We start from the raw sequence: 461,373 nt of genomic DNA on the forward strand, positions 1-461,373 counted from the left end.
AACGTCACATCGTATTCGAGTAAACAGCGTGGCCAGTGCATATGGTAAGAACGAGAAGGCGTTAACGCAGTGGATCAAGGATGGGTTGCTTGAGTATGTAAAAGAAAACAACCCTGAGTGGCTGCGTTTGCAAGGGCTCCAATTGCCCGAGGAGCGCACCTTCCATCAGGGTTATCTAGATAAGATAATGAGCCACCAAGATGTTGTCAATATGGGTGGCATCAAGTTCTCAAAGACTAGTTCCCCAACGATGGACGAGGTCATTCGTCAAATTGATAGTGAGCCAACTGCTCACGGTAGATTGAGAACCGCATTGAGCGCAGTAGCAACCGCAGTTAAAGGTGAGCTAGGTGGCAAGAAGGGACTGGGTGCTGTGACATTGCGGCAGTTAGCCGATCTTGCTAAAGACAAGTTGCCTCAAATAAAGGGCTACGTTGATACGGTGCATAGAATGATGGAGCGCCGGAATCAAATGGCATTTGAGTCAGCTGAAATTGCCCAGAGCATTCGTAAATGGGCAGCGAAAAACAAGCCTATGGCTGATGAAATGTTTGATATCGCGCATCAGGCCACAGTTGAAGGCGTCGATCCCGCTGAAAGCTTTGTCTCAGCCGCTGAAGCCATTCAAAACCGAATTAGACACATTGAAAACGTGGCTAAAGAAGATGCACTTACGAACGCTCAGGCCGACGAATTGAGACAATTGCGCAATGATTTGAATGATGAACCTCGCCGACTTCGCAAACATATCGCTCTTCGAAAGCGTTTCGACAAGCTGCCTGCGGAAGCCAAAACGCACTATCGTACGATGCGTGACAATTACAAAGCTCGGCATGATGACTATCGCAGACTCCTAGAACAGCAAATTCAGAATGCAGAGATCGATGGCCGAGTGAAGAAAAAACGTCTGGCGGAGCTGCGTTCACTATTCGACCTTCAGGAAGTGAATGCACCGTATTTTCCTCTCGCCCGATTTGGAGACTACTGGGTGCATGCCATTGATGAGAATGGAGAGAGTCGTTATCTCATGTTTGAGTCAGAGGCAGAACAACAACAAACAGTGAAAGGGCTACGAGAAAAAGGTTTTGAAGTGAGGTCTGGCTACAAGATGGAGGGTAACCCAGCCATCGATGGAGCTAGTCTTAGCTTTGTGACTGATCTGATGGGCCGTATTGATGAGACTTCCCTCAACGATAAGAAAAAAACAGAAATCAAAGACCAGATTTATCAAATGTACTTACAAGCTCTGCCATCTCGTTCGATGCGTAAGCAGTTCATCCACCGGAAAAAAACACAAGGCTGGTCCAATGATGCTCTGCGTGCGATGGCAGAAAACATGATGAAAGGCGCCTATCAGCTCTCACGAATGGAGTATGCCGAAGAGTTAACTAAACAGGTAAAAGAGACGGAGAAGGCTGCTAAGTCATCCAATGACAACCAGGCAGGCCGTTACGCTGAAGAGTTAATTAAGCGCCATCAGTGGGTAATGAATCCAACGCATTCAGTAGCAGCCCAGAAAATTACTTCACTGGGCTTTCTCTGGATGCTTGGCGTTTCTCCTGCTGCCGCGGCGGTAAACACCACGCAGAACTTTGTTGTTGCACTTCCGATCATGGCTAGCAAGTTTGGTAGTGCTGCGGCTACTAAAGCACTCAATGGAGCAATGAGGGAGTTCGTAACCTCACGAGGACAGATTAGTCGTAAATTCCGCAACCAGTCCGAGAAGGACGCATACAATGCTTGGCATGACATGGGTTTATTGGATTCGACAAACGCTCATGACCTGGCTGGCATGGCAGAAGCAGAAAACTGGAAGTACAACGAGGCCTATGAAAAAGCAATGGGCGTTGTCAGTTGGTTATTCCACAAAGCAGAGGTATTCAATCGAGAGACGACTGCCATCGCTGCATATCGTCTTGCTAGACAAAATGGGCACGAACACGACGTAGCGACTAAGATGGCAGCCGATATTACGTGGGACGCGCATTTTGATTACACCAATGCCAATCGTGCCCGCTACATGCAGGCTCCCAGTATGAAAGTCATCATGCAGTTCAAGCAATATAGCCAGAACATGACTTACTATTTATTGCGAAATCTTTATTTGAGCATGAAGGGAGCCAGCAATAGTGAAAGGGCAGAGGCCAGGAAGCAGTTGATTGGCACACTTGGTATTACTGCGTTACTCGGTGGTGCAACTGCATTGCCATTAGGCACTTTGTTTGCACTTGCTAATGGGCTGAACGCAGCATTTGGTGATGATGATAAGCCTTGGGATGCTGAGATCGAATTTAAAAACTACTTGGGTGAGCTGTTGGGTGAAGGACTGGCGGACAAGGTGATCTATGGAGCAGGTGGAGCGGGAGTATCTTCTCGGATATCACTTGATGGCCTTTGGATACGGGATCCAAGTCGTGACTTAGAAGGTGAGGACCTTTGGACTCACTATGCTAAGCAGGTTGCCGGCCCTGTATTGGGGGGTATTGTGGTGAGTGCAATCAGTGGGGGACACGATATCTCAGACGGCAATATCTACCGAGGGGTAGAGAAGATGATGCCTAAGTTTGCCCGTGACCCAATGAAGGCTTATCGCTACTGGAATGAAGGCGCGCTTAACTATCGTGGCAATGCATACAAAGAGGCTGATCAGTTCAGTGGCTTGCAGTTACTGCTCCAAGCCAACGGTCTCACTGACGGTGAGCTAATGAAGCAGTACGATGTTAACAATGCGATTAAAGGCTATGAGAAACATATCCTCGACCGACGTCGCGATTTGATGACGGCCTATTGGTTGGCCTATAAGCAGAATGATGAGCCGATGATGCTTGAAGCGAAAAGGAGTATTTACAAGTTTAATCAGGCGAACCCACGTATTGCAATAGACAATGGTGCTTTACGTCGTTCCATCAAAACCCGATATCGCCTCATCCAAGAAAGCCAAAACGGCGTCAATGTGAAGAAGGGTTTGCGCTATCTTAATAATCGAATGGTGTGGTAATGCATGCACTTATGTTTTTCCAATCATTTTTTGTTTTGATTCGGCTTCCTTGTGATACCTCATAGCCCACTTTATCGCCTGGAGCATACCTAGTGATATAAACAATAGCGAAAGTGGCTTGAAAGCTTCATGTGGAGCCCCTCCCAATAGGTATCCCAAAGTGTATATGGCTGTTATTGTTGAGATTAATCGGAATAGGACAAGACCGAAGGCGTTGAACTGCTTCTTAATGATCAGACTAGTAAGCACGAATAAGAGCGCCAGTGCTTGCAGGGAGTGCACCAGAAAAAATATGAGTAAGGATGGTGATTTGATTGGTAATTGTTGGAAAGACGCGACCGCAAGAGAAGGGGCGAAATTGATAATTTCCCAAATGCTCAAAATATCTCCTCAAATGAAATGCTTACTCTTATGTCGATAACACGCGTACCTCACTATCCAACGCTTGTCTTCAGGTATGGTTCCACAGTAGGTTAAAGTTCTCTACTTCGCAAAGCCATCGATGAGCCTCGCATATAAGCGAGGCTCCTTTAGAGAGCGATTAGTGTGTTAGCTCTTTGATTGTAGCGCCCGGCGCATTAGCTTTCACTGACTCGATACCCTTGTCTCGTGCTTGGGTGGATGAGTAGGTTTCACTTGTGCCAATAATCTCATGGTTTGCAGCTTTGAGATTAAACATTGGATTAGGCGTGTCTTTTCTCTCATAGCGGCTGTCTATCGGCGCGTTAGTCTTCACGGAGTCAATGCCATTCTCACAACCTTGCTTGCTAGAGTACCCCTCACTCTTCAAGATGATTTCTCCGTTTCCAGCCTTTAATCTGAAGCGATATTCGTTGGCTTTATCTTTGTAGATTTCAAAAACACCAGACATCTTTCTCTCCTTAACAATTGCAGTGATACAAGATGTATGGACGACTCACTCATACGGGCGTTAGGTTATCTAGCTAAGCTTGATGTGTAAGTGATGAGGGTCTTGAAAACTATACTTTGTGTATTATTTTTTTGTTAAAGGAGTGTGGAGGATTTAGGGCTTGAGTTGGTCTACAGTGATATGAAATCGAAAATTATACTCGGCTGCAAATCTGCCGAGGAGATTTTGGTGTTTTTGAAATGGTTGGAAAGAAATCTTTAATCAGATCGTAAAAGCAAAAAGGGGACTGTTGTTAGAGGCTGGATTTGGAGTTTTTCGAGGCTTCGATTGGCAGGAGAAAATGGGACAAAAATGGGACACTTTTTGGGAATGGGACACAATTTGGGGCATATTTGGGGGGTTTAATAGGACTAATAAGGATTTGCATTATAGTAATAAAGTGTTGAAAATAAACGAATTACCCTATTATTAACGATCTTAGCAATAGGGAGATATTTCGTTACATAAAATTACTTTCCGCTTCGTTCTCACCGCACAGGTTGTACTTTTCCAATTTTTGCTTTTAAAAACAAAAAATACTTTTATATCAGTTTCTTATGGGTATTTTTGTTGATTTTGTCAGCATGTTTAATTGTGATCTATATTTACTTTTTAATCAGTAAAATCATCGTACGTAGGCAGGGTGATGATTCGCACCTTATAGTTTGGGTGAGTTCAATAATCACAAATCGCAATGACTCTCAGGCGTCCGACGTTTTCGGGCCACCTGTAGCGGGGGAGCCGAATGGTTAGCCACGAGAGCATGCATTGTTAACTTCCTTGTCAGGAGCAAGACTATGTCAAAAAACCTCTTTGCTAACCTGCAAAAAGTCGGTAAGGCGCTGATGCTACCAGTATCCGTGCTACCGGTAGCAGGTATATTGCTGGGTGTTGGTGCGGCCAACTTTAGCTGGATGCCAGATATTGTTTCTCATCTGATGGAACAAGCTGGTGGGTCTGTGTTCGGCCAAATGGCACTGCTTTTCGCTGTGGGTGTCGCGCTAGGCTTTACGAATAATGACGGTGTTTCCGGTCTGTCTGCGATTGTCGGTTACGGCATCATGGTGGCAACACTTAACGTGATGGCTCCTGTGATGGGCGCCGAAGAAATCAAGACGGGTGTACTCGGCGGTATTCTTGCCGGTGCTGTGGCTGCGTGGACGTTTAATCGCTTCTACACTATTCAGCTGCCTGACTACCTTGGCTTCTTTGCGGGCAAACGTTCGGTGCCAATTATCACCGGTTTTCTCTCTATCGCACTGGGTGTCATTCTTTCTGTTATCTGGCCACCAATCGGTGGTGCGATCGCTACCTTCTCTCACTGGGCTGCTGAGCAAAACCCTGTTACCGCATTTGGTATCTACGGTATCGTCGAGCGTGCATTGATCCCATTCGGTCTGCATCACATCTGGAACGTACCTTTCTTCTACGAAGCAGGTAGCTGTGTGAACAATGCAGGCGAGCAAGTGAATGGCATCATGACTTGCTTCTTGACCGCTAACGACGTGACTCGTGAAGCAGGCAACGGCTTCGGTCAGTTAGCTGGTGGTTACTTGTTCAAAATGTTTGGTCTACCAGCCGCTGCATTTGCGATTGCACACTCTGCAAAACCAGAAAACCGTGCCAAAATCATGGGTATCATGGCGTCAGCAGCACTGACTTCATTCCTAACGGGTATTACTGAACCTATCGAATTCTCGTTCTTGTTCATCGCACCTGTACTGTACGGTATTCACGCGGTGATGGCGGGCTTGGCTTATGTGTTGACCAACGCACTGGGCGTGGTACACGGCCATACTTTCTCTAACGGTTTCATCGACTTTATCGTACAAATGCCACGTGCTGAGAACGTGACCACATTGGTACTGCTTGGCCTGGGTTATGGTGTTCTTTACTACATCGTATTCCGCGTGGTGATCCGTGCCCTTGACCTGAAAACGCCAGGTCGTGAAGACGAAACCACTGAGACCTCAACAGCGACTGGTTCTGAGCTAGCGGGTGACTTGGTTGCAGCCTTTGGTGGCAAAGACAACATCACAGGCCTGGACGCATGTATTACACGTCTACGTGTATCGGTGGCAGACACTGAAGTGGTTGACCAAGACAAGCTTAAGCAACTGGGTGCAGCGGGTGTTGTGGTTGTATCCGGTGGCGTACAAGCCATCTTCGGGACGAAATCAGACAACCTACGTACAGAAATGGATGATTGGATGCGTAGTCACTAACCAGTGACAACACCTTCCAAGAATATTAAGGAGAGCCGATGGCTCTCCTTTTTTTATGTGTATTTGCCCCGAGGAGAAAGATGAGGGGCGTTATGCGCCGAGGGAGAGAAAAAATAGCATTAGTACCGGAACCAACAGACTTAAAATAAAGCCGCTAACGATCGCAATCGGCACACAGCGAATCCCGCCAGTGCTTTGAATAATGGGCAAGGTAAAGTCCATCGCGGTTGCGCCACCATAGCCAATCGCCGTGAGTGGATAACGGCTAATAATCATAGGGATCAACATAATGGCTACCAGCTCGCGGGCAAGTTCGACAATAAATGAAGCGCCACCATAGACGGGACCGAGCCCATCCCCCATTAAGATCCCTGCCAATGAATACCAGCCGAACCCGGATGCCATCGCAAGGCCGTGATGATAAGGCAGGTCGAGTAACCATGCGGCTAATAAACCACCTGGCAGTGAGGTGATGACGATGAGCGCGGCGATCACCACGCCTTTTTTATTCAGCACAATTTGTTTAAGGGTCATGCCACTATTGCGTAATTGAATACCAATCAAAAACAGCAGAAGTAGCAGAATGATCTCGCTGGCGGTATCGACCCAAGATAAGTCCATTTCTACGATCAGGCCAACGGCGAGCCCCACGAAGACGGCGGCTATCAGTTTGCCAGATTCAGACATCATGGTACTTAGCTTTAGTTTGTGTTGATGGCCCTGCGTATCCGTCGGCCAGATTTTATCTAAAATCGGTAACGCGAGGAGGTTGGCTCCCCCAATACAGACAAAGAAGGTTGCCGCGTAGACACCAATAGTGGAAATGTTACTCTCTAGGTTGTCGAGAGCAGCTAAGCTCAGGCCCATCAGCAATAAAATCACGATCACCAGTCGGACGGTTAGCGTATTAACCCAATGAACATGCTGAGGCCGCTTAAGGGGTATGAGGTAGCCCACGATAAGGGGTAAAAAGATCAGTAACATCCCTGAGAACATCGATTTTGCTCACAATAAAGAAAGAGTCCATCGAGGTTATCAATCGGTTAATAGTCTGGTCAATAAAATCAGACAGCTGTGATATGGGATCACACCACAGCGTGATAGGTGCATTGATGCTAGATACTGCTCGCTTCGATGACAGCGTCAAGCTCACGGGTAAACTCCAACTCGTTCAAGTTAGACAGTTCATAAAGGGCTTCAGCCCCGGGCGCGGTGAGTTCAACGTCATGGTCGTCAATGGCATCATCATGGTTACGGAACATGAGCAAGTGATTTGCCATGCGTGCAATATCTAAATAGGTAATGTCTGGGCGAGCCTGTGTGTATAGCTTGGTATTAATTGCTACTTCAATGTAATCACGCTCAAAGTGCCAGTTTTGAAGGATGAGTCGACTGCAATCGCCCGATAAGTTGAAGAATACTTGTTCGGCGATATCAAACTTAAGGTAGTGGCCTTCATCGAGAAAACGTTGGAATTCGCCAATGATGCTGTACAAACCAATATCAGCGAGTAGGCCAATGATTAAGGCTTTTTCTGGCTCAACCGACAAGGGTTCATCACAATAGCTATGGATTTTCTGAGTCACCAACGCCATAGCAGCCGCAAACTCACGGGATTTTTGCGCGCTTCGCTTCAGAATGTGATTACACTGCGGACCAAATTTGGCTTGGCTTTTTAATTGATAAATGGCTGCGGCGGTCACGATCCCTAGCACACGGTCAACTCCTAATCGGGAAACCGCGGTTTGGATATCTTTGCATTTGCCGGTGGCCCGCGGTGCAAATAAAGCGGAGTTTGCCGCCTTGAGTACCGCACCGCAGAGGCTAGGATCATCGATCAATAAGTTGGCAATGTCGCGCATCGTGGTATGAGGCTGTTTGCTGGCGCGCTGGATTGACAGAACGACATCCGGTAAAGGAGGAAGGGCAAGGCGATTGACACGGATGGTTTCAACGGCGCGTTTGTAAAACTCAGTTTCTATGCCGCGTAAGTATTTATCGCGATCGGGGGAGACCCAAAAGAATGACAGATGGTCCATAAGTCCTGATTCTATTTTTTACCGTCTTGTATGGTAATGCGGACGCACAGGAAAGAGAACCGCGAACACGTGGATTACTCGTTTTTTCCGTTCCTTTGTTGATACTTTGAACAACTTGGAGTAGGTGCTAGCGTTACTCGTCGTTTTCGAGCGGGTAACGTAGCAATTTATCGATAAACTCCGCGACCTGATTTGGGCTAGGTTGTGACAGCAATAGCTGTTTTTGTTTGACTTCAATAGGCAGCAGCTCGAGCCAACGCAAACACACCCACCCAAGTTCGTCATATTGCGCGAGGTTAAAATGGTGATGTAACGCAGGGTTGGAACGATAGTATTGCGCAAGTTTGTTGCTTAAATATTCATATTCCTGTGGTGTATTTTGCTGTCGCCATTGGGGGAGTGGCGAATACGTGCCTAGCTTTACGTCATTGTCACCCAGTGTAATTGATTCGACTTTTACACATTCGATGCCTTGCAGTGTTAGCGCCATATGATGGGTATCGTGGCGATCAAAATCCGCGACGTGGCAGAGGGTCACGATGGGAGAAATCGCACTGGGTGTCTCGAGCTCGCACCCTTCTTCTTGCATCGCAATCAGAAGTTCAGGTGGGTTACCTGCTTGCGATAGCACACTTAGGTAAAAGGCTTCTGGCACAATATATGTGTGCAAGCCTCCGGGGAGTAAGTGACTGGTTTTAATTAAAACGGGCTTCGTTGACATCGTATCCTCGAGTAGAAAACATCCTTTCTTTAAATTTAGCGCACTTAGCTAACTTGGTTAAGTCTTCATCACTATTCCTGTCTGTTTAAAACGAAATACGAATGCTTGTTAAAATACCCTTGATAATCCCATGTCTTTTTAGGGGTCAAATTTCTGTACAGTGATCTAATGCATAGAATTTCATATTCACATCATGCACTATTTCGCGTGTCGAATTATTAGGCTTGGTGACCGCGTTTTTGGTCACCACTTTTTCGCTCAGGAGAGAAATAGGAGTTACCGATGAGTGTGGTATTTAAAGCCCATATTGTTAAGTACTTGAGCAACTTCGGTGCAATGGAACAACGCTCAATGTTTGGCGGAACAGGGTTTTTCTATGACGGCGCGATGTTTATGTTGCTGACAGATAAGCGACTGTATTTGCGAGGCGGTGGCGCGTTATCAGAAAGACTACTCGATAAAACCTGTCGTAAATTTGTTCATGTCAAAAAGAGTTCAACCGCGGTTGTTAATTATTACGAAATTACCAGCTTATACATCCAAGACGATCCCGAATTAGGTCAGCTTGTCAAAACATCGATTGATATTGCCGTGGCAGATAAAAAACGTAAAGAGAGCTTAGAGAGCCGACGACTTCGCGACCTGCCTAACCTGCGATTGACCATTGAGCGCATGTTGAAGAAATCGGGCGTTGAAGATGTGCGCACATTTAATCAGCTTACGCCCGAGGAGCTGTTTCGTCGTGTGCAGATGACTCATGGCAAAGATGTGGACGTCAGTCTGTTGTGGAAATTTGCCGGCGCGCAACAAGGTTGTCACTGGAAGCTGATTGAAAAAGAAGAGCGCGATCGTTTACTTGCCGCTGTTTAATACCCATTTTTCGCGTATACAGCCGACCGAATAGGTCGGCTTTTTTATGTTTAGGGTCTAGCAAAGTGAGGCGGGTGGCGCGAATATACTCAGATTGTGCGAAAAATGTGACGCTTGGATAAATAATCGACGGTTAAACCATAAAAGTGCAATTTATACGTGACAGGCGAAAAAACTTATGTAGAATTCAAACCACTTAGCCGAGAGGTGAAACGTAAAGGCGCGTTGGCAGAGTGGCTATGCAGCGGATTGCAAATCCGTGGACCTCGGTTCGACTCCGGGACGCGCCTCCATACACTTGGCTAAAACAATACGGACGCGGGATGGAGCAGTTTGGTAGCTCGTCGGGCTCATAACCCGAAGGTCGTCGGTTCAAATCCGGCTCCCGCAACCAATTTTAGGTTGTAGAAATAGTTTGTCCGGTTGAAGTTTATTCAACACGACCTACGGTCGTAGCAATTGCATTGCGCGAATTGCATTACGCGATAAATCCGGCTACCGCAACCAATGTTACAAAGCGTTATTAAACGCTTGTTAAAAAGCGACATTAGCTCAGCTGGTAGAGCGCAACCTTGCCAAGGTTGAGGTCACGAGTTCGAACCTCGTATGTCGCTCCAAATTACAACAGTGGCGTAAGCGGCTGAAAGAATTGTGTGCCCCGGTGGTGGAATTGGTAGACACAAGGGATTTAAAATCCCTCGGCGTTCGCGCTGTGCCGGTTCAAGTCCGGCCCGGGGCACCATTAAAAAAGAAAACGGCGACCAGATTGGTCGCCGTTTTTTCGTTTAACGGACGGCGAGTTTGCACGCTGTGTTAAAAGCCCTATCCCAGTCACAATATTGTCTAACTGATAAACATATCACCATTGAATTTAGATGCTTTTTTGCCTAAAATTTAACCATAACGAACGAGGGCAGTATGCACAGGCCAGTGATGCAAAAAAAAGCAAAACAAGTCACACAAAAAATGATTGATCGCGCGGTGGCAAGCTCGACGGCAATCGAAACGCAAGCAACCACGGAAGAAGTAGAAGCTAAATTAAAAGAAAACCGACAAAAGTACCAAGCGCTCGCATTGGCGGATTAGCCATTCACTGCAATAAGGATGGCGAGAAGCCAATGGTTATCGGCAATAGACGATGACCTTGTTAACCCTGTGGGGAGCTGGGTGGCAATACATCTTTTACCAAGCGTTCCATATGCTGGTAATCATGACCGACGCCTGCCTGAATAGCGGCAATATAAAAATCTTTGTTTTCCTCCCATAGCCGGTAATCTAGCAACCCTATCCCTGCCTTTTGACACATCACATCAATCAATAAGCGAGAAATGCGTCCATTTCCCTCTCTGAATGGATGGATAAGAATGAATTCAACATGGCTTTGCGCTAAAAATTGAATGAGCTCTGTGCGTGTCATCGTTGGTAAATTGGGATAATCCGTTAAGTAATCTCGTTCAAACTGAGTGAGACAAGGACCAATTTGTTTCGGTGAGGTGAAGCGAAATCCCGCCTTACTCAGTTCGACATTTCGTACCTGTCCGGCCCACAAATAGACGTTCCCGAGCCATTGCCGGTGCCAACTGGCCATAGTGTTAAAGCGCAGTGCGCGAGGAAAGTGTCCACCGGTAAAAACCCTTTCGTAGAGTTTAGACAAAAGCACTGCCTCAATATCTTCTATGTCGTGCAATTGCGTGATACCGAGTAAGTTACGCAAGACTTGCTCATTCGAGCCAGGTTGATATTGCGCCTCTGAGGCTTGCGTCTCATAACGTGTCATACCTGTCTTCCTTGCTTATCCACAACCATGAACGTTTGCCTTTATCCGCCCTGTTACGGTGGCACTGGCTGTTATGTCATAAGCTTTAAGTATAGTGGATAGACAATGGGCTTTACGCTGGATACAGGAGTAAAAAAAGCAGCGTCGAAACGCTGCTTGAAAAGGGAAGGGGTTAGACCATGCTGAGACAATGGATCTCATTGTGATGTGCCAAACGATAATGAATATCGGCCGGATCCTGACAGGGGCACTGACGAACGATGGTCCCCCGTTTTATCCACGTTTCCATCATGGCGTCCACGCCGTCTGGAGTCAGACCATACTCTTTGGCAAGCGCCTCGGCACTAATGACACCCGCCTGAGTGACACTGGCTTTGAGCTTTTGCAGGATCATAATAGGTCTCCTTAAACCAATGAGGATGCTTACCGATGTAGCGCATTGCGGCAACTACCGCGATGAGTAGCGCCGAAATACCGCCAATGTAGAGTGAAGCTGAAACCGGTGAAACACTGATCTGACTGAGTTGGAAACACAGGGTCGCACCGCTGACGGCCAGTAACATTGACCAACTGGCAATGAACATGGCGAAACGGCGACCAAACTCGCGAGTGTAAGCGCCCATCGCAGCCACACAGGGGGTATAGAGCAAAATAAACATCAAGTAGGCCAGCACGCTGGCGGTGGAGCTAAAGTGGTGATGCAGGTTATCGAATGTGGCGAGACTGACTTCTTGCTCTTCTGCTGCCAATTCGGGATTATCGATATCACCCACGCTCACTGCCAGTGGATCACTAAAATCAATATCAAACAAGTTGGCTGGAATGCTTTGTACCGCTTCTAGTAAGGCATCACCAATCGTGGTGGAGGCTTCCTCAACATCTGAGGGTGCGTAGAGGTTATTAAGCGTACCAACGACGGCTTCTTTGGCAAACAAACCGGTGACAAGGCCTACGGTTGCCGGCCAGTTATCTTCTTCAATACCAATTGGGGCGAGGGCAGGCGTCACGACTTGCGCGGCTTTAGACAGCACGGACGTATCGCTGTCTTCGTGTCCGAACGTGCCATCTGTGCCGAGCGAGTTGAAGAAGGTTAAAATGGTTACCACCAGTACAATGGTTTTACCGGCACCCAACACAAAACGGCGTAGCTTCTGCCAAGTATTGCTCATCACATGGCGTAATCGCGGCAATTCATAGTCTGGCAGCGTCATGAGCAAGCTTTCACTGTGGCCGGGGTAAAGCGTGTGACGCAAAATCAGGCCGGTGATGATCGCCACCACAATGCCCAGTAAATAAAGGCCAAAAACCAGGTTTTGCCCTTGTTGTGGGAAGAACGCGGCCGCAAATAAAGCGTACACCGGCAGCCGTGCACCACAGGACATAAAGGTAGCCATGGTAGCCGCGGTTTTGCGCTCATTGATTTGTTCTAAGGTACGGGTTGCCATCACTGCCGGCACCGTGCAGCCAAAGCCCAGAATTAAAGGGACGAAGGCCTTGCCCGGCAAGCCGATCTTTTGCATCAAACCATCGAGTAAGAATGCGGCGCGTGCCATATATCCCGTGCTTTCGAGAACAGTGAGGAACAGGTACAAACCCGCAATGACGGGAATAAAGGTCGCGACAGTTTGTATCCCGCCGCCGAGGCCATCTGCGATAATGGTGACGATGGCGGTCGGAAGTACCCCATCCAGTAGCTGGTGGGTGCCATCGACGAGAATTGCGCCAGCGGCAATATCAAAAAAGTCGATAAATGCGCCGCCGATATTAATCGCAAACACAAACATGGCGTATAGCACGGCAAGCAAAATAGGCAGTGATAAGAAGGGGTTAAGAATAACCTTATCAAGCTTTTCAGTATTATTGCGACTTAAGTGGCGATGCTCACGACGGGTGTCATGCACCAAATCGCGGATATAGCTGTAGCGTGCATCGGCAATCAGAATATCGGTATCATGCTCGGCAAGCGATTGGCAGGCTTGCGCAAAGATATGTTGCTGCGCCTCGTTACTGCCATCAGGTAGGCGACCACGTTCGAGACATTCCAATAGGTGCGCGCGTTGGTTCACTTGTGCGGTTGCGGTACGAATAAAGCTGGCGCCAAGATGGGCTTGTATCCAAGCTTCGATGTGCTCACCATAGTTCAGCCGCATGGCGTCGCACTGAGGGATATCGCTCACAATATGGGACAGTTGGTGGCGAAACGTCGCGACGCTGTCGGCTTGGCATGCGGTGACGGTAAGGACAGGACAGCCTAACCACTCTTGCAGTTTAGCGATATCCAGTTGTTGTCCGTTCCGATCGAGCAGATCCATTTTATTGATCAGCACCACCATAGGCACACCGCGCTCGCGCAACTGCAGCGTTAAGTACAGCCCGCGCTCTAGGCTGTTAGCATCCAGTACGTTGATGATGACGTCACTGTCACGGCTATCAATCGAAAAGGTAGCGATTTGCTCATCTAAACTCGCGTCAAAGCCAGCGTTTAGCGCGTATAGGCCGGGTAAGTCGGTGATTTCAGCTTCAGTATTATCGAGCGAGAGCTGGCCGACTTTTTTATCCACCGTCACGCCCGCCCAGTTGCCGACTTTTTGGCGAGAACCTGTCAATGCGTTAAACAAGGTGGTTTTACCACAGTTGGGATTACCGGCGAGAAGAATGCGTGTTTTACTCATGACATAGCCTCCACATCGATCAGCTTGGCGATTTCACGACGGACAATGAGTTGTTCGTTGTCGAGGCGTATTTGCAATGGGTCGCCCAAAGGTGCTCGCCGAACCAGCTCAACGGCGGTGCCCGGGATCAATCCCATGACGGCAAGGCGATGGCGGATAACAGCTGGCACATGATGGACACTGGTAATGCGTGCGGCTTGGCCGCGACCGAGAGTCGACAGTTTCATAGTGCGGGATCCAAATAAGAATGGTTTGCATTGGATATTACGCTTAAATTTCACGTGGTTTCTTGCTTAGGATCAAGCAATTTTTAGTGAGCATCTTGTCCTGAAAGTAAGACGATGAAAGAAATGGTGACAAAGAGGTAGGTATCTGAAGGGAAAAAGCAAAAATTATCCGCTAACTTTGTAAGAAAATATTTCACGCGCTGGCGGTCAAACGACTGCCAGCGAGTGATAGATTAGCGTGTGTGATGCGATGATGACTCTTTTTGTGCTCTACGCCGCTGATCATTTAAGTTGGCTTTGGCGGTTGCAAGGAGGTTGTCTGTGGTGATTGCATCTGGGCCAAACCCTGCGTTTTGTCCGGTAAGCAGCGAGAGTGCTTCAGCCACATGGGAGACCGCATAGATATGAAACTCGCCTTTCTCAACCGCATGGACCACATCCTTTCGCAGCATCAGGTTTTGGATATTAGCGGCGGGAATGATCACCCCTTGCTGCTCCGTGGGACCTTTAATGGTGCATACATCAAAGAAGCCCTCGATTTTTTCGTTCACGCCGCCAATCGGCTGCGCCTCGCCAAATTGGTTCATGGAGCCTGTAATCGCCAGATCTTGACGCAAGGGCACGCCCGTAATCGCCGAGAGAATCGCACAAAACTCCGCCATTGACGCACTGTCGCCATCGACGCCCCCGTAAGATTGCTCAAAAGTGATATGCGTTTTGAGTGGGATTTGCTCTGTTTTGCCGAGGAGGGTGGCGAGGTAGGCGGACAAGATCATCACCCCTTTAGAGTGGATTCGTCCACCGAGCTTAACGCTACGCTCAATATCAAGCACTTCGCCTTCACCATAAGCGGTCGTGGCCGTTATTCGGTTGGGGAGTCCGAAGCTAAAGTCGGATGTGCTCAACACCGATAGGCCATTGATTTGACCGAGCGCAGAGCCGGTGGTGTTGATTAAGGTGACGCCGTTTTCAAAGTTCTGCATCATGCTATCGCGCACGCGGCTTACCCGCATATTGCGGCTTGCCAAGGCTTTTTCAACATGCAGAGCACGAATACTATTGGCGTTGGCTTGCGTGGCCCAGTAGTTGGATTCGCGCAAAAGGTTAGCAATATCAGCGGAGTGCAGCGACAAGCGATTTTGATCTTCTGCCTGTCGGGCACTGTGCTCAATAATGCGCGCAATCGCACCGCGACTGCAGTGTAGCAAACCGCCATCGTGGATAATGCTGGAGATAAACTTCGCGTACTGTTGTTCTGTGCTGTCGTTACGTGGCATGTCGTCTTCGAAGTCCGCGGTCACCCGAAATAGCTCGCTGAACTCGGCATCATAGCGTTGTAGCAACTGATAGGTTTGGTAATCACCAAATAAGATGATTTTCACATCAAGTGGAATGGGGGCAGGGTCGAGCGACACAGTGCCACTGAGGGTGACTTCGCGTTCAAGGGCGCTCACGCTGAGCTGCCTTGCGCTTAGGGCGCGCTTGATGCCGTCCCAGACGTAAGGCTTTTCGAGTACCTTGATTGCATCCATCAAAAGCACGCCGCCATTGGCGCGGTGAAAACTGCCCGCACGGATCAGCGAAAAATCAGTAAACACCGTACCTTTAAAGGTGGCATTTTCAACATAACCAAATAGGTTGTGATAACTGGGGCTGTCTTCCACCACGACAGGTGCTTGATTGTCGTCTTGGCTCACCAACACATTAACTTGATAGCGGCGTGGCAGTTTTTTATCGAGCGCCGCGTAAGCAAGTGCCGCTTGATCCTCGCTGTCTTCGAGAAAGATATCCAGATGCTCTAGCATATCCGCTTGCATCGCCTCCAGAAATGCCAGCACGTCAGGAAGATCTGCAAACGCTTTGGTGACGGATTTCATCTGGGCGGCAATCACATCGCGCGCCACTTCTTCATCCAGCGCTTGCTGTTTTTCCGCATAGTCTTCTTCCCATTCGCCGAGTTGACGCACAATGCTGCGCAGTTCGGTTTCGAGTTTATCGATCACCTTGCCGAATGCCATTTGCTCTTCTTGAGAGAGCGCATCGAAGGTGTCTTCAGTGTGAGGCTCTTCGCCGTTCAGGGCAACAAACTGGTAATCGCCTTGCGGGGTGATCGTCAAACTAACATTGTTTTGTTCTGCACTATCGCTGAGTGCTTTTAACACGGTTTGTTGGCGCTCGGTGAGCTGGTTTTTGAGTGTTTCTGCACGCTGGTAATACATCTCGTTGTCGAACGCGAGCGGCAGCGCATTGGCGAGTTTCCCCATCAACTGCTCAACGTGCTTTTTGAGTTCATTTCCTCGCCCTGCAGGAAGCTTCAGGACTTCAGGCGCACGGGCTTCTTGGAAATTAGCGACGTAACACCAATCATGGATCGGTGTATCATTTTTCCAATGGTGGTTTAAATAGCGCATCACCATGGTGCGCTTGCCTAATCCGTTCTGACCAATGGCGTAAATGTTATAGCCCTTTTCCTTGATCGACATGGCAAACTCAACGGCATGTCGTGCTCGGTCTTGGCCAACAATCTCATCCAACGGCGCAAGATGCTTCGTTGAGGTGATATCACTGTGTTTAAAGCTAGATTCGCGATACAAACGTTCGCTGTTCACCACGGTAGTCGCCATAATCGATCCTATTTGACCTTTTATCGATTGATGCTTTCAGTGTAGCGAGTGTAAGTGACTGTTTTAGTGATGCTGGTGGAGAAAGTCGCGACAGGGTCACAGTTTAATACTGGGTGGTGAATAAATGAGCAGAAAAAAGGGCCATTGAAGGCCCTTTGAGTACGTTGTCAAAGTAGGACTGATTAGAGCGATTTTTTCATCGCGTTTATCAATGCGTCGATATCTTGGCGATTGACGTCTTTGTGGGTGACAAAGCGAGCCGGTGCGCCATTTAAACTCACTCGAAAGCCGTTATCCATCAGGCGCATATTGAGACGAACCCGATCGATGTTGTCGGCAATATCGACATACACAATGTTGGTTTGCACCTCATAATTGTGGGTAGAAAAGCCTTCAATCTCATTGATTTTATTGGCTAAGTAATGGGCATTAGCATGATCTTCAGCGAGACGTTCGACATTTTCTTCGAGTGCTTTTTGTCCGGCAACGGCGAGAATACCGGCTTGACGCATACCTCCGCCCAGCATTTTTCGTAGCCGTCTAGCTTTTTCAATGAAGGCTTTCGAGCCCAATAGCAAAGAGCCAACCGGTGCGCCTAATCCTTTTGACAAGCAAACAGTCATCGAATCGAAATGGCAGCTTATCGCGGTAATATCGACATCCAGTGCCACCGCCGCGTTGTAAACACGTGCGCCATCAAGGTGAAGGCTTAGCTGATGCTTGTTGCAAAACATGCGGGCTTCGGCCAAGTAGGAAAGGGGTAGAACACGGCCGCCGATGGTGTTTTCTAAACTGAGCAATTTGGTGCGTGCAAAATGAAAGTCATTAGGTTTAATGGCTGCGGCAAGCTTCTCAAATGGCAACGTACCGTCTGGGGCATTTTCAATGGGTTGAGGCTGAATAGAGCCTAATACGGCTGCACCACCGGCTTCATATTTGTAGTTATGCGCTTGCTGACCACACAGATATTCGTCACCGCGCTCACAGTGCGACATTAGCGCTAATAGGTTGGCTTGCGTTCCCGATGTGGTAAAGAGGGCGGCATCAAAGCCATGACGCTCTGCGGCCCAGCGCTCTAAGGCATTGACACTCGGGTCATCACCATAGACATCATCGCCGACGGGGGCATTGGCCATCGCGTCTCGCATGGCTTGGTCGGGTTTGGTGACGGTATCAGAGCGAAAATCAATCATGTATTACATCCTTGCTGAGTGAGGGTCGTCGAGCGTGTTGCCTAATAATACACACAACGCTTGTTGGTTGGCAGTCGAGACCGGCGATTATCTTTGAGGCCCAACGAAAAAGAATAGACAAATATACGCGCACGAAAAAGGCCATACCCGTGGGCATGGCCTGGTTAATTACTGGGGGAGCTTCCTAGACATTTGGTGAGAATACCAAAGAGGTGAGGCTCTCCGTCGATGATTAGCTTTTTAGCATCTGCCAGTATTTTTGGTAGATTTTCACCGCTTCACCTACATCGTCGGTGAATTCGCCACTGTTGACCGCATCATCAGTAGGGAAAATGGTGGTGTTTTCTTTCAGTTCGTCATCCAAGTACTCTGCCGCACGTGTATTCGGGGCCGGATAGCCAAACTCTTCGACCAGTTTGGCTTGATTTTCAGGACGATACATAAAGTCGATGAACTGATGAGCCAGCGTCTTGTTCTCCGCATTTTTAGGGATAATATAGTTATCCATCCAGAGAATCGCGCCTTCTTGCGGATAAACAAACTCGATGCCATCAATTTCTTGCTGTGCCATGTAGGCGTTGCCGTTCCATTGCTGACCAATAGTCACTTCACCGGTCACAAAAGGAACGTGAGGCGCATCTGAGTTATAGACCACAACGTTGTCACGCAATTGACGAAGATACTCGTACGCTTGCTTGATCTCGTCTTCGTCTTTGCTGTTAATACTGTGTCCTTGCGCTTTTAACGCCATGCCAAAGACATCACGCACATCGTTGAGAAGCATCACTTGTGCGTTGAAGTCATCACGCCATAGATCGGCCCACTTAGTGACTTTGTCCCCGTCGACATACTGATTGTTATAACTGATACCCGTCACACCGAATACATAGGGTAGGGAGTAGTCATTCGCTTTATCGAACGGCTGACCCAGTAGGCCGGGACGTAGCTCATCGAAGTGGCTGATCTTTGATTTATCAATTTTGGCCAGCATGTCTTCTTTAATCATGCGATCGATGAAATAGGTTGAAGCGAAAGCGAGGTCATAGCCTTTTCCATTCAGTAGCTTCAACTTGGCATACATGGCTTCATTACTCTCAAAGGTCGAGTAATTGACCGTCACCTTATATTCTTCTTCAAATGCATTGATCACATCCATGGGCATATACTCCGCCCAGTTGTAGATATTCAATACTTTATCGTCAGCGCTGACCCCAGTTGCAAATACAGCTGAAAGTGCGAGTGCGGTCGCGGTAATTCCGTGAGTGATTTTGTTCATTATCATGGTCCTTCAATGGCTTGCTGGCCGAGTACACGTCGGGGCGCATCATATTGCACCCAGCCCTTGTGTCAATGACTTTTTTTTAACCAAAGTACGTTTCGTGAAACGTTCCGCTAACGGTAGCATAACCCTTGCGTGACCCCCCAAATTATTGGGCAGTATCCGGTCATTTTTGGCTTGCGAGTCGCGCACGACAATGCGACTATCAGCGCGCTTTGTGTGCAAGCTTTACACTGACACCTTGAGCTTGTACCCCATTTATTGAATCACCTAAATGAGTAACCATTGAGAGCATGGTCAAAACGTACCGCCCTGACACCAATTACTATGTTGCGACGCAAAATCAGTCGTTATCTTTTCCGCCTTTAACCGGTAGTCACCAAGCCGATGTTTGTATCATTGGCGCCGGATTAACCGGATTAAACGCCGCGATTGAATTACGCCAACGCGGCTATCAAGTGATTGTATTGGATGCTAAGACGATTGCGTGGGGTGGTTCTGGGCGTAATGGCGGCCAATGCTTAGTGGGATATTGTCTCGGGCTCAGAGAGGTACATGAAACCTATGGCGTGCAGTGGGGTAAGCAACTTTGGGACCTGTCCGTTGAAGCGGTTGATATCGTTCGTGAAAGGATTCATGCCCATCAGATAGCCTGTGACTTCCAACCGGGATACATTGAGCTGGCGTTAAACAAAGCACAACAAGCCGAGTTACAAAGTTGGCACGCCTTAAAGCAAGGTGACTATCAGTATCCGATGGCGCAATGGTGGGATCAGGCTAAGGTGGCAGAAGTGGCGAATACGGAGCGCTATTTAGGGGGGTTATACGACCCGAATAGTGCGCATATTCACACCCTCAATTACACACTCGGGTTGGCGAAAGCTGCGCAGGATTTAGGGGTGCAAATCTTCGAGCACAGTCCGGCGCAGTCGATAAAGAAGGGGCCGACTCACTGCGTTCGTACGCCTCAAGGTGACGTGAATGCTCCCCGCATATTGCTGGCATGTAATGCTTATCTCGATGGCCTAGAACGCAAGGCGCAAGCGAAAGTCCTCCCTGTTGCTTCCTTTATTGCGGTGACCGAGCCATTAGGCGATCGCATGCCCATTACTAATCGCATGGCCATGTCTGATCTCAACAACTGTCTTGATTACTACCGTCCCACCGCAGACGGACGTCTCTTATTTGGTGGCGTGAACCACCCGTTTAATCGTGAGTATAAAGACTCCGCTCAACGTCTACACCAACGGATGACAAAGGTTTTTCCTCAATTAGGCGATGTGAAGATGGACTACCATTGGGGCGGGTTGTTTGCCGTGACGCGCAGTTACATGCCACACATTGATCACCTTGGCCAAGATATTTATACCGCACATGGATACACAGGTCATGGGGTGGGACTGACGAATATTGCAGGACGCGTGATAGCCGAAGCGATGGACGGACAAGCCAGTCGCTTTGATGTGTTTGCACGTTTGAAGCATGGTTGGATCCCGACCCCGAAAATGCTGCGTAGCCCTGCATTGGCTCTCGCGATTTGGAAAGCGAAGCTTGCCGATCTGCTCGGTGGGTAACCACGACGTACAAACCGTTAACGATTAAAAATACTTGTCGTCACGATAAAGTTCTCGTGTTGCTCCCCGCTAGGAAGACAGTAAGGTAGCCCTTCAAATAGCGGGGGGTAAGTGCTTGAACACTCTTAGCATCATTGATGATTTAGCGACACACGGACTAAGCGTGTGCGAACAATTCTTAACAGCACAAGAAGTGGCTGATTTACACGCATGTTTGCCAGAGCAGTGGACGCAAGCCAGTATTGGGCGCGAGCAGAAGCAACATACTAATACTCAAATCCGCACCGATAAGATCCATTGGTTAGAGCGCGGCCATGCCCCAGCCATTGATGCGTTACTCGATAAGATGTCTGAACTGCAGCTTGCGCTTAATCGTCACCTCTTTCTTGGTCTTTTTGAATATGAAGCGCATTTCGCCAAGTATAATCCCGGTGATTTTTATGCTAAACACGTGGACGCATTCAAAGGCCGCTCAAACCGAAAAGTCACTACAGTGCTCTATTTGAACCATGACTGGTGTGAAGAAGACGGGGGCGAAATCGTTATTTACCATGCTGATGGGAGCCACCTGAAAACATTATGGCCCCAGGCCGGTCGCCTTGTGACCTTCTTATCGGAAGAGTTTCCTCACGAGGTATTACCCGCGAAACGACAACGATTTAGCATTGCGGGCTGGTACCGTATTAACGGCATGAGTGGCCATCGGGTTGATCCAATTCGCTGACAAACTACATACTGACAGCTACGAGTGATAACCAGTAAGCGGTCAGTATGAGGGGTTCTCCGCAACAGCAAAGCTTTTTTAACCATGCCGAGTTCGACGCTCAGCAAGCCGTTGCTATGCCACAAGCGACTGTCCATTGGCAGCCAGATTGGTTGCCATTGGCCGATGCCGATAACCTAATGGCGGCATTGCATCAGCACACACCTTGGCAACAATTACCCATTTCGATGTTTGGTCGTACCGTGATGCAGCCGCGTTTATTAGCTTGGTACGGCGATCATGCATACACCTACAGTGGACTCACATTATCTCCCCGCTCTTGGACACCTGAGCTATTGGGTTTGAAAGCCCGTGTTGAAGCTGCCACGCATGCTCGTTTCAATACTGTATTACTCAATCTCTACCGAGATGGCAGTGATTACATGGGATGGCACAAGGATGATGAAGCCGAATTAGGGGAGCAGCCGACGATAGCATCGGTGAGTTTGGGCGCAAGTCGACGGTTTTTATTCCGTCATACCCAAAGTAAAGAAAAACGCGAGTTTTTGTTGAGTCATGGCGCGTTATTGGTCATGGCAGGGCAAACACAAACGTATTGGCAACATGCGCTACCCAAAACACAAAAAACCGTGGGCGCTCGGATTAATTTAACCTTCCGGTGGATAACGCCATCTTCAGCAAGAGAATAGAACCACTGCCGCTCAGCGGCAGTGGTTATGGGGCTACTCGACAATCAGACTGACGTTGTCATAGGTACGGTACCCTCGTAGCATGACCGCATAGTTACCGGGCGTTGCATTGTCGAATCGGCAAACCTCATCATTGCCGCTGCGATAAGGGCGGCAATCCCAGTTCCCGGTACTGACATCGCCATTGGCTTTGACATACAAGTCCACGTCACCTGAGCCGCCATAGGTTCGGATCACCAGCTCACCGGATTGATCTAACCGGTAGTTGAAGTACTTTTCATTCCCACGAGCGCCAGAGAGTCCGTTGATGGGCTCACCGAGTTTCAGCTCGTTACCCGGGTTGGGCGAGCTGTCGGCGTTCGCGAGCTCCACCGTATAGGCCAAACCGAGTTTAGTGAACTTCGCGGCGTGAGCTCCTTCGCTATCGCTGTTTGCCAAGGTGTCTTGCGGCGTATGAATGTTAGGGTTGTAGTCATTAAATTTGGCTTCAAACGGCATGGCAGCTGGATAGCCGACTTGGTGCCACGAAGCATGATCGGAACAGGCATAGCCACAAGTATCGAATCCGTAATTTAAGGTAGGCAAGTATTCGTCAAGCAACTGCGTGAGATACTGAGTGAGCTGATTGTCGGTATAGTCGGTGATAAAGACAATGTCTTCAGCAGACCCTTGATAGTTTGTCATGTCCAGTTGTAAGACACCGCGAACATCTTTACCCGCTTGCTTAAATTGGTTGGCAACGTCTTGCGAACCACGCAATCCAACTTCTTCTGCTGCGTAGGCAACAAATGCGATGCTCCGCTTGGGCTGGAAGTTGTTTTGAGCAAGTACGCGGATCACTTCTGTGACAGCAGCAATCCCCGAGGCATCATCATCGGCTCCAGGCGCAATACTTTGCTCATTGGTGCGTGAGCCAATCGTCGAGTCGAGATGCCCGCCGACGACGACCCATTCGTCGGGTGATTCTGAGCCCTCTATGGTTAACATCACCGACGCTTGATTATACCCACTGTGTGAAATTTGCGTGACGGACGCACCGGCTAACCCTGCACTGAGCGATTGCCAACGCTGTTTTATCCAATCGGAAGCCTGGGCCCCTGATGTTGTGGTGTAGAAACGGTTGGGGAAATCGGTAAGGCGATCAATGGTATTAACAATGAGTGCGCTATCAATTTGGCTAATCCAAGGAGTCACTAACGCTTGCTGGCTAATTGCTGGAGCGATAAAGCTTGCGCGCGAAAGTGGCATGTTACTCGCTGCCATCGCACTTTGGGCCGATGAATGCACGATATAACCACCGCAGCGGTGATGGTTTTCGTGCATTTCGTGGGAGAGGGCGGCTAACTCAGATTCACTGACTTCACCAATCCATGCTTGACCATTATGAGCAACTGACTGTGCTAATAAAGGCTGTGCCCCAGAAGACAAAGCAGTTTGTTGTGCATCTGCACCGATCGAGATCCAGACTTTTTTATCTTCAGCCTGCGCGAGGGTGCAGCTTGTTGCAAGGACAACGGCCAGAGCCGTGCGTTTATAATGCATAGTTCCTCCTTGAGTGAATAAGGGTCGCTAAACTCCATGCGACCTTTTGACTGTAGAGCAAAAACACAACTTGTTGATAAATTTATAAAACCATTAGTGGATGGTTTGGTTGTCACAAAATTGTTAATAGCGATAGTTTTGTTTTTAACAGAGGAGGAGATAGGAAGGTAAGTTTGTGCACGTAGACCTAATCATCCCCAGTGTGGCACAAAGGAAAACGCGGATTGGGTTGATAATAATAAAGATAAAATGCTGAAAACTGCATCAAATCGCGCGAAGTTTGGCTTTTTCGTTTACAAAGCAGGCAGTTGAAACTTTTATTAAATAATAAGTGTTGACTCGATCACGTTAATCCGTAGAATGCCTCCCCGTACCGCAGCGGCGGAAACAAAAAGAAAGGCGCGTTGGCAGAGTGGCTATGCAGCGGATTGCAAATCCGTGGACCTCGGTTCGACTCCGGGACGCGCCTCCATGTTTCCACTAGGCGGATTGAAAATCGGACGCGGGATGGAGCAGTTTGGTAGCTCGTCGGGCTCATAACCCGAAGGTCGTTGGTTCAAATCCAGCTCCCGCAACCAAATTTTACAAAGCGTTATAAAACGCTTGCGACAAAGCGACATTAGCTCAGCTGGTAGAGCGCAACCTTGCCAAGGTTGAGGTCACGAGTTCGAACCTCGTATGTCGCTCCAAGTTTTGCCCACATCAAGCAGTGATTGATGTTACGGACGCGGGATGGAGCAGTCTGGTAGCTCGTCGGGCTCATAACCCGAAGGTCGTCGGTTCAAATCCGGCTCCCGCAACCAAATTTTAGGTATGTGAAGTCATAAACGTAGGCAAGTTTATTAATAAGACCTACGGTCGTCGCAATTGCATTGCGCGAATTGCATTCCGCGATAAATCGGCTCCCGCAACCAAATTTTATAAAGCGTTATAAAACGCTTGCGACAAAGCGACATTAGCTCAGCTGGTAGAGCGCAACCTTGCCAAGGTTGAGGTCACGAGTTCGAACCTCGTATGTCGCTCCAAGTTTTGCCCACATCAAGCAATGATTGATGTTACGGACGCGGGATGGAGCAGTCTGGTAGCTCGTCGGGCTCATAACCCGAAGGTCGTCGGTTCAAATCCGGCTCCCGCAACCAAATTTTAGGTATGTGAAGCCATAAACGTAGGCAAGGTTATCGATAAGACCTGCGGTCGTCGCAATTGCATTGCGCGAATTGCATTACGCGATAAATCGGCTCCCGCAACCAAGTTTCTAGAGCGTTATAAACGCTTGTCACAAAGCGACATTAGCTCAGCTGGTAGAGCGCAACCTTGCCAAGGTTGAGGTCACGAGTTCGAACCTCGTATGTCGCTCCAATTTCCTTCCTTAGCACTTATCTTTCTCTTGGTAATGGGTAATGTCTTACTTCATTGCTAGCATCGAGCAACATAGTATCCAACGTGACCGTATGGTCAACGGCACTGAAGTGCGCAAGTCCCGCGGTATAACTAAATGGGTAGCGATACGAAGAAAGCTGTCGTGAGAGCCTGCTATATAGTTGTTCTAGCTGATTATCAACGGCATCTGCATCTTGTTGTATCAATAACGCAGCAAACTCACACCCCTCTATACGTCCTATCCAGCCCACATCATCAAACACATCATTCAAACAACGCGCAAAGGTTTTGAGAATCTGATCGCCGGCGAGCTTACCATAGTCATGATTAAGTTGGTGGAGTTGGCGAACGTCGAAGTGCAATAGGGTGTAGCGATCCTCGATCACCAAGTCGTCATTGAGGTATTCGCTAATTTCTCGCTTAAAACCGCGTCGGTTTAACAGGCCGGTTAGGGGGTCCAGTACATTCTGTTGGGTCATGGTCAACTCGTGCTCGACAATGTGCGCAAGATCTGCCAATGCGCGCTGACAGGAGCCATCGAGCTCACGAGGCTGTCTATCTATTACGCAAAGCGTACCGAGAATGTGCTCGTTATCCAGACTAAATGGGAAGCCGGCGTAAAAGCGAATAAAGGGAGGGCCTGTGACTAAGGGGTTGTCGGCAAAGCGCTCATCAAGATATGTGTCACTAACCACAAGCGGCTCTAGCTGGTGGATTGCGTGTCCACAAATGGACTCTGAACGTCCTGTCTGATTCACCGCCAGTCCACGCTTTGCTTTGAACCACTGACGATGCTCGTCTACTAAGCTGATTGCCACAATGGGGCACGCTGAGATATAGGCAGCAACGCGAACAATGCGCTCAAACCTGTCTTCACGACCGGTGTCTAAAATGCCTAAATCATGAAGTAAATGAAGCCGTTGCACTTCGTTGTTCGTTGGCTGCGCCGGTGTCATTTTATGCCCTCCATGCCTGTCTATTCAGTATAGACCCTCAGTTCAATGGCTATACAAAAAGCGCAATCGCTGTTTGTCGGATACCGACGGTCCACTTCATAGGTGACTGATAACTTAATTACACTCAATTACCGTCAGTTTTTTTAATGTCACCGAGAGGTGTCATCGTTATTTGGCTACATTGTTAATAAGATAGATAAGAGGCTATTTAATGAGAGCATTGATTTTAGGCATAATTTTCGCCTTTGGGATGCTGAGTCAAGCCGTCGCTCAGGATCACAAATTATTGATTATTGATAGCTATCACAAAACGTTCTCGTGGACCGAGAGTTATACCCTTGGCTTGAACAAGGTGCTCGATAAAAGTATCCATGTATCGCGTTTTGAAATGAACGCCAAAAAGCTACCTGTATCAGCGCATCAACGCAAAGCTGACGAAGCATTTGCCTTTTATAAAAAGGTAAAGCCTGATGTGGTGTTGCTTTGTGATGACATTGCACTGAATCACATGCTGCCCAGGCTACAGCATGAAAATATTGATGTTGTTTTTCTTGGCGTAAATGGCGATCCCCAGCCGTTGATTGAGAGACTAAATGGTCCTGTTCGTGTGACCGGGGTTCTAGAGCGGCCTCATTTTTATCGCTCACTGTCTGATGTGATTCAGCTTTATAACCAACCAATTAAAAACATTAAAATTCTCTTCGATGATGGCCCCACTGCAAAAATCAATACCGCTTATTTGCAAAGCCAGGCCAACCTTTTTTCCAAGTTAAATCAAACGATCACGAGAATTGAAAGGTTTACAACATTTCCTGATTGGAAGAAAGCGGTCCTGGAGGATGACTATGATGTGCTTTTTGTGGGCAGTTACCAAACATTACGCGATGGAATGGGAAAGAATATCGACGCAAACCAAGTGATTACTTGGACGAATCAAAACACGAAGCACCCTGTTTTTGCTTTTTGGAAAGTGGCGGTTGGTGAGGGTATGGCGGCTGGTGGATATGTGTTAGATGGCGAAAAGCATGGCATTCACGCTGCGGTCTACATCCATAAAGTGTTTGCTGGAATGCCTGCTGATCATATCCCTATCTCTGTCGGGCACCAAGGCACCGGCATATACAGCAAAGCGGAGTTTGCTCAGTTGGGGCTAACCCCTCCTCGAGAGTGGGTGCCGATTCGTTGACGCTACCTTATAGTTACTTTGACGGTGCACTAACGTTGGGAGAATACTGATTCAGTTCGGAAACCACACAATTACGTCCCTTTCGCTTGGCCTCGTAAAGTCTAAAATCAGCGATAGAGAGCATTTCGCTGCTTGTCGCGGGACTTTAGGTTTCGGGCGATCCGGCCGCATCAAAAAACTCCGTTTGTAAAAGAGTTGTTTCAATGATATTTTCCTGCGGTTATCAAATTTATCAAGCATTCTGGCCAGTGTGCACTGACAAGTGATCGTGTACGCGACAGGCCATCTATACTCTTTTAATCATGTTGTTTTGGAAGGTTTGCTTATGGCGTTTTTAGCGAGCTGTGATACCCAATATCCGCTTACACATCCACACGCAGCGTCTGCGGTGGTCATGGTGCCACCTGTGCACTTTAAATTTAATGCACAAACCAGTGAAGATAATGGTTTCCAGCATGCGCTGGCTTTGCCTGATGAGGAAGTGAAAACGCGCGCCATGGCAGAGTTTAATAATATGGTGATGACGCTACGTCGCCATGGTATTGATGTCGTGGTGATGGAGTATCCAGACTCCGACCCAGCCACGCCTGATGCCGTGTTTCCTAACAACTGGTTTAGTACATTGCCTAGCGGTGAGCTGTATCTGTATCCAATGGCATGTCCTAACCGCCAACTTGAGGTGAAGCCTGAGCGTTTGATGGCGGCCCTTGATAAAGCGGGTTACGCCGTTAACCATGTGCACAAAGTAAAGTGTCATGATAAAGACGAAGCGTTTCTAGAAAGCACGGGTGCGATGGTGATTGATCACCTAAACCAGCGTGTTTATGCCGCGCTTTCTCACCGCTGTGACAGCATTTTGTTGACCGAATGGGCTGCCAAAGTGGGAATGCGTCAAGTTGTCAGCTTTAACACGGAAATGAGCGATGGCAATCCGGTATATCACACCAATGTCATGATGGCGGTAGGTGAAGCGTTTGCTGTGGTGTGTGACGAGGTCATCGAGCCTGCTCAACGCGATCTCGTGTGTAATACGCTCTCCGAAGACAAAACCCTCGTTTCAATCAGCGAAGCACAGATGAATCGATTGTGTGGCAATATTTTGCAGCTACGTAACCGTCATGGTGAGTCGTTAATTGTGATGTCTCTGTCTGCGTATAGTGCGTTTACTGAAGATCAAAAGCGTACCTTACGTCAATTTGGCAAGTTGGTGCCGATTGATGTAAACACCATTGAAACCGTCGGCGGAGGGAGTGTGCGTTGTATGATGGGTGAAATCTTCCTGCCTCGACACCAAACTGTGTAGATTGTCGCGAAGCGTGTAAAAACGGCGATCACTTGATCGCCGTTTTTATGAGTTATGAATGCACACCTGCTTTCGCTTTAAGTGGCATCTTGTCGAAGTCGACACCTTTCCAACCGGTGACCATAAAATTACGGATGTTTTGGTGGTCGTTGCCTGATGGGTTGCTGAGTACATCTTCACGATAATACCCGCCAAAACACGCAAGGGTTTGCTCTTCGGTTAACTCGTGCAGTTGGCAAAATGCCAATACTTTACACGAACCGGTATTTTGGCCCGCTTTATTGGCGAGATTGCCATTAGTAAAGCGCGTCGGGGCGTAATCGTAATGTGTATCGATCACGGCCAAGGTCTCATCAAACGTCACCATCTCGGGTGTCTTTGTGATTTTGACGAGAAAACTATCTATGGTCATGTCTGTTCCTGAGTTATTAAAACGCGGCTGCTTCAAGAAGAATAGATACGTTGTACCAACTTGCTCCTCCGATGTGAAGTCACCGCGTGCGAATAATGGATAAATATCCATCACTTAAACAAAAAAGAGTGTTGCAGTACTTTACATTGCGTAAGGCCATCATTAGTATACAACTCTGTTCGGAGGGATGGCTGAGCGGTTGAAAGCACCGGTCTTGAAAACCGGCAAGGGTTAATAGCCCTTCCAGGGTTCGAATCCCTGTCCCTCCGCCACATATCGAAAAGCCGCTGAGTAATCAGCGGCTTTTTTGATCGCATAAAGACAGATCTCAGCAACATATTCCACACCATGTTCTGATCCTGCCGCTTCTGTTTGATATTGTAATCTGACTCTGGCGGCTCTTGACGTTGATCGCCTCCTAACGTTGCCCAATACTGGAGTGTGATAATGATCAATTACTTACCACTCGATGCCATCACACCAAACGACTTTATCCCCATACTCAATAAACCAAGCACTCGGCAGCATCTTATCGAACATGCCCCTTTTGATGCACAGAGCATCAAAGCATGGGTGAGAGAGAAGCGACATATTGATGCTCAAGACGGGTGTTTGGTTAGGGCGGTGAGTGTCAACAACTGTCTCGTAGGATGGTGTGGTATTCAGCGTGCGGAAATGGGGGTTGAATTGGCGATCGTGTTGGATGACACGCACTGGGGACTTGGGCGGCACGTGTTTAAGTTTCTACTCTTGCGCGCTGAACAGCTTGGTCATCAGGTTATTTATCTTCATTTACTGCACACTCGTCGGGATTCTAGGTTTTTAACGCAATGTGCTCGACGAGTATTTAAAACACACATGCTGGGTGAATGCTTTACCACTTACGAGATAAAAGTAGGGGACTAGCGGCGTGTGACGCGAGTGTATGGTTGACCCCTATATCAAAGAGTCAGTATTTCACTGGCAACGATTTCCCCCTTGTTCTTTACTTTGTTTTCTGCAGATTTCGAATACAAAGAGGAACGTCCATGAAAACATTACTCTGTCTTTTAGGTTTCTTCTTTAGCTTTGGTGTGTTGGCCGATGCGCAACCCAGCGTTGTAAACGGACAAGTAACGGACATCGCAGAAGACCACATGATGGTATCCACCAGTGATGGTCTTTATAAAGTTGTGGCTGACCCTGACATGCTTGATGAGCTTGAATCTGGCATGAACGTTGAGGTCACTGGTGAGCATCACATGCAGGCCAGTGAGGTGCGTATAGATCATAAAAACCGCAAAAACCCATTGGGGAAATAACCTTGCCTGAAAAGTTGGGCGATGGCGTGCTAGAATTCATCTTAATGCGCAAATATATGAATATTCGCGTTTTTGTTTGAGCATTATGAACACGGAACTGTCATGTCTGAATTTACACGTACGCCGTTGCCTTTGCCGCCTGACTTTGATCGCGACAACGACCAGTTACTGCTTCACTCTTGTTGTGCCCCTTGTTCGGGCGAGGTGATGGAAGCCATTGAAGCGAGTGGGATCCGTTACAGCATCTTTTTTTATAATCCCAACATACATCCTGCTAAAGAATACGAAATTCGCAAGCAGGAGAATATTCGCTTTGCAGAAGACCATGACGTGCCGTTTATCGATATGGATTACGACACCGATAACTGGTACGCCAGAGCAAAGGGGATGGAGTTTGAACCCGAGCGCGGAATACGATGTACCATGTGCTTTGATATGCGATTCGAGCGTACAGCGCTATATGCCGCCGAACATGGTTTCCGGTTTATCAGTAGTTCACTGGGTATCTCGCGCTGGAAGAACATGCAGCAAATTAATGATTGTGGCCATCGCGCAGCCGCTCCCTATCCAGATGTCCAATACTGGGATTACAACTGGCGCAAGCAAGGCGGTAGCCAGCGCATGATAGAAATCAGCAAGCGCGAGCGTTTTTACCAGCAGGAATACTGTGGGTGTATTTATTCGCTACGGGATACAAATAAACACCGCCTAGCGCAAGGACGGGAGCGAATTAAGCTCGGCGTGCAATACTACGGCGACGATTAAAATTAAACTGCTGACAATAGCGAAAGGTGCCGTTTGGGCGCTTTTCACCATTGATGAAGAACACCCACCGCATTGCAATGTGTGCGCAAACTAACAGCTTGGTGATGCTTTTCCTTACAGGTTGGGCAGAACCTCCTAATATGTTAATAATTTGTACCGTGCGATAAAGGCCCCGTGACCGAACTGATCTCCCACCCCGAATGGCTACTGCTTGTGCTGGCTCCCGTGTTCTTCTTATGCATGTTGGGAGAGTACTGGGTGGCGCTGCGCCACGGTAAGCTGGGTGACAATGCCCGTTATTACGTGCCAGAAGTGCTTTGTAATTTTACCTTAGCGGGGTTGCATCAAGCTGCAGATTTACTGACCGGATTGCTGATTGCCAAGGTGTATTTGTGGTGGTTTGGCTGGCGGCTGTTTGATATTGAGATGTCGGTAAGCCTGTTTTTGTTACTGATGATCGCGCAGGATTTTTGTTATTACTGGTTTCACCGTGCTAGCCATCGTGTGCGCTGGATGTGGGCGGCGCACGTGGTGCACCACAGCTCAGAGCGGATGAACTTTAGTACCGCGTTTCGCCAAAGCTTAATGTACCCGCTGGCAGGGATGTGGCTGTTTTGGCTGCCGCTGGTGGTGATCGGATTTCCGCCGCAATGGGTGGTGTTTGTTGTACTGCTGAATTTAGGGTTACAGTTTTTTGTTCACACTCAATGGATAAAGACACTGGGGCCTGTGGAGTGGATTTTTAATACCCCGTCTCATCATCGCGTTCATCATGGCGTAAATCCTCAGTACATCGACAAAAATTACGCGGGAATTTTAATCATTTGGGACAAGTTATTTGGCACCTTCGAGCCGGAATCTGAGCCGGTACGCTATGGGATCCCCAAGCCAGTGAACAGCTTTAACCCTCTGGTGGTGACCTTTGCAGAATGGAAACAAATGTGGCGAGACGCCACGCAGCCCGATCTGAGTTTCCGACAACGATGGCAGTGCTTGTTTGCACCACCAGAACAAACACAAGGTCACACGACAGACGTGGAAGCATCACGTGAGAGGTAGCGGTTTTCTATCGTGTGGGCAAGCTAACATATTCTAAGAAAATAACCCTTTATTCTCATGTGGTTATTCTTAGAACTCAGCTTGTCAGGAGCCCCGCATGACAGACGCTATGCATGCCATCGTTACCCATCCGCACTTAACCCCATCGCAGAAAACTTTAGCGCTCGCTGCGCAAGCCGATGCGGCTTTGCCCTACGTACCTTGCAGCCGAGCGCTCGTGGCTGCGATGGAGCAGGGTGTGATTGGCGATATGTTTGAGGGTCACGCTCCCTTTAAACCGCGTTATGTGTTGCCTGATTATGCCCGCTTTTTAAAACGCGGGTCGGAGTATTTGGCGTTAACGCCGGCAACCGATCTAGAGGATGCGCTGATGAAGCTCATGGTGCTTTACCATCATGTGCCTTCGGTGACCAATATCCCGGTGTTTTTGGGTTACCTCGATCAACTCTTGCTGCCATATTGCAAGGATGTGAGTGATGAACATTTGTATCAAGCGCTAAAGCGATTCTGGATCCAGCTCGATAGAACACTGCCAGACGCATTTATGCATGCCAATATTGGCCCAGATGATAATCGTGTTTGCCGCATGATTTTGCGCATCGACGCAGAACTGCAGCAAGTTGCCCCCAACCTGACCTTGATGGTGGATCCGTCTCGTACCCCGCGTACCCTAGTTCGTCAGGCGACAGATAACATCATTGCCTGTAGCAAGCCACATATTGCTAACTGGTCGGTACACCAAGCCACATTTGGTGATGCAGAGGCTCATTCGCCCAATATGGGGATTGTGAGCTGTTACAACGCGCTACCGATTGGAGGCGGTGCGAACACCTTGGTGCGCCTTAACTTAAAAAAAGTCGCAGAAGAAGCCAATGATCTCTCGACATTGCTCTCGCACACCTTGCCACATTACGGTGCATTGATGGTGGAGCTGATCGATGCACGCAGCCACTTTCTGCATCAAGAATCACACTTTTTTAATAGCTTTCTGGTGCAAGAAGGCTTAATTGATGAGAAAAAATTTGTACCCATGTTTGGCGTGTACGCGATGGCTGAAGCGGTCAATACCCTGATGGCACGCCAGGGCCTATGTGGTGAATATGGTCACGATGCAGTGGCGAATGAGATGGCACACGATATCACCAAAGCATTGAGTACGTTTGTAGCAGAGACTCCAGTGAAGTATGGCTGGCGTGGGCGAGCGTTGCTGCATGCGCAAGGTGGGTTATCCATTGACCAAGGGACCACTCCGGGGGTGCGGATTCGTTACGGTTATGAACCGGATCCTGTCACCCATTTACAGGCGCTTGCGCCATTACACCCTTACTTTGAAGCGGGTGTGAGCGAGATCCTGACATTGGATGACACCATTAAAGGTAATCCTGATGCATTAACCGATTTATGTTTAGGGGCGCTGCAATCCGGGCTGCGTGAATTCACTGCGAATACAGATGGGACTGATCTTGTGCGTATCACCGGCTATATGGTGAAAAAGTCCGAGATTGCCCAGTTTAAACAATCGGGCGCTCGCACCAATACCACGGTATTGGGCGCAGAAGCTTCTGAGATGACGACAGTGACAGCGCGGCAGCCGAGAGTCATGAGTGCAGAATTTCTCGCGGGCGCGCGTTGGATAGACACACATGAGCCATCCTAAGCAGGAGAAAATATTGGGGCCAGTGGTTCGGGTGGCGAGTGTGTTGCCCTATTCCTGTGTCGATGGTCCCGGTAATCGGATGGTGTTTTTTCTGCAAGGTTGCCAATTTCGTTGCCCAGGGTGCCACAACCCTGAAACCATTGAACGTGACAGTGCAAGCGCATTCGATATGTCTTTGGCCGAGGCGGTGACGGCGATTTATCAACAACGGCACTTTATTCGTGGAATTACCGTCAGTGGTGGTGAGGCCAGTCTGCAATGGCGCTTTGTCCGCGCGCTTTTTCACGCGGTCAAACAGCACCCTGAATTAGCCCACCTTACATGCTTAATCGACACTAATGGCGGTGTGTCATGTCAGCGTTGGCAGGCGTTGTCATCCTACATGGACGGTGCCATGGTGGATATGAAAGCATGGGGTGATGACACGCATCGGGCTATGACCGGACATTCGTCTCGCCGTGTGCGTGACAGCCTAAGTTGGCTGGCGAAGCAGGGAAAATTGCAGGAGGTGCGGCTGTTACTGATCCCCGGTTATACCGACTGGCAAGCTAATCTGTCGCCACTCTGTGCCTATTTATATGATTTGCAACAAATGCAGTTGGCGCAGGGAAATGTGTTTTCCGTGCGTTTAAATGGCTTTCACCGCGCAGGTGTGACGGGTGATGCCAGTAATTGGCCAGAGGCAACACACGCGCATCTCGATACCATAAAAACCGCCTTGCAAACGGCAGGACTGCAAACCGTGACCATGCCACCACCTGAGTTACTGCCTATCGAGCAAAGCTTGCTCTCGGTGTGAACGCCGATTCAGCACTGGCTGAGAAAAAGACAGACGGCGGGATACCCACGAGGTTAGTCACCATTGCGGTAAATGCACTTTGTGACCCATAACCTAGCTCTTGAGCAATGTAACCAAAGTCATAATCTTGTGCGAATAGGGCGGCCGCGAAAGTGAGCAATGCCTGATTTCGCCATTGGTTAAAGGTCATGGTCAATTCGCGCTTAAATAAGCGTGTCATGGTGCTCTCACTGGCACCAACCTGCCGACAAAGCGCGCAAAGGGTGAGCGATTGGTTAGGCTGGGCAATAAATAATTCGCACAAATGTTTAAGCCGCTTTTCCTTGGGCATTGGCAATCCTAATGGCAGGGGGGCGGCGCTTTTTACTTCGTCAATTAACAAAGACCATAATGCTTGTTCGCGCGGTGAGGGTTGTGGCCCTTTTGGTTCATGGATCAAGGTTTTCACGATGGCTTTGGCTAAGTCACTAACACGTAGGCAATGACAGTCACAATCCGCATGTTTGATTGAGTAGCTTGGATGCATTGCCACGTTATAAATCTGCGCGCCTTTAAGTAGGTAAGCTGCGTGTGGAGTGCCGGGAGCTATCCACACTGCATGTTGGGCGGGCACGACATAAGTGTGGTGAGTGGTTACGACTTTCACGATACCGCTATCTGTGAATGCTAGCTGGGCATAGGGGTGATGATGAAAAGGCGTATGGGTGCTATCTGTTGAGTGCTTAATCGCTACTGAAACAGGTCTGTCAGCTGAAGGGGCTACAAAGACCGGTTTTGACGGCTTCTCTATATAACGTGCCATATTGTCGATATTCCATCATACGGTAATGGCTTACAAATACGCCTTGTGGGGATCGAAGTAAAGAAGATCCCCTTAATGAGCAAGGAGTATGTGATGACAACAATCCAGCAACTGTTTCACTCCCACCAAAAGTGGGTAATAGCAACTGTAATATTTGGTGCATTGCTACCACTGATTGATACGACGGCGATTAATCTTGCTGTTCCCGCGATGCAACAAGGTCTTCATAGCGACGTCACCAGCATTAAATGGGTGATTATTGGCTATTCACTGTTTGCAGTGATGACGGTGGCGTTGTGCGCTTGGCTCACGCGTAAAGTTGGCGCCACTCAGCTTTGGCTCACGGGCCTTCTACTCTTTACGGTGAGTTCAGCGCTATGTGCAAACGCAGCCAGCCTAGACATCATATTGGTGGCTCGGGCGCTACAGGGAGTCGGTGCGGGTATTTTAATGGTGGGAATGCAAACACTATTGGTCAAGGCTGTAGGTCGAGAACAGCTAAAGCAAGCCATGGCCATTGTTGCCATGCCTGCTGTTATAGCCCCCATGTTGGGACCGGTACTTGCTGGTTACTTACTGAGCGTGGGTGATTGGTCTTGGTTATTTTGGATCAATGTACCGATAGGCGGCGTGGCGCTTGTTCTGTCGTTTTTTGTGCTGCCTCGTGAGCATGCTGACGATGAAACGCGTTTAGATGTGTTGGGCGTGCTATTGGTGAGTGTAGGGGTAGGCTCCATTCTTTATCTTGCGGTGTGTTTAGACGATGTTTCGTCAACAGGACACGCGCAGCAGTGGAGCATGCCTGTACTGACAACAATGTGCAGTTTCTTTGTGTGGGGATGGGTAAAACGTCATTTTGCCACTCTAGGCGACAACGCACTGATACGTTTAGCGCCGTTGAGTATTCCCTCATGTCGGGCAAGCCTAGTGTTACTCTTCCTCGCGAGTCTGGCCTTTTATGGTGGGCTGCTTGCTATTCCACTGGTATGTCATGAAAGCTGGCAACTCACAAGTATGCAAACTGGCCTCATGCTCGGTATGCATGGTGTAGGGACGCTAATGTCGCGCCGTTATTTAGCGAAGTGGTGCGTGCATTACCCGGTCAGTCGAATTGCCACAATCGCGCTTTTTATCGGGGTGACAGCGTCATTGGCGTTGGTTTTCGTTGGTAGTAGCCTTATCGCATTAGCGATGACAATGCTTATGCGAGGCGCAGGACTCGGTCTATTAACGTTGCTGGCTATGTCACACACATTTAACGACACGCCGCAATTTATGGCGCCCGATGCCAGTGTGCTATCGCGTCTGGGAACACTAGCGGGTGCGACCATAGGACCGATGATTATCATGGTGGTTTATCAATGGGCGCCAGATGACTATCAAGCCGCATGGACACTCTCTATGCTCGTCGTGATGCTACTTGGCGCGATAGGGCCAATTTTACAATTGGCCCAGACTGAAGACGCTACGTGTTGAGTGTCTTAGTCGGCAGCGTGAGTCTGCCGCCACCTTTTAGGGTTTTTGGGGTGGCAGGAATGAAAGGTCATCGGGCAAGATGGATTAGGCATCCGGGCACTTTGTCGCTACTGAGTGAGCGCTTTGGCGTAGAATCCCGATTTGAATAACGATAGCAACGGCCGCTACGGCGGCGGCAGCGTAGACAAGCTGAGTCACCGAAAGGCCTTGGCCGAGCCACAAACCACCTAATAGGGTACCCACCGCACCTCCTAAATAGTTTGACGAACTATTCAGTGCAACCACCGCGGCGCTGTGCTCCGGCTGGAGGCTAATCAGCGTGTGTTGCTGTGGCGCAAGCGACGACCAACCGGCGGCGCCCCACAAGAAGAAGGGTAAAAAGGCCATTATTGCAGTTAACGACAAACTGCTCGGAATACTCAAGCTATTAGGAATGCTAAAGATAGCCACACACATCAGCGTCAGTACGGCGAGCAGGATTGCCTTTGGATGTTTTACCCAGTCGATGATATGGCCGATGGTGAAGCTACCCACCATGCCGCCTAGCCCCCAAACCCATAAATAGGGTGTGAGGTTAGTGTGTTGTGTGATGCCCGTAATCACAGGTGCGAGGTAAGCGTAAAGCCCCAAGCTAGCGACAGCAGTCAGGAAGGTGACAGCAATGGTGGCAGACACCGAGCGATTGGCGAGCAATGCGACACGCGCTTTCAGCGATGGCGGTGGCGCGACACAGATATGGGGCACCCCAAGCAGCACCCCAATCAAGCCAATAAGCGCGATACCGACTACAACGGCGAAAACGCCTTGCCACCCCAGCCAAGTGGCGAGAGCAAGACCGGCAGGTACGCCGATGACAGTACCTGCGCTCATGCCACCCAGTAACAGTCCTAGTGCGCGACCTTTCTTTTTTGCAGGTACCAAAGAGGCGGCACTCGCCGCCGCTAAAGGTGAGAAAATACCGGCGCCGATACCGGCCAGCGCACGACTTGCTAGCAACATGCTTAAGTGCGTGCTGAATATCGTGACAAGGTTAGCGAAGATAAACACCAGCATCGATAGCACGAGCGCCTTTTTGGTTGGAAAGCCGGCTAATAATGTCGCGAGTACTGGTGCGGAAAGGGCGTAGCACAACGTAAAAGCCGTCACCATCTGTGCGGTTTGTGCTTCTGTGATCTGAAAACTGGTCGAAATGTCCGGAATAATTCCTGCCACGACATAGGCATCCATCCCGAACGCAAACATGGCAATGGGTAAAAATAAAATGTTTTTCATGGGCATCCTAGCGCGTGAGTCAGAGAAAAGTCGCGAATGTGTCGCCATTTGGCGTGCGATGGCGAGGGGATAAAAGCGAGTACCTGTGTTATGCGTTAGGAATGTAACAAAATGTGACTAGAAGCTTCAATCACAACCCATTGAAATAGATTATGATGGAGAGGTAACTATTTTTAACAATATAAACAAAGCTTTATGCGGCAGGGGAGCGGAGTCGACCACCAGATGGGCCGGTGGTCGACTTACTACTTAGAAGTGATAGCTAACCATCGCTTGGGCTGCCCATTGATTCGCGCTATCGACGATTGGCGAATCAGCAAGGTCGCTGCCTAAACGAGTGTATTGTGTGGTTTGGCTAATATCCCAGTTTTCACCCATTGGTACGACAAGTTTGTAGCCAACGTTGTAAGCAAAGCTGTCATCACCTTTATAGGCGGCGCGTTGTGCAGTGGCTTCGCTGTCTTTCACGCCAAAGTAGTGGTCAACATAGTCTTTGCTCAACCAATCAACACCTGCATAAGGTACAAAGTCAACATTGCCGAAATGGGTGAGGTGCATGTACTTCATGCCTGCATTTAAACCATTGTATTCACCAGTAATATCGTGGCCCACAAAGGTAGATAGCACGCCTCCATTGCCTGTGTTGATGTCCATATTGATGCCGCCATCAATGGCCTGATTACGATTTCTCATGCCTTTTAGGCTATCGGCATCTGTACTTTTGTAGCCAGGAGTTAAATGACCGATGTAAGCGTTTAAATTAAAAGTGTCATCATTTCTACCTAAAAAGCGATAATTGAGTCCATTGTTGAGGTCTGCGTTAAAATCGTCGCCATAATAGCCTAGATTAAGATTTAGGTAGGTATTATCGTCTTGACCTTTGTACAGGTCACTTTTGGTGCTGATGCCGACTTCAGCAACTGCTTGGCCCTCGTGTGAATAAATGTTGCCGTTACGAATATAGGTATCGCCAGCATATGCGGTACTAGAGGCGATTGCTGCGATAACAATTGCAAGTTTTTTCATGATTACTTCCTTTAATGATGTTTACCGCTGGGGTTGGCAGTAATGTATGCGCATCAGTGACCAGAAAGTATCCCCAGTTCGTCCAGACATTGTCTGGCCTCTGTCAGAGTAGGAATCAGTTGAATCAACTAGGCAATTGGTATACTTGTTACCTTTTAGTGATGATGTGACGAATCAAAATGGAAGAGAAACTGCACCTGTTTGTGGTCGAGGATGACCCTAAAATGCGCGCATTGTTAACGGAATACTTCGAAGCGCAAGATTATACCGTGACCGCATTGGCAGAAGGCACAGGCGCGGCAGAGCAAATATTGGCAGCACAGCCTGATCTGGTATTGCTGGATCTCATGCTGCCCGGCGACGATGGGCTGACAATTTGCCGACAGATCCGCAATGGTTATCGCGGTAGAATTTTGATGTTAACCGCCAGTGATGACGATTTTGATCATGTGGCAGCGTTGGAAATTGGGGCCGATGACTTTGTCAGTAAACCGATTAAACCCCGCGTGCTTATGGCGCGTGTGCGTATGCTGTTGCGTCGTCAATCAGAGGCAGCTATGCCGTCTACGCCGTCAGGGCTACTGCAATATGGTGGTCTTGTGCTTAATCAAGCGCGCCGGCAATGCCAACTGGATGAACAAAGTATCACGTTAACGGAAAGTGAATTTGATCTTCTCTGGCAATTGGCCTCGCACCCCGATGCCGTGCAGTCGCGAGATACGCTTACCCAAGCACTACGCGGGATTGAGTACGATGGCATCGACCGAACTGTGGACAACAAAATCGTCACGCTGCGCAAAAAACTGATGGATGATTCTGCCAGCCCCCGCCGAATTATTACGGTGCGGGGTAAAGGCTATTTATTTGTGCCCGACACCTGGTAATAACAACCAGGTGCGATTGGGGTTTGGATTGAGGTAGGGGCATGCGCCGCATTTATTTGGAGTTCTTCTTCAGCCTAATCATTGTTTTCGTTACGAGTATCGTGACGTATGTGGGGCTAGTATCTAAGGTAACCGATGATCATGATGCCATTTTTTTGGCACGCCAAGCTGACGGATTAGTGGATATACTCGATGTTATTGAAGCTACCTCAGGCACATCCATCGCGCTAGAAGCACTCGATAAATATATTGAAAAAGTCGAATTTGTACTAGAAACCTATCAAGCAGAGGCACTCCCCGATCAAGTCAGTGCTTATTTCAATCAAGTTAATCGCCCATTGGATGTGTTTTATGATCACGACGATAAACTTTGGTTCCATCTAGCTGACAAAGACACTTTTTATGCGATGCAAGAAAATACCGATTCACCACTACATATTGCAATTGCGTTTGAGGATAACTTACTGATTGCATTTTTGTGTGGGGGATTCGCTGTCTATAGCTTCTTTATGGTGTGGTTTTTAAGTCGGCGCGTTCGTGCATTGGAACGAACAACTTTACAGTTTGCTGGGGGAGACTTGAATGCCCGGGCATCAATACGTAGCCACCAACGTGTTGGATCGCTGAATCGCACTTTTAACCATATGGCCGATCGCATTGCTAATTTGGTCAGTAGCAGCAGAGCGTTGACCAATGCTGTTGCACATGAATTGCGAACTCCCGTGTTTCGTATCCAGTGGCAAGCAGAGCTGTTGAGTGAGAGCGCGCTGGACAATAAGCAGCAACAAAAAGTCGCCAGTATCATTGAGGATACCGATGAAATGGCATCATTGGTTGATGAGCTTCTGTATTTGGCCCGTGTCGATCATCCTAATACGCTCTTTACGCCGCAAACGCTGGAGGCGTCTGTGTGGATGAAGGAGCAATGGCCACGTTGGCAAACGCTGAGCACCAAGTCCATGAGCTTGGATGCACCGCAGGACTTGCCGCGTGTTGAGGCGGATCCGCACTTGTTAAAACGGGTGATCACCAACTTAATTGGTAATGCGGAGAAGTATGCGACCAGTCAAATAGCTGTTCGTGTGTATTGTGAGGACACACAGCTGGTGATTGCGGTCCACGATGATGGTGAGGGCGTGGAGTCATCACACTGGCCGTTTATCTTTGATGCCTTTTACAGTGCGGATCGTTCCCGCGATAAAAAGCGTTCCGGCTATGGCTTGGGGCTTGCGATCGTCAAGCAAATTGTCATTCGTCACGGCGGCCATGTTGAGATTGACCATAGTGATTTAGGCGGCGCATGTTTTCGGGTCATCCTACCCCTGCAAACATGATGTCATGCTGCCAGTGCTAAGTTGAGAGGGCAGTATTCGTCGCCAACGGGTATTTCGCGTATAATACCGCCCACATCGACAACATTAGGGGCACTATGAAACACCGTACCTTCGTCTTTATCGGCATGGCGATTCTTGCTGTGACCGTCACCATTTTGATCTCGTGTCAGCGCCCCCAAGCTCCCCTCGTTCCTGATTTCCAATCGTTTGCCGCGGGGGCAGAGCGTAAGCAGGCGTTTTTTGATTATTTCACCCCTGTGGTTAATGCCATCAATAGCCAAATACTGGCGGATCGCACCGCATTAATGGCATGGCATGCACGTAAGAGTGAGTTAAGTAGCCGAGAAATAAAACGCGTCCAAGCGCTTGCCGAACAGTATGAGCTGGCAGGCTTTGATGTCGGCCACGACGCAGATTGGATGGCATTGATCCAAAGGGTGGATATCATTCCGCCGTCGTTAGTGTTAGCGCAGGCAGCCAATGAGAGTGCGTGGGGCACGTCGCGGTTTGCACGGGAAGGGAATAACTACTTCGGCCAGTGGTGCTTCAGCAAGGGCTGTGGACTGGTGCCCCAGCAACGTGCGGAAGGTAAAGTGCACGAAGTCGCAGCCTTTGATAACCCGCAAGCCTCGGTACAAAGCTACGTCAACAACTTGAATACCCATGCCGCCTACCAAGGGCTACGCGAAATCCGCGCCAACCTGCGTGAGCAGAATAAACCTTTGTCAGGCGCAGCACTTGCCAATGGGTTGGTACGCTATTCAGAGCGAGGCCAAGCCTATGTGGACGAGTTACAAGCGATGATCCGCCACAACCAACTGGACATGCTCGACCAGCCATCCTCCTCATCCAATAACGACTAGGAAAGCCAATGATTACCCGTTTGCCTCGGTGGGTTGAAGCCGGGGCGTTTGTGTTAGCGCTGATCGCCGGTAACATCAATGCGATCGGTTTGTTGGGCTTTGAACATCAAGCCGTCTCCCACGTGTCTGGCACCGCGACGCAATTTGGCTCGGGGTTGTTTGCAGGCCAATGGACACAAGTTATCCAATTGGGTGGCTTATTGTTGGCTTTTTTCCTCGGTGCCGCGATTTCCGGATGCTTATTGCATGGCAGCACGCTTAAATTGGGCCGCCATTATGACTCGGCACTGTTTGTTGAAGCTGGGCTGATTATGGTGGCGTTTTATTTTCTGTCTCGCGGGTTTGCCATTGGTCAATTGGCAGCCTCGGCAGCATGCGGCTTGCAGAATGCGATGGCGACCACTTACAGCGGCGCGATTGTGCGCTCAACCCACTTAACTGGCATCTTTACCGATTTAGGATTGATGCTAGGGGGTAAGCTGCGCGGCAATCCAGTGGATAAGCGCAAACTGATGCTCTTTTTACTGATCGCGTCTGGCTTTATCGTCGGCGGGGTAGTGGGCGCAGCGCTCTTTGCGCACTTCCATTTTGCTGCCCTGCTGTTTCCCGCAGGGTTATGTTTTGTGGTGGCTCTGTGTTATCGCGGGTATATGACACGCCAGCGTTTAGTGACCCGCACCAGCAGCAAGTAATTATACAACCTATTAACAATGCGCGTTTTCGCGCATTTTTTAATGTATTTGTTGTGCATCGCATCGATTTTGATCATTTCACCCACTCTTCACGGTGATTGTCGAGCCAGCTTCTTGTGGCCGCGGTTTCCCGTGTCACCATTCGCGCGTCTTTTGGCGGCTAAAAGTTTGTCTTAAATCAAACAAGTGTGAGTTTGCGTTTCGAATTCGCGCATTATGTGATGATCTCGCCGTCTTTGTGACACGGAAAATGCCACACTCCCGTTACGATACAGTAACAAGGAGGCCCCATGCCAAATAGCCAGTATATTGAAACGGATGTGGTCATCATCGGTGGGGGTGCAACCGGCACCGGCATCATGCGAGATTGCGCACTGCGTGGCATCTCATGCATTTTGCTCGAACGTGACGATATCGCGGCTGGGACATCGGGGCGCAACCATGGCTTGCTGCATTCCGGGGCTCGTTACGCGGTCACAGATACCGAATCGGCCCGTGAATGCATTCAAGAAAACACCATCCTTAAATCCGTTGCTCGCCACTGTGTGGAAGATACCAGCGGACTTTTTATCACCTTGCCGGAAGATGATTTAGCGTACCAAGACACCTTTATTGCCAGTTGCGATAAAGCCGGTATTCCGACCCGAAAACTGACACCACGTGAAGCATTAGCGTTCGAACCCAACGCGAATCCAGCGATGATTGGCGCGGTACAGGTGCCAGATGGCATTATCGATCCGTTTCGCTTGTGTGCCGCGAATGTGTTGGACGGCAAAGAGCACGGCGCCAAGGTGTTTAACCATACCCGAGTGATGGGATTAATTCGTCAGGGGGCGACGGTGCAAGGCGTCCAGTGTTTGCATTCCCTCACCGGCGAGCGTTTTGCCATTATGGCCAAGCAAGTGATCAATGCCGCGGGAATTTGGGGGCAGACAATCTGCGAGTATGCCGATCTGAATATCAAAATGTTCCCCGCCAAGGGCTCTTTGCTGATCCTCGACTATCGGATTAACAACCGAGTGATCAACCGCTGTCGTAAGCCGGCAGACGCTGACATCTTGGTGCCTGGTGACACCATTTCCTTAATCGGCACCACCTCTGAGCACATCGAGTACGATCAGATTGATAAACTCGCGGTGACGCCACAAGAAGTGGATGTGCTGATGCGCGAGGGGGCTAAACTCGCCCCCATCATGGCCAATACGCGCGTGTTGCGCGCCTACGCGGGCGTGCGACCTTTGGTTTCGGTAGATGACGATGGGAGTGGCCGTAATATCAGTCGTGGCATTGTGTTGCTCGACCACCAAGCACGCGATGGGCTGGAAGGCTTGATCACTATCACTGGTGGTAAGCTCATGACCTACCGTTTGATGGCCGAGCAAGCCACAGACTTGGTGGCTGAAAAGCTGGGTAACCGCAACCGTTGCCAAACTGCGACCCGTCCGCTACCGGGCTCTGAGCCTTCTAAAGGGATCCGTAAAGCCAGCGCCAGCTTGGTGAAACCTGTCTATCAATCCGCCTATTACCGTCATGGTGAGCGCGTTAGCCATTTTTTAGATGAAAGTGACGATAGCCAAGCAGTGATTTGTGAATGCGAAATGGTGACCAAGGGCGAGGTGAACTATGCCATTCAATCGCTGGATGTGAAAAATCTCACCGATCTGCGTCGGCGCACCCGTCTGGGCATGGGGCCTTGTCAGGGCGAGCTGTGCAGCTATCGTGCCGCCAGCTTATTCAGTGAACTGGCTGGAATAGATGGCCAAGCCAGCGCAGGGCTGCTGGTGGACTTTCTCGAAGAGCGCTGGAAAGGCGTGAAACCCATTTTTTGGGGTGATGCGCTACGCGAAGCCGAATTTAGCTATTGGATTTATCAAGGATTATTTGGCGCCGGTGAGGTGCCAACGCCGCCGAAGACACCACACAGTAGCGCTGAGATAAAGCGTGCTACATCGACATCAGCGGCTGATCAGGAGGTATCACAATGATCCACTACGATATCGCAGTGATTGGTGGCGGCATTGCCGGGTTTACTGCTGCATTGCGGTCACTGGAAGCGGGCAAGAAAACCGTGATGATTAGCGCCGGACAAAGCGCGCTGCATTTTTCGTCAGGCTCGATTGATGTATTGGGCCATTTTCCCAATGGCGAGCCGGTCAGTCAGCCTTTTGAAGCGATTCCGAAACTGGTGCGCCAACATCCTGAGCATCCGTATGCCAAAGTCAGCCTAGATGAGATCACCCAGTCACTCGCTTGGTTCCAACATCAACTGAGTGCGCAAAAGGTGTGTCTGTATCATCAAGAAGATAATGCCAACCACGGCCGTATTACGCCATTGGGCACCGTGCGGCCGACGTGGCTGTCGCAAGGGCATGTGTATCAGCATCGCGGCCCGCGTCGTTTCTCGGGTTTGTGTTTTGTCGCCATTGAAGGCTATCGCGATGCACAGCCGACCTTAGCGAAAGATACCATTACCGCCCAGCGTGATTTTGCATCCTGCCTAAGTCGCACCATTACTTTGTCGATTCCGGGTGCTGAGCGATTACGCCGTAACCGCAACGAGCTACGCTCAGTGGATCTTTCCCGTTTATTGGCGGAACCTGAGGCCTTTGACAGCCTGTGCGAGCAGTTAATTGCGCAATCCGGCCCTGATGAGCTGGTGATTTTACCCGCCATCATTGCCGATGTGGCGGGTGAGCGAGGTATGGATGCGCTGAAACAGCGCACTGATCGCTGTTTTCACGAAGTGCCAACCATGCCGCCCTCGCTGCTGGGGATCCGTATTGAGCGTGCGTTACAGCGGGCCTTTGCTAGCGCGGGTGGAGTATTGCTGCGTGGCGATCAAGTGACCGGTGGCGAGTTTGACGACAACGGTCGCCTTACCGCCTTGCATACGCGTCAGCTCGAAGATATTCCCTTAACTGCAGAGGCGGTGATCTTGGCCACGGGTAGCTACTTTAGCCGCGGTCTCAATGCCGATCGCACTCAGGTGAGCGAACCGACGTTGGGGTTAGATATGGTGCAAAGCCCTGATCGGAGCGAGTGGCGCAACGACGACTTTTTCAGTCAGCAAAGCCACCCCTTTATGGCGTTTGGCATTAACACCGACAACCAACTGCGGCCCACCGCACGCGGCAAACGTTGCCAAAACCTGTTTGTGTGTGGCGCGGTACTCAGTGGTTACGATCCCGTCTATGAAGGCTGTGGCGGTGGCGTCGCGATTGCAACCGGCTACGCCGCCGCGCAACGTGCGCTTGCTGTGATGGCGAACGCTAAGGAGGCGTCCCATGCTAACTGAATGGCTGAAACAGCGTGACTATAGCGACCATGCGCCGCAACCCACCAGTTTTGACCAATGCATTAAATGCACGGTCTGTACTGTGTATTGTCCGGTATCAAAAGCGAATCCTGCGTATCCTGGTCCCAAAGAGTGCGGCCCAGATGGTGAGCGCCTGCGGATCAAAAACCCTGAGTATTACGATGATCTGCTCAAGCTATGCACCAACTGCAAACGCTGTGAAACCGCCTGTCCATCCGGGGTGAAAATTGGCGATATCATTGCGGTGGCGCGCGGCAAACACGGCAAGAAAAACATCAATCCTAAGCTGATGCGTGATTACGTGCTGAGTCATACCGACTTGTTTGGCACGCTTGCTAATCCAGTCGCGCCACTGGTCAACGTGATGACCGATCTGAAACCGGTGAAAGCGGTAATGCATGCCACGATTGGGGTGGATAAACATAAATCCTTACCTAAGTATTCATTTGGCACCTTTCGGCGCTGGATGAAAAGCCAAGCGGCGGCACAAGCAGATTATCCCAAACAAGTCAGTTACTTCCACGGCTGCTATGTGAATTTTAACAACCCGCAGCTTGGTAAAGACTTGGTGAAAGTGATGAATGCGATGGGGTATGGCGTGCAATTGCTCGAGAAACATAAGTGCTGTGGCGTGCCTTTAATTGCCAATGGCTTTTACGATAAAGCGCGCCGCAACGCGACCGCCAATACCGCGATGATTGCTGATGCAGTTTCCGAGCAACGCCCAGTGATCGCCACTTCATCATCGTGTGCGCTGACGTTAAAAGAAGAGTATCCCCATGTACTGGGAGTAGATAACGCTCATGTGGCAGGGCAAATCAGTTTTGTGACCCGCTTTTTACTCAAAGCGGCCATGAATGGCGAGATGCCCAAGCTCAACCCAATTAATAAGCGCGTGGTTTACCATACCCCTTGTCACTTGGAGCGCAGTGGTAATGCGATGTTTACCATTGAGCTATTGCGTATGATCCCAGGCTTAGAGGTGATTGTGCTCGATAGCGAGTGTTGTGGCTTGGCCGGCACCTATGGGTTTAAAACCGAGAACTATCAAACCTCGATTGCCATTGGTAGTGGCTTGTTTGCTCAGATTGAAGCCGCGCAGGCGGATTTTGCGGTCACTGACTGTGAAACCTGTAAATGGCAAATTGAAGAAAACACGTCGCTGGAAGCTTTGCATCCGGTAAGTGTGCTAGCGATGGCGGTTGGCGTACCCTCAGCGTCTTACAATTAGCTATAATTCGCTAGTGATTGACTCGTAATAAGTTGCCTCCAAATTCATTTGGCGGCAACTTCATCATACGGTATCGTGGTATGTGTTTTAATTTCCGGAATGTTATTCTTGTGATTATACTAAAGTGATTAATTAGTCCCAGAGGCACTCTACAGTAGAAATAGATGATGTGCTCTCTTCAAAGCAGACATATGCTTGCTTAGCTTGATTAGGCTTAAAAGTAATATATCCTGACTTTATGTCTTCTTCTCTAAATGTAATTTGAGATGCTTGGAGCCTTTTCCCATCAACTAGGATTGCTTCAAAATTATTGTATAACCACGACGAAACTTTTTTTTGTTTTTGAGATAGTGTAATCGTAACTTCAGCACAACGCATAGGTGGGTTTTCTAATATCACCTCTCCACCTTTTTTTTCAATAACTTGAAAGCCTCTGTTCACATCATGAGTGCGAGTTATATTTACATCACACATAGGCTTGCTAAAAACACTTGCCGATGAAAAAATCATTAAAGAAATAAAAAATCTTAACATAAAAAACACTCTTATATATATGTCTGGAAATAATTAAATTACATAAAATTCGATGGATTAGTTCCTATTCTATTTGTTCTTCTTACAGTGTACTAGTATATCTCCTGGCTGACAGTCTAAACTCTCACAGATTTTATCTAACGTACTAAATCTAATCGCCTTTGCCTTCCCGTTCTTTAGAATAGAAAGATTCTGTTCTGTTACTCCAACTAGTGTAGATAACTCCTTCAATCGCATCTTTCTTCTTGCTAACATAACGTCCAAGTTAATCCTGATAGACATAGTTCCTCTATATTATATATTTGCTTTCTTCCGAAATATACTGAGCTTCTCGCATAACCCAACCAATAGTAAGGATGATAAATCCACAAAGTATAGCCATTAAATTTATAGCCCCGAAAGAAAAAGATATTATTCGTTCACCTGCTGGATTATTAAAGCTAATAATAACGGAGATTAAACCGTCATAAACCAAATCAACTAATATCCATAACAGGAAACTACAACCAAGCTTGTGATATGCATTAGCGGTCTCTACTGAGAAAATAATACCTTTTTCATAGGAGCGAAATAACTTTACTAGGGTCTGGATACCATATAGCAGTACACTGAGTGGGATAATACTAGAAGCCATCGCTAAAATGCGTGTCTTAGTACTTAAATCTAAGTGAGTGTAGACACTAATTGTATTAGAAAACTGTGTTATCCCAATTTTAGTAATGAAGTCGAGGTCAGTTTTTACTGTCGCCCAGTAGTAAATAACCCCTATGGGTAAGAGAAAGGTCAACAGTTGAAGTGCTAACCGAATAGTATGACTATAACGTTTTATTTTTTGCATAGTTATTTCCTTTTGCCTTCTTTGTTGAAAAAATTATCAATATAATGATTGATAGTCAATCATTTTTTATCGTTTATCGTTATGTTTTGGGGGTGATGAGGCGTGATAAGAAACTAGTTTGGTACAGCAGGACCGTTGAGGGTGTTCATAGTTCTGTGTCACCCAACGTTTAAAGATCTACGTAGTTGTCGAGCCGTCCTTCGAAGTGGATGCTCAATTGGGACAATGTCAGGTTCCAATTCTGCACCGGATGCGTCCACTTCTCTGACGCCTTCAACATACCTGCATACAGCAACTTGAGCAACGCGTTCTCGTTGGCAAAGCCACCCTTGGTCTTCGTCAGTTTGCGGAATTGGCGATTAACAGCCTCAACGGCATTGGTCGTGTAAATCGCTTTGCGGACCTGCTCTGGGTACTTGAAGTACACCGATAGATTTTCCCATTTGCTGCGCCACGACTTTATGACCAGTGGATATTGAGCACCCCATTTGCTTTCCAGTTCATCTAACGCTTGCTCTGCAGCGTTTTGGGTCGTCGCGCGGTAAACGCACTTCAGATCGGACATAAAGGCTTTCTGATTCTTGCTGGCCACGTACTTCACGCTGTTGCGGATCTGATGGATGATGCAGAGCTGAACCTCCGTCTTGGGATAGACAGTTTCAATGGCTTCAGGGAAGCCCTTTAATCCATCGACCGAGGCAATAAGGATGTCTTTGACGCCACGGTTTTGTAGGTCTGTCAGTACATTTAACCAGTATCGGGCACCTTCACTTTCTGAGAGATAAAGGCCAAGTAGTTCCTTTTTGCCCTCGATATTCAGCCCTAAGATTGTGTATAGGGCTTTAGAGACGAAGCGGCCATTTTCTTTGATTTTGTAATGGCGTTTATCGTGCCATTGGACACCTCAGTCCCATACATCTCAAGAAGGTACTCACGAATGCTTTTGTAGCTATTCTCAAGTGCAAATAATGAGATAATATTACGCTCCATCTCATCGGTTAACCGAGTCTGATACTTCTTAACGGTCTGCGGCTCGAAAGAGCCGTTGCGATCACGGGGCGTGTCTAGTTCAAACGAGCCTGAAGCGGTTTTGATGGTTTTCTGAGAGACACCGTTTTTGCGGTTAGGCTGACCCTCTTTGGTCAGGTGCTCATCCATCTCAGCAGCCAAAGCAGCTTCGGTGATCTGTTTAATCAACGGCGTTAGCAGTCCATCTTTCCCGTTGAGGTCTTGTCCAGATTGCAGTGCCTTAGCAAAAGCTTGAATATCAATTTCGTATTTGTCGGACAGTGATTGCATTTTATCCCTTACGTTGACTCACAATAAAGTTCAACAAGCCTCGTTCAGTTCTACTGAACCAGTATTCAAAAACACTAGATATATCTTACTGAATGAATTAGATACATTATCTCCACCCAAGCTGGTCCAAAGATACTTTTAATATTCATTCAGTTTTTTATTTTTAATCACATAGATAAGTTAAGAATGCAGGTAGTCGGTATGAAACCACCTTTGAAATCGCTGGTTCTAGTTATGGGACTTTTCCTCGGAACCGCTAACAGTTACGCACTCTCTGTTGAACCCCTCGAAAAAGATTTTACTTTGCAGCTGCTCGGATCAGGCGGACCAATTTCTGATGACCTTCGTGCATCGTCCGGTGAACTAATTTGGTGGAAAGGAAAATCACGCGTGATGATCGATGCCGGTGGCGGTGTTTATCTACGTTTTGGCCAAGCAGGCGGCAAATTGGAAGATTTAGACTTCCTTGGTTTAAGCCACTTTCACACCGACCACGTCGCCGACGTTCCTGCCTTATTAAAAGGTGGCTACTTCTTTGACCGTCAAGATCCCCTCGATATTGTCGGTCCACAAGCGGGCTCTGCATTTCCTAGCTTAACCGGTTACATGAAAGCGCTTTTCGACGCTGATGAAGGCGCTTACGCATATCTGAACGGTTTGTTTGACGGCAGTGATGGCTTGTTCCCAGTCACCATTACTGATGTGCCATACAAAACTTCTAAAGGCACCAAGGTGTACGAGCAAGATGGGTTGACCATTTATGCACTGGGTATCCCACACGGCGACGTTCCGTGCCTTGCTTTCCGAATCGAAAGTGCCGAAGGTGTGATGGTGATTTCCGCGGACCAAAATGGCAGTAATCCTGACTTCATCGACTTCGCTAAAGGTGCGGATATTTTATTAATGCCATTGGCTATTAATGAAGAAGCCGACGAAGTTTCGTCATCTTTGCACGCTAAGCCATCGGTTATCGGGAAGATCGCCGCAGAAGTGAACCCAAAACTCTTGGTGCTTAACCACTGGATGGGCTTAGGTCTAAAGCTCAAACCCGCTTCCATCAAGGTCGTGAAAGAGTATTACCACGGTCAAGTTATCGCTGGGCGCGACTTATCTAGCTACCCAATGAGCGCAGCGAAGGAGATGTCTTATGAACAATAAACTCGTTCTATCTATCGTGATGACGTCTGTCATTACTTTGAACTCAGGCATGGCGCTTGCCGATGCACCAACCGAAGCTTCCGTAGAAGCTCAATCCAGCTCTCAACATGGAGGTAAGTGTGCAGCAGGTAAATGCGGTACAGAAAAACGCTTTGAGAAAAAAGAGCTAAAAAACGATCCACAAGATCGCTTAGTACGCGCTCGTGACGGCAAATGTGGTGTAACAGGAGAAGGTATTAACCCATCGGCTGAAACCATCAAACTCACCAAAAGCAAAATAACAGGTGGCGTATGCGGACAATAACCGATACATCAAAAGGGATTGGGCTGCGCAGCGAACACGTTGATTTGCTGTGTCAGTTGCCCGATCACCCAGATATAGATTTCCTCGAATTAGCACCGGAAAACTGGATGAATATTGGCGGTTTGAAACGTGAACAGCTGCAAGATATTGCTCAACATTATCCGCTTGTCGCTCATGGCTTGAGCTTATCGATTGGTGATTGCCAACCGTTAAACGAGTCCTTTGTACGAGACGTCGCACGCTTTCTCGATGAATTTAATATCGGCATTTATAGTGAACATCTGAGTTTCTCTAGAGACAACCAGGGCTATTTGTATGAACTACTTCCGATCCCTCGGCATAGAGAGAACATTCCATATTTGGTCGAACGCATTCAACGCGTGCAAGACATTATTCAGCGCCCATTAGCGTTAGAGAACATCTCTTACTACCACGATTACGGACATGAAATGCCAGAGGGTGAGTTTATCGCTGAAGTGAGTGGCCGAAGTGGATGTGAGCTGCTTATCGACATCAACAATGTGTTCGTCAATAGCCGAAATAATCATTTCTGTCCTTATGACATGCTGAGTGCTTTACCAAGCGATGCGATTCGTTATTTCCACATTGCGGGTCACTTGAAAGAGCGTGACGACTTCTTACTCGATACCCATGGTAAACCAGTACCTAATGAAGTGATTGATCTGGCTCGTTACGCCTACTCTGTGCATGGCAGCAAGCCTTTGCTTCTTGAGCGCGACCACAATGTGCCGTCCCTGCTTGTTCTGGCTGAAGAGCTTCGCAGCATTCATGGCGGGATCTTGGATTTCAGCCAAACACTCGAAGTTTTGTGTAAGGAGGTGCTCAATGCTTAATCCTCCGAGCAAAATGTGCGCGCAAACCGAGTCCCTAACTGCTCTGATTCGCACGCCTATGAATCAGCATGTGCTGTGTCGATATAGCGAATTTATCCGCGACAACATCTTAGGTATCGTTGCGAATACGTTCCCTCTATTTTCTTCGCAGTTCGCTGATGAACAGCTTGAACGCATGGTAGATGACTTTGTGATGATGCATGGTGCAACCGAGCCTGAGTTTCATCATATTGCCACCGAGTTTGTTCAGTTTTTGCAGCATGAAGCGCATCAAGACTCCAACTCTATCTCTGCCGATCAGATGGCGTTATTGGAATATGAATGGGTGGCGTTCAATGTTGAAATTGACACCTTAGTAGCAGCATTCACTTCTTCATCGAATCCGATATTAGAAGAGAATCAAGTGCTGCAACTCAATCCAACATTAAGGCTGCTCGAAGTGCCTTTCTTGCTGTATCAAGACTCCGTGACTTTCCTAACTGACAGGCGTCACCCTGTATTTTATGGCGTGTTTCGCAACTCACAGCATCATGTGATATCGCAAAAGCTCAGAGAAGTGGATGTCGCATTGATTCAGCTATTACAACAGCAACCAAACCTGACTCTGGCACAACTACAACAAATGATTGCTCAGCAACTTGCCAGATTCAGTTTCATGGGGTGGGCTCAACACTTCAGTGAGCTAGGACTTGTCAGCGTCCGCCCTTCAGGAGAAAAATTATGATTAAGTCAGCCCTCAATTGGTTCGACGGTTTCGTCGAGAAATGCAGAAGATACGATTTCTTAGCGTTGCTTGCGATTCGTCTCTACCTCATTCCGGTCATTTTTGTCGGCGCTCGCTCTAAGGTGTTGGGCTTCTCTGGTACCGTCGCGTGGTTTGGAGCCTCCACCGCAGACGGTGGTTTGAACTTACCATTTCCCGAATTGTTAGCGTTTCTTGCCGCAGGCACGGAAGTTCTTGGCTGTATTTGTATCGCTTTGGGGTTGTTTACCCGAGTGATGTCTATTCCGATGATTTTCTTGATGAGTGTTGCGAGCGCAATGGTGCACTGGAAACACGGTTGGGATGCCATCGCCACCAGCAGCATGGAAGCAACGGTACGTTTGAACGGCTTTATTGAATGGTTAGCAACCAATTTCCCAGGTCGATACAACTACATCACCGAATTGGGTGACCCAGTGATACTCAACAACGGTATGGAGTTCGCAGCCACCTACTTTGTGATGTTGCTGGTGCTGTTTTTCTACGGCGGTGGTCGCTACGTAAGCTTGGATTACTGGTTGAGAAAGCCATTAAAGGCGTAAGACAAGCGCACCCAAGCATTAATGCTTAACTAAACAGACTAATAATAACCTTATCTAACCCGCTACTCTGGTAGCGGGAAGGAGTCCTTATGTTTGCAGATGTCGTTGATCTGTCTCGGTTTCAGTTCGCTAGTACCGCACTCTATCACTTTATATTCGTCCCTCTGACCATAGGTTTGTCTTTCTTGCTAGCCGTTATGGAGTCTTTGTACGTCATGACGGGAAAAACCATCTACAAAGACATGACCAAATTCTGGGGTAAGTTATTCGGGATTAACTTCGCAGTAGGTGTCGCTACTGGTCTTACAATGGAGTTTCAATTTGGTACCAACTGGGCGTATTACGCTCACTATGTGGGCGATATTTTCGGGGCACCGCTCGCCATCGAAGCCTTGATTGCCTTCTTCCTCGAATCTACCCTAGTCGGCATGTTCTTCTTCGGTTGGGATCGATTATCAAAACGCCAACACTTGTCAGTCACTTGGCTTACAGCGCTAGGTTCGAACTTCTCTGGCTTATGGATTTTGATGGCGAACGGCTGGATGCAAAACCCTGTCGGCGCAGAATTCAATTACCAAACTATGCGAATGGAGATGATCAACTTTGCCGATGTGGTATTTAACCCTGTCACGCAAGTGAAGTTTGTTCATACCGTGGCTGCTGGTTACACCACAGGTGCTTTGTTTGTGATGGGCATCAGTGCTTACTACTTACTCAAAGGTCGAGATATCTCTTTCGCTCGCCGTTCGTTTGCGGTGGCGTCCGCATTTGGCATGGCTGCGATTGTGTCGACATTGATGCTGGGTGATGAATCGGGTTATAAGCTCGGTGATGTGCAACAGGTAAAACTCGCGGCAATTGAGTCCGAGTGGCACACCGAAGAAGCGCCCGCCTCGTTCACGTTATTTGGTTTACCAAACCAAGAAACTATGGAAACCGACTACGCCATTAAGATTCCATATCTAATGGGGATCATCGCGACTCGCTCACTGGATGAGCCAGTAATGGGCTTACGCGATCTAATGGCACAAAACGAAAATCGCATCCGTGATGGCATGCTGGCTTACGGCATGCTAGAGGAACTTCGTGCAGGTAACGACAGCCCAGAAAACATCGCTCAATTCGATGAGATGAAGAAAGACCTCGGTTACGGTCTGCTATTGAAGAAATACACTGAGAACGTCACCGATGCGACTGAAAGCCAAATCAAGCAAGCTGCGCAAGATACGATTCCTCAAGTGGCACCACTGTTCTGGAGCTTCCGAATCATGGTGGCTTGTGGGGTATTTATGTTCACGATTATCGGTTTGTCTTTCATCCAAGTCTGTCGCAGAAAATTAGGTTCGAGCCCTTGGTTATTGAGAGCAGCACTATGGGCGATCCCAGTGCCTTTCATAGCTTGTGAAGCGGGTTGGTTCGTTGCCGAATATGGACGTCAGCCATGGGCAATTGGTGAGGTACTTCCAGTCAATATGGCGGTATCTAATCTCGCACCAAGTGATATTTGGGTTTCGCTTGGCTTTGTTTATGTGTTCTACACGGCGTTCTTAATTGTAGAAATGTTCTTGATGGTGAAGTTTGCCAAACGTGGACCAAGCGTGCTCAAAACGGGTCGCTATCACCATGAAGAAAACAACGAAAAAGACAAACAATCCGACACATTCAAAGTGATTGATCAGCACTAAGGAGGCACTATGTTTGATTACGAAAACCTACGCCTATTTACTTGGGCGATCGTTGGTGTGCTGTTGATTGGTTTCACCATCACTGACGGATTTGATATGGGGGTAGCAGCGCTGCTCCCGGTTATGGGGAAAAAGAATCTAGAACGTCGCGTAATGCTTAACGCCATCGCGCCGCACTGGGATGGAAACCAAGTTTGGCTGATCACAGCTGGCGGTGCCATCTTCGCGATATGGCCCTTGATATACGCCGCAGCGTTTTCCGGCTTCTACATTGCCATGCTGTTGGTGCTCGCATCCCTTTGGTTGCGTCCTATCGGTATGGATTACCGAGCTAAAATCGATAATCCACAATGGCGCAATGTGTGTGATATCGCCTTGTTCATCAGCGGTGTTATTCCACCGATTATCTTTGGGGTTGGCTTCGGTAATTTGTTGGTTGGTGTACCGTTCGAGTTAAACAACTTGCTGATGTTGGATTATCAAGGTGGGTTCTTTGACTTGCTTACCCCATTCCCAATTCTTTGTGGCTTGGTGAGTTTGAGCATGGTGGTGACGCAAGGTGCTGCTTTCCTTCAAATGAAAACCAAGCATGAGCTACGTACTCGAGCACAAAACATCACGTTGTGGGGCGCGGGGGCAACCATGCTGCTGTTTATGTTCGGTGGTTTGTTTGCGACATCGCAATCAGGTTACATCATCATCGGCGCGATGCTCAAAGATGGCATTTCAAACCCACTCAACAAACAAGTGGTGAGCATCGCTGGTGACTTATTGCATAACTTCAGTGAAACGCGGCAACTTTTGCTGATTCCGTTCACTGCGATAATGAGCTTACTAGTGTGCTTTTGGGCAACGGTCTCCCGCCGTGCAGGGGTGGCGTTCACGATGTCGAGTATTGCGATCGCTTGCATAATTTTAACCGCGGGCGTCACCTTGTTCCCTATGATTATGCCATCAAGCATTAACCCATCGCACAGCTTAACGCTATGGGACGCAACATCGAGTGAGAAAACCCTCGGCATCATATCTATCGTCGCCATCATCGTTTTACCAATAATTCTGAGTTATACCGCATGGTGTTACTACAAAATGTTCGGACGTTTAGATAAAACCTATATCCGAATCAATAGCTCGTCGCTTTATTAAGGAGATAAGTATGTGGTATGTATGTTGGGTGCTTGGCGTATTTTTAGCTTGTACCTTTAGTATCATTATTGGCTTATGGACAGAGCGCTTTAGTTGTTTTGAATAGAGGTTGCTATTTCATAACAAGGTAAGCCTGAATTCAGATAATAAGTGCAACACTCATGGTTAAACTGGCGAGAGGAAGTTAACTGCTGATAGTGGTACGCTTCTCATCGCCAAAATCAAAACGTGATTACCATGAGTTACCAGCAGTTGACCGAAAGACAACGATACCGGATTTCTGCCCTTTTGGCCCGTGGCTGTTCACAAACAGTCATTGCCGAAACCCTCTGTAAGTCAAAATCAACAATATCGAGAGAGCTAAGTGGCGTTGTTGATCAAATCATTTATATAACATACTGATATAGATGGGGTTTCTCCCATCAATTAACTCGGTAACTAACAGGCATACCAAGTTTTATGACTTTGTTTATTGCTTTCACGTTGGCCAACTCTTCGCCAACTTGGGCATCACAGTTGAGTAGGATCAGCTTAGGGCTGATTAACGCTTTGTATCGGGATATGCCTGTTTCTGACAGAGAGCGTTGGTGATAACCTTCTTCTCGTTTCCAGTTTGCCAAGTTACCCGACTTTAAGGCGCTGACGGCTGCATTGCGAGGATGAGTATTCTCCCAATAACCCGCATTGCTGCGCGGTGGGATGGTCGGTTTGATGCCTTTTTTCTTGAGCATCTGATGAAAGTCTTTCGTATCGTACGCGCCGTCAGCACTGACTTGGGCAATTTTTAGGCGTAACGGGTTGAGCAGCGTCGGCAAGGCTTCATTGTCACCGACAGAGGCTAAGCTAACAACGGCAGAAATCACTTCATGTGTACTGCCATCAATCGCGAGATGAAGCTTGCGCCAAACACGGCGTTTTCCCTTGCCATGTTTGCGCATGTTCCATTCTCCCTCGCCAAACACTTTTAAACCGGTGGCATCAATGACGACGTGAGCAACGGGCCCACGACTGGGTAATCGGTAATTAACTTCAACCGTCTTCGCCCGTTTACTGATACAACTGTATTACGGCGATTTTAGCGGTACGTCCATCAAACCAAATATCGAGTCGAGAAAGCCTTGAAGGGCGCGAAGAGGGAGCTTGAAAATACCTTTAACCATCAGTGCTGTTTCAATGGCACCATCGGTAAACGTAAAGCCTCTGCCTCGTTTTCCATGATGCTCTTTGCAGTGCCAAGTCTGGATAGCGGTGTCATCAACCCAAAAGGTAATCGAACCACGATTAATCAGTGCTTGATTGTATTGCTTCCAATTGCTGATTTTGTACTTGGCTTTGCTCATCATCTGTGACCTGTTTGAGGCGTTGATGATCTGATCGCGGCTTGGATTATAAGTTCAATGATCTAGGAAACAACGCTGTTTGACTAAGGTGGATCAATTTTAAATCGACGTTAGTGGGTCAATTTTACATCGGCGATAACACTGTTGCCCGCTTGAATACTCGACCGAGAACATGTTTTGGCTTTAGGCAGCCTAGCGTTATCTTTAACAAGTTCTGCTAGGCTGCGGACGAGAGTGTTGCACTTCGCGGTTAATTATACTAATGGGGATAAGATATTATTTACTTTTCTTGTGCAAGTATTAATGATTTAAAATGTAACAAATAATGAAAAAAAACAAGTGATACAACCAGACTAGCAATAATTATTTCGACTAATGCTAGATACTCTATTTGATTAATAAATCTAAGGTCAATATTCATGGTGATCATCCACTTACTTAGTTTAAATAGTGCAGTGGCACCAATAACCATAGGGAATGTAAACGCTGCATACCCTGGGCAAAATGGGCGGCGTAGAAGCTTAAAGAATGCTACGTATATAATAAATGTCATTAATGTGGCAATACCAAATAATAATGCGACGATAATAGGGGATGGTGTGCTTATTATGTTTAAATAACCAGCTAGAGATAAGCTTGCTGGCGCTGCTAAAATAGCTATGGTTGGTTGAGCAGCATAAGGTATGTGTGGCTCGAAAATGATTCGGTAAATCATTATCGGTAACATCACGGCATATGCTGTAATTCCAAAGTACAATGCTAATTTTGCGAATATAATAAGTTCAGGATTTCCCGAGAATGAGACATCAGCAACGATTATACCAACGGGAGGGACAAACCAACTTGGAACCATATGCTGTATTTTAAATTTTTTGACACGATGATAAACAAAAATAGACAGAAAAACTAAATGTAATAAAAGTGCTAACATCCAGAGTAGGTCACCAGCGACAGGATAAAACTGCCCGAGAGAGTTAGAAATGATTAGTGTGCACATAGCAAATGTTGGTAGAACACTACCGACTACTGGATGAGATAAGTCTTCTTTTAATAGTTGAGGGTGTAAGAAAAACTTTAGTAGTAAAATCAACAAAAAAACACTAGCTATAGTGGCTCCTGAATACTGTGCTAAGCCGCTCAAATTGAATACGTTCTCCCATGCCCAACCAAGGCTAGCTATACCAAGAGCTAATCCAGCCACGGGTGAAGGTACACTTGGTAATTTAGTCTTTACATGCTTAAACATCGTGAATATAACCTTTTGTCTTATCTTGGAGATGATCTTATACTAGGTTCATGTTGATAAAAATATAATTATATTAAACCTCTGTTAAGGAAAACTAAACGATAATGAATATATCACTGAAACAGCTCAAAGTATTTGTCGCCATCACTCAGCACACTACGCTGACTGCCGCCTCTGAATCCCTTTTTTTGTCTAAGGCTGCCGTCAGCATGGCATTGAGTGAACTTGAAAAACAGCTAGGGCACCCATTATTTGATCGTATAAATAACCGGCTCATGCTAAACCAAGAAGGCCAGAAATTACTGCCACTTGCAGATGAATTGATAAGTAGAGTGAGCACAATCGATAGTCTTTTTCTAGATAACGCACCTGTCACAGGTACTCTAAGAATTGGAGCTAGTGACACTATAGGTAATCACTTACTACCTTGTCTATTAAGTGATTTTAGGAAAAAACAGGAGCATTTCTCACAGAAAATATTGATCTCAAATTCGGAATATATTCATAAAAAGCTTTTAGATTACGAACTGGATATAGCATTAGTTGAAGGGAAAGCATATGAAAACGATTTAGTATCTCGTGTCTTTAACCATGACTCTATGTGTATTATTTCTCCTAAAAATCATCACCTTATAAATAAATCAAAAGTTAATTTCGAAGATTTAAATAATAGCCACTGGGTTTTAAGAGAAGAAGGTTCAGGATCACGAACTTTCTTCTTAAATAAGATAGCGCCTAATATAGAACATTGGAAAAAAAGTGTAGAGTTGAACACGACTGAAGCATTGATAAATTGCGTGGCTAACGGTTTCGGGCTAGGTTGTCTATCGTCACTTTCTGCTCAATACGCGATTCGTGATGGCCGTATTAGTCGAATAGAATTAAATTACCCTATGCGTAGAGATTTTTGGATGGTAATGCATAAGGATAAATATAAGAATCCTTTATTGAAAAAATTTATAGAGTTTTGTGAACAGTATTAGGTATCTACGGTGATAGTAAATATAAATAAGCTCATAATTACTATGATTTTAATCTGATATTGATAATTTTTCTAGGAATCTATTTCTCGGTTTTAAAATGGTCAATGTTTGATTAGCAAAATTAATGATAGAAGGATGTCTAGACAAAAAATTAGATCCTAGTCGGAGTTGATTATTTTTATTAATCGTTCGATGATCGTGTACACTTCCGGTTATAATAATATTTATAATGGTAGACTGGAAGGTTACTTCGCCAATACTAAATCTTTGCAATTTCCAACGGTTGCCAGAATTTACTAGTATATTCTTATTAATCAGCATTTCACGTTCGTTGTCTGTGACGTACAAGGTGCCACTGTCACCAGTATCGAAATCGATCAGTATAGGGGAACCACCTAAAATGCCCTTAACTGTAGGTAGCGCGTCATTTTCAGTCGTGAAAGGAATCGAAATAGATATATCACTGTTTCTCGGAGAAGAGATCAGAATAGAACCGTCTCTTCCTGTTTTAAAAATTAATAGTTGATAGCGTTTGAAATCTAATATAAAAGCATTCTTGTCAATCAATTTTTTACCAATAAATCCCAGGAAGTCATTACCTAAGCTATTGGAAGTAAAGCCAAAATTTCCGCTGCGAATAGATTTGGTAACTGGAAGTTTCTGCCCACTGATTTTAATTAGAGGTGCAGGATGCTCCTTAACCTCAATAAATTGACCAGAAGCAGTAAACCCAGTACTAATCACTTTACTTTCGGGTAAAGAAAGAGCGTCACGATTTAAAAATACGGCATCTGGTGTACCATTATCAAACATGACTACTCCTTTTTTTTCACCAATAGTAACTGCAATCATAGGCTTGTCGCTATCTCGTAAAGAGAATGGGATCGACCGAAACAGCTGATTTTCTGATACTAATCTTGCATTCGCAGGCATAGAGATGATGAAAGTGAAAAAAATATTTATTAATGCTTTTTCGATAAGTGTCGGAAAATTTTTCATTGCAGGCATAATATGTTCCCTTTTCGCTGAAAATAAACTAGATCTATGGTTATAGGGTTTCCATTATATTGAAAAATCTAGGTGTCGTATTATCATAATTAATAAGGGATAAAATTTCTATTTCATATTTTATTTTCTTCTTTTGGTAGATATTTTTATAAATTCACTCATAGGACTCTGACCAGAGGTTTGAGGGATGGTTCAATATAATTTGAATGTAATCTCTAGATATAATGATTTATAAAGAAGGTTTAGACTTTACGGCTAGGCTCATATTACTGGACCTCCAGGGTGCTCAGTAAGTATACCCTCAAGAGTACTTACCTGCGTGAAATCACTGAAGAAGAGGTGATACAAGCTGTGGCCAGGTTGAATGCTCGACCAAGAAAATGTCTTGGTCTATGCAGCCTAGCGTTATCTTTAACAAGTTATGTCAGGCTGTAGACGAGAGTGTTGCTCTTCGCGGCTGAATCTGCGCATACGTCCTAGTCTGTCCTATGGGAAATATTTACCCGTGATATCACAGAGGTTAGTAAGAAAGATGGTCTTGAACTGCCGAATTAGTTCGATAAACGCTCAACCGTTACCTTGTCAGATAAATTAGTGGCGTCATTACAAATAAATGTGAGTCAGTGGTGAGAGTCTTATCAGTTGCTATGCGCCACCCAATGCGGTGGCGCTTTTGTTACGTGCCCACTCAGATTTACTGCTTAGCTTGCGATGTGTTCGATGCAGTCGATTTACCCATCGACTCTTCAAGCAAGGATTTCAGCACACTGATTGTCATGAGGATCAGAAGGATACTGATAGGCAATGCGGTGACCATATTGGCCGTTTGCAGTGCTTTCAAGCCGCCTGCGACCAACAGCACGGCGGCAACCGCCCCGATCATCGACCCCCAAAAAATACGGAAACGCTTCGGTGGATGCTCATTGCCCATTGAAAGGATCGTGGTAAGCACCAGCGTGCTAGAGTCCGACGAGGTGATAAACCAGCTAAATAGCAAGAAAATCATCATGGCATTGAGGATCCATCCCGTGATACCACCGCCAGTGATCCCATCGGCACTGGCAAAGAGTGCAGCGGGTAAGTCCCAGCTATTCACCAAATCAATGATCCCTGCGCTACCAATCCCAGTGTCAGCGACAAGCTCTTGATGTAGGGCATTACCACCAAAGATAGCGAGCCACGCAAAAATCATTAGTGTTGGCGCACACAGCACACCAAAGATAAATTCGCGTAAGGTGCGACCGCGTGAAATACGCGCAATAAACAGGCCAATAAAGGGCGCCCACGCAATCCACCATCCCCAGTAGAAAATGGTCCACGCATTTTGCCATGCCGAGGGTCCTTGCTCATCAGGGAACCACAGTCCCATTGGCATAAAGTTCACCAAGTAGTCACCCAGCGAGACGCCAAAAATCTGAATCAGCCAAGTTGTCGGGCCACCAAACAGGAAGTAGGCGATCACAAGGGCAGAAACAATAATGTTCCACTCAGAGATAATCCGAATCCCTTTACCCACGCCAGATAGCGCAGACATAATGGAAGCCACAGAGATCAGCGCAATGAGTATTACTTGAGTGACCACGCCGGGATCAATCCCAAATAAACGATCCAGCCCCACGGCAATTTGGCTGACGCCTAACCCCAGTGAGGTCGCAACCCCAAAGACACAACCCAGCACGCCAAGAATATCGATGGCATGCCCCATCGGGCCATAAATACGCTCACCAATGAGTGGATAGACGGTCGAACGTAGGGCCAGAGGCAGTTTCTTACGAAACGAAAAATAGGCCAACGCGAGCCCGACAATCACATACACCGCCCAGCCATGAAAGCCCCAATGGAAATAGGTGACTCGCAACGCATCGGCGGCACGGTCAAAGCCCATGGAGGTCGCCCCAGCCATATCGGCATACGGGTTGTTGGGGTAGCCGAACGCACCACTTGTATCAAAGTAGAACGTGGGTTCGGCTACCCCAAAAAACAGTACGCCAATCCCGACACCAGCCGAAAAAAGCATGGCTAACCAAGAAAACGTGCTGAACTCGGGGCGATCGTCATCATCTCCCAGACGGATGCTGCCTAAGCGCGTGACGGCAATGATCAAGCTGGTCGTGAGAAGCAACACTAGCACCATCATGTAGTACCAACCAAAGGTGGATTCGACCCAGCCTCGTGCAGTTGCAAAAATCGTGGCAGCAAGATCGGTGTTAAAGCCTGTAAACAGAACGAAGGCGAAAACCAGAAGGGTAGCGGCGATCATCATATTTTTGTGAACGCCTTTGAAAAGGCCGCTTTGGGTTACGCGGTTTTCAAATGGGTGGTAAGTCGGGCGCATTGATTCGGCGCCGGATGTACTTCGTGTACGTTGCGTTGACATGAATAACTCCTCTTTCAAACGCGAAAAATTAGGGTAGCGGTAAGCGCTAATGGTGCTCCTTAAACAAGCGGAAAAATTGACGAACTATCGGCTCGCCGCATGGCTGCTGTCGGCAAAAATTAGCAGCCTGTGAAAACGAATTCGGGCAGCAATGTACTCAATATTCGCTATATTTGCAAAAAACTGAGGGACAAATCACAGCTAAAAGTTGTAAAACGCCGAGAAAATCAGCAAAAAATGTCGATAAGACGACCAAGTCAGACTGGGCTTCGTATACTGAAAACAGACCTCAACGTGACCGTTTTTTTGATGGGAGTAGCTTCATGAAACCTCAACCTTCTGCGCGCGATACCATGCTGCAACTTGGCTATCTGGGTTTGGTTCCGTTTATTGGCGGGGTAATTATTACTTGGGCCGATTTAACCTTATTTGGACTCAGTGGTGAGCAGCTATTTTTAAGCTACAGTGCGGTGATTTTAAGTTTCTTATCTGGCGTGTTGTGGGGCAATGGTATCGACCATTTTTCCCATAAACTCAGTCGTAATGCCTTATTGCTGAGTAACTTATTCGCTCTACTGGCATGGGGTGCGCTCATTCAAGGGGCAACGCAATACGTGATCGCCACTGGCATTCTCACTGCGGGTTACTTGGCGGTATGGTTGGCTGAAAAATGGATCCGAAAGAGCGAACGTGAGGAGCAGCAGCCCGCTGCTTACCAAGTGATGCGTGGCCGATTGACTGCAGGTGTGGTGGGCTGTCATGGTTTACTGTTACTGGTGGCATAACGTCTGCTTCTGGCCTACAGTCGCGAGTTTTTGTGACAATGAAAAATGGACTTAGATTGAACCTATCACAGTGATTGGTCGTACCCGTTAGCTTACTGACAAAAGAATAATTATTCTTTTATCAATGCCAATAGGTGTAGCGGGGGCAAAATGACGATCATTCAATACCTACGAGTAATCTTTCTCACATTAGGCGTCGCTGTTGCGGTCAGTGGCGCTTATCTATTTAGCGAAATTAAAACGGTGAAAGTACAGTTTAACGACGTTGTTGAACGAAATGTTCGACTTCTTAGCACCGTCTCTGATCTTCGTTATTTCACCGTGACCTATCGTCGTTTTGCGCTTGATTATGGCCTGACAGATAGCCGCCAAGAACACCGAGATATTTTGGTGAAAATTGAACGTAATGACGAAGCAGTTAGCCAAGCCTTATCTGACATGGAAGCTTTGACGGTACGAGATGCCAATAGCCAAGCAGTGGCAGATATTGCCGACAGGCTGGATGCGTATCGCCAAATGCAGAACGACTATATCAGTTTGATTGATAACGGTCAGATGGAGGATGCGCGTCGTAAAATGCTTGGGCCGATGCTGGCACCTTTTGATCAAATTGTGGAGAACCTTGCCACCTTACAAGCATCGATAGAAGAACAAGCCAACGCGATTAAAACGCGCGAGGCGAACAAAATCGAACAGCTGGTTTATATTGGCATCGCGGTGATTATTGCATTGATCGCGTTAATGATTGGGGTAGCCCTGCTTCTTCAACAGCGTATTCGTGGTCCGCTTGCGCGCTTAGTCGCGCAGATGCAGCGAGTTGAGAGTGGCGACTTAACCCAACGTCTTAGTTTGGATGCGTTTAATCGTGATGAACTCGGGCAAGCAGCGCAGACATTTGACCAAATGCAAAGCAGTGTAACCGGACTGATTAGCGCTTTAGTTGCGGGAACTGAACGTTTGCAAGCGGTGAGTGATGAGCTATCCAACCAAGTGACCGACACCGTCAGGAGTGTTGAACAACAGCGTGGCGAGTTATCACAATTAGCGAGCGCGATGACGCAGATGGAATCGACCTTTGGGGAAGTTGCTACCAATACGGTCAATGCAGCGGAGCAAACGGATAAATCACGCGATTACGCTGAGCAAGGGCGAAAGACTTTTGAGCAGTCGTATCAGCAAAGTGTGGCGGCACAGGACCAAGTAAATAAGGCGTCGCAAGTTATTGAAGCTTTGAGCGCAGACAGTGAGAGTATCGGCAAAGTGTCTGAAGTGATCAGTACAATTGCAGAGCAAACCAACCTGTTGGCACTGAATGCTGCGATTGAAGCGGCGCGAGCGGGGGAGGCCGGCCGTGGCTTTGCGGTGGTCGCTGACGAGGTTCGTGGATTAGCCACTAAAACCCAGTCATCCACGGATGAGATCAATCAAATCATTGAAGGATTACAAACCAAAGCGCGTCAGGCCTATCAAGTGATGACGGAGAGTCAAACGCTTACCCAAAAAAGCTTGGATGACGCGAAACGCGCGGCAGAAGCAATTGAAACGATTAATGCAGCGACACAGCAAGTGTCCGAAATGACCGGAGCGATTGCGACCGCCACAGAGGAGCAAACCACGGCGGCGGGCGATCTGAACCAAAATGTGTCGGCGATTCACCGTGCCGCGGAGTCGCTCGCAGAGACTGCAGAGAAAACGCGGGACGCCTATGAGCGACTGGAGAAAGAAAACGCCAGCATTCGCGAGCAAGCCCAAGCGTTTCGACTCTAACATCTCACAGTAGCCATATATGCAAAATGCGCCTAACCGGCGCATTTTTTGTGGGATGAACTGAACTAGCGAAATAAATAGAGAGACAGAAAGTAATTCACGTTGTGATTGATGGTTCGCAGTACCGCGGTTGTGCTGGCGTTGGTCTGCTCGGAAACATCCCAGGGTACAAATTTGCCATAGCTGGGCAGTGCAAGGCCCGATTGCACTGCGGCGGGTGAAAGGGCGACTAAATAGTCAACATAGTTTAACGATAAGCTGGCCAAAGGCACCGGCACAATGTCCGCGGTTGAGATTTGAAATTGAATCAACGCCCGTGCGGCCGGCTCGGTTGCCATGTCAGGACTGGTGTGACAGCACACGATCTCAAAAAACGCTCCGGCTTTGTTCTGCATAATGGCGCTTGCCATTAACGAGGCGCCCTGAAGCCCATCACACAAAAACAGAACCGACGGTTTACTGGGTTGGGATTGGGTGTTTTTTATTCTCGCCCGATGCGACTTAATTGAGCGCGCGAGGCTATCGTTTGGCTCCGCCATGATGAATCCTTACGGCTATTCCCTGTTTTACGCTAGGATGCTGTGCAGCCCCATGCCACACGACTTAAATAGTGCTTATACCCGTTTCTAACCGGCGTTGCAGCACGAAAAAGCTTGGCTATATCCTAGCGATACCGCCGCGCAACGCGAGCGTGTGAGCGCCAATTTTTGCGTTGCTTACCAAAGGATCGGCCTGTCATTAAAGCTTCATCGTCTCATCAAGGAAGTGTCACGAACCCTGCTTAAGGTGTTTCACAGCTAACCGAGTTCTTCGTCATGTGCAGGTTGGACAATTTGCACAGCACTAACTTAAACAATCGACTTGGAGGTTGATGTGAAACTCAAAGCTCTCTTTGCTGCTACTACAGTATCAATGGCCGTATTGGCCGCGGGTAGCGCAACGGCCGCAAACCGTGACTACATTAGCATCGTTGGCTCTTCTACCGTTTACCCTTTTGCTACTGTGGTTGCTGAGCGCTTCGGTCGCACGTCGCAATACTCAGTACCCAAAATCGAATCAACTGGTTCAGGCGGTGGCTTGAAGCTGTTCTGTGCAGGTGTGGGTGAAAATACACCAGATATCACGAATGCATCACGCAAAATCAAAAGCTCTGAGATTGAGCGTTGTAAAGCCAATGGCGTAGACGACATCGTCGAAATCAAAATTGGTTATGACGGCATCGCCTTTGCGAACTCAAAAGCATCGCCACAATATGACGTATCACTGAAAGATCTTTACACCGCACTGGCTAAAACCGTGCCGGACGGCAAAGGCAACTTCATCGACAACCCACACAAAACGTGGAAAGACGTGAACCCATCGCTGCCGAAAACCAAGATCGAAGTGCTAGGTCCACCACCAACGTCAGGTACACGTGATGCGTTTGTTGAACTCGCTATGGAAGCAGGCTGTTCTCAATATCCTGAAATCGCCGCGCTAGAAGACAGTGATGAAGACAAATTCAAAGCCATTTGTCACGGTATGCGTGAAGATGGTGCCTTTATCGAAGCGGGCGAAAACGACAACTTGATCGTGCAAAAGCTTGAAGCAAATCCAGATGCGTTCGGTATCTTTGGGTACAGCTTCCTCGAGCAGAATGCCGATAAAGTTCAAGGCGCAAAAATTGCCGGTGTTGAGCCGACGTTTGATGCGATTGGTAGTGGCGAGTATCCCGTATCACGCTCACTCTACTTCTATGTGAAGAAAGCGCATGAAGATGTGATCCCAGGCTTGAAAGAGTATGTGAATGCCTTTACGGCAGAAGATGCTATCGGCGAAATGGGCTATTTGACCGACCGTGGTCTGATCCCATTGGCAAGCCAAGAATGGAACAACGTACGCACTGCAGCGGTGAACCTAAACCCGAATTTGTAATTGCAGTGTGAACGCGAAAAGGTGGCACACGCGCTGTGTCACCTTTATTCGTGTTCAGGAGGAACAATGACCACATCCATGTTGATGACCGTAATTGCGCTGATTGCAATTTCAGGCTTCTTTCTTGCTCGAACACGTTCAATCAAACTGGCCGATATGGCTGGTGGATTGAGCAAGCTTCACTCTCGCCCCAACTACTATGGCTCTTATGTTGCGATTCTCGCCGCCATTCCGGCGTTGATTCTACTGCTGCTATGGCAAGCCGTGGAGCCGAACTTGATCCACAGTTTGGTGATGGCACAGATCCCAGATAGCTACCTTGTGCGCATCAATAGCCATGATTTGGTCTACAGCCAAATCGGGAACATTGCCAGTGGCATCACCCAAACTGACGATGCTGTCTTGTTAGCAGCGGCTGAACACTATCAATCCCTCCATGCGTTAGGGAACACCTTGCGTTTTACCGTCATGACAACATTGGCGTTGGCCGGATTTGCCTTTGGATGGCGCTCGCTGCGGCCGCGGCTAAGGGCCCGCAACCGTGTCGAGAACGTGATGCAGGCGTTTTTGCTGCTTTGTTCGACGTTAGCCATTCTGACCACGCTAGGCATTGTGCTCTCAGTGCTGTTTGAAGCCCTTCGCTTTTTCCAGATGATCTCGATTACCGACTTTATCTTCGGGACGGAGTGGTCACCGCAAATTGCTTTGCGCGCAGATCAGCAAGGGGCAAGTGGCTCTTTTGGCGCGATTCCGCTGTTCACCGGCACCTTGATGATCTCGATTATCGCCATGTGTATTGCGGCGCCTGTAGGGCTGATGAGTGCCATCTATCTCGCTGAATACGCCTCACCGCGTGTACGCAGTATCGTGAAGCCGATTCTTGAAATTCTCGCTGGTATTCCGACCGTGGTGTATGGCTTTTTCGCTGCATTAGTCGCGGCACCGGTGATCCGTGACGTTGCGCAAGCGATCGGGTTTGAGAGTGCATCCTCGGAAAGCGCACTGGCGGCAGGGTTTGTCATGGGGGTGATGATCATCCCGTTTGTGTCTTCATTATCCGACGATGTGATCACCGCCGTGCCGCAGTCATTGCGCGATGGCTCGCTCGGGCTGGGGGCAACGCCATCTGAAACCATCCGCCAAGTGGTTATTCCAGCCGCGTTACCGGGCATTGTCGGGGGACTCTTGCTTGCCGTATCCCGTGCCATTGGCGAAACCATGATTGTAGTCATGGCCGCTGGCCTTTCGGCTAACCTCACCGCGAACCCACTTGATTCGGTCACCACGGTTACCGTGCAGATCGTAACCCTGCTGGTGGGCGACCAAGAGTTTGATAGCCCGAAAACCTTGGCCGCATTTGCACTGGGTTTGACGCTCTTTGTTGTGACGCTAGCGCTGAACTTTGTTGCGCTCCGTATTGTGAAGAAATATCGAGAACAATATGACTGATAAAATTGCACAGATCGCGCAAAACAAGCGCGCGCGAGTAAAAGCAGGCCTTGCCAAACGACGCGGACGCGAAGGACGCTTTCGTTGGTATGGCATTGGGTCGATTTTGTTGGCGTTTACGTTTTTGGTGGTATTGCTTGGGTCAATCATCTCGCAAGGCTATACCGCCTTCTACACCACAGAAATTCGCCTCACGGTCGATTTAAGCGCCGAAAAGCTTGGCATTGAGGGCAAACCGCTCAATGACGAAACATTGCAATACCTGAGCTATCGCTCGGTACTGGCCGATGCCATTTTTGCTACCTTGCCAGACGTGACGTCACGTACGGATAAGCGCGAGCTATTCCGCTTCCTTTCCACGGGGGCGGAGTACGATTTGCGCGACCGCGTAGCCGCAGATCCTAGCCTTGTTGGACAGCAAATCGATATTTGGGCGCTTGCTGGAGACAACGTCAACCAGTTCAACAAAGGCAATATCGACGGCAACTTACCGGAGTCTTATCGTCAGTTTAAAGACAAGCACATTGGTTGGTTTAACCAACTGCAAAGCGATGATCGGATCCGTACCGTGTTTAACACCCGCTTTTTCACCAATGGTGATAGCCGCGATGCCGAACTCGCTGGAATTTGGGGTGCGACGGTCGGATCCTTCTACACCTTACTGGTCACCCTAGTGCTGAGCTTTCCGATTGGGGTAGCCGCGGCGATTTACTTGGAAGAGTTTGCGCCACGCAACCGCATTACCGAGATCATTGAAATTAACATCAATAACCTCGCGGCCGTGCCTTCGATTGTGTTTGGTTTGCTGGGGCTGGCGGTATTCCTTAACTTTGCTGACTTACCGCGTTCTGCGCCGGTTGTGGGCGGCTTGGTGCTTACCCTTATGACGCTGCCAACCATCATTATCTCCAGCCGTGCCTCTATTAAAGCGGTACCACCTTCGGTACGTGACGCCGCGCTAGGGGTAGGGGCCTCCAAGATGCAAATGGTGATTCACCATGTGTTGCCATTAGCGATGCCAGGCATGCTCACCGGCACCATCATTGGGATGGCACAAGCGCTAGGTGAAACCGCACCGCTTCTTATGATCGGTATGGTGGCGTTTATTGTCGACATTCCATCTGGGCCACTCGATGCGGCGACCGCGCTACCTGTACAAATCTATTTATGGGCAGAGAATCCTGAAAAGGGCTTTGTCGAAAACACCTCTGGCGCAATTATGGTGCTGCTGGCATTCCTTGCTTTTATGAATGCCTGCGCCGTGATTATGCGTAAGCGTCTCGAGCGACGCTGGTAAGTCGGGAGAGAAAACCATGACGACAACAACCATGACTAACGGAACTCTTACAGAGCAAACAGTGAACACGACGCCCCAAAATACCGCAGCCCCCAAAGAAACCTGTGGTGTGCCCTTTGTTGATAATCCGCGAATGACGGCGCGCAATGTCTTTGTGAACTACGAGCATGGCGCAAAACCGGCGATCGCAGACGTGAGTCTTGATATTGGCGAGAAAGAAGTTCTCGCGATGATCGGTCCATCAGGCTGCGGCAAATCCACTTTTTTGCGCTGTTTAAATCGAATGAATGACACCATTCCCGGCTGTGTGGTGACCGGCGACATCATTCTCGACGGTGAAGATATTCACCACAAAGAGACAGAAATTGTGGAACTGCGCTCGCAAGTGGGCATGGTTTTCCAGCGTCCTAATCCGTTCCCTAAATCGGTGTATGACAACGTGGCCTATGGCCCGAGAATTCATGGACTGATCGACAGCAAAGCCGATCTCGATGAGTTAGTGGAGCAATCGCTGACTCGAGCCGGGCTATGGAACGAAGTGAAAGATCGCCTCGACCAGCCTGCCACAGGCTTATCTGGTGGTCAGCAGCAGCGGCTATGCATTGCTCGCACCATTGCTGTCGCGCCAGAAGTGATTTTGATGGATGAACCATGCTCAGCCCTTGACCCGATTGCCACCGGTATTATTGAAGAGCTGATTGCTGATCTGAAGAAAAACTTCAGCATAGTGATCGTCACGCACTCCATGCAACAAGCCTCGCGTGTGTCTGACCGCACGGCGTACTTCCACTTAGGGAGCTTGGTTGAGGTGAACAGTACCGAAAAAGTGTTCAACGACCCAGAACACAAGCTGACTCATGATTATATTAATGGCCGATTTGGCTAAATAAACGACGGGGCATAGGGTAGAAAAGCGCTGAAAATAGGCTTTTGCTGATAATTTCAGCACTTAAGTGCGAAAAAGTAAAAATAGACTTTACATCGTTCTGAGCAGCCTCTAGTATACGCCCCGTTCCGGAGAGATGGCTGAGTGGTTGAAAGCACCGGTCTTGAAAACCGGCAAGGGTTAATAGCCCTTCTAGGGTTCAAATCCCTATCTCTCCGCCACATACTGAAAAGCCGCTGATTTATCAGCGGCTTTTTTGCATCTATGCCTCCGCAAACATCCAAATCCTGACCTCACCAACATTTTAGGCGCTTGTGTCTAAACAGCTATTCTGCACTCTGGTACGCTAGTTCTTTATATTTCTGTCTCTTACATGGCCTTTTGGACGCCGCCAACCGAAGGGCGGTAGCGTGGAACGCAACAAAAGCGCCCACATGGATGCACGCTTTCTCATGACAGATTCACACTTTTCCTAGGCGAAAAAATAAAAACACGAATAATCAATCGGTTAAAAGTACAAGCGCGGGGATAATGTGAATACCTCAACCGAGATAGGCGGCATGCATACTATCACCGAAGAGAGCTTGATGAGGTAGATAAAAAATGTATTTGTATCAGTGGTTTATGGATAAAACAGGGCGTATAACGATTTTGACAAATCGAGCACGCGCACTATTACAATGTTAAAACGATTGGGGATCACATGAGTATCATAGAAAAAAACATGACTTCTTTAGATGAATTCTGGGAATATTTGTCTCCAATTGGACCGTTGTATAGTGAAATTAGAAGACCAATTTTCAGAGGACAGGCATGTGCAGATTGGCACTTAACGCCATCTGTTTTTAGAAATGATATCATCGAAAAATATGCGAGAGTAACTAGCGATTACAAAAGAACAGAGCATGTTATTTTATTGGAATTTATGTTTATTCATGAATTTCTTTGGGGGTGTGATGATCAAGGAATACAAATTCCATATGATCATTCTAAACTCAGAGAAAATATGAGTTTTAGTAAATTTATCGAGCGTTATTCTGATTATTTGCAAGGCTGGCCTTCTGAAGAATTTCATCCTATTTTGGCTATGGTTCAACATCATGGGATTCCGACAAGATTATTAGATTGGAGTAAAAACCCAATTGTTGGAATGTATTTTGCTGCTTCACAAGCGTTATCATTAAAAGACTCTGATGGTCAATTGGCTGTTTGGGTGATTGACAATGATGAAAATGAATTAAAAAAAGTTGGATTAGAAACTATATCTGTAGCTGGGAGTGTTAGTTGCAATTTGGCCGCACAAAAGGGGTTGTTTTTACTTCACAAAGAACCCCAACACAGTGGGCATCGTAGTTTATTCTCTCCCAATGATGAATTATCTAAAATTGATAATTTGCTTTTAGACAATGAGAAAATACGGGCATACAAGGTTACTTTACCTAAAAAATATTCAGGAGAGTTACTGTTTAGATGTCATAAATTTAATACTTCTGCTACAACACTGTTTCCTGGTTCTGATGGTGTAGCAAAAGGAGTCTTAGAATTTCAGTTAGCAAAACGACAATCTGGGAAGCTATAAATCGTTTTAACAAGGCGCTCAAGACGGACTAACAAACGTTTGGCATTTGGGGTTTTATTGAGTTAAGTGTTTATGGTGTTCAATTTGGGTTTATGCCAAGTTTGTTAGCCACTTAGCTTAGCGTTAGTATTTTAAGGAAGTGTATGATTCATCCTTATAAAAGTGAATATAAAGCACGCTGTTTTGAAATTTTTAATGAGCTTGATGGCTGGTTTGGTAGTGAAGAAATTAATTCCGACTATGCAAACCAACTAAGTGAAGATGGAGCGTTCGTCGCAATCGTAGATGGTCAAGTTGAAGGCGTTATTTCAATTGACTGGCACTTCGAGTCCACAGCAGAAATTTATTCAATGGCAATAAGCTTAAAGAATCATCGTAAAGGCTTAGGAAAGAAACTGATGCTCTCTGCTGAAAATCTTGCCAAAGAGAAAGGCTTTGACTTCCTTCATGTCAAAACATTGGGTGATCAAGTGCCGCACCCAGGATATAAGAAAACTAGAGCATTTTACGAAAATTATGGTTTTAAGAGATTGTTCCAGACTAAAGACCTTTGGGATGGATTGCCGACTATGCTTTACGTAAAATCAATAGAATACTAACAATAATAGGCGCGGCGACTCGTAAACTCGCGCGTGCTATAGGCGTTATAAGGCTTTCGAGATATGAGCGAAGAAGAGCAGTTCGTTGAATGTTGTACACACGGAAAACAACAAGCAACGTATGTATGCCAACATATTGTTCAAAGCCTGCGAGACGGAAAGCCTAGAGGATTTTGGTTGGCTGAGGCGGAACCAGGCGATGAGCGACCAGATTCGTGGTGTAATGCTTGCGAGGATAAAGTTAATAGCACTGGCGGAGAATGGAATGATGAATCCGAAGAGTTCGCTGGTGTAACTTTGTTGTGTGGTGCTTGCTATGATCGGGCAAAGGAAATGAACAGAGCAAATTAACTATGGTGCAAGTGCCTTATAACAAGCCGCTCAAATTCGTTCCGGCCACAAAAAGCGTGGCCTCCACCGGACTCGCTACCGCTCGCCGTTTAGCGGGGCGTTAGAGTGCCGAGTTCAACATAGGAGTATAGTTTATGGATAAACACATCGTTGTTTTAGGCGGTGGTGGTTGGATGATGGGAGAAAAACACAGCAAATTAGACCGTTATGCACTTGAACTTACGGGCAAGCGTGAACCAAAAGTTTGCTATCTTTCTACAGCAACTGGTGACGCAGAAGAAGCTATTCAACGTTTTTACGATTCAGGTCTTAGTTGTAATTTGACCCATTTTCCATTGTTCAAACCAGACTCCAATTGGCGCACAAAGCTGCAAGAGCAAGACGTTATATATGTTGGGGGCGGTAATACCCGTTCAATGTTAGCTATCTGGCGAGAGTGGGGCATAGATACAATACTCAAAGAATGCTACGAAAATGGTGTGGTATTGTGCGGTATGAGTGCAGGGGCTATATGTTGGTTTGACTTAGGCATCACCGACAGCAATCCCGAAGAATATACAATTATTGACGGCTTGGGTTTCGTGCGTGGTCTAGCCTCAGCTCATTTTAATGGCAGTGATGAAAAAGCTGACTTATTTTCTGATTTTTCTCAAAATAACAGTAGTGTACCGTGCTATGGTATTAGCGATTATGCCGCCCTGCACTTTGTTAATGGTCAATTATATCAGACGGTTACTAGTAAATTTGATGCAAAAGTAACGTTCGAAAATGCACTCTAACAAACGAGTATGTCGTCAATCCTAAAATTTAGCGAGATTTTTATCCCACATCACGCCGTCTCTGAGCATCGAATTTAAGATCACTACCATCTTACGCACACAGGCAATAATGGCGACTTTTTTTGGCTTTCCGGTGGCAACCAATCAGGATGCGCCGCTTTGAATGTTTAATAACTTAACGTGTGAAAGAGATGTATGGGAATGTCGTTTCCGTGTTCGCCCACCGCGTGTAGAGAAAAGTGGTGCTTGGCGAGATCAACGCCACAAAAGAATTGAGTAGACATGGTTACCTCCGGTATTAAAGGCCGCACCTCAGTGGGCAGATCTTCAAGAGGGGGAATCCATGTCATTCGTTATATGAATGAGGATATTTATGATCACAACACCGAATCTGATACTTTCCCCGGTCACTCACTGTGATTTGGACATATATTCCCAAATATTAGGTTCTGATGAACTGACAAAGTTTCTTCCTAAAGGGCGAGCGTATACAGATTCAGAAATTCAGTTACATGTAACAAACCGAGTTAAGCATTGGGAGCATGGATTTGGCTCTTATGTAATCACCCTTAAAAATGAACCTAAAACTAAAATAGGTTATGCCGGAGTTGAATTCTGTGAAAATTCAGAATTTAGTGATATTAGATACGCTATAGCTCCTAGTTATCAGGGCAAAGGGTATGTTTTTGAAGCTGCATATGCAGTTTTGGAACAAACTTTCCGCGTAGGTAAACATTCAAAAATTTATGGAGTAGCATTGAAAGATAATTTACCTTCTTTAGCAATAATCAAGAAGTTAGGTATGACTCTAGAACCAACAGTTAGCCTTTACGGTAACGTTGAGAATCTGGAAACGTATGCTTTAGATAAATTCACATAACACACATGAGCCCTTCTCTGTTCAATAGGCAATAGCATTTTTTTGGCTGCGCAGCAGCCAATGCTCTCGAACAACAAAGTCGTCTACTTCGTTCTGTCATTTCCGCCATTAAGTCATTGCTTACGGCAAACACATATAGAAGGTCTCTTACTGCGGTCTCACCGCTGCCTGCCAATCATGTAACAGGGCCATTAGACATTACTTCCCGTTCCCACGCAGGAGCGTGGGAACGAGTTAAGGATTTGCGTGCGTAATCAGATGCGCATGCCCGCGATAAATGAGATTTTTCTCTTGATACAAAAGTGTATTGTCTAACAGGCGGTCTATATGTTTAATCGCATGTTTAACTGAGGTTTGCGTCTTAAGCGCACGCCTAGGCTGGTTTGGGGTAAATCAGCACCGTCGAGTAAGGTTTTAGTGGCAAGAGTAAGAGAAATAAGCCGTTTTTTGTGAGTTTTGGGACACTGTTTTGACAGTGTTTGTAGTAGGGTTTGGTCATCATGCATCGTTAGCATCGCTATTGAATCTGTCTGTATCGAGTGTGTTTTTGGCGAAATTCATTCGTTCAGAGGGAGCGATGCGTGTCTGCTTCATTGTTTCAAAAGATATTTATGAGGGGACTCGCTAGATAGCGGCGTTATAACACCGGTTCATTTTTTATAGTTAGTGGGGTGTTCGTTGAAAGTAGGTATAGCCCAAATGCCTATGGATTGGACTGTTGAGGGGAACACAAAAACGATTTGTAATGTCGTTAACAAGAATCATGACTTGGATGTTCTTGTGTTTCCTGAACTGGCAATTACTGGTTTCCATCGAGATATTAAAAATCAGGCACAGAAAAATTTGATCGAAAATGCACTGAATGAAATTTCAATTCAATGCCAACTGTCAAATACATTGGTCTTCATCGGCTACCCATTAAATGAAAATAATAAGGTTTATAATGTGTATTCTGCTATTAATGAGATGGGAGCTTTAGAGATAGTTTGGCGAAAAGTAGGGCTAACTCCAAGTGAGTGTACATTTTTTGAATCTGGTGATAAGCGTAGTATTTTGGAACATCCACTTGGGACGTTCAGCTCTTATTTGTGTCGTGAGGCAAGCGACTTTAATTGGGTTGTTGAACAATTATCAGTTCAATCGCCGTCTTACATTCTATGGCCAAGCTATATTGGGCAATCTGAATTCTCCGTAAACACTGAAAATACAAATTATGAGGAGGGCTCAAAAAAGATAGCTCAATCACTCTCTGCTATGGTTATTCAATGTAATTGGCCTAATTCTTTGAATAACTCCAATGATAAAGGGTTAGGCGGTAGTAAGATAATCTCAAGTCATGGTGATATTATTGCTCAATTACCCTTCGATAAAAATTGTATTGGCGTATTCGATACAACCACTCACGAGTTAGTAATTCGATAAGTGGACGTAAGTGTTATAACAAATGCATCGACACGATTTGCTACAATCGGCATTGTCAGTTTGTCTTTATTTTCAGTGATTAAGGCGTTAAAACTCAGCTAAGCCTGCATAGTAGCAACGTATTATGCTGGAATTATAGCGCACGATCAAACTAACTAGGTACTCAAGATGAGCGATAGGGTAAAAGAAGCATTGATTTGGTTTAAGGAGATCTTGGAATCAGAGCGAATTGACTATCAAATTGTTGGTGGTTTGGCTGCAAAAATTTACGGTGGTACCCGAGAAGTTTCGGACATTGACTTGTTTATCCACAATGCCAATGCAGAAACACTCTTAGCAAAGGTTGGTTCATATGTCTCCAAACCTTTAACGCATTACGTGGAATACGGTTGGGATTTAGAGTATTTCCAATTAATCTACCATTCTCAAAAAATCGAAGTTGGTTTGTCTAAAGGAACTAGAATTAAATCGGCTCTTGATGGTTCATGGCACAGGTTAGAAATTGATTTTTCTAACTCGGTTTCAATGTGTTACCAAAATGTCGAAGTGCCAGTAATCCCTAAAGACGAGTTAATAAAGTACAAGTGCTTACTGAAAAGAGAAGTGGATTTAATCGACATACAGGAACTGACTGAAAATCGAGCGCCATAACAAAAGTGTATGTCATCAATTTTTATATTTCGGCGAGGTTCTTATTCAACACGTCGCTCTGCCGCACCTAAGTATGGTAGAGCATCAAGAGAGGGAATTATATCATTCGTTAGTTTGTTACAAAGAATCGAGAATTATTAAGGGATATATGGAAATAGAAATAAGACCAGCCAAGGAAGACGAACTGGAATCTCTCCATTCTTTGGTTATTTCAAATGATGAATGGACAAAGTTTAATGGCCCTTACTTTCCTTACACACATCCATCACTAGAACAATTTGAGAAATCTTCATTTCAAAGATTATTAAATGGTTCAGATTTACAGGTAATCACTGTGGATGATGTACCTGTTGGGACAGTAAATTTTTACTGGGAGTGTGAAGAAACTCGCTGGCTTGAAGCTGGTATTATTATTTATGATTCTGCATATTGGGGGAAAGGTATCGCAGCACGAGCCATTCCTCTCTGGGTTTCACACTTATTTAATACCAAAGAAATTGAGCGCGTTGGTATGACAACTTGGTCGGGTAATCCTCGCATGATGTCGCTAGCATTGAAATTAGGCTTCCAGCAAGAAGCTAGATTGCGGAAAGTTCGTTACTACGAGGGTAAGTACTACGATTCAGTTAAATATGGGATGCTGCGTTCGGAGTGGTTAGAACGCAACTGGCAAAGTTTTTAAGAGAAATCTTCAGCGTCTGGCATTTTCAGTTTTAATCAGCTTTGGTACTTACGTACAGTGGATTAGCTAAGGAATAAGCGTTGTTCACACCTTAATTTGGCTCACTTTATCGGAATATTGAACGTTATGGATGATACTTCAGCAACTTGGCGTCAGTACTACGAAAAATCATTGTTACGCCCCCACAATTCACGCACTGAACTCGCCATTGAGTTGGATCAGTCTGGACTGAAAACCGCTGTTGATTGCGGTTGTGGAACCGGAAGTGAGATAGCGTATCTAGAGCAGCAAGGCTATCGGGTGTATGGCTTTGATATTAATCCAGACTCTATTGCGATATGTTCAGAAAGGTTTAGTTCAAAGCCGCTGGTTAAACTTTCAGAGTGCTCCTTTGAGTCTTTCAATTATCCTTCTACTGGCATAGTGATAGCAAACTCAAGTTTGTTCTTTGCTGATCCGGTAGAGTTTAAAAATACATGGCGAAAACTTGCTTCTTCTATCGTGGTTGGTGGTGTTTTTGTAGGTGATTTTATGGGGCCTAGAGATACTTGGGCAACGAATTTTCGGTTACCGACGGCTCCGTTGAGTAAAGAACAAGTTGAGCCCTTATTTGAAGAGTTTGAAATAGTCAGTTTCAAAGAACGTGATGAGCCTGGCGCGACAATGGTTGGAGCCCCTAAGCATTGGCATATTTTTTCAGTGGTTGCTGTAAAACGTACATCATAATATGGTCATGTGATATAAAAAATTGGTAATGTAAGCTTTTTTATTAGATTGTAATGCTGGGCATTTTTCTTGTGCGTTGGCATTAGTGATAGATATAAAAAAGTATACGGTTTCTTTACTATTGCGTTTCTCCTTTTTCCACAGAGAAGAATGGTAACGAGCCCCACATTACTTTCAAGTACAAGGGAAAGAGCTTTTGAAGCAGAGTAGAAGTGAGTTTTGGTCAGGTGAGGAATACGATGCCCAGTATGGTAATTACTATTCGGATGAAATATCGTTCTTTCAGGATTTAATGCTTCATCGAAATGTCTTATCCCTACTAGATGTCTGCTGCGGGACTGGCCTAGTAACAATTACATTATCAAAGAAGTTATCTCATGCAGTAGGTATTGATTTTTCTCGTTCAATGGTTGATTTTGCGAAGTCTAAGTCATCAAATATTAGTAATGTTACGTTTTATGAAAAGGATGCCGTAAGTTTTGACTTAAAAAGCGTCTTTGATCTGATTATTATGACGGGAAATGCCTTTCAAGCATTTCTTTCAGATACAGACCTTTCATCCATGCTCGAAAATGTAAAAAAACACATGCACGGAAATAGTTTTTTTGTATTTGATTGTCGACTTCCATGTCCTAAGTACTTTGAAACAACACATAATTACGAATATTGGTCTTCCTACACGAGTTACAGCGGAGAAAACGTCGATGTATATGGTTTGGACAGCAGGCACCCAACGTTAAGTAATACGATGTTGCATCGTGTAAGAAGAGAATATGAAAATGGTATGCAATATCAAAGCTATATCGAGCTGAAATATCGTTCAATTGACGAGATAGGCGATCGCCTTGAGCAACACGGTCTGCAGTTAGTAGAACGTTACGCAGATTGGAAAAAGACGCCTTTGACTGAATCATCGACAAGCTTTGTGGGGGTTGTTAGGCCGCTATAACGAGATCATTGAAATCTCGCTGGACTTTTTCCTTTTCTTTAAAAGCTAGCTTTAGGCTGATTGAAGTTGATGGTTACGATGTCATCCACCACTTGAGCACAGACTGGCGTATAGCAAGTGCAAAGCCAAAAATAGTGATATGTCTCACCTTGAGATTCAAAGCCGCATCTTAATATGACAGCGTTGTAAGAGGGGGTTCATGTCATTTTTATGCAATAAGTTAAGGAAATCAAATAGATGCAATATCTAGAGGTAAATGCGAAGACAGCGATTATCGTTCACGGTTATGACGAGTCAATCGACAGCGTCCGTCAAAAACTGGAAAAAGTAGGTGTGCGCGTCGCATAACAAACATCAGGAGCTAGCACCGACTCTCGTGTGCTAGCATCTGTAGGTAGGTGGAGTCTAGCTTATGTCACTTTATGACAAACAGAAGTATGTAAAGAATCAGGAAGATACAATGTTAGTTGGTTCGGATTCTTGGTTGACAGTTAAATTTTCCCAAGAAGCAGCAAAGTCTTGGAAACGTATTCTCGTACTATTCGTTCTTGCAATTCTATGTTTGTTTGCACCAGCATTGGGTTTGATTATATCAACCATAAATGCATTCTTTTCGTAAGCAACTAGGGATTCGTGGGTTCAACTGCGAAATGCCCATAAAATACCCATAGTTTTTTGGTGGTTACAGTGGCTGCAAAAGCGATGGTATGAGAATTTTAGAAACACTTAGGGGTAATTAACGTAGAAGTTAAAACAGATAAGACAAGTATCCATATTGGTATGGATAAATCATTTATAAGAGACACAATGAACACAGTAAATATCCAGTATTATAAACATCCTTATGCCGAATTTATCCTTGGTTCTTATCAAGGTAAGCTTTGCTTGTGTGACTTCCGATATCGCAAGATGAGAAGTGCTGTTGATGAGCGCATTAAACGGATTCTTAACGCTGATTTTGTAGAAAAGAGCGATGATGTTTTAGCGGCTACTCAAGCTCAACTCGAGGAATATTTTTTGGGTGAGCGAAAAACTTTCGATTTGCCTTTACTCTTGGCGGGTACCGATTTCCAACGGTCGGTATGGAATGCATTAAGCAACATTCAATATGGTGACAGGGTGACGTATCAAGAGTTGGCAGTATCGATTGGTAATGAAGCCGCAGTACGTGCGGTTGGCAATGCTAACGGGGCAAATGCGTTGGCGATTATTATTCCTTGCCATAGGGTTATCGGCACCCAAGGGGAGCTTATTGGCTACGGTGGCGGTCTGTCACTGAAAAAGCGCCTTTTAGAATTAGAGCAGAATTTATTCATTTAAGGATAGAAGTGGGCGCGTATGAGAGCGGAGCTAAGAGCGAAAATCCTGGCGGTATGTGATCAAAAAATCAAAGCGAAAGGTGAGAATGTCGGTGTGTCATTTTACGCGTTCTTCAAAAACAAAAATGACGATCCAGAGCAGTTGATGGAAGCCGCAACCTGGTGGATACAGACCCATCAGTTAGATCATTTTGTTAAGGCAAGAACCATCAAAGAGATGGTGAAAAATAATTTATGACGACTGCAGAAATCATGGCCTATTTTGCCGACAAGGTGTAATTCAGGTTCACCAAGATGATAATGGATAGCGGGGCACGGGCTCAGATAGTCAGATTGGCTTGGGCACACGGATGTTAGAAATCCCGCCACGGTTGAGGTAGCATTGCCGACTTTTTCTGCGGTAAGAGGCATTTATGTATATCGGCTTTGACTATGGTACAGCAAATTGCTCGGTGGCGAAGATTGAAAACGGTCAGCCGACGCTGTTGCGTCTAGAAGGGGACAGCACGTTTATTCCTTCCTCCCTTGCCGCACCTACGCGCGAATCTGTGTCTGAGTATCTGTTTCGTCACCGTGGTATCAAGCCGCTAGATACGATTGGCGAGCAGATGTTGCGCCGCGCCATTCATGTAAACCAAGAGGAAAGCATTGAACTTGAGGCGGAGGACATGGCGTTTGGTCAAGCGGCGCTCGACCGCTATCTCGATGATCCGCGCGATATGTACTACGTGAAATCGCCTAAATCTTTCCTTGGCGCGTCAGGTTTACGTGATGCCCAGCTTCGGTTTTTTGAAGACCTCGTATGCGCAATGATGGATAACATCAAAACGCAAGCCGAACACCAAACCCAACAGAGTATTCATGATGCGGTGATCGGTCGGCCGATCAACTTTCAAGGCCGTGGAGGCGAGACGGCAAACCGCCAAGCCGAAGCTATTTTACTCAATGCGGCTAAGCGGGCGGGCTTTAAACAGATTGAATTTCAGTTTGAGCCGGTAGCGGCTGGCCTGGACTATGAAGCCACATTGAGCGAAGACAAAATTGTTCTGGTGGTCGATATCGGTGGGGGGACCACAGACTGTTCGTTGATTGAGATGGGGCCATCATGGCGCGGTAGTAGCGATCGTAGTGCAAGTTTATTAGCGCACAAAGGCCAGCGTATTGGCGGCAATGACTTAGATATTGCGTTGGCATTCAAACAAATGATGTTCCCGTTTGGGATGGGCAGCAAGATGGAATCTGGCATTGAAATGCCGATTACGCAGTTTTCCAACCCTATCGCGATTAACAACGTACAAGCGCAAAACGATTTCTATGCGTTTGAAAATTTGGCGGTGCTCAAAGGGCTGCACAAGCAAGCGCAAGAGCCACATAAACTGACCCGTTTGCTTGAGGTGTATCACGAGTCACTGGGTCACAACATTGTCCGTCGTGCGGAAGAAGCAAAGATTGCGTTGTCTGATCAAGCCGCATACCGAGCGGGTATTCAATTGTTCTCCGAGCGCGTGGACGTTGATATATCGCGCGATAACATGATTGATGCGATTGAAGCGCCCAAACGCAAGATGATCGCCTTAGTGCACGATGTGGTCGCTCAGGCCGGTGTAAAGCCTGACGTGATTTTTATGACAGGTGGCTCGGCACGCTCGCCTTTTTTACGTGAGGCTGTACAAGCAGAGCTGCCGAACATTCCTGTAGTGAGTGGTGACTACTTTGGCTCAGTCACCGCAGGTTTAGCGCGTTGGGCGGAAGTCTGCTTTAAGTAAGCCCAACAGCCGTTGCGGCTCGTTCAAAACAATAAGGAAATAACTATGATTCAGGATGACATAAATGGACAGCATTTACCTTTGCAGCAGGCATTGATTGAATCGGCCTGCGACGCATTTGCTTCAGAGCAGGATGTGATTGCGGCAGTATTGGTCGGCTCTCTCGCCGCAGGCAAAGGCGATCGCGTGTCCGATGCGGATATTGTCGTGTTTACACAGCACGGCTTTCATCGCTCGGCAGCGTCATGTTTTGCGCGCTTTGAGGCCGGGAAAGACATTTTTTATTGCTTGTCCGGTGATCACAATGAACAGGCGATGTTTAAAAAATATATTTTCACGGATCTAACCAGTGCCGAAATCCATTGTTTGGACGTGAGCGAACCATTTCAGCTCACGCAGCCCTTTATGGTTTTATTTGATAAAGCAGACATTGTCCCCGCGCGAGTGACGGATGAGCCAGCCCCTAAGCACGAGAACTTTCCTGTTTACACCAGCGGGGATGAAGGGCTGATTTGGGAGCTTTTTGATTGCATCAAATGGCTGAGCCGTGGCAATAACTCGTTGGCAAAAGGCTACCTTAAGAAGCTGTCAGCAGCATTTAAGTGATAGAGACAATACCGTTTTCTACCTTGTCATTGAGGCGTCGAAAGGAGAGCCACATGGACCATTCTACATTTAATCAGTATTGCAGCGCGTTTACGGCCGCGACACATGTGGTGCAGTGGGGCAACTCAGACGTCTGGAAAGTGGGAGGGAAAGTCTTCGCCATTGGCACCAGTAGTAAAAGCGGTCAACCGGCGTTTACCTTTAAAACCTCGCCAATGAATTATGCCTTTTTGTGCGATCTTGAGGGTTACGTACCGGCGCCGTATTTTGCTAACCGGGGTATGAAATGGATTCAACAAACCCATACCACTGGGGAGCTTGATGAAGACTTAAAGTACTATGTGGCGCAATCGTATCAGCTTGTTTGTCAGGGCTTGAGTAAAGTGAAACGAGCCGAGCTCGGCGTCGATGAGAGCAGTCTTTGATAGAGGCGCTGGACAAGCCATTCAGGGTTGGCAAACGCCGGCAATAATAGGAACCCACCTTAGCGAAAACTTCCGTATTTTGATTAGAAATCATGCACCAAGGTGGGTGTGTTGGCGCGAAATAGTTTTGTTAGGACAGACTTGTATCGCCAACCCAGAGCCAGTAGCCGTTTCGCTAAGCTTTGATTTTGAATGGTGGCAACTTCAATGCCGCGGTAGTGATGCGGATGTGCTTGAATATAATCGATAAACGCCGTCAGCACCCCTTGGCCGCGAACGTTGGGGGCAAATTGTAGCGAAACAATCGATAATCGCTGACTACCGATCGGGCAGTGAACCAGACAATAGCCGAGTGGGTGCTTGATCGCGGTAGAGAGCTCTGGAAAAGCGCGCGTTTGGTGACGTTGTGCTAATTGGTCATAGCCGTGGCATAGGTGATTAAGCAGTTGCCGAGCGTTATCATCCATCGAAGTGTCTCTGAAGAGGTCGAAACGTAGCCACCATATTAGGGATTTTGTTTTTTCGAAAAACAGAAAAGCGCAAGCCACGTATTTACCTCTTTTGGGCACAATAATCGCGCAAAAGCTGCGATTTCTACGCCAGATAACCAGCTAGTTTTTAAAACTGTGCGCGAGCTCATGCCGCACCATTGGTCGTTAGTGAATGACGATTTTTTATAAATTTATCAATCATGTAAAGGTCCTGACCAAAGAAGGCGTGTATCTTGCTAACAACTCACCGGCGAGTCATCGCGGTCGTATTCAAGGGGTATTGATCACGTTGCGTAGCTTATTGCTGATGCCAAGCTTTGTATTGATTGGCTATGTCATCGACACGTTCGGTTATTCGGTGACTTGGTCGCTTGTTATCGCTATGGCTATGTGTGCCAGCATCGGTATGTTTTTATTGTCGATGCGCAAGAAAACACGCCTCGCAGCGACGTCCTCATAAGATTGATGGCTTTGTGACCAAGGCGGAGTCATCATCTATGCGGTTAAGGTAGGTTAAAAGGTATACCATCAATACACCTGTGTGGAGGTGAATATGGCCTACTTAACCTTAACCCCAGCATCCTTGGATGATGCGCATATCTGCTGTGCGTTCTCGGATAAAAAGTGCCAAGCCAGCTATCAGGCGAAAAAGCAGTGGCTAAAGCAGGAGTATCAGCGCGGATACCGTTTTCGCCGTTTGGATGAACGCGCCAAAGTCTTTATCGAATATGGCCCAGCAGAGACCGCTTGGCAGCCCATACAAGCGGATGGTTATCTGGCATTGGGTTGCTTTTGGGTCTCTGGGAAATACAAAGGGCATGGACACGGCAAGCAACTGTTAACTGACGCCATTGAAGCGGCTAAACAGCAAAATAAGCAAGGCTTAGTCGCCGTGGTCGGTAAAAAGAAATACCACTTTATGAGCGATACAAAATGGTTAAAAGGCCAAGGCTTCAATGTGGCGGATGAGGCCCATAATGGCTTTGTGCTGTTGTATTATCCGCTGAATGATGCAGCTGAAATACCGCAATTTAGAGAATCCGTTCATACCGCCAATGTATCAACCGAAGGGTGTGTGGCGTATTACTCCCATCGTTGTCCTTATGCGGAATACCATGTGTTGAACTCGCTACAACAGAGCTGTGCGCAGCGTGGTATCCCGCTTGAAGTGCATCATTTAGAGACATTGAGCCAAGCACAAGCATGTCCTTCACCGGCCACCATTTTCAGTTTGTATTATCAGGGGGAGTTTATCACCACCGATATCAGTGCCTGTATGGAGAGCCGCTTTGATAAGTTTATTCCTCATCCTTAAACCAACACTTACATGGATGTAAGGACAAACGATGAATATTGGTATTTATGTGTATGAGCACGCAGAGGTGCTCGATTTTGCTGGCCCCTTTGAGGTATTTAGCATCGCAAAACGTTTGGGCGCGGACAGTTGGCAGGTTGGACTGATTGCTGAACAAGACTCACCTTTGCTCGCGCGCGGCGGTTTGCGTATCGTGCCGGATTATCATCTCGCCAATCATCCCACACTGGATGTGCTGCTGGTTGTCGGCGGCGTTCACCATGAGCAAGTCACTCACCCGTCGGTGATCGATTGGGTGAAGCAACAAGATGCGATCACTCAATGCACGGCTTCTGTCTGTACGGGGGCGTTCATACTGGCCGAGGCTGGATTAGTCGATGGTCGAAAGGTGATCACGCATTGGGAAGATATGGACGACCTCAACCGTGCTTATCCGCCATTAAGCGTGGTATCAGGTAAGCGCTGGGTGAGGGATGGAAAATATCTTACCTCCGCGGGCATATCTGCGGGTATTGATATGAGTTTGCAGCTGGTGGCTGATCTACACAGCGAGGATTTAGCCCAGCGCGTGGCCAAGCAAATGGATTACCACTGGCAGCGTTGAGTGCAAACCGACAGGTAAACCATTTGCGGCGCCATGTTAGTGATCTGACCGAGCCTCTGGCGCTGTCGAGATCCAATTCAGATGGACGTCTTGTTGCGGGAATGGAATCGAGATGCCTTCTTCATCAAAGCGCAATTTGACTGTTTTGGTGACATCCCAGTAGACGTCCCAATAATCATCGGTTTTCACCCATGGTCGGACAATAAAATCTACCGAGGAGGTATTCAGAATATGTACTTTGATCATGGGCTCCGGTGTACGAAGTACCGCAGGATGTGACTGGACAATCTCGGTGAGCACGGCTTCTGCTTTAAGAAGGTCATCTTTATAGCCAATACCAAACACCATATCCACTCGACGAATCCGCTCTCGAGTGACGTTTTTAATCACATCGCCCCAAATTTTGCTGTTCGGGACAATGATAATTTGATTATCAAACGTGCGAATCGTGGTATTCACCAAGCTCATATTGCCTACTTTGCCATCCACGCCACCGGCGTAGACAAAATCACCTACATCGAAAGGGCGGTAGATCAGTAGCATCATCCCCGCAGCAAAGTTTGATAGTGTATCTTGCAGCGCAAAGCCGATAATGACCCCAGCGATACCAAAACCAGTGAGTACCGGAGTAAGATTGACCCCAATCTGCGAGAGACCGACCAAGATCCCAATTACCCACACGGCTTTGCCGGACATCGAGACGAAAAAGTCTTGCATTAACTGAGAGAACTTAAAGTTTTTATTGGCGACCGCGGATTTCACAACGGAGCGGGTGAATCTCGCGAGCAGTTTTGCCACCAACAAAATCAGCACAAAAATGATGAGCTGGAAAACCAACTGTGGTGCATTGTCTTCTGCCCAGTTCAGGGCATTTGCGGACCAATGGGAGAGGATCGAATACGCGACATCCACATCCAGAATATCCTGGGTGATGTTGCCGGTAACGCCAAATAGCTGGCGTTTATATTCTGCGGTTTCGATCCCCAACTGATCGGCGAGCTGATAGGTGCGCTTTAAGCCATCAGTAGCGATAGTCAGTCGTTGTTGGGTGTTTAACTGCGTCAGCTGTAACGCGGGTTTTTCGGAATCAGGACTCGATTTGATTTGTTTTTCTTGCGCTGTGTATTGCTGACGTAGGTAGTCGATAGATGCCGAAAGGAGTCGTAAACGCTGGTTAAGACGTTGCTCTAAGGTGTTTCGCGTTTCCTGTGTCGGCTGATCGAGCTGCTCAAGCCAGCGTATGTTTTCCCAACTCGCCTCAAAGACAGTACTGAGGTATTGCTGTAGCTCCGCATACTCATTGATGAGTGGTAAGCGTTGCTCTTGGCTGGCTTGAGTGATTTGCTCATTGAGGGTATTGAGACGGACCGTGATGTATTGATACGCATCTTGCGTATACCGCCGTTGCGCCGTGACCAGTTGAACCAACTGCGGGTTATCCAAGCTTTGTTGCTTGATGGCGTCGGCGAGCAGCTCTCTTAGCTCCTCGTTTTTGTTAAACAGCTGCAATTGAATCGCATCTTTGTCATCGCCTTTTGCTTGTTCAAGGCTTTCTACAAGGGTCTGAATATATTGTTTGGTGCGCGCTATTTGATGCGCTAATGAGGAGGTATCGCTCGACGTGACACTTTGCTCAGTCGGCGCCGGCGCTTGGTCGGCATAGGCCGGCGGAAGAAAGAGAAGGGGAGTTACCAGTACTAGCATGATCGTATTCATGCGTTGACGGCGATGCGATAACGTTTTTATCCAATTCACGTTTCTTTCCTCTTGCCTGTTGGCGATTGTGATGGGCATCGATAGCGGCAATCCAATGCCCAACCGAGCCTTGCCCCTGCGCTTTAATAGCGTAGCGAGTTTAGCCTTAACTGCCTATACCGTCAGCCATTTTTGTGACGCACTGGTTTTTATAATGCGTTAGCGATTGCTTGTGGATCGCGTGTGTCGGTGTCTGCCAACGGGTAATGAGAAAGACGGTCTAGTGAACCACGTGATAACGCTGGCTTTGTCGCATCACAATGCTGGCAGCTAACAACGTCATTATTACCGCGATCGATAAGGTGTTAGCCGGGAAGAACTCTCGCCGTTGGCTAAGGCGCGGAAATGACATCGCTGCGGGCCATTTTGACGCGATTGCTTGAGTTGTTGCGGTTTCGGATACTGAAAAAGAATAGGCGGGTAAACCCATCATACTGCATGCCTCAATAATCCAGTAAGCGGGCCCTAACGAGCCCGCTGTCGTGTTTGTCGTTAATGATGTTCGCGTAAATTAGTCAGCGTGCTTGGTGTCGGTCACCATCGTTTCGGTGGTGAGCATGAGGCCGGCAACGGACGCTGCAAATTGGAGCGCCGAGCGCGTGACTTTCGCTGGGTCCAAAATGCCCATGTCAATCATATTGCCATATTCACCGGTTAAAGCGTTGTAGCCATACTGATCGCTGCCTGCTTTGACCGCGTTTGCAACCACTGACCCTTCGTGACCTGCGTTTATCGCAATTTGACGCAGAGGCTCTTCAAGGGCGCGTAAGGCAAGCCGGATCCCCACGTTTTGATCGTCGTTGTCACCTGTCAGATCACGCAGAGCATGCGCGATTTGAATCAATGCGACACCGCCGCCGGCCACGATCCCTTCTTCAACCGCAGCACGGGTAGCATGCAGAGCATCATCCACGCGATCCTTTTTCTCTTTCATTTCGATTTCGGTCGCGGCACCGATTTTAATCACTGCGACGCCCCCGGAGAGCTTGGCAATCCGTTGCTGAAGTTTCTCTTTGTCGTATTGCGAGCTGGTGCTCTCAAGCTGTCTTTCGAGAGTCGCAATGCGATCTTTGAGTGCACTTTCCTCTGCGGCACCGTCAATAATGGTGGTGGTGTCTTTGCTGATGGTGACTTTTTTCGCGCTGCCTAACTGCTCTAGCGTGACGTCTTCAAGCGCAATGCCCAGCTCCTCGGTGACAAGCGTACCTGCGGTTAATGCGGCAATATCATGCATCATGGCTTTGCGATTATCCCCAAATCCGGGCGCTTTGACGGCGGCGGTACGTACAATGCCGCGCATATTGTTGATCACCAAGGTCGCGAGGGCTTCACCATCGACATCTTCTGCGATAATCAGTAGCGAGCGTGATGATTTTGCTACCGCCTCGAGGATTGGCAGCAGTTCACGAATATTGCTAATTTTTTTGTCGACTAACAGGATGTAAGGATTGTCGAGCTCGACGGTGCCACTGTTTTGATGCGTAATAAAATAGGGTGACAAATAACCGCGGTCGAATTGCATCCCTTCAACGACCGATAATTCATTCGCGAGCCCTTGGCCCTCTTCAACGGTAATGACGCCATTACGTCCGACTTTGTCCATGGCTTGCGCAATGAGTTCGCCAATGTCGTTGTCGCTGTTGGCTGAAATGCTACCGACTTGTTGAATAGCGTGCTTTTCACTGCACGGTTTCGCCATTTCACGTAGCTTTGCGATGGCAGCCTCAGTGACCTTATCAATACCGCGTTTGAGATCCATGGGGTTCATTCCCGATGCGACCGCTTTCAAGCCTTCGTTGATAAACGCTTGAGCCAGTACGGTTGCGGTTGTGGTGCCGTCTCCGGCCTCATCGTTGGCTTTAGACGCGACCTGTTTGACCATTTGGGCGCCCATGTTTTCAAATTTGTCTTCTAAGGTGATCTCTTTGGCAACCGATACCCCATCTTTGGTGATGGTTGGCGCGCCATAAGACTTATCAAGCACAACGTGACGGCCTTTAGGCCCTAAGGTCACTTTTACTGCGTCGGCGAGGATATTGACACCGCGTAGCATTTTTTGACGAGCATCATCAGAATATAAAATCTCTTTTGCAGCCATGATATTCTCCTAAATACGCTGAAAATAATTACGCAACAACCGCTAACACGTCAGACTCAGACAGGATCAGATACTCGTTCCCATCAATTTTCTCTGTCTTAACGCCATAGCCATCGTTGAAGATGATGGTGTCACCTTCTTTTACTGCCATTGGGGCGCGTTCACCGTTGGCGAGGCGCTTCCCTTCGCCGACAGCGATCACACGACCACGGTTGGATTTTTCGGTCGCTTGAGAAGTCAGTAAAATTCCTCCTTCTGTCTTGTTATCAACCACTTGTCGTTCAACAAGGAGTTTGTCGTGCAAAGGACGAATTTTCATATCCGGTGTCTCCTACGTAAGCTATCAAACTAAAAGACAAGATGATGATGCCCAAGAGATCAGGGATGGGGCATCAAAGTCGTCTTCATGGCGACTTCAAGGTTATAGATTGGGCCTGCTGTATTAAGTTCAAGACGCTGTTTCATTGAATATTTTTATCGATATGAGAAATTTTTTTTGCCTATTACATGCTGAATCGCGAGGCGCAAAAACGCATCTCTTGGTGCGCGAAGCGCTTTGGTACGTGTATGATGAATCACGCTGATGTCAGTCATCGACGGGCGGCGGCTCATGATTAATGGCAGTCATAGGATTAAAAGGAATAGGAACATGTTTCCAGCAACATGGCGGTCTGAACGCCTGTGTTTTAGTGCGTTTGAGTACAGTGATGCAAAGCGCGTTAAAGCGCTGTTTGAGCAAAATCAGCATCTGCAATATCAAGATCCCACGTTTAAACCTTGGTCGTTGTCGACCTATCAAGCATTGATAGCGGATAGTGCGGAGAAAAAGGCGCCCGACGTCGAAGAGGCCTTTTACCTTCGTCGCATTCAGACCCATGACGGTAAAGATATTGGCTACTTACAAATCTCGCTCAATGCGCCGGATGCACAGAGTGTTTGGTTGCCCATGCTCACTATTTCTCCAAGATATCAAAAGCATGGCTATGGCAGCGAAGCGGTTGCGAGCGTGATTGAAACCGTGCAAGCTTATGGGGACTATCGACGCATGGGGGTGAATGTTTACGCCGAAAACATTCGCGCGTTTCGATTCTGGTATCAGCAAGGGTTCTGTCGTATTTCTCATTTTGAACCCGAGCAAGATGAAGGACGAGATTACCACTGTTTGGTGCTCTATCGCGATTTAGACGTGAGGACACCATCACGATAGTGAACAAGGAAAGTGACTGATTCATATAGGAAAGGAAAATGATAAAAACACCGAAAAAACGTCTGTTACTGACGCGTGTCGCACTGAGTGTTGTACTTGGCATGGGGCTTAGCGTTTCATCAACTGCGGTGCAGGCGGCTGACGCTGCACAAGTTCAGGAGCAGCGAGCGTCTGGGCTCCATCTGCAAGATTTTGATCGATCGGTTCGTCCACAAGATGACTTGTTCCGTCACGTGAACGGCACGTGGTATGACCAAACCCAAATTCCCAGTGATATGTCCAGCTATGGTGCGTTCCGTATCTTGGCAGAAGAGAATGAAAAGCGTCTGAAAGGCATCATTGATGAGCTGGTGGCGCGTGATGATCTCAAGCCAGGCTCCAACGAGCAAAAGCTGCGTGATTTTTATCTTAGCTATATGGACCAAGACAAAATTGATGCCTTGGGGGTCACGCCAATCAAACCTGAGCTTGATCGTATTGCGGCGATTTCCTCGAAGCCTGCGTTGATTTATGCGATGGCCGATTTGCGACAAATTGGTGTTGGGATGCCGTTTAGTTTTTATGCGTGGGCCGATGCGAAAAACCCTGACTATAACGCTCTGTATCTGAGCCAAAGCGGGTTGGGCTTGCCGGATAGAGACTATTATTTCCGAGACACCGAGGACGCTGAGCGTATCCGCACCGCTTACAAACGCTATCTCGAAGACATGCTGCGCTTAGCGGGCTACGATCAGGTCAAACAACGCGCGGATAGAATTTATCAGCTGGAAAAAACACTGGCAGAGCACCATTGGACACGCGCTAAACGCCGTGACGCGCAAGCCACCTACAACAAAATGCCCATTGAGGCGCTCAACCAGTTGATGGGTGAGTTTGATTATGCCCGCTTTGCCAAACGCGCGGGTATCGACAAAGCCGATGAGGTTGTGGTGCGCATGCCGTCTTATTTTGAGGCGCTAGGGCAGGTGTTTGAGCAAACCAGCCTGCAAGCGTGGCAAGATTATCTAACCATTCGTACGCTCAATGCGTTTGCGCCGCGCCTAAATCATGAGTTGGTTGAACGTCAATTTGCGTTCTATTCCAAAACCCTTAACGGTATTCCTGAGCAGCGTGACCGCTGGAAGCGCGGCGTGCAAGCCACCGAAGGGGTATTGGGTGAAGCGCTTGGCCAAGAATATGTCGCCCGCTACTTCCCACCGCAAGCCAAAGCACGTATGGAAACCATGATTGATAACCTGCGTGCCGCGTTTAAAGACTCGATTGAATCATTAGCGTGGATGAGCGATGAAACCAAAGCGAAAGCATTGGATAAGCTGAGTAAATTCACGCCTAAAATCGGCTACCCAGAGCAATGGGAAGACTACAGCGCGCTGACCATCAACGCCGATGACTTGATTGGCAACAGCAAACGTGCCGCACGCTGGGGCTATCAAGATATGTTGTCGCGGATTGGTGCGCCGGTTGATCGCAAAGAGTGGGGCATGACCCCGCAAACGGTCAACGCTTATTACAGCCCAACCGCCAATGAGATTGTGTTCCCCGCCGGGATCTTACAGCCACCGTTTTTTGATATGAATGCGGATGACGCCGTGAACTATGGCGGTATCGGCGCGGTGATTGGTCATGAAATGGGACACGGTTTTGATGATCAGGGTTCGCGTTATGATGGTGATGGCAACCTATCCAATTGGTGGACGGATGAGGACCGGGCGCGCTTTGATGCACGCACCCAAAAGCTGGCTGAGCAATTTAGCCAGTTTGAGCCATTGCCGGGCTTGTTCATTGACGGCAAAGTGTCTTTGGGTGAGAACATTGGTGATTTAGTCGGCTTGACCACCGCCTTCCGCGCCTATCAAAAATCGTTGCACGGAGAACCGTCTCCAGTGATGGATGGGTATACCGGCGAGCAGCGATTCTTCCTCAGCTGGGGGCAGATTTGGAAAATGAAGATGCGTGAAGATGCCCTGCGTGAGCGTGTGTCGCTGGGTCCACATGCACCACCGCAATATCGCGTGCTTGGTGCGCCGCGTAATGTCCCTGCATTCTATGAAGCCTTTGATATTAAAGAAGGTGATGGCATGTATTTACCCGAAGATCAGCGGGTGAATATCTGGTAATCTCGGATGCCGCCGCAAGGGCGGCATTTTTTGCGATAGATGTTGGTACTGTCTGTCGCGCGAATCGATGCAAGGAGGCTCTAAGTGCTAAGCACGCCAAGGACGAGACTGGTTTTACTTCCCCCAAAGAAAGCCGACATGATGGCGCAGTTTTATCAACGAAATCGTGCTCACCTTTCCCCATGGGAGCCCATACGTCCTGCCGCATTTTATCGCGAAGACTATTGGCATAGCGCGCTGCAAGAAGCGAAAGACTTGTTTCAACAGCAGCAAGCCTTCAAGTTTGTGATTTTGCATCATGAACGGGACGATGTGATAGGGGTGTGCAATTTTACTAATGTCATTCACGGCGCCTTTAAAGCGTGCATGTTAGGTTATGCCGCTGACAAGCATTATCAAGGGCAGGGCTACATGCACGAAGCCATCCAAGCAGGCATCCGTTTTGTATTTGAGCAGGTTGGGTTGCACCGTGTGATGGCCAACTATATTCCGGACAACACGCGCAGTGAGCGGCTACTTACCAAGCTGGGGTTTGAGCGCGAGGGCTATGCTCGCCGTTACCTCAAGATCAATGGCCGCTGGCAAGATCATGTCCTCACCGCCAAACTCAATCCAGCCATGGAAGAGTGAGTCGTGGAATCGCCAGTCGGACATTCCGTTTTATCCATTTAACTGTCAGGAGAAAAAATGAGTCAGTTTACCGAGTACAAAGTCGTTCATATTGTTGAAGGTGGTTGCGGCACCTTATTGCTGGGCTCAAGTGGCTTGCCGTTGCAACGCCTCGAAGCCGAACTCAATCAATACGCGCAAGATGGCTGGCAGGTTGTTTTTCAAGTCATTGAAAAGAAAAGATACATGCTGTTTTGGCAGCGTGAGGCAGTGATTGTCACCCTAGGTCGCTAATGCTCAAGTATTTGTCGCTTACGTTGATCCATCGTTACCAAGCTAAAGGTGGATCAAAGAAACTGTTCAATATTGAGTGTAATTTCGAGCCGAGCTGCTCGGAGTACACGCGCCAAGCGATCGAAAGATACGGTGCACTCCGAGGCTGGCAACTCGGATTGGCGCGCATTCGCCGCTGTAATAATCCCAATGCGATTGAAAAAATTCACGACGAGGTGCCTTAATGCGTTTTACCCAACCGATCGAAGCGCTAGAGACGCAAGAAGAAGCACTGAGAAAGCAGGTGAATGGCTTGACCCAAAGCCAGAAAAAACGCTATTTTGCCGAGCAAGCCAGACAGCTCAAAGATCCCGATACCTATGCGGCGCTGAATTGGGCATTCCTTGGTGGCTTTCATCATCTTTACTTGCGAAGGTATGGGTTGTTTGTCGTAGAATGTGCATTATTGGTGATCGCCGTTATCGGCTTAGTGATGAGTCAGCCTTATTTTGCGTTCATTTTGGTTGGCTTAGTGCTATTTGAGTTACCACAGCTGTTTTTTGCCCAGAAAATTGCCAGGCAGTATAACTATCATGTATCACGCGAAATATTCGAACACGTCCGTCGTGGTGACTAATTCATGAAACGTCGTCGGATCCGTAAACGTCACCAGCACCATTTCTTTTTATGCCAGAAGACATATCGTCGCGCCTTAATTGATTTGATTGAGGCAGATCCTGTGAGGATGCGTGCGTTACGATGTGTTCAGTCCCTCAATTTACCCCAGTGCTATATCGCCGCCGGGTTTGTTCGCAACTTGGTCTGGGATGCATGCCATAAGTACCCGCCGAGTGCGCTCAATGATATTGATGTGATCTACTTTGATCCCTCAGACACCAGCATTGAGCGCGAGCAATACCTTGAAGCCTTGTTGCAAAAAACCATGCCTGAGATGACTTGGCAGGTGCGTAACCAAGCAAGAATGCATGAAAAGCATCAAGATCGGCCGTATGCGAGCACACTGGATGCGATGCGTTTTTGGCCCGAAAAGGAAACGGCCATTGCGGTTCGCCTCGATATGAATCAGCGCTGTGAAGTGATTGCCGCATTCGGTGTACAGTCTTTGTTTGAACTGAAACTCAGCCACAATCCCGCTCGCCCTTGGTCGATATTCCAGCAGCGAATTGATCACAAGCAATGGCTAACCCATTGGCCAAAGCTAACGGTAACAACCCAATGTTCGGTGGCAGCTAAGCCAATCAATGCGGAGTAAGAACCGATAAAGTGCGCATGGACACAGATTGTCCATGCCACCCAAGGCATACTCGTTTCTGTGTTAATCAGTATGGATACGTAAACACATGAAATATCGTATGGATGCTAACCCGAGTGATGATGATATTACTGCCATTCGCCAAGGGTTAAAGCAAAGTAATCACCCGTTTCTTGCCGGGATCCCAGAAGGGTCGTTAGCTGGTTATGCCTTTAATGATCATGATGAGCGAGTGGGTGGAATTATAGCCAACACCTGGGGACAATGGCTGTTGATTAAATACCTTTGGGTGGATGACGCCTTTCGTCAACGCCATGTTGGTAGTCATCTATTGAGCAATTTGGAAGAGTACGGCAAAGAGGTAGGTTGTAAGATGGCCTTTGTCGATACCTTTAGTTTTCAAGCTAAACCTTTCTATGAAAAACATGGCTATCAATGTCAGATGACGTTAGATGATTATCCCCTCAACCATTCTCTGCACTTTATGACTAAAAAGCTTGCGGACTGAGTCGAACATTGAGCGGGTTAAATTCTCATTCCGACAAGCAACTGACTGATTTGTCGTGATAAAACAGTGATAAAGATTCCAAAAAACGGGTCGCGTTGTGTGGTTTATCAACGGGCTACGGCTGAGATCAATATACTTGCGAGTAACAGGACTAGACTCGCAAGTTTTTGACTCACAGATAGAAAGGAATCATGAAGACATCACGTTCATTTTTAGCGGCCTCCCTCAGCGTGCTGCTTTCCACTTCCGTTTTCGCGACCGTCAGTAATGATGAAACATTACTCGCTAACCAGCATCAATCCCTTACTGAAGCGACGTTAGGTAAGGGCTTTGGTCCTCAGTCACCCCGCGATATTGATCAACTCTCAGGCACTAACCCACAACGGTTTCAGTATGCACCTGCCGCACCGCAGATGAATTTGTGCAATATTCATTTTCATAAAAACGCAGAGCATAAAGGCGGCGAATTTACGCGATATGCTGGGTTCGGGGACGGGCAGGGTTACCAATCCGGTTACCTTTATACGGGACAATTAACCGACGCTGAGCGCACGGCATATCACCAGCCTGTGTGTGCCAGTGAGCATCAAAGTGTGCAGGTTGGCGACACTTTGGAACTTCACTATGTGTATAGCACGGCGTCCGTCGCGCCGGGTCCGACGCTGGGTGCGTGCTTAAGTGATGCGACGGTGAATCCACAGTTGCGGGTTGAGGCACAAGTGCTTGTGGCGGTGAATGATGACAGTGCCGCTGATTTCACGCGCCTAACGGCGGTTAGTCAGCGCAAAGGGCGCTATCAAGCGATTCACCTGCCCGAAGATAGTGGTCAGGCGGTAAGCTATCTAGGCTCAACGACCGGCCCGGCCTACAACGAGAAAGGATCGCCGTACCAAGTAACGTGGCGGGTCCGCCCGAAGGTCAAAAAGGTCAACATCGCAAGTATTCAGCGCTGGTGTCAGGCAAACGTATTTGAAGAGCATCATGCGCACGGTGTACGTAATTTGGTGGTTCAGCCTGCGTTACTCTCCGAGCAATAAAAAGGAAACAGTATGTCAACGACGGCGTCCAATCGATTAACCATTCGTCGTATGCGGCCGGACGATACGGAGCCGGTTCTAGATATCTGGTTAAATGCCTCACTGCAGGCGCATGATTTCATTGATGAGGCGTTCTGGCATCAGCAACGTGATGCCATGCGTGCCTCTTACTTACCGATGGCTGAGGTGTGGGTAGGAGCCCATCAAGAGGTTATCCTTGGCTTTTATGCATTGCATGGTAATACGCTGGCGGCGATTTTTGTCGATCCTGCCCATCAGGGCGCCAGTGTGGGTAGTCAATTGCTCGATCATGCCAAACTGCAAAAGCCCACTATCGACCTCACGGTTTATCAGAAAAATACCGCCAGTTACGCGTTTTATCTACGTCACGGTTTTGTGGTTGATAGAGAGCAAACGGATCCACACACCGGAGAGCGTGAGTGGCGAATGGTTTACCAAAGTTAGTTGTCGTCTGCAGACAGTGAAAAAATCCCGCTTCGTTAAAACCAAGCGGGATTTTTATTTTTATCATATTTATCAATATAATACGTTGATTTTCTATTATGGGTAATGGTCGTGCCAAAGCGAGGCTAGCGAGATGATATTTGACTTTAATGGCAAAGAATTGTTAGTTTGGTCCTACCAAAAGAGAGGGTGATGATGAACATAACCACACAAAGCCTTTTTCATCCGGTGCAAATGGGCCGGGCCAGTGAAGATGTGGCATTACAAATTGAGTCAGCGATTCTGTCCGAGGCGCTAAAGCCGGGTGACAAACTACCCAGTGAGCGTGAGCTTCAGCAACAGTTCGGAACAGGGCGTGGTGTGGTGCGTGAGGCGATTCAGGCACTCAAGCAAAAAGGCTTGATTGAAATCCGCAAGGGTCAGAAAGGCGGTGCTGTCGTACGCCAAGTGGATGTTCATCATATCAGTGAATCACTGGCGCTGTTTCTCAAGCAAAGCCATATCAATGCAGAGAAAGTAGCGGAGTTTCGTGAAACGGTCGACCAAAGCTTGGTATTGCTTGCGATGAGTCGTGCGAGTAAGACGCAGAAAGTCACACTGCAAGAAACCGTCGAAGCTTTAGCGGCTGAAGCGGCGAGTGTGAGCCCAGATCTTGATCGACTAGGGGAGCTAGATCGGGCGCTAAACCTGCTGATTGCTGAAATGTCAGGCAACCCAATTTTTGAGTGGGTGATGCATGCGCTGCAACAAGGCTTTAGCTCGCACGATTATGCCCTTTATCAGGCGGCGGAGTATCGTCGCCAAACGGTGGAAAACTGGCAGCAGACCGTCCACCACATTGTTGCCGCAGAGCCTTTTAAGGCGCAGGCAACGATCAGCCACCACTATCGGTTGCTACAACAATGCATTGATGCACAAGCATCGAGCAAATAATAAAAAACACTTCAAAAAGGAAACCTCTAATTACATTCACCCATAACCGCGCCACCAAGATGGCGAACATGTCACTGTGCGCGGGAAGGAAAACTGGAGGTTTTATGGGACTGCAACAAAACTACGATTACATCATTATTGGCGCGGGTTCAGCAGGCTGTGTGTTGGCGAACCGTTTGAGCGCCAATCCAGATAACAAGGTGCTACTTCTTGAGGCGGGTCGTCCTGATTATCGACTTGATTTTCGCATTCATATGCCCGCCGCACTGACATACTTGCTGACTGATGGCACCTATAACTGGTTATATGAATCCGAGCCCGAGCCGAACATGCATAATCGCCGTATCGCGCAGCCTCGTGGCAAAGTGCTTGGCGGTTGCAGCAGCATTAATGGCATGATTTACATCCGTGGTAACGCCATGGACTATGAGAAGTGGGCCAACGAGCACGGATTGAAAAAGTGGGATTATGCCCATTGCCTGCCGTATTTCCGCAAGTGTGAAACACGTTTGCAGGGCCAAGATGATTACCACGGTAATAATGGTCCACTGGCTATCAGTACAGCCGATTGCGACAACCCTCTGTTTAGTGCCTTCTTTAATGCTACCCAGCAAGCGGGCTATCCATTAACCGACGATGTGAACGGTTATCAGCAAGAAGGCTTTGGCATTTTCGACCAAAATATCTATCGCGGTCGTCGCCACAGCGCTGCGCGAGCGTATCTTCACCCAGTGATGAATCGTAAAAACCTTACTGTGATCACCGGTGCGACAACCGATAAAGTGCTGTTTGAAGACAAAACGGCTATCGGTGTGGAATACCGCAAGTGGGGACGGAAGAAAACCGCCTATGGTGCCGAGATCATCAGTTGTGGTGGTGCAATCAACTCACCGAAGCTGTTGCAGCTATCGGGTATTGGCGATGAGACCATGTTGAAAAACTTGGGTATTAAGCCTGTTCACCATTTGCCGGGGGTGGGTGAAAACTTGCAAGACCACCTTGAGCTTTACGTACAGTATGAATGTAAAGAGCCGGTCAGCATGTATCCCGCGCTTAAGTTTCACAATCAACCGAAAATCGGTTTTGATTGGCTGTTCCGTCGTAAAGGTGCTGCCGCGACCAACCACTTTGAAGCGGGTGGCTTTGTACGCGGTAATGATGAGGTGGCGTATCCGAACTTGCAGTTCCACTTTTTACCTCTGGCAATTCGCTATGATGGTTCGGCCCCCAACAAAGGACATGGTTTCCAGTTGCATGTGGGGCCAATGAATACCGATGTGCGCGGTTACGTTAAAATTCGCAGCACCAATCCAGATGAGAAGCCAGAGATCTTCTTTAACTATCTCTCTACGCCACAAGAGCGTAAAGAGTGGGTAGAAGCGATTCGCGTATCGCGAGATATCATTGCGCAACCTGCGTTTGACCACCTTCGCGGTAAAGAGTTATCACCGGGCAGCGATGCGCAAACCGATGAAGAGATCCTCGACTTTGTGGCACGCGAAGGGGAAAGTGCTTACCACCCCAGCTGTACCTGCAAAATGGGCTTGGCGAGCGATGAAATGGCAGTCGTGGATGAATCTTTAAATGTGCATGGGGTGAAAAATCTACGTGTCGTCGATGCGTCTGTTTTCCCAGCGATTACCAATGGTAACCTGTACGCGCCGACGATCATGGTGGCTGAAAAGGCGGCAGATATGATTATGGGGCATACGCTCGCACCCGCGAAAGACGCTGAGTATTACCGTTATGTGCCAGAAACTGGATCTCAGTCGGTAGAAAAAGCGACGGCTGACGTGGCGTAATCGGCCGCTATTTTCGGATGAAAGCCAGCAGAATGCTGGCTTTTTTATGGGGCGTTGTCCGTGTTATCTGAAGGGCTTGTTGACTGGTTGAGTTGGTACTTTGCCGCGCTATAGCTTGCCACGCTGTAGGGAACGAGATAGTTGAGTAGGGCATGGCCGATACTAAATGAGCCATCGGCCCACAGCGCATCGCCTTGATTGATAATGTTGAGTATTGTCCCCACCACTAAAGCTATTTTGATCGCGTTAATGACCAAGCTTCGCTCTACGAGTATGCGAATGAGCGGTCGCATCAGGTGTCCAGATCAAGATGACGTTCATTCGCCCGAGCAAGTAGCGCTTGGGTGGGGATTGTATCGATGGTTTCTTGGATCACCCGACGAATTAATGCCGTATCAGGCTTGCGACGCTGTTTAGCCGGTGAGAGTTGAACCCCGGTGGGTGCGAGGGTGTAAGTGCCCTCAGCCTTCACCAGCTTCGCTTGTTGCAAACAAACGGGGCAGTGGAGGAGGTGTCCTGATTTATCAGAGCGATACCGTGTAATGGTCGGGCCGCATGTGGGGCAATGATATAAGGGGATCCCTTCGTCGGTGTGCGCAATGATCGAATCCAGTTTACCGGCCTTGGCTAACGCGACGAAGCGCGCGCCCAGCTTTTCATCGAACTGCGTGCCGAGGTTCTCTTCAATAATGGCAATGGCTTTTTCTTTTGGCATGGCATTGCGGTAGGGGCGTTGACTGGTCATTGCATCAAACGCATCACAAATGGCAATCACCTTGGCATCCGCTGGGATAAGGTGGTCGTGAAGTTGATTGGGGTAACCTTTACCATCAATGCGCTCATGGTGAAGTCCAACGGCATTACTGACGATAGTAGCGAGTGGGTGGCCTTCAAGGATATACAAGCCTTCATTGGGATGGTTCTGGATCACAGCGAACTCGTCATCGGTGAGTTGAGCTGTCTTGCGCAAGATCTCATCGGGCACACTGACTTTACCTAAGTCGTGTAAAAAGCCTCCAAGTGCCACCGCAGCGCGATCTTCCTCTGACCAGCCTTCCTCCTCCGCCAGTGTGTAAGCAAAACGCGATACTCGCCAAAGGTGCCCACCGGTATACGGGTCTTTCGATTCCACGCTCCACGCCAAAGTGAGCAGACTTTGAAATAAGCGCTGTGCGTGCTTATCGCTCGGTGCGGCGGCCAGCCACTGACGTAACCATTTCATCACGCGTACCTTTATTAAGCAGATGTAGAGAATAAGACCAGGTTTATCGTGAAACGCTTTCACTTTCCGATGGGGCGGATACTTGTAAGAACTTCGGTAACGTGAGCACCACCATCACGCCTTGGTTGATATCTGAGTCAAAACTTAGTTTGCCTTGAAGCTTTTGTCTAACCAGATTAAACACTAAGTTGAGGCCAAGCCCCGAGCCTCCTTTGCCTCGCTTACTGGTGTAAAAAGGCTCAAAAATTCGCTGATGCAGTTCAGGTGGTACACCCACACCATTATCGGTGTATACGACTTGTACTTCATCGCCTAAATCACTGACTTTGATGTTTATTTCTGGATTTTCGATATTCTCAAATGCGTGCCGCACGCTGTTCATTACCAAGTTTGAGACGACTTGGGTCAGTACTCCGGGTAAGCTACTCATTTCTAGGTTGGCATCACCTTCAATCATGGGGACGACGGGCACTTTTTTGGTTTCAGGGCGTAAACTCCCCATAAGCGCGTCTAGCGCTTGCACGACGCGAAACTGACTGCGGCTTTCTGATACTTGATCGACGGCCGTTTGTTTGAAATCACGAATCAAGCGGGCGGCACGATTGAGGTTGTTTTCCAGCATGTTGGAGCCATCGACGATCTGCTTCATCACCGCTTCAAATTGTTGACTGGTGAGGGATTGGTCCGCGAAGGCATGATTGAGTGTGGCTACTGCTTCTTTGATCACCGAGTTAGCGGTGACTGCGATCCCCAGTGGCGTGTTTACTTCATGCGCAACACCGGCGACGAGACTTCCCAAAGCAGCCAGCTTTTCTGATTCTACTAACTGGTTCTGTGCCGCTTTTAGATTCTCCATACTTTGCTCCAAATCTTGAGTCCGTTCATTGACGGTTTTCTCCAAGTTCTGGTTCAGTAATTGCAACTCAAGCTGAGTTTGTTTTAGTTCGGTGATATCAATCGCCGTGCCGCGAAAGCCGACAAACCCTTCATCGCTGAAGTGAGCAATGCCCTGAAAAACAAAGTAATGAGGACGCTTGTTCAATAGTACTTGCTCTTCACACATGGTGAAGTTTTCGTAGTCTGCAAGATGATCAAGTAACGAGTGGCAGTTCGCGAGTAAAGGCAGATCGCGGATTTTGGGCGTATTGTGTATATCAATATCAAGCGCAGTCAGCATGGCATCTGAGCAAAACGTGAGACGCTGTGCGGCATCGGTTTCCCACAACCAATCTGATGACGCGCTGGTAAAGTCCGCAAGACGCTCCTGCTCCAAAATAATATTTTGGTATAGGTTAGCCATACGAAGGGTAATTTTGTTGGTCTCTTCGGCAAGCCAGTCAAGTTCGTCATCTTTTTCCATGATGAACTTGCGGTGCTTAAGTTCCAGCGGCTGATGAATGGGGGCTAACGGATCAAAATGGCGTAAGTGTTTGGCAATTGAAAAGACCCGCTGGCTGACACTTTGATGAAATACCCACAAAATTAAAGAACACACAATCAGCGTTTTTATGCCGTTGAGTAGTAGCGTGATCACGAACTGACGTAACAAAATATCGTAGATTTTTTGAGCGTCTGACTCGACAAATAGGGTTCCTAACTCAATGCGGCGCCCTGTATCTGGATGAAAGTAAATCAGTTCGGTGCTACTCATCACACTGTTCTGGCTAATAGGCTGACCCGCATCAAGGACGACACCATCGAACTCAATTGACAAATAGTCAATATAAGGCAAGTTCACGAGCCCATCGAGGCGATTCTGTGCACTCACCAAGTCAAAAACCCACAGGGAGGAGGCAATCAAATCGGCATGCACGTTTTCAATTTCGTAGTGGCGACGATCGACGTTATCGAACGCTTCTTCATAGTCCCATGAGAGCTGCAGAAGGGTCGTCATGATGGTAAAAAAGCTACTCAAAAACACCATCAATAAGATGATCCGCCGTCCGACAATGCTGAACAGCGGATGATTAATGCCTTCCTCAAACTTCTGCAGTTGACTCATTGCTTCCCTATCGTATGCTGATCATCTTCGCGTTGTTGTTGCGAAGTGATATTGGCGAGGTTCAACGGAATTAAAAACATAAACTTGGCGCCTTCGCCGGGCGTCGATTCAAACTGTAACTCGCCTTGTAGCTTTTGTTTGACCAAGTTAAAAACCAAATTGAGTCCGAGCCCTGAGCCTCCACGTCCGCGTTTGCTGGTATAAAAGGGCTCAAAAATACGTTGATGCAGCTCTTTGGGAACACCGCAGCCGTTATCTTGGTAGCACAGATAGAGATGCTCATCTTGGCGCTCAAACTCAATCAGAATTTGTGGCGTGTCGGTATCGTCGAAGGCATGATTGATGCTGTTCATCACCAAATTAGAAATGACCTGAGTGAGCACGCCGGGAAGGCTGTGCATGATAATTTTTTCCTCACCTTTCACTATTGGCTCGACAGGGATTTTACGCGTTTCAGGATGTAAGCTGGCAATGAGCGCATCGATGGTTCTTTTCACGTCAAATTCGGTATGTGCTTCTGAAACTTGGTCGACAGCGGTTTGCTTGAAGTCGCGAATTAAATGAGACGCGCGATTAAGGTTGTGTTCGAGCATGCTGATGCTGTCATCCACCTGCTTCATCAGTGAGGCAAACTGAGTGCTCGTCAGTGTCTGTTCCTTGAAGGCCTCGTTGAGCGTCGTGGTGATCTCTTTCACCACCGAGGAGGCGGTGACTGCAATGCCTAGCGGGGTATTCACTTCGTGCGCAACGCCAGCCACCAAGCTCCCTAGTGCGGCTAACTTCTCGGACTCCACCAATTGATCCTGCGCGGCCTTTAGTCGCTCCATGCTTTCTTGTAGCTCGCGGGTGCGTTCATCGACCGTGACTTCGAGGTTCTGGTTTAACGTTTCGAGCTCAAATTGGGTCTTTTTGAGCTCCGTAATATCGATACCAGTACCGCGGAACCCACGAAACCCATCAACACCATAGTGGGCGAGTGCCTGAAAGACGAAATAGCGGGTGTCTTCATCAATTTGGATGATTTCCTCACACATCGCAAAATCTTGCTGACGCTGCAAATTACCAATGAACTGGTTACAACCAATGGTGGTGAGCACGTCATGCAAATAGGGAAAGTGTTTAGCATCGATACCCAAAGCGTGACGCATCGGGTCAGAACAAAAAGTGAGTTTGAGGTCGGCATCGGTTTCCCACAACCAATCCGAGGACACATGGGTGAAATCAGAAAGGCGCTCTCGCTCTAGCATGATGTTGCGATACAGCGTTGACATGTTGTCGGTAATTTTATTGGTTTCCGCGGCAAGCCAGTCCAGCTCGTCTTCCTTTTCCATGATGTATTTCTTTCTCGGAAGCTCAAGTTTCTTCTGCCCGGGATCTAACGGGTTATAACCGCGCAAGAATTGCGCGACATGAAACACACGCTGACTCACGGTGTGGTGAAAGACCAGTAGAATCAGATAACACACCAGCAAGGTCTTAATCGCGTTGAGCAACAGCGTGAGGAAGAATTGCTGAATCAGGTGGGCATAAATCGTGTTTGTGTCGGATTCCACATAAATCGTCCCGATACGCTGCGTGCGTCCTGTATCTGGGTCGTCATATTCCAGCGGATATTCATTGACAAGTTTGCTCACTTCAACCGGTGAGCCCGCTTCGAATAAATAGTTCTCTGAGCGTACGGAAAGGTAGTTCACATGGGGTAAATTAACCAGCCCATCTAAACGCTCTTGCACACTACTCAGATCATAAATCCACAGTGAACTCGCCAATAAATCGGCATGAATATTTTCGATTTCGTAATGACGACTTTCGACATTATCGAATGCTTCGTCATAGTCCCAATAGGTTTGTAAAAGCGTGGTAAAAACAGTGAAAAAGCCGCTGAGCAAAATCATGATCAGCAAAATTCGACGGCCCACGAGGCTGAAGAAGGGATTGCGGATACTTTCATCGAATTTATGGCTTTTGCTCATACGTCTACGATCATCGATGGTGACAGAATCAAATTTAAGTGTAGATGAAAAAAACTGTTCGCAATGGTAAGGGGGTCAGTCTTGGCTCGCCTACACTAAAAAAGTCAGATTATTGAGGAGAGCATCATGCACTTGTTGATTAAAGCACTCACCAGCTTGTTGCTGTGCGCCACCGCTCCTGTATGGGCGTCTAACGTGATGCTGATTGAAAGCTATCACTACGGCTATGATTGGGATAAAAGCTATATCGCCGGTCTAGAAAGGACATTGGGCAGTGATTACACGCTATCGCGGTTTGAAATGGATACCAAGCGACTGCCGCCCAGTGAGTTTGAAAAGCAGGCGGATAAAGCCTTTGCTGCATACCAAGCAACTAAGCCTGAGATCGTGGTGCTTGGTGATGACAATGCGCTGAAATACATGTTGCCACGGCTCTATGACGAGCCTATCTCGATTGTATTTTTAGGGATTAACTCGAACCCTCGTCATTTGCTTGCCAAATATGAGGGGCAGGCAAAAGTCACGGGGGTGCTGGAGTTGCCGTTATTTGTGCGGAATATGCGCGAAATCAGCATGCTATTGGGAAAGAAAAACATCAAAGTAAAAGTGATGTTCGACTCGGGGGTGACGTCCGAAATTGCTGCCGAGTATATATTGCGTCAATACGAGCAAATTCGACGAAGCTTGGGTATTGAAATCAATATTGTTAATGCCGTGACCTTTCAAGGCTGGCAACGAGAAATCGCCGCCGCAAAACCCAGTGGCTTTGATGCGGTGATTGTCGGTTTATATCAAACCTTGGTGGACAGTGAAGGAAACAATGTTGATGCGAATCAGGTGCTCAGTTGGACCAATCAACATGTGGAGGTGCCGACCTTTGGCTTTTGGGACTTTTCCGTCGGTAAAGGGAAGACCGCTGGTGGCGTCGTGCTATTCGGTGAGTCACAAGGCCAACATGCCGCCGAGCTCGTCAAACAAATTAATGCTGGCGCTGATGCAAGCACGATACCGATTCAAATTGGTCGCCAAGGACGTGCGATCTATAGTGCCAGTGAAATGGAACGCTGGTCGTTGACGCCTTCTTCACGGTGGCAAAACATTGATTGATGGCGTGAGGATGAAAGCCTAAGTGCTGACGATGCCGTTCGTCAGCACATTTTGGGATAAGCAATCGCTTTGGATAACACGCACAAAAAACGCGCTCAAACGGCGCGTTTTGATTGTTGGGTAAAAGCACACGATTAGTCTGGGTGCGCTTCGCGGATTGCAATAAAGTCGTCCCAATTATCGATCAGCAAGTCGACCAGTTTGGGCTCAAAATGTTTGCCGCGCTGTGCGATAAGCTCTTTACGAATATCGTCATCAGTCCACGCATCTTTATAGGAGCGTTTTGACCCGAGTGCATCAAACACGTCGGCCAATGCAGAAATCCGTCCACTGACAGGGATGTTTTCCCCTGCCAATTTATTGGGATAACCACTGCCATCCCATTTTTCATGGTGAGTCGCGGCGATTTCTTTGGCAACCAAAATTAAACGGCGTTTGGAATGGCTTAGAATTTCAACACCATATTCCACGTGTTTTTGCATGATCTCCCACTCGTCAGCATCGAGCTTGCCCGGTTTGTGCAAAATGGCATCTGGGATAGCCACTTTGCCCACATCATGCAGAGGTGAGCCGTGTTTAATCATGGTGGCCTCTTGTTCACTTAGGCCGTACAGCTCAGCGAGACGTTCACAGAATAAAGACACCCGCTGAACATGCGCCCCCGTTTCTTTACTCCGCGCCTCCACCGCATTGGCAAGGTTGTAAACCAGTTCTTTGGAGGTTTCACGTAAATCCACCATCAAACTGAGGTTCTCGAACGTGAGCCCAATGTTTTGCATATATATTTTCAGCAAATGTTGGTCGAGCTCGGAGAGTGTTTTCGCGTGATTCACGTACAGGAGAAATTCAACATCCTCCTCGTCACGATGGAACAGCACAAACCCATCATCAAATTGGATGCTTTGTTGTTTGTTCAGGGCTTGTTGGCAACGCTCTGAAACTGTTTTAGGCAACTTCTCAAACGCACATTCACTGTAGCAATCGACGTATTCCCCTATCGCGGCGAGGGTCAGCGCGCGTGACTCTTCTGCGCCAGGGCGAGGTTGTACCACGCAGTAAAAGGCTGAGTCATGAATGTGTAGCAATGAGGTAAGTTGCTCCAACACCGCGGTCGCATAGTGTTGGAGGTTAGTAGTGTTTTGGACGTTGGCCGACGCCTCAATCACCCGCTTTAATCCTTGTTTTTGCTCCTCAATCATGCACAAATCGCGATAAGAGCGCAGCATAGAGTAGAGTAAGGTTTTTAGCTTTTGGGTGGTGAGTTCAGTTTTTTCTTTGTAATCGTCAATATCGTATTCGCGGATGACTCTGTCTTCGGGGGCTTGTCCCGCTTGGCCAGTCCGCAATACTAACCGGATCACGTGATCATTTTTCTCATCGCGGATATATCGCACCAGATCTAAACCAGCGTGCTCGGTTTCCATCACCACATCCACAAGTGCCAGGGCGATACCTTCCTCTTTTGCGAGAATGTCTTTTGCTTCTTGCCCTGATAATGCCGATAAAATCTCGAGCGGGCGATCTTGAAACGTAAACCCTGTTAACGCCAAGCGCGTCACCTCGTGCATCAAGTCATCATCATCCACCAACAGAATACGCCAAGGCTCGTGGGTGGAAGCCTGATTCGTTTCTGGTGGGGATGGAGATGCGTTGTCACGCTGATCCGCAAACAAGTCCATGATCTTCGCCTCTATTCGCGTACTTCTCAATTAACTAAAGCGTAGTTGAGCAAAATAAAAGTTGCGAGTTGGGATAACTCACTCAATGAGAATCATATTGCTGCATTAGTGCAGTTTGTTTCGATACCTCATTAGAGATCACTGATCTAGCACATAACAGCTCTGTTTGTCTTTGATAGTCTGGAAGACGCACCCGCTTATCGGATGTAGTCGATTGCACAAGTTTGGCGGTTTGGCGGACAAAACAGCGCCGTCATTCAACGTGTTGCGTAACGCATCAGTAAGATTGTTGTGATGCGTATACCATTTGACAATAAGCGGTTTTGCGGGTTTTTGTGATCACTGTTTTACTGACTAGACAACAATCACAATCAGACTTTGATAAACAAACAAGGCAGTTATGTTTAAAAAACTTTCATTAAAAAATAAGCTTGCGCTATCGGCGAGTGTCGCCATCATCATTGGTGGTTTATTAGTTGAGGCACTCTCATTTCGGGCGTCACTATCACGGCTTGATACCGAGGTATCGCAACGTCTCGAAAGCACGACGGCCTCATATAACCAGTATGTGGCTGATTGGATCGTGTCGAAAGAACGTGCGATGACGTCGCTAAGTAGTGAAGCCAACCTTAATAGCATTGTGACGCACTTAAAACAGGTTCGCGATTCGGGTGGGTTTGACAATGTGTTCCTTGCTTACCCCGATGGTAGCCAAGACAACGCGAACGGTGTGGTCCTCCCACCCGGTAATGATGATCCACGCAAATGGGGTTGGTACATCAATGCCAAAGCGGATCCGTCCAGTGTATTTATGGATAACCCTACGGTAGCCGCAGCGACGGGCGCCAATGTGGTCTCTTTAGGTAAAGCCTTGCAACTGGGTGGCGACATGGTGGTGCTGGGTGCTGACGTTGAAATTGGCGACATCATTGAGGGGCTTGAGAAGGTTATCCTACCTGGGCGCGGTTATATGTTTATTGCCAATGGCGATGGCAACATCTTTACCCATGCCAATACGGATCTTCTTAACCAACCCGTCAGCGATTTAGGCCTATCGTTAAGTACGGTAAAAAATGCCGCTAATTCGGGCCAAGATCTCATGGCAGAGGTGAACGGTGAGCAAAGTGTGGTGTATGCCAAACCGATTGCCGATACAGGGTTAATGACGGTCACAGTGATCAATTATGACTCGCTGGTAGCGCCTTTGTTCGATGCGGTGTGGGGACAAATTGCCGTGACCATCGGGGTGGTGATTGCGTGTACTTTGTTGTTTAACCTGTTGGTTAACGTCCTATTTAAACCGCTGACCAATGTGTCAAATGCACTTGAGCAAATTGCGCATGGTAGCGGTGATTTGACCCAGCGGATTGAAGTAGAGAGTGAAGATGAGGTCGGGCAGTTGGCGCACAATTTCAATACCTTCGTCGGAAGTATGCACCAACTCATCAGCCATATTCGAGAGCAGGCCGGTCAGCTGACATCGCAATCGAAAAGTAGTACCGATCGTGCACAACGCAATGTGGATGATATTAATCAGCAACAACAAGAAATTACCATGGTGGCGACGGCCGTGACAGAACTGGCCTCGGCGACGCAGGAAATTGCCTCGCATGCTGAGCACACCGCAAGCACAGCACAAGATTCAACCGCAAGCACCAATAATGGCCGGGCGGTGGTGGAGAACACCAAGACGTCAATTACGCGCTTGGCCGATGAGTTGAAGCAGGCCAGTACCATCGTGGCGGAGTTGGATAGTCACTCCCAAGAAATCTCGACCGTATTGTCGACCATTCAAGATATTGCTGAGCAAACCAATTTGTTGGCGCTGAATGCGGCGATTGAGGCGGCGCGTGCAGGCGAACAGGGCCGTGGTTTTGCGGTAGTTGCCGATGAAGTGCGCATCTTGTCTCAGCGCACCCATGCATCGACAGAAGAAATTAAGTCTACGATTGATACCTTGCAAACCACCACAGCCAATGCCGTTTCTATTATGGAAAGTAGTTCATCACTGGCGGGTGATTCAGTCGCGGACGCTGATAAAGCCACTGCGGCATTGAGTGAGATTGACGCGGCGGTTAACCAAATTAGCGATATGGCGACTCAAATTGCAACGGCTGCTGAAGAACAAACCCATGTGACTAGCGAGATCACGCAAAATATTACCTCAATTAAAGATGTGTCTGAGCACCTTGTTCATAGTGCGAACGATGCGTCTGAAGAGGCGGATGGGTTGCGTATTCAAGCGGCGAACCTTAGCGAAAAAGTGGCAACCTACAAACTTTAAACGCTCATCTGGCTACCCTGATGTTAAGGGTAGCCAGATTTTTTGAAAAAAATGAAGATAAAACTGAACTTTATTCAGTGAGCTTGGTCACACTAAGCACTGAAGCAACAACAAAAAGGTTTTATGCTAACCCTATTACGAAATTTTCGTACCTCATTTATCTTCTTTCTGCTTGGCATTGGATGCCTCTTAGCGTTCAATTTATCCACTCCGAACATTGCTGCCAACGGCACGCTGCAAGAACCCTTTGCGTTTATCCCTCTTGCATGGTTATTCCTCGCGGTGAGCGCGGTGATTTTTGCGTTTAAAATGGTACAAACGGTATTGATCGTTAAACGCCAACACCTTGATTGCTGATACCAAGGTCCAGAGGAGGCAACATGATTGAACGTCACGGCCGAGAACTGGATATTGATATCGGTAATAAACATTTGGTGATTCAACGTCGTTATGAGGCATGTGGGGCCTTTAACGACCTTCTAATCGCGATTTGGTTTTTGATTGGTAGTTTTTTCTTCCTAAACGATGCGTTGATAGAAAGCGGTACCTGGCTTTTCATTGTTGGGAGCGCACAGCTGCTGTTAAAACCGAGTATCAAGTTGATGAGTTTGGTCCATGTCTCGCGGGTTCAAAACCGAGCGCCTAGGACTTCATCGCCAGATCAAGAGTAGTCAGATTTAGCGGTATCATTGGGCTCACTCTCCCTCCTGTTGCAAACTGCAATACGCTACCCTGCGCCGTTCGTGGCAAGAGATACGTCTCTTACCACGAATTTTTATACTCGTACGCATAATGCAACGATTGTCTATAAATCTAGCGGAATGCTGTCACTGTGTTGCCGTCATTCCGCGTGATTTCTCGCTAAGTGATTGCTGGCGTTATAGTCGATGCATTGTCTTTATTTGTTGGCATTGTTCTTGATATCTCCACATCGCACCGAACACGTCGGTGTTTATTCAAAGGAGGAAGAAGTCTATGCCAAAGGTGTCAATTCGAGCCATATCCATTACAAGCTATGCGCTCATGGTGAGCTTAAATGCCGCGTTGATATTTCATATGGCTTGGCTAAACGAATATGTGGTGCTCGGATTAAGCTTGATGATTGCAGTAGCTGCGACCCTGTTTATTAATCAACGTTTTACAGCAGGCATTACACGCGTCAGTACCTTTGCCAAGGAGCTCGCTCAGGGCAATCTCGCCGCCCAATTGAGCACCAGTGATGGCGATGAGTTTACCGATGTCGCACGATCATTAAATCAAGCTGTTGAGCGGCTACGCCAAACGATTCGCAACGTAGAAAAGGCAGCCGACACCCTGGATAGCTTTACCGACAGCTCAGAAAAGCGCGCGGAAAAAGGCGCTATCCTGACCGAAGAGCAAAGCGAGAAGATCGACAGCATTGCGACAGCGATTGAAGAAATGACCAGTACGGTGGGCTCACTGTCAGAAGATGTACAAGCCATTTCATCTGAAGCTGAAAAAGTGGATGAAAGCTCACGTCAGTCGCAGCAAGAGCTCTCTGAGATGATGAGCGAACTGAACGAGCTTGTATCAGCAATCAACGTCTCTGCAGAAATGTTTGATAAAGTTGAGCACAGTGCGGGACAAATTGAGCACTTCTTGGAAGTTATCACTGATGTGGCTGAGCAAACTAATTTACTTGCTTTAAATGCCGCCATTGAAGCCGCCCGGGCAGGCGAACAAGGACGAGGGTTTGCCGTGGTTGCGGATGAAGTCCGAAAGTTGGCTAGCCGCACGCAATCATCGGCCAGTGAAATTAATAATATGACCAATGAATTATTCCGTAGCCTGAAGCAATCGTCAGAGCTCTCTGACCGGACCGAGTCGCTAGCCAACCGCGCATCGAAACAGGCGAGCGAGACATCGCGGTCGATTGACGGGGTGCTGGAGAACTTCTCTATCATTACAGACCGGATTAACTCACTGGCAAGCGCCATTGAGCAGCAACGTACTGTGTCATCGGATATTTCTGCCAATATCAATCGATTGACCGAATCGGGACAACAAGCTGCAGATATTGCGTTGGAAAACAAACAAGATATGGAGAAAATCAGCGAATTAGCCGAGTCACTCAATCAAGATTTGGATGAGCTGAACCTGAGAAAGGCGCGTGCGAGAGCTTAAGTCGTCACTCTCACGGTAAGTAGCTGGAAGAGAAAAACGGGCCAAGTAGGCCCGTTTTTGTCGCTGTGGTATCCCATCATCACGGAATGGCGTCAGTGTGGAAGTATCCACAGTTGCAGTGACACGAAGGCACCAATAGAAATCAGAACCACCATCAAGGTTGATAAACGTGTACACGCTAAACCGATCGCTAAAAGTGCACTTAATAAGTAAGGATTGGTTAAGGTGACAGAGAGGTGTCCTTCAGGGAAAAAGACAATCGGTACCCATAGCGCGGTCAGAACCGCCGGTGCAGAGTAGGTCAGGAGTCGTTGTAAGCGCGGACCTATGCGTACAGGGATACTCCGTGCAAGCAACAGATAACGTACCGAGAAGGTGATCAGCGCCATCGCGACAATGATAAACCAGTAACTCATGTTGACGCCCTCCGTGTCGGTAGAGACTCAGCCATTAGCCCCGCGACCATACCTACGCCGGTTGCAATGATTAACGCATTGGGGATGTGGTAATAGGTGAATAGCAGCATACTGATACCGCTAGCCAAGGCACAAAGTAGCACGGGGCGGGTTTTTATACTGGGCACGGTCAGTGCGATAAAGGTGGCCGCAATGGCAAAGTCGAGCCCGATGGATTCCAAGGCTTTCAGCTGAGAGCCAGCGAGAATCCCCGCCAAGGTGGCAAGGTTCCAACCGACATAAAACGCGGCGCCCGTATACAGGGCGTAGTGTTTAGAAAATCTACCGTGTTTGCTGGTGTGTGCGGTTGAAAGCGCATACATTTCATCAGTCAGTAAAAAACCGAGGCCGAGACGCCACTTAAGTGGCAAGGGAGTAATGTACTGACGAAAGTGGGCACCATAGAGAAGGTGCCGTGCGCTAATTACCAGTGTAGAACCGAGCACCGCCGGTAAGCCCGCCGCATTGCCCACCATCATGGTGCCCGACAATTGCACCGCTCCTGCAAAAACCAGTAATGACATGGCTTGTGTTTGTAGTGCACTGAATCCCATTTGCAGCCCTAGTGAGCCGCAGAGTACACCCCACGGTAGGACGGCGAGGCACAACGGACTAACATCGCCTAATGCGCGCCATACTGATGCCTCAGGCGTATGCACCTCTTGTGCAGCCTTATGCATAGATCACCTTTTTGTTGTATTTGCTTGGTTATAAATTGTTTTTATCGGTAAGGTGCTAAAAGGTCAGGTAACGTACTGATTAACAAACTTACTAGATGTTTGTACCACATCACCGCCATGCCGCAAAGAGATGGGGCTATCAATAGTTAGGGTGAGCGCACTCAGACACAGAAAGGAAACATGATGAAAGTACCACATCGCCTGAAGGGATCTACATCGCCAAGTGTGCATTTTCTCTATGTCTGGTTAGTGTCAACGGTAATAGCCAGTGCCGCTTTGGTTGGTGCGTGGCAGGCGGGGTGGATAACATTGACGACGTTTGGGGATGGTGCATTTTACGTTGGGGGGCTCGTTTGGTCGGCAGCGGGGCTTGTGACGTATAGTCGTTACAAAAGCCGCCATTGGTATCGTGATTCAGTAACACGGCGGGCGCTCACGGCTCAACAACACGCGATGGTGATCGATTCATCGTCACAGCCCGATGACAAGCTCGGACTGTGGCTGTTTTTAAGTGGGCTTCCCGCCATGATACTCAGCGGTATATTGATGCTGGTGGCTTAACCCACCCAGTGATAATGGTGGTTCGGCTTTTTGGCGACCAATCCCTGTTGTTGTAAGTGGGTAAATAGGGCATCGACAGCCTCTTGGCTGAGCGCATACTCCGCCATCACGGCTTTTTTGCTACAGCGTAACGTTTTGGCGGCTAACGCGGCTTTGATATCGGCATAAGGCGCATCCGTATCCTCCTGAGGAGACGCTGAGTCCGGCATGGTGGATTCAGCGTTTTTCTCATTGGCGCGAGGAGACTCCTTGGTGTTCACAGGCGTAGGGGGCGCGGCATGTGGATGACGATACCAATGGCGGAAACGCTGCTCTTCACCAATCACGCCGACAAAGAAAGCGGCGAACAAATCTAGCAACACAGAGAGAAAAATCACCAGCCAAGATTGGGCTTGATCGGCGCTGATGCCTAATGTGTTAGCAAGGTTGCTAATCAACCCCAAGATGGATCCCTGTGCCACTGCGGGCAAAATATCGCGCTCGAACGCGAGCTGCTGTTGCTCTTTACGTAATTGGTTGTTTTCTTTTTGTAATCGCGCCACACCAGTCGCAATTCTATCCAATTCGATATAACGCTCAGCGGCTTGATTATTCAATGTGATTTGTTGCTCGATAGCGTCGATTTGCCGATTATAAGCGTCAATCTGCGCTTGGGCTTGGCGCTGCTCACTTTGCGCAGCATTGGTGGCACTATTGATACCGCCAATACTGCCTCCGATCGAGATTAAGGCCAAAATGAGATAAAAAGCCAAGGCTGATAAGGCACCCACATAGTTGCCGTGCGCCCGACGCTCACCAAACTCGTACCATGCGTAAAACTTACCCGCTTCAAAAATCACTGCCAATGCCCCGAACAACCATTGCATTAGCGGGTTGTCGTCAAGGGATAAGAACAGCAGCAGGGAAAAAATGGTAGAAGCCACAATAGCGGCACCGGTAAAGCTGTACACACTCAACATGGCGAATCGCCCTTTTGGGAAGCGTAATGCCATCTTGGTTGGCGCTGACATGACTGGATTCATATTGTTGTTATTGTCTGTGATATTGAGAGGGCGCAAAGCCTAGCGCATCTCAGCCCGTTTGTGTGTCAGTAAGCGGTGAAAACATGAATAAGCGATTGATTCATCGCCAACATGGATTAAAAGGCATCACAAAACCAATGTAAGCAGGTCGGGTTTCATTTCTTCTTCCGTGCAGGCATGTCATAGTCAGCTTTCATCTCATGCATTAAGTAAACCCTTGAAGGCGTGTTGATATATGACGTTTCAAAATGGAATGACAGGGGACAACGGGGGCGTATGCTAGCGCGATCGTATGTGACATTAATTAAGCACCAATGGCCGTTAATTGCCTTTGGCTTTCTATCGATCTTTTTTGGCAACATTGGTCAATCGTTTTTCATCAGTTGGTATGGCAGCAGTATTAAAGATGCGCTGTTGTTGAGCGATGCAACCTACGGCGGGGTTTACGCTATTGCGACCATGACCAGCAGTGTGTTGGTGATTAGCTTTGGTGGTGTGGTCGATCGGGTGCGGGTCGACAAATTACTGATCTTTTTTGCCACGTTACTGATGGTCGCGTGTGTGTTGATGTACTCGGTTGATAGTGTGGTAGGGCTGCTGCTGGTTTTTTTCTTACTGCGGTTTTGTGGACAAGGTTTTTTACCTCACATTGCGCAAGCCACTGTGATTAAGCGTGCGCAGCAGGATAAAGGTAAAGCCATTAGCTTAGTCGGCAGTGGTGTCGCCATTGGCGAGGTGGTTTTACCCTCAATCGTCATTGGCTTAATCGCGTTTTTAGGCTGGCGTGAAAGCTGGTTGTTCATTGGCGCCACCCTGTTAGTGGTATTTTTACCATTAGTGCTATTGCTGATCCGAAAAGCAGACCTTAAACGGACGCGTATTGAGGCAGATAATCAAAACCACGCCAGTGATGCGAGTCGGCGTCAAGTTATTCGCGACTGGCGGTTTTGGATGATCATACCGATAGCCTTGGTGACGCCGTTTTTGGTCACCGGCGTATTTATCCAACAGGACTTTATCCTAGAAGCGAAACGGTGGACACCTAGCGTGTTAGCGGGCAGTTTCGTATTTTACGGGGCCGTGCATTGGCTAAGTTCAGTGATATCAGGCAGCTTGATTGATAAATACCGTTCGCGAAATGTACTTATCTTAATCCCCATTCCACTGTTGCTTGGGTTGATGGTGATTGCCAACGTCAATCACACCTTAGCGGCGCCGCTTTTTATGTGTCTTTTTGGTTTAGCGATTGGTGCAACCAATCCGGTGATTAATACCTTATGGGCGGAAATGTACGGAGTCTCGCATATTGGTGCCATTCGCTCTTTGGTCACGGGCATGATGATCCTTTCCACCGCATTAGCGCCTTGGGTATTTGGTATCGTTATTGACATTGGATGGACACTCAATCAACTGGTTTATGCGCTTGCTGGGCTGATTCTGGTTTTTACCGTTATGCTCGTGCCCGTCTATCCGCGTTTGTAAGTCTAATCATATGGTGATTGATGACCAATCACTGCCCCAGACAATACGGAAAAGCGCGTATCAAGAAAAGATGGCAATAAATCTACGCTAAAAATATCACATCAACCCAATAACGGTTTGATTTATCGGAATAACGTCTTTTATTGATAAAAATGTGACGGTTGACGCTTGGTTAATAACTGACTAGGATCACGCCTTTTGATTTTCTGGGTTGCAGCAGGCCCGAGATCAGAACGCGACATCACTTTTTAATCCCAATTTATAGAGACGTTCATGATAGATAGAATTCAGCGTGATTGGTTCTCCAATGTACGCGGCGATATCCTCGCGGGTATCGTAGTGGCATTGGCTTTGATTCCTGAAGCGATTGCCTTTTCGATTATTGCCGGCGTTGATCCCAAAGTCGGTCTGTATGCCTCGTTCAGTATCGCCGTGATCATTGCCTTTGTAGGCGGTCGTCCGGGGATGATCTCGGCAGCCACAGGTGCGATGGCATTGCTGATGGTAACCTTGGTGAAAGAGCATGGTTTGCAATACTTACTTGCCGCTACCGTGCTTACCGGTATTTTGCAGATCGGTGCGGGTTATCTAAAACTCGGCAACCTGATGCGTTTTGTCTCGCGCTCAGTGGTGACAGGGTTTGTGAACGCCTTGGCGATTTTGATTTTTATGGCGCAACTCCCTGAGCTGTTTGGCCCCGAGATCATGCGCGAGGGCGATATCCTCTGGCATGTCTACCCAATGACGTTAGCGGGCCTTGGTATTATCTATTTGTTCCCTTATATCCCGCGTATTGGTAAAGCCATTCCTTCTCCGTTGGTGTGTATTTTGGTCCTTACCGGTATCGCGATGACATACAACCTTGATTTACGTACTGTCGGAGATATGGGTGAGCTGCCGGATACCTTACCTGTATTCTTGTGGCCGGACGTGCCGCTAAACTGGGATACGCTGGCGATTATCTTCCCATACTCTGCGGGACTGGCGGTGGTTGGCTTGTTGGAATCGATGATGACCGCCACTATCGTGGACGATTTGACCGATACCAGCAGCGATAAAAACCGTGAATGTAAAGGCCAAGGTGTAGCTAACATTGCGACCGGTTTTCTTGGTGGTATGGCCGGTTGTGCGATGATTGGTCAGTCCGTTATCAACGTGAAATCGGGTGGCCGCGGACGTCTATCGACCTTTATCGCCGGTACTTTGCTGCTAATCATGGTGGTGTTCCTCAGCGATTGGATTAGCCAGATTCCGATGGCTGCGTTGGTCGCGGTCATGATTATGGTTTCGATCGGTACCTTCTCTTGGGAGTCCATCATTAATCTGAAGTCGCACCCACTGTCGACCAATATCGTTATGCTGACGACCGTTGCTGTGGTTGTATTCACCCATAACTTGGCGATTGGTGTGTTTGTGGGTGTGTTACTCGCGGCGCTATTTTTCGCCAACAAGATTGGTCGTTTTATGGTGGTCAAAAGCGACAATGCAGACAATGGCGACGAGCGCACGTATCGCGTTGTTGGCCAAGTCTTTTTTGCCTCGTCAGATCAATTTTTATCATCGTTTGACTTCAAAGAAGCGGTGGAGCGTGTCACCATCGATCTTTCTGCAGCGCACTTCTGGGATATTACGTCCGTGTCTGTACTCGACAAGGTGGTGATTAAATTCCGTCGTGAAGGCACTGAAGTTAACATCGTGGGTATGAATGATGCGACGGCGACCATCGTCGATAAGTTCGGCGTGCACGATAAGCCGGAAGAAGTAGAAAAAATGATGGGTGGCCACTAAGGAGACCGACCATGGAACAAATTACCGCGTGCGTAGATGGCCCGCATTATTCAAAGCAAGTCGCAGACTTGAGCATTTGGGCAGCCAAGCGCTTGTCTGTCCCTTTGACACTTTTGCATGTGCTGGATAAGTCCTCACACCCAGCGGAACCTGAGCTTTCAGGTAACCTAGGAGTCGGGAGCCGTGAACAACTGTTGCAAGAACTGGTGGAGCTGGATGAGCAGCGTGCCAAGCTAGCCATGAAACACGGCAAAGCGCTGCTGTCTGAGCTGGAAGACGACGCGAAAGCCAAAGGGCTGGACGATGTGCGTAAGCTGCAACGCCACGGCCATTTAGTAGAAACATTACTTGAGCTTGAGCCACAAACTCGTGTTTTGGTATTGGGTAAATCGGGTGAATTGCATCAAAACGATACCAAAGCGATTGGATCGCAGCTGGAAAGTGTGATCCGCTCCATCAAGGCGCATACCTTGGTCGCGAATGGTGAGTTCAGTGCGCCAGAGTCTTACTTATTGGCCTTTGATGGCAGCGACATCAGCGAAAAGTTGGTAGAAAAAGCCTTGAGCACGCCGCTGTTGGCAGGGATGACATGTCATTTGGTGATGGTAGAAGACTCACAAGAAAAGCTGGCAGCGTTTAAACGTGCGGCAGAGCGCTTGAAAACGGCGGGTGTCGATGTGGTTGAAGTGCAGTTAACCGGTGAGGTGCACCGCGCTATCCTAGACTATCAAGCGGCCAACCAAGTTGGACTGATTGTGATGGGGGCTTATGGTCACTCGAAACTGCGTCAGTTCTTTTTGGGCAGCAACACCACCAAGCTGCTGGTTGAATCAACGGTGCCTATGCTGTTGATCCGCTAACCGTGCCGGATAGCAAGCAAATAAAAACCCGCATGATGCGGGTTTTTTTGTATCTGTAGACCGTTTGTCTTTAGTACGTTTGGGGATCAGTACTTAAAGCGTGTGGTAAACATAAATTGGTCGCCATACCACTCGTTTACACGATACTCTGCACCCAAAGAAAAGAGTTCGGTGGCGTGGAAACGGCCGTATGCAGAGCCAAAGGTATCTTCTTCGTCATCAACGGTGAGCAAACCAATTTGGCCGCCAACTTCTACCTGTGGACCCAACCACTGACGGATACCTAGGTTCACTTCTAGGCCCACATCACTGTCGTAATCCTTTTTGTTCACGCCACGAGCAAGCAGCTCACCGGTCAGGTCTGCCCAGTTGTTAATCGGGGCATGAAAGCCAATCCCAGCTGATGTATCCCAGTCTGAATCAAACTCGGTGTCTGCCTCAACGCGAATGTGTGCATTAGGATGGATAGACATGCTAAATCCTGCACCATAGGTGAGTGGGCTGACACCAATGCGCCCTTCAACGTAATCGTAACTGAAGTTACTCATGGTGCTCAGGCTGGCGTCGTCTTCATTGGCCGCGGCGCTGAATGAGGCCAGAGCGACAATAGCGCCGGCTAATAGAGATTTACGCATTATCAATTCCACTTGTTATTGGTGTTGAAATCATTCTATAAGACGATTGAACGAATAAACAAGCACATCCGTGTTGCAGACGTGGCTTTTTTACCGATTTCTGACCCAATGGCGGGTATTCAGGCAAAAAGCGCTTATTCGCCGCCCACCTCGAATTTATGCTTGTTGATGGCGTCCACGAGTCTTGGCGTATCAAGTACACTGGTCCATGGCAACAGGTTTGGTTCGTGCTCAATCATAAAGCTGGTTAATTGATCAGTGACTACGCTGGTAAGCGTCGCTTTTTGCCATGGTTTAGCAATGTAGTAATGTAAACTGGCGTGGTTAATCGCCGATACTGTGTCTTCCAGTCCCGCTTGGCCGGTGAGAAGCAGTTTACGCGCCCCTGCGGTTTGCGGTTGTTTCGCCAGCTCAATCAAAAAATCGACGCCAAGTTCACCTGGCATAATGTGATCACACAGGATAAGTGCCAATTGCGTGCCTTGCGCCGCCATTTGCTCAATCACATCGCGTGCTTCTGCAACCGACTCTGCGGCTTCTAACTCAAAATGATCAGAAAAGCTTTGTAAGTCATCCATGACGCTATCAAGCACGTCACGTTCGTCATCCACGCATAAAATCATATACTGGCTCATAACTGGGGCTCCTTACGGGTAGCAGGGGAGAGCGAAACGGGCAGTGTCACTGTCATGGTGGTGCCTTGTTGCTGAACAGATGACACACGAATATCACCACCATGTTGCTGGATAATTTGTTGGCACACGGTCAGACCAATGCCCAAGCCAAAGTGGCCCTCGCGTTTGGTGGTGTAGTTTAAGGCAAAGATTTTTTCTTGTTGCTCTGGCGTCATGCCCACGCCGGTATCTGAAATCGCGACTTGGATGTAACTTTCTTCATCGTTATCGACAAGGTCGGTTTGTACCGTGAGTGTGCCGGGCTCTGGCATGGCGTCGAGCGCATTGGCGATTAAGTTGGTCCACACTTGCGCCAGCGCGTAGGGCTGGGCGACAATTTCCGGCAATGGGTGGTAGCGTTTATCCAATTGATGGGGTTTCAGTCGATGCTCAAATAAGGTCAGAGTGTCTTCAATGCCTTCCAGCAGCTGAGTGCGCTGACGCTGCTCAGTATCTTGGCGCGCATAGGTGCGTAAGCTTTTGACTAAATCGGCAATGCGTTGGGCACAGACATGGTTTGAACGCAGCAAGCGGCCGCAGCGGGCGTACTGTCGCCAGATTTCCACCGTGGGAGTAAAGGCATCGCCCAGTTGCTGTTGCCAGTGCGAGACCTCATCAGCTTGATACAGTCCCATTCCGACTAAATCACGGGAAAGATGACGATCGCCGACTTGGTCGGTTAAGTTTTGAGTGTAGGCGCGTGCTTGAGCCGTCGAGAGAGGCGTAGCTTCGCGGTTCGTCTGCAATAATGTGAGTGCTTGCTCAAGGCTATCAGGCGTTAATGGTGCTTGTGCGACCGCTTGTAATGCATCACCGAGGGCGTCGCTATTTCTCAGAATGGCCGACACGGGATTGTTTAGTTCATGGGCGACACCGGCCACGAGTTGCCCAAGCAACGCCATTTTTTCCTTCTCGACCAATTGCTGATTGGCGGCGTCCAATGAGGCGAGGGTTTGTTGCAATTGAATTTCGGTGCCAATACTGCGCTTTAAGCGCTGGTTAAAATGCAGTAGTAGGTGCTGGATAAACAGCGGCAATAGCTCCGAGCGGCTACGCATGATTTTGGCAAACAGTTCGTGGTCAATTTTGATCACCTGGGTGCGTGTCAGGGTGCGGGCCGTTGAGAAAGACACTTCGCCGGTGACAAATGACATGCTGCCGATCAAGCTGCCTGCTTTTAGAGTAGAAACATGATGCTCTTGGCCATCGTCATCGGTTTTGTACAACCCCACTTCGCCTTCGGCAATAAACCAGAGAAATGCATTGGGTTGATTTTCTTTGGTAAGAACATGGTGAGGGCTATAAGTGCGACACGCTTTGCTTTCATCATTCCCTTCGAAAAAAGCATAGAGACCTTGAATTACTTTGTCGGCAATGGCGCGGGTGTCACTACTTGAGGGGGAGAACAGCTGAGATTGGAACTGGTTAATTTCGCGTTCCACTTGTGCATCAAGCAAGGCGCGGTGATCGAGCGCTTCAGCATAGCGGAGTAAATCATGCTGGCAGTAGCGTAACACATAAGTGGTTAGCTCTTTTTCGGCCACGCGTTGTAGTTCATCCCGACGCCAAGGCTTATGCATGCAATAGTTTAACCGTCCCTCATTCACCGCCTGCAAAATGGCATCATACTGTGGCGCATCACTGAGCAATAGAGTGCGCGCACCGATGCTAGCTGGGTGATTATCGATGTTGACGAGCATATTGATGCCACTGTCATCACCGGGTTGATTATGACAAATCAACATTGCCACTTGTTGACCTTGATGCTGACATTCATCAAGAAGTGCGTTGGCGTCATCAGGGTTATCGGCACTACACAGGTCGAAAACATCCCGAAAAGGGGCTAAATCGTGAGTGAGCTTCTCGATAATGATGGGATCGTGGTCGACGCACAAAATCACGTAGGCATTCATAAGGAATCGCTGAATTTCTGCTCAATGCTTTGCATTGTAAGCGGATTTAGCCAGCGATGATGCGAATCGGTCGACAATAACGCACTTTGTCACATCCTTACACAAAATAGGCGCCAACCCATGATGTGCTGACGCCTTGTACTTAGCATTATTCGATCAAGGTTTCCTGTTCGGTGGTGAGTTGGCTGCGGCGTTTACGCGTACGGCGGTGGAACAACCATCCGACCAACAGACTGAGGCTGGCAATCACTAATGTCATCAGTGGCGCAATAATCAAAAGATGATTAACGATACCAGCCAGTTTGGGCGGCAGGTATGAAATGGCATAGCCTGATAAGACCAACAGACAGATCCAAAAAACCGCGTTGCAGAGCGAACTCATCAAGAAACGGGGCAGTGATAGCCCTTGCCTTAACCCTATCATCATCGGGAGTAGCGACCGTACCACGGGTAAAAAACGTGCGACAAACATGGCATGCAGACCATATCGGCCGATTAACGTGTCGGCTCGCTGCAAATGCTTGGCAGGCACTTTATTCAACCAATGAGATACCCACCGCCACTCTTTTAATCGTTGTCCTTGATAAAAGGCCATTGCGCTGCCTAACCAGCCAGCCATGATCAGAATTACTATGATCACGTAGAGGTGGAAGACGCCAAAAGCCGCCAAACTCCCACAAAGCACAATAACGCTGTCGCAGGGTAAGGGCGCGGCGGGTAAAAAGCCGCTTTCTGCGAATACTAACAAGCCGACACAAACATAAAGCAATGACAGATCCATGTGCTGCAGTGCAGCGAGATCATGATGCCATAATGCAGAAAATACAGATAAAGCGTCCAAGACTATTTCCTCATCAAACCTATTCACGTTTTTCAACAATTTATGGTGAAAAAGCTAGGCATGTGCATAGCGTGCGAATAGGTGAGGAAACTGCAGTAATCGAGGCACAACAACCGTTAATGTCTGTTGCTGTCTTTGACACGCCAATACTAGCATGAAGTGTGTCGCAAAGCGCAAAAACGCGCCACAGGTGTCCACAAGGTGGCTAGTCGGGTTATGTGGGTTTTTGTCATCGCCGGGACTGTCGCTGTCATTTGTTGCTCGTGACAGTCCAAGGCGACTTACCGAGCAAGCCATATCAGGGCGATGGTGGCTATGGGGTGCCACGGTCGAATCAGCAATGAGATGACCAAAGGGCGAGGTGACGTATGGCGCGGCATGCAAAGGAAGTGGCGACGCGGCGAGAACCAATAAGAAAACGGCCAACGCAGCCATGAAACACGAGAGGCCGACGCTGACGCCGCGCTGTCCGCTATTCCACGCATACCGAAAACGCGCGAATACATACATCGAAATGTGCCTCTGAGAATCAAACGTCGATCGCATTGAACACGCGATAGGCAAAGTGATGGCCGTATGAATAATTTGAGCCTTCATCTAAGCGGTGAGAGACGCGTCAATGGTAGTGTTTTCCTGCCTCATTATGCCGGGAGGGCTTGCAAGTAGGATGAATCATCATAGCGTGAGGTGGCTGGGAGATCTAATGCTATTTTATAAAATAATTACCGGTGCAGATTTGCTTTTTAACTGATAAAAATCAGTGAGATATATGATTTTTCATGTAAAAAGATTCGGAATGTTGTATCGGCAGTTGTTGCCCGTTACGCAGGATGCCATGTCAGTGTTATCGTCACCGTCTATTTTTGGTTACACTAGAGCTTTTCGAGTGCCTTGAGGGCAAAAGATATGTTTCTAGGAAAATACGGCGCCATGGCTGGCGCTGTTGCGGTGGCGGCATGTTGGCCGTTTGCCACCGGTCAAATCGCGCAATCTATGTATGAGCGCGAAGTGGCACAATTTAGCTCGCCAGACATTACGGTAGAACAACGGGAATACCATCGCGGTTACCTTGATTCTCGTGCTGTGACGCGTTTGCACTTTAAAGGTGACGTCAAGCTAGCCTTAGAAGAAGCGGGCCTGCCCAGTGAGTATGATCTTTCCTCAGAGATCACGCACGGTGTGCTCGGCGTATCATCGACGAATACCTTAGTGTTGACCCCCGAGCTACAAACACTCACCCAGCGCCTATGGCCGGGTAACCCGACTCCTATCCGATTGGACATGGAAACGCTTGTGACAGGAGCGTCGGATTATCAGTTGACCGTCGCGCCTTTCTCATTCACGAATGAGGGCAAGAATCTGACAGCCAGCGAGCTAACCTTGATGGGGAGCTTGGCACGCGATGGTGAAATTACCTTCGATTTTAACTGGCCAGCGGCGGCGCTGAATGCCGATAACGGCGAGCAGATAAAAATCGATACGGCTAAAGGTCAAGGACGGGGTTATTTGCAAGATGACCTTTGGATTGGTGAGCAGGCATTTTCGGTTGAAGGCATGCGTCTGGTTGATACCAGCAATCAAGCTTATCGAGTCGGAAAAAGTCAAATTCAGATCAGCAATCAAATGGTCAATGCAGATGAAAACACGCGTGCGCGCATTGATAATGCGAACCGCATTACCGTGTCTTCATTTACGTTGCCGGATAACAGTGAATGGCGCAACATCGCGTTGGTCTTTGATGCGAAAGGGCTAGACTATCAGGCGATGGCGACCATCGCCGGCCTCTCATCTGATCTTGAGAACCCAGAGCAAGTTGACGCACTGGATCAAGCGATGATGACGCTATTACAGCAAGGACTAGCGTTAGATATTGCACCGGCGAGCATCACCTTACCGGATGGCGATGTAAGCGCTAATGTTGCGCTGAACTTAGCCAAAGCGGACCCACAAGCCGCGGCGCAGTTAGACTTAAATGCCTTGGTCAGCCGTTTGTCAGGCAATATCGACATTACCGTGCCAGATGCATTGCTCAGCCAGCCGCAATGGCAGGCGAAAAAACAGCAGTTGATCAAAGCGGGATACGCTACGATGAATGAGGGACAGTTTGAGCTCACTGCCACTATTGAGGGTAATCAAATTGTGTCTAGCAATGGCGAGTCGATGCCGCTGATGCTATTTGCGATGTTAATGATCTAACACAATCAGTGATGGGGCACAGTCTTAGTGTGCTCCATTGTTGACCCCTTATTTCGCTAGCTGTATAAATAGTTGATAACTATAACGCTATAAGATAATTCATGACCCAAGCACTCCCCGATCTTAAAGCCAAAAAGTATAAAACAGTGCGTGAAGAAGCCGTGATTGGCTTACGTGCCGTTGGCTTTCTTAAACATGGCACCGCCACTCACGTACAAATTAAAACCCCGGTTGGGCAAATTTTTAGCTGCCAGAGTACCTTCATTGGCTTTGATGGCGAACAGCGACTGTTCTTTACCATTCCCACCCGCAACATTAAGCAGTTAAACCAGTTCTTTGTCGAAGGGTATCGCATTGCGGTTGATGGCGTATCGGATGAGGGGGAAGGCACCAAAATTCGTTTTGCCTCGCGGATCTCACACATCATGATGTCGCCAGCTGCGATTATGCTGGTGGAATTACCCCAGCAAGCCAAGTTGATTCAACAGCGGAAAGAAAGCCGTTATGAGCTCAACGTCAAAGGTGAAATCCCACTTGAGAAGCGACGTTTGTCGGTCAACCTAACCGATATCTCCGCCGGTGGTTGTGGATTTAGTTTTGATGCTATTGCTCCCGTGTTTGACATGAAGCACCAACTCGCGATTCAAGTCCGGCCTTCTCACGGGGATGACTGTTTTGTACTGAGTGGACAAGTAGAGAATCGTCAACAAAAGTGGGGCATGCAGCGCTACGGCTTGTCTTTTGATCAATCGGGACTTCAGCACTGTCGTGAATTGATTAAACGCTTAGTTTTTGACGGCTCACGCTACATTTTTAATCCCACCGTTGAAAGTGATGAGTGACAGTGTCACTTTAAGCTCCCTCCACTCTCTTTAGGCGAGGCCTTGCATCGCCATGCGCTGTCCACTAATCGCATCATTATCACTGCGGGCAGCGCTGCACATAGATGACTTTTGCATTGATGGCATGATGATTAAAAAAGTGCAGCCAGCGTTTTTGATGGTGCTGGAGCGTATCGCCGGGTCCTTTTACTTCGACCCACTGATAGTTATCGGCTCGGCACATAAAAAGGTCAGGCTGACCGCTGCGATTATGCCGTCGATCAAACAATATTCTTTCGAAACACGCTTTGAGTTGGTGGGTGGAGAGCGCGCGTAACGCTGCATCCAGTAACGGCCATTCGATAACTCCCCAGTGGACCCAATCATTGGTTATGCCGTGCTTTTCTGCATAATGCTGCTTTATCAGCGCACGCGCGTTGTCTATGTCACTGAGGCGATCGTCAATGGCAGGTTGGCGCGCAGTGCAAAACTCCTCGCTGTATAAATCACGTGGCCCGCGTTGAAATGGGTTAAGAAATGCTCCTTGGACGGGCATAAAAAGGATGTCCCAAAAAAATAATCCAAACAGTGCGTTCAATAAGCAATTTTCGCTGTACCAGACTGTCCAACCTTGAGCGCGATAATAATCGGCAACTTCCCACTCAACGCGATCGTGCAAGGGTAAAGCCAGGTGCTCTGTGTGTATTTCGCTGATCGGCGTCGCAGGCAATTCATGGAGCCCAATATGTTGTTGGATCTTTTTTTGTTTGGCGAGGCGACAGGCGATGTCACGTTCATCCTCATCATGAGGAGCGCGCAACATGGTGCCGATCAGTGTGGAGGCCAAGTCGATATCGTCTTGCTTGATGGCTATCCGCGCTTGTCGTTCACGGCTTGGAGGCTGTGTGGTGGTTTGATAGAGCATTTGTGCCGTATCAAGGTTTGCATGGCGTTCGTGTTCACGGGCAATGCGATTCACTAACCGTTGGCGTTTCCGCTCCAGTGGTGGCCATGCGTACCGCGCGGGAAGCTGGTCAGTTAGGGCGAGAATGATGTCGGGTTGCTTGGCTTTTTTCGCTTGCCAATAATGCTCATTCAATGCCGATAAGTGCAACCAATGGTCGATATGTTCACGGCATTGAAAGAGACGCTCTGATTGACGGAGCGCGTAAGATTCAAAGGTTTGAATACCCAGCTCGGCCACCACAAACTGACTCAAGTCTTGACGCGAGTTACCAAAGTAGAGCAGTAAAAATACGGATAACAACTCGGGTTGCAGACACTCAATGAGCATGGTTGGGGTGTTCAACGTGTCGCCATAAGTCGCTTGAATCGCGACTTGCCATTGCGCTTTACTGGCGCTTTTGGGCACGTCAGCCTGCGGATAAGCGTGAGCCATCTGGGGTTTGGTCAGGAGATTCAGCACCACCTCGGTGGCCGCCTGATGGGTGAGGCGAACATAGCCCTGCGTGGCTAATTCGTCGAGTAAAGGAGACAAGTCGCCGAGTTCGTGATACACCAATTTTTCGGCGACAAACCAATCATGACGACGCATCAATAATCGGATCAGCAAACATTGCGCCTTAAAGCTAAGCTGTTGAAAGGTGGTGATCCAATGACGCTCTGCGTGATTGAGCAGATCCCAATCACGTTCAGACACTAAATCCATCAAGCATAGGAAGTTATGATGATAATAATAGGGAGAAAGAGGGTCAGGCTGCGTCATCCTTTGTCCTTTTTTGTTTTGTTACGACACATGCATTCAGGAGCTGCCGCATGAAATGGAGTATCGCCTTACTATTGTCAGTTGTTAGCTGGTTGGTGTCGAGTTCTGTGTTAGCCGACGCAGAGAATACGTTTTCACCTGAGCAAGGGATCGCTGGCGTGGCTTGTATGGTGGTTGATCCTGCAGGGCGCTTGCTGCTCGTCAAAGACCGCGTCAGTGGCCGCTATGGATTACCGGGCGGCCGTGTAAGCCTTGCGGAATCCCCGCAAAAAGCATTAGCACGAGAAGTGTTTGAAGAGACCGCTATTCGCGTCGATGTTGGTAAGGTACGTTATCAGGATCATCGCGGCGTCTTGTTTGATTGTCGCAGCTTGGCCCCATTACCGGTTGTCTCCCAAGCGGATGGTACTGGCATTTTGCCTGCGTGGCTGGCGCCGAACTTTGCCTCTGAAATTGACGAAGCCCGACTCGTACCCAAAGCGCACGCTGAAGAGTACCAATATCGATTTAATGACAGGGGAGCGCTACTGTGGTCTTTAGTCGATAAAGTGCCAAGCAGCGATGTGACCGCGTTGGCAGACTTTAGCGCACTCGCCCCTGCCTTTTATGTAAGTCAGTACGGGTTAGTCTCGGGTGTCCAGCAAGCCGTTGCCGCAATGGGCGAGACCATGGCTTCGTTCACCACTCAGGTCTTTTGGCTGGTCAATATTTTAGGGGAAACGGCATTCTATCTTGCTTTTGTGCCGCTATTTCTGGTCTTCAGGGGCCATAAATCGGCCTTGTCTTTGTTGTTTTTGCTGATCAGTGCTGCCGCGGTATCAACCCTTCTAAAAAGCGGCTTTGCAATGCCTCGGCCTTTCTTTATTTGGCCCGAGTTAAAAATCGGTGATGCGAGAGGTTTTACAGTACCGAGCGGCCACACCTTACTGGCGGCAGCGGTAACAACGGCTTGGTATCTTAAGCGGCGCGCTGAGCATCCGCCCGCCTATGGAGCGTTGGCGCTGACAGTATTAGTGATTGTATTGATGGGCCTGAATCGGATGTACCTCGGTGTACACTTTGCCAGTGATGTCATCATTGGCGGCTTGATTGGTGCCGGCATTGCAAGTGTGACCGTCAAACTCGATGGTCTGACGGTAAAAAATGCGCGGCCACTGCTCAATACCGCACGGATATGGCTGTTGGTATGCATCATATTGGCGCTTGCAGCATTAGCGGTGAAGTTGCCAAATTTGCTGTATCTCGCTGCCCTCGCGGCCGGCGTTTATACCGGTCAAGTTTGGCATAAGCTGTTCCCAACCCGTAAACCCGCACAAACACAAGGCGGAAAAATACTCACTTTTGCGTGGATTATTCTCGGCGCGGGGATCATTCTCGGTATTGCTTATGGTGTCAGCCAGTTAACTGGGGTCAGTTGGGTGTTGCTAATCTTCACGTGCATGGCAATTTGGAGCATACCGCCTTGGGCATTGATCGCCAGCCCTGAGTTAGCACGTTGGTTAGCCCGAAAAATAGGCATGCAATCGTTATAGCTACGTTTGGCGAACGGTGCTTTGTGATGGGTTGATGGTGAATTATGGGTGATCGCTTTGGCTGCGCGTAGAGTTAAGGTAAAGTGACAGCACAACAAAAAGTCACACCAGGCATGGTGGATACTGCGCACAGGAACAGCAATGATACCGGCAATACACCCACAGGCGGGCTTGTCGTCCGCCGTCGTTGATTTTCTAACCGCTTTGCAGCAAGCAGGCTTTGAAGGCGATATTGAGTCAACTTACGCGAGCCGATTGGCGGTGGCGACCGATAACAGCGTCTATCAGGCACTGCCACAAGCAGTGCTTTTCCCCGCGAGTGTGGACGACCTCGCACTCATTGGGCACACCGTACAAGCGCCGCCTTTCAATGCGATTAAATTCTCTCCTCGCGGTGGCGGAACGGGCACTAACGGCCAATCACTGACGAAACATGTGGTGGTAGATGTTTCTCGCCACATGAATCAGGTCTTGGAGGTTAACCCAGAGCAAGGCTGGGTCAGGGTACAAGCTGGCGTGATTAAAGATCAGCTCAATGACATCCTGCGGCCTTACGGTTTTTTCTTCTCGCCCGACCTTTCGACCAGTAATCGCGCCACCATTGGCGGTATGATCAATACGGATGCATCGGGACAAGGCTCGCTTCGTTACGGGAAAACCTCTGACCATGTATTGGGGTTAAAGGCGGTACTCGTCGATGGCAGTGTGTTAGATACGCAACCTTTAGATAGTGACCAATTAAATCATGCGATGGAGCGAGACGATCTTGCCGGTCGTGCATTAGAGACTGTCTCGTCGGTGTGTCGAGAGCACCGAGATTTGATCACGCGTACCTTTCCGCCTTTAAACCGCTTTCTCACTGGTTACGATCTTAAGCATGTCTATGATGACGCATTGAGTCGGTTTGATATCGGCCGCGTCCTATGTGGCGCGGAAGGCTCGCTGGCCTTTATTGCCGAAGCGACCTTAAACATTACTCCGATCCCGACCGTGCGCACCTTGGTCAACATCAAGTACGACAGCTTTGACTCGGCCTTGCGCAATGCGCCCATGATGGTCGAGGCCAAGGCGTTATCGGTCGAAACTGTTGATGCCAAGGTGTTGGATTTGGCACGCAACGACATTGTTTGGCACACCGTGAGTGATTTGTTGCAAGATGTGCCGGGTAAAACCATGCATGGCATCAACATGGTGGAATTTGCAGGCAATGACGCTGACGATATTGACCAACAAATTACCGCTCTTTGTGACAAGCTGGATGCCTTGATTGAGCACGAGCAACAGGGTGTGATTGGCTATCAAATCTGTCGTGATCTCGCGTCGATCAACAAGATTTATGCGATGAGAAAAAAGGCGGTCGGCCTGCTCGGGGCGACTAAAGGGAAAGCGAAGCCGGTGCCTTTTGCCGAAGATACCTGTGTGCCACCTGAAAACCTAGCCGACTTTATTAGTGAGTTTCGTGCCTTATTAGACAGCCATGATCTGCATTACGGCATGTTTGGTCATGTCGATGCGGGTGTGCTCCACGTTCGCCCCGCACTGGACCTTTGCGATCCGGAACAAGAGCGAATCATGAAAACTCTGTCAGACCAAGTGGTTGCGCTGGTTGCGAAATACGGTGGCCTGATGTGGGGGGAGCATGGCAAAGGATATCGTTCAGAATACGGACCGGCGTTTTTTGGTGACACCTTGTTTACCCAATTACGGCGAGTTAAAGCGGCATTTGATCCGCAAAACCGCATGAATCCCGGCAAAATTTGTACGCCTATCAATAGCCAAGATGCGTTGGTTCGTGTTGATGACACCAAGCGTGGTTTTTACGATCGGCAAATCCCCGTTGAGGTTCGCGACAGCTTTAAAGGAGCGATGGAGTGTAACGGAAACGGGTTGTGCTTTAACTATGATACCGCATCACCGATGTGTCCGTCGATGAAAGTCAGCTACGACCGTCGCCATTCTCCCAAAGGACGCGCGGGGATCGTACGGGAATGGTTGCGTCTATTGGCCGAGCAGGGTGTCGATCCGCTCGATGTGGAACAGGCCTTAATGACGCAATCTCCCTCGGTGCGTGAGGTGATGAAAAAATTTGGCCGCTATTTTACGCGACGTAAGCAAGCGGACGATTTTAGCCACGAAGTGATGGAAGCGATGAATGGCTGTTTGGCGTGTAAAGCGTGTGCGAGCCAATGCCCGATTAAAGTCGACGTTCCCAGCTTTCGCTCTCGGTTTATGCAATTGTATTACAGCCGCTACCCGCGTCCGATCAAAGACCACCTCGTGGCGAACATTGAAACGTTATTGCCCCTGATGGCAAAAGCGCCCAAGTTGGTAAACGCCGTCACTCAACCTAGCTGGGCACAAGGGTTGACGGCAAGATTGGTGGGATATACTGATACGCCTGCGTTATCGGTGCCCACCTTATCAGCGTCTTTGGCTGGCGATCATGCGCTAAAATTTGATCTAACTTGGCTGCAAGCGCTGTCTGCACAAGAGCGTGAAAATTATGTGTTGATTGTCCAAGATCCGTTTACCAGCTTTTATGAAGCACCGCTTGTGCATGATCTTGTTCAGCTTGCGCGCCAACTAGGAAAAGTGCCAATGTTGGTTCCGTTTAAGCCCAACGGCAAGGCCCAGCATGTGAAAGGCTTTTTACGCCGGTTTGGGGCAACGGCACAGAATACCGCTGCGTTTCTTAATCAACTTGCTGCGCTGAATATTCCCTTGGTGGGCGTCGATCCGGCATTGGTGCTTTGCTATCGTGATGAATACTGCGAAGCGTTGGGCAAAAAACGAGGCGATTTTAACGTTCAACTCAGTCACGAGTGGTTGATGTCAGTGGTGCCAGCATTGCCGCCAGCGGACACTATAGATGCGGGAACCTGGTACTTGTTTGGCCACTGTACCGAAAAAACACAATTGCCACATGCAGAGCAGCAGTGGGCACAATTGTTCGCTCACTTTGGTGCCGAGCTAAAACCGGTATCGGTTGGATGCTGTGGTATGGCGGGTACCTATGGCCACGAAGCCGATAAGCGTGAGACCTCGCAAGCCATCTACGATTTAAGTTGGTCAGGCAAGTTGGCCGAATTGCCGGCAGAGCGGGTCCTCGCGACGGGCTATTCGTGTCGCAGTCAGGTCAAACGGTTTAGTGAGCAACAATTGCGGCATCCATTGCAGGTATTGCTGCGTTTAGCGTGCACTCGCAGTGATCGTGTCCATACTGAACACGTAAAGTAACATTGAGCTTGCACGTAAATGGGTTTCGCGTACAGTGAAATAATGGCTAAAAACGAAGGCAAAACAGATGCTTAAAACGATTGTTATCATCTTGCTGGTTTTGGTTGGTATCACCGCGGCACAGTACCTTGATGAGGCCACGCAAAAGAAAATCGCGTGGGTTGTCGGGGGTATTGCGGGCGTGCTTGCGCTGCTGGTTATTGGCGCTGAGCTATTTCGTTAATCACCCATTTGCTCGGCAAACGATTAAACGCCCCCATCGCGAGATGTTGGGGCGTTTTTTTTACCCTGTCGCTAAACGGTTATTTACGCTTGCGAGACGGCTTATTGGTAGTGGCCGACGCACGGTTTTTACCGCTGGGGCGACGAATATCGGGTTGATTTGGGTGCTTGGTCGCGAAGCGCTGGGTGCCATGACGTCCAGAGCGGCGCTGACGTCCCACTTTAGCAGGGGCGTCTTCTTTCGGAATCAAACATTTAGGGCCGTTACCGATAAGGTGACTTTTACCCATACGTACCAAAGCGTCACGGATTAGTGGCCAGTTAGCAGGGTCGTGGTAACGTAACAGTGCCTTGTGCAGTCTACGTTGACGCTCGCCTTTGGCGACGGTGAGATCTTCGCGTTTTTTATACTTCACTCGCTTAAGCGGGTTGGTCTCAGAGTGATACATCGCGGTGGCATTACACATCGGTGATGGGTAGAAGTTCTGCACCTGATCACACTCAAAGTCGTTTTCTTTCAGCCAGCATGCTAGATGCACCATATCCTCATCCGTACATCCGGGATGTGCGGCAATGAAGTAGGGGATAAGGTATTGTTTTTTTCCTGCTTCTTTGCTGTATTTTTCAAACAGGGCTTTAAAGCGCTCATAGGCGCCCATCCCCGGCTTCATCATTAGATCGAGGGTGTTTTTCTCGGTGTGTTCGGGGGCGATTTTGAGGTAACCCCCAACATGGTGGGTGACCAACTCTTTCACGTACTCGGGCGATTCAATCGCGAGATCGTACCGGACGCCTGACGCGATCAAGACTTTTTTAATCCCTTCGACTTGGCGAGCTTTACGATATAAATCAATCGTGTGACGATGATCCGTGTTCAACTTGTCGCAAATTTTAGGAAACACGCAAGACGGTCGCCGACAATTTCGCTCGGCTTTGGGGTCCGAACAGCCTAAACGGTACATGTTCGCGGTAGGCCCACCGAGATCAGAAATGGTGCCGGTAAAGCCGGGCACTTTATCACGAATATCGTTGAGCTCTTCAATGATCGAGGCTTGCGAACGGTTTTGAATGATCCGTCCCTCGTGCTCGGTAATTGAGCAAAATGAGCATCCGCCAAAACACCCACGCATAATGTTTACCGAGGTTTTGATCATGTCGTAGGCGGGAATTTTCGCCTTTCCATATTTAGGATGAGGAACACGTGCATAAGGAAGACCAAACACGTAATCCATTTCTTCGGTAGTCAGTGGCACGGGAGGTGGATTGATCCAAAGCAGCTGATCGCCGTGTTGTTGGGCCAGTGCCCGCGCTGAATAGGGGTTGGCTTCTAAGTGCATCACGCGACTGGCATGGGCGTATAAAATACGATCGTTTTTGAGCTTCTCAAATGATGGCAAACGCACATAGGTATTTTTCGCATCGTGGCGAGAAGGACGAATCGTGATCGGTTTTGCTGCGTCAGGTTTTGCTTTCTTATTGGTTTCACATTGCGTTTCGGTGGCATAAGGATTCGGCATCACCATGGCTTTACCCGGCTTATCGATGCGCGTTGAGTCAACTTCGGCCATGCCTTCTGGGGGATGCTTCATCATCACGGCTGTCCCCGCGATCCGTGTCATATCAGCCAGTGCTTCGCCCCGCGAAAGACGGTGAGCCACTTCAATCAAGGCACGTTCCGCATTGCCAAACAGCAGAATGTCGGCTTTCGCATCGCACAATACTGAGCGACGGACTTTATCGGACCAATAATCATAATGGGCAAGGCGACGCAGACTCGCTTCAATGCCACCCAGTACAATCGGTGTTTGCTTGTACGCTTCTCGACAACGCTGTGAGTATACGAGTACAGCGCGATCGGGGCGCTTTCCACCTTCATTGTTAGGCGTATAGGCATCATCATGACGCAGTTTTCTATCCGCGGTGTAGCGGTTGATCATGGAGTCCATGTTGCCCGCGGTAACACCAAAAAACAGATTTGGTTCCCCCAATGCCATAAAGTCATCTTTGCTGTGCCAATTAGGCTGCGCAATGATCCCGACTCGAAAGCCTTGTGCCTCAAGCGCGCGACCAATCACCGCCATACCAAAGCTGGGATGATCGACATAGGCATCACCGGTCACAATGATGATGTCACAGCTGTCCCAGCCGAGTATATCCATCTCTTCTCGGGTTGTAGGCAGGAAAGGCGCCGGTCCAAAGCAAGCAGCCCAGTAGGGGGTGTAATCGTAAATAGCAGTTGGTGTCACGTTATCGTCTCTTGGTCAGCCCAGAGGCCTTGAGGATGGGTGATACCCCAAGACGGGCGATAAATTAGCCGGCGATTTTAGCGGTATTCCTGCATGGAGTATAGGGGCAAATGATCCCAGCGGGTACTCTATTACGTGGAGGGGTTGTGGGTTTTTACATAATCAATAAAGGCACGATCAGCCAAAGACAGATAACCATCCTTACGCCATGCCATTGAGATGTCGAGGTTAATCGGCTGAGTGAATGGGATCCCCACAATGCCATGCTCGTGCTCGGTTACCATCTCAAGCAATGCGCTAATCGCAACGCCATGACGCACAATGTTTAAAATCATCGCCAGCAAATTCGTTTCCAAAGACAGCTTGGGGCGTATCGCGTATTGATGGCAAATATGATCCAAATAGTCACGATGGAAATAGCCGGGGCGAAACATGATCAGCTCATGATCGAAAAAGGTCTGATAGTCGAGGGTTTGGTACCCGGCAAGTGGGTGTTCCTCACTGACCACTGCAACCATTTGCGAGGAAATGAGGGGCATGGTTTCTAACGATGAGGGCACATCACTGGCGGTGATCACCGCCAGATCTAGGTCACTCTCCAGTAGCATCTTTCGCAACGAGTGGGTGCCAGCTTCGATAATGGTTAACTTTAAGTCAGGATAGCGTCGCCGAAACCCCATCAATAAGTCCGGAAAAAAGTAGGAACCTAGCATTCCGGGCACACCAATCCGAACCTCGCCTTTTTGCAACCCTTTCAGCTCATCCATTGCGGTGGACGTATCGCGCATCTGTTGCACCACACGATGCGCATGAGTGAGCAGCACTTGGCCTTCTTGCGTTAGCTGAATCCGCTTCTCGCTACGTACGAAAAGGGGCATAGAAAGATGGTGTTCAAGCTTTTTGATCGCGATACTCAACGCAGGTTGCGCAATGTGAAGCTGCTGTGCGGCGCGGGTAAAGCTCCCCGCCTCCGCGACAGCAATAAAGTAACGCAGCTGTTTAATGTCCATGTATAAATAATAGATATGGATAATATAAATTTAATATATTTTATTAATCACATTGCCGTTGCTAGCATGATCACAACTTAATGAGATGATGAGGTTGTCATGATTGAGCTTGGCTCATCGCGTTACCGATTAACGGCCTTTGCTCTGGCATTCGGCTCCTTCCTTATTTTTTGCAACTTATATCTCTTTCAGCCGATGTTGCCAGTATTTGCGAGCAACGATGGGATCAGTGAAACCCGTGCCAACTGGTTGCTGGCTGCCGCGACCTTAGGTCTTGCCTTCTCACTCGTCCCGTGGGCGGTATTGTCCGAACGACTCGGACGCCGTCCGATTATGCTAACCAGCCTCTGGATGCTCCCTGCGATCGGGCTTCTGATGGCATCAACGGATAGCTTTTGGTTAATTGTTGGGTTGCGGGCGTTGATGGGTGCAGCACTAGGTGGCTTTGCCGCGGTTGCGGTCGCGTATATGGCTGAAGAATTCTCTGCTAAAGCGTTTGCGATCGCGGTAGGTAGCTATATCAGTGCCAATTCTCTAGGCGGAATTTCCGGACGCGTTGCGGGGGGAATGATGACCGATTGGTGGGGCTGGCAAGGGGCGGTGCTAGGAATGGCCGTATTAAGTTTGTTGGGCGTCGCCTTGGTGACGAAATTATTGCCGCGCCAGCAATACTTTACCCAAGGGAATACCTCGTTATTGACTCACTCGCGAGGCGTGCTATCTCATCTTCGTACCCCAAGGTTGTGGCTAGCTATGTTAATTGGCGGTATCAACTTTGCGTTATTCGTCAATTTGTTTTCGGTAATGGCGTTCCGGCTGGTGGCGCCGCCTTATCAATTGCCGGTGAGTTTGGTTTCGTCGGTCTTTATCTGTTATCTCGCGGGCACCGTTACATCACGATTGAGTGGACGCTGGGTACTTAGGTTCGGTGCGATTCGTGGCATGGCATTTGGCACCATTGTTGCCATGTTGGGCGTATTAGTGACCTTACACCATGACATCACTTGGATGATTGTTGGATTACTGGTGGTTAGTGGCGGGGCATTTTTCACTCACTCTCTCGCTTATGGTTGGGTAAGCCGACAAGCCAATCAGGGTAAAGCGACGGCAACGGCTTTGTATCTGGTGCATTACTACACTGGTGGCAGCTTGGGGGGCTTTTACCTGATTGCCGCTTGGCAACACTATGCTTGGGAAGGTGTGGTGGTCGCTGCGTGCAGCTTGGGTTTTGCTGTGCTGGGACTTGTATTTGCGCTTTACAAGTCAACGGGAAAAAGCAAACCCGCCGCCTCTTCATCAGAAACGGCGTTGAGCCATTAATGGCACTAGCTGGTTTCTAAGGCGCTATTGATATAGCTTGCCGTTTCTCTGGCATCGTTGGGACAGTGCTGGCCGACTTGATATTGACGCGTACAGTTGCGACCTTCTGCTTTCGCTTGATAGAGTGCGCAATCCGCCCGCTCAATTAACGAAGATAGGGTATCGCCAGTTTGATAGCTGGAAATGCCAATTGATGCCGTTACTTTCAGAGGCGCGTCTCTTTCGTCAATAAACACATCCATCGCACGAATTTCATTCAGCAATCGGTCTGCGATCTGTTGTGCGCTGTCGACATTGCATTTGGGGAGAAAAACGATGAACTCTTCACCGCCAAAGCGACCAAAAATATCTGACTTGCGCAGTCGCTCTTGCACGGCACGTGTGAAAGATTGCAAAACCACATCGCCTGCGTAGTGCCCCCATTTATCGTTAATACGCTTAAATTTATCCAAATCCAGCAATAGGACCGAGAAAGGAGAGTGCCTGTCTTCACTGATCGCTAAGGCGCGCATCGCCAGTTGCAGAAGCATTCGGCGGTTATAAATACCGGTCAGCGGATCCAGCGTGGCTTGGCGATACAACCTGAGAATCATATGCAACTGTGAAAGCTGTGACCATAACACCATCATGGCAATCACTGTTTGTAGCCAGTAGGATGAAATATTATCCGGATTGAGCAATACACCGCTAAACGAGTCCACCCACAAATGACAGGCGAGGGTGACGCTCATCAGCGTTAAGCTCTCTTTCATGGTGAGCGGGAAAATCGTCAGCATGACTATTTGGATAATGGGCAATAGGGTGTAGCTGTATGAAAAGACACTGTTCTCAGAGGGAAATCCTAATGTATGACTGGCTGAGAAATAAAAAAGGTTGGTGACACAGACCATCGCCATCAAGCCCAGCTTGGCCGCTTTAAGGTTATTCACTTTATTGACTGAAAAGCCAATCGCAATCAGGAACGCGGCAAGAATCAAGCGCTGAACGGAAAGTTGCGCCGCGATCGTTTTGTCTCCGAGAAAAAGAAAGTCTGCTGGAGACCAAGCGATGGTAAGCGCCGCCCACACATAGCAAAGCACACACAAGCGACTACGCAAATAGGTACTGCGAGTATTGTTAAAGCTATTGGCATGCTTTTTTGCGCTCCAAAGCTCGAGAAAGGAGATTTGAAGCTTATAGACAACATGACTCATGTTTTCAGTCATTGCGCTCATGTCTGCTCCTGCGTGTACAAAGGTTCCGGTAGCGCGCCTATTTTTGTTATGATCGCGTTGTTGTTTTGATTCGTTTTCAATTGTCATAAGTGTGGTATTCGTGCGCAAACCTTCCAGTTTGTTGTACGTATTTACAGTATTTATTCAATCTAATGTGATCCCGCCAGTTGTTTACCGTAAGAAGTAGTCACAGTTGCGGGTTTTTTATTGATCGCCATAAGGTGTTGTTTCTATGTACGCGTATGTTGCTCCTTCCCTCGTTTCGGCTATTTTGGGTGCGCAACTGGTCTTGTCGTTGGCATTACTCAAAGGTGAAATCTGTCCGGGCCAGCGAGGCCGTTTCCACCGTGCATATTGGGTGCTGGTGTTCGCATGGGTGATATTGGTTCCATCTAGCTTTTTAGCCACTATACCCTTTCTGTTTTTAGGCTTATTTGCGTTTCGATCAAAAACGGGCAAAACGCGTCACTCCGGTCCCATTCCTTTGCTACATGTCGCAAACTTAACGGCATGTGTTGCATGGTTAATCATTACGGCGAGTCAGGGCTGGATGGTCGCTGTATTTGGCTTGCTGCAAGTAGTACTTCTGGGAGCCAGTGCCGGACACGGCCTTTTAGTTAGAGCCAAATCACGCTTACAAGCGTTTGATAACTTATTGCCTCTGGCGAGCGTACTGGCCTTGATGGCCACGGTATTACTGGTTGCTGTGGCAGCATCGCTCACAACATTCACCGCTGTGAATATCAATGCCTTATTTGCAGGGGTTGGATTAGGCTTGTTGGGTATTGCTGCATCCATTTGGCATTTGCTCAAACACACCAAACCTGCATGGTGGCGTTTAATGATTGGGTTTGGTTTTTTATTTGCTGCCAGTGTTAGCCTAAACACCATTGTGATGGGATGATTTGGCGAGTGGCCTCGAGTGTTTCTATACTTTAAACCGAGCTTTGTTGACCCAACGGGTTCAGCTGAGAAAAGGAGCGGCCACTATGGACATCAACAATATTCATCGTTTGGATGGGGCAATATTTTTCAGTATTGCTAATGAACGTTTGCGTTTAGAGTGCGATAGCCTTGAATCATTGATGGCCCATTTCGACCTAGACGATGAGCAAATCCGAGACAAATTTAACGACATTGGTTGTGAGTACGATCCGCTAACCAACCAATTGAAATTGAAATAACCGATTGTTTTAGTGACTTACCGTTTTAGCGAAGGCTCACTCAGACCTGGAGTGGGCCTTTTCTGTCTTCCTTGATTAGCATTCTGTTCAAAGTGCGCTGACCTTATTCGTGACAATTGTTTTGTTTTTGTTAAAAAATTGATCACCCGAGCTGTGAAGCACTACGCTTAATGTGGCGAAATTTTATATAAAAGCGGCCGAATTCTCGGCAACAGGATACAGACAGAAGGACGTTTGGAATGCCGCGACGCGCTTGGAGCATCATTGTGATAACAGTCCTCGTGGGGATAGGTTTCTCTGCGCTGACTGGCCATTTGCTGTTCCAGTCTGAGCAAAATGCGATTCGCAAAGAAGTCCAAAAAGATGTCAATAATGCTGCTATGGCACTGGGCAGGGAAGTCAACCTTGGTCTCGAGCTGCTGTACGCAGTGAAAAATCATTTTGATGCGGGCCATCGCCTCAGTGCACGCAACTTTCAACCGATGACATCAGGCGTATTGGAGCGTCACCTAAGTTTTAAGTCGATTGAGTGGGTGGATATAGTGATGCATCATCAACGACGGCACTATGTTCAAGATGCGATGCAAGAAGGCTCACAACAGAGAACGGATATTGTTGAGTTTGATGAGACAGGAGCATTGATCCCCGCTCAGCGAAGAGACATGTACTTTCCTATCCGTTTTACGTCGAGCGCGAGCAGTAATCAGTCGGTGATTGGATATGATATGGGATCGACTGCTGTGACTCGCCAAGCGCTTAAAACCAGTTTCAACACCGGAGTGCCTGTTGCAACGCCTGCGACGACGGTCAAAAGGGCGTATGGCAGCGTACAGGGCTTTTTGCTGATTATGCCGATTCTCCGTGACCCAGAACAGTTAAGTGGCGAAGAGACTAGTGACCTTCGCGGCTTTTTAGTCGCGGTCATTGATATTGGAGAGCTTGTTAATCTCGCGATTAATACGGTGATTAATGATGGGATTAATTTCTCGCTCAACGACATTACCAATGAGCGAAACCCCCAGCTTTTGCATAGCCAAATAGCCACTCTCAGTTCACCGGTGAACAAGACGTTAACCCAGCAATCACTCCCGGTATTTTTCGCAGGCAGAGAGTGGCAAGTGGAAGGATATCCAACCGCTGAGTATGTAGCAGCACGCCAGTCCTACATGCCCTATTGGGTGTTCGCGGCAGGCACCATCATTTTTATCATCATCAGTTATCTGCTCTATCGACTACAACTGAGAACCTTAACCGTACAGGCACAGGTTGATCAGAAAACCCGTGCATTACGAGACGCAAACACCAAGCTCGAGTCGATGACGAAGTGTGATGGTTTAACCGGACTGTACAATCGCAGCCATTTTGAAGCGGAGTTAGAGCGTGAAATTCAGCGAGCACTGCGAGAAGAAACTCCGCTGAGTTTGATGATTGTGGAAGTTGAGCGTTTATCGGATTACAACCTCAAGTATGGCCGTTTGTCCGGCGATCAAGTGCTTCGCCGCCTGTCAGAAGCGTTAGATAATATGCTGAAGCGCCCTGGTGATTTGTTATGCCGATACAGTGGCAGCCAATTTGTCGCGATATTACCGCGCACAGAAGGCGCCCAGCGACTGGCTGAAGAGTGCTTACTGACGGTAAAACGCTTACAGTTACCGTTTGAACGAGAAGAGGGGGCCATGTTAGTAGACGTTTATGTCGGTGGGGTAACGCTCAGCGATCACGAGCAAATGACGGTGGCGAGAATGTGCTCTTACGGGGAGATAGCCCTCGCTCGGGCAAGAGCGGATGAACCAGAACGCTGGCATTGGATGGAGATAGAATAAAACGGCACCCGAAGGGCGCCGTTTTCACGACATTAATCTTCTCGCCCTTTGGTGCGGTGTGGATCAAAAATCGTATAGTAAGGTTCGCCTGCATTCATGGAGTCTTTCTTCGCCATACTGTTTTTAAAGACCAGAGTATGCTGTTCGTTTGACAACGAGAGCATATCATTACTGATACTTACACTACTCCAATCACTTAGTACATTGCTTACTGTTTGCTCCATGTTCATTGCTTGAGAAGAACAAGCCATTTTTGTGCTAGCCATCCGGTCGATGCGAAAACGATTATCTTCGATCTGCGCGTTTCCAAAGTAACGGTTGCAGCCGGTGTAGCCACTGACGACCATGTCAGAGTTGACCGTTAAGGTCGGGGATCCATCCGCACTGATAGCTTGTTGATCGACCATAGCGAGTTGCCATTTTTGGGCAATATTATCTTTCGATATACCTTCATTAGCATACTCGCCAGAAGGGTTGTAGCTGCTACAAGCGGTTAAACCTGTAGCGACCATGACCGCCATCAACAAGTTTTTCTTCATAATGACTCCTTAGTCACTAACAGTGGATGTCAATTCAAGCTTAGCCAAAAGTTTGACAAGTATGCCAATAAATTAATCAACCAATGTCAACGGAGTGTTTATTTTTGTTCCGCGCAAAAAAAAGGCCCCGGTAGAGGGGCCAAGATATACCATCGCGTGAATTATTATCGTTATGTTTGGAGTTAGGAACCGATGCAAACAAGTGCCTAGTTAGTTAATCACAACTCTATGACACTTTGTTGGCAGCGACGTATTTAACCGAAATCACCGTTCACATAGCCTCGTGTTCGGTCATCTTGTGGCTGTGCAAAGAGCGTGGCAGTTTCATCATGCTCCACTAGCTCTCCCATCAAAAAGAAGGCAGTGCGGTCGGAAATACGACGGGCTTGCTGCATGGAGTGCGTCACAATGACAATGGTGTAGTCTTGTTTTAATGACTCCATTAAGTCTTCAATTTTTTTCGTCGCGATAGGATCGAGGGCAGAGGTGGGTTCATCCATCAAAATCACTTCTGGCTCCATCGCAATCGTGCGAGCAATACATAGGCGCTGTTGCTGACCGCCAGAAAGCCCAAAAGCATGGGCCTTGAGACGATCTTTCACTTCATCCCACAATGCTGCGCCACGCAGTGATTTTTCAACCACGGCATCTAGGTGCTTTTTATCTTTAATGCCTTGAGCACGTAAGCCATAAGCGACATTGTCGTAAATGCTCATCGGGAAGGGGTTAGGTTTTTGAAACACCATGCCCACTTTAATCCGAAGGCCAGCCACATCGATATTGCCATAGATGTCTTGATCATCCATGGTGAGTCGACCGTCAATTTGGACACCTTCAATTAAATCGTTCATGCGATTCAAGCAGCGCAAAAGTGTTGATTTCCCACAACCTGAAGGGCCAATTAGCGAAGTGACACGCTTAGCAGGAATGGGCAAGTTGATGCTTTTAAGCGCGTGGTTTTCACCGTTACCGTAATAAAGATTTAAATCATTGATTTCAAATTTGTTCATGTCGGGCCTCAGAATGCGTTAATAAGTCGCTTTATTGAATCGGCGTGCAATGAGTTTGGTTAGCATGTTGATAACCAGCACGACAACAATCAGTACGGTGGCAGTGGCGTAGGCTTGGTGCCACTCATGGACGGTGTAAAGCTCTTGCGTGAGCTTGTACAAATGCACCGTAAGCGTGCGTCCTGAATCAAGCAATGTATCAGGGATACGCGCCACCATACCGGCAGTGAGGAAAACAGGTGCAGACTCGCCAATCACGCGGCCCACACTCAGAATGATTGAGGTGATAATCCCTGGCATCGCGCTGGGCAGGATTAACTTCCAAATGGTGTAGATTTTGGACGCCCCGAGTCCGTATGACCCCTCGCGATAGGTTTGAGGAACAGCCATTAAAGCTTCCTCAGTGGTACGGATAATTACCGGAAGGATCAAAATACTGAGCGTCAAGGCACCGGAAAGAATCGAAAAGCCGAGCCCCAATACCGCCACAAAGAATGTGAGGCCAAACAGACCAAAGATAATCGAAGGAATGCCTGCCAGTGACTCGGTACAAAAGCGGATGACTTTGACTAGCTTACTGCCCACTTTCGCATATTCGGTGAGGTAAATGGCGGTCATGATCCCCAGTGGTGCCGCAATGGCAATCGAGGCCAGTACCATATAGATGGTGGAGACAATCATCGGCCAAATCCCGGATGACTCACCAATGCGCGTATAGTCGCTGGAAATGAATGACCAGTCCACATACTGCAGGCCGTTGCTCAGAATGTACCAGATTATCCAGAACAGAAAGCCGACGGTTAAACCTGCTGCTGTCCAAATAAACCCTAAAGCTAATTTATCTTGTAATTGACGTGACAACATAACTTATCTCGCTTTCTCGCGGTTCAGGTAAAGCAGCGCGCCGTTGAGTAACATAATGAAAATCAACAAGACGACACCGGTCGCGTATAGGGCACTGGCATGCACGCCCGTGGCATAAGACATTTCTAATGCGATATTGGCGGTAAGAGTACGCGCGGAATCGAGAATCCCTTCTGGCATCGCTGGGGCATTACCCATCACCATAATGATCGCCATGGTTTCGCCCAACGCACGTGCGATCCCTAAAATCACACCCGTCATGATCCCGGAGCGAGCAGCAGGCACAAGCAGCTTAAAAATCGTAAACATCGATGATGCGCCAAGTGCGAGAGAGCCTTCTTTATAGGCTCGAGGTACGGCGCGTAGCGAGGTTTCAGACACCGTAATAACCGTTGGTAGGATCATGACGGCCAACACGATGACCCCGGCAAGCAGGGTGTTGCCCGCTGGAACATTAAAGATGTCTTGGATCAACGGGACGATGATGACCAGACCAAAGAAGCCATAAACCACCGATGGAATGCCTGCGAGGAGCTCAACCGCCGGGCGGATGATATTGGCGAGCCATTTCGGTGCGACTTCCGCGATAAAGACAGCGGTGAGCACGGCGACAGGCACACCCAAAAGGACAGCCCCTGCGGTGGAGGCTAATGATGCCACAATCATGGGCGCAATGCCGTAGAGCGCGGGCGGAAGCCACTCGCTACCAAAGACGATATCGGTGAAGCCAGCGGCAGAGAGTGCAGGAATACTCTCGCGGAAAATGAAGTAGCCAATGGTGGCGAGTGATAACACGCCTACAATGGCACTGAATAAAAACAAGGCGTGAAAAATCTTTTCTCGCCAGTCAACTCGAGTGCGTTTAGTGAGACTCGAGTCCGAGACATTATTTACCTGTTCGGATGCGATGGTCATGATAACAACTCCATGCCAAAAATGGCTAAGGATGTAACAAAAGAAGGCCCAGCCATTTGCTGGGCCAAAAATCTATTTACTTAACAGCGATATAGCCTTGGTTTGCAACAATCTTCTGGCCATCAGCAGACAGTACCCAGTTGAGGAAGTCGTCTGCGGCTGCGGAGGTTGTGCCTTCTTTATGAAGAACCAAGAAAGGACGTGCGACCTTGTAGTCACCGGCTGCTACGGCTTCGGTGGTCGGTGCATGACCGTCTACACTCAGTGCTTTTAGGGAATCATCCACAGAGCCTAGCGAGATATAGCCAATCGCGAGTGGGTTGTTGGCGACAATGGTCTTCACGACGCCGTTACCGTTTGCGACTTGTGCTTTTTGTGAAATCGCTGACACTTTCATGCCGTTCACTTTGCGTTTCAGACCCATGATGCTTTCAAATGCACCACGCGTGCCTGAAGCTGTGTCACGTGTCACCAGAACGATAGGTTTGTTTTCGCCACCGACGTTTGACCAGTTGGTAATTTCGCCACGATAGATTTTAGCGATTTGGTCAGCAGTGAGGTTTTTGACGCCGTTGGCGTTATTGACAACAACCGCGATGCCGTCGCGAGCAATCACAGTTTCTTTAAGTGACGATTCTTTTTCAGAGGCTTTCAACTCGCGAGAAGCCATGCCGAAATAGCTGGTGCCGTTTTTAGCGGCTTTGATACCTGCTGACGAACCCGTGCCTTGTACTTCGATGTAGGTGTCTTGGTGTTGCTGATGATAGGTTTCAGCCAACACTTCCATGACTTCGGTTACTGACGTTGAGCCAGAGATTGAAACAGTTTCTTGTGCACTTGCTGAGGCAGAGAACATGGCACCTGCCATCACGATGGCGCCAAAGACCTTAGATTTCATATCGTATCCCTTATTTGCGATGAGTCGCGGTTTGTTGTTTCGAACGAGAGGCACTTTAGGAAAGAAACATGACAAATATGTTTCATTAACTTGAAGCCTTGATGACGGCCAACCGATTTGACGCCACATCGAAAAGAAAAAAACAGACCTTGTGGAATGAATCAGACATGCAAACCTCCCGTGTTCACTTGGCTTGACACTTAAGTGCGCATTTATGGGTCAAGTAGTAAAAGCCATAGTATTCACAAGGTGTATTTTTAAATGATTAACGTTATTCTTCTATTAAATGAAAGCACTGATCCGTTCGCGGGCAATGTGTGTACTGAAAAGAACAACTTAGGCCAGACCTAAAAGGAATCCATCATGGCATTGAGCGATGCTGCAAAAAAAGTTCAGGAAGCGCTGGTTGCTCGTGGTATTGAGACACCGATGACAGCAAAGTCAGCGTTGTCTGCGGCAGAACGAAAAGAAAAAATTGAATTTCACATGCGTGAAATCCTGCAATCTATTGATCTTGATTTGACTGACGACAGCTTGGCGGAGACACCAGCAAGAATCGCAAAGATGTATGTGGACGAGATCTTCTCGGGCTTGGATTACACGCAGTTCCCTAAAGTAACCATGATTGAAAACAAGATGGGTTGCGACGAGATGGTGCGTGTGAAGGATATTTCAGTCACCAGTACCTGCGAGCACCACTTGGTGACCATTGATGGGCGCGCAACGGTCGCCTATTTACCGGATAAGAAAGTGATTGGGCTATCCAAGATCAATCGCATTGTTCGCTTCTTCGCTCAACGTCCCCAAGTACAAGAGCGATTAACGCGTCAGGTGCTGGTGGCATTGCAAACCTTACTTGAAACCGACAATGTCGCCGTTCGTATCGAAGCAACACACTATTGTGTGAAATCGCGTGGGGTGATGGATGCGAACAGTGAAACAACTACCACAGCTTTAGGTGGTCAGTTTAAAAAGAATGCTGCGACGCGCGCTGAATTTTTGCACGGTATCAATTAGGAAGCGAGACGCTTAGTAAGCGAAACGATAAGAAAAACGCCCCCATCGCGAGATAGTGGGCGTTTTTTATCGCCTCAATGCTGAGCTTAATCGGTAAGCGACGACGAAACGGCTAAGGGATAACTATTCAAACTGCTTGGCAATATCGTGGAACTGGCGGACTTTGTCGCGCAGCTCTGCACTTGCTTGTGAGACATCATTCACTTCATTGAGGTTTTGCTGTGATACCGACTCAATGGCATGGATATCACGATTAATATCATTAAACGTCTGCAGTTGCGCTTGTGCTGAGTGATGAGTTTCACTGGTACGCGCCACCACATCATCAATCGCCGTCGTCACCGCGTTCAAGCTGACAATGCTATGTTCTGTGGTATCGACACATTGTTGGGTTTGCTCGTGACTGACATGGATCTGCGCTTGCCATTGTTGAATGGTTTCGTGCATCTCTTGGATGGATTGCTGAATTTGTTCCGTAGCGCCTTGCGTGCGGCTAGAGAGGGCGCGGACTTCTTCAGCGACAACTGCAAACCCGCGACCTTGTTCACCGGCACGCGCAGCCTCAATCGCGGCATTCAAGGCCAATAAATTGGTTTGCTCAGCAATACCACTGATTTCACTCATTGAATCGGTGACTCGCTCTGCGGTCACAGAAAGCTGCTGTGTCGCGGATAACGAGCTTTCAGACTGCTTGGCTAGGGCTTGAAGTTGCTCACCGGTTTGATGCAGCAGCGCTTGTGTCTCTTGGCTTTGTTGCTGTACTGATTGCAGTAGTTCAGCACTTTGCTGCGCGTTCTCTAACACTTTATTGGCCGAGTCTGAGGCATGGTCAATATTGCTGGCCACTGAGGTGATTTGATGGCTTTGGGTATTGATCGCCTGAGAAACACGCTGCGAAAGGGCGCTCAAATCATCAGAAAAACGATTGAGAGACAAGGAGGCATCCAACATACGGCCGAGGATGGTCCGAATCCGCGCTTGCAGCATCTTAATCTTGTAATCGGCGATTGAACTCAAGCCAGTTCCTGCATAAATATAGCGGCTAATACTGTCATAGTCGGCTTGATAACCACGAATCAAAGCGGGCAGAGTCAACAGCTCATCACGAAATAGAGTGCCCAATATGGCTGGCATAGCGACAGCGCTGGCGATATCCCACCCATTGATATTGGGATCAAAGGCGAGGGAGAGGGGCGCAACAGCGAGGCCGGCGACAAGTAGTGCCAGTTTAGCGGCGCCGGGAATGCTCTCAATGGAGAAACCACCCAGTGATTTGCCTCCTTTTTCGGCGGCACATAGCTTTTTGTAGATCTGGGCAGCACGGTGTTTCACCGCGGGATCTGGCTTGACCCGCACAGACTGATAGCCTGTTACCTGACCGCGTTCATAGATCGGGGTCACGTAAGCATCAACCCAGTAATAATCGCCGTTCTTACAGCGGTTTTTAACGATACCGCGCCAAGGTTGATTGGCTTTGAGGTTCCGCCACATGTCGGCAAAAGCGGCCTTGGGCATATCAGCATGGCGAATGATGTTGTGGGGTGCCCCCATCAATTCGTTGTCGTCAAAGCCAGCAATGCGAATAAATTCGGGATTACAGTAGGTGATAACGCCACGTTTATCGGTGGTCGAGACGAGGCGTTCATCGTCACCAAATACAACTTCATTACCACTCATAGTATTTATCTTTCTGGTCACAGTTCATAAGAGCCTTATTAGTTTTAGTCTAGCGGCTATGGGCTTTTTAATGATATTTTTGTTAATACAATGTTGCTTTAATGAGTGCATCGACAAAAAAAAGGGCCTGTCGGCCCTTTATGACATTTCGATGACAGTGGCGCTTAGTCTAAAACCTTTGCGATGGCAGTGCAAAGTGGCCCCATATTGGTGTGCGTCATACCCGCTACATTGAGGCGGCCTGAGCCGACGATATAAACACCGTGTTCGGCTTTTAGCGCGTTCACCTGATCTTTGGTCAAGCCAGAGAAAGAAAACATCCCATTTTGTTGCTCGATAAAGCTAAAGTCGCGATTCACGCCTTTTTCTTTTAGAGTTGCTACAAACTCGGTGCGCATGGTTTTAATACGATCGCGCATATCAGCAAGTTCTTGATGCCACTCTGCTTTTAGCGTGGGGTTATTGAGGATCTCTGTCACAATACCTGCACCGTGGGCTGGTGGGTTAGAGTAGATCACGCGCGCGATAGCTTTCACTTGGCTAAAGGCGGTTGTGGCTTGTTGCTGATCTTGTGCAACCAGAGTAAAGGCACCCACACGCTCGTTATACAAGCCAAAGTTTTTTGAGAAAGAGCTGGCGATCAACAGCTCTGGGCAGGTTTGCGTAAAGATACGTAGACCTGATGCGTCTTCTTCAACACCTTGCGCAAAGCCTTGATAGGCAAAGTCGAACATCGGCAGTAAGCCTTTGCGCTGACATAGCTCAGCCAAGACTTTCCATTCCGCATCGGTCGGATCAATACCGGTTGGGTTGTGACAACAGCCATGTAGCAAGACCACATCACCACTGTTTGCTTTTTCTAGATCCGCGACCATGCCGGCAAAATCTTTGTCATTCTTCGCGGCATCGTAGTAGGTGTACTCGGCCAGAGGTAGGCCTGCGGCAGTAAACACGCCCTTGTGGTTGGCCCACGTTGGGTTACTGATCCACACCGTGACATCACCGAGGTGGCGCTTAATGAACTCGCCAGCAAGGCGTAACGCCCCGGTACCACCCGGCGCATGTGCAGTTTGAGCGCGTTTATCTTTGATAACTGAAGCTTGCTCACCGAATAGAAGCTGCTGAACGGCTAGGCCGTACTCCGCGGTACCTGGGATGCTTAGATAGGATTTGGTGCTCTCTTTTTCGAGCAGCAATGCTTCGGCTTTTTTAACGGTTTTCAGCACAGGGGTTTCACCGTGCTCGTTTTTGTATACGCCGACCCCTAAGTTGATCTTCGTTTCACGAGGATCCGCTTTAAATTCTTCAGTCAGTCCTAAAATCGGATCGGCGGGAGCGGCAGAAATTTTCTCAAACATTGGTGTCGTCCATGGTTAATGATGAATGAAACTCAGGCTGGGATCGTTATACCACTTGTTTTCTTGGATAGAAACCACCAGCCATGCCCAGAGATACCAAGCGTACCAATAGGCAAGAAAAAGGCTGCGTACTCGCAGCCTTTGAATGGTCTTTTACTTAGAAGCTCGCGTTACGTGGCGAACGAGGGAATGGGATCACGTCGCGGATGTTGCTCATACCGGTAACGTAAGATACCAAACGCTCAAATCCGAGGCCGTAGCCGGAGTGAGGCACGGTGCCGTAACGGCGCAAGTCGCGATACCACCAGAAGTCTTCTTTCTCGAGACCCATTTCTTCAAGGCGCTGATCCAGGACGTCAAGACGCTCTTCACGCTGTGAACCACCGATAATCTCACCAATGCCAGGCGCTAATACGTCCATTGCAGCAACGGTTTTGCCATCATCGTTCATACGCATGTAGAAGGCTTTAATATCTTTTGGATAGTTCTTCACCACAACAGGTGCGTTGAAGTGTTCTTCTGCTAGATAGCGCTCATGTTCGGAGGCGAGATCAATACCCCATTCGACAGGGAACTCGAACGTCTTACCGCAGTTTTGCAAGATGGTGATCGCGTCGGTGTAGTCAACTTGGGCAAAATCAGCGTCAACAAAGTTTTCAAGACGCGTAATCACCTCTTTGTTGATGCGTTGCTCGAAGAACTGCATGTCGTCACGGCGCTCTTCCAACACGGCCTTGAAGACGTACTTCAACATGGCTTCAGCTAGCGCTGCTGCATCATCAAGATCAGCAAAAGCCACTTCAGGCTCGACCATCCAAAACTCGGCCAAGTGACGGCTGGTGTTAGAGTTTTCAGCGCGGAAGGTTGGGCCAAAGGTATAAACTTTACTCAGCGCACAAGCATAGGTTTCAGCGTTTAACTGACCGGATACGGTCAAGAAAGCCTCTTTGCCGAAAAAGTCTTGGTCGAAGTCGACATCGCCTTGCTCCGTTTTTGGCACATTGGCCATATCCAGTGTCGATACGCGGAACATTTCACCGGCGCCTTCACAGTCTGATGCAGTGATCAGCGGGGCAGACATCCAGTAGTAGCCTTGCTCGTGGAAGAAACGATGAATAGCTTGAGAAAGGGTATGACGTACACGAGCAACCGCACCAATCACGTTAGAGCGAGGGCGTAAATGAGCCACTTCGCGCAAGTACTCAATTGAGTGACGCGTCTTGGCCATCGGATAAGTGTCTGGATCGTCAACCCAACCGACTACCTTCACGGCAGTAGCTTGTAGCTCATACGCTTGACCTTTCCCTGGTGATTCCACCACATTACCGGTCACTTCAACAGAACAGCCTGCTGTTAAACGCAGAACGTCTTGCTGATAATTCTCCAGCTCATTGGGGACCACGGCCTGAATAGGGTCGAAACAAGAGCCATCATAAATGGCGAGGAAAGAAATACCGGCTTTGGAATCTCGGCGAGACCGAACCCAACCGCGAACAGTCACTTCAGTGTCGACTGCCGCCTTGCCGCGCAGGACGTCTACTACAGGCGCGTATGTCATAATTCGCTTCTATCTCCGTTTAGGGCAACTCGGTGGTCAATGCCACCGAGAAAGTGGATTTGCAAGTTAGACTAGCAAGTTTACCTGTATCTTGTGTAGCTTCAAGGCTTGAGGCGGTCTGAAAGTTGAAATTGTCCAATTAATCCTTCTAACTGTTCAACCAGTTGTTCGAGATTTGCACTGATTGCTTTCACTTCATTCGCATTATTGGCGGTATCGTTAGCGTGATTTTGAATCCGGCCAACTTGCTCGAGCAAGGCATCGGTCATTTGTGCTTGATGTTGGCTTTGTTGGCTAATGTCATCGGTATTATTGTTCACGGTGGTGACTTGCTCAGCAATATCGGCCAAAGCGTCAGAGAGCTGCATCACCGTCTCGGCACGTTGATTCGCGCTTTCTGTGGTGGCTTCGACTGCTTGAGCGGAGGCTTCACTGCCTGAGCACAAGTTTTCAATAATGGTTTGAATTTCCCCAGTTGCATCATGGCTACGGCTGGCCAAGTTACGTACTTCTTCAGCTACCACGGCGAAGCCGCGACCTTGTTCACCAGCGCGAGCGGCTTCTATCGCCGCATTCAGCGCGAGTAGGTTGGTCTGCTCAGCGATCTCGCGGATCACACCCAAAATAGTTGTCACTTGTTGGCTTTGTTGGTTCACATCCAAAATCTGGCTGCGTACTTGACCAATATCATCCATCAGTTTGCGGATATCATTGGCGGCGACGTTGGCCAGTTCACTGCCTTGATTGGCGCTAGTGGCGGCAGATTCGCTCAATTGTGCAGCCTCGCTCGTACGGCTTTGAATGTCATGTTGATGTTGCTGAACATCATTGATGGCCGTAGACATTTCATTGGTTTCATGACGTTGGCTATCGGCGAGTTGGTCGGTATGCCCAGAGACGCGAATGAGGTTTAACGCTTCAGACGACAGCGTCTCTGAGGTACGTTGCACCTGTTGTAAGCTCGCAGAGAAATTATCGAGTAATTGGTCACAGCTGTTACATAACTCGCCAATCTCGTCATTGCGTGTGTCATTCAAGCGCTCAGCCAAGTTTTTGTCGCGACTGGTTCGCTTCATAAAGGCCGATACGTGTTTGAGGGGGGATACCACCCAACGACGGATCACAGTCAGTGAGATAAGAAAACCCAATACGGCGATACTGCCCATGATGCCGGCAGTGATCAGCATTTCTTTATCAATGGTGCCATAGAGCGGCTGTAAGTCATATTCGAGTCGAATAACGCCCAGCACAGTTCCCTCTTCGGCAACATGGCATTGTAGGCAATTGGTCCCGCGATAATCACTGCTGGCTTTCATTGGCAGTGCCACAACCAACCCCTTGCCGGATTCAGAGTCAAAGGTTTCAACAATGGTCTCGCCATCAAGTGCACGTTGGTCAATATTATCTTTTGGGGCTTGTTCAGGGTTGCCTGGACCGAAAAAGCGGGTGATCGCTTCTGCCCGAATAACACGTGCCTCTTCAATACCTTTGTGTGAAAGCATTTTATCACGCAGTGTATTTCGTTGGCTGATTGTGCCGGTCAGCATCAACATATTCAGGCTATCGAAATAGTTGGATGCTTTATCGAGCGTTTGTTCACTGACTATCGAGGTCATCAGCGCTTTTTGCTGATGTGATTGATAGGCCAACGAGGTCACAAGCACCAGAGCGAAGACGAGAAAAAGCGAAAGGAGAAGTTTGCTCGCGAGAGTCATGCGCATGAGTCAACCGTTTGTTATTAAATTATATGTATGTCAATTGAATTCTGTCAGATCTATGTTAAACCGTGTCTCACCAGATGCCGCGATTCCCATATAAAATGTGTGATTTCATCGACGTAAATTGTCGCACCTTTGCGACGGGCAACGGTTTGCTTTGGCTATAATCGCGTTGATTTCAGGGATAGAGATTGTGTCGGTCAGGGAAGTTGAGTAGCATGCGCCATCTTGTTGTTGATGGGATTTGGCAGTATGACAACTGAACTGTTTAAAGAATTTACCTTTGAGGCCGCACACCACTTACCGAATGTGCCAGAAGGACATAAGTGTGGGCGTTTGCACGGTCACTCGTTTATGGTGCGTTTGTATGTAGAAGGGGATGTTGACCCACACACAGGCTGGGTAATCGACTTCGCTGACATTAAAGCCGCTTTCAAGCCTATCTATGATCGTCTTGACCACTACTATCTCAATGAGATTGAAGGGCTGGAAAACCCAACCAGCGAAGTGTTGGCGCGTTGGATATGGCAACAGGTCAAGCCAAACCTGCCTTTATTAAGCAAGGTAATGGTGAAGGAAACCTGTACCGCAGGCTGCACTTACCGCGGTGAATAAAACAGAGCCGAGTATCATCACTCGGCTCTCTTATCGATACACTTCATATCGGCTAATACGATGGCTCTATTGGCGCTAGGCAATGTTTAAATATTTATGCGTTTGTATCGACAAGCGCCAGCCGCGCGCAATACAGGTATCAATACAAAGTTTAGTGGCTCGCGGCTTTTGACTGACCGGTTGTAGCGCAATGGTTGCCTTTGGTGACGGTGGGCAGTGCTCAAGTAGGGTATCTAACTGTGCAATGTCTTTCTCGGTGCCCACAGGATGTTTGATTTCGTTCGCGCGCGCCATCGCACTGGCCAGTACCGGTAATTTGCCGCGCATATTGATTTTAGGTGATACCGTGACCCAAGTCTGCGGACTGGCTTTTACCTCGTACGTGCCACTGGTTTCAATTTGGCACTGACACCCAACCGCTTCTAGCGCCTCGGTTAAGGGCACCAAGTCGTATAGGCAAGGCTCCCCCCCAGTAATCACAATGTGTTTAGCCTGATAGCGTTGGGTGATTTCTGTCGCAATATCTTTCGCACTCAGCCAGCACCAAGTAGGTGAGTCTTCTGACTTATCGATAATAAATATCTTGTCTTGCTGATCGTTATCATCGGTTTCCCATGTTTGCTTGGTATCGCACCAAGCGCAGCCGACAGGGCAACCTTGCAAGCGGACAAAGACGGAGGGCACGCCAGTAAATGTGCCTTCTCCCTGAATAGTTTCAAAAATTTCGTTTACTCGGTACATCATGCTTTCTGGCGGTTCGATTCGACGGCGCATTATGCCAATTTATCCTCCGCAGATCTTGCTTTTTCACGATTGATTGGATTTTTACCATAGTTACTAAATCGTATGGTTTCGTGAGGCTAAACGCGATTTTCACACCTGAAAGTGATAGATATCACGCGGCGACCTCATTGTGCTTCACAATTAGTTCGCAAAGTAAAAAAATTCAATTATACGCATCATCATGAATAGGATCGCCAGATCCCAGCAGTAATAGGACAGGGCATGATTATTGGGCAGCCGGGGCATATTGATCATATCAAGCGCAAAAATGCCGGCACAGTGTACAACTTGATCGACCGCTTTGGGCCTATCTCGCGCATCGAGCTCTCCAAACGCAGCCAGCTGGCACCTGCCAGCATTACTAAAATTGTCCGTGAGCTAATGGACGCGCACCTTGTCAAAGAAACACAAATTCAAGAAACCAGTATGCGTGGTCGACCCGCCGTTGGGTTGATGTTGGACAATGACGGGTGGCAATTCTTATCGATGCGTTTAGGGCGCGGCTACCTCACGATGGCTTTGCACTCGTTAAGCAGTGACATTCTGGTACAAGAACGCCATGAGTTGGCGGTGATGCCTCAAGAGGCCTTGCTAGCGACCATTGTCGAGTACGTTAAAGCCTTCTTTTCGCGTCATCATGAAGTGGTGGACCGCGTGACAAGCATCGCGGTGTCTTTGCCAGGCTTAGTGAATAGTGCACAGGGAACGGTCATTCAAATGCCGCACTTTGAGGTTAGCCATATGCCATTGGGGCCCGTCCTGCATCGAGAAACAGGATTACCGGTTTTTGTGGGTAATGATACCCGCTCTTGGGCGCTGGCTGAAAAGTTATTTGGTAACGCAAAAGAATCAGATAGCGCGGTGCTGATTGCCGTTCACAATGGCGTTGGGGCTGGGATCATCCTAGAAGGGAAAGTGCTCCAAGGGCGCGTGGGGAATGTGGGTGAGCTGGGTCATATTCAAGTGAAGCCATTTGGTAAGCGATGCTTTTGTGGCAACTATGGCTGCTTGGAAACCGTAGCAAGTTTAGCCGCGGTCATTGAGCAAGTAGAAACCTTGCTCGCAGAGGGGCACCCTAGTCAATTGCGCGGTAAAACCCTCACTATCGACGCGATTTGTGATGCCGCCGTTGCCGGTGATGCGTTGGCGCAACGCGTGATTACAGAGCTTGGCCATCACCTAGGGACAGCGATCGCCATCGTGGTGAATTTATTTAATCCGGAAAAAATATTATTCGGCGGCGAGTTTAACCGGGCGAAATCTGTGCTCTATCCAGCAATCATGGAATGCTTAAAGACGCAAACCATCCCCTTATACAGCCAAAACTTACTGCTGGAAGAAAGTTATTTCTACACGCAAGCGACTATGCCGGGCGCTGCGATGGTGAAACAAGCCATGTACGACGGCAAACTACTCATGAAGGTACTGGAAGGTTAGGGCTAGTGACGAGAGCATAAACGAAAAAAAGCAGGTGCCAAGCACCTGCTTTTTGTATCAAGCCTGAATGGGAGCGCTATCCGCCTTGTGCCGATAAAACGCCCTTTATCGGCTTATCCGTTTTTACGCTCTTCACCCATACAGGCTGCGGCGGTAAAGACTACGTCTGTTGAGCTATTAAGCCCCGTTTCTGCCGAATCTTGCAACACACCAATGGTAAAGCCAACACCGACCACTTCCATAGCAATTTCGTGCGGGATACCAAACAAGTTACACGCCAGTGGGATCAGCAAGAGCGAGCCGCCTGCAACGCCTGAGGCACCGCACGCAGACACTGCGGCAACAATGCTAAGCAGAATTGCAGTGGCAATATCCACTTCAATTCCCAAGGTATGTACAGCGGCGAGTGTAAGAACTGTGATGGTGATTGCCGCGCCACCCATGTTGATCGTTGCCCCGAGTGGAATCGAGACAGAGTAAGTATCTTCATCAAGCTTGAGTTTACGGCACAGCTGCATATTCACAGGGATGTTCGCGGCTGAGCTACGGGTAAAGAAGGCGGTAAGGCCACTTTCACGCAGGCAGCGGAAAACCAGTGGATACGGATTTTGGCGCGTTTTATAAAACACGATCAGTGGGTTAATGATCAACGCGATTGTTGCCATACTGCCAAGGAGCACGCCAAGCAAATGAATGTAGCCAAGCAGCGCATCAAAACCACTTTGTGCCAAGGTGTTGGCGACAAGGCCAAAAATACCGATGGGCGCAAAACGGATCACGAAGCGCACAATCATAGACACGCCTTCAGACACGTCAGAGAAGACGCGTTTGGTCTCGCTTGATGCATGGTGTAAGGCAATGCCCAAACCAATCGCCCACGCGAGAATACCGATATAGTTACCGGACATCAGAGCGTTGACTGGGTTATCGACAATATTAAACAGCAAGGTGTTTAATACTTGGGTAATGCCTTCCGGTGGCGCGACAGCTGCATCGGTTGCGGCAAACTGTAAGGTCGTCGGAAACAAAAAGCTCATGGTAACCGCGGTCAAGGATGCCGCCAGCGTGCCGAGCAGGTAGAGGAAAATAATAGGGCGCATGTTGGCGCGCTGACCTTTCTTTTGGTTAGCAATAGAGGCAGCAACCAAAACGAAGACCAAAATGGGTGCAACTGCTTTCAGTGCGCTAACAAAAAGCTTACCAAGCAAACCTGCTGTGCTCGCCAACTCAGGCGACAGATAGGCGAGTACGCCCCCAGCAAGAATACCTATAACGATTTGAAGTACCAACGAGTGACCTCGGCTGATACTGGCGAGTTGTGTTTGACTCATGTGTGTCTCACTTCACTGTGTTTTTTATCAATGGCTGTTAATGAATCGTTAGAAGTGGGGAATTAAACCAGTTTGATTCACCCTATGTAAAGTGAAAATTGATAGTTTGCACTAGTTAGGTGGGATTCTGTCAGTCAGTTGGCATTAAATGAAAGTTTCTTTAGTGTAATTATTCTGTTATCACGGCGCTAGATGTGAGGAAATCGTTTTAATGCGCCGAGCATTTGTACGCATTTATTGTCTTGAACAGCATAAAAAAAGGCGGCTTTCGCCGCCAAAGATAGGATAACAACTAGCACAAGGATTTTTAGTAAATCGCATGACCCACGGTATTAAGTAGCTTACTTACGCCCTTGGTGAAGTGCAGTGGCGCATTCGCGACCGTGTAACACAGACACCCGTCTTTGGTGGAGGGGGTGTGATGATGTCGACTATCCAACAAAATAAAGTCACCCGGCGAGTATTGTCCGCTTTCATCTTCAAAGGTGCCATCGAGCAATAGCGTCAGCTCATAGCCTTTGTGTGTATGGGCTGGAACCGAGCCGCCTTCGTCGATATGTAAGAAACTCGCACGTGTGGCACCTTCTTCAAGGTTCAGCCTTGCGCGTTGCACCTTGCCGAATGATAACCAATTCGAATCACTAAAACGCTGCAGTGCGCGTGGTAGTGTGTAGGTTTTGTCTCCAACGCGAATCTCGTCTGACCGAGCGACTTGAATGCGTGATGCCTCGTCTTGTTCAGGGGCGTCGAAAATCGCACTCATCATGTCCGCTTCTAGATCATCGTCCCAAGGCAGAGTGCCTGCTGCGAACTCGTGCTCGGTCTCAGCCTCTTCAAACGCGGCTAATGCTAGCGCTTCTTCTTTCGCACTCACATGCTCACGGCATTGTTGACATAATTCAACGTGTGCAGAGAGAGCAATCGCCATGGATGTCGGTAATTGGCCGGCTGCAAAGGCATCCAGCAGTTCGGAAGAAGGATGATATTTAATCATTGTTGACCTCCAGATGATTGCGCAGCTTCTCGAGCCCGAGTCGCAAACGCGACTTCACGGTCCCTAATGGAACATTAAGTTGGTCCGATAGCTCTTGGTGAGTGAGTTGCTTTAAGTACACACCACGCACCACCTGTTGTTGTACCTCAGGTAATTCATCAATGAAGGATAATAATTCCTGATCCATCATGTGCTGAGCACCTGAGTCGGTTTCATTGTCTTGTTGACCGGATTCCAGTATCGGCCAAATCTCGTCGCTAAAATTATCTTCGCGGTTCGATTGCACCTTACGAAGCATATCGAAGCTGATGTTACGCATGATGGTAAACACCCAGGTCGTTGCCGCCCCCTTCTCCGCGTTGTAAAGATGGGCTTTTCGCCACACCACCAACATGGTCTCTTGGACCAGCTCCATCGCCTGTCCGTCCGCGCGCAGATGTTTGGTTCCATAAGATCGGATCTTCGGGCCAAAAAAGCGAAACAAACGCTCAAAGGCGACACGGTCTCGCTGTTCCGCAACGCGTAATAATAGCTCCGACAACTCTTCCTTCGTCACGTCAGTCATTGTGGTACGTGTATTCCGTCTCGAGGTTGAAGCTTCAGTATACATGGTTTGAGGCGCAGTCATAGTTGAGTCCTATCTGTCAGTGCCGTCCATCTGACACCCCAATACGCACCACAAATCATTTGGATCACTCGACGTGTTCTTCAAGCAGTTGGTGAATGAATTGCTTGGCCTCATCGGCAGAGTCTTGTGCGATAAACCATTGTTTTTGCGCACTCGTGAGGGGCAGAATCTCTAACCAACGCTGACACGCCCAGGTGACATCCTCGAAATGAGGCTGTTCATACTGCTCGGCGTGATCAGGATGGGCAGCAAATATGTGCTTGAGGCTGGTGGCAATGCGCGCTTGCACCTTATCGTCCGTATTATCGACATAATCATCGTGTGGCCAATCATGCAGGGTACGTATTTCACCCAACCACAATTTGTCGGGCGCTTGTTCGGTTGACATAATTTCCACCCGTTGTCGGCCCGCAATGGTTATGCCCAGCAATCCATCGGGAAGCGTCTCGAAATCAACGATATCGACCAAAGTACCGTATTTATAAAGCCGCTGACCTTGCATCATCGCAAGGACAAACCCTTCTCCGTTGGCGGTACATTCGCGTACCAACCGTAAATAGCGGGGTTCAAAAATACGTAGTTTTGCTCTGCCACCCGGTAACAAAAAGAGGGGCAAAGGAAACAGCTTGGTCATATCCGCGCCTCCTGATAATCGATTGAACATGCTGACTAATACGCGCCCTTAGCGACAAGCGATCAAGCGTCCAGAGAATCGCATAAACAATGATTGACATCTTTTTCTTATTTGGCAGTATAGACATCTAAATGGCTTTTCGGAAAGGATTACCGATTGATGAAATCTCTACGTGCTTCTTTTATTCTCATACTCGGACTCACGCTCACGCTGGTTGGCTGTTCAGAATCACAAGATAAGGTGATCAAAATTGGCGCTACAGTGGGGCCGCATGCACAAGTGGTTGAAGCGGTTGCCAAGCAAGCAAAAGCTGAGGGGATTGTGGTCGAGGTGGTCGAATTTTCCGACTATATTTCCCCCAATGCTGGCTTGGCGGATGGCAGCTTAGATCTAAACAGTTACCAACATCAGCCGTTTTTGGATAACTACAACCAAAACAACGGTAGCCAGTTGGTATCGATGGGACGTTCCATTTTGATGCGGATGGGGATCTACTCTGATCGCGTTGAGCATGTTGATGCGCTGCCGAATGGCGCACAAATTGCGATCCCCAACGATCCTACCAACGCGGGGCGCGCATTGTTATTGCTGCAAGAGGCGGGGTTAATTACCTTAGCCGACAGTGTCGGCTTTAAAGCTACTTTGCAAGATATCATCGCCAATCCTAAACAACTCGAATTTGTTGAGGTTGAGGCGGCACAACTGCCACGCAGCTTACAGGATGTCGATGCGGCGGCGATCACCATGAACTATGTGATGTCATCGGGATTAAGCCCGAGTGAGCAAGGTATTTTCTTGGAGTCGAAAGATGCTGCCTTGGCGGTGATGGTTGTGGCCGCCCGCGAAGAAGATAAAGACAACCCCGACCTACAACGTTTGGTGGCGCTGTTTCAGTCCCAACAAACCCGTGACTTTCTTGAAAAGACATTTAAAGGCACGATTGAACCCGCTTTTTAAATGCGCGTCGCGCTCAATAGTTAAGATGCCCGATTCGCGAAACCGTATCGGGCTTTTTGGATCCATCGCATGCCTTTTATTTGTGCCATGTTGCCAGTCTTGCTGACGTGCGATCTTCGTCGTTAGCCGCGCTTTCCTCCATCCAACCCAACGCGAGCGAATTTTAAATTTTTGTTACCACTCAGTTGCTTATTGCGTTACTATGCCAATCAAAGTGTGATTTATGCCGCGTACTGGCTTGACACTTGCCTTTCTTTTCTCGACGCAAATGCACAGGAAATTGGATGCAATCGGCTACTCGTCCATTTAATTGGTCGCCCGTATTGCTGGCATGCTTAACAGTCAGCATTGGGCAGTTCAGTATGGGATTGGTCTTCCCGTCTTTGCCGTGGATAGCCCGAGACTTTAGCCTCAGTATGGATGATGTCCAGCTGCTGATCTCTGCCTATCTACTCGGCTTTGGGCCATCACAGTTTATCTACGGGCCGATCTCGGATGCACTTGGCCGTCGCCGCGTGTTATTGGCTGGGGTATTGCTCTCCTTGATTGGTTTAACCGTGATGGTGAGCTTTAGCGCCAGTTTCACTGGCCTAGTCATTGGCCGTTGCATCCAAGGAATAGGCACCGGCTGTTGTGCCGTGCTCTCACGAGCCTTTACTCGTGACTCTTATTCGGGGGATCAGCTTCCGCAAGCCATGTCATACCTAATCATGGTCGCATCATTTACGCCTATTGTGGCTCCTGTGATTGGTGGCTTTGTTAACCATAACTTAGGCTGGCTGGCGATCTTTATTTTGCTAATGGTGTACACCAGCTTGGTGTGGTGCGTGCTGTTTTTCCTGTTCAAAGAAAGCATGCTCGCCCGTTCACCGTTGCCCAATGTGAAGGTGATCCTCGGCCGTTATGGCGCATTGCTAAAAACACCGTATTTTCTCTATTTCGCCAGTATTAGCTGGGTGAATTTTACCTTGGTGATTACCACGGTGTCGCTGATGCCATTTTTAATGCAAGAGCGCATCGGGATGACCTCGGATCAATATGCGTTGTGGGCGCTTATACCAACATGTGGCTTATTGCTGGGTAGTGCGCTGGTTTCGCGCATTAGGCCGCGTTTGGGTACCAAGCGTATGCTGTTGATGGCACCCGTGATGCAGCTCATCTCTGCGGTTTGGTTATGGCTGACTCCGATGGATCCTTTACTGCTGATGATAGGGCAGTTCTTTATGGTGTTTGGTAACGGGATTGCGCTGCCGTGCGCCCAGTCTCAGGTGATGCAACCTTACTCTAACCAAGCCGGCACCGTCGCTGCGCTCTCCGGTGGTGGACAGATGATTATTTCCGCGTTGATGAGTATGGCGTTATTGAGTTTGGGCGTTAGCGAAGCCTGGCACCTTGGTGTGGTGGTGGGCGTGTTTGCGCTGCTTTCTGTTCATAATATCTTTCGCGGGTTTGCGGCCCCGAAAGTTAACGTCGCCAGTACCCCGAGTGAGGCATCATGACAAAGTCACAATTCGAAAAGGGCATGTTTCCGCTGACAACACCACGCCTGAGCATGCGGCCAATGATCAAAGCGGACTGGCCGTTGTTCCACCGCCTACACACGGACAATGCCGTGATTGCGCAATGTTTTGATCCTATGCCACTGGGTGACATTGAAGCCCGATTTGAGCAACGGCTCACACCCTGGTCTCCTGACGCTAAGCACTGGCTGTGTTTGGTCATCGTAGAGACGGCGACACAAATGCCAATCGGCGTCACCGGCTTTTTGCTTGAGCAGGGTGTCGCGGAAGTCGGCTATTTACTGTTGCCGCCTTATCACGGGCGTGGTTATGGGACTGAGTCTTTGCAGGCTGTCACCGATTTTGCCATCCATCATGGTGGTGCGCGAATCATCAATGCGACAGTGACCGCGGGTAACCTTGCCTCTGCGCGTGTGCTAGAAAAGGTCGGGTTTCAACTCAGCCGTATTGACCCTGATGCTTTTGCTATTGGCGGTGTTTGTTACGACGACTGGATCTACACCTACACCGCAGTGTGATTTACGTGTTTCCCGCAGACCACTGATTTTGTTTTTGTTCGTTGACCTCAAGTTATCTTGAGGTTTTATCCTTACTCTCGATGTTTAGCTTTCCAAGCTCAGTTTTGATAGCACGGATAAAGGGAATGAATGATGACAACAATCGAACACGTAAATATGACTGTGGTAGACATGGATGCGGCGTTGGCGTTTTTGGCGGTGGCTGTCCCCGATTTTAAAATTCGCCAAGATGCCCAATCGCCAAAAGGATATCGTTGGGTGCATGTGGGCAATGAGCACTGCTACTTTGCACTGCAAGAGCCCAACCCAAGTTCAGAGCCCAGCATACAGCCACGTAGTACCTATAAATCTCAAGGCGTGAACCATATTGGCTTGATCATTGATGACATCGATACCATCCGCGAACGCTTGCTTGAAAAAGGGTATCAGCCCAATGGTTCTATGGCGCACGAAACCCACCGCAAGCGGATGTATTTCTATGACAAAGCCGGCTTTGAGTGGGAGTTGGTCGCTTACTCATCCGACAAAACCGAAGAAAGATATCTCTACGAGTAAGGCACAAAGCCGCACTGCTCGCTTTCCCAGATAGAAACACACCGCTCCATATACAACGGGGCGGTGTGTTTCTATCTGGGATAATCAAAGCGTCAACAGATAGACGGTTTTACTCAAACTATCAGGGGCTAAAGCTAAATCATAGCTAAGAGCGAATTTAACAGCATCACTAGCCCTATTGTATTATTTTTAACGAAACAGCATGCTTATCAATATTATTAATAGGCTTGCCAAGCAGATATCCATTAAACGTGTCTTTATCAAATAAAGAGGAAAATCTTTTCCCAATATAGACTGAATGCTTTTTCTCCAAAGATATATATCTGACTGAGAAATTTTCCAAGCATACCTTAGCATCACATATCCAAAGATTTCGAACGCAAAACAACTCGCAGCAAGCCAAGATAGATTACTTTCCATCATCATTTTCGAACGTTCACGGAATCGAGCCGGAGCGCTATCTGAAATGCTATGTATCAATGCATATTTATTCTTTCTAAACTTAATAGATAGGTATATTAGTAGCGTTATCCATGGAAAAAAAGTAAGCAAAAAAATATATAAACTTACTTCAGGTACTGTATCAATCAAAAATCACTTCCTCCGCGAACATGCCCACTTTATCAGATATTTCACCGCCATATAATCCCCAAAAGAGAGTTCCTCCTGCAACTAAAGCTATCGATAAGCCTCCTGTTACAGGAATGGCAGCTAAAGCTATACCTATCCTAATACCAGTACCAAGATTTACAGCACCGGAAACAACATTATTCACCAAGTTACGATTGCAAGTTTCATCAAATCAACCACGACTGTTAAATGTATTTACCACATCAGCAGCGTTTCCATATAGCCCAGATCCAATTACGAGACCGTTAGCGATACCTAATGAGCGGCTGAATGACATCGTCTGTTTATACAACGCGGTCATTTCAATACCGGAAATTGCTTTAGAAAAGTCTAGATTACATGGCTCTTTTTCTAATTAAACTAGGATTACAATAATTTCGCTATAATCGCTATACATAATATTAAAAAAAACAACCAAAACCCAATGCAATTCAACCACATAAATGCATTAAACTTCCAAGAGTGAACTTTCACTCTATAACGTATAAAAGGGTACTTTAAGCAATACACCATGAATCTTGTCAAGATATTATAAGACATCATATTCTGATAATCAGAGTGAAGTTTATCGACATCTTTTGCTAACTGTTTGTCAATAAAAACAATGCGTTGAGAATCTCCTAAGCTCAATACGGCTCCCGATATAGCACCTACTACACACCAAATGACAAAGTACCAAAATATGACTATTGACAATAAGGCTAAAACTAATTTAAGAGTAATCATCAAAAACTTTCCTGAGTGGCTTCGAGCTGCTCTTGTCCCCACTGATAAGCAATATAAATAACATCGCCGACATTCTTTCCTATAGTAGAACCAGCGATACCACCTACAGCACCACCTGCAACAAAAGCCCCTATTGAAGCAATCGCTAAGATCGGAGCAGAAGTTACACCAACAACCCCTAAAGCTAATAGTGTCGCACCGACTGCAGCATTACCCATGAAGCCTCCACCGTAAATTCCACCAACAAATCCGGCTACTTCACGAGTAGTGACTTTGCCACATTCCCCTGATCCATCGACGGAGCAGGCGTCATAAATATTCTTCACGCCACTTGCGCCGCCAAGCAACAGCCCCACATAGCCGACGCCACGGGAAGCTCTAATACCGATTGCGACATTTGCCATACGTTTACCTAAATTAGGTACGAAGCCTTTTGCGATAATTTCATCGGCATGATGAACGACAGAGCGCGTGGATAGTTTGAGATTGCGCTTAATTTGTGTATAGACAGGGATTTTAACGCTACGTCGAGATAATGCAGCAAAGCTTCCATCTAGCTTTTGAAATAGTGAGGCTCGCTCAGCGACAAAAGAACCATAGTTAATACCACCAACACGGCTCGCCATCGCCACCTGAGAGACGTAGAGGTGGTTAATTTCCAAAAGTATGTTATTGATATTTTTTAAGTGTTGCTCAATTCCTACAGCTACAGCACCAACTCCCATGGAAGCATAAGCATATAAATCACTTGGTAAGCCATCTTTGCCTACTTTTTTCATGGCTTCGTCAGCATAAAAATCTAGCAATTCAAAGTGACGATTAACGGTGGAAACTTGCTCTTCAGTTAATTTTGCTAGCTCTGTACTTGCTGCTGTTGCTTCTTCAATAAGAGTCGACAGCTTACTTCTCTGTGCTTCAGTGGATGGCTCTTTGGTTAGTACGACTACAATTTCCCCTTGACGGACAGGATTGTTCAAATGTGTATTGTATTTCGTCAAAAGCTTCTGGGTGTCGTCACTTGTGTCTGAGGAAAAAAGGTTTTGCCAATAGTCGTCGAGGGGCTGAGTTTTTTCTACTTGAGTGAAGCCAAGCTCAAATTCAGTTGCAACATCAGATACCTTTTTGATATTGACAACGGTCACCTCTTTTGGGACTAATCTTTTATGATTAATAGCGACTGTTGAAGTATCAACTAAACAGCGCTCTGTATAGTCATAGTAAGTGTTCAGAGGATGATTAAATGGCTTAGGGCTCTCAGGTGGTAGCTCATAAATAGATTTCTTTTCAATGTCTTGTGGTTGCGAACCCTTCACAGTTAGCAAATCACCTACCGCCAATGACATCGGTTCAGCGTGATACTGTGGATTTAATTCCAACAGCTGCTTGGCGGACAGGCCATATTGTTCGGCAATAGTAGGCCATGATTCACGTTGGTGGGTAGTCGGATCAAACTTAACGGTATGAGTTAATGGCTGCTCTGAGTCCCGAGGTTTATCGCTATCCGAATTTGCATGTGAGTCGTCTCGATTCGCAACGGCTTGCTTAGGAGCGGCGAGTAAATCGCTGATAGATAGCTTTACGCCGTTTTCTGCTAGCCATTCATCATCTAAATTATCGAGTTCTTCACGAGTAATTGCTTCTTTGAGATAGACGAGGTGTTGATCTTCGACGTTTTTACCACCTAACTTCCAGTAAACCAAAATAGCACTCTGGTGCTTGTTAAGGCCTTGGTCATGATTGAGTTTTTCATGGGTAGAACGCGTGGCATAAAACTGCCACTTGCCATTGCCTAACAGCTTATATTCTTGAACAAGGCGCTTTTGGTTGAAGTGGTAATAATATCCCTCGGTGGGTAAACCGAGTCGTTCACCTAACTGAATAGAGGGTGTCACCGGAATAAAGGCTTCTCGGACCACAGCGGAGCCTTCAGGCTTCATCACTACGTGGTCAGGAACACTCACACCCATGGTGTCGGCAGAGATTTTAGCCACTAGCTTTTTAGGCTCATCAAATGCGGCGTAAGCGGTGTACTTAGTACCGTGCTCAGTAGGCTTAGTTTGCCACTGGCCAATTGTGCCTTCTTGCTCTGTTTTCGCTAATTGGAAAGTACAGCCTACCGCCTTACGAAACGTGTCGTCAGAAGCTGCAATCTCAACGCAGTACTCATATTTCAAGGCTGGCGGCACGTCTGAACGGTCAGGCTTTACTGGCTCAGGGACATAGGTATCTTCGATATTTGTTGTCGCAGCTTGCGAGCTGTCATTCGCGCTACCCGAACCACTCGCTCCCGTTGCAACATTCCCAGATTGATTCGCTCTAGCAGAAAGAGCCGATTGGGCTTGTGGCGAAAGCGTTGTGTTAGTGCTCGGAGCAACGGACCATATCTTGTTAACGCTATCATGCACCATCGCTGATTGCTTCGGCGCATCGGTCAGTAATACATACTCACCGCTATCAAGCTTTTCCTTAAACTGAGAAAAGCTCACGCCGTCAGGGATGATACTGCTGACATCGCGTTCGCTCAGCGAGCTGATATCGCCCTCTACTTGACTAAACTCATACGCCATAAGTTCGGTCAATCGCACTAATTTGTAAGCCACCTTTCTGTCCGCCAGTCAATGATCATGACGCAGCATTCTACGCAACAGGCCAGAAATATGGATAGGGTTATTGTCATGGTTACGTTAGCTATGGCTAATTTGTGAAGTGTGTGCAAGAACTTTGGTTGACGTTTTCTTGAATCAAACGAAGATATTCGTGCCAGTATACATGGGATTAGATGCCGCCCCATATACAACGGGGCGGTGTTTGCGTCATGGACTCTCTACTCACCAAAAAACTGCTTAATTGCGGTGATCATCCCTTGGGTGAGTTGGTGGAGTTGGTCGTCGCGGATGCAATAGGGTGGCATCACATAAACCAGTTTTCCGAAGGGGCGAACCCAAATGCCTTGGGCGGTCATTAAAGGCTGAATATCGGCGAGATTCACCGGATCGGTCAGCTCTATCACGCCAATTGCGCCAAGCACACGCACGTCTGCCACACATTCCAATGCGCGAGCAGGCGCTAAGCCAGTTTTCAGCTGCCGCTCGATGTGCGCGACGGTCTGCGGCCAGTCACTTTCTAGCAAGGTATCAATACTGGCGCAGGCCACGGCACAGGCGAGAGGATTGCCCATAAAGGTCGGGCCGTGCATAAAACAGCCTGCATCACCGCTACAGACGGTATCGGCCACATGGCGGGTGGTGAGCGTGGCGGCCAAGGTCATGTAGCCGCCGGTCAATGCTTTACCGACGCAGAGTATATCTGGGCTGATCTCCGCGTGGTCACACGCAAATAGTTTACCGGTGCGGCCAAATCCGGTGGCAATTTCATCCACAATCAGCAGTACATCAAATTCATCGCACAAAGCGCGCACTTGACGCAGGTATTCGGGATGATAAAAGCGCATACCGCCTGCGCCTTGCACAATCGGTTCTAAGATCACCGCAGCAAGTTGGCCGTGATGCGCGGCGAGTGCGTCGCGCATGGGCTGTATGTCATTAGGGTTCCACTCACCGTCAAAGCGGCTTTGTGGCGACGGTACAAAATGATGCTGGGGCAGAAACCCTTTGTAGAGTTTATGCATCGAATTATCCGGATCCGTCACCGACATGGCGGCGAACGTGTCGCCATGATAGCCATGACGCAAGGTCAAAAATTGTGCGCGTGACTCGCCGCGTCCCTGCCAATATTGCATCGCCATTTTAAGCGCCACTTCTACTGACACAGAGCCTGAATCGGCCAAAAAGACTTGCGTGAGTGGCGCGGGTGAATGCGCGACCAAGCGCTCACAAAGCGAGACCGCGGGCTGGTGGGTGAGACCGCCAAACATCACATGCGACATTTTATCAATTTGCTGATGCGCCGCAGCGTTTAAAGCAGGGTGGTTATAGCCGTGAATGGCTGCCCACCATGACGACATGCCATCAATCAGAACAGTGCCATCTTCAAGGTATAGCTCGGCGCCGCTTGCGTGTGAGACAGGTAAGCAAGGCAAAGGGTCGAGCGTTGAGGTGTAGGGATGCCAGATATGTTCACGGTCAAAATGGGTGTTTATGCTCATAAATAAATCAGATGTAAACCAGTGTGATCTTGTTGTGTTGACAGGTTAACGTCTGTGGGTAGACTAGCCAAGCATTAAAACGACAACAACGGGGAAAACCGCGTGGAAATAAGACACAACTGGACCGCACAGGAAGTGCAAGCATTGTTCGATAAACCCTTTATGGATTTGCTGTTTGAAGCGCAGCAAGTGCATCGTGAATATCATCCTGCCAACCAAGTGCAAGTCAGCACGCTGTTATCGATCAAAACCGGCGCGTGTCCAGAAGATTGCAAATATTGCCCGCAAAGTGCGCGGTATCGCACCGATGTTGAGAAAGAGCGCTTAATGGAAGTGGAACGCGTGCTCGAAGCGGCAGAAAAAGCCAAAGCCTCAGGCGCGACGCGCTTTTGCATGGGGGCGGCGTGGAAAAACCCCAAGCAACGCGATATGCCATATTTGCTCGATATGATCCAAGGCGTCAAAGGATTAGGGTTGGAAACCTGCATGACATTGGGCATGTTGGATGCGGAGCAAGCCAAGACCTTGTCGGAGGCGGGTTTGGATTACTACAACCACAATCTCGATACCTCGCCCGAGTTTTACGGCAACATCATCACCACGCGGACGTATCAAGAACGCCTTGATACCTTATCTAACGTGCGAGACGCGGGAATGAAGGTGTGTTCCGGTGGCATTATTGGGTTGGGTGAAAGTGCCCGCGATCGCGCTGGTTTGCTGGTCGAGCTGGCCAATATGCCGGCTCATCCAGAAAGCGTGCCGATTAACATGCTGGTCAAAGTAAAAGGCACACCGCTTGAGAACGTCGATGACGTCGACCCGTTCGATTTTGTCCGCATTATCGCGGTGGCGCGGATCATGATGCCCAAATCGGCAGTGCGGTTGTCTGCCGGACGCGAAGACATGAACGAGCAAATGCAAACCTTGTGCTTTATGGCGGGCGCCAACTCGATCTTCTACGGCTGTAAGCTGTTGACCACACCAAACCCTGACGAAGACGCGGACATGCAGCTATTTAAAAAGCTGGGTATTAATCGCGAAGCGGTCAGCCAAAAGCCCGATCAAGTCACTGAGCACGACTTACTTGAGCAAGTGGCCGAGCGAGTGGCATCGCGCCCGCAAGAGGGCGATTTGTTCTACGACGCCAGTGTCTAAGCACCATGACTGACACAACATCAGCGCTGACCCGCCGTTATCAGGATGAGCTGGCCGCACGTCAGCAACAAGGCCTATGGCGGCAAAGTGGAGACAATGCCGTCGCCGAGTCATGGCGCAACTTTGCGGGTAATGATTATTTAGGCCTCGCGCAAGACCCGCGGCTGGTCAAAAAGGCGCAGCAGCACCTTGAACGCTGGGGCGTGGGTGCAACGGCGTCGCCGGTAGTATCTGGTTTTACCGCAGCGCATCAATCCCTTTGTGATCAGCTGTGTGACTGGCTGGGTTACCCGCAAGCGATACTGTTTAACAGTGGTTTTGCTGCCAATCAGGCGTTGTTGTTTACGCTGTTGGGTAAAGACGATGCCTTGTTTCAAGACAAACTCAACCACGCCTCCTTGATTGAGGCCGGCGTATTGAGCCCTGCCACACAGCGGCGTTTTCGTCATAACGACATGGCACACCTTCGCCAACTGCTCGCAAAGCAAACCCAGCCTTCCGCATCGCTGATTGTCTCAGAAGGGGTATTTAGCATGGATGGCGATGTATCGCCAACCGAAAGCCTTGCCGCGATTGCCAACCAATCGAGCGCGCTCTGGGCACTGGATGATGCGCATGGAATTGGCGTGTTAGGGCAAGAAGGCGAGGGCAGTATCAGTCGTGGCGCACGGCCGGATATTTTAATCGTGACGTTTGGAAAAGCCCTGGGCGTTGCTGGGGCGGCAGTGTTGGCTTCTCCCACCATCATTGACTATTTACGCCAGTTCGCTCGCCATTATGTGTACTCGACGGCCATGCCACCGGCGCAAGCGGCACTCATTGAGGATGCGATTAGGTTGGCACGAACAGAGCACTGGCGGCGGGAAACACTCAGCGCCCATGCTGAACAGCTAGCGCAAGGCCTCCATGACTGGTTAGAGACGACGTCTGCTTGCGAACCCCATGCTTTAAATACGCAGTCCTTCCCGCAATTGCTGGCGACGCCTAGCTCGATCAAACCGCTGATTATCGGCGATTTGGCCGCGTTACAGCAGGTGAATCACGCTTTGATGAAAGCCCATATACGAGTAGGAGCGATTCGGCCACCGACTGTGCCTGCCAACACCGCACGTCTGCGGATCAGCCTGTCCGCGCAGCATCAAAAAACAGATATCACCGCACTGATTGAGGCGCTGAAGCCGGTATTAGCGAGCGACAAAGCGTGTGGGGTGACAGCATGACCGTCGCCGATAAACAAGCGATTGCTCGAGCGTTTGGCCGAGCCGCGCCCCATTATGATGACAGTGCGACGCTGCAGCGCCGTGTCGGCCAGCGGTTAATGGCATTGGCTGAGTCAGAGCAAAAGGCTATCCATCTCAGTACCGTCTTAGATGTCGGCTGTGGCACCGGCTATTTCACCCAGCAGTGGATGACTCACGCTAAAACAGTGATTGGACTGGATCTCAGCGCTCCTATGCTTGCAACGGCAAAAGCGCGCTGCGGCGATGCCATGCTAGGCGTACAAGCAGATGCGGAGCATTTGCCGCTGGCTTATAACAGTGTCGATCTGGCATTTAGCTCGTTAGCGCTGCAATGGTGTGACGATTTGCACGTGCCGTTGGCGGAGCTGCGTCGGGTCGTCAAACCCGGTGGGCAAATTCTTGTTTCAACACTGCTCAACGGATCCTTGTGTGAACTCGACAGCGCATGGCAACAAGCATGCGGTACGTCACGAGTGAACCGCTTTATCTCCTTCTCAGAGTTACAACAGGCGACCCAACGCGCCGGGCTGATGAACGCGACCGTGTTGCAAGAAAGCGAACAGCTGACTTTTGCCAATGCCCATACGGTGATGAAAAGCTTAAAAGGCATTGGAGCCACCTATCGCCCGCAAGGGGCGGGGCAGCAAGGTCTGGCGACAAGAGCGCAGTTTAGCGCGGTAGAAAAGGCGTATCAGCGTTTTGCACTTGCCGCCGGCACCTTACCGGCGACCTATCAAATTGGCTACATAGTGATTCACCATCATGCATGACAGTTACTTTATTACCGGCACCGACACCGAAGTGGGGAAAACCTATACCACGGCGGCGCTGTTGCACGCCTTTATCGCAAAGGGCTATCAAGCGGTGGGCTACAAGCCTGTTGCCGCTGGTGCCGATTTAGCGCCTGACTACCAACTCAATAGTGACGCTGTCACTTTGCAGCGCGCCAGTGCGATTGCATTGCCGTATGCCGCAATCAACCCAGTGTTGTTAGAAACGCCGTGCTCGCCCCACTGGGCCGCCGTGTTAGCCAACACGCCCATCGATACCCAGGTGTTGAGCGATGGGCTCGCGCATTTAAAACAGCAGGCCAGCCCAGTATTGGTAGAAGGGGCTGGAGGCTGGCAAGTGCCACTGAGTGAGACTGAAACGCTTGCCGATTGGGTGGTTGCCCATCAACTGCCAGTGATCATGGTGGTGGGAATAAAGCTTGGCTGTTTAAACCATGCTTTACTCACCGCCGAGGCCATACGTGCACGCGGGCTTACGTTAGCTGGATGGGTGGCAAACGCCGTGGATCCTAAGGCGCAGTACAGTGACGAAATGGTGCGCTATCTTAACGCGCATTTAGATGCGCCTTGTCTGGGGCACTTGCCGTTTGCTGCCGATGCCTCGCCAGCACAACGGGCTTCAACGCTGGATATCCGTGCGCTTTTAGCGCCTTAAACGGTGGGCGCATTGAGTCATGCCGGACGCAAAAAAAGCCAGTGAAAACTGGCTTTTTGCTAATGTAGAATCGGACTTGTAACAGGAATGACTGACAACGACAGCTTACTTTTGATCGTCCAGTAATCCCATTAGACCTTGCTGGACTTCTGCAATTTGTCGCGCTGCACTGGCGTCATCCGATGCTAACCCAAGTTCTGAGCAGGCTTCGTCGAAGCTCATGCCGAGATGACAGCATAAGATGTCGATAGCGACACGGTAGTTTTCTTTTTCTGCCATGGTTTCACTCCATTGATAACGCGTTGTTTTAACGCGGCTCTTGATCAGGGCTTCACACTTTGTCTCATCTCATTGACGCTTCATCGCGATGTGAACAATGAGTGAGAAAATGTTATCTAGTTTTAAACAGCTGCAGCCAAATTAGCGCCCTCTTAACGCAATTACAACTCGACTAAAGTCTATAGTAGCTTGGATTTGTCTAAAATGCTGGCTCTATGTGTTAGGTTTTTTTTTAAATTAATGAATTGGTTGTGAAATTTTATCAATCGGCCTAGCTCACATTTTATCTATATCAGATGGGAATAACGTGCCACACTAACTGGTCAGCGGAGTGGTGCGGCTGTCTGTATCGATGGGCGGATTCAATCATTTTATTCGTAACAAATTGCATCAAAGGATTGTTTTTATCTTGAATGCCCATACTATTTTTACCATTACAACAAGTAAGCGCTAAACACTGGGTTTAAGCGACGGAGACACACGATGAAACGCATAGGATTATTTCTTGCTACCAACCTCGCGGTACTGATCGTATTCAGCATTGTGCTGAACATCATCTACGCGGTCACAGGCATGCAGCCGGGCAGCTTGTCTGGGTTGCTGGTACTGGCGGCTGTATTCGGTTTTGGCGGCTCAATTATCTCGTTGCTGATGTCAAAATCCATGGCACTTCGCTCTGTAGGGGCGCAAGTGATTGAGCATCCACGTAATGAAACCGAGCACTGGTTGATGAACACGGTCAGTCAACAGGCTCAGCGTGCTGGCATTGGCATGCCAACGGTGGCGATCTATAACTCGCCCGATATCAACGCGTTTGCCACCGGCGCAAAACGTGACGACTCCGTGGTCGCGGTATCAACGGGGTTACTACAAAACATGACCCGTGATGAAGCGGAAGCGGTACTGGCGCACGAAGTCAGCCACATTGCCAACGGCGACATGGTCACCATGACCTTGATGCAAGGGGTAGTGAACACCTTCGTGATCTTTATCTCTCGTGTCATTGCTGGCGCGGTCAGTGGTATGAACAACGACGAAGAAGGCGAAGGCGGCGGTAACTGGATGATGTACTTCCTGGTGTCGTCAGTGCTAGAAATCGTGTTTGGTATTCTGGCTAGCATTCTCACCATGTGGTTTAGCCGTCATCGCGAATTCCGCGCCGATGCAGGCTCAGCGCAGCTGGTGGGCAAACAGAAAATGATTGCAGCACTGGAGCGTTTAAAAGTCAGCCACGAGCCGAAACTGGAAGGTTCAATGATGGCATTTGGCATCAACGGTAAGAAAACGCTGAGTGAGTTGTTTATGACTCACCCACCGCTAGAAAAACGTATCGATGCCTTGCGTCGTGGCGACTATCTCTAACCGGATAGCGTTTACGTCGAGTCACAGATTAAGCGGCCTGCGGGCCGCTTTTTGTTTGTGTGCGTCGCCACTTTATCCCCTCACTGGCGAGCACCGCACCGAATACGATCAACGCCATCGCCACGACGGTGAGCAGACTGACGGTTTCTGAGAACGCAGGAATGGCGATTAGCGCAGCCACTACAGGCGTGAATGCACCTATTGCGGCACTCATTTCTGCCCCTAAGCGGCGAATCGCAAATGCATAGCTGTAATTGGCAATGATCCCCACGCCTAAACCTTGCGCCAGTACATGGTAGCCAAGCTCGCCAAGAGGGGCTTGGAGCAGGTTAAAGGAGACAAGTCCGCTCATCGCGCCCACCGGTAGCAACAAGACGGCCGAAATCGCTAATACCGCGCCGGCTTCTGCGGCATTCAATCCTGTCACACGTACGCCAATGGTAAACCACGCCCAGCTGATGCTGGCTGCAAGCAAAATCAAATGGCCTTGCGTGACGCTCCACGGTGAGAAGAACAGCGAATGCCATAAAAACGCACCTATGCCGATCACAATAAGCCCAATGCCTAATCGCCGTCCCACTGAGAGCGATTCGCCGTAAACGCCCCAAGCAATCGCAGAGACAAACAGCGGCAAGATCCCAGGAATTAACGAGGCGCCATCAGCGACAGGGGCAAACTGCATACCTGTGGCAGCGAGCAGATAAAACGGTAAGCCTGCGCCAAAGGCAATCGCAAACAGATAACGTTTGGGCACAGAGACAATATGACGGAGCCGATGACGGCTCAGCCAACCAAATAGGAGGGCGGCAGGCAAAAAGCGAAGCAGGGCAATATCGCCACTGGTTAACACCGATTGGCTGGCCTGACGCAATGAGATAAACAGGCTCGCCCAAATGGTCACGGTGACAAGCATGGCGGCAAGGCCTAATACACGTTGAGAGGTGGCAGGCATGGTGGATCACTTCCTTGTTCAACAATAGAGTTAGTGTGGCAGCGTCAAAGGAGGGATTGGTGGCAAATTAAAGGGTGATTTGCCACCATGTTAGCGTTTATCATCTTTAATTATATTTTTGTTGTTGAAAATCACCAAGGAAGCGATTTGGACAGTAAAGACAAAGCCATTTTGGCGCTGTTGCAAGACGATGCGCGGCGTACCACCGCGGAAATCGCTGATGCGGTTGGGCTGTCGTTTTCACCGTGTGCAAGACGAATCAAAAAGCTGGAAGCCGATGGAGTGATAGCGTCCTATCAGGTCACGTTAAATCGCCAGCGGATTGGACTAAACATGACCTTTTTCGTTAACGTGAGTTTGAGCAATCACCGAGAAGAGGCGATTGTCACCTTTGAAAACGCGCTGGTAGAAATGGATGAAGTGATCAACGGCCACGTCATTTCTGGCACTTATGATTATTTACTGGAAGTGGTGACACGCGATTTACCGCACTATGAAGCCTTTATGCGCCAGTTACAGACCTTGGCGATGGTCAAAGACATCAATACCAATGTGGCGATCCGCGCGGTCAAACAAGGCGCGGCGCTAAAAGTGTAGCGCCGCGAGATCATCATGAAAGGATGGTTAGCGATTAGCTAAGGTGCTGGCTTAGCCAGTCACTAAAGGCATTTTGAGGCAGGGCGCCGTTCATCATGTCAACGCGCTCGCCGTTTTTAAACACCATTAGCGTCGGAATGCTGCGAATGCGATATTGTGCTGCCAGCGCTTGCTGCGCTTCAGTGTCAATTTTCACAAACAGCGCACGCCCCTCTTCCTGCTCGGCGACGGCCTCAAAAGCAGGCGCAAAACTTTGGCATGGTCCACACCAAGGGGCCCAAAAATCTACCACCACGGGCTTGTCGCTGTTAAGTAAGGCAGCAAAGTTATCGCTCGTGCCTTCAATGGGCTTTCCTTCTAATAGCGCTGATTGACATTTGCCACACTTGGGCGCGTCGTTCACGCGTTCGCTCGGAATACGGTTCATTGCTTGGCAGTGAGGGCAACGTGAGGTTAGGGTTGTCATTATTGTTCCTCGTCGAATGATTTGTGGCTAGTTTACGAGCCTTTACCGACTAGCGAAAACAGAAATAATCTATGACAGACATAGAAAAAGCCGATGACGCGGCATCGGCTTTTGCGTCTCGCGCACATTGGGTGCGTTACAGTGTATCGACCACCGCGAGGATGGCACTGAGCATATCGCGACCAAAGGCTTGGCTGCGCGCCGGTGACCAGCCAAAATCTGGATCCGGTTGGTCGTTGTGATCTTTAAACGGCATTTCAACCGTGTACGACAAACACTTAAAGCGCTCGCCAATCCAGTTTGATCCCACGGTTAAATTGGCTTTACCGGGCGCATCTTTTTCATAGCCATGCTCGTCTTGAAACTCCGGCGTTACGGTAAGCAGCGCACGTTTGAAACGGTTTTCGAGGTCAGCCATACGTTCATCGTAAGATGGGATCCCCTCGCAACCGGCAACAAAGTTATACGGAATTGCCTCATCACCGTGAATATCGAGGCACATTTTCACCCCAGTTTGTTCCATACGGGCACGAACATGATACACCTCAGGGCTACGCTCAAGGCTTGGCGTTTCCCATTCGCGGTTTAAGTTGGCACCGACGGCATTGGTGCGCAAATGGCCGCGTACGCTGCCGTCGGGATTCATGTTGGGCACGATGTAAAAGTCCGCTTTTTCCAACAGTGCACGGGCGGTGGTGTCCGTGTCGTCAAGCAATCGGTCGAGTAAACCTTCCATAAACCATTCCGCCATGGTCTCGCCGGGGTGCTGGCGGGCAATCAGCCAAATGGGTGTTTTCGGTTGGGCGGATTCACCTAAATCAGCGCGAATTTTCAAGAGGCTAATATCGCGACCATCTAGGGTTTGGCCCAGCGTTTCTAATTGGCACTGTGGGTAGGTTTGCGCTTGATGAATCAAATCCAAGTGGCGTTCATAGCTATACGGTGCGAAATACGCAAAGTACATCGAGCCGTGTTGCGGCGTCACCTTAATGGTCAAAGTATCACCGTCGAATTCAGTAGGGACACGGAACCAGGTATCACGGTCGTATGAGGCAACCGCTTGGTAGTCTTTCCAGCCTTCAGGGTAGGCCGAGCCTGCAAGCTGCTGAATATGGAGCGTATGGGCCTGATTGACCTCAGCTTCAAGGCGAAAGTGGAACCACTGATAAAACTCAGATTGATTGTCTTGGTGAATGGCAAGCTGGATATTGTTGATGTCGTCGTCATTCAGAACGCGGATATTCCCGCTATCGAACTGGCTAAAAATACGCATAGAGCATCCTTTTTCTGTTGAAGGGCCAGCTGTGTTTGCGCCGGTATCTATAAGCCGTTGTGGTTATTTGCTGTCTACTTGGGCAGACATTGTGCATTTGCTGGCTTATAGTCGTTGATCTCAGCGAATATCTTGCCGTGCTATTCGTGAGCTGGCAAGGTGCCAGTATGATTTGGGTGAACGCGCGACGCCTTTGAACAAAAAAGGAGCCATTATGCAACTGCAGGACATGACGCTGCTTAAGACACAAGCACTGATTAACGGTCAATGGAAAGATGCCCACAACCAAAAAACACGCCCGGTGACCAATCCTGCCAATGGCGCGTGTTTGGCAAACATACCTAATATGGGCGCCGAGGAAACACGACAAGCGATTGATGCCGCCGATGCGGCCTTGCCCGAGTGGCGAGCGCTAACGGCCAAAGCCCGTGCCGATGTATTGTACCGCTGGTACGAGCTGATGCTTGAACACAAAGGCGACTTAGCGGCGATCATGACCGCCGAGCAAGGCAAGCCGCTGAAAGAAGCCGCGGGAGAGATCCAATACGCGGCGTCATTTTTACAGTGGTTTGCTGAAGAAGCGAAGCGGGTGTATGGCGCGACCATTCCTGCTGAGCAGGCCGACAAACGCATCTCTGTGATCAAGCAGCCGATTGGCGTAACGGCAGCGATTACACCTTGGAATTTTCCAGCCGCGATGATCACCCGCAAAGCCGCGGCAGCACTGGCGGCAGGTTGTACTATGGTGGTGAAGCCGGCCAGTGACACACCGTTGTCGGCGTTGGCGCTTGGAGAGCTGGCACTGCGCGCTGGTGTGCCTGCCGGGGTACTAAGCATCGTCACCGGCACAGCTGGGCCGATTGCCGATACGCTTTGCAGCGATGATCGGGTACGCAAGCTCTCATTCACTGGCTCGACGGAAATTGGCGCACAACTGATGGAAAAATGCGCGCCAAGCATTAAAAAGCTGTCGCTGGAGTTGGGGGGCAATGCGCCGTTTATTGTTTTTGATGATGCGGATATTGATGCAGCGGTTGAAGGTGCCATTGCGGCTAAATATCGCAATGCGGGACAAACGTGTGTTTGTGTGAACCGAATCTATGTGCAATCGAGTATCTATGACGCCTTCGCAGAAAAATTCACACAAGCGGTGAGTCAATTACGTGTCGGTCTTGGCACCGATGATAAGGTGGACATTGGCCCGCTGATTAATCGTGGTGCGATCGACAAAGTGAAAGCACATTTGGACGATGCCAAGCAACACGGCGGCGAGATCCTGCTTGGCGGCGATTGCCCAGAGTTAGGGGAAAACTTTACTCAGCCTGCGGTCATCAAACACGCGACACCGGCGATGCGGATTGCTAAAGAAGAAACCTTTGGTCCGGTTGCGCCCTTGTTTGCCTTTAATGATGAAGCTGAAGCTATCGCAATGGCGAACGATACCGAGTTTGGTCTGGCGTCGTACTTTTATGCGCGAGACATTAGCCGCGTGCATCGTGTCGCAGAAGCCTTAGAGTACGGCATGGTGGGGATTAACACTGGCCTTATTTCAACCGCGGTGGCGCCCTTTGGTGGGGTGAAACAATCAGGCTTAGGCCGAGAAGGGTCACAATGGGGCTTGGATGAATACCTCGAAATGAAGTATCTGTGTTTGGCGCTATAGCCTAAGGGGTTAAGCCTTCTCGCGATCACGGACAGGGGGGCGATGTGTTCAAAAATGCTGACATGTCAACATGACGTTACTCTGTTTATGGTCAGCAACTTGGTGCAAATATCACCGCGTTGGCCATAATTTAGACGGGTTGACTGTTTTTTGACAGCTTGGTGTATGAAAATTTGCGATTCGGCACATCGCCCCTGTTGTTGCCTTTTCATCCGTGGTAAAACTCAAGTAATATGCGTTAAGACACGTCCAACCGTTGCGGTGAAGCAACAAGTTGGCGAACCAAACCAAGTGGAGATACAAGATTGATCACTGTTTTCCTTGTAGATGATCACGAGCTGGTTCGCACAGGGATTCGACGTCTATTAGAAGACGTCCGTGGAATTAAAGTGGTAGGGGAAGCCGACAGCGGTGAAGCCGCACTCAAGTGGTGTCGGCAAAATCACGCCGATATTGTCCTGATGGACATGAACATGCCGGGCATCGGGGGTTTGGAAGCCACACGTAAGTTGCTTCGCTACTCGCCGGATGCCAAGATCATCGTACTCACGATTCACACTGAGAACCCATTCCCAACCAAGGTGATGCAAGCGGGTGCCGCGGGCTATCTCACCAAAGGGGCGGGCGCAGACGAAGTGGTGAATGCGATTCGCATGGTCAATAGTGGCCAACGGTACATTTCCCCGGATATTGCCCAGCAAATGGCGCTTAGTCAGTTCTCCGCTTCTTCTGACAACCCTTTCAAGGAGCTGTCTGAGCGTGAATTGCAGATCATGCTGATGATCACCAAAGGGCAAAAAGTCACGGACATTTCCGAGCAGCTCAGTTTAAGCCCCAAAACCGTTAATAGTTACCGCTATCGCTTGTTTAGCAAGCTGGGCATTAACGGGGATGTAGAGTTGACTCACCTCGCCATTCGTCACGGGATGTTAGATACCGAGACTCTGTAGTGCCAGACACATTCGATTCAAAAAGCTTTTTAAAAACGGTGCCTCACCAACCGGGCGTTTATCGCATGATGGACGCCTCGGGTGAGATCATTTATGTGGGTAAGGCGAAAGATCTGAGCAAGCGTCTTGCCAGCTACTTTCGTGTGCAAGTTTCCAGCGAAAAAACCAAAGCCTTGGTGCGCAACATCGCCAATGTGGAAGTCACCGTCACTCACACGGAAACGGAAGCGCTGATCCTTGAACACAACCTCATCAAGCAACACCTGCCTAAATACAATGTGTTGCTGCGCGATGATAAATCCTACCCCTACATTTATCTAAGCGGCCATACCCACCCTCGCTTGGCAGTTCATCGCGGTGCGAAAAAGAAAAAGGGCGAATACTTCGGCCCGTTTCCGGATGCGAGCGCAGTAAGACAAAGCCTGCACCTGCTGCAGAAAATTTTCCCCGTTCGCCAATGTGAAGACTCCGTTTACGCCAACCGCAGTCGTCCCTGTTTGATGTACCAAATTGGTCGGTGTGCGGGGCCTTGTGTGCCCGGATTGGTCAGTGATGAGGAGTACGCCGAGCAGGTGAATTTTGCTCGGTTATTCTTGCAGGGCAAAAACCGCCAAGTGATCGATTCGCTGGTGGAAAAAATGGAAACCGCCAGTCAGCAGCTTCAATTCGAAAAAGCCGCCGAATACCGCGATCAAATCCAAGCCTTGCGTCGCGTGCAAGAGCAGCAGTTTGTCTCTCAAGATAGCGACGAAGATCTGGATGTGATCGGGTTTGGACTTGAGAATGGTGTGGCCTGTATTCATGTGCTGTTTTTACGCCAAGGTAAGGTGTTAGGTAGCCGCAGCTACTTCCCCAAAATACCGGCGGAGACAGAACCTGCCGAGGTGGTGTCTAGCTTTGTCAGCCAGTTTTATTTGGCCCAAGCAGAAGGGCGCACCATTCCTAGCCACATTTTGATTTCTGATGACATCGGCGACGATCTTACCTGGTTGTCAGATACCTTGAGTGAAATCGCCGGGCGGCGAGTGCAACTGCAAAGCAAACCACGCGGCGCGCGGGCACGCTTCTTAAAGCTAGCTAACACCAATGCGCGTACGGCGTTAACCAGCAAGATAAACCATCGCATGACCATCCAGCACCGCTACAAGGTCCTGCAAGAAACGCTAGGGTTAAACCCCGTCAAGCGCATGGAATGTTTTGATATCAGCCACACCATGGGCGAAAAAACCGTGGCGTCGTGCGTGGTGTTTAACCAAGATGGCCCGCTAAAAAAAGAGTATCGCCGTTACAACATTGAAGGGATCACCGGCGGCGACGATTACGCCGCAATGGCCCAAGTGCTGACCCGTCGTTACAGCAAACAGCTCGAGCCAGAAAAAATCCCCGACATTATCGTGATTGATGGGGGTAAAGGGCAGCTCAATCGCGCGTGGGAGGTACTGAAACCCCTGATCGCCGATTGGCCCATTCATCCGCTTATTTTGGGTGTTGCCAAAGGGACCAGCCGTAAACCGGGCCTAGAGACACTGATCAAAGTCTCTGGCGAGCAATTTTCGTTGCCGGCCGACTCACCGGCGTTGCACCTTATTCAACACATCCGCGATGAAAGCCATGATCACGCTATTGCTGGACACCGTGCCGCACGTGGAAAAGCGCGCAAACAAAGTGTGCTGACTCAAATCGAAGGTATTGGCCCAAAACGTCGCCAAGCTTTGCTGAAATATCTTGGTGGGATCCAAGAGTTGCGCAACGCCAGTGTCGAAGAAATCGCCAAAGTCCCCGGGATCAGCCGAACACTGGCAGAGAAAATTCATTCCTCATTGCAAGGTTAGAGGCAATGGGGCAACATAACGTAGTCAATCCAACAATAAAAAGCTGAGCATGCGCCTTAATATACCCACCATTTTGACCTTTTTGCGCCTTGCGCTAATTCCGGTCTTTGTCATCGCCTATTATTTGCCCTACGAATGGGCTCCGTTTGCCGCGGCACTCGTTTTCGTGATTGCCGGTGTTACTGATTGGTTGGATGGGTATTTAGCTCGCCGTTTAAAACAATCGACCCGGTTTGGCGCCTTTCTCGATCCTGTTGCCGATAAAGTGATGGTGGCAATTGCCATGGTGCTGATTGTCGAGCATTACTACTCCATTTGGGTCACGATTCCCGCTGCGACCATGATTGCGCGAGAAGTGATTATTTCGGCCCTGCGCGAGTGGATGGCAGAAATTGGTAAACGCGCCAGCGTTGCTGTCTCTTGGGTGGGGAAATTTAAAACGGCTTCACAAATGTTTGCTCTGACGATGCTGCTTTGGCATGCCGCGCCTTGGATTGAATGGCTGGGTTATGTCGCGCTCTATGCCGCAACCGGCTTAACCTATTGGTCGATGTACCAATATATGATGGCTGCCAAGGACGATTTGTTAGCAGACCCAGACAGCGATTAGCCCGCGTTGGTGTCTCGGCCTTAGCGAGTGGGAGATGCGCAGCCTCGCCGAGTCCGACATACCCGCAGCCCAGTAAAAATGCAGCTTAATGAAAAACGCAGCCCAAACGGCTGCGTTTTTTGTTGGCATCAAAAACTGTGTTAGCTAGCGTTTAGGCAGGGTGAGAACAAACGCAGCGCCTTGTAATGAGGATTGGGCGACTTGAATGGTGCCATCATAGCTGGCAATAATTTCATCGCACACCGCCAAGCCAATCCCCGTGCCCGGATTTAGCTGATCGGCACGCACGCCGCGCTGAAAAATACTCTCGCGATAGCACTCCGGCACGCCGGGGCCGTCATCCTCGATAGAAAGCTGCCACGCATCGCCTTTATCTTCCAATCGGATCAGCACCTGCTCCAGACAAAAGCGGTACGCGTTCTCGAGTAAATTTCCCAGCAGTTCCATAAGATCGCTGCGATGAAGCGGGAGGGTGGCATCGTCAGCAAAGCCGCGGATCACCGTCACTGGTTTATCTCGATAGGCTTTATCTAACATGCCAGTCAGACTATCGACAGGAATGGTTAGCGAGCTGTCGTCACGCTTTAGGCCGCGTTGCCCCACCAAAGCCCGTTTAAGCTGGTACTGGACCATGTCATCCATTTGGCTGACTTGCTCCAAAATACGCTTGTTCAATTGCTCCCGATTCAAGCTGTTATCATCGAGTAGGGCGTTGGTGGCTGCTAAGCGTGTTTTAAGGCTATGTGCCAAGTCGTCCATAGCGTGACGATAACGCACTTTTTGCTTTTCCCGCTGCGTGATCATCTGGTTGAGTGCTTGGGTGAGATCTTGCAGCTCATCAGGGTAATCACTGTCCAAGGTTTGTTGGCGCGATTCGGTGATTGCAATCAGCTCTCTCGCCAAGCGGCGCAGTGGCGAAAAACTCCAATGGCAGGCCGCCACAACCAGCGCAGAAGCAGAAAAGAACAGCAAACTGATGTAAAACCATGTCTCTGTTTCCAAATTGGCGAGCTGTTGCTTTTCTTGCCCCACATTACGCAGCACATACAAATGATTAGGACTATCGCTTGGCTGCTTATCAGAAGATAACCGTTGGGCCACCACGTTAAACCCGGCAATCGAGAGATATTGTGGCGTGGTAGCTTGCGAAGGGAAGAGGGCACAAATGTCATCCACCTCAAAGGCTTTGACATCTCGCGATGTCCATAACGTGTGATTTTCTGGGGTGCAGAGTACCGACATATAATCCGAGCTCGATGGATCAAGCGATTGGATCCACGCGGTGAGCTGGTCGGCACGGATTAAGCCATCGCGGCTGAGCTGCGCCATCACCATCGGAATTTGCGACACCAAATCGCGCGAGTACGCCGCCATTGAATTTTGCTGGTACAGCTTATTAATCAACGCCGCAAGGGCAATCGAAAACAGTAAAATAATACCGATCGAGGTAGCAAGCACACGAGTTCGCAACCGCGTGCGGCAACGACACAAAGCGAATTGGCCTAATTTCATGAATTACTCAGCTTGAATTTCAAAAAGATACCCTTGACCACGCACGGTGGAAATCGGGTTTTCATGACCGCTTTGTACCAGTTTTTTACGTAAACGGCTAATCATCACCTCGATGGTATTCGGATCGCCGTCTTGGTCGTGATACAGCACATCGAGTAAACGCTGTTTGGAGATCACTTCGCGGCTGTGGCGAATCAAGTACTCAAACAGATCATACTCAAAGGCGGTCAGCTCTAAAGGCTGACCTTTTACCGAGACGGATTTGGCCAGCAAATCGAGCTCGATATCGCCTGCGGTAATGGTGGGCTTTACAAAACCGGCACTCCGTCGCACCAAGGCATTCAGCCGTGCCACCAATTCTGGCTTTTGAAACGGCTTCACCAAATAATCATCCGCGCCGGCATCCAGCCCGGTGACTTTATCCTGCCAATTCGCGCGGGCGGTTAACACCAAAATAGGCAAACGCAGCCCCTTGGCGCGAATGTCGCGAATCAAACTGATACCATCTTGATCGGGCAAGCCTAAGTCAATGATTGCGATGTCATTTGGAAATTGATCGGCGTAATACAGCCCTTCGCTGGCTGTGCTGGCACAGCGCACATGATGACCCAGCTCAGTCAGCTCCGTTTTCACGTGATGACTGAGAATCGAATCATCTTCGATAATAAGCACCTGCATGCGTAACCCCTTGTGAGCAAAAAAGCGCCCAAATTGGACGCTTTCATTATATGCATAGTCGCTGAATTATTGCTGACCGAATAGAAGGTTAGCCAATAAATTACACCAGAATGATCAACAGAGTACCGGCCAAGGTGAGGATCACGTTGGCAATCGCATAGGTGCCTGCATAACCCAGCGCCGGAATGGTGCTGCGGGCGTGCTCGTTAATCATATCCATCGCAGGCGCACAGGTACGCGCACCGACAATGGCACCAAACAACAACGCACGGTTCATTTTCAGCACATAGGCGCCAATCAAATAGGCGATAATCACTGGGATAACGCTGATAAAGATACTGGCAATGATCACTGAAAAGCCCATATCGGCGATGTATTCAAATAAACGGCCACCGGCACTTAATCCAATGCCAGCCATAAATGTCATCAACCCGAGCTCTTTGACCATATTCAGCGCCCCTTGCGGCACATAACCAAACGTGGGGTGATTGGCGCGCAAGTAGCCCAAGCTAATTCCCGCCAACAACAAACCAGCGGCATTACCCAAACCAAAGGTCACTTGGCCGAAGGTCATGGTGATCATCCCCAGCCCAAGGCCGAGAATAAAGAAACAGCAGAACGCGAGCAGATCGGCCATTTGGCTGTGAATCGAGATAAAACCAATGCGCTCAGCCAGACCTTTCACACGACTTTTCTCGCCGCTGATCTGCAGCACATCACCTTTATTTAGAATAATGCCTTGATCCATCGGCATTTCTACCTGTGCGCGCACCACACGGTTTAAGAAGCAGCCATATTCTGACAGATTCAGATCGGATAGCTTCTTCTGCGCGACGCTGTCGTTCTTTACCACGATTTCTTCTTCGACAATGCGCAAGTCGAGCAGATCGCGATCAAACACTTCTTTCCCGTTACGGAAACTGGGGTCGAGGCGGGCATGGCTATCGGGATAGCCCACCAGTGCAATCTCATCACCTTCTTGCAAAATCGCGTCACCATCTGGGTTCGCCAAAATGCCATTACGACGAATGCGCTCGATGTAACAGCCAGTTTGACGATAAATGCCCAGCTCGCGCAGATTACGGCCATCAATCCACTGAATGAGTTCAGGGCCGACCCGATAGGCGCGAATAATAGGTAAATAGACTTTACGCTGCGACTCACTCCCCAAGCCGCGTTCAATGGCGATTTGCTGTGCAGAGTGCTCTAAGTTGTGGCGCTGTAACTTCGGCATTAATTTCGCTAGCACAATCAAGCTCACCAAACCGGTTAAGTACGCCATGGCATAACCGACACTGAGGTTATCGATCATCATGCCCAGTTGCTCACCCTCAACGCCCGTGAGTCCGGAATTTAGGGCATCTTTCGCGCCCACCAGTACCGGCGTTGCAGTCAGTGCACCTGCCATCATGCCGGTGGCAATGCTGATATCCAGCCCCAATTGCTCTTGGAAAAACAAGGTTAAGCCAATGGCACTGAGCAGCACGGTGAGCGCCAGTAGCAAATACGACTTACCATCGCGGAAGAAAACGCCAAAAAAGTTCGGGCCTGCCTCAATACCTACACAGTAGATAAACAGCATAAAACCGATGCTGAGCGCATCTGGCGAGAAGGTGAACCCAGCGTTACCGAAAATGATTGCGGTAAACAGTACACCGATGGATCCACCCAATTGCACATTACCAATTTTGACCTTTCCAACCGCAAGGCCCATGGCAAGTACCACAAAAAGGAGCAAAATATCGTTTTGGAGCAGGAGGTTATTGACGTCTATATTCACAGCACAAATATCCAACAGCGTGCGGAGGAGGTTAAAGTGGTGAAAATTATACCAACCTAAATCACAATTTGTTGTACAAATTTAGTGAAATAATCATTAATTTTGCGTAAAAAAGGACCAATTGACCGCGTTTGGTCAAATTAAACCAAAGAATTCACCACCGCCGAGTTTCTAGACGCCAGCTGTCACCTCCGCTAGCACCCAGCTATTGCGGCTTTTGCCTCCCCCAAGCATCGCTAAGACGACACTTTTACGCCTGCTATTTTTCCCAGCCCACATCCGCCAAACGCGACTCGCGTAACCGGCCGCAAAGTAATTTTTTGGAGCAAATATCACAGAACAAGCGCTAGCTAACATTTTGGACACTAGCGCATGAAAAGGTATTTAGACATTTGGTAGGCTAAAAAGTAAACAAAGAGACAGATCGCTTACCGGATGCGGACAATCGATGGGCGGTAGCGTGGAGAACTGGTCTTGTCTTCAAAGGTAGGCTTTTTTGTCCAATTTCTCGAGAGTGAGACAATAGTAAAGAGCTGTAAGTATTTTAATAATCGTCAGTTAAGAAAGAAAAGGCGCGTGCAACGGTTTTGGGGAAGTGAGTGTGCGCGCTAATAAAATGTTATGTTTATATGGAGATAATGTGCATATATTTATTTTAGTTCTAATCGGGTTGGCAATTCCCATGTTGACTCCGTTGCTATTCAAGTTATTCATAGCGTATGTCCCTGGTTATATGGATGGAACAGAAGACGGCTGGTTGAGCTACCTTGGTGGTTATTCAGGTGGCTTTTTAGCTTTTATCTCCGCGTACATATTGTTTTATAAACAAAAGTCATTGTCTGACAGATGTTGGTTTACTTGGCATATTTCAGAAAACACAATTGATAAAGAAGTCGGTACGTTCTTATCAGTTTTGTTTAGTAATGAAAAACGTATCAAAAGTTTTGATTACAAAAACAGAATAGTATTAGACTGGGGAGAGTATGGAGTAGCGGTAATTCGTCTAAAGAATGTTAGCTCCAACTATGCGAAGTCAGTTGACATTAAGTTAGTTACAGGATGTTCAACGATCAAACCGTTTGCTCACAGACAAGAAAGCAACATAATTGCTAAGTGGTCACATTTAAGCGAACTGGAATCGAATGAAACATTTGAGTTCGTACTTCACATAAACCCTAAACTCATCGAAGAAAACAAGACTATAAAGTTTAAAATATCTAGTGAGAGTTTAACTGGTGTAAAAAGTACGCAGTACACAAAGCTGCTTTGCAAAAATAATTCATTTGAGTTGAGCAACTAAACATAACACATATGAGCCCTTCTCCGGTCAATAGGCAAAGGCATTTTTTTGGCTGCGCAGCAGCCAATGCTCTCGAACAACAAAGTCGTCTACTTCGTTCTGTCATTTCCGCCATTAAGTCATTGCTTACGGCAAACACATATAGAAGGTCTCTTACTGCGGTCTCACCGCTGCCTGCCAATCCTGTGACAGGGCCATAATTCGTTCCCACGCTCCTGCGTGGGAACGAATTATGGAGAATGACTTTTCCGTGGTCATCCACCGCGTGAAGAGAAAAGTGCTGCTTGGCGAGATCAACGTCACAAAAGAATTGAGTAGACATGGTTACCTTCGGTATTAAAGGCCGCACCTAAAGTGTGGCAGATCTTCAAGAGGGGGAATCCATGTCATTCGTTATGTTCGTGGTTGGCTGTTCGCATGATTTCCAGAGTTCGGTCGTTGTCCAACACGCAGAGGTGGAATGAAATTCAAGAGTAGAAATTTACGCGCGATCGCGGAACTGGTAGTAGGAGATAAAGAGTTTTTTCCCTACCGCTCGAGCAGCTTTATCACACAGTTTTTTGAGGAGTGTGACCTTGATTTCGTTCACGATGGATCAACGCGCCGGCACTGGACAGCAGACCGCTTAGAGGAGTTACTTCAGGAGCCACAACCGGCTGCTCATGCTCTTCCTGAACGTTTTGTTCATGTTCTTCGAGTTTTAATGCACAAATCAGATGCTGAACCAGGTGACTCTGATCGTTCAAAGGCTTTGGAAGAGTTGAACAAACCTTTGTCACGGGAAGGCTATGAGGCTTTCTATGGGGAGGATGAACTTCTTTATATTCGTCATATCGACACAAACAAAATATCACTCGCTGCAAACCCTCACAGGCCATTTACTCCTAAAGAAATTGAAAAACGTGACCAGCTTATTAGCTACTTGAGTAAATGCTCTGAAGACGAACTAATTGAAGATGTTCTTCTGCCACTATTCAGGCAGTTGGGTTACCACCGAATAACAGCAGCAGGACATAAAGATAAGGCTTTGGAGTATGGAAAGGACATTTGGATGCGGTTCATCCTTCCCACGCAGCATGTTCTTTACTTTGGCATACAGGTTAAAAAGGGAAAGCTTGATGCCTCGGGGGTAACTAAAGCTACAAACGCCAATGTCTCCGAAATCTATAATCAGGTATTGATGATGCTCGGCCATGAAATATTCGACCCTGAAACCAGTCGACGTGTCTTGGTTGATCATGCATTTATAGTTGCTGGAGGAGAAATTACCAAACAGGCGAGAAATTGGCTCGGAGGTAAATTGGACGCGTCTAAGCGAAGTCAGATACTCTTCATGGATCGAGAGGATATATTAAACCTTTACATAGCGAACGGCCTTCCATTGCCGCAAAAGGCTCTTCCCGCAGCAGAATCGGAGTTTGATGATGATATCCCATTCTGACTTGGCAATGAAACATAACCAATGACAGCAGGCGGAACGTTTTTCCGCTCCTGATTCGCTCCAAAACGTCCGCTGTGCCAAGCGTTAGCAGCCACGACTACGATTACTCCGCAGTAAGGAAGTATAGAAATTGAAAATAAAAAAAATTGATATAAGGAAATTTAGATCAATCGAACAATGCTCGATGTGTTTCAGCGATATTAATGCTGTAGTAGGGCAAAATAATAGCGGAAAATCCGCAGTAATACGTGCATTAAATACATTTTTTAACCCGGAGAATGAAGAGCATTCGTACATACAAGGGAAGCATGCGTATACCAGCAAGTCCATTCCCAAAATTACAGTAACATTTGGAAATCTCGGAGAAAATTTTCAACCATATAGAGATGGTGATGTTCTTGAAATCCAGCAAGCCTATTCTTCTTCCAACCGAAGAATATCTTACAAATATCGTAGCGAAGGGAAATTTATTTCTGCGCCTGACGATTTAATCCAGAATATAAAAGAAAATATAGCGTTTGTATATATCCCGCCAAATAGAAATCCTGATCAGCTTAAGTGGGAAGAAAACGCACTAATTAAAGATTTAGTTGAAGAATATCTTAAAGTCGAAACGCAAAAAAGAGACACGCTAACTCCAAAATTCAGAGCGGCAGCTGGCTATCTTGAAAATGGCGCTTTAAAGAGAATTGCCAAAGACGTTGAAGGTTACTATTCGCTTAGACATACATTTAAATTTTCTCTAAGTTTCAATCAGGATTCGAATTTCATGTCATTCTTAAATGGCATTGAAATGCATATTAATGAACTAGGTGTTGACCACTATTTAGACGATTGTGGTACGGGGTTGCAAAGTTTAACGATTATCGCCCTTCATAGAGTTTTAGCAAATCTTAGACACCAGAATATCATTCTTGGCTTAGAAGAACCTGAAACAAATTTACACCCTCAAGCTCAGCGTGAAATTATTAGCTCTATTACCCGATCATCACATGATGATGATGTGGCTCAGGTAATCCTCACTACACACTCTACAGTTCTAATTGATAATATTGACCACTTAAATATTGCATTAGTAAGAAAAGTGTCTGATTCCACTAGGGGGTTTAAATCAAAATTACTTAAATTACCTTCCACTTTCTTTGAGGACCATGATTTAGAAGAGTTCAAATACTATCAATTTCATTTGTATCGGAATAGTGATTTTTTCTACGCGAATCATGTGATTTTCGTGGAAAGTAAGAACGATGCCGAGGTTGTTAAGATTCTTGCTGAACGCGCAGGAATTGATTTAGACCTATATGGGATTAGCTTGATTAATATCGATGGAGTAAGAAACCTATCTTACCCTTTTCATATAGTGAAAAAACTAGAAATCCCGTACTTAGCAATTCTGGATAAAGACTATTTCATACCGTATCTAAATGACGAGCTTAAACTCAGTAGAGATGGGCAAGGTTTACCCAAGTATCGATACGAGTATAAATCAGGAATTATCCTAAATGAGTTAATACCAACTAAGTCTGATAGAGATGCAATTCTAAATCACATGAAGACAAATCATAGCAAAGCGCTGGACTTATTCGAAAAAAATAACATAGTTTGTATGAAATACAATCTAGAAATGGACTTACTGTGCTCGGATAAAGCTGTTGAGGAAATGTCTAAGCTTTTAGATTTAACAGAAGAGCAAAGTAATAGGAAATTTATCCTTGAAGAAAGGAATAAGGCTGCTAAAAAATTGGATAAAATGCTAGATACTCTTCGAGAGCTTAGTAATCAAAACTTACCAAACTCTTATAAACGAATTAAAAAGCTTGTCACTACGATTGCATCAAGCTGCTAACAATGCGCTGCTGTTGGACAAATTTTCCGCCGCGCTCGGAATTTTCCGCAGAGCGCGGCGTTAGATTAAAAGGTATAGAATGTTAACCGATAGAGTTGTAAATATATCATCAATGGCAATTGCCCTTGCTGCTGTCTGTGTTTCAATTTGGCAAGGTGTCGTGATGAGAGAACATAACAAATTGTCATTAAAACCATATATTACATCTGCACCTAGATTACCCGGTGTCGGAGGTGATAACGGAATATTTGTTGCAAATGATGGCCTTGGTCCAGCATTTATCAAAGATGCGAAGATTATTGCGAATGGAAAAGAATTTGATATGACAAAAAATAGTTGGCCAGAAATCTATGATCACCTTGGTGTGAAAGGATTATGCTATTCAGAAAGTTGGTTTAAAAAAGGTGCATCCTTGACTCCAGGAGAAGCTATTAAAATTCTGGCTCCAACGACAAATCCTGTAGCATATGGATGCAAAACTGAATTTGTAAAACTACTATCAGCTCTAGAGTTAGAGCTGTCACTTGTATATGAGTCGATTTATGAAGATGAATACAAATATATACAAAGAGTTGGCCTAGATAAGCAGGAAATAGAAATATATAAGCAGCAGCTAGAAATTTAACCTAACACATATGAGCCCTTCTCCGGTCAATAGGCAATAGCATATTTTTTTTTGGCTGCGCGAGCAGCCAATGTTCTCGAACAACAAAATGGTCTACTTCGTTCTGTCATTTCCGCCATTAAGTCATTGCTTACGACAAACACATATATAAGGTCTCTTACTGCGGTCTCACCGCTGCCTGCCAATCCTGTGACAGGGCCATTTCTCGTTCCCACGCTCCTGCGTGGGAATGCATATCTATCTCATGCTATTATTCAAACACAAAAAGCACCATAACCAGTGTTATATTATTCTTTCTAGGGCATTGAACTGGCTTGTTCGCTAAAGGTATTGACTCTGTCCGCTAGTATTAGAACAGAGCGCAAGTGTAGTTCGGTGATCTTGTGGCGAACCCTGACTATGATTCAAATGCATATACATTCCCATGCAGGAGCGTGGGAACGAGTTAAGAAGAATTTAACGAGATATGTGTTCGTTAAAAAAATAGAGCTTTATATACTTGCGTGATATTAATAATTCTTCCTATAAATAATTGCTTGGTGGGTGATGGTTTTAAAATGGTGCGTGGTTATTTATAGGGATATTTTTTTAATTTTCAGTACTGACAAGGATTAGTTATGTCGAAATTAGTTATAGAAACAAGTGATGATATTAAACAAGCCAAAGAACTGTTGGGAAAAAGCATCCCAATGTATCGAGAGGCATATAGTGATAGAACGGCTTGGTTAATGGCATGCTTTGCTGAACTTGCTTACTTTAAATTCAATCCGCCTGTTATTACAGAAGATGTCGGTAAAAGAATTGAGGGTATGCTTTTGGCGGGGAAAGAAAATAGCCATATGCTAAAAGCATCAATTCTATTAGCTGTACAGAAGTTTAGTTATGATTACGTAAAAGAAAAGCGGCTTCTTGAAAAGCAACTTCAGAAACTTGATGCTGAACTTGTCGCTACGTTCAATGAAAATGGCAGCCAAGCAATATTGATTAAAACTAATGATTTTATCGTCTTATCATTTCGTGGCACTGAGCCACTCGAGTTAAAAGATATAAAGTCAGACGCTCGTGCCACTCTAACTAAATGTGTGACTGAGGGGAGAGTTCACTCTGGATTTCATGATGCATTTAACTCAATCGAAGTAGAAGTCAATCAGGCACTCGAACAGTATAGAGAACTACCATTATTCATCACAGGGCACTCTCTTGGCGGAGCACTGGCAACAATAGCTGCGAAGAGGATAACTCATAGCGGCGGTAATGCAGCATGTTATACATTTGGCGCCCCCAGAGTGTCAGACGATCATTGGCTTATGACAATGAAAACACCAATTTACCGAGTAGTGAATGCGTCTGATGGCGTAACTATGGTACCACCACCCAATATGCTTATAGAGCCTCTTTCTTGGATTTTAAGTTTTACACCTGCAGTGGGGGATAAATTAAAATCTTTTCTTCGAGATAAGTTCGGAGGTTATATTCACGGTGGTGATATGCGTTTTCTCACAAATGTCAAAACTGGTGAATACGATAAGGCTAGGTTACTCACTTATGTTGATATTTGGTATCGGCTTAAAGGATGGATGAGGAAGCAGTTTACCTGGAAAAAGTTTGGAACAGACCATAGCATGTCAGTCTACCGTTCGAAGCTAGCATTTATAGCTTTGCGCAGGAATTGAAACAGTAACAGCGTGACACTTTCCCTAGGCATTCAAGTAAGGATCCGTTTTTATTACAGTGGCAGGGGTGCGGCGAAAAAGATGATCCAGTTTTTAGAGCACCTAGCGAAAGAGCAGGGCTTGCGATTGCTAACGCTCGAGTCCACGCTGAATGCAGCGCCTTTTTATCGCGCATGCGGCTTTGTGGGCGATGAGGTATCAACGTATCACTCCCCAAAAGGGATCCGTTTAGATTGCGTGCCGATGGAAAAACTACTCTAAACACAACATCGATAACAAGGAGCAAGGATGACTGACGTTTTATCACTCGTTTCAATTGGGTTCGCATTTTTTGTTGTCGCGGTCTCTCCGGGGCCGGCGAACATCTCCAATGCAACCGTCGCCATGAGTAAGGGGCGAAAAGTCAGCCTTGTTTACGGCGCAGGGTTGTCCATTGGGCTGCTGTTTTGGGGCATTGTCGCCGCCAGTGGCTTGGGTGTGGTGCTACAAGGGTCGGTATATTTACTCATGCTGCTAAAAATCGTGGGTGGCGTTTATCTTCTATGGCTGGCTTACCTTTCTTTTAAATCATCTTTTAACGCCGCCGCGACGGTCTCCACAAAAGACAATCATGAAGTGGGATACCGAAAGTGGTTTGTTCGTGGCGTGGTTTTAAATTCCTCTAATCCTAAAACCGTGGTGGCTTGGATGGCGGCTTTGTCGGTTGGGATGGGTTCAAGCAGCGATGGGCTATTTCTTGTCGCTGCGGTGCTGACTTGTATGCTGGTCGGCTTTTTGGTGAATGGGATGTACTCCCTGTTGTTTTCAATCAACGGCGTGATGAACGTCTACCAAAAAGTGGCGCATTGGGTTGAGCGAGTAGTGTCTGGGATCTTTGCGCTGGCAGGATTAGGATTGCTGCGCTCTGCTTTTAGTCGCAATCCTGCGTGAGTCGTGACACGCAAGGCTCTAGAGTAAGCGTGTTATTGCCTTGCGCGAGGGGCTAAACCCTTTGATAAAGAAAATTGTCGCACTGTTGCTGACGTAATCATGCATATTGGAGTTTCAATAAATGGCACTCAGAGCCTTCACCCAATCTGACTACGAGCGATTGATAAACTGGATCGAATCAGACGAATTAAACTACCAATGGGGCGGGCCAGCCTTCGATTTTCCGTTAAACGCGCATCAGATCAGCCAGCATTGTGCACAACCCGACGTGTGGCCTTTTATGTTTTCTGTCTCTAGGGAGAGCGCGGGATACGCAGAGCTGGTCAAAACCAGTGAGGCGCACTTTCGCATTTGTCGGGTTTTTATTGCTAAGCCGTTTCGCGGTAAAGGCATCGCCAATCAAATGCTCAGCCAACTTATCCAATTGGCCACGTCAGAATATCGTGCTTGGGTGCTATCGCTCGCAGTGTTTGAGCACAACACCGCGGCTAAACGGTGCTATGAGTCATTGGGGTTTGTGGTCACTTCTCGAGAAAGCGGTATGCGTTCATTTCGCGGTGAGTCATGGGTATTGCTACGTATGGAAAAGTCGCTCTTGTCATCCGATTAGCACTTTACCTCAACCCAACTTGAGGGATTAATCTGGTGCCATTCACATAAGGAGTCGACGATGACATCAGCACCCATGATTGAAGAGTATTTACATCGCCTCGCGTTGAGTGAGATGAAGGGCGTGGCACTGGTCACTGAGCTTATTGAAAAGCACTTGGCGCGGTATGCGTTTTCTAGCCTTAATGCCTTGGCGGGGCAGCCGCTTTCTTTACAGACGGATGCATTGTTTGAGCGGTTGGTGGTGAACCAACAAGGCGGCTATTGCTTTGAGCATAACAAGATTGCCTACCTTGCCCTGAAACATTTGGGGTTTGATGTGCGCAGTGTGCTGGCGCGAGTGATGCTCAATGGTAAACCCACCAATCCGCGCACTCACCGTATGAATGTGCTTGAGCTCGATGGCGAGACTTATCTAGTGGACGTTGGTTTTGGCAATAAAACCCCGCGCGGGTTACTCAATATCAACCAGCGCACCTGCACCATCGGGCACGATACCTATCAAATCACGCGCAATGGCGATGTGGTGACCGTGGTATTATACGAGCCCGGCCAACCACCATTAACGCTGTACGAGGTCGAGCTTTATGACGTAGTAGAAGCCGACTTTGAAGTGGCGCATTTCTATTCTCATCAACACCCCGAAGCCATTTTCGTCAATAACCTCGTGGTGTCGTTGATCACCGCGTCACACCGCTATTTGATTCGTAATCAGCAGTTTTTGGTCTGGGATACGGCGGGGCAGCTTATTACCGAGAAAAGCATCGATAGCATAGAGGCATTAACTCAGTTGGTTCATGAGGTGTTTTTATTGCAACCGCCCAAAGCGGTATTGGAAACTGCGTTTTCAAAGGTGATGGCCAACGCGGCGGTTTGAGTGAGCGGATATTAACGAGTACGTTCGTCTTGACGTACGTACTCGATGTCGTACAATTGTTTAAAAACCAATCACCGGAGAGGCGCTATGACGGGGATCACTGCCACTGAAGCGCGTAGCAAATTGTATCGGCTCATTGATGAAACCGCCGAATCGCATCAGCCCATTGTTATTGCGGGCAAACGTAACAAAGCAGTGCTGATTTCTGAAGAAGACTGGTCAGCCATTCAGGAAACACTCTATTTGCTTTCTGTACCAGGGATGCGTGAGTCAATTCGCGAAGGCATCGCCACGCCGACGGATGAATGCGATGAGGAGTTGGACTGGTGACATGGAAGTTGGTTTACACCAAACAAGCCGAGAAAGACGCAAAAAAGCTGGCTTCTAGTGGCCTCAAACCAAAAGCGCAAGAACTGTTAGCACTGATTGAAGACGACCCCTACCGTAAACCTCCTCCATTTGAAAAGCTTGTCGGCGATCTCACTGGTGCCTATTCACGCCGTATTAATATTCAACATCGCTTGGTCTATCAAGTCCTCGAGGATGAACAAGTGGTGAAAGTGCTCAGGCTCTGGAGCCATTATGAATAGTGGCTAATTCGAATACTCTTCTCTCATTTTTTTAAGGAACAAAGTGTGAAATCTATCTTCTTTTTTAATTCGATGTTGACGCCAAAACTGGTCACCGGACTGTATTGGCTGTTGTTACTGATTGCATTAGCTTCGGGGTTAGGCACCATGTTTGGAGGCTACGGTGGGGTGCGGCTGGAAAACATTGCCATTGGCCTATTTACCATTGTTGCCGGTGCAGTAGGAGCAAGAATTTGGTGTGAGTTGATGATTGTGATTTTTAAAATCAACGAAAATCTTCAAAGCCTCAAAGAGGTGAAAGAGCGTTCAGACGTGTAAATGCGTTGATAGCGTTGAGGATTAAAAAAGCCAGCGAGATGCTGGCTTTTTAGTAAGATTATCGGCGCCTTATTCTTGATACAGGCCGAGGTTTTCTTTGGCGTAGGCTTCAAATTCGGTAAAGCCGCCAACGTGCTCTTGGTCAACAAAGATTTGTGGCACGGTTTCAACCGGTTTACCGACGGTTTTTTCCAGATCGGCTTTGCTGATACCTTCTGCGTGGATATCCACATAGCGGTAGTTGAAATCTTCACGGCTTGTTTTCAATTCTTCAGCCAAATCTTTTGCGCGAACACAGAACGGGCAGCCAGGGCGGCCAAAAATTACGACGAACATAGTCATCTCCTTTAGCATCAATGAGTTTACTATGCCCGATCCCCGGGTAAGAAAAAAGACGAAATTACCTTTTGCATTGATAGAAAAAATCGATTGTTCTTTTTCACCGCACGTAAGGCCTTGTGTGACGCGGATGGCTAACAATATGGCGGAATAGTAGGTAGAGCAATGGTTTGCGACACCGTATAGAAAAGTGTATACCCGTATCACCTGATGTTATACCGATTGAAAGGACCCATCATGAATCCAACGATTGAGACACTGCTTTCTCACCGCTCTATTCGTAAATTTACTCAAGACGCGATTTCTTCCGAGCAATTGACCCAGATTATTGATGCGGCGCGCGCAGTATCCAGCTCAAGTTTCTTGCAGTGCACCAGCATTATCCGTGTGACGGACAAAGAAAAACGACGTTTATTGGCGGAATACGCGGGCAACCAAGCGTATGTGGCCGACTGTGCGGAATTTTTAGTGTGGTGTGCCGATTTCCATCGCCATGAGCAAATCAGTCCAAATGCCCAACTAGGTTTCACTGAGCAAACGCTTATCGGTGCCATTGATAGCGCGCTGATGGCGCAAAATGCCATGGTGGCGGCAGAGTCGATGGGCCTAGGCGGCGTATATATTGGTGGCCTACGTAACCAGCCGAGCAACGTAGCTGAGTTGTTGGCATTACCTAAACATGTGTTGCCTTTATTTGGAATGTGTTTAGGGGTGCCCGCTCAAGATCCGGAGCGCAAGCCTAAGTTGCCTGCATCTTTGTTAGTGCACGAGAACAGCTACCAAGCGATGGATGAAAAAGCGCTTGGTGAATACGACCAGCAAGTACGCGAGTATTATCAAACCCGCACGGGGGGCAACAAAGATATGTCGTGGAGCGAGCAGATCTCGGCAACATTGGAAAAAGAGTCGCGCCCATTTATGAAGGATTTCGTGAATAAGCAGGGTTTTAGCACCCGCTAAACGCATCAAGTTTCCCTTTCATATTCACCGTGTAAAAAAGCAGCATTACGCTGCTTTTTTTATGTTTTTGGGCGCAATGTGCCTAAGTTTTCTCACTGTTTTGTTGGCTTAAAGTTGGATTTTTCCTTAATGCGCCAAAACCTATTTACATCCTTGGTATAACCCGTAATATTGCCGCGTTTTTGTGCTGTACGATCATTTTTCCTTAGGGTTGTGAGCACAGTTTTTGACTTTTGAATCATATTTTTTCGAAGTAGGGTAACTATGGAAAACAAATTGGCTAATCCAGCGCCTTTGGGGTTGATGGGTTTCGGTATGACAACCGTGCTGTTAAACATTCATAATGCCGGGTTCTTTCCGATTGATAGCATGATTTTGGCGATGGGCCTGTTCTACGGAGGCCTAGCGCAAGTGATCGTGGGCATCATGGAATTTAAAAAGGGCAACACCTTTGGCACTACAGCGTTTACCTCATACGGCCTGTTTTGGTTGACGCTGGTTGGTTTGATTGTGATGCCAAAGCTTGGCATTGCTGAGGCCAGCCCAGCCGCATTTATGGGATGGTATTTGGTCATGTGGGGCTTGTTTACCGGCTTTATGTTTATCGGCTCACTGCGCTATTGCTTCGCCAAGCAGTTTGTTTTCGGTAGTTTGACGGTACTGTTCTTCCTACTTGCCGCACGTGATTTCACTGGCAGTGCCTTTATTGGCACCATTGCAGGCTTTGAGGGGATTGTGTGTGGTTTAAGCGCGATCTATTTCGCGATGGCGCAAGTGCTAAACGAAGAATATGGTCGCACTATTTTGCCAGTGGGCGACAAACAGCCACAGGCAGCTGTGGCGCAACACGCCGCTTAATCGCTATACCGCGTGGGCGTATAGGCTCACGCGGTTATCGTGGCTTCGCTGAGGCGTAATAGGTTAGCGCTAAGCCCAAATAAAAAGCCCGAGTTCATGACGAACTCGGGCTTTTTTATACCGTGTGAACGGTGCTTATCGCGTCAAAGACGGTTAGCACATCACCTTAACCGCAAGACCGCCTTGCGATGTTTCACGGTATTTTGCATTCATGTCTTTACCGGTCTCCATCATGGTTTCGATGACTTTATCCAAAGAAACACGTGGCTCGGAAGAGCGTTGAAGCGCCATACGAGAGGCGTTAATCGCTTTCACCGCGGCAATACCATTGCGCTCGATACAAGGCACTTGCACTTGGCCCGCAACTGGGTCACAGGTCAAACCGAGGTTGTGCTCCATAGCGATTTCTGCCGCCATGCACACTTGATGAGGGCTACCACCCATTAGCTCGGCCAAGCCTGCTGCGGCCATAGAGCAGGCAACGCCTACTTCGCCTTGGCAGCCGACTTCTGCACCAGAAATTGAGGCGTTTTGCTTATACAAGCCACCAATTGCACCGGATGCGGCGAAATAGCGCGTGTAGGTTTGCTTGTCGACGGTTTCGATAAATTTATCGTAATAGGCCAGTACGGCGGGGATAATGCCGCACGCGCCATTGGTTGGTGCGGTTACGACACGGCCACCGGCGGCGTTTTCTTCGTTGACGGCAAAGGCGAACATGTTCACCCAATCCACTACGGCCATCGGATCAATGTTGTATTTTTCGCTGGTTTTTAATTGGTTACGCAGCGCAGCGGCACGGCGTGGCACACGCAGAGGTCCCGGAAGTACCCCTTCGTTTTCCATGCCGCGGTTCATACACGCCTGCATGGTTTTCCAAATGTCAGCAAAGTAGGTATCGATTTCTTCTTGGCTGTGCATGGCACGCATGTTGGCCATGACCAAACCGCTGATGGAAAAACCGGTTTCTTGCGTGAGCGCCAACAAGCCGTCTGCGGTATTGAAGTCGTAAGGGACCTCCACCGTTTGCATGGCAGGCTGACCGAACTCGGCTTCTTCGACAATAAAACCGCCGCCGATCGAGTAGTAGGTTTTGCTCAGCACACACTCATCACCTTGCCACGCATGGATTTGCATGCCGTTTTCGTGCAAGGAGAGGTTGGAGGTATGGAAGTTCATTCCACCGTCACGCGGAAAAGCGACCACATGCTGCTGTTCGCCCAGCGGCAATTGCTCGGTGTCTTCGACGCGTTTGACGAAGCCAGGAATAGAGTCAATATCAACGGTTTCAGGGCTGTTGCCTGCAAGGCCCATGATGATAGCGATGTCGGTGTGGTGGCCTTTACCGGTGAGAGACAAAGAGCCGTAGACATCAACGCTAATCCGATCGACGTCGGTTAAACGTTGATTCGCGACGAGCTCATCAATAAAGCATTTACCGGCTTTCATTGGGCCAACGGTGTGAGAGCTGGAAGGACCTACACCAATCTTAAAAATGTCAAAAACACTGATCATGTGTCTTACCTCAGTCAATGCCCTAAGGGCAATGGATTTAGTGTTTACGCAATCCGTCCGTGGTATTGACTGTGATAACGAGCGATACCGCGCTCGTAATGAGAATCAGGAGCAGGGCAAGCCCCACTCCTGATTTTTTGGGAATCACCGCAAACATCGATGGATGCGGTTGACTGAGTCATCCCGATAGTCACCTCTATGACTATCACGCATTTTATTGCGATTTAGAAGAACAAACCGTAAAGAATGGCTGAGATTGCAATCAAACCCATGACCAATACAAAGGCGTTGCTAATTGTACCTGAATACTTCTTCATTGCTGGCACATTTTTCACGGCGTACATTGGCATAATGAATAGGATGGTGGCAATGATTGGGCCGCCAAGTGATTCAATCATACCCAGAATGCTTGGGTTTAGGGTCGCAACCAGCCAAATGGTCAGGATCATGAAGACCACAGTGAACACGTCGATTTTCTTGCGGTTAACTGGTTTGTTATCGGCGCCACGCATCACTTTGACGATCAAACCGTTCAGACCTTCACGAGCACCTAAGTAGTGACCGAAGAACGAAGAGACGATAGCCACGAACGCGACGATAGGACCTAGGTACGAAATGAATGGGCTTTCGTGCTTGTTAGCGAGGTAAGAAAGAATCGCGATGTTTTCTGATTTCGCCGCTGCCAGATCGGCAGGGGTCAGTGATAGTACGCAAGAGAACACGAACAGCATCACGAAGCCAAGTAGCATACCTGCCGCACGCAGCAAGATTTGCGCAGATTTCTGCTCGGCATCTTTACCGTGATCACGGCTTTGTGCCATTGAGAACGCTGAAATCGCTGGGCTGTGGTTAAACGCGAAGACCAACACTGGGATAGAAATCCAAAGAGTGATGGTAAAATCACCAACAGAAGGGACTTGTGATAGCGCCGCCGTGTTCCACTCAGGGATCAGGTATAGCGACATAAACAGCAAGATACCGACCAGAGGGTAAACCAAGAACTGGGTTACGCGTAGCATGATTTTCTCACCCAGCAGCATGATAGCCATCATACCGAGGATCAGAACCAGTGACAGGATCACGCGTGGCGGTGAGGCCATACCTAGCTGATTTACCAAGAAAGAATCAACGGTGTTGGTGATACCGACGCCGTAGATCAACACGATAGGGTAAATAGCAAAAAAGTAGAGCAGGGTGATGATCTTACCCGCGGTCGCGCCAAAGTGTTCTTCAACCACTTCGGTGATATCGCTGCCGGGCTTCTTTGAAGATAGAACAAAGCGAGATAGGCCACGGTGGGCAAAAAAGGTCATGGGGCCAACAAGCAGCGTCATCACTACGAGCGGCCAGAATCCGTGCATGCCGGCGTTAATCGGCAAGAACAGGATGCCAGCGCCTACCGCGGTGCCAAAAAGAGAGAGCGCCCAAGTTGTATCTTGTTTGGTCCAGCGCAGGCGCGATGTCGCACTGGTACCTGTGGTCGAGGTCGTTTGCATAACAATACTACTCACATTGTGTAGGGGAACAGAAATCAGGGATGGCGAATTCTGGCGATTTCCACGCAGAAAACCAAGAGCTGGATCGCTATATGAAAAAGAGAGACGAGACTATTGCACCAAAGTGTGACGATAATCACCTAACTTGTCAGTAATGGCCAACAATATCGGCAAAAGTGTCAAATTTTCTGTTGGATAAATAAGCACCAACATGCACTAAAAACAGTACTTATTGCATGGTTTTTGCGGTTATCTTGAGCAAGAGACATGTAATGATAATTGCGTGACCAGCGCACGTAAAAGTTGTGCCGTTGCGCCCCATATTAACCGGTTTTGATGATAAAACGCGGCAACTGGATGCCATTGTCCGTAGAGATAAAAGGATTGTTCGCGGATATGGCCGGGTTGGCACAGAGTATCAAGAGGCACTTCAAAACATTCGGCCACTTCGTTGTCATCCAGTATCGGTTGGTACTGGGGATCCACCCATGCCAGCACCGGATGAATGTAGTAACCGGTGACGGTGGGCAGAGGACAAAGCTCGCCAATGATGTGTTCGCGGCCAACCTGAATGCCGGTTTCTTCCCACATCTCGCGGGTTGCAGTCGCGATGTTGTCGCAATCGACCGTTTCGCGCTTACCGCCGGGAAAGCTCACTTGGCCTGGATGATGTTTTAAATGATCGGCGCGGCGGGTCAAAATCAACTGAATGCCGTTGGGGCGCGCCACTAAGCCGATCAGTACTGCTGCCGGTTGAAAGTCTAATCCGCGTAGAATGCGGGGGGCGAGTCGAACGCGGTTAAGAATACGATTGTCGTGACGTGCCAGTGGGCTGAGGCTAAAGCGTTGGAGAATGTCATTTGGTTGCAGTGGTGTACGCGTTTTTCTCTCTCCTCGCTCCCAGTGCGGGGGCACCGCCGGCGACAAGCTCTCTTGGCTGGCGGCAATGTGGCGACTGTTTATTGTATGATCGCTGAAATAAGCAGGGGTTGCAGCCACGTGCTGCAAAGGATGGTCGATAAACAGTGGGTTATGATCGAGCGCATATTGTGGCGCTGAGGCAGGTGCTCCCTCACCTTGGCTTGAGGCACGCATGGATGCCGCGAAGCGGTGTGATGTCCACATTCGTGGGGGAGCAATCTCTGTCATAACAACCTCTCTTTATTCCTGCCGCTTACCCATCGGACTGTGCTAGAACGGGTAGGATACGACTGACCTTATCGAGTGTTTCTTGGTATTCCGCGTCGGCTTCACTGTCGGCAACCAATCCACCGCCTGCCCAGACATGGAGCTGGCCTTGATGCCCCACCAAGGTGCGGATGGTGATGCTAGAGTCCATTCGGCCACAACGACTGAGGTAAGCGAAACTACCGCAATAGACATGACGTCGGTGCGGCTCAAGCTCTTCGATAATTTCCATGGCACGCACTTTGGGGGCGCCGGTTATCGATCCGCCCGGAAAGGCGGCGCGTAGCAGTTCAAGCGCAATTCTGTCCTCGGGCAGAGTGCCGGTGACCGTGCTGACTAAGTGGTGTACCGCAGGAAAACTCTCTATATCAAAGAGTTTAGGCACAGAAACGCTACCTGGCGAGGCGACACGACCGATATCGTTACGTAACAAGTCAACAATCATCAAGTTCTCCGCCCGATCTTTGCTGGCTGATTTCAACGCGTGAGCGCTGTCGGCATCTTGTTCGGGGTCGCTAAAGCGTGGTCGTGTGCCCTTAATGGGTTTGGTTTCGATGTGTTTGTCGTGCACGGATAAAAAGCGCTCCGGCGAGACCGAGAGCACAGCGCTGTCAGCTAAGCGGATAAATCCAGAAAACGGCGCGCCATTGCTGGTGGCGAGTTTGCGGTAGGCTTGCCACTCGTCGCCTTGATAGCGTGCGCTAAAGCGTTGGGCCAAGTTGATTTGATAGCAATCGCCGGCATGCAGGTAGTCTTTGACCTTGGCGAATTTGGCGGTGTAATCCGCTTCGCTCATGTTGGCTTGCCAGGTTTCGGTGAGCTCGAATGGTGTGGTTTGCGGCGCCTGCTGGCGGTTAAGCCATACCCAACGTGTGTCACTATCCGGTGCAATTACCACTGCCGTTTGCTGGTGGTGATCCACAATCAGCGCCCAATCATAAATCCCCACGGCCATGTCTGGCACATCGAGTTCATCACGGGCAATGACGGGCAAGGTTTCCACACATCGGCCCAAATCATAGCCGAAATAGCCCAGCGCCCCGCCAATAAAGGGCCAGGGCTCGATAGCGTCGATATCGGGGAGTAGCTGCGCTTGAAGCGAACTTACCCATGTAAATGGATCGTCGATGTGTGTTTGGGTGTCGCCACTGGCGGTGTAATGGGTGGTAACCTGACCGTTTCGCGCCGTCACGGTGGCAAGAGGATCGGCGACCACAATATCAAAACGACTGTCCGGATGGGTACGGGTTGCCGAGTGCAACAGCATGGCCCAAGGCTGGTGGGCAATGTTATTAAACAGGGTGAGGGCCAAGTCTGTTGCGTAAGGAATCGGTGTAGTGGTCAGCATAGTGGCGTTTTGTGGCTGCATTCTTCTTTTTTGTGATCACGATTGATGCGCTGTATGGCGCGAGAATAGCGCTAAGCGTATCATAGCAAGGCCTTTTCCGGCAGACGCACACTGAATAAACCCGCCGAGGTCATGTAAACCCGCGGCTTCTATAATCACAGGGTGTGCGTGCTCAACAGACGTAACGATAATAACGAGGGGAAGGCTCCCCCACACTGGATACCCGCTTTGGGTCCTGCAAATGACACCAGAGGCAATGATGACCACAATTAAACAGCAAGACGTGATCGAAAGTGTTGCAGATGCCCTGCAATATATCTCTTACTACCATCCCCTTGATTTTGTTCAAGCCCTAGAAAAAGCCTACCACAAGGAGCAAAGCCAAGCGGCGAAAGACGCCATTGCACAAATTTTGATTAACTCCCGCATGTCGGCAGAAGGGCAACGTCCGATTTGCCAAGATACCGGCATTGTGACCTGCTTTGTCAAAGTGGGTATGGCGGTACAGTGGGATCGCCATGATATGACCGTTCAGCAGATGGTCGATGAAGGCGTGCGACGCGCATACACCAACCCAGATAATCCACTGCGTGCCTCTGTGGTCGCCGATCCTGCGGGTAAGCGCCAAAACACCCGCGATAACAGCCCAGCGGTGGTTCACATTGATATGGTGCCGGGCAATACGGTCGATATTCAAATTGCTGCCAAAGGGGGCGGGTCAGAGAACAAAACCAAGATGGTGATGCTCAACCCGTCGGACGATGTGGCCGAGTGGGTGGAAAAAACGCTGCCTACAATGGGCGCGGGCTGGTGTCCTCCGGGGATGTTAGGCATTGGTATCGGCGGCACGGCGGAAAAAGCGGCGGTGTTGGCGAAAGAGTCGCTGATGGAGCACATTGATATTCAAGAGCTTATCGACCGTGGTCCAAGCAATGCCGAAGAAGCGCTACGTCTCGATATTTTCAATCGTGTGAACAAGCTAGGTATCGGTGCACAAGGGCTTGGCGGTTTAACGACTGTGGTTGACGTAAAAGTGAAAACGACTCCCACGCATGCTGCCTCAAAACCTGTGTGTTTGATCCCCAACTGCGCCGCGACTCGCCATGTGCACTTTACGCTTGATGGGACTGGGCCGGCGGACCTGACTCCACCGAAATTGGAAGAGTGGCCGCAAGTGACGTGGGAAGTGGGCGACAACGTCCGCCGCGTAAATCTTGATACGGTCACCAAAGAAGATGTACAGAGCTGGAAAACCGGTGAAACTGTCTTGCTCTCGGGCAAAATTCTGACCGGGCGTGATGCGGCGCATAAACGTATTCAAGAAATGCTACGCAATAGCGAAGGGTTGCCTGATGGAGTCGATTTTAACGGTCGCTTTATCTATTACGTCGGCCCTGTAGATGCGGTTCGTGATGAAGTTGTCGGTCCGGCTGGGCCAACCACCTCAACACGTATGGATAAATTTACCGATATGATGCTCGCCGAAACCGGCTTGATGGGCATGATTGGTAAAGCCGAGCGCGGTCCAGCGGCGGTAGAATCGATCAAAAACCACAAAGCCGTTTACTTAATGGCTGTTGGCGGTGCTGCCTATCTGGTATCGAAGGCGATTAAGAAAGCGCGCGTGGTGGCGTTTGAAGATCTGGGTATGGAAGCGATTTATGAGTTTGAAGTCGAAGACATGCCGGTGACCGTCGCGGTTGACTCGCAAGGGCAGAACGCGCACCAAATTGGTCCGGATACTTGGAAAGTGAAAATTGCGGAAATGGACAGCTAGTCTGTCATGAAAAGCAATAAAAAATGCGCCAATTTTGGCGCATTTTTTTTACCGTATCACCACGCGTCTGCGTTAGGCGACTTCCTCTTCGTCGAGATCGAATGAGGCAGCAATCAGGTTACGTGTGTATTCGTGTTGCGGGTTATGGAAGATTTCTTCTGGCGTACCTGCTTCCATCACTTTCCCTTTTTGCATCACCATCACGCGATCAGACAGAGCTCGAACCACACTCAAATCGTGGCTGATAAACAGGTAGCCAATGTTGTGGCGTTTCTGAATATCTTTCAGCAAGTCGATGACGGTCAATTGGACGGAGCGGTCCAGTGCAGACGTTGGTTCATCAAGCAGAATGAATGCTGGGTTGAGGATCAGGGCACGCGCAATCGCGATACGTTGACGCTGGCCGCCTGAAAACTCATGTGGATAACGGTTAATTGCAGAGCTATCAAGGCGTACTTCATAAAGCGCATCTTTAACGCGATCGAGGCGCTCTTTTTTACTCAGCTCAGGGAAGTGAGTACGAAGGCCTTCGGCGACAATCTCACCCACCGTCATGCGTGGCGACAGAGAGCCAAATGGGTCTTGGAACACCATCTGCATATCACGACACAGCGCTTTGTTTTCGCTGTTTTTAATGTCGTGAATGTCTTGGCCTTTAAAACGCACACTGCCTTCCGCGACGGGGAGCAGACGCATAATGGCACGCCCAAGCGTGGATTTACCGGAGCCAGATTCACCCACGATACCGAGGGTCTCACCGCGGCGTAGTGACAAACTGATGTTGCTCACCGCTTCAAAATAGCGCTTATTGCCGCCAAAGAAGTCAGCGCCCAAGAAATATTTGATGGTGACGTTATCCACCGACAAGAGATTTTCTGCGTCCTCTTGTGGGGCTTCTTTGCGCCCGCGAGGCACTGCATCAATCAGCATCTTGGTGTAGTCTTCTTGCGGATCGGCGAATAGTGCTTGGGTTTCGTTAGTCTCTACCACTTCACCTTTACACATCACCACAACACGGTCAGCCAAGTGTTTCACTACGCCTAAATCGTGTGAGATGAACATGATCGCCATGCCCATTTTCTTTTGCAGATCGCCGATCAGATTCAATACCTCGGCTTGTACGGTTACGTCCAATGCGGTGGTCGGTTCGTCGGCGATCAGCAAATCGGGCTCGTTGACCAGCGCCATTGCGATCATGATCCGCTGCAACTGGCCGCCTGAGAATTCGTGCGGATACTTTTCAAGTGCGCCAGTTGGGTTAGGCAGCTGCACTAATTTCAGCAACTCGATAATGCGCTCTTTGGCTTTCGCAGGTGTGGTGCGGTGGTGGCACTGAATCGCCTCGGTCAGCTGTTCACCGACACGCATGTAGGGGTTCAGTGAGGTCATCGGCTCTTGGAAAATCATGGCAACACGGTTGCCGCGCATCGCTTGCATCTGCTTGGTAGAAAGGCGCAACACATCGGTGTCGTTAAACGAGATTTGTGACTCTGGTTTGACGATGGCGTTGTTGGGGAGCAAGCCCATTACGGCACTGCTGGATACGGATTTCCCCGAGCCTGACTCACCCACAATGGCGAGTGTCTCGCCGGGCATGATGTCAAAGCTGACGTTTTTTACAGCATCAACGATGCCATCGTTCGTGGTAAATGACACGCTTAGATTATTGACACTAAGCAGTGGCTTAGAAGCAGATGAAGACATCATCACCTCACTGGTTGATTATTCGACGTCACTCGCCAGCCCAAGATTGTCGTACAAGGTATCAAGGCATTACACGTGCATGCTCGACACAGGGCTAGCGCTCGATTGTTAGAGATTAAGCGAGTGGGGATGCCACTTGCTCTGGTTCAATCATGTTGGGTTGATATTTGTGAGCCAAGCTCATCAACATATCCCCTAGATGCGGATATCAGCCAGCTGGAGCGACTCATTACCCATTTAGGGAGAATGAACAGCTTGCGCCAGTGGAAGAGGTAGGATACGAGTGCCGCGATAACCGAAATGCGCTTCAGGTTACCTCTCCTTGCGAACACGGCTTTTCAACATAATCAGATGTTGATACCAAGCAGCGTGAATATCCATATATCACCCACACAATATACGATTCGGATATAAAAGCAAACTGTTATTAACTGCAAGATTTGCCATGTCAGACTTTGACCTCGCAGACAAAATCACGGCTTTTAGCGTTCGCGATAGTCAATAATCAGGAGGATAAGCAAGGTTTGGGGTGTTTATTTTGCGGGCAACATTTGGCAGGGAGGCTCAGACATCGGGCGTATAAAAGGCGTGCGAATCGTGCAATTCGCACGCCCTGTTAGGTTAGCTGCGATCGAACTCTAAACGTGTCGCGTAGCGCTCGTCACTATGCTGGCCATGCTCGAATGCGACTTGACCGTTCACAATCGTCATATCGATGCTTGAGCCGAAGGTATGGCCTTCGAATGGTGACCACTGGCATTGGTAGAAGAGGTTGTCTTTATCGACCGTTTGCGTCTGGTTGAGATCAACGAGTACCAAGTCGGCCCAATATCCTTCACGGATAAAGCCACGCTCTTTCACCTGATAACGTACCGCTGGCGCGTGTGAGACTTTTTGCACCACCAGAGGCAAATCGAAAATACCACGATGATAAAACTCAAGCGCCACTTGAAGCGCGTGTTGGACAAGCGGTAAGCCTGCCGGCGCTTTAAAATAGCTGTTTTGTTTTTCTTCAAAGGTGTGAGGGGCGTGGTCGGTGGCAATCACGTCGATTACACCGTCTTTCACCGCTTTGATCAGCGCTTGTTGGTGGTGGGCTTCTTTGACGGCGGGGTTACATTTGATCAAGGTGCCCTTGGTCGCGTAGTCATCACGGTTAAAGAATAAGTGATGCACACAGGCTTCCGCGGTGATTTGTTTTTGCTGAAGCGCTTCGAGCGTTTTCGCGGGCTCAAACTGATACAGCTCATCTTCAGTGGTCAAGTGCAGCACATGCAGGCGTGTACCGTGCTTTTTAGCGAGGTTGACCGCCAGCTGGGATGACTTAAGACACGCTTCTTTCGAGCGAATGTGCGCGTGGGCATCAATTGGCACGTCCTCACCGTATTTCTCGCGATAAATGTTCTCGAGTTCGGTGATCATTGGAGTATCTTCGCAATGGGTTGCAATCAAGGTCGGGCAATCGGCGAAGATAGCGTCAAGGGTGTCCGGATCATTGACCAGCATATTGCCGGTGGAAGCCCCCATAAAGACTTTAACACCACAGGCACTGTTCGGATCGAGGCGACGAATTTCATCAATGTTGTCATTGGTCGCGCCCAAATAGAAGGCATAGTTAGCGTGGCTGGATTGAGACGCACGTTGATACTTTTCTTCTAAGGCGTCGAGTGTCGTGGTAGGGGGATTAACGTTGGGCATCTCCATGTACGTGGTGATACCGCCTGCGACGGCCGCTTTGGACTCGGTCGCGATGGTTCCCTTTTTGGGAAATCCCGGCTCACGGAAATGCACTTGATCGTCAATCATACCGGGCAACAAATGTTTGCCTGATGCATCAATCACACGGCAGTCCGCCGCGGCAGGGGCACTAATATCGCGGGCAATCTGAGAGATTCGGCCGTTTTCGACCAGCACATCGGTCTCAACAACTTGTCCTTCGTTGACGACAGAAGCGTTTTTAAATAGCAGGGTGGTCATGTTGTCATCCTTACATGTAAAGGCGTTGGCGCTATAGTAGCGCAAACGATTACCTGATTCAGCCCTTGATTTTACAAGGTGATATAAACATCAATTAACACAAGTTTGACCAAATTGTCGCATGCAACTGCGCTGTACATATTGCCCTTGGCAAAGGGGTACCGCATACTTGGCAGGGTTTATATTTATAAAAGGGAGCACACCATGGCGGAAGAAACCATCTTCAGCAAAATTATTCGCAAAGAAATCCCCGCAGATGTTTTGTATCAGGACGATTTAGTCACTGCTTTCCGTGATATTAACCCGCGTGCGCCTGTGCATATTTTGGTGGTACCAAACAAACTGATCCCCACCACCAATGATGTCAATATTGAAGACGAGTTAGCGTTAGGTCGTATGGTGACGGTGGCGAAAAAACTGGCGGCTGACGAAGGGATCGCTGAAGACGGCTATCGTTTGATCATGAATTGCAACCAACACGGTGGCCAAGAGGTGTACCATATTCACATGCACCTAGTAGGCGGACGCGCGCTGGGCCCCATGGTGGTGAGTTAACCACGGCAAAGCCGACGATGGTGTGAATGATGTGTAAAAATCAAATCCAAATTTTGATGATTGCACTTGCCTTGGTGTTGGCGGGCTGCGCAGGGAGTCAGTCGACTGACCTACGCATTGCGCCACACCAAACCGTGGTTTTTGCCGATCCAGAGCTGGCGACGTCGCTATGGGTTAAAGAGACGATGGTTCGTCGCACCCCAAACGGAAATCAAGCGTGTGTGTGGTTAGAAAATACGTCTAGTCACCCGCAAACCATGCAGTATCGCTTTAGTTGGTACGATAGCCAAGGGCTCCAATTATCGACCTCTGCGGCGTCTTGGCAATCTGTGACCATTCCTCCCCATACACAGCGCGATATTCATGCGCCGATACCTGATATCAAGGTTTCGCAGTTTCGTTTAGCCGTCATGCAACCAGAATAATCCCCTTGTTTGTTGGCACTTTTTCACGCTTTTCTGGTCTATTCATTTTTTATTTACGGAGTCATCTCTATGTCCGCATGCTGCGCATTGACGGCCGCTTTACGTAAGCCAAATACATTGGTAAAAGCATTATCGATGGTGCTATTTGTTGTCACAGTTGCAGGCTGTGCACCTCGCACGCAGCCGATTTATCAGCCGTCGGCGCCAAAAGAAACCACCGTGCAGCAAGGGGTGGTGCATGGCAGTTTTAATCAAGCCATGCGCGCCGCGGTGCAGTCCTTAATGGGCAGTGAAAGCCTGCAAGGCGCCCCTGTTACTTTGGTGCAGCCGCTACAAAATCTGACTGACGGTTATATTGACACTGTGGGTGTGTCAAAACAGCTAGAGCAAGGCCTTGCCGCACAAGGGCTGATAGGAACGGTCTCACAGGCGCAAGTCGATGTGGTCCGTCAGTCGCTAGGTTTGGGTGAGGGACAGGTTCTCATTGATCCGACCACGGTGATGCAATACGGACGCTTACTGGGGGCACAGTATCAGCTCGGTGGTAAGGTCACGGGGCAAGAAGAGAAAACCTTATCACTGCAGCTGATGGATTTGACCACAGGTGTGATTGAATGGCAGGACACTCAGCGTTTTGTCAGTCGTTAATCTTTCCCCCGCGTCAAAAAGCTTACTGGAAGCGGCGTTGTGTAAGCACTATTCAGCGACCGTTTCGATTCAGCGTGTTACCCCCCTCGAAGGGGGCCTGACCAACCGCTGTTTGCGGATTGATGACTCACAAGGGGGACGCTTTGTGTGGCGGCCCCAAAGCCAGGTGAGTGACGCTTTTGCGATTTCTCGGTCGCGCGAGGCGGCTGCGCAATCGCTGGCCGCTACCTATCAACTTGCCTCCGCACCTGTTTGTCAGTTGTCAGAAGGGCTTTTGGTCCCTTGGGTGGAAGGTGAATCCCTTGATCCGCACTCAGCCGAGAGCCAAGCGATCCTGATCGACCTGTTGGTACGTATTCATTCCATGGAAGGCCGTTTGGATGCGCAAGATGTTCGCACCCAATGCCAGCATTATGAGCAGCAGTTGACTTTGGCAAAGCAGCAAACACTCAAAAAGCTGCGTGACAGGCGGCAATGGCAATTACCCACGGATCCGCTCGCCCCTGTGGTGTGTCATATGGATTTGGGTAGTTATAACCTGGTTATTCAGCCAAATGGTGAGCCCTGTGTGCTTGATTGGGAATATGCGCGATTAGGCAGTGCGTGTTTGGACATTGCACTTTTTTGTCGGGCAAACGGCTATACACCAGCACAGGTCGTGTCCGATTATTGTGCGTTGCGATGCATCGAGGACTCGGCACCGGTTCGCCAAGCGGTAGAGGCATGGCTGCCCTTTGCCGACTATCTCGCGCTATGCTGGTATGAAGTGGGTGCAACGTTATATGGGCTCAGCACTTACCAAGAGCAAGCGCAGCGGTTATATCGCCAACTGGCGGGAATGGATGAATCATAAGGAGAGTTGCAATGGCTAGGTCGCGTTTTCGCTATGGCTTGATAGGGAGCTTATTACTGATCCTGACCGGATGCACCACCGAGCTTGCGTATAACACCTTGCCGTTTTGGATTCATTACTACATCGATGACATTGTTAACTTGCGCCCCGAGCAATCTCGGCAAGTGAAAGCCGACCTCGACAAGATTCAGCAATGGCATCGAACCCATGAGTTACCCGCGATAGCCGAACGTTTAGGGCTGATTGCCACCCACAGTACCGAGCGACATACCATGGCGCAATTACGTGACCATCAAGAGGCGGTAAAAGCGCGGATCCACGCGACGCTACAGGCGTTTGTGCCCGCGACGGCGCGTTTACTTGATAGCTTTGATGACCAGCAAGCGCAGGCGCTCACCCAGTGGATGGAAGACGAGATTCAAGAGGCAACCGAACGACGTGCAAAGCGTTCACAAGATGAGCAATTTGCCTATCAACGTGATGATCTCGAGGAAGATACGGAAGAGTGGATTGGCAGCGCTGCGCGTCATCAACAGCCATTGTTTGCCGAAATGGCAGAGTATCAGCAAGCGGCGATGCCAACGTTCCGTCAGGTACGAGAGCGCTTAGTCAGCCGCCTTTTTGCGATTATCAAAAATCGACAGTCGATCGACACTGAGGCCGCGTTGTCAGAGTGGGTGGACGATGTAGTGGCATGGCGAGCTGGACCGGAGACGGAAACCGAAATGGCCATCTACCGTTCACGCCGGTTAGATTGGTTGTTGCGCCTTGATCGTAGCCTTGATGAGGATCAGCGTTCTCAACTGGTCGATAACCTCATTGAGTGGCAAACGCGTCTGAACGAGATGAGCCGCTAGTCTTTTTAGTTTCCCCTCGGCCCGGTAGGGTTTGGGCGTTGCTGTATGCATCAAAGCACCTACCTCATGGTTACGCCAAATACCCTGATTATTTTTAGGGTGATCTTGCTCATTTTTCTGTCTGGGTGGCTATGCTATTGATAGGGGTCACAGCTTTGCGATAACCAAGGATGGCTTTCCATGATCTTATATCTCCACGGTTTTGATTCAACCAGTCCAGGCAACCATGAGAAAGTGTTGCAGCTCCAATTTGTCGATGATGACGTGCGTACCATCAATTACAGCACTATGCACCCCAAACACGATATGCAGCATTTGCTCAAACAAGTCCAGACGCAGCTAGACGCGAGTCAGGATCCCAATCCACTGATCTGCGGCGTTGGCTTAGGCGCATATTGGGCAGAACGGGTGGGTTTTTTGTGTGGGATCAAGCAGGTCCTGTTTAACCCGAACTTATATCCGCACGAGAATATGACTGGAAAAATTGATCGGCCGGAAGAGTATGAGGATATTGCCACCAAGTGTGTGACAGACTTTCGTCAACGCAATCAACAACGAGCATTGGTGGTGTTATCGCGAGAGGATGAAGTCCTCGACAGTCGCCGCAGTTATCAGGTGCTTTCACCTTTCTATCCTGTTCGTTGGGATGAAACGCAAACCCACAAGTTTAAAAACCTATCGGCACACCTCAACGCCATTGCGGATTTTAAAAAGCAGCCCGCCCTCCACACGTAATCGGTTTCCCAGTCGCAAAGTGGGTCTTTGCGCACTGGGGTGCGTCGAATTGACCGAATAAACATCAACAGCGCCTCAGAGCGATGTGAGATCAATAAAACAACAAATGAGATCGCGTATCACTTGTATTTATATTACAGAGCCGTTTTCGGCGTATAGATACTTGGAGCCGTTATGTTTGTTGATCTTACTCCGTTCGATGAGACGATTTTGGGCACGCATACCCCAGACCCATTGCGTTTTGCCTTTCCGCCGAAAAAACACGCCCACGCGGCGACCCATCAAATGCCTTTACCGCTCGAACAAGGCATCGCAGGCGTTACAACACAGCTTTTATCTCCGTCAGTGCAATCTGGGTCGCGGTGTTTATATATCCATGTGCCATTTTGTCGAGTGAGGTGTACTTACTGTCACTTTTTCCAACATGCGGCGAGCCGCACACTGATTGACAGCTACTTCGCGGCTTTGCTCAAAGAGCTTGGTATGAAAGCGGCAATGCCATGGACTCAAGCGCAGCCTTTTGAGGCGGTGTATGTCGGTGGGGGAACACCCACTGCGTTGTCGGCAGCGCAATTGCAGCAATTGGGTCAGGAAATTCGTCGCCAATTTTGGCTCACGCCCGACTGCGAAATCACCCTTGAGGGGCGAATCAATGGCTTTGATGATAATGCGTTCGAGCATGCGCTTGCTGGGGGATTTAACCGTTTCTCGTTTGGGGTACAGAGCTTTAATACCCAAGTCCGCCGCGCGGCAAAACGTTTAGATGATGGTGACACTGTGCGTGAGCGCATTCATGCACTGAGTGCCCGTCAGGAAGCGACGATTGTGGTGGATTTGTTGTATGGCTTGCCTTATCAAACGGCTGAGATTTTTGCACAAGATGTGGCTGACTATCTGCAAACCGGCGCCAATGGTATTGATCTCTACCAGTTGGTGGTGGCGCCAAATACGCCGATGCTGCGCATGGTAGAGCAAGGAAAAATGCCACCGCCGGCAACGACGGCAGAAAAAGCCAGCTTGTTTGCGCAGGGCGTTAGTTTGATGGACCAACACGATTGTCGACGACTCAGTGTCAATCACTGGGCACGTGATCAACGTGAGCAAAGTCGTTACAACCGGCTTGCCAAGCATGGTGCCGATATTTTACCGCTAGGGTGTGGTGCCGGTGGCAGTATTGACGGTGTCGGGATCATGCAACATCGCGACTTGGCAACCTATCTCGATGCAATGCAAACCAATACCATGCCGATTGCGCGCGTTGTAGCCGCTGTGGAGCATCGTCGAGTGTATGATGCTATCAAAGCGGGATTAGATACGGGTGTGCTTCACGCGGATACGTTACCGCCTTGGCAAGGGATGAGCGTGTTTCAGTATCTCTCGCCGCTATTCGCGGTCTGGCAGCAACATGGATTGGTAACATTATGTGAAAATAGATTACAGCTTACTCTTGCTGGTCAGTTTTGGTCCGTAACGCTTGCGCAAGCCTGCATTCATGTCTTGCAGTCACTCTAACCATCGGAATTTAAAATTCAATTGCTTATCGTCAGCTACCTTCATTTCGAAGAAAAGTGTAAGAAAAGGGCCAAATTTAACTTGTCTTAGCCACAGAATATGGTGTTTTATTTCATCATGCAAAAGGCGGCCGAATCCGAATCTATGCTCGAAGTAGGCGACGTTTTCCGGCAGAATACGCATAGCGCTCCGGCCATAAAGAACAATGAACAATACGTAGCGTGCGAGAAACAAACTGTAATTTGATTACTGGCCCAATCCCATTTTTGTCAGTGACTATATAAGTGGCTGATGTATAAGTTTTTAATTAGGTAAGGATGTAGAAGTGACCAAAATTATCGTTGTCGGTGGCGGTGCAGGCGGGCTAGAGCTTGCAACCAAACTGGGCCGAACGTTAGGCCGCAAGCGTCGTGCAGAAATCACCTTGGTAGATAAAAACAGTAGCCACCTATGGAAGCCGTTGCTTCATGAAGTGGCAACCGGCTCAATGGATGAGGGCGTTGATGCTTTGAGCTATCGTGCTCATGCCAAAAATCATGGGTTCGATTTCCAAATGGGGACCTTGTGGGACATTGATCGCGACCAGAAAGTGATCACCTTGGCGCCCATGTACGATGAAAATAACGAACTGCTGATGCCTGAGCGTGAGCTCGAGTACGACATCTTAGTGATGGCGATTGGCTCGACTTCTAATGATTTCAACACACCGGGCGTTCGTGACCATTGTATCTTCCTCGATAATCCTAAACAGGCTCACCGCTTCCGCGCGGAAATGAACAACGAATTCTTGCGTTTGCATGCTAAACACGGCCAAGGCAGCGTAGATATTGCGATTGTGGGCGCAGGAGCGACTGGTGTTGAGCTATCAGCAGAGCTGCACAATGCCATCAAAGAGCTGCGTAACTATGGTTTCCGTGATTTAGATAGCTCGAAACTGAACGTGACCTTGGTGGAAGCCGGTGAGCGCATTTTGCCAGCGCTGCCTACTCGTATCTCGAGTGCTGCGCACCAAGAGCTGTTGAAGCTGGGTGTCACGGTGAAAACCAATACCTTTGTCACCAAAGCGGACGACCAAGGCTTGGAAACCAAAGAGGGTGAGCGTATTCACGCCGATATTATGGTGTGGGCTGCTGGGATCAAGGCTCCGGACTTCTTGAAAGATATCGCTGGCTTGGAAACCAATCGCATTAATCAGTTGGTCGTGAAAAACACACTTCAGACGTCACGTGATGACGACATCTTTGTGATTGGTGACTGTGCAGCGTGTACGCAAGCCGATGGCAGTATGGTACCGCCACGTGCACAGTCGGCGCATCAGATGGCAAGCCGCTGCTTTAGCAACATTGTTGCTAAATTAAATGGTCGTGAGCTCAAGCCTTATGTGTTTAAAGATCATGGTTCACTGGTTTCGCTCAGCCGCTTCTCTACGGTAGGCAGCTTGATGGGTAATCTGACCAAAGGCTCGATGATGATCGAAGGGCGGATTGCTCGTGTGGTATACATCTCTTTGTATCGGATGCACCAAATTGCATTGCACGGTTACGTGAAAACTGGCCTGATGATGTTGGTAGGAAGGATCAACCGCGTTCTACGCCCAAGTTTGAAGCTGCACTAAACATGTGTGAAGCTGTGCTAAAACAGCATGTAACCCCAAAGACCGAGGCTTGCCTCGGTCTTTTTTATTGTTCGAATTGGCGCATTTCTAGTTGCCGCCTGACGTGAAAGTCGTCACAATAGCGCCGTAATCAAGATTATTGATATCACTTCTAGAGCAACCCTCCTGACGCCGAGTTTTTCTCATACCACGATATTGATATTCATGACCCTAAGTGATGGGCCATGCGGCCTGTGACGACATTTTTTATTTATTGAGATCAATTAATGAGTTTCTCCTCTTTAGGACTATCTGCACCCCTATTAAAAGCCGTGCAAGAGCAAGGCTATACCACACCTTCACCGATTCAGGAAAAAGCGATCCCTGCGGTGATTGAAGGACACGATGTCATGGCGGCGGCGCAAACCGGCACCGGTAAAACCGCGGGCTTTACCTTACCGATTTTGGAGCGTTTGCAGGCGGGTAAACGTGCTCGCCCTAACCATGTACGTACCTTGATCCTGACGCCAACGCGCGAGCTTGCTGCGCAAGTGCACAAAAACGTGGAGCAATACAGCCAATACACGTCGCTCAGCTCAACCGTGGTATTTGGTGGTGTGAAGATCAATCCGCAGATGATGAAACTTCGCAAAGGCGCTGATGTGCTGGTGGCCACTCCGGGACGCTTGCTGGATCTGTACCAGCAAAATGCCGTGCGCTTTTCTCAGCTTGAAGTGCTGGTCTTGGACGAAGCCGATCGTATGCTCGATATGGGCTTTATTCGTGACATTCGTAAGATCTTGGGCTTGCTGCCGGCTAAGCGCCAGAACTTGCTGTTCTCCGCCACATTCTCGGATGAAATTCGCCAACTGGCAAAAGAACTAGTCAACAATCCGGTTGAGATTTCAGTCAATCCTGCGAACCAAACCGCGACTGGGGTAGAGCAATGCATTTACCCCGCGGATAAGAAGAAAAAAGCGCCGATGCTGCTGTCACTGATTGCCGATAATAATTGGCAGCAGGTGTTAGTGTTTAGCAAAACCAAGCATGGCGCTAACCGTTTGTCGCGTTATCTCGAAGAGTACGGTGTCAGCGCGGCGGCAATTCATGGCAATAAGAGTCAAGGCGCGCGAACGAAAGCGTTAGAGAAGTTTAAAACCGGTGAAGTACGGGTATTGGTTGCCACTGATATTGCCGCACGAGGGATCGATATTGCCCATTTACCGCAAGTGGTAAATTTTGATTTACCCCATGTGGCAGAAGACTATGTTCACCGTATTGGTCGTACTGGTCGTGCAGGTGCCGTGGGCAATGCAGTGTCTTTGGTTTGTGCGGACGAAGCGAAAGATTTGTTCGCCATTGAACGCTTAATTAAACAGGTATTGCCGCGTCATACTCTGGCGGACTTTCCCGTCACGAATCCGTTGCCAGAGTCGAAATTGGATACGCGTCCACTAAAGCCAAAGAAACCGAAAAAGAATAAACCGCGTCAAGACGGACAGCGCTCTGGCGATAACGCGCGCGGGCACAAACCGGTAGGCAAAAATCGACGTCATACCGATAGCGCAGGCGACGGTAAGTCACGTGGTACCGGCAATCGCCCACCACGCACGCGCAGCGATAGCAACGGCGCGAATAAGCCACGCCGCGCGCGACCCGCTGCGGCAAAAAACAGCGCCTAACCTAGACGCTGTGTACGGAACAAGAATAAAAAACCGGCCACTCGCCGGTTTTTTTATTAGATGACCTTAGCTAGCTGTGCCAGTACCTTATCAATCGCGTCACCGATTTTAGCAACATGCTCAATCGTCTCTTCCGCTTCATCAATCACTGCTTGTGCTTGGCGGGCATGGGCGATGAGGCGATCAAACGCATCAGCGTCTTGTTCAAATTGCTCACTGTGCGTGGCTATCACGGTGGTGTGGTACAGGTAAAGTTTCTCGCCGAGTTGTTCTCTTTTCCGCTGTAAAGGCGCGAGTTTAGGGCCAATCAGGGTTTGGTTTAAAAAACGGTCGAGGCTGTCATAATTCGCCTTGAGCAGCTGGTAGCTGGCGTCTTTAGGGCTCATGGCTTATTCCTCCAACTGCTTCTGAAAATCCTTGAGTGCATCAAGATGCTGTTTAGTCGTGTCGATAGCGCGGCGCGCCCCTTGCAAAGAAGCGGTGTTATCGGTGGTGAGCGAGGCGATGATGGCATCGTGCATGATCAGATAGTCCGATAGCGTCAAGTCTAGCTGCGCAAACCGTGTGTCTAGGTTGAGCAGGGCCTGCTTGATACGGTAAGCCTGTCGGTATGCTTTAAGGCGATCATCATAAGATGTATGCAGTGTGATACAGCGCGTTTCCTTGCTTTGTTGGCAGCGATTGGGGTTATTTAAAAGCTGCAAGCGAATCGATAAGGCCTGATCGAAAGAGACGCGTGTGGCCATGTTCCAATTGGGTAAGTCTTGCCGTAAGCGCGTAATGGTTTGTTGCAAGACGGGTTGCCCTGCTTCCATCACGGCGCGTAACTGTTGATGACGAGAGGTCTCTGTCATCGCGCGGCCGAGTGCGTTGATAGCGGTCGACACCAGCGAAATATCGGACTCATTAATGGGTTGGCCGTCACGCAAAAAAGGGTTGTTGGCTAAGTCGTTCAGTGTGTCGTGCAATTTTGCCGAGGTATCATCAAGGCGTGCGTCGTGATCGTCAGACGCCAAGGCATAAAGAAGGTTGGCGTAGCGGATTAAATCGTCGAGGGCTTGTCGTTGCCCCGTGTGCGGGATGGGCGCGATATTCAGCTCGGACGCAGACACGCCATCGCGCACGGCACGCGAAAGAATAGCATCCACGCGTGCTTGTTCGGCGGTGACGTAGACAGCGTCAACCGCGTGATGAATCTTTACGGACTGTTCCGCATAGTCTTTTACCAGTTGTTTTGATGACTGGGACGTACAGCCTGCCAAGGCGATAATAGCCACCCAAAGCATGGCATGGCGACATTGTGTGTGGGAGAGCGAAAAGCGCATGGAATAATCACAGAGTTAGCAAGCCTAAATAACGAGTGTGGCTGTTACTCAGTGATTATAAATGTGTCAGTAGTCTTTTTATTGAATATGGTATCAATAACCACCCTAAATGAAATTGATAAATATATCTTTTACATTGTGTGGGCGCATAAAGAAGCCTTGCCATCCAATAGGAAGACAAGGCCATTTTGTTCAGTGCTGATAGGGGTCAGCCGTGACTTGACAGGGTTAGTTTGCCTTTCTTACTTGAATAATCATGCCCATCATCGGGTTATCCAAATAGTGGGTCTCGCCACTGCGCATCCGTCGTTTGTGGGTGAAGGCATAGGGCTGCAAGAAACGTTGGATGTGATACTGCTTTTTCACCTTTTCCAAGCCTGCAACTTGTACATTGTTGGTATTGGTTGCCGCACCTTGTTGTGCGTCTGAGGTTTGCAACGGCATATCGATAATGTCTTCAACCAGCGCTCGTCGCTCGCTGGGCTCGCGCAGCACCATATCGGCCTCGACAAACAAGTAATGTTGTACATAGACGCGTAGTGTCCCATCGAGTTCATAGAGCGGCTGGCGAGGGGGGAGAGTATCCAATGATTGCTCTTCCCACTGCGATTCGGTATGCGAAGCGGTTGCGTTTGTCGGTGCAGTAGGTTGGGCCGTGATCGGGGTGCCATCTGCGTTAAACCGGTCGCTATAATCTCGGCCCGCGCTAACCCGCAGTAGGGGAAGTGCTGCGCGCCCGCTATCATCTTGACGCCAAGCCACATGCACCATCGGGGTGAAGCCTGCATGGTTGGCCAGTTTGTTGTACGCGTCTGTTAATTGCCATTGGCTACGTGGTAGCGGGGTTAGGCCTGCGTTTTGTAATGCAGTTGTATTGGTGACTGGAACCGCTCGATTGACCGACTGGATATCGGTTTGGGTGGGCCAGCTTTCTTGGACACTCGCGGGATCTTGATTGCGTTTAAACACAATCAGCTCGACATCATATAGTCGTTTAGCCAAAGCCGGCTGACTGATGGCAATAAGCAGCAATGCCCAAATGCTCTGCTTGGCAATGCGTGTTAGCCAGCCTTGTGGTTGACGTTGATGGTTTTTCACAGGTTACTCCGTTCTCTCTGGCAAGCCAGTCTGATCGCCGATTAGGCGACCAGTTGGTGACTTGCAAATTGAGTCAACAGCTCATCAATAAAGTTCATCCGCTCACGTCGGTCAGTGAGGCTTTCGACAAACTTAATTTTGGTTGGCCCATCAAATTTATACTTGTCTGGACGCGATTGTAACAGTCCCACTAAGAATCCGGGATCAATTTGCGCATCCTCATGAAATTCAATCACTCCTCCGCGGTCACTGGCTTCGATTTTCTTCACTCCTAGGTGTGCCGCCCGTAACTTGATTTGTTGGACATGTAACAAGTTTTTGGTGGCATCAGGGAGCAGCCCAAAGCGATCAATTAACTCGACTTGAAGCTCTTGAATATCATCATTCGATTTCGCGCTGGCGATGCGTTTATACATCGACAAACGGGTGTTGATGTCAGGGATATAGTCATCCGGCAGCAGAGCGGGGAGGCGGAGCTCGACGTCGGTTTGCTCTTTTAACAGCGCATCCAAGCTCGGCTCTTTGCCTTCTTTTAGCGCCTCGACGGCTTGCTCAAGCATATCCATGTAGAGGGTAAAGCCAATCGATTGAATTTGGCCGCTTTGTTCATCGCCTAATAACTCTCCCGCCCCGCGGATTTCTAAATCATGGGTGGCAAGGGTAAAACCAGCGCCCAGATCTTCGAGTGAGGCAATGGCTTCTAAACGCTTGGCGGCATCCTTGGTCATCCGCTTAGGATGTGGGGTCAGTAGGTAGGCATAAGCCTGATGATGCGAGCGACCGACACGTCCGCGCAGTTGGTGAAGCTGGGCTAAACCAAAGTGGTCGGCACGGTCAATAATGATGGTGTTCGCAGACGGCACATCGATACCGGTCTCAATGATGGTGGTACACACCAAGACGTTATATTTTTGATGATAAAAATCGCTCATGATCCGCTCGAGTTCGCGCTCACGCATTTGACCATGGGCCACGGTTACGCGCGCTTCGGGGATCATTTCACTGATTTCATTCGCGGTTTTTTCAATCGTTTCGATGTCATTGTGCAAGAAATACACTTGGCCACCGCGCATAATTTCGCGCAACAACGCTTCTTTGACCAAGGTGTCTTCGCGCTCGCGGACAAAGGTTTTTACCGCCAAGCGGCGGGATGGGGGCGTGGCGATGATCGAGAGATCGCGCATGCCACTCATGGCCATGTTGAGCGTACGCGGGATCGGGGTTGCCGTGAGGGTGAGAATATCAATGTTAGCGCGCATGGCTTTAATTTTCTCTTTTTGGCGGACGCCAAAACGGTGTTCTTCATCCACGATAAGCAAGCCCAGATCACGCAGCTTCACATCCGATTGCAGCAGTTTATGGGTGCCGATCAAAATATCGACTTTTCCCTCGGCACAGTCGGCCAGAATGGCTTTTTGTTCTTTCGCTGATTTAAAGCGAGAAAGTACCTCGACGCGTACCGGTAAATTGGCAAAGCGGTCACGGAAATTTTCAAAATGTTGCTGGGCAAGCAAGGTGGTTGGCACCAGCACGGCGACTTGTTTGCTGTTGTTAACGGCAAGAAACGCAGCCCGCATGGCCACTTCGGTTTTACCAAAACCCACATCACCACACACTAAGCGATCCATAGCAATGGGGCGGCACATATCCGAGAGGACCGCGTTAATGGCTTGGGATTGATCCGGTGTTTCTTCGAACGGGAAGCTGGCTCGAAACGCTTGATAGGCTTCTTTATCGTGTTTGAAGGCAAAGCCAGGCTTGGTTTCACGCTTGGCATAAACATCCAATAGCTCTGCAGCGACATCGCGCACTTTTTCTGCCGCGCGGCGACGTGCTTTTTCCCACGCTTCGCCACCGAGCTTATGGATAGGCGCAGTGTCCTCCGCGCCACCGGAATAGCGACTGATCAAGTGTAACGCACCGACTGGCACATAAAGCTTGGCGCCCTGCTGGTACTCGAGGGTCATGTACTCGGTTTTGAGCCCACCGGCTTCAAGCGTCTGCAGCCCTTGGTAGCGACCGATGCCATGCTCAAGGTGAACCACAGGCTGTCCCGGTTTGAGCTCGGCTAAACTGCGTATCACGGCATCGTTGTTGACGCTTTGCTTGCGCTTATCACGACGACGTTGCTGTACAGCACGTTCGCCAAACATGTCGCTTTCACAAATCAGGGCAAATTGACGAGTGTTATCAATAAAGCCTTGGTCAACCGGCCCAATGATGAGGCTGAATCGGCCCGGTTGCGCCAGCGCGTCTGAGAGCGACGACGCGACCATGGGGCGGATTTTGGCTTGAGTCAGCAGATCAAGCAGTGCCTCGCGGCGACCTTCCGATTCGACCGAGAACACCAAGTGACCGCTAAATTGTTCACTGAATTGCCGCAGTGCGGCTAGCGGCTCTTTGGCTTGATGATTGACTGTTAACGTTGGCAGTGGAGAGATATCGACATTCTCACGGCCTGCTTTTTCTGTGACGTTGTCACTTGATAGGCGCAGTTGCGGATAATCCTTCAAGTGACTAAACAGCTGGTCTTTATTAAGCCAAATAGCGTGCGGCGGTAACAGCGGACGTAAGGGGTCTACTCGGCGCTGGTCGTAGCGGTGTGCCACGTCATCGAGGAAGTGAGTCATCGCCGCTTCGATATCACCCACGGTTAAAATCAGGGTGTTATCGGGCAAGTAGTCGAAAAGCGTTTCGGTTTGGTCGAAAAATAGCGGTAGCCAGTATTCAATCCCCGCCGGCCATGTTTTTTTGCTGACTTGTTGGTAGACAGATTCTGGTTCACGGCGGGCTTCAAAGTGCTCTCGGAAGCGGCCACGGAAAAACTCGACGGCGGCATCATCGGTGGGAAATTCGTGTGCAGGTAGCAGTTGAATTTGCGCTAACTCACCCGTCGAACGCTGATTTTCTGGATCGAATTGACGAATCGTGTCCACTTCATCATCGAAAAAGTCGATGCGATAAGGCTCATCACTGCCCATCGGAAATAAATCAAGGATCGAACCGCGGCTGGCAAATTCACCATGCTCCATGACTTGGTCAACATGGCGATAGCCGGCATCCGTTAGCTGGTCGCGCAGCTTCTCGAGCGACAGGACGTCCCCTTTTTTCACCATCAATGCATGCTGATGGAGAAATTGTTTCGGCGTCACACGTTGTAAGGCGGTACTCGCCGGTGCGATCAGTACGCCGTCACCTTGGGTTGGCAGTTGATACAGGCACGCCAGTCGTGCAGAGATAATATCTTGATGGGGCGAAAAGCTGTCATAAGGCAAGGTTTCCCAGTCGGGAAAAATATCGCACTGCCCCTCGGTAAATTGGCTGATAGCGGGCTGCAAACGAACCGCGGTTTGGTTATCGGGCACCAACAAAAAAATGGGTCCCTGATGTTGTTGGCGAATGTTGGCGACGGCAATCGGTAACGCCGCACCCGTTAAGTTGCCTAGGTGTTTGACGTCACCCGCACCACGGGGAAGGGTAAACGTGTAAAGCGGTTGTTGAGTCATGAATTTAACTGCTTGATTTCTTTCGGTTGAGTGCGCGCTTTCGCAAAAGCTTTTGCTGATGATGTAAGGCGGCGCGGATCAGAGTGTCTCGGTCGTCTTCCAATAAGCGTGTGTACTGGATTTGGATCAAATATTGGGGTGGATGGTCACCGTCAGGCGCTTTTTCTTCACAGTGGGTGACCACGCCATAGCAATAAATCGCTGTGGGTGGAAAATCAAGAAACAGCTTCACACGCGCATGATCGCCGTGCTTTAACGGCGCAGGGCTTAGATAGGCAAAGCTGCTTGCGCCGAATGTATGGGTGGTGAAGCGCTGCGTGGGATCGTCTTCCTGACTGAGCATATAGCCCATCATTAAAGTGATCTTTTCGTTTTGCGCTTGCAAGATACGGTACAGTGCTGAGGCATCGTCCGGCTCAAGAGATTGTAACTCTTTTTCAACCGCGTTATCGACTTGGCCACATTGGCTTGCAACCCGAAAGGGCGCGGGGATTTCCGCCATAAATGCATCCGCATCGGGTTGGGCTTGGCTATCTTGAAGCGGCTCAACATTAATGCGTATGGCGGCTCTTACAGAAAAATACTCGTCTTGGCTCATCACTGTGCCTTATCTTGCAGTCATTTCATGATTATCACGCACCCGTCGCGTTAGGTAAAGTTTCAAGACCGCCTTATCGGGCGTCAACGTGTGCTTCTGGGCAGTATTCGTCAATATTCAGTCAAATCCGTGTGTAAACTTGGCGACATTCGCTCAGGCAGGTATGCTTTGCAGCGAATCAAAACAATAAGCTAGGTGCACTATGTATCAACCCTTATCGGTGTTTATTGGCTTGCGGTATTTGCGCGGCCGATCGGCCGATCGTTTTGGGCGATTTGTGTCGTCTATGTCTACTGCAGGAATTGCCATTGGTGTGCTCGCTTTGATCACCGTGTCATCGGTGATGAATGGCTTTGAAGCCCAGTTAAAAGGCCGCATTTTAGGCGTACTACCGCATGCGGTCATCGCGGACGGACAAACGGCATCGGTAAAAAAACGCGTTGAACAATGGCCACATGTGGTGACGACGGCTCCCATTCAAACCACAGAGGCGGTGTTACAAAGCCGAACAGGGCTGAGTGCAGGGTTATTAGAAGGGGTTGACCCAACCGCTTATGAGCCGTTGGCAGACCATTTATTACAAGGGGACATTCAAGCGTTAGCCGAGAGCCGTTATCAAATCATCATTGGCCGCGCGATGGCGAGTAACTTACGTTTACGTGTTGGCGATCAGGTGCGAGTGATGGTCACCAGTGCGAGCCAATTTACCCCGATTGGGCGGATCCCTGCGCAGCGCTTATTCACCGTAGCGGGCATTTTTCACACCGGGACTGATGTCGATAATCAATTGATGCTGGCTAACATCCATGATGTCGCGCGTTTAATGCGTATTCCGCCGCAGCAAGCGCAAGACTTACGCCTTTTCCTTGACGATCCCTTTGCGATAACGGATCTCAAACCGATGGCAGAGAGTGCAGCGTGGCAGGATTGGCGCGTCTGGCGGGGCGAGCTTTTTCAAGCGGTGAAGATGGAAAAGAACATGATGAGCTTAATGCTCAGTCTGATCATTATTGTCGCTGCATTCAACATTATTGCTGCCTTGATCATGGTGGTGATGGAGAAGCAAGCCGAGGTTGCCATTTTGAAAACCTTAGGCATGCAAAATCGCGATATTGTTGCTGTCTTTATCGCTCAAGGCTCACTCAGTGGGTTATTGGGCGCATTGGTCGGGGGCGTATTGGGAGTACTTGCGTCTCTCTATATTAATGAAATCATGGCCCTGTTTGGGGTGAGTTTGCTGGGCAATGGCCTTGCGCTTCCCGTGGTCGTCAATCCAATTCACGTCGTTATGGTCATGGTGTTGGCTATTTTGCTGAGCACGTTAGCGACCCTTTTCCCTGCTTTTAAAGCGGCGTCTGTTCAACCTGCTGAGGCACTGCGTTATGAATGAGTCTTTGTTGTCCTGTCACCAAATCAGTAAAACCTATCAAGAGGGTGGTCAGGCGATTCATGTATTGAATCAGGTGTCTCTGACCATTGCATCGGGAGAGCTTGTGGCGATTGTCGGCTCGTCTGGCTCAGGCAAAAGTACCTTGCTACACACCTTGGGCACGCTTGATACACCGAGCGAGGGTGAGGTGTATTTTGAGGGCAAAGCGATTAGCCAAATGTCTGCGAACCAACAAGCGCAGCTAAGAAACCAAGCGCTTGGATTTGTTTATCAGTTTCATCACCTACTGGCTGACTTTACTGCGCTTGAAAATGTGATGATGCCACTGCTGATCAACAAAGTTGCACGCAAAACGGCTACAGCAAGAGCTACGGAAATGTTGAATGCGGTCGGCGTGGGCCATCGTTTATCCCACCGTCCCGCTGAGTTATCGGGGGGCGAGCGTCAGCGTGTTGCGATCGCGCGTGCGCTAGTCAACGATCCTAAGCTGGTTCTCGCAGACGAACCGACGGGGAATCTTGACCATGCGACAGCTTTGGAGATCTATGATTTGATGCGTTCGTTGAATGCACGACATGGGACGGCATTTCTCGTGGTGACGCATGACAGTGAGCTGGCAGCCAAACTTGACCGCCAAGTGCGAATGCAAGATGGCCAACTGCTTGCTGTGAGTGCCACCGAGGAGGGGCAATGAAACCACTGTCGTTAGCCATTGGACGCCGTTTTAGCCGTGCTCGCCAGCGTAATCGGTTGGTCTCATTTATCTCGTTGTCATCGGTGATTGGCATTGCCATCGGTGTGATGGTCATTATTGTTGGTCTATCGGCCATGAATGGCTTTGAGCGTGAGCTTAATCAGCGCGTGCTCTCTGTGGTGCCGCATGCGCAAGTGTTTGGCGTGAATGGTCCGCTTGACGATTGGCAGCAAGTAAAGCGCCAAGCCTTGCAGCATCCTCAAGTGGTGGCTGCCGCACCGTACGTTGAAATGACTGTGTTGATGGAACATGGCAGTGCACTTAAGCCAGCCCAGATCCGTGCCGTTTCACCGAGCGACGAATCGGCCGTGAGTCGCATTGGTGCGTTTATTGATGGCGGGTGGGACAGTTTGCCAGCGGGGCAATCAAATATCGTACTTGGGCAAGGTGTCGCCGATAGCTTAGGCGTGAAAGTAGGCGATTGGTTAACGGTGATGATCCCCGCGGCGGATGCGAGCTTAAAGTTGCGTTCACCTCAGCGAGTGAGAATGCAAGTGGGTGGATTGTTACGGCTGGGCGGACAAATTGATCATGCGTTAGCCTTGATGCGTCTATCTGATGCGCAGCAGTTGATGGCACTAGATGATGCGGTTACTGGGGTCTCACTCAAAGTCGAGCCGGTGTTGGAGGCGCGACGTATTGTCCGAGAGGTCGGTCAAACCCTTTCCGCCTATGTGTACATGAAAGACTGGACCAGTGAATTTGGCTATTTGTATCGCGATATCCATTTGGTGCGCTCGATTATGTATCTGGTCATGGTTTTGGTGATTGGTGTGGCCTGCTTTAACGTGGTATCAACGCTGATGATGTCTGTGAAAGACCGTGCGGCTGATATTGCGATTCTACGTACGATGGGAGCAGGCGATACCTTGATACGACGGATTTTTGTTTGGTATGGACTATTCGCCGGAGCGTTGGGGAGCTTGATTGGCAGTGTGTTGGGGGTATTGCTGGCAAGCAATTTAACCCACTTAATCCAATGGATAGAGCAGGTTGTGGGTCACCGTTTTCTCTCCGGTGATGTGTATTTTATTAACTTCCTACCCAGTGAGTTACGCGTGTCGGATGTGGTGGTGGTGAGTTTAACCGCGATGCTCCTCAGCTTATTGGCCGCTTGGTATCCAGCGCGTCGCGCGTGTCAGTTGCAGCCAGCAGCGGTATTGAGTGCAAAATAGTGGCTAGCTAGCGCGCCAGCTACTACAAGCAATTACCAAAAGGGCCAGTATGAGTACTGGCCCTTTTTCGATCTGTCTCGACAATTTTGGGATTGTTTTAAGTTTTGATAATGCTGGATGATGACTGTGTCGCAATGCGCTCTCAAGCGGCTTGTTTTCCTTTCCTACCGTTTTAGCGTTGCCTGATATCACCGTGAATCAAGAGGGTTTATTCGGCTTCGGCAGCACTTCTTTTAACTTGTTCGGAATACGAAGTTTACGTTTACGCCAGCTTCTTACCACGGAATAGCGCCAAATGCCTCTGACGGCAAAATAGCCAATCACGGCGAGCACCAAACCACTGGTCATACAGCCGAGAAAGAAAGGTGGTCCAATGTGGCCCATTTGTTCAACCAAATAGTGCCAAGAGAGCTCAAAATGGAAGGGATAGGGCGGTGTATTCATCATCCACGCGCCGAGTTTATAGGCGAGATAGAACAGCACAGGCATGGTAATAGGATTACTGATCCAAACCAACGCGACCGACAAAGGCAGATTGACACCAAACAAGATCGCCAGTCCCGCGGCCATGATCATCTGGCTGGGCAAGGGAACAAATGCCATGAACAAACCGACCGCAAACGCCCCCGATGCGGAGCGACGATTCAAGCACCACAGGTTTGGGTCGTGCAACAGGCTTCCAAACACGCGCAGTGCTTTGTTATCGCGCAATGCCTCGCGTTTTGGCATGTAGCGTTGAAAAAACTTCTTGGGCATACCTGCTTAATTTACCTGGATGTTACGCGATGAAGCTGACATTCACGCTCGGCTTGGCTGCGTCGATTTTATCGCTGCCATGGTGGCCCAGTTTGCCACCAGTTTGGACGTGTTTCATTGCGTGTATTGTGTTTCATTTTGGGTGGAAAAAGCGCCTTTGGTGGCTCGCGGGGAGCGCGTTAGGGCTCACTTGCGCTGTATTATCCGCAACCTTCTACCAAGCAGACGTGATCCACATCATTTCTAGCACAGAGGATACTACAATATCTGGCTCGGTGGGCAGCCTTTTTAGCCCCAAAGCCGGCCCACAATCGATTATTTTTGACGTTGATAAAATTAATGATAAACCACTGCCGTTTTTTCGTTCAGCTCGAGTGCGTCTTTATTGGCAATCGCCGCCGTTTCCCCAACAAGGTGAGCGTTGGAGGCTTACGGTCAGACTGAAGCCGCCGTATGGACGTTTAAACGAAGCGGGTTTTGATGCAGAGCGTTACTTTGTGGCGCGACGGATTCATGGCAAAGCCAGCCTCAAAAACGCCGAGCGGCTCACCCATACTCCATCATGGCGGCAATCAGTCTTAAATGCACTGTCCCCTGAGCTTGAGCCTTTGCGTTATGGCCGCTATTTACTGGCGCTAAGTTTGGGAGAGCGGCAATGGCTGACCCATGAAGATTGGCAGATCTTGACGCACAGTGGTCTTGCTCACCTGATGGCTATTTCTGGGCTTCATATTGGGCTGGCGTTTGCGTTGGGGTGGCAAGTAGGCTGGGGGATCCGCTTGCTGCTACCCGAATGGCGACTCACCCTTTGGTGGCCGCTCTATAGCGCTATGCTGGTTGCTTTAGGGTATGCCGCGTTGGCAGGGTTTGCGTTGCCCACCCAGCGCGCCTTGATTGCCCTATTTATCTATGCCAGTGCAAAGCGCATGGGGGCACAGGTGTCTCCCAGTACCTTGTTGCAAATCACTTTACTGGCTGTGTTATTGCGCGATCCTTTTGCTGGTTTTTCGTTGAGCTTTTGGCTGTCGTTTGCCGCAGTGTCAGCGCTGTGCCTCGCGCATTACTCGCTACCTCGTTGGCGAGAGTTTCCGGCCACAGCTTATGCCCGTATGATTTGGCGGGGCAAGCAACTGGTGTTTATTCAATTCATTCTCTTGATAGGCATGTTGCCTCTGCAATTGGGCTTTTTTTCTGGTATGAGCGCCGCCGCCACGCCGTTAAATCTCTTTGCCGTTCCTTGGGTGGGAATATTCACGGTGCCCTTGGTCTTTGTCGCCCTAGTTGCTCAGTTCATAGCGGGCAGTAACGTCGCGACATTTATTTGGCAAGCGGCCGATTGGAGCCTAGCGCCAGTGATATGGCTTGCCGACGTTGCCCGCCAAGCGTGGCTGCAGCCTCCACCGTTATCGTGGTTGTGGTCTTTGCTGGTGGCGGGGGGATGTTGGCTGATAATGAGTTGGCGTTGGCACCGCCAAACGTCGCTTTTATTGGTATTGGTGACGACTGGTTTTGCATGGCGTGCGCCACCATTGCCCGACTGGCAGGTGGATGTGCTCGATGTGGGGCATGGCTTAGCGGTATTAATCACTAAAAACGGCAGAGCGGTGCTTTATGATACCGGAAACCGATGGCAAGTAGGCGGGATCGCGCAAGCGGTGATTACGCCGATTCTTGAGCAACGAGGCATCGATCAACTCGATGGCCTACTCTTAAGCCATGGTGACAGTGACCATGATGGTGGAGCAGGGTATGTCACCGAACGCTTTCAACCGATTTGGCAGCGGGCCAGTGAAAAAAGGCGTGGTTATTTACCCTGTCGGAGAGGCGCCATGTGGGATTGGCAAGGGTTAAGGTTTCATGTGCTTTGGCCGCCGAGACAAGTGGATCGCGCGGGTAACAATGACTCTTGTGTCGTGCGGGTCAGTGATGGACGCACCAGTATATTGCTTACCGGCGATATTGAATCACAGGGGGAGATGGCATTGCTGGCGCGTTTAGAGCGTCGCAAAGCTTTGCAGAGCGACATTATGCTGGTGCCCCATCACGGAAGTGTATCGTCATCATCGCCGCCTTGGATAACCGCGGTATCACCGCATTGGGTGGTGGCGTCTACCGGGTTATTTAATCCGTGGGGATTGCCAGCGGCGGCTGTTCGCGAGCGTTATCAGCAAGCAGGGATCACGTGGTTAGATACCGCGAAAGATGGCCAATTGCGTTTTCAGCGCCGCCAGGGTCGATGGCAAATGACACGGTGGCGGCGTGACCATCAAGGGCAATGGTATCGGACGCTGTTTGAACGGCGACCGGTAAATTTGGACGACGGCGGGTAAAAGAGTAGAATGCCGGTCTGTTTTACACAGCTAAACGATTTTAATGAGCGAATATCAAGATAAAACGACCTGGCAGACGTTTAAGCAACTCTGGCCATACATCGCCAACTATAAGCTTGGCTTGATCGTTGCTATTGTCGCACTGGTTATCAATGCTGCCAGTGATACCCTCATGCTCTCCATGCTCAAGCCACTCCTCGATCAAGGTTTTACCTATGATGACGTGGCGGGGGATTTCCTCAAATGGATGCCCGTTTATCTCGTGGTATTGATGGTAGTTCGCGGGCTGTCTAGTTTTGTCTCCGCTTACTGCTTGTCATGGGTATCAGGGAATGTGGTGATGACCATGCGCCGACGCATGTTTAACCACTTTATGAAAATGCCCGTCAGTTTTTTCGATCAAGAATCCTCCGGCGCCTTGCTCTCTCGTATCACGTATGATTCCGAACAGGTTGCATCGGCGACAAGCAGTGCCTTAGTGAGCCTAGTTCGTGAGGGAGCGTCAATTCTCGGTTTGATGATACTGATGTTTTGGTCGAGCTGGCAGCTATCTGCGATTTTGTTGGTTATCGCGCCTGTGGTGGCGTTTTCGATTCGCGTGGTGTCGAAACGGTTCCGTCGTATCTCATCAAATATGCAAGATGCCATGGGGTCTGTCACTAGCTCGGCAGAACAAATGCTGAAAGGACATAAAGTTGTCCTGAGCTACGGTGGCCAAGACGTTGAAAAAGCGCGCTTTGATAAAGTCAGTAATCGCATGCGCCAACAAACGATGAAACTGGTCTCTGCTCAAGCCATTGCCAACCCAGTGATCCAGCTGATTGCCTCGATGGCGCTGGTCGTGGTCTTGGTACTGGCGAATACTGAAGCGATTCGCTCCGAGCTAACTGCCGGTACGTTTGCAGTGGTGTTCGGTGCGATGTTTGGTTTGATGCGTCCACTAAAATCCCTCACTAACGTCACGTCGCAGTTCCAACGAGGCATGGCAGCGTGTCACAGTCTGTTCAACTTGATGGAACTCGACACCGAAAAAGATACCGGTGAGCATGAAGCGGATCGCGTGAAGGGCGATATTCAGGTGGACAATGTCGTCTTTACGTATCCATCCAAAGAAGCGCCTGCGCTTCGCAATGTCAGCTTTGAATTACCTGCAGGGCAAACCTTGGCGCTGGTGGGACGTTCCGGCTCAGGCAAAAGTACCATTGCCAATCTGTTAACGCGTTTTTATGACATTGATAGTGGCACCATCACATTGGATGGCGTGCCCATTGATGAATATAAGCTCGCCAATCTGCGCCAACATGTGGCGGTGGTCTCGCAAAATGTCCATCTGTTTAACGACACAGTCGCCAACAACATCGCCTACGCAGCCGAGGATCAGTTCACCCGTGAGCAGATCATTGAGGCGGCAAAATTAGCGTATGCAGACGACTTCATTCGTGAATTGGATGAAGGGTATGACACCATTATTGGTGAGAATGGCGTCAGCTTATCAGGCGGTCAGCGTCAACGCATTGCCATTGCTCGTGCGCTGCTGCGCAACGCACCAGTACTGATTTTGGATGAAGCGACGTCGGCATTGGATACTGAATCTGAGCGTGCCATTCAAGCGGCATTGGACGAGTTGCAAAAAAACCGCACTGTGTTGGTGATTGCGCACCGTTTGTCCACGATTGAGGATGCGGATCAAATTCTCGTTGTGGATGAAGGTGAAATTGTTGAGCGTGGTAACCATCAGGCGCTGTTAGAGCAAGACGGTGCGTATGCCCAGTTGCACCGTATTCAATTTGGTGACTGACCATGGTTGAAAAACTTTGGTTTCGTGAAGATGTTCCGGTTTGGGCCGCCCCTTTGTGGCCCATCAGCAAGCTATTTGGCGCGGTGGCACGCTATCGTCGTCAGCGCTATCTGAGTGGTAAAGCCCCCAGTTATCGCGCGCCCGTGCCTGTGATTGTGGTGGGTAACATCATGATCGGCGGCAATGGCAAAACGCCGTTTGTGGTTTGGCTGGTGGAGCAACTGAAGGCCCAAGGCTACCGTCCCGGAGTGGTATCACGTGGCTATGGGGGGAAATCGGAACAGTATCCATTGTTGTTGTCACAAACAACCTCTCCTCGCGTGGCCGGTGATGAGCCGGTCTTGATTGCCCGCCGTACTCAAGTGCCTGTTTGTGTTGACCCGGATCGTAGCGCGGCAGTTAAACGACTCCTCGATGAGGGCGTCAATGTAGTGGTTACAGATGATGGTATGCAGCACTACCGGCTCGATCGCGACCTCGAAATTGTGATTGTGGATGGTCAGCGTCGATTCGGAAACGGGCACTATATTCCATTAGGACCATTGCGCGAGCAGACGTCACGTCTCGATACCGTGGATATGGTGGTCAACAATGGAGGTGAGCCGCACCAAGGGGAGTGGCCGATGACATTGGTACCGACCGAAGCGGTGAATTTACGTAGTGGCCAACGTTGTCAGGTGTCGATTCTCCCTGAGGTGGTCGCGATGGCGGGCATAGGTCATCCGCCACGCTTTTTTGCCACCTTACAAAAAATGGGTGTGACCCCGGTACACAGTGAAGCGGTGCAAGATCATCAATCATTGAGTGCCGAAGCGCTAGACAGTTTAGCCGCAAAGGGGCAACATCTATTGATGACCGAAAAAGATGCTGTGAAGTATCAAGGCATTGCTCAAGATAATTGGTGGTATTTGCCTGTGGCAGCGAAACTCCCTGACACAGCGGCAAACTATGTGCTAGAAAAGCTTCACCACCTGAAAAAGCATAAAAATTAAAGGAAACTTATGGATCACCGTCTGCTTGAAATTGTGGCTTGTCCTTCTTGTCAGGGTAAGCTCTACTTCAATAAAGAAAATAATGAACTCGTGTGTAAGTTCGACCGTGTTGCGTATCCGATTGAAGATGGGATCCCGGTGCTGCTCGAATCTGAAGCACGTGATATGTCATTGGAAGAGGTTCAGGGATGACAGACTTTTATGTGGTGATCCCCGCGCGTTATGGCTCAAGCCGATTACCGGGAAAACCACTCGCTGATATCGGCGGAAAGCCTATGATCCAACACGTTTACGAGCGCGCTCAAGCCGCTGGTGCCAAACAAGTCATCGTTGCGACGGATGATGCACGGATTGTTTCTGCCGTCGAGGCTTTCGGAGGTGAAGTCTGCTTGACCCGAGATGATCACCAATCTGGGACTGAACGATTGGCTGAAGTTGTGACAACCTATGGGTTTGCGGATGATGCCATTATCGTCAACGTCCAAGGTGATGAGCCTTTGATCCCATCGGCGGTGATCCGGCAAGTTGCGGATAACCTGAACACATACCAACAAGCGCCGATGGCGACTCTTGCGGTTGCGATTGACCAACCGGAGCAGGTCTTCAACCCTAATGTGGTCAAAGTTGTCACCGATCATCAAGGCTTTGCACTGTATTTTAGTCGCGCCACCATCCCTTGGGATCGGGAGCATTTTGGCGAGGACTCGCCGCAGGTCCCTGAGTCATTACTGCGCCATATTGGTATTTATGGTTATCGCGCCGGATTTATCAGCCAGTACATCCATTGGACACCGAGTCCTTTGGAAAAAATCGAGTCACTGGAGCAGTTACGCGTACTCTGGCATGGTGAGAAAATTCATGTTGATGTGGCCAGTGAAACACCGCCACACGGTGTGGATACCCAAGCGGATTTAGAGGCGGTACGCGCGCACTTGGCGTCGTAACCGTGTGCGTTTGAGCCCCAATAAAAAAGCCGCGATAGTTATCGCGGCTTTTTGTTACCTTTTATGCGCTCGGCTGGGCGATTAGATCGCGCAGCCTTTGCCATGCTTGGCCTAACCGTTCATGCCAATAACGCTCAAATTGTTCCAAGTATTGTGCGCGAGGACTGTACTTAATCCACGGCTGTTTGATTTCTTTTTGCGCCATAAAATTGGTTGGGGCAGGGATAGGGTCAAGCCCGGCGCTTCGAAATTCATATAAGGCACGATCCATGTGAGAGGCAGAGGTGACTAACACGAGGTTACTACTGCCTACGACAGATGCCGCTTGATAGGCTTCTTCCCATGTATCTTTGGCGGTTTCAAGTAACAGAATACTGTTCTTATTAACGCCCAGTGCCATGGCCACTCTCGCCAACATTCTGGCGTGGCTCACTTCATATCCGTGATCATAACCAGATAAAATCAGTTTGGAGGTTGGATACATCCGATGGATGCGTATACCTTCAGCCAAGCGCATCAGCGCGGTACGTGATAGCTCGGAGGTGGGTGGCAATGCGTCATCAACTACATGACTATTGCCTAACACCATGACGAAATCCACGGGTTTATCCGTGGGGAGAAAGGCGGGATATTGACGTTCCAGCGGCCGAAGCAGTCCAGAGGCGACGGGTTGGAAAGACGCGAGAAAGATACCTAAAAATGCCCCTAAGATAACAAATGATGCCAGCTTTTTACGCTGAGAGAACCAAAGCAGGCATAGCCCGAAAAGACCCAACAACAACAGCGCGGGCAAGGGCATTATCAAGGTTGAGATCAGTTTTTTTAATTCAAACATGCAATGTCGCCCGAAATATAGTCAAACGAGGCACAAATAGTGCCATAAACCTTTATTAACGTAAGGCTTGTGACAAAATATGCCCTTCTTACTATTCAATGATAACGAATGCCATTGTGACTGAGGACAGAAATTTCGACGACATTGCCCACAAATTTGTTAAAAACATTTATGGATCGGGCAAAGGCGAAATCCGCCAAGCAGTAGTTTGGCAAGACATTGAACAGATTTTGCGCCATTTTGACGATGATAGTCGTCCTCTGCATATTCTAGATGCAGGTGGCGGCGTTGGGCCATTATCGCAGCCATTGGCGGCGCTTGGTCACAGGGTCACTTTATGTGATCTCTCTTCGCAAATGCTCGACTTAGCGCGACAGGAGATTGAACAACAAGGCTTACTCTCGCAGTATCAGCTGGTTCACGCCCCCGTGCAAGCGATCGGCGAACATTTGACCACTGCGCCGGATGTGATTTTATTTCACGCGGTGATGGAGTGGCTAGAGCATCCAGAACAGGTGCTAAAGACGTTATTGACGTTGCTAAAGCCCGGCGGTTTCGCATCGGTGATGTTTTATAACCAGACCGGCTTACTCTTTAAGAATTTAGTGTGCGGCAATTTAAGCCATGTTCAGGCGGGGATGCCGCACCGAAAACGCTTCAAACTGCAGCCGACGAAAGGCTTAATGCCTAACGACGTGTATCAATGGATCACGCAAGCAGGATGCGAGATTAAGGGCAAAACTGGAGTGCGGACGTTTCATGATTACATGCGAGATACCCGCACCGGTGACTTTACCTTTGAACAAGTAGTGGCGCTAGAACAGCAGCTATGCCGCGAAGAACCCTTTGTGTCGCTAGGACGTTACATTCACGTCTGGGCACAGAAGGCAGAATAAGATGAGAAATGATGAAAACAACAAGGACAACGGATGAGTGATCAGGCCCAATCAACCCTGACGCGGGCAGACGACGCTCAGACAGTGCCCGAATTGGTCAACTGGGTGAAGCAAGGTGGCTTTTCACTTAACTTGCCGCCGGAGCGATTGGCGTTTTTATTGGCCATTACGGTAATGAGCCAAGAACGTTTCGAAGATGAACTAAGCGAAGGTGAATTGATTGATGCCTTCCGCATCGTGAGCGAACAGTTTGCCGCGTCGGGTGATAGCCCTGCGGGAAACCTTGCCTTTCGCGCCAACAACGCCATCAATGAAATGGTACAAGCCCGTTTGCTGAGCCGGTTTACGAGTGAAATGACCGAGGGCGATAGCATTTATCGCTTAACGCCGTTGGCGATGGGCATTGCAGATTATTATGCGCGTCACCGTGAGTATTCAGCGCTGAAGTTGTCAGTGCAACTATCGATGGTGGCGGATGAAATTGAAAAAGCCCGCAGTGCAGCGATGCAAGACGGCGATGCGAAGTTTTGGCGCCACAACGTGTATGGCGTGTTGAAATACTCGGTAGCCGAAATTTTTGATCGCATCGACCTCAATCAGCGCGTGATGGACGAGCAGCAACAGCAAGTGAAAGATGATATTGCTGCGCTGCTGACGCAAGATTGGCAGGCTGCGATCGCCAATTGTGAATACTTGCTCAATGAAACCTCGAGCACGCTGCGCGAGTTGCAAGACACCTTGCAAGCCGCGGGAGATAACTTACAAAGCCAATTGCTCGAGATTCAAGAAGTGGTGCGCTCGCGTGATGACCTCGATTTCGTGGATGCGATGGTTTACAGCCTGCAAATGAAACTCGACCGGATCATCAACTGGGGGCAGCAAGCAATTGACTTGTGGATTGGCTACGACCGTCATGTGCACAAGTTTATTCGTACCGCCATCGACATGGATAAAAACCGCGCATTCAGCCAGCGATTACGTCAATCGGTGAGCGACTTTTTCGATGCGCCTTGGTTTTTGACCTATGCCGATGCAGAGCGACTCCGCGACACCCGTGATGAAGCCTTAGTGCTACGTGACGATGAAGTAACTGGAGAAATGCCTGCAGAGGTTGAATTTGAAGAGCTGACGGTGGTGGATGATGCGCTATCACGTCAAGTCTCTGAGATGCTGCAGCGTCACCGTCAAACCGGCCAAGCCATCAACTTGGGCGACGTCCTGAAATCTTATCTGGCCGAGCACCCGCAAGCCCGCCACTTCGATCTCGCGCGTTTGGTGATTAACCAAGCGGTTCGGATGGGCTATTCCCAGTCCGACTTTAACGCGATCCAGCCTGACTGGCAGGCCATTAATGACTTTGGAGCCAAGGTACAAGCGAATGTCATCGATAAATACTGAAATGCCAATGCCTGAAGGGTTAGCAAAAGCGATCGCTAATCCACTGTTTCCGGCGTTGGATAGCGCTTTGCGTGCTGGCCGCCATATTGCCAGTGAAGATTTGGATAACCATGCGTTGTTGGTTGAGTTTGAGCAAGAACTGAATCTTTTTTACCAGCGGTACAACGCAGAATTAGTGCGTGCCCCAGAAGGGTTCTTTTACCTGCGCCCTCGCTCAACCAGCCTGATACGCCGCAGTGTTCTGTCTGAGCTAGATATGCTGGTGGGCAAAGTCTTGTGTTTTCTTTATCTCAGCCCAGAGCGACTGGCGCAAGAAGGGATTTTCACCACCCAAGAACTCTTTGACGAACTGATGGCGCTTGCCGATGAGAAAAAGCTGATGAAGCTGGTCACACATCGCGCCAGCGGCTCTGACTTAGATCGTGACAAACTGTTCGACAAAGTTAAAACCTCACTGCGCCGTCTACGCCGATTAGGCATGATCATTCCAATTGGTGAAGGGCACAAGTTCCGTGTCAGCGAAGCTACGTTCCGTTTTGGCGCCGATGTGCGCACTGGAGAAGACATGCAGGATGCACAATTGCGCCTGATCCGCGATGGTGAAGCGGTAGTGCATACCCAAGAGCATATCCAATCCAGCTTTTTGGACGACGATCTGCATGAAGAGGATTCGTCTACCCAATCCCAACCAACTGAGGAACAGACAGCATGAGCCAACGCGGTAAATATCAATCACTCACCATGGTGAACTGGAACGGCTTTTTTGCTCGAACCTTTGATATCGATACCTTGGTGACCACGCTTTCTGGTGGTAACGGTGCCGGTAAATCAACCACGATGGCGGCGTTTATCACGTCTTTGATCCCCGACCAAACCTTGCTTCACTTCCGAAATACCACGGAAGCGGGCAGCTCGAGTGCCTCGCGAGACAAAGGGCTGCACGGTAAATTGCAGCCGGGATCGTGTTATGCCGCGCTGGATGTGGTGAATTCCCGTCAGCAACGGGTGTTATTTGCGGTACGTCTGCAGCAAGTCGCAGGGCGAGACAAAAAAGTCGATATTAAACCCTTCGTCATTCAAGGGTTGCCCTCACACGTGACCCCGACTGAAGTATTGGTAGAAACACTGGCTAATGGGCAGGCTCGTGTTCGCCAATTAAATGAAGTGAAAGAGGCAGCAGGAGGCTATGAGACCGCGCATTTCAAGGCGTTTAACTCGGTCACCGACTATCACGCCCAGATGTTTGAGTTTGGCGTACTGCCGAAAAAGCTGCGCACTCAGCAAGATCGCGGCAAATACTATCGTTTGATTGAAGCATCCTTGTACGGCGGGATCTCAAGTGCCATCACCAAATCGTTACGCGATTATTTGTTGCCGCAAAACGGTGGCGTGAAAAAAGCGTTCCAAGATATGGAAGTCGCTTTAAAAGAGAACCGGATGACGCTGGAAGCGATTAAACTGACCCAGCGTGATCGGGATTTGTTCAAGCACTTGATCACCGAAGCAACGCACTATGTCGCCTCAGACTACATGCGCCATGCCAACGAACGACGCAGCAAATTAGAACAAGCCTTGTCGTTGCGTGCCGAGTTGAGCAGTGCACAAGCGGAATTGCAGCAAAAGCAAGCGCAAGCACACGCGATGCAAGAAGAGCTGGATGAGCTGGAAGCGGGGCAAGATCACTTAGAACAAGACCACCAAGCGGCATCCGATCATTTGCAGTTAGTGCAATCTGCGTTACGTCAGCAAGAAAAAATCCAACGCTACGAAGAAGACTTACTTGAATTGAGTGAGCGCCTTGAAGAACAAATCATGGTGGTGGAAGAAGCGGCTGAGCAATTAGCTGAGGCCGAACTGCGAGCGGCGCAAAGCGAAGAAGAAGTTGATAGCCTAAAAAGCCAATTGGCCGATTATCAACAGGCATTGAACACGCAACAGACGCGTTCTTTGCAATACCAGCAAGCGGTGAATGCGCTAGAAAAAGCCCGTGCGCTGACCGGTGATGAAGAGCTACTGGCTGATGATGCCAGTGCTCGGTTGCAGACACTTAAAGCCGAAGAAGCGCAGCAAACCGATACCGTGCTGTCCTTGAAGCACAAACGTGACCTTGCTTCTGCGACGGCGAGCCAATTTGATCATGCGTTTACGTTACTACGTCGCATTGAGCCGGATGCGCTGCGCGAGAAAGCCGGAACGCAAGCGAAATATTGGGTGGAACAAGGCCGCGAGCGTCGTTATTTAGCCGATAGCCTAAATCAACTACAGTATGAGCAGCGCGAGCTGTTGCAGCGTCAGCAGCACCGTGAGCAAGCACAATCACTGGTGAGTCAATATCAGGATGTAACCCACGAAACACTGACCAACGCGGATGCGGTGGAGCAGGCGGTAGCATTGCAGCAAGCGACGCGTGATGAGTTGCAGCTAGCCCGCGAGCAACAGGCCGAGCAGGTTCGCGAGCATCAACGCCAAGATGATGCACTGGCAAACGAAATTCGTGTGTTAGAGGGACAAGCACCTGCATGGATAGCCGCCAACGACGCACTGACCAAGCTCATTGAGCAGAGTGGTCAAGCATTGCACGATCGCCAAGCGGTGATGGCGGCGATGCATGAGACGCATGAGCAGGTGCGTGAACGTACCCAAGCGCGCGATCAATTAGCAGAGCAAAAAACCAAGGTCGAGCGAGCGATCGAGCAGCTTGCCCAGCCAGGTGGCAGTGATGATGCTCAGTTGCAAGCGCTGGCGGACACCTTAGGGGGGACTTTGCTCTCTGAGATTTATGACGACATCACCCTTGATGATGCGCCTTATTTCAGTGCGCTGTATGGTCCGGCTCGTCACGCGATAGTGGTCCCTGACTTAAAAGGCGTGAAAGCAAAACTGGCTGATTTAGAGGATTGCCCAGACGATCTGTATGTCATCGAAGGTGATGCTGACGCGTTTGACGACAGCGTGTTTGATGCCGAGGAACTCTCTGGCGCGGTGTGTGTGCACCTCAATGATCGTCAAATGCGTTATTCGCGCTTCCCTGAAACGCCTTTGTTTGGTCGCGCAGCGCGTGAGTACCGTCTCGAGGCGTTACGCGAGCAACGCGAATCCTTGGTCGAAGACTACGCCAAAGCATCTTTTGATGTGCAAAAACAACAGCGTTTGTCTCAGGCATTTAGCCACTTTATTGCCGAGCATTTAACGGTTGCTTTTGAGGCGGATCCTGAATTAGCCATCAAGCAGCGCCGTGATAAGCGCTCGGCTATTCAGCGTCAATTGGCAGACGCCAAAGCGCAACAGCAACAAACGGACGAGGCAATCAAACGGACTCAGCAGGCGCTGCAGATCCTCGACAAACTCCGTTATTGCGCTGGCGCGCTGGCTGAGAGCGATCTGGACAGTCAAATCGATGCGATTCAACAGCGGGTTGAAGCGGCAAAGCAGGCTAGTGCCTTTATCAAGCAGCACGGTGACACCCTCACCGAGTTGGAAGCGCGACTCTCGACGTTGGATGCTGATCCTGAGCAGTTTGATAAGCTTGAGCAGGCATACCAAGATGCAGACGCGCAGCTGCAACAGATTAAGCAGCAAGTGTTCGCGGTCGCCGATTTAGCCGAGCGTCGTCCGCACTTTGCCTATCAAGATGCGGCAGATATGCTCACGCAAAGCAGTGAGTTGAATGAGCAACTGAAAAGCAAGCTGAAAACCGCGGAGCAAGTGCGACAGCGTGAGCGCGAGGCACTAAAAAATATTCAGCAACAGACGAACCAATACCATCAGGTGTTGGCGTCACTGAAAAGCTCGCACCAAGCGAAACAAGAAACCGTCGCCGAATTTAAACGTGAGTTAGCCGAATTGGGCGTTCAGGCCGACGATGATGCAATGGAGCGTGCTCGCGTTCGCCGGGACACCTTACATGAACAGGTGCACCAAGCGCGTCAGCGCCACAGTCAGCTTTCACGCGGTATCACTTCGCTAGACATGGAAGTGAAATCGCTGACTAAAGGCCTGCGTAAATCATTGAAACAATACCAAGACTTGCGCACATTTGTGGTGAATGCTAAAGCAGGCTGGTGCACAGTGATGCGTATTGCGCGTGATAACGGCGTGGAAAAACAGCTGCATCGTCGCGAAATGGCCTATATGTCGGCTGATGAATTGCGTTCGTTGTCGGATAAATCACTGGGCGCGTTGCGTTTGGCAGTCGCCGACAATGAAACCTTACGTGACGCACTGCGTGCATCGGAAGACATTGGTCGTCCTGAACGCAAGGTACTCTTTTATGTCGCGGTTTATCAGCACTTACGCGAGCGTATTCGCCACGACATTATTCGCACCGATGATCCTGTCGAAGCAATTGAAGAGATGGAAGTTGAGCTCGCGCGCTTGACCGAAGAGCTGACGCAACGGGAAAAACGTTTGGCGATAAGCTCAGAGTCGGTGGCGAACATCATTCGTAAAACCATTCAGCGAGAGCAAAATCGTATCCGCATGCTTAACCAAGGCCTACAGAATATTGGCTTTGGTCAGGTAAAAGGGGTGCGTTTGAATGTGTCGATTCGCGAGACGCATGCACAACTTTTAGCGGGCTTGGCCGAGAATGCTGAGCAACATCAAGACTTGTTTGGCAATCACAACCTCACCTTCTCGGAAGCGATGGCGAAGCTGTTCCAGCGCCTCAACCCGCATATCGAGTTGGGCCAACGTTCGCCACAGGTGTTGGGAGAAGAGCTCCTTGATTATCGCAATTACCTAGAATTAGGCATTGAGGTTAACCGTGGCACGGATGGCTGGTTGCAGGCCGAGTCGGGCGCGTTATCGACCGGTGAAGCAATCGGTACGGGCCAAGCTATCTTGCTGATGGTGGTGCAAAGCTGGGAAGAAGAATCACGCCGTTTGCGCGGTAAAGATGTGATCCCATGTCGTCTGCTGTTCTTGGACGAGGCAGCGCGTCTAGATGCTAAATCCATTTCGACGTTGTTTGAGCTATGTCACCGCCTTGATATGCAGCTCTTGATTGCGGCACCGGAAAACATCAGTCCTGAGCAAGGCACGACGTACAAGCTAGTGCGTAAGATCTTCAACGATCGAGAACATGTGCATGTGGTTGGATTGCGCGGTTTCGGTGAAGAAAAGCGCCGAGAATTAGCGCAAGAACCCGTCCTCGGCTAGAGGCAAGACTGAAAAACAACAGGGCCAGCGGATGCTGGCCTTTTTTTGTGGTGTTAAGATTAGGTTTTAAAGTGACTGATGGTATTTTCCAAGGTGGTCGCCTGCTCACTTAACTGCGTCACTGTTTCCTCAGTACCGCGGGTGCGCTCTGAGACGCGATCGGCCGATTGCGCCATGGTATTAACGTTTTGACTGATTTCATCGGTCACTTGGGTCTGTTGATTAGCGGCGGTGGCGATCTGCATGTTCATCTCGTTGATACGTTCAATCATCTCAGTGATTTGACTGAGCTTATTATTGTTTTCTGTACAGTTCTCAACACTTTCAAGCACAGCACTGTTCGCCTGTTCGATGCCCGACGCCGCTTTGTGTGTTTCGAGTTGAAGCGCTTCGACTTTTTTACGGATTTCTTCCGTCGAGTCTTGCGTGCGTGTTGCCAGTGAGCGCACTTCATCCGCGACCACCGCAAATCCGCGTCCTTGCTCGCCGGCACGCGCGGCTTCAATCGCCGCATTGAGTGCCAGCAAGTTGGTTTGCTCCGCAATCTCTTGGATGACATCAAGCACCGAGCCAATGGACTCACTTTCTTGCGACAGCTGCTCCATAGACTGCGTGGCATTAGACATATCGTTTTGAAGTTGCTGCATCCTTGCGACGAGATTGTCTCCAATCTGGCTTCCTTCTTGCGCAGATAGGGTGATGTTATCTGAGGCTTCAGAGGCATTACTGGCATGTTCAGAGACTTCGCTAATCGAGGCCGCCATTTGTGTAGCAGCTGTCGCGACTTGGCTTGAGTTACGCGCCTGCTCATCAATTTGACCACGTATATCGACAATATCGGTGCTGATATCTTTTGAGGATTGCAGCAGTAATGAAGACGCATTATGGGTCTGCTGGATAACGTCTCTGAAGCTAGCAAACATACCATTGAGGCTATTGCTCAGCTGTGAAAGCTCGTTTTTACCTTTGAGATCAAGTTGAATGGTTAAATCCTTATTGGCTGCAATGTGTTGAATTTTATCAGCAAGGGCAAGAATGGGGGCGCCGATACTGCGGCCGAGGTAGAACGCGGCAATCGATGCAACCACAGCCAAGCCCAGTGCGGTTAGTAATGTCGAGTAGAGGATATCATCGCTAATCTGCGCGATAGCACTCAAGGCTTCGGACGTATCTTGCTGGCTCACGATGGCCCAAGTGATGCCATACACCTCTAGCGGTGAATAGATAGCGATAACCTCATTGCCGCGATAGCCCATCTGGGTCATGAGCCCTTGCTGACCCGTTAATGCTTTTGATGCGGCTTCACTGTCGATGGGTTGCTTACCAGCCGCACTATTCTGGTAGTCAATTTTGTGAATTGTTGCTTCATTTATGCCCATCGCTTGCAGCCGGCTAAGATAGGCGTCTTTGTCATCGGTTAGCAGACGTGGCTCAGAACGCAGACGCTTGTCAGGACCCACGAGAAATAGCTCGCCTGTTTTGCCCATGCCTGATTCAGCCCATTTATCATTGTTGCTAATAATTTGGCTGATACGCTCAATCGGCATCTGGAAAATTAAGGCACCGATTTGTTTATCATTTTTATACACAGGGCTGGCAATAAATGAGGCAGGGCTGTCGTAAGACGGGTAGTAGGCGGCAAAGTCGACAAATCCCAGCTCGCCTTTTGGCGCTTGGCGCACTTTTTTATACGCTTGTGCGATGCCACTCGATGCGTAGGGACCATTGAGTAAATTAGTGGCGTAATCAAGCTCTTTATACACGCTGTAAACAATATTGCCTTGATTATCAATCAGAAATATATCGTAATAACCAAAGGTTTTTAAATAGTGCTGAAAGTTAGGATGAAATACGGCATGAATTTCGCTGTAGACTGACCCATCATTTGCGTTTGCTAATGCATCTTTACTCCACAGTGGGTGCGTATTTTCACTAATATAACTTTGCTGAAGACGTTTTGCGGTTTCAGTTAATTGATTGTATTTATCTAATGCACTGGTTCTCTCATCATTAATGTTTTGATATTGATTAGAAAACTGTTCTGTATAATATCGCTTTAGTGCGGCTTCTTTTTGAGGCGATGTGGAGATTTCATCATTAATGCTTTGAAATGCATAAGAAAACTGTGCCAATGCATCTTCGGTCATCGTGGAATTAGCCAGAGTTTTTATTTGATTACCAATCAGTTGGAAATAGTTTCCTATCTCCGATTTTTTGGCTTCTTTGATCGCGGTGAGCTGGTCACTCACTTTTGCAGTGAGTGACTGAGAAGACAGTGAAATGGTTCTTGTCGCAAGAATGGCAGCAACAATAATGACACAACTTAATGAGGCAACCACAATGGCGAGGGTTATTTTTTTACTGACTTTCATTTTTGACACTCCACGTACTGCTTTAAGAAAAAGGTAGATACTAAAGTGTCAATGTGCACAGAAATAAATGCTTTGTTTGCGTGAATTTAATGATGTGTAGAGTTAAGGATACATATTCATGCGATGCGCAGACAAAAAGTGACATGCGCTGTCACTTTTTGTCCAAAGATTGTGATTAGTGGGCCGGTTCCGTCGTGAAGTGATCAATAGTGTTTGCTAAACGTTGAGCGCGTTACTCCTGAGACGTCGTTATCCCGGCGTAAAAAGACACCTTGCTGCGAGAAGGTGGGAGAGGCTTATTCGATGAAGAAAATCACTTAACGGGTGAGATCACATTCCAGCATGGCGACACTGTGCAGCTTTCCAAACTTTTCACCCACATCACTGAGCTGACCGACTTGTTGAAAGCCATAGCGGCGATGTAGCGCCAACGACGCAGGGTTAGGCAAAGTGATCAAAGAGTAGGCGCGGCGCAGGCCTTGTTGACGCATGCCATTGAGTAGCGTTTGCATCAGTTGAGAACCAATGCCTTGGCCACCTGCATCGTGAGCGACATAAATCGTGATTTCTGAGGAAATAAGATAGGCTTGTTTGGGATTAAAGGCGGTGTTGTATGCAAAACCGACAAGTTTGTTGTTTTGCTCCGCGACCCATGCCTGATAGCGAGATGACGCATCAAACTGAGCAAACCAACGTTCACGCTCGACCGTTTGCCAAGGCACCAGATCAAAGGTAATCGCGGTTTGCGAAATGTAATAGTTATAAATGGCGTTGATCGCATCACAATCACGCAACTCCATGCGTCGAATAAGCATTTTCGCTTCCTTTTTGCGTTTTTTGCGCGAAATAAGATACCGACCTTCTTTCCGTTTGCCAAGTGTTGATGATAATTTGCTCATCGTTTGGGGGAGGAGTGAACACAGCCAACCACCAAGGTGACTGGGTCGGGGAATAGACGAGAAAAGATTGTAGATTTATCTGGTTCGGATTAGCATGAAACTCTCACTCCTCGACATTAAGGACGTGTTTTGTCTGAGTTAACTGCAACTTCTATTTCGCCCGTCGGTCCGTATTTTTCGCCTTTGGTTCAGGGCTATTGGCGCCTTGATGACTGGCAAATGACGCCACAACAACGCCTTAGCTTTCTTAAAGCGCATATCGACCTTGGCATTACTACGGTGGATCACGCGGACATTTACGGTGATTATCGCTGTGAGTCCTTATTTGGTCAGGCTCTCAAGCTCGATCCGAGTGTCCGTCAGAAAATTCAAGTGGTCTCGAAGTGTGACATTAAATTGGTCAGTGAAGCGGCGCCAACCCGCAAAATTAACCACTATGACACCAGCTATCGTCATATTATTCAGTCTGTTGATAACTCATTGTCGCGTTTAGGCGTTGAGCGTCTAGATGTACTCTTGCTGCATCGTCCGGATGCGTTGATGGACGCAGATGAAGTGGCAGAAGCTTTCACCACACTGCGTCATCACGGCAAAGTGAAGCACTTAGGGGTGTCGAACTTTTCCCCATCGCAGTTTGACTTGCTGCAATCGCGACTCGATGAGTCGTTAGTGACCAACCAAGTCGAAATCAACCCACTGCGCTTTGATGTGATTCATGATGGTACGCTCGATCAGTTGCAACGTTTGCGGATTAAGCCGATGGCGTGGTCGTGCCTTGCCGGCGGTGAGCTATTTAACGCTGATAGTGCGCAGGCGACGCGGGTAAGAGAAACCTTACAAGTGATTGCGGATGAGTTGGGTGCAACCATCGACCAAGTGATTTACGCGTGGGTGATGCGTTTGCCGTCAGCACCGCTCCCCATTATTGGTTCAGGGAATATTGAACGCGTGAAATCAGCGATCAATGCGCGCTCATTAACCTTAAGTCGTGAACAATGGTACCGTATTTGGGTCGCCTCAAAAGGACATAATGTGCCTTAGGCGCAGCGGCGAATAGCCAAATAGAGTAGCAAAATAGGGCGGCCATGGTGCCGTCTTTTTTATCACCGTAATAGGTGAAATCAGCGATAGTGTGGGGAAGTATGAATGGCGACGAGAGCGATGATCCTTTGCTTTCGTGACGCCATAACTGGCAGGTTGCCCGGTGGAGACGTCCTGTTACCTGCCGGGTCGCGACTATTTTTTAGCTTGAAGTTGCGCGTTGTGTGATGTGAGCGCAGACACCTCAAGAAGTGGGGCGGCGTCAATATCGTCAGCATTCATCATCGATGACACACGCTGGACTGACGAGAGCAATAATGACTGTTCCCACTCTTCCAAGTTTTGGAAGCGAGAAATAAAGCTTTCTTGCAAAGGTTTCGGCGCTTGCTCGAGTGCCGCTTCACCTTGCTCGGTTAAATGCGCGTGGACTTTACGCTTATCCAGCTCACTGCGCACCCGCACAATCAATCCGCGCTTTTCTAAGCGATCAAGGATCGTGGTTGCAGTGGCTTGGCTCATGTTGGTGTGCGTGGACAGTTTTCGAATGGTCACTTGACCTAATTCTTTGATAGCACGCATTAAAACCAGCTGAGGACCCGTAATGCCAGAGACTTTGTTGAGTTTGCGTGAGTGCAGGTCAATCGCTCGGATGATTTGCCGCAGCGCGACCAGGACTTCTTCGTGTTTTTCCATTCATTAACCTCCACCAGTAAAACAGCGAGCGAAACTTACAATACAAGTAGATGTAGTGCAAAGATATTTAGAGAAAAAACGATGATTTACGGTTTTTTTCTCTGCGAAATAACTCGCCGTCTTTCAGTATATTATAATCGTTAGAGTTCAAATTAAATCTAATTTATTGTTATTTTTAGCTCTTTCAGTGACACAGTGCAAAAAGCACTACTTTGTCACAAACTTTCCTGCCAAACAGGTCCGATCAGCGTTGCAACCCGTTGTATTCAACACTAAGCATAATGGGTCGATCACATAAAGAGAAATAACGCAAATTGATTGTTGCATTCAGTTACACATTGCTTAAAATCGCTTGCCAATAAAAGAGAATGGTTCTCATAACCATTTGAATCTCACTAGCGAAGGATAAAGGTATTATGGAACTGACCCCTTTTAAGCGTAATCTTATCGCGCTTTCCCTTTTTGCGGCACCTTTAGGTGCACAGGCAGCGACTCAGCAGGATGTTGTTGAGCATTACGCTGACGTTGCTCATGCGGTATTTGCTGATTCACACACAACAGCTATCGCGTTAGAGCAGGCCATCGATGCGTTTGTTGCTAAACCTTCTGAACAAACTCTTCAAGCAGCAAAAAAAGCATGGCTCGATGCGCGTGTACCTTACCAACAATCGGAAGTTTTCCGTTTTGGTAACGCTATTGTCGACGATTGGGAAGGGCAACTCAATGCTTGGCCACTCGATGAAGGCCTGATTGATTATGTTGCTGATGGATATCAAGCGGAATTAGGTAATGCGGGCGCGACGGCCAATATTATTGCTAACCAGTCCATTCAAATTGGTGCCACTAAGCTCGACGTTGCTGAGATCACACCTGACTTGCTGGCAAGTTTGAATGAAGTGGGTGGGTCAGAAGCCAATGTGGCGTCTGGATATCACGCGATTGAGTTTTTGCTGTGGGGACAAGATTTACATGGCACCCAAGCAGGCGCCGGTGAGCGTCCTTACACCGACTTTGCTTATGGTGAAGCATGTACGCACGGAAACTGCGACCGTCGTCGTGACTATCTGAAAGCGGCAGCCGATCTGTTGGTCGATGATTTAGCGTGGATGCGCGACCAATGGGCGGAAGGAAATAAAGATAACTATCGAGCGACTTTGCTGGCGGACTCAAGCGAAAATGGCTTGCGTAAAATGCTGTTTGGTATGGGATCACTGTCTTTGGGTGAGCTTGCCGGTGAGCGTATGAAAGTGGCACTGGAAGCGAACTCAACTGAAGATGAGCATGATTGCTTCTCAGACAACACACACAACTCGCACTTTTACAACGAGCAAGGTATTTACAATGTTCTGACGGGCTCCTATCAGCGTGTGGATGGTAGTGAACTGACTGGCCCTTCGATTTTGGATCTGGTTGCGGAAAAAGACCCACAAGCGGCAAAAGAGATCAAAGCGAGCTTTGACAAAGCCCACCAACAAGTCAAAACCTTGGTTGTGTCGGCTGAGCAAAACAACGTGCATTTTGACCAGTTGATTGCCGCGGGCAACACCGAGGGTAATGCGTTGGTTAATCAATCAATTTTTGCGCTGGTTGATCAAACCAAGCATATTGAACGTGCCGCCAAACTGATTGGTATTGATAACCTCAACCCAGATACCGCGGATCACCAATTCTAATTTAGCCGCGAAAGACAAGCCCCGTTCAGCGGGGCTTTTTGCTTTGTCAGGATACACTATGAAGCCCTATGTCATTGCTTATCTCAGTGCAGCGTGTATAAGCGCGTTGTACCTTCCTTCCAGCCTTGCATTTGAACGCACCTCGGGTGGCAGTACCACTGTTATCAAAGAAGGGCAGAATGCCTTTTCACAGCCAGCCGCTAACTTACCGATGAGTGAGCGCATCGATTTTAGCGTCGGCAATAGTTTTTTTCGTAACCCTTGGGTAAGTTCGCCAGCATCTACGGATGCGCGAGATGGACTGGGACCTTTATTCAATACCAATGGTTGCCAAAACTGTCACATTAAAGATGGTCGTGGTCATCCGCCCCAAGCGGGGGATATTAACGCGGTTTCGATGTTAGTGCGGCTAAGCGTACCGGCGTTGAGTGACGCGGAAAAACAAAAGCTGATCCAGTACGGCAATATTCCCGAGCCAAATTACGGTGGCCAGTTACAAGACTTCGCGCTGCCGGGCGCCAAACCAGAAGGAAAAGTGACACTCTCCTACCAGCCAGTAACGGTCACATTCGAAGACGGAGAATCGGTGACACTGCGCAAGCCTAACATTGCGATCACCGATTTAAACTACGGGCCTATGGCTGAGAATGTGCAGATGTCTGCACGCATTGCGCCGCCCATGATTGGACTGGGACTGCTTGAGTCGATTGCCGCAGAGGATATCTACGCGCTGGCCGACCCCAGTGATGATAATGGCGATGGGGTTTCAGGACGGGCAAACCAAGTCTGGGACGTCGAACAAGGGCGTACCGCACTGGGTCGCTTTGGCTGGAAAGCCGGTTTGCCAACTGTTAAGCAACAAAATGCAGCGGCCTTTAACGGTGATGTCGGCCTCACGACCTCCATGTTCCCGCATCACAATTGCATGCCTTCACAATCCGTTTGTGAAGATATGCCAAATGGAGGAACGCCGGAGGTAAGTGACAATATTCTCTCGTTTGTTACCTTTTATGCCCGCCATCTTGCCGTGCCAGCGCGCCGTAATATGGAAGATCCTAGTGTAAAACAAGGACAGGCGCTGTTCGTTGAAGCGGGCTGCCATGCATGTCATGTCCCGACTTTTACCACCCAAAAGCGGCCTGACTTACCGGCATTGAGCGAGCAGACCATTCATCCGTATACGGATTTGCTGTTGCATGACATGGGAGAGGGGCTTGCCGATCACCGCGGCGAGTTTATTGCCAACGGCCGAGAGTGGCGTACTGCTCCGCTTTGGGGAATTGGCTACACCAAAGAAGTTAGCCCAGAAGCAACATACCTTCACGATGGACGCGCGCGTACCCTGATGGAAGCGATTTTATGGCATGATGGTGAAGCCGCGACAGCCAAACAGGCGGTACTAGGCATGTCTAAAACAGAGCGTGATGCCTTGGTTGCTTTCTTACGCTCATTATAACGGTATTAACTAACACGATTATTGGAGTCATATCGCATGCGTTTTCGACTCAATGCTGTGGCGGTGCTCTCTGTGAGCGCCACGCTATGGCTAACGGGGTGTTTATCCCAAACTGAGACAGGGCCTAATCATGGCTTGTGGCAGCTGCAAAAACAACGCAGTGAGCATTTCAAACAAACGGCAGCGCAACTTGCCTCAACCACAGCGGCGGTATGTGATGATCGCGCAACTTTGGCAGAGGCTCGTGCGGCATGGCAAACCACTATGGTGGCGTGGATGCCGCTACAAGGGGTAGAAAAGGGATCGGAGCAAGCGCTCGCACAAAGTTGGCGCATCCAATTCTATCCGGATAAGAAAAACACCACCGGGCGCAAAATCAATGCGTTGCTTGCTGCGGATAAAACATGGCAAGCGAATGATTTGGCCGAGCAAAGCGTCGCGGTCCAAGGTGTTGGTGCCATGGAATGGCTGCTTTATGACGCCCAAGCGGATATGCGTGATGCCAAACAATGTCAGCTTGCGAAAGCGGTGAGTGGCCGATTATCGCAAACTGCCAGTGCCCTGAATGAGGCTTGGCAGCAAAATCCGTGGCAGGGCATGCCCCCATCGATGGCGATGGCGGAAAAACTTGGTGCATTGAACCACCAGTTAGATTACGTGATGAAGAAGCTTTCAAACCCATTGGGTAAGCCGGGTTTTCCCAACCCGTACCAAGGCGAAGCATGGCGTTCTCGCCATTCGTTAGCGCTATTAGGCGAGAGTATTCAAGCGATGCAGGCGATGTATCATGCTGATGGTGGCATTGAGCAGGCACTGCGCGAGCGTGGTTTTGAAAAGGTTGCAGATCGTGTTAGCGAGCATTGGCAGCTTGCCTATGACAGTGTGCCGACGGACGGTGTGCCGCTGTTTGAGCGCCTTAATAGCGTTGACGGGTATCGCGATATGCTCACGGTGTACAATAACTTGGAATACCTCAAGTTAGTGCTAAATGGGCAGGTCGCGCAAGATTTGGGTATCGTTGTAGGGTTTAATGCCACCGATGGAGACTAGTCTTAAACGTCGCCGTTTGCTTAAAGCGGCCTTAATGGGCGCGGCGCTTCCTTCCGTCGTGAGCTTAGTGGCAGGCTGTAGCGAAAAAGAATCGCAAAAGGCCTGCACATTGCTGGGCTGTGCCTTGAGCACGGATGGCTCTTACGCGGTGGTGGGCGCTGATGATACCGGCCAGCCGCTGTTTCGTCTGCCGTTACCAGATCGTGGTCATGGTGTCGCAGCCCAGCGTCGTCACGTAGGCAGTTTGGCCGTGGCGTTTGCGCGTCGTCCCGGTGATTTCATGCAGGTTTTTGATTATCAACGTGGAGTGACCTTGTCACAAGTTGATGCCGAACCAGATCGTTATTTCTATGGCCACGGTGCTATCTCGGACGATGGCCAATGGTTGTATACCACAGAAGGAAAACGCCAAACCAGTGAAGGCGTGATTGGTGTGTATCGCTTGTCATCCGACGGTCAAGTGAGCAAGGTGCGTGAGATCAGTGGTTTTGGTATCGGCCCCCATGAGGTAGCCCTGTACGATGCGCAAACGCTGGTGGTAGGGGTTGGCGGTATGCACACGGATGGCCGTACAGTATTGAACATTAACGAGATGCAGCCTGCGTTAGTCTACCTCGACATTGCCAGTGGTGACGTTGTTGAGCGTGCCGAGTTGGCCAATAAAAAGCTCAGCATTCGGCATCTTATGGTGTCTCATGATGGTTATGTGGCCACCGGCCAACAGTATCACGGTGACGATAATGCTCCGTTGGTAGCGATCCATCGCCGGGGCGAGCCCATGCGACAGCTCACTGCAGAACCAGAGCAGTGGTCGCGATTTAACAATTACGTTGCCAGTATTGCGACCCTAAATGGTTGGATTGTGGCGACCTCTCCGCGAGGAAATTGTTATGGGATCTGGTCACTCGACAGTGGCGAGATGATCGGTCTTCACCCGTTGGTCGATGCGTCCGGGGCAAGTCGCGATGGCGATGTGATCAACCTTAGCTCTGGAGGAGGCAAAATGGTCACGCTGAATACCGCACATACGCCGGATTATCATATGACACCGGTGCGTTGGGATAACCACTGGATAACACTGGTGTAATCTTTCTCGGGTAAAATCAAATATCGGCAGCATCGTTTTGCTGCCGTTTTTTGTGCCATATTCCTACCGCAAAGCGATCAAAATCAGACTATCATTTTGCTTCTGTCAGGCGAAATTTTGCCATAATTAAAGCATGGAGTAGGAGGTGTGTATGAAAATAAGGCCGGACGCCTATTTGGCTAACCTTCTGATTGTATTTAGCTTAATTTTGTCGCCTGTCCATGCGGCATCGCCTAACAGCAGTAGCAGTGTGCGGTTTTTGACCGAATCAGCCGGACAGTCTTTGTCAGCCGATGAGCATCATAAACGCGCCTATCAGCATGCCCGAGATTGGCTGCAAGCGGCCGCGCCGGATGCCACTGTGCTCGCCTATCCTGATCTACTCACCCGCGACTATCTGGAACACGGATTCGTTTTGCTGTGGGAGCGAGACGATGCGCGCTATGAACTTGAAACACAGGTGAACGTGATTTCGCTCGCTGGGATCAGCCCCGAGTTTGAATGGCGAGCATGGCAATTACGCCAGCTTCGCGAGCAAGGCCAAGATTTGGCATACGATGTGTTTGCGACCGATACCCTCTATGCACTGCTCAGCTATCAGGCCGCTATTCCCCAGAAAGGAAAACAATGGTTTTTTGGCGCTCAACATCGCGCGCCACTTCCGGCGCCTGCTTTGCCCATGCGGGAACAGGTATTTCAGGCTGGGTTAGACCATACGCTTTACGCCTTTTTATACCATCGTCGCCCAGCTAATCAGCAATATCGCGCGTTAGTGACCGAAATTATCCGGCTACAACAAGATGCGAACCAACTTTGGCCAACGGTGGCATTAAACGGATTAGTCAGACCCAATGAGGCGGTGGCGACAACCTTTGCGTTGAATTTGGTAGAAAATCTGCGGCGACAAGGGTTTTGGGGGGAAGATCAACGGCTACAAGCGATTGATGGGCACAGCGTTCGTTATGGCGGTGACTTGTTGGAGGCCGTGCGCGAATTCCAAGGGCAACATGGACTGACGGTGGATGGTATCATTGGTCCATCGACGGCACGATGGCTAAATCGTGATGCGCAAGACCGCATTCGATTGCTCGCGCTCAATGCTGAGCGGCTTCGCCTATGGCCGGATAATCAGCCGAATCGTATTGTGGTCAATATTCCCGATTACCGGATGACCTTATGGTTTGACGATCAAAGTGTGTTTGAAAGTAAGGTCGTGGTTGGACGCACATCGCGCCGTACACCATTGTTTTCGTCTCGGCTTGATTCGGTGGTGCTTAACCCCAGCTGGAATGTGCCGCAAAGTATTGTGCGACGGGATATTTTGCCAAAGTTAGCGCGCGATGAGTCTTATCTGAGCCAAAACCATTATCGAATTCTGCCTGATTGGCACAGCGATCAAATCATCGATCCAACCACTATTGACTGGCAGCAAGTGCGGGTTGATGGTTTTCCTTATCGCTTGCAGCAAGCGCCGGGCAAGCTAAATGCCTTGGGACGATTTAAATTTAACACCCCTAATCGCAATGCGATTTATCTACATGATACGCCGGCACGTAGCTTGTTTAGCAAATCACGCCGCGCGTTTAGCTCCGGCTGCATTCGGGTGGAATATGCCGAGGAGCTGGCCAATGTGCTGCTCGATTTGTCAGGACAACGTTTGACCGACTATCAAACCTATCTGGATGCGACGCAAACCAAGTGGATCAGTTTGCGTCGCCCACTCGCCGTACAAACCATATATCAAACGGCGTGGGTGACGGAAGACGGGCGCGTTGCATTTCGAGATGATGTTTACGCCTATGACACCAAACCTAATCGAGATGTCACGACGCGGGAGCCGAGTTATTTGACTCAGCAGCGACCGCTACAACAAAACGAACATACTCAGTAGTCCTAATAAGCATTAAGAAGCGGGCGGTCTCTACATAGACGACTAAGGCTAAGCGGCACGAGAGTGTCGCGCCGCTGCATAACGCTGAGGTCTATTCGGTTTGATGGGCCAAATGAGGGGCGATATAGCGCTGATAGCGTTTAGCTTTAAGCTTGGTTAAATCTACGAGGACCAAACCATCAATACAGTCGGCAAAGTCAGGATCGACGCCGAAATCTAAAAACTGTACGCCGCCAGGCTCGCATAACTCACTGTACTGCTTGTACAAAGTCGGGATCCCGACGCCAAGGTGATCCAACAGCATTTTGAGCTGTTTGAGATCCCGCTGATAATCATCGCCACTAAAATGGGTAAGTAATTCACTCTCTTTCGCGGCCGCCAAACGGTAGGGGCGTTTAGAGCGTACGTAATCACTGTCTCCGGCAAAATAGGTACGGTAGAAAAAGATCAGCAACTCTTTGGCCGCTTGTGGCATGGCGTTGCTGATAGTCACTGGGCCAAATAAATATCGATACTGAGGACGCTGGGCCAACAGGGCACCAATACCAAGCCATAGATAGTCGAGACTGCGCTTGCCCCAATACTTGGGCTGCACAAAACTGCGGCCCAGTTCCAATCCCTGAGCAAGAAAAGGCTGCATACCTTGCTCAAAGTCAAACAAGCTGGCGCTGTAGATCCCCTTTATTCCTTGAGCTGCCACGGTTTTTTGGGTATCACACAGTCGATATGCACCGACAATATCCAGCTCGACCGGATCCCAGAGCACAAGGTGCCAATAATGCTGATCGAATTTATCGAGATCGCGTCGAGCTCCCGTCCCTTCTCCGACAGCGCGAAAGGCGACTTCGCGTAAACGCCCAATTTCTCGCATGATGGGTGAGTCGGCTTGATAGTCGATGAGAAAGATCAACTTACCATCGGGGGTCTCTCCCAGCTTTTCACTGGTTTCTAGCGCACGCTTGAGATCTAACCGCGGTTCAGGAGCGGCAATTGCAGCTTCGGTGGGGAATAAACCGGGCTTACCTTTTCCCAATCGGTAGAGGTGTTTGTGAAATAGCTTTACCCGTGTTCTCACCGGGAGATTGGCACTGGGACTGTAGCTATGGTGTGGGATCATTTCACCAATGGTAAAGACGATGGTTTTATTCTCTTGGCGGAACATTTCCTCTACCAAGAGTAAGGTCGACAAGGGTTTGTACACCATGGACGCGCCATAAAAGGTGGCAGAGTTTCGTCCGTCAACATGAATAGGAAGGATTGGGGCCTTAGCTTTGGTCGCCATCCGTAAAAAGCCTTGTTGCCATGGTCCATCTTTAATGCCAGACGGCGCGACGCGCGACACTTCACCGGCTGGGAAGATAATTAGCGCGCCGTCGTTATCGAGCCATTGATTGATGTTTTGGAGGTTTTCTTTTGGGGTACGACCGCCCATGTTGTTGACAGGGAGCAGACACGAATGCAAAGGAGTAATTTGCATAAGAAGCTCGTTCGCGATCACTTTTACATCAGGACGTACCGAACGCACCATTTTTAGCAATGCCAAGCCGTCTAACGAGCCTATCGGATGGTTGGCGATAATGACCACGCGCCCCGATTCAGGAATGCGCTCTTTTTCACGATCACTGACGCGGTAGCTGAAATTAAAGTAATCCAGTACCTGCTCGACAAACTCAAACCCTTGTAGGTGAGGGTAACGGTGGGCGAAATCGTGGAACTCCTGCTCGTGTAACAGTCGTCGCAACGTTTTAATCATGGGGCGTTTAAGCCATGCGCGTTGCTCCAGTTTGGGGTAATTCGAAGCTAATACCTTATCAACATCAAACATAGTCAACCTTGCGTCCAGAACCGTGCTCATGCACTGTTTGGTTAGACGTTAAAAACGACATTTGCTTACATCCTCACAGTCTTTAGTGCGAACTCATCGCACATAACGCGGTAAAGATCACAAAATAGTCGCTATCTATGGTTGGTGGGGGTCACCATCACCGTATAGGCATCAATGCTAGGTAGGAAAGGTGACAACGGCTTGGCAGCACAGTTGCAAACTCATGACAGCATGGCATAGTGAGGCCCATATTCATTAGCGTAGACAGAGACGGTTGTGTGTGACACGGCCTCGCGAATAAAAGGGATCTCTCATGGCGTTGCATTACGAGATTGTGCCAGTTACGGCATTTCAACAAAATTGCTCCATCATTTGGTGTGATAAAACCAAGCAAGCTGCCGTTGTCGATCCGGGTGGTGATATTGCGAAAGTGCGCCAAATGATTCATGCACTTGACGTTACAGTAACGAAAATTTTGCTGACTCATGGCCACCTTGATCATGTGGGCGGAACGGTTGAGCTTGCCAAAGCGTTAGATATTCCAGTGATTGGGCCGCATAAAGAAGATGCATTTTGGCTGCAAGCCTTGCCTGCACAGGCGCAGATGTTTGGCTTTGCGCATGCCGAGCCGTTTGAGCCAGACCAATGGCTTGAACAAGGCGATACGGTGACGGTTGGAGAAGGACAATTATCGGTATTATTTACTCCGGGCCACACGCCAGGCCATATTGTTTTTGTGGACGAGCAAGGTCGTACAGCGTGGGTTGGCGATGTGCTATTCAATGGCGGGATTGGCCGCACTGATTTTCCGAAAGGAGATCACGCAACCTTGATCAAAGCCATCAAAAACACCTTATTGCCGGTGGGGGACGATGTGACTTTCATTCCGGGTCATGGACCGACGTCCACGCTGGGGCATGAGCGACAAACCAACCCCTTCCTGACCGGGGCGTTTTAGCGCCGTTCGATAGGTAACTGCGCTCGCCGCTGTCACTCTTGGGCGGCGGCGAGATAGCGTCGCGTCACGCCTACAAAATCCTCCAACGGCCTATCCAATAAATCTTCACTGACAAAAATGTCATAGCCAAGAAGCTCGCGAGTATAGCGCATGCGATTGGCGAGCATCGCCATCAGCCCTTTGTATAGGATACCGTTTTCACCGCGATATGGCGTATCGTCAAACATCATATCTTCAAGTGGTTTACTGGGCTTACTGGGGGCACGGCGATAGGCGGTAATTAACAGGGCGCGCTGAGTCATAATAATATGCGTGACCATGCGCAGGCTGATCCCCTCGAGGAGAGCGTCATAGTGCTTGATTTTAATCCCCACCCAGGGGAGAGGCTCACTGATCCCCTCTTGCCGATAAACCTGTGGAATACCGATAGCTGCGATATTTTTCCACTTTAGTGCCCACCCCCCGCGAAAGCTATGATGCTGTAGGTGCATAAAAGAGAGGGAAAAGGAGAGTTGTACGCGCTGTAGCAACTTATTGATGGTGAAAAAAATGGCGATAATGGCGATTAATCCCAGTACGCCTTGGCCGAATGACAAGGTGGGTTGGATCAGAAAAAAACAAACTAACCCGAATGCAACCGCCATGGCTGCGAGCATACTCCACCGAGCGGCTTCAAATTGCGGAGGATAGATTTTAACCGTTTTTAACGCGTCCATGATCCTACGTGCAACCTGTGGGTAAAAAATCAGCGATGTCGGCGCTCCACCTTGCGGGTGGATGTGCCAACGGGCGACACTCTGTCTCGAGTCGAAAACATCTCTTCTTTTAATCAGTATACGAGGAAAGTGTCTGATTAGTTTGCCTAAAAAACACTGGATTGGTAAACATTTGTCGCGGAATATCACGATCTTTACGCGCACTCGGGCACACTTACCTACAAAAGAGCGTCAAAATTTGGTATAAAACGCGCTTTGTTTTTCACCCGCTGCATTCAGAGGCTCTGAACGTAGTGCATCGGAGTAGGATGATTGAATGAAAATCTCTCACAAGCGTAAGGTACAATTCAAACTGAACAAGCGTGTAAAGGCAACGTCGCCAGCACGTCAGCGTCCAGTTAAAACTCAGCCAGTTGCCGCAGCAAAGCCTGCACCTGCCGCCACGCCAGCAGCTGCTGCAAGCGTCTCAGTGTCACTCACGCCAAAGCAACAACAGGTGCTTGATATTGTACAAGCCAACCCAGAAGGGATTAATCCTAAAGGCATCGGTTTGGCTGCCGGTCAAGAAGATAGCAAAGCCGCCTCTTGGGCGACAGGCGCGCTGAAAAAACTCACCGAAGAGGGTGTGGTGGAGCGTGTGCAAGTGGCATCTAACAAGGTTATCTATAAAGCCTGTTAATCGCATTTGCTGGCCCGCTTAAGCTGCTGATGGCATCGATACCATTAGCGTTTAAGCGGGTTACTCACTCTACCGACCTTCCTTATACGCTTTTCTTATTTTCATGTGGCAATAACGTGAATAATGCAGTGATTTTTCATTGGGTTGTTCTTTTATTGTTAAAAAATCTTGTCATTATTACGCATTCGCGTGATTAAAGCTTGATCAGACGCAAAATACTGTATGATCTTCCAGACATCTGTTTAAAACTGCATATAGTAGAGGGACGTCAGTTTTCTTTCTCTGTCTGGAGGTAAAAGCCATGGAAGCGCTGTCTACCCAGCTGAAAACACCGACTGAAGTCGTTTTCGACTACACCCATTTTCTATGCGAAGAACAACAGCCTAACTGGACGTTTGTCGACATATTTCGCAGTTTGTTGCCTGCATTTAATACGGTGCTTGAGCATCACGCCCAACAGGCATTGACCGCTCAAGATCGTCTGCATCAGCAAGCGGCGCAGGTACTCTCATTTCGCAATACAGATACGGTTAACTTAGTGCGCCTTGCCAAATTGGCTCAGCAACAAAGTATTCGCGAGCTAACTATTTTGATGCCTTATGCGCTGGACTACCGTCAAATGGAGGCAATTAGCGACCAAACGGGTGCACTGTTGGAGTACAGCAACGAAAATCGTGAGTGGGTACGCCTCACTTTTCCTTCTGTTTAACGTCTCGACGAATTGCTTCAATGGCAGTGCAACACGGCTGGATTTACAAACGCCACCCACTGTGTCCCTGTTTCATAGTGAGTGATTTTCTCGGCTTGCGGTGAAAAGGCCAACACAGCGCAAGAGGTATTCGCTTTCACAGCACCTTCCACGAGTGCGCAGTCATCGTAACCGTTGCGGCTGCGGATCACTCTCACTTGATCAGGATGAATTCCCCATTGCTGAAGATGTTTGGCCGTAAATGTACGCGGTGGATTGATGACAGTGATCCATTTGGGCTGTCGTGCCTTGAGCGCTAATGCTCGCATCATCGCTTGCCAATGAGTTTGTCGTGCATCTTGCATCGCATACGTGGCGGTGTGCGTTAACGGCGCGATATTGGTTGCGTGATGTACGGGCGTAATATTGGTAAGAGATGATGTCGTGTACATGCGAATACCTGTATATATGATCAATACTGTATAAAAGAACAGTATTATTAAATCTGACCGTTGGCAAGTTGCCTGATGATTAATTTGTGATCAGGATCGTTATCTCTATCGTGTTGTGACCGGAAAGGAGATAGTCGAACAAGGAGCGTTCGTGAACAAAACGACACTGTTTTGTAGGGGCGAGGGACCGGCCGCCTCTCTGCATCGTCAGGGAATTCAGATATAATCAAGGACTTTTAAATTGAGTCGGAGAGAGCATGGAGCAAGAGTTTTGGCATCAACGTTGGGCCGAAAATCAAATTGGCTTTCATCGCGATAGCGTACACCCCATGTTAATGGCGTATTGGTCTGCACTAAACCCGCGTTTGGACGAGGAAGTGCTGGTTCCGTTGTGTGGTAAGTCTATCGATTTGAACTGGCTAGCTGAGCGTCATGAGCGTGTGGTTGGGGTAGAGCTTAGTGATATCGCGGTACGCGCTTTTTTCTCTGAAAACCTTTACACACCGCAAGTGTATACGGCACCCTCTGGACACACGCATTATTGCTTTGACGAATTAGAGTTGATCAGTGGTGATTTCTTTACTGCGCGTTTGCAACCGGCACCTTTGATTTATGATCGGGCGGCGTTAGTGGCAATGCCACCATCGATGCGTCAGCAGTATGTTGATCGCGTCACTTCCTTACTGGCCCCAGGCGGTCGCATGTTGCTTGTCACTCTGTTTTATCCACAAAGTGATGATCATCCGCCATTCTCTATGGATGAGCAGCTGGTTAGACAGACTTATCAAGGTATGAAAGTGACCTTGCTCGATACCTGTACCGAACCCTGTGGTGAGCGAGGGGAGCAAGTCTGGCTGATTCAAGCCGCTGAATAATGATAAAAAAGGGCCATCAGGCCCTTTTTCTATCGAGTGCGTTACGCTGGTTTGGCTTTGGTGGCGTGATACTGACGGGATTCCCAGTGCGTGATAAAGAACACGGCGGCGATAATAATGCCGGCCCCTAACCATAATCGACCGGGTGGAACCCAGCTAAAGACTAACCAGCCAAATAACACATTTAACGGCAATTTGGCGTGATCAAACGGCTGAACAAATGAAGCATCTGCAACGGCATAGGCCTTGGCGATGGCCCATTGGGCTAAGGCGGTGAGCAGGCCAGCACCGATCAGCATCCACCATGCTGTCGCACTCGCTGGTAGCGTCCAATCCGGTACGGCAAGCACCAAGTTAAAAGGCGTGATCAATAGCAACAGGTAGACCACCATAGTTGTTGGCGGATCATAGGCGGATAAACGTTTGACCATCAACGAATAGGTGGCCCAAAAAAACGCAGCGCCGACAGGCAATAAGGTGGCCCACGTAAATCCTTCTGACCAAGGCTCCAAGATAATCATCGCACCACAGAAACCCGCGAGGGTTGCTAAGCTGCGAGCGATACCGACACGTTCTCGTAAAAATAACCCAGAACCGATGGTGGCAAATAAGGGAGAAGTCATCAGTAGAGCAATACCTTGCCAAATCGGTACAGGGTAGGCGAGAGCCCACAGCCACAGTTGAATGCCAATCACCGAGATAAACACGCGCAGACAGTGTTTTCCTAAATGTTCTGTTTTTAATGCGTGGCGTACACCCAGCTGTTTCAGCCACGGGATCATGGCAACCAGTGCGATCGCATATTGAATAAAGGCAACGGTGGTTGACGGCAAGCCGAGTTTAAAACTGACGTATTGTGAGAGGCTATTAACCAGCGCAAAACAGAGGCCGGCGATCAACATCCAGGCAGCACCTTGGATGGGATTATGAATTTGTTTCATCGCTGTGGTTATCCGAAAAAAGATGCTCGGATAGTAGCGTAAAACAGGCCGCAGAGCGACTAGAAATCAATGCGGCCTGATGTTTTGTATTAAGCTCTTAACCCCGCATATAACAAGGGAATGTCGGGATTAATGGCATCCAAGCTTGCTTGAGTGTCGGCCAGATGGCTCACGGTGCTGTTCACTACCTCGGCTAACGCCACAGAGGCAATCTGATCCCATGAGTAGCCTGCCATATTGGCGGCAATTAAAGCAACTTGAAGCGGAGGCAAACTCGGATTAAAGGCCGCATTCTCGGCATACATTCCTTTAAATACACGGCCATCGCTTGTTTCAACCGCAACACCGCTGTAGTTGCCCGAATAAGGTGCATGGCTAATGTTCGCCGCTTCAACGGCTTGTTTAAGCAGAGGATCGTCAATATCGTCCGCCGTTAAGCCTTGCGTTTGGTCGGCAAGCAGTCGCGCTTCAATACCTAGGTCGGCAGGGCCAAATGCTTCGGGAAGATAAGTGTGCAGTGATTTAGCGTCCGATTTAGGCAGTTGAATCACTAAGTCCTCAGCACCATTTAACTCGTTCATAAACTGGCGACAATGGCCGCAAGGACTGTAATTAATGGTGATGTCGGTTAAGCGCGTCGCCCCTTTGGTCCATGCGTGGCTGATCGCAGATTGCTCTGCATGCACGGTTTGTCCGAGTTGAACGCCAGTCAGTTCGATATTTGCACCTAGGTATAACGTGCCATCTTCTCCTCTGACAATCGCCCCAACATTGAAACGAGAAATGGGTGTCACAGCATAGGCTGCGGCCAGCGGGAGTAAAGCAAGGCGCAATGCCGCGCCAGACAGGCCACTCGCGGCTTCCATATCTGCCACTTGCGCGGGCGTAAAGGTCGCATCAAACGCCGATGCGTGAAGCCATTCCGAGACGGTGCTCTGTAGTGAGTCTGGCAATTGTGTCAGTGCGTCAATGAGTGCGGTTCGCATAGCATCACTTCTAAATGGTTAACGGCCTATCAGTGTAGAGAAGCGATCTTGATAAATGTGTGAGTAATATCACGCATACAATGCAAATATGATCTTGTTGCTCAAACTTAGAGTGACGTCAACATTTTTAAGCCTGTAAATACAGTCACTATGATTGCTTTTAAATACAGTCGTGAAGCTTGCTATTCCGGTTGCCAGTCCACGTAGGGGCGATGAACTTTATAATACTCACGCGCTAAAGCGCCACTGTCACGCAGGCGAGTGATCAACGCGGTGAGGTAGGCATCAATGGCCTGACCTTTCTTTCCTTTGGGGATCACAAATACATCTTGAAAATCAGCAAAATGTGCGCGGCGAATATTGGTCAGCCCTAACTGCTTGAGCATCATATCGGCTTCTTCTTGTGCCCAAACAAACCCATCAATGCGGCCAGCGGCGAGACGGCGCAAGGATTGTTCTATGCCGTGCGAACGTTCGACTTTAAACGGCATGTAGTAAGGCACTGCCTCAATCGTATAAGGTCTCGGATTAGCCCATAGGACATCAACGGGGAGGGGATTATTCTTATGGGTATATAAAACATGGGTGACATCGCCAAACGACTCACTGCTAAATGCAAAGGGCAAATCGGTGACTGTTTTCGTTGGGCGCACGGCGGGCAGCATTAAATCGGCACTGCCTTGTACGATACCATTAATCGCGCGATGAATGGGAAATACGGTGATTTCGATTTGTGTGTTCGGGTCTTGGTCATCGAGAAAGCGTACAAAATCCACGAACGGCCCTGACCCGTCAAGGTTTATCAGTCCCGGCAGTTCCCCCATGTGGATTACTAGCGTTTTTGGGGCATTATTTTTTACACTATTATCGCTTTGAGCCCATGCGTCGGAGAGAAGCAGCAGAGGAATGTAGAGTAGCAATAGCAGTAGATGTTTTGCCATGTAGCCTCCTTCAACCAACAAAAGCTCGCGACGAGATGCTGTGGGCTCTAAAGCCCACAAAAGTAAATGTTTTAAGTGAGTAATGCTGTTATTCCAATAATCACGGTTGCAGCGCTAAGTAGCACAATCAGTGGTTTGGTAATACTAAAGTCTGCCGCTTGTAAATCATCTGGCTTGGCGAGCGATGGTGGCTCATCGGCTTGTGGTTGCGTTCTCGGTGCGGGTCGATGCGACAGGGTTTGTTGGGGCAAGGCAACGCGATAGCCAAACTCGCCCACCACTTCAAAGGGCAAGCACTTTTTGCCGTTACGATAGGACTTTGCCATTAAAGACGTCACCACACTTTGGTGCTGCGCAAACGAGCTATCCGGTAATGCAACTTGCTTAAATAGCGTGCGGCTGGATAGCACTTCTCCCGCGTAGTAGCAAAGCATTTCTAGCATGCGTGACTCTTCGTAGGACAGTACCGTGATGGTTTGGTCGGTCCAATATAAGGTTCTGCTTTCTGGTTCGAAATCAACATCCGCAAATCGATAACAGCGCGTATTCACTTTGGTTGTCATAATTGAGCCCACTCCACACGATACTCTTTTTAAAAGTGTGGACTCAAATCACGGTTCTGCAACTAGAATATGGACGTTTTTTTTGGTAGACGAAGTTGGGCAGCGTGTGAGGAAATTTTGAAAAGCGATTATCTATCAGAAAGATAGTAGGCTTTCCCTTGCCAGCGGCTCCGATGATACCACGGCAAGGGAAGCAAAATTAACTGACCAAGGATTCCACATAGTAGTACACCGCTTTGAGGATCTTCAGCTGGTGTTCATCGTCTTGGTGAGCATCGACCAATTGCTGTAAGTTTTCCATGTATGCAGGCAAGTGGGCCTCGAAATAGTCGCGACGGTGCACAAACCACTTTTGCTGCTCAGCGTCAGTCAGTGTCCACGGATAATTACGCGCGCGATAGCGGAACAGCAGCGGCTTTATGCGCCAGTCGTCAACGCTCAAATCGAGCGCGGCAAGGTTTTCAGGATCGCGCGCACGAATAATTTCCATCGCACTTTGATCACTTTTCGAGAAAAAGCCTGCATATAGGGCACTATCGACGTCCTGATCGTCAAAGGGTTTTGATTCGGCAAAGACGGCAACCAGCTTTTCTCTCAGCTCTGGTGCGGCTTTGAGCGCTTTTAGATGACGCAAGCAGGCTTCGCGATCCACCCCTAAGCGCGCAGCATCTTCCGGACGTAGCGTTTTGGCATCAGCTAAGACCGGGCATTTGTTGATGTGCACGAGTTTCAGTGGTGCCGGTAATTCATCCTCCGCGAGTGCATGATGAGGCGTATACAAACGCTCGCGCAGCGCATCGACATCCAGCTCAAAAAGCGGTGCTGGGTCTCGCGCCAAATCAATGGTGATCACCGCATTGGGATTTTCAGGATGCCAAGCAACCGGCACGATCCAACTGGTGTTGCTTCGCTCGGTGCCAAACATACCCGAGACATGAACCAGTGGGGTCATATTCACCACATCAATCAAGGTTTTGATTTTGTTTTTATGGCGATGGGTCAGCAAATAATTGAATAAACGCGGTTGCGCAGCTTTTACTTTTTTGGCCAGCTCAATGGTGGCGTATACATCCGCCATAGCATCATGCGCATTACTGTGCTCAATGCCGTTGGCAACCGAGAGTTTTTCCAGCTTAAAGCTTGGCTTGCCATTTTCATCATGCGGCCACTCAATACCCTCGGGGCGCAACGCATAGCAAGCGCGCATCACATCGAGTAAATCCCACCGTGAATTTCCGTTTTGCCAACTCCAACCGTATGGGTCATAAAAGTTACGGTACAACGTGTAGCGGGTCACCTCATCATCAAAGCGTACATTGTTATATCCGAAGACACAGGTATTTGGCTGAGAGAGCGCCTCATGGATACGGGCGATAAATTCGGGCTCAGGTAAGCCTTTTTTCACCGCTAACTGTGGTGTGATCCCGGTGATTAAGCAGGCCTCTGGTGCGGGCAAATAATCATTCGGTGGCTGACAAAACAGCACTAAGGGCTCGCCAATCACGTTGAAGTCGCTATCAGTGCGCACGCCGGCAAACTGACAAGGGCGGTCTTTACCCGGGTGGGTGCCAAAGGTCTCAAAGTCGTAGATAAAAAACGTTGGCTGGGCGGTGTCGGTCACAATCGCATCCAATCTGATCAAAGAAAAGAAAGCAGGCTCAACCACCTGCATTAGACCGCACATGGTAACATTGGCGTCGCGGATCACCAATCCTCGCGCGCTTGCTAACCTAAACGCCTGCACATTGGCAGGCGTTTGCACCAAACAATGGGTCTTTTGCGATTAAGAAGCCAGTTTTTTGAGCTGCTGTTTTGCATCGTCAATGGCTTTGCTGGCCAAGTCTTCACCCATGGCGAGGCCTTCCGCGTAGACAAATTCAACGTCTGTAATACCGATAAAACCAAGTACGGTTTGCATATAACCTGTCACGTGATCGGTGTTACCGCCTTTGTGCATCCCACCTCGTGTGGTGACAACGATAGCGCGCTTACCTGTCACTAAGCCTTCAGGACCATTTTCGGTATAGCGAAATGTCACGCCAGCACGGGCAATAAGATCAATCCACGCTTTCAGCTGTACGGGCACCGTGAAGTTATACATCGGGGCGGCGATGATTAGCGTATCGCTTTGTTGGATCTCGTTGATCAACTGGTCAGAAAGCGCCAACGTTTGCTGTTGACGTTCATTCAGATCACTGCCGCCACGAAGGCCACCGGCAAGCTCGCCGTCAAGGATCGGCAATGGATTGGCTGCCAAGTCACGCTCAACCAAAGAATCAGGTGATAGGTTGTTCACCACGCCATCGATCACGGCGTTCGAGCTAGAATGGGGGCCAAGAATACTTGATTTGATGACAAGCGCTTTCATTACGTTCTCCTTAAAATTAACGGGCTGCATATTGCGACCTTGGTTAGTGTAGAGTTTGGGCGTAAAAACACCACGTCAAGGATTCGTTAAACTTGTTCAAAAATTTCGTTGATGTAACAACTTTTCGAGTGAGCATTGGCAGTTATCAAGCAGGGGCGTATGATTGCGCTCGGCTGTCGTCCAAAATGTAAAAATAATGTTATAATGGCCGTTGTGTCGGACAGACAGCTTGCATTGGGGAAGCGCCACAATCAAATCAACAAGCCGTGTGCTTGTGTGGACGCAACGGGATTTGAGGAATAGCGCGTGAAAAATCTATTTATGTTAGACGTGGATGGTACGCTGGTAGACAGCTGCCACATGGACCACGAGTGTTTTAGTGAAGCCATTTTTGCTGTGACGGGACTGACAGTGCCTGATGATTGGGGTGGATACACCAATATCACCGACGCAGGTATCATCGAAGAACTCATCGATAAAAACGATCTGAAAAAAGAGAAAATCACCATTTTCCGAGAAGTGAAACGTGTGTTTATGCAAAAGCTCGCGCACGCCATTGCGGAAAACGGTATGACTCCCATTCCGGGCGCGGTCGAGTTTATCAATGAGATGCGTCAAGTACCTTCTGTCGCCCTTGCCATTGCGACGGGTGGCTGGGAAGAAACCGCGCGGATGAAGTTAAAGGCGGCCGGTTTTAATGTCGATGGTATCGTGTTCTCGTCATGCTCGGATGCGATGAGCCGCAGTGAAGTGATGGCACTCGCGGCGTTCCGCGCCAAGCAAGATTATGGCGTGCAGTTTGATCGCCGAATTTATTTTGGTGACGGGGTATGGGACAAACAGGCGACTCAATCACTGGATTATGAGTTCGTCGCGGTAGGGGATAAAGTGGAACACCACACCCGAATCAACGATTTTGTTAATCCTCGCGCCATATTAGGGCGTTTAGGCATAGAAGAAACCGACGCGGTGAAGTTTGCGTAAGCAATGACTGCCTGTTGAGTAATACGTAAAAGCCGGTGAGGTGTACTCACCGGCTTTTTTACGTTTGCTGTATCAGCGGGCTGACCGAGGTGGTAACGAGCCACTCATACACTTAGCCGTAACTTAATGCACTTGGCTGCAAGTGGTATGCTCGGCACGGGCTGGGCTCGCCGCCTCTTGATTAAAGTAGGCGCGCGTTTCGTTGATCACCACATGGCGAAGTAGCAACAAGCCAATCAGGTTCGGGATCGCCATTAAGCCATTAACGATATCAGCAAGGATCCAAATGGTGTTCAGATGGATAAAGGATCCTGATGCAATCAATCCAATAAAAATGAGCTTATATAGATAGATAGCGCGTTTACCGAACAAATAAGCGACACAACGCTCACCATAGTAATGCCAGCCTAGAATGGTGGTGAAGGCAAAAAATAACAGGCCAATATTCACCAGCATGGGCCCAATACTGCTCTCCATACCGACTGCAAAGGCATGGGAGGTCATCGCGGCCCCTGCCAGCTCCCCTGACCATGATTGGGTCAGAATTAAGGTCAGGCCCGTCATGGTACAAATCACCAGTGTATCGATAAAAGTACCGGTCATGGAAACAAGGCCTTGCTCAACGCACGAATCGGTTTTGGCTGCAGCCGCGGCGATAGGGGCGCTGCCCAGTCCCGACTCATTAGAAAATACGCCGCGTGCAATACCGGCTTGAATCGCAAGCATCATTCCCGCACCGGCAAAACCACCGGTTGCTGCCATTCCCGTAAACGCGGACTCAAAGACCAGCGCGACGGCGTGTGGGAGTTGTTCAATGTTCGCCCCGAGCACCCATAAACACGCGACCACATAGAATACCGCCATCACGGGAACGATTTTGGCTGCTACGGCTGAAATCGACTTCACCCCGCCAATGGTTACCAGAGCCACCAATGCGGTTAAGATCCCTGCAACCGCCACGGTGGGAATATTGAACAGGTGAGTAGCGGCACTGCTGATGGCGTTAACTTGCGGGAAGGTGCCAATACCAAAGCAGGCGACGCCTAATCCAAACAGCGCGAACAGCTTCGCTAACAGCGGTTGCCCAGCCCCTTTAGAAAGGTACATCATGGGCCCGCCCAGCATATTGCCCTTGTGGTCGGTTTCGCGATATTTCACCGCTAGCAAGCATTCTGCATATTTGGTTGCCATGCCTAAAAACGCGGCTAGCCACATCCAGAATAGGGCGCCGGGACCGCCCAGCGCGATAGCGGTTGCGACACCAATAATATTTCCTGTTCCGATAGTCGCGGACAATGCTGTACATAAAGCCGCAAAACCAGAAACATCGCCTTGGGTTGAGGCATCCGCCGGTTTAAAAATTTGTTTTAGTGCAAAAGGTAAACGGCGTAGCTGGATAAACCCTAACCGTACGGTAAAGAATAGACCGGTTCCGGTGAGCAGTAGTAAGAGCGGTGGGCCCCATATCCAGTCGTCAATGGTGGCGAGAAGTGATGGTATATCTGGTAATTGAGTTAGAAATTGCATTTATCCCCCTTTAAACATCAAAGGAGGAGATAAGCCACACTAATATTAACAAAAGTGCTACATATTGGGGTGGGTATCTCCTCTGTCCTTTTGCCTGAGAGTTTCACTTGAAAACAAGCTTGCTCCTTCGGCGCCCGACTTAACGGGTCTCTCCAGAGGCTCCTCCAACAGCAGTCCATACATTTAAGTGCCTGAAAGATTTACTTCTTCGGCGGATGGCGAATGCCACCTCTCTCCTGCTGTCTTCATCGGAACGTCATATTGCGGTAAGTATGATAGATCACAGAAATATGAATGCAATGCAAAAATCAATAAAGACTCTTATCAATTAAAGAAGCGCGCAAAATTTGCACTCTTTAAACTTTTATCTCCGAACAATATGGTGCTGGCTATACTGAAATCTGGACCCATAAATACTCAATAAATGTGATCCTTTGCCGATAACACGGATCAACACCTTGTGATTAAGTTCGCAAGACGAAGCCGTAATGATGGGCCCTGATATGACCACTTGGAACGAACTTTTAGGCGTTGGCGCCAGTGAAAGCGCCGAGCAAATTAAACAACGCTATCGTCAACTTTCTATTCGTGTGCATCCAGATAAAGGTGGAAGCACAGGGTTGATGCAGCTTGTCAGTGAAGCGTATCAAGCGGTTAAAAATGGCAAGGGCGATCACAGCCCGCTCGACAGTCAACAGTCTGCTGATGGCACGGCAGCATTGCGTAGCCAAGTGGCGCGGTTACAAAAAGAACTCGCCGCATTGCAGCAAGAGAATCGAACTTTACGAGCCCGCCAAGCGAACAACCAAATCCCTGCGCATCTGACCGCGAAAATTGCCAAGCTGGAGTTTGATAATCGCCAATGGCGGGAGCACTATCAGAAGCTGGAAAAGCAACATCATGTCTTAGAAGAGCAGCATCAGCGGTTATCAAAGCAACATGACAGTGACAAGAAAGAGAGTAAACAGCTCAATCGAGAATTAAAACAGGCACTATCTCAGGTTGAACAACTGGAAACCGAGCTCAAACACAAAGCAACGCCAGTGACGCTTAAAGCCGCAAAGCCCGGCTTAGCATGGCGTTGGATATTGGCTTCTTGGGGCGTTATTGCGGTGCTGATGTTGCCGACTAGCCACTGGCAAAGCATGATGAGCACATTGTTAGGCCAATCAGCCCCAGAGGTGGCGCAACGTGTCAGAATTGTCGAACCGTTGGAAAACAATCAAACAACGGCGCCTGTACCGACGCCGACACCCCAGGTAAGCGATTCGCGTGCGTCCATGCCGACTGCTCCGATGATCCAGCTAACTGCAACAGCGAATCAATGGCATGTGAATCAGTTTGATAAAGTACCACAACCTTATCTCGCGTTACGCAGTGAGCAAGGCTCGTATGTGGTGGCCAATTGCCAAGGGGAGTTTTACGTCTACCTTAATACCACCTATCAACCTTTACGCGTACCGCCAAATCTTGACTACATTACTCAGCGTCAACACTTTCATGTGTATGCAATTCCCTACGGACAAGGCGCGTCGATTGATAGTTGGCAGCTCGCCCGCAAAGTGAAAATATTTGACGATACCTTTGTCAGTGAGGATCTTGCCCCTCAACTCAGTGCCTTTGAACAATCGTGTCAACGAGCACCAGGGCTGACAGCGGCAAACTTTTAAAAACCAGTAACACTTTCATTTGCATCGACATGGTTTACCGCCCAACTCAGGCGCCTGATTTGTCGCGCCTGTATTACACTGATCAATAAGGCTCGATTGATTTTGTGATAAGGAACGCCAATGTTAGACCAAGCCATGTTTGCGCATCGGTATGATCCACCTCGTCAGGATAGCGGCGGTGGGGTATTCAGGCGTTATCACATTGCCGTTTCTCACTCTGTAGCGGTAGAAGGTTTGGTGTCGGGGATCGGTATTCCTGCATGGTCGGAAGGGCGCACTGAATCGGCCAAAGATGCGGCGGTGCTGCACACCATGATGACCCAAGGCGCCAATTTAATTGGCCAACTGCAAGTGGATCCGCTCGCCTTTAGTATTACCGGCCTCAATCCTTTCTATGCTGAGCTTCGCAATCCAAAGTACCGCAAGTATCGCGTCGGCGGCAGTAATGCAGGGATTGCCGTCGCAGTCGCAAAAAAACTGGCTCACTTAGGTATTGGTAATGATGCTTTTGGCGGTGTACGCATCCCGGCGGCACATTGTGGCTTATTTGGCTATCGGCCTACGCCAGGGCTCATCGACGCCAGTGGCTTGCTACCCGCGGCAGAAACGTTTGATAATCCCGGTGTCTGTAGTCAGGCATTAGCGCCAATTAGCCAGTTCCAAGAGCTGGTGGCGAAACCTTCAACGGCGATCAAAAACATTGTCGGAGTCGTGTTGGCGGAACCTATCTTCGCACTCTATTACAGTGATGAAGCCATGGATTGTTTCTACAAAAAATTAGAGGCGTTACCTTTACCGCATGAAACCACGTTGGCGATGAACAAACTCGTTTTAACACGCATTGAGAACGCCCAAGTTGCCATTGCTAGCCATGAGTTTTTACTGGTCTATCAAGAATGGCTGGAAAAGCAAAAGCTAGACTTGCCGTCTTCCACACAAAGCTACTTAGCCCGCCTTCAAGCGATAAATTACAAAGACCATTTCCAAGCGAAAAAAACGCGCAAGCAACTCAGAGATACCGTATGTGCGATGTGGCCAAGTGATAAAGTATTGATTCTACCGTCTACGCCGGGCGAGATCTTGCCAAGAGACGCAGGCCAAGAGCAAAGCGACATCTTTAATGTGGCACAAAGACGCCTCATGGCGCTGGCCGATGTTTGTGGGCTACCGCAGTTAACCTTGCCATTATTTAACTACCAAGAAGCTCCTTACGGTGTCACATTGCTGGCACATCCCAACAAAGATAAGTTATTGATGGAAGTAGCACACCGTTGGGTCGGTTAAGCTTAGATCTGGAATCTTTAGCCACGCTGTCGTCAAGAAATTTCTATAAAATTGTATTTTATGCAATTAACTTATTGATATTTAAAGGTTAAATAAGTTATCCGATGTCGATTTACTATCAACAGAAACTGTGGATAACTAGTTGGATTAGTGTTGTTTTTAACGCATAACTATTTGAAAAATAACGCTGTGAGTTAGATTGGCTTTGAGGTTGAAGCACAGACTAACCGCCAGTAGAAAGTGACAATTTGAGTGTCACGTTTCCATAACGTGACAGAGACGATCAATTAACCACTCAGACGCTTCGCTGTGACATCATTTTTATCTGCGATTGGCCTTACCGTTAGACGATTTTACTTTATATTGGCTTTTACAATGACTACGGCCCACAGACGCCGAACGCAGCGCTTTGTGCTTGGTTTTACGCCCGTTTGTGCGTTCACGCCATACCTTAAAGCTGCGCGGCTTTAACTCACGGCGCATCAGCGCAATAACATCATCTTGTCGCAGGCCATAGAGTGTTTCAATGGCTTCAAAAGGAGTCCTGTCTTCCCACGCCATTTCTATAATTCGGTCAATCTCTCCCGGTTGCTCGTTCAAAGCCATATCTGTCTCCTTATGCTGGTGGCAAATAATACGGGTAGCACAGGAAAAACCGATCAGCGTGTTCTTTCTGACCAATCAATGCTTTTACCCTTGTTTTTGGGATATTTAAAAATAAACCATAAATACAGTTAGTTACGAAAGGCCCTTTTTAACAAGGGTAAAAGACGATTTTTATCCTAACAGCCTGTTGTATCGAACGATTGTTAGGTTATTCTATTGTTCACTGCCGCATAGGCAGCTTAGAAAAGCTGAAAGACGATTATCAGTTTTGGGTGATCGTTCACTGCCGCATAGGCAGCTTAGAAAGAACGGATGGACGTGGCACCGAATTGATAACCGTTCACTGCCGCACAGGCAGCTTAGAAATACTTTCTCAGCGTCGGTGTAACCATCGCCAAGTTCACTGCCGCACAGGCAGCTTAGAAATAGATGATGCTTTACAGCGGTTCTCTTTGTATGTTCACTGCCGCACAGGCAGCTTAGAAATTGATGAGCCACTTTTCGGTACGTCAGAGAAGGTTCACTGCCGCACAGGCAGCTTAGAAAACCAGCCTTTTGATTGCACGTCGCGCCAAGCAGTTCACTGCCGCACAGGCAGCTTAGAAAAAACCGCATCATCCAATAAAGGGTTACTGTGAGTTCACTGCCGCACAGGCAGCTTAGAAATTGATGCGGTGAATTTTATCAACGGCAACGATGTTCACTGCCGCACAGGCAGCTTAGAAAAGTACAATGACAACGAGCTGCGCAATGTCAAAGTTCACTGCCGCACAGGCAGCTTAGAAATTCATGTTCACGCAGCCAATGTTTAACCATAAGTTCACTGCCGCACAGGCAGCTTAGAAATCGCTCAAATCGCGCCTGTCTTCAATCATTTTGTTCACTGCCGCACAGGCAGCTTAGAAATCTCGCTGGTGGACCAAGCAAAAGCACAGATTGTTCACTGCCGCATAGGCAGCTTAGAAAAGTCATATCTGTTTCACTCATTGTTGGTTGTGGTTCACTGCCGCACAGGCAGCTTAGAAAGACGGTTTCACCGACGATATAAAGCGCGGTGTGTTCACTGCCGCACAGGCAGCTTAGAAATCAATACAACGGTTAGCAATGCCCGGTAATTCGTTCACTGCCGCACAGGCAGCTTAGAAACATAATTTCCTCGCGTATATGTCGTGACCATTGTTCACTGCCGCACAGGCAGCTTAGAAAAAGGGTAAGTAGTCGGTGACATGAAGCTAACAGTTCACTGCCGCACAGGCAGCTTAGAAAAACAGCGGATTTTTCATGGGAAGACAGCGCGCGTTCACTGCCGCATAGGCAGCTTAGAAAAGTCAAAAGCAGCATGGAAGACATCAACGAACGTTCACTGCCGCATAGGCAGCTTAGAAATTAACGCCGTCCAGATTTAAATATCTGTCGTCGTTCACTGCCGCATAGGCAGCTTAGAAATATTACAAGGTTTACAGCAAGTCGGTTAAGCGGTTCACTGCCGCATAGGCAGCTTAGAAATGGTCGTAGTTCGTTTTGAATGGTTTCAAGTGGTTCACTGCCGCATAGGCAGCTTAGAAAATGATGGATCCGTTTTGACTTGCCGTAGAGCCGTTCACTGCCGCATAGGCAGCTTAGAAATTGCGATCCACCATACTGAGCTATGTTTTGCTGTTCACTGCCGCACAGGCAGCTTAGACACTGAAATAGTTGCTTTTTTGATGCCAGTTCATTGTTGGTGGGTCGTGGCATAGAGGAAGTAGGGGGATGGTTCAATATCAACATAAGCGCATGACTGGTATTGACCATACACGTTAATTTGGCGCATGTTTGTAGCCAAAGTTAAGCTTGCAATTGCATGCTTTTGCATAGTTAAACAGGGTTTTAACGGTTGGATTGCCTTTCCCTTTTTCAAGTCGAGAAATATTGCCTTCTTTCGTCCCCATACGTTCTGCAACCTGCTGTTGAGTTAGCCCGGCCTGCTTACGCATACTGAGTAACATATCGATCAATTCAAACTCAGGCGTCAATTCATCGTATGCTTGTTTCACGTCTGGGTTTTGTAATGCTCTCGCTTTTAATGCCTGTAAGCTATTCATTTTTCACCTCTCTCATACGCCCTGTTGCCAATGCTAAGTCTTTCTTTGGTGTCTTTTGGCTTTTCTTCACAAATGCATGAAGGACATAGATGTTGGGACCGTCTAAATCACAGAATAGACTTCGCCCGATCCCTTCTTTTGCTTTGGCGCGAATTTCAAACAGGCCGTCACCTAATGATTCTGTGTGAGGAGGGCCTAAATTTGCGCCATGTTTTTCTATTAATTCAAGCAGCTTGAGCATTCGCGCTTGAATCTTAGGAGGCATGTTGAGAATGCTCTCTTCTACGCCTCGATAAAAAACAATATTCCAGTGCATCTTTCACTTCTCATTATCATATATGATAAGTGTTTGTGGGTCAAAATCCACTTATCATACCGAGTAATCCCCAGTCATCGTGGGCGATTATTGCTATCTGATTCGCATAACAATCGTACAGACAGTAGATTGCGATCTTCCTTCAAACCCTAAACTGTGCCTTGTTTCACGGGCATGCGTTGCTATTTTTGTTACCTTTCTAATGCTTGTGAGTGACCTGCTTGGTCACTCGGACAATCACGAAAGGGACACCCATGGACGATCTCTCGCCCTCCGATCTTAAAACGATACTTCACTCCAAACGTGCGAATATGTACTACCTCGAGCATTGCCGTGTGATGCAAAAAGACGGGCGTGTGTTGTACTTGGCGGAGGCCAAACGCGAAAACCTCTACTTTAATATCCCGATTGCCAATACCACCGTCTTACTGCTCGGCACCGGTACGTCAATTACGCAAGCGGCGATGCGTATGCTCTCGCAAGCGGGCGTGCTGGTTGGATTCTGCGGAGGTGGAGGCACACCGCTGCACATGGCAACTGATGTCGAATGGTTTACGCCGCAAAGCGAGTATCGACCCACCGAATATCTGCAAGGTTGGTTGTCTTTTTGGTTTGATGATCAAAAGCGACTGGACGCTGCAAAGGCTTTTCAGCTAGCTCGTTTGAGTTACTTAAAGCAGGTCTGGCAAGCGAGCCGTGAACTTAAGCTTGAAGGGTTTGATGTGGCCGAATTGGCCAGCGCGCTGGATACCTTTGTGGAACGAACCGAGAAAGCCAGCAAGCCAGCTGATTTATTGCTTACCGAAGCGCAGCTGACCAAAGCACTCTACAAACACGCGGCGAACCGCACGCAAAAAAACGGTTTTAAACGCCAGCATGAAGCCGACGATCTCGCCAACCGCTTTTTAAATCACGGCAACTACTTAGCCTATGGCTTGGCGGCGAGTTGTTTGTGGGTGCTTGGGATCCCGCACGGATTTGCGGTGATGCATGGCAAAACCCGCCGTGGCGCGCTGGTGTTTGATGCGGCTGACCTAATCAAAGATGCCATCGTGCTGCCTTGGGCGTTTGTATGCGCCAAAGAAAACGTCACAGAGCAAGAGTTTCGTCAACAAGTCCTGCAAGCCTTTATTGAGCATAAGGCGATGGACTTTATGTTCAACACCATCAAAGCCATTGCGCTGCAAGATGACTCTGAAGATGAGATAACGGAGCAGCAACGATGATGGTGACCTTTATTTCTCAGTGCGAGAAAAAGGCACTGAAGAAAACCCGCCGTGTGCTCGATGCCTTTGCCAACCGAATTGGTGATAACACCTGGCAAACACTGATCACCGAAGATGGCTTAAACACGGTGCGAAAAATGCTGAGCAAAACCGCCAGCCGCAGCACCGCGGTCAGTTGTCATTGGATACGCTCTCGCTCACGCAGCCAGTTGTTATGGGTGGTGGGAAATAAAAATAAATTTAATGCAGAGGGATATGTGCCTGTTAATAGTACAGAGAAAGATTTGCTTAACAGTGACTATGAAAATGACTGGAAATATTTACCACTGATTAAATCACTCGCGAGCATGGCCGCTTTGCTGCACGATTGGGGTAAAGCCTCTTTACTTTTTCAGGAAAAGTTAAATCCAGAAATTAAAACTAAGCATAAAGGTGACCCGCTACGTCATGAGTGGATATCTTGTCTTCTATTCCATCAATTTGTCGATAATCCAATACACCAATCTCAAGATGAGGCTTGGTTGGCGACTCTTATCAATCAAGGTATTGATGAATCTTGTTTTAAAATCAATGAATTACCAAGAGAAAAAGCACTTTCTGAATTACCGACAGCAGCAGCGTTAATTGCTTGGTTGATTGTTTCTCATCATCGATTACCTTTGCCAAAAGAAGACGCGTTATGTAATAACCAGCGAGAAGTAGGTAATGCTTCTTTAGAGGAATTGTTGGCTAGAATTACCCCTGCATGGGGTTATGAAAACCGCTTTGATGAGTACAACGCACTGCTGCCGAAATGTTTTGAATTTCCGTTAGGGCTGCTTTCTAATTCCTCGACTTGGCTTACTGAGCTAAAACGCCGCGCAAAGGATCTATTGCATCAGCTGCCTTTACTCGATCAGGCAATCAATGATGGTAGTTGGCGAGGGATTCTACACCATGCAAGGTTGTGTCTGATGCTAGGTGACCACTATTACTCTTCACAACCTAATGATCATCAATGGAATACATCGATAGAGCTGTACGCCAACACCGATCCCACTACTAAAGCACGTAAACAAAAGCTGGATGAGCACTTAGTGAATGTCGCTAAAGTTGCGGTGAACACAGTGAAGTTACTGCCGTTTTTTGAAACCGAACCGCTCAAAGCCACCGAGCTTAGCGAGCTTACACCTAAGGCCAACACGCCTAAAGCATTCCGTTGGCAAGACAAAGCGGTACGCAAAATCAACGAGTGGCGAGAACACACGGAAGACAAAAGCCAAGGCTATTTTGTGGTGAACATGGCTAGTACCGGTTGTGGAAAAACCATCGCCAACGCCAAAATTATGCAGGCGTTATCTGAAGAGGGCGAAAGTCTGCGATTTATCTTGGCACTTGGCTTGCGCACACTCACTTTGCAAACCGGCGACGAATACAAAGAACGGCTCAAACTGCAAGAGAGCGATTTAGCAGTGCTGATTGGCTCTAAAGCCATTTCAGAGTTACATCAATCGGGTAAGGCGGTTGAAAAAGACGACATTGAACCAGAACAAGCGGATGCTGGCTCTGAGTCTTTGGAAAGTCTTCAAGATGAAAACGATGTTCTATATTGGCAAGGTGTGCTACCTGAAGAAGAGCTCACGACCGTTTTAACCAAAGAAAAAGATCGAAAACTTCTTTATGCCCCAGTACTGGTATGCACCATCGATCATATTATGGCTGCAACCGAAACCAAACGCGGTGGCCGTTATATTCTGCCCTGTTTACGTTTAATGTCATCCGACTTGGTGATTGATGAAATTGACGACTTTACCGGTGATGATCTGATTGCGATTGGCCGATTAGTGCATCTGGCAGCCATGCTGGGGCGCAAAGTGATGATTTCCTCTGCCACCATACTGCCGGATTTAGCATTGGGTTTATACAATGCCTATCGTCAAGGATGGAAAGTCTTTGCTGCTAGCCGTGATCGAGTCAGTACTGTTAATTGTGTTTATGTCGATGAATTTAGCGCTGATGTTCAGATGGTGGGCTGCGATGATGCTGATTTAGCTGCTTATGAGGCTTTCCAGCAACGCTTTGTGTCTAAACGTGTGGATAAGTTAAAACAGCAGGTCGCGAAGAGAAAGGCCGATATCATTCCATGCATTAAACAAAATGAACAATCGCTAGAAGAGCAGTATTTCGAGATAGTCAAGCAAGCGGTTTTAGCTAAACACCAGCATCACAACACGTTAGAGCCAGAAAGCCAAACAAGAGTATCGTTTGGCGTGGTTCGGGTTGCCAATATTCAACCTTGCGTCGAATTAACCCAATATCTACTGAGCTGTGATTGGCCCTCCGATACTGAAGTGCGCTGTATGGCTTATCACAGCCAGCAAGTGCTGTTGCTACGCCATGAGCAAGAAAAGCATTTGGATGAAGTACTCAAACGCAAAGAGAAAGCGGATGAACTGCCCTGTGCATTTGCTCATCCAGTGATTCGTGAACACCTAACTGCTTGCCAAGCGAAAAACCTGATTTTTATTCTGGTTGCCACCCCAGTTGAAGAAGTGGGGCGTGATCATGACTTTGACTGGGCGGTAATTGAACCCTCATCTTTTCGTTCGATTATTCAAATGGCAGGTCGGGTACGCAGGCATCGTGATGGCGAGGTTCTGGAGCCAAACATTGGCTTGTTGCAATACAACGTTAAAGGCTTTAAGGGAGGAGTAGAGCGAGTATTTAATCATCCCGGCTATGAAACAGACAGCGCCACCCAATTTGCCACTCATGATTTATCTGAGTTAGTGGATAAAAAGTCGCTGTTGCATGCGGTCAATGCCGTTGTCCGTATTCAAAAGCGAGCAGTGCTCGAACCGCGCAATAACTTAGCGGATCTAGAGCACTTTGCCACCGCGAAAACCCTTGGCATCGATCAAATTGGCAAACCACAGCAAGCCAAGAACAGTCGTCAGGATAGATACAACCGCAATCGTCGGAGTAGATCTCCGCAGTCATGTTGGTATGAGCATCTGCACGGTCATATTCACGGCTACTGGTGGCTGACCGCACTGCCGCAACACTTCAAACGCTTTCGTAAAAGTGAACCTACAGTCCAAATCTACTTAGTTAAAAAAGAGCGCAGCATCGAGTTTTGTTTGCGTGAAGAACCGGGCGGCTTACACCCGATTGAACGCACCTTGAATATTGAACATCTGCCACTGACACCAAAGCAACAACAAAAACTTTGGCTACAGCGTGATTACAGTGAGTTAGTCCGTTTATACAGTCCAAGTCCTGAGCAAGAGTTTGCCACGTCAGTGCGCTATGGCGAAATCAGTTTTATCTACCGTGAAGGTAACCAGCAATATAGCTACAACGACCAACTAGGATTGGTTAAGGTCAAATAATGGAAAAAGAAAAGAGTGAAGTAAAACAAAGTCTAGACAGGTTGATAAAAAACAGACCGGATTTAGCCTTTAAAAAAACTGACAATAACGGTAAAGAAAAACCTGACTATTTTAAGGTCTTGGATGCGGTGTTGAGGCTTAGCCCGCAGAGTTATTTGCCTAAGTCGATTCCTGAGTGTGATGCCTGTTTATTGATGACTAGTTCTATTAATGAAGGAGCGACAACATTCAAATATGAGAATACTTTTAAATTTATGTGTGAAATTAGTCATCCAAAACTGGATGAGCTGTGGAGTTTACTTGATATTTCTAGTGAGGAATCAGAAGTTTTGATTGAGCTTTCAGAACGTTTTTACGCTGAAAGGTTAGAAGCATATTTCTTTTTTAAAGATGGTATGGCTCATGATAAAGTAGCTAACTTTGAAACCGAATCTGTAGCCGGGGTGATCAAAAAGATCGCAGAAGGTAGCAAGCATGGCACTGTGATTAGTCATCCTTCTAAAATGAGTCATCCTTCTTGTAAATATCCGAGAGTGTATTCTACGGATTTTAAGAAATATCAAGACGGCTATCTTCGAAGTGGTAATGCAGAGGCATTATTTGATCTACACATCAATGCTACTCAATTGAAGGTCTACAAATTCCTGTCTTTGAAAATAAACGACGTTTATATTTTAGAGCACTTAAAAAATTCTAATGTCGCATTGCTTGCCGAAACATTCGGACTTAGTGGAGCGTTTTTTGAGAATATTGTGAACATGTTTACTGATTGCATTTATTCGCAATCTGTTGACACTGATAGGTTTGTAAAACAAGTTTATTTTCCTATTGGTTTTGAGCAGTACCATCAACTTTCTCTGTTAACACCTGCTGGTTTGGTCTTCAATATGAAAGCCAAAATTGATTGGATTACCAGTCGTTCACCTCAAGCTTACTCTGGGAAGAAAGCTAGAAAGAACAATGATTATCATGAACTGGGTTACAAAACGTTATCAGATCTTACGGTAACAAAGCATGGTGGTGATCATCCTAAAAATATTTCTGGTTTAAATAATAAATACCAGACTTACTATTTGTTATCGTCCATACCGCCGGAGTTAATACCGCGTGATATTCGTTTGCCGAAAACGGATTTCTTTAAAGAGAGTTTTACCGCTTGGCAAGCCAAAGAAATCCTTGAAGCGCTGCATCGACTTTTTCTCACCGACTACAACAACATTAATATTCGTGATGGGCGCGACTACCGCATTCAGCAATACGTTGATTTGGTGATTGAAAAAATGTGGCAAGTGCGCCTGTTTCTTGAAGACTATTCCGGTGAATTATCGAGTGCGTTGCCTTTGGAGCAAAAAATCTGGCTCTATCCAGAGTTTGCAGAGCAGCGTCAGCAAGAGGATGAGTGGCTCGATAAAATCACTCGCCACATTGCCCGTGGCTTAATCAATCACTACAGCCGCAGCAAAGTGATCCCCAATCCCGTCACATTGGCAGACCAAGAGCTGCTGGCAATAGAAGAGGTGGTTGCCAGCAATAAGGAGAACTTGCGATGAACGTATTGCTTTTACCGCATCTTAAAATTCACAATGCCAATGCATTTTCAAGCCCCTTTACTATTGGCTTTCCGGCCATGACGGCATGGTTAGGCTTTGTGCATGCCTTAGAGCGCAAGCTCAGCCAAGCAGGTTTATCCGATCTCATGCTGCATAGTGCTGCGGTGGTGAGCCACCGTTGTGATGTACAGACTTATAAAGACGAAGGCGATTTTGTTAATTCTATTTTAGGAACAAGAAACCCGAGCATCTTTGACGGACAATTCAAAAAAAAATACGGTTCTAGATACCAGTCCAAATTTGAAGCGCCACTGACAAGTCCATCATTTATCGAGGAGCCACGCTGCCACTTAGACGTCTCTTTAGTCATTGAGTGGAGTGGCAATGAAGATCAAGTTCAGCAGTCAGACTTTACCCAGCAGTTGCAAGCAGTGATCGCGACGATGAAAGTGGCAGGAGGCGACGTTCTTTCCTTTGGGAAGCCCTCCGTTAAATCTGTGATTACGGAGCAGGATACTGCCCAAGTCCTAGGCCAATTAATGCCAGGCTATGTGCTGATTGAACGTCGCGATTTAATGATTGACGCCATGCAGCAAGGTGATGACGCAATAGATGCGCTGCTGGGTTACCTCACCGTACACCACCATTGTAAACAGCTTGAAGACCAAAGTGTTGTTTGGCATAGCCAGCGCAAGACGAGTGGCTGGATTGTGCCTATTGCCACCGGATTTCAGGGCATATCGAAATTAGGAGAGGCAAAAAATCAGCGCGATCCATCAGTACCGCATCGCTTTGCCGAAAGTGTGGTCACACTGGGTGAATTTGTCATGGCGCACAAAATCAAACATCTCGATGACATCCTTTGGCAATACCACCCCGATTTAGAAAACGATCTTTACCTTTGTCAGCCAGTTAACGCTATCAACGAACATCAATAAGGAACAATCTCATGGCTAAAAATAACGATGCCGCCTCAGTTCTCGCATTTGAAAAAAAGCTTGTCCCATCGGATGGTTACCTCTTTGGATGCCAGTGGGAAACCAAAGAGCAAGCAACACCATTAGCCCTGCAAGAAAAATCGGTACGTGGCACGATTTCTAATCGCTTTAATAAGAAAGATGCAGGCGATTTCAAAAAAGATCCAGCTAAACTCGATGCAAAAGTTGAAAGTCCAAATTTGCAGCGAGTGGATGCCTGTGCGTTGGGGCAGGATCACGATACTTTGAAGCTCCATTTCACACTCAAAGTATTAGGGGGGCTTGCCCAACCTTCGGCATGTAACAATACGCTGTTCAAACAGAGTTATAGTGCTGCGGTTTCGCAGTACATTGCCAAATATGGATGTTTTGAGTTGGCGAAACGCTATGCCACCAACCTTGCCAATGCCCGTTTTCTATGGCGAAACCGAGTTGGTGCAGAAGACATTGAAGTGCAAGTCAAGGCATTGAACAAAGGGGCTGAACAGGCGTGGACTTTTAATTCCAAACAATTCAGTACTCGACACTTTGATCATAACGATTCACAGATCAATAGTTTGGCCGACAGAATTGCTCAGGCACTTGCCAGCGAAACGGACCATTTGATGCTGCAAATTGACTGCTACGCGAAGGTGGGTAAAGCCCAAGAAGTTTACCCAAGTGAAGAGTTAGTGCTAGATAAAGGCAACAGCAAAACCAAGAAAAGTAAAATCCTGTATGCAGTTAATGAACATGCTGCGATGCACTCACAAAAAATTGGTAACGCACTGCGTTCCATTGATACTTGGTACCCAGATTACGCATCTGAAGAGCAAAGTGCAGGAGCCATTGCGATTGAACCCTATGGCGCTGTCACTAATTTAGGAAAGGCGTTCCGTACCCCGAAAGACAAGCAGGATTTTTATACCTTCTTCGATAAGTGGGCGCGCGGTGAAAGTTTGCCCCGTGAAGAAGATGAACATTACGTCATGGCTGTACTAGTGCGTGGTGGAGTTTTTGGCGAAAGTGACAAATAGGTGGCAGTGATGAACTACTACCAAGAGATCACCTTATTGCCAGACGCCGACATCGCAGTAGGCTTCCTGTGGCAAAACGTCTTTCAACAAGTGCACATTGCTTTGGTAGAGCACAAAGTGGCGAGCAACCAATCTCTGGTTGCGGTCGGTTTTCCTGATTATCGTCAAGCAAAGTTTCCGCTTGGCAGTAAGTTGCGTCTCTTTGCAAAAGAGCAAACGACATTGGAAACGTTGGATATCCACCGCTGGCTAACTCGGCTAGAAGACTATGTACACATCAAAGGCATCAAACCCGTACCAAACGATGTAACTTACGTAAGCTTTGTACGCAAGCAGGTGAAATCGCCCGAACGAATAGAGCGGGATATGCAGCAAAAAGCCGCACTATGGGCAGCAAAATCTGGCAAACCGCTGGTGGAATGTTTAGCGGATTTGCAACAAAGCAAGCCGACAGTGTTGTGCACCTTGCCGTTTATTTACTTGCATAGCCAGCAAACCAAGCAACGTTCACCAGAAAAAAACAGCAAGTTCCCGCTGTTTATTGAAATGCAGCAGCAAAGCACATCACAAGATGGGAGCTTCGATTGCTATGGTTTGAGTAGCAAAGCGAATGGGCAGTCAATATTGGCGACCGTACCGCACTTTTAAATTGAACAAAAAAGGGTAGTTTTTACCCTTTATTTTTGCTCTTTAAAAATGTGCTTTAAATACAAATAGTTGCAATAGGTGAGTTTTAACAGGGTAAAAAGATGATTCTTACCCTAACAGCCTGTTGCAGCTTATTTTTATTGGTTTATTCTATTGTTCACTGCCGCACAGGCAGCTTAGAAAAACTAGTGATGCTAAGCGATCGCGCCGCGCTGGTTCACTGCCGCACAGGCAGCTTAGAAACAAAATCATCATTAGAAATAGAAAATATGCTTGTTCACTGCCGCACAGGCAGCTTAGAAATAACGGTAAAATCTACGGTATACCGTTTAACTGTTCACTGCCGCACAGGCAGCTTAGAAAACATCAACCGTTATCAGAGCAAGCACACGCTCGTTCACTGCCGCACAGGCAGCTTAGAAATTTTTGGAGGCGTCATGGTGGTCACTCAAGATGTTCACTGCCGCACAGGCAGCTTAGAAAATTCTGAGTTTTGGTTTCCAGCTCCGGCGAGAGTTCACTGCCGCACAGGCAGCTTAGAAAGTTATCGTCGGTGAATGTTTCAACTTCGAGTTGTTCACTGCCGCACAGGCAGCTTAGAAAATGTGGTACTAAAGGAACTTATTTTTTTGTGTGTTCACTGCCGCACAGGCAGCTTAGAAACAATATTCTGGCGCTTGTCGCGTGCTGGCTATCGTTCACTGCCGCACAGGCAGCTTAGAAATTTCATTCTTCACCCCCCCAGTACGGCTTGATGTTCACTGCCGCACAGGCAGCTTAGAAAGAAGTTCGCAGCTTGAACACTAGTGGTCGCTAGTTCACTGCCGCACAGGCAGCTTAGAAATTAGCGAATAACGCAGTGAACACCATTGTACTGTTCACTGCCGCACAGGCAGCTTAGAAAATCTGAATGATGCCAAGCGCGGGACCGTGGCCGTTCACTGCCGCACAGGCAGCTTAGAAATTTAATCATTAGATTTTCCTCGGTGCCTGATAGTTCACTGCCGCACAGGCAGCTTAGAAAGTTCTCAAACTCGGCCATAGCCCCTAACACACGTTCACTGCCGCACAGGCAGCTTAGAAAACTCATCTTCCAGTCGTTCCACTCAGGGTCACGTTCACTGCCGCACAGGCAGCTTAGAAATGATAGACTTTGATTTCGATTTTGTCTTTGTTGTTCACTGCCGCACAGGCAGCTTAGAAATGAGCTGCGCATTGACTCAGCGCTGATTTCAGGTTCACTGCCGCACAGGCAGCTTAGAAATTAACGTCAGCTTTGGTTTTCGGCGCTGACTTGTTCACTGCCGCACAGGCAGCTTAGAAAAAAAGGCGAAAACGTGATCGCGCTCGATGCTGGTTCACTGCCGCACAGGCAGCTTAGAAAAATCAAAGAAATGATGGCGATTCGTAGGCATGGTTCACTGCCGCACAGGCAGCTTAGGTGATACAAGCGCCGCTACAGTGTTGGATATATAAAAACTGTCAATGGGCGCCTGTCACGATTAGCGCTTATATCAACCGATGTAAATGCACCATGCTAGTCTTGATGTTGTGACTTATTAAACAATGAATACGTTGTAATTTCTTAAAGAACAACTAATATGTTGTATGTAAGCCATAATACAATATTAAAGTTGTTTGGGGATGTGATGGTGTCACTAAAAGATATAGCGCGCGCATTGCAAGCCCGTCGTAAATCACTTGGGCTAGAGCAGTCTGACATGTACATGCGTATTGGCATGAAACAACAGCAGTATCAGCGAGTAGAGGCGGGGAGTGATGTTCGGTTATCGACTTTGCTGCGCGTGCTTGAAGGGCTCGACCTGACATTAACGCTCGAGCCCAAAGCATCTCAAATGGTTGATGAGTCGGTAAACCTCGATCGTTATAAAGATGATGATAACGACGATCTCGACTTTTGGTTAGGGACGGAGCATAGCGATGACCAAAACCAGTGAAGACGTTGAGGGGCTGAACATTCAACTACATGGCGTTGATGTAGCCATTGTTACTCACTACGCGGGCGGGAAGAATATTCTCACGTTCAATCCGGCGTTTATCACCACCTCTCAGCATGAGCGTTTGACCTTTTCGTTAAGGCAACGTCGCGATCCGCAATACTTACACACACCACAAATTCGCACGGATAAACTGCCGCCAGTGCTCTCCAATCTGCTCCCAGAAGGCGCATTGAGAGACGTCGTCTCACAGGCGTTACAGTGTCATACAAACAATGAGTTCGCGATACTGGCATATATGGGAAAAAACCTGCCCGGAGCCATTGTTGCAACGCCGATTAAAGCGGGTGAGTTACCACGTTGGGCATTGGCGCAAAGACTCTCAACCGCACCGCAGCAGATTGATGTTAAGCATGCTGATAACAAGTTTTCATTAGCCGGCGTACAAATGAAGTTTTCTTCATCGCACCGTGATGGTCGATACCATATTGATCACGATGCCAATGAAGACTCATGGATCATAAAAACACCCTCAACCGTGCATAAAGGCGTGCCTCTCAACGAATTCACTTGTATGACGCTCGCTGCGCAGGCCGGCGCCGTGGTTCCTGAAATACGTTTGATCAACGTGGCTGAGTTAGAGGGCTTACCCAATATTCAGCTACCAAACGAGCCCTTTGCGTATGGCATACAACGCTTTGATCGCGGGTCGGATGGCCGAATACATGCGGAGGATTTTGCTCAGGTGTTTGGCTTATATCCTTCAGATAAATATCAAAAAGTGAATTATGAGCAGTTGGGGAAAGTGTTATATCGTGAGAGTGCTAATGGACGAGAAGACATACAGCAAATGGCACGTAGGCTACTGATTAATATCTTGCTCGGGAATGGTGATGCGCACTTAAAAAACTGGACGATCTGTTACCCCGACCGTATGTTGCCGCGATTAGCACCGCTTTATGATGTGGTCTTTACGCAGCCTTATATTGAATATGACAACATTGCGTTGAAAATGGCGAAAAGTAAGCGTTGGTATGATATTGGTTTGAGCCATTTTGAACGCTGGTCGCAAGATGTAGGTGTGCCGTGGCAAATGATAAAACCGCATCTGTTGGATACGATCAACCTGGCACGAGATATCTGGCCAAATCAACTTGCGCAATTACCGATGCTAACGGAGCACAAAGCGATGCTACGTGATCATTGGAAAGCCCTGCACGAGGACTTTACCATCGATTCGTGAGCCAATCTAACGGAGAACTAAGCTGGCATCTTTTTACCCTTTTTTTTAGCCACTTAAAAATAAACAATAAATACAGCTAGTTACGGAATCCCTTTTTTAACAAGGGTAAAAGGCCATTTTTATCCTAACGGCCTGTTGTATCAGATGATTGTTAGGTTATTCTATAGTTCACTGCCGCATAGGCAGCTTAGAAAATATTCAGCCGCGGTTATCGTCATTTCCTTTGGTTCACTGCCGCATAGGCAGCTTAGAAACTTCAAATCGCAGATTTGCACGCGTCGCAGACGTTCACTGCCGCATAGGCAGCTTAGAAATCTCTAAGTTTTTCTCCTCTACGCGAGAGGAAGTTCACTGCCGCATAGGCAGCTTAGAAAGTTCCGAGGTGGTCGACGCTGTGAGGCTGCGCGTTCACTGCCGCATAGGCAGCTTAGAAAATTGAGGATAACCAAGCATGAGCCAAAGTGTGGTTCACTGCCGCATAGGCAGCTTAGAAATCCCTCGGGCCAACTCGGCTTATCTCTATGACGTTCACTGCCGCATAGGCAGCTTAGAAAAAGATCAAACAAAGTGCATCACCCTCTTAACTGTTCACTGCCGCATAGGCAGCTTAGAAAGTGACAACTACGGCGTGCAGTTGCTCGGTAAAGTTCACTGCCGCATAGGCAGCTTAGAAAGCGCTGAGGCTGAGCGCATTTTTCGTCAACTCGTTCACTGCCGCATAGGCAGCTTAGAAACGCCTCGGTGTGTCCGACCTGTTTGTCGCGCAGTTCACTGCCGCATAGGCAGCTTAGAAAACGCAAAAAGGATTCATCACGCAGCTAACTGGGTTCACTGCCGCATAGGCAGCTTAGAAATGCTGCATTGTTGGCGTCGCAAGAGTGGGATAGTTCACTGCCGCATAGGCAGCTTAGAAATTGAGCTTGTCGGCAATATCAACAGGCTTCATGTTCACTGCCGCATAGGCAGCTTAGAAACGACCGCTGCAGGCGCTGAGCTTGGCGTTAGTGTTCACTGCCGCATTGGCAGTGGTTTACTAATCTCGGAACAACCATTGTGGATGGTTCATTCTATTAGTGAGGGTGTCTTTCTTTTCTATAGAATGACTAATTAACTGTACTCTTTCATGGCTTGGTATGTAACTCGACGTTTATCGTTAGTTTTATTTTTAGCGAGTAATCAAACAGTAACTCGTGATGTGATTATCATTGCCTAGATTCTTTCAATTGATGCAGAGATTCTCTTCTACACTAGCTCAGTAAAGATGTTTTTACGGATGTTGAGTGCTAGGAGTGGGGTATGAACATCAATAACACCATGAAGTTAGTGTTCTTTATTATTGGTGCAGGAATTGTCGTTAGTTTTGTGACTATCATCCAACTAAATGGGCTAATGAATAAAGTTGATGAAATGGCACAGGTTCGGTATGCCTCGTATCAAACTGCCGATGAATTGAGGCAAAGCTCTGATGATTTAACCCGTTTAGGACGAACTTATGTTGTGACAGGGGACGATAAATACGAAAAGATGTATATGGACATCCTAGCCATTCGTAATGGTGAGAAGCCTCGGCCCGTTAACTATCACACGATTTATTGGGATTTGGTATTAGATTACGGACAAAAACCTAAACCGGATGGTCAAACTATCTCTCTAAATCAGAGAATGAAAGACCTCGGCTTCACTGAAAAAGAGTTTGATTTCCTAAAGCAAGCACAAGCTAACTCCGATGGGTTAGTCAATATGGAAGTCAAAGCCATGAATGCGGTGAAGGGACTCTATCCCGATAGTGGCGGTAACTATACCGTTCGTGGTGAGCCCGACAAACAAATGGCGATTGAGTTACTCCACAGCGCCCAGTATCACCAAGAAAAAGCAAAAATCATGAAACCCATCGAAAGCTTTTTTATTGCGCTAGAAGAGCGTACAAGTGCGCAATTTAATGCGGCAGCGGCGAGTGTGAAAAGAACTGTACTAATAGGAAATATTTCGTTAGCGGTTGTGGTTGTTATTGCGGTATTAGGTTATGTCATTACTAAACGGAATGTCGTTAATCCTATTGATAGAATGGCGTCAACGCTCAAGCAAGTGGATGATAATTCTGATTTAACACTACGCGTGGATGACAGTAAAAATAATGAAATAGGTACAATTGGCAGTACTGTTAATAAAGTCATTGTTAGTTATTCTTCAACGATTGAAAAAATTAATAATGTGAATCATATGATTTCACAGATTACAGAGAGTCTGGTTAATATTACCGACAAAAATGCCAAAGTATCTAACCAACAAAACCAAGAGTTGGAAATGGCGGCCACAGCAATGGAAGAGATGACATCAGCATTGGCGACAGTGGCTGAAAATACATCCATGGCTGAAAAATACGCAGGGAGCACAGAAAAAGAGACGAGTACCAGTAAAGAAGTTTTTGATAAAACGACACTTGAGTTTGGAAGCTTGGAAACAGAGTTCACCAAAACCTCTGAAGTCATTCAAGAATTGGCAGATCAATCGACCAATGTCGGTAATGTGCTGGACGTAATCAAAGACATTGCAGAGCAAACGAATCTGTTGGCGCTTAATGCGGCTATAGAAGCGGCGCGCGCAGGCGATCAGGGCAGAGGGTTTGCGGTGGTTGCGGATGAAGTGCGCTCGCTGGCGCAACGCACGCAAAAATCGGCAGGTGAAATTGAAGACATGATTGGAAGTCTGCAGGGTAAAGCCGAGCAATCTACCCAAACCATTCGTGTTAACGCTGAAAAAATCGCATCCACGCGTGACAATATGACAACGGCTAATGAGGCTCTAGGGACCATAAAAGAATCCGCGGTTGAGATTCACCGCCTTAACTCCTCCATTGCTTCTGCTACCGAAGAGCAACTGTCGGTGAGTGACGAGATCTCCAGTAATCTTGCGAATATCAAGACGCTTTCAGGTGATATGAATGAAGCGATTGATCAATTGGGTCCGATCGTGTCCGACCTAAAAGATAATGTTGATTCACTCAGCAGTGCCATCAAACATATCCGCACATAATTAGAGGGCTGTTAGCGGATTGTCGAGCTTGGCAATCCGCTCTTTCATTACCACAGTAAAAAATGTCCACGCAACACTGATAGACGCCGACAAACTCTGACACTCTCGTACATTCTTGCGACAGCCTTTTTGTGACTTGCTGATTATAGTCAGCCTTCTTTAACGCGTTTTATGCGACAAAATGAAGTGGGTGTGGCTGTGATGAATCTCAGTAAACAACATCGAATGAGCCTTGTGGAGTGGGCTGAAAGAATTTATCCGAACAGCAAAGGATGGCGTGTAGTGAGCAAAAACTGGCGTTTTTGCGCGTTGGGTTCGGCATTTCCAACCATTATGGAACGCATGATTGAGGTCTTTAACGAGCCCTATTTGGCGCCGGTATTGGCTGACTATCCAGAAGTGATCACTAAACCGCTTAAACCTTACCTCAATGTCTCACTGAGCATGCCTGAGCGGGTAGCAATGCTGCATGACCATTATCGTTTTATGGCGAATACCTTTGGCCGTCATTGCAGCACCATTTTCTCAGTCGCGGGTCTGCCTCTTGTCAGCTTTACAGCCAATAATGGCCGTCAATATGGCGTGCGCTTTTATCGTGGTGCAATTCGCGAAGGGGCACTGGGTTTGTCCTTGTATGACGTGGAGAGCAATCAAGGCGTGTACAGCATTTCGTTCCACTTCAACCGTGAGGGGCGAGAGCTCTATATCGGTGCCTTGCAAGGTCCGAGTGATAGCGTACCTGACCGTCATCAGATCATTAAAATGTTGACGAAAACGGCGCATGGATTGCGCACCAAAGCTTTGATGTTAGAGCTGGTGTTGATGCTGGGCCGTATCATGGGTGCCGAGCGCTGCTACGCGGTGTCTAATAAAGGCCATATTTATAAAGCGATCCGTTACATCACCTCTAAGCGGAATGTGGTGACGTTTGATTATGATGAGCTTTGGCGCGAATATGATGGGATGCCATTGAGTCGGTATATGTATACCTTACCGATGCAGCCAATACGCAAAGATGTTACCCAGCTTAGCGGCAGTAAGCGACGTTTATACACCAAGCGTTATGCCTGGTTGCATACCCTAGAGCAAGATCTACGCTTGGCGATAAACGCGTTGACGGAAACGCGTGCAGAAATGCATCAAGTTGCCTGATCAGAAAAGCAAAACAATAACATGGCCTCTTTTGAGGCCATACTCACGTCTTCTAACTGCCTTCGTGCCGAACTACATCAAACGTCGCCGAAAGAGGCGGCTTCCCACGGCATTGAACAATGCGCCTGCCACAATCAGCCCACCACCGAGATACGTCCACATGGACGGCAGTTCTTGAAAGATCGCTATCCCAATTAAGGTAGAAAACACGATTTGCACATACGCATAGGCTGACGCTTCGCCAGCCTGTTGTGTTTGCATGGCCTTGGTGAGCCCATACTGGCCGATTTGAGTAAACACACCCACTAACACCAATAAGAATGTAAGCGGCAAACTTGGCATCACAAACTCTGACCACATCAACACCACCGAGACCGGCAGAGCGACCATCGGGAAGTATAGGATGATCACCGAGCTGTCTTCGCTGCGGCTGAGTTTTCGGACAATCACGTAGGCCACCGAACTCCCTAAAGCCCCCAGTAATGCGATAGCGACACTAAAGGGCGGAAGTGCGCTATCGAACGATGTATTGAGGTTGGGTTGTACCATCAGATAAAGGCCGCCCAAACACAGGACAATGGATACTAAGGTGGCGCCTTGTAATCGCTCTTTCAGCACGATAAAGCCAAGTACCGCAGTAAAAACGGGGTGCATGTATTGCAATACAGTGGCTTCGGCGAGCGGTAGGGTGGTGACGGCGTAATATACGCACATAAGTGCGGCAGTCCCTAATACGCCGCGCAGCAATAGTAGCGGTTTATTATTGCCAAAGGGCGACAAGCCTTTTCGTTTGACATCGGTGTAGCTGATGATAAGCGATACTAACGCCCGTGCAGCGACAATCTCAAAGAGTGGGATACCATGTAGGCTGACATATTTAACACAGGCGGACATGACCGCGAAGCCGAACGCGGAAAGGAGCATAAAGCGGATCCCAATAGGGATCGCGGACAATGAAAAGGCAGGCATAATCACACCGGCTAAAACAACAAGGCCGCTATGATAACGTGTCTCGATCCGTTTTGCTTGAGAGAACGCACTAAGGCGCGGTTAAGCGCCGCGCGTCGATGAAAACGTTTAAGCGAACACTAAGGCCAAAGCCCTGTTAGTGCACTGAGTAAACCTTCACTGGCACCTTGCTGGCCTAAATAATCGAGTACAATCGGTACAAATTGTTGCAAGGTGGCCGCATCAATGCCGAGTGTGTCAGCCACGTTATATAAACTCTCGAGCGAACCAATGTTATCGCCAATGCCACTGTCACCCAGTAATGATGAAAGGGACGATAAATCAGGACGCAGACTTGCCAGCTCTTGCTGCTGGTTACCGGAGAGCTGATTCGCCGCCATCGCTAGCAGGGCACTTGCGCCGCCAGCCGCTTGCGTCGGGCTAACATCCACTTGCTCGGTAATCGCTTGTACAAGCGGCGATTCACTGGCTTGGTCGTCCGCAAATTGGGTCGCCATTTGGGTCATCACATCCGTGGTGGTATTACCTTGACCAAACAACGCCTGGCTGGAGGGAGAGATTAATATGGCAGCAAGCGTGAGTGCTGGCAGCGTCGCTTTCATAGAAGGCACCTATTATCAACCGAGAGTGATGTAGGTATAGCGGTAAATGGCGGTGAATGAAAGTCGCAGACCACTAAGACAGTGCAAGGTCGGTGTTTTTAGCTGATATGGCGCGATGTTGGATCCGCTTTTTGAGGGCAAAAAAGGCCAGCGCCCCGACGATCCCTCCAGCATGAGCGAGGTGAGCAATATCGATACCCAATGCGGCACGCATAGGCAGAGCTTGACCCGTGAGAGCATCTCCCACACATTTTACGCTAGTAATTAAGGCAATCCATTTCCCGCTAGGGGTGTGAATAGTGCTTATTCCTCCAAACATAAATAATCCATACAACACCCCAGATAGACCCATATATTGCTGATAAGGGCTCCACCACATTACCAGACCAACCACACACGCAAGCCACAAGATCAGCGACGCCAGCGTACCGGCGCTGATATGGCGATAAAACATCAGGGCGAATACGCCTAATCCCGTCATGTTGGTCAGTAAATGAAAGACGTTGTGATGAATAAAATTGCCGGTTATCACGCGCCATGCTTGGCCTGAAGCAAGTGCACTTCGCTGCCACACCCACGTCTCGGCGAGCGACGAATAATTAACACCCACACACACTAGCGCGACGATTATCAGCAATCCAAGTGTTTGAATTGGCGCGTGTAGGGTGATAGGTCGTTTTCGCTTCATGGTCGCCTTTTATCTCGTTACAGCTTAAATAACAACGCTTTATTACAGTCAATATGACTGAATGAGATCTCCCTCAAAGATCATTACAAATGATAATTGATCTCAATCGTATTTGCATCTATGATGCGCGCCCTGAACTTACCCCCAATTTAATGTTTTTATAACATGAAGTTAGTGAATGCGCTGTTAATCGGGCTTATGTTTGTGTCGCCATTGAGCCATAGCGATGATGAAACGAATACGTTGTCGTTATTTTCGTGGCTGCAAAATGTGACGCAACAACAGGATAAAATTCGGGCATATCTGGAACGCCAAAATCAGCATGCGCAACAGTCGCTGATGGCGAGTCAATCGCTTCGTGATGAGCTATTGAGTGAATGGGCGCGTACACCGCAAACCGGTTCCGAACCTTGGTTAGCGCGCGATGGTCGCGAGTTTTTACATACACGGGTTAATGGTGAGCGCGTGCTGCGTGTGCGCAAAGCCGTCAGCGAACAAGAAGCCGTTCGCGAAAAAGAAGCAGGTAGTGAAAAAGCATCGACATTGCTCAACATTGAGGCGCGAGCCGCTGAGCATGCGTATTACCAGCTAGGGACTTGGTCGTTAAGTCCCAATGGACAATGGCTCGCCATTGCCGAGGGTATTCACGGTGAGGAAGACTACCGCATCGTGCTGATCAACCGCCAATCAGGGCAAGCCGATATTATTGCCACCGGGGCTGATGCATCTGTCATCTGGTCGCCGAATAATCAGCAGCTCTACTATGTCGGCAAAGAGGCGAAAACTGCGCGTCCCAGCCAGTTGTTCCGCCATGAAATAGGCACTACCGGTGGCGATAGCTTGGTGTATGAAGAAGTCGATCCAGCTTGGTTGTTGTCGGTATACCGTGCTAGCCACACAGATACGGCTATTGTGCAAGTCAACAATGAATCGTCGACCGAACAGCGTCTACTTCGTCTGAATGATGGCAGCCTGTCTGCACCGCTCAAAGCTCGTCAACCGGATGTCGAATACTATCTCGATAAGACGGATGATGCGTTATGGATGCTGAGCAACCACCAAGGAACCAAGCAGTTTTATCGCGCTGCCGTCGCGACACCGAATGATTGGCACGTCGTTTATGCTGCCGAGCCGGGCGCTGAGTTAAACACGTTTTACCTTTTCGAAGATGGCATTGTCCTCACCCAACAGTACGAGGGTGAGCAGTGGTTTATCTTACTTAATGCGGACGGTGAGCGCGTGGTTAAGCAGCCTTTGGCGGCACAAGGGCAGGTCGCTTGGTTTACGCGCGGAGGCGACTATGCTAGCAATCAGTTGTTTATTCGCAGTATGTCGCTCGTACAGCCACCACGATGGGAAGCGCTGGATCTTAAATCCGGCACACGTCGTGAAGTCAGTGCCGATCATTACCCCGACTTTGATGCATCTCGTTATCATTCTGAACGCTTGTACGTTGGGCCGCATCGTATTCCGGTTACGTTGGCGTACTGCAAAGATGCGCTGACCCCGTCATCGCCAGTTGTGCTGTATGGGTATGGCGCGTATGGCTTTACCATGAAGCCGTATTTTATGCCGCAAACTGTCTCGCTAATGGACCGAGGCGTCATCTATGCAATTGCGCATGTGCGTGGCGGAGGCTATTACGGTGCAACATGGCACCAAGCAGGCAGCGGGATGAATAAAAAGCATGGCATCCAAGATTTTATTGATGTCGCCAAAGCGATGGGCCGTTATCAAGACGGACAGCGTGCAGTCGCGGCTGTGGGCTCAAGCGCTGGCGGTACCTTGGTTGCCGCGGCACTTAACCAAGCGCCCGCAACGTTTGCTGCCGCTAGCCTCAATGTTCCGTTTGTCGATGTGCTGGGCAGTATGGCCAACCCGGCGTTGCCGTTAACGGCACAGCAATACCAAGAATGGGGCAATCCTGCGCAAAGCGATCAGCGCGAGGTTATGCAAGGCTATGATCCTTTGCGCAACATCCAGCAAAAACCTTATCCCCCTATGCTGGTGCGTGTCGGCTGGGACGATCAGCGTGTGCCTTTTTGGGAAGGGGCGCAATACCTTTCGCATTTAGCCGCAACCAGCACCCGATCGGGCCCTTATTTGTTGTTGACGGATTTTTCCCGAGGCCACCAAGCCGATGCGCGTCATGGGCTGACGCAACAAGCGACCGACTATGCCTTTCTCTTACACCAACTGAAGCGTGTGAACTAACCGGAGTATTAAATGAAATTGTCTTCTGTCTCTGTGGCAGTGCTGACGGCACTGGCTACTGGCACCGTGCACGCCCATTCTGTCAACACCGAGGAGAATACCTCTGGTGACGTGACCAATCGTCACGTCGAGACGGTGGTCGTCACGGCCAATAAATTTGCTGAATTACCGTCCGATACAGCGGGTTCGGTCGCTATTTATCGTGGCGAAGATATAAAAAAAAAGGGCGCCACCGAGCTCTATGATGCACTCACAAATGAACCGGGTGTCAGTGTGACAGGCGGAGCGGGTCGCCCTCAAAACATCACTATTCGCGGCATGTCCGGTAACCGTATCTTGATTGTGGAAGATGGTGTCCCAGTTGCGGATGGGTTCGGTGCCGCTGATTTGAATGATAAAGCAGGGCGTAATTCCTTTGATATCGCAAGCGCAAAGCAAATCCAAGTCGTGAAAGGCGCTAGCTCAACCAGTTACGGTTCAGGTGCATTAGGCGGTGCCGTGATCGTGACATCGCTGTCCGCGGACGATCTCCTCCGCGACAAAGATCTGTACGCGGACGCGCAAGTTACCTATAGCGAGCTCAGTGATAAAGGCCGAGTCGGCAGTCGTCTCGCGCTCCGTCATGGTGATACCAGTGCGTTGCTCGATGTGAGCTATTGGGATGGGGAAGAAACCCGTAATTACCAGCAAGATTTGTACAACCGTACTTTGGATGGTGGCAGTGCCTCGTTGCGTCTGGATCATTATGTCTCCGATCGTTGGAAGCTAAGTGCTCGAGCCAAGCTCTACCGTGAAGATGCATCGCGACAAGAAGGGACAGCATCGATTCAACCTGACGGTAAGTGGGATATCAAAACGTTTGATCAAGCCGAACAAATCGAAACCACGCAATTTTGGCTTGGCAGTGAATATCACGCCCAGCAGCCTTGGTTAGAAACTCTCAACACCAAGCTCTATTACCGAAATACCGATTTTACCCAGAACACGAACCGTTTGATGACTCGCTGGAACATGGGGATCAATGAGCAACGTCGGGTGCTGGATGATCGCCGTTTTCAAGACCAGTCAATCGGTTGGTCGGTAGACGCCAACGCTGAGCAAATCAGCGGAGACGTGGTGCATACGCTGGTTTACGGTGGTGTGTTAGAAACGGCTTACCATGAACGCCCTGTGACGAAAACGACTCTCGATTGGAACGGCGTAACGGTGAGTGATACGCAACCGTTCGCGCCTGCACGGAGTTATGCGTTAGGTGTTTATGCGCAAGATGCAATGAGTATCGGGCAGTGGCGTGTCATGCTGGGTCTACGTGCTGATGCGTACCGATTAAGCGCAGACGATCCCCAAGCCATTGGCATGGCGAGTGTGGCGGACAATAACAGTGCAGCGTTATCGCCCAGTGCTTCGGTGGCTTATCACTGGACGCCCGCGTTCAATACCTACCTCAGTTATAAGCATGGTTATCGAGCGCCTGAATACGACAAAAGCTATGGCTACTCTAACCACGCCTCTGTGCCGGTGACGCCATTTGTGGTGCTGCCCAATCCGTCGCTTGACGCGGAAACCAGCGATAGTTTTGAGCTCGGGGCTAAATATGATGACGGCAAGCTCCGCTTGTATACCGCGGCATATTACAACCGGTTTAGCCAGTTTATTGATATTGCCGATCAGGGCTTTAATGCGGAAACCGGCCTGTTTGAGAAACGCTATGAAAACCTTGATGGTGTAAAAACGTATGGCGTTGAGGCATCAGCGGCCTATGCATTTACCGATCAATGGCAAGCGAAAAGTCAGATCGGCTGGATCTCTGGCAAAGACGACAATGACGAGTATGTTCGCAACTTAGCCCCCCTCGAAGGCAGCCTGTCGCTTCACTTCGATAACCAATCGTTTAACGGTTATACCCGTTTGAACTGGGCAGATCAGATGACCCGCACGCCCATGTGTTACACCGAGTTAGGCACCCGCACTGAGTGTGCTCAGACGTCTGGCTGGGCGAGCGTTGACCTTGGCTTGGGCTATCAGCTCTCGTCTCATGCTTCTATCAATCTCAATGTCTATAACGTGTTAGACCGCGAATACATTCGTTATCAAGACGTTGCCGGTATTTCTGAGTCACAAACCCGTTTTTCGACCGAGCCCGGTCGTTACTTCACCCTCAATGCACGTTATGCGTTTTAAGGAAGAACCATGAAATCAGCGATCAGTCTTGTGGCGTTGGTACTTGCCAGTGCCAATGTCATGGCAGGGGAATGGGATTACCCTGCGGGCAATTATCAAGCAAGTGATGCCACTCAAGCACAGCAGTATTTGCGCACGCATTATCCGTTAGTGGGGGAGCTGTCGTTGCGCTACCAAACCAGCAGTTTGCTTGGTCGTCAGTATAACTTTGATATTTACCGTAGTGGCGAGTATCAGCCGCAGCGTACGTTGGTGTTACATACCGACAAACACGGTTTGGTGACTCGGGTGTATAAAAGCCTAACCGACACCATGATCCGACAGGGTGAGGCAGTGAAAGAGGCGGCTATTGAGATCCCGCGTCGCCTGCTCGCGGATGCGCCGCCAGCGCTATCAGACGGTGAGCTAGTGACGCGCACCGTCAATGTGGTTGATCCGGATCTGCGTAGTATGGACAAACAGCCCGCCCCCGAGACGCTCTGGACAACGCTGGCGGATTATCCCCACGCGCCACGCTTCGTTATGCGTGATGTCTCTTTATTGGATGTAGGCGGCACGCTCTACCTGAGTAATCCCAGAGTCCAAGCCGTTGATGCTATCGCCTTTGAAGACAAAAACCCTGAGTCCGGACAATGGCAGAAAAGTGACAGTGTCTCGTTTTTAAATCCGGATGGTGTCACACAGTTTGCGAGCCATGCTTCGCTCACAGCGTTGCCTTTTGATAGTCAAGACTTTGCACAAATGATGGCGTTTTATCATTTGGATAAATCCCTGCAATATGTGTCCTCGTTAGGGTATTCATTATTTGACGGTCCGGTACGCTTTGATGCTCACGCCTTAAGTTCGAACAACTCGTCTTACTATGTGGGTCCTAACGCTGTGATGTTTGGGGCGTCTGGCTCGCCCGATACACTTGACGCCGATGTCGTGGTCCATGAGCTGGCCCACGGTATTCACTACCATATTTTGCCCGACTGGGCGTATGGCCACACTGGCGCCTTGGGTGAGGGATTTGCTGACTATTGGGCGGGATCTTCTAGCTATCGCACCTTGTATCAACAAGGTGATGACTTCGAGATTGATACCGTCTTTAACTGGGATGGTTATTTCGGTTTTAAGCAAGGTACGCGCAGTTTGTGGAATCAAAAAGCGCGCTATTTTGAAAGCAGTGAATACCGCGCGCACGAAAACGTTGGTGGTGAATTAGGGGATGAGCTTTGGTCGACGCCTTTGTTCCAAACCCTCAAGCAAGCCGTCGCACTGTATGGTGAACCCGCTTTTAAAGAGATGGATACCTTGGTGCTGGAATCGATGTTTGGGCTAGGCCGGGGCATGAAAATGCACGATCTGGCAGAAAGCATGCTCTATGTGGCTAAAACTTATTATCCATCACGCGACTATGCAGCCTTGTTAAAAGCGAACTTTGAAAAACACGGTTTGCTCAAAGCACCGTTTCGCTTTGAAACAAGCCAGCGTTATGTTGCCGATACGGCGGCGATCCACACACGCTTAACACCACAAGGGCGCACAGCCTCAGTGCGTGGTGATATTCAGGTGGAGGGTGGAGCGCCCACGTCCATTAATCAATCACTTGATCAGGCTCAGTCGTTTTCTATCCCTATACCGCTTACGGCGCAATGCGGTCAGCCGCTGACTCTTGAGGCGCGAATTGACTATCAATTTGATGACACGCTGCAAACCCATCAATGGCAAGACAGTGTGACGGTGATTAAAGGCTTGCCCCAACTCACCCAATCGCGCCAAACCCTGAATGCGACCTTGCCGGATGCATCGGTGGCCAGTAATGGTGCGCAAAACAACGGTTTCAAGAGTTTTAACTTCATTATTAATGATGACGCGAATGCCATTCGTGCCGATCTTGGCGTGTATGTCCATATCAACCATGCCAGCCCATCAGATTTACGCGTTGTTCTTGTCTCCCCCGCAGGCACACGGGTGACGTTACATGCCAATAGCGCCCGTCAGAGCAATGACTTAGTGCGTTATTGGACCAGCCAGCACGACGATCTTTTACAAGCCTTTGATGGCGAACCCCTAGCGGGGAGTTGGCGTCTTGAAGTGACGGACTATGCCCAAGGCAGCAGTGGTGAGCTGGTGGCATGGCAAGTGGGACGCGTGACGGGATTCGATTGCCAAGATACCGACCTTAGCACCAAGGATGCGCTCGACACCGCTAGCTCGGGAGGCGGCGCGTTGTCATGGCCACTGCTGCTGGTGGGCTTGCTTTGGGGCGGCTGGCGAGCACGAAAGGGCGAGTCCTGATAGCGCGTTATTCAATCACCTTAACACCCTTATTAAAAAGATAGATATGATGAAATTTAACTACTCTCTACTCGCCAGTGCATTGCTACTGGCAGGCTGTAATGGTTCTGGATCAGAAACGAGTGCAAGCGACGCGATCGCGCCGACCTACAGCGTCTCTGGTACCATTAGCGCCACCAATGCCACCGGTAATGAAACCGTTTGTGCGGATTTAAATGGTGACTTTGCCTGTAACGCCAACGAACCCACCACACAAGCGGAGCAGGGGGCGTTTACTCTCACCAGCGCCGATAAAGCGATCTTGTCCTCGCCGATTGTCGCGCAAATCGACACCGGCGTGACCACGTTATCGTCGCAACGAATGGGAGCGCAGACTGACGCGCCTCGCCAAGCGAATGCATTCCTTGTTGCTCCCGGCGTCCGCAAGACTACCGGCAATGAGATCAATGTGATCAGCACACTGGTCGCTAGCAACATGGCGGCAGGGGATGCCTATCAAGATGCTGTCGCTCATTTACGTGAGCAATTCGAGGCGATGGGCGTCACGACGCAAGCGGACTTGCTTACCAACGGAGCGGATAACCGTTTTGTACAGCTTGAAAATAACGTTTTATCGCTGATATCGGGGATGACGCCTACGCGAGCGAATCGCATGCTAGCGCTACTAAGCGGTGAATTGGCGCGTTACTCGGATGTTTTACTTAAAGGTGCTCCGAGCGATGCTGAGCTGAACGCGATTTTGGTTGAGTTGGATGAACGGACTCAAATGCGTCCTGTAAACGATACCGGCATTGTTAGCTATTATTCCGACAGCGGGAATGTTGCCACCGCGCCTGTCGATTACCCCGGTCAAGACGCTGACTATGGGTTTGATGCAACGGAAGGTGGGTTTAGCTTCACCAAACTGGATGACAAGGGTCAGCCTTTGCCCGATAGCGCGACCACGTGGGATTGTGTGCAAGATAATCGCAGCGGACTGGTATGGGAGAGCAAACACACGGATCCTCAATCCCCGCGATATGTGGATCGCCTTTTTGCCTATCAAGTGCCCGGGCAGTTCGAACCGTTTGACAAAGACATTGAGGCGACAGGCTGCAAAGACGCTGAGGGTATTTGCACCACGGCCCAATACCAAGCGTACCTAAATCAGCAACAGGTCTGTGGCATCGATCAATGGCGCTTACCCACTTTTATTGAACTGTATAGCTTGATTGATTTCGGCGAGACACAAACCGATAGCGATGGGCGTGTTTATGGACTTGATACTGAGTATTTCCCTCATCAATCCTCTGCCAGTGAATACGATGCCGGCTTGCTGTGGTCTTCCACCTCTTTCTTAACCGAATATACCGCATTTGCGACGCCGGGTGCGCGCTATATCCAGCTGCCGCAAACACGAGGCAGTGATCGTGGCACGACGGTATCGCTCGAGATCTATAGCGATCAGGTCGAGTCTGACTACACCTCATGGCAACTGCCTATCCGTCTTGTCGCCCAAGGAGAAAAATAATGAACAAGCTGATCATTGTCGCCAGTATCTTCGCATCTGTAACTGCATGGGCGGGCCAAGAATGCTCGATTGATTTAACCAAAACGGCACCGAATGTCCGTTACAGCTTTGATGATAATGGTACGGTAACGGACACCTTTACCGGATTAACTTGGATGCGTTGCCCACTGGGTAAAACCTGGCAAGCCGAACAACAGGCGTGTCGTGGCGAGGGCACCGGAATGTATTGGCAAGCCGCACTTAATGAAGTGCAGGCGATCAATCAAAGCCAAGCGCATCCGCTGCATCAATTTGCCGGTCACACGCAATGGCGCATGCCCAATATTAAAGAGCTAGCGTCCTTGGCTGAACATGCTTGCATGAAACCCGCGCTTAATCCAAAGGCATTTTCCGCCGGATTCCCATACTCTACGTCAGAAGAAGGCTATGGCAGTGGTGATGTGCGCGCTTACGTTTGGAGCAATAGCCATGTGCAAGCGGATAATACGATTTTGATGTTTGACGTGCGTAACGCGGAGATCTTTGCTTATGGGCCGACACAGCTTGAGGGCAGTGTGCTGCTAGTGACAGACCAGTAACAAAAAATCGCCCCAGCGACATCGACTGTGGCTGGGGCGAGTGAGTCGTTATTGGTGATCGATAACCGACGTGATCAAGCCACCGCACGTACTTTTTCTAAGTGGGCGAGGTACTCATCGTAACTGCCGTTAAAGTGCGACAATTGTTTGTCTTTAATCTCAATAATGTCAGTGGCGAGCGAGGAGACGAATTCGCGATCATGGCTGACAAAAATCAAAGTACCGGGGAATTGCTCTAGCCCTTTGTTGAGCGCTTCAATCGCTTCCATATCCATGTGGTTGGTTGGCTCGTCCATCACAATCACATTAATATCTTGCATCATCAGCTTGCCGAACATCAGACGGTTTTTCTCACCACCAGAGCAGCTTTTCGCTTTTTTATTCACGTCATCCGCTGAAAACAACAAACGCCCTAAAATTCCACGCACGATCAAGTCATCATGCTTGGCCGTACGCCACTGCGACATCCACTCAAACAGGGTCAGATCGTTGTCAAACTCCGCGCTGTTATCTTGCGGGCAGTAGCCAATCGCGGCATTTTCAGACCACTTAATGGTGCCTTTCTGGTGGCTCAACTCACCCACAAGACAGCGCAGTAGGGTTGATTTTCCTACCCCGTTTTCACCGATCACAGCCAGTCGTGAGCCAGCTTCAAGCAGTAGGTGACCGTTATCGAATAACAGGCCATCTTCAAAGCCATGACCCAGCTCTTTCAATTCAACCGCTTGGCGATGGAGCTTTTTGCTTTCGGTAAATTGGATGTAAGGGTGCACACGGCTTGATGCTTTGACTTCATCAAGCTGGATCTTTTCCATGCGTTTGGCGCGTGAACTGGCTTGCTTGGCTTTAGAGGCATTAGCACCAAAGCGATTCACAAAGTCTTGCAGCTCACTCAACTCGGCTTCTTTTTTGGCGTTACTTGATAGCAATTGCTCGCGTGCCAAGCTAGATGCCGCAACAAAATCATCATAGTTACCCGGGTACACACGCAATTCACCGTAGTCAATATCCGCCATGTGGGTACATACGGCGTTCAAGAAGTGGCGGTCGTGCGAGATAATAATCATGGTGCACTGGCGCTGTTGCAGCTCACCCGCCAACCAGTTGATGGTGTGAATATCCAAGTTGTTGGTCGGTTCGTCCAACAGCAAGATATCAGGATTGGCAAACAGGGCTTGAGCAAGCAGCACGCGCAACTTCCACCCCGGCGCCACTTGCGCCATCAGGCCAAAGTGCAGCTCTTCGGCAATGCCGGCTTGCAAAAGAATATCGCCCGCGCGGCTTTCCGCGGTGTAACCGTCCATTTCCGCAAACTGACTTTCTAGCTCAGCCACGGCCATGCCGTCTTCTTCGCTCATTTCTGGCAGAGAATAAATACGCTCGCGCTCTTGCTTGATCTCCCAAAGCTTGCGGTCACCCATCATCACCGTATCAATCACTGAATACTGTTCGTAGGCAAATTGGTCTTGGCTCAGCTCGCCCAACGTCTGCCCTGGTGTGATAGAAACATTCCCTGCACTTGGGGTGAGGGCACCGCTCATGATTTTCATCATGGTCGATTTGCCACAGCCATTGGCACCGATTAACCCGTAGCGGTTTCCGTTACCAAATTTGGCAGAGATATTTTCGAATAGCGGTTCAGCACCAAACTGCATGGTGATATTGGCGATTGAAATCAAAAGAGTTTCCTAGCGAATATGCTCAACGAGGGCGCGTATCATCATACTCAAAACGGAAGATGCACGGCCAAGCGAGGAGGGTGTAAAGATAAATAAGACTGAGCGCGCATTGTACAGAAATGTGATGGGATTAACAGAGTAGCCCGTATAAAAAAGGCCAGCATCGCTGGCCTTGGAGCTGCTGTGAGTTTACAAATACCGCCCTTGAATATACTTGCGGAAATGGGTTGGGTTGAGGGTTTCGCCGGTGGCATCTTTGAGTAAGTTGTCGGTTGAGGTGGTGCTGGCGCGTTGCCAGATATGTTGAGACAACCAATCAAAAATCGGTGAGACATTGCCGCTGGCGATAATGCCGTCCACATCCATTTGCTGACGCATCGTTTGCATCAATTGCGCGGCATACAATGCACCTAAGGTATAGGTCGGGAAGTAGCCAAAGCTGCCATCGGTCCAGTGGATATCTTGCATACAGCCGTTTTTATAGTTGCCAGCGGTGCTGAGGCCAAGGTATTGCTGCATGGCATGATCCCAGCGCTCAGGGATATGATCGACGTCCATTTTGCCACTGATAAGATCGCGCTCGATGTCGTAGCGCAACATGATGTGTGCAGGATAGGTGACTTCGTCGGCATCAACACGGATATAGCCGGGTGAGACACGTGTGAGCACACGGTGGAAGTTGTCTACATGGAAAGCCGGGTCGTCTTGGCGGTTAAAAGCTTGTTTGGCATGCTGACAAATCAAGGTGGCGAATGCCTCACTGCGGGCAAGCTGCATTTCACAGAACAGGCTTTGGCTCTCATGTACACCCATTGATCGCGCTTTGCCAACCGGCAAGCCGGCAAGATGTTTGGGTAGACCTTGCTCATAGCGCGCGTGCCCCGTTTCGTGGATCACGCCCATTAACGCCGAGGTAAAGTCTTGCTCGTCATAGCGGGTGGTAATGCGTACATCGGTTGGCACGCCTCCACAAAATGGATGAGTGCTGACGTCTAATCGACCATGCTCGAAGTCAAAACCCAGCAGCGCCATCATTTTCTCGCCTAAGGCTTTTTGCTGAGCCTCTGCAAACGGAGCATCGGGCAACCGTGTGGTTTGCTGGCTTTGTTTATCCACTACCGCTTGAATGGTGTCTGGTAGCCATGTTTTAAGCTCGCCAAACACTTCATCGATGCGGTCAGCGGTCATGTCTGGCTCGTAAAGATCCAGCAAAGCGTCATAGGGCGAGCAGTTTTTCTGATCGGCTCGGATGTGGGCTTCTTCGCGCGCGAGTGCCACTACTTCTTTAAGGTTTTTGGCGAAGCCGTCCCAGTCGTTATTTTGACGCTGCTGTCGCCAGGCGTGTTCACATTTTGCACCGGCTAAAGATTTGGCTTTCACTAGGGTGTCAGGGAGTACACTGGCATGTTGCCACTGACGCTTCATTTCTCGGAAGCTGGCGCGTTGGGCGTCATTGAGTCGGTCTTGCTGCTCATCCAGCGCGCTAAACCAGTCATGCAGTTCATGCGTAGTGAGTTGCTGATGGGTATAGAGTGCCAATTCCGCCATGGCGTCGGCACGGGCTTGACTGCCTCCGCTGGGCATCATGGTGGCTTGATCCCAACCACAGATTGCGGCAAGGTGCTGAAAATGCGACAGACGTTTGAAGTGAGCTTCCAGCTTATCTAGTTGTTCCATAATCACTTTCCTTGTTTACAACGTTGCCGATATTTTGGCAACTTGGGTGAGAAAAGCAAGGCACATACTGGCGTTCTGTAAGGTGGACCTGATAAGGAGTATTTGGGGAATGTACTTGTTTGGCTATGGCAGTTTAATGAATCCTGCTTCGCGCGCGTTGACCGGTGAATCAGGGTGGGCGTGTCCGGTAACCGTATCGGGGTTGCAACGCTATTGGAGCAATGTCAGTGAAGCATTGATCTCTCCGTTAGTGGTATTGGAAGGAGACGGCGCGTGCAATGGCGTCTTAGTAAAGATCGCGCCAGATGCTTTGCCTGACTTTGATCGCCGTGAGGCAGGGTATCGACGTCTTTCGCTAGACGCGTCTCGTATTGCACTGCCCAAAGGGATTGCGCTTGAAGGGCCCGTGTATGTGTATGTGGCAGAGGATCGTGTCGCGCCTGATGTGCATAAACCGATCGCGCAGTCGTACATAGATACGGTCATGGCAGGCTGCTTACGCTATTCGTCTGATTTTGCGGCTGAATTTTTACACACCACTCAGGGGTGGGATGCGGCGTATTGTAATGATCGGGCACAGCCGCGTTATCCACGCGTCGCCGGCGTGAGCGATGAAGATCGGGTCATGATTGATGATTTGATGAAAACCCATCTCGGCCAGCATCCCGCTGAAGCGGTATAATTAGACTTACTAGCGAGCCACGTGCAACGTTATTTTGTTTAGATTGAATAAAACAAAGCCACCGCATGAACGGTGGCTTTGTTGATTAGGGGTTGTTCACCTTGTCACCAAGGGACTTATTGTACTTCGACGTAGACAAACTCAGGTGAGGTGACTTCAACGCGACGGTTTTTCGCGCGGCCGTCCACAGTGTCATTGCTAGCAATTGGCGTGGACTCACCTTTACCCATCACGGTTAAACGCTCGGCATCGATGCCCGCATCAACGAATACATCTGCTACCGCTTGTGCGCGACGCTCAGACAGTTTTTGGTTGTAGGCCGCTGGGCCTTTGCTGTCGGTGTGACCGATAATGGTTGCGGTCGCTTCTTCGTGCTGGAGTAGGCGGTTGATCAATGGTTGTAATGAGGCAGCCGCTTGTGGAGAAAGGGTTGCTTCATCAAAGCCAAACAACTCGGTTTCGCCCGCTTCTGACAAGACGATGGTTTGTGGTTCCGCAACCATTTGTGGTTCTGGCTCCGGCTCAGCCATGACGGGCTCTTCAACCATAGGCTCAGGCATCGGCTCGCTGCTGGTGCGGCCGAAGTGGTAGGTCATACCCACGGTCACAAGGTTATTGTCAACACTTGAGAAGTAGCCGTCGTCCATATCATTAATGTGTTGGTATTCAAGACGTACGTTGATGTTATCGGTCGCTTGGTGATCCACACCGATCGCGCCCATCAGTGACACGTCATCGCGATCACCGGCGCTGCTGTTCCAGTTCCACCATGCGCCACCGACTTTACCGTATAACGCGGTATCCGGTTTGAGATGGTAGGCAAATTTAGGGGCCAGTGTTAACGCAGTAAGATCGCCCGCCGCGCTGAGCGTTGTGCCTGACTGGTCAAATGAGGTATCAAAACGGCCAAGGTAGTCATAGGTACCTTCTAGCGCAAACCAGTTATTGAAGTTATAACCGGTAACTACGCCTGCCGCTAGCTCTGAGTCGCCGCAGTTGGCGTCAGAGACACAGCTGTCTTCAAGGAATGAAGGACCTACACGGCCACCGAGGTATAGACCGCTATCTTGTTGTGCATAAGCCGCTGGTGCAACGGCTAAAAGTAGGCCTAGGCTTGTCACGACTTTTTTCATGCCACTGTCTCCTAAATAAGGATGATAAGGTATTATTGTTCGCATTAACTATGCGTTGTTATCCGGCCATTTTTGGAACGACCTTCACCCCTAGGCTAGATCTGGATAGTGGGTAACTCAATAGGAAAAAAGAGATTTAACCGAGATTTGACCCAACCTGACGCAACTGTCTTAAGTATGCGCCAGGCTTGACCGTTGTCGGACAATTCGAAGGGAGCTAGCGTGATTTTGTCTGACTAGTGAGACGTTTTCGTTCGCCTTGCCCACCCACAGGGCGACTCACAGATACTTGGCGTCCTTTTTTCATGCCTTTCTCGTAATCGTCGGTGATGGCGGCCATGGCGGCTTTTAGCTGTTGCTTGAAGGTTTCTCGATCAATGTTTTCGAACTCTTTGTCGATGTAGCTTTTGATCTTATCATCGCTGTCACGCGCATCGAGCTGAGGCAGTTTCTCCAGCGCCCCTTCTAGCCAGCCGATGGTAAAAGATTGCACACGGCGTGACACTTCTTGAGTGCTGGTGCCCGAACCGGCAAAACTGTTGCGGAATTGGCCGATATGCTCATTCATCTCGCGATACACCACATCAAAGGCGAACGCGGCGAATATCGCGCGATCGGCATCACCAATAAATTCTGCTTGCTTTAAGCCTTTGTAGTTGATCAGCACACACTCCACGCCAAATCGACCATTAATACCACGAATGATCTTCAGGATCGGTTCACTCACCGAGGTGGGCAGCAGGGTTTCAGAGCGCGTTTTCCCCATACTGATAAAGTCGATATCGTCTTGGTCCAGGCCATGTTTTCGCATCAGGCGCTCAGCCATCTTAATCGCCTGCGCTGCCTCATTGACGTTTGCTGAGTTACTTAACTCAAGGCATTTGGCGATTTTTTTGAGCGCTTTGCTTTTCGGATCTGACATGCATACTTCCCGAGAACGAACAAACGCGTATTGTATCGCGTCCGTCAATAACAACAAAGCCGTGATGACGGATCAGAAGGCTTATTGTTCGCTCCTGCATAAAGGGAGGGGGTTGAAAGAAATATCGTGATGACGCGGTCTATACAGGAGTAAGTGGTTATAAGGAGCCCCATTCATGGGCATGGTCAAGCAAATGAGTCTGTCGTTGCTGGTATTAATGGTGATCACGGCCAATGGCTACCTTGTGCAGTGGGGGATGGCGGGAGGCCTGGATTCGGCGAGTTTTGCCGCGTTGTGGTTGGCCGGCGGCGCAATCATGGCATGGTTGACAGCGCGTTATCTCGCGAGCAACAAAGCGGGCGTCTGTTCCAATGAAACCTATATGTATCCTGCGCCGCCAAAACGCGCTGCGTCGCGACTGCCTGATTCACTGTTTTCGCAGCCGACTGATGTTTGGCGTATGGCCGCAAGCTTGTTGCTTGCCGCCACATCCGCCTTGTTTGCATGCCGATATCTTGATTTAGGCACGCTAGCACTGATGGTGATGGCTGGCGTTCAAGGTGTGCACGGCTTGATGGCGACGGCAGAACGCAAAGGGTTACACTGGGGTGGCATGATGCTGTTGTTTGCTGGTGTGGGGTATTTATTTGCCCCCGGTATGTACGCCCCCAGCAGTTTAGGGTTGGGCTTGGCACTTGTGGCTGGATTGGCATGGCGTGACTATTGGCAGACGCTGTCTGAACACACTGAAGCGTACCCTAAACAACTCTGCATCAGCTTTCGGTTGAGTGTCTTACTGGCAATTGCTCTGCTGATTTTCGCGTTGCCCAGTTTAACCGTGACGATATCTGGCGCCGTAGTGGCGATGATTGCTGGAGCCCTGACGGTACTCGGGATAATTTATCCTTGGCAGTGGCTTTCTACACAGGTTTCTCTGCTGTGGAAGTACACGTTATCGGTACTGGCGGTGCTCGCCTTAGTTGGCGTGGTGTGGTTGGACGATGGTCAGATGATGAACATGCGTTTAGCCAGTGCGGCTTGTGTGGCCTTTATCGGCGTCATCTTGATGGGAGCGATGCCGCGTGAACAGGTACGCGGTTAAATGTTTGGCGTAATGAGCAACAAATTAAACTGTTTATCTATACAGTGCTTTTGTCGGTTTGTTACACTCTTAGTATGATTTCTTGGGTCAGATGCTAAATAGTGGCTTTATCGACGACGTCTCAACCGTATGTTCAAAAAGGGTTCGTTATTACGCGCCAACAACGTGATCGAGGCGAATCGAGTGCCATCGTGCTGTGGCTCTCTACACCTGATGGTCCGGTTAAACTCTGTATTGAGAATCAACAAAGCGTCTTTTTTATCCCCCAAGAAGAGCAACAACGTGCACAAGCACTGCTTCCTTCTGTCGACCCGCACGCTTACTGCAAAACCGTCCCGTTGGCGACCTTTCAACATATTCCTTTGGTCGCCTGTTACTTCAGTACCGTCAAACGCGCCCAAGAAGGGCAACGTGTATTAAGTGGCGCCGCCATTCCACTCTATGAAGGGGATTTGCGTCTTGCGGATCGCTATCTAATGGAGCGCTATATTTGTGGCAGCTTGCTGTTTACCGGTAATGCGCGTCAGCGAGCAGGTTACCTCGAAGTGACCCAAGGTAAAGCAAAGGCGCAGGCGTATACGCCACAATTACGCCATGTATCACTGGATATTGAATGCTCAGAAAAAGGTCAGCTGTACTCGGTTGGTTTAGACAGTGACATGGATAGCCGCGTGATTATGGTTGGGGCGCCACAACCCGACGCCCCCGCATGGATAGAATGGGTTAGCGACGAAGTCGCCTTGTTATCGGCGCTTGAGCGCTGGTTTAGCACCTATGATCCCGATGTAGTGGTGGGATGGAACGTCATTGATTTTGATTTCCGTTTGCTGGTCAAGCGTGCGCAGCGTCACCAAAAGTCACTCCGTATTGGCCGCGGCGGTGAGAGTGCCTATTGGCGAGAAGGAAATGCCAATAAGTCTGGCTTTATTAGTTTGGCGGGACGTGTGGTCATTGATGGGATTGATGCGCTGAAAACAGCGACCTATGGTTTTCGCTCTTGGGCGCTTGAGTCGGTCGCGCAAACGCTGCTTGGTGAGGGAAAGGCCATCGACGATCCGCATGATCGTATGGCGTCTATCAATCGCATGTTTCATCACGATAAAGTCGCGCTCGCCACCTATAACTTGCAAGACTGCCGATTGGTTAATCGCATCTTTGCCCATACACATTTGCTTGATTTTATGATTGAGCGCTCGCGTCTCACCGGTGTCGAGCTAGATCGGGTTGGAGGCTCTGTTGCCGCGTTTACCAACTTGTATCTCCCGCGCTTGCATCGCTCGGGGTATGTGGCGCCTAATTTGGCCAGCGACGGTTGGATTGCAAGCCCAGGCGGCTATGTAATGGACTCTAAACCCGGCCTTTATCACTCGGTGTTGGTGTTGGATTTTAAGTCGCTGTACCCGTCTATTATTCGTACGTTTTTGATTGATCCGCTAGGGCTGGTTGAAGGCTTAAAGTCACAACAAGTAGGCGAAGAGCACGATATTGTGCCCGGCTTTCGCGGTGGTGTGTTTCATCGAGAAAAGCATCACTTGCCGGCATTGATTGATGATTTATGGCAAGCTCGCGATCGCGCTAAAAAAGCGGGAGAAAAAGCCTTCTCGCAAGCGATAAAAATCATCATGAACTCGTTTTATGGGGTGCTAGGATCGTCAGGGTGTCGTTTCTTTGATCACCGACTAGCGTCGTCGATTACGATGCGGGGGCATGAGATTATGAAAACCACTCGTGAACTGATTGAGGCACAAGGCTATGCGGTGATCTATGGCGATACAGACTCGACCTTTGTGTCCTTGGGCGGTGATAAGGCGAGTGAAGACGCCGATGCTATTGGTCAAGCGCTGGTTGAACATGTTAATAGCTGGTGGCGTCAGCACCTACGAGAAACGTATGATCTTGAATCGGCGCTAGAGATTGAGTATGAAACCCATTACCAGCGTTTTTTGATGCCCACCATTCGTGGCCAAGAGACCGGTAGTAAAAAGCGATATGCGGGTCGCGTTGTGGACAGGGAATCGGGTCGCGCTGAGATCGTGTTTAAAGGTTTGGAAACGGTGAGAACCGATTGGACACCGCTTGCACAGCAATTTCAGCAACAGCTCTATCAACGCGTCTTCGATGGCGAAGAGGTGGACGAGTTTATTCGTGAGCTGGTGACCAGCACTAGCAAAGGCGAGCACGATGAACGCTTAGTGTACCGTAAGCGGCTTCGTCGTCCGTTATCGGAATATCAAAAGAATGTGCCGCCCCATGTGCGCGCGGCACGCTTAGCTGATAGCGAAAATCATCAGCGTGGGCGCGCTCAGCAGTATCAACGCGGTGGCTGGATTGAATACGTGATCACCGTTAATGGCCCCGAACCCCTTGCTTACCGGCGTAGCCCGATTGATTATCAGCATTATATTGATAAGCAGCTTAAGCCCGTTGCCGATGGTATTTTGCCGTTTATTGGTAAAGAATTCGATACCTTAGCCTTGCCACAATTAGGCTTGTTTTAACCAAACTTGCATTTCTGCCCTGTGCCCGCTTGAATGAATAGACGAGCAGGGAGGTAGACGTGGAACAACTGGATTTCTTCGAGGTGCCAAGTCCATGCAAAGGCATCTGCGAAGTGAACAATAAAGGCTATTGCAAGGGGTGTTTTCGCAGTCGCGAAGAACGCTTTCATTGGTTTGAATTAACCAATGAACAAAAACGTAATGTTGTTCGCCTTTGCCATCAGCGTTATGAGCGCATCATGCGTGCCAAGCGCAAACAGATGCGCGATGCTGCCTTAAATACCCAACCGATCCCGCAACAACCCTCATTGTTTGATGATGAGGACCCCACCCAGTAAGCATTGGGCTCATCGTTCTCTTTCTGGCTTTGATTATTTCACTGGTCATAAGTGGCGCCATTACCGAGTGTTTCTAAACTTAGGTAAGGAGGGCGAGGGCATGCGCAGTCAAACTTGTTCATTTAAAAGCAGCAAAGGCTGGTGTTGCGATCAGCCAGCCGGACAGTCCGGGCTATGCTATTGGCATGATCCGGACATCGATAAATGTGGTCATGACGTAAAAGCCGACGTGGAAAAATGGGCGGCATCAGGAAAACCGCTTGATGGCTTTCAACTTGCGCGAACTGACCTGACTGATATTGACTTGGTAAACCGAGGAAGTCGCGAAGGCTACTCGTGCCAAGGCGCGGATTTTTATCGGGCAAACATGGCTGAAGCGCATTGCTTTGGATTGGATTTACGCGGCGCCTCATTAATGAAAGCCAACTTGCTACGCGCGAATTTAAACTGTGCACGGCTAAATGGCAGCAATTTGTTAGGCGCTGATCTGGCTCGTGCAGGCCTTGAGAATGTGGACTGGGGAAAAGAGCTTAAGCAAGAACGACTGGCCTACAAAGAGCGTGATCCGGCAAGGCGAAAATCGTTATTTCAAGAGGCCGAAGAAGTCTGCCGAAACGTGCGCAAGCAATGCGAAAAGCAGGGGTTATTTGAAGTCGCTGGGTATTTTTTTAAAAAAGAGATGCGGTTTCGGCGCTACCAAATGCCTAAGTTGAGTTTTCGACGTTGGCTTTCCAAGATTGTTGATCTCTTTTGCGGCTATGGCGAAGATCCGCTGCGCGTGGTGATCTTTTCGGTTCTGGTGATTGTGTCGTGTGCGCTCGCGTATTTTGCCCTTGGCACCACACAAAGCAATCCCATCTATCCGGATGTGACTGGCTGGCAGCGATACTTTTATGAATTGTTGAACGCGGTATATTTTAGTGTTGTCACCTTTACCACCCTCGGCTACGGTGATATATCGCCTCACGGCGTGGCGCGTTTTATTGCCGCCTTTGAAGCGTTTCTTGGCAGCTTTACGATGGCGTTATTTGTTGTCGTATTTGTCAAAAAGATGACGAGATAAAAGCGCGCCTCCGTGAAGCGCGCTTAGTCACTTTATAGAAGCCCACTGATCGACTGCACTAAGCCTTGCTTCAACACAGGCTCAGCCTCAGCAAACTCTAGGTTAACTTTATTGGCAGTGGAAAGAACACGTGTTTGATATCGTTTCCATTGTGTTTCTTGGGTTGATGTTACGACCTTCTTACTGTTCGTGCCTTGCGCAAGTTGAGAATCAAGCGCTTCAGTTACTACGACACCTGCAGAGGCGCGCTCTGAGATTTGTAGGTCGGTAATCATTGAATAATAAACGTCCTCAACCAACGCATCAGCAACCAAGCCAATGGCCGCACCTGCGAGAGATGTTGCACCTCGGCCTGAACCGCCGCCAAATTGAGCACCAACAAGGGCGCCACCAACGGCGCTTCCAAAGCCCTGAGATAGGAAGTTTTCGCTATCACGCAGATCCGCTTTACCGACTTGCAGAATATTCGCTTGGATCATGTAGTGAGCTTTATCTGGATTGTCGAGGACTTTATACCCGCGGCTTTCAATATTCGCTTTAATATCAGACTTAATATCGAGATTAGGCTTATCGGAAGTGTTGCGAATTTGTAAGAACACGGTGCGTTTTGAAGGAGCCACTGGGTCTAAAAAGACGGTGTTACTCATTTTGGTTTGCACATCAAGGTTACGTTTTTTAACGAGAGTATTGGTGGCTGAGCAGCCCGTTAACATTAACGCCAAGGACATAAATGCAACAACAAAAATGCTTTTTTTCATGGTGGGATATAACATGTGTATTAAAAGGGAGGCTAAGTTAATCAACTTAATAGTCAAATTGGAATGCTGTTATCACGTTCATTCTCCCTTTTTTGATCTAGGTCTCAATTTATGACATTTTCATGACATGTAAACCTTACTTTTGCGCTAGGTCATGAATGCTCGGGATAAAAAAAAGACGCCCGTGGGCGCCTTTTTTCACATCATTATTCGCTGACGAATTAGATGCGGATGAAGTCCATGTGTTCAACTTTTGGCTTGAACGGGTGACGTTGGATGTCTTGTGGCTTCACTTTAACTTCTTGGCCATCGATAACCAGGATGATGCCTTCGTAGAACTCAGGCTTGTCCATTTGGTTAACAACAACTGGGTGGTTAAGTGCGATAGATACAGGCTCTTGGTTACCACCGTAAACGATAGCAGGGAATTTCTTCTGATGACGCAGGCGGCGGCTCGCACCTTTACCTTTCTCTGCGCGTACTTCAGCTTCGAATTTCATCATAATTAATAACTCTCTTTAGAGTGAAAATACAGTACTGAGCGTAGCGACCTAACTCAGTACCCAAAAACGAGCGCGGATATTAGCACTGCTTGGGGGGTAAAACAAGCCATAACGCGCAGGATGGCACAATCGCGTGCGTTAGAGGTCGGCATCGGCGAATTGTTGGCCGCGACTTTGGGCAAGCAATGCATCAAGGCGATCTTGCGAGAGAAAGTCATCAACATCAAAAATCTTTTGGCGTAAGTGCCAAAAACGCCCTTGTTTGCGCGCGACGATAAAGTCCGGTGCCCGAAACCTGTGTTGTGCCGCCGCAATTTTGGTTGCGGCCGTGTCGGTAAAGGGACGGTGTCTATCGATCAAGTGGGGGCGGACAAATCGTGCTAGCACATCCTGCTTTTGTTTCTTAGTTGCAAGCGGCCATACTTCATGAAGATCTGTTCCGTCACTGGTGTGATAGGTCACTTTCAACTGAGGTTTTTGATAACGGTTTTTTCCTGCAGTGAGTGATAGATCCACACAAGCCATCACCAGTGCATCTTTGAGTTTAAGTGCTTCACGGAGCTTTTTGTCCGGATCGACCAATGGCTTGTCACACTGATGACAGCGCCGCGCGGCGATATCATTATCGGCACCGCATTCATCGCAGAATTTGGCGCGAAAACGGTAACCACATATTTCGCGTTCGCCGTCGTCGTCTTCCAAGTACCCTTGGCATTGACGACCATAATGCTCAATCAAAAAGCCATTGTCGTCGAGTTTCCCCCAAAAGCTATTATTAAATCCACAGGCAGGGCAAGGAACGGTAACGAGTTCACTGTCGCTGTCTGGCTTTGGCATGCCGATTTCGGGTTGATACAAGTCGTAGACGTTGCCAGCATAATCGAGGATTAAACAGTCTTTTTTCCCGGGAGAAAGGCGCAAGCCACGGCCAGCAATTTGTTGATACAAGCTGACTGATTCGGTTGGACGTAAAATGGCAATTAAATCGACATGAGGGGCATCAAACCCCGTGGTTAGAACAGAAACATTGACCAAGTATTTGAGCTGCTTTTGCTTAAAGGCTTGGATCAGCGCATCGCGTTCAGGACCGGGGGTATCACCAATAATCAAGGCGGATTCTTGTGGAGGCAGTAGCGCGAGCACTTCCTTCGCGTGGTTGACGGTCGCGGCAAAAATCATGACGCCCTGACGCTGCTTAGCATAGGACATTACCTGCTCAATGATTTGCGGCGTTGCGCGTGGTGCATTGGCCACGACCTTCTCTAAATCGGCTTCACGGTAGGAACCGTTGGCGGTGCGAGAGACTTGCGAAAAGTCGTAACTGAGTAAGGGAGCATCCAGCACATGGGCGGGGGTTAAAAATCCTTCATCGAGCAAATGGCTAATTGGCAGCTCGAAGACGCAGTCACGAAAAAAACGCGCTTCGGTGGTGCGGACTTTTCCACTGGTGTGATACTGATAAATCCAGCCTTGGCCCAGCCGATAGGGGGTCGCAGTGAGTCCCAATACTTTTAATCCGGCATTCACGCTTTGTAAATGGCTAATGACGCGGCGGTAGCTACTATCTTGATTGTCAGGTACACGGTGGCACTCGTCGATAACCAGCAGCGAAAACTGATCCGCGAATGCTTCCAAGTTGCGTACCACCGATTGTACTGAGGCAAACACCACTTTTTCGTGTGATTCTTTTCGTCCCAGCCCTGCGGAGAAGATGCCTCCGGTTAGCCCATATCCTTCATACTTAGCATGATTCTGTTCGACGAGCTCTTTTACATGGGCGAGTACGAGAACGCGTCCTTTCGCGATGCGAGCAAGCTCTGCAATCACCAAGCTTTTGCCTGCGCCTGTGGGGAGTACGGCGACGGCGGGCGTGCTGTGACGACGAAAATAATGAAGCACACCTTTGACGGCGTCAGACTGATAAGGACGAAGGGTATACATAATAATCAGTATTCAGGGTTATTCTCAGTGTATTGGGGTTAACCACCAAAAACGTTGGCGGTTCGCGGTGATTGGCGATGAATTTGTTCCACAAAAAACGGCCCTTTTAAGGCCGTTTAATTTTACTGACTTATGGGGCGAGGTACAGGACTTTACAGACGCTTTGACATAATGCAGTGCTGACGGCGAGGTTGGTAATCAAATTGCTCATAAAACAAGCGGGCACCTTTGTTACCAATGTTGACCTCGAGGATCACCGCGACACAGTCATGCTGCTTGGCGGTCGCTTCGACCAAGGGGATCACTTGAGAGCCCACACCTTGGCGCCGCCAGTTTTGTGCGATAAAAAACTGATCAATCACGCCCACGCTGCCACCATTTTCAACGCTAAAGCTGTACACCAAGACCAAGTAGCCAATGGTCTCGCACTCGCCATTATGCTCAACATCAATCAGAAATACAGCCCCACGCTCTGGTTGTGAGAGTAGCGTTTTAAACGCTATTTCTACAGGTTCGCGTTCGAAGGGAAGCGCTTCATGCTCGTGCTGTGCGCGCGACATGGCGATTAGCGTTTCAAAAGCATTAGCGTCCGGCTGGCGAAGAGAAACAATCATAGTGTTACCTTATTTATCACTGATTAGTCGAGAGACGTCAGTATCATACCCAGTCATTAGTTAGGCTCAATCGCCACAACGTGTTGCATTGGCACGATGTGACGGACTCGTCGTCTCGATAAAAAGCCTGGGTGAGGCCTTGCATCTAATTTGTGGATTGGCGATAGCATGAGACAAGTTTATGTCACGGCCGTTCAGTATGCAGGTCAATCCATTGAAACTTGATCTGTGTCTTACTGCCTATGTGACGTATAATCGCCGCAAATACAGGTGTAACGAGCAGTCACATGCGATTAGATAAGTTTTTATGTGAGACCTTAGGGGTGACGCGAAAGCAAGCCGCACGCGTTCTGAAAAGTGAAGCGATTACGGTCAACGGAGAGGTGATCAAATCTGGCGCCGTTAAAGTCAGCGACGATGCTGAGGTTGAGTTTGAAGGCCAGCGACTGATGCTGTCCGGGCCGCGTTACTTTATGATGCACAAACCCGCGGGTGTGGTTTGTTCCCACGAAGATGCGTTCAACCCTACGGTGTTTGTGCTTTTAGAAGAAGTGAATGCGGAGAAACTGCATATCGCTGGCCGATTAGACGCTGATACAACAGGCTTGTTGTTATTAACCGACGATGGACAGTGGTCACACCGCATTACTTCACCCAAGCATAAATGCGATAAAACCTATCGTGTATGGTTAGCGGACCCACTCGCCGATGATGTCGCCGCTCAGTTTGAGCAGGGTGTTATGTTACGCGGTGAAAAAGAAGAGACCTTACCAGCGAAGCTCGAAAAGGTGGATGAGTGTGAGGTGCTGCTGACTATTCAAGAAGGGAAGTACCATCAGGTGAAGCGCATGTTTGCTGCGGTGGGTAACCGTGTTGAGGCATTGCACCGTGAGTCTGTTGGGCCGCTATGTTTGGACGACTCTCTTGAGCCGGGCGAATATCGTCCATTGACCGCTGATGAAGTGGCCATGTTTATCAAATAAAAGTACGCCTTAGGCATTCCGTTACCCGCACAGGGGCGAAAAATGGGGTGTCTTTTTCAGGAGTCTGTCAGCCAGACTCCTTTATATTTCCGCCGAACACTGTTTTTTGTTGCGAGAGAGATAATCTGCGCCCAGATTTCATGCTGGGTGTCGTTGCTTATTGCGCTATGCAATAACAACAAAAAGAAAGACATTCTTTCCCGCACAGAAACAATAAACTGTTACAATTCGATCTACCTCACGTTATTTCCTGTTGCTCTGTCTTTCACGTTAAGGAGTGTTATGTCGCAATCATCGGCTGTCACGGCGTCACCGACACAACTCAGTTGGCTTTTGATTATCATTTTGGGCGCGATCGCGGCGCTGACACCACTTGCCATCGATATGTATTTGCCTGCGATGCCAGCCATTGCTAGCGATTTGGGAGCACCCAATAGTGCGGTGAAGTCAACCCTAGTGGCATATACGGCCGGATTTGCGATTGGCCAGCTCTTTCACGGGCCAATCTCCGACAGCTATGGACGCAAGCCGGTTATGCTTGGCGGGGTGATACTGTTTTTTATCTGCGCTGTCGTCAGTGCGCTCGCCGAAGACATCAACGTATTGATGCTGGCTCGCTCTACCCAAGGCTTTGCGGGAGCTGCGGCTGCAGTGATCATTCAAGCCTTGGTGCGTGATATGTTTGAGCGTGAAGAGTTTGCACGCACCATGTCATTTATCACCTTGGTGATGACCATTGCACCGCTTGCTGCTCCCATGATTGGCGGCTACCTGCTGACGTGGTTCGATTGGCGTGCGATTTTTTGGGTGTTGGCCGGCTGGGCGTGTTTTGTGATGGTCTGTATTGTGGTGAAAATTCCCGAGACCTTACCCAAAAATCATCGTCCGCCGCTACGCATCGGGGCTTCACTGCGTAACTATGCGCGTATGCTGAAAACGCCATTTGCCGTCGGTATGATCTTTTGCTCTGGCTTCTCTTTTGCAGGCATGTTCTCGTTTCTTACTGCCGGCTCGTTTGTTTATATCGACTATTACGGCGTCAGTGCGAAGGCATTTGGTTATCTGTTTGGCCTTAACATTGTTTGTTTGATCATCATGACCTTTTTGAATGGTCGGCTGGTGCGCAAAATGGGCTCTCACTGGATGCTGCGTTTCGGCTTGGCAATTCAGCTGGTTGCCGGTATCGCGATCGCAGTCTGTCAGTGGTTAGACCTTGGTCTTTGGGGAACCGTGATCCCAGTGATGACCTACGTCGGTGTGATCTCGACCATCGGCAGTAACAGCATGGCTTGTTTACTGTCTTGTTACCCCCAAATGGCCGGTACGGCATCGTCGCTGGCAGGGACGATGCGCTTTGGTATTGGCTCGTTAGTCGGGGCTGGGGTAGCGGTCGTCTCTGATGGCACGCCGTGGGGGATGATTGGCGCTATCGCGATTTGTGCGATACTCTCTGCCGCTTTCTATTGGTTACTCGCGCGAAAAGAACCATGAGTTACGTGACCCATATCCAGACGGTAGTGAATACCGCGTTTGCAGACATTGAAGCCGCTATCGCGGCGCGAAAACTCGTTGATGCTCCCGCTGCTCGAGAAGCGTTTTTAGGACGTTGGGTGGCACAAGCGGCCAAAAAACAGCGCTTTCATCATAGTGTGAAAGCCGATTTACAACGTTGGGTGCAGCGTGCCCGTAGTGCGGGCACCAAAGCGGCGTTAGAAGCGGAATTTCGTCAAATTCAATCGGTTTACCAAGCTTGGTTCCCGGTGAATGCGCCGGCTAACAACGTGATGCATACCCAGCTATGCCAGCTAATCGATGCAGCAAAAGCGGCGCAGTGGATGGTGCATACTGACGCTACCATTGATCGCAAAGTGAGAGTGATCTCGGAGAGGCAACATTCATTGGCAGTGTGTCCCGATGCGACGCAAGCGGCTTTTGACTCAGAGGGCGTATTGGTGAAGCCGTTGAGTGTGTACGTACGAGGTCCAGAAAACACCTTTATTGATTGGGCGCATCAAGCAGGATTAGCTCCGACGAAAGTGACTGCCTATAAGTCAATTGTTAAATACCATGCAGAGTATCTAATTTGGCCGCAAAACCAAGCAGATAGTTTGATGGTGATGCCCGCACAGACAACCCAAAAATAATCGATACAAACCGCCCGTTGGCGGTTTTTTCTTCATATAAAGGCAAGTACACTAAGGTCATTCTCGTTGTTGCGTGGAGTCGCCTGTGTCTGCTTTGTCCCGTCCTTTCTTTGATGCTGTTTTTCTCAAGCGTTTACTGTTAATTGCGATTCCCATTGCGCTGCAAACCATGATGTTTTCCAGCCGCAGCTTGGTGGATATTTTGATGGTCGGGCAGTTGAGTGAAGCTGATGTTGCGGCGATTGGTATCGCTGGTAAAGCGATGTTTGTCTCAACGTTACTGATTTTTGGCGCGATGACAGGCGGATCCATGCTGGTTGCCCAGTATTGGGGTGCAGGCAATATGCAGGGCTTTCGCGAGAAAATTGCACTCACAGTGACGTTGACCAATGTCACTGCTGCACTCAGTGCACTCATTTTTTGGCTCTACGCAGATTCGATTATTAGTGTTGCTAGCGACAACCCTACTGTCATTGCGTTAGGAAAAGATTATCTGCAAATCGCGGGACTGTCGCTCTTTTGCCTAGCGAGTGTGTCAGGGTTAGCTGCTGGCTTGCGCGCCATGCACAAGCCTGGGATCAGCACGTTTTTCAGTGGCGTGGGGATTAGCGTTAACATCCTCTTGAACTGGGTGTTTATTTTTGGCCACTGGGGGGCGCCTCAAATGGGCTCCAAAGGTGCCGCAGTCGCGACCGCATTGAGTGGCATTGTAGAAATGCTGGCTTTATACCTGTACTTGTACCAGCGCCAACATCTTGTTGCCTTTTCGCGCGCGGAATGGGTCTCGTCCCTCACACTGAAAGCCGTCAAGCGCTTCTTGGCATTGTCCTTGCCCACCGCCTTTAACTTTTTAATGTGGTCGTCCGGATTGTTCGTTTATCACGCGATTATTGGACATGTGAATGAGGCCGGACTTGCCGCCATCGCGGTCATCACGCCGGTTGAATCCTTATCTTTGTCGTTTTTGATCGGCACGGCCAATGCCGCCGCCGTGTTGGTGGGGAATAATCTCGGCGCCAAGCAAACCGAGACTGCGTACCAACAAGCTTGGCAAGTGGGCGTGTTTAATTTTATTGCTGGTGTATTCATTGCGCTGGTGATGTTAGCTATTCAACCTTGGGTGCTAGGGTTTTTCCCTGCCTTGACCGGAGAAACGGCGCAAATCACCGCATACTTCTACTGGGCAATGTGCGCGCTTATCGTGGTAAAAACCATTCCGATGGCAATGATCGTCGGGGTGTTGCGTGCGGGTGGCGACGTGCGTTACTGCTTGGGGCAAGATTTTGTTGCCCAGTGGTTGATCGGTATTCCTGTGGTTCTGGCAGCCGCAGTCGTGTTTGAGTGGCCGGTCTATTGGGTTTATGCCTTATTAGCGACCGAAGAGCTGGTAAAGTGGGTCGGTTCGCTCATCCGTGTAAAATCCGGTGTGTGGCTGAACAATTTGGTTAGCGACAGCAATTGATTTTGTTATCAAATAATAATGGGAAGCTGCCCACAGTTTTTAGCCCTTTTCTCAGCGTGTTAATTGGGGTACATTGCGAATTCGTTCAGACAGTGTGACTTACTTCTCGTTTATCGCTGCTATTTAGACGTTAAAGGGTACGGATTGGCATGTTAGCAATTAAGGCGCTGTGTAAGGGCTATCAGGATGGAAGTGATTTTCATCCCGTGCTGCAAGGTGCCGCTTTGTCTGTTTCTCCCACCCATCAATTGGCCTTGATGGGGGAGAGTGGGTCGGGCAAAAGCACGCTACTTAACCTGATTGCCGGCTTGGACAAAGCCGACAGTGGTGAAATCTGGTTTGATGATAAACCACTTCATCAAATGAATGAGCGCGCGCGTACCCAATTTCGCCGCCAGAATATTGGCCTTATTTTTCAGCAGTTTAACCTACTACCAACCCTGACCATTGCCGATAACATCCGTTTTTGCCGTCAACTTAAAGGCTTGAAAGACGATGCAGCGCTGTGGCGTCAGATTGTCTCCCAACTTGATTTGATGCCGTTGTTGAATCGTTACCCCGAAGAAGCCTCGGGGGGGCAACAACAGCGCACCGCGATTGCGCGCGCGCTATATATGGAACCCAAGCTGTTATTGGCTGATGAACCAACGGGAAGCCTCGATGAGCGTAATGCGGATGCCGTCATGCGGCTACTTACCACATTAACGCGCCAACAAGAAGCGGGCTTGTTGGTGGTTACGCACAGTGAAACTGTTGCCAATTACTTACAAGGTAGCGTCATGCTGCAAGGGGGCGTGCTCAGTGTTCGGGCCCGTCGCTAATGCGTTATGGGGGCATTATCGCCGCCATCCTTTTCAAATATTACTCGTTTGGCTGGGGCTTACCTTAGGTATCGCCTTGTTGGTGGGCGTATTATCGATCAACCAACACGCGCAAAAAAGCTACCGAGAAGGGGCTAAGCTATTTAGTAATCCCTATCCGTTTAGTATCCATCATACCCAACGCACGCAGCGCGTACCGCAAGCGTTTTATATCGATTTACGTCGGGCGGGATTTACCCAATGTGTGCCGATCGAGCGTTTACAAGTTGTGACGCCGTCACTTGATGATCTCAACCTGATGGGCGTCGATACGATCGCGATGTTACCCATGCTCAGCGAAGGTGATGGCGGTGAGGGCATTTCTCCCGTCGATGCGATGTCTCCACCTTATCCCGTTTACGTCGGGGAGGCGATGGCGTCGCACAAGGGGTGGCAATCGGGACAAATGATCCCCTTGCTAGATTATCCGGCGATTGGCCCGTTGCGTATTGTCGATAACGATGCGCTCAGTATGGGCACCTACTTAGTGGCGGATATGGCGCTATTGCGTGCCTTGTCTCCTCATGCCGGCATTAGTGAAGTCTTATGTGGCGCACTGAGTCAGGCCGAGCGCGAGCAAATCCGCCAATTATTACCCCCCGCTTTAACACTCGCGAAAACCCAAACTACCCAGTTAGGACCACTTACCAACGCATTTCACCTTAATTTATTGGCGATGGGATTGCTCGCGTTCGTGGTGGGGCTGTTTATTTTTTATCAAGCCATTTCTCTTTCAATGACCCAACGTCAGCCACTTGTCGGCGGCTTACGGCAATTAGGCGTAGACGGTCGACAGTTGTCACTGGTGATGGCAATTGAGTTAGTCGGCTGGGTCATACTGGGTGTGATCAGCGGGAATGTGCTTGGGTTATTGCTGGCTAAACAACTGCTTCCTGCGGTCGCCACGACACTGTCTGACCTATATGGTGCTGAAGTTGACTTGATCATGCACTGGCAATGGCAGTGGGGATTATACAGTGTACTGTTAGCCTTGCTAGGAGCTGCAATGGCGTCGGCTTGGCCACTCATCCGCTTAATAAAAACGCCTTCGGGTCGCTTATCGCAGCGGATGACGTTATTACGCGGGACACGCCGTGAGTTTTCGGTACAAGCGGTATTGGCGTTGTTGCTTGCGGTAGCCGCGTGGGGTGTGTCGTATTGGCCTAGCAGCCAGTGGCAAGGCTTCACGTTAATTGCGCTAACCATGCTAAGTGCCGCGTTGGTCTTACCCTATTTGTGTGGCGGCTTATTTCATCTATTGGCGCAATGGCACCAAGGCGCACGTTGGCGTTGGTTTTTTACTGATGCGGCGGCCAGTTTAAGTTATCGCGGTGTGGCGGCAATGGCCTTTATGTTGGCGGTGTCGGCACATATTGGCATGGAAACCATGGTGGGCAGCTTTCGTGCCAGCACCGAAACATGGCTACAGCAGCGACTCGCGGCGGATATATATGTTCGTCCTAGTAATGAGCTATTGCCCCGCATGGAATCTTGGCTGGTTAAGCAAGACAATGTCTCTCAGTTTTGGACAACGTACCGTCGTGAGCTCGATGCGCCGCAAGGCCGACTAGAAGTCCTTTCGGTTGGAAATCGCCCCCTCGAGAAACAAGCATTGGCAATCAAGAACGCCCAACCGGATTACTGGTCGCAGCTCCATCAGCAACGAGCCGTATTACTCAGTGAGTCGCTGGCTGCAAAATTCGGTGTGGAAGCGGGTGAAATGGTGAACTTACCCGCCCCGATGGGAGAGCGATGGCAAGTTGCGGGTGTCTATTATGATTACGGGAACCCCTACGGTCAGTTAGTGGTTTCTGCGCGCGGTGACGTGGGAGGCTGGTTAACTGCTGGCAGGCCATCGATGGCGGTTGTCCTCGATCAAGGCGTTGAAAGCGACCTGTTTATTGCCCAGATTCGTCGGACATTCTCACTCAGTAACGGCCAAGTTCAAAACCAAGCCGATATCATGCAGTACGCGATGCGCATTTTCGACCGTACGTTTACGGTGACCGAAAGTCTGTGTGTATTGATGCTGATTGTTGCCATCAGTGGTCTGTTTTTCTCTACGTTGGCCACCGAATTGTCTCGCCAGCGTCAGTACAGTTTGTTGCGTTGTTTAGGTTTGTCGGGGCGCGAGTTGATTGCGCTTGGAGGCGGGCAGTTGGTGATCCTAGGGGTTGCCAGCGCTGTGATCGCAATTCCGTTAGGGCTACTGCTGGCGGGGATGCTAATCCATGTGGTGCTCAAAGCTTCCTTTGGTTGGACGATGACCATGAGCTTTTTCCCGCTCACCTATGCCACCACTATCGGGCTATCAATGCTTGCATTAATGGTGGCTGGTGCTTGGCCCGTCTATCGCATGATGAAGCGTACTGCGGCCGTCTCTTTGCGTGACGCGCAGTAGCGGCAGGAGTTAAGGAGTGAGTGGGATGAAACTAAGTCGCAAACTGTTTGGCTCCATGCTGGTGATGATTGTAGCCATCGCGCTGGGAAGTCTGATTTGGTGGGGACGCCAGCCTGCGCCCCAAAGCAGCGCATCGACAGGCTTTGATGTGTTTGCCCAGCAGTCTGGTTTTCAAGCCGTGACCCCCGATTATCATCCCGAATACCCGAAAGATATGGCTGCCCATCCGGGCTTTGCCACGGAGTGGTGGTATTTAACCGCCACACTGGAAGATAGCCAAGGCCAAACCTACGGCGTGCAATGGACTCTGTTTCGCCGCGCGATTCGAGCCGAGCAGGCGCTTGGCTGGTCAAGCCCACAACTCTATATGGCACATGTCGCGATAACACGCGCTGATCAGCAGTGGGAAGCGGAACGGTTTGCCCGCGGTGGCATTGGTCAAGCCGGCGTGACGTTGTCACCATTTCAGGCGTGGCTGGATGATTGGCAATGGCAAGGTCAGGCCGATCCTTTTCCGGCAAAAGTTGAAGCACAATTTGAGGCACAGAATACCGAGGTGGGCTTTGCTCTGCAGGTTGAAGACAGTGGTCTGAGAGTGAAGCAGGGCGAGCAGGGGTATAGCATTCGTCATGAAAGTGCACCGTCGGCCTCTTATTATTTCTCGGTGCCACAATTACGCATTACAGGCACCTTGACGCTCGACGGCAAGTCTTTTTCTGTGACAGGGAAAGGGTGGTTTGATAAAGAATGGTCGAGCGGTGCCATGGCCGACGACCAATCCGGATGGGATTGGTTTGGTTTGAATCTCGACGATGGGCGCGCGCTGATGGTGACTCAGATCCGCGGTCCAAAGCCCTTTGTATTTGGATCTTTGACCTCGGCCGATGGCAAGGTGCGATCACTTGATAAACATGCAATACGCATGGTGCCGGTCAATCACGCCACACTTTCCGATAAACGAACACTGCCCGTCGGTTGGCAAATACGTATTCCCGATGAAGGGATCAACGTGACCACGCAGCCTCTAAACCCAGATAGTTGGATGGCGCTAAGCATCCCATACTGGGAAGGGCCCGTGCGTGTCGAAGGGAGCGTGAGCGGCCGTGGCTTTATGGAAGCCACGGGTTACTGAGCATGATTAGTTTAAACCGATCCAAGCTTGGGTTTGATGCGGGCGCCAAATCGGTTGACGATCGACGGTGATCACGCCGGGTTGGTTGTCGCCTTCAGCAGCTGAAATAGCGAGGTTTAACGCGGCATCGCTAATCGCATCAAACTGTTGTGGAAGCGACTGCACCCCAAAGGGTAAAAAGTCCAAGATGCGACTGTCCCCGAATGTGGCAAAGTATAAGGCGGTGGGCGCAATGCCTGTTTGCCGGATTGCATCCAATACACCCTCACATAGGGTAAATGAGGTAGTAAGCACGGCATCGGGTAAATCGCCAGCGTCTATCCATTCAGTCATTAACCGTTGACCTTCGCTGCGGCTAAACGCGTTGCCATAGCGCACTTGTCCGTCCACATTGCCGACCTCCAATGCGCTAAGAAAGCCTTTTTCACGCTCTTGTGAGATGGCTAAAGAGGGGACGGCACCAATCAATCCCGCCTGATACACATCGCTAGGCGCAATAAGTGTCTCGGTTAATTGATACGCACCTTTGGCATCATCACTCAGTACATTGGCGAACTGGGTCGCGTCTAGTTGTCGGTCGATAGCCACCACAGGTGTGCCTTTTCGCTGCACATCAGGATAGAAAGCATTGTCCGCTGGCAAACACGAAGCGACGATCAATGCATCAATCTTTCGAGAAATCAATGTAGTGGCAACGGTTTGCTCGCGCTGAGGATCATCATCCGAGCCGGTGATAATCACTTGGTAGCCTTGATCATGGGCTTTGCGTTCTAGCAATTTGGCCAAGAGGGCATAACTGCTGTTGGCAAGATCAGGAACCACCAATCCGAGGGTGCGTGTTGTTCCTGCCCGTAGGGCGGTTGCGGCACGGTTGGGTTGATAGTTATGTTGGTCAACAACCGCCATCACCCGTTCTCGGGTCTTAGCGCTGATCCGATAACGATCGGCTTTTCCGTTAATCACGTAGCTGGCCGTGGTGCGTGACACACCGGCAAGGCGTGCTATCTCATCGAGCTTCATAGAAAGGATCCAGTATCAGGCCAATCGTTATTGATGGCTTTGTGAATGCGATCAAAGTTTGCACACATCCGATCGAGATTATGTTTGCATTATATGCTAAAACGATTCAGCCTTAAAGCTGAAAGGTTTCAGCTGTTCTGTATGACACTACTTTTATCACATATTTGCCAAAGACAGGACGGCAAAGCGTTAGACCGGATTCAACGTTGCGATAAATAGACCCGAAGGCAACACGCTTGAGGTCTGACTGCAACCAAAAGCTGAAACGATTCAGCTTGGCGTGAGTTGAGTGATACGAACCATCTCGCGTCTTCAAGGATTGAACAGAATGTGGGTCGATGATGCAGGCATCCGTCTGGCTCACCTTCTACGATTTACCATGCAGTTGCTGCGATGCGGTGATTGTAATGAGCCCAATATATTGCGTGCGCAAGGCGCACAAACGAAGAGGATTAACCTCATGCTCGCACTAACAGCACAAGATATCTATTTACAGCAGTCTGCCGCCTCGAAAGAAGAGGCGATCAAAGCTATGGCCATGCGACTGATTGACAAAGGATTGGTCGAGCCCGGTTATCAAGCGGGTATGTTGGCGCGAGAAGCGCAAACGAGCACCTATTTAGGCAATGGTATTGCGATCCCGCATGGCACTACAGATACCCGTGATCAAGTGAAACAAACGGGCGTGCAAGTGTGTCACTTCCCACAGGGCGTAGACTGGGGAGACGGTGAAACCGCTTATCTTGCCATCGGTATTGCGGCGAAGTCAGATGAGCACTTGACAATCCTACGCCAATTGACCCACGTGCTATCACAAGACGGTATTGAAGCTCAGTTGAAACGTATTGAGAGCGCAGACGCTATATTGGCACTCCTCAATGGGGACACGAAGGACAATAATCAGGGTTTTACGTTTACCCCAGATATGATTTTAAGTGGTTTCCCAGCGCGAGATATCACCACACTGCAAGCAGCTAGCGCGGGACTTTTGAAAAATAGCGGATGCCTAGATACCTCAGGCGTTAGTCATCTGATTGCCGCAGCGCCTGTTCATTTGGGCGAGGGGCATTGGGTGTTGGGCATTGCAAATGGCGTGTCTCACACTGGGGTGTCGTTAGTCATGCCTTCTGAGCCATTGAATATGGGTGAGCATGTCGCCCATGCTTTGTGGTGTTTTGCGGCGAAGAATGACGCGCATATGGCCCTGCTCGCCAAGCTGACACAACTCAAAGCAGAGGGTAAATTGAACAGCCTTATCAACCAATCACCTGACGCGCTTGTGTCGGCGGTTATGCATCCGGATGCCGCTGACGTAGAGACTGTGCAGCCACCAGCATCAGCGGCAAATATTGAGGGTGAATCTGGGCTATTTACCATTACCAATGCACATGGCCTACATGCGCGACCTGGTGCCATGTTGGTGAACACCGCTAAAAAATTCAGCGCGGATATTCAAGTGGCCAATGCTTCTACCCAATCGGCTGCCGTCAACGCGAAGAGCTTGATGAAAGTCATTGCCCTGGGAGTAAAGCATGGCCATCAGCTTCAGTTTACCGCCCAAGGGAGTGATGCGCAGGAGGCGATAGCCGCCTTAGGTGAAGCTATTCGTCAAGGCTTAGGAGAACACGCATGAGTGCAATCTTAACCGTGACCTTTAATCCTGCTCTCGATATGACGGGAGCGCTTGGTGTCTTGCAAGCTGGCGATGTCAACTTAGTGCAAAAGTACAACCTACATCCTGCAGGAAAAGGCGTGAATGTGGCGCGTGTGTTGGCTGATTTGGGCGCCCAAGTGACGGTGTCTGGCTTCTTGGGTGAGGAAAATCAAGATCCCTTTGCGCACTTATTTGTTGAGCATGGCATTTGCGATCGCTTTTTACGCGTACCGGGCGTAAGCCGAACAAATGTCAAACTGGTAGAAAAAGACGGTCGTGTCACGGATCTCAACTTCCCGGGAATGGCAGTGGAAGGGCGCGATATTGAGGCGCTTACGCATACCTTATTGGAATTAGCTGATGGGCATGACTGGATTGTGCTGGCCGGTAGCTTACCGCCAGGCGTCAATGCTGATCAGCTCAGTGACTGGGTTCAGGCTCTCACCGAGGCCGGCAAGCAGGTGATTGTAGATACCAGCCAACATGCGCTGCGTGCTGCGGTGTCCGCCAAGCCTTGGCTTGTGAAACCCAATGAAGCTGAGCTTGCTCAATGCTTGAACGCGCCAATCAGTAATGAACTCGATACCTTGTTAGCGCGTGGTGAACAACTATTCCAACAAGGGATTGCCAATGTGGTGATTTCTCGTGGTGTAGATGGTGTGCTGTGGCGCAACCATCAAGGTTGGCTGCAGGCCGTCGCACCTGCGCAAGAGGTTGTCAGTACCGTTGGTGCGGGAGATTCATTGGTTGCCGGTTTGGTATGGGGATGCCAAGCCGGTGAAGAAAAAGCGACGGTACTTCGTCGAGCGGTCGCGCTATCTGCGCTGGCGGTCACCCAAGTGGGTGTCGGTGTCTCTGATCTCGACCGTGTTTATCAAATGATAGAAAAAATTAGCGTGTCACCGGTCACTGTGTCCGCACACGCCGAATAAACAATCCAAGAGTGGGGTAAAAGGTATGAAACTGGTCATTGTGACGGCGTGCCCAAGTGGCGTCGCTAACACAGTTATCGCAGCAGGATTGCTTGAAAAAGCAGTCGGTGAGCGAGGCTGGCAAGCAACCATCGAATGTCAATCGAGCATTAAGGCGCCAACACCGGTCTCGTCTGAAGCGATTGCCGACGCGGAGCGTATTTTGCTCGTCGGTTCACCGGCGCAGACGGCACGTTTTAACGGTAAGCCGGTTTATCAGGCATCATTAAGTGATGTGATGGACAATGCGCAAGCGGTTCTCGATGCGGTGTCATCTCACGCTGAGGTTTATCAAGCGTCAGAGGAGCCTGAGGCGAATCAATCCATGCGTATTGTCGGCATCACCGCATGTCCGACCGGGGTTGCCCACACGTTTATGGCGGCTGAGGCGATTGAAGAGGCCGCCAAAGCGAAAGGCTACAGCGTTAAAATTGAAACACGGGGCTCGGTGGGGGCAAAAAATGCGCTGACTGACCAAGAAATCGCTGATGCGGATGTGGTGTTTATTGCCGCAGACATTGAGGTTGATTTAAGTCGCTTTGATGGGAAGCGATTATATCGAACCAGCACAGGCGTCGCGTTGAAAAAAGCCGCTCAAAGCCTTGATGATGCGGTCGCCAATGCTGAGGTCTACCACGCTGCTAAAAAGCACACCAACGGACAAGCGACTGCTAGCCAAGGTGAGCGGACGGGGGTGTATAAACACTTGATGACTGGGGTGTCGCACATGTTGCCACTCGTGGTCGCGGGCGGTTTGGCCATTGCACTGTCATTTGTGTTCGGCATTGAAGCATTTAAAGAAGAAGGCACATTGGCTGCCGCATTAATGCAAATTGGCGGTGGCAGTGCGTTTGCCCTGATGGTGCCTGTCCTCGCCGGTTTTATTGCCTTTTCTATCGCGGATCGTCCCGGTCTTGCTCCCGGCCTTATTGGCGGTATGCTCGCAGCCTCAACCGGCGCAGGGTTTCTTGGCGGGATTCTGGCGGGCTTTATCGCCGGTTACAGTGCCAAGTTTGTTGCTGATAAAGTGCAACTGCCTGCAACCATGGAAGCCCTCAAGCCCATTTTAGTGATCCCATTGGTGGCAAGCTTATTCACGGGCTTGGTCATGATCTATGTGGTGGGTGGCCCTGTTTCGGTGGCGATGGATAGCTTAACCACCTTCTTGCAAGGAATGAACTCAACCAACGCAGTGATCTTGGGTGTACTGCTGGGTGCGATGATGTGCTTCGACTTGGGTGGTCCTGTGAACAAAGCCGCATACACCTTTGGTGTGGGTTTGATCGACAGTGGTACCTACATGCCAATGGCAGCGATCATGGCCGCAGGTATGGTGCCGGCGCTGGGTATGGGACTGGCAACATTTTTGGCGAAACGTAAGTTTAACGATGCTGAGCAAGAAGCGGGTAAAGCCTCGTTTGTGCTGGGGCTGTGCTTTATCTCTGAGGGGGCGATCCCTTTCGCGGCTAAAGACCCAATGCGAGTTATTCCGGCGTGTATTGCTGGGGGCGCATTGACTGGTGCAATTTCGATGCTGATTGGCGCAAAATTAATGGCGCCTCATGGTGGATTATTTGTCCTTCTTATTCCCAATGCAATCACCCCCGTGTTTATGTACTTGGCTGCCATCGCCGCGGGTACGTTAGTCACAGGGATTGTTTACGCGTTGATCAAACCTGTCAGTCAGCCATCGCCGCTGACGGCTGCAAAGCAGTCATAGTTTGCTCTCTGCTTAGCAAAAAAGGCCCACTCGGGCCTTTTTTTATGCTCTACACCTGATTACAGGCTTGCGGGTTCAGGGACCAATGGATAGCGAACGCCCATCATTTTCTCCATGCAATGAACCACTTGGCAGCTATAGCCAAATTCATTGTCGTACCAGATATACAGGACGCAACGGTTTCCATCCGCGATAGTTGCTTGGCTATCAACCACACCCGCAAAGCGAGAACCGATTAGATCGCTAGAAACCAGCTCAGTAGATTGGGTAAAGTCGATTTGGCCGGATAGCGGCGAATACAAGGCAACATCTTGAAGGTAAGCATTGATCTCATCTTTGCTTGTTGCGTTATCCAAATTCAAATTGGCAATTGCCATCGAAACGTTTGGAGTAGGAACGCGTACAGAATTCCCCGTGAGCTTACCTTTTAACGCAGGCAACGCTTTCGCGACCGCACTGGCGGCACCGGTCGAGGTGAGCACCATATTCAAGGATGCTGAGCGACCACGGCGATCCCCTTTGTGATAGTTATCAATCAGGTTTTGGTCGTTGGTGAATGAGTGCACCGTCTCGATATGGCCACCATCAATGCCAAATTTGTCGTGCATGGCTTTAAGCACTGGCGTGATCGCATTGGTGGTACAGCTGGCCGCTGAGATAATCTTATCATCGTCGTGGATAACGTTATCGTTGACGCCGAATACCACGTTTTTGATACCGCCTTTGCCCGGTGCGGTGAGCAAGACCTTTTGGGCGCCCTTGCTTTTCAGGTGTTGGCTCAACCCTTCTTCGTCGCGCCACATTCCCGTGTTGTCGACCACTAATGCATTGTGAATGCCGTACTGGGTATAATCCACATCCGCTGGACTATTGGCGTAGATCACCTGAATAAAGTTGCCATTTGCGATTAACGCACTGCGGTCTTCATCAACGGTGATACTGCCGTTGAATGGGCCATGAACCGAGTCACGACGTAATAAACTGGCACGTTTTTCTAGATCGCCTTCGCGCCCACCACGCACAACAATAGCGCGTAAACGTAATGGATAGCCGGGACCGCTTTTCTCCACCAACAGTCGTGCTAACAAACGCCCAATGCGGCCAAAGCCATATAAAACGACATCTTTAGGCTCAACACTGTTGCCCGTCCCCACTAAATGGCCTAATTGACTGTGGAGAAAATCAGCGATGCCGTCTTGGTTGTCATGAGATTGCCAGTACGTCCAAGCCAGTTGGCCGACATCGATTTTACTTGGCGCGAGATCCATTTCCGCCATCACTTCAATCAAAGGCAAGGTTTGACTGGGTGCTAAGGTGCCTCCGGTGTAACGGCGTGCGACTCGGTGCGCTTTGATAATATCAATGGTACTGGCGTTGATCAGTTGACGGCCAAACAGTTGGATTTCGACCCCTTTTTGGCGATAAAGCTGGCTGAGCAGCGGATACATGGTTTCAGAGTGGTTTTGGCTAGTTTGCCAATCGAGTAGGTAATGTTCTGGACTCATGAATCGACCTTTTTTCACGAATGATAATGGAGTGGGCAGGGTGCCCAGTAGGGTTTTGACTGATCTTTTGCCAGCCTTATGATTTTGTGGCGCAGTCTATACGATGCAGAATTATTCACCTACTAAAAATAACTGACGTATTTAATGAGGTAAACGATTAAAAAATGGCGAGATTTTGATTGAGATTCATTCTTTCTGTGTGACGTTAATCAAACGAAGATTGCGATAGGATGCAAAAAGAAAGTTAATAAATTGAGGTTGCGTAATAAGAGGCGTATTTATTTTATTAACTAAAATTAGTTGCAGGCCTTACAAGGCGAGAGTGAGTCTTCCCAACCACTAACTATGGCGACGTTAATGGTTGGGGGCCCAAGGTTCAAAGGGGAGCGATTAGATCCCTAGTTCGTCGAGTAGGTCGTTATTACCGCCACCCGTCCCTTTTTTCTCGGTGGGTTTCTTCTCCAGCTGACGGACGGTTTCTTCTTCGAGAATCGCGTCTGGATTGACTTCCTCACCTTCTTCAAAGTCTTGTAACTGGATGAATTCAGTCCGCTCCATCGCCAGCTCTAGGTAGAAAATATGGTTGTTTTCGGTGGTAAAGCTCACACGGCGCGCTTGTGGCTTATCAATGTTGCTATCCACGGAAACTGTGATGTTTTTGTTCACCGCCATCATCTTCGGCTGATTCTGAGTGATAGAGGTTTGAATCGAGCGTTTAATTTTCCCTGTGAAGTCACCAATGATTTGGTTCATCAACTCGCCAAGTACGTCACCGACTTCATCGGATGTGTGCAAACTTGCAAGCTCTTCGGCGGGGATCCCCATGTGTTGCATATAGTTGTTGTAGATCTCCATTGCCGCAGCAGAGGAGAAGTTGATGACGACAAGGCCAGAGAAGCCGCCATCAAATAAAACAAAGCAGCCTAAATCAGGCTTTAAACTGGTTTTGGCAATTTTTTGTACCATCGCGGCGTGATGAACCGGCGAATTGGTGGCCTTGGTCAACACAGCGGTGGCTGACTGACAAAGCTTAAGTAATATGTCCTCGGAGGTGACGACCTTGGTTTTTCTCATTATTCACTACCGTAGTTGTTTAACTGTCTCTTACTCAGTGTGGCACTGGATTGCGCAATTTGTACACTGGTTTTACCGATATCCGGATATGGGATCACGTTATCCCTCGTCATCCGCCGCTGATACCGCTATTCCGACCCGTCCAGAATTTGCGTAATGGCTGCCTCGAGGCGAGGTAGTGCTTGGTGGAGTTGGCGAAGCGCTGTATCCAATCCAGCGCTATCGTGTGCGGCCGCCGCTTTTTCTGCCGCTAGGCAATAGTGATACGTTTCTTGCGCCCCGATACTGCCTGCCGCGGATTTTTGTTTGTGCGCGGCGTCTTTTAATGCTGCCCAGTCGTGAAACGGTGGTGTGTGTTGTACAAGCTCATGTAGGCAGGGCAGGCTGCGTGTTTTAAAAACGGCGATGATGTCTTGGTAAGCATCCTGTTGCCCAGCATACAATCGCGTGATCACGCTGGCGTCTAGGACGAGATGCTCGGCTGTTTGTTCTGCCTCGGGCGTGGTGTGCATATCGTCTGAGACAGGGACGCCTGAGGTGAAAGCGGCAAGCGCATTGTCGTCGTTCAACCACTTTTGTAAGGTCTCGTTGAGCGCGTCGAGCTCAATGGGTTTAGTGATGTAATCGTCCATCCCTGCTTGAAAACAGCGGGTGTCTTCACCGCTCAGGGCGTTGGCGGTAATGGCTATGATTGGAATGCGTTGACCGCCTTGCTGTCGTTTTCTTAGTGCCGCGGTGAGATCGTAACCATCCATTTTGGGCATGTGGCAATCGGTGAGCACTAAATCCACCTCATGCTGTTGGTAAACACTGAGGGCATGTTCACCATCTTCTGCCATCAGTACATCGAATCCGAGATAACTAAGTTGCTGGATCAGCACTTGCTGGTTAGTGGGATTATCTTCGACGACTAAAATTCGACCCCGTCCGGTTTTGAGTGGGGCTGACAGTGATAGCTCGTCACTATATTCACCGAGCATACTGACATCGGGGCTTTCTAGCCCTAAGCAGACACGAAGACCGTGCACCAGTCGACGATAGGTCAATGGTGAGGCGAACAGTTCTACCACACGCTTATCTTGGTGACGAGCCAAGGAGAGGGTATGTCGCAGTGCAATCACATGGGCGAAAGTATACTGATGAAGTTGGCTATCATTTAATACCGTTTCTGGGTCTTGGGTGATAATAACGAAGTGGGTGTTATCCGTTTGAGTTGAGCTGGGATGCGCATCAAGCGGTGTGAGCGTTTTATTGTGTGTCACTCGGTGTTTGATATCTAAGTGTTTTAAATAAGCGGTAATGGCGGTGCGCAACGCTCCGGCTGGTAAATCAATAAAAACCCACAGTGGCGCGCTCGATTCTGTGACAATGGCGGGTTTAGTTTTTTCTGACAGGGGATTGATCGTGTACTCCAGCTCGACACGAAACTGTGTGCCTTTCCCTTCCTCACTGTGCACGCGGATCACGCCGCCGAGCAGGTCAACAATATTCTTGCAAATCGCCAGTCCGAGACCGGAACCCCCGTACTCGCGGGTGGTGGATGATTCAGCCTGATTGAATGGCTGAAAAATGGTTTCGAGCTTCTCTTGGCTAATACCAATTCCATTATCGGTGATTTCGATATCAAGCTTGGTTTTATCCGGCGAAGAGGCAGGCTGAGGCATGATCCAGACATCGACTTTCCCGGTCTGGGTCGACTTTCCGCCGGAAAACTTCACCGCATTACCAACCAAGTTATACAGAACTTGTTTAAGGCGGTTGGGATCCCCAATCAGCTGATCAGAAAGCCGCGGATCGATAAATAGTGACAGTGTCACGTTCCGCTTGTTGGCATGGTGGCTCACCGTGTCCATGACTTGCTCGACCGTCTCCGATAGCGAAAAGGTGACGCGTTCAAACTGGAGCTTGCCCGCCTCCGTGCGAGAAAAATCAAGAATATCGTTAATAATCGACAACAGCGATAATGCCGATTCTCGCACTGTTGCAATCAGACTGTGTTGCGACGGTGAGAGCGGTGAACGGCGTAACATATCAATCATACCGATGACGCCATTCATTGGCGTACGAATTTCATGGCTCATGGTGGCGAGAAATTGAGCCTTCGCGCGCGAGGCACTTTCTGCGCGCTCTTTTTCTCGCATCAGCTGTTCTCGTGCTTGGTTGCGAGAGATGATATGCGCACGGAATATCACTAAACCATGCGCGATTTTACCAACCTCATCGGTGCGTTCTTGGTAGTCACTGAGTGGGGGCGTCATATCGCCTTTCACTAAGCTTTGCATGGTATCGGCCAGGTTGACGATAGGTTGTGTGAATGTGCGGTAGATATACACATACATGGCACCGCTCACAAACAAAATAAATAGCAGCAAATAACCAAGATTAAGCTGATTGGAATGAAGAATATCTTGCAAATCAACCATTGAGCTGCTGACAACCATCCCCGTTTCGCGTGCAAAGCCAGAAAGCGCATTTTCTAGCGCTTGATATTCCTGATCACTGAGCGTTCGCACCGCCTTCATAGCTTCTATTTTGGCGCGAGGTTGATAGTTATTGAAAATGGCAATGCCACTGCGCTTCAGGCTGGTAAAGTGCTGAGAAATTAATTCCAGTTTGTTCAGAGACAAGGGATCATTGAGCTCGAACTTCGCCAGTGATAGGTAGCGCTCGAATGTTGCCATATCGTCAGTGAAGTCGCGACGACTGGTTTCTTGGCCATCGAGGTATTGGTTGAGCTCGGTGAGCATGTCGCCGTTTTCATCCACGAGTTCATCAAGGTATTGTAAAATCGCGACGTTGTCGGGTTGCGTCAGCTCTTGAGCGGCTTTTAATTCGGCGACGAGGCTATCGATCGGGCGGACCACATCAATCGATAAACGTAATACTTGCTTGCGAGCCCATTGCTCAGCAATTGGGTCAAACTCGGTTAGTACTTTCTGATGAGCTTTACGTTGAAATCTTTCATACAGATGACGAATTTCCGCAAGCCGCTGGTGGCCACTTGGTTTGATTCGCGCGAGTTTGTCTAGTTGGTTCTCGAATTCTTGTTGGTTTTCAAGAAACACGGCCAATGATTCATGACGCCCCATGACATATTTGAGCATGCTGGCATTCATTTCACCCGCCGCCCGCAGCAAGGTCATGGTAATAATGGCACTGGGGATTTCTTGGTTCGTGGCTTGCTCAACATCCCGATTAACGCGCTCTTGCATCACGTAACTGGATACAGAGAGGCCGAGCACCATCAGGGTAATAAAGGTCATGATCAGCCCGATTTTGCTGACAATACTTTTGCTAAATGGGCGGGCACGGTTAGCTGTCATGCGTGTTTCCTACATCCTTGTGCGTGAATAGCGACGGGATCATCCCGGCTTGTTGCCATTGAGGCTTCTGCATCTTTGCCAACCCCCAGCTATACTGCTGGTAGTTGCACTGGCGTTCAGTCCTTTGTATGAGCTTGTGCCTCAACACGGATTGTGGTTGTATGCTTGCCTAGCTCACGAATTTGACGACGTGTCGGTTCGACGTGGTCGCATGGCGTGCTATACACAATGCTATCTTATAGTATACATAGCGTTAAGCGGTGTACGAAGAAGCGTGACTAGCTTTCTAATTTCGTGCGCAAAAGGCGCATACACTTGACGATCGCGATACAATAGCGACATTAGAACAGTCTAAGGACAAGTAATCATGGTAGTAGACTCAGACGGGTATCAAGCACTGATCGAGCATTTTGCGTTTAATCTCTCTGTGTTTGAGCAACCGGGCGAAGCCATTGGCGATGATACGATTGCCGATATCGTCCATGATTTGGTCGCATCCAATATTATGACTATATGCGAGCAGAATCCTGGCCTTTCGTCAGCGTTGCGCTTTACCATCCTGAAAGAAGCTGACCGTGTGGTAGAAGACATGGAAGAAGTACTCGCGGGACGCTGGGAGCAACCTGTTACGGCAGAACAAGTGGGCTTTTTGGAAGAGTACATTGCACTCGTCAAAAATTTGTTTGATGGCGCTATGGTTGAACTGCGCTAAACAAAAGATCACTACATGCCACAGAGCTCAGTGTTGACTGGGCTCTTTTCCTGTCAGCACAACCTCTTTCCGCACTGCATCTCATTTTACTTTGCGTATAATAGGCACCTTTATCGTTATTGCCTGCTTGCCTTATGTCTGACGCAACCCCTTCCCATGCCGTTCACCGCTTATACGAGAGGCGTCTTGCTCGCGCCACACGACCTTATCTTGCCCGAGGTGCAGGTGTTGAACGTTGTACCCAATGCATGTTGGTTCGCCGCTATTGTGTGTGTGAATACCGTCGCCAGTGTGAGACTAATGCCGCGTTTATGTTGATCATGTACGATGACGAAGTTCTCAAGCCGAGTAACACGGGGCGACTCATTGCTGACTGTATCCCTGATACCTCGGCGTATATTTGGTCGCGTACTGAGCCAGATCCTGAGATGCTGACGCGATTAGCCGATCCCGCTTACCAGCCTTATATTGTGTTTCCCGCCCAATATGCTGAGCCGTCTCGCGTTGTTTCTTCCCCAAAGTCTCATCCTAGCGGTAAACGTCCGTTATTTGTGGTCATTGATGGCACATGGCGAGAAGCGAAGAAAATCTTTAGAAAAAGCCCTTGGCTTGATCGTTTTCCGGTTTTGAGTATTCAACCTGAGGCATTATCACGCTATCAAGTCCGTGACGCACACGGAGAGAACCAATTAGCGACCGCAGAAGTGGCAGCGCACGTGCTCGAAAACGCGGGTGACCGCCGAGCCGCGGTGCATTTAAGCCAGTGGTTTGATGTCTTTCGCGAACGTTATATTGCTGGGAAGCGACAAAAAACCTTACCTGAGGGAGATGCGTTAACCCAGTTTATGGCGATGCGTGACCAAACATCTTACGCGGGATAAAATATCTTGTTCTAAAGTAACGAAATATGTTGCGGCTCACGGACATTTATGACCGTTTGCTGAATAATAATTTGTATAAATAACGACACACAAAGGTGGCTGGGCCATGTATTACGGCTTTGATGTGGGCGGAACCAAAATTGAATTTGGCGCCTTCGATAAACAACTCAATCGTGTAGCAACTGAGCGCTATGCGACACCGACTAAGGATTACGCAGCCCTGATTGATACCCTTGCCATGCTGGTCGAAAAGTACGACGCGACGTTCGGCGAAAAGGGGACAGTGGGTATTGGCATTCCCGGATCAGAAGCGGCAGACGGCACGGTGTTAACCGTGAATGTGCCAGCAGCAAACGGTATGTACTTGCGAGCGGATTTAGAAGCGCGCGTCGGTCGCGAGGTGCGGGTGAGTAATGACGCCAATTGCTTCGCGCTATCGGAAGCGTGGGATGAGCAAGCCAAAGAAGCGAAAACCGTGCTTGGTTTGATTCTGGGTACCGGGTTTGGTGGTGGCTTGGTGATTAACGGTAAGGTGGTCAACGGTAAAAACCAAATGGCCGGTGAAGTGGGTCATATGCGCATGCCTATTGATGCCTGGCTACGCTTGGGAGATAAACCACCCATGTTCGCCTGTGGGTGTGGTAATCAAGGTTGTCTCGATAACTACTTGTCAGGACGCGGGTTTGAACAACTTTATGCTCATTATTACGCGCCGCTATCTGCAGTGGAGATTATCGAGCAATACCGGTTAGGCGAAACGAATGCCGTTGCGTTTGTTGACCGCTTTTTTGATGTGTTGGCGATGTGCTTTGGTGGGCTGTTAACCGCGTTTGATCCCGATATGGTGGTACTAGGCGGTGGTTTGTCTAACTTTGATGAAATTTATCACGAATTGCCCAAGCGTCTTCCTCATCACCTTTTGTCCGCGGCAAAACCACCGATGCTGATGAAAGCACAGCACGGTGATTCTGGTGGCGTACGCGGTGCGGCGTTTTTGCATCTCGCTCACTAAGCAACGCCTGATAAAATACGCAGCAAAAAGCCGACTTGATTGTCGGCTTTTTTTAGCGAGTGCGGATGCACCAAGCGTTGGGGCTAGGCTTGGCGGTTCTGACATTGATCAACCGCGTAGGCAAGTAGCTCGAGCGCGGTTTTATCTGTGGCGGGTAATTCCGCATCCGATTGTTGCAGTGGCGTGGTGCGTTCACCCCAACGAATCAATCCCGCTCCCCAAGTTAAACCAGCACCAAACGCGGCGGTCAGTAATTGGCTATGGGGTTTCACTACACCTTGTTCCACCGCTTCGCAGAGTGCGATAGGAATGGTTGCTGCCGAGGTGTTGCCATAGTGCTGAATATTCACAAATGCTTTATCTAGGCCAATGCCTGCGTGGTCACAAAGTGCTTCAATAATGCGTTTATTGGCTTGGTGAGGAACCACCACGTCAATTTGTTCAGCGCTGAGCTGATTACGCGATAACACTTGGTTCGCGGCAGCCCCCATTCCTTTTACAGCCCGTTTAAAAATGTCGCGGCCGATAAAGTCAAACGCGAAGTGACCATTTTGCGGATCAAATCTGTCCATCGCGGTGCCAAAAGCAGGAATTGCCAACACATCGCGTCCTGCTGAGTCGCATCCGAGCTGTGCGTCGAGAAGGCCCACTTCTTGATCGGTTTGACTAATAACCACCGCGCCAGCGCCATCACCGAACAACACCGCAGTATCACGTTTGCTCCAGTCGAGGTACCACGTTAAGTGTTCAGCCCCGATGATCAGCGCATGCTGATAATGGCCGGCTTGAAGCATCTTGGTTGCGGTTTCTAGGCCATAGAGAAAGCCGGTGCAGGCCGCATTCATATCAAATGCCGCCGCCCGCACTGCACCAAGATTACCTTGGACTTTGGAGGCAATGTTAGGAATTAAGGTATCCGGTGAGCAGGTTGCAACAATCAGTAGATCAAGCTGCGCTGCCTCAATCCCGGCAGCGGCCAGCGCACGTTGAGCGGCCACGGTGGCAAGATCTGAGGTTTCAACATGACTGACTCGGCGTGACTCAATACCGGTGCGGGAGCGGATCCACTCATCGTTTGTTTCAATAATTGTGCTGAGGTCATCATTGGTCAGCACGGCCGGAGGAAGACACTTTCCCCAGCCTGTAATTTCTGCAAATGCCATAGTTAGTTACGGTTAATGAAGCGTCGCAATAGTGTAAACCTGAAACTCTATTGAAACAATTTCGGGGTGAGAGTAGAGGAGAAAAACACTACCTAGCGCATATGCTAGGTAGTGTGATTGAACAGGGTTACCAGAATAACCAAGTAAAGACGGCTAAAACCATGATACAAATAATGTTTAGGTACAAACCAATACGCATCATGTCACGCTGTTCGATATGACCGGAACCAAAAACAATGGCGTTTGGCGGTGTCGCGACCGGCAGCATAAAGGCACAGGATGCCGCAATCGCAATCAGTGCAGATAGCGCCACAGGGGAAACACCTAACGCTTCTGCAATAGTGGCAAACACAGGGACGAGTAAGGCAGCACTGGCGGTATTGCTGGCAAATTCCGTCAGGAAAATCACAAAGGCGACGACACCTAACATGGTGAAGAAGATGCCAGAGCCGGTAAGGGCGCTGCTTAGGTGGTTAGCCAAAAATAGGCTTGTCCCTGTGGCTTTGAGTACGTTGCTTAGACAAATCCCGCCGCCGAAAAGGAGCAAAACGCCCCAATCAGCAGTCTTTTCGATCTCTTTCCATTTCACGACACGGGTAGCACCCAGCAGCACAATGGCAGACAACGCGACGATGGAGTCAAACTTACTGAGGCCGCCTAGTAGGCTGTTCAGTGGTTTGCTAAAGATCCATGCCGCGACGGTGAGTGCAAAAATCCCCATGGTGACTAAGCGAGGCAGCGTCCATTCGAAGTGACGCTTCTCTGTCTCAAATGCATGGCTTAAATTAGGCTTGGTCAGCACATAGAGCACCAAGACGGCGATCGGCAGCAATACCAAGGTGATAGGCAATCCGATTTTCATCCAACCAACAAAATTCAGTCCCGCTTCTGCTGCGGCAATCGCATTGGGTGGGCTGCCGACGATGGTCGCAATCCCGCCGATACTCGCGCAATAAGCAATCCCCAGTAACACAAACACGTAGGTTCCATGATCTTTTTGGTTACTGACTTTACGTAAAATGCCGAGTACAAGCGGCAGCATCATCGCCGTGGTAGCGGTGTTGCTTATCCACATTGACAAGGCCGCGGTGACCCCAAACAGCATCATCACGGCAACGGACATTTTTCCTTTCGCGACCGTCAGTACCTTATTGGCGATGGCTTGATCCAGCCCTTGTGATTGCAATGCCGCGGCAAGGGCAAAGCCACCCAAGAATAGGAAAATGATAGGGTTAGCAAAATTCGCCATCGCCGCAGGGGTTTCAAATACCCCTAAGACGACCGCCAGAATGGGAACGAGAATGGCAGTGATGCTGACATGGATAGCTTCAGTTAGCCAGAGCACCGCGATAAAGACGAGAAGGCTAAGACCTGTGGTCACTTGAGGGTCAAAGGGTAGGCTGTAGTACAGCGCGAAAAAGAGTGCGATATCGGCAAATAGGATCCACGCTTTTCTATCCAACCCGGAGGATTGGGAGGTCAAAGATTGCACATCCATAGGGCTTCCTTTTTGTTATAACGTCATCGTGCAATGCGGCACGTATTATTATGTTTTAAACACTGCACAGAACCTGCTGTGTCAGACGGCGCTAATATACGCCTTATTGAATAGGGTGTTAATCGATTGCACGCTACTTTTTGAACGCTTGATTAAAAAGATGTGAAATTTGTGAGAGGAAAGAGAAAGAAAGGGTGGATTTGTACCCATTTACAATTCGGTAGCTGTGACACCATCAATTGGCTCTTTCGGGCCGGTAAACTTGGGTTTCACATTAAGGATAAAGCTATCTAACACGGCTTTAGTACGTGCGAGCACTTCACGCAAACGGATCTTTATGCCAGCCCAGCCTTGTGGGCTTGCTACGGCATAGCAAATCGCATCAATATTGTTCACGTCAGCAAGAAATAAGGCTCGCTCACAGTGAAATTGCTGGCTGACAACGGTAAAGCGGGCCAAGCTAAACACAGTTTTGGCTCGAACCACGGAGTCGAGTGTACGAAAACCAGCATAATCGAGGTGAATAGCGTCGTCTGCGATCCCGGCTTTCAGTAGATCGCGCTTCATGGTCCAAGGTTCATTATAGGAGCGGTGCGCATTATCGCCGCTTAAGAGTAAATGACTCACCTTGTTCGCTTTATACAGTGCTTCTGCGGCCTCGATGCGGTGGGTATAGTAAGGATTCGGGGTTTTACCAATATACTTGCTGGTACCAAGCACTAATGCCACTTGACGTTTGGGCAGGTCGTCAACGTCGGTGTAAACGCGGTCACGCGCATTGAGTGTGATCGCTAAGTCACTAGCTACCATAGTAACCAGTGCGAAAATCACTGCGATAAACACCAATCGTGCGAGGCGCCGGATCGCCATACTACTTACTGTCCCTTTCAGAAATGCCATGCGGATAAGGCGTCAAGGTTGGCGCCTCAAGTGAATGGAATCCTAGCAAAAAAAGCTCCTCGAAAGGAGCTTTTTGTGTCAACCGCTGGTTAAAACGACGTGCGTTTATACTCACGGTATCTGGGTTCCCAGAAGCTATCATCAATGCGTTTTTTCAATGCCTCATCAGACAGCTCGGCGGCAACGCCTTCTTCAATGGCCTGTTTCGCAACCGCAAAAGCAATTTGCTTTGACACATAAGTGATATCTTCCAGTGAAGGAAGTAAGGCTCCGGTGCCGCGCTTCGCTAATGGCGAACATTCAGCAAGTGCACGTGAAGAAGCCATTAACATGCCATCGGTCACGCGAGTGGCGTCCACTGCAAGGACACCAAGGCCGATACCCGGGAAGATATAGCTGTTGTTACATTGCGCGATTGGGAAGGTTTTACCATTGTCTAGGCGCACGGGTTCAAACGGACTACCTGTCGCAACCAGTGCTTGGCCGTCTGTCCAGCGAAGAATGTCAAAGGGAGTGGCTTCGACCCGGCTGGTTGGGTTTGATAGGGGGAAGATAATCGGCCGTTTACAATTATCATGCATGGCCTTAATAACCTCTTCGGTAAAGAGGCCCGGCGCCCCAGAGACGCCAATGAGCACGGTTGGCTGGGCATTACGTACCACATCCAATAGTGAGATATTATTGTCTTCTAATTGCCAGTCTTTTAATGCGCTGCTCTTTTGAACCAGTCTTTGCTGGAAGTCGAGTAGGTTTGGCATGGCATCAATGAGTAAGCCCCAGCGATCAACCATAAAGACACGCGTACGCGCCTCTTGATCGGAAATCCCTTCCGACACCATTTGGGCAATGATGGCTTCAGCAATGCCACAGCCGGCAGAACCTGCTCCAAGGAAGGTGATACGCTGCTCGGAGAGTTTGGTGCCAGCGGCTTTACAGGCAGCAATTAACGAACCCACGGTGACGGCGGCCGTCCCTTGGATATCGTCGTTAAAACAGCACACTTTGTCTTTGTATCGCTCAAGAATAGGCATCGCATTTTTCTGTGCGAAGTCTTCAAACTGAATGAGTGCATCCGGCCAGCGACGCTGCACCGCTTGGATGAATTCTTCAATAAAGTCGTCGTAATCTTGACCGCTGATCCGAGTATGGCGCCACCCCATGTACATAGGATCTGACAGACGTTGTGGATTGTTGGTGCCTACATCGAGCACGATTGGAAGCGTGTACGCTGGGCTAATGCCCCCACATGCGGTGTACAAAGACAGCTTTCCGATTGGAATGCCCATGCCGCCGATGCCTTGGTCGCCAAGACCAAGAATTCGCTCACCGTCGGTAACGACAATCACTTTCACGTTGTGGCGTGATGCGTTGTTTAAAACATCATCAATCCGATCGCGGTTTGGATAAGAGATAAAAAGCCCACGGCCTCGACGATAAATATTAGAGAAGTTCTCACAGGCAGCACCGACCGTTGGCGTATAAATGATTGGCATCATTTCGGTGATGTGGTTCGACACTAAGCGATAAAATAATGTCTCGTTGGTATCTTGAATATTGCGCAAGTAAATGTGCTTATCGATATCGTTTTCAAAGCGTTGGTACTGCTGGTAGGCGCGCTCGGTCTGCTCTTCAATGGTTTCAATGGCATCGGGTAGCAAGCCCTCGAGGTTAAAAAACTTACGTTCTTCGACGCTAAACGCACTGCCTTTGTTGAGAAGCGGAGTTTCGAGTAACGCAGGCCCCGCATAGGGAATGTAAAGAGGTCGCTTTTGATTATTCATGGATTATCAGACTCGGCATTGTCCAGGCTGGAATATGACTGACTTTATTGCTCACTCGATAACCTTAATCGTTAAAGTACGCATTATTAATGCGGACTAATTGAGCAATTATATGAAACAAGAGGTAAAGTTTAGTCATTAATGGTGACCCAATTCAACTTTTTTGCGTGGATGTGGGCGTCAGCCATCATGTTTTTGCGTGTGCTGAGTGTAAACATTCGTATTAACGCGCAAGCGTGAGATATCGCTATATGCATCAAGGTGTTGAATTGTCAGAAAACAAACTTGGGGAATAACTCACAGGCGTGTTTAAAATTACGCAGGGTGATTTTTCGCTGACTATACTCACCAATGATAACGGTTAGCACGGTGCTTGTATGTGGTTAAACCACAACCGCATGAACACCATGTTGTGGCAACCAAGAAATGGCGTCACATATAAGTACGGGTTACCCGAATAATAATATTGGCTGGGCGTCTGTTTTTATGGAATGAACAACAAAGAGGTAGTCCAATGAAGTCACTCATCGCCGCCAGTTTACTGGTGTTTTCAACTACGACAGTTGCTGCCAACCTAAGCGACTTGAATTATATCACTGAGGTTTACCCCCCTTTTAACTATGAAGAGAACGGGCAGTTGAAAGGGATTGCCGTGGATTTCCTCGAAGCGGCTACCGAAGCAGCGGGTGAGCCGATTACCCGTGATCAAGTTAAGATCCAACCTTGGGCGCGTGGCTATGCTACCGCATTGTCTGAGCCAAACACGGTACTGTTTTCAACCACCCGAACGGAAGAGCGCGAAGATAAGTTTAAGTGGGTAGGTCCCATCACAGATACCAAAATTGTCGTGTGGGCACCGAAAAGTAAAGGGATCACCATTAACAGCGGCAGCGACTTTGCCAACTACAAAGTTGGGGTGGTACGTGACGATGTCGGTGAGCATTTGTTGCGCAGCCTAGGCGTTAGCGATAACGCATTGCGTCTCTCACCTAAAGCAGACTTGCTGGCTAAACAGCTCGCAGCGGGCCGCGTAGATATGTGGGCGTATGAAGAAAACGTCAGCTCCTTCATCATGAGTCAAAACAATGTGGACACAAGTCAGTTTGAAGTGGTGTATGTGCTGAGTGAAGCGCAATTGTATTATAGCCTGAGCAAAAGCACCCCTGATAGCTATGTAGAGAAATTGCAAGCTGGGGTAGATAAAGCGATTGCAAGCGGGGCGCTCGATGAAATCAAAAGCCAGTATAAGTAGTGTTAGCTGATAACGACACTGTCCTTACAAGCAAAACGGGCCAAATGGCCCGTTTTTTGTGGCAGATGTTGCACATTAGTCGCGAAAGTTTTCGAACTGGAACGGCTGCTCAAAATCACTGTCTTTTACCAGCTGAATCACCGCTTGAAGATCATCGCGTTTTTTACCGGTTACTCGGACTTGTTCGCCTTGAATTTGTGTTTGTACTTTCATTTTGGCGTCTTTGATTGCTTTAGTGATTTTCTTGGCAACGGGGGTTTCAATGCCATTTTTGAATTTCACTTGCTGCGAGAAGCTTTTGCCTGAGTGCACTATATCTTGAATATCCATGGCACGCGAATCCACGCCACGTTTGGCAAGGTTATTACGCAGGATATCCATCATCTGGTTGAGTTGGAAATCCGCTTCTGCAGTGACTTTCACGGTTTCTTTGTCCAGCTCGAAGCTTGCTTCAACGCCACGAAAATCAAAACGCGTCGCCAATTCGCGACTTGCATTATCTACGGCGTTCTTCAATTCAACCTTGTCGATTTCAGACACAATATCAAAAGAGGGCATAGTTCTGTCCTTTTCTCACATGACAAATGTCATGTCGCTGATCAAATAATTAATAGGCTTGATGTCGCTTAGCACTTGCAGCGGCCAGTCGCTCAAGCAAGCGTTCAGTATCCTGCCAGCCAAGGCAAGGGTCGGTAATAGACTGGCCATATCGGCGCGACGCGCTATCACCCATAGGTTGGTTGCCTTCTTCTAAAAAGCTTTCTGCCATAATACCCGCAATGGCGGTACTCCCGTTAGCCAGTTGCGTCGCAATATCCTCTGCGACATCTAACTGACGGCGATGCTGTTTCTGGCAGTTGCCATGGCTAAAGTCTACCACTAATTTGGCCGGCAACCCGAAGCTCGATAAGGTTTCTGAGGCCGCTTGCACATCTTTTTGGTAGTAATTGGGTTGATGGCCGCCACGTAAGATAACGTGGCCATCAGGGTTACCCGCTGTGCGATAAATGGTCATGGTGCCATGCTTGTCTGGCGAGCAAAACAGGTGTGACTCACGGCTCGCACGAATGGCATCGACAGCGATACGAATATTGCCATCAGTGCCATTCTTAAACCCTACTGGGCAAGACAAGGCGGATGCCATTTCGCGATGGATTTGAGACTCGGTTGTACGCGCACCGATGGCCCCCCAGCTGATCAAGTCGGCAATATATTGGCCGGTGATCATATCGAGAAACTCGGTCGCAGTGGGTAAACCCATTTTATTGATATCGAGTAACAACTCACGGGCAGTGAACAGCCCAGCACGAATATCACCGCTCCCATCAAGGTGAGGATCGTTTATCAAACCTTTCCAACCGACAACCGTGCGCGGCTTTTCAAAGTAGGTACGCATGACAATCAGTAACTGATCGGAGTAAGTCTCTGCCAACCCTTTTAACCGTTTGGCGTACTCGCGTGCAGCGTCAGGATCGTGCACGGAGCAAGGCCCAATCACCACAAGTAGGCGCGGGTCATGGCCATTAAGAATTTGGCTGATTGCATGACGCGAAGCAGTAATATGGTGAGCAACATTGTCGCTGATGGGGTGGGCGGCTTCCACCTCTGCGGGCGTGGGCATGGTATCAACCACGCGGGTGCGAAGTTCATCGGTTTTCAGTGGCATAGAGGACAGCCTTCCTCACATCTTAATCTGTTGCGAAGCCAGTAAGATAGCAAAAATCGCGGCCCTTGAAAGCATGAATGTGATATCCGTAGCGTTTTTAAGGCGATTTTGACCAGAAAAATGCTGGTTAGGGCTGACGACAAGCTAATTTTTTGCCCGTCATCAGTCACCGATAGTTAGGACGAACAGCTCAATGCGAGGCCTTTATTGTCATCCGTTGGCGGGTTGGCCAAGTGCGCGAGCGACGGGTGCTCATCAAAGGGATGGGCAAGTACCGTCATTAAGTCATGGGTTGGTTGTAAGTCGCCTTTTTCAGCTGCCTCGATGGCCGCTTGGGCCAAATAGTTGCGTAAAATATACTTTGGATTGGTGCGCTGCATGCAGGCCAGACGAGTCGCATCATCCAGTGTATGCACGCGCTGTTGGTACGCGGATAGCCATTCGGTTAATGCCTGCGTGTCTTGGCAGATGGGTTTGAACTGGTTCAGGGTGCCGGCTGTTAGGAGTGCGTCACCGCGATACTGACTGAGTTGATAGAAAAAGCACGTATAGTCGGTTTGGTTTTCCTCTAGCAATGCAAAGAGCTGATTAAACAAGTCACTGTCTGATGGCTGTGCGTCGGACAAGCCCAGCTTATCGCGCATGGCGCGGCTATAGGCAACTTGTAGTCGATGTTCAAAGCCGCCAAGAATATCGTTAATCACATCCTTATCCACGAGAGGCGTAAAGGCATAGCCCAGTGCGGACAGATTCCAAAGTGCGATGGCAGGTTGCTGATTAAATGCATAGCGACCACTGTAATCGGAATGGTTGCAGATATAACCTGGGTCGAAATCGTCTAAAAAGGCATAAGGGCCGTAATCGAAGGTCTGGCCGAGAATCGACATATTATCGGTATTCATCACACCGTGGTTAAAGCCGATGGCTTGCCACTGGGCAATCATGTCCGCCGTTCGTTCAACAATTTCTTGTAGCAGTGCCGCATAGGGTTTTTCGGCCTCGGCCAGTTCAGGGAAATGACGTGCAATCACATAGTCGGCCAGCGTGCCTAGCGCCTCATGCTGCTGACTGTAAAACAAGTACTCGAAGTGGCCAAAACGGACGTGACTCTCGGTAACGCGAAGTAGCGTTGCGGCAGTTTCGATGCGTTCGCGCATGACTGGGGTGTCGCTGGTGGCCATCGCAAGTGCCCGTGTGGTCGGAATGTTGAGTCCTGTCATGGCGGCACTGGCGAGATACTCGCGGAGCGTCGAGCGTAACACCGCTCGTCCATCACCGTGGCGGCTGTATGGCGTTTTTCCCGCCCCTTTTAGGTGCCAATCCCACAAGGTGCCATCGGCATCGCGCCATTCCCCTAACAAGACACCACGGCCATCGCCGAGCGCGGGGTTATATTGACCAAACTGGTGACCGGTGTATTTCATCGCAAACGGTGTTCGGCCGGCTAACGGCTGCTCTGCGGATAAAATTGCCCGAAACGCCTCCGAGGTGAGCTCGGATTCATTCAATCCAAGCTGTTTTGCCACTTCGGCGTTATAGGTGAAAAGCCGACCGTTTTCGAGCGCGGTTGGCGTGACGTGTTCGCCAAATGCACTGCCAAGCTGGCTAAAACTAAAGCTGATATGTGAGCCGTTAAATACTGCCATGAATTCCCCCTATGGTCTTCACTCAAGCCTAACAGGGATTGCGTCGCTAACAAGAGACAGAAAGTAGGGGTATAGCGGGAAATAGGCAGTGCTTGATGGATTTTTATCCGTTTGAGTGGTGTTTTGGCTGCGCATATCAAGATGAAATTGCGTATACTCACCGCCATTACTTTCTACAGCGTTGAGACAATGATTAAACTAGGCCAATACAACACATTGACGGTAGTGAAGCAGGCAGACTTCGGGGTGTTTCTTGATGGTGATGAGTTCGGCAATATTTTGCTGCCAACCCGGTACGTCCCTGAAAATACCCGTGTCGGCGACGAGCTCAAGGTGTTTATCTATTTCGATTCCGAAGACGATATTATCGCCACTACTGAAACGCCATTGGCTCAAGTGGGTGAGTTTGCATCTTTGCGCTGTGTTGGTGTCAATTCGGTTGGCGCGTTTGTCGATTGGGGCTTGAGCAAAGACTTGTTGGTGCCTTTTAGTGAGCAACGTACGCGAATGGAAGAGGGTAAACCTTATGTGGTTCGCGTCTACACGGATAAAGCCTCGGGCCGTATCGTCGCTAGCCGTAAATTCAACAAGTTTATCAGCGACGAAAAGCCGCGTTTAAAAGCGGGCGACAAAGTGTCGGTAATCATTACGGATATCACGGATCTCGGCTTTAAGTGTGTGGTGAATAATCAGCACTGGGGGCTTATTTATCGCGCTGAAGCGTTCGGGAAGCTGTTTATCGGTAAGAAGTTGAGTGCGTTTGTGAAAACGGTGCGCGACGATGGTAAGTTGGATCTTGCTCTACAGAAACACGGTAAAGCGCGGGTTGATGATTTAAGCGATAAAATTTTGCAAACCCTAGATAAAAAAGGGGGATTTTTGCCGCTTAACGACAAAAGCTCCCCGGATGCGATTTTTGCCTTGTTCCGCACCAGTAAAGCGACCTTTAAAAAGACCTTGGGTGGCTTGTACAAGCAACGCAAGATTCGTATTGAAGCGGATGGCATTTACCGCGTTAAGTGACGGCGTCACGCAAGACAAAGCAAAAAAAGGCTCGGAACGTCCTGTTCCGAGCTCAGGGAAAGGGCTCATTGGAGCCAGATGCCAATTTAGGTTGTGATTCCATTAAAGTGTAGTTTATCAATACAGCTTTGCCAGTTTCTTTCCCTGCGAACTATTATCAACACCATTTCATATCGATTAAAACAAGTTGCTATCGCGAACTTGATCGCGAGGTAGACCATTTTTAATCCGATTGCCGACCCATTTGCCGAGTCCGAGCACGTCTCCTTGATAGGTCACAATGACATCGCCTTTTTCTGGCGTTTGCTCGGGCCAAATGTCGCGTCCTTGATACCATTCAACGGCTTGTGTCTTGGTGAGCGCAATGGTTTTACATTCAGCGAGTGACTGGGTGCTCAGTGCGATAATCGCCTCGTGTTGCCAGCGATAACCTTTGCGGTGGGTTTCGGCTAACTTGATCCCAATGCGGTCAAACTTCACTTCGCCTAACATAGGTTCGATAGCTGAAGGGAAAAGCCATACCTCTTTGTCACGCAACCATAGCGTGGCCGCATCCGGCAGCGATAGCCCAAGTTCCTTTTTAAAGGTGGCGCTTATCTGTTGACTGTCTTTTTGACTCGCCAGTGAAAATGGAAATTTGCCCAGTCGCTTTTTTACGCTTGGTGGAGTGGCGGATGCATGTTTACGAATGCGGGCGACAAAAAAGCCCTCGCTGTCAAAAATCTGAGGGTAGAGATGTAAAAAGCCTTCGTCGGTTAGGGCTTGTTCGGCACCCGGGAATAAATCCTTCAGTGACTCAAAAGTGACAGCGTCACCGTAAGTTTGCTTGAGCCAGTGGCAAACCGACTGATTTTCGGTGTGGTTCAAGGTACAGGTTGAATACACCAGCACGCCGCCTGGTTTCAGTGCGTGAAACGCGCTATCAATCAGAGCTTGTTGGGTCTGTGCAATGTCATCCACTGAGGCAAGGCTCCAGTTATTCATCGCATCAGGATCTTTGCGAATGGTTCCTTCGCCAGAGCAGGGCGCGTCGAGCAGAATGGCGTCAAATTGCTCGGGTAGCCAGCCGCCGAATACACGGCCATCAAAGTGGGTCAGTGCAACGTTTCTTACCCCACAGCGTTGTACATTGGCATGTAGCCCTTTGATGCGGCTCGCTGAAAACTCATTCGCGACCAAAATACCGCTGTTTTGCATGGAGGCTGCCAACTGCGTGGTTTTTGAGCCCGGCGCGGCCGCAACATCAAGCACATGTTGCCAATCAGGGGCTTGGCCCGGTTCATGCTCGCCTGCCAGCAAGGCAGTGACCGGCATCATCGAGCTTGCTTCTTGAATATAAAACAGTCCCGCCATGTGTTCAGCCGTATTGCCTAATGGCACTTTGTCATCGTCTTGTCGCTCAATCCAAAACCCTGTGTCACACCAAGGTACGGGAGTCAGTGTCCAATGATGTTCTGCGGCACGTTGCTTAAATGCATCGACGGAAATTTTTAACGTATTGACACGAATACTGCGGCGCAGAGGACGCTGACAGGCAGCAACAAACTCCTCCATAGAGAGGTGCGAGGGCATTGTCGCCTGTATTTGGGCTAAGAAAGCCTCTGGCAGTGAGATATTGGGGTGCAAAACAGGATCTCTTGTTGATTAACTCAAAATTAGCAGCGCAAGATTGTAAACAGATCTTGGTCTTGAGTGTAGGTCGCGGGAGGAGAAAGTCGGTAATTTTGCTCAAAAAGGGCAGCCAAAGAAAATGGCTGCCCGAAAAGATAGCGCTAGGGCTTGGGGATCGCCGTGCGCCATGCAACCCATTCCGCTTTGGGTTCACGATGTAACAAGTAGTGGCGTTTGTCGTTAGCTTTGGGGGCCAACGGAGAGGTGTCGGGCGTTGCAAAGGCGATTCCACCTTTCAGTAGGCTATCAATGGTGCCGCTTTTTAGGTTGGCACCGGTCAAACCAATCGACACATCCACGCCGGATTGATTCCAAAACACCGTGTTTTCTCGCACCAGATGTGCATACTGCGGCGTGATCTGAACACTGAATAAAACGCGGTCAGCAAACTCACCCAATTGCACTTTGGAGACAGTGCCTACCTCCATATCGCGATAGAGGATTGGGGTGCCAACAGTAATGGAATGACGTGCATCACTTTCAAGCACGAGTGACAGGCCCCGCGGGTATTTGGGTGAAGCATGTAATTTGAATTGCTGCTTGAATTCGCCCGCACCGGGCACGACTGAAATATAGGTTCCAAACAAAGAATCTAGGTTCTCAGTTTTTGTTAGGCTGAGTACTGGCTGGGTTAGCCAGTAATAGCTCCCTTGACGGGCGAGCTCATTTTTATACTCAGGATACAAACGACCGTGTACGCGGACTGATTGAGTCTTAAAATCCGGCTCTAGCTGGGTAATCTCGCCAACATCTACCCCTTGATAGCGGATTGCGCTGCCAACCTTTAACCCTTTGGCTTCGTCCGTGTTGAGTACAATATCGACCCCGTAACGTGCTGCGTCTTTTCGTGAGGGGTAGAGCTTCCAGTCGCCTTGGCGTTTGTTGCTAATGCCCGGCATAGAGCCAAAGGCGATACCGCCACTGAGTAAAGAACGAAGCGAGCCTGTGTTGATTTCTACGCCACTTAAGTTGGCTTTGATGTCGAGACCGGATTGGTTCCAAAATACTGTGTCGCGGTTTATCAGGTGGCGATAGCGATTGTTCACGGCAATCGATATCGTGACGCTTTTGCCATTCAGCTGGTAGCCTTCCACTTGCCCGACGATAAAATTGCGATACATGACCGGACTGCCCTCGTTAATGCTTGGCAGTGCATCAGCCACTAGGGTAAAGCGGGTTTTGCCTTGCGCGTCTTCTCGTGCGTGTTTGGCTTGGATACGTGAGGTATAGAGCGGATAGCTATCGCGTACACCTTGCTTGCCTTGGCTAGTAAAGCTTAATGCGGGATCGGCGATTTGCTCCATAGCAGGCACTACCACATCGAGCCCATTGCCGCTCAACTCACCGGTAATTCCCCCTAATATAAAGAATTGCGATTGTTGTTTGACCAGGTGGCGGTATTGCGGATAGATCACCGCTTTTATCGTGACGGTGTCACTTTCGTTGAGGCCGATGTGGTCAATAAAGCCCACCTGAATGCCGCGATGGAGCACTTTGGTACGAGGCGTAAGGCCGTAAGCGTCATCGGCGTCGAGCGTAACTACCAAGGCATCGGCGGCCTCTTTTTGTTGCTGCTGCCACGTGCTGGCTGAGAAGCGATAATGACTATCAACGGCCGGAGCATCAGGGGAGCCGGGCACCACGGATAAGAAGTTCCCCAACACCAGGTTGCCGATATTTTTAAGACCGTTAAAACCAATCTGTGGTTGTTCGATGGTGATTTGGGTCTCTTGATTGAACAGCCACAGCATACTCGGGTCAATGGCGGCTGTGGCAGACGCGTTTTGGCTGTCAGGGTCGATGCGAATCTCGGTAATCTCACCGATCTGCAGTCCTTGATAGGTCACTCGGGCGCCGGCGCCTTGAATACCGTGGTTGGTGGGCAAAGCTATTTCAATGGTTTGACCTCGTTCGGCCGCACTCAGGCTTGGGTATAACCGAAAGCTATCATTATGCGACGCTTGTCGGCTGGTACTCGGTGAATCAAACGTCACACCGCCGGCCACCAAGCTGGCAAGACTATCAAGTTCAACATCGACCCCAGACAGATCGACATTCGCTTTCAAACCACTAACGGACCAAAACCGCGTGTCTTGCTTCACCAATGAACTGAACTCAGGTTTGATCAATGCAGACAGGGTGACGCCTTGATTATCATCATCAAGACGATAACTGTAGATCTCTCCGACTTGGATTTTACGGTAATAAAGTGGCGAGCCGATATTGAGCGAGCCCAAGGTCGGTGCGTGGAGCTTAAAGGTCGTGCCAGCTTTGTCCGTCATCTCAGCGGGGGGCTCATCACGTGCGGTAAAGTGAAGGCTAGGTTCACCCGTTCCCGGCTGAAGGGCGATGTAATTCCCCGACACCAGTGTTTCAAGGCCGCTGATCCCCGTTAACGACGCGCGTGGTTTCACTAACCAGAACTCACTGCCGGTCGTCAGTAACTGCTTGGCCTCTGGATAAATTGTGGCATCGACATAAATACCATTGAGATCATCTGCCAAGGTGATATTGCGAACTTTGCCGACTTCGAGCCCTTGGTAACGAATAGTTGTTCGTCCCGCTTCTAAGCCTTGCGCATCGCTGAATAGAATTTGAATCCGCTGTCCGGCTTCATTAATGGATTGAAAAACGAGCCATCCCGCTAAGCCTAGCGCCAAGATGGGCAGGATCCATAAAGGAGAAAGGCCATAGGTAGTCTTAATGGTTGGCGTCGGCACGTCGTGTTTGTCGCTCATGATGATCCCATATCAAACGCGTATCAAGAAGGTCAGTGGCCAGCATAGTGAGTACCACCACAATACCAAAAGCAATGGCGCCAGGGCCGGGTGTAAAGTCCATAATGCGGCCACGATCAACGAGCGCGACCATAAATGCAATCACGAATAAGTCCATCATTGACCACTTGCCAATCCATTTCACGCTTCTATAAAGCCACATGCGTTGGCGAGGTGTAATGGCGACAGAGGTATGCAAGCTAATCAGAATGAAACCAAGTCCGAGAATCTTTGCTACCGGCACAATGATACTGGCGGTAAAAATTATCGCCGCTATTCCCGGCATACCATTGTTAATCAGGCTGGCAACGCCAGAAAATATCGTGTCTTCGAGTCGGATGCCGTTCGAGAAAAAAATCGAGATTGGATAAAGGTTGGCGGGCAACAAAAAGACCGCAGCGGTGAGCAGACACGCCCATGTTTTTTGCTCGCTGCGTAGCAGGCGAACGTGTAGGGGACGCTCACAACGTTGGCAATGGGTTTGAGTACCGTGGTATTGCGTCAAGCCACAGTGATCGCAACGAATCAAATTATGGATACTGGTGACAGGTTTAGGGGCTAAGAACGCATCCCAGTAGCGTCGGGTATTAACACGTACAAGCAATACCGAAAGCAGAATTTGTAGCGTGGCGTAGCAGGCGAGCCCCAATGAAAAGCGTAGTTCGGCGTAGTCTTGGATTTTAAAGCACGCAATCGCCAAGCTAACCATAAACACATCTGCCATGACCCAATGACGGAGGTGGTCAATCAGCGTCACGGTAGGCCGGAAAAGGCGAATGTTGCCGTGACGGCGCGCCAAGTGCATGACCAGAATGGCTAAGGTAAAAAGGAGTGGTGCAAGGCTGGCACAAAAGACCACCAGCGCAGTGACAAAGGGATAGCTGGTCCATAGAAGGTTCGCGCCAGTCAGCACCGATGCGCTAATATCCTTGCCTAATAGATTGATTGATAACAGCGGTAGCCCATGGGCGGGGAAAAATAGCACCAGTACGGTTAGCGCAATGGCCAACTCACCGTTAAACGATAATCGACGTCCCTGCTGTAATTTGGTGGCGCAGCGTGGGCAGATGGCAAGGTGATCCCAATCGGTCTCGCAACCGGTCAACACGAGATCGCAACCGGGACAGCGAATTAACCCTGTCCGTGGTTGGGGCTCAAGACGAGTGACCGATTGCGTGCGCATGCTACTTCCCTGCTGCCTGTTGAATGGTGCCATAAAGCGTTTGGTAAACACCCGGGGCGGTCACCAACTCGCCGTGGGTGCCTTTTTGGGTGACTTGGCCATCCTCCAGCACATAAATCAAATCCGCTTCTTTCACCGCAGAGAGCCGATGCGCGACAATCAGGGTGGTGCGACCGGCTAAGAAGGTATGCATCGCTTGGTGCAATGCCCGCTCTGTTGCGGTATCCAATGCCGATGTAGCTTCATCTAGAATGACCAGTTTCGGGTCGCCAAGCAACATTCTCGCGATGGCGACGCGTTGACGTTGCCCGCCCGATAAACGGATCCCTTGTCGTCCTAGCGGTGTATCTAGCCCTTGAGTGAGCTTATTCACGACATCGCCAAGTTGCGCCTGTTCTAGCGCGTGCCAAAGCTCGCTATCAGTTACATCTCGCCCCAAGCTCAAATTATTACGTAGGGTATCGTTAAACAACATGGGTTGTTGTAGTACCACCGCAATCTGTTGGCGAAGCGCGGCTAAATTAAGCTGATTGATCGAATAGCCGTTATAGCGAATATCGCCGCGTTCAACCGGATAAAGGCCCAGTAGCAATTGGATTAACGTTGACTTACCGCCACCACTGGCGCCGACCAATGCGACACGCTGTCCCGCTGGAATATGCATATTCAAGCCATTGAGAACAGATTTATCTTCATCATAGGCGAAGTGCAGATCCTCAATCTCGATATCCAAGGCTGTATTGTCGCTATCACTTGGATTTTGGCCGTCAGGACGGCGTGCCTCTTCTTGCAAACTCAACACATCGTTGACTCGATTCATGGCTGCTTTAGCGCTATACCATGCAAACTGGATCCCTAACAGTTCCTGAACCGGACCCAACATAAACCAAAGATAGCCGAACACAGCAAACATTTGGCCAATGGTCAGATCACTAAAAAAGACCATGCCCATCGCCACAGCGCGGAAAAGTTCAAAGCCAATCAAAAACATCAAAAATGATAAGCGTCCCGCGGCCTCTGACTGCCAAGCATATTTATCGGCACTGACCTTAATATCGCCTGCACTTTGATCCAATTGGTGAAGGTATTCACGCTCTCGGTTGGCGGCGCGGAGTTGGTAAAGCCCATCGAGTGTATCGACGAGACGTTGCTGGAAGCGCTCAAATGCTTGGTTTTCTCGTTTTTTAAGATGTTTAACCCGTTGGCCTAGAGCGCGACTTAAGGCAACCACGATCGGGTTGATGAGCAAAATAAAAAGCCCTAACCGCCAATCCAGCCACAAAAGCACCACCGCGGTGCCCATTACGGTGAGAATGCCGATAATAAACTTACTCAGCGTAGTACCAATAAATTTATCAATGGTTTCGACATCGGTCACCAAATGAGACGTTAACCCGCCACTGCCGCGCAGTTCATACTCTTGCATGCTCACACGGCCTAATTTCGCAATCAGGTGTTGACGAATTTTATAGGTAATGGCTTTGCCGACCAGGGTGAACTGACGGCTTTGAAGGATGTTAAGCGCTTGGCTGGTGGCACGCATCAACACCACAATGACAAGTACCGTCGCGATATAAAAAGCGGCATGTTGCCAAGCTTGTGGCAATACGTGGTTTAGCACCGCGAGCCCCCAATCGGGTTTATCGAGCAGCACTTCATCGACCAGTAAAGGCATCAGTAAGGGAATGGGCACGCTGATCAAGGTGGCGGCAATTGCCACAATATTGGCCCAAATCAGGCGGGTACGATGAGGTCGGGCTTGGTCAAGAAGCCAGCGCCAAGTAATCATAAATCAAGATACTCAATTGAAATGTCTTTGGATTATTTCTATTGTAATGGTCTTGTTGTTTGAGATGCAGTGAATTATGGAAAACAAAGCTGATTTTTACCGTCTGTTAACCCAACAAGCGGTTGCTTTATGTGAGGGCGAGCCAAGTTTGATTGCAAAACTGGCGAACGTGAGCGCATTACTGAATAGCCAACTTGAAGACATTAACTGGGTGGGTTTTTACTTGAGTGATGGCAAAGAGTTGGTGTTGGGACCATTTCAGGGCCTGCCGGCGTGCGTTCGGATCCCATTTGAAAAAGGGGTTTGCGGTGCCGCCTTTAGCCAAGATAAAGTCATGCGGATTGAAGACGTACACGCATTTGAGGGGCATATCGCCTGTGATGCCGCCAGTAACGCTGAACTTGTCGTCCCGGTTAGAATCGACAACCAACTCCAAGCTGTGCTTGATATTGATAGCCCAACCGTGGGTCGTTTTGACCAAGAAGATGAACAGGGCCTGACTACCTTGGTCAAAGAAATGCAAAAACACCTGTAATTTCGTCAATCTCGGTAGTTTTTTAATATCAGGTATCTATAATACGCACCACTTTCATACTTAAATACACGTAGATATTCTGCTGCAGCTTGACTACAGCAGGCCAGGAAAAAACATGGAAAATACTGAAAAGCTCGCGAACAGCAAAGAAGTCATTGCCTACATTGCTGAACGTTTCCCTAAATGTTTTACTGTAGAAGGCGAAGCCAAGCCACTAAAAATTGGCATTTTTCAAGATCTTGCAGAACGCTTGAATGATGACCCTAAGGTAAGCAAAACCCAATTGCGAGCCGCGCTTCGCCAGTACACGTCTTCCTGGCGTTATCTGCACAGCGTGAAACCGGGTGCGTCACGCGTCGATCTTGATGGCAACGCGTGTGGCGAGCTAGAACAAGAGCATATTGATCACGCGGCTCAAACTCTTGCTGAAAGCAAAGCGCGTGCGGCGGAACGTCGTAAGCAACAAGCGAAAAAAGCAGACGGTCAAGGCAAAACGCCAGCCAAAGGCAAAAAAGCGGCAGCTCAAACGGCAAAAGCTCGTACGAGTAAACCAAAGCCAGCTAAAATGACTAAGAAAGCTAAAGAGCCACGTCGCGAACTCAGCGCCAGCGACGTTGTCGTAGGAAAAGACGTAAATGTGAACATGGGCAATGGTAATCTACCAGCGACCATTGTTGAAATTAACAAGGATGAGGTGCGTGTTCGTCTTACTAACGGTTTGACCATGTTAGTGAAAGCGGAGCACCTCAGCGCCTAAAGGAGACTCCTCGACGCATGTTTTGTCGACGCCGCTTTTCGGCTATCGCTGCCAGCTTGATGCTGGCAGCGTCTGCCCAGGCCGTAGAGGCCAACTTTCAACTCAGTGATTTGCCAACACTTTCCGCTGAACCCCAACACAAAACCGCTTCAAAGCGTGTCACCTCGCGCTTTACTCGCTCGCATTACAAGCAGTTTTCTCTCGACGATGCTTTCTCGGCCGGGATCTTTGAGCGTTATCTCGAGACGTTAGATTACAACCGTGTCTTTTTAACCCAGAGCGATGTCGATACCTTATCGCGTTGGAAAGACCGGCTGGACGATCAGCTCAAAGAGGGGGAAACCGACGCGGCCTACGAAATCTATAATTTGGTGCTCAAAAAGCGCTTTGAGCGATACCAATACGCACTCGAGGTTCTCGATAAGCCGTTTGATTTCTCTAAAGACGAGTCAATGGTCCTCGATCGCACCGAACTGCCTTGGGCGGCCAATGAGCAAGAACTCGATGCGATTTGGGATAAGCGGATTAAAAATGATGCGTTGAATCTCCGTCTTACGGGGAAAGACGATGACGATATTCGCGAAACCCTAGGTAAGCGCTATAACAGCGCATTGAAGCGTCTCACTCAAAGTCACAGTGAAGATGTGTTTCAAGTCTACATGAACGCCTTTGCGCGAGAAGTGGACCCGCACACTAGCTATCTCTCTCCACGTAATGCTGAGCAGTTCCAATCTGAGATGAACCTGTCACTCGAAGGGATTGGTGCGGTGTTACAGGTGAAAGATGAATATACAGTGATTCGCTCGCTGGTGGCCGGTGGCCCTGCCTCTAAGTCTAAACAGTTATCGCCGGGAGATCGCATTATCGGTGTCGGTCAAGAAGACGAGGCGATGGTGGATGTGATTGGCTGGCGACTCGACGATGTCGTCGAGCTGATCAAAGGACCGAAGGGAAGTGAGGTCCGGCTACAGATTTTGCCTGAAGGCGCTAACGCTAAAAGTTACAGCGTCACTATTACTCGTGACAAAATCCGCCTAGAAGACCGCGCGGTTAAATCCGACGTGATTGAGCGTGGCGATCAAAAAGTAGGGGTGCTGACAGTACCGGGCTTTTATGTCGGCTTGGCTGAAGATACCAAGAAAGAGTTGGCAGCGCTCACCGCGCAAAATGTCAGTGGTATTGTGGTGGACTTGCGTAATAACGGTGGCGGCGCTTTGAGTGAAGCAACAGCGTTGAGTGGCTTGTTCATCGACAAAGGTCCGATTGTGCAAGTGCGCGATAGCTACGGTCGAGTTAAGGTCAATAATGACAGTGATGGCAAGAGTTTCTACAACGGGCCGATGACGGTACTGATTAACCGTTACAGTGCGTCGGCGTCAGAGATTTTTGCCGCGGCCATGCAAGATTACCACCGTGCAATTGTGCTTGGCGAACAGTCATTCGGTAAAGGTACAGTGCAGCAGCACCGCTCGCTAAATCATATTTATGATTTGTTCGAAAAGCCTTTAGGTTACGTGCAATATACCATTCAAAAATTCTATCGCATCAGTGGTGGCAGTACTCAAAATAAAGGCGTGGTACCCGACATTGCGTTTCCATCGCCGGTATCCCCCGATGAAACCGGTGAGAGCATGGAAGACAATGCGTTGCCATGGGATCAAATTGCCCCTGCGGAATACTCGGCAATGAAGCTGCCTGATGACGTGATTGATGCGTTGACCAAGCGCCATCAAACCCGTATTGCTTCAGACCGTGAGTTTGGTTTTATCCGCGAAGACATTGCGCTTTATCAGCAGGAAAAAGATAAAAACAGTATTTCCTTGAATGAGAAAGTGCGTCGGCAGGAAATGGATCGCGAGGATAAAGAACGTTTGGCGCGCTTAAATGTACGTCAAAAAGCCATGGGCGAACTGCCGTTTAAATCGCTTGAGGATGTGCCGAAGGATTACGAAGAGCCGGACGCCTACTTAGAGGAAGCGGCGAGCATTACCAATGATCTTGCCTCCCTAATCGCTAACCGTTGATCATCCTCGGTTGGTGTCACGACAAGCCTAGGCAATTGCCTAGGCTTTTTTTATGACATGGAGATGACGTGCCGATGTTGATGAACCGATAAAACGAGATCAATATCAAAAAATTGTAGCATTTTGAGATCTGCGTCTAACCTTATTGATAGGAATAACGGTCAGTGGGGTGAGTTATGCGTCTCTTACTTGGGTGTATGTTAGCGATTATCGTGTCGCTTCCGGTTCGTAGCGAAGAGCTCTCTCGCGTGGATTTCCCATTACTGCTGGGAGATTGGTATTGGTTTAGCGACATGCCCGTTGAGCAAGCTCCACATCCTTACAAAGCGATTAATCTGTCTTTTAATTCCAATTACGAGTTTCGTATCGATTTGTTGCGTCATGATGGACAACTCGAAACCGCTGCTGGGCAGTACGACATCAACGAGAACATATTACGCCTGTACGATAATGAAGGCATCGAGCAGCGGCATGCCTATCAGCTCAATCATAACCAATTGCAACTGCAAGGTGCGGTCTTTACCAAGCTCCTGCCAGAAGATTTAAGCGGTTTGTGGCGTTCCCACAGCATCTCAGGCGAAGATGTGAGTGAACACGTTGACGGAGTATCGCTGCAATTACGGCCTGACTTCTTATTCGCGATGCAGGTGCGCGGGGATGATGGGAGCTCAGTCACTCATCGCGGGGTCTATTTGGTGGAAGGCGATAACCTAATGTTGATCTACCGTAACGGCCGGCACTCATCGCAATTCCAACTGGCGGCAGATACCTTGCGGTTAACCAATGATGTGTTTGGGATGGAAGCGATTCTGGAACGGCAATAGTGCGCCAAACAAGACAATAAGTCATCACGCGCTGAAAAAAATGCCCGCATCACAGCGGGCATTTTTGTACCTGATTCTTTTAATCAATCAGTCTAAATGCGGCTTTCAGCGCACTCAAATGCGCCTCATCTTTACAAATTGCTTTGTTGGGCTCATCGGAGATTTTGGCGACGGGTTTGCCTTGGCAGCTAGTGAGTTTGATCACCACGTTAAGGGTTTTCACATCGGGTAGATCACAGGTTAATTGGGTACCAATTCCAAACGATGTTTGCACCCGTCCTGAAAAATGGCGATAGATATGAATAGCCTTGGCCAGCGTGAGGCTGTCAGAGAAGACCAACGTCTTAGTGTCAGGGTCTATATCATGATGCTGGTAGTGGGCAATGGCTTTTTCTCCCCAAGCGATGGGATCGCCACTGTCATGACGCAGGCCGGTAAAGGCTTGCGAGAGTTCGCTGTCAAAATCACGAAGGAAAGCATCCATATTGATGCAATCGGTCAGGGCGATGCCCAGACTGTTTGGATATTCCTTTAACCAAACACGTAGCGCGAGCTGTTGTGAATCGGCCAACGCTCCCGCCAGCTGCTGATGCGCTTGAAACCACTCATGAGCTTGGGTACCAACTGGGGGCAGGCCAAGCTCTTTCGCTAACCAAACATTGGAGGTGCCTTTTAGCGGGGGATAAGCGGCTTTCAGGCGTTTAACGATGGCATAGTGCACATCACGCGAGAAGCGGCGACGTGTGCCGAAGTCGACCAATTGAAAGTCATCGGCAAAGCCGTCTTCGGGTAAATGATTCAGTTTCTCCTCAAGTCGGGCGAGTGCGTGCTCCACCCCGAACGTGGGGTAGCAGATGCGATTCCGTAACTCACAGATAATCGCGAGTAATGGCACTTCCCAGAGAATCACTTCGCACCACGGACCAGCAATATGAATCGCCAGCTGTCCTTCTTCGATAGTGACAGTAACTTGCTCTGGGCGAAGCTGAAAGTGCTTCAGGTATGAGAGAAAATCTGCTTGATAGAGCTCGAGCGAGGCCAGATAATTTAACTCCTGCTCAGTAAAGCGCAGTAAGCCTAGCGCGTTCACTTGCGCTATCACCGCGTCTTTTAGCGGAGTCAAATTCTCATCACTCCGACAATAGAAGTCCGCGGTGACGTGAACGTCACGATAGTGATGAAAGACGGCTTGCTGCATATTCAGCTTGTATGCGTCCGTATCCAGCAGTGAAGTGATGATCGGATTGTGCATGCGTGTGGAACGCCTTACGTGTTACAAAACGAAATTGGCGTCATAGTACCGCAATTTCTGTAAAATTTAACCGTCGTCACATTATATTTCCTGCCGGATTGGCAGCCTGCGTTGACAATATGCTGCACAATTCGCCAATTTGAGAGGTTTTGTCGTCACATTGACAGTTTGTGAGGCGTTTTTTACACATCGCATACGCAAACAATTGATAACAAAGTGTTAAACCTATAGTCATCTTTTTGCGAGCGCGGTATGGTGTAGCACGCTGCTCGCCAAGGTTGGCGTCAGGCAGTCACTGACACGATTTGTTGGCTGAGGTACACCCAATAATAAGGATTCAACATGTCTCAACAACCCACTGCGAAATATCGTAAAGATTATCGCGCCCCTGATTTTACCATTACCGACCTAAACCTAGAGTTTGATCTTGAGCCAAACGCAACCTTGGTAACGGCCGTGAGCCAAGTGAAGCGTTTAAATGACAATGCGACTGACATTGAACTGGATGGCGAAAACCTAAAGTTAGTGCGTATCGACATCAATGGCGATGCATGGACGGCCTACAGTGAAGAGTCAGGCAAACTCATCGTCCGTGATGTGCCTGCGGCGTTCACGCTCACGATCCAAACCGAGATCGACCCAGAAAATAATTCGGCCCTTGAAGGTTTGTATATATCAGGCGGTGCGTATTGCACGCAGTGTGAAGCAGAAGGCTTCCGCCGTATTACTTACTATCTCGATCGCCCGGATGTATTGGCACGTTTCACCACCAAGGTGATTGCGGATAAAGCGTCTTATCCATACTTGCTGAGTAACGGTAACAAAATTGCGTCGGGCGAGTTGGATAACGGTCGTCATTGGGTTGAGTGGCATGACCCGTATGCAAAGCCAAGCTATCTGTTTGCGCTAGTTGCTGGTGATTTTGATGTGTTGCGTGACAGCTTTGTGACACGTTCAGGTCGTGAAGTGGCCCTCGAAATTTTCGTGGATAAAGGCAACTTAGATCGCGCCGATCACGCCATGGTTTCGCTTAAGAATGCGATGAAATGGGATGAGACACGCTTCGACCTTGAGTATGACCTTGATATCTACATGATCGTGGCCGTTGATTTCTTCAATATGGGTGCCATGGAGAACAAAGGCCTAAATATCTTTAACTCCAAATATGTGCTTGCCAATGCAGAGACGGCAACCGATGCCGACTATTTGGGGATTGAGGCGGTTATTGGTCATGAATACTTCCATAACTGGACGGGGAACCGAGTCACCTGTCGTGATTGGTTTCAGCTGAGCCTGAAAGAAGGGTTAACGGTTTTCCGCGATCAGGAGTTTTCGTCTGACTTGGGCTCTCGCTCGGTCAACCGTATTGAAAATGTTCGCGTTATGCGCGGGCCTCAATTTGCTGAAGATGCAAGCCCGATGTCGCATCCGATCCGCCCGGAAAAAGTGATCGAAATGAATAACTTCTACACCCTTACCGTCTATGAAAAGGGTAGTGAAGTGATCCGCATGATGCACACCATTCTTGGCGAAGAAGGGTTCCAAAAAGGCGTGAAGCTCTACTTTGAACGCCATGATGGCACCGCTGCAACGTGCGATGACTTTGTGCAGGCAATGGAAGATGCCTCAGGGATTGATTTAACCCAATTCCGACGCTGGTACAGTCAATCGGGCACGCCGGTTCTCAATGTATCTTCAACCTATGACGATGCCACTAAACAACTGGCATTGCATGTGAAGCAACATACGCCAGCAACGGCCGATCAAGCGGAAAAACTACCATTGTATATTCCGCTCGATATTGAACTGTATCGTGCAGATGGCAGTGTTATTGAGTTACAGCGTCACGGAGAACCTGTACACCATATTTTGGCGGTGACTGAAGCAGAGCAAACCTTTATTTTTGATGCGGTGGATGAGCAGCCAGTGATTTCGTTGCTACGCGAGTTCTCGGCACCGGTGAAGCTTGAGTATGATTACCAAGATCAAGATCTAACCTTCTTGCTGCAATACGCGCGCAATGATTTTGCTCGTTGGGATGCCGGACAAAGTTTGCTAGCAAAACACATCAAGGCCAATGTGGCACGCGTACAAAATGATGAAAAGATAGTGATCCCAGCGTCAGTGGTTGATGCTTTCCGTGGAGTACTACTGAGCGAAAACACTGAACCGGCATTGATTGCAGAAGTGCTCAAGTTACCTTCTGAAAACGAAGTGGCGGGCTGGTTTGATGTTGTGGATGTGGATGCGATTCACATGGTCATGGCTGCTTTCAAACAGCAATTCGCGGATGAAATGGTTGATGAGCTGGAAACGGTTTATCGCCAATATACGCAAGCGTCATATGAAATCAGCCATAAAGCGATTGGTGAGCGTGACTTACGCAACACGTGTTTAAGCTATCTTGCACATACTGAAAACGGCAATGATTGGGTCGAAGCACAATACCGTAATGCCAACAACATGACCGATACAATGGCAGCACTGCATGCGGCCAACGCCGCGCAACTGCCATGCCGCGAGTCCTTGATGAAGCACTTTAGCGACCAGTGGCAGCATGACGGGCTAGTGATGGATAAGTGGTTTGTGCTGCAAGGTATAAATCCGGCAGAACATGCCTTGGAAGGGGTGAAAGCACAAATGGCTCATCCGGCATTTAGCCTTAAGAATCCAAACCGAACCCGTAGTTTGATTGGTGCCTTTTGTTCGCGCAACCCTGTGCACTTCCACGCTAAAGATGGAAGCGGCTACCGATTCTTGAAAGAGATCTTGGTAACGTTAAACGAATCGAACCCGCAAGTGGCTTCTCGTTTAATCGATCCATTGCTTAAACTGGCGTATTACGACACTGAACGTCAGCAGCATATGCGCCAAGTGCTACAAGAGTTGGCTGACATGGATAACTTGGCTAACGATTTGTACGAGAAAGTGCAAAAAACGCTCGAACAATAGGGCGAGCTAATCGTGACCCAATGATCATCAAGCCGTCCAATTTGGGCGGCTTTTTTGTTACCCTGTGCAGAGAAAAAATGACTGAGCATCAACACGATGGATTATCGTTTTAACGTCAATATTTCCTATTCAGAGTATCAGCTCTATTACAGTGGCGCCGCGTCGAGTGTGGTGGTCACTACCGATAAGGGATTACGCTTGCAAATTCCCGCCGCACGCTTTCGTCCTTATCTCTCACAACTCGGTATACGAGGCCGTTTTAAACTTACCACCGATGAGGAGAATCGCTTTCGCTCTCTCGAGCGCATCGCCTAACCAAACGTAGCAAAGGAAATAGCTACACCAGTCACATTCTCGCGAAATTCGTATAAATCCAGCTGTTTAGATATAACGTTTTTGTGTAGCAAGCCTTACACTAGGCAGTGCGTATGTTAACGCAATGTTTACCTCTAATACTTACTACAAAGATAACGTCTAAAAAAGGACTACGGAGTTCCAGAATGACCTCGCGTGACCCTATAGTACCGGTGTTACTTGAGAAAGTTTATCAACTGATTGCCGATAAACTGGATGATACTCAACAGCCACTCGTCGATGCATTAGCCAAAAGGATATTGGGTCAAATTTCTGATAATGATTTGCAGGAGCGCAATGAATCAGATCTCTATGGTGCCGTGATGAGCATGTGGCATCACCTCAACACATTCGAACAAGATAAAATATTCGTTAAGGTCTTTAATCCCAGCCTCAGTGGTAACGGTTGGCAATCAACCCATACCATTGTCGAAATCCTCGCCCCGGATGCGCCGTTTTTGGTAGATTCCGTCCGTATGGCCCTCAATCGATTGGGGATCACGACACACCTGATGCTAAATACGCCCGTGAAAGCGTTGAAAAACCAACAAGGTGATGTGGTTGAGATCAGCGGTGAAAATGGCCAATTCCAAAGCACTTTCCACATCGAAATCGATAAGATGTCAGAAGATGCTGAAATGGCAGCGTTGGAAAAAGAGCTCCATGAAACGCTGACCGATGTGGTGATGGTCGTGAATGATTGGCAGCCAATGCGCAAGCAAATGCTGTCTTTGGTGAAATCACTGAAAGAGGCCACGCTGCCGTTTGATGATGAGCGCCGTCAAGAAGCGATTGAATTTCTGACTTGGATTACCGAAAACAACTTTACCTTCATGGGTTACAAGTGTTTTGACCTTGTGGCCGTTGAAGGGGACTATGAGCTTCGCGCCTCCAGTGAATGTGATGCACTCGGTCTGGCCAAAAAGCACAAATCACCGAATGTGGTGCGCTTGTCGGAAATGCCCGAGTCTGCGCGTGCAACGGCATTAAAGAAAGAGCTGTTGGTACTGACCAAAAGCAATGCGAAGTCGCGTGTGCACCGACCTGCCTATGTTGACTATATCGGCATCAAAAAATTTGATGCGCAGGGAAATGTGATTGGTGAGCATCGCTTTACGGGGCTGTATGCGTCATCGGCGTATAACCAATCGACCTCCAGTATTCCGGTATTACGCAATAAAGTACGCCGCATTCTGGATAACAGCGGCTTCTATCAAGAGTCTCATTCGTGGAAAGCACTGGCGAACATCCTCGAAAACTATCCACGTGATGAGCTGTTCCAAGCCACCGAAGATGAGATGCGTAATGTCGGTATGGGCGTCGTGCAAATGCAAGACCGTGACATGCTGCGTGTGTTCGTCCGTCGCGATCCGTTTGGCCGTTTCTTCTCATGTATGGTGTATATCACGCGTGAGCGGTACAACACGGAATTTCGTCGTCAGACGCAACGTATTTTCCAGCAGTACTTTGGTTCTGATCAGGATGTTGAGTTCAACACCTTCTTCTCTGAAAGCCCATTGGCACGCACGCACTACATTGTGCGGGTCGATAACAACAACTTCGATATTGATGTGAAAAAGATTGAGCAAAACCTTACCGAAGCGGCTTCATCATGGGATGACCGTTTACAAGAAGCGGTGATTGCCAACTTTGGCGAAAACCGAGGTACGCCGATCGCGAAGCGTTACCTACGCGCGTTCCCTCGTTCCTATAAAGAAGCGATGTTACCGGGCTCTGCGGTGGCTGATATTGAACGTTTGGAAGGCTTAAGTGACGACCATAAATTGGACATGTTGTTCTATCGTCCACAAGAGGTGAGTCATCACTCTAATGCGGTGAGCCTGAAACTGTTCCAAAAAGGCGAGCCGATCCACTTATCCGATGTGATGCCGATGTTAGAAAACCTCGGTCTGCGTGTCATTGGTGAATCGCCGTATGAAGTCGAAACCAGTCATGGTGACATCTATTGGATTCTCGACTTCTCGATGTTGCACAGTGCCGGTTCAGCCTTCAACTTGTCGAAAGCGCGGGATCGTTTCCAGCAGGCCTTTGCTGATATTTGGCACGGACGGTTGGATAACGATGGGTTTAACCGTTTAGTCTTGAATGCAGGGCTATCGGGCCGTGAAGTGACTATCCTTCGTGCCTATGCGCGTTATATGCGACAAGTCGGTTTTCCGTTTAGTCAGGCATACATTGAAGAGACGCTGGCATCCCATCCTGATCTGGCGAGTTTGCTGGTTCAACTGTTCAACAAACGGTTTGATCCGGCGGCGAAGAATACGCAGCGTGCGCAAGACAAATTGATCGCCCAGATCGAAGACGCGCTTGAGCAAGTGGAAAGTCTGGATGACGATCGGATTATCCGTCGTTATATGGAAATGATGTTGGCGACATTGCGCACCAACTTCTTCCAAAAAGACCCAGAGAATGGCCTGGATAAGCCGTATCTATCATTAAAATTGCAACCTGCAGACATTCCCGAGATCCCTCAACCGGTGCCAGCCTACGAGATCTTCGTATACTCACCCGATGTGGAAGGTGTGCATCTGCGCGGGGGGAAAGTCGCTCGGGGTGGTTTGCGCTGGTCAGATCGTCAAGAAGACTTCCGTACCGAGGTGCTTGGCCTCGTTAAAGCGCAACAGGTGAAAAATACCGTGATTGTGCCGGTAGGCGCGAAAGGCGGGTTCGTCTGTAAACGCCAACACCAGTTTACCGGTCGCGATGAGATCTTTGCAGAAGGTCAACGCTGTTACCGTATTTTCATTCAAGGCCTGTTGGATATTACGGATAACATCATCGAGGGCGAACTGACCCCGCCAAATGAGGTGGTACGCCATGATGATGATGACGCTTATCTGGTGGTTGCGGCGGATAAAGGCACGGCAACCTTCTCTGATTTGGCGAACAGTGTCTCAGCACAATACAACTTCTGGTTAGGGGATGCCTTTGCCTCTGGTGGCTCCAATGGTTACGACCATAAGAAAATGGGTATTACTGCGAAAGGGGCCTGGGAGTCGGTAAAACGCCATTTCCGCGAAATAGACATCGATTGCCAGACGACAGATTTTACTTGTGTCGGGATTGGTGACATGGGCGGCGATGTATTTGGTAATGGCATGTTGCTTTCTAAGCATATTCGCTTAGTTGCGGCCTTTAACCATATGCATATCTTTATTGACCCAGAACCGGACGCCGCAAAAAGTTGGAAAGAACGTGAGCGTTTATTCAACTTGCCTCGTTCTAGTTGGGAAGACTATGACAGCAAGCTGATTTCAAAAGGCGGGGGCGTTTTCTCTCGTCGTGCGAAATCCATCACCTTGACGCCAGAGATCCAAAAGCTATTGGGTACGCGCAAGCAATCCATGGCGCCGAACGACTTGATCAAGCAGATCCTACAAACCAAAGTAGATCTGCTCTGGAATGGCGGGATTGGGACGTACGTGAAAGCCGCAAACGAGACCCATACAGAAGTGGGTGATCGTGCGAATGACGGATTACGTGTTAACGGTAAGGAAGTAGGTGCGCGCATTATCGGTGAGGGCGGTAACCTCGGTATGACGCAATTAGGGCGTATTGAATACGCACTAAAAGGTGGTCGTGTTAATACAGACTTTATTGATAACGTGGGTGGCGTTGATTGCTCGGATAACGAAGTAAACATCAAGATCCTATTGAATGGCTTGGTGGCATCCGGTGATCTTACCTTGAAAAAGCGTAATCAACTGCTGGAGAAAATGGAGAATGATGTTTCTGAGATTGTGCTGGAAGATGCCTACAGTCAAAGTGAATCTATCTCTGTCACGCACAACCAGCAAGCGTCGTTGCTCAAAGAGCAGATCCGCTTTATTCATTATCTCGAGAAAGAGGGCAAGTTAGATCGTGCGCTTGAGTATTTGCCTGATGATGAGACGCTCGCGGAACGTAACTTGCGTGGAAATGGTTTAACACGTCCAGAAATTGCCGTGCTGGTCGCGTACGGCAAAATGGTGTTAAAAGAGCAGCTGGTGGTCGATGAGGTGACACAAGATAGTCACTTTGGTCAACTGCTCCCCGGTTATTTCCCGAAAGAGTTACAACGTCACTATCGTCAAGAGATGGAGTCGCACCCACTGCGTGGTGAGATCATTGCGACTGTGCTGGCGAACCAAATGTCGAATGATATGGGCTTTAACTTTATCACCCGTATGCAAGACGAAACCGGTGCCAGTGTTAGTGACATTGCTAAATCTTACGCGATTGCTCGTGAAGTCTTTGGTTTCGAACAGATATTTGATGATGTTCGCGCATTAGATAACCAAGTGAGCGCGTCCGTTCAATACGACATTTTGTTCCGTTGTCGTCGCATGTTGCGTCGTGCGACTCGCTGGATGCTTCGCAACAAACGCAAAGGCGAGAGCATTGAAGCGCAAGTAGCGTTTTATCGTCCTGCGTTACAAAACTTGGCAGCGAACCTGGATAGCTACTTGGTCGACAGTGAGATTAAAGAGCACGACGATCAGGCGGAGAAACTGCGCAAAGCGGGTGTACCCGACGAGTTGGCAAGCAAAGTGTGCCGCTTGACCAGCATCTTCTCGGGCCTCGACTTGGCGCAAGTATCCGAGCAGTTAGATAAACCGTTCGAGCTGGTGGCACGCTTGTACTATGTGCTGGGTGATACCTTATCGCTGCATTGGTTCTTGAAACAAATCAACAACCAACCGGTCGACAACCACTGGCAGGCGCTTGCACGTGCTTCGTTCCGAGAAGACTTGGATTGGCAGCAACGTTTGCTGACTGCGCGTATTGTTTCAGAAATGGATCCGAAACAAGACGCAGAAGCAGGACTCGACGCTTGGATGGAGGAGCATGACATGATTCTGGGCCGCTGGCGCAGCATTGTGGATGAGTTCAAAGTCGGCTCGGTCCATGAATTTGCGAAATTCTCGGTTGCGCTGCGCGAATTATCGCTTTTAAATTTGAATTAAAGCAGTAATAAGGCAATAATCTAGCCCCGTTTATAACGGGGCTTTTTTATTAGGAGGGATAATGCTATACCGCCTCGCCAGACCGGCAATCTTTCAATTGGATCCAGAAAAAGCACACGACGTCACGATCAGCTCGCTTTCCCGTTTTCATTCGACCCCCCTTCGTTTTATCTACTCTCAGCATCTTCCTCCTCGTCCTGTTACCGTTATGGGACTCAACTTCAAAAACCCTGTTGGTCTTGCCGCAGGGCTTGATAAAAATGGTGAGTGCATAGAAGCGTTTGGAGCGATGGGATTTGGCTTTGTCGAAGTCGGAACGGTGACACCACGACCACAACCAGGAAATGATAAGCCGCGATTGTTCCGCATCAAAGATGCAGAAGGGATTATTAATCGCATGGGCTTTAATAACCTGGGTGTGGATGCGCTGATTGAAAACGTTAAAAAAGCCAAAGGGTTTGATGGGATCCTAGGCATCAATATCGGCAAAAACAAAGATACGCCGATTGAGAAAGGCACGGATGACTATGTCATTTGTATGCAAAAGGTATATGCATACGCCGATTACATTGCGGTGAATATCTCGTCTCCCAACACGCCTGGGCTGCGAAGCTTGCAATACGGTGAAGCGCTAGATGAATTGCTGAGTACCTTGAAAGCGGAACAAGCGCGCTTGAGTGAAGAACAGGGCAAGTATGTGCCGCTTGCGGTCAAGATAGCACCTGATCTGACTGAAGAGGAAATTGAGCAAGTTGCGCAAACATTAGTGCGGAATCAGATTGATGGGGTGATCGCCACGAACACCACCTTAGATCGCGCACTGGTTGATGGTATGCCACATTACCAAGAAGCGGGCGGTCTCAGTGGTCGACCTGTTCAACTGAAGAGCACCGAAGTTATTCGCCGTCTTCACCAAGCCTTAGAGGGTGCCTTACCCATTATTGGAGTCGGTGGGGTTGATTCGGTGATGGCGGCTCGCGAAAAAATGGCTGCCGGTGCTGCGCTGGTACAAGTTTACACTGGGCTGATTTATCAGGGGCCGGGTTTAGTGAAGCAATTAGTTCGTAATATCTAACCATCACTAAAATTTGTATAAAAAATAAAGGTTTTAACGTGAAAAGGGGAAGGTTTCTTCCCCTTTTTTTTTGCCCTTAAGCCATTACACTTCGGGAATGTGGCACGTTTGGCAAAGCCAGATACCCCATTAGATGTATCGTCGCGGGAGCTGAGTATGTTAAAACCTAACAATGCATGGACATGGTATTTCGACACCGAGTCGGAATCGCTAATGCTTGATTTGGGCGATGACATGCTATTTCGCGTCGCCATCAGTGCCAAACACCTCATCCCCGATGCGTTCTCTGAGTCCCCATTCTCTGTAGAGGACGCATCCCTTTTTCAGAGCATGACAGATACCTTGTCATGCCTCGATTTGTCGGCTCCTCGACGAGCCGAACTCGCTTTGAACGCAGTGGCAGCCTATCGCTTCCACAAACCTATCTTGCCGAAAAGTTGGTTTTTTGACCCTCAGCTTGAACCGCTCTCAGCGCCTGAGTGTGGTCAGGTTGTAGAGCTTCAAAGCCAAGCGGGAGATAGGGCGCCATTTCTAATCATAGAAAACGCAGGCTCGGCTTCATTGTGCATGCTCGCTCGTGAGGCCGATTTTCAGCTTAGCGACAATAAAACCTTGGCGTTTTGTGGTGCGATTAAAGTAATGAACGACCGGTTATCTCAATTCATACCTCAAACAAATAACCGAAAAGGTCGATTTGCGTTAGTGGGCTGAGTACCATTTTTGGTACCAGCCCACGCTTTATTTGCTTCCCCCCTTAAAATCTCCGTTCATCATTCACGAATTTTCTCCGCTTCCTTGGCCAAACTCGTTTCTAATGACGAACAGCCTGTCGATTAAAATGTGATCTATATCTACTGATTGAACAAAATTCGTGCGAAAAGTCGCACGGCCATGAGGCCAATCTGACGTAAAAGACACCACTTTTGCGGCAATCTATTACCGCTTTCTTCCTATTTTTTCATATTATACGCTTTCAAATATACCTTTTGGTCTATACCAGTTAGGGGTGGCATTATTGTTGCCTGATGGGATTTAATCTGTTTAGCTAAAAGCACGACCGCTTTGTTTGCGTGAGCTTTGTTCATAGTGAATGCTTACCAATTGCTATGTTGATTCGCCGCCAACCCTCGCCACGAAAGGGATTCATCCTAGTGTTTCCGTTGAGAAACAGGGTGCGATCGTGGGTAGATGTGTTTGTGTCTTAACAGAAACAGTTGGTAGGGGGGAGATTGATTCTTATCAGAAACAAATTGGTGGTGATTATTTCAACAATCAATGTGGATGATGTGGCTTAATCCCACGAGTATGTTCAGTTTGATGTATAATCGGCGCCAATTTGATAAATGACGCCCCAAGGGTGTAGAGAACCAATGAAACACTATCTCGCGATAACCGCTCGAGGCCTCGAGCACTTGCTTGCACAAGAGCTAGAACAACTCGGTGCCACCAACCTCAAACAAGTTCACGCAGGCGTGAAGTTTAAAGCCGACGACGCAACCCTATATCAGTGTTGTTTATGGAGCCGTATTGCTTCTCGCTTTGTGTTGGTACTGAGTGAGTTTACGGTGCGCGATGATATGGATCTCTATCTCGGCGCCACCGCCATCAATTGGCCGGATTACTTTCATTCCAGCCAGCGTATTGCCGTCGACTTTAACGGGACTAACCGTGAAATCCGCAACAGCCAATACGGTGCGCTGAAAGTAAAAGACGCTATCGTCGATAAGTTTGAAAAAATGAACTTCCCTCGACCGAGTATCGATCGCGAGCAGCCCGATTTACGCATTCACATGCGCTTATCTAAAGAGCAGGGCGTGCTCGGTATCGATATGGTTGGCAGTGGTTTGCACCAACGCGGATATCGTACACAAGCTGGTGCGGCGCCATTGCGTGAAACCCATGCTGCTGCACTGGTAAAACGTTGTGGTTGGCAGCCTGAACAACCGTTTATGGATGTGATGTGTGGTTCAGGCACTTTGTTGATTGAAGCGGCGATGATTGCGGCGAACGTGGCTCCGGGCTTGAAACGGAAACGTTGGGGGTTTGAATCACTACTTGGGTTCGACAGTGACGCTTGGAAGAGCATTAAAGCTGAAGCGAGCGTTAAAGCAAAACGTGGCGTGAGTCAGTGCCAAACTCGCTTTTTTGGCTTTGATAATGACCCGCGGGTGGTCGAAACGGCAAGGGCGAATGCAAAACGCGCTGGGGTAGGCGAACTGATTACGTTTGATGTTGCCGATGCCACTCAGGTTACGCCACCTGAAGACTTTACCGGCGGTCATATTCTTTCTAACCCACCTTATGGTGAGCGTCTTGGCACAACCCCAGGTTTGATTGCGCTATATACCCAACTCGGTGATCACCTCAAGCAGAGTTTTGCCGGTAATCAGGTATCACTGTACTCAGGCTCTGAGGAGTTGCTGAGCTGTTTACGTATGCGCGCGGATGACAAGTTCAAGCTACGCAATGGCGCGATTGATTGCGTAATGAAAACATATGGTATTACCGCGCGTGGCGAGAAGCCCCGATCCGACCAGGATAATGAGGCGCACGGGAGCACGGATGTCGCGCCCGACTTTGCCAATCGCTTGCGTAAAAACATGGCCAAGTTAGATAAATGGGCGAAAAAAGAAGGGTTAGAATGCTATCGCCTATACGATGCGGATTTGCCGGACTATAAAGCGGCCATTGATCGCTATCGTGACTATTTAGTCATTCAAGAGTATGCCGCGCCCAAGACGATTGAACCAGAAAAAGCGCGTCGTCGTTTGCTGGATATGGTTCGAGCATCGATCGCGGTGACCGGGATCGACGTCAACAAAGTTGTCCTCAAAACCCGAGAAAAACAAAAAGGGAATAACCAGTATCAGAAGCTGGCGGCAGGCGAACGTACCATGACGGTCCATGAATATGGGGTTGTCTTGGAAGTTAACCTTTACGACTATCTCGATACCGGCTTATTCCTCGATCATCGCCCAACGCGCAAACTCATTGGCCGGAAGGCCGCGGGGAAAGATGTGTTAAACCTTTTTGCCTATACCGGCAGTGCATCCGTCCACGCGGCGGTTGGGGGCGCTCGCTCAACAACCACGGTCGATATGTCCAAAACCTACTTGGCGTGGGCCGAACGTAATATGAAGCTCAACGGCATTGTGGGCCGTCAACATCAATTCGAAAATGCCGATTGTTTGCAGTGGATCCGCCAATCAGACCGCCAGTTTGACTTGATTTTTATTGATCCACCGACGTTTTCTAACTCCAAGCGCATGAACACGACGTTTGATGTTCAGCGCGATCACGTTGATGTGTTGTTAGCACTGAAAGAGCGGCTTCGTCCAGACGGCGAGATCATTTTCTCTAACAACAAACGCCATTTCAAAATGGATACCGACGCGCTGGCTGAAGCTGGGTTACGCGTTGAAAATATAACTAAGCGCTCGATACCAGAAGATTTCGCGCGCAATCCTCACATTCATAACTGCTGGATCATTCGTCACCAAGAGGCCTAAGCATGGCATTAATGCTCTACAGCACGGAAGGCTGTCACCTCTGTGAACAAGCCTATGAACTCTATCAGTCGTTGGGGTGCCAGACACCCCTAGACACCCAAGATATCGCCTTTGATGATAAGCTATTTGAGCGTTACGGCGTCACTATTCCTGTGATTGCCGCGCTGACGTCAGAAGGACAGGTGAGGGCAGAGCTTGGCTGGCCATTCGATTCAACACAATTACAGGCTTGGTTAATAGAACATGGCATTGATTAAAATTACCGGCGCACAGTTAGCGTACGGCGATAATCCTTTACTCGACCACACGGATTTTATTTTACAACCGGGCGAACGCGTATGTTTGGTGGGACGCAACGGCGCGGGAAAATCGACGTTGATGAAGGTGCTTGACGGTCAAGTTCAACTGGATGATGGCTCGATTCAACGCCAATCTGAATTAAAAGTGTCGCGTCTTGAGCAAGATCCGCCTCGCGACAGTGATGGTACTGTCTTCGATTATGTCGCCGAAGGGTTGGCCGAAGCGGGCGCGAAGCTCAGGGAATACCACCAGTTGATCGCGACGATCGAAACCGATCCTAGCGATCGCAACATTGCCGCGCTTGCACGTGTGCAAGAGGCTCTTGACCATGCAGACGCGTGGCGCTTCGACAATCAGATTATGGTAGTGCTAGGCGCATTAGGTTTAGACGGCAATACCGCGTTGAATGCGCTCTCGGGAGGTTGGCAACGTAAAGCCGCACTAGCGAGAGCATTAGTCTGCGAGCCCGATGTACTGCTGCTTGATGAGCCAACAAACCACCTTGATGTATCAACCATTCTGTGGCTTGAACAGTTCTTAAAAGACTTTAAAGGCGCCATTGTCTTTATATCTCACGACCGTTCTTTCATTCGAGCCATGGCAACGCGTATCTTAGATCTCGACCGCGGCAAGCTGTCTTCTTGGCCCGGTGACTACGACAAGTATCTTGAAGGCAAAGAGGAAGCCCTGCGCGTTGAAGCGGAGCAAAATGCCGAGTTTGATAAGAAGCTGGCGCAAGAAGAAGCGTGGATTCGACAAGGCATCAAAGCGCGAAGAACGCGTAACGAAGGGCGAGTGCGTGCGCTGAAAGCGCTACGACAAGAGCGAGCTAACCGGGTTGAGTTACAGGGTAATGCAAATCTCCAGCTCGATGATGCTTCTCGCTCCGGTAAGATTGTTTTTGAGGCTGAAAACATCAGTTTCACCTATCAAGAACAACCCTTAATTAAACCGTTTAGCTTTACAGTGATGCGTGGCGATCGCATTGCGTTGATTGGTCCCAATGGGTGCGGAAAAAGTACGCTACTAAAGCTCATGCTTCAGCAACTCGAGCCTGACACTGGCCATTTGCACGTCGGCACCAAGTTAGATGTCGCCTATTTTGACCAATACCGAGAAAAGCTCGACCCGGAAAAAACCGTTATCGACAATCTGGCGGGTGGGAAAACCGAAGTCGACGTTGGCGGACGTAAACGCCATGTGATGGGCTATTTACAAGACTTCTTATTCCATCCTCGACGCGCTCAAACACCGGTCAAAGCGCTATCGGGCGGTGAAAAGAACCGGCTATTGCTGGCGAAACTCTTTTTAAAGCCAGCTAACTTATTGGTTCTCGATGAACCAACCAATGACCTTGATATTGAAACCTTGGAGCTACTCGAAGACTTACTGTCGCAATTCCAAGGAACGCTGTTGCTCGTTAGCCATGACCGTCACTTTGTTGATAATACCGTGACGCATAGCTGGATTTTCGAAGGCGATGGAACCATCAATAAGTTTGTAGGCGGCTACCATGATGCACAACAGCAGCGTGAGCAATTTTTGCAAGCGGTCACACCGTCAAAGTCCGATCCTAAGCGTGTAAAAAACACCCAAGATACGGAACAAAAGACGGCAAAACCTAAAGGTAAGCCTCGTAAGTTATCTTATAAATTGCAACGAGAGCTTGAGGCCTTGCCAGCACTGCTTGAAGCGCTAGAAGCCGAAATCGACAGCCTACAAACAGAAATGAATGATCCTGAATTTTTCTCTAAAAGTCAGGAGGTTACTCAGCCAAAGCTCACAAGACTCTCGGAAGCCGAGCAAGAATTGGAGCAAGCCTTTGAACGGTGGGAAGAATTAGAGGCCATGCAGCAAGACACATAGTGACGTTGTCACTAATAGGCTTGGGCACGACTCACAATTTCATTGTCATTGGTGCGATATGTCTTGATTAAAAAATAATCATGATCGAAGCTGTAGAGGATGCTTCATAAAAACGTCACGGACAGAAGCATCCTTGCGATAGCAAGTAGCACTGAATAAGATGGAATAAAGAGGGCGACTCTATGAAAAGACAGAAGCGAGATCGTTTGGAACGTGCACAGTCAAAAGGCTTCCAAGCAGGTATCAACGGTCGATCGTCTGATATATGTCCTTACCAACAAACGGATGCAAGGAGCCACTGGCTTGGTGGCTGGCGTGAAGGCAGAAGTAATAAATCTGAAATGATGAAGTAATCATTTATTGCCGTGTTTTGGCCTTATCGTTCGGGTAAGGCCTTTTTCTTGGCTATTTAATGCACTATAACTTTATATATAAAACAAGAATAAATCATACCTAACGAGTTCCCATTAAGCTAAATCACTAAATTCAATTCACAAGTCTATTAAAGCGAGTCGGGGATAATAAAAAGCCGGCGTAGATGCCGGCTTGGAGAAGTGTAGAGATACAGTATTAGTTAGAATGCTGATGTATCTTGGAACAAACCCACTTTCAGATCTTTGGCGACATAGATTTCTTTACCATCGACAAGCACGCGCCCGTCAGCAACACCCATCACCAACTTGCGGTTAATCACTCGCTTCATGTGAATTTCGTAGCGTACTTGCTTGGCAGTAGGAAGTACTTGGCCGGTAAATTTGACTTCACCCACACCAAGCGCACGTCCTTTACCTTCGCCACCAACCCAGCCAAGGAAGAATCCCACAAGCTGCCACATTGCATCAAGACCTAAACAACCCGGCATCACAGGATCACCCGGGAAGTGGCAGTCGAAGAACCAAAGGTCAGGATTAATATCGAGCTCGGCGATGATGACCCCTTTGTCGAAATCCCCACCTTGTTCGGTGATTTCAGCGATGCGATCCATCATGAGCATGTTAGGCGCGGGGAGTTGCGGTCTACCAGGGCCAAATAGTTCACCCTGGCTAGAGGCGAGAAGGTCTTCACGATTATAGGAATTTTGGCGTTTCATTATATCTAAACTGCTCCTTATTCAATTGCGAGCAGATTAGCGTACACGTGTACGCCAAACAACTCGGATCAGTACTGGCCCAACCAGTTTTTTAATCGGCTAAACAAAGTGTTGCAGGTTTGTTTTTCACCATTATGAAAGTGATCGATCCTGTCAGAAATTTTGCCAAGTAATGTTTCGCCTTCGTCTCCTGAGAATGGGAGCCCAGTCACGATAGGAAGCGCTTGTTCGACATCATCGACCGCCCAAATATGAAATTGACCGGCTTTTATCGCATCCACGACATCTTGGCGTAGGCAGAGCGATGAAAGATTTGTTTTCGGTAATACAATGCCTTGCTGACCAGTTAAGCCACGATGCGCGCAAACTTGATAGTAACCTTCAATTTTTTCATTGATCCCTCCTACGGCTTGCACTCGTCCAAACTGGTCGACAGCGCCCGTAATCGCAATCGCTTGATTGATAGGTTGCAAGGAAAGCGCGCTAACAAAAGCACACAGCTCTGCCAAGGAAGCGCTATCACCATCGACCTCACAATAAGATTGCTCAAACACAATGGACGCTGAGTAGGGCAATGGTTCATCAAGATTAAGCGCAGCACTAACAAAGGCCTGCATAATCATCATGCCTTTGGCATGAATATTACCCGCGAGTTCCGCTTTGCGTTCCACATCAGCAATGTCGCCGTCGCCAGAGTGTACAACACATGAAATACGTGCCGGTTCACCATAGCTCATGGGATGGCCAGGGACTTCAATGACAGTGAGACCGTTGATTTGGCCAATATGTTCACCGCGAGTATCAATAAATACTTGGCCTTTATGGATATCTTCAATGGCTCGTTCAGGCAAGTAGGCGGCACGTTGATAGCGCTCTGCTAATGCCTTAGCAATCGCGTCCCCGTCCAATTGGTTTTTAGCATGCATAAGTGCTTCGCCAAGCAGCTGCTGATACCACACTGGGCACAAAGGCATACGGTGCTGGGCTTCACTTTCTCTCGCTCCTGCTTGCATCAGTTGGACAATGGCAGTATCAGTAATGGTTTTATCTGTTAATTGATTTGCAATGCCTTTTAGCCAAGCAAGATAGGCTTCAATATTGTTCTCATTGACTTCAATGTCTTGTTCGTACTCCGCGAATGCGGCGATACCATCGTACAAGTCAGGTTCATGAGTCTCGAAATCTGCTAACCATTGTCGATCGCCCACCAGTATCACTCGGACGCTGAGCGTCTCATCAGGCAATGCGGTCAGTTGATCGGCACGTGCTGTTTGCCAGGGTAAGCGACCCGTGGCGAGTAGTTGACGCAAACGAAGCCAAACACGCGGTTGTTGAAGCACATCTGCGATTTTGAGAATGATGGCGCCTTGATGAGCTTGATGAATTAAGCCAAATTGCTTTTGTGACGCTGTAACGTTTTTATTTTCATCATAAGCAAAGCCGAATAGTGATGTCTCAGTGATGTTTTCACCCACAATCACAGGGGTATGTGCATCAATTTGGGTTAACGCATCCTGGTACGCATTAAGATAGCCCGGCAAATCAGAGGACATGACGACTAAGCACTGTGTTGGACAGTCTGGTGTCATTAGCCACCGGAACGCGCGACCAAGTCGAGATTGGAGTGAGAATAGCTCAGCCGCTTCCAATGTCTCAAATTGAGCAATTGCTGGGGTAAACTGAGAATAATGTGGTTTGGCATCACGCCAATCAACTTCATGCATGTCTATGATTACTGACTAGGATTAGAATGGAACGAGTATAAAGGATAACACACTGGGCGAATAGGCATACTCGCTATGGGCACACCGGTAAACGACGGGCAGGGAATCGATACGCCGCTTTTACTATGTGTGATAATTGAACAGATTGACAGTTGATGTTACGCTGTCACCAATCGGCGTAATCAAAGCTTGGGCATATGAAATATCAACAACTCGAAAACCTCGAAGCGGGCTGGAAATGGACCTATCTAGTCAAAAAATGGAAAGATGGTGACACCGTCACAAAATACATTGATAGTTCCGAAATACAAACGGCTATCGATGCGTTAATGGCGATTGAGCATGAGCCAACGCGCGTCAATCAATGGATTGAAAAGCACATGTCGCCAGCGCTCGATAACAAGCTCAAACAAGCAATTCGTGCCAAGCGAAAGCGTCACTTCAATGCCGAGCAAGAACACACCCGCAAAAAATCAATTGATTTGGATTATCGGGTCTGGGAACGGCTATCACAAAAAGCGCATGAGCTAGACGCGACCTTATCCGATACCATCGAGTATTTGTTGTCCGAGGCAAACCGTACAGAGAGCGCTAGCAAGCAAGTTGATGCACTGAAAAAAGATTTGAGCAACTTACTCGATATGTAGCCGTTGGACAGATTGCATTCACAGCAAGAGTCTGACTCTGGAGCAGTTAGAGCAGTATTATGGGTTATTTTTTATTTATATCGTTCGCGATTTTCCTCGCGTTTATGTTGATTGATAGACCTTTGATTGTCATCGCATTTAAAGATGGTCAGCTTGTTCGTCACAAAGGCAAAGTGCCAAAAGGTTTCTTGCATGATTGCCAAGAAATTGCCAAACGAAATCCGTTTACCGGAACCGTTAAAGTGTATAGCAACCGTTTTAAGCCAGCGAAATTGGTCATGTCACGCAGCATCGATAGTCGTACACAGCAGCGCATCAAAAACGTTTTTCCACATCAATCATTCAAATAGTGCTAGTTTTCGCTCAAATAACATTACTGTTGGAAGCGATAATCAACACGTCGCCTCTGTGTTAACAATTAAACCCAAGTGCGCATTATATAGATTATGTTAAATGAGGTGTACAATTGATTGTGATGTCTGCCGATTAACCATACGCTTCTCTACTTCATCCGTGCCATTAAACGTAATTAGCTATTTACCATAAAATAGCTAATTACTACTTCTTTTAATCTGATTATCCCAACTTGGTATAAACCGATTCAACTCATTGTAATTAGACCTCGCAATGGCTAGCGCGAGTTACTCGGTATGTAATCCGGGCTGGTAGTCACTGAGCACCGCATGGAGGCTTTCAGCTCTGACCGGTTTGGTGACGAAGTCGTTCATGCCCGCTTGAATGCAGCGACGGCGGTCTTCGTCCATCGCGTTAGCCGTTAGCGCGATAATTGGTTTGTCAAAGCCTGCCATCCGTAATGCCTTGGTCGCGGCAATGCCGTCCATCACTGGCATCGACATATCCATGAGCACTAAATCAAAATCATCGAGGTGTTGCTGAATATGGTGAACGGCTTCTTCACCGTTGGATGCCAAAATGACTCGATGGCCTTGCTTTTCCAGCATGAGTCTCACCACCATTTGGTTGGCGCGACTGTCTTCGGCCACTAAAATCGTCATCGGAGGCACTACATCATCATGATTTTCATCTGTTTTTGGTCGTTCCGGCGGTAATGCGCCATCGGGAGGCGCAATGATGGGCAAACGAACACAGAAATCTGTTCCTTGGTTTGGCTCGCTTTGCACGCTGATGGTCCCACCCATCATTTCAACCAGCTTTTTACAGATAGACAGTCCTAACCCTGTTCCGCCGAAACGGCGCGTGATACTGCCATCTGCTTGAGTAAAGGGATCGAATATCCGCGCGAGTTGATTTTCTTCGATACCGATGCCGGTATCTTTCACCCATAACACCAACGTGTGCTGCTCGGCATCAAGAGATACGGTGACACCACCACGATCAGTAAATTTGAGTGCGTTACCGATAAGGTTCAGTAAGATCTGCGTAAAGCGATTTTCATCCATAAAAATCGTCTCTGGAACCACAGATGAAACCGACATGGATAAGTAGATATGTTTTTTATCGGCACGATCGACCAATTGCTGATAGACATTTGTGACACTGTCACTAGGGCGCATGACGGAGGGAGACAGAGAAAAGCGATTGGATTCAATTTTTGATAAATCAAGCACGTCACTAATAAGCGTTAAGAGCAACTGAGCCGATTTATCCATCTGCCCTACCCATGCCATTTGATCAGCGTTAAGCGAAGAATTTTGCAGTGCGTCAATCAGCCCCAGCACCGCGTTTAACGGAGTTCGTATTTCATGACTCATCACCGCCAAAAATTGAGACTTCGCATTATTGGCTAGCTCTGCTTGTTGGCGTGCTTGTTGTAGCTCTTCGACACGACGCTTGGTGGTAGTAATATCCTTGGCCGTGCCACGATACCCCACTAATTCTCCCCGTTTATTATAAAAGGGGCGGCCCGACAAACTTACCCAGTAATTATTTGTACCGGCGCGCATATGCCATTCAATATCACTGAACGCTTTCTCGTGGCGGATGAGTCGTTCTAAGCGTGCTTTCAGCGCCGTATCTGACTTAATTTTATTAAGTAGCGCTTCCGGATCGATATCCGCATCGGTTGACGGCGAAGAAAGGTAAGTAAGATGAAAGCTGTTGTCTAATTCCCAAAACCAATCACTGGCTGTTTGGGCAAAATCTTGAAAACGTTGACGACTTGCATTGAGCTCTTGGGTGCGGATCCCAACCAGCGTGTGCAGGCGGTGACGATAATCGATATCCATAATCGTCCGTTGGATTAATGGACGAAATCTGTCTAACACTTGCTGGGCTTCGTCGTTGAATGAATCGCGTCGATGCGACAACAACACCAACATCACTTCACTGTCGTTAACAGTCAGGCCGCTGATCAGTGCTGTTCCATTGATATATCCAGCATACTGGTGCGTCAAACAGTGCAGTTCTTTGACCAATCCTGGCTTATAAATCGCGACTGTCTCACCGCGGACACAACGACGAAACACCTCCCCCGTTTGCCAAGTCACGGTTTCCAAAGAACTGTCTGTTGCTACGAGGCAGCGGAACGCGTCTTCAGTTTCTCGGTTTCGGCTCAAGGCTAAGGCGCTATCAAAGCTGACATAGCGACGGATCACACCTAATAGCGAGGCAAAGATATCCGTTTTAGTCGTCGCTTCTGTCATTGCTGAAATCGCAGATAAGATGGCATCGTTTTCTTCACGCAGACGCTTTTCTCTCGCCTCGACGCGACTGAGTTCGAACAATGTTTCTTGGAGCGATTCTGAGTCTGAGCGAGCAGACGCAGTGAGTCGTTGCGACGCCATGATTAATCCTTGTGAAATAGCACAGCTGAGATCATTAAATTACCGTGAGACAACTCGCCACCTTTGAACAAACCCTGCTCGCCAAAGGTAAACGGACAAACGAAAGGCGCATCGTATAACGCAATATTGATATTGTGAGCGACTTGCTCTAGCTTGTCTTTGACATGCAGCATGCATCCTGCACAGTAAATCGCTAATCCCCCTAAGGGTTCAGGCTGTCGCAACGCATGATCATTGGCTGATTCCACTACTCGGCTAGCGCGCGCGACTAATCCTTTGCTGGTCCCATACATCAAGTGCACCGATTGACCGACTTCGAGCTGAGAGAATAGCTCTAAATGGCCTTGCTCATTAAATGCCATTGGATGGGCCAATGTGTAATAAGGTAGACCATGAATGGTGCCAGTTTGGGTACCCAACGGATACAATGTGGATTGCGTAAACACTGGTTGTTGTGTATCGAAGGCGATACCGGTTTCCGCCTCGTACCATGCTTTGTAGACCTCTGCCGCGGGCTGGTGATCAAGACTAACCAATTGGCGCCCTCTTACATCCGTCACTGTTGCACTGCGCTGAGTAGCTGCGTAGCCGGAATGAAACGAGTAGCTGACTCTTGCAGACGGATAAAACACACTAATCGCAACCCCTGTATTTGCGGTGCGTTGGCTATCGAAGACACGCCATTGCCCTTGCACACTATCCGCGGCAGCTGAGCCACCGATCACCGGCACTGCAACCCCCAGTTCTTCTCGAATCGCGGACAATGTATGTTCTTCTTCACCAGGGGTGCTATGAAGTGCAATGAGTTTTGGTAACTCACCACATCGGCCACTGTTTTCGATCGCTTGGTTCAAGGCAATACGCGCAGAGTCAGCGACTTGACGATGGGGTTCGTGCGGCACCAAAGCGGAACCATAGCACCCTTTCTCATCATTGCACGCCCAGACAGCAATGGACGGCCCTTCTATATAGCCACTTTGTGTCATCACACCACAACAGGTTGAGCAGCCGACCATTTGGGCTTCTGGAAACAGTTCAGATAATGTCTCTCTAAGCTGATCGGCATCATATTGCTCGGTAAAATACACCATTAAGAGCTGTGGTGTGGTTAATCGTGCTTTTAGCGAACGAGCAAGGGCGTGTGCCGCTTGGCTCGCATCGCTCAGTCGCGTATGTGCTGTCGCTATTTTCATACAACCCGTATGTTTTAATGACACATTAATGAGTAAGAATAGTCATGATACGCACATTAGGCGTCGAATTCATCGCTTTAGGTGGCTGAAATTGCACCTAATCTCGCGTATCCTTAGTGCAACCTTGTTACGGATAGACAAAAAAACATGGACTGTCGACCTATCGCGCTGCTAGGTGGAGCCTGCAAACTCGGTGCCGTTTTGTCTCATCAACTCGCCGGCAAAGGCTTCATTCCCATCTTGATCGATCACCGAATAACCAACGGCTTGGACATCGTCGCAGACGAGCCTCGTGCTCGCTTTCGTGAAGCGCAACCTTCGGCGAGTGAAACCCTTAGAGTATTGGAAGAATGCTGTCGGCAAATGGGACCTCTTCATGGTGCTGTCGTGCTCCTTGAACACGGTCAGGCATATTTATCTGCCGTGGGTTGGCATGATTTGATGGCAGCCTGTATCCACGAGCCCGCCTTTGTCATGCTCCAATCACTTAATCCAAATGGCCCCGCACACAAAGCCGATACAGAATGTGTGAAACGCTTTAACAGAGTCATTTTCAAGTCGGATCACACAATTAACACGAATGACGAGTCGTTACTAGAAGGTAAAAAGTGCGAAGTTTTGTCATCTCTGACTGGGTTCCTAATAAGCGAAGATTCAAAATTCATTGATAATCAGTCATTTGAAATATCACTGTAAAAAAGGATTAGAGAAGTCTTTAGATAAATACCACTCTAGTAAATATACGACACCTATCTCTTAAAAAGTGAATTTACACGCATATCAATTGGGCTTTTTTAGGTAATTAAAGTTGAATTGATACTGATCAATGACAACCACAAACGTGTCTTGACCCTCGGGCCGAGTCTCTGATGTCCACTGCCAAACTCGTTGCACGCCTTCTGGGGTTTCTTCTGACGATGCTGCGACTTTCGGCGCCTGTGCGCCATCTGCCAACCAGTAGGCAATATATGGCTTTGTCTTTGATATTAAAAAGAATTTTAAATTATCCCCTTCTTCTCGCCATTGATAATTAAGCAATTTCGGGGAATGTGATGTGCCACAAACTCCTTGGCGACCATCGCAGTCTATACTCGAAAGTCCCGGCGTATAGATAAGGGTGCGCCAAATGAACGCGGAGATTAAAAGTGTAAGCATCACCAATATTTGCGTGAGTCGGCCTTTGGTAAGTTTTTCTGCTGCCATAGTTAGGTTTTTCCGTGTTACAGAGGTCAAAGTTTTATAAGAAAGAGGGGTAAGCCGTACTGAGTGTGTGGGTTAGCCCCTGTTTTTCACCCATTATCTACAGTATGATTCTGGCCGAAAATGCCATTTTTACAAAGAAATAGCAACGGAGCGAGCAAAGCGGTTAAAAACCGTACGCGACGGATGATGTGCTTTGGGATGGTATGTAACAAGACGAAGCGGAGGCTTCGTCCGTATCAAACGTGAGTGTAGTTAACCAAAAAGTGGAAGCATGCAATATGAGCCAAGTTAAGCAGCTTGAACAAGACTACAACTACCGCGTTGTCCGCTTATTCACCCTAACAACTATTTTGTGGGGTATTGTGGGCATGGCAGTAGGTGTACTTATTGCCGCTCAGTTGGTGTGGCCTGCGCTGAACTTTGATATTCCGTATTTGACCTACAGCCGTTTGCGCCCACTGCATACTAACGCAGTGATCTTCGCATTCGGTACCAGTGCGCTGTTTGCAACGTCTTACTACGTTGCGCAACGTACGTGTCAAACACGGTTATTCGGAGGGAAGTTAGCAGAGTTTACCTTCTGGGGCTGGCAAGCCATTATTATCGCCGCAGCAATCTCGCTGCCTATGGGATATACCACCTCGAAAGAGTACGCAGAGCTAGAGTGGCCAATTGACCTCGCTATTGCTGTTGTATGGGTGGCATACGCCATTGTGTTCTTTGGAACACTGATTAAGCGTAAGACCTCTCATATCTATGTTGCGAACTGGTTCTTCGGTGCCTTTATCCTGACCATTGCTGTACTGCATATTGTTAACAGCATGGCGATCCCCGTTTCACCGATGAAGTCCTACTCTATCTACGCCGGCGCCGTCGACGCCATGGTGCAGTGGTGGTATGGACACAACGCGGTAGGTTTCCTACTGACGGCTGGCTTCCTAGGTATGATGTACTACTTTGTGCCTAAGCAAGCAGGTCGTCCAGTGTACTCATATCGCCTGTCTATTGTTCACTTCTGGGCACTTATCTCACTGTATATCTGGGCGGGGCCTCACCACCTCCACTATACAGCACTGCCTGACTGGACCCAGTCGTTGGGTATGGTGATGTCGCTGATCCTGTTTGCTCCATCTTGGGGGGGTATGATCAACGGTATTATGACCCTGTCTGGTGCATGGCATAAACTGCGTTATGATCCAATCTTGCGCTTCTTGATCGTTTCTTTGTCGTTCTACGGCATGTCGACGTTCGAAGGCCCAATGATGTCAATTAAAACGGTCAACGCATTGTCGCACTACACCGATTGGACCATTGGGCATGTGCATTCTGGTGCTTTGGGTTGGGTAGCGATGGTATCGATCGGTTCCATTTACCACCTTATTCCAAAACTGTTTGGCCAAGAGCGTATGTACTCCGTATCACTGGTTAACGTCCATTTCTGGCTCGCTACTATTGGTACTGTTCTGTACATCGTGGCAATGTGGATTTCTGGTGTGATGCAAGGTCTGATGTGGCGTGCAGTGAACACTGACGGCACCCTCACCTACAGTTTTGTGGAATCACTAGAGGCCTCATATCCGTTCTATTTCGTCCGCTTTATCGGCGGTGCAATCTTCCTCTCAGGGATGTTCCTGATGGCTTATAACGCGTACAAAACGATTCGTGCGCCAGAAGCTAGCTTGAAGTCGCTTGAGCCTGCGGTATAAGGAGAACGAATAAATGAGTGCCAATCGCCACGAAATCGTTGAAAAAAATACCGGTCTGCTTGCGATTTTAATTATCGTTGCAATCAGTTTTGGTGCGCTGGTCGAGATCACCCCGCTGATCTATCAAAAGCAAACCACTGAACCGGTAGATAACCTTCGTCCGTACACAGCATTAGAGATGGAAGGACGCGACATTTATGTGCGCGAAGGCTGTACTGTTTGTCATAGCCAAATGGTGCGCCCTTTCCGCGCAGAAACAGAGCGTTACGGCCATTACGCAGTGGCTGGTGAAAGTGTTTGGGAACACCCGTTCTTATGGGGTTCGAAGCGTACAGGTCCTGACCTTGCACGTGTGGGTGGCCGCTATTCTGATGAATGGCATCGTGTTCACCTGATTAACCCGCGTGACGTGGTGCCTGAATCAAACATGCCAGGTTTCCCTTGGCTTGCTGAAAATAAGCTAGATGGGAAAACCACTGCTGCTAAGTTGAAGCTGTTCCGTGACCAATTCGGTGTGCCGTATACCGATGAGGACATCGCGAATGCGAAGGCATCAGTTGAAGGTAAAACAGAGATCGAAGCACTGATTGCATATCTTCAGTCACTCGGTCATGCAATGAAGTAAAAAAGGAGGGCCTATGGATATCGGCACCTTTCATAGTATTTGGACAGTAGTCCTATTTGTTAGCTTCATTGGGATCGTTATTTGGGCTTACAGCAAAGGTCGCAAAAAGCACTTTGATGATGCGGCCAATCTGGTGTTCGCCGATGAGGACCAGGATAAGTCCAAAGACAAGACAGGAGATAATCGCGAATGAGTACGTTTTGGAGTCTCTTTGTAACAATCATCGTACTCGGCACCATTGCAGGGTGTGCAGCCCTTATCATTTGGACGACCAAAGATAAGATGGGTGTTGCCGAAGGGGATGATATGGGTCACGACTACGACGGTATTCGTGAGCTGAATAACCCACTTCCCAAGTGGTGGTCTTACATGTTTTGGGCCACGTTAGTGTTTGGGATTGGGTATCTAATCTTGTATCCAGGTTTAGGTAACTTTGCCGGCGTTCTAGGTTGGAAAAGTTCTTATCAGGATATAAGAAGCGTCGAGGAGTCGCGTGAATTGATGGCGAAAGCGCAAGAAGCGCAGCACATCAACCAGTACGCGATGGAACTAGAAGCCGCAGACAAAGTGTTTGGTGAAGCCTTCCGTAAGCTTGCTTACCAAGAAGACGGGAAAACGCTTCGCCCTATTACGCAAATTGCGGATAACGAAGAAGCCTTAAAGGTTGGTCAACGTTTGTTTATTCAAAACTGTGCACAATGCCACGGTTCTGATGCACGTGGCCAGGCGGGCTTCCCTAACCTGACCGACGACGCTTGGTTATACGGCGGTGAGCCTCAAACCATCAAGGCAACCTTGATGCACGGCCGCCAAGGTAATATGCCAGCGTGGTTAGACACTATGGGTGAAGACGGCGTAAAAGAAGTCGCTGCCTATGCCTTGAGTCTTTCTGGTCGTAAGGTTGACGCGCAAATGGCCGCAAAAGGTAAGACGCGCTTTGTTGTCTGTGCTGCATGTCATGGTACAGATGGTAAAGGTAACCCAGCCTTCGGCGCACCAGACCTCACCGATAACGTCTGGCTATACGGCGGCTCTCGCCGTGCAGTTGAAGACACTATCCGCTACGGTCGCCAAGGTGTGATGCCTGCATGGAAAGATATCCTCGGTGAAGAAAAAATTCAGTTGCTCTCTGCTTATGTATGGCGTTTGAGTAACCCTGAAGTAAAATAAGCACTTACGTGTGAACATGGCCCCTGTTCCGCAGGGGCTTTTTTTAACGCTCAAGCAAAGGTGTTCCCCATGATAAAGCCCTGGTACAAGCAGTTCTGGCCTTGGTTCCTTATCGCGCTTCCCGCTTCTGTTGTTGTCGCCAGTTTGCTCACAGTGACAGTGTTTTCATTGAACTCAGTGTCGCTTGTGGCTGAAGATTATTATAAAAAAGGAAAAGCGATTAACGTCGACCTTTCTAAACTTCGTGTGGCGGCTCAAAAAGGGGTTTCCGCTAGCCTATCAACGACGCCGGACGCATTACGCATTGCGCTCAATAAGGGCGAACTTGAACGTTTCCCAACCCTTCGGGTACATGTTCAACACCGCACGCTAGAGCGGAAAGACATCAATGCGATGGTGAATCCGAACCAAGCGGGCATTTATCATATTGATCTTGCCGAGCCAATTGAGGGGCCGTGGTTTGTTGAGATCTCGTCGTTTGACGATAGTTGGAAGGTAAACGGACGGGTAAATTTCCCTCTCTCAAGTGATTGGACACTAAGCGGTAAGCAGTAATCATGACCCACTCCTGTTATCACTGTGGTGAGCCAGTTTTGACTGGCGACACCTATCAAGTTGTGATCTTTGATCAACCTCGTCTAATGTGCTGTCCTGGTTGCCAAGCAGTGGCAACCACTATTGTAGACAGTGGTTTGAGTTCTTATTATCAGTATCGAACCACCCCAGCAGACAAAGCCGACCTCGTGCCGGAAGAGCTCAAATCACTGTCGCTATATGACAATGAAGATGTTCAACGTGAATTTGTTCGCGACCTCGCAGAACAAAAAGAAGTGACACTGTCACTAGAAGGTGTGTCGTGTGCGGCTTGTGCATGGCTGATTGAAAAGCAATTGCAGCGCGCCCAAGGCGTGACGCATATCCAAGTCAATACAACCACTAACCGTGCGACTGTGCGTTGGGATCAAACCCAAACATCACTCAGTACTATTCTTACACACATTCACCAACTCGGTTACAAAGCTGCGCCGTTTGAAGCGGATAAGCAAGAGCAGCAATACCACCGCAATATGAAGCAATATCTCTATCGTCTTGGGATTGCAGGCCTCGCTACCATGCAAGTGATGATGCTTGCCGTGGCAATGTACTTTGAAGTCTTTGGCGATATGGATGAAACCTTCCGAAACTATTTCCGTTGGATAAGCCTTATCTTTGCGACTCCCGTGCTGCTTTACTCCGCGCTTCCGTTTTACACCAATGCGTGGCGAAACTTAAAAGCACGTACACTGGGTATGGATGTGCCCGTTTCTATCGCCCTGCTCTTTGCCTATTTTTCAAGTTTGTACGCGACCGTTACCGGCAAAGGCGAAGTCTTCTTCGAATCGGTCGCGATGTTTACCTTCTTCTTACTGTTGGGGCGTTTTCTGGAAATGCGGGCAAGACGCACAGCCGCAGCCGCGAGTGCAAATTTGCTCAAGCTGGTACCGAAAATGGCACGTTATCTTGATGGCGAAGCAGTGCCTGCGAATAGCCTCTCGGTCGGAGAAAAAATACGCGTGTTGCCAGGTGAGCCTTTCCCTGCCGATGGTGTGGTACTAACCGGCACAACCTCGGTTGATGAAGCGATGCTCACCGGCGAGTCACTGCCGCAAATGAAACAAGAGGGAGACGTTGTTTACGCGGGGACCATGAATGTTGAAGGTAACGTCGACCTTGAAGTGACAGCCAATCATAAAGAATCATTAGTTGCTAACATTGTTCGCCTACAAGATGAAGCACAAATGGCGAAGCCAAAAGTCGCTGTCCTCGCGGACAAAACTGCCCGCTACTTTGTCGCCGCGATTTTACTTATCTCCGCCTCAACGTGGTTATATTGGCATTTTGAGCGACCTGACGATGCATTTTGGATCATGCTGTCAGTGTTGGTGGCGACCTGTCCTTGTGCACTATCTTTAGCAACACCGACCGCATTAACCTGCTCAACCTCAACCTTTGGTCAGCTCGGTATCATGTTGCGCCGCAGTCATGTGCTGGAGACGTTAACGAAAGTCAATCGGTTGGTTGTCGACAAGACGGGTACCCTGACAGAAGGTAAGATTGAGATCAGTGATGTCGCGATCGTCAATCCTGAATATGATGAACAAAACGTACTGGACATTGCCGCCAGCTTAGAAGCGTTTGCCAACCACCCGATTGCCCACGCTTTTCAGTTGAGAGCCTTAACGTATTATGACGTCGTTGACGCAGATAACCACATTGGGCTAGGTATCAGTGGCACAATTAACGGACAACATTGGCGGATCGGCAAGCCGGATTTTGCGCTGACCACCACAGAGACAGCATTTAGCCATTACCCAGTCGTGCTCTCGTGTGATGGTATGCCCATTGCCGCCTTCTCGCTCAATGACCCAATTCGTGATAGCAGTGCATCCTTAATTGCTGCGTTCAAACACGCAGGCATTCAAACCACCATGCTCACCGGCGATCAATCTGCCAATGCCGACATGGTCGCAAACCAGCTTGGCATTGAAACTGTGATATCAGGCGTATCGCCACAAGGAAAACTGGCGTATCTTCAAGAGCTTTCAAGCGATACGATTACATTAATGGTCGGTGATGGTGTTAATGATGCCCCTGTACTTGCAGGCGCACACCTCTCGGTGGCGATGGGTGGCGGTACCGACATCGCTAAAGCCTCCGCCGATATGGTGTTACTGAGCGATGATCTAGAAAAACTGCTTACGGCGAGACAACTCGCGCGCCGCACACGCCGTATCATTGCCGAAAACCTCGCATGGGCTTTAGGGTACAATGTCACCATTCTTCCCCTTGCGGTAATGGGGTTTGTCGCGCCTTATGTTGCCGTGGTAGGCATGTCAGCAAGTTCCATTATTGTGGTATCGAATTCACTCCGTCTGCTCAACCGAAAATAAGGAAATCTTATGGCCAGCCTTTATATTTTGATCCCAATTGCCATCATGCTGGTCTGTGTGGCTGCTGTGGTGTTTATTTGGGCGGTGAAGTCCGATCAATTTGAAGATTTAGAACGCCAAGGCTCATCAATCCTATTTGATGAGGAAGAGCCAGAGAAAAATGCGCAGCGTAACGAAAACGAATCCGACAACCAGCACTCATCCAAACATCCCTAAACGAGCCTTGTATGACTAACGTTGATTTTATTGGCGCCTTCGTCATTGGTTTGGTCGGTGCCGGGCATTGTATTGGGATGTGTGGTGGTGTGGCGGCAGCAATGTCACTCGGTATCCCCAAACATAAAGCGAAATGGCCCTACCTACTTTTGTATAACCTTGGACGCATTACCTCCTACACCATTGCAGGTGCACTGATTGGCGGTGCAGTTGCCTCTATTCTTGCCATGAGTGATCTCACCCATCAGCTGGCGGTCCTACGCCTTTTTGCCGCGGTGATGATGCTGTTGCTTGCGGCTTATCTGGCACATATCTGGAACGGCTTAAGTTATATCGAGCGGGTTGGTGGCAAATTGTGGCAGCGCGTCTCCCCGCTTTCCTCGAAGTTATTGCCGCTTAAATCACCAACCTATGCACTTCCATTTGGCTTAGTCTGGGGCTGGTTGCCCTGTGGACTGGTTTACTCTGCACTCAGTTGGTCAGCGGTTGCAGGTAGCGCATCAGGAGGCGCCGTGATTATGTTTGGCTTTGGTCTCGGTACTTTGCCTGCGATGATCACAGTGGGTGCACTTGCGGAGCGGATCAAACCCATACTCAATAATCGCCTAATACGTTTGACATGTGCTACATTGATGGCATTGTATGGGGTTTACACAGCGTATGGTGCATTAAAGTTACTTTTGTAGATAGACCTTAAGGATAAGGTCGACCAAGCACGCCATGATGGTGTAATATTACTAACGACGTTTTTTATTTCAGGCAGGTGTATGGTGTCTAATAAGATCATCACTCGGCGGGTACAGTCTGGTGGCTGTGCAATTCATTGTCAGGATTGCAGTATCAGCCAATTATGTATCCCTTTTACGTTAAATGAGCAAGAGTTGGATCAACTGGATAGCATCATTGAGCGAAAAAAACCTATTCAGAAAGGCCAAGAGTTGTTCAAAGCGGGTGATCATCTTCGAGCACTTTACGCAATTCGGTCAGGAACCATCAAAAGCTACACCATCACCGAACAAGGTGATGAACAAATTACCGCGTTCCATTTAGCAGGCGATCTGGTTGGCTTTGACGCCATCAACGAGAGGGAGCACCCAAGTTTTGCGCAGGCGCTTGAAACCTCGATGATCTGTGAAATTCCTTACGAAACGCTAGACGATTTGTCAGGCTCTATGCCAAAGTTAAGACAACAAATCATGCGGTTGATGAGTAATGAGATCAAAGGAGACCAAGATATGATCTTGCTCCTATCGAAGAAAACCGCAGAAGAGCGTCTTGCTGCCTTCCTTTACAGTCTTTCCAAACGATTTGCTCAGCGTGGATTTTCGCCTCGTGAGTTCCGGTTGACGATGACCCGTGGCGATATTGGTAACTATCTCGGCCTTACTGTTGAAACAATTAGCCGGTTGCTAGGTCGCTTCCAAAAATCAGAAATTCTTGCCGTGAAAGGGAAATACATCACGATTCTCAATCTGGAAGAACTGGCGCGTTTAGCGGGTGAAGAGTGCTAAGCTACCCTTTCAACATGTAAACAAATTCCTAATAAATGGCGCATTATGCGCCATTTCTCTTTTTTACTTCCCTATCTCGATTTTATATCGCTCTCTTAGATGTTGTGCGTTACATTGAAACTACACGGTGCATCTGTGCTAAGGAGGCAGATATGTCCAGGTATACAAATCTTCTGGTTGTGATCGACCCCGCCCAAGACCAACAACCCGCACTGTCTCGCGCAGTCACATTAAGTGAGCGTTGCGATGCGGATGTAAAACTGACCCTATTTCTTGCTATTTATGATTTCTCTTATGAAATGACCTCGATGCTCTCATCCGACGAGCGTCAAGCAATGCGAAATGGCGTGATGCACCAACGTGAAGAATGGATGAATGACATCATTCAGTCACACAACGCGCAACATTGTGATATTGAAAAAGAGGTGGTTTGGCATAACCGCCCTTATGAAGCCATTGTTGAGCGAGTATTGAGCCATCAGCATGACTTAGTGGTTAAGGCCACGCACAAGCATGACACCTTAGGCTCTGTGATTTTCACTCCAACTGACTGGCATCTATTACGCAAATGCCCAAGCTCTGTGTTGTTGGTGAAAGAACATGGATGGCCAGAAAAAGGCAAAATCATTGCGTCCGTGCATGTTGCCTCTGAGAGCGAAACACACGCCATATTGAATGATAAACTCGTGGATGAAGGCGAAGTGATGAGCGCCATGCTTGGTGCTGAGCTTCATTTAGCCAATGCCTACCCGGCAACACCGGTGAACATTACCATCGAGCTACCAGAGTTTGACCCCACCTCATATACCGATGCGGTTAGAGGACATCACCTCACTGCCATGAAAGCGCTCCGCCAGCGTCACCACATTGAAGAGGCGCGTACACATGTACATGAGGGATTGCCTGAAGATGTTATTCCCGAGATCGCACGTGAATTAGATGCAGAGCTGGTGATTCTTGGCACAACAGGACGAACCGGCCTTTCCGCGGTCTTTATTGGTAATACGGCAGAACATATGATTGACCAACTGGATTGTGACTTGCTCGCCATCAAACCGGATGGTTACATCAGTCCACTTGATCCTCGCGCGAGCGATTAACCCTTCAACCCTAGCAGGCAGTGCGATTCACTGCCTGCTGCTGGCATTTATAGTCAAAATCCGTATCATACCCGCCATTCATGCATTCACTGCAGCGCAACGTGGTTGCGCTGCCCATCACGCGAAAGTACTTATGAGCACGCAAGAGCTGACCAAAGCACAAAAATACGGGTTTAATAAACTGCAAAAGCGCATTCGCCGTAATACCGGCCAAGCCATTGCTGACTTCAATATGATTGAAGATGGCGATCGTATCATGGTGTGCTTATCTGGCGGAAAAGACAGTTACACGCTGCTAGATATGCTACAAAGCTTGCAAAAAAGCGCTCCCATTTCGTTTGAGCTTATCGCGGTCAACTTAGACCAAAAACAGCCCGGCTTTCCCGAGCATATCTTGCCAGAGTATCTTGATAGTCTCGGTGTCGAGTATAAGATTGTTGAAGAAGACACCTACTCGATTGTGAAAGATAAAGTGCCGGAAGGTAAAACCACGTGCTCACTCTGCTCACGCTTACGTCGCGGTATTTTGTATCGTACGGCTAAAGAGTTGGGAGCCACTAAAATTGCCTTGGGCCACCATCGCGACGACATCCTTGAAACCTTATTCTTGAACATGTTTTATGGCGGCAAAATGAAAGGCATGCCACCCAAGCTTGTCTCAGATAACGGGGAACATGTGGTGATTCGTCCTCTGGCCTATTGTCGCGAAAAAGACATTGAACGTTACTCGGAGCAAAAAGCGTTTCCGATTATTCCATGCAACCTATGTGGCTCGCAGCCTAACCTGCAACGCCAAGTGATCAAGGATATGCTGCGTGATTGGGACAAGCGTTTTCCTGGACGTATTGAGACCATGTTCCGCGCGATGCAAAATGTGGTGCCTTCGCACATGGCTGACTTCAACTTGTTTGATTTCAAATCAGTGGCAGCTGGTATGGCCTATGAAGGTGATGGAGACACTGCCTTCGATAAAGAAACCTTTACCAACCCGACACCCGATAATGATGATGTGGTTGAGGTAGACCCGGCATTAACATTAGATGTGATGAACGTGAGCCACTAGCTAACCCGTTCGTTATCGTAAAAAAGCGCTCCGAGAGCGCTTTTTTTCTATCAAGAGGAAGGGTCTTTTGGTAGCCAAGGTGATATTTTAATTGGCGTGGCTGGAAGCGTTAAGCGTGACTCCGGTTGCAACGCACTGGCATCAATGGTCACTTTACGGTACTCAATCACGTACGATTGGCCGGTTGTTGATACCACATTACCGCTAACATCTGGTCCAAAATGCACCACGACACCCTGCGTTTTCGGCATAAACCACGACGCGAACATACCGCCGAGATTCTTCATCATCGCATCCATTTGAGGCAACCAGCCTTGAATTTGCTCCCCCGTCAATTGCTGATCAACCGGCGTATTCACTAGAACCTGAAAAGAGATGTCGCAGGTCATGCCCGCTGGAGTTTCCACAAATACATCTGGGTTCACTTTGCGTAACTGATTATCCAGTGGCAGTGGCAATGCTTGCGATGGCGGGATATCAAAGGCTTCGTAATGTTCCTTTTTGCGCATCCACGCTCGAGATATGGGGCACACCTCGCCGGTATCAGGCGAAACCATAAAATACGCGACACCAATATCTGGGTGCCCTTCTTCAACATTATGCTTGAGCTGAGTGAACAATTTGCTGTAGCTAAATCTCATGGTATCGGCATGGGCAGGCAAGCTCATACAAGCTGCCAGTACCAATGCACTGGTTAATTTTTTCATGGACACTCCGTGTACGGGCTAAACGCCAATCAGGCATCAAAAGTATCGTTGCCTGACGAATGGGATGTTTCAGGGGTAGCATTGTTATCGTTATTTTGTGACACCGTCACTTCGACGCCGACACCAAACATTTCTCGGTAAATCACACCCTTAACATTGAACAGAAAGGGTAATGCCCAAACCAATGCAAAGCCAGCGGTAACAAAAGAAATGAGAAATAGCACGCCGACCACCGCATAAATGGTGGCAAGGGCGAGCACTTTCTTGTTGACGGCACGGAAAGACACCGCCAGCGCCTTTAACGGCGTCAAACGCTTTTCACAAATCAGTAGCGGTGCCATCGAAAAGGCCATCGCGACATATAAGCTCAATAATGGGAAAATCATACTGGCGACGCTTTGTAACGTCGCAGACAAACAAATCACCACGGTGACAGGCAGTGCAAACGCCAACCCCTTAACTAGATGGCGAGGTTTGGACCTAAACCCAATGGCATGCGCCAACCCCATCAGGCTTGCACCTGCATACAAGGGGGCAATCAGCACCTCAGAGGTAAAGTTAGATAACCACACGGATGACACCATATCTGTGGTCATTTCGCGCTGCCCGACTAACCCCTCGAATAAATGAGAGGGATCGCCCAGAAGTAACGTCAGCATCAACACTAGAATACCAATTTGAACGGCAAATAAGCATAAAGCCGCGGGCAGAAAGGACCAGAAGTGTTTAAATGTCAGCGAGAACGCTTCTTTAATAATCTCAAATGGCTCGAGGCGATATCGACCGTTGAGTGCGGTCTCTATCGACCCACCAATATGTAGCGCATTGTTGAAATCTTGTTGACTCATAATCGTTATTTGTCATGACTGTTGTTGACAGTATATCTGACTGTTACCAATAGCCAAAAACCAATCTCACCAGAAAACAAGGAATCCGTGCTATTTTTACCCAACGTTAACATCAAGGATGTTTCATGATTTACCCATGATAGCGGCTGATTAGAGCACGGCGAAAATGTGTAAAAAATTTCTTTAACTTAGCAGGATGCACGTCTATCATGCGCCGTCTATTTTATGGGTAAATCCGCGAACAACAATTTGCCAGGTAGGGAGAGAACGAACCATTGAACCACGCGCATGTATCTCACAAACCGGTTGTTGAGCTTAAATCTCTGACCAAAAGCTTTGACGGCAAAGAAATCATTTCCCGTTTCAATCTCACCGTTAATGATGGTGAATTTCTGACTATCCTCGGCCCTTCTGGCTGCGGGAAAACAACCGTATTACGTCTTATCGCTGGCCTTGAAGATGCGGACAGCGGCCGTGTCATTATCGATGGAAAGGATGTCACTGATATCCCCGCCGAACAGCGCCACGTAAATACGGTGTTCCAGAGCTACGCCCTTTTCCCGCACATGAGCGTATTCGAAAACGTTGCGTTCGGACTGCGGATGCAAGGTGTGGATCGTACGACGATCGAGCCTCGGGTGATGGAAGCGCTGCGTATGGTGCAGCTTGACCATTATGCGTCGCGTAAGCCACATCAATTATCGGGTGGTCAGCAACAACGTGTTGCAATTGCTCGTGCCGTTGTCAATAAACCGAAAGTGTTGTTGTTAGATGAGTCTTTATCCGCGCTAGATTATAAGCTGCGTAAGCGCATGCAAATGGAGCTCAAACAGCTACAACGTAAACTGGGGATCACCTTTATCTTTGTCACACATGACCAAGAAGAAGCACTGTCGATGTCCGATCGAATATTAGTGATGCGTGATGGTGAAATCGAGCAAGACGGTAGCCCTCGTGAGATTTACGAAGAGCCGAAGAACCTGTTTGTGGCGCGCTTTATTGGTGAAATCAATGTGTTCGATGCTACCGTGATTAAACGGATGGATGAGCAACGCATTTGGGCGCGTATTGAGTCACGTGAATGTGAGGTCTACTGCAAACTGGATGTAGGTGCCGGCGATCAAGTCAAAGTCTTGCTGCGCCCAGAGGACATTCGCATTGAAGAAATTAGTGATGATGCTAACCCCAATGGCCTAATTGGCTACGTGCGTGAGCGTAACTATAAAGGCATGACGCTAGACTCTGTGCTCGAGATGCCATCAGGGCAAACCGTGATGGTCAGCGAATTCTTTAATGAAGATGACCCGGATGTTGACCACTCACTCGACCAAAAAGTGGCAATCACTTGGGTTGAAAGCTGGGAGGTGGTATTGGCCGATGAAAAAGCTTAACCTGCAAACCGCCATCATTGGCTTGGTTGTCGGTTGGTTATTGGTTTTTGTCTTTATGCCCAACCTGATGATCATCATCACCAGTTTCTTAACCCGTGACGATGCCAACTTGATTGAGATGACCTTCACACTCAGTAACTATGCCAAGTTACTGGATCCTCTCTACGCCAAGGTGGTGTGGCATTCGTTCTATATGGCAGCCATCGCGACCCTGATTTGCTTGTTAATCGGTTACCCGTTCGCGTTTATCATCGCCAGAATGCCAAAACGCATGCGCCCGTTAATGCTCTTTTTGGTCATTGTGCCCTTCTGGACGAACTCACTGATCCGTACTTATGGCCTTAAGATTTTTCTCGGCACACGCGGCTTATTGAACGAAAGCCTGATGTGGCTTGGCGTGATTGAGCGCCCCATTCGTATTATGTATACCGAATACGCGGTCATGATTGGTCTTGTCTACATCTTGCTGCCGTTTATGATTTTGCCCTTGTACTCCAGTATTGAAAAGCTGGATAACGCGTACCTTGAAGCGGCACGCGATCTTGGCGCGAATACGGTTCAACGTTTTATTCGCGTGATCCTTCCCCTCACCACACCAGGAATTATTGCCGGCAGTTTGTTAGTGTTACTGCCCGCCTTGGGCATGTTCTATGTCTCTGATTTATTGGGTGGGGCGAAAAACCTCCTGATTGGTAATGTGATTAAGAGCCAAATCCTCAATGTACGAGATTGGCCATTTGGTTCCGCAGCCAGTATTTCTCTGACCGTTCTCATGGGTCTGATGTTGTTCGCCTATTGGCGGGTTGGAAAGTGGATGAATCGTAAGGAGACACTTGCATGAGCCGCATCTTACGCAGTGGATTCTTGTCCCTAGTTTATGCCTTTTTGTATATTCCAATCATTATATTGATTGTGAATTCCTTTAATGCCAGCAAGTTTGGAATGAACTGGAAAGGCTTTACTTGGAAATGGTATGAGCAGCTTATCAACAATGACAGCTTGGTTCAGGCGGCAGGGAACTCGCTCACCATCGCGATTTTCTCTGCCTCTGCGGCGGCAATTATCGGTAGCCTCACGGCAGTCGCGTTGTTCCGCTATCGCTTTCGTGGCAAGCAATTCGTTAATGGTATGCTGTTCGTGGTGATGATGTCGCCTGATATTGTGATGGCCATTTCACTGTTGGCATTATTTGTCTTGATGGGCGCACAATTGGGCTTTCTTACTTTGCTGCTCTCGCATATCACCTTTTGTTTGCCGTTCGTGGTGGTCACCGTGTACAGCCGCTTAAATGGCTTTGATGTCAAAATGCTTGAGGCGGCACGTGATTTAGGCGCCAGTGAATGGGTCATTCTGACCAAAATCATTCTGCCCCTTGCAGCGCCTGCGGTGGGCGCGGGCTGGTTACTGAGTTTCACACTCTCCTTGGATGATGTGATTGTTAGCTCTTTCGTGACGGGCCCAAGTTATGAAATTTTACCTTTGAAAATCTACTCAATGGTTAAAGTTGGCGTCTCACCCGAAGTTAATGCCTTAGCGACCATCATGCTAATGGTATCGCTCGTCTTAGTTATGTGCTCACAATGGCTGGCTAAAGATCGACTAAAATAAATCTTTCCTCGGGCTGCTGCCCCGCTGGCAGCCCGCTTCCTGTTGTCTGTAATGTCTAGGAGTTTTCACCATGACCAAATGGTCTTCACTCTCTGCGTTGGCGCTGCTGGGTGCGTCACTGGTCCCATCAACGGCATCGGCTGAAGATGATGTTCTCTACTTTTACAACTGGTCCGAATACATTCCAGCATCCGTGCTAGAAGAATTTACCGAAGAAACCGGTATTGAAGTCATGTATTCCACCTATGAGTCCAATGAGACCATGTATGCGAAATTAAAGACGCATCCTGAAGGCTATGATTTGGTTGTTCCCTCAACCTATTACGTCTCCAAAATGCGTCAGGAAGGCATGCTACAGAAAGTGGATAAAACCAAGCTAAGCCACTTTGACGGCCTTGACCCAGATAACCTGAACAAACCCTTTGATCCTGATAACCAATACTCTATCCCTTATATCTGGGGAGCAACGGGCATTGGGGTCAACACTGATTTTATGGATAGCAGCGCTGTCTCTCGCTGGGCCGATCTGTGGGATCCTAAATGGCAGGGTCAATTGCTGATGATGGATGACGCGCGCGAGCTCTTCCACATCGCACTGCGTAAGCTGGGCTATTCAGCCAATACCACCAACCCGGATGAGATTAAAGCCGCCTACGAGGCGCTGCGTGAGCTAATGCCAAATGTATTGGTATTTAACTCCGATTTCCCTGCCAACCCCTACCTTGCCGGCGAAGTCACCTTGGGGATGCTTTGGAATGGCTCTGCGTATATGGCCCGTCAAGAAGGCGCTCCCATTGAGATTGTCTGGCCAGAAGAAGGCGCTATCTTTTGGATGGATAGCCTTGCCATTCCCGCCAACGCTAAACATGTCGACGCTGCGCACAAGATGATCGACTTCTTGCTGCGTCCAGAAAACGCCGCGAAGCTCGCACTCGAAATTGGCTACCCAACACCCGTTAAAGCGGCTTATCCGCTGTTACCGGCTTCCTTTAAAAATGATCCTAATATTTACCCACCGAAAGCGGTGATGCAGGCCGGAGAATGGCAAAACGCGGTCGGTGATGCCAACCGCTTATACGAAGATTATTTCCAGCGCTTAAAGGCGGGGATGTAATAACGAGACGTTGGGGCCTGAGGGCCCCTTTTTACTGTTCAAGGGCGAGAATTTCATCCACCAGCGCCGGTACGAGCGTGCTGGCTTTGCCGTAACGGCGTTCACTGAACTCACTTTCAACCGCACTGGGCTCCAAGTTGATTTCAATGGTGTGAGCCCCATGCATCGCCGCTTCATGTACAAATCCCGCCGCGGGATAGACTGCACCAGACGTCCCAATAGAGACGAATAAATCAGCTTGGGTGAGTGCATCATGGATTTGTCCCATCCCCAGTGGCATCTCGCCAAACCAAACCACATGAGGACGAAGGGGCGCTGGCATTTGACAGCAATGACAGTGATCAGCCTCAGTAATATCCCCTACCCAATCAATGGTCTGTTGCGAGTGGCTGCAGCGTGCTTTGAGGAGCTCGCCATGCATATGAATGATGTGCTGTGTGCCGGCACGTTCATGAAGATCATCAATATTCTGCGTGACCACCAGCACAGTGGCATCACTTTCTTTTTCTAAACGGGCTAGCGCGTCGTGTGCCGCATTGGGCAATACACCGGATTGAAGCTGGCGACGGCGGTCATTATAAAACTGCTGAACCAATCGCGGATTACGCGCAAAGCCTTCTGGCGTCGCGACATCTTCAATATGGTGCTCTTCCCACAGGCCATCTTGGTCACGAAAGGTACGAATACCCGACTCTGCAGAAATGCCCGCACCAGTAAGCACAACAATATGTCGGTAGGGAAATGTCATAGCCCATCCTTGATTTTTATCTAACACCTTCATTTATAACACCCAAAATGAAACCTTTGAAGCATGGTGGCTTTAGACCTTGGTCGCGAAATGGTTTCCTTAGGAAAAAATGCTCGACCGCGATCACGAACCGCTAATGCAACGACTGGCTAGACCAATCAATCCGTCCGCTTGGGTTACAATACTCACTTGTTTATCGCTTTTGTTAACAATTATGCAACTTGAACGTTATTATAGTGAGCAGGACGGAAAACTGCTTTTTACTCGCCAGCAAGCCAGTGACTTTGCCAAACGTGTTGCCGGTGACTTTAACCCTATCCACGATACTGAGGCATCACGCTTTTGTGTTCCCGGCGATCTTCTGCTCTCTATTTTGCTTGCAAAGATTGGGATCAGTGAGCATATTCAGATTCATTTTAATGGCATGATCAGTGCGAACACGCCATTACAGATTGTCGAAACCGATCATGAAGTCACTGTGGTCGATGAAAACCAAAAGCTCTATCTTACCCTGACCCGCCGCGGTGCTGTACGACACGACCCTGCGCTTGCTAACGAAATTGCTCAGCACTATGTACAGTTTTCAGGTAAAAACTTTCCCCACATCATGGTGCCATTGATGCGTGAGCAGCAGATGATGATCAATACCGATCGTCCACTGGTGATGTATGAGAGCATGAGTCTGTCGTTTGATGATTTACAAATTAGCTCGGCAGAAGTTGCCCTTTCTAGCTCAACCATGAGTGTTAACGGTAAACGTGGCAAGGTCGATCTCGCGTTTGATTTTATGGTTGGGGACAGGCGTGTCGGTCATGGTTGCAAGACAATGGTCGCTAGCGGGTTGCGCCCTTATTGTGAAGACGCGATTCAAGATTTGGTTGAGCGTTTTAATGCCCGTAAGCAGGCATACTGTATGGCTTAGCTTTTTTTGCATTTTATCCGCACCCACGTTTCGCCCTGATCTATAGTTAGATGAGGGCGTTTTTATAGGGAAGTTATTATGCAATCCAGTAGCTTGGTTGAGCGTATCGATAAATTACCGAAGATCCCCAAAATTGTGCAAGAACTGATTGATTTGGTAAACAGTGACAGTGCCGATCTCAATCAAATTGCGGACAAAATTTCATACGATCAAGTGATTTCAGCCCGAGTACTCCGCTTATCAAATTCCGCCTATTTTGGACGAGCCCGGAACATTGGCTCTGTCAATGAGGCAGTCATTCGGCTTGGGCTTGGCCCCGTGCGCACCCTCGTCGTATCAAGTGCATTAATGAGTGCGTTTGACGTCGATAGTGATTTGGATATCGACGCATTTTGGCAGCACACCTTTGAAGTGGCGACCATCAGCAAAGCGCTCGCGGGCTCATTAAAAATGGATCCGAATGAGGCGTTTACTGCGGGGATGCTTCATAACTTAGGCGAATTGCTGATCATGACAACCGCTTATGAACAGCTTGATAGGATCAATCTACATATAGAAGCGGGTAAACCCAAGCAAGAAGCGCAGGAACTCATTTTAGGTGTCACCAGCGCAGAGTTAGGCGGTGAGTTAGCACGTAGGTGGAATTTTCCTGATCGGCTTTGCGATGCGATTCGCTATCAATTTACGCCCGTCCATCAAGAACAATTCTCGCCACTGGCCGGTATCTTACGACTGGCGGGGAAAGTCGACGAATCATGGCAGGAGTTTGTCACCACCGACTCCAAGCTCGAGTGGCTTAATCAGCAGCTCGAATACAATATGCTCGGCTTTCCTAAAACCGTGGTCGCCGCCGTTGATGATGTGATCGGCAAAGGCCGTGAGATGGCGAAGATGCTGAAATAGTTAAATCTGACTGTACATAGAATACAAGCGCCATCGCCATCCAGCATGGCGCTTTTTGGTTGTCACCGAACGTTGCCATTGCAGCCAAATAAACGCGGTATCTGTTTATGCATCACCTTGCTAGAAACAATGGCGAATATCTAAATACTTTTGCCGAATGTGCTCAATGAGTAAGCGGATCTTCTTTGGTGGCTGACGGGTAAATGGATATACGGCATAAATCCCCAATCGCTTGCCCACCTGGTCAGGAAACAAATCAATCAAGTCGCCCCGAGTAATATCCTGATAAACCAAACAACGCGGGACATACGCAATACCGTGTCCTCCAAGCGCGCCTTTCCTCAATGCAATGGGGTTATCCGTCGAGAGATTCCCCGACACTTTAATCATTTGGTTTTTGCCCTCACCTTTAAATTCCCAATCACTCGCCCCTGTGGTTTGATAGGCATATTGCAAACAGTTATGGGCTTTCAGATCATTGGGTTGCTGCGGGCGACCATGACGTGCGATGTAGCCCGGTGCAGCACAAACCACCCATTGAGAGTCAAGAATATGTCGAGCAATCAAACTGGAGTCTTCGAGATAACCGGTACGGATCACCAAATCAAACCCTTCATCAATCAAATCAACAAAGCGATTTTCTAACGACATATCAATGGTAAGCCCCGGGTATTGGCTACAAAATTCCGCGACTGCCTCCGCTAACAGTAACTCACCAGAAATCGTTGGTACCGAGATTTTGATATGGCCACTGATCGCCTCCCCAAAGCCCGAGACAGCATCAAAGGCTTCATCAGCGGCTTGCTTCACAGTTTTTGCGCCTTGATAGAGTGTCCGCCCCGCATCCGTTAGCGTGAGCTTTCGGGTTGTTCGATACAACAACTGAACGCCTAGACTCTCCTCCAGCTTCTTAATCCGTTTACTAACGACTGAATTTGTAAGGGAATTTATTTCGGCAACTTTGCTGAAGGAACCATATTCAGCGACTTGAGCAAAAAGTACGAGATCGTCTGTTTTCGGCATATTATGTCAATTATGGAAGTAATCATTTTCATTATTTCCATATATCAAGAAAATGTAAACGAGTAATGTCACATCCAGTTAACATCACGTCATCACGATGTCAGCAAAAAAACAACAGATGCGACAGCATAAAAATACGATGGCGTGCCTTACTTTTACGTGAACTAACGGAAGAGACGTCTAAAAGGACAGACTATGACTGATACCCTCTACGCCCTTATTGCGTTTTCCCCCATCGTGGTTGCTGCCATTTTGCTGGTGGGATTAAATTGGCCCGCCAAAAAGGCGATGCCAGTGGCATTTATCATGACAGTGTTAATCGCACTATTCCAGTGGCAAATGAGCCTTAATCGCGTCTCAGCCTCGATTTTACAAGGACTAATCATTACAGCTGCTGTCCTCTGGATTGTCTTTGGCGCGATTTTGCTGCTCAATACATTGAAACACACCGGTGCGATTACCGTGATCCGTAATGGTTTCACCAATATTTCAGATGACCGGCGTATTCAAGCCATTATTATCGCTTGGTGTTTTGGCTCTTTCATTGAAGGTGCGTCAGGATTTGGGACCCCCGCGGCCATCGCAGCCCCTTTGTTGGTTGCGATCGGTTTTCCTGCGCTGGCCGCCGTTGTGATTGGTATGATGATCCAATCCACGCCCGTCTCTTTCGGAGCAGTGGGAACCCCTATCATTGTCGGCGTCAATAAAGGGCTTGATAGCCACACTATTGGGCAAACATTACTGGCTAACGGCAGTGACTGGGCCAGCTATTTACAAGCTATCACCACCCAAGTCGCACTCATCCATGCCATGATTGGCACCCTAATGCCACTATTGATGGCCATGATGTTGACTCGCTTTTTCGGCAAAAACAAAAGCTGGCGCGAAGGATTGGCCGTGGCGCCATTCGCCATTTTTGCGGGGTTAGCCTTTACCATTCCTTATGCCTTGACCGGGTGGTTACTCGGTCCTGAATTCCCCTCTCTACTTGGTGGATTAGTAGGTATTGTCCTGGTCACCACCGCGGCGCGGAAAAATTTTCTTGTTCCCAAAAAGCACTGGGACTTTGATGATGCCTCTACGTGGCCAAGTCAATGGTTAGGCTCGCTTAAAATGGACCTTAAGGTTAAAGAAAAGCCCATGAACATGGCCATGGCTTGGGCGCCTTATTTACTCTTGGCACTGTGTTTGGTGATCAGCCGCGTCAGTCCAACGGTAAAATCACTACTAACAGATGTGAGCTTAAGTTTTAACGCGCTATTGGGAGAAACCGGCATTAATGCGGCGATTCAACCTTTGTATCTTCCTGGTGGGATCCTCGCATTCGTCGCCTTAGTTGCCACCTTACTTCACAGCAAACGTCTCCAGCCTCTATTCAAAGCAGCGAATGAGTCTAGTAAAACACTCATCGGTGCAGGCTTTGTGTTGGTGTTTACCATTCCTATGGTGCGTATATTTATTAACTCAGGAGTGAATGCCGCCGATTTGGTCAGTATGCCAGTAATGACTGCGCGGTTTGCTGCGCAACTGGTGGGTGATGGTTTCCCTGCTCTGAGCGCCACCATTGGTGCATTAGGGGCCTTTATCGCCGGCTCAAATACCGTCTCGAATATGATGTTTAGTCAGTTTCAATTTGAAGTCGCACAAACACTGGGCGCTTCAACCGTCACCGTGCTGGCACTTCAGGCCGTCGGTGCGGCAGCAGGTAATATGATTGCCATTCACAACGTCGTTGCCGCCTCCGCCACTGTGGGCTTATTGGGGCGCGAAGGCGCGACCTTACGTAAAACTGTGTTACCTACGATTTACTACCTGATTGCCGCTGGGGTAATTGGCATCATCGCGATACATGTGATTCAAGTTGCTGACATCCTGATGGCGGCGTAATCTGACGATGATAGGCCGAGCGCAGAACTCGGCCTGATTGACCTAACTCAAGCGGGCCAGCCAGGCTGACCCTCAGCCTTTTTGAATATATGGAAGGAAAGGAACGCTTATGAACACCCCATCACGTTTGTCCTCATCACAACAACAAGCATTGATACAAACGCTGACGGATATTGTCGGTCACAAGAACCTACTGACGGATGCAAGTCATACCCAGCACTATCGCACTGGGTTTCGCTCTGGAGGAGGCAGTGCGCTGGCGGTCATTTTCCCGACCTCATTAGTGATGCAATGGCGTGTCTTGCAAGCCTGTGTTGACGCCGATGTGGTGATCATCATGCAAGCCGCGAATACGGGCTTAACCGAAGGATCAACGCCGAAGGGCGATGACTATGACCGCGATGTGGTGATAATTAATACCACACGATTAGACGGCTTACAGCTGCTTGATCAGGGCAAGCAAGTGATCAGCTTTCCGGGGACCACACTTCATCACTTAGAGCAAACCTTACGGCCTCTTAACCGAGCCCCGCACTCTGTGATTGGCTCGTCGTGTATTGGCGCATCGATTGTCGGTGGTGTGGCCAATAATTCTGGTGGCGCGTTGGTTAAACGTGGCCCTGCCTATACAGAATATTCGCTCTTTGCGCAGTTAAACGAAGCCGGTGAGCTAGTTTTGGTCAATCATTTAGGGATTGCGCTTGGCGACGATCCGGAAACCATTCTCGCCCGTGTCGAACGCGGCGATTATCGTCCTGAAGACATTACCACGGATACGCGCAAAGCCTCCGCGCATGATTACGAGCAAATCCTCCGTGATGTCGACGCAGATAGCCCTGCACGGTATAACGCCGATAAACACCGTCTTCATGAAGTGAGTGGCTGTGCAGGAAAACTGGCAGTGTTTGCGGTCAGGCTAGATACCTATCCCATTCCAGAGCGTGAAAAGGTGTTCTATATCGGCACCAACAATCCTGATGTTTTGTACCAGTTACGTCGCCGTGTGCTCAGCGAGCTGTCACATCTTCCCGAAGTGGCAGAATACATGCATCGCGAGGCCTTTAATATTGCTGAACGATATGGCAAAGACGTGTTTTTAGCCATTGGCCGACTAGGGACGGACAGCATTCCTAAAATGTTTGCCTTAAAAGCTCAAATTACCGCGTGGCTGGATAAAGTGCCCTTGCTGCCCAATTCACTGCCGGATAAAGTCATGCAGTACGTTAGCCAGCTTTTTCCGCAGCATTTGCCTTCTCGTATGCTCGCGTTCCGTGACCGCTTTGAGCATCATTTGATTTTTAAAGCATCAGACGAAGGTATTGAGGAAAGCTCGCAATTCTTAACGCAATTTTTTGCCGACCATGATGACAGCGACTTTTTTGTCTGTACCGAAGAGGAAGCCAAAAAAGCCATGCTTCACCGCTTTGCTGCTGCCGGCGCAGCGATTCGCTATCACACCATGCACAGCAATGATGTGGAAGATATTCTCGCGCTTGATATTGCATTGAAGCGCAATGAAAAACATTGGGTCGAGCAACTGCCTGATACCATTGAGTCACAGTTAGTCACCAAGCTCTATTACGGACACTTTTTCTGTCACGTCTTTCACCAAGACTACATTGTGAAAAAAGGTGCCGATGTACATGCAATTAAGGCAAAAATGCTTGCCCAGCTCAACGAACGCGGCGCGAAATACCCTGCCGAGCATAACGTGGGACATCTCTATGCCGCCGAGCCCGATTTAGCCCATTTCTACCATCAGCTTGACCCAACCAATAGTTTTAACCCGGGGATCGGAAAAACCAGCAAGAAAAAATACAATGCAGACTGTCAGTGCCTTGATCACCAGCTTCGTCATCGAGCGAGTCAGGACACGTCACCCGCCACGCATGAGCATTAAACCGACCTGCAAACCCGCCAACCGTTGGGCGGGCTCTTTTTAAAGCATGGGTTTCTCGCGAATAAAACGCGCAAAGCGTGGGATGCCCTTTTCCGTTACACCATTGTGCCTAACCAAAATGGTACTGCCGATTTCAGGTGGTTCAGCCCGCTGTGCATCGCTAAAGCCAGATCCCACGCGAAACTCAGTACCATCCGCAAGACGTACCACTAAGGCCCCCATCAAGCCTTGTAACCGACCTTTTCCGGGCGTCATACCAACAACGATGGCATCTTTCTCTTGGTAGGTTTTTAGCTTGACCAAGCTCTCTACCCGATCTCCTAAGTACAGGCTATCGGGATGGTGCAGCATCAACCCTTCTCCCCCCGATTCATTGATGGCAATAAGCTGTCCTTGGAGCGCGTCATTGTCAGTCACTGGCGTTTGCTTTACCAAGGCTAAGAACGGCGATGCGCTGTTGGCGACTATCTTTTTCAGTGCTGCATAGCGATCAGAAAACGGGCCAGGTTCATCCGGTAAATCAAACGCATAAAAACGAACGTTCTGCCACGCGTCAGGGTCTGGTTTATCGTCCAACACGGTACGCAACACGGTTTGAAACTCGCCTCTTCCGGCCCATAACTCACCATCTAAAGGCGTCGTTGGTAGCGTTCGTATCAATGCATCCGGTGCGTGAATGGGATTTCCTTGTCGGGTTAAGAATTGCGTGCCCGTCCAATAGGCGCGGATCCCATCCAGTTTTTCACTGGCCCAATAGCCACGATAGTCATGTTCGGCAATCTGCCCGTCAACACCATGCATCAACGCTGGCACAGACGGTGCAGCATCCCCGTCACTGCTAGGAAACAGGGTAAACGCGGAGAGTAAGCATAAAGTAACAGGATTTAGGCGTGCCATGCATTCCTCCTTAGTGGTTAAGGAGCATACGCTAGCGCGATAAAAGGCGTCTCAACATGCCTTTATTTTTTGTTGGTAGAGAATTTGCGTTCACGGTGAACAATGTGCATGTGTTACATCGCCCACCGTGAAATGACTCGTGAAACCTCGTCCGCTGCGCAACCTAGAACCATCAAGCTTGGCTGGCAAACGCATAGATAAAGGTGCCATTTTTTATTGCATCAATCACGCGCGTGGATAAGTAGCTAGGTAACGCCGGGCAGCCCCAGCTTCTACCTAATTGGCCGCTTTGTTTAATCACCTTAGGGTGAGCATAATCGGCACCGTGGATCACAATCGCTCTTGCGCGCGCATTATCGTTTAAGCCCTTCGAAAGCCCATCTAAACGCAGTGAGTAGCCATGTTTACCATGATAGGTTTCAGCCGCACGATAAACTCCTAACGATGTTTGCAAGGAATTAATCTGATTCGAGAAACGCTTTGCGTAAAGGGCGCCACTATTCTTGCCATGAGAGACATAAGAGCGAAATAGCACTTGGCGTTTTTTCACATTGATCACCCAAAACCGCTTTTCTGACGACGGTTTGCCGTAATCAATCAGCGTCATCACCGGCTTGCTACTTTGGTTGTGCTTAAAATGGCGATACGCATCAGAAAAGGCCTGATACGACACCTCACCGGCGAGGTTGAGAGACTGATATAAACCACTGACCTCATCTTTAAAACTGGCCCATACTGTGGTTGGCATGCTGAGCGCTAACACATAAAAAACTACCCGATACCAAGGGGCCACACCTGCTTGTTTCATTTTTCTGCTCCTTACTTTGCCACTGCAACACGAACGACCGAGCCGTTTGTTGTCCGTATTGGCAAAAACAAAAACCGTGCCATTTGACACGGTTTCTATTAACTATTGATATTTATATAAATTAATTATCGTTCACGATTTATCCATTCGCTGACGTCACACGGCGGCACGACCTTGCCGCGTTTAAATCGCCGCAATGGCGTTTTTAATCCGCTTGTCTGAAATCGGATAAGGCGTACCCAGTTGCTGCGCGAAGTAACTCACTCGAAGCTCTTCAATCATCCAGCGTATGGCTTTTACCTCATCAGGGAGAGTTTTGCCTTTCGGTAACTTATTCAGCAACGCCTTGTAGTCATTCATCACAGATTCAATCTTGAGCATATGACTGCGATCTCGCGCTGGATCAATCGGCAGCTTCTCTAACCGACGCTCTATCGCTTTCATATAGCGTAAAATATCGGGCAGCCGCTGCCAGCCTGATTCGGTAGCAAAGCCCTTGAAAATCAGCCCTTCTAGCTGAGCTTTGATATCCGACATCGCAAACGCCATCGAAAGATCCACTTTACCTTTTAGCTTTTTATTGATGCTAAAGGCATGGGTTAAAATCTGTTCGACCTGTTGAGCAATATCCACCACGGTATCACCTAGCTCCGCACGCACCGTCTCTTTAAGAGCTTCGAATGCTTGCGCTTCCCAGGTTAACCCGCCGTGTTGCTCAATGAGTTTATCCACGCCACAGGCGATGCAGTCATCAATCAAATCCAAAACACGGCCATAGGGGTTAAAATACAGACCGAGTTTCGACTTATTGGGCAAATGGGTGTGCAGGTATTTTATCGGCGATGGCACATTGAGCAAGACCAATCGACGCTGCCCCGCTTGCATGGCTTTATGTTGTTGATCTTCCGTTTCGAAAAGGCGGATCGCGACACTGTCTTTTTCATCGACTAAAGCCGGATACGCTTTGACTTCAAACCCGCTGCGCTTTTGCTGGTAACGTTTCGGCAATTCCCCAAATGTCCATTGGGTGAGTCCTTGCTGTTCAATGTCATCATCTGCCACATCCGATAACGTCGCTTGCACCTTATCTTTCAGTGACAGTTTCAGTGCATGAAGATCTTCGCTTTCAGCCAAGGTGCGATTCTTATCATCCACAACGCGGAACTGAATGCGCAGATGCTCTGGCAATTGCGCCAAATTCCAGCTGTCGCGCTCAATGGTGACACCGGACATCTGCTTTAGGGCTTTTTCCATGCTATCGAGCAAAGGCGCTTCCATGGGCGTCACTCGTTGCAAGACCGCATCCGCATAGTTTGGTGCCGGAACAAAGTTACGTCGTAACGGCTTAGGCAAAGATTTAATCAGCGCGACAATTAGCTCGTGACGTAGCCCGGGGACGTGCCAATCAAAGCCTTCTTCTGACACCTGATTAAGGATCGGCAGTGGAATATGCACCGTCACCCCATCATGGTCTTGGCCCGGCTCGAATTGGTAACTTAATTTGAGTTTTAGGTTGCCCTGATACCAAAAGTTAGGGTAATCCAGCTCCGTGACATGGCTAGCGTCGCCTTGCAATAGCATGGCTTTTTCAAAGTTGAGCAGATCCGGATTGTCTTGACGCGCCTTTTTCCACCAGGTATCGAAGTGACGCCCACTGACCACACTGTGATCGAGGCGCTGATCGTAAAAGTCGAACAAGGTATCATCGTCTGCCAAAATATCGCGCCGGCGAGATTTGAGCTCGAGCTCCTCCACTTCCGCCAACAGCTTTTGGTTTTGGCGGAAAAAGGCATGCTTAGTTTGCCAATCTCCCTCAACCAATGCCGAACGAATAAACAGCTCACGGCTAAGCACCGGATCGATGGCGCCATAATTGACTTTACGGCTGGCGACAATCGGGATCCCGTATAGCGTGACCTTCTCGCTGGCCATGACAGCCGCTTGCTTGCGTGACCAATGTGGTTCACTGTAGCTGCGCTTAATCAAATGCTGCGCCAGTGGCTCCACCCATTCAGGTTGGATACGCGCAACAATTCGCCCCCAGAGTTTCGAGGTTTCAACCAGTTCGGCAACCATCACCCATTTAGGCTGCTTTTTGAAAAGCCCAGAACCCGGGAAAATATGGAACCGTGCATTCCGTGCGCCTTGGTATTCGTTCTTTTCTTGGTCTTTCAGGCCGATGTGGCTTAATAGCCCGGCGAGCAGGGCCATGTGAACGGCCTGATAACTGGCAGGTTCTTGGTTGAATTGTGCATTTTGCTCTTTCATTACTTGGGTGATTTGATAGTGAACGTCTTGCCACTCTCGCACCCGCAAGTAATTGAGATAGTCTTTTTTGCACTGTTTACGGAACTGGTTATTCGATAGCGCTTTTTGCTGCTCTTTGACGTAATCCCAAAGATTTACATAGGCCAAGAAGTCCGATTCTTTATCGGCAAAACGACGATGCTTTTCATCCGCTTGTTGCTGTTTATCTGCTGGACGCTCACGCGGATCTTGGATAGCCAAGGCCGCGGCAATCACCATCACCTCATTTAAGGCACCATGCTTGGGTGCTTCAATCACCATGCGTGCCAAACGCGGGTCAATCGGCAGTTTGGCCAGGGTTTTACCAATCGCGGTCAGCTTACGTTTATCAGTGGCTTGGCCGGGCTTGATCGCCCCCAGCTCTTCGAGCAAACGAACACCATCTTTGATGTGACGGCTATCAGGTGGCTGAACAAACGGAAAGGCTTGAATATCACCGAGCCCTAATGCCGTCATTTGCAGGATCACCGAAGCCAGATTTGTTCTCAGAATTTCTGGGTCGGTAAATTCAGGACGGCCTAAAAAGTCCTCTTCGCTATACAGACGCACACAAATGCCTTCCGACACACGGCCACAGCGTCCTTTACGCTGATTAGCACTGGCCTGTGAAATCGGCTCAATCGGCAGTCGCTGCACCTTGGTCCGGTAGCTATAGCGAGAAATCCGTGCCGTGCCGGGATCAATTACATACTTAATGCCCGGTACGGTTAGCGAGGTCTCGGCGACGTTGGTGGCCAGTACAATCCGGCGTCCCGAGTGAGATTGGAATACACGATTTTGCTCGCCAGCAGAAAGCCTTGCGTACAAGGGTAAAATCTCGGTATCGCGCAGTTGACGACGCTGAAGGTAATCGGCGGTGTCGCGGATCTCTCGCTCACCGTTCATAAAGATTAGGATATCACCCGGCCCTTCAAGGCACAGCTCATCGACCGCATCGCTGATCGCTTCAAGCTGGTCACGATCGCTATCGTCCTCTTCTACTAATGGACGGTAGCGCACTTCCACCGGATAAGTACGGCCAGACACCTCAATCATAGGGGCATTATTGAAATGCTTAGAAAAACGTTCAGGATCGATGGTTGCCGAGGTAATGATGACTTTGAGATCGGGGCGCTTGGGCAATAACTCGCGCAAATAGCCGAGAATAAAGTCTATATTTAGGCTGCGCTCGTGGGCTTCATCGATAATGATGCAATCGTACTGATTCAGATACCGATCGTGCTGGATTTCGGCCAACAAGATCCCGTCCGTCATGAGTTTGACTTGCGTCGCCTCTGAGACTTTGTCATTAAAGCGCACTTTATAGCCGACGCTACTGCCTAACTCGACGTCAAGCTCTTCAGCAATCCGTGAGGCGACCGAGCGTGCAGCCAAGCGACGTGGCTGAGTGTGACCTATGGTACCGGCGACGCCTAGCCCAAGCTCCATACAGATTTTGGGCAGCTGAGTGGTTTTGCCTGAGCCCGTTTCACCCGCAATGATCACGACTTGGTTGTTCGCGATTGCCTCGGCAATGTCATCTTTCTTCTGACTGACTGGCAACTCTTCCGGGTAGCGAACGGTTGGCGTATTGGCTCGACGGGCGAGCAGGCGCTGCATACTCTGCGCCATTTCAGCGGCAATTTGATCGTACACCGCCTGTTTGGCGTCGTCTTTTTTGATTTTTTGTGCGCCATGGATGCGCTTTTTAAAACGAAAACGGTCTTGCAGCATACAATCGTTTAACGCTGCAAACAGTGTCTCTGACGTGTTGTGATGACGTGAACTCAAGGCGATTCCTGCTTACTGCTTAATCTTTTAAGGCGTTTATCAGTGTCACAGCCGATAAATAAGGTTGATTGGAGACGCATCCTATCACAAAGTAAAAAGAAACAAAGCCGCGCCATCGACGTGCAAACCGCCAATACGGTGTTGCTAAAGTAAACGTATTGCCCGTTCACTACGTACTCAGTGTGTAAATACGGCCAATAAACTCCGCAGTTTGGGAGAACAGCCATGCTAAAACAGCTTTTTAAAAAACTTGAATCCGCCCTCGCCGCTGATGCGGCGCAACACAGTGACGTTGGGCTATCGCTGCATCAAGCGATGGCAGGCTTACTGAGTGAGGTTGCAATGGCCGATCACGACATTGATGAGCGCGAGTTTGTGACTAAGCGCGATCGCATTTGCCAATTACTGAACCTCGAGCCATCGCAAGCGGATACACTGTTGGCCGAGGCACAAGCTCACAGTAAACAAGCGACGTCGCTATACGAATACACGGACAAGCTGCGTGATTTAGACCCACAAGCACGGATTGAACTGATTGAAGCCATGTGGTCGGTGGCGTATGCCGATGAAAATATCGACCCGCTCGAAGAAGCGGTGATCCGTAAAACCGCCGAGCTGCTTTATGTGGATCACGCGGAGTTTATCCGGGCCAAGCTGAACGTCATCGAGGCGGATTGAGATCGGCTTGCTCGCCAACCCGCACAATCACCGGGCCGTATGCAGTACTGACCTGCACTAAAGGAGTCGCAAATACGTCAGACAAGCGGGTGTCCGAGAGTACATCACGGGGTGCACCGCTCGCCACCATCCGGCCTTGGTTGAGTAAAACCACGTTATCTGCGTGCGTCAGGCTGCGGTTGAGATCATGGTTTGCCATGACGACGCACAGTCCCTGCTTGGCGGCGTGAGTAATTTCTGCGTAAATCGCTTCTTGCTGAGCAACATCCAGCCCCGTCGCCGGCTCATCCAGCAATAACACAGAAGCTTGTGGGTTTAATTGCCTGTCAACTTGCAATAATACCCCAGCCAGCCTAACCCGTTGCCATTCTCCTCCTGACAAACTGTCAACACGACGATGAAGCTTGTCATCAATCGACAGCGATTGGCATACACGTCTTACCACCGCATCACGCGCAGACACTTGCCCAAGCTGTAGACTGTCGATGACCAGATTGAGGTATTCATACACGGCCATCACGAAGGCAGGTTTTTGCTGTTGGATTAAGTAACCGCGAAGATGCGCGAGATCTTGGCGGCGTAGGCCAGCAATAGCGGTGTCTTGAATGCTCACCTGGCCGTGTTCAGGCGTACCAAGCCCTGACAGCAAATGTAATAACGTGCTTTTGCCACTGCCGTTAGGGCCAATCAAATGCGTAACTTGCCCTGGCTGAAAGCGGATAGACAGTGGCAATAAACGCGGCGATAAGCTCAATTGATGTGCTGTTAACATTACACCGCCTTAACCAGCATCCAAATGAATAAAGGCGCACCAATCACACTGGTCACCACCCCAACGGGGAGCTCTGCCGCATCAAGCAGTAATCGACCCAGCGTATCGGCACTGACCAGTAAAATCGCTCCAGCCAACGCCGACAAAGGCAGCAAGTAGCGATTCCGGCTACCAAACCACAAACGCAAATAGTGGGGCACCACAAGGCCAATAAAGCCAATCACGCCAGCTGCAGCGACCGATAATCCGACCAAGATGCTGATCAGCACAATCAATTGCCAACGCAATCGATGGGTATCTAGCCCCAATTGTTGCGCTTGTACATCACCAAGCATGAGTTGATCCAATTGCTGGCCAAAATGACACAATATCGCGATACAGGGCGCGGTCAGCGCCAACCACGTGATATGGCTTAAGCGCATACCGGACAACGAACCCATCAGCCAATACATCAATTGGCGAAGGTTAAAATCAGAGCTGAAATAAAAGGCTAAGGTCACCACCGCCCCGGCAAGGATGCTCAAGGCGACGCCCACTAACAAGATGCGTGACGTTGCTAAGGCACGCCGAGCAAGCAACACCAATATCAGTGTAAAGAGGCTAGCACCAAGCATAGCCGCAACCGCCATCATGCCGCCGGATGCCCATGCTGGCGCGAAAAAAAGCAACAATACGACTGCGACGCTGGCGCCGCCTGAGATCCCCAACACGCCGGGCTCGGCAAGCGGGTTACCGAGTAACACCTGTAAACTCGCCCCTGCGATGGCAAGCGACGCGCCAATGAGTATGGCCGCCATCACTCGCGGCAAGCGCAGTTGTACCAGCAGCTGCGACTCTAATACTGAGTGATTGCCAAACGGAGCGATCCAGATCTCCCCAACGCTCAGAGCAACCACGCCAACGACCAGTAAAACGCCACTAAATGCTAATAAAGCACGCCGCCATCTGGCTTGTTGGCGTGCAGTAAGTTCGGACACTCGCATGCGTCATCCATTATTTTGATTCTGTGACGCACTTTACAGACTGACGTGAGGCTTGAAAAGCGCTACGCAGTGGCTTTTTGTGGTACGTGCACATAGAGTGGCTGACTCGCATCGGCTTCAAACGGTGTGGCAAGCAACCCAGCGCGATGACCCACTTGGACATTCGCGTTTGGAAAGATCACCACTTCACCGTCGTGTTCAGCATAAATTTCTTGTTCCTTGTCGGTCGCCAATAACACGCCCTTTTCAAATGGTGTAAAGTTTTTGGCGGTGGAGGGAAACGTGAGTGCAAATTGCTCGCTGTGCTTGGTCAAGGTTCGAGTCACGCGGTAAAAGCGCATCGGCGCCAATTCAGTCGGTAACGTAGCGGCTTTTAACAAGCCTCGTAAGGTGCGATCAAGTGGCTCGTACTCACGCATATCATTTTCAAACAACGGCGCCACACGGCCCATTTCTAAGGTTGCAGCCAGCGCATCATGGTGATTGGCGCTATACCAACTAAAGGTTGGTGAGGGTGATTGAGACAGGACAGTGGCATCCATTTTCGCGTCATTGAGTAATGCGGCCAATGGGCGTACGTCTTTCTCGGTCGGCGTGGTTGGGATCACACCAAACATATAGTGGTAGGACTCACGAATCGCACTGTGTAAATCGAGATGCCAACGGGTCATGTTATCCGGTTGAGCTGCGAAGAAATCGCTCACCGCTTTTTGCAGCTGGTTGGCAAGGTAGTGCTCTTCGTTTTTTTCCTCATTCCAGCCTCCGAATAAGCGGTTGAGGTTATCTTCAATAAAACGAGTGTGCGCTTTAATCGCCTCAGCATGACCAATGATCAGTAACAGTGGTACATCAGGAGTAAATTGCCCTGCGAGCATATCCGCGAGCAGCTGATCAATCAGTTCAATCGGTGCAGTTTCGTCTCCATGGATCCCCGACGATAGCACTACACAACGGGAAACGTTGGCCGCATCGGGTTGGATTGAGATGATACCGGGCGCGCTGTGATTGAAGGTCAGCGAGCCAACTCGCCATGAATCTGGGGTAAAGGCGTGAGGTGCAGTCAATGCCGCATCAATAAAGGCACCAGGACGTGTTGTCAGCATAATGCTTCCTTTTATTACAACTAGACAACAAAACGTTACAGCGACTTAACCGATAAACCCAGCGTTTTCCCTTCACAGTGTGATCATGTATAGACAAATTAAAAAGCCGCCAACCTTTCGGTCCGCGGCTTTTTATCCGTGGCATCGTCACCACTGGCACGAGTAACGCTCTGTTTATTTCTCTACCTTGGCGTTCTCAACCCGTGCTTTTAGTTTTTGGCCAGGTCGAAACGTCACAACGCGTCGCGCAGTGATTGGAATATCTTCCCCTGTTTTAGGGTTTCGACCGGGACGTTCATTCTTGTCTCGCAAGTCAAAATTACCAAAACCCGATAATTTCACCTGCTCGCCACTTTCGAGTGCTTTACGAACTTCTTCGAAAAACGCTTCGACTGTCTCCTTGGCGTCCCGTTTGCTAATCCCGATATTTTCAAACAGGTTCTCAGCCAAATCGGCTTTAGTGAGCGCCATAGGTTTTTCCCTCAAGAATTGTTGAACACATATGCAATACCGCAGTATCGACACCACCATTCTACACGTGGTCCACACGTCTTTAGCCCTTGTATTTTAGGGATATTTGAGGACCAACTCAAAACAAGTGTATGCCAACTGGCTGATTTGCGCCAACTTTTTTAAGTTGCAAAAGCAAGAACAGTGTCCAAAAATTTGACCTTTGTTACCAGCCACTTACCAAGCGTATTTTAGTCACGCTATTTGCATATATCCATTAGTGACTGATTTTAGGCAAATTTATCAATATCTGAGCGGATTTTATACAGATTTAGTGAATTTACTCAGCTTTTCAAACGGATAGATGTTAGATCAATTAGGCATAAAAAAAGCAGCGTTTCCGCTGCTTTTTTCTAATCAGAGTGGGATTAATCACGCAAAGTTACGCCCAGTTTCTCTGATAAATGGGCCACAACACCAGACACGGCATCGCTAATATCGGCTTCTTCCAGCGTGCGCTCATCAGACTGAAGCGTAAGGGCAATCGCCAAGCTTTTCTTACCTTCTTCCACCCCTTTGCCAGTGTAGAGGTCAAACAGTTTCGCCCCTTTCACCAACGCATTACCGCTTTCCAAGCACGCAGATACTACGTCACCAGACGCGAGTGTTTGGTCGGCAATCACCGCAATATCACGGCGGTTTGCTGGGAATTTAGAAAGGCCAGCGGCTTCTGGAATAAAGCGGCTGTCAATGGCTTGCCACTCAATCTCAAACACCACGGTACGACCATTTAAGCCAAACTCACGTTCAAGCTCTGGGTGTAACGTGCCCATATAGCCAACGACCTTGCCATCCAATTCAATCGCAGCAGTTTGACCCGGGTGCATCGCTGGATGCTTGGCGGCGACAAAACGGAAGTCAGACAACTTACCGCTCAATTCAAGCACAGCTTCAAGATCGCCTTTCAAATCAAAGAAATCCGCTGTCGCCGTTGCCATATCCCAGTGCTCCTCGCTACGAGGACCAGCAATCACACCCGCAAGCATACGCTCTTGACGAATATTTTCTTGGCGAACAGCACCCGTCATATCGCCTTCTGGAGTGAAACGTAAACCAAACTCAAACAAACGCACGCGCGGTTGTTGGCGTTTTTGGTTGTACGCCACCGTATTCAAAAGCCCTGGAAGCAGGCTCAAACGCATGGCTGACATGTCTGCAGAAATTGGGCTTGGTAGGATTAGCGGCTCAACATCTGGCACAATCAACGCTTGCTGTTTTGGCTCGACAAAGCTGTAGGTAATCGCCTCGTGGAAGCCACGGTCAACCAACAAATCGCGTACACGTTTTAACGGCATCGCGGCTTCTTGATGCTCGCGCATAGTCAGTGCGGCTTTCGGTGCGCGCGTCGGAATGTTGTCGTATCCATAGATACGGCCCACTTCCTCAATCAAGTCTTGCTCAATGGCAATATCAAAACGCCAGCTTGGTGCTGTCGCTTGCCAACCTTCCTGCGTCTGTATGACGCCACAGCCAAGACGGGTCAGAATGTCGGTAACGGTGGCATCATCGATATGATGACCCAGTAGGCGATCAAGCTTCTCGCGGCGTAAAGTCACAGTGTCACGCTTAGGTAGATGCTCAGATGACTCACCCACCACAATTTCACCGGCTTCTCCGCCACAAATCGCGATCAATAGTTCAGTCGCACGCTCCATTGCAGCAGTTTGCAGTGCTGGATCAACGCCGCGCTCAAAGCGGTGTGACGAGTCAGTATGCAAACCATAGTTACGTGCACGACCACGAATGGCTTCAGGCGCAAAGAAGGCGGACTCTAGTAAGATGTCCTGAGTCTCCGTCGTCACACCTGAGTCTTGACCACCAAAAATCCCCGCCATCGCCAAGGCTTTTTGATCATCGGCAATTACCAGTGTTTGCGCATTTAGCTTCGCTTCGTTGCCATCGAGTAAGGTCAGTGCTTCGCCCTCTTCAGCAAGACGCACGACGATGCCGCCTTCAATTTTGCTGAGGTCAAACGCGTGCATCGGCTGACCTTGTTCGAGCATCACATAGTTGGTGACATCAACAACAGGATCAATGGCACGAATGCCGCTGCGACGTAGTTTTTCTTGCATCCAAAGCGGTGTTTGTGCGCCAACATTGACATTGCGAACGACACGGCCGAGGTAACGTGGGCATGCCTGAGGCGCATCAATACGTACCGTGACTTTATCATCAATGCTAGGTGCCACTGGAGTAATGGTCGGCTCGGCTACATCGGCGCGATTAAGCACGCCCACTTCGCGAGCGAGGCCACGCAGGCTCAAGCAATCAGCACGGTTGGGGGTCAAATCAACATCAATCGCAGCATCATTGAGTGACAAGTATTCACGAATATCGGTGCCAATCGGTGCATCGGTCGGCAGCTCAATAATGCCATCAGATTCCACATCTATACCTAGCTCGGTAAAAGAGCACAGCATCCCGAACGATGGCTGGCCACGCAGCTTCGCTTTTTTGATCTTAAAGTTTCCAGGAAGGACCGCACCAACGGTCGCTACTGCAACTTTCAAGCCTTGGCGGCAGTTTGGCGCACCACATACAATATCAAGTAGCTCATCACCGCCAACATTGATTTTGGTGACACGCAGTTTATCCGCATCTGGATGCTGACCACACTCAACCACTTCGCCAACCACTACGCCGGAAAAGTCGCCGGCCACTGACGCAATGTCGTCTACTTCTAAGCCGGCCATCGTGATTTGGTGGGCAAGCGCCTCGGTGTCGTTTGCTGGGCTAACCCACTCTCTCAGCCAAGATTCACTGAATTTCATTATTACCTTGCCCCACTGATTACTTAAATTGTTTCAAAAAGCGCAGATCGTTCTCGAAGAACGCACGAAGGTCATTCACGCCATAACGCAACATGGTCAAGCGCTCTACCCCGATACCGAAGGCAAAACCTTGGTACGTTTCTGGGTCAATGTTTACCGCGCGTAGGACATTCGGGTGAACCATGCCACAGCCTAAAATCTCAAGCCACTTGCCACCTTTACGGCGCACATCCACTTCTGCTGACGGCTCAGTAAACGGGAAGTAAGACGGACGGAAACGCACTTCTAAGTCTTCTTCAAAGAAGTTACGCAAAAAGTCATTTAACACGCCTTTCAGGTCAGCGAAGTTAATGTCTTTATCAACCAATAAACCTTCCACTTGGTGGAACATGGGGGTATGGGTCTGGTCGTAATCATTTCGATAAACACGGCCCGGCGCAATAATGCGGAACGGTGGCTTGCCCGCTTCCATGGTACGAATTTGTACACCCGAGGTATGGGTTCGCAACATCAGATCAGGGTTGAAGAAGAAAGTATCATGGTCTGTGCGTGCCGGATGGTCCGCAGCAATGTTCAACGCATCAAAGTTGTGGAAGCCGTCTTCGACTTCTGGACCTGCGGCAACAGAAAAGCCTAACTCACCAAAAAACTGTTCGATACGCTCAATAGTACGCGTTACAGGGTGAATACCACCGTTTTCAATACGACGGCCCGGCAAGCTGACATCAATGGTTTCAGCCGCAAGCTTCGCTTCCAACTCGGCGCGCTCAAGTGCATTTTTACGCTCAGCAATCGCTTGTTGTACGGTTTGCTTCGCTTGGTTGATCGTTTGACCTGCTTCACGACGCTCTTCCGGAGGCAATTTACCTAAAGCTTGTAATTGCGCGGTTAATTCACCTTTCTTACCCAGGAATTTCACCCGGACCTCATCCAGTGCAGCAACGGATGCGGCACTGGCGATCGCCGCTGTTGCGCTAGCAAGAATTTCTTCTAATTGTTGCATTGTTTCCTCGTCGACCCGTGGGGCTGTCCAACCAGATTAAAGAAGTGGCATACCAGTTGGAAATCGTGGTTTACCAATTGTCTGAGCAAACTGACAGAGCGCCGATTTGCACTACCATGCCAATTAACTGAGAGAACGGGTAATAAAAATGACCTTACATACTAATTAATGCCACGGCTAATGCCAAACCCTAAACCGCTTTTGTTGGATTTTTCCACACTGATTTGCGGAGAAAAAGTAAATTTGTCTGCTCTTTAAGCAGAGTTGTCAGTCACAGCGACACTCGGAGATGATTTTTATTGCTATTTGTTCCCGCTCGCCTTAGTGAGTTTGTTATTCTACTGCCCAGCTTTTTGACTGATTGGAGCCTTGCATGAACCCTAACTCTCTGCCGCTGCGCGTTTTTGTATCTACGTCCACTCACCCGTGGTTCAATCTTGCCGTGGAAGACACCATATTTCGCACCATGTCGGCCCAACAAAATGTGCTGTTCTTGTGGCGCAATGACAATACGGTGGTCATTGGACGCGGTCAGAATCCGTGGCGCGAATGCAACACGCGAAAGATGGAAGAAGACAAGGTAGTCTTAGCGCGTCGTCAAAGTGGCGGTGGCGCAGTGTTTCATGATCTCGGCAATACCAATTTCACCTTCATGGCAGGCAAACCCGGCTATGATAAATCCATTTCTACGCAAATCGTCCTTGATGCGCTCAAGTCGCTTGGCGTGAATGCCTCCGCCAGTGGACGCAACGACTTGGTTATGGATACCCCTGAAGGACAACGTAAAATTTCTGGCTCTGCGTATAAAGAAGCCAAAGATCGTGGTTTTCATCATGGCACATTGTTGATTAACGCCGATCTATCTCGATTGGGTGATTACCTCAACCCCGACCCCAAAAAACTGCAAGCCAAAGGCATTACGTCAGTCCGCGCTCGCGTCGCTAACATTGCGGAGTTTGTGCCATCGGTGGATCACGAAAAGGTCTGTGACGCCATCAAACAAGCATTCTTCTCGCACTTTGGTCAGCACACTGAGATTGAATACATTTCTCCCCAAGCAAAACCTGACGTCGAAGGGTTTGATGCTATCTACGAGAAGCAATGCAGTTGGGAATGGAACTTTGGCCAAAGTCCGCAATTTATGCACACCTTTGACGAGCGATTTGATTGGGGTGGCGTTGAGTTACACTTGGACGTCAAACACGGGGAGATTGTGGACTGTAAACTGTTTACCGACAGCCTGACGCCCGGTCCGTTAGAATTACTGGCCAATCAAATGGTGGGGCAAGCGTACCACCACGAAAAGCTTTATCACTTTGTGATGAGCTGGGCTGATGCCGATCAGAGCCACCAAACTATGTACGAAGATATTGCGCTGTGGCTACGTAACGCTATTGTCTGATTTCTATCCAAACGCACTCTTCATAGTGACACACGTCACATAAACACCCTTCTTTTGATCCCACTCAAAGATTTAAGAGGCTGCTACACCAACTATGATGGTGGCAGCCTTTTTTGAAATCATCAGAACACAATATTTCAACTACCTGCTCGAAAGTTAATCAAATGACTCATAAAGAGATTGATTAATAGATTTTAATTTTGGTAAAAAACCATTACTCTAGATTTAAATATTTTGTTACAAATTACATTTAAGGAGATCACCTAACCACAACCCTCCCTCTTGGCGACGTACTGCACGCCAAATGACGAAATGCAGACCCAACAAAAACTTTAAGTGAATAATTAGATAGTTATGGAAAACCAAAAGAATATACTCGGCCACCCTCGTGGGCTATTTTTGCTTTTTGGCACTGAGCTTTGGGAGCGCTTTTCGTACTACGCGATGCGCGCCATCCTCGTCCTTTATTTGACCGATCAGACCATTAACGGTGGTTTAGGCTGGTCAACCAAAGATGCACTTGAGCTTTATGGCTACTACACAGGCTTGGTCTACATCACACCATTAATTGGTGGGTGGTTTGCCGACAACTATATTGGTCAGCGACGTGCGGTGGTGTTCGGTGGTGCCTTAATGGCCATCGGTCAGTTCACCCTTGCATTTCCCGCTCACCAATATGGCTTGGATATCGTGCATACCTTATATGCTGGTCTTGCCCTACTGATCACGGGTTGTGGCCTGTTAAAGCCCAATATTTCAACCATGGTTGGTGACCTTTATAACGAAGGCGATCACCGTAGAGATGGTGCCTTTACCATCTTCTACATGGGGATCAATATTGGTTCACTGCTCGCCGGTTTTGTCTCTGGTACAGTAACGAGTGCCTACGGTTGGCAATACGGTTTCTTCGCGGCAGGCGTTGGCATGCTAATCAGTTTAGCAATCCAGCTTACCATGGCGAACTCATGGCTGGGCGAAATCGGTAAAGTACCCGCCGCACAGCAAGCTCGAGACGCCAATAAGTCGACCACCAATGCCCCACTGACGAAAAAAGAAATCGATCGCCTCAAAGTGATTTTATTGATGGGCTTGTTCGTGATCATTTTCTGGGCTGGCTTCGAGCAAGCAGGCGGACTGATGAATATTTATACCCAACAATACACAGATCGTATGGTGGGGAGTTTTGAGATCCCTGCGGCTTGGTTCCAATCGCTTAATCCATTCTTCATCATTGTGTTTGCTCCCATTGTCGCATCACTATGGGTTCGCTTGGGCAGTAAAGAGCCAAGTTCACCAGTGAAGTTCGCGATGGCGCTATTTATGCTCGCGTTAGGATTTGTGTTCATGATTGGTGCCGTTTTAGAACAAGGTGGCGACACGGCGGTTAAAACCTCTATGTTCTGGCTAGTGGGCGCGTTCTTCTTTCATACCATGGGCGAGCTTTGTCTCTCTCCAATCGGCTTATCGCTAGTTACCAAGCTCGCACCACTACGTTTGGCTTCTCTAATGATGGGTGCATGGTTTGGCTTTAACGCCGTCGCTAACTATGTGGCAGGTATTATTGGCTCACATGTGGGCGATTACGGTGCCATGGCCATCTTCGGTGGTATTGCAGCAACAGCCGCGATTTCCGGCGTGATCTTATTGGCGCTATCCGGCACGCTGATTCGTTGGATGCACGGTGCTGAATCTGGTGCCACACCAAGTGAAGAAATCGAACAACAGCAAGTACAAGTGGCGTAATCTCCCACTTCAGCACTGAAAAAGAGGCCGTTTGGCCTCTTTTTTATGGCTACTAACCGCGGAGGAATTTATTCTGCGCCTTGAAAATATACCGCGGGGAAAATGAATGGCTACTTCTTGCTTAAATCCAGCTTTCCGCTGAATACAGTCACGGCTTGGCCTTGTAGCAACACATGATCGTCGCTAAGCGTCATCTTGATCTACCAACCGCGCGCGGACGCTTGATAACCGATAAGCTGCTTTTTACTCAGTGCTTGAGACCAATAAGCTGCCAGCGCACAATGTGCGGATCCTGTCACAGGGTCTTCGTTCACCCCCACCCAAGGGGCGAAGTAGCGAGAGACAATATCGACCGTGTTATCAGGGCTTGCCGCAGTCACCACCACGCCACGTCCGGGCTGCGTATTTAGCGCCGCAAAATCAGGAGACAGCGCTTTTACATCATCTTCAGAATCAACCACCAATAACTCTTTTTCGCCAAAACAATAACTCGCACTGATACCAGAGCCATGTAGACCCAAGGCTTCTAGCCGCGATGGGTTTGGCGTTACTTCTGCAAGCTCAGGAACAGGAAATGCCATCGCTATCCCCTCGCGTTTTACCGTCACCTCAAGAGGTCCAGACTGCGTATAAAAAGTGACATTGTCACCCATTTTGACGTCACCACGCTCAGCCAAAACATGTGCTGTGGCGAGTGTGCCATGACCGCAGAGTGCGACTTCTACTGTCGGTGTAAACCAGCGTAAGGACATGGTATCTAAGGCAAGAAATGCCGTTTCAGAGACCGCCATTTCCTCGGCAATAGCCAACATGGTTGCTTCATCTAACATGGACGCCGAGATACACACCCCTGCCGGGTTTCCCTGATACAATGACGCACTAAAGGCATCAACCTGATACATATCCACAATCACGATTTCATTCCAAGCCGGCGACGCAGCGAATGATACATTTCCATGATAAAGGTCGTAAAGCCAACGGTAGGATCGTGTTGAATGTAATCCTCGATTGCATTGAGATTAATCTGGCGGAATTTTTCAATCGCAGTCTCCGCACAATCAGCAACAATCACATCTCCTTCGATGATCAATCCCTGCTCTAACAATGCTTCTTTTTCAGCAAGATAGCTGGGGGATCCCTTGATCAAGTAAGTAAACTGGTCACAGTGGTTAGGCTGACAAAAAAAGACGTATCGGTTCATTATGTGCCCTTAATTTCACTTTTAAGCACTATACCATGATGATAGGAACAGGAAGGAAGTACTAGCGCACATTTTTATACGCATAAAGTGCGATTATCTAGACATTAGAGATAACAAAAAAGGAGAGCCGAAGCTCTCCTTTCTCAGCAATTCTTTACTGTAAAAATTACAGTGAAGCTTTCGCTTTTTCTACCAGCACAGAGAATGCTGCTTTGTCATATACCGCGATATCGGCAAGGATCTTACGATCGATTTCGATAGATGCCTTTTTAAGGCCGTTAATCAGACGGCTGTATGACATACCGTTTTGGCGAGCCGCAGCGTTGATACGTGCGATCCACAGTTGACGGAATTGGCGTTTCTTCTGGCGACGGTCACGGTAAGCATATTGACCAGCTTTCGTTACCGCCTGAAAAGCTACGCGGTATACGCGTGAACGCGCACCATAGTAGCCTTTCGCTTGCTTCATTACACTCTTGTGACGTGCACGAGCTTGTACACCACGTTTTACGCGAGCCATTGTGTCTCTCCTAAACTAAATAAACTAAAACTAAAAACTTATGCGTATGGCAGCATGCGAGCTACTTGCGCGGTTTCGCACGCTGGTAGGATCGCGTTTGGACGCAGCTGACGCTTGTTCTTAGTAGTACGCTTAGTCAGGATGTGACGTTTGGTTGCGCGCTTGTACTTGAAGCCACCAGCAGTTTTCTTGAAACGCTTAGCAGCACCTTTGTTGGATTTCATCTTAGACATGATGAATAACTCCGCATTGTGTTAATAACATAGCAATTTGGCGAACAAAACGGCCGCACCTTTCGGCGCAGCCGATCGTTACTTGGAAGCCAAAATTACTTCTTCTTAGGGGCAAGAACCATGATCATTTGACGGCCTTCGATGCGTGAAGGGAAGCTTTCTACTGAAGCGATTTCAGCAGTGTCTTCTTTCAAGCGGTTCAGCACGTCAACACCGATGCTTTGGTGCGCCATTTCGCGACCACGGAATCGGATTGTAACCTTGACCTTGTTACCCTCTTCAATGAAGCGAACCAGGTTGCGTAGTTTTACCTGATAGTCGCCTACATCTGTACCAGGACGGAATTTAACTTCCTTAACCTGAATAGTCTTTTGTTTTTTCTTCTGCTCTTTCGCAGCTTTACTCTTCTCGTAAAGGAATTTGCCGTAATCCATAATACGACAAACCGGCGGCTCAGCGTTCGGACTGATCTCGACCAAATCTAAGCTTTCAGCTTCCGCTTTCGCAAGCGCTTCATCAAAGGGTACGATACCGAGTTGTTCGCCGCTGTCATCAGACAATCGAACTTCTTTGACACCACGAATTTCGTTGTTTAGACGATGAGCGTTCTTCTTTGCCGGGGCTTTTCTTGCGCCTTTAATACCTTATTCCTCCACAATATTGAGTGTTCGATCTTGCACTTCTTGCTTCAATTGAGCTAAGAAATCATCAATCTTGAATTTACCCAAATCTTTACCTTTACGGGTCCGTACTGCGATTTCACCAGCTTCCATTTCTTGGTCACCACAAACCAGCATATACGGAACACGCTTCAGAGTGTGTTCGCGGATTTTAAAGCCAATCTTCTCGTTTCTCAAGTCCGCAGATGCTCTAAATCCAGCTTTTTGCAGTTTTTTCGCAATCTCTTGCACATAATCAGCTTGGTTATCCGTGATATTCATCACAACCGCTTGCTGTGGTGCGAGCCATGCAGGGAAGTGTCCTGCGTATTCTTCAATAAGAATACCGATGAAACGTTCCAATGAGCCCAAGATAGCGCGGTGGATCATCACTGGCGTATGGCGTTCGTTATCTTCGCCGACATAAGTGGCGCTCAAACGCTCTGGTAGAGCAAAATCGAGTTGCACCGTACCACACTGCCAAGCGCGATCGAGGCAATCATGCAAAGTAAACTCAATTTTCGGACCATAGAACGCGCCCTCACCTTCTTGAACTTCAAATGGAATATCCATTGAAGTCAGTGCTTGGTTTAACGCCTCTTCGGCACGATCCCACATTTCTTCTGAGCCAACACGCATTTCAGGACGTGTAGACAGTTTGACTTCAATGTTCTCAAAGCCAAATGTTTTGTAGGTATCGTAAACCATTTCGATACACGCACTTACCTCTTGCTGAACCTGCTCAGGCGTACAGAAGATGTGGGCATCGTCTTGGGTAAAGCCACGCACACGCATGAGACCGTGCAGTGCACCTGAGGGCTCATTTCGGTGGCAGCTACCAAATTCCGCCATACGCAATGGCAGATCGCGATATGACTTCAAGCCTTGGTTAAAGATCTGCACGTGACCAGGGCAGTTCATTGGCTTGAGTGCATATTCACGGTTTTCAGAGTTAGTGGTAAACATGTAGTCAGCGTACTTGTCCCAGTGACCAGAACGTTCCCACAAGATACGGTCCATGATTAATGGGCCTTTAACTTCCTGATAATCGTACTCAGTCAGTTTGTCGCGAATAAATTGCTCAAGCTCACGGAAGATCGTCCAGCCATTGTGATGCCAGAATACCATCCCGGGCGCTTCTTGCTGCATATGGTACAGGTCAAGTTGCTTACCCAGTTTACGGTGATCGCGCTTCGCGGCTTCTTCGAGACGCACTAGGTGTGCTTTAAGTTGCTTTTTATCCGCAAATGCTGTGCCGTAAATACGCTGCAGCATTTTGTTGTCGCTGTTACCACGCCAGTACGCGCCAGCTACGTTCAAAATTTTGAAGTTCTGACAAAAGCTCATATTTGGCACGTGTGGGCCACGACACATATCAATGTATTCTTCGTGGTGGTACAAGCCCGGACGGTCGTCGCGTGATACATTCTCATCCAAGATTTCCATCTTGTATGACTCACCGCGCGCTTCAAACGTATCGCGAGCTTCTTGCCAGCTGACGTTTTTCTTCACAACTTGATATTTGGTTTTTGCCAGCTCTTTCATGCGTTTTTCAATCGCATCGAGATCGTCTTGAGTCAACGACCGCTCAAGATCGATATCGTAATAAAAACCATTGTCGATGGTTGGACCAATCGCCATTTTGGTTTCTGGGAAAAGCTGCTTAATCGCGTGACCTAACAAGTGGGCACACGAGTGACGGATGATTTCTAAACCGTCTTCATCTTTCGCAGTAATGATTTCTAGCTGTGCGTCAGTTTCAATAAGGTCGCAAGCGTCAACACGCACGCCATCTACACGACCGGCAATACACGCTTTGGCAAGGCCTGGGCCAATATCACTGGCAACATCAAAAGTAGAAACGGGGTGGTCAAAAGCACGCTGACTGCCGTCAGGGAGGGTAATTACAGGCATTGATAACAATCCTTCTCAGTGGTGCCACACACCAAGTGGCACATGAATGTATTTCACGGTTTGAGAATAACCGCGCAGAATAAGTAAGCTTCGATTATGAAGATACCGCTTTTGTGATGCAAGTCATCCCCTAAATTAATTCCCTTTTCTTTTCGTCCTTATTAACCCATTTGTGCCTGCCAGTCACTTGATTTTGTTATAAACTTCATCAATTCTCATTTGTATACACAATAAACAACGAAAGGATCACGTATGGCCAAAGCGCCCCGCTTTCAGCAAATCAAAGACTACATCTTAAATAAGATTGAGCAGCAAGTGTGGCCTGTGGGCGCGCGTATTCCTACTGAGCATGAGCTTTGCGCGCAATTTAATGTAAGTCGCATGACAGTGAATAAAGCGGTACGCGATTTGGTGACCGAAGGCCGGCTAGAGCGTACACCGCGACTAGGCACATTTGTTACGCAACCTAAAGCAGAATCGCCGCTAATGGATATCCGCAACATTGCTGATGAAGTAACGGCGCGAGGCCAAACCTATCGTAGTGATATTCACACCCTAAACCGGATATCGGCCTCTGCAGATGTCGCGATGCGCCTCGGTGTCATGCTTGGCACTGACGTCTTTTTTAGTGAGATAGTGCACTACGCCGATAATGTCCCTCTGCAGCTAGAGCAACGGTGGGTTAATCCTGCATTGGCCCCCGATTATCTGCATCAAGACTTTAGTCAACACACGCCCAACGAGTACCTGTCGCAGGTATGTCCAGTAAATACCATTGAACACACGGTAGAAGCGATCATTGCCTCGGATTCGGTCCGTCAGGCGCTAGCGATGAAAGCCGACGAGCCGTGCTTGTTGCTGCATAGGAGAACATGGAGCCAACAAACACTGGTCAGTGCGGCACTACTCTACCATCCCGGCACCCGTTACAAGCTGACTTCACGCACCGATCGATAATTAGATCGAATCGATCACAAAACCTTTACATCCCCTCTTGTGCCCAATCACTTATTTGTATATACATTTGTATAGACATTTAAAGAGCTAGTAAGGCATCACCGATGAGAAAGGTATATACCCACGCCAAATTAGTGACTATGGCCACCGATGTTTATGCATCTGGCGGTTACAGCTGCCAAGACAACCAATCTATCGCGGTCGAAGACGGCAAGATTGTCGCCCTTGGACACGACGCTGAAGCGCTGGATTGGCCCTCCCAATCACTGAATGGCAAGTTAGTGACGCCGGGGTTCATCGATAGCCATACCCATTTAGTTTTTGCAGGTAACCGCGCTGGCGAGTTTGAACAGCGCTTAAACGGTGTGCCATATCAAACTATTGCAGCTCAAGGTGGTGGCATTCTGTCGACAGTAAAAGCGACACGAGCAGCCAGTGAAGCAACCTTATTGGAACTGGCTGTACCGCGCGCCAATGCGTTGATACGTGACGGCGTCACAACAATTGAAATCAAATCCGGTTATGGGCTCACGCTGGAAGACGAGCTCAAAATGCTACGTGTCGCGAAATCAATAGACCAACACTTACCGGTCAATGTATCAACGACGTTATTGGCCGCACATGCACTGCCACCTGAATACCGTAATGATGCAGATAGCTACATTGATTTTGTCTGCCACACCATGATTCCGGCTGCGGCAGAACAACAACTGGCAGATGCTGTTGATGTATTCTGCGAGAATATCGCGTTCAGTGTCGAGCAAGCAGAGCGTGTTTTCGCCGCCGCCAACGCTCATGGCTTAAAAATAAAAGCACATACCGAACAACTTAGCGATCTGGGTGGCAGTGTCGCTGCAGCCAAAGCCGGCGCTTTATCCGTGGATCATATTGAGTATTTGTCAGAGGCCGATGTGCAAGTCCTCGCTGAATACGATACCGTCGCGACGCTGCTACCCGGTGCATTTTACTTTTTGCGTGAAACACAGCAGCCTCCTATTGCCACTCTTCGTGAAAGCCGGGTCCCTATGGCACTTGCCACCGACTTTAATCCCGGCACCTCACCGTTTGCGTCACTCACGTTGATGATGAATATGGCATCAACCTTATTTGGTTTAACCCCCAAGGAAAACTTATACGGCGTCACACGCCATGCCGCGCAAGCATTGGGATTATCACACAAAGGACAAATCGCTGTCGGGTTCGATGCCGACTTAGCCGTATGGGACTGTGAAACGCCAGCCGAGCTCAGCTACATGGTCGCTACCGCCCCACTACTTGGCCGTATCGTCAATGGTGATTGGTATGATGAGCAAGGAGTCCGAGGATGAAACATATACCTGCCGATATGTCGCTCTGGCAAGGACGTACCGACCCTGAAGATGGCGAGCGCGGCCTGCGTTTGCATCAACATATTCAAGCACTGAGTGACGGAAGTTCGCGCGCCGGGACTGTCTTATTTGGCTTTGCGTGTGATGAAGGTGTCGCGCGCAATAAAGGCCGTCAAGGCGCGGCGCTGGCACCGGATGCGATCCGTCAAGCACTCGCAAATCTCGCTTGGCATCAATGTCCGCCATTATTTGATGGTGGCACTATCGCCTGTGACGACGGTGACCTTGTCTTAGCACAGCAAAGCCTAAGCGCACAGATTGCGAATGTCCTTCCCCACCACAATGTACTAACGCTGGGTGGCGGGCATGAAACGGCGTGGGCAAGCTTTCAAGGCTTATCCAGTTATATATCGCGCCACTTATCTGAAAACAGCCAACGCGCTCCTAAAATTGGCATTATCAATTTTGATGCGCACTTTGACTTGCGTACGCCCCAGGGGCTAAGTCAGGAAGGTAGCTCAGGGACGCCCTTTGCACAAATTGCGCAGTTTTGCCAACAACGAGACTGGCCATTCCATTATGCTTGCTTGGGCGTCAGCCGCACCAGCAATACCCAAGCCTTATTTGATAAAGCAGAGCAGCTTAATTGTTGGGTCGAAGAAGACACCCAGATGCACACTGACGCACTGCCGGCACTCAAAACCAAGCTCACCCAATTTATCCAAGGGTGTGATTATCTCTATCTCACTCTCGACATGGATGTATTCCCAGCCGCAAGTGCACCCGGCGTTAGTGCGCCTGCCGCTTATGGTGTGCCCGTTCATGTCATCGAGCCTTTGCTCCAACAAATCTTTACCGATGCCCACCAGCAGGCCATCCGTATTCCTGTGTGTGACATCACCGAAGTGAACCCAAACTATGACCGCGACCAACAAACCAGCCGCCTTGCCGCACGCATGGCATGGTCAATGTTGCATGCATCGCCAACCCGTATCGACAATCAAGGAGAGTAACCATGACGGATCCACGTTTTGACTCACGGACCATCCAAGCACCAACAGGTACGAAACTAAATGCTAAAAGTTGGCTGACCGAAGCGCCTTTGCGTATGTTGATGAATAACTTACATCCAGATGTCGCCGAGCATCCACATGGACTGGTGGTTTACGGAGGTATTGGTCGAGCCGCACGCAACTGGCAATGCTATGACAAGATTGTCGAGGTGCTAAAACGCCTTGAAGATAACCAAACCTTACTAGTGCAATCCGGTAAACCCGTTGGAGTCTTTACCACTCATAAAGATGCACCTCGTGTTCTGATTGCCAACTCAAACTTGGTGCCTCATTGGGCAAATTGGGAACACTTTAACGAGCTCGATAAGCAAGGCTTGATGATGTACGGCCAAATGACTGCAGGAAGCTGGATCTACATTGGCTCGCAGGGCATTGTGCAAGGCACTTACGAAACCTTTGTTGCGGTTGCTAAAAAGCATTTTGGCGGCGAAGCCAAGGGACGTTGGATCTTGACGGGTGGTCTGGGTGGCATGGGGGGCGCTCAGCCACTTGCTGCAACCATGGCGGGCTTCTCGATGATTGCGGTTGAGTGTGACGAAAGCCGTATTGATTATCGCCTGCGTACCGGCTACGTCGATCGCAAAGCAACGTCACTCGATGAAGCGCTAGGAATGATTGAAGACGCCAAACAGTCCGGTAAGCCCGTCTCTGTCGGTCTATTAGCCAATGCTGCCGATATCTTCCCAGAACTAGTGGCACGAAACATCACGCCTGATGTGGTTACCGATCAAACGTCAGCGCACGACCCTCTAAACGGCTACCTGCCGCAAGGCTGGACGATGGAGCAAGCCGTCGCACAACGAAAAGAAAACGAATCAGAGGTCGTCAAAGCGGCAAAAGCATCGATGGCAGTACAAGTTAAAGCCATGCTTGAACTCCAATCTCGCGGCGCGGCAACTCTAGATTACGGCAATAATATTCGCCAAATGGCATTAGAAGTGGGCGTTGAAAATGCGTTTGATTTTCCGGGCTTTGTCCCTGCATATATTCGTCCTCTGTTCTGTGAAGGTATTGGGCCATTCCGCTGGGCAGCATTATCCGGCGATCCCGAAGATATCTATAAAACTGACCAAAAAGTAAAAGAGCTGATCCCCGATGATCCGCACCTACACAACTGGCTAGATATGGCAAAAGAGCGTATTCAATTCCAAGGGTTACCTGCGCGCATTTGCTGGGTCGGCCTTAAAGATCGGGCACGCTTGGCGTTGGCTTTCAATGAGATGGTAAAAAATGGCGAACTCAAAGCGCCTATCGTGATCGGCCGAGACCATCTGGATTCTGGCTCGGTTGCCAGCCCTAACCGTGAAACCGAGGGCATGATGGATGGCTCTGATGCTGTCTCTGATTGGCCTTTGCTCAACGCGCTACTTAATACCGCATCAGGCGCGACCTGGGTGTCACTTCACCACGGTGGTGGCGTCGGCATGGGCTTCTCGCAACATTCAGGCGTCGTGATTGTCTGTGATGGTACAGATGACGCCCATGCACGTATTGGTCGTGTGCTCCATAACGACCCTGCAACCGGAGTGATGCGCCACGCTGACGCGGGGTATGACATCGCGATTAATTGTGCCAAAGAACAGAACCTAGATTTACCGCTGCTGGATATTCCTAACCAGCCGCTGCGCTAAGGAGAGCAAAATGACCACATTGACGTTACAACCGGGCGAGCTCACGCTTGCCCAGCTGCGCCAAGTGAGCCGTGAACCGGTAAAGATCGCATTTGCAGATGGCATTGAAGCCACCATGAAAGCAAGCACAGACACAGTTGCGGAGGTCCTTGATCAAGGACGAGTGGTTTATGGCATCAACACCGGGTTTGGCTTGCTTGCCAACACCCGTATCGAACTTGATGATTTGGAAACACTGCAGCGCTCCATCGTATTATCTCACGCAGCTGGCATTGGCGAGTTTATGGATGATGCCACAGTACGATTGATGATCGTGCTCAAAATTGCCAGCCTTGCGCGCGGCTATTCGGGTATTCGCTTTAGCGTCGTCGAAGCGTTGGCAGCACTGATTAATCATGAAGTATATCCCTGTATTCCCAAGAAAGGCTCTGTTGGCGCTTCAGGCGACCTCGCACCTTTGGCGCATATGAGTACTGTTTTATTGGGTGAAGGCCAAGCACGCTACAAAGGCGAAGTGATCTCAGGTGAAGCCGCGCTCAAAATTGCCGGGCTGTCCCCGATCACGCTTGGGCCTAAAGAGGGCCTTGCACTACTTAACGGTACGCAAGCATCCACGGCATTTGCACTAGAAGGCTTGTTTGAAGCCGAAGATTTGTATGCTGCCGCCACTGTGTGTGGTGCCCTATCTGTCGAAGCGGCATTGGGAAGTCGCCGGCCGTTTGATCCTCGCATTCATGCTGTGCGTGGACATCAGACGCAAATGGATGCCGCCGCTGCCTATCGTCATCTACTGGGTGGAACCAGTGAAATTGGCGATAGCCACCAAAACTGTGAAAAAGTACAAGACCCATACTCGCTGCGCTGTCAGCCGCAAGTGATGGGCGCGTGTTTACAGCAAATTCGCCACGCTGCCGACGTATTGACCACCGAAGCCAATGCAGTATCTGATAATCCTTTGGTTTTCCCAGAAGATGGTGACATCCTCTCTGGGGGCAATTTCCATGCTGAGCCGGTGGCGATGGCAGCGGATAACCTCGCGTTAGCCATTGCCGAGATTGGCAGCTTATCTGAACGTCGTATGGCCCTGCTTATCGATAGCAACCTCAGCAAGCTGCCTGCATTTTTGGTTAACAATGGTGGCGTTAACTCGGGCTTTATGATCGCGCAAGTCACCGCCGCCGCGCTCGCAAGCGAAAACAAAACCTTAGCGCACCCAGCCTCGATTGACAGCTTGCCCACATCGGCCAACCAAGAAGATCATGTATCTATGGCTACCTTTGCCGCCCGTCGCCTCAAAGACATGAGCAGTAATACACGTGGGATCCTCGCCGTTGAGTTGCTTTCTGCTTGCCAAGGTATCGACTTCCGAGCACCGCTGAAAAGCTCAGAGAAATTGGAGCAGGCGAAGGCGGAGCTACGTGGCGTCGTGCCTTTTTACGACAAGGACCGTTACTTTGCCCCTGATATTGAAAAAGCAAATGCACTCCTCCAAACAGGCACCTACAATCGTTTGATGCCTGCTGGCGCGTTGCCAAGTTTGCATCAATGATTTGCGCGTTATCTACATAATCTAACCATGAGTGAAACGGCCCTGTCCTAACGAATCGTGTTAACACACGCAGAACTAAGGATTTGGGTCGTTTTTTATATAAAGTGTCGCTATCTCCACAGATATTGGGCGAAATCATAGGCTAATATATAAACAATCGCTGTTACTTCCCCCTGACCTCGATGTAACGGAGTCGCTTATGTGGCATGCACTGTCGGTTCACCTTTCAGATCAACTCAATATTGATTTTGAAATCACAGAAAAAACGCCGGTTTCTGGCGGTGATATTCACGACGCTTATTGTGTCAGTGACGATAAAGCACAGCGGTTCTTCGTTAAAATTAATGAACGCGAATGCCTACCCGTTTTTGAGGCCGAAGCAGAAGCACTGCGACAACTGGCTATCAGTGAACAAATACAAGTGCCACAGGTCCATTATGTTGGCCCGGTGAAAGATCAAGCGGCATTAGTATTAAGTTATCTCCCGATTAAACCTCTCGATGACACCCAAGCCTATCTACTGGGCCAACACCTCGCTCGCCATCACCGTTGGGGCGAACAGGTTGAATATGGTTTTGATGATGATAACTACATCGGCATGACGGAGCAGCGTAACTGCTGGCACCGCAAATGGTGTCAGTTTTTTGCTGAGCAACGGATTGGCTGGCAGTTGCAACTTGCTGCCGAAAAAGGCCTCCATTTCGGCGACATCGAAGCCATCATTCAAGGGGTAAAACTCGCTTTAGCGGGCCACACTCCCAAGCCATCTCTGCTACACGGTGATTTGTGGCATGGTAATGCCGGATTATCGGTGAACGGCCCAGTCGTGTTCGACCCTGCCAGTTACTGGGGCGACCGTGAAACCGATATCGCACTGACTGAGCTGTTCGGCGGCTTCCCTGAAAGTTTCTACAATGGCTATCACGCCGAATGGCCGTTAGATGAAGGCTACCAACAGCGTAAAGACATTTATAACCTTTATCATGTACTCAACCACGTAAACCTATTCGGCGGCCCTTATTTAACGAAAACAGAGCAGTTGCTAGATAAGCTATCTTTAGGAAGCCAATAGGTTGAGGTTTATAATAAACGTTGCTTTCCTTTAGGTAACTCAACTAAACAATGCGTACGTCTATGCCCTGCTGTGTCAACGTTTTAACATGCTCTGGATCGATGCCAGAATCCGTGATCAGCACGTCTATTTGGCTAATCGGTACAACCACATTAGGGCTACGTCGACCAAACTTACTCGAATCAGTAACAACAATGATGGTCCCTGCTGCCTGACACATAGCCTGACTCACTTGGTAGGCTTCATTATATGTCGTGGTACCTTGAGTAAGATCGAAACCATCAGCGCCAATAAATAGTTTATCAAACGAAAATTTCTGAAATGCCTGCTCTGCGAGAGCGCCGTGGAACGAGGCTGATTTGTGCCGATATGTTCCTCCTGGCATCAAAACAGTATGCTGCGATTCAAGTTCAGCGATAGCGTTCACAATGTGAATGCTATTTGTCATGATCGTGAGCTCTAAAACATGTTGAAGATGGCTTACCATTTGTAATGTGGTGCTACCACAGTCAAGGATAATAGACTCCCCATCCTGTACCAGTCCCGACGCGGTCTGCGCAATAAGAGACTTATGCTCAAGGTTTAAGGTTTGCTTGATATCCATCGGCCAATCCTCATTGCTGTGAGGAAATGTTGCAGCTTCAGCCGCGCCATAGCGGCGAATCACCAAGCCGTCTTCTTCCAACGATCGGAGATCACTCCTGATTGTTGCGCCCGATGTGTCAAACGTAGACGCGAGTTGATTGACTGACGTTTTACCATTAGCCTTGAGAAATTCTAGCAATCTCTCTCTTCTTTTATCCAAATTCATTACATCATCCACCTTTTGAGATACTTACTACTGTAAACACATAGCTTTCAGAATGAAAGATGTAAAAATCGAATCATCTAAGGATTTTCGCAATTTGCGACACTTATCGCCTCTTGAAGCGGCGAGCTTAGTTGCGATAACACGTTGTTTGATAAAGGAAGAGGCTGGCCGATAAGACACGGTTTACGCTTTGGGCGAGAGAAAATTGAAACGCCACTCATGTAAGCAAAATCAACAATCTTTTCATCGTCGCCTGTCACGAAAATAACGACCGTTCTAGGCTTCCATCGACTTTTCGTCCGTCCAATTCTAACACTTCCTTTTCGAGACAATTCCCTTAATATTTGGTTAAACGCTCTTACTTGAAAATAGCCAAAACTAATTTGAAGTCCCCATGCGACTATCGCCACATAAATCATCGACCAAGTAGTATCCATAACGCTCCTTAAAGTAAAGGGGCCTTCCACCCCTTTATTTTTAATAATCATCAAATTAAAACATAACTTGTCCACCAGTTATGTTAATGGATTGCCCCGTGCAATAGGAAGCTTCATCACTGGCATAGAATTTAAGCACATTTAGAACATCTTGATAATCACAACCGGATTTCAAAGGCACTTTATCGATATATATCTGTTCGACATCCGCCTCATCAACATTCAGCTTTTTGGCATATTGTGGAATAAGCGACTGAAACATTGGACTTTTAAGTAAATTACCCAACATTAAAGAGTGAACAGTGACACCGTGTTCAGCTAAGTCAAGTGCTAAAGACTGGGTAAGTCCAACGCCACCAAATTTGGCAGCAGAGTATCCACTATTGTGCTTAGACCCTACCTTTCCTGACTTAGAGTTGATTTGTATAATACGTCCACCACGGCCTTCTCTTATCATTATCTTAGAGACTTCTCTTGCGCACAAGAAATACCCAGTCAGATTAACATTGATTGATAGTTGCCAGTCTGAAAACTCAAAACTATCAATCTTAGATGCGGTTGCCACACCAGCATTATATACTAAAAGATCAATGCGACCGACAAGGGAGTCAACTCGCTCGACCATTTCTTTAACGCTAGATTCATTGGTCGCATCAACACCGATGCCAAAGGCAGTTTCGTCGCCATACTCTTGGTTAATTTCCTTGCTAACACTAATGGCGTTCTTTTCATTTAAGTCAGCAACGATTACACGGTAACCATCATCGGCTAATCCTCGGCTAATAAACTCACCCAATGTTTGGCCACCACCGACAACTAATGCTACTTTACTCATAAATACCTCTAGATAACTCTAGTTAATATAAAATGTAATTTCATCGCCACATACGATATTATCAGGTCGATTACCTTCGACATGTACACAACCTGGAAACTCTGCAGAATGTTCACCATCAAAGCGAATCGTTATATGACCTAACTCACTTAAGTTTTTATTCACAACATCGCCCACTGCTGTGATAGAAAATGAGCAATCTGAAATCTTTAATGTATTACCTGGTTTAATCTCACCTTTCAATTGATCATGACAATGAATAAAGCAATAGTCTTTTACTTCCTCGGGAGCAATGTTAGAAAATAGAATCATCATATTCTCTTCTAACGCGTCGCTAGCAAACTCGCCGAGACTTTCTATTCTTACTTGATATAAAGCTGACATACGCTCCTCCTACTATTGATAAATAAACATAGAGGCAAACCAAGCAATCAATACAGTTGGCGCACCGGTTAGGAACCGTGAATAAAGAACCGACGGCACGCCGATTTCCACTGTCTTTTGGTCAGCTTCAGCAAGCCCTAACCCCACAGGGATAAAATCACAAGCGGCTTGCGAGTTAATCGCAAATAATGCGGGTAATGCCAAGTGAGGCGGAATGGTTCCCATGCCAATCTGAGTACCTACTAATACGCCAATGACTTGCGCAATAACGGCGCCAGGTCCCAAGAAAGGTGAAAGCAAAGGAAAAGAGCAGATCAATGCTAACGTCACTAGTCCCAAAGGGTTTTGTGCAAGTGGTGTCAGTCCATGAGCAACTAAGTCGCCGAAACCTGATGCCATAATGACGCCAATAAGCATCGCGACAAACGCCATAAAAGGAAGGATTGTCTGGATAATGGTATCAATGGTTTCCCGCCCCGCTTGGAAGAATGTTGACATCACACCTCCCATCGCCAAGCCTACCCGTGCTAAAAGGCCATCACTTTGCTGACTCAATTTTTTATTAGTATCAATAGAGGCTCCTCCTGTGCTTGATACTTTTACTTCTGCATTATCAACGTGATTACTTGCTTTATCTTTAGCAACGGATTCATCCCCTGATGCACTTATAACTTTTATTCCCGAAGGAGTCACACCCGAAACATAAATATCTTCAGTAATATGCTGGGCTAGTGGACCACTTTTTCCCGTAGAATGAATATTAACGGTAGGTATTCTTTTTTTAGGGTAAAGGCCACACCTCAGTGTGCCGCCGCAATCAATGACCGCAACGCCAATCTCTTCTTCTGGTACACTTGTTTTAAAGCCATCTACAAGCTCATAACCAGTCACCTCTGATATTTTATGTGCAATCTCAGGACAAGATCCGCCAGTGATATACAGAACCTTTTTACCCTCTTGAACAGGGAGCTTCAATGGGCCACCCCAACCACTACTGCCTTTTTCTATCACCAGTAATTTAGACATCTTTATTCCCCTTTTCATTATTGGATAATATGCACATTTCTATCGAGTTGTACGCCTTGTTGACGTTCAATAAAGTAGGTAGTGAGATCAGTTACCCAACCACGGAAGAAATTAGTGAACATACCCACTAATAAATAGCTCACAGCTAAAGGCCCAAGCGGTAATCCTAGTGTTGTGATACCACCTGCCACACCCAGATAGACAAACAGCTCTCCGGGGTTAACATGAGGAAATAATCCATTCATTGAATGACAACTATAAGAAGCCGCCGCATAGTAGGAAGGTTTATAACGCTCTGGTAAAAATCGGCCAAGACTTAATGTCATTGGATTACAAAAAATAAAAGTACCAATGACAGGTAGCACTAAATAACGTGTAATTGGATTTCCTGCACATCTTTGGGCTAGCCACTCAACTCTTTCTTGCCCAACAAACCGAATTAATGCGTTCATTGCTACAAGTAGAGAAATGAGCAGAGGAAGTATCCCTGTGACCATCCCTAAAAAAACCTCTCCCCCCTTTTCAAACAGCCCGATAAACCATTCCGCACCATGAATTATCCACTCCATAAACAACCTCTTTCATTATGATTTTGTGTTTAACCACACTCATATTTTCACTTTGAAAGAGAAGTTAAAAGCAAAAAGTGGATAAGCCGTGACCAACCTCACGATGTTTTTTATTATGAAAAGCTGAAGTTGGATTTCAGCACCAAATAAAAGTGCAATTCAGTTTCATTTCACATAAATTAGTGATTTTAATCACACAAATGTCTATTTTAGCACCAGTTACAGCTATGAACTCGCTATTATCTGCTCATTGAGACGTTTAGAACATTTCAATAAGAGCTTTTACAATAAAAATCTAGGCATACATTAGGAGAAGTGTATCAGTATGATCTATACAGAAAAAGAGGTAGTTGAAATAGGTAAAAACTATATAAAACAAGAGATTAATCAAGCCAAGAGGTTGTATTCCTCTATAGGCATCTCTTTTGTTGCAACAATCACATTGCTTTTAGAGTGCAAAGGAAAGGCCATAGTCTCAGGCGTAGGAAAATCGGGCCATATTGGCAAAAAAATTGCGGCAACATTAGCGTCTACAGGCACACCAGCCTTCTTTATTCATCCAACAGAGGCGCTTCATGGTGATCTGGGCATGATTGGGCAAGAGGATGTCGTCATCATGATCTCGAACTCGGGCAACAGTCATGAGCTACAAAAAATACAAACGCTGATGGAAATGAAAAAGATTACAACTATCGCGGTAACGGGCAATCTCAATAGTCCGTTAGCGCGTAGCTGTGATATAGCGCTTGATATCAACACAAACCAAGAAGCCTGCCCACTAGGACTTGCTCCCACTTCTAGCACGACGAACACGTTACTGTTAGGGGATTCATTGGCACTCACTGTGATGACACTACGCCAGTTTGATAAACACGATTTTGCCCTATCTCATCCTGCAGGTGCATTAGGAAGCCGGTTGATTACACGCATTGAACACTTAATTGAAGAAAAACATCAGCAAGCATTTTGCCTTCCCGACACTGAGTTACAGGACGCAATAGCTATCATGTGTCAAACAGGACTAGGCCTCATCACGGTAATAGATAATAGTAAACACGTTTTAGGTGTGTTTACCGATGGAGATTTAAGAAGAGCTTTTGCAAAAGGTTGTTGCCACAGGGTAAAAATGCACACTTTAGTTCAGTCTCATCCTATCCTCATCTCTGCTTCTAGTCTTTGTACTGAAGCATTAGCGCTAATGCTTCGCCATGGCGTGACAGCGATACCCGCGATCGATGACAATTCTTGCTTTACTGGCGTTATCAATCAACATACCATTCATCGCGCAGGTATTTGTTGATAAGTCTTCTAAACACTCAGTACCACTTTATGTTCGAAATCGGTGCTTATGCGTCGAATAAGTTCCTCACATTGATTATTTCCTTAAAACGAGGTTGGCAATGTTATCTGCCGCGATATTTGATATGGATGGTTTATTAGTCGATTCCGAACCATTCTGGCAACGCGTTCAAACCGAAGAGCTAGGAAAGCTAGGGGTTTCCATTAGTTTGCAAGACACCCGTGACACCACTGGTGTTCGCATCGATGAAATTGTAAAACACTATGCACGTACGCAACCTTGGCAGGGCCCTTCAAATGCCGAGGTTAGAGAGCGTATCGTCGCGCGTGTGGTCGAATTGGTTCAGCAAGAAAAACCCATGATGCCGGGCGTGAAAGAGGCATTGGCCATTTGTCGCCAAGCCGGACTTAAAATCGGGCTTGCGTCTTCGTCTCCCCTGTCGCTCATTCACCCAACGCTAGATGCATTAGGGTTAAGTGATCAGTTTTCTATTATTGAATCCGCCGGTGATTTAAAGCACGGAAAACCCCATCCAGAAGTCTACCTGAATGCCGCGCAAGCACTAGACGTTGAGCCTGAGCAATGTATTGCCTTCGAGGACTCATTCACTGGTCTGCTCGCCGCCAAAGCGGCCTCGATGAAAACCATTGTAGTACCCGCCGCTCACGAATGGGATGATCCACGCTTTGTCATTGCGGATCACAAACTTGAGACTCTTGGCGACTTTACCTCGGAGATGCTGTAACACCGATATCGTTCATGGGCATTTCCATAAGGCGGCATTGGCCGCCTCTTTTATTTCCATCACTCTGCCACCTCCCTCAGCACCTCGATACACTTTATCCGAGGAGGACCGCGCCTCATCATATCTTCTATACTTATCAAGAAAGCCTTATTGGAGAGAAAGTGACGTCCCATCATGAGGAGGAATAATGAAAGACATCACTGACCGGATCGTGAGCTGCCCCCATTGTGGACACCGTTTTGATATTACGCTTGACTTAAGCGGCGGAAACCAAGAGTTCTATGAAGATTGCCCAAATTGCTGCAATGCCATTCACTACAATATGCAGATTGATGAGTTGCATAAAACGGTCAATTTATTTGTCGATGCAGACGACGAGCAAATCTTTTAACGGATAAGACGCGCTCGGGCCTATCTAACGCGACACACTCAGCGTTGTCCCGTCTGTCAGAAATACAGGCGCCGTGCCGAGTTTTGCTTTCTCTTTCACCGCTCTAGCACGTATAATCTCCCTCGTATTATCTGTTCCCTCCTTCCCTTTTAGACAACCGTGTTGAGGCAGTCGTGCAGCAGTATCGTGATGAAGCGAGCGCCATAATTAGGCTCAGTATTCCAGTGTTTATCGCGCAAATCGCGCAAACGTCGATGGGCTTTGTCGACACCGTCATGGCCGGTGGCTATAGCGCGACCGACATGGCCGCCGTCGCCGTTGCATCCAGTGTGTGGATGCCAGCTATTTTGTTTGGTATTGGCCTGTTGATGGCTATGGTCCCGATGATTGCTCAGCTTAATGGCGCAAGCAAGGACGACCAGATCCCCTATCAATTTCAGCAAGGCCTCTATATGGCGCTGTTTCTGAGTATTCCTATCGGATTGGTTTTGTATAAAGCTGGCGTCATCATCAACTTGATGGATGTTGAAGCTGCATTAACCGATAAAACAATCGGTTACTTACACGCCGTGATTTGGGCGGTTCCGGCCTTTTTGGTGTTCCAAGCGATTCGTAACCTTTGCGAAGGCATGTCGATGACCATTCCCGCGATGGTCATTGGTTTTATCGGCCTTGCCGCCAACATTCCGTTAAACTGGATGTTTGTGTATGGCAAACTCGGTGCGCCTGAGCTTGGCGGTGTCGGCTGTGGGGTCGCAACCGCCATTGTGTATTGGCTGATGGCCGTATTGATGTGGATTTATGTGGTATTCAGTAAAAAACTGAGCACCTTACAGCTGTTTGTTTCGCTTTATGCGCCTGCGTTTAAAGAACAAATCCGCCTGTTTCGCCTCGGTTTCCCTGTTGCCGCGTCACTCTTTTTTGAAGTGACCTTGTTTGCAGCCATTGCGATTTTGATTGCTCCGCTGGGACCGATTACCGTGGCCGCTCACCAAGTTGCGATTAACTTTTCGACCATGATTTTTATGCTACCGATGAGCCTCAGTGCAGCAGTCAGTATTCGCGTGGGTCATTTGCTGGGCAAACGCACCACGGTAGGTGCGGGCAATTCGGCCAAAATTGGTATTTGGCTTGGCGTAAGCACCGCGTGTATTACGGCTATCCTTACCGTTTGGCTCCGCGACCCCATCATCGCACTCTACTCGGATAATGTGGAAGTGGCGACACTGGCCTCATCCTTGATGTTATTGGCAGCGGTATATCAAATTACCGACTCTATTCAAGTGGTTGCCGCCGGTGCACTGCGTGGTTATAAAGATATGCGCGCCATCTTCCAACGAACATTGGTGTCTTACTGGGTGTTTGGTTTGCCACTCGGCTACGTATTAGGCATGACAGATTGGCTGGTACCGGCAATGGGCGCTCACGGCTTTTGGGTTGGGATCATTATTGGTATTTCCACCGCCGCCCTCTTGCTCGGTCTGCGATTGTTTTGGATGCGCAACCAGTCCTCTGAGTTTCAACTTGCCATGTCAGAACGCTAATCCTATCGCCCTGCTGAGGTTTTCTTTCAGCAGGGCAACCTCCTCTCCCACCTATAATCTATTCCCAACTTAAAATCGTCCAATTGGGCTGATCGGCTTGGGCGCGTAACTGCGAACAAGGGTTGACCAAGTAAACATAATCAGCGTACAAGCATAAAGGCAAATCGTTGATCGAATCGGTGAAAAAGTGAATCGCTGAATAGTCGGTTGACTGAGCATTTAGCCATGCCTCTAAACGTGCCACCTTCCCTTCTCGATAGCTTGGTACGCCAGCAATGGTAGCGGTATAACGATTGTGCGCTGTCACTAAATCAATCCCCAAGGCGTCAGGGATCCCAAGGTGGCGCCCCACCGCCTCGACAAGAAACGTAACGCTGGCTGAAATAATCACCCTATCGATGCCATCACGGTCTAACTGCGCCAGCAATGTTTTCGACTCGGCAAACTGCTTAGGTAAAATTTTGGTGTGCAAACACTCTTCTACCAACGCATGGACCTGTTCGACGGATAAGTCGGTCAGGGGCGCCATCGCAAATTGAAGGTAGCTCGCCATGTCGAGCTTTCCTTGCGTATAAAGCTGCATTAAACGCTGATCTTCCTTTAAAAAATCGGATTGCGTCACCACGCCTTTTTCTACCAAAAACGCGTTAAACAACATGGCACAGTCACCATTAATCAAGGTATCGTCCATATCAAAAACGTACAAAGGTGACGACATAGCTAAGGCCTCACAGGTTGGAGTTCATTAAGGTTAAAAAGCAGCTCGAGCTGACTACCGTTCGCCAACAAACGCTCAGATGAGCGATTGAGTAGATCCACGGTGAGGTGGCAGTCATCGACCGCCACTTGGTAGCGAATCACATTACCAAGCAGTTGATGATTATGGATCCGACCGACACGTGGCGCAGAAATATGTGAGCCGTATTGGCGTCCCGGCTCTTTGATATAAATGGACTCAGGGCGAATCGCCACTTTCCACTCGGTATCCAGATTAAACAGTTGTTTCGCTTTCTTGGCCTCTACCAAGTTGTAATGGCCCATAAACCCGGCAACAAACTCATTGGCCGGCTGGGTATAAATGGCTTCCGGCGTGCCCGCTTGTACGATTTCACCTTTGTCCATCAAAAAAATACGATCTGACATGATCATCGCTTCTTCTTGGTCATGGGTAACAAAGATCGTGGTCAAATCCATCTCTTTTTGAATGTCACGGATTTGCTGGCGAAGGTGTTTGCGAATTTTGGCATCCAGTGCCGAGAGTGGCTCATCTAGCAATAAAATTCGCGGTTTCACGACCAAAGCGCGAGCAAGGGCAACACGTTGACGCTGTCCGCCAGATAATTGGTGTGGATAGTGTTTTTCCTTCCCCGTCAGATCAACCAGCGCAATAACCTTAGCCACTTCACGTTGGATGTCAGCCGTCCCCCACCGCTTCATTTTCAATCCAAAAGCAATATTGGCTTCAACCGTCATATTGGGGAACAAGGCGTATGACTGAAACACCATGCCAATCCCTCGCTGCTGAGGCGTTTGGTGAGTAATATTTTCACCATTTACCCATATCTCACCATCATCAACGGGGTTCAAGCCAGCCAGGCTGCGTAGCAAGGTTGATTTACCACAACCACTCGGTCCCAACAAAGTAATAAATTCGCCTTGCTCAATCGTGAACTCAATGTCTTCAAAAACAGTGTTATCACCAAAGCGTTTCGTCAGGTTATTGGCACGAACGTAACTCATTATTTCACCCCTCGGCTAAAACGACTTGCGAGCCAAGTCAGTAAGAAAATAAACAGGAAATAGGTCATGACCAAGGCGGAGGTAAAGTGGCCACTGGTTTGACGCATATTGTAGAGATAGATTTGCAGTGTCTCGTAACGGGTTCCCACCAAAATATTGGCAAAAACAAACTCGCCGAGTAGAAACGAAAACGACAAGAACAGCGACGCCATGAGGCCTTTCTTCACATTCGGTAGTACGATCAGTAAAAAGGCTTGGCGGGTACTCGCGCCGAGTAAATGAGCGGCATCCATCAGATCATGCAGGTGAATTGCCTCGAAGCTATTAGCAATCGCACGGTACATAAAGGGCAACGCAATAGTGAAGTAGGTGCCAATCAAAATCCAAGGGGTGCCAATCAGTGCAATCTCGCTGTCGGCATAAAGCTGAAGTAACCCCACCGAAGACACCACAGGTGGCACGGCAAAGGGAAGCAAGATCAGCATATTCATTAGCTTATCGAGGGATGGAAAGTAGTAAAACACGACAAAAATTGCCGGTAAGATCAACACAACACTGAGCGTCAACGCGGCGACACAAATAAACAGCGAGCGACCAAATGCTTCTAAAAAACGCGGATCGGTAACCAGCTTTAGATACCAATCCAACGTAAATCCATCGGGTAACACTGTGGCGCCCCAACGCGATGAGAATGAATAGATTAAGGTCGCTAAGATCGGGACTAGCATCACGCCAACAATGCCGTAAACCACGGTTTTGTGGTATCGGGTACTCATCGTATCCATCGCTATTTTCTCCCCTTTTTGCCCGCGTAGCTTTTTGCAATAAGCCATTGGTTAACGACGGTGATAAACGCCAGTAACACCATCAGAATGACAGAAATCGCCGCTGCCAGATTGGGCTCAAGGAATAAATCGCCCGATACCAAACTGGCAATGCGCACGGTGACAAGGTTGTAATTACCCGACGTTAGCGCATAAACACTGGCATAAGCGCCGATAGCATTGGCAATGAGGATAATAAAGGTGCCAAATAACGCGGGAGAGAGAACAGGCAAGGCCACTCGCGCCCAGTATTGTGATGTACGAGCCCCTAACAGGGCAGCGGCGGCTTGCCAGTCATCACTCAACGCATCAAACGCGGGATAGAGAAGCAACACCGCAAGTGGAATTTGAAAATAAATATAGATTGCCAACAATCCCCACTTGCCGTAAAGGTCAAACTCGCCCAGTACACCGTATTGCTTGAGGAGCAAGGTAATGGCGCCATTGGTGCCCAGAATAATGATAAAGGCAAACGCCAATGGAACGCCGGCAAAGTTGCTGCTCATATTGGTAAAGGCAATCACGCCATCACGAAGTTTAGAATCGACACGACGCAGCGAAGACACCAACAAAGTTGCGATGGCCAACCCCACCACACTCGACCAAAACGCCAGCCACAAGCTATTGCTAAACGCCTGAAGCATAAACGCAGAGTCGATGATTTCGACATAGTTATCGACGCTTAATGTGTCGTCGTAAATAAAGCTATTAACGAACACCCAGACCATGGGCGCAATCTGAAACAGATAGAAAAAGCAGCCAAAAGGAACTAACCACAGCGCGGGTTTCCAACGTTTAAGTCGAGTCACCCAAGCGAGCTTAGTTTTGGTCGGTGTATGGGTGTGCGTGGGAGTAAGAGAACTGTCCATCATGCTAACAATTCCTGAGTAAAAGGTTTGGGGTGGTCAAGCTGCAATAGCTGACACACAGTGCCGCACAGTTCGGTTTGTTTAACCTGGCAGGCTTGATGGCTAAAACGCTCACCGATAACAAACAAAGGCACATCGCGCTCTTCTGCCAACGTACCACCGTGCGACCTATCATTATTCATCCCATGATCGCTGGTGATCAGCACTTGATAACCGTCGGCTACCCAAGCTTCGATGTAATTCGCGAGCAAACTATCAATATGCCGCGCACCATTGCGATATTGCTGAGAATCCAAGCCGTGTTTGTGCCCGAGATCATCCATATTCATGGGGTGGATGAGCAAAAAATCGGGCTCGAAAGTACGACGTAAATACTCTGCGTCCAACAACAAGGCTTCATCTGGGTAATGATCCCAATGGTAGAAACAGCCATGCTGAATATTGAGTGATGTGTCATGCGTAAAGCGATCTCTAACCGGCTCAAAAGGCGCACGATTATAGAGTTCGCTGATCCAATGATAGGCCGCAGCCGCGGTTACCTTGCCTTGTGCGCTCGCCAAGCTAAAAACTGAATCATGCTTGGATAAACGCACAATCGTATTGTTGACGATGCCGCTTTCTATCGGGCGGATCCCGGTTAAGATGCACTCATACAAAGGGCGAGACATGGATGGCAATTCACTTTGCAGCTGATAAAGCGTGGTGCGCAGCGCTGATTGGGAATGAGGTTGTTCTACAAGACCGTTCAGATAGCCCATGCAATCACGGGCTACCTGATAATTCAGTCCGTCAAGAACAACAAGGATCACCTTATTATTCATACTAACCGACTTCTATTGCTGGTGGATAAGCACACTTTCTTGCCATTGACGAGGTAGACGGCGCGCTGACTTTTCCCATGCCGAGAAGTTCGTCACTGGGCGCACATTGCTGTATTGGTCATTAGCGATCAGTTTGTCTTGGATCGACTGAGGTAAGGTGACATTGGTACGAATCGGACGAGCATATCCCTCGGCAAGATTAATTTGCCCTTGATCACTAAAAATGTACTCACGCGCCAACTTCGCCGCGTTGGGGTTTTTCGCGTATTTATTGATAATGGTGGTGTAACCAGAAATCACGGAGCCATCTTGAGGAATATTTACAGTGAAACGCTCACGATCAATTTTGTCGCGGTAATTCAGCGCATTGAAGTCCCACATAATAGCCACTTCAATTTCACCTTTTTCAAGGTTCGCAATGCTTGGGTTGGTGAACGATAAGCGCCCCTGCTTGGCCAGTTTTGCAAAAAAATCGATCGCCGGTTTTAGATTAGATTCATCACCGCCATTGGCAAATGAAGCCGCTAAGACAGCATTGTTTGCCTGAGACGCAACGCCCACATCCCCGACCGTAACCTTGTAGTCCCCTTCAAGTAGGTCCTGCCACGATGTTGGCGCATCTTTTACCAAGTTATTGTTGGCGATAAACGCGATCGTGCCGGTATAAGCCAACGCCCAGTGGCCGTCTTTGTCTTTTGCCCAGTCAGGAATATCATCCCAAGTACTCGGCTTATAGGGCTGGGTGACGCCCTTTTTCACCGCAACACGCGCAAATGCAAAGCCGACGTCACCAATATCCGCGGTGGCATTTTTCTTCTCAGCTTCAAATTTGGCAATTTCTTGTGCCGAGCTCATGTCAGTGTCTTGGTGGATTAACCCATAATTTGCCTTCAAATCCGCCCACGTGTCTTTCCAATTCGCCCAACTGTCGGGCATACCCACGCTATAAACAGCCCCCTCTTGCTGGGCAGCCTTGGTCAAAGATTCCAGGTTGGTCTCTTTCGCCACAGTGGGAAACGCCAGTGTGGCGGCGATCAGTGCTGCTGGCACCATACGCTTCGCCGGTAAAGCAACGGAACGACTTAGCAAAGTTTTCATTGTCTCTATCCTTCTGGACTAGGTCAGTAAGTTCGTTTTGCATGCTAGGGCGCAAATATGACGATTAGGCATCAATAGATTGACATTTCTGCTTACATTTCATGTCACTTTTATTGCAGGCATCCTGTGTCCAAGCGACTGATAGCTGTCATATTTCTGTTAACTCTGTGACTTATCTTGCGGGGATACTCTTTACTGGACTAGATCACTAATGAGCGTGACGACAACTCGCCAATACGGTACGCAGCTGACATACATCAAGCAGAATCTGCGAGAGCAAATCCAAGCAGGTGTGATACATCAAGGACAGAAACTCCCTTCAGAACGCGAACTCAGTGAGCTCTACGGTACCACGCGTATTACGGTCAAAGACGCCTTGGTTTCACTGGAGACAGAAGGGCTGATTTATCGCGAAGAACGTCGGGGTTGGTATGTGTCCCCCGAGCGAATTGGCTATAACCCTCTATCTCGGACCCACTTCCACCAAATGATCCGTGAACAAGATCGCTCCGCGGATACTCGATTAATCAGAGTGCGCAACGAAGTCGCATCCGGCGAGTACGCTCGTGCGCTGGACGCAGGCCCTATGTTGCCCATTCATATCATTGAGCGGTTACGTTATATCGATGGTCGAGCAGTACTGTTTGTCGAGAATGTGCTGAAAGCCGCTTTGTTTGAAGGTATCTTAACTGAGGATTTAACCCAGTCACTGACAGGGATTTACCGAGACAAATATCACTACGAAACGAAACGCTCGCGGTTTGAAGTCATCCCCACCTCAGCCCCCGCTCACGTTGCCAAAGCATTGAACCTTGCCAATGGGCAACCCATCCTCAAAATATGCCGAATCAACTACAAGCAAGATGGTGAGTTGATTGATTGCGAATTTGAATATTGGCGACCCGACGCGGTGGTGATCCGTATCGACAGTGTCGACCCCGCTGTTCGATAATCGACCTTATCGGTTCTAGAGCGATGTAACGGGAATAAAACCATCCTACTGACATAAACTCAGTAAGTTGCGTAAACTATGAGACGTGGCGATCGGGTTGCGGGTCGCCTTCGTATCGACTGGCATCGACGCTAAAGGAATTACCGTGTTATGCGCTTACTCGCTCCCCTTCTGATTGTTCTATCGATAAGCTTGCTGACTGCTTGTGAACCAGCTGATCCGGCTAAAGCCATGATGGCCGACTACCAACAACGCCTCGCAAATGTGTTGGATGCAGATCCCTCTCCCCTTAACCTACCGGCGCTGCCCTCTTTGCCTCGTAAACGGGAGCTGGTACAACCCATCGCCGATCTCCGTTTAGGGTTGCTCGATGCTTATGAACTGCGCCAATGCGGGCTGTTTAATTTAATTGCCGAGCGTAATTCCTCACTGGGAAAAGTCGCCGATCGCTTTCGTCAGCTTGATTACGAACTCAGTTTTATCCGTGTTGCTAAGCAATGCCTGCCAAAGGTGAAAGATGACAGCATCCGAACCGCGCTCAATGACGCCATCGTAAGCAAAACCCAGCAACTTCCCACCGTTATCTGGAATACGGTGATTGATAGCAGCGCCTGGCAAGCACAGTGGTCATTGCCGATTCACACGTTGCCGGTTGAACTTCCCGCGCATAGCAATGCGGTCAGCGCGATGACGCAATTCGGCCGCTTGGTTCAACAGCCATCGTCGACTCATGAAAGCATTCTTGAGTGGCAAGAAAGTATTGAAAAACAACCGATTTTAGGCGCATTATTCGTAAGCCTGACAGCACATACGGATTGGCTTAATCAAACCAGCCAGTTGATTGCCGACAATCAATCCAAAGTACTGTGTGGTGAAAATTTTGATACTACCCGCCTCGAGCGATTAAAAACCGTGTTTTACAAATATTATGTCGGTGAAGTACAACCTTATTTAGCGCGCGTAGACGGCTTGTATCGTGATGTATCGCCAACATTAAACCAACTTGCCTCCCTAGAAACGCCTCCGCCTTTTTCTGCGTATAAATCCGCCTATTGGCAAGGCGAGGCATACACGGCGTATAAACAGGCCATTCGTCATCATGCCGATGTATGGCAACAGCTGTTCCAACGCTGTAACGTGACCTTAGGCGGGTAAGTGTCCGCCTGTCACGTCGCGATCATAAAGAAAAATGGTGAAAAACCATCAATTTGACCACCAAATCGCCAAACAGACGTCAATGTGCAAAAAAGTGCGCTCAAGCGCTTGCGTGACACAGATGAACTCGCTACTATTCATCCCGCTTTCAAGCACTGTGCGTCCGTAGCTCAGCTGGTTAGAGTATCGCCTTGACATGGCGGGGGTCGGTGGTTCGAGTCCACTCGGACGCACCACTTTGCTTGAAACGAAAAATTATGCGTCTGTAACTCAGTTGGTTAGAGTGTCACCTTGACATGGTGGAAGTCGGTGGTTCGAGTCCACTCAGACGCACCACATTTTGAAATTCGCGTCCGTAGCTCAGTTGGTTAGAGTATCGCCTTGACATGGCGGGGGTCGGCAGTTCGAGTCTGCCCGGACGCACCATTTCCAGAGAGCCTGCTTTTTAGCAGGCTTTTTTGTTTGCCGCTACCTGTTCTTTAAAGCAAGATAGGCTCACGCCACATCAGTAAACGACACCATCAATACCATGAAATTAAAACGAGGCAGGCACAAACACCCGCCCCATTGATTCATGCTTGTTCGTTTTACGCTACGGCGCTATCCGCTGCTAACACAAACTTTTCAATCGCTTTGGCCACACCGTGCTCATCATTGCTTTCGGTAATGTAATCCGCGATTTGCTTGGTTGCTTCCATGGCATTCGCCATCGCAATGCCAAGGCCCGCGTATTCCAACATCGCGTGATCATTTTCAGCATCGCCCATGCAAATCACTTCATCGGGTTGAATACCTAGATGCGCTGCAATAGCGGCCACCCCCGCCCCTTTATTGCTCTCAGGGTTTAAAAACTCGAGGAAGAAAGGCGCACTTTGCACGACCGTAAATTCCTCGCGTAGCGCGGATGGTAACGCACTGATCACTTCGTTTAACTTGCTTGGCTCTGCCACCATCAACACTTTGATAATCGGATGATCATCGCTTAGGGTCTCGAAATCCATCTCGGTAATATCTAGGCCGTTTATCTTGCCTTCAATTTCGGTATACGGATTCTGTGCTGGTGTAATTAAACCGTGCTCAGTACTAAACGCGTGCACGTAGGCACCCAATGCTTCAGCATATCGAGCCAGCGCTTTCGCGGCTTTGCCGTCTAGCCCTTTTTGCAAGATCACCTCATCGGTCCCTACGTTTTTCACCATCGAGCCGTTGTAATACAGCACAAAGTCTTTATCCGACCCGATTCCCAGTTCGTCTAGCTTAGGCTGCATGCCCTCAAGCGGCCGACCGGACGCCAATACCACAGTAGCACCTTTCTCACGCGCGCGGGCAATGGCTTGCTTATTCTCAGCAGATATTGCTTTCTCGCTGTTTAACAAGGTGCCGTCCATATCTAGGGCGATTAATTTGTACATCGTTTACTCACTTCAACATCAACATAAAATCAGAAATTGTCCCAGAACCGCAAACTAAACGCCGTGCCTACAACAACATATCGTCTTCAATCGCAATAAAGCGATCGACACTGTTCACCAAGGAATTAGCCGTGAGGGAAGGCACGCCAAGTACCACTGCTTCAGTGTGATAGCGCGCGCGAATTTTGTTCATCAGCAAATTAAAATCTCCGTCGCCGGATAACAGCACCACGGTATCAACCTCGGGCGCGGTTTCCATCACATCAATGGCAATCCCCACATCCCAATCGCCTTTGGTACTGCCATCGGCGCGTTGAATATAAGGTTTAAGCTTGACGGTAAAGCCAATGTGGCGAAGAGCATCTTGAAATTTGATTTGCTGATCGTCATCGCGGCGAATGGCGTAAGCATACGCGGTTACCACCTCCCCCATATCATTGAGGGTTTGCCACAACTGACGATAGTTAAATTGACGCCCGTAGGCTTGGCGTGTGGTGTAGTAGATATTTTGAACGTCGACAAAAACCGCGATTTTTTTCAAGTCAGGCTCACAGTCGGTGGGAGAATTGAAGTCAGAGAGGATACCACACCACGCTACCGTGAAGACAATGACGAGCGTGGCCGCATCTAGCAAAAACAAAAAAGCCGCTGACAACAGCGGCTCTCGCGAGGGTTAGTATCATTAACTTAACCCAACAATATTACCCTCATCATCAAGGTCAAGGTTCATAAACGCTGGTTTTTCCGGTAGACCGGGCATGGTCATCACGTTGCCACATAAGGCATAGACAAATCCGGCACCCGCGCATAATTTCAACTCGCGGATCGGTACATCAAAGCCTTTGGGAGCGCCTTTTATCGCACCATCGGTTGAAATAGACAGTGGCGTTTTCGCCAAACAGACTGCCAAGCCGTCATATCCTTGCGCTTTAAATTGTTGCAGTTGCTGTTTCGCGGTGTCACTTAACGTCACGCTTCCCGCGCCATAACCAACTTCCGCAACCGCCATTAGTTTTTCTTCCAAGCTTTGCTGGGCGTGATACAAGGGCGAGAATGATGCATTGGTTTCACATTGCGCGACCACTTGTTCCGCCAGTTCACGCGTACCCTCGCCACCTTGGGCAAAGCCTTCACTGATCGCTACCCGCACCTTGTTGGGCAGCGCTTCAATCATCGCCTTGAGTGTCGCAAGCTCCGCATCACTGTCTTGTGGAAAGCGATTAATCGCCACCACCGCCGGCACACCATATTGAGTCACATTATTGATATGCCATTTGAGGTTTTCAAACCCTGCTACTAATGCCTCATTATCATCCGCAAAGAGCGCGTCGGGCATAGGCTGACCAGGCTGTAAATTGTAGTGACCCGAGTTGGCTTTTAAGCCGCGCAATGTCGCCACAATCACTGCACAGTCTGGCGCTTTACCGGATGCTTGCGCTTTAATGTTGCAGGCTTTTTCAAATCCCATGTCCGAGCCAAAGCCACCTTCGGTGACGGTATAATCACCCAGCTTAAGGGCAATGTTATCGGCGATAATTGACGAATTGCCATGGGCAATATTGGCAAATGGACCAGCGTGAATCAGTGTCGGCACACCTTCTAGGGTTTGCATCAAGGTGGGTTCAATCGCTTCTTTCATACTGACCGCCATCGCGCCGGCCACTTGCAAATCTTCGGTGGTGATCGGCTCACCGGTATGGCTATAAGCCAACACTATGCGGCCGATGCGCTGACGCAGATCGCGAAGATCGCTCGCCAACGCCAAAATCGCCATTAGCTCAGAGGCGGCCGAAATATCAAATCCGCCCTCACGCTCGTAGCCGTTGATGGTTTTGCCCGGCTCGTTTTTACCCACAGTTACCATACGCAAAGCGCGATCGTTGTGATCCATCACCCGCTTCCAGACCACCCGATTTGGGTCGATTTTTAACGCTTTTAAGCCACTGCGCGCCTCAAAATCGTCATAGCCTCGACGTTGCTCGTGATAAATTCGCGCATCAATAGCCGCAGCAGCCAAGTTGTGCGCCGCGGTCACCGCATGAATATCTCCCGTCAGGTGGAGGTTGAGCTCCTCCATCGGAGCCACTTGCGAATAACCACCGCCAGCTGCGCCACCTTTCACACCAAATACGGGCCCCATCGAAGGCTGACGAATACACGCCGTCACAGAATGATTCAGTTTCGCCAAGCCTTGCGCCAAACCAATGGTGGTGACGGTTTTGCCTTCACCCA

402 protein-coding genes, 16 tRNA genes, 7 pseudogenes, 3 CRISPR repeat arrays and 1 riboswitch (2 of these 429 only partly in view) are annotated in these 461,373 nt (G+C 48.8%); of the genes and pseudogenes, 255 read left to right on the top strand and 170 right to left on the bottom strand.

Annotated elements, in window-relative coordinates; all coding sequences use genetic code 11:
• A protein-coding gene (locus E8E00_RS04955) for a PLxRFG domain-containing protein (RefSeq protein WP_168189242.1) crosses the window boundary here: on the top strand, nucleotides 1–2,998 show its 3' portion. The gene continues 1,700 nt to the left of window position 1, outside the view; only the last 2,998 of its 4,698 coding nucleotides appear in the window; its start codon lies off the left edge, out of view; it ends in the stop codon at nucleotides 2,996–2,998.
• Between the two features lie 541 nt (nucleotides 2,999–3,539).
• Here E8E00_RS04955 and E8E00_RS04960 read toward each other — a convergent pair.
• The gene (locus E8E00_RS04960; RefSeq protein ID WP_096628954.1) at nucleotides 3,540–3,869 is read right to left on the bottom strand and encodes a YegP family protein; all 330 of its coding nucleotides are present in this window, start codon (nucleotides 3,867–3,869) and stop codon (nucleotides 3,540–3,542) included.
• 836 nt (nucleotides 3,870–4,705) lie between these two features.
• Between E8E00_RS04960 and ptsG the strand changes: the two genes are divergently transcribed.
• Nucleotides 4,706–6,133, top strand: coding sequence for a PTS glucose transporter subunit IIBC (gene ptsG / locus E8E00_RS04965; protein WP_077455994.1), 1,428 nt, complete (start codon nucleotides 4,706–4,708; stop codon nucleotides 6,131–6,133).
• 90 nt (nucleotides 6,134–6,223) lie between these two features.
• On the opposite strand, the gene E8E00_RS04970 is transcribed toward ptsG, so the two are convergent.
• The 3 genes from E8E00_RS04970 to E8E00_RS04980 all read right to left on the bottom strand — a co-directional run bounded on the left by E8E00_RS04970 (nucleotide 6,224) and on the right by E8E00_RS04980 (nucleotide 8,893).
• Nucleotides 6,224–7,129, bottom strand: a complete 906-nt coding sequence (locus tag E8E00_RS04970; protein ID WP_096628952.1) for a lysine exporter LysO family protein — start codon at nucleotides 7,127–7,129, stop codon at nucleotides 6,224–6,226.
• Between the two features lie 119 nt (nucleotides 7,130–7,248).
• A complete protein-coding gene (locus tag E8E00_RS04975; protein ID WP_096628950.1) occupies nucleotides 7,249–8,172 on the bottom strand; it encodes an HDOD domain-containing protein in 924 nt (307 codons plus the stop codon).
• A 133-nt stretch (nucleotides 8,173–8,305) separates the two neighbouring features.
• The gene (locus tag E8E00_RS04980) at nucleotides 8,306–8,893 is read right to left on the bottom strand and encodes an LON peptidase substrate-binding domain-containing protein (protein ID WP_069589113.1); all 588 of its coding nucleotides are present in this window, start codon (nucleotides 8,891–8,893) and stop codon (nucleotides 8,306–8,308) included.
• Between the two features lie 282 nt (nucleotides 8,894–9,175).
• Between E8E00_RS04980 and E8E00_RS04985 the strand changes: the two genes are divergently transcribed.
• The 6 genes from E8E00_RS04985 (at nucleotide 9,176) to E8E00_RS17140 (ending at nucleotide 10,849) form a co-directional block, all read left to right on the top strand.
• Entirely contained in the window at nucleotides 9,176–9,763 is a 588-nt protein-coding gene (locus E8E00_RS04985; protein WP_077639921.1) for a TfoX/Sxy family DNA transformation protein, read from the top strand.
• A 219-nt stretch (nucleotides 9,764–9,982) separates the two neighbouring features.
• A tRNA-Cys gene (locus E8E00_RS04990) sits at nucleotides 9,983–10,056 on the top strand.
• 24 nt (nucleotides 10,057–10,080) lie between these two features.
• Nucleotides 10,081–10,157 (top strand) — tRNA-Met (locus E8E00_RS04995).
• 147 nt (nucleotides 10,158–10,304) lie between these two features.
• Nucleotides 10,305–10,380: transfer RNA gene (locus tag E8E00_RS05000), tRNA-Gly, on the top strand.
• A 38-nt stretch (nucleotides 10,381–10,418) separates the two neighbouring features.
• Nucleotides 10,419–10,505: transfer RNA gene (locus E8E00_RS05005), tRNA-Leu, on the top strand.
• A 176-nt stretch (nucleotides 10,506–10,681) separates the two neighbouring features.
• Nucleotides 10,682–10,849: a hypothetical protein gene (locus tag E8E00_RS17140; RefSeq protein ID WP_167313777.1), complete on the top strand. Its 168-nt coding sequence runs from the start codon at nucleotides 10,682–10,684 to the stop codon at nucleotides 10,847–10,849.
• A gap of 61 nt (nucleotides 10,850–10,910) precedes the next feature.
• On the opposite strand, the gene E8E00_RS05010 is transcribed toward E8E00_RS17140, so the two are convergent.
• The 7 genes from E8E00_RS05010 to E8E00_RS05040 all read right to left on the bottom strand — a co-directional run bounded on the left by E8E00_RS05010 (nucleotide 10,911) and on the right by E8E00_RS05040 (nucleotide 19,532).
• A complete protein-coding gene (locus E8E00_RS05010) occupies nucleotides 10,911–11,540 on the bottom strand; it encodes a Fic family protein (protein WP_069589116.1) in 630 nt (209 codons plus the stop codon).
• A 172-nt stretch (nucleotides 11,541–11,712) separates the two neighbouring features.
• Entirely contained in the window at nucleotides 11,713–11,934 is a 222-nt protein-coding gene (locus E8E00_RS05015) for a FeoC-like transcriptional regulator (protein WP_069589117.1), read from the bottom strand.
• A complete protein-coding gene (gene feoB / locus E8E00_RS05020) occupies nucleotides 11,885–14,212 on the bottom strand; it encodes a Fe(2+) transporter permease subunit FeoB (protein WP_096628948.1) in 2,328 nt (775 codons plus the stop codon). Before feoB ends, E8E00_RS05015 begins: the two co-directional genes overlap by 50 nt.
• The gene (locus E8E00_RS05025) at nucleotides 14,209–14,439 is read right to left on the bottom strand and encodes a FeoA family protein (protein ID WP_077455986.1); all 231 of its coding nucleotides are present in this window, start codon (nucleotides 14,437–14,439) and stop codon (nucleotides 14,209–14,211) included. The genes feoB and E8E00_RS05025 overlap by 4 nt, the downstream gene beginning before the upstream one ends.
• A gap of 233 nt (nucleotides 14,440–14,672) precedes the next feature.
• Nucleotides 14,673–17,063, bottom strand: coding sequence for a Lon protease family protein (locus tag E8E00_RS05030; protein ID WP_096628946.1), 2,391 nt, complete (start codon nucleotides 17,061–17,063; stop codon nucleotides 14,673–14,675).
• A gap of 182 nt (nucleotides 17,064–17,245) precedes the next feature.
• Complete coding sequence (gene ltaE, locus E8E00_RS05035) at nucleotides 17,246–18,256, bottom strand: low-specificity L-threonine aldolase (protein WP_096628944.1); 1,011 nt, start codon at nucleotides 18,254–18,256, stop codon at nucleotides 17,246–17,248.
• A 232-nt stretch (nucleotides 18,257–18,488) separates the two neighbouring features.
• Nucleotides 18,489–19,532 carry a PotD/PotF family extracellular solute-binding protein gene (locus E8E00_RS05040; RefSeq protein WP_069589123.1) on the bottom strand — a complete coding sequence of 348 codons (1,044 nt, stop codon included), beginning with the start codon at nucleotides 19,530–19,532 and terminating at the stop codon, nucleotides 18,489–18,491.
• Nucleotides 19,533–19,828: 296 nt separating this feature from the next.
• Between E8E00_RS05040 and E8E00_RS05045 the strand changes: the two genes are divergently transcribed.
• The 3 genes from E8E00_RS05045 (at nucleotide 19,829) to E8E00_RS05055 (ending at nucleotide 22,522) form a co-directional block, all read left to right on the top strand.
• A complete protein-coding gene (locus E8E00_RS05045) occupies nucleotides 19,829–21,109 on the top strand; it encodes an FAD-binding oxidoreductase (protein WP_096628942.1) in 1,281 nt (426 codons plus the stop codon).
• A gap of 115 nt (nucleotides 21,110–21,224) precedes the next feature.
• Nucleotides 21,225–21,833 carry a 2OG-Fe(II) oxygenase gene (locus E8E00_RS05050; protein WP_096628940.1) on the top strand — a complete coding sequence of 203 codons (609 nt, stop codon included), beginning with the start codon at nucleotides 21,225–21,227 and terminating at the stop codon, nucleotides 21,831–21,833.
• A 116-nt stretch (nucleotides 21,834–21,949) separates the two neighbouring features.
• A complete protein-coding gene (locus E8E00_RS05055; protein ID WP_096631427.1) occupies nucleotides 21,950–22,522 on the top strand; it encodes an alpha-ketoglutarate-dependent dioxygenase AlkB in 573 nt (190 codons plus the stop codon).
• Nucleotides 22,523–22,555: 33 nt separating this feature from the next.
• Here E8E00_RS05055 and E8E00_RS05060 read toward each other — a convergent pair whose 3' ends face one another.
• On the bottom strand, nucleotides 22,556–24,064 hold the full coding sequence (locus E8E00_RS05060) for a M28 family metallopeptidase (RefSeq protein ID WP_096628937.1): 1,509 nt from the start codon (nucleotides 24,062–24,064) through the stop codon (nucleotides 22,556–22,558).
• Nucleotides 24,065–24,462: 398 nt separating this feature from the next.
• Here E8E00_RS05060 and E8E00_RS05065 point away from each other — a divergent pair.
• From E8E00_RS05065 to E8E00_RS05095, 7 genes are all read left to right on the top strand, one after another.
• A tRNA-Cys gene (locus tag E8E00_RS05065) sits at nucleotides 24,463–24,536 on the top strand.
• A 29-nt stretch (nucleotides 24,537–24,565) separates the two neighbouring features.
• Nucleotides 24,566–24,642 (top strand) — tRNA-Met (locus E8E00_RS05070).
• A 35-nt stretch (nucleotides 24,643–24,677) separates the two neighbouring features.
• A tRNA-Gly gene (locus tag E8E00_RS05075) sits at nucleotides 24,678–24,753 on the top strand.
• A 37-nt stretch (nucleotides 24,754–24,790) separates the two neighbouring features.
• Nucleotides 24,791–24,867, top strand: a tRNA-Met gene (locus tag E8E00_RS05080).
• A 146-nt stretch (nucleotides 24,868–25,013) separates the two neighbouring features.
• A tRNA-Gly gene (locus E8E00_RS05085) sits at nucleotides 25,014–25,089 on the top strand.
• Nucleotides 25,090–25,126: 37 nt separating this feature from the next.
• Nucleotides 25,127–25,203: transfer RNA gene (locus tag E8E00_RS05090), tRNA-Met, on the top strand.
• A gap of 144 nt (nucleotides 25,204–25,347) precedes the next feature.
• Nucleotides 25,348–25,423 (top strand) — tRNA-Gly (locus E8E00_RS05095).
• A gap of 17 nt (nucleotides 25,424–25,440) precedes the next feature.
• Here the strand turns inward: E8E00_RS05095 and E8E00_RS05100 are convergent.
• Nucleotides 25,441–26,400 (bottom strand): sensor domain-containing diguanylate cyclase, encoded by a 960-nt coding sequence (locus tag E8E00_RS05100; RefSeq protein ID WP_096628934.1) that lies wholly within the window; start codon nucleotides 26,398–26,400, stop codon nucleotides 25,441–25,443.
• 211 nt (nucleotides 26,401–26,611) lie between these two features.
• On the opposite strand from E8E00_RS05100, the gene E8E00_RS05105 reads away from it, so the two are divergent.
• Both E8E00_RS05105 and E8E00_RS05110 read left to right on the top strand, forming a co-directional pair.
• Nucleotides 26,612–27,586, top strand: a complete 975-nt coding sequence (locus tag E8E00_RS05105; protein WP_096628931.1) for an ABC transporter substrate-binding protein — start codon at nucleotides 26,612–26,614, stop codon at nucleotides 27,584–27,586.
• A gap of 325 nt (nucleotides 27,587–27,911) precedes the next feature.
• The gene (locus tag E8E00_RS05110; protein ID WP_096628928.1) at nucleotides 27,912–28,889 is read left to right on the top strand and encodes an arginine deiminase-related protein; all 978 of its coding nucleotides are present in this window, start codon (nucleotides 27,912–27,914) and stop codon (nucleotides 28,887–28,889) included.
• A gap of 52 nt (nucleotides 28,890–28,941) precedes the next feature.
• Here the strand turns inward: E8E00_RS05110 and E8E00_RS05115 are convergent, their stop codons facing one another.
• Nucleotides 28,942–29,301: a HopJ type III effector protein gene (locus tag E8E00_RS05115; RefSeq protein WP_096628923.1), complete on the bottom strand. Its 360-nt coding sequence runs from the start codon at nucleotides 29,299–29,301 to the stop codon at nucleotides 28,942–28,944.
• A 181-nt stretch (nucleotides 29,302–29,482) separates the two neighbouring features.
• On the opposite strand from E8E00_RS05115, the gene E8E00_RS05120 reads away from it, so the two are divergent.
• From E8E00_RS05120 to E8E00_RS05150, 7 genes are all read left to right on the top strand, one after another.
• Nucleotides 29,483–29,573: transfer RNA gene (locus E8E00_RS05120), tRNA-Ser, on the top strand.
• 175 nt (nucleotides 29,574–29,748) lie between these two features.
• Nucleotides 29,749–30,207 carry a GNAT family N-acetyltransferase gene (locus tag E8E00_RS05125; RefSeq protein WP_096628918.1) on the top strand — a complete coding sequence of 153 codons (459 nt, stop codon included), beginning with the start codon at nucleotides 29,749–29,751 and terminating at the stop codon, nucleotides 30,205–30,207.
• Nucleotides 30,208–30,329: 122 nt separating this feature from the next.
• Complete coding sequence (locus tag E8E00_RS05130; RefSeq protein WP_096628915.1) at nucleotides 30,330–30,602, top strand: hypothetical protein; 273 nt, start codon at nucleotides 30,330–30,332, stop codon at nucleotides 30,600–30,602.
• A gap of 102 nt (nucleotides 30,603–30,704) precedes the next feature.
• Nucleotides 30,705–31,367, top strand: a complete 663-nt coding sequence (locus E8E00_RS05135; protein ID WP_077639940.1) for an epoxyqueuosine reductase QueH — start codon at nucleotides 30,705–30,707, stop codon at nucleotides 31,365–31,367.
• Nucleotides 31,368–31,541: 174 nt separating this feature from the next.
• Nucleotides 31,542–32,426 (top strand): sterol desaturase family protein, encoded by an 885-nt coding sequence (locus E8E00_RS05140; protein ID WP_240531895.1) that lies wholly within the window; start codon nucleotides 31,542–31,544, stop codon nucleotides 32,424–32,426.
• 97 nt (nucleotides 32,427–32,523) lie between these two features.
• Nucleotides 32,524–34,083 carry a YjjI family glycine radical enzyme gene (locus E8E00_RS05145; RefSeq protein ID WP_096628909.1) on the top strand — a complete coding sequence of 520 codons (1,560 nt, stop codon included), beginning with the start codon at nucleotides 32,524–32,526 and terminating at the stop codon, nucleotides 34,081–34,083.
• Complete coding sequence (locus E8E00_RS05150; RefSeq protein WP_205907369.1) at nucleotides 34,070–34,882, top strand: 4Fe-4S cluster-binding domain-containing protein; 813 nt, start codon at nucleotides 34,070–34,072, stop codon at nucleotides 34,880–34,882. Before E8E00_RS05145 ends, E8E00_RS05150 begins: the two co-directional genes overlap by 14 nt.
• Here E8E00_RS05150 and E8E00_RS05155 read toward each other — a convergent pair.
• Entirely contained in the window at nucleotides 34,854–35,684 is an 831-nt protein-coding gene (locus E8E00_RS05155) for an AraC family transcriptional regulator (protein ID WP_096628906.1), read from the bottom strand. The two genes, E8E00_RS05150 and E8E00_RS05155, sit on opposite strands and share 29 nt — an antisense overlap.
• Before the next feature lie 93 nt (nucleotides 35,685–35,777).
• Between E8E00_RS05155 and E8E00_RS05160 the strand changes: the two genes are divergently transcribed.
• On the top strand, nucleotides 35,778–37,160 hold the full coding sequence (locus E8E00_RS05160; RefSeq protein WP_168174038.1) for an MFS transporter: 1,383 nt from the start codon (nucleotides 35,778–35,780) through the stop codon (nucleotides 37,158–37,160).
• Nucleotides 37,161–37,244: 84 nt separating this feature from the next.
• Here E8E00_RS05160 and E8E00_RS05165 read toward each other — a convergent pair whose 3' ends face one another.
• Together E8E00_RS05165 and E8E00_RS05170 are read right to left on the bottom strand one after the other, a co-directional pair.
• Nucleotides 37,245–38,432: an MFS transporter gene (locus E8E00_RS05165; protein WP_096628900.1), complete on the bottom strand. Its 1,188-nt coding sequence runs from the start codon at nucleotides 38,430–38,432 to the stop codon at nucleotides 37,245–37,247.
• A gap of 249 nt (nucleotides 38,433–38,681) precedes the next feature.
• On the bottom strand, nucleotides 38,682–39,458 hold the full coding sequence (locus E8E00_RS05170) for a MipA/OmpV family protein (RefSeq protein WP_096628897.1): 777 nt from the start codon (nucleotides 39,456–39,458) through the stop codon (nucleotides 38,682–38,684).
• A gap of 179 nt (nucleotides 39,459–39,637) precedes the next feature.
• Here E8E00_RS05170 and E8E00_RS05175 point away from each other — a divergent pair, with 179 nt between their 5' ends.
• From E8E00_RS05175 to glpC, 7 genes are all read left to right on the top strand, one after another.
• On the top strand, nucleotides 39,638–40,342 hold the full coding sequence (locus tag E8E00_RS05175; RefSeq protein ID WP_096628894.1) for a response regulator: 705 nt from the start codon (nucleotides 39,638–39,640) through the stop codon (nucleotides 40,340–40,342).
• Nucleotides 40,343–40,383: 41 nt separating this feature from the next.
• Nucleotides 40,384–41,676, top strand: a complete 1,293-nt coding sequence (locus E8E00_RS05180; protein WP_096628891.1) for an ATP-binding protein — start codon at nucleotides 40,384–40,386, stop codon at nucleotides 41,674–41,676.
• A gap of 95 nt (nucleotides 41,677–41,771) precedes the next feature.
• Nucleotides 41,772–42,539: a glucosaminidase domain-containing protein gene (locus tag E8E00_RS05185; protein WP_096628889.1), complete on the top strand. Its 768-nt coding sequence runs from the start codon at nucleotides 41,772–41,774 to the stop codon at nucleotides 42,537–42,539.
• Between the two features lie 8 nt (nucleotides 42,540–42,547).
• A complete protein-coding gene (locus E8E00_RS05190; protein WP_096628886.1) occupies nucleotides 42,548–43,231 on the top strand; it encodes a YoaK family protein in 684 nt (227 codons plus the stop codon).
• Nucleotides 43,232–43,521: 290 nt separating this feature from the next.
• Nucleotides 43,522–45,216, top strand: a complete 1,695-nt coding sequence (glpA, locus tag E8E00_RS05195; RefSeq protein WP_096628883.1) for an anaerobic glycerol-3-phosphate dehydrogenase subunit A — start codon at nucleotides 43,522–43,524, stop codon at nucleotides 45,214–45,216.
• A complete protein-coding gene (gene glpB, locus E8E00_RS05200; RefSeq protein WP_096628880.1) occupies nucleotides 45,213–46,526 on the top strand; it encodes a glycerol-3-phosphate dehydrogenase subunit GlpB in 1,314 nt (437 codons plus the stop codon). Before glpA ends, glpB begins: the two co-directional genes overlap by 4 nt.
• Complete coding sequence (gene glpC / locus E8E00_RS05205; RefSeq protein ID WP_096628877.1) at nucleotides 46,516–47,778, top strand: anaerobic glycerol-3-phosphate dehydrogenase subunit GlpC; 1,263 nt, start codon at nucleotides 46,516–46,518, stop codon at nucleotides 47,776–47,778. The genes glpB and glpC overlap by 11 nt, the downstream gene beginning before the upstream one ends.
• A 132-nt stretch (nucleotides 47,779–47,910) precedes the next feature.
• On the opposite strand, the gene E8E00_RS05210 is transcribed toward glpC, so the two are convergent.
• The 4 genes and pseudogenes from E8E00_RS05210 to E8E00_RS05225 form a co-directional block, all read right to left on the bottom strand.
• Nucleotides 47,911–48,312, bottom strand: a complete 402-nt coding sequence (locus tag E8E00_RS05210) for a hypothetical protein (RefSeq protein ID WP_240531894.1) — start codon at nucleotides 48,310–48,312, stop codon at nucleotides 47,911–47,913.
• 69 nt (nucleotides 48,313–48,381) lie between these two features.
• Entirely contained in the window at nucleotides 48,382–48,594 is a 213-nt protein-coding gene (locus E8E00_RS05215) for a helix-turn-helix transcriptional regulator (RefSeq protein ID WP_096628874.1), read from the bottom strand.
• A gap of 7 nt (nucleotides 48,595–48,601) precedes the next feature.
• Nucleotides 48,602–49,150 (bottom strand): DUF2975 domain-containing protein, encoded by a 549-nt coding sequence (locus E8E00_RS05220; protein ID WP_096628871.1) that lies wholly within the window; start codon nucleotides 49,148–49,150, stop codon nucleotides 48,602–48,604.
• Nucleotides 49,151–49,319: 169 nt separating this feature from the next.
• Nucleotides 49,320–50,449, bottom strand: a pseudogene (locus E8E00_RS05225) (IS256 family transposase).
• 201 nt (nucleotides 50,450–50,650) lie between these two features.
• Here E8E00_RS05225 and E8E00_RS05230 point away from each other — a divergent pair.
• The 9 genes from E8E00_RS05230 to E8E00_RS17485 all read left to right on the top strand — a co-directional run bounded on the left by E8E00_RS05230 (nucleotide 50,651) and on the right by E8E00_RS17485 (nucleotide 57,303).
• Nucleotides 50,651–51,607, top strand: a complete 957-nt coding sequence (locus E8E00_RS05230; protein WP_096628868.1) for an MBL fold metallo-hydrolase — start codon at nucleotides 50,651–50,653, stop codon at nucleotides 51,605–51,607.
• On the top strand, nucleotides 51,597–51,911 hold the full coding sequence (locus tag E8E00_RS05235; protein ID WP_096628865.1) for a hypothetical protein: 315 nt from the start codon (nucleotides 51,597–51,599) through the stop codon (nucleotides 51,909–51,911). Before E8E00_RS05230 ends, E8E00_RS05235 begins: the two co-directional genes overlap by 11 nt.
• A complete protein-coding gene (locus E8E00_RS05240) occupies nucleotides 51,899–52,765 on the top strand; it encodes a DUF692 domain-containing protein (protein ID WP_096628863.1) in 867 nt (288 codons plus the stop codon). The genes E8E00_RS05235 and E8E00_RS05240 overlap by 13 nt, the downstream gene beginning before the upstream one ends.
• On the top strand, nucleotides 52,758–53,489 hold the full coding sequence (locus tag E8E00_RS05245) for a putative DNA-binding domain-containing protein (protein WP_096628860.1): 732 nt from the start codon (nucleotides 52,758–52,760) through the stop codon (nucleotides 53,487–53,489). The genes E8E00_RS05240 and E8E00_RS05245 overlap by 8 nt, the downstream gene beginning before the upstream one ends.
• Nucleotides 53,486–54,070 (top strand): DoxX family protein, encoded by a 585-nt coding sequence (locus E8E00_RS05250; protein WP_096628858.1) that lies wholly within the window; start codon nucleotides 53,486–53,488, stop codon nucleotides 54,068–54,070. Before E8E00_RS05245 ends, E8E00_RS05250 begins: the two co-directional genes overlap by 4 nt.
• A gap of 89 nt (nucleotides 54,071–54,159) precedes the next feature.
• The gene (locus E8E00_RS05255) at nucleotides 54,160–55,755 is read left to right on the top strand and encodes a cytochrome ubiquinol oxidase subunit I (protein WP_096628855.1); all 1,596 of its coding nucleotides are present in this window, start codon (nucleotides 54,160–54,162) and stop codon (nucleotides 55,753–55,755) included.
• A 9-nt stretch (nucleotides 55,756–55,764) separates the two neighbouring features.
• Nucleotides 55,765–56,901, top strand: a complete 1,137-nt coding sequence (cydB, locus tag E8E00_RS05260) for a cytochrome d ubiquinol oxidase subunit II (protein WP_096628852.1) — start codon at nucleotides 55,765–55,767, stop codon at nucleotides 56,899–56,901.
• A gap of 10 nt (nucleotides 56,902–56,911) precedes the next feature.
• On the top strand, nucleotides 56,912–57,007 hold the full coding sequence (cydX, locus tag E8E00_RS05265) for a cytochrome bd-I oxidase subunit CydX (protein ID WP_096628850.1): 96 nt from the start codon (nucleotides 56,912–56,914) through the stop codon (nucleotides 57,005–57,007).
• Between the two features lie 131 nt (nucleotides 57,008–57,138).
• The gene (locus E8E00_RS17485) at nucleotides 57,139–57,303 is read left to right on the top strand and encodes a helix-turn-helix domain-containing protein (RefSeq protein WP_096628847.1); all 165 of its coding nucleotides are present in this window, start codon (nucleotides 57,139–57,141) and stop codon (nucleotides 57,301–57,303) included.
• A gap of 20 nt (nucleotides 57,304–57,323) precedes the next feature.
• Here E8E00_RS17485 and E8E00_RS05275 read toward each other — a convergent pair.
• Together E8E00_RS05275 and E8E00_RS05280 are read right to left on the bottom strand one after the other, a co-directional pair.
• A pseudogene (locus E8E00_RS05275) lies at nucleotides 57,324–58,241 on the bottom strand (IS5 family transposase).
• Nucleotides 58,242–58,521: 280 nt separating this feature from the next.
• On the bottom strand, nucleotides 58,522–59,487 hold the full coding sequence (locus E8E00_RS05280) for a TDT family transporter (RefSeq protein WP_096628844.1): 966 nt from the start codon (nucleotides 59,485–59,487) through the stop codon (nucleotides 58,522–58,524).
• A 101-nt stretch (nucleotides 59,488–59,588) separates the two neighbouring features.
• Between E8E00_RS05280 and E8E00_RS05285 the strand changes: the two genes are divergently transcribed.
• The gene (locus E8E00_RS05285) at nucleotides 59,589–60,470 is read left to right on the top strand and encodes a LysR family transcriptional regulator (protein ID WP_205907400.1); all 882 of its coding nucleotides are present in this window, start codon (nucleotides 59,589–59,591) and stop codon (nucleotides 60,468–60,470) included.
• Nucleotides 60,471–60,518: 48 nt separating this feature from the next.
• On the opposite strand, the gene E8E00_RS05290 is transcribed toward E8E00_RS05285, so the two are convergent.
• Entirely contained in the window at nucleotides 60,519–61,478 is a 960-nt protein-coding gene (locus E8E00_RS05290) for a hypothetical protein (protein ID WP_096628838.1), read from the bottom strand.
• A 694-nt stretch (nucleotides 61,479–62,172) separates the two neighbouring features.
• Nucleotides 62,173–63,855 carry a BCCT family transporter gene (locus tag E8E00_RS05295; protein WP_096628835.1) on the bottom strand — a complete coding sequence of 561 codons (1,683 nt, stop codon included), beginning with the start codon at nucleotides 63,853–63,855 and terminating at the stop codon, nucleotides 62,173–62,175.
• A 323-nt stretch (nucleotides 63,856–64,178) separates the two neighbouring features.
• Here E8E00_RS05295 and E8E00_RS05300 point away from each other — a divergent pair, with 323 nt between their 5' ends.
• Together E8E00_RS05300 and E8E00_RS05305 are read left to right on the top strand one after the other, a co-directional pair.
• Nucleotides 64,179–64,640, top strand: a complete 462-nt coding sequence (locus E8E00_RS05300; RefSeq protein ID WP_240531893.1) for a DUF3429 domain-containing protein — start codon at nucleotides 64,179–64,181, stop codon at nucleotides 64,638–64,640.
• 150 nt (nucleotides 64,641–64,790) lie between these two features.
• Nucleotides 64,791–66,407, top strand: a complete 1,617-nt coding sequence (locus tag E8E00_RS05305) for a methyl-accepting chemotaxis protein (protein ID WP_096628832.1) — start codon at nucleotides 64,791–64,793, stop codon at nucleotides 66,405–66,407.
• A gap of 65 nt (nucleotides 66,408–66,472) precedes the next feature.
• On the opposite strand, the gene E8E00_RS05310 is transcribed toward E8E00_RS05305, so the two are convergent.
• Complete coding sequence (locus E8E00_RS05310) at nucleotides 66,473–66,946, bottom strand: hypothetical protein (RefSeq protein WP_096628829.1); 474 nt, start codon at nucleotides 66,944–66,946, stop codon at nucleotides 66,473–66,475.
• A gap of 334 nt (nucleotides 66,947–67,280) precedes the next feature.
• Between E8E00_RS05310 and E8E00_RS05315 the strand changes: the two genes are divergently transcribed.
• The 9 genes from E8E00_RS05315 (at nucleotide 67,281) to E8E00_RS05355 (ending at nucleotide 75,261) form a co-directional block, all read left to right on the top strand.
• A complete protein-coding gene (locus E8E00_RS05315) occupies nucleotides 67,281–68,321 on the top strand; it encodes a substrate-binding domain-containing protein (protein WP_069588285.1) in 1,041 nt (346 codons plus the stop codon).
• A gap of 66 nt (nucleotides 68,322–68,387) precedes the next feature.
• Nucleotides 68,388–69,770, top strand: coding sequence for a phosphate ABC transporter permease subunit PstC (gene pstC, locus E8E00_RS05320; protein ID WP_096628826.1), 1,383 nt, complete (start codon nucleotides 68,388–68,390; stop codon nucleotides 69,768–69,770).
• A complete protein-coding gene (gene pstA / locus E8E00_RS05325; RefSeq protein WP_077479195.1) occupies nucleotides 69,763–71,067 on the top strand; it encodes a phosphate ABC transporter permease PstA in 1,305 nt (434 codons plus the stop codon). Before pstC (E8E00_RS05320) ends, pstA (E8E00_RS05325) begins: the two co-directional genes overlap by 8 nt.
• Nucleotides 71,068–71,098: 31 nt before the next feature.
• Nucleotides 71,099–71,953: a phosphate ABC transporter ATP-binding protein PstB gene (gene pstB / locus E8E00_RS05330; RefSeq protein ID WP_371414231.1), complete on the top strand. Its 855-nt coding sequence runs from the start codon at nucleotides 71,099–71,101 to the stop codon at nucleotides 71,951–71,953.
• Nucleotides 71,954–72,083: 130 nt separating this feature from the next.
• Nucleotides 72,084–72,174, top strand: a tRNA-Ser gene (locus E8E00_RS05335).
• 482 nt (nucleotides 72,175–72,656) lie between these two features.
• Nucleotides 72,657–73,532: an FRG domain-containing protein gene (locus E8E00_RS05340; protein WP_096628823.1), complete on the top strand. Its 876-nt coding sequence runs from the start codon at nucleotides 72,657–72,659 to the stop codon at nucleotides 73,530–73,532.
• 143 nt (nucleotides 73,533–73,675) lie between these two features.
• Nucleotides 73,676–74,131 carry a GNAT family N-acetyltransferase gene (locus tag E8E00_RS05345; protein WP_077663549.1) on the top strand — a complete coding sequence of 152 codons (456 nt, stop codon included), beginning with the start codon at nucleotides 73,676–73,678 and terminating at the stop codon, nucleotides 74,129–74,131.
• 63 nt (nucleotides 74,132–74,194) lie between these two features.
• Nucleotides 74,195–74,482, top strand: coding sequence for a hypothetical protein (locus E8E00_RS05350; protein WP_136588365.1), 288 nt, complete (start codon nucleotides 74,195–74,197; stop codon nucleotides 74,480–74,482).
• Nucleotides 74,483–74,616: 134 nt separating this feature from the next.
• The gene (locus tag E8E00_RS05355) at nucleotides 74,617–75,261 is read left to right on the top strand and encodes a peptidase E (RefSeq protein ID WP_096628820.1); all 645 of its coding nucleotides are present in this window, start codon (nucleotides 74,617–74,619) and stop codon (nucleotides 75,259–75,261) included.
• A gap of 21 nt (nucleotides 75,262–75,282) precedes the next feature.
• On the opposite strand, the pseudogene E8E00_RS05360 reads toward E8E00_RS05355, so the two are convergent.
• Both E8E00_RS05360 and E8E00_RS17490 read right to left on the bottom strand, forming a co-directional pair.
• A pseudogene (locus tag E8E00_RS05360) lies at nucleotides 75,283–75,405 on the bottom strand (IS110 family transposase); the annotation flags it as partial.
• Between the two features lie 24 nt (nucleotides 75,406–75,429).
• Nucleotides 75,430–75,545, bottom strand: a pseudogene (locus tag E8E00_RS17490) (IS110 family transposase); the annotation flags it as partial.
• Nucleotides 75,546–75,634: 89 nt separating this feature from the next.
• Here E8E00_RS17490 and E8E00_RS05370 point away from each other — a divergent pair.
• The 11 genes from E8E00_RS05370 (at nucleotide 75,635) to E8E00_RS05425 (ending at nucleotide 84,687) form a co-directional block, all read left to right on the top strand.
• The gene (locus tag E8E00_RS05370; RefSeq protein WP_096628817.1) at nucleotides 75,635–76,141 is read left to right on the top strand and encodes a GNAT family N-acetyltransferase; all 507 of its coding nucleotides are present in this window, start codon (nucleotides 75,635–75,637) and stop codon (nucleotides 76,139–76,141) included.
• A gap of 678 nt (nucleotides 76,142–76,819) precedes the next feature.
• Nucleotides 76,820–77,563: a nitrilase-related carbon-nitrogen hydrolase gene (locus E8E00_RS05375; RefSeq protein ID WP_136588366.1), complete on the top strand. Its 744-nt coding sequence runs from the start codon at nucleotides 76,820–76,822 to the stop codon at nucleotides 77,561–77,563.
• A gap of 168 nt (nucleotides 77,564–77,731) precedes the next feature.
• Entirely contained in the window at nucleotides 77,732–78,214 is a 483-nt protein-coding gene (locus tag E8E00_RS05380; RefSeq protein ID WP_096628808.1) for a MazG-related protein, read from the top strand.
• A gap of 148 nt (nucleotides 78,215–78,362) precedes the next feature.
• The gene (locus tag E8E00_RS05385; RefSeq protein WP_096628805.1) at nucleotides 78,363–78,896 is read left to right on the top strand and encodes a GNAT family N-acetyltransferase; all 534 of its coding nucleotides are present in this window, start codon (nucleotides 78,363–78,365) and stop codon (nucleotides 78,894–78,896) included.
• Nucleotides 78,897–79,022: 126 nt separating this feature from the next.
• Nucleotides 79,023–79,622 carry a methyltransferase domain-containing protein gene (locus tag E8E00_RS05390; RefSeq protein WP_096628803.1) on the top strand — a complete coding sequence of 200 codons (600 nt, stop codon included), beginning with the start codon at nucleotides 79,023–79,025 and terminating at the stop codon, nucleotides 79,620–79,622.
• A 196-nt stretch (nucleotides 79,623–79,818) separates the two neighbouring features.
• On the top strand, nucleotides 79,819–80,571 hold the full coding sequence (locus E8E00_RS05395; RefSeq protein WP_096628800.1) for a class I SAM-dependent methyltransferase: 753 nt from the start codon (nucleotides 79,819–79,821) through the stop codon (nucleotides 80,569–80,571).
• An 807-nt stretch (nucleotides 80,572–81,378) separates the two neighbouring features.
• A complete protein-coding gene (locus E8E00_RS05405; RefSeq protein ID WP_096628795.1) occupies nucleotides 81,379–81,891 on the top strand; it encodes a methylated-DNA--[protein]-cysteine S-methyltransferase in 513 nt (170 codons plus the stop codon).
• 18 nt (nucleotides 81,892–81,909) lie between these two features.
• Nucleotides 81,910–82,128: a DUF6500 family protein gene (locus E8E00_RS05410; RefSeq protein ID WP_077481137.1), complete on the top strand. Its 219-nt coding sequence runs from the start codon at nucleotides 81,910–81,912 to the stop codon at nucleotides 82,126–82,128.
• Between the two features lie 175 nt (nucleotides 82,129–82,303).
• Nucleotides 82,304–83,656: a molecular chaperone gene (yegD, locus tag E8E00_RS05415; RefSeq protein ID WP_096628792.1), complete on the top strand. Its 1,353-nt coding sequence runs from the start codon at nucleotides 82,304–82,306 to the stop codon at nucleotides 83,654–83,656.
• Between the two features lie 45 nt (nucleotides 83,657–83,701).
• Complete coding sequence (locus tag E8E00_RS05420; RefSeq protein WP_096628790.1) at nucleotides 83,702–84,262, top strand: nucleotidyltransferase domain-containing protein; 561 nt, start codon at nucleotides 83,702–83,704, stop codon at nucleotides 84,260–84,262.
• Nucleotides 84,263–84,315: 53 nt separating this feature from the next.
• Nucleotides 84,316–84,687, top strand: a complete 372-nt coding sequence (locus E8E00_RS05425; protein WP_096628787.1) for an MmcQ/YjbR family DNA-binding protein — start codon at nucleotides 84,316–84,318, stop codon at nucleotides 84,685–84,687.
• Between the two features lie 83 nt (nucleotides 84,688–84,770).
• Here E8E00_RS05425 and E8E00_RS05430 read toward each other — a convergent pair whose 3' ends face one another.
• Nucleotides 84,771–85,154 carry a hypothetical protein gene (locus tag E8E00_RS05430; protein ID WP_077459350.1) on the bottom strand — a complete coding sequence of 128 codons (384 nt, stop codon included), beginning with the start codon at nucleotides 85,152–85,154 and terminating at the stop codon, nucleotides 84,771–84,773.
• A gap of 114 nt (nucleotides 85,155–85,268) precedes the next feature.
• Here E8E00_RS05430 and E8E00_RS17300 point away from each other — a divergent pair.
• From E8E00_RS17300 to E8E00_RS05450, 4 genes and pseudogenes are all read left to right on the top strand, one after another.
• Nucleotides 85,269–85,367: pseudogene (locus E8E00_RS17300) on the top strand (cytidine deaminase); the annotation flags it as partial.
• Nucleotides 85,351–85,638 (top strand): hypothetical protein, encoded by a 288-nt coding sequence (locus E8E00_RS05440; RefSeq protein ID WP_096628784.1) that lies wholly within the window; start codon nucleotides 85,351–85,353, stop codon nucleotides 85,636–85,638. The pseudogene E8E00_RS17300 and the gene E8E00_RS05440, both read left to right, overlap by 17 nt.
• A 93-nt stretch (nucleotides 85,639–85,731) precedes the next feature.
• The gene (locus tag E8E00_RS05445; RefSeq protein ID WP_096628782.1) at nucleotides 85,732–86,493 is read left to right on the top strand and encodes an N-acetyltransferase; all 762 of its coding nucleotides are present in this window, start codon (nucleotides 85,732–85,734) and stop codon (nucleotides 86,491–86,493) included.
• A gap of 31 nt (nucleotides 86,494–86,524) precedes the next feature.
• Nucleotides 86,525–87,097: a DJ-1/PfpI family protein gene (locus E8E00_RS05450; protein WP_096628779.1), complete on the top strand. Its 573-nt coding sequence runs from the start codon at nucleotides 86,525–86,527 to the stop codon at nucleotides 87,095–87,097.
• A 36-nt stretch (nucleotides 87,098–87,133) separates the two neighbouring features.
• Here E8E00_RS05450 and E8E00_RS05455 read toward each other — a convergent pair whose 3' ends face one another.
• The 4 genes from E8E00_RS05455 to E8E00_RS05470 form a co-directional block, all read right to left on the bottom strand.
• Nucleotides 87,134–88,801 carry a mechanosensitive ion channel family protein gene (locus tag E8E00_RS05455; protein ID WP_205907396.1) on the bottom strand — a complete coding sequence of 556 codons (1,668 nt, stop codon included), beginning with the start codon at nucleotides 88,799–88,801 and terminating at the stop codon, nucleotides 87,134–87,136.
• Nucleotides 88,802–89,072: 271 nt separating this feature from the next.
• Complete coding sequence (locus E8E00_RS05460) at nucleotides 89,073–89,285, bottom strand: hypothetical protein (RefSeq protein WP_096628777.1); 213 nt, start codon at nucleotides 89,283–89,285, stop codon at nucleotides 89,073–89,075.
• A gap of 78 nt (nucleotides 89,286–89,363) precedes the next feature.
• Nucleotides 89,364–90,950 (bottom strand): chaperonin GroEL, encoded by a 1,587-nt coding sequence (gene groL / locus E8E00_RS05465; RefSeq protein ID WP_096628775.1) that lies wholly within the window; start codon nucleotides 90,948–90,950, stop codon nucleotides 89,364–89,366.
• Between the two features lie 28 nt (nucleotides 90,951–90,978).
• The gene (locus E8E00_RS05470) at nucleotides 90,979–91,269 is read right to left on the bottom strand and encodes a co-chaperone GroES (RefSeq protein ID WP_077481117.1); all 291 of its coding nucleotides are present in this window, start codon (nucleotides 91,267–91,269) and stop codon (nucleotides 90,979–90,981) included.
• 330 nt (nucleotides 91,270–91,599) lie between these two features.
• Here E8E00_RS05470 and E8E00_RS05475 point away from each other — a divergent pair, with 330 nt between their 5' ends.
• From E8E00_RS05475 to betA, 12 genes are all read left to right on the top strand, one after another.
• Nucleotides 91,600–92,157: a GNAT family N-acetyltransferase gene (locus E8E00_RS05475; RefSeq protein ID WP_077662070.1), complete on the top strand. Its 558-nt coding sequence runs from the start codon at nucleotides 91,600–91,602 to the stop codon at nucleotides 92,155–92,157.
• Nucleotides 92,158–92,195: 38 nt separating this feature from the next.
• Nucleotides 92,196–94,274 (top strand): M13 family metallopeptidase, encoded by a 2,079-nt coding sequence (locus E8E00_RS05480; RefSeq protein ID WP_096628770.1) that lies wholly within the window; start codon nucleotides 92,196–92,198, stop codon nucleotides 94,272–94,274.
• 84 nt (nucleotides 94,275–94,358) lie between these two features.
• Nucleotides 94,359–94,904: a ribosomal protein S5-alanine N-acetyltransferase gene (gene rimJ, locus E8E00_RS05485; RefSeq protein ID WP_205907367.1), complete on the top strand. Its 546-nt coding sequence runs from the start codon at nucleotides 94,359–94,361 to the stop codon at nucleotides 94,902–94,904.
• Nucleotides 94,905–94,961: 57 nt separating this feature from the next.
• The gene (locus E8E00_RS05490; protein WP_069362674.1) at nucleotides 94,962–95,177 is read left to right on the top strand and encodes a DUF4177 domain-containing protein; all 216 of its coding nucleotides are present in this window, start codon (nucleotides 94,962–94,964) and stop codon (nucleotides 95,175–95,177) included.
• Nucleotides 95,177–95,401: a membrane protein insertion efficiency factor YidD gene (yidD, locus tag E8E00_RS05495; RefSeq protein WP_069587062.1), complete on the top strand. Its 225-nt coding sequence runs from the start codon at nucleotides 95,177–95,179 to the stop codon at nucleotides 95,399–95,401. Before E8E00_RS05490 ends, yidD begins: the two co-directional genes overlap by 1 nt.
• A complete protein-coding gene (locus tag E8E00_RS05500) occupies nucleotides 95,401–95,793 on the top strand; it encodes a hypothetical protein (protein ID WP_096628766.1) in 393 nt (130 codons plus the stop codon). The genes yidD and E8E00_RS05500 overlap by 1 nt, the downstream gene beginning before the upstream one ends.
• A gap of 108 nt (nucleotides 95,794–95,901) precedes the next feature.
• A complete protein-coding gene (locus E8E00_RS05505) occupies nucleotides 95,902–96,429 on the top strand; it encodes a nucleotidyltransferase family protein (RefSeq protein ID WP_069587123.1) in 528 nt (175 codons plus the stop codon).
• A gap of 88 nt (nucleotides 96,430–96,517) precedes the next feature.
• Nucleotides 96,518–96,937 (top strand): GNAT family N-acetyltransferase, encoded by a 420-nt coding sequence (locus E8E00_RS05510; RefSeq protein ID WP_069587065.1) that lies wholly within the window; start codon nucleotides 96,518–96,520, stop codon nucleotides 96,935–96,937.
• Nucleotides 96,938–97,128: 191 nt separating this feature from the next.
• Nucleotides 97,129–97,974 (top strand): delta-class carbonic anhydrase, encoded by an 846-nt coding sequence (locus tag E8E00_RS05515; protein WP_096628764.1) that lies wholly within the window; start codon nucleotides 97,129–97,131, stop codon nucleotides 97,972–97,974.
• 12 nt (nucleotides 97,975–97,986) lie between these two features.
• Nucleotides 97,987–98,439, top strand: a complete 453-nt coding sequence (locus E8E00_RS05520) for a GNAT family N-acetyltransferase (protein WP_096628762.1) — start codon at nucleotides 97,987–97,989, stop codon at nucleotides 98,437–98,439.
• Nucleotides 98,440–98,631: 192 nt separating this feature from the next.
• Nucleotides 98,632–99,372 carry a FadR/GntR family transcriptional regulator gene (locus E8E00_RS05525; RefSeq protein ID WP_096628760.1) on the top strand — a complete coding sequence of 247 codons (741 nt, stop codon included), beginning with the start codon at nucleotides 98,632–98,634 and terminating at the stop codon, nucleotides 99,370–99,372.
• Nucleotides 99,373–99,476: 104 nt separating this feature from the next.
• Nucleotides 99,477–101,174: a choline dehydrogenase gene (gene betA / locus E8E00_RS05530; RefSeq protein WP_077641366.1), complete on the top strand. Its 1,698-nt coding sequence runs from the start codon at nucleotides 99,477–99,479 to the stop codon at nucleotides 101,172–101,174.
• A gap of 44 nt (nucleotides 101,175–101,218) precedes the next feature.
• Here the strand turns inward: betA and nrtS are convergent, their stop codons facing one another.
• Genes nrtS through E8E00_RS05550 form a run of 4 tightly spaced genes read right to left on the bottom strand, consistent with a single transcriptional unit; the run spans nucleotide 101,219 to nucleotide 106,371 of the window.
• Complete coding sequence (nrtS, locus tag E8E00_RS05535; RefSeq protein ID WP_077641367.1) at nucleotides 101,219–101,467, bottom strand: nitrate/nitrite transporter NrtS; 249 nt, start codon at nucleotides 101,465–101,467, stop codon at nucleotides 101,219–101,221.
• Nucleotides 101,467–102,396, bottom strand: a complete 930-nt coding sequence (locus E8E00_RS05540) for an HD-GYP domain-containing protein (protein WP_096628757.1) — start codon at nucleotides 102,394–102,396, stop codon at nucleotides 101,467–101,469. The genes nrtS and E8E00_RS05540 overlap by 1 nt, the downstream gene beginning before the upstream one ends.
• 43 nt (nucleotides 102,397–102,439) lie before the next feature.
• Nucleotides 102,440–104,398, bottom strand: coding sequence for an ATP-binding protein (locus E8E00_RS05545; RefSeq protein WP_136588367.1), 1,959 nt, complete (start codon nucleotides 104,396–104,398; stop codon nucleotides 102,440–102,442).
• Nucleotides 104,395–106,371, bottom strand: a complete 1,977-nt coding sequence (locus tag E8E00_RS05550) for an ATP-binding protein (protein ID WP_096628754.1) — start codon at nucleotides 106,369–106,371, stop codon at nucleotides 104,395–104,397. Before E8E00_RS05550 ends, E8E00_RS05545 begins: the two co-directional genes overlap by 4 nt.
• A gap of 126 nt (nucleotides 106,372–106,497) precedes the next feature.
• On the opposite strand from E8E00_RS05550, the gene E8E00_RS05555 reads away from it, so the two are divergent.
• Nucleotides 106,498–107,478: an ABC transporter substrate-binding protein gene (locus E8E00_RS05555; protein WP_096628752.1), complete on the top strand. Its 981-nt coding sequence runs from the start codon at nucleotides 106,498–106,500 to the stop codon at nucleotides 107,476–107,478.
• Between the two features lie 134 nt (nucleotides 107,479–107,612).
• On the opposite strand, the gene E8E00_RS05560 is transcribed toward E8E00_RS05555, so the two are convergent.
• Nucleotides 107,613–109,157 (bottom strand): DUF3369 domain-containing protein, encoded by a 1,545-nt coding sequence (locus tag E8E00_RS05560; protein WP_096628749.1) that lies wholly within the window; start codon nucleotides 109,155–109,157, stop codon nucleotides 107,613–107,615.
• A 400-nt stretch (nucleotides 109,158–109,557) separates the two neighbouring features.
• Here E8E00_RS05560 and E8E00_RS05565 point away from each other — a divergent pair, with 400 nt between their 5' ends.
• The 4 genes from E8E00_RS05565 to E8E00_RS05580 all read left to right on the top strand — a co-directional run bounded on the left by E8E00_RS05565 (nucleotide 109,558) and on the right by E8E00_RS05580 (nucleotide 113,586).
• Nucleotides 109,558–111,441 carry a methyl-accepting chemotaxis protein gene (locus tag E8E00_RS05565; RefSeq protein WP_096628747.1) on the top strand — a complete coding sequence of 628 codons (1,884 nt, stop codon included), beginning with the start codon at nucleotides 109,558–109,560 and terminating at the stop codon, nucleotides 111,439–111,441.
• A gap of 123 nt (nucleotides 111,442–111,564) precedes the next feature.
• Nucleotides 111,565–111,798 carry a DUF3955 domain-containing protein gene (locus E8E00_RS05570; protein ID WP_069587075.1) on the top strand — a complete coding sequence of 78 codons (234 nt, stop codon included), beginning with the start codon at nucleotides 111,565–111,567 and terminating at the stop codon, nucleotides 111,796–111,798.
• A gap of 23 nt (nucleotides 111,799–111,821) precedes the next feature.
• A complete protein-coding gene (locus tag E8E00_RS05575; protein WP_096628745.1) occupies nucleotides 111,822–112,112 on the top strand; it encodes a YrhK family protein in 291 nt (96 codons plus the stop codon).
• Nucleotides 112,113–112,416: 304 nt separating this feature from the next.
• Nucleotides 112,417–113,586, top strand: a complete 1,170-nt coding sequence (locus E8E00_RS05580) for a methyl-accepting chemotaxis protein (RefSeq protein WP_096628743.1) — start codon at nucleotides 112,417–112,419, stop codon at nucleotides 113,584–113,586.
• A gap of 92 nt (nucleotides 113,587–113,678) precedes the next feature.
• On the opposite strand, the gene E8E00_RS05585 is transcribed toward E8E00_RS05580, so the two are convergent.
• Nucleotides 113,679–114,002 carry an AzlD domain-containing protein gene (locus E8E00_RS05585; RefSeq protein ID WP_069587079.1) on the bottom strand — a complete coding sequence of 108 codons (324 nt, stop codon included), beginning with the start codon at nucleotides 114,000–114,002 and terminating at the stop codon, nucleotides 113,679–113,681.
• Nucleotides 113,999–114,721, bottom strand: a complete 723-nt coding sequence (locus E8E00_RS05590) for an AzlC family ABC transporter permease (protein WP_096628740.1) — start codon at nucleotides 114,719–114,721, stop codon at nucleotides 113,999–114,001. The genes E8E00_RS05585 and E8E00_RS05590 overlap by 4 nt, the downstream gene beginning before the upstream one ends.
• Before the next feature lie 180 nt (nucleotides 114,722–114,901).
• Here E8E00_RS05590 and E8E00_RS05595 point away from each other — a divergent pair, with 180 nt between their 5' ends.
• On the top strand, nucleotides 114,902–115,282 hold the full coding sequence (locus E8E00_RS05595) for a hypothetical protein (RefSeq protein ID WP_136588368.1): 381 nt from the start codon (nucleotides 114,902–114,904) through the stop codon (nucleotides 115,280–115,282).
• Here the strand turns inward: E8E00_RS05595 and E8E00_RS05600 are convergent.
• Nucleotides 115,279–116,292 carry a Preprotein translocase subunit SecY gene (locus E8E00_RS05600; RefSeq protein ID WP_096628735.1) on the bottom strand — a complete coding sequence of 338 codons (1,014 nt, stop codon included), beginning with the start codon at nucleotides 116,290–116,292 and terminating at the stop codon, nucleotides 115,279–115,281. The genes E8E00_RS05595 and E8E00_RS05600 overlap by 4 nt on opposite strands.
• A 288-nt stretch (nucleotides 116,293–116,580) precedes the next feature.
• Here E8E00_RS05600 and E8E00_RS05605 point away from each other — a divergent pair, with 288 nt between their 5' ends.
• The 3 genes from E8E00_RS05605 to E8E00_RS05615 all read left to right on the top strand — a co-directional run bounded on the left by E8E00_RS05605 (nucleotide 116,581) and on the right by E8E00_RS05615 (nucleotide 120,434).
• The gene (locus E8E00_RS05605; protein WP_096628732.1) at nucleotides 116,581–117,786 is read left to right on the top strand and encodes an MFS transporter; all 1,206 of its coding nucleotides are present in this window, start codon (nucleotides 116,581–116,583) and stop codon (nucleotides 117,784–117,786) included.
• Between the two features lie 273 nt (nucleotides 117,787–118,059).
• Nucleotides 118,060–119,574, top strand: a complete 1,515-nt coding sequence (locus E8E00_RS05610) for a SulP family inorganic anion transporter (RefSeq protein WP_077455651.1) — start codon at nucleotides 118,060–118,062, stop codon at nucleotides 119,572–119,574.
• Nucleotides 119,575–119,585: 11 nt separating this feature from the next.
• Complete coding sequence (locus tag E8E00_RS05615) at nucleotides 119,586–120,434, top strand: universal stress protein (RefSeq protein WP_077480096.1); 849 nt, start codon at nucleotides 119,586–119,588, stop codon at nucleotides 120,432–120,434.
• An 86-nt stretch (nucleotides 120,435–120,520) separates the two neighbouring features.
• On the opposite strand, the gene E8E00_RS05620 is transcribed toward E8E00_RS05615, so the two are convergent.
• The 5 genes from E8E00_RS05620 to E8E00_RS05640 form a co-directional block, all read right to left on the bottom strand.
• On the bottom strand, nucleotides 120,521–121,069 hold the full coding sequence (locus tag E8E00_RS05620) for a hypothetical protein (RefSeq protein WP_069587087.1): 549 nt from the start codon (nucleotides 121,067–121,069) through the stop codon (nucleotides 120,521–120,523).
• A 134-nt stretch (nucleotides 121,070–121,203) separates the two neighbouring features.
• The gene (locus E8E00_RS05625) at nucleotides 121,204–121,704 is read right to left on the bottom strand and encodes a response regulator (protein WP_069587088.1); all 501 of its coding nucleotides are present in this window, start codon (nucleotides 121,702–121,704) and stop codon (nucleotides 121,204–121,206) included.
• The gene (locus tag E8E00_RS05630) at nucleotides 121,701–123,656 is read right to left on the bottom strand and encodes an ATP-binding protein (RefSeq protein ID WP_096628729.1); all 1,956 of its coding nucleotides are present in this window, start codon (nucleotides 123,654–123,656) and stop codon (nucleotides 121,701–121,703) included. The genes E8E00_RS05625 and E8E00_RS05630 overlap by 4 nt, the downstream gene beginning before the upstream one ends.
• A gap of 148 nt (nucleotides 123,657–123,804) precedes the next feature.
• Complete coding sequence (locus E8E00_RS05635) at nucleotides 123,805–124,437, bottom strand: DedA family protein (protein ID WP_096631417.1); 633 nt, start codon at nucleotides 124,435–124,437, stop codon at nucleotides 123,805–123,807.
• 114 nt (nucleotides 124,438–124,551) lie between these two features.
• A complete protein-coding gene (locus E8E00_RS05640; RefSeq protein WP_096628726.1) occupies nucleotides 124,552–125,007 on the bottom strand; it encodes a hypothetical protein in 456 nt (151 codons plus the stop codon).
• A gap of 396 nt (nucleotides 125,008–125,403) precedes the next feature.
• Here E8E00_RS05640 and E8E00_RS05645 point away from each other — a divergent pair, with 396 nt between their 5' ends.
• Entirely contained in the window at nucleotides 125,404–126,693 is a 1,290-nt protein-coding gene (locus tag E8E00_RS05645; RefSeq protein ID WP_077766220.1) for a DUF945 family protein, read from the top strand.
• A 101-nt stretch (nucleotides 126,694–126,794) separates the two neighbouring features.
• The gene (locus E8E00_RS05650; RefSeq protein WP_096628723.1) at nucleotides 126,795–127,535 is read left to right on the top strand and encodes a PilZ domain-containing protein; all 741 of its coding nucleotides are present in this window, start codon (nucleotides 126,795–126,797) and stop codon (nucleotides 127,533–127,535) included.
• A gap of 79 nt (nucleotides 127,536–127,614) precedes the next feature.
• Here the strand turns inward: E8E00_RS05650 and E8E00_RS05655 are convergent, their stop codons facing one another.
• Nucleotides 127,615–129,240, bottom strand: a complete 1,626-nt coding sequence (locus tag E8E00_RS05655; RefSeq protein WP_096628720.1) for a VRR-NUC domain-containing protein — start codon at nucleotides 129,238–129,240, stop codon at nucleotides 127,615–127,617.
• 50 nt (nucleotides 129,241–129,290) lie between these two features.
• Between E8E00_RS05655 and E8E00_RS05660 the strand changes: the two genes are divergently transcribed.
• The 3 genes from E8E00_RS05660 to E8E00_RS17145 all read left to right on the top strand — a co-directional run bounded on the left by E8E00_RS05660 (nucleotide 129,291) and on the right by E8E00_RS17145 (nucleotide 134,232).
• A complete protein-coding gene (locus E8E00_RS05660; protein WP_096628717.1) occupies nucleotides 129,291–130,772 on the top strand; it encodes a phosphatase PAP2 family protein in 1,482 nt (493 codons plus the stop codon).
• Nucleotides 130,773–130,913: 141 nt separating this feature from the next.
• A complete protein-coding gene (locus E8E00_RS05665) occupies nucleotides 130,914–134,009 on the top strand; it encodes an FAD-binding and (Fe-S)-binding domain-containing protein (RefSeq protein ID WP_096628714.1) in 3,096 nt (1,031 codons plus the stop codon).
• Nucleotides 134,010–134,076: 67 nt separating this feature from the next.
• Complete coding sequence (locus E8E00_RS17145; RefSeq protein ID WP_168174037.1) at nucleotides 134,077–134,232, top strand: hypothetical protein; 156 nt, start codon at nucleotides 134,077–134,079, stop codon at nucleotides 134,230–134,232.
• Nucleotides 134,233–134,311: 79 nt separating this feature from the next.
• Here E8E00_RS17145 and E8E00_RS05670 read toward each other — a convergent pair whose 3' ends face one another.
• Both E8E00_RS05670 and E8E00_RS05675 read right to left on the bottom strand, forming a co-directional pair.
• On the bottom strand, nucleotides 134,312–136,477 hold the full coding sequence (locus tag E8E00_RS05670; protein WP_096628712.1) for a YgiQ family radical SAM protein: 2,166 nt from the start codon (nucleotides 136,475–136,477) through the stop codon (nucleotides 134,312–134,314).
• 131 nt (nucleotides 136,478–136,608) lie between these two features.
• On the bottom strand, nucleotides 136,609–137,487 hold the full coding sequence (locus E8E00_RS05675) for a LysR family transcriptional regulator (RefSeq protein ID WP_096628709.1): 879 nt from the start codon (nucleotides 137,485–137,487) through the stop codon (nucleotides 136,609–136,611).
• 99 nt (nucleotides 137,488–137,586) lie between these two features.
• Between E8E00_RS05675 and E8E00_RS05680 the strand changes: the two genes are divergently transcribed.
• Nucleotides 137,587–138,807 carry an MFS transporter gene (locus E8E00_RS05680; protein ID WP_096628707.1) on the top strand — a complete coding sequence of 407 codons (1,221 nt, stop codon included), beginning with the start codon at nucleotides 137,587–137,589 and terminating at the stop codon, nucleotides 138,805–138,807.
• A 5-nt stretch (nucleotides 138,808–138,812) separates the two neighbouring features.
• On the opposite strand, the gene E8E00_RS05685 is transcribed toward E8E00_RS05680, so the two are convergent.
• The gene (locus tag E8E00_RS05685) at nucleotides 138,813–140,021 is read right to left on the bottom strand and encodes a GGDEF domain-containing protein (protein WP_240531891.1); all 1,209 of its coding nucleotides are present in this window, start codon (nucleotides 140,019–140,021) and stop codon (nucleotides 138,813–138,815) included.
• A gap of 232 nt (nucleotides 140,022–140,253) precedes the next feature.
• On the opposite strand from E8E00_RS05685, the gene E8E00_RS05690 reads away from it, so the two are divergent.
• The 3 genes from E8E00_RS05690 (at nucleotide 140,254) to E8E00_RS05700 (ending at nucleotide 143,028) form a co-directional block, all read left to right on the top strand.
• Nucleotides 140,254–140,925: a hypothetical protein gene (locus E8E00_RS05690; protein WP_069587102.1), complete on the top strand. Its 672-nt coding sequence runs from the start codon at nucleotides 140,254–140,256 to the stop codon at nucleotides 140,923–140,925.
• A gap of 85 nt (nucleotides 140,926–141,010) precedes the next feature.
• Nucleotides 141,011–141,205 carry a DUF4250 domain-containing protein gene (locus E8E00_RS05695; RefSeq protein WP_069587103.1) on the top strand — a complete coding sequence of 65 codons (195 nt, stop codon included), beginning with the start codon at nucleotides 141,011–141,013 and terminating at the stop codon, nucleotides 141,203–141,205.
• Between the two features lie 266 nt (nucleotides 141,206–141,471).
• Nucleotides 141,472–143,028, top strand: coding sequence for a diguanylate cyclase domain-containing protein (locus tag E8E00_RS05700; RefSeq protein WP_168174036.1), 1,557 nt, complete (start codon nucleotides 141,472–141,474; stop codon nucleotides 143,026–143,028).
• A gap of 32 nt (nucleotides 143,029–143,060) precedes the next feature.
• Here the strand turns inward: E8E00_RS05700 and E8E00_RS05705 are convergent, their stop codons facing one another.
• From E8E00_RS05705 to E8E00_RS05725, 5 genes are all read right to left on the bottom strand, one after another.
• Complete coding sequence (locus tag E8E00_RS05705; protein ID WP_096628704.1) at nucleotides 143,061–143,567, bottom strand: META domain-containing protein; 507 nt, start codon at nucleotides 143,565–143,567, stop codon at nucleotides 143,061–143,063.
• Nucleotides 143,568–143,821: 254 nt separating this feature from the next.
• Nucleotides 143,822–144,577, bottom strand: coding sequence for a phosphate ABC transporter ATP-binding protein PstB (gene pstB, locus E8E00_RS05710; protein ID WP_069587106.1), 756 nt, complete (start codon nucleotides 144,575–144,577; stop codon nucleotides 143,822–143,824).
• A gap of 18 nt (nucleotides 144,578–144,595) precedes the next feature.
• Nucleotides 144,596–145,441, bottom strand: a complete 846-nt coding sequence (gene pstA, locus E8E00_RS05715; protein ID WP_077675417.1) for a phosphate ABC transporter permease PstA — start codon at nucleotides 145,439–145,441, stop codon at nucleotides 144,596–144,598.
• Between the two features lie 3 nt (nucleotides 145,442–145,444).
• The gene (gene pstC, locus E8E00_RS05720; protein WP_069587109.1) at nucleotides 145,445–146,356 is read right to left on the bottom strand and encodes a phosphate ABC transporter permease subunit PstC; all 912 of its coding nucleotides are present in this window, start codon (nucleotides 146,354–146,356) and stop codon (nucleotides 145,445–145,447) included.
• A gap of 76 nt (nucleotides 146,357–146,432) precedes the next feature.
• Complete coding sequence (locus tag E8E00_RS05725; protein ID WP_069587111.1) at nucleotides 146,433–147,254, bottom strand: phosphate ABC transporter substrate-binding protein; 822 nt, start codon at nucleotides 147,252–147,254, stop codon at nucleotides 146,433–146,435.
• 360 nt (nucleotides 147,255–147,614) lie between these two features.
• Between E8E00_RS05725 and folE the strand changes: the two genes are divergently transcribed.
• The gene (gene folE / locus E8E00_RS05730) at nucleotides 147,615–148,271 is read left to right on the top strand and encodes a GTP cyclohydrolase I FolE (RefSeq protein WP_069587112.1); all 657 of its coding nucleotides are present in this window, start codon (nucleotides 147,615–147,617) and stop codon (nucleotides 148,269–148,271) included.
• Between the two features lie 123 nt (nucleotides 148,272–148,394).
• Here folE and E8E00_RS05735 read toward each other — a convergent pair whose 3' ends face one another.
• The 4 genes from E8E00_RS05735 to E8E00_RS05750 form a co-directional block, all read right to left on the bottom strand.
• Entirely contained in the window at nucleotides 148,395–149,948 is a 1,554-nt protein-coding gene (locus tag E8E00_RS05735) for a PAS domain-containing methyl-accepting chemotaxis protein (protein WP_096628701.1), read from the bottom strand.
• 164 nt (nucleotides 149,949–150,112) lie between these two features.
• Entirely contained in the window at nucleotides 150,113–151,306 is a 1,194-nt protein-coding gene (locus E8E00_RS05740) for an amino acid aminotransferase (RefSeq protein ID WP_077455667.1), read from the bottom strand.
• A gap of 157 nt (nucleotides 151,307–151,463) precedes the next feature.
• A complete protein-coding gene (gene asnS, locus E8E00_RS05745) occupies nucleotides 151,464–152,864 on the bottom strand; it encodes an asparagine--tRNA ligase (protein ID WP_096628698.1) in 1,401 nt (466 codons plus the stop codon).
• Between the two features lie 101 nt (nucleotides 152,865–152,965).
• Nucleotides 152,966–154,585: a methyl-accepting chemotaxis protein gene (locus E8E00_RS05750; protein WP_096628695.1), complete on the bottom strand. Its 1,620-nt coding sequence runs from the start codon at nucleotides 154,583–154,585 to the stop codon at nucleotides 152,966–152,968.
• A gap of 249 nt (nucleotides 154,586–154,834) precedes the next feature.
• Between E8E00_RS05750 and queD the strand changes: the two genes are divergently transcribed.
• The gene (gene queD, locus E8E00_RS05755) at nucleotides 154,835–155,197 is read left to right on the top strand and encodes a 6-carboxytetrahydropterin synthase QueD (protein ID WP_069587130.1); all 363 of its coding nucleotides are present in this window, start codon (nucleotides 154,835–154,837) and stop codon (nucleotides 155,195–155,197) included.
• A gap of 75 nt (nucleotides 155,198–155,272) precedes the next feature.
• Here queD and queE read toward each other — a convergent pair whose 3' ends face one another.
• Nucleotides 155,273–155,938, bottom strand: coding sequence for a 7-carboxy-7-deazaguanine synthase QueE (gene queE / locus E8E00_RS05760; protein WP_096631413.1), 666 nt, complete (start codon nucleotides 155,936–155,938; stop codon nucleotides 155,273–155,275).
• A 264-nt stretch (nucleotides 155,939–156,202) separates the two neighbouring features.
• Between queE and E8E00_RS05765 the strand changes: the two genes are divergently transcribed.
• Complete coding sequence (locus tag E8E00_RS05765; protein ID WP_096628692.1) at nucleotides 156,203–157,417, top strand: ROK family protein; 1,215 nt, start codon at nucleotides 156,203–156,205, stop codon at nucleotides 157,415–157,417.
• Nucleotides 157,418–157,530: 113 nt separating this feature from the next.
• Here the strand turns inward: E8E00_RS05765 and sstT are convergent, their stop codons facing one another.
• The 4 genes from sstT to E8E00_RS05785 all read right to left on the bottom strand — a co-directional run bounded on the left by sstT (nucleotide 157,531) and on the right by E8E00_RS05785 (nucleotide 161,004).
• Nucleotides 157,531–158,748, bottom strand: coding sequence for a serine/threonine transporter SstT (sstT, locus tag E8E00_RS05770; protein ID WP_077675411.1), 1,218 nt, complete (start codon nucleotides 158,746–158,748; stop codon nucleotides 157,531–157,533).
• A 307-nt stretch (nucleotides 158,749–159,055) separates the two neighbouring features.
• Nucleotides 159,056–159,742, bottom strand: coding sequence for a ChrR family anti-sigma-E factor (locus tag E8E00_RS05775; protein ID WP_096628689.1), 687 nt, complete (start codon nucleotides 159,740–159,742; stop codon nucleotides 159,056–159,058).
• On the bottom strand, nucleotides 159,735–160,370 hold the full coding sequence (locus E8E00_RS05780; protein ID WP_069586846.1) for a sigma-70 family RNA polymerase sigma factor: 636 nt from the start codon (nucleotides 160,368–160,370) through the stop codon (nucleotides 159,735–159,737). Before E8E00_RS05780 ends, E8E00_RS05775 begins: the two co-directional genes overlap by 8 nt.
• A 64-nt stretch (nucleotides 160,371–160,434) precedes the next feature.
• Complete coding sequence (locus E8E00_RS05785) at nucleotides 160,435–161,004, bottom strand: LON peptidase substrate-binding domain-containing protein (RefSeq protein WP_096628685.1); 570 nt, start codon at nucleotides 161,002–161,004, stop codon at nucleotides 160,435–160,437.
• Nucleotides 161,005–161,163: 159 nt separating this feature from the next.
• Here E8E00_RS05785 and E8E00_RS05790 point away from each other — a divergent pair, with 159 nt between their 5' ends.
• The 4 genes from E8E00_RS05790 (at nucleotide 161,164) to E8E00_RS05805 (ending at nucleotide 164,554) form a co-directional block, all read left to right on the top strand.
• Nucleotides 161,164–161,961: a MetQ/NlpA family ABC transporter substrate-binding protein gene (locus E8E00_RS05790; RefSeq protein WP_096628682.1), complete on the top strand. Its 798-nt coding sequence runs from the start codon at nucleotides 161,164–161,166 to the stop codon at nucleotides 161,959–161,961.
• 284 nt (nucleotides 161,962–162,245) lie between these two features.
• Complete coding sequence (locus E8E00_RS05795; RefSeq protein WP_096628679.1) at nucleotides 162,246–163,460, top strand: multidrug effflux MFS transporter; 1,215 nt, start codon at nucleotides 162,246–162,248, stop codon at nucleotides 163,458–163,460.
• Nucleotides 163,457–163,999, top strand: coding sequence for a GNAT family N-acetyltransferase (locus E8E00_RS05800; protein WP_240531890.1), 543 nt, complete (start codon nucleotides 163,457–163,459; stop codon nucleotides 163,997–163,999). Before E8E00_RS05795 ends, E8E00_RS05800 begins: the two co-directional genes overlap by 4 nt.
• 129 nt (nucleotides 164,000–164,128) lie before the next feature.
• Entirely contained in the window at nucleotides 164,129–164,554 is a 426-nt protein-coding gene (locus E8E00_RS05805) for a VOC family protein (RefSeq protein WP_240531889.1), read from the top strand.
• 583 nt (nucleotides 164,555–165,137) lie between these two features.
• Here E8E00_RS05805 and E8E00_RS05810 read toward each other — a convergent pair.
• The 3 genes from E8E00_RS05810 to bioA all read right to left on the bottom strand — a co-directional run bounded on the left by E8E00_RS05810 (nucleotide 165,138) and on the right by bioA (nucleotide 170,009).
• Complete coding sequence (locus tag E8E00_RS05810; protein ID WP_136588369.1) at nucleotides 165,138–165,329, bottom strand: hypothetical protein; 192 nt, start codon at nucleotides 165,327–165,329, stop codon at nucleotides 165,138–165,140.
• 580 nt (nucleotides 165,330–165,909) lie between these two features.
• Nucleotides 165,910–168,510 carry a hypothetical protein gene (locus E8E00_RS05820; RefSeq protein WP_346426280.1) on the bottom strand — a complete coding sequence of 867 codons (2,601 nt, stop codon included), beginning with the start codon at nucleotides 168,508–168,510 and terminating at the stop codon, nucleotides 165,910–165,912.
• 224 nt (nucleotides 168,511–168,734) lie between these two features.
• Nucleotides 168,735–170,009, bottom strand: a complete 1,275-nt coding sequence (bioA, locus tag E8E00_RS05825; RefSeq protein ID WP_205907394.1) for an adenosylmethionine--8-amino-7-oxononanoate transaminase — start codon at nucleotides 170,007–170,009, stop codon at nucleotides 168,735–168,737.
• Between the two features lie 108 nt (nucleotides 170,010–170,117).
• Here bioA and bioB point away from each other — a divergent pair, with 108 nt between their 5' ends.
• The 4 genes from bioB to bioD are packed head-to-tail and all read left to right on the top strand — an operon-like array spanning nucleotide 170,118 to nucleotide 173,857.
• Entirely contained in the window at nucleotides 170,118–171,170 is a 1,053-nt protein-coding gene (gene bioB, locus E8E00_RS05830; protein ID WP_069591034.1) for a biotin synthase BioB, read from the top strand.
• A gap of 5 nt (nucleotides 171,171–171,175) precedes the next feature.
• Nucleotides 171,176–172,390: an 8-amino-7-oxononanoate synthase gene (locus tag E8E00_RS05835; protein WP_096628666.1), complete on the top strand. Its 1,215-nt coding sequence runs from the start codon at nucleotides 171,176–171,178 to the stop codon at nucleotides 172,388–172,390.
• Nucleotides 172,387–173,181: a malonyl-ACP O-methyltransferase BioC gene (gene bioC, locus E8E00_RS05840; RefSeq protein ID WP_096628663.1), complete on the top strand. Its 795-nt coding sequence runs from the start codon at nucleotides 172,387–172,389 to the stop codon at nucleotides 173,179–173,181. The genes E8E00_RS05835 and bioC overlap by 4 nt, the downstream gene beginning before the upstream one ends.
• Entirely contained in the window at nucleotides 173,174–173,857 is a 684-nt protein-coding gene (bioD, locus tag E8E00_RS05845) for a dethiobiotin synthase (RefSeq protein WP_096628661.1), read from the top strand. The genes bioC and bioD overlap by 8 nt, the downstream gene beginning before the upstream one ends.
• Nucleotides 173,858–173,962: 105 nt before the next feature.
• Here the strand turns inward: bioD and E8E00_RS17150 are convergent, their stop codons facing one another.
• The gene (locus E8E00_RS17150) at nucleotides 173,963–174,136 is read right to left on the bottom strand and encodes a hypothetical protein (RefSeq protein ID WP_167314491.1); all 174 of its coding nucleotides are present in this window, start codon (nucleotides 174,134–174,136) and stop codon (nucleotides 173,963–173,965) included.
• A gap of 483 nt (nucleotides 174,137–174,619) precedes the next feature.
• On the opposite strand from E8E00_RS17150, the gene htpX reads away from it, so the two are divergent.
• A complete protein-coding gene (gene htpX, locus E8E00_RS05850; RefSeq protein WP_077479714.1) occupies nucleotides 174,620–175,498 on the top strand; it encodes a protease HtpX in 879 nt (292 codons plus the stop codon).
• A 28-nt stretch (nucleotides 175,499–175,526) separates the two neighbouring features.
• On the opposite strand, the gene E8E00_RS05855 is transcribed toward htpX, so the two are convergent.
• Nucleotides 175,527–176,450 carry a DMT family transporter gene (locus E8E00_RS05855; RefSeq protein WP_096628659.1) on the bottom strand — a complete coding sequence of 308 codons (924 nt, stop codon included), beginning with the start codon at nucleotides 176,448–176,450 and terminating at the stop codon, nucleotides 175,527–175,529.
• A 147-nt stretch (nucleotides 176,451–176,597) separates the two neighbouring features.
• Between E8E00_RS05855 and E8E00_RS05860 the strand changes: the two genes are divergently transcribed.
• Nucleotides 176,598–177,047: an Lrp/AsnC family transcriptional regulator gene (locus tag E8E00_RS05860; protein WP_077479712.1), complete on the top strand. Its 450-nt coding sequence runs from the start codon at nucleotides 176,598–176,600 to the stop codon at nucleotides 177,045–177,047.
• 34 nt (nucleotides 177,048–177,081) lie between these two features.
• Here the strand turns inward: E8E00_RS05860 and trxC are convergent, their stop codons facing one another.
• Nucleotides 177,082–177,513: a thioredoxin TrxC gene (gene trxC, locus E8E00_RS05865; protein WP_069591020.1), complete on the bottom strand. Its 432-nt coding sequence runs from the start codon at nucleotides 177,511–177,513 to the stop codon at nucleotides 177,082–177,084.
• Between the two features lie 136 nt (nucleotides 177,514–177,649).
• A complete protein-coding gene (locus tag E8E00_RS05870; protein ID WP_077479711.1) occupies nucleotides 177,650–178,786 on the bottom strand; it encodes a M14-type cytosolic carboxypeptidase in 1,137 nt (378 codons plus the stop codon).
• Nucleotides 178,787–179,000: 214 nt separating this feature from the next.
• Between E8E00_RS05870 and E8E00_RS05875 the strand changes: the two genes are divergently transcribed.
• The 4 genes from E8E00_RS05875 (at nucleotide 179,001) to pgsA (ending at nucleotide 183,841) form a co-directional block, all read left to right on the top strand.
• Nucleotides 179,001–180,449 carry an NAD-dependent succinate-semialdehyde dehydrogenase gene (locus tag E8E00_RS05875; protein WP_096628656.1) on the top strand — a complete coding sequence of 483 codons (1,449 nt, stop codon included), beginning with the start codon at nucleotides 179,001–179,003 and terminating at the stop codon, nucleotides 180,447–180,449.
• A 305-nt stretch (nucleotides 180,450–180,754) separates the two neighbouring features.
• Complete coding sequence (uvrY, locus tag E8E00_RS05880) at nucleotides 180,755–181,399, top strand: UvrY/SirA/GacA family response regulator transcription factor (RefSeq protein ID WP_069591014.1); 645 nt, start codon at nucleotides 180,755–180,757, stop codon at nucleotides 181,397–181,399.
• Complete coding sequence (gene uvrC, locus E8E00_RS05885) at nucleotides 181,399–183,231, top strand: excinuclease ABC subunit UvrC (protein WP_096628653.1); 1,833 nt, start codon at nucleotides 181,399–181,401, stop codon at nucleotides 183,229–183,231. Before uvrY ends, uvrC begins: the two co-directional genes overlap by 1 nt.
• 49 nt (nucleotides 183,232–183,280) lie before the next feature.
• Entirely contained in the window at nucleotides 183,281–183,841 is a 561-nt protein-coding gene (pgsA, locus tag E8E00_RS05890) for a CDP-diacylglycerol--glycerol-3-phosphate 3-phosphatidyltransferase (RefSeq protein ID WP_069591012.1), read from the top strand.
• Between the two features lie 144 nt (nucleotides 183,842–183,985).
• On the opposite strand, the gene E8E00_RS05895 is transcribed toward pgsA, so the two are convergent.
• The 3 genes from E8E00_RS05895 to E8E00_RS05905 form a co-directional block, all read right to left on the bottom strand.
• Nucleotides 183,986–185,353, bottom strand: coding sequence for an ATP-binding protein (locus E8E00_RS05895; protein WP_096628650.1), 1,368 nt, complete (start codon nucleotides 185,351–185,353; stop codon nucleotides 183,986–183,988).
• A 3-nt stretch (nucleotides 185,354–185,356) separates the two neighbouring features.
• Nucleotides 185,357–186,031 (bottom strand): response regulator, encoded by a 675-nt coding sequence (locus tag E8E00_RS05900; protein WP_069587235.1) that lies wholly within the window; start codon nucleotides 186,029–186,031, stop codon nucleotides 185,357–185,359.
• A 100-nt stretch (nucleotides 186,032–186,131) separates the two neighbouring features.
• Nucleotides 186,132–187,811, bottom strand: a complete 1,680-nt coding sequence (locus tag E8E00_RS05905) for an aspartate:alanine antiporter (protein ID WP_069587238.1) — start codon at nucleotides 187,809–187,811, stop codon at nucleotides 186,132–186,134.
• Between the two features lie 601 nt (nucleotides 187,812–188,412).
• Between E8E00_RS05905 and E8E00_RS05910 the strand changes: the two genes are divergently transcribed.
• The 12 genes and pseudogenes from E8E00_RS05910 (at nucleotide 188,413) to E8E00_RS05970 (ending at nucleotide 198,020) form a co-directional block, all read left to right on the top strand.
• Nucleotides 188,413–189,111, top strand: a complete 699-nt coding sequence (locus tag E8E00_RS05910; RefSeq protein ID WP_136588370.1) for a hypothetical protein — start codon at nucleotides 188,413–188,415, stop codon at nucleotides 189,109–189,111.
• 460 nt (nucleotides 189,112–189,571) lie between these two features.
• Complete coding sequence (locus E8E00_RS05920) at nucleotides 189,572–190,552, top strand: hypothetical protein (protein ID WP_096628641.1); 981 nt, start codon at nucleotides 189,572–189,574, stop codon at nucleotides 190,550–190,552.
• Nucleotides 190,553–190,682: 130 nt separating this feature from the next.
• On the top strand, nucleotides 190,683–192,398 hold the full coding sequence (locus tag E8E00_RS05925; RefSeq protein WP_096628638.1) for an ATP-dependent endonuclease: 1,716 nt from the start codon (nucleotides 190,683–190,685) through the stop codon (nucleotides 192,396–192,398).
• A gap of 79 nt (nucleotides 192,399–192,477) precedes the next feature.
• Nucleotides 192,478–193,023: a hypothetical protein gene (locus E8E00_RS05930; protein WP_136588371.1), complete on the top strand. Its 546-nt coding sequence runs from the start codon at nucleotides 192,478–192,480 to the stop codon at nucleotides 193,021–193,023.
• Nucleotides 193,024–193,640: 617 nt separating this feature from the next.
• Complete coding sequence (locus E8E00_RS05935; protein WP_096628633.1) at nucleotides 193,641–194,696, top strand: lipase family protein; 1,056 nt, start codon at nucleotides 193,641–193,643, stop codon at nucleotides 194,694–194,696.
• 54 nt (nucleotides 194,697–194,750) lie between these two features.
• A pseudogene (locus tag E8E00_RS05940) lies at nucleotides 194,751–194,957 on the top strand (GNAT family N-acetyltransferase); the annotation flags it as partial.
• A gap of 27 nt (nucleotides 194,958–194,984) precedes the next feature.
• Nucleotides 194,985–195,626: a LysE family translocator gene (locus E8E00_RS05945; protein ID WP_096628628.1), complete on the top strand. Its 642-nt coding sequence runs from the start codon at nucleotides 194,985–194,987 to the stop codon at nucleotides 195,624–195,626.
• Between the two features lie 121 nt (nucleotides 195,627–195,747).
• Nucleotides 195,748–196,236 (top strand): GNAT family N-acetyltransferase, encoded by a 489-nt coding sequence (locus E8E00_RS05950; protein WP_096628625.1) that lies wholly within the window; start codon nucleotides 195,748–195,750, stop codon nucleotides 196,234–196,236.
• Between the two features lie 60 nt (nucleotides 196,237–196,296).
• Nucleotides 196,297–197,112 carry an arylamine N-acetyltransferase gene (locus E8E00_RS05955; protein ID WP_096628623.1) on the top strand — a complete coding sequence of 272 codons (816 nt, stop codon included), beginning with the start codon at nucleotides 196,297–196,299 and terminating at the stop codon, nucleotides 197,110–197,112.
• Between the two features lie 87 nt (nucleotides 197,113–197,199).
• Nucleotides 197,200–197,442: a type II toxin-antitoxin system Phd/YefM family antitoxin gene (locus E8E00_RS05960; RefSeq protein WP_021022842.1), complete on the top strand. Its 243-nt coding sequence runs from the start codon at nucleotides 197,200–197,202 to the stop codon at nucleotides 197,440–197,442.
• Entirely contained in the window at nucleotides 197,439–197,702 is a 264-nt protein-coding gene (locus E8E00_RS05965; RefSeq protein ID WP_096628621.1) for a Txe/YoeB family addiction module toxin, read from the top strand. Before E8E00_RS05960 ends, E8E00_RS05965 begins: the two co-directional genes overlap by 4 nt.
• Before the next feature lie 45 nt (nucleotides 197,703–197,747).
• The gene (locus tag E8E00_RS05970; protein ID WP_096628619.1) at nucleotides 197,748–198,020 is read left to right on the top strand and encodes a DUF4282 domain-containing protein; all 273 of its coding nucleotides are present in this window, start codon (nucleotides 197,748–197,750) and stop codon (nucleotides 198,018–198,020) included.
• Nucleotides 198,021–198,089: 69 nt separating this feature from the next.
• Here E8E00_RS05970 and E8E00_RS05975 read toward each other — a convergent pair whose 3' ends face one another.
• The gene (locus E8E00_RS05975) at nucleotides 198,090–198,356 is read right to left on the bottom strand and encodes a GrxA family glutaredoxin (protein ID WP_069587260.1); all 267 of its coding nucleotides are present in this window, start codon (nucleotides 198,354–198,356) and stop codon (nucleotides 198,090–198,092) included.
• A gap of 240 nt (nucleotides 198,357–198,596) precedes the next feature.
• Between E8E00_RS05975 and nfsA the strand changes: the two genes are divergently transcribed.
• Nucleotides 198,597–199,319 (top strand): oxygen-insensitive NADPH nitroreductase, encoded by a 723-nt coding sequence (gene nfsA / locus E8E00_RS05980; protein WP_096628616.1) that lies wholly within the window; start codon nucleotides 198,597–198,599, stop codon nucleotides 199,317–199,319.
• A gap of 264 nt (nucleotides 199,320–199,583) precedes the next feature.
• The gene (locus E8E00_RS05985) at nucleotides 199,584–200,177 is read left to right on the top strand and encodes a GPR1/FUN34/YaaH family transporter (protein WP_069587264.1); all 594 of its coding nucleotides are present in this window, start codon (nucleotides 199,584–199,586) and stop codon (nucleotides 200,175–200,177) included.
• 153 nt (nucleotides 200,178–200,330) lie between these two features.
• Here the strand turns inward: E8E00_RS05985 and E8E00_RS05990 are convergent, their stop codons facing one another.
• The 4 genes from E8E00_RS05990 to pabB all read right to left on the bottom strand — a co-directional run bounded on the left by E8E00_RS05990 (nucleotide 200,331) and on the right by pabB (nucleotide 205,745).
• Complete coding sequence (locus E8E00_RS05990; protein ID WP_077639407.1) at nucleotides 200,331–201,692, bottom strand: L-serine ammonia-lyase; 1,362 nt, start codon at nucleotides 201,690–201,692, stop codon at nucleotides 200,331–200,333.
• A gap of 224 nt (nucleotides 201,693–201,916) precedes the next feature.
• Nucleotides 201,917–203,188, bottom strand: a complete 1,272-nt coding sequence (locus E8E00_RS05995; protein WP_069587267.1) for a serine/threonine transporter — start codon at nucleotides 203,186–203,188, stop codon at nucleotides 201,917–201,919.
• Between the two features lie 249 nt (nucleotides 203,189–203,437).
• Nucleotides 203,438–204,337 (bottom strand): CoA pyrophosphatase, encoded by a 900-nt coding sequence (locus E8E00_RS06000; RefSeq protein ID WP_096628614.1) that lies wholly within the window; start codon nucleotides 204,335–204,337, stop codon nucleotides 203,438–203,440.
• A 25-nt stretch (nucleotides 204,338–204,362) separates the two neighbouring features.
• Entirely contained in the window at nucleotides 204,363–205,745 is a 1,383-nt protein-coding gene (gene pabB, locus E8E00_RS06005) for an aminodeoxychorismate synthase component 1 (RefSeq protein WP_096628612.1), read from the bottom strand.
• Nucleotides 205,746–205,983: 238 nt separating this feature from the next.
• Here pabB and E8E00_RS06010 point away from each other — a divergent pair, with 238 nt between their 5' ends.
• Nucleotides 205,984–207,501: a fumarate hydratase gene (locus tag E8E00_RS06010; RefSeq protein ID WP_096631408.1), complete on the top strand. Its 1,518-nt coding sequence runs from the start codon at nucleotides 205,984–205,986 to the stop codon at nucleotides 207,499–207,501.
• 72 nt (nucleotides 207,502–207,573) lie between these two features.
• Here E8E00_RS06010 and E8E00_RS06015 read toward each other — a convergent pair whose 3' ends face one another.
• Together E8E00_RS06015 and E8E00_RS06020 are read right to left on the bottom strand one after the other, a co-directional pair.
• Complete coding sequence (locus tag E8E00_RS06015) at nucleotides 207,574–209,205, bottom strand: ABC transporter ATP-binding protein (RefSeq protein WP_096628610.1); 1,632 nt, start codon at nucleotides 209,203–209,205, stop codon at nucleotides 207,574–207,576.
• 621 nt (nucleotides 209,206–209,826) lie between these two features.
• Entirely contained in the window at nucleotides 209,827–211,182 is a 1,356-nt protein-coding gene (locus E8E00_RS06020; protein ID WP_077480383.1) for a dihydroorotase, read from the bottom strand.
• A 204-nt stretch (nucleotides 211,183–211,386) separates the two neighbouring features.
• Here E8E00_RS06020 and hinT point away from each other — a divergent pair, with 204 nt between their 5' ends.
• The 9 genes from hinT to E8E00_RS06065 all read left to right on the top strand — a co-directional run bounded on the left by hinT (nucleotide 211,387) and on the right by E8E00_RS06065 (nucleotide 220,043).
• On the top strand, nucleotides 211,387–211,737 hold the full coding sequence (hinT, locus tag E8E00_RS06025; RefSeq protein WP_069587271.1) for a purine nucleoside phosphoramidase: 351 nt from the start codon (nucleotides 211,387–211,389) through the stop codon (nucleotides 211,735–211,737).
• Nucleotides 211,738–211,763: 26 nt separating this feature from the next.
• Complete coding sequence (locus tag E8E00_RS06030; protein ID WP_096628608.1) at nucleotides 211,764–212,162, top strand: YcfL family protein; 399 nt, start codon at nucleotides 211,764–211,766, stop codon at nucleotides 212,160–212,162.
• A gap of 69 nt (nucleotides 212,163–212,231) precedes the next feature.
• On the top strand, nucleotides 212,232–212,810 hold the full coding sequence (locus E8E00_RS06035; protein ID WP_096628606.1) for a hypothetical protein: 579 nt from the start codon (nucleotides 212,232–212,234) through the stop codon (nucleotides 212,808–212,810).
• A complete protein-coding gene (locus E8E00_RS06040; protein WP_168174035.1) occupies nucleotides 212,797–213,663 on the top strand; it encodes a phosphotransferase in 867 nt (288 codons plus the stop codon). Before E8E00_RS06035 ends, E8E00_RS06040 begins: the two co-directional genes overlap by 14 nt.
• An 11-nt stretch (nucleotides 213,664–213,674) precedes the next feature.
• A complete protein-coding gene (locus E8E00_RS06045) occupies nucleotides 213,675–214,520 on the top strand; it encodes a DUF6279 family lipoprotein (protein ID WP_096628600.1) in 846 nt (281 codons plus the stop codon).
• A 180-nt stretch (nucleotides 214,521–214,700) separates the two neighbouring features.
• Nucleotides 214,701–215,255 carry an alpha/beta hydrolase YcfP gene (ycfP, locus tag E8E00_RS06050; protein WP_077455894.1) on the top strand — a complete coding sequence of 185 codons (555 nt, stop codon included), beginning with the start codon at nucleotides 214,701–214,703 and terminating at the stop codon, nucleotides 215,253–215,255.
• A gap of 174 nt (nucleotides 215,256–215,429) precedes the next feature.
• Nucleotides 215,430–216,767, top strand: coding sequence for a heme anaerobic degradation radical SAM methyltransferase ChuW/HutW (gene hutW, locus E8E00_RS06055; protein ID WP_096628597.1), 1,338 nt, complete (start codon nucleotides 215,430–215,432; stop codon nucleotides 216,765–216,767).
• 325 nt (nucleotides 216,768–217,092) lie between these two features.
• Nucleotides 217,093–218,382, top strand: a complete 1,290-nt coding sequence (locus E8E00_RS06060) for an NAD(P)/FAD-dependent oxidoreductase (protein ID WP_069587283.1) — start codon at nucleotides 217,093–217,095, stop codon at nucleotides 218,380–218,382.
• A 266-nt stretch (nucleotides 218,383–218,648) separates the two neighbouring features.
• On the top strand, nucleotides 218,649–220,043 hold the full coding sequence (locus tag E8E00_RS06065) for a DEAD/DEAH box helicase (protein WP_096628592.1): 1,395 nt from the start codon (nucleotides 218,649–218,651) through the stop codon (nucleotides 220,041–220,043).
• A 56-nt stretch (nucleotides 220,044–220,099) separates the two neighbouring features.
• On the opposite strand, the gene E8E00_RS06070 is transcribed toward E8E00_RS06065, so the two are convergent.
• The 5 genes from E8E00_RS06070 to E8E00_RS06090 all read right to left on the bottom strand — a co-directional run bounded on the left by E8E00_RS06070 (nucleotide 220,100) and on the right by E8E00_RS06090 (nucleotide 226,570).
• The gene (locus E8E00_RS06070) at nucleotides 220,100–220,429 is read right to left on the bottom strand and encodes a hypothetical protein (RefSeq protein WP_077639419.1); all 330 of its coding nucleotides are present in this window, start codon (nucleotides 220,427–220,429) and stop codon (nucleotides 220,100–220,102) included.
• Between the two features lie 3 nt (nucleotides 220,430–220,432).
• A complete protein-coding gene (locus E8E00_RS06075) occupies nucleotides 220,433–221,368 on the bottom strand; it encodes a hypothetical protein (RefSeq protein WP_096628589.1) in 936 nt (311 codons plus the stop codon).
• 228 nt (nucleotides 221,369–221,596) lie between these two features.
• Complete coding sequence (locus E8E00_RS06080) at nucleotides 221,597–222,466, bottom strand: peptidoglycan binding protein CsiV (RefSeq protein ID WP_240531888.1); 870 nt, start codon at nucleotides 222,464–222,466, stop codon at nucleotides 221,597–221,599.
• 41 nt (nucleotides 222,467–222,507) lie between these two features.
• On the bottom strand, nucleotides 222,508–225,972 hold the full coding sequence (mfd, locus tag E8E00_RS06085) for a transcription-repair coupling factor (protein ID WP_096628587.1): 3,465 nt from the start codon (nucleotides 225,970–225,972) through the stop codon (nucleotides 222,508–222,510).
• 4 nt (nucleotides 225,973–225,976) lie between these two features.
• A complete protein-coding gene (locus E8E00_RS06090) occupies nucleotides 225,977–226,570 on the bottom strand; it encodes a PilZ domain-containing protein (protein ID WP_077639422.1) in 594 nt (197 codons plus the stop codon).
• Between the two features lie 202 nt (nucleotides 226,571–226,772).
• Here E8E00_RS06090 and E8E00_RS06095 point away from each other — a divergent pair, with 202 nt between their 5' ends.
• The 3 genes from E8E00_RS06095 to lolE are packed head-to-tail and all read left to right on the top strand — an operon-like array spanning nucleotide 226,773 to nucleotide 229,889.
• Nucleotides 226,773–227,960, top strand: coding sequence for a lipoprotein-releasing ABC transporter permease subunit (locus tag E8E00_RS06095; protein WP_096628585.1), 1,188 nt, complete (start codon nucleotides 226,773–226,775; stop codon nucleotides 227,958–227,960).
• The gene (lolD, locus tag E8E00_RS06100; protein ID WP_077639424.1) at nucleotides 227,953–228,654 is read left to right on the top strand and encodes a lipoprotein-releasing ABC transporter ATP-binding protein LolD; all 702 of its coding nucleotides are present in this window, start codon (nucleotides 227,953–227,955) and stop codon (nucleotides 228,652–228,654) included. The genes E8E00_RS06095 and lolD overlap by 8 nt, the downstream gene beginning before the upstream one ends.
• Nucleotides 228,651–229,889: a lipoprotein-releasing ABC transporter permease subunit LolE gene (gene lolE / locus E8E00_RS06105; RefSeq protein ID WP_096628582.1), complete on the top strand. Its 1,239-nt coding sequence runs from the start codon at nucleotides 228,651–228,653 to the stop codon at nucleotides 229,887–229,889. Before lolD ends, lolE begins: the two co-directional genes overlap by 4 nt.
• A 198-nt stretch (nucleotides 229,890–230,087) precedes the next feature.
• Here the strand turns inward: lolE and E8E00_RS06110 are convergent, their stop codons facing one another.
• A complete protein-coding gene (locus E8E00_RS06110) occupies nucleotides 230,088–230,645 on the bottom strand; it encodes a DUF2062 domain-containing protein (RefSeq protein WP_069587302.1) in 558 nt (185 codons plus the stop codon).
• 29 nt (nucleotides 230,646–230,674) lie between these two features.
• Between E8E00_RS06110 and E8E00_RS06115 the strand changes: the two genes are divergently transcribed.
• Genes E8E00_RS06115 through kdsB form a run of 5 tightly spaced genes read left to right on the top strand, consistent with a single transcriptional unit; the run spans nucleotide 230,675 to nucleotide 236,709 of the window.
• Entirely contained in the window at nucleotides 230,675–232,975 is a 2,301-nt protein-coding gene (locus E8E00_RS06115) for a DNA internalization-related competence protein ComEC/Rec2 (RefSeq protein ID WP_168174034.1), read from the top strand.
• Between the two features lie 43 nt (nucleotides 232,976–233,018).
• Complete coding sequence (gene msbA / locus E8E00_RS06120) at nucleotides 233,019–234,773, top strand: lipid A ABC transporter ATP-binding protein/permease MsbA (RefSeq protein ID WP_096628577.1); 1,755 nt, start codon at nucleotides 233,019–233,021, stop codon at nucleotides 234,771–234,773.
• A gap of 2 nt (nucleotides 234,774–234,775) precedes the next feature.
• The gene (gene lpxK, locus E8E00_RS06125; protein WP_108743128.1) at nucleotides 234,776–235,765 is read left to right on the top strand and encodes a tetraacyldisaccharide 4'-kinase; all 990 of its coding nucleotides are present in this window, start codon (nucleotides 234,776–234,778) and stop codon (nucleotides 235,763–235,765) included.
• 9 nt (nucleotides 235,766–235,774) lie between these two features.
• Nucleotides 235,775–235,957, top strand: a complete 183-nt coding sequence (locus tag E8E00_RS06130; protein WP_069587307.1) for a Trm112 family protein — start codon at nucleotides 235,775–235,777, stop codon at nucleotides 235,955–235,957.
• On the top strand, nucleotides 235,954–236,709 hold the full coding sequence (gene kdsB / locus E8E00_RS06135; RefSeq protein ID WP_077455882.1) for a 3-deoxy-manno-octulosonate cytidylyltransferase: 756 nt from the start codon (nucleotides 235,954–235,956) through the stop codon (nucleotides 236,707–236,709). Before E8E00_RS06130 ends, kdsB begins: the two co-directional genes overlap by 4 nt.
• A gap of 61 nt (nucleotides 236,710–236,770) precedes the next feature.
• Here kdsB and elyC read toward each other — a convergent pair whose 3' ends face one another.
• On the bottom strand, nucleotides 236,771–237,544 hold the full coding sequence (gene elyC / locus E8E00_RS06140; protein WP_077455881.1) for an envelope biogenesis factor ElyC: 774 nt from the start codon (nucleotides 237,542–237,544) through the stop codon (nucleotides 236,771–236,773).
• 116 nt (nucleotides 237,545–237,660) lie between these two features.
• Here elyC and cmoM point away from each other — a divergent pair, with 116 nt between their 5' ends.
• The 4 genes from cmoM to mukB are packed head-to-tail and all read left to right on the top strand — an operon-like array spanning nucleotide 237,661 to nucleotide 244,998.
• Nucleotides 237,661–238,440 carry a tRNA uridine 5-oxyacetic acid(34) methyltransferase CmoM gene (gene cmoM / locus E8E00_RS06145; RefSeq protein WP_069587321.1) on the top strand — a complete coding sequence of 260 codons (780 nt, stop codon included), beginning with the start codon at nucleotides 237,661–237,663 and terminating at the stop codon, nucleotides 238,438–238,440.
• Nucleotides 238,441–238,473: 33 nt separating this feature from the next.
• Entirely contained in the window at nucleotides 238,474–239,838 is a 1,365-nt protein-coding gene (mukF, locus tag E8E00_RS06150) for a chromosome partition protein MukF (RefSeq protein ID WP_096628574.1), read from the top strand.
• Nucleotides 239,819–240,550, top strand: a complete 732-nt coding sequence (mukE, locus tag E8E00_RS06155) for a chromosome partition protein MukE (RefSeq protein WP_069587314.1) — start codon at nucleotides 239,819–239,821, stop codon at nucleotides 240,548–240,550. The genes mukF and mukE overlap by 20 nt, the downstream gene beginning before the upstream one ends.
• The gene (gene mukB / locus E8E00_RS06160) at nucleotides 240,547–244,998 is read left to right on the top strand and encodes a chromosome partition protein MukB (RefSeq protein WP_096628572.1); all 4,452 of its coding nucleotides are present in this window, start codon (nucleotides 240,547–240,549) and stop codon (nucleotides 244,996–244,998) included. The genes mukE and mukB overlap by 4 nt, the downstream gene beginning before the upstream one ends.
• A 59-nt stretch (nucleotides 244,999–245,057) precedes the next feature.
• Here the strand turns inward: mukB and E8E00_RS06165 are convergent, their stop codons facing one another.
• A complete protein-coding gene (locus E8E00_RS06165; protein WP_205907365.1) occupies nucleotides 245,058–247,370 on the bottom strand; it encodes a methyl-accepting chemotaxis protein in 2,313 nt (770 codons plus the stop codon).
• Nucleotides 247,371–247,687: 317 nt separating this feature from the next.
• Nucleotides 247,688–248,185: a GNAT family N-acetyltransferase gene (locus E8E00_RS06170; protein WP_096628569.1), complete on the bottom strand. Its 498-nt coding sequence runs from the start codon at nucleotides 248,183–248,185 to the stop codon at nucleotides 247,688–247,690.
• A gap of 213 nt (nucleotides 248,186–248,398) precedes the next feature.
• Here E8E00_RS06170 and E8E00_RS06175 point away from each other — a divergent pair, with 213 nt between their 5' ends.
• Nucleotides 248,399–249,310 carry an aldo/keto reductase family oxidoreductase gene (locus tag E8E00_RS06175; RefSeq protein WP_096628566.1) on the top strand — a complete coding sequence of 304 codons (912 nt, stop codon included), beginning with the start codon at nucleotides 248,399–248,401 and terminating at the stop codon, nucleotides 249,308–249,310.
• A gap of 195 nt (nucleotides 249,311–249,505) precedes the next feature.
• On the opposite strand, the gene E8E00_RS06180 is transcribed toward E8E00_RS06175, so the two are convergent.
• Nucleotides 249,506–250,003 (bottom strand): MarR family winged helix-turn-helix transcriptional regulator, encoded by a 498-nt coding sequence (locus E8E00_RS06180; RefSeq protein WP_069587048.1) that lies wholly within the window; start codon nucleotides 250,001–250,003, stop codon nucleotides 249,506–249,508.
• Nucleotides 250,004–250,419: 416 nt separating this feature from the next.
• Between E8E00_RS06180 and E8E00_RS06185 the strand changes: the two genes are divergently transcribed.
• From E8E00_RS06185 to E8E00_RS06205, 5 genes are all read left to right on the top strand, one after another.
• Entirely contained in the window at nucleotides 250,420–251,676 is a 1,257-nt protein-coding gene (locus tag E8E00_RS06185; protein ID WP_069587047.1) for an imelysin family protein, read from the top strand.
• A 58-nt stretch (nucleotides 251,677–251,734) separates the two neighbouring features.
• Nucleotides 251,735–253,132 (top strand): di-heme oxidoredictase family protein, encoded by a 1,398-nt coding sequence (locus tag E8E00_RS06190; RefSeq protein WP_096628563.1) that lies wholly within the window; start codon nucleotides 251,735–251,737, stop codon nucleotides 253,130–253,132.
• A gap of 36 nt (nucleotides 253,133–253,168) precedes the next feature.
• Nucleotides 253,169–254,182 (top strand): imelysin family protein, encoded by a 1,014-nt coding sequence (locus E8E00_RS06195; RefSeq protein WP_096628561.1) that lies wholly within the window; start codon nucleotides 253,169–253,171, stop codon nucleotides 254,180–254,182.
• Nucleotides 254,172–255,269, top strand: a complete 1,098-nt coding sequence (locus E8E00_RS06200; RefSeq protein WP_240531887.1) for a DUF1513 domain-containing protein — start codon at nucleotides 254,172–254,174, stop codon at nucleotides 255,267–255,269. Before E8E00_RS06195 ends, E8E00_RS06200 begins: the two co-directional genes overlap by 11 nt.
• 151 nt (nucleotides 255,270–255,420) lie before the next feature.
• A complete protein-coding gene (locus tag E8E00_RS06205) occupies nucleotides 255,421–257,160 on the top strand; it encodes a murein L,D-transpeptidase (protein WP_096628555.1) in 1,740 nt (579 codons plus the stop codon).
• A gap of 91 nt (nucleotides 257,161–257,251) precedes the next feature.
• Here the strand turns inward: E8E00_RS06205 and E8E00_RS06210 are convergent, their stop codons facing one another.
• Nucleotides 257,252–258,985, bottom strand: a complete 1,734-nt coding sequence (locus E8E00_RS06210; protein ID WP_096628552.1) for a lysophospholipid acyltransferase family protein — start codon at nucleotides 258,983–258,985, stop codon at nucleotides 257,252–257,254.
• A 313-nt stretch (nucleotides 258,986–259,298) separates the two neighbouring features.
• Between E8E00_RS06210 and E8E00_RS06215 the strand changes: the two genes are divergently transcribed.
• Nucleotides 259,299–259,943 (top strand): MBL fold metallo-hydrolase, encoded by a 645-nt coding sequence (locus E8E00_RS06215; RefSeq protein WP_096628549.1) that lies wholly within the window; start codon nucleotides 259,299–259,301, stop codon nucleotides 259,941–259,943.
• A gap of 32 nt (nucleotides 259,944–259,975) precedes the next feature.
• Here E8E00_RS06215 and E8E00_RS06220 read toward each other — a convergent pair whose 3' ends face one another.
• Nucleotides 259,976–260,659 (bottom strand): DUF2982 domain-containing protein, encoded by a 684-nt coding sequence (locus tag E8E00_RS06220; protein ID WP_240531886.1) that lies wholly within the window; start codon nucleotides 260,657–260,659, stop codon nucleotides 259,976–259,978.
• Between the two features lie 316 nt (nucleotides 260,660–260,975).
• Between E8E00_RS06220 and E8E00_RS06225 the strand changes: the two genes are divergently transcribed.
• Together E8E00_RS06225 and E8E00_RS06230 are read left to right on the top strand one after the other, a co-directional pair.
• Nucleotides 260,976–261,338, top strand: a complete 363-nt coding sequence (locus E8E00_RS06225) for a MarR family transcriptional regulator (protein WP_096628547.1) — start codon at nucleotides 260,976–260,978, stop codon at nucleotides 261,336–261,338.
• Nucleotides 261,339–261,639: 301 nt separating this feature from the next.
• Entirely contained in the window at nucleotides 261,640–262,047 is a 408-nt protein-coding gene (locus E8E00_RS06230; protein WP_069587029.1) for a hypothetical protein, read from the top strand.
• Nucleotides 262,048–262,064: 17 nt separating this feature from the next.
• Here the strand turns inward: E8E00_RS06230 and E8E00_RS06235 are convergent, their stop codons facing one another.
• Nucleotides 262,065–262,478: a hypothetical protein gene (locus tag E8E00_RS06235; RefSeq protein ID WP_096628544.1), complete on the bottom strand. Its 414-nt coding sequence runs from the start codon at nucleotides 262,476–262,478 to the stop codon at nucleotides 262,065–262,067.
• Nucleotides 262,479–262,735: 257 nt separating this feature from the next.
• On the opposite strand from E8E00_RS06235, the gene E8E00_RS06240 reads away from it, so the two are divergent.
• Nucleotides 262,736–263,353 (top strand): thiopurine S-methyltransferase, encoded by a 618-nt coding sequence (locus E8E00_RS06240; protein WP_069587025.1) that lies wholly within the window; start codon nucleotides 262,736–262,738, stop codon nucleotides 263,351–263,353.
• A 41-nt stretch (nucleotides 263,354–263,394) separates the two neighbouring features.
• On the opposite strand, the gene E8E00_RS06245 is transcribed toward E8E00_RS06240, so the two are convergent.
• The 6 genes from E8E00_RS06245 to E8E00_RS06270 form a co-directional block, all read right to left on the bottom strand.
• A complete protein-coding gene (locus tag E8E00_RS06245) occupies nucleotides 263,395–264,294 on the bottom strand; it encodes a DMT family transporter (protein WP_069587024.1) in 900 nt (299 codons plus the stop codon).
• Nucleotides 264,295–264,383: 89 nt separating this feature from the next.
• The gene (cdd, locus tag E8E00_RS06250; protein WP_096628541.1) at nucleotides 264,384–265,280 is read right to left on the bottom strand and encodes a cytidine deaminase; all 897 of its coding nucleotides are present in this window, start codon (nucleotides 265,278–265,280) and stop codon (nucleotides 264,384–264,386) included.
• A 182-nt stretch (nucleotides 265,281–265,462) separates the two neighbouring features.
• Complete coding sequence (locus tag E8E00_RS06255; RefSeq protein ID WP_096628538.1) at nucleotides 265,463–266,221, bottom strand: ABC transporter substrate-binding protein; 759 nt, start codon at nucleotides 266,219–266,221, stop codon at nucleotides 265,463–265,465.
• A 71-nt stretch (nucleotides 266,222–266,292) separates the two neighbouring features.
• The gene (locus tag E8E00_RS06260) at nucleotides 266,293–266,784 is read right to left on the bottom strand and encodes a hypothetical protein (protein ID WP_077455865.1); all 492 of its coding nucleotides are present in this window, start codon (nucleotides 266,782–266,784) and stop codon (nucleotides 266,293–266,295) included.
• A gap of 199 nt (nucleotides 266,785–266,983) precedes the next feature.
• Entirely contained in the window at nucleotides 266,984–268,405 is a 1,422-nt protein-coding gene (sbcB, locus tag E8E00_RS06265; RefSeq protein WP_096631399.1) for an exodeoxyribonuclease I, read from the bottom strand.
• A 162-nt stretch (nucleotides 268,406–268,567) separates the two neighbouring features.
• Nucleotides 268,568–269,152: an FMN-dependent NADH-azoreductase gene (locus tag E8E00_RS06270; RefSeq protein ID WP_069587020.1), complete on the bottom strand. Its 585-nt coding sequence runs from the start codon at nucleotides 269,150–269,152 to the stop codon at nucleotides 268,568–268,570.
• 306 nt (nucleotides 269,153–269,458) lie between these two features.
• Between E8E00_RS06270 and E8E00_RS06275 the strand changes: the two genes are divergently transcribed.
• Complete coding sequence (locus E8E00_RS06275; RefSeq protein ID WP_240531885.1) at nucleotides 269,459–270,136, top strand: HAD family hydrolase; 678 nt, start codon at nucleotides 269,459–269,461, stop codon at nucleotides 270,134–270,136.
• A gap of 123 nt (nucleotides 270,137–270,259) precedes the next feature.
• Here E8E00_RS06275 and E8E00_RS06280 read toward each other — a convergent pair whose 3' ends face one another.
• Complete coding sequence (locus E8E00_RS06280; protein WP_077639447.1) at nucleotides 270,260–271,663, bottom strand: sodium:alanine symporter family protein; 1,404 nt, start codon at nucleotides 271,661–271,663, stop codon at nucleotides 270,260–270,262.
• Nucleotides 271,664–271,735: 72 nt separating this feature from the next.
• Nucleotides 271,736–271,829: riboswitch (glycine riboswitch) on the bottom strand.
• A gap of 337 nt (nucleotides 271,830–272,166) precedes the next feature.
• Between E8E00_RS06280 and E8E00_RS06285 the strand changes: the two genes are divergently transcribed.
• A complete protein-coding gene (locus E8E00_RS06285; RefSeq protein WP_168174033.1) occupies nucleotides 272,167–273,333 on the top strand; it encodes a J domain-containing protein in 1,167 nt (388 codons plus the stop codon).
• Between the two features lie 120 nt (nucleotides 273,334–273,453).
• The gene (locus E8E00_RS06290) at nucleotides 273,454–274,617 is read left to right on the top strand and encodes an amidase family protein (RefSeq protein ID WP_096628530.1); all 1,164 of its coding nucleotides are present in this window, start codon (nucleotides 273,454–273,456) and stop codon (nucleotides 274,615–274,617) included.
• 321 nt (nucleotides 274,618–274,938) lie between these two features.
• Here E8E00_RS06290 and E8E00_RS06295 read toward each other — a convergent pair whose 3' ends face one another.
• The 3 genes from E8E00_RS06295 to E8E00_RS06305 all read right to left on the bottom strand — a co-directional run bounded on the left by E8E00_RS06295 (nucleotide 274,939) and on the right by E8E00_RS06305 (nucleotide 277,623).
• The gene (locus tag E8E00_RS06295) at nucleotides 274,939–275,223 is read right to left on the bottom strand and encodes a TIGR03643 family protein (protein ID WP_069587016.1); all 285 of its coding nucleotides are present in this window, start codon (nucleotides 275,221–275,223) and stop codon (nucleotides 274,939–274,941) included.
• Between the two features lie 218 nt (nucleotides 275,224–275,441).
• Nucleotides 275,442–276,909: a CRISPR direct-repeat array (repeat unit 28 nt; unit sequence GTTCACTGCCGCACAGGCAGCTTAGAAA).
• Nucleotides 276,910–277,022: 113 nt separating this feature from the next.
• Nucleotides 277,023–277,307: a helix-turn-helix domain-containing protein gene (locus tag E8E00_RS06300; RefSeq protein WP_069587053.1), complete on the bottom strand. Its 285-nt coding sequence runs from the start codon at nucleotides 277,305–277,307 to the stop codon at nucleotides 277,023–277,025.
• Entirely contained in the window at nucleotides 277,300–277,623 is a 324-nt protein-coding gene (locus tag E8E00_RS06305) for a type II toxin-antitoxin system RelE/ParE family toxin (protein ID WP_096628526.1), read from the bottom strand. The genes E8E00_RS06300 and E8E00_RS06305 overlap by 8 nt, the downstream gene beginning before the upstream one ends.
• Before the next feature lie 254 nt (nucleotides 277,624–277,877).
• On the opposite strand from E8E00_RS06305, the gene cas1f reads away from it, so the two are divergent.
• The 10 genes from cas1f to E8E00_RS06355 all read left to right on the top strand — a co-directional run bounded on the left by cas1f (nucleotide 277,878) and on the right by E8E00_RS06355 (nucleotide 293,797).
• Nucleotides 277,878–278,849, top strand: coding sequence for a type I-F CRISPR-associated endonuclease Cas1f (cas1f, locus tag E8E00_RS06310; RefSeq protein WP_096628524.1), 972 nt, complete (start codon nucleotides 277,878–277,880; stop codon nucleotides 278,847–278,849).
• Nucleotides 278,846–282,220, top strand: a complete 3,375-nt coding sequence (gene cas3f / locus E8E00_RS06315; protein ID WP_096628522.1) for a type I-F CRISPR-associated helicase Cas3f — start codon at nucleotides 278,846–278,848, stop codon at nucleotides 282,218–282,220. The genes cas1f and cas3f overlap by 4 nt, the downstream gene beginning before the upstream one ends.
• The gene (locus E8E00_RS06320) at nucleotides 282,220–283,770 is read left to right on the top strand and encodes a type I-F CRISPR-associated protein Csy1 (RefSeq protein ID WP_240531884.1); all 1,551 of its coding nucleotides are present in this window, start codon (nucleotides 282,220–282,222) and stop codon (nucleotides 283,768–283,770) included. The genes cas3f and E8E00_RS06320 overlap by 1 nt, the downstream gene beginning before the upstream one ends.
• Entirely contained in the window at nucleotides 283,767–284,708 is a 942-nt protein-coding gene (csy2, locus tag E8E00_RS06325; protein WP_077765955.1) for a type I-F CRISPR-associated protein Csy2, read from the top strand. The genes E8E00_RS06320 and csy2 overlap by 4 nt, the downstream gene beginning before the upstream one ends.
• A gap of 11 nt (nucleotides 284,709–284,719) precedes the next feature.
• Nucleotides 284,720–285,763, top strand: coding sequence for a type I-F CRISPR-associated protein Csy3 (gene csy3, locus E8E00_RS06330; RefSeq protein WP_096628519.1), 1,044 nt, complete (start codon nucleotides 284,720–284,722; stop codon nucleotides 285,761–285,763).
• A 9-nt stretch (nucleotides 285,764–285,772) separates the two neighbouring features.
• Nucleotides 285,773–286,411, top strand: a complete 639-nt coding sequence (gene cas6f / locus E8E00_RS06335; protein ID WP_096628517.1) for a type I-F CRISPR-associated endoribonuclease Cas6/Csy4 — start codon at nucleotides 285,773–285,775, stop codon at nucleotides 286,409–286,411.
• A 155-nt stretch (nucleotides 286,412–286,566) separates the two neighbouring features.
• A CRISPR array of direct repeats spans nucleotides 286,567–287,855; the repeat unit is 28 nt; unit sequence GTTCACTGCCGCACAGGCAGCTTAGAAA.
• 205 nt (nucleotides 287,856–288,060) lie between these two features.
• Nucleotides 288,061–288,369 carry a helix-turn-helix domain-containing protein gene (locus E8E00_RS06340; protein ID WP_077455917.1) on the top strand — a complete coding sequence of 103 codons (309 nt, stop codon included), beginning with the start codon at nucleotides 288,061–288,063 and terminating at the stop codon, nucleotides 288,367–288,369.
• Entirely contained in the window at nucleotides 288,353–289,612 is a 1,260-nt protein-coding gene (locus E8E00_RS06345; RefSeq protein ID WP_096628515.1) for a type II toxin-antitoxin system HipA family toxin, read from the top strand. Before E8E00_RS06340 ends, E8E00_RS06345 begins: the two co-directional genes overlap by 17 nt.
• Nucleotides 289,613–289,778: 166 nt before the next feature.
• Nucleotides 289,779–290,646: a CRISPR direct-repeat array (repeat unit 28 nt; unit sequence GTTCACTGCCGCATAGGCAGCTTAGAAA).
• 262 nt (nucleotides 290,647–290,908) lie between these two features.
• Nucleotides 290,909–292,645, top strand: a complete 1,737-nt coding sequence (locus tag E8E00_RS06350; protein WP_096628513.1) for a methyl-accepting chemotaxis protein — start codon at nucleotides 290,909–290,911, stop codon at nucleotides 292,643–292,645.
• 171 nt (nucleotides 292,646–292,816) lie between these two features.
• Nucleotides 292,817–293,797: a VirK/YbjX family protein gene (locus E8E00_RS06355; RefSeq protein WP_136588372.1), complete on the top strand. Its 981-nt coding sequence runs from the start codon at nucleotides 292,817–292,819 to the stop codon at nucleotides 293,795–293,797.
• A 72-nt stretch (nucleotides 293,798–293,869) separates the two neighbouring features.
• On the opposite strand, the gene E8E00_RS06360 is transcribed toward E8E00_RS06355, so the two are convergent.
• The 3 genes from E8E00_RS06360 to rrtA all read right to left on the bottom strand — a co-directional run bounded on the left by E8E00_RS06360 (nucleotide 293,870) and on the right by rrtA (nucleotide 296,056).
• On the bottom strand, nucleotides 293,870–294,766 hold the full coding sequence (locus tag E8E00_RS06360) for a DMT family transporter (protein ID WP_096628511.1): 897 nt from the start codon (nucleotides 294,764–294,766) through the stop codon (nucleotides 293,870–293,872).
• A gap of 119 nt (nucleotides 294,767–294,885) precedes the next feature.
• Nucleotides 294,886–295,368, bottom strand: a complete 483-nt coding sequence (locus E8E00_RS06365) for a DUF2780 domain-containing protein (RefSeq protein WP_077455856.1) — start codon at nucleotides 295,366–295,368, stop codon at nucleotides 294,886–294,888.
• Nucleotides 295,369–295,441: 73 nt separating this feature from the next.
• A complete protein-coding gene (gene rrtA, locus E8E00_RS06370) occupies nucleotides 295,442–296,056 on the bottom strand; it encodes a rhombosortase (RefSeq protein ID WP_096628509.1) in 615 nt (204 codons plus the stop codon).
• A gap of 165 nt (nucleotides 296,057–296,221) precedes the next feature.
• On the opposite strand from rrtA, the gene E8E00_RS06375 reads away from it, so the two are divergent.
• The 5 genes from E8E00_RS06375 to E8E00_RS06395 are packed head-to-tail and all read left to right on the top strand — an operon-like array spanning nucleotide 296,222 to nucleotide 304,822.
• The gene (locus E8E00_RS06375) at nucleotides 296,222–298,270 is read left to right on the top strand and encodes a prolyl oligopeptidase family serine peptidase (RefSeq protein WP_096628506.1); all 2,049 of its coding nucleotides are present in this window, start codon (nucleotides 296,222–296,224) and stop codon (nucleotides 298,268–298,270) included.
• A gap of 12 nt (nucleotides 298,271–298,282) precedes the next feature.
• The gene (locus E8E00_RS06380) at nucleotides 298,283–300,451 is read left to right on the top strand and encodes a TonB-dependent hemoglobin/transferrin/lactoferrin family receptor (RefSeq protein ID WP_096628504.1); all 2,169 of its coding nucleotides are present in this window, start codon (nucleotides 298,283–298,285) and stop codon (nucleotides 300,449–300,451) included.
• 9 nt (nucleotides 300,452–300,460) lie between these two features.
• On the top strand, nucleotides 300,461–302,734 hold the full coding sequence (locus tag E8E00_RS06385; protein WP_096628502.1) for a proprotein convertase P-domain-containing protein: 2,274 nt from the start codon (nucleotides 300,461–300,463) through the stop codon (nucleotides 302,732–302,734).
• A gap of 46 nt (nucleotides 302,735–302,780) precedes the next feature.
• Nucleotides 302,781–304,244 (top strand): DUF1566 domain-containing protein, encoded by a 1,464-nt coding sequence (locus tag E8E00_RS06390; RefSeq protein WP_168174032.1) that lies wholly within the window; start codon nucleotides 302,781–302,783, stop codon nucleotides 304,242–304,244.
• Complete coding sequence (locus tag E8E00_RS06395; RefSeq protein WP_096628497.1) at nucleotides 304,244–304,822, top strand: DUF1566 domain-containing protein; 579 nt, start codon at nucleotides 304,244–304,246, stop codon at nucleotides 304,820–304,822. Before E8E00_RS06390 ends, E8E00_RS06395 begins: the two co-directional genes overlap by 1 nt.
• Before the next feature lie 74 nt (nucleotides 304,823–304,896).
• Here E8E00_RS06395 and E8E00_RS06400 read toward each other — a convergent pair whose 3' ends face one another.
• A complete protein-coding gene (locus E8E00_RS06400) occupies nucleotides 304,897–306,501 on the bottom strand; it encodes an ABC-F family ATPase (RefSeq protein ID WP_096628494.1) in 1,605 nt (534 codons plus the stop codon).
• Between the two features lie 189 nt (nucleotides 306,502–306,690).
• Nucleotides 306,691–308,178 (bottom strand): carboxypeptidase M32, encoded by a 1,488-nt coding sequence (locus E8E00_RS06405; protein ID WP_096628490.1) that lies wholly within the window; start codon nucleotides 308,176–308,178, stop codon nucleotides 306,691–306,693.
• 109 nt (nucleotides 308,179–308,287) lie between these two features.
• Between E8E00_RS06405 and E8E00_RS06410 the strand changes: the two genes are divergently transcribed.
• Nucleotides 308,288–308,860 (top strand): gamma-glutamylcyclotransferase family protein, encoded by a 573-nt coding sequence (locus E8E00_RS06410; RefSeq protein WP_069588484.1) that lies wholly within the window; start codon nucleotides 308,288–308,290, stop codon nucleotides 308,858–308,860.
• A 116-nt stretch (nucleotides 308,861–308,976) separates the two neighbouring features.
• Here E8E00_RS06410 and E8E00_RS06415 read toward each other — a convergent pair whose 3' ends face one another.
• Nucleotides 308,977–309,993 carry an OmpA family protein gene (locus E8E00_RS06415; protein WP_069588486.1) on the bottom strand — a complete coding sequence of 339 codons (1,017 nt, stop codon included), beginning with the start codon at nucleotides 309,991–309,993 and terminating at the stop codon, nucleotides 308,977–308,979.
• Between the two features lie 217 nt (nucleotides 309,994–310,210).
• A complete protein-coding gene (locus E8E00_RS06420; RefSeq protein ID WP_069588488.1) occupies nucleotides 310,211–310,915 on the bottom strand; it encodes a DUF2786 domain-containing protein in 705 nt (234 codons plus the stop codon).
• A gap of 175 nt (nucleotides 310,916–311,090) precedes the next feature.
• On the opposite strand from E8E00_RS06420, the gene E8E00_RS06425 reads away from it, so the two are divergent.
• The 4 genes from E8E00_RS06425 (at nucleotide 311,091) to E8E00_RS06440 (ending at nucleotide 315,916) form a co-directional block, all read left to right on the top strand.
• The gene (locus E8E00_RS06425; protein WP_096628488.1) at nucleotides 311,091–312,017 is read left to right on the top strand and encodes a hypothetical protein; all 927 of its coding nucleotides are present in this window, start codon (nucleotides 311,091–311,093) and stop codon (nucleotides 312,015–312,017) included.
• A gap of 98 nt (nucleotides 312,018–312,115) precedes the next feature.
• On the top strand, nucleotides 312,116–314,515 hold the full coding sequence (locus tag E8E00_RS06430; RefSeq protein WP_371414232.1) for a DNA polymerase II: 2,400 nt from the start codon (nucleotides 312,116–312,118) through the stop codon (nucleotides 314,513–314,515).
• Between the two features lie 59 nt (nucleotides 314,516–314,574).
• The gene (locus tag E8E00_RS06435; protein WP_077457063.1) at nucleotides 314,575–314,853 is read left to right on the top strand and encodes a DUF1289 domain-containing protein; all 279 of its coding nucleotides are present in this window, start codon (nucleotides 314,575–314,577) and stop codon (nucleotides 314,851–314,853) included.
• Between the two features lie 100 nt (nucleotides 314,854–314,953).
• A complete protein-coding gene (locus tag E8E00_RS06440; RefSeq protein WP_096628483.1) occupies nucleotides 314,954–315,916 on the top strand; it encodes an ion channel in 963 nt (320 codons plus the stop codon).
• Nucleotides 315,917–315,948: 32 nt separating this feature from the next.
• Here E8E00_RS06440 and E8E00_RS06445 read toward each other — a convergent pair whose 3' ends face one another.
• The 4 genes from E8E00_RS06445 to E8E00_RS06460 all read right to left on the bottom strand — a co-directional run bounded on the left by E8E00_RS06445 (nucleotide 315,949) and on the right by E8E00_RS06460 (nucleotide 319,732).
• On the bottom strand, nucleotides 315,949–316,674 hold the full coding sequence (locus E8E00_RS06445; protein WP_205907362.1) for a complement resistance protein TraT: 726 nt from the start codon (nucleotides 316,672–316,674) through the stop codon (nucleotides 315,949–315,951).
• Between the two features lie 221 nt (nucleotides 316,675–316,895).
• Nucleotides 316,896–317,174, bottom strand: a complete 279-nt coding sequence (rplY, locus tag E8E00_RS06450) for a 50S ribosomal protein L25 (RefSeq protein WP_096631389.1) — start codon at nucleotides 317,172–317,174, stop codon at nucleotides 316,896–316,898.
• Between the two features lie 141 nt (nucleotides 317,175–317,315).
• Complete coding sequence (locus E8E00_RS06455) at nucleotides 317,316–319,118, bottom strand: DEAD/DEAH box helicase (protein ID WP_096628477.1); 1,803 nt, start codon at nucleotides 319,116–319,118, stop codon at nucleotides 317,316–317,318.
• Between the two features lie 152 nt (nucleotides 319,119–319,270).
• On the bottom strand, nucleotides 319,271–319,732 hold the full coding sequence (locus E8E00_RS06460) for a GNAT family N-acetyltransferase (protein WP_077457057.1): 462 nt from the start codon (nucleotides 319,730–319,732) through the stop codon (nucleotides 319,271–319,273).
• A 287-nt stretch (nucleotides 319,733–320,019) separates the two neighbouring features.
• Here E8E00_RS06460 and rsuA point away from each other — a divergent pair, with 287 nt between their 5' ends.
• From rsuA to E8E00_RS06495, 7 genes are all read left to right on the top strand, one after another.
• Nucleotides 320,020–320,715 carry a 16S rRNA pseudouridine(516) synthase RsuA gene (gene rsuA / locus E8E00_RS06465; protein ID WP_096628474.1) on the top strand — a complete coding sequence of 232 codons (696 nt, stop codon included), beginning with the start codon at nucleotides 320,020–320,022 and terminating at the stop codon, nucleotides 320,713–320,715.
• 42 nt (nucleotides 320,716–320,757) lie between these two features.
• Nucleotides 320,758–322,206 (top strand): Bcr/CflA family multidrug efflux MFS transporter, encoded by a 1,449-nt coding sequence (locus E8E00_RS06470; protein ID WP_096628471.1) that lies wholly within the window; start codon nucleotides 320,758–320,760, stop codon nucleotides 322,204–322,206.
• Nucleotides 322,203–322,859 carry a DUF2913 family protein gene (locus tag E8E00_RS06475; RefSeq protein WP_096628468.1) on the top strand — a complete coding sequence of 219 codons (657 nt, stop codon included), beginning with the start codon at nucleotides 322,203–322,205 and terminating at the stop codon, nucleotides 322,857–322,859. Before E8E00_RS06470 ends, E8E00_RS06475 begins: the two co-directional genes overlap by 4 nt.
• Nucleotides 322,860–322,944: 85 nt before the next feature.
• The gene (locus E8E00_RS06480; RefSeq protein WP_240531883.1) at nucleotides 322,945–324,321 is read left to right on the top strand and encodes an MATE family efflux transporter; all 1,377 of its coding nucleotides are present in this window, start codon (nucleotides 322,945–322,947) and stop codon (nucleotides 324,319–324,321) included.
• Between the two features lie 149 nt (nucleotides 324,322–324,470).
• A complete protein-coding gene (locus E8E00_RS06485) occupies nucleotides 324,471–325,142 on the top strand; it encodes an ABC transporter ATP-binding protein (RefSeq protein ID WP_077661959.1) in 672 nt (223 codons plus the stop codon).
• Nucleotides 325,123–327,582 (top strand): ABC transporter permease, encoded by a 2,460-nt coding sequence (locus E8E00_RS06490; protein WP_096628463.1) that lies wholly within the window; start codon nucleotides 325,123–325,125, stop codon nucleotides 327,580–327,582. The genes E8E00_RS06485 and E8E00_RS06490 overlap by 20 nt, the downstream gene beginning before the upstream one ends.
• Before the next feature lie 25 nt (nucleotides 327,583–327,607).
• Entirely contained in the window at nucleotides 327,608–328,714 is a 1,107-nt protein-coding gene (locus tag E8E00_RS06495; RefSeq protein WP_096628460.1) for a lipocalin-like domain-containing protein, read from the top strand.
• A 6-nt stretch (nucleotides 328,715–328,720) separates the two neighbouring features.
• Here the strand turns inward: E8E00_RS06495 and cra are convergent, their stop codons facing one another.
• Entirely contained in the window at nucleotides 328,721–329,734 is a 1,014-nt protein-coding gene (gene cra / locus E8E00_RS06500; RefSeq protein ID WP_096628458.1) for a catabolite repressor/activator, read from the bottom strand.
• Nucleotides 329,735–330,194: 460 nt separating this feature from the next.
• Between cra and fruB the strand changes: the two genes are divergently transcribed.
• Genes fruB through fruA form a run of 3 tightly spaced genes read left to right on the top strand, consistent with a single transcriptional unit; the run spans nucleotide 330,195 to nucleotide 334,079 of the window.
• Nucleotides 330,195–331,367, top strand: coding sequence for a fused PTS fructose transporter subunit IIA/HPr protein (fruB, locus tag E8E00_RS06505; RefSeq protein WP_096631387.1), 1,173 nt, complete (start codon nucleotides 330,195–330,197; stop codon nucleotides 331,365–331,367).
• Complete coding sequence (gene pfkB, locus E8E00_RS06510; RefSeq protein WP_096628455.1) at nucleotides 331,364–332,320, top strand: 1-phosphofructokinase; 957 nt, start codon at nucleotides 331,364–331,366, stop codon at nucleotides 332,318–332,320. The genes fruB and pfkB overlap by 4 nt, the downstream gene beginning before the upstream one ends.
• A gap of 25 nt (nucleotides 332,321–332,345) precedes the next feature.
• On the top strand, nucleotides 332,346–334,079 hold the full coding sequence (gene fruA / locus E8E00_RS06515) for a PTS fructose transporter subunit IIBC (RefSeq protein ID WP_096628452.1): 1,734 nt from the start codon (nucleotides 332,346–332,348) through the stop codon (nucleotides 334,077–334,079).
• A 59-nt stretch (nucleotides 334,080–334,138) separates the two neighbouring features.
• Here the strand turns inward: fruA and E8E00_RS06520 are convergent, their stop codons facing one another.
• From E8E00_RS06520 to E8E00_RS06530, 3 genes are all read right to left on the bottom strand, one after another.
• A complete protein-coding gene (locus E8E00_RS06520; protein ID WP_096628449.1) occupies nucleotides 334,139–335,584 on the bottom strand; it encodes a glyceraldehyde-3-phosphate dehydrogenase in 1,446 nt (481 codons plus the stop codon).
• Between the two features lie 390 nt (nucleotides 335,585–335,974).
• Entirely contained in the window at nucleotides 335,975–336,658 is a 684-nt protein-coding gene (locus E8E00_RS06525; RefSeq protein ID WP_096628447.1) for a DUF3334 family protein, read from the bottom strand.
• 128 nt (nucleotides 336,659–336,786) lie between these two features.
• Nucleotides 336,787–339,981, bottom strand: coding sequence for an ATP-binding protein (locus E8E00_RS06530; RefSeq protein ID WP_096628445.1), 3,195 nt, complete (start codon nucleotides 339,979–339,981; stop codon nucleotides 336,787–336,789).
• Nucleotides 339,982–340,348: 367 nt separating this feature from the next.
• Between E8E00_RS06530 and E8E00_RS06535 the strand changes: the two genes are divergently transcribed.
• From E8E00_RS06535 to nagK, 3 genes are all read left to right on the top strand, one after another.
• Nucleotides 340,349–340,693 (top strand): DUF3802 family protein, encoded by a 345-nt coding sequence (locus E8E00_RS06535; protein ID WP_069588527.1) that lies wholly within the window; start codon nucleotides 340,349–340,351, stop codon nucleotides 340,691–340,693.
• Nucleotides 340,694–340,827: 134 nt separating this feature from the next.
• Nucleotides 340,828–341,574 (top strand): tRNA-uridine aminocarboxypropyltransferase, encoded by a 747-nt coding sequence (locus tag E8E00_RS06540; RefSeq protein ID WP_096628442.1) that lies wholly within the window; start codon nucleotides 340,828–340,830, stop codon nucleotides 341,572–341,574.
• A 106-nt stretch (nucleotides 341,575–341,680) separates the two neighbouring features.
• Complete coding sequence (gene nagK / locus E8E00_RS06545) at nucleotides 341,681–342,586, top strand: N-acetylglucosamine kinase (protein ID WP_069588531.1); 906 nt, start codon at nucleotides 341,681–341,683, stop codon at nucleotides 342,584–342,586.
• 83 nt (nucleotides 342,587–342,669) lie between these two features.
• Here nagK and E8E00_RS06550 read toward each other — a convergent pair whose 3' ends face one another.
• The 4 genes from E8E00_RS06550 to E8E00_RS06565 form a co-directional block, all read right to left on the bottom strand.
• Nucleotides 342,670–343,749 (bottom strand): ketoacyl-ACP synthase III, encoded by a 1,080-nt coding sequence (locus E8E00_RS06550; protein ID WP_069588533.1) that lies wholly within the window; start codon nucleotides 343,747–343,749, stop codon nucleotides 342,670–342,672.
• A gap of 127 nt (nucleotides 343,750–343,876) precedes the next feature.
• Nucleotides 343,877–345,247, bottom strand: a complete 1,371-nt coding sequence (locus E8E00_RS06555) for a DASS family sodium-coupled anion symporter (RefSeq protein WP_069588535.1) — start codon at nucleotides 345,245–345,247, stop codon at nucleotides 343,877–343,879.
• A 210-nt stretch (nucleotides 345,248–345,457) separates the two neighbouring features.
• A complete protein-coding gene (locus E8E00_RS06560; RefSeq protein ID WP_096628440.1) occupies nucleotides 345,458–346,117 on the bottom strand; it encodes a vancomycin high temperature exclusion protein in 660 nt (219 codons plus the stop codon).
• Nucleotides 346,118–346,236: 119 nt separating this feature from the next.
• A complete protein-coding gene (locus E8E00_RS06565; protein ID WP_096628437.1) occupies nucleotides 346,237–347,928 on the bottom strand; it encodes an NAD-dependent malic enzyme in 1,692 nt (563 codons plus the stop codon).
• Between the two features lie 514 nt (nucleotides 347,929–348,442).
• Between E8E00_RS06565 and E8E00_RS06570 the strand changes: the two genes are divergently transcribed.
• On the top strand, nucleotides 348,443–349,180 hold the full coding sequence (locus E8E00_RS06570; RefSeq protein WP_069588540.1) for an ABC transporter substrate-binding protein: 738 nt from the start codon (nucleotides 348,443–348,445) through the stop codon (nucleotides 349,178–349,180).
• A 75-nt stretch (nucleotides 349,181–349,255) separates the two neighbouring features.
• Here the strand turns inward: E8E00_RS06570 and E8E00_RS06575 are convergent, their stop codons facing one another.
• The 3 genes from E8E00_RS06575 to E8E00_RS06585 form a co-directional block, all read right to left on the bottom strand.
• The gene (locus tag E8E00_RS06575; RefSeq protein WP_096628434.1) at nucleotides 349,256–349,738 is read right to left on the bottom strand and encodes a YajQ family cyclic di-GMP-binding protein; all 483 of its coding nucleotides are present in this window, start codon (nucleotides 349,736–349,738) and stop codon (nucleotides 349,256–349,258) included.
• A gap of 49 nt (nucleotides 349,739–349,787) precedes the next feature.
• Nucleotides 349,788–350,846, bottom strand: a complete 1,059-nt coding sequence (locus tag E8E00_RS06580; RefSeq protein WP_096628431.1) for a 3-deoxy-7-phosphoheptulonate synthase — start codon at nucleotides 350,844–350,846, stop codon at nucleotides 349,788–349,790.
• Nucleotides 350,847–351,022: 176 nt separating this feature from the next.
• Nucleotides 351,023–352,492 (bottom strand): YdiU family protein, encoded by a 1,470-nt coding sequence (locus E8E00_RS06585; RefSeq protein WP_096628428.1) that lies wholly within the window; start codon nucleotides 352,490–352,492, stop codon nucleotides 351,023–351,025.
• 189 nt (nucleotides 352,493–352,681) lie between these two features.
• On the opposite strand from E8E00_RS06585, the gene E8E00_RS06590 reads away from it, so the two are divergent.
• Nucleotides 352,682–353,515 carry a S1 RNA-binding domain-containing protein gene (locus E8E00_RS06590; RefSeq protein ID WP_077479166.1) on the top strand — a complete coding sequence of 278 codons (834 nt, stop codon included), beginning with the start codon at nucleotides 352,682–352,684 and terminating at the stop codon, nucleotides 353,513–353,515.
• A gap of 177 nt (nucleotides 353,516–353,692) precedes the next feature.
• Here E8E00_RS06590 and rsmF read toward each other — a convergent pair whose 3' ends face one another.
• The 4 genes from rsmF to E8E00_RS06610 all read right to left on the bottom strand — a co-directional run bounded on the left by rsmF (nucleotide 353,693) and on the right by E8E00_RS06610 (nucleotide 360,935).
• Nucleotides 353,693–355,141, bottom strand: a complete 1,449-nt coding sequence (rsmF, locus tag E8E00_RS06595; RefSeq protein ID WP_096628425.1) for a 16S rRNA (cytosine(1407)-C(5))-methyltransferase RsmF — start codon at nucleotides 355,139–355,141, stop codon at nucleotides 353,693–353,695.
• A gap of 146 nt (nucleotides 355,142–355,287) precedes the next feature.
• On the bottom strand, nucleotides 355,288–357,924 hold the full coding sequence (locus E8E00_RS06600; RefSeq protein WP_096628422.1) for a PqiB family protein: 2,637 nt from the start codon (nucleotides 357,922–357,924) through the stop codon (nucleotides 355,288–355,290).
• Nucleotides 357,887–359,146, bottom strand: a complete 1,260-nt coding sequence (locus tag E8E00_RS06605; RefSeq protein WP_096628419.1) for a paraquat-inducible protein A — start codon at nucleotides 359,144–359,146, stop codon at nucleotides 357,887–357,889. The genes E8E00_RS06600 and E8E00_RS06605 overlap by 38 nt, the downstream gene beginning before the upstream one ends.
• Before the next feature lies 1 nt (nucleotide 359,147).
• Nucleotides 359,148–360,935, bottom strand: coding sequence for an ABC transporter ATP-binding protein (locus tag E8E00_RS06610; RefSeq protein WP_096628416.1), 1,788 nt, complete (start codon nucleotides 360,933–360,935; stop codon nucleotides 359,148–359,150).
• Nucleotides 360,936–361,011: 76 nt separating this feature from the next.
• Here E8E00_RS06610 and E8E00_RS06615 point away from each other — a divergent pair, with 76 nt between their 5' ends.
• The 4 genes from E8E00_RS06615 to E8E00_RS06630 all read left to right on the top strand — a co-directional run bounded on the left by E8E00_RS06615 (nucleotide 361,012) and on the right by E8E00_RS06630 (nucleotide 365,075).
• Nucleotides 361,012–361,470 (top strand): GAF domain-containing protein, encoded by a 459-nt coding sequence (locus E8E00_RS06615; RefSeq protein WP_069589071.1) that lies wholly within the window; start codon nucleotides 361,012–361,014, stop codon nucleotides 361,468–361,470.
• Between the two features lie 115 nt (nucleotides 361,471–361,585).
• The gene (proQ, locus tag E8E00_RS06620; RefSeq protein ID WP_069589069.1) at nucleotides 361,586–362,227 is read left to right on the top strand and encodes an RNA chaperone ProQ; all 642 of its coding nucleotides are present in this window, start codon (nucleotides 361,586–361,588) and stop codon (nucleotides 362,225–362,227) included.
• A 17-nt stretch (nucleotides 362,228–362,244) separates the two neighbouring features.
• Nucleotides 362,245–364,251: a carboxy terminal-processing peptidase gene (gene prc, locus E8E00_RS06625; protein WP_096628413.1), complete on the top strand. Its 2,007-nt coding sequence runs from the start codon at nucleotides 362,245–362,247 to the stop codon at nucleotides 364,249–364,251.
• A 176-nt stretch (nucleotides 364,252–364,427) separates the two neighbouring features.
• A complete protein-coding gene (locus tag E8E00_RS06630) occupies nucleotides 364,428–365,075 on the top strand; it encodes a hypothetical protein (RefSeq protein ID WP_077456730.1) in 648 nt (215 codons plus the stop codon).
• Between the two features lie 79 nt (nucleotides 365,076–365,154).
• Here E8E00_RS06630 and pncB read toward each other — a convergent pair whose 3' ends face one another.
• Entirely contained in the window at nucleotides 365,155–366,327 is a 1,173-nt protein-coding gene (gene pncB, locus E8E00_RS06635) for a nicotinate phosphoribosyltransferase (RefSeq protein WP_096628411.1), read from the bottom strand.
• A 342-nt stretch (nucleotides 366,328–366,669) separates the two neighbouring features.
• Between pncB and pepN the strand changes: the two genes are divergently transcribed.
• The 9 genes from pepN (at nucleotide 366,670) to rmf (ending at nucleotide 381,703) form a co-directional block, all read left to right on the top strand.
• The gene (pepN, locus tag E8E00_RS06640) at nucleotides 366,670–369,279 is read left to right on the top strand and encodes an aminopeptidase N (RefSeq protein WP_096628408.1); all 2,610 of its coding nucleotides are present in this window, start codon (nucleotides 366,670–366,672) and stop codon (nucleotides 369,277–369,279) included.
• Between the two features lie 96 nt (nucleotides 369,280–369,375).
• Complete coding sequence (locus E8E00_RS06645; protein WP_069587733.1) at nucleotides 369,376–369,594, top strand: DUF2835 domain-containing protein; 219 nt, start codon at nucleotides 369,376–369,378, stop codon at nucleotides 369,592–369,594.
• 185 nt (nucleotides 369,595–369,779) lie between these two features.
• Nucleotides 369,780–374,600, top strand: a complete 4,821-nt coding sequence (locus tag E8E00_RS06650; RefSeq protein WP_096628404.1) for an NAD-glutamate dehydrogenase — start codon at nucleotides 369,780–369,782, stop codon at nucleotides 374,598–374,600.
• A 61-nt stretch (nucleotides 374,601–374,661) separates the two neighbouring features.
• Complete coding sequence (gene pyrD / locus E8E00_RS06655; protein ID WP_096628402.1) at nucleotides 374,662–375,675, top strand: quinone-dependent dihydroorotate dehydrogenase; 1,014 nt, start codon at nucleotides 374,662–374,664, stop codon at nucleotides 375,673–375,675.
• A 156-nt stretch (nucleotides 375,676–375,831) separates the two neighbouring features.
• The gene (locus E8E00_RS06660; protein WP_077456720.1) at nucleotides 375,832–376,386 is read left to right on the top strand and encodes a cell division protein ZapC; all 555 of its coding nucleotides are present in this window, start codon (nucleotides 375,832–375,834) and stop codon (nucleotides 376,384–376,386) included.
• A 659-nt stretch (nucleotides 376,387–377,045) separates the two neighbouring features.
• Entirely contained in the window at nucleotides 377,046–379,184 is a 2,139-nt protein-coding gene (rlmKL, locus tag E8E00_RS06665; protein WP_096628399.1) for a bifunctional 23S rRNA (guanine(2069)-N(7))-methyltransferase RlmK/23S rRNA (guanine(2445)-N(2))-methyltransferase RlmL, read from the top strand.
• A 2-nt stretch (nucleotides 379,185–379,186) separates the two neighbouring features.
• Nucleotides 379,187–379,441, top strand: a complete 255-nt coding sequence (locus E8E00_RS06670) for a glutaredoxin family protein (RefSeq protein ID WP_096628396.1) — start codon at nucleotides 379,187–379,189, stop codon at nucleotides 379,439–379,441.
• On the top strand, nucleotides 379,428–381,350 hold the full coding sequence (locus E8E00_RS06675) for an ABC transporter ATP-binding protein (RefSeq protein WP_096628393.1): 1,923 nt from the start codon (nucleotides 379,428–379,430) through the stop codon (nucleotides 381,348–381,350). The genes E8E00_RS06670 and E8E00_RS06675 overlap by 14 nt, the downstream gene beginning before the upstream one ends.
• Nucleotides 381,351–381,532: 182 nt before the next feature.
• Entirely contained in the window at nucleotides 381,533–381,703 is a 171-nt protein-coding gene (rmf, locus tag E8E00_RS06680) for a ribosome modulation factor (protein WP_077456710.1), read from the top strand.
• A 221-nt stretch (nucleotides 381,704–381,924) separates the two neighbouring features.
• Here rmf and fabA read toward each other — a convergent pair whose 3' ends face one another.
• Together fabA and E8E00_RS06690 are read right to left on the bottom strand one after the other, a co-directional pair.
• Complete coding sequence (gene fabA, locus E8E00_RS06685; protein WP_069587720.1) at nucleotides 381,925–382,440, bottom strand: bifunctional 3-hydroxydecanoyl-ACP dehydratase/trans-2-decenoyl-ACP isomerase; 516 nt, start codon at nucleotides 382,438–382,440, stop codon at nucleotides 381,925–381,927.
• A 68-nt stretch (nucleotides 382,441–382,508) separates the two neighbouring features.
• Nucleotides 382,509–384,164 (bottom strand): Lon protease family protein, encoded by a 1,656-nt coding sequence (locus E8E00_RS06690; protein ID WP_096628387.1) that lies wholly within the window; start codon nucleotides 384,162–384,164, stop codon nucleotides 382,509–382,511.
• A 197-nt stretch (nucleotides 384,165–384,361) separates the two neighbouring features.
• Between E8E00_RS06690 and matP the strand changes: the two genes are divergently transcribed.
• Together matP and E8E00_RS06700 are read left to right on the top strand one after the other, a co-directional pair.
• Nucleotides 384,362–384,811, top strand: a complete 450-nt coding sequence (gene matP, locus E8E00_RS06695; protein ID WP_069587717.1) for a macrodomain Ter protein MatP — start codon at nucleotides 384,362–384,364, stop codon at nucleotides 384,809–384,811.
• Nucleotides 384,812–384,870: 59 nt separating this feature from the next.
• Nucleotides 384,871–385,161: a DUF3634 family protein gene (locus tag E8E00_RS06700; protein WP_069587715.1), complete on the top strand. Its 291-nt coding sequence runs from the start codon at nucleotides 384,871–384,873 to the stop codon at nucleotides 385,159–385,161.
• 291 nt (nucleotides 385,162–385,452) lie between these two features.
• Here E8E00_RS06700 and E8E00_RS06705 read toward each other — a convergent pair whose 3' ends face one another.
• Nucleotides 385,453–387,576 (bottom strand): ATP-binding protein, encoded by a 2,124-nt coding sequence (locus tag E8E00_RS06705; protein ID WP_096628384.1) that lies wholly within the window; start codon nucleotides 387,574–387,576, stop codon nucleotides 385,453–385,455.
• A 2-nt stretch (nucleotides 387,577–387,578) separates the two neighbouring features.
• The gene (locus E8E00_RS06710; protein WP_096628381.1) at nucleotides 387,579–388,769 is read right to left on the bottom strand and encodes an FIST signal transduction protein; all 1,191 of its coding nucleotides are present in this window, start codon (nucleotides 388,767–388,769) and stop codon (nucleotides 387,579–387,581) included.
• Nucleotides 388,770–388,970: 201 nt separating this feature from the next.
• Between E8E00_RS06710 and E8E00_RS06715 the strand changes: the two genes are divergently transcribed.
• Complete coding sequence (locus E8E00_RS06715; protein WP_136588373.1) at nucleotides 388,971–389,465, top strand: hypothetical protein; 495 nt, start codon at nucleotides 388,971–388,973, stop codon at nucleotides 389,463–389,465.
• Nucleotides 389,466–389,549: 84 nt separating this feature from the next.
• Here the strand turns inward: E8E00_RS06715 and E8E00_RS06720 are convergent, their stop codons facing one another.
• Entirely contained in the window at nucleotides 389,550–389,972 is a 423-nt protein-coding gene (locus E8E00_RS06720) for a hypothetical protein (protein ID WP_096628374.1), read from the bottom strand.
• Between the two features lie 278 nt (nucleotides 389,973–390,250).
• On the opposite strand from E8E00_RS06720, the gene ccoN reads away from it, so the two are divergent.
• From ccoN to ttcA, 11 genes are all read left to right on the top strand, one after another.
• The gene (gene ccoN, locus E8E00_RS06725; protein ID WP_077456158.1) at nucleotides 390,251–391,678 is read left to right on the top strand and encodes a cytochrome-c oxidase, cbb3-type subunit I; all 1,428 of its coding nucleotides are present in this window, start codon (nucleotides 390,251–390,253) and stop codon (nucleotides 391,676–391,678) included.
• A 13-nt stretch (nucleotides 391,679–391,691) separates the two neighbouring features.
• A complete protein-coding gene (ccoO, locus tag E8E00_RS06730) occupies nucleotides 391,692–392,303 on the top strand; it encodes a cytochrome-c oxidase, cbb3-type subunit II (RefSeq protein WP_069587701.1) in 612 nt (203 codons plus the stop codon).
• Nucleotides 392,304–392,316: 13 nt separating this feature from the next.
• Nucleotides 392,317–392,496 (top strand): cbb3-type cytochrome c oxidase subunit 3, encoded by a 180-nt coding sequence (locus E8E00_RS06735; RefSeq protein ID WP_077456156.1) that lies wholly within the window; start codon nucleotides 392,317–392,319, stop codon nucleotides 392,494–392,496.
• Nucleotides 392,493–393,473, top strand: a complete 981-nt coding sequence (ccoP, locus tag E8E00_RS06740) for a cytochrome-c oxidase, cbb3-type subunit III (protein ID WP_077456155.1) — start codon at nucleotides 392,493–392,495, stop codon at nucleotides 393,471–393,473. Before E8E00_RS06735 ends, ccoP begins: the two co-directional genes overlap by 4 nt.
• Nucleotides 393,474–393,542: 69 nt before the next feature.
• On the top strand, nucleotides 393,543–394,028 hold the full coding sequence (locus E8E00_RS06745; RefSeq protein WP_077456154.1) for a FixH family protein: 486 nt from the start codon (nucleotides 393,543–393,545) through the stop codon (nucleotides 394,026–394,028).
• A gap of 2 nt (nucleotides 394,029–394,030) precedes the next feature.
• A complete protein-coding gene (locus E8E00_RS06750) occupies nucleotides 394,031–396,403 on the top strand; it encodes a heavy metal translocating P-type ATPase (protein WP_096628371.1) in 2,373 nt (790 codons plus the stop codon).
• A 9-nt stretch (nucleotides 396,404–396,412) separates the two neighbouring features.
• Nucleotides 396,413–396,619, top strand: coding sequence for a cbb3-type cytochrome oxidase assembly protein CcoS (ccoS, locus tag E8E00_RS06755; protein ID WP_069587692.1), 207 nt, complete (start codon nucleotides 396,413–396,415; stop codon nucleotides 396,617–396,619).
• An 11-nt stretch (nucleotides 396,620–396,630) separates the two neighbouring features.
• Nucleotides 396,631–397,305: a sulfite exporter TauE/SafE family protein gene (locus tag E8E00_RS06760; RefSeq protein ID WP_096628368.1), complete on the top strand. Its 675-nt coding sequence runs from the start codon at nucleotides 396,631–396,633 to the stop codon at nucleotides 397,303–397,305.
• 81 nt (nucleotides 397,306–397,386) lie between these two features.
• Nucleotides 397,387–398,130, top strand: coding sequence for an FNR family transcription factor (locus E8E00_RS06765; protein ID WP_077640996.1), 744 nt, complete (start codon nucleotides 397,387–397,389; stop codon nucleotides 398,128–398,130).
• Between the two features lie 152 nt (nucleotides 398,131–398,282).
• The gene (uspE, locus tag E8E00_RS06770; protein ID WP_096628365.1) at nucleotides 398,283–399,230 is read left to right on the top strand and encodes a universal stress protein UspE; all 948 of its coding nucleotides are present in this window, start codon (nucleotides 398,283–398,285) and stop codon (nucleotides 399,228–399,230) included.
• A gap of 133 nt (nucleotides 399,231–399,363) precedes the next feature.
• Nucleotides 399,364–400,293, top strand: coding sequence for a tRNA 2-thiocytidine(32) synthetase TtcA (ttcA, locus tag E8E00_RS06775; protein WP_096631385.1), 930 nt, complete (start codon nucleotides 399,364–399,366; stop codon nucleotides 400,291–400,293).
• Nucleotides 400,294–400,343: 50 nt separating this feature from the next.
• Here ttcA and E8E00_RS06780 read toward each other — a convergent pair whose 3' ends face one another.
• Complete coding sequence (locus E8E00_RS06780) at nucleotides 400,344–401,000, bottom strand: DUF2987 domain-containing protein (protein ID WP_096628362.1); 657 nt, start codon at nucleotides 400,998–401,000, stop codon at nucleotides 400,344–400,346.
• A gap of 29 nt (nucleotides 401,001–401,029) precedes the next feature.
• A complete protein-coding gene (locus E8E00_RS06785) occupies nucleotides 401,030–401,848 on the bottom strand; it encodes a hypothetical protein (RefSeq protein WP_096628359.1) in 819 nt (272 codons plus the stop codon).
• Between the two features lie 275 nt (nucleotides 401,849–402,123).
• Between E8E00_RS06785 and potA the strand changes: the two genes are divergently transcribed.
• From potA to E8E00_RS06805, 4 genes are all read left to right on the top strand, one after another.
• The gene (potA, locus tag E8E00_RS06790) at nucleotides 402,124–403,239 is read left to right on the top strand and encodes a spermidine/putrescine ABC transporter ATP-binding protein PotA (RefSeq protein WP_069587679.1); all 1,116 of its coding nucleotides are present in this window, start codon (nucleotides 402,124–402,126) and stop codon (nucleotides 403,237–403,239) included.
• On the top strand, nucleotides 403,226–404,080 hold the full coding sequence (potB, locus tag E8E00_RS06795; protein WP_077456146.1) for a spermidine/putrescine ABC transporter permease PotB: 855 nt from the start codon (nucleotides 403,226–403,228) through the stop codon (nucleotides 404,078–404,080). Before potA ends, potB begins: the two co-directional genes overlap by 14 nt.
• The gene (gene potC / locus E8E00_RS06800; protein ID WP_069587677.1) at nucleotides 404,077–404,847 is read left to right on the top strand and encodes a spermidine/putrescine ABC transporter permease PotC; all 771 of its coding nucleotides are present in this window, start codon (nucleotides 404,077–404,079) and stop codon (nucleotides 404,845–404,847) included. The genes potB and potC overlap by 4 nt, the downstream gene beginning before the upstream one ends.
• A 70-nt stretch (nucleotides 404,848–404,917) precedes the next feature.
• Entirely contained in the window at nucleotides 404,918–405,961 is a 1,044-nt protein-coding gene (locus tag E8E00_RS06805) for an extracellular solute-binding protein (protein WP_069587674.1), read from the top strand.
• Nucleotides 405,962–405,992: 31 nt separating this feature from the next.
• Here E8E00_RS06805 and cobB read toward each other — a convergent pair whose 3' ends face one another.
• Nucleotides 405,993–406,709 carry a Sir2 family NAD+-dependent deacetylase gene (gene cobB, locus E8E00_RS06810; RefSeq protein WP_096628356.1) on the bottom strand — a complete coding sequence of 239 codons (717 nt, stop codon included), beginning with the start codon at nucleotides 406,707–406,709 and terminating at the stop codon, nucleotides 405,993–405,995.
• 214 nt (nucleotides 406,710–406,923) lie between these two features.
• Here cobB and E8E00_RS06815 point away from each other — a divergent pair, with 214 nt between their 5' ends.
• The gene (locus E8E00_RS06815) at nucleotides 406,924–407,631 is read left to right on the top strand and encodes a DUF3581 family protein (protein ID WP_077641003.1); all 708 of its coding nucleotides are present in this window, start codon (nucleotides 406,924–406,926) and stop codon (nucleotides 407,629–407,631) included.
• Nucleotides 407,632–407,709: 78 nt separating this feature from the next.
• Nucleotides 407,710–408,534, top strand: coding sequence for an HDOD domain-containing protein (locus tag E8E00_RS06820; RefSeq protein WP_096628353.1), 825 nt, complete (start codon nucleotides 407,710–407,712; stop codon nucleotides 408,532–408,534).
• A gap of 120 nt (nucleotides 408,535–408,654) precedes the next feature.
• On the opposite strand, the gene E8E00_RS06825 is transcribed toward E8E00_RS06820, so the two are convergent.
• Nucleotides 408,655–409,557, bottom strand: a complete 903-nt coding sequence (locus E8E00_RS06825; protein ID WP_096628350.1) for a LysR family transcriptional regulator — start codon at nucleotides 409,555–409,557, stop codon at nucleotides 408,655–408,657.
• A gap of 195 nt (nucleotides 409,558–409,752) precedes the next feature.
• Between E8E00_RS06825 and E8E00_RS06830 the strand changes: the two genes are divergently transcribed.
• Together E8E00_RS06830 and dld are read left to right on the top strand one after the other, a co-directional pair.
• A complete protein-coding gene (locus E8E00_RS06830; RefSeq protein ID WP_096628347.1) occupies nucleotides 409,753–411,444 on the top strand; it encodes an L-lactate permease in 1,692 nt (563 codons plus the stop codon).
• Nucleotides 411,445–411,553: 109 nt separating this feature from the next.
• Nucleotides 411,554–413,344: a D-lactate dehydrogenase gene (dld, locus tag E8E00_RS06835; protein WP_096628344.1), complete on the top strand. Its 1,791-nt coding sequence runs from the start codon at nucleotides 411,554–411,556 to the stop codon at nucleotides 413,342–413,344.
• A gap of 39 nt (nucleotides 413,345–413,383) precedes the next feature.
• Here dld and E8E00_RS06840 read toward each other — a convergent pair whose 3' ends face one another.
• From E8E00_RS06840 to hrpA, 3 genes are all read right to left on the bottom strand, one after another.
• Nucleotides 413,384–414,241: a DNA ligase gene (locus E8E00_RS06840; RefSeq protein WP_096628342.1), complete on the bottom strand. Its 858-nt coding sequence runs from the start codon at nucleotides 414,239–414,241 to the stop codon at nucleotides 413,384–413,386.
• Nucleotides 414,242–414,413: 172 nt separating this feature from the next.
• A complete protein-coding gene (locus E8E00_RS06845; RefSeq protein WP_096628339.1) occupies nucleotides 414,414–415,049 on the bottom strand; it encodes a murein L,D-transpeptidase catalytic domain family protein in 636 nt (211 codons plus the stop codon).
• Between the two features lie 183 nt (nucleotides 415,050–415,232).
• Nucleotides 415,233–419,126, bottom strand: coding sequence for an ATP-dependent RNA helicase HrpA (hrpA, locus tag E8E00_RS06850; RefSeq protein ID WP_136588374.1), 3,894 nt, complete (start codon nucleotides 419,124–419,126; stop codon nucleotides 415,233–415,235).
• A gap of 225 nt (nucleotides 419,127–419,351) precedes the next feature.
• Here hrpA and E8E00_RS06855 point away from each other — a divergent pair, with 225 nt between their 5' ends.
• Nucleotides 419,352–419,804, top strand: coding sequence for a TerB family tellurite resistance protein (locus tag E8E00_RS06855; protein ID WP_069587658.1), 453 nt, complete (start codon nucleotides 419,352–419,354; stop codon nucleotides 419,802–419,804).
• On the opposite strand, the gene btuD is transcribed toward E8E00_RS06855, so the two are convergent.
• The 6 genes from btuD to pheS form a co-directional block, all read right to left on the bottom strand.
• Nucleotides 419,788–420,576 carry a vitamin B12 ABC transporter ATP-binding protein BtuD gene (gene btuD, locus E8E00_RS06860; protein WP_069587656.1) on the bottom strand — a complete coding sequence of 263 codons (789 nt, stop codon included), beginning with the start codon at nucleotides 420,574–420,576 and terminating at the stop codon, nucleotides 419,788–419,790. The genes E8E00_RS06855 and btuD overlap by 17 nt on opposite strands.
• Nucleotides 420,576–421,559 carry a vitamin B12 ABC transporter permease BtuC gene (gene btuC, locus E8E00_RS06865; RefSeq protein WP_096628333.1) on the bottom strand — a complete coding sequence of 328 codons (984 nt, stop codon included), beginning with the start codon at nucleotides 421,557–421,559 and terminating at the stop codon, nucleotides 420,576–420,578. Before btuC ends, btuD begins: the two co-directional genes overlap by 1 nt.
• Nucleotides 421,560–421,621: 62 nt before the next feature.
• Complete coding sequence (locus E8E00_RS06870) at nucleotides 421,622–422,662, bottom strand: succinylglutamate desuccinylase (protein WP_096628330.1); 1,041 nt, start codon at nucleotides 422,660–422,662, stop codon at nucleotides 421,622–421,624.
• A gap of 174 nt (nucleotides 422,663–422,836) precedes the next feature.
• A complete protein-coding gene (gene ihfA / locus E8E00_RS06875; protein ID WP_069587653.1) occupies nucleotides 422,837–423,133 on the bottom strand; it encodes an integration host factor subunit alpha in 297 nt (98 codons plus the stop codon).
• 407 nt (nucleotides 423,134–423,540) lie between these two features.
• On the bottom strand, nucleotides 423,541–425,943 hold the full coding sequence (gene pheT / locus E8E00_RS06880; protein WP_096628327.1) for a phenylalanine--tRNA ligase subunit beta: 2,403 nt from the start codon (nucleotides 425,941–425,943) through the stop codon (nucleotides 423,541–423,543).
• 19 nt (nucleotides 425,944–425,962) lie between these two features.
• A complete protein-coding gene (gene pheS / locus E8E00_RS06885; RefSeq protein WP_077479809.1) occupies nucleotides 425,963–426,946 on the bottom strand; it encodes a phenylalanine--tRNA ligase subunit alpha in 984 nt (327 codons plus the stop codon).
• A 373-nt stretch (nucleotides 426,947–427,319) separates the two neighbouring features.
• Here pheS and E8E00_RS06890 point away from each other — a divergent pair, with 373 nt between their 5' ends.
• Nucleotides 427,320–428,348, top strand: a complete 1,029-nt coding sequence (locus E8E00_RS06890) for a lipoate--protein ligase (RefSeq protein ID WP_096628324.1) — start codon at nucleotides 427,320–427,322, stop codon at nucleotides 428,346–428,348.
• Between the two features lie 354 nt (nucleotides 428,349–428,702).
• Nucleotides 428,703–430,091, top strand: a complete 1,389-nt coding sequence (locus tag E8E00_RS06895) for a peptide MFS transporter (protein ID WP_069587649.1) — start codon at nucleotides 428,703–428,705, stop codon at nucleotides 430,089–430,091.
• A 110-nt stretch (nucleotides 430,092–430,201) separates the two neighbouring features.
• On the opposite strand, the pseudogene E8E00_RS06900 reads toward E8E00_RS06895, so the two are convergent.
• From E8E00_RS06900 to thrS, 6 genes and pseudogenes are all read right to left on the bottom strand, one after another.
• Nucleotides 430,202–431,005: pseudogene (locus tag E8E00_RS06900) on the bottom strand (PhzF family phenazine biosynthesis protein).
• The gene (locus E8E00_RS06905) at nucleotides 431,002–431,292 is read right to left on the bottom strand and encodes a hypothetical protein (protein WP_096628321.1); all 291 of its coding nucleotides are present in this window, start codon (nucleotides 431,290–431,292) and stop codon (nucleotides 431,002–431,004) included. Before E8E00_RS06905 ends, E8E00_RS06900 begins: the two are co-directional and overlap by 4 nt.
• 166 nt (nucleotides 431,293–431,458) lie before the next feature.
• The gene (rplT, locus tag E8E00_RS06910; RefSeq protein WP_069587639.1) at nucleotides 431,459–431,812 is read right to left on the bottom strand and encodes a 50S ribosomal protein L20; all 354 of its coding nucleotides are present in this window, start codon (nucleotides 431,810–431,812) and stop codon (nucleotides 431,459–431,461) included.
• A 38-nt stretch (nucleotides 431,813–431,850) separates the two neighbouring features.
• Complete coding sequence (rpmI, locus tag E8E00_RS06915) at nucleotides 431,851–432,045, bottom strand: 50S ribosomal protein L35 (protein ID WP_069587638.1); 195 nt, start codon at nucleotides 432,043–432,045, stop codon at nucleotides 431,851–431,853.
• Between the two features lie 95 nt (nucleotides 432,046–432,140).
• Nucleotides 432,141–432,686, bottom strand: a complete 546-nt coding sequence (infC, locus tag E8E00_RS06920) for a translation initiation factor IF-3 (RefSeq protein WP_069587637.1) — start codon at nucleotides 432,684–432,686, stop codon at nucleotides 432,141–432,143.
• A gap of 3 nt (nucleotides 432,687–432,689) precedes the next feature.
• Complete coding sequence (gene thrS, locus E8E00_RS06925) at nucleotides 432,690–434,618, bottom strand: threonine--tRNA ligase (protein ID WP_069587636.1); 1,929 nt, start codon at nucleotides 434,616–434,618, stop codon at nucleotides 432,690–432,692.
• Between the two features lie 252 nt (nucleotides 434,619–434,870).
• On the opposite strand from thrS, the gene hutC reads away from it, so the two are divergent.
• From hutC to E8E00_RS06955, 6 genes are all read left to right on the top strand, one after another.
• On the top strand, nucleotides 434,871–435,575 hold the full coding sequence (hutC, locus tag E8E00_RS06930) for a histidine utilization repressor (protein ID WP_096628318.1): 705 nt from the start codon (nucleotides 434,871–434,873) through the stop codon (nucleotides 435,573–435,575).
• 104 nt (nucleotides 435,576–435,679) lie between these two features.
• On the top strand, nucleotides 435,680–436,903 hold the full coding sequence (gene hutI / locus E8E00_RS06935; protein WP_096628315.1) for an imidazolonepropionase: 1,224 nt from the start codon (nucleotides 435,680–435,682) through the stop codon (nucleotides 436,901–436,903).
• The gene (gene hutG, locus E8E00_RS06940; protein WP_096628313.1) at nucleotides 436,900–437,916 is read left to right on the top strand and encodes a formimidoylglutamase; all 1,017 of its coding nucleotides are present in this window, start codon (nucleotides 436,900–436,902) and stop codon (nucleotides 437,914–437,916) included. Before hutI ends, hutG begins: the two co-directional genes overlap by 4 nt.
• A gap of 2 nt (nucleotides 437,917–437,918) precedes the next feature.
• Complete coding sequence (hutU, locus tag E8E00_RS06945; protein ID WP_077765653.1) at nucleotides 437,919–439,607, top strand: urocanate hydratase; 1,689 nt, start codon at nucleotides 437,919–437,921, stop codon at nucleotides 439,605–439,607.
• Nucleotides 439,608–439,617: 10 nt separating this feature from the next.
• Nucleotides 439,618–441,156 carry a histidine ammonia-lyase gene (gene hutH, locus E8E00_RS06950; protein ID WP_096628310.1) on the top strand — a complete coding sequence of 513 codons (1,539 nt, stop codon included), beginning with the start codon at nucleotides 439,618–439,620 and terminating at the stop codon, nucleotides 441,154–441,156.
• Nucleotides 441,157–441,355: 199 nt separating this feature from the next.
• Nucleotides 441,356–442,228, top strand: a complete 873-nt coding sequence (locus E8E00_RS06955; RefSeq protein ID WP_096628308.1) for a fructosamine kinase family protein — start codon at nucleotides 441,356–441,358, stop codon at nucleotides 442,226–442,228.
• A 43-nt stretch (nucleotides 442,229–442,271) separates the two neighbouring features.
• Here E8E00_RS06955 and E8E00_RS06960 read toward each other — a convergent pair whose 3' ends face one another.
• From E8E00_RS06960 to E8E00_RS06985, 6 genes are all read right to left on the bottom strand, one after another.
• Nucleotides 442,272–443,039: a DNA-binding transcriptional repressor gene (locus E8E00_RS06960; RefSeq protein ID WP_096628305.1), complete on the bottom strand. Its 768-nt coding sequence runs from the start codon at nucleotides 443,037–443,039 to the stop codon at nucleotides 442,272–442,274.
• 77 nt (nucleotides 443,040–443,116) lie between these two features.
• Nucleotides 443,117–443,476 carry a transcriptional regulator GutM gene (locus tag E8E00_RS06965; protein ID WP_096628302.1) on the bottom strand — a complete coding sequence of 120 codons (360 nt, stop codon included), beginning with the start codon at nucleotides 443,474–443,476 and terminating at the stop codon, nucleotides 443,117–443,119.
• Nucleotides 443,477–443,531: 55 nt separating this feature from the next.
• Nucleotides 443,532–444,311, bottom strand: coding sequence for a sorbitol-6-phosphate dehydrogenase (srlD, locus tag E8E00_RS06970; protein WP_077640346.1), 780 nt, complete (start codon nucleotides 444,309–444,311; stop codon nucleotides 443,532–443,534).
• 18 nt (nucleotides 444,312–444,329) lie between these two features.
• Complete coding sequence (locus tag E8E00_RS06975; RefSeq protein WP_096628299.1) at nucleotides 444,330–444,695, bottom strand: PTS glucitol/sorbitol transporter subunit IIA; 366 nt, start codon at nucleotides 444,693–444,695, stop codon at nucleotides 444,330–444,332.
• 12 nt (nucleotides 444,696–444,707) lie between these two features.
• A complete protein-coding gene (locus tag E8E00_RS06980) occupies nucleotides 444,708–445,721 on the bottom strand; it encodes a PTS glucitol/sorbitol transporter subunit IIB (RefSeq protein ID WP_096628296.1) in 1,014 nt (337 codons plus the stop codon).
• A 17-nt stretch (nucleotides 445,722–445,738) separates the two neighbouring features.
• Nucleotides 445,739–446,290 (bottom strand): PTS glucitol/sorbitol transporter subunit IIC, encoded by a 552-nt coding sequence (locus E8E00_RS06985; RefSeq protein ID WP_077456113.1) that lies wholly within the window; start codon nucleotides 446,288–446,290, stop codon nucleotides 445,739–445,741.
• A gap of 325 nt (nucleotides 446,291–446,615) precedes the next feature.
• On the opposite strand from E8E00_RS06985, the gene E8E00_RS06990 reads away from it, so the two are divergent.
• From E8E00_RS06990 to E8E00_RS07005, 4 genes are all read left to right on the top strand, one after another.
• Complete coding sequence (locus E8E00_RS06990; RefSeq protein ID WP_240531882.1) at nucleotides 446,616–447,590, top strand: KpsF/GutQ family sugar-phosphate isomerase; 975 nt, start codon at nucleotides 446,616–446,618, stop codon at nucleotides 447,588–447,590.
• Nucleotides 447,591–447,690: 100 nt separating this feature from the next.
• The gene (hxpB, locus tag E8E00_RS06995; protein ID WP_096628290.1) at nucleotides 447,691–448,335 is read left to right on the top strand and encodes a hexitol phosphatase HxpB; all 645 of its coding nucleotides are present in this window, start codon (nucleotides 447,691–447,693) and stop codon (nucleotides 448,333–448,335) included.
• A 187-nt stretch (nucleotides 448,336–448,522) separates the two neighbouring features.
• Nucleotides 448,523–448,726, top strand: a complete 204-nt coding sequence (locus E8E00_RS07000; protein WP_069587628.1) for a CPXCG motif-containing cysteine-rich protein — start codon at nucleotides 448,523–448,525, stop codon at nucleotides 448,724–448,726.
• Between the two features lie 173 nt (nucleotides 448,727–448,899).
• Nucleotides 448,900–450,270 carry an MATE family efflux transporter gene (locus tag E8E00_RS07005; RefSeq protein WP_069587627.1) on the top strand — a complete coding sequence of 457 codons (1,371 nt, stop codon included), beginning with the start codon at nucleotides 448,900–448,902 and terminating at the stop codon, nucleotides 450,268–450,270.
• 58 nt (nucleotides 450,271–450,328) lie between these two features.
• Here the strand turns inward: E8E00_RS07005 and E8E00_RS07010 are convergent, their stop codons facing one another.
• The 6 genes from E8E00_RS07010 to E8E00_RS07035 are packed head-to-tail and all read right to left on the bottom strand — an operon-like array spanning nucleotide 450,329 to nucleotide 455,622.
• Nucleotides 450,329–450,988, bottom strand: coding sequence for an HAD family phosphatase (locus E8E00_RS07010; protein ID WP_069587626.1), 660 nt, complete (start codon nucleotides 450,986–450,988; stop codon nucleotides 450,329–450,331).
• Between the two features lie 2 nt (nucleotides 450,989–450,990).
• Complete coding sequence (locus E8E00_RS07015; RefSeq protein WP_069587625.1) at nucleotides 450,991–452,010, bottom strand: ABC transporter ATP-binding protein; 1,020 nt, start codon at nucleotides 452,008–452,010, stop codon at nucleotides 450,991–450,993.
• A complete protein-coding gene (locus E8E00_RS07020; protein ID WP_096628288.1) occupies nucleotides 452,010–452,795 on the bottom strand; it encodes an ABC transporter permease in 786 nt (261 codons plus the stop codon). Before E8E00_RS07020 ends, E8E00_RS07015 begins: the two co-directional genes overlap by 1 nt.
• Nucleotides 452,796–452,797: 2 nt before the next feature.
• Nucleotides 452,798–453,706, bottom strand: coding sequence for an ABC transporter permease subunit (locus tag E8E00_RS07025; RefSeq protein ID WP_077640339.1), 909 nt, complete (start codon nucleotides 453,704–453,706; stop codon nucleotides 452,798–452,800).
• Nucleotides 453,703–454,524 (bottom strand): alkaline phosphatase family protein, encoded by an 822-nt coding sequence (locus E8E00_RS07030; protein ID WP_069587623.1) that lies wholly within the window; start codon nucleotides 454,522–454,524, stop codon nucleotides 453,703–453,705. Before E8E00_RS07030 ends, E8E00_RS07025 begins: the two co-directional genes overlap by 4 nt.
• A gap of 12 nt (nucleotides 454,525–454,536) precedes the next feature.
• Nucleotides 454,537–455,622: an ABC transporter substrate-binding protein gene (locus E8E00_RS07035; protein ID WP_096628285.1), complete on the bottom strand. Its 1,086-nt coding sequence runs from the start codon at nucleotides 455,620–455,622 to the stop codon at nucleotides 454,537–454,539.
• A 211-nt stretch (nucleotides 455,623–455,833) separates the two neighbouring features.
• Here E8E00_RS07035 and E8E00_RS07040 point away from each other — a divergent pair, with 211 nt between their 5' ends.
• The 5 genes from E8E00_RS07040 (at nucleotide 455,834) to E8E00_RS07060 (ending at nucleotide 458,155) form a co-directional block, all read left to right on the top strand.
• The gene (locus E8E00_RS07040; RefSeq protein WP_096628282.1) at nucleotides 455,834–456,574 is read left to right on the top strand and encodes a UTRA domain-containing protein; all 741 of its coding nucleotides are present in this window, start codon (nucleotides 455,834–455,836) and stop codon (nucleotides 456,572–456,574) included.
• Nucleotides 456,575–456,724: 150 nt separating this feature from the next.
• On the top strand, nucleotides 456,725–457,729 hold the full coding sequence (locus E8E00_RS07045) for a DUF3080 domain-containing protein (protein WP_096628279.1): 1,005 nt from the start codon (nucleotides 456,725–456,727) through the stop codon (nucleotides 457,727–457,729).
• 159 nt (nucleotides 457,730–457,888) lie between these two features.
• A tRNA-Val gene (locus E8E00_RS07050) sits at nucleotides 457,889–457,965 on the top strand.
• A gap of 23 nt (nucleotides 457,966–457,988) precedes the next feature.
• A tRNA-Val gene (locus E8E00_RS07055) sits at nucleotides 457,989–458,065 on the top strand.
• 13 nt (nucleotides 458,066–458,078) lie between these two features.
• A tRNA-Val gene (locus E8E00_RS07060) sits at nucleotides 458,079–458,155 on the top strand.
• Nucleotides 458,156–458,316: 161 nt separating this feature from the next.
• Here E8E00_RS07060 and E8E00_RS07065 read toward each other — a convergent pair.
• The 3 genes from E8E00_RS07065 to E8E00_RS07075 form a co-directional block, all read right to left on the bottom strand.
• Nucleotides 458,317–459,141, bottom strand: coding sequence for a Cof-type HAD-IIB family hydrolase (locus tag E8E00_RS07065; RefSeq protein ID WP_096628276.1), 825 nt, complete (start codon nucleotides 459,139–459,141; stop codon nucleotides 458,317–458,319).
• 67 nt (nucleotides 459,142–459,208) lie between these two features.
• Nucleotides 459,209–459,682, bottom strand: a complete 474-nt coding sequence (locus E8E00_RS07070) for an NYN domain-containing protein (protein ID WP_096631382.1) — start codon at nucleotides 459,680–459,682, stop codon at nucleotides 459,209–459,211.
• A 141-nt stretch (nucleotides 459,683–459,823) separates the two neighbouring features.
• Nucleotides 459,824–461,373 carry the 3' portion of a formate--tetrahydrofolate ligase gene (locus E8E00_RS07075; RefSeq protein ID WP_096628273.1) on the bottom strand. Its footprint extends 199 nt past the window's final position, so the window shows 1,550 of its 1,749 coding nt (coding positions 200–1,749); its start codon lies off the right edge, out of view — the gene reads right to left on this strand; the stop codon is at nucleotides 459,824–459,826.

This window comes from Salinivibrio sp. YCSC6, assembly GCF_004916735.1.
Taxonomy (GTDB): domain Bacteria; phylum Pseudomonadota; class Gammaproteobacteria; order Enterobacterales; family Vibrionaceae; genus Salinivibrio; species Salinivibrio proteolyticus.

Coding starts and splice junctions, on each gene's coding strand:
- E8E00_RS04960 (WP_096628954.1), bottom strand. CDS start 3,869: ATGTCTGGTGTTTTTGAAATCTACAAAGATAAAGCCAACGAATATCGC.
- ptsG (WP_077455994.1), top strand. CDS start 4,706: ATGTCAAAAAACCTCTTTGCTAACCTGCAAAAAGTCGGTAAGGCGCTG.
- E8E00_RS04970 (WP_096628952.1), bottom strand. CDS start 7,129: ATGTTCTCAGGGATGTTACTGATCTTTTTACCCCTTATCGTGGGCTAC.
- E8E00_RS04975 (WP_096628950.1), bottom strand. CDS start 8,172: ATGGACCATCTGTCATTCTTTTGGGTCTCCCCCGATCGCGATAAATAC.
- E8E00_RS04980 (WP_069589113.1), bottom strand. CDS start 8,893: ATGTCAACGAAGCCCGTTTTAATTAAAACCAGTCACTTACTCCCCGGA.
- E8E00_RS04985 (WP_077639921.1), top strand. CDS start 9,176: ATGAGTGTGGTATTTAAAGCCCATATTGTTAAGTACTTGAGCAACTTC.
- E8E00_RS17140 (WP_167313777.1), top strand. CDS start 10,682: ATGCACAGGCCAGTGATGCAAAAAAAAGCAAAACAAGTCACACAAAAA.
- E8E00_RS05010 (WP_069589116.1), bottom strand. CDS start 11,540: ATGACACGTTATGAGACGCAAGCCTCAGAGGCGCAATATCAACCTGGC.
- E8E00_RS05015 (WP_069589117.1), bottom strand. CDS start 11,934: ATGATCCTGCAAAAGCTCAAAGCCAGTGTCACTCAGGCGGGTGTCATT.
- feoB (WP_096628948.1), bottom strand. CDS start 14,212: ATGAGTAAAACACGCATTCTTCTCGCCGGTAATCCCAACTGTGGTAAA.
- E8E00_RS05025 (WP_077455986.1), bottom strand. CDS start 14,439: ATGAAACTGTCGACTCTCGGTCGCGGCCAAGCCGCACGCATTACCAGT.
- E8E00_RS05030 (WP_096628946.1), bottom strand. CDS start 17,063: ATGGCGACTACCGTGGTGAACAGCGAACGTTTGTATCGCGAATCTAGC.
- ltaE (WP_096628944.1), bottom strand. CDS start 18,256: ATGATTGATTTTCGCTCTGATACCGTCACCAAACCCGACCAAGCCATG.
- E8E00_RS05040 (WP_069589123.1), bottom strand. CDS start 19,532: ATGAACAAAATCACTCACGGAATTACCGCGACCGCACTCGCACTTTCA.
- E8E00_RS05045 (WP_096628942.1), top strand. CDS start 19,829: ATGGTCAAAACGTACCGCCCTGACACCAATTACTATGTTGCGACGCAA.
- E8E00_RS05055 (WP_096631427.1), top strand. CDS start 21,950: ATGCCACAAGCGACTGTCCATTGGCAGCCAGATTGGTTGCCATTGGCC.
- E8E00_RS05060 (WP_096628937.1), bottom strand. CDS start 24,064: ATGCATTATAAACGCACGGCTCTGGCCGTTGTCCTTGCAACAAGCTGC.
- E8E00_RS05100 (WP_096628934.1), bottom strand. CDS start 26,400: ATGACACCGGCGCAGCCAACGAACAACGAAGTGCAACGGCTTCATTTA.
- E8E00_RS05105 (WP_096628931.1), top strand. CDS start 26,612: ATGAGAGCATTGATTTTAGGCATAATTTTCGCCTTTGGGATGCTGAGT.
- E8E00_RS05110 (WP_096628928.1), top strand. CDS start 27,912: ATGGCGTTTTTAGCGAGCTGTGATACCCAATATCCGCTTACACATCCA.
- E8E00_RS05115 (WP_096628923.1), bottom strand. CDS start 29,301: ATGACCATAGATAGTTTTCTCGTCAAAATCACAAAGACACCCGAGATG.
- E8E00_RS05125 (WP_096628918.1), top strand. CDS start 29,749: ATGATCAATTACTTACCACTCGATGCCATCACACCAAACGACTTTATC.
- E8E00_RS05130 (WP_096628915.1), top strand. CDS start 30,330: ATGAAAACATTACTCTGTCTTTTAGGTTTCTTCTTTAGCTTTGGTGTG.
- E8E00_RS05135 (WP_077639940.1), top strand. CDS start 30,705: ATGTCTGAATTTACACGTACGCCGTTGCCTTTGCCGCCTGACTTTGAT.
- E8E00_RS05145 (WP_096628909.1), top strand. CDS start 32,524: ATGACAGACGCTATGCATGCCATCGTTACCCATCCGCACTTAACCCCA.
- E8E00_RS05150 (WP_205907369.1), top strand. CDS start 34,070: ATGAGCCATCCTAAGCAGGAGAAAATATTGGGGCCAGTGGTTCGGGTG.
- E8E00_RS05155 (WP_096628906.1), bottom strand. CDS start 35,684: ATGGCACGTTATATAGAGAAGCCGTCAAAACCGGTCTTTGTAGCCCCT.
- E8E00_RS05160 (WP_168174038.1), top strand. CDS start 35,778: ATGACAACAATCCAGCAACTGTTTCACTCCCACCAAAAGTGGGTAATA.
- E8E00_RS05165 (WP_096628900.1), bottom strand. CDS start 38,432: ATGAAAAACATTTTATTTTTACCCATTGCCATGTTTGCGTTCGGGATG.
- E8E00_RS05170 (WP_096628897.1), bottom strand. CDS start 39,458: ATGAAAAAACTTGCAATTGTTATCGCAGCAATCGCCTCTAGTACCGCA.
- E8E00_RS05175 (WP_096628894.1), top strand. CDS start 39,638: ATGGAAGAGAAACTGCACCTGTTTGTGGTCGAGGATGACCCTAAAATG.
- E8E00_RS05180 (WP_096628891.1), top strand. CDS start 40,384: ATGCGCCGCATTTATTTGGAGTTCTTCTTCAGCCTAATCATTGTTTTC.
- E8E00_RS05185 (WP_096628889.1), top strand. CDS start 41,772: ATGAAACACCGTACCTTCGTCTTTATCGGCATGGCGATTCTTGCTGTG.
- E8E00_RS05190 (WP_096628886.1), top strand. CDS start 42,548: ATGATTACCCGTTTGCCTCGGTGGGTTGAAGCCGGGGCGTTTGTGTTA.
- glpA (WP_096628883.1), top strand. CDS start 43,522: ATGCCAAATAGCCAGTATATTGAAACGGATGTGGTCATCATCGGTGGG.
- glpB (WP_096628880.1), top strand. CDS start 45,213: ATGATCCACTACGATATCGCAGTGATTGGTGGCGGCATTGCCGGGTTT.
- glpC (WP_096628877.1), top strand. CDS start 46,516: ATGCTAACTGAATGGCTGAAACAGCGTGACTATAGCGACCATGCGCCG.
- E8E00_RS05210 (WP_240531894.1), bottom strand. CDS start 48,312: ATGTTAAGATTTTTTATTTCTTTAATGATTTTTTCATCGGCAAGTGTT.
- E8E00_RS05215 (WP_096628874.1), bottom strand. CDS start 48,594: ATGTCTATCAGGATTAACTTGGACGTTATGTTAGCAAGAAGAAAGATG.
- E8E00_RS05220 (WP_096628871.1), bottom strand. CDS start 49,150: ATGCAAAAAATAAAACGTTATAGTCATACTATTCGGTTAGCACTTCAA.
- E8E00_RS05230 (WP_096628868.1), top strand. CDS start 50,651: ATGAAACCACCTTTGAAATCGCTGGTTCTAGTTATGGGACTTTTCCTC.
- E8E00_RS05235 (WP_096628865.1), top strand. CDS start 51,597: ATGAACAATAAACTCGTTCTATCTATCGTGATGACGTCTGTCATTACT.
- E8E00_RS05240 (WP_096628863.1), top strand. CDS start 51,899: ATGCGGACAATAACCGATACATCAAAAGGGATTGGGCTGCGCAGCGAA.
- E8E00_RS05245 (WP_096628860.1), top strand. CDS start 52,758: ATGCTTAATCCTCCGAGCAAAATGTGCGCGCAAACCGAGTCCCTAACT.
- E8E00_RS05250 (WP_096628858.1), top strand. CDS start 53,486: ATGATTAAGTCAGCCCTCAATTGGTTCGACGGTTTCGTCGAGAAATGC.
- E8E00_RS05255 (WP_096628855.1), top strand. CDS start 54,160: ATGTTTGCAGATGTCGTTGATCTGTCTCGGTTTCAGTTCGCTAGTACC.
- cydB (WP_096628852.1), top strand. CDS start 55,765: ATGTTTGATTACGAAAACCTACGCCTATTTACTTGGGCGATCGTTGGT.
- cydX (WP_096628850.1), top strand. CDS start 56,912: ATGTGGTATGTATGTTGGGTGCTTGGCGTATTTTTAGCTTGTACCTTT.
- E8E00_RS17485 (WP_096628847.1), top strand. CDS start 57,139: ATGAGTTACCAGCAGTTGACCGAAAGACAACGATACCGGATTTCTGCC.
- E8E00_RS05280 (WP_096628844.1), bottom strand. CDS start 59,487: ATGTTTAAGCATGTAAAGACTAAATTACCAAGTGTACCTTCACCCGTG.
- E8E00_RS05290 (WP_096628838.1), bottom strand. CDS start 61,478: ATGCCTGCAATGAAAAATTTTCCGACACTTATCGAAAAAGCATTAATA.
- E8E00_RS05295 (WP_096628835.1), bottom strand. CDS start 63,855: ATGTCAACGCAACGTACACGAAGTACATCCGGCGCCGAATCAATGCGC.
- E8E00_RS05300 (WP_240531893.1), top strand. CDS start 64,179: ATGAAACCTCAACCTTCTGCGCGCGATACCATGCTGCAACTTGGCTAT.
- E8E00_RS05305 (WP_096628832.1), top strand. CDS start 64,791: ATGACGATCATTCAATACCTACGAGTAATCTTTCTCACATTAGGCGTC.
- E8E00_RS05310 (WP_096628829.1), bottom strand. CDS start 66,946: ATGGCGGAGCCAAACGATAGCCTCGCGCGCTCAATTAAGTCGCATCGG.
- pstC (WP_096628826.1), top strand. CDS start 68,388: ATGACCACATCCATGTTGATGACCGTAATTGCGCTGATTGCAATTTCA.
- pstA (WP_077479195.1), top strand. CDS start 69,763: ATGACTGATAAAATTGCACAGATCGCGCAAAACAAGCGCGCGCGAGTA.
- pstB (WP_371414231.1), top strand. CDS start 71,099: ATGACTAACGGAACTCTTACAGAGCAAACAGTGAACACGACGCCCCAA.
- E8E00_RS05340 (WP_096628823.1), top strand. CDS start 72,657: ATGAGTATCATAGAAAAAAACATGACTTCTTTAGATGAATTCTGGGAA.
- E8E00_RS05345 (WP_077663549.1), top strand. CDS start 73,676: ATGATTCATCCTTATAAAAGTGAATATAAAGCACGCTGTTTTGAAATT.
- E8E00_RS05350 (WP_136588365.1), top strand. CDS start 74,195: ATGAGCGAAGAAGAGCAGTTCGTTGAATGTTGTACACACGGAAAACAA.
- E8E00_RS05355 (WP_096628820.1), top strand. CDS start 74,617: ATGGATAAACACATCGTTGTTTTAGGCGGTGGTGGTTGGATGATGGGA.
- E8E00_RS05370 (WP_096628817.1), top strand. CDS start 75,635: ATGATCACAACACCGAATCTGATACTTTCCCCGGTCACTCACTGTGAT.
- E8E00_RS05380 (WP_096628808.1), top strand. CDS start 77,732: ATGAGCGATAGGGTAAAAGAAGCATTGATTTGGTTTAAGGAGATCTTG.
- E8E00_RS05385 (WP_096628805.1), top strand. CDS start 78,363: ATGGAAATAGAAATAAGACCAGCCAAGGAAGACGAACTGGAATCTCTC.
- E8E00_RS05390 (WP_096628803.1), top strand. CDS start 79,023: ATGGATGATACTTCAGCAACTTGGCGTCAGTACTACGAAAAATCATTG.
- E8E00_RS05405 (WP_096628795.1), top strand. CDS start 81,379: ATGAACACAGTAAATATCCAGTATTATAAACATCCTTATGCCGAATTT.
- E8E00_RS05410 (WP_077481137.1), top strand. CDS start 81,910: ATGAGAGCGGAGCTAAGAGCGAAAATCCTGGCGGTATGTGATCAAAAA.
- yegD (WP_096628792.1), top strand. CDS start 82,304: ATGTATATCGGCTTTGACTATGGTACAGCAAATTGCTCGGTGGCGAAG.
- E8E00_RS05420 (WP_096628790.1), top strand. CDS start 83,702: ATGATTCAGGATGACATAAATGGACAGCATTTACCTTTGCAGCAGGCA.
- E8E00_RS05425 (WP_096628787.1), top strand. CDS start 84,316: ATGGACCATTCTACATTTAATCAGTATTGCAGCGCGTTTACGGCCGCG.
- E8E00_RS05430 (WP_077459350.1), bottom strand. CDS start 85,154: ATGGATGATAACGCTCGGCAACTGCTTAATCACCTATGCCACGGCTAT.
- E8E00_RS05440 (WP_096628784.1), top strand. CDS start 85,351: ATGACGATTTTTTATAAATTTATCAATCATGTAAAGGTCCTGACCAAA.
- E8E00_RS05445 (WP_096628782.1), top strand. CDS start 85,732: ATGGCCTACTTAACCTTAACCCCAGCATCCTTGGATGATGCGCATATC.
- E8E00_RS05450 (WP_096628779.1), top strand. CDS start 86,525: ATGAATATTGGTATTTATGTGTATGAGCACGCAGAGGTGCTCGATTTT.
- E8E00_RS05455 (WP_205907396.1), bottom strand. CDS start 88,801: ATGCTAGTACTGGTAACTCCCCTTCTCTTTCTTCCGCCGGCCTATGCC.
- E8E00_RS05460 (WP_096628777.1), bottom strand. CDS start 89,285: ATGATGGGTTTACCCGCCTATTCTTTTTCAGTATCCGAAACCGCAACA.
- groL (WP_096628775.1), bottom strand. CDS start 90,950: ATGGCTGCAAAAGAGATTTTATATTCTGATGATGCTCGTCAAAAAATG.
- E8E00_RS05470 (WP_077481117.1), bottom strand. CDS start 91,269: ATGAAAATTCGTCCTTTGCACGACAAACTCCTTGTTGAACGACAAGTG.
- E8E00_RS05475 (WP_077662070.1), top strand. CDS start 91,600: ATGTTTCCAGCAACATGGCGGTCTGAACGCCTGTGTTTTAGTGCGTTT.
- E8E00_RS05480 (WP_096628770.1), top strand. CDS start 92,196: ATGATAAAAACACCGAAAAAACGTCTGTTACTGACGCGTGTCGCACTG.
- E8E00_RS05490 (WP_069362674.1), top strand. CDS start 94,962: ATGAGTCAGTTTACCGAGTACAAAGTCGTTCATATTGTTGAAGGTGGT.
- yidD (WP_069587062.1), top strand. CDS start 95,177: ATGCTCAAGTATTTGTCGCTTACGTTGATCCATCGTTACCAAGCTAAA.
- E8E00_RS05500 (WP_096628766.1), top strand. CDS start 95,401: ATGCGTTTTACCCAACCGATCGAAGCGCTAGAGACGCAAGAAGAAGCA.
- E8E00_RS05505 (WP_069587123.1), top strand. CDS start 95,902: ATGCGTGCGTTACGATGTGTTCAGTCCCTCAATTTACCCCAGTGCTAT.
- E8E00_RS05510 (WP_069587065.1), top strand. CDS start 96,518: ATGAAATATCGTATGGATGCTAACCCGAGTGATGATGATATTACTGCC.
- E8E00_RS05515 (WP_096628764.1), top strand. CDS start 97,129: ATGAAGACATCACGTTCATTTTTAGCGGCCTCCCTCAGCGTGCTGCTT.
- E8E00_RS05520 (WP_096628762.1), top strand. CDS start 97,987: ATGTCAACGACGGCGTCCAATCGATTAACCATTCGTCGTATGCGGCCG.
- E8E00_RS05525 (WP_096628760.1), top strand. CDS start 98,632: ATGATGAACATAACCACACAAAGCCTTTTTCATCCGGTGCAAATGGGC.
- betA (WP_077641366.1), top strand. CDS start 99,477: ATGGGACTGCAACAAAACTACGATTACATCATTATTGGCGCGGGTTCA.
- nrtS (WP_077641367.1), bottom strand. CDS start 101,467: ATGCGACCGCTCATTCGCATACTCGTAGAGCGAAGCTTGGTCATTAAC.
- E8E00_RS05540 (WP_096628757.1), bottom strand. CDS start 102,396: ATGAAATGGTTACGTCAGTGGCTGGCCGCCGCACCGAGCGATAAGCAC.
- E8E00_RS05545 (WP_136588367.1), bottom strand. CDS start 104,398: ATGAGTCAACTGCAGAAGTTTGAGGAAGGCATTAATCATCCGCTGTTC.
- E8E00_RS05550 (WP_096628754.1), bottom strand. CDS start 106,371: ATGAGCAAAAGCCATAAATTCGATGAAAGTATCCGCAATCCCTTCTTC.
- E8E00_RS05555 (WP_096628752.1), top strand. CDS start 106,498: ATGCACTTGTTGATTAAAGCACTCACCAGCTTGTTGCTGTGCGCCACC.
- E8E00_RS05560 (WP_096628749.1), bottom strand. CDS start 109,157: ATGGACTTGTTTGCGGATCAGCGTGACAACGCATCTCCATCCCCACCA.
- E8E00_RS05565 (WP_096628747.1), top strand. CDS start 109,558: ATGTTTAAAAAACTTTCATTAAAAAATAAGCTTGCGCTATCGGCGAGT.
- E8E00_RS05570 (WP_069587075.1), top strand. CDS start 111,565: ATGCTAACCCTATTACGAAATTTTCGTACCTCATTTATCTTCTTTCTG.
- E8E00_RS05575 (WP_096628745.1), top strand. CDS start 111,822: ATGATTGAACGTCACGGCCGAGAACTGGATATTGATATCGGTAATAAA.
- E8E00_RS05580 (WP_096628743.1), top strand. CDS start 112,417: ATGCCAAAGGTGTCAATTCGAGCCATATCCATTACAAGCTATGCGCTC.
- E8E00_RS05585 (WP_069587079.1), bottom strand. CDS start 114,002: ATGAGTTACTGGTTTATCATTGTCGCGATGGCGCTGATCACCTTCTCG.
- E8E00_RS05590 (WP_096628740.1), bottom strand. CDS start 114,721: ATGCATAAGGCTGCACAAGAGGTGCATACGCCTGAGGCATCAGTATGG.
- E8E00_RS05595 (WP_136588368.1), top strand. CDS start 114,902: ATGATGAAAGTACCACATCGCCTGAAGGGATCTACATCGCCAAGTGTG.
- E8E00_RS05600 (WP_096628735.1), bottom strand. CDS start 116,292: ATGTCAGCGCCAACCAAGATGGCATTACGCTTCCCAAAAGGGCGATTC.
- E8E00_RS05605 (WP_096628732.1), top strand. CDS start 116,581: ATGCTAGCGCGATCGTATGTGACATTAATTAAGCACCAATGGCCGTTA.
- E8E00_RS05610 (WP_077455651.1), top strand. CDS start 118,060: ATGATAGATAGAATTCAGCGTGATTGGTTCTCCAATGTACGCGGCGAT.
- E8E00_RS05615 (WP_077480096.1), top strand. CDS start 119,586: ATGGAACAAATTACCGCGTGCGTAGATGGCCCGCATTATTCAAAGCAA.
- E8E00_RS05620 (WP_069587087.1), bottom strand. CDS start 121,069: ATGCGTAAATCTCTATTAGCCGGCGCTATTGTCGCTCTGGCCTCATTC.
- E8E00_RS05625 (WP_069587088.1), bottom strand. CDS start 121,704: ATGAGCCAGTATATGATTTTATGCGTGGATGACGAACGTGACGTGCTT.
- E8E00_RS05630 (WP_096628729.1), bottom strand. CDS start 123,656: ATGAATGCCTACGTGATTTTGTGCGTCGACCACGATCCCATCATTATC.
- E8E00_RS05635 (WP_096631417.1), bottom strand. CDS start 124,437: ATGGATCTGTCATTGCTTTATGTTTGTGTCGGCTTGTTAGTATTCGCA.
- E8E00_RS05640 (WP_096628726.1), bottom strand. CDS start 125,007: ATGTATGTATTCGCGCGTTTTCGGTATGCGTGGAATAGCGGACAGCGC.
- E8E00_RS05645 (WP_077766220.1), top strand. CDS start 125,404: ATGTTTCTAGGAAAATACGGCGCCATGGCTGGCGCTGTTGCGGTGGCG.
- E8E00_RS05650 (WP_096628723.1), top strand. CDS start 126,795: ATGACCCAAGCACTCCCCGATCTTAAAGCCAAAAAGTATAAAACAGTG.
- E8E00_RS05655 (WP_096628720.1), bottom strand. CDS start 129,240: ATGACGCAGCCTGACCCTCTTTCTCCCTATTATTATCATCATAACTTC.
- E8E00_RS05660 (WP_096628717.1), top strand. CDS start 129,291: ATGAAATGGAGTATCGCCTTACTATTGTCAGTTGTTAGCTGGTTGGTG.
- E8E00_RS05665 (WP_096628714.1), top strand. CDS start 130,914: ATGATACCGGCAATACACCCACAGGCGGGCTTGTCGTCCGCCGTCGTT.
- E8E00_RS17145 (WP_168174037.1), top strand. CDS start 134,077: ATGCTTAAAACGATTGTTATCATCTTGCTGGTTTTGGTTGGTATCACC.
- E8E00_RS05675 (WP_096628709.1), bottom strand. CDS start 137,487: ATGGACATTAAACAGCTGCGTTACTTTATTGCTGTCGCGGAGGCGGGG.
- E8E00_RS05680 (WP_096628707.1), top strand. CDS start 137,587: ATGATTGAGCTTGGCTCATCGCGTTACCGATTAACGGCCTTTGCTCTG.
- E8E00_RS05685 (WP_240531891.1), bottom strand. CDS start 140,021: ATGAGCGCAATGACTGAAAACATGAGTCATGTTGTCTATAAGCTTCAA.
- E8E00_RS05690 (WP_069587102.1), top strand. CDS start 140,254: ATGTACGCGTATGTTGCTCCTTCCCTCGTTTCGGCTATTTTGGGTGCG.
- E8E00_RS05695 (WP_069587103.1), top strand. CDS start 141,011: ATGGACATCAACAATATTCATCGTTTGGATGGGGCAATATTTTTCAGT.
- E8E00_RS05705 (WP_096628704.1), bottom strand. CDS start 143,567: ATGAAGAAAAACTTGTTGATGGCGGTCATGGTCGCTACAGGTTTAACC.
- pstB (WP_069587106.1), bottom strand. CDS start 144,577: ATGAACAAATTTGAAATCAATGATTTAAATCTTTATTACGGTAACGGT.
- pstA (WP_077675417.1), bottom strand. CDS start 145,441: ATGTTGTCACGTCAATTACAAGATAAATTAGCTTTAGGGTTTATTTGG.
- pstC (WP_069587109.1), bottom strand. CDS start 146,356: ATGACCATCGCATCCGAACAGGTAAATAATGTCTCGGACTCGAGTCTC.
- E8E00_RS05725 (WP_069587111.1), bottom strand. CDS start 147,254: ATGAAATCTAAGGTCTTTGGCGCCATCGTGATGGCAGGTGCCATGTTC.
- E8E00_RS05735 (WP_096628701.1), bottom strand. CDS start 149,948: ATGAGTGGTAATGAAGTTGTATTTGGTGACGATGAACGCCTCGTCTCG.
- E8E00_RS05740 (WP_077455667.1), bottom strand. CDS start 151,306: ATGTTTGAGAAAATTTCTGCCGCTCCCGCCGATCCGATTTTAGGACTG.
- asnS (WP_096628698.1), bottom strand. CDS start 152,864: ATGACATACGCGCCTGTAGTAGACGTCCTGCGCGGCAAGGCGGCAGTC.
- E8E00_RS05750 (WP_096628695.1), bottom strand. CDS start 154,585: ATGCGCATGACTCTCGCGAGCAAACTTCTCCTTTCGCTTTTTCTCGTC.
- queD (WP_069587130.1), top strand. CDS start 154,835: ATGACAACTGAACTGTTTAAAGAATTTACCTTTGAGGCCGCACACCAC.
- queE (WP_096631413.1), bottom strand. CDS start 155,938: ATGTACCGAGTAAACGAAATTTTTGAAACTATTCAGGGAGAAGGCACA.
- E8E00_RS05765 (WP_096628692.1), top strand. CDS start 156,203: ATGATTATTGGGCAGCCGGGGCATATTGATCATATCAAGCGCAAAAAT.
- sstT (WP_077675411.1), bottom strand. CDS start 158,748: ATGAGTCAAACACAACTCGCCAGTATCAGCCGAGGTCACTCGTTGGTA.
- E8E00_RS05775 (WP_096628689.1), bottom strand. CDS start 159,742: ATGATTAAATATCATCCTTCTTCCGAACTGCTGGATGCCTTTGCAGCC.
- E8E00_RS05780 (WP_069586846.1), bottom strand. CDS start 160,370: ATGACTGCGCCTCAAACCATGTATACTGAAGCTTCAACCTCGAGACGG.
- E8E00_RS05785 (WP_096628685.1), bottom strand. CDS start 161,004: ATGACCAAGCTGTTTCCTTTGCCCCTCTTTTTGTTACCGGGTGGCAGA.
- E8E00_RS05790 (WP_096628682.1), top strand. CDS start 161,164: ATGAAATCTCTACGTGCTTCTTTTATTCTCATACTCGGACTCACGCTC.
- E8E00_RS05795 (WP_096628679.1), top strand. CDS start 162,246: ATGCAATCGGCTACTCGTCCATTTAATTGGTCGCCCGTATTGCTGGCA.
- E8E00_RS05800 (WP_240531890.1), top strand. CDS start 163,457: ATGACAAAGTCACAATTCGAAAAGGGCATGTTTCCGCTGACAACACCA.
- E8E00_RS05805 (WP_240531889.1), top strand. CDS start 164,129: ATGATGACAACAATCGAACACGTAAATATGACTGTGGTAGACATGGAT.
- E8E00_RS05835 (WP_096628666.1), top strand. CDS start 171,176: ATGACTGACACAACATCAGCGCTGACCCGCCGTTATCAGGATGAGCTG.
- bioC (WP_096628663.1), top strand. CDS start 172,387: ATGACCGTCGCCGATAAACAAGCGATTGCTCGAGCGTTTGGCCGAGCC.
- bioD (WP_096628661.1), top strand. CDS start 173,174: ATGCATGACAGTTACTTTATTACCGGCACCGACACCGAAGTGGGGAAA.
- E8E00_RS17150 (WP_167314491.1), bottom strand. CDS start 174,136: ATGGCAGAAAAAGAAAACTACCGTGTCGCTATCGACATCTTATGCTGT.
- htpX (WP_077479714.1), top strand. CDS start 174,620: ATGAAACGCATAGGATTATTTCTTGCTACCAACCTCGCGGTACTGATC.
- E8E00_RS05855 (WP_096628659.1), bottom strand. CDS start 176,450: ATGCCTGCCACCTCTCAACGTGTATTAGGCCTTGCCGCCATGCTTGTC.
- trxC (WP_069591020.1), bottom strand. CDS start 177,513: ATGACAACCCTAACCTCACGTTGCCCTCACTGCCAAGCAATGAACCGT.
- E8E00_RS05870 (WP_077479711.1), bottom strand. CDS start 178,786: ATGCGTATTTTTAGCCAGTTCGATAGCGGGAATATCCGCGTTCTGAAT.
- E8E00_RS05875 (WP_096628656.1), top strand. CDS start 179,001: ATGCAACTGCAGGACATGACGCTGCTTAAGACACAAGCACTGATTAAC.
- pgsA (WP_069591012.1), top strand. CDS start 183,281: ATGCGCCTTAATATACCCACCATTTTGACCTTTTTGCGCCTTGCGCTA.
- E8E00_RS05895 (WP_096628650.1), bottom strand. CDS start 185,353: ATGAAATTAGGCCAATTCGCTTTGTGTCGTTGCCGCACGCGGTTGCGA.
- E8E00_RS05900 (WP_069587235.1), bottom strand. CDS start 186,031: ATGCAGGTGCTTATTATCGAAGATGATTCGATTCTCAGTCATCACGTG.
- E8E00_RS05920 (WP_096628641.1), top strand. CDS start 189,572: ATGAAATTCAAGAGTAGAAATTTACGCGCGATCGCGGAACTGGTAGTA.
- E8E00_RS05930 (WP_136588371.1), top strand. CDS start 192,478: ATGTTAACCGATAGAGTTGTAAATATATCATCAATGGCAATTGCCCTT.
- E8E00_RS05935 (WP_096628633.1), top strand. CDS start 193,641: ATGTCGAAATTAGTTATAGAAACAAGTGATGATATTAAACAAGCCAAA.
- E8E00_RS05945 (WP_096628628.1), top strand. CDS start 194,985: ATGACTGACGTTTTATCACTCGTTTCAATTGGGTTCGCATTTTTTGTT.
- E8E00_RS05950 (WP_096628625.1), top strand. CDS start 195,748: ATGGCACTCAGAGCCTTCACCCAATCTGACTACGAGCGATTGATAAAC.
- E8E00_RS05955 (WP_096628623.1), top strand. CDS start 196,297: ATGACATCAGCACCCATGATTGAAGAGTATTTACATCGCCTCGCGTTG.
- E8E00_RS05960 (WP_021022842.1), top strand. CDS start 197,200: ATGACGGGGATCACTGCCACTGAAGCGCGTAGCAAATTGTATCGGCTC.
- E8E00_RS05975 (WP_069587260.1), bottom strand. CDS start 198,356: ATGTTCGTCGTAATTTTTGGCCGCCCTGGCTGCCCGTTCTGTGTTCGC.
- nfsA (WP_096628616.1), top strand. CDS start 198,597: ATGAATCCAACGATTGAGACACTGCTTTCTCACCGCTCTATTCGTAAA.
- E8E00_RS05985 (WP_069587264.1), top strand. CDS start 199,584: ATGGAAAACAAATTGGCTAATCCAGCGCCTTTGGGGTTGATGGGTTTC.
- E8E00_RS05990 (WP_077639407.1), bottom strand. CDS start 201,692: ATGATCAGTGTTTTTGACATTTTTAAGATTGGTGTAGGTCCTTCCAGC.
- E8E00_RS05995 (WP_069587267.1), bottom strand. CDS start 203,188: ATGCAAACGACCTCGACCACAGGTACCAGTGCGACATCGCGCCTGCGC.
- E8E00_RS06000 (WP_096628614.1), bottom strand. CDS start 204,337: ATGACAGAGATTGCTCCCCCACGAATGTGGACATCACACCGCTTCGCG.
- pabB (WP_096628612.1), bottom strand. CDS start 205,745: ATGCAGCCACAAAACGCCACTATGCTGACCACTACACCGATTCCTTAC.
- E8E00_RS06010 (WP_096631408.1), top strand. CDS start 205,984: ATGACCACAATTAAACAGCAAGACGTGATCGAAAGTGTTGCAGATGCC.
- E8E00_RS06015 (WP_096628610.1), bottom strand. CDS start 209,205: ATGTCTTCATCTGCTTCTAAGCCACTGCTTAGTGTCAATAATCTAAGC.
- E8E00_RS06020 (WP_077480383.1), bottom strand. CDS start 211,182: ATGACCACCCTGCTATTTAAAAACGCTTCTGTCGTCAACGAAGGACAA.
- hinT (WP_069587271.1), top strand. CDS start 211,387: ATGGCGGAAGAAACCATCTTCAGCAAAATTATTCGCAAAGAAATCCCC.
- E8E00_RS06030 (WP_096628608.1), top strand. CDS start 211,764: ATGATGTGTAAAAATCAAATCCAAATTTTGATGATTGCACTTGCCTTG.
- E8E00_RS06035 (WP_096628606.1), top strand. CDS start 212,232: ATGTCCGCATGCTGCGCATTGACGGCCGCTTTACGTAAGCCAAATACA.
- E8E00_RS06045 (WP_096628600.1), top strand. CDS start 213,675: ATGGCTAGGTCGCGTTTTCGCTATGGCTTGATAGGGAGCTTATTACTG.
- ycfP (WP_077455894.1), top strand. CDS start 214,701: ATGATCTTATATCTCCACGGTTTTGATTCAACCAGTCCAGGCAACCAT.
- hutW (WP_096628597.1), top strand. CDS start 215,430: ATGTTTGTTGATCTTACTCCGTTCGATGAGACGATTTTGGGCACGCAT.
- E8E00_RS06065 (WP_096628592.1), top strand. CDS start 218,649: ATGAGTTTCTCCTCTTTAGGACTATCTGCACCCCTATTAAAAGCCGTG.
- E8E00_RS06070 (WP_077639419.1), bottom strand. CDS start 220,429: ATGAGCCCTAAAGACGCCAGCTACCAGCTGCTCAAGGCGAATTATGAC.
- E8E00_RS06075 (WP_096628589.1), bottom strand. CDS start 221,368: ATGCGCTTTTCGCTCTCCCACACACAATGTCGCCATGCCATGCTTTGG.
- mfd (WP_096628587.1), bottom strand. CDS start 225,972: ATGACTCAACAACCGCTTTACACGTTTACCCTTCCCCGTGGTGCGGGT.
- E8E00_RS06090 (WP_077639422.1), bottom strand. CDS start 226,570: ATGAGCCAAGACGAGTATTTTTCTGTAAGAGCCGCCATACGCATTAAT.
- E8E00_RS06095 (WP_096628585.1), top strand. CDS start 226,773: ATGTATCAACCCTTATCGGTGTTTATTGGCTTGCGGTATTTGCGCGGC.
- lolD (WP_077639424.1), top strand. CDS start 227,953: ATGAATGAGTCTTTGTTGTCCTGTCACCAAATCAGTAAAACCTATCAA.
- lolE (WP_096628582.1), top strand. CDS start 228,651: ATGAAACCACTGTCGTTAGCCATTGGACGCCGTTTTAGCCGTGCTCGC.
- E8E00_RS06110 (WP_069587302.1), bottom strand. CDS start 230,645: ATGCCCAAGAAGTTTTTTCAACGCTACATGCCAAAACGCGAGGCATTG.
- E8E00_RS06115 (WP_168174034.1), top strand. CDS start 230,675: ATGAAGCTGACATTCACGCTCGGCTTGGCTGCGTCGATTTTATCGCTG.
- msbA (WP_096628577.1), top strand. CDS start 233,019: ATGAGCGAATATCAAGATAAAACGACCTGGCAGACGTTTAAGCAACTC.
- lpxK (WP_108743128.1), top strand. CDS start 234,776: ATGGTTGAAAAACTTTGGTTTCGTGAAGATGTTCCGGTTTGGGCCGCC.
- E8E00_RS06130 (WP_069587307.1), top strand. CDS start 235,775: ATGGATCACCGTCTGCTTGAAATTGTGGCTTGTCCTTCTTGTCAGGGT.
- kdsB (WP_077455882.1), top strand. CDS start 235,954: ATGACAGACTTTTATGTGGTGATCCCCGCGCGTTATGGCTCAAGCCGA.
- elyC (WP_077455881.1), bottom strand. CDS start 237,544: ATGTTTGAATTAAAAAAACTGATCTCAACCTTGATAATGCCCTTGCCC.
- mukF (WP_096628574.1), top strand. CDS start 238,474: ATGAGTGATCAGGCCCAATCAACCCTGACGCGGGCAGACGACGCTCAG.
- mukE (WP_069587314.1), top strand. CDS start 239,819: ATGTCATCGATAAATACTGAAATGCCAATGCCTGAAGGGTTAGCAAAA.
- mukB (WP_096628572.1), top strand. CDS start 240,547: ATGAGCCAACGCGGTAAATATCAATCACTCACCATGGTGAACTGGAAC.
- E8E00_RS06165 (WP_205907365.1), bottom strand. CDS start 247,370: ATGAAAGTCAGTAAAAAAATAACCCTCGCCATTGTGGTTGCCTCATTA.
- E8E00_RS06170 (WP_096628569.1), bottom strand. CDS start 248,185: ATGCTTATTCGACGCATGGAGTTGCGTGATTGTGATGCGATCAACGCC.
- E8E00_RS06180 (WP_069587048.1), bottom strand. CDS start 250,003: ATGGAAAAACACGAAGAAGTCCTGGTCGCGCTGCGGCAAATCATCCGA.
- E8E00_RS06185 (WP_069587047.1), top strand. CDS start 250,420: ATGGAACTGACCCCTTTTAAGCGTAATCTTATCGCGCTTTCCCTTTTT.
- E8E00_RS06190 (WP_096628563.1), top strand. CDS start 251,735: ATGAAGCCCTATGTCATTGCTTATCTCAGTGCAGCGTGTATAAGCGCG.
- E8E00_RS06195 (WP_096628561.1), top strand. CDS start 253,169: ATGCGTTTTCGACTCAATGCTGTGGCGGTGCTCTCTGTGAGCGCCACG.
- E8E00_RS06200 (WP_240531887.1), top strand. CDS start 254,172: ATGGAGACTAGTCTTAAACGTCGCCGTTTGCTTAAAGCGGCCTTAATG.
- E8E00_RS06205 (WP_096628555.1), top strand. CDS start 255,421: ATGAAAATAAGGCCGGACGCCTATTTGGCTAACCTTCTGATTGTATTT.
- E8E00_RS06210 (WP_096628552.1), bottom strand. CDS start 258,985: ATGTTTGATGTTGATAAGGTATTAGCTTCGAATTACCCCAAACTGGAG.
- E8E00_RS06215 (WP_096628549.1), top strand. CDS start 259,299: ATGGCGTTGCATTACGAGATTGTGCCAGTTACGGCATTTCAACAAAAT.
- E8E00_RS06220 (WP_240531886.1), bottom strand. CDS start 260,659: ATGGACGCGTTAAAAACGGTTAAAATCTATCCTCCGCAATTTGAAGCC.
- E8E00_RS06225 (WP_096628547.1), top strand. CDS start 260,976: ATGAAAATCTCTCACAAGCGTAAGGTACAATTCAAACTGAACAAGCGT.
- E8E00_RS06230 (WP_069587029.1), top strand. CDS start 261,640: ATGGAAGCGCTGTCTACCCAGCTGAAAACACCGACTGAAGTCGTTTTC.
- E8E00_RS06235 (WP_096628544.1), bottom strand. CDS start 262,478: ATGTACACGACATCATCTCTTACCAATATTACGCCCGTACATCACGCA.
- E8E00_RS06240 (WP_069587025.1), top strand. CDS start 262,736: ATGGAGCAAGAGTTTTGGCATCAACGTTGGGCCGAAAATCAAATTGGC.
- E8E00_RS06245 (WP_069587024.1), bottom strand. CDS start 264,294: ATGAAACAAATTCATAATCCCATCCAAGGTGCTGCCTGGATGTTGATC.
- cdd (WP_096628541.1), bottom strand. CDS start 265,280: ATGCGAACCGCACTCATTGACGCACTGACACAATTGCCAGACTCACTA.
- E8E00_RS06255 (WP_096628538.1), bottom strand. CDS start 266,221: ATGGCAAAACATCTACTGCTATTGCTACTCTACATTCCTCTGCTGCTT.
- E8E00_RS06260 (WP_077455865.1), bottom strand. CDS start 266,784: ATGACAACCAAAGTGAATACGCGCTGTTATCGATTTGCGGATGTTGAT.
- E8E00_RS06270 (WP_069587020.1), bottom strand. CDS start 269,152: ATGAAAGCGCTTGTCATCAAATCAAGTATTCTTGGCCCCCATTCTAGC.
- E8E00_RS06280 (WP_077639447.1), bottom strand. CDS start 271,663: ATGCAATTTCTAACTCAATTACCAGATATACCATCACTTCTCGCCACC.
- E8E00_RS06285 (WP_168174033.1), top strand. CDS start 272,167: ATGACCACTTGGAACGAACTTTTAGGCGTTGGCGCCAGTGAAAGCGCC.
- E8E00_RS06290 (WP_096628530.1), top strand. CDS start 273,454: ATGTTAGACCAAGCCATGTTTGCGCATCGGTATGATCCACCTCGTCAG.
- E8E00_RS06295 (WP_069587016.1), bottom strand. CDS start 275,223: ATGGCTTTGAACGAGCAACCGGGAGAGATTGACCGAATTATAGAAATG.
- E8E00_RS06300 (WP_069587053.1), bottom strand. CDS start 277,307: ATGAATAGCTTACAGGCATTAAAAGCGAGAGCATTACAAAACCCAGAC.
- E8E00_RS06305 (WP_096628526.1), bottom strand. CDS start 277,623: ATGCACTGGAATATTGTTTTTTATCGAGGCGTAGAAGAGAGCATTCTC.
- cas1f (WP_096628524.1), top strand. CDS start 277,878: ATGGACGATCTCTCGCCCTCCGATCTTAAAACGATACTTCACTCCAAA.
- cas3f (WP_096628522.1), top strand. CDS start 278,846: ATGATGGTGACCTTTATTTCTCAGTGCGAGAAAAAGGCACTGAAGAAA.
- E8E00_RS06320 (WP_240531884.1), top strand. CDS start 282,220: ATGGAAAAAGAAAAGAGTGAAGTAAAACAAAGTCTAGACAGGTTGATA.
- csy2 (WP_077765955.1), top strand. CDS start 283,767: ATGAACGTATTGCTTTTACCGCATCTTAAAATTCACAATGCCAATGCA.
- csy3 (WP_096628519.1), top strand. CDS start 284,720: ATGGCTAAAAATAACGATGCCGCCTCAGTTCTCGCATTTGAAAAAAAG.
- cas6f (WP_096628517.1), top strand. CDS start 285,773: ATGAACTACTACCAAGAGATCACCTTATTGCCAGACGCCGACATCGCA.
- E8E00_RS06340 (WP_077455917.1), top strand. CDS start 288,061: ATGGTGTCACTAAAAGATATAGCGCGCGCATTGCAAGCCCGTCGTAAA.
- E8E00_RS06345 (WP_096628515.1), top strand. CDS start 288,353: ATGACCAAAACCAGTGAAGACGTTGAGGGGCTGAACATTCAACTACAT.
- E8E00_RS06350 (WP_096628513.1), top strand. CDS start 290,909: ATGAACATCAATAACACCATGAAGTTAGTGTTCTTTATTATTGGTGCA.
- E8E00_RS06355 (WP_136588372.1), top strand. CDS start 292,817: ATGCGACAAAATGAAGTGGGTGTGGCTGTGATGAATCTCAGTAAACAA.
- E8E00_RS06360 (WP_096628511.1), bottom strand. CDS start 294,766: ATGCCTGCCTTTTCATTGTCCGCGATCCCTATTGGGATCCGCTTTATG.
- E8E00_RS06365 (WP_077455856.1), bottom strand. CDS start 295,368: ATGAAAGCGACGCTGCCAGCACTCACGCTTGCTGCCATATTAATCTCT.
- rrtA (WP_096628509.1), bottom strand. CDS start 296,056: ATGAAGCGAAAACGACCTATCACCCTACACGCGCCAATTCAAACACTT.
- E8E00_RS06375 (WP_096628506.1), top strand. CDS start 296,222: ATGAAGTTAGTGAATGCGCTGTTAATCGGGCTTATGTTTGTGTCGCCA.
- E8E00_RS06380 (WP_096628504.1), top strand. CDS start 298,283: ATGAAATTGTCTTCTGTCTCTGTGGCAGTGCTGACGGCACTGGCTACT.
- E8E00_RS06385 (WP_096628502.1), top strand. CDS start 300,461: ATGAAATCAGCGATCAGTCTTGTGGCGTTGGTACTTGCCAGTGCCAAT.
- E8E00_RS06390 (WP_168174032.1), top strand. CDS start 302,781: ATGATGAAATTTAACTACTCTCTACTCGCCAGTGCATTGCTACTGGCA.
- E8E00_RS06395 (WP_096628497.1), top strand. CDS start 304,244: ATGAACAAGCTGATCATTGTCGCCAGTATCTTCGCATCTGTAACTGCA.
- E8E00_RS06405 (WP_096628490.1), bottom strand. CDS start 308,178: ATGGAACAACTAGATAAGCTGGAAGCTCACTTCAAACGTCTGTCGCAT.
- E8E00_RS06410 (WP_069588484.1), top strand. CDS start 308,288: ATGTACTTGTTTGGCTATGGCAGTTTAATGAATCCTGCTTCGCGCGCG.
- E8E00_RS06415 (WP_069588486.1), bottom strand. CDS start 309,993: ATGAAAAAAGTCGTGACAAGCCTAGGCCTACTTTTAGCCGTTGCACCA.
- E8E00_RS06420 (WP_069588488.1), bottom strand. CDS start 310,915: ATGTCAGATCCGAAAAGCAAAGCGCTCAAAAAAATCGCCAAATGCCTT.
- E8E00_RS06425 (WP_096628488.1), top strand. CDS start 311,091: ATGGGCATGGTCAAGCAAATGAGTCTGTCGTTGCTGGTATTAATGGTG.
- E8E00_RS06440 (WP_096628483.1), top strand. CDS start 314,954: ATGCGCAGTCAAACTTGTTCATTTAAAAGCAGCAAAGGCTGGTGTTGC.
- E8E00_RS06445 (WP_205907362.1), bottom strand. CDS start 316,674: ATGAAAAAAAGCATTTTTGTTGTTGCATTTATGTCCTTGGCGTTAATG.
- rplY (WP_096631389.1), bottom strand. CDS start 317,174: ATGAAATTCGAAGCTGAAGTACGCGCAGAGAAAGGTAAAGGTGCGAGC.
- E8E00_RS06455 (WP_096628477.1), bottom strand. CDS start 319,118: ATGTATACCCTTCGTCCTTATCAGTCTGACGCCGTCAAAGGTGTGCTT.
- E8E00_RS06460 (WP_077457057.1), bottom strand. CDS start 319,732: ATGATTGTTTCTCTTCGCCAGCCGGACGCTAATGCTTTTGAAACGCTA.
- rsuA (WP_096628474.1), top strand. CDS start 320,020: ATGCGATTAGATAAGTTTTTATGTGAGACCTTAGGGGTGACGCGAAAG.
- E8E00_RS06470 (WP_096628471.1), top strand. CDS start 320,758: ATGGGGTGTCTTTTTCAGGAGTCTGTCAGCCAGACTCCTTTATATTTC.
- E8E00_RS06475 (WP_096628468.1), top strand. CDS start 322,203: ATGAGTTACGTGACCCATATCCAGACGGTAGTGAATACCGCGTTTGCA.
- E8E00_RS06485 (WP_077661959.1), top strand. CDS start 324,471: ATGTTAGCAATTAAGGCGCTGTGTAAGGGCTATCAGGATGGAAGTGAT.
- E8E00_RS06495 (WP_096628460.1), top strand. CDS start 327,608: ATGAAACTAAGTCGCAAACTGTTTGGCTCCATGCTGGTGATGATTGTA.
- cra (WP_096628458.1), bottom strand. CDS start 329,734: ATGAAGCTCGATGAGATAGCACGCCTTGCCGGTGTGTCACGCACCACG.
- fruB (WP_096631387.1), top strand. CDS start 330,195: ATGCTCGCACTAACAGCACAAGATATCTATTTACAGCAGTCTGCCGCC.
- pfkB (WP_096628455.1), top strand. CDS start 331,364: ATGAGTGCAATCTTAACCGTGACCTTTAATCCTGCTCTCGATATGACG.
- fruA (WP_096628452.1), top strand. CDS start 332,346: ATGAAACTGGTCATTGTGACGGCGTGCCCAAGTGGCGTCGCTAACACA.
- E8E00_RS06520 (WP_096628449.1), bottom strand. CDS start 335,584: ATGAGTCCAGAACATTACCTACTCGATTGGCAAACTAGCCAAAACCAC.
- E8E00_RS06525 (WP_096628447.1), bottom strand. CDS start 336,658: ATGAGAAAAACCAAGGTCGTCACCTCCGAGGACATATTACTTAAGCTT.
- E8E00_RS06530 (WP_096628445.1), bottom strand. CDS start 339,981: ATGACAGCTAACCGTGCCCGCCCATTTAGCAAAAGTATTGTCAGCAAA.
- E8E00_RS06535 (WP_069588527.1), top strand. CDS start 340,349: ATGGTAGTAGACTCAGACGGGTATCAAGCACTGATCGAGCATTTTGCG.
- E8E00_RS06540 (WP_096628442.1), top strand. CDS start 340,828: ATGTCTGACGCAACCCCTTCCCATGCCGTTCACCGCTTATACGAGAGG.
- nagK (WP_069588531.1), top strand. CDS start 341,681: ATGTATTACGGCTTTGATGTGGGCGGAACCAAAATTGAATTTGGCGCC.
- E8E00_RS06550 (WP_069588533.1), bottom strand. CDS start 343,749: ATGGCATTTGCAGAAATTACAGGCTGGGGAAAGTGTCTTCCTCCGGCC.
- E8E00_RS06555 (WP_069588535.1), bottom strand. CDS start 345,247: ATGGATGTGCAATCTTTGACCTCCCAATCCTCCGGGTTGGATAGAAAA.
- E8E00_RS06560 (WP_096628440.1), bottom strand. CDS start 346,117: ATGGCGATCCGGCGCCTCGCACGATTGGTGTTTATCGCAGTGATTTTC.
- E8E00_RS06565 (WP_096628437.1), bottom strand. CDS start 347,928: ATGAATAATCAAAAGCGACCTCTTTACATTCCCTATGCGGGGCCTGCG.
- E8E00_RS06570 (WP_069588540.1), top strand. CDS start 348,443: ATGAAGTCACTCATCGCCGCCAGTTTACTGGTGTTTTCAACTACGACA.
- E8E00_RS06575 (WP_096628434.1), bottom strand. CDS start 349,738: ATGCCCTCTTTTGATATTGTGTCTGAAATCGACAAGGTTGAATTGAAG.
- E8E00_RS06580 (WP_096628431.1), bottom strand. CDS start 350,846: ATGCCACTGAAAACCGATGAACTTCGCACCCGCGTGGTTGATACCATG.
- E8E00_RS06585 (WP_096628428.1), bottom strand. CDS start 352,492: ATGGCAGTATTTAACGGCTCACATATCAGCTTTAGTTTTAGCCAGCTT.
- E8E00_RS06590 (WP_077479166.1), top strand. CDS start 352,682: ATGATTAAACTAGGCCAATACAACACATTGACGGTAGTGAAGCAGGCA.
- E8E00_RS06600 (WP_096628422.1), bottom strand. CDS start 357,924: ATGAGCGACAAACACGACGTGCCGACGCCAACCATTAAGACTACCTAT.
- E8E00_RS06605 (WP_096628419.1), bottom strand. CDS start 359,146: ATGCGCACGCAATCGGTCACTCGTCTTGAGCCCCAACCACGGACAGGG.
- E8E00_RS06610 (WP_096628416.1), bottom strand. CDS start 360,935: ATGATTACTTGGCGCTGGCTTCTTGACCAAGCCCGACCTCATCGTACC.
- E8E00_RS06615 (WP_069589071.1), top strand. CDS start 361,012: ATGGAAAACAAAGCTGATTTTTACCGTCTGTTAACCCAACAAGCGGTT.
- proQ (WP_069589069.1), top strand. CDS start 361,586: ATGGAAAATACTGAAAAGCTCGCGAACAGCAAAGAAGTCATTGCCTAC.
- prc (WP_096628413.1), top strand. CDS start 362,245: ATGTTTTGTCGACGCCGCTTTTCGGCTATCGCTGCCAGCTTGATGCTG.
- E8E00_RS06630 (WP_077456730.1), top strand. CDS start 364,428: ATGCGTCTCTTACTTGGGTGTATGTTAGCGATTATCGTGTCGCTTCCG.
- pncB (WP_096628411.1), bottom strand. CDS start 366,327: ATGCACAATCCGATCATCACTTCACTGCTGGATACGGACGCATACAAG.
- pepN (WP_096628408.1), top strand. CDS start 366,670: ATGTCTCAACAACCCACTGCGAAATATCGTAAAGATTATCGCGCCCCT.
- E8E00_RS06645 (WP_069587733.1), top strand. CDS start 369,376: ATGGATTATCGTTTTAACGTCAATATTTCCTATTCAGAGTATCAGCTC.
- E8E00_RS06650 (WP_096628404.1), top strand. CDS start 369,780: ATGACCTCGCGTGACCCTATAGTACCGGTGTTACTTGAGAAAGTTTAT.
- pyrD (WP_096628402.1), top strand. CDS start 374,662: ATGCTATACCGCCTCGCCAGACCGGCAATCTTTCAATTGGATCCAGAA.
- E8E00_RS06660 (WP_077456720.1), top strand. CDS start 375,832: ATGTTAAAACCTAACAATGCATGGACATGGTATTTCGACACCGAGTCG.
- rlmKL (WP_096628399.1), top strand. CDS start 377,046: ATGAAACACTATCTCGCGATAACCGCTCGAGGCCTCGAGCACTTGCTT.
- E8E00_RS06670 (WP_096628396.1), top strand. CDS start 379,187: ATGGCATTAATGCTCTACAGCACGGAAGGCTGTCACCTCTGTGAACAA.
- E8E00_RS06675 (WP_096628393.1), top strand. CDS start 379,428: ATGGCATTGATTAAAATTACCGGCGCACAGTTAGCGTACGGCGATAAT.
- rmf (WP_077456710.1), top strand. CDS start 381,533: ATGAAAAGACAGAAGCGAGATCGTTTGGAACGTGCACAGTCAAAAGGC.
- fabA (WP_069587720.1), bottom strand. CDS start 382,440: ATGAAACGCCAAAATTCCTATAATCGTGAAGACCTTCTCGCCTCTAGC.
- E8E00_RS06690 (WP_096628387.1), bottom strand. CDS start 384,164: ATGCATGAAGTTGATTGGCGTGATGCCAAACCACATTATTCTCAGTTT.
- matP (WP_069587717.1), top strand. CDS start 384,362: ATGAAATATCAACAACTCGAAAACCTCGAAGCGGGCTGGAAATGGACC.
- E8E00_RS06700 (WP_069587715.1), top strand. CDS start 384,871: ATGGGTTATTTTTTATTTATATCGTTCGCGATTTTCCTCGCGTTTATG.
- E8E00_RS06705 (WP_096628384.1), bottom strand. CDS start 387,576: ATGGCGTCGCAACGACTCACTGCGTCTGCTCGCTCAGACTCAGAATCG.
- E8E00_RS06710 (WP_096628381.1), bottom strand. CDS start 388,769: ATGAAAATAGCGACAGCACATACGCGACTGAGCGATGCGAGCCAAGCG.
- E8E00_RS06720 (WP_096628374.1), bottom strand. CDS start 389,972: ATGGCAGCAGAAAAACTTACCAAAGGCCGACTCACGCAAATATTGGTG.
- ccoN (WP_077456158.1), top strand. CDS start 390,251: ATGAGCCAAGTTAAGCAGCTTGAACAAGACTACAACTACCGCGTTGTC.
- ccoO (WP_069587701.1), top strand. CDS start 391,692: ATGAGTGCCAATCGCCACGAAATCGTTGAAAAAAATACCGGTCTGCTT.
- E8E00_RS06735 (WP_077456156.1), top strand. CDS start 392,317: ATGGATATCGGCACCTTTCATAGTATTTGGACAGTAGTCCTATTTGTT.
- ccoP (WP_077456155.1), top strand. CDS start 392,493: ATGAGTACGTTTTGGAGTCTCTTTGTAACAATCATCGTACTCGGCACC.
- E8E00_RS06745 (WP_077456154.1), top strand. CDS start 393,543: ATGATAAAGCCCTGGTACAAGCAGTTCTGGCCTTGGTTCCTTATCGCG.
- E8E00_RS06750 (WP_096628371.1), top strand. CDS start 394,031: ATGACCCACTCCTGTTATCACTGTGGTGAGCCAGTTTTGACTGGCGAC.
- ccoS (WP_069587692.1), top strand. CDS start 396,413: ATGGCCAGCCTTTATATTTTGATCCCAATTGCCATCATGCTGGTCTGT.
- E8E00_RS06760 (WP_096628368.1), top strand. CDS start 396,631: ATGACTAACGTTGATTTTATTGGCGCCTTCGTCATTGGTTTGGTCGGT.
- E8E00_RS06765 (WP_077640996.1), top strand. CDS start 397,387: ATGGTGTCTAATAAGATCATCACTCGGCGGGTACAGTCTGGTGGCTGT.
- uspE (WP_096628365.1), top strand. CDS start 398,283: ATGTCCAGGTATACAAATCTTCTGGTTGTGATCGACCCCGCCCAAGAC.
- ttcA (WP_096631385.1), top strand. CDS start 399,364: ATGAGCACGCAAGAGCTGACCAAAGCACAAAAATACGGGTTTAATAAA.
- E8E00_RS06780 (WP_096628362.1), bottom strand. CDS start 401,000: ATGAAAAAATTAACCAGTGCATTGGTACTGGCAGCTTGTATGAGCTTG.
- E8E00_RS06785 (WP_096628359.1), bottom strand. CDS start 401,848: ATGAGTCAACAAGATTTCAACAATGCGCTACATATTGGTGGGTCGATA.
- potB (WP_077456146.1), top strand. CDS start 403,226: ATGAAAAAGCTTAACCTGCAAACCGCCATCATTGGCTTGGTTGTCGGT.
- potC (WP_069587677.1), top strand. CDS start 404,077: ATGAGCCGCATCTTACGCAGTGGATTCTTGTCCCTAGTTTATGCCTTT.
- E8E00_RS06805 (WP_069587674.1), top strand. CDS start 404,918: ATGACCAAATGGTCTTCACTCTCTGCGTTGGCGCTGCTGGGTGCGTCA.
- cobB (WP_096628356.1), bottom strand. CDS start 406,709: ATGACATTTCCCTACCGACATATTGTTGTGCTTACTGGTGCGGGCATT.
- E8E00_RS06815 (WP_077641003.1), top strand. CDS start 406,924: ATGCAACTTGAACGTTATTATAGTGAGCAGGACGGAAAACTGCTTTTT.
- E8E00_RS06820 (WP_096628353.1), top strand. CDS start 407,710: ATGCAATCCAGTAGCTTGGTTGAGCGTATCGATAAATTACCGAAGATC.
- E8E00_RS06825 (WP_096628350.1), bottom strand. CDS start 409,557: ATGCCGAAAACAGACGATCTCGTACTTTTTGCTCAAGTCGCTGAATAT.
- E8E00_RS06830 (WP_096628347.1), top strand. CDS start 409,753: ATGACTGATACCCTCTACGCCCTTATTGCGTTTTCCCCCATCGTGGTT.
- dld (WP_096628344.1), top strand. CDS start 411,554: ATGAACACCCCATCACGTTTGTCCTCATCACAACAACAAGCATTGATA.
- E8E00_RS06840 (WP_096628342.1), bottom strand. CDS start 414,241: ATGGCACGCCTAAATCCTGTTACTTTATGCTTACTCTCCGCGTTTACC.
- E8E00_RS06845 (WP_096628339.1), bottom strand. CDS start 415,049: ATGAAACAAGCAGGTGTGGCCCCTTGGTATCGGGTAGTTTTTTATGTG.
- E8E00_RS06855 (WP_069587658.1), top strand. CDS start 419,352: ATGCTAAAACAGCTTTTTAAAAAACTTGAATCCGCCCTCGCCGCTGAT.
- btuD (WP_069587656.1), bottom strand. CDS start 420,576: ATGTTAACAGCACATCAATTGAGCTTATCGCCGCGTTTATTGCCACTG.
- btuC (WP_096628333.1), bottom strand. CDS start 421,559: ATGCGAGTGTCCGAACTTACTGCACGCCAACAAGCCAGATGGCGGCGT.
- E8E00_RS06870 (WP_096628330.1), bottom strand. CDS start 422,662: ATGCTGACAACACGTCCTGGTGCCTTTATTGATGCGGCATTGACTGCA.
- ihfA (WP_069587653.1), bottom strand. CDS start 423,133: ATGGCGCTCACTAAAGCCGATTTGGCTGAGAACCTGTTTGAAAATATC.
- pheT (WP_096628327.1), bottom strand. CDS start 425,943: ATGAAATTCAGTGAATCTTGGCTGAGAGAGTGGGTTAGCCCAGCAAAC.
- pheS (WP_077479809.1), bottom strand. CDS start 426,946: ATGCAACAATTAGAAGAAATTCTTGCTAGCGCAACAGCGGCGATCGCC.
- E8E00_RS06890 (WP_096628324.1), top strand. CDS start 427,320: ATGAACCCTAACTCTCTGCCGCTGCGCGTTTTTGTATCTACGTCCACT.
- E8E00_RS06895 (WP_069587649.1), top strand. CDS start 428,703: ATGGAAAACCAAAAGAATATACTCGGCCACCCTCGTGGGCTATTTTTG.
- E8E00_RS06905 (WP_096628321.1), bottom strand. CDS start 431,292: ATGAACCGATACGTCTTTTTTTGTCAGCCTAACCACTGTGACCAGTTT.
- rplT (WP_069587639.1), bottom strand. CDS start 431,812: ATGGCTCGCGTAAAACGTGGTGTACAAGCTCGTGCACGTCACAAGAGT.
- rpmI (WP_069587638.1), bottom strand. CDS start 432,045: ATGTCTAAGATGAAATCCAACAAAGGTGCTGCTAAGCGTTTCAAGAAA.
- thrS (WP_069587636.1), bottom strand. CDS start 434,618: ATGCCTGTAATTACCCTCCCTGACGGCAGTCAGCGTGCTTTTGACCAC.
- hutC (WP_096628318.1), top strand. CDS start 434,871: ATGGCCAAAGCGCCCCGCTTTCAGCAAATCAAAGACTACATCTTAAAT.
- hutI (WP_096628315.1), top strand. CDS start 435,680: ATGAGAAAGGTATATACCCACGCCAAATTAGTGACTATGGCCACCGAT.
- hutG (WP_096628313.1), top strand. CDS start 436,900: ATGAAACATATACCTGCCGATATGTCGCTCTGGCAAGGACGTACCGAC.
- hutU (WP_077765653.1), top strand. CDS start 437,919: ATGACGGATCCACGTTTTGACTCACGGACCATCCAAGCACCAACAGGT.
- hutH (WP_096628310.1), top strand. CDS start 439,618: ATGACCACATTGACGTTACAACCGGGCGAGCTCACGCTTGCCCAGCTG.
- E8E00_RS06955 (WP_096628308.1), top strand. CDS start 441,356: ATGTGGCATGCACTGTCGGTTCACCTTTCAGATCAACTCAATATTGAT.
- E8E00_RS06960 (WP_096628305.1), bottom strand. CDS start 443,039: ATGAATTTGGATAAAAGAAGAGAGAGATTGCTAGAATTTCTCAAGGCT.
- E8E00_RS06965 (WP_096628302.1), bottom strand. CDS start 443,476: ATGGATACTACTTGGTCGATGATTTATGTGGCGATAGTCGCATGGGGA.
- srlD (WP_077640346.1), bottom strand. CDS start 444,311: ATGAGTAAAGTAGCATTAGTTGTCGGTGGTGGCCAAACATTGGGTGAG.
- E8E00_RS06975 (WP_096628299.1), bottom strand. CDS start 444,695: ATGTCAGCTTTATATCAAGTAAGAATAGAAAGTCTCGGCGAGTTTGCT.
- E8E00_RS06980 (WP_096628296.1), bottom strand. CDS start 445,721: ATGTCTAAATTACTGGTGATAGAAAAAGGCAGTAGTGGTTGGGGTGGC.
- E8E00_RS06985 (WP_077456113.1), bottom strand. CDS start 446,290: ATGGAGTGGATAATTCATGGTGCGGAATGGTTTATCGGGCTGTTTGAA.
- E8E00_RS06990 (WP_240531882.1), top strand. CDS start 446,616: ATGATCTATACAGAAAAAGAGGTAGTTGAAATAGGTAAAAACTATATA.
- hxpB (WP_096628290.1), top strand. CDS start 447,691: ATGTTATCTGCCGCGATATTTGATATGGATGGTTTATTAGTCGATTCC.
- E8E00_RS07000 (WP_069587628.1), top strand. CDS start 448,523: ATGAAAGACATCACTGACCGGATCGTGAGCTGCCCCCATTGTGGACAC.
- E8E00_RS07010 (WP_069587626.1), bottom strand. CDS start 450,988: ATGTCGTCACCTTTGTACGTTTTTGATATGGACGATACCTTGATTAAT.
- E8E00_RS07015 (WP_069587625.1), bottom strand. CDS start 452,010: ATGAGTTACGTTCGTGCCAATAACCTGACGAAACGCTTTGGTGATAAC.
- E8E00_RS07020 (WP_096628288.1), bottom strand. CDS start 452,795: ATGGATACGATGAGTACCCGATACCACAAAACCGTGGTTTACGGCATT.
- E8E00_RS07025 (WP_077640339.1), bottom strand. CDS start 453,706: ATGATGGACAGTTCTCTTACTCCCACGCACACCCATACACCGACCAAA.
- E8E00_RS07030 (WP_069587623.1), bottom strand. CDS start 454,524: ATGAATAATAAGGTGATCCTTGTTGTTCTTGACGGACTGAATTATCAG.
- E8E00_RS07035 (WP_096628285.1), bottom strand. CDS start 455,622: ATGAAAACTTTGCTAAGTCGTTCCGTTGCTTTACCGGCGAAGCGTATG.
- E8E00_RS07040 (WP_096628282.1), top strand. CDS start 455,834: ATGAGCGTGACGACAACTCGCCAATACGGTACGCAGCTGACATACATC.
- E8E00_RS07045 (WP_096628279.1), top strand. CDS start 456,725: ATGCGCTTACTCGCTCCCCTTCTGATTGTTCTATCGATAAGCTTGCTG.
- E8E00_RS07065 (WP_096628276.1), bottom strand. CDS start 459,141: ATGTACAAATTAATCGCCCTAGATATGGACGGCACCTTGTTAAACAGC.